The 461373-nt window shown below is 70.3% G+C and carries 405 protein-coding genes, 1 tRNA gene, 26 pseudogenes and 1 riboswitch (2 of these 433 running past the window's edge); of the genes and pseudogenes, 252 read left to right on the top strand and 180 right to left on the bottom strand.

Annotation, left to right across the window (positions count from 1 at the left end; translation table 11 throughout):
- Positions 1 to 1203, bottom strand: the 5' portion of a protein-coding gene (locus OHS70_RS07215; protein WP_328394836.1) for an extracellular catalytic domain type 2 short-chain-length polyhydroxyalkanoate depolymerase. The gene continues 399 nt to the left of window position 1, outside the view; the window shows 1203 of its 1602 coding nt (coding positions 1–1203); its start codon is at positions 1201 to 1203; the stop codon falls past the left edge of the window.
- A gap of 315 nt (positions 1204 to 1518) precedes the next feature.
- Here OHS70_RS07215 and OHS70_RS07210 point away from each other — a divergent pair, with 315 nt between their 5' ends.
- A complete protein-coding gene (locus OHS70_RS07210) occupies positions 1519 to 2490 on the top strand; it encodes an SAM-dependent methyltransferase (protein ID WP_328394834.1) in 972 nt (323 codons plus the stop codon).
- A 385-nt stretch (positions 2491 to 2875) separates the two neighbouring features.
- Here OHS70_RS07210 and OHS70_RS07205 read toward each other — a convergent pair whose 3' ends face one another.
- On the bottom strand, positions 2876 to 3436 hold the full coding sequence (locus OHS70_RS07205; protein WP_328394832.1) for a hemerythrin domain-containing protein: 561 nt from the start codon (positions 3434 to 3436) through the stop codon (positions 2876 to 2878).
- Between the two features lie 718 nt (positions 3437 to 4154).
- Between OHS70_RS07205 and OHS70_RS07200 the strand changes: the two genes are divergently transcribed.
- The 3 genes from OHS70_RS07200 to OHS70_RS07190 all read left to right on the top strand — a co-directional run bounded on the left by OHS70_RS07200 (position 4155) and on the right by OHS70_RS07190 (position 6540).
- A complete protein-coding gene (locus tag OHS70_RS07200) occupies positions 4155 to 4628 on the top strand; it encodes a lamin tail domain-containing protein (RefSeq protein WP_328394830.1) in 474 nt (157 codons plus the stop codon).
- 362 nt (positions 4629 to 4990) lie between these two features.
- Positions 4991 to 5464 carry a carboxymuconolactone decarboxylase family protein gene (locus OHS70_RS07195; protein ID WP_328394828.1) on the top strand — a complete coding sequence of 158 codons (474 nt, stop codon included), beginning with the start codon at positions 4991 to 4993 and terminating at the stop codon, positions 5462 to 5464.
- 152 nt (positions 5465 to 5616) lie between these two features.
- The gene (locus OHS70_RS07190; protein WP_328394826.1) at positions 5617 to 6540 is read left to right on the top strand and encodes an RNA polymerase sigma-70 factor; all 924 of its coding nucleotides are present in this window, start codon (positions 5617 to 5619) and stop codon (positions 6538 to 6540) included.
- Positions 6541 to 6625: 85 nt separating this feature from the next.
- Here the strand turns inward: OHS70_RS07190 and OHS70_RS07185 are convergent, their stop codons facing one another.
- Both OHS70_RS07185 and OHS70_RS07180 read right to left on the bottom strand, forming a co-directional pair.
- Entirely contained in the window at positions 6626 to 7141 is a 516-nt protein-coding gene (locus OHS70_RS07185) for a hypothetical protein (protein ID WP_328406193.1), read from the bottom strand.
- 13 nt (positions 7142 to 7154) lie between these two features.
- A pseudogene (locus OHS70_RS07180) lies at positions 7155 to 7400 on the bottom strand (response regulator); the annotation flags it as partial.
- Positions 7401 to 7767: 367 nt separating this feature from the next.
- On the opposite strand from OHS70_RS07180, the gene rsgA reads away from it, so the two are divergent.
- Positions 7768 to 8931, top strand: coding sequence for a ribosome small subunit-dependent GTPase A (rsgA, locus tag OHS70_RS07175; RefSeq protein ID WP_328394824.1), 1164 nt, complete (start codon positions 7768 to 7770; stop codon positions 8929 to 8931).
- 58 nt (positions 8932 to 8989) lie between these two features.
- On the opposite strand, the gene OHS70_RS07170 is transcribed toward rsgA, so the two are convergent.
- From OHS70_RS07170 to OHS70_RS07160, 3 genes are all read right to left on the bottom strand, one after another.
- Positions 8990 to 9355: a PPOX class F420-dependent oxidoreductase gene (locus tag OHS70_RS07170; protein ID WP_328394822.1), complete on the bottom strand. Its 366-nt coding sequence runs from the start codon at positions 9353 to 9355 to the stop codon at positions 8990 to 8992.
- A 154-nt stretch (positions 9356 to 9509) separates the two neighbouring features.
- Complete coding sequence (locus tag OHS70_RS07165) at positions 9510 to 9992, bottom strand: DUF456 domain-containing protein (RefSeq protein ID WP_328394820.1); 483 nt, start codon at positions 9990 to 9992, stop codon at positions 9510 to 9512.
- A gap of 52 nt (positions 9993 to 10044) precedes the next feature.
- Positions 10045 to 11043, bottom strand: a complete 999-nt coding sequence (locus OHS70_RS07160) for a helix-turn-helix domain-containing protein (RefSeq protein ID WP_328394818.1) — start codon at positions 11041 to 11043, stop codon at positions 10045 to 10047.
- Between the two features lie 185 nt (positions 11044 to 11228).
- Between OHS70_RS07160 and OHS70_RS07155 the strand changes: the two genes are divergently transcribed.
- From OHS70_RS07155 to OHS70_RS07145, 3 genes are all read left to right on the top strand, one after another.
- A complete protein-coding gene (locus OHS70_RS07155) occupies positions 11229 to 14975 on the top strand; it encodes a S8 family serine peptidase (protein ID WP_328394816.1) in 3747 nt (1248 codons plus the stop codon).
- Positions 14976 to 15108: 133 nt separating this feature from the next.
- Positions 15109 to 16887, top strand: coding sequence for a protein phosphatase 2C domain-containing protein (locus tag OHS70_RS07150; RefSeq protein WP_328394814.1), 1779 nt, complete (start codon positions 15109 to 15111; stop codon positions 16885 to 16887).
- Positions 16888 to 16950: 63 nt separating this feature from the next.
- Complete coding sequence (locus OHS70_RS07145; RefSeq protein ID WP_328394812.1) at positions 16951 to 18693, top strand: pyruvate dehydrogenase; 1743 nt, start codon at positions 16951 to 16953, stop codon at positions 18691 to 18693.
- Positions 18694 to 18744: 51 nt separating this feature from the next.
- Here the strand turns inward: OHS70_RS07145 and OHS70_RS07140 are convergent, their stop codons facing one another.
- Complete coding sequence (locus tag OHS70_RS07140; RefSeq protein WP_328394810.1) at positions 18745 to 21846, bottom strand: alpha-mannosidase; 3102 nt, start codon at positions 21844 to 21846, stop codon at positions 18745 to 18747.
- Between the two features lie 107 nt (positions 21847 to 21953).
- On the opposite strand from OHS70_RS07140, the gene OHS70_RS07135 reads away from it, so the two are divergent.
- Complete coding sequence (locus tag OHS70_RS07135) at positions 21954 to 22397, top strand: ATP-binding protein (RefSeq protein ID WP_328394808.1); 444 nt, start codon at positions 21954 to 21956, stop codon at positions 22395 to 22397.
- A 36-nt stretch (positions 22398 to 22433) separates the two neighbouring features.
- Here the strand turns inward: OHS70_RS07135 and OHS70_RS07130 are convergent, their stop codons facing one another.
- Both OHS70_RS07130 and OHS70_RS07125 read right to left on the bottom strand, forming a co-directional pair.
- Complete coding sequence (locus OHS70_RS07130; RefSeq protein ID WP_328394806.1) at positions 22434 to 23510, bottom strand: DUF2637 domain-containing protein; 1077 nt, start codon at positions 23508 to 23510, stop codon at positions 22434 to 22436.
- A gap of 214 nt (positions 23511 to 23724) precedes the next feature.
- A complete protein-coding gene (locus OHS70_RS07125; RefSeq protein WP_328394804.1) occupies positions 23725 to 24570 on the bottom strand; it encodes a (2Fe-2S)-binding protein in 846 nt (281 codons plus the stop codon).
- Between the two features lie 149 nt (positions 24571 to 24719).
- Here OHS70_RS07125 and OHS70_RS07120 point away from each other — a divergent pair, with 149 nt between their 5' ends.
- Positions 24720 to 25496, top strand: coding sequence for a GntR family transcriptional regulator (locus OHS70_RS07120; RefSeq protein ID WP_328394802.1), 777 nt, complete (start codon positions 24720 to 24722; stop codon positions 25494 to 25496).
- Between the two features lie 25 nt (positions 25497 to 25521).
- Here the strand turns inward: OHS70_RS07120 and OHS70_RS07115 are convergent, their stop codons facing one another.
- Complete coding sequence (locus OHS70_RS07115; protein WP_328394800.1) at positions 25522 to 26121, bottom strand: hypothetical protein; 600 nt, start codon at positions 26119 to 26121, stop codon at positions 25522 to 25524.
- A gap of 154 nt (positions 26122 to 26275) precedes the next feature.
- On the opposite strand from OHS70_RS07115, the gene OHS70_RS07110 reads away from it, so the two are divergent.
- Complete coding sequence (locus tag OHS70_RS07110) at positions 26276 to 26653, top strand: hypothetical protein (protein ID WP_328394798.1); 378 nt, start codon at positions 26276 to 26278, stop codon at positions 26651 to 26653.
- Here OHS70_RS07110 and OHS70_RS07105 read toward each other — a convergent pair whose 3' ends face one another.
- From OHS70_RS07105 to OHS70_RS07095, 3 genes are all read right to left on the bottom strand, one after another.
- Entirely contained in the window at positions 26654 to 27175 is a 522-nt protein-coding gene (locus OHS70_RS07105; RefSeq protein ID WP_328394796.1) for a protein-tyrosine phosphatase family protein, read from the bottom strand.
- 13 nt (positions 27176 to 27188) lie between these two features.
- A complete protein-coding gene (locus tag OHS70_RS07100; RefSeq protein WP_443062575.1) occupies positions 27189 to 27992 on the bottom strand; it encodes a hypothetical protein in 804 nt (267 codons plus the stop codon).
- A gap of 618 nt (positions 27993 to 28610) precedes the next feature.
- On the bottom strand, positions 28611 to 30317 hold the full coding sequence (locus OHS70_RS07095; RefSeq protein WP_328394792.1) for a PucR family transcriptional regulator ligand-binding domain-containing protein: 1707 nt from the start codon (positions 30315 to 30317) through the stop codon (positions 28611 to 28613).
- Positions 30318 to 30592: 275 nt separating this feature from the next.
- Between OHS70_RS07095 and OHS70_RS07090 the strand changes: the two genes are divergently transcribed.
- The 7 genes from OHS70_RS07090 to OHS70_RS07060 all read left to right on the top strand — a co-directional run bounded on the left by OHS70_RS07090 (position 30593) and on the right by OHS70_RS07060 (position 39169).
- Positions 30593 to 31483: an FAD binding domain-containing protein gene (locus OHS70_RS07090; protein ID WP_328394790.1), complete on the top strand. Its 891-nt coding sequence runs from the start codon at positions 30593 to 30595 to the stop codon at positions 31481 to 31483.
- Between the two features lie 2 nt (positions 31484 to 31485).
- Complete coding sequence (locus tag OHS70_RS07085) at positions 31486 to 32082, top strand: (2Fe-2S)-binding protein (RefSeq protein ID WP_328405474.1); 597 nt, start codon at positions 31486 to 31488, stop codon at positions 32080 to 32082.
- A gap of 2 nt (positions 32083 to 32084) precedes the next feature.
- Entirely contained in the window at positions 32085 to 34490 is a 2406-nt protein-coding gene (locus tag OHS70_RS07080; protein ID WP_328394788.1) for a xanthine dehydrogenase family protein molybdopterin-binding subunit, read from the top strand.
- Between the two features lie 259 nt (positions 34491 to 34749).
- Positions 34750 to 36231, top strand: coding sequence for an NCS2 family permease (locus OHS70_RS07075; RefSeq protein WP_328394786.1), 1482 nt, complete (start codon positions 34750 to 34752; stop codon positions 36229 to 36231).
- Between the two features lie 67 nt (positions 36232 to 36298).
- Entirely contained in the window at positions 36299 to 37450 is a 1152-nt protein-coding gene (locus OHS70_RS07070) for an XdhC family protein (RefSeq protein ID WP_328394784.1), read from the top strand.
- Between the two features lie 331 nt (positions 37451 to 37781).
- Entirely contained in the window at positions 37782 to 38408 is a 627-nt protein-coding gene (locus OHS70_RS07065; protein WP_328405472.1) for an RNA polymerase sigma factor, read from the top strand.
- Complete coding sequence (locus OHS70_RS07060; RefSeq protein WP_328394782.1) at positions 38405 to 39169, top strand: hypothetical protein; 765 nt, start codon at positions 38405 to 38407, stop codon at positions 39167 to 39169. The genes OHS70_RS07065 and OHS70_RS07060 overlap by 4 nt, the downstream gene beginning before the upstream one ends.
- 85 nt (positions 39170 to 39254) lie before the next feature.
- On the opposite strand, the gene OHS70_RS07055 is transcribed toward OHS70_RS07060, so the two are convergent.
- Complete coding sequence (locus OHS70_RS07055; RefSeq protein ID WP_328394781.1) at positions 39255 to 41945, bottom strand: FG-GAP-like repeat-containing protein; 2691 nt, start codon at positions 41943 to 41945, stop codon at positions 39255 to 39257.
- Positions 41946 to 42226: 281 nt separating this feature from the next.
- Between OHS70_RS07055 and OHS70_RS07050 the strand changes: the two genes are divergently transcribed.
- The 3 genes from OHS70_RS07050 (at position 42227) to OHS70_RS07040 (ending at position 44601) form a co-directional block, all read left to right on the top strand.
- A complete protein-coding gene (locus tag OHS70_RS07050) occupies positions 42227 to 43627 on the top strand; it encodes a pyridoxal phosphate-dependent aminotransferase (protein WP_328394779.1) in 1401 nt (466 codons plus the stop codon).
- A gap of 149 nt (positions 43628 to 43776) precedes the next feature.
- Positions 43777 to 43968 (top strand): DUF6381 family protein, encoded by a 192-nt coding sequence (locus tag OHS70_RS07045; protein WP_328394777.1) that lies wholly within the window; start codon positions 43777 to 43779, stop codon positions 43966 to 43968.
- 177 nt (positions 43969 to 44145) lie between these two features.
- Positions 44146 to 44601, top strand: a complete 456-nt coding sequence (locus OHS70_RS07040) for a helix-turn-helix domain-containing protein (RefSeq protein WP_328394775.1) — start codon at positions 44146 to 44148, stop codon at positions 44599 to 44601.
- Here OHS70_RS07040 and kdpB (OHS70_RS07035) read toward each other — a convergent pair.
- Positions 44555 to 45796 (bottom strand): annotated as a pseudogene (gene kdpB / locus OHS70_RS07035) (potassium-transporting ATPase subunit KdpB); the annotation flags it as partial. The gene OHS70_RS07040 and the pseudogene kdpB (OHS70_RS07035) sit on opposite strands and share 47 nt — an antisense overlap.
- Before the next feature lie 537 nt (positions 45797 to 46333).
- Here kdpB (OHS70_RS07035) and OHS70_RS07030 point away from each other — a divergent pair.
- The 10 genes and pseudogenes from OHS70_RS07030 to OHS70_RS06985 all read left to right on the top strand — a co-directional run bounded on the left by OHS70_RS07030 (position 46334) and on the right by OHS70_RS06985 (position 56939).
- On the top strand, positions 46334 to 46531 hold the full coding sequence (locus tag OHS70_RS07030; protein WP_328394773.1) for a hypothetical protein: 198 nt from the start codon (positions 46334 to 46336) through the stop codon (positions 46529 to 46531).
- A 247-nt stretch (positions 46532 to 46778) separates the two neighbouring features.
- Entirely contained in the window at positions 46779 to 46868 is a 90-nt protein-coding gene (gene kdpF, locus OHS70_RS07025; RefSeq protein ID WP_242330691.1) for a K(+)-transporting ATPase subunit F, read from the top strand.
- Positions 46869 to 46876: 8 nt separating this feature from the next.
- Entirely contained in the window at positions 46877 to 48541 is a 1665-nt protein-coding gene (gene kdpA / locus OHS70_RS07020) for a potassium-transporting ATPase subunit KdpA (protein WP_328394766.1), read from the top strand.
- Complete coding sequence (kdpB, locus tag OHS70_RS07015; RefSeq protein ID WP_328394764.1) at positions 48538 to 50688, top strand: potassium-transporting ATPase subunit KdpB; 2151 nt, start codon at positions 48538 to 48540, stop codon at positions 50686 to 50688. Before kdpA ends, kdpB (OHS70_RS07015) begins: the two co-directional genes overlap by 4 nt.
- Before the next feature lie 21 nt (positions 50689 to 50709).
- The gene (locus OHS70_RS07010) at positions 50710 to 51453 is read left to right on the top strand and encodes a potassium-transporting ATPase subunit C (RefSeq protein WP_328405470.1); all 744 of its coding nucleotides are present in this window, start codon (positions 50710 to 50712) and stop codon (positions 51451 to 51453) included.
- A 166-nt stretch (positions 51454 to 51619) separates the two neighbouring features.
- Positions 51620 to 52306, top strand: a complete 687-nt coding sequence (locus OHS70_RS07005; RefSeq protein WP_328394762.1) for a response regulator — start codon at positions 51620 to 51622, stop codon at positions 52304 to 52306.
- 78 nt (positions 52307 to 52384) lie between these two features.
- Positions 52385 to 54931 carry a sensor histidine kinase KdpD gene (locus OHS70_RS07000; protein ID WP_328394760.1) on the top strand — a complete coding sequence of 849 codons (2547 nt, stop codon included), beginning with the start codon at positions 52385 to 52387 and terminating at the stop codon, positions 54929 to 54931.
- Between the two features lie 528 nt (positions 54932 to 55459).
- Positions 55460 to 55759: pseudogene (locus tag OHS70_RS06995) on the top strand (amino acid permease); the annotation flags it as partial.
- 333 nt (positions 55760 to 56092) lie between these two features.
- Positions 56093 to 56734 (top strand): lamin tail domain-containing protein, encoded by a 642-nt coding sequence (locus OHS70_RS06990; RefSeq protein ID WP_328394758.1) that lies wholly within the window; start codon positions 56093 to 56095, stop codon positions 56732 to 56734.
- Positions 56735 to 56780: 46 nt separating this feature from the next.
- Positions 56781 to 56939 (top strand): hypothetical protein, encoded by a 159-nt coding sequence (locus OHS70_RS06985; RefSeq protein WP_328394756.1) that lies wholly within the window; start codon positions 56781 to 56783, stop codon positions 56937 to 56939.
- A 470-nt stretch (positions 56940 to 57409) separates the two neighbouring features.
- Here the strand turns inward: OHS70_RS06985 and OHS70_RS06980 are convergent, their stop codons facing one another.
- Positions 57410 to 57826 (bottom strand): universal stress protein, encoded by a 417-nt coding sequence (locus OHS70_RS06980; RefSeq protein WP_328394754.1) that lies wholly within the window; start codon positions 57824 to 57826, stop codon positions 57410 to 57412.
- Between the two features lies 1 nt (position 57827).
- Entirely contained in the window at positions 57828 to 59321 is a 1494-nt protein-coding gene (locus tag OHS70_RS06975) for an APC family permease (protein WP_328394752.1), read from the bottom strand.
- A 146-nt stretch (positions 59322 to 59467) separates the two neighbouring features.
- Here OHS70_RS06975 and OHS70_RS06970 point away from each other — a divergent pair, with 146 nt between their 5' ends.
- Positions 59468 to 60115 carry a GntR family transcriptional regulator gene (locus OHS70_RS06970; protein ID WP_328394750.1) on the top strand — a complete coding sequence of 216 codons (648 nt, stop codon included), beginning with the start codon at positions 59468 to 59470 and terminating at the stop codon, positions 60113 to 60115.
- A gap of 84 nt (positions 60116 to 60199) precedes the next feature.
- Here the strand turns inward: OHS70_RS06970 and OHS70_RS06965 are convergent, their stop codons facing one another.
- Together OHS70_RS06965 and OHS70_RS06960 are read right to left on the bottom strand one after the other, a co-directional pair.
- Positions 60200 to 61000 carry a carbon-nitrogen hydrolase family protein gene (locus OHS70_RS06965; RefSeq protein WP_328394748.1) on the bottom strand — a complete coding sequence of 267 codons (801 nt, stop codon included), beginning with the start codon at positions 60998 to 61000 and terminating at the stop codon, positions 60200 to 60202.
- A 44-nt stretch (positions 61001 to 61044) separates the two neighbouring features.
- Entirely contained in the window at positions 61045 to 62370 is a 1326-nt protein-coding gene (locus OHS70_RS06960; RefSeq protein WP_328394746.1) for an MFS transporter, read from the bottom strand.
- A gap of 121 nt (positions 62371 to 62491) precedes the next feature.
- On the opposite strand from OHS70_RS06960, the gene OHS70_RS06955 reads away from it, so the two are divergent.
- The gene (locus OHS70_RS06955; RefSeq protein ID WP_328394744.1) at positions 62492 to 63178 is read left to right on the top strand and encodes a DUF2848 domain-containing protein; all 687 of its coding nucleotides are present in this window, start codon (positions 62492 to 62494) and stop codon (positions 63176 to 63178) included.
- A gap of 93 nt (positions 63179 to 63271) precedes the next feature.
- Here the strand turns inward: OHS70_RS06955 and OHS70_RS06950 are convergent, their stop codons facing one another.
- Both OHS70_RS06950 and OHS70_RS06945 read right to left on the bottom strand, forming a co-directional pair.
- Positions 63272 to 65230, bottom strand: coding sequence for a SulP family inorganic anion transporter (locus OHS70_RS06950; protein ID WP_328394742.1), 1959 nt, complete (start codon positions 65228 to 65230; stop codon positions 63272 to 63274).
- Positions 65224 to 65856 (bottom strand): carbonic anhydrase, encoded by a 633-nt coding sequence (locus tag OHS70_RS06945; RefSeq protein ID WP_328394740.1) that lies wholly within the window; start codon positions 65854 to 65856, stop codon positions 65224 to 65226. The genes OHS70_RS06950 and OHS70_RS06945 overlap by 7 nt, the downstream gene beginning before the upstream one ends.
- Before the next feature lie 249 nt (positions 65857 to 66105).
- Here OHS70_RS06945 and OHS70_RS06940 point away from each other — a divergent pair, with 249 nt between their 5' ends.
- The 3 genes from OHS70_RS06940 (at position 66106) to OHS70_RS06930 (ending at position 68814) form a co-directional block, all read left to right on the top strand.
- Positions 66106 to 66900, top strand: coding sequence for a response regulator transcription factor (locus OHS70_RS06940; protein WP_328394738.1), 795 nt, complete (start codon positions 66106 to 66108; stop codon positions 66898 to 66900).
- Entirely contained in the window at positions 66897 to 68354 is a 1458-nt protein-coding gene (locus OHS70_RS06935) for a sensor histidine kinase (RefSeq protein WP_328394736.1), read from the top strand. Before OHS70_RS06940 ends, OHS70_RS06935 begins: the two co-directional genes overlap by 4 nt.
- A 106-nt stretch (positions 68355 to 68460) precedes the next feature.
- A complete protein-coding gene (locus tag OHS70_RS06930; protein WP_328394734.1) occupies positions 68461 to 68814 on the top strand; it encodes a cupin domain-containing protein in 354 nt (117 codons plus the stop codon).
- A 212-nt stretch (positions 68815 to 69026) separates the two neighbouring features.
- On the opposite strand, the gene OHS70_RS06925 is transcribed toward OHS70_RS06930, so the two are convergent.
- The 4 genes from OHS70_RS06925 to OHS70_RS06910 form a co-directional block, all read right to left on the bottom strand.
- Positions 69027 to 69515, bottom strand: coding sequence for a potassium channel family protein (locus tag OHS70_RS06925; RefSeq protein ID WP_328394732.1), 489 nt, complete (start codon positions 69513 to 69515; stop codon positions 69027 to 69029).
- A gap of 253 nt (positions 69516 to 69768) precedes the next feature.
- The gene (locus OHS70_RS06920; RefSeq protein WP_328394730.1) at positions 69769 to 71442 is read right to left on the bottom strand and encodes an acyl-CoA dehydrogenase family protein; all 1674 of its coding nucleotides are present in this window, start codon (positions 71440 to 71442) and stop codon (positions 69769 to 69771) included.
- Between the two features lie 24 nt (positions 71443 to 71466).
- On the bottom strand, positions 71467 to 72084 hold the full coding sequence (locus OHS70_RS06915; RefSeq protein WP_328394728.1) for a TetR/AcrR family transcriptional regulator: 618 nt from the start codon (positions 72082 to 72084) through the stop codon (positions 71467 to 71469).
- Positions 72085 to 72237: 153 nt separating this feature from the next.
- Complete coding sequence (locus tag OHS70_RS06910; protein WP_328394727.1) at positions 72238 to 72753, bottom strand: GNAT family N-acetyltransferase; 516 nt, start codon at positions 72751 to 72753, stop codon at positions 72238 to 72240.
- Positions 72754 to 73307: 554 nt separating this feature from the next.
- Between OHS70_RS06910 and OHS70_RS06905 the strand changes: the two genes are divergently transcribed.
- Entirely contained in the window at positions 73308 to 75389 is a 2082-nt protein-coding gene (locus OHS70_RS06905; protein WP_328394725.1) for a SpoIIE family protein phosphatase, read from the top strand.
- A gap of 19 nt (positions 75390 to 75408) precedes the next feature.
- Here the strand turns inward: OHS70_RS06905 and OHS70_RS06900 are convergent, their stop codons facing one another.
- Positions 75409 to 76530 carry a YihY/virulence factor BrkB family protein gene (locus OHS70_RS06900; protein WP_328394723.1) on the bottom strand — a complete coding sequence of 374 codons (1122 nt, stop codon included), beginning with the start codon at positions 76528 to 76530 and terminating at the stop codon, positions 75409 to 75411.
- A 92-nt stretch (positions 76531 to 76622) separates the two neighbouring features.
- Here OHS70_RS06900 and OHS70_RS06895 point away from each other — a divergent pair, with 92 nt between their 5' ends.
- The 10 genes from OHS70_RS06895 (at position 76623) to OHS70_RS06850 (ending at position 87627) form a co-directional block, all read left to right on the top strand.
- Complete coding sequence (locus tag OHS70_RS06895) at positions 76623 to 77363, top strand: GAP family protein (protein WP_328394721.1); 741 nt, start codon at positions 76623 to 76625, stop codon at positions 77361 to 77363.
- Positions 77364 to 77522: 159 nt separating this feature from the next.
- Positions 77523 to 77966, top strand: a complete 444-nt coding sequence (locus tag OHS70_RS06890; protein WP_328394719.1) for a DUF6325 family protein — start codon at positions 77523 to 77525, stop codon at positions 77964 to 77966.
- A gap of 19 nt (positions 77967 to 77985) precedes the next feature.
- The gene (locus OHS70_RS06885; protein ID WP_328394717.1) at positions 77986 to 78273 is read left to right on the top strand and encodes an SHOCT domain-containing protein; all 288 of its coding nucleotides are present in this window, start codon (positions 77986 to 77988) and stop codon (positions 78271 to 78273) included.
- Between the two features lie 33 nt (positions 78274 to 78306).
- The gene (locus OHS70_RS06880) at positions 78307 to 79686 is read left to right on the top strand and encodes a chloride channel protein (protein WP_328394715.1); all 1380 of its coding nucleotides are present in this window, start codon (positions 78307 to 78309) and stop codon (positions 79684 to 79686) included.
- 287 nt (positions 79687 to 79973) lie between these two features.
- Positions 79974 to 81476 carry a gluconokinase, GntK/IdnK-type gene (locus OHS70_RS06875; RefSeq protein WP_328394713.1) on the top strand — a complete coding sequence of 501 codons (1503 nt, stop codon included), beginning with the start codon at positions 79974 to 79976 and terminating at the stop codon, positions 81474 to 81476.
- Between the two features lie 29 nt (positions 81477 to 81505).
- Complete coding sequence (locus OHS70_RS06870) at positions 81506 to 82420, top strand: cyclase family protein (protein WP_328405468.1); 915 nt, start codon at positions 81506 to 81508, stop codon at positions 82418 to 82420.
- Between the two features lie 148 nt (positions 82421 to 82568).
- Positions 82569 to 84152, top strand: a complete 1584-nt coding sequence (locus OHS70_RS06865; RefSeq protein WP_328394711.1) for a GMC family oxidoreductase — start codon at positions 82569 to 82571, stop codon at positions 84150 to 84152.
- 190 nt (positions 84153 to 84342) lie between these two features.
- Positions 84343 to 85182: an SDR family oxidoreductase gene (locus OHS70_RS06860; RefSeq protein WP_328394709.1), complete on the top strand. Its 840-nt coding sequence runs from the start codon at positions 84343 to 84345 to the stop codon at positions 85180 to 85182.
- A 41-nt stretch (positions 85183 to 85223) separates the two neighbouring features.
- On the top strand, positions 85224 to 85805 hold the full coding sequence (locus OHS70_RS06855; protein ID WP_328394707.1) for a cytochrome d ubiquinol oxidase subunit II: 582 nt from the start codon (positions 85224 to 85226) through the stop codon (positions 85803 to 85805).
- A 46-nt stretch (positions 85806 to 85851) separates the two neighbouring features.
- Complete coding sequence (locus OHS70_RS06850; RefSeq protein ID WP_328394705.1) at positions 85852 to 87627, top strand: cation:proton antiporter; 1776 nt, start codon at positions 85852 to 85854, stop codon at positions 87625 to 87627.
- Between the two features lie 349 nt (positions 87628 to 87976).
- On the opposite strand, the gene OHS70_RS06845 is transcribed toward OHS70_RS06850, so the two are convergent.
- On the bottom strand, positions 87977 to 89824 hold the full coding sequence (locus OHS70_RS06845) for a glycoside hydrolase family 15 protein (protein ID WP_328394703.1): 1848 nt from the start codon (positions 89822 to 89824) through the stop codon (positions 87977 to 87979).
- Positions 89825 to 90059: 235 nt separating this feature from the next.
- Here OHS70_RS06845 and OHS70_RS06840 point away from each other — a divergent pair, with 235 nt between their 5' ends.
- The 6 genes and pseudogenes from OHS70_RS06840 to OHS70_RS06815 form a co-directional block, all read left to right on the top strand.
- Entirely contained in the window at positions 90060 to 91328 is a 1269-nt protein-coding gene (locus tag OHS70_RS06840) for a DUF2254 domain-containing protein (protein WP_328394701.1), read from the top strand.
- Between the two features lie 102 nt (positions 91329 to 91430).
- Positions 91431 to 92786 carry a hypothetical protein gene (locus OHS70_RS06835; protein WP_328394699.1) on the top strand — a complete coding sequence of 452 codons (1356 nt, stop codon included), beginning with the start codon at positions 91431 to 91433 and terminating at the stop codon, positions 92784 to 92786.
- Between the two features lie 495 nt (positions 92787 to 93281).
- Positions 93282 to 95726: a SpoIIE family protein phosphatase gene (locus tag OHS70_RS06830; RefSeq protein ID WP_328394697.1), complete on the top strand. Its 2445-nt coding sequence runs from the start codon at positions 93282 to 93284 to the stop codon at positions 95724 to 95726.
- A gap of 172 nt (positions 95727 to 95898) precedes the next feature.
- A pseudogene (locus OHS70_RS06825) lies at positions 95899 to 96198 on the top strand ((2Fe-2S)-binding protein); the annotation flags it as partial.
- A gap of 428 nt (positions 96199 to 96626) precedes the next feature.
- Positions 96627 to 97685 carry a vWA domain-containing protein gene (locus OHS70_RS06820; RefSeq protein WP_328394695.1) on the top strand — a complete coding sequence of 353 codons (1059 nt, stop codon included), beginning with the start codon at positions 96627 to 96629 and terminating at the stop codon, positions 97683 to 97685.
- A 230-nt stretch (positions 97686 to 97915) separates the two neighbouring features.
- Positions 97916 to 98085: pseudogene (locus OHS70_RS06815) on the top strand (transposase family protein); the annotation flags it as partial.
- Positions 98086 to 98141: 56 nt separating this feature from the next.
- Here OHS70_RS06815 and OHS70_RS06810 read toward each other — a convergent pair.
- Positions 98142 to 98888, bottom strand: coding sequence for an SAM-dependent methyltransferase (locus tag OHS70_RS06810; RefSeq protein ID WP_328394693.1), 747 nt, complete (start codon positions 98886 to 98888; stop codon positions 98142 to 98144).
- A gap of 352 nt (positions 98889 to 99240) precedes the next feature.
- Here OHS70_RS06810 and OHS70_RS06805 point away from each other — a divergent pair, with 352 nt between their 5' ends.
- Entirely contained in the window at positions 99241 to 100365 is a 1125-nt protein-coding gene (locus OHS70_RS06805) for a winged helix DNA-binding domain-containing protein (RefSeq protein WP_328394691.1), read from the top strand.
- Between the two features lie 317 nt (positions 100366 to 100682).
- On the opposite strand, the gene OHS70_RS06800 is transcribed toward OHS70_RS06805, so the two are convergent.
- The gene (locus OHS70_RS06800; RefSeq protein WP_443062734.1) at positions 100683 to 101492 is read right to left on the bottom strand and encodes a response regulator transcription factor; all 810 of its coding nucleotides are present in this window, start codon (positions 101490 to 101492) and stop codon (positions 100683 to 100685) included.
- 154 nt (positions 101493 to 101646) lie between these two features.
- On the opposite strand from OHS70_RS06800, the gene OHS70_RS06795 reads away from it, so the two are divergent.
- Complete coding sequence (locus OHS70_RS06795; protein WP_328394687.1) at positions 101647 to 103326, top strand: AMP-binding protein; 1680 nt, start codon at positions 101647 to 101649, stop codon at positions 103324 to 103326.
- Complete coding sequence (locus OHS70_RS06790; RefSeq protein ID WP_328394685.1) at positions 103323 to 104927, top strand: AMP-binding protein; 1605 nt, start codon at positions 103323 to 103325, stop codon at positions 104925 to 104927. The genes OHS70_RS06795 and OHS70_RS06790 overlap by 4 nt, the downstream gene beginning before the upstream one ends.
- A 177-nt stretch (positions 104928 to 105104) precedes the next feature.
- On the opposite strand, the gene OHS70_RS06785 is transcribed toward OHS70_RS06790, so the two are convergent.
- From OHS70_RS06785 to OHS70_RS06775, 3 genes are all read right to left on the bottom strand, one after another.
- Positions 105105 to 106358 (bottom strand): S8 family serine peptidase, encoded by a 1254-nt coding sequence (locus tag OHS70_RS06785; RefSeq protein WP_328394683.1) that lies wholly within the window; start codon positions 106356 to 106358, stop codon positions 105105 to 105107.
- Between the two features lie 409 nt (positions 106359 to 106767).
- A complete protein-coding gene (locus OHS70_RS06780; RefSeq protein WP_328394681.1) occupies positions 106768 to 107589 on the bottom strand; it encodes a TIGR04222 domain-containing membrane protein in 822 nt (273 codons plus the stop codon).
- Between the two features lie 147 nt (positions 107590 to 107736).
- Complete coding sequence (locus OHS70_RS06775) at positions 107737 to 108531, bottom strand: hypothetical protein (RefSeq protein ID WP_328405466.1); 795 nt, start codon at positions 108529 to 108531, stop codon at positions 107737 to 107739.
- 289 nt (positions 108532 to 108820) lie between these two features.
- On the opposite strand from OHS70_RS06775, the gene gcl reads away from it, so the two are divergent.
- Positions 108821 to 110608, top strand: a complete 1788-nt coding sequence (gene gcl, locus OHS70_RS06770) for a glyoxylate carboligase (RefSeq protein WP_328394679.1) — start codon at positions 108821 to 108823, stop codon at positions 110606 to 110608.
- Between the two features lie 198 nt (positions 110609 to 110806).
- Entirely contained in the window at positions 110807 to 111385 is a 579-nt protein-coding gene (locus tag OHS70_RS06765; protein ID WP_328394677.1) for a YdeI/OmpD-associated family protein, read from the top strand.
- Positions 111386 to 111759: 374 nt separating this feature from the next.
- Here OHS70_RS06765 and OHS70_RS06760 read toward each other — a convergent pair whose 3' ends face one another.
- Genes OHS70_RS06760 through OHS70_RS06750 form a run of 3 tightly spaced genes read right to left on the bottom strand, consistent with a single transcriptional unit; the run spans position 111760 to position 113690 of the window.
- Positions 111760 to 111966, bottom strand: coding sequence for a hypothetical protein (locus tag OHS70_RS06760; protein WP_328394675.1), 207 nt, complete (start codon positions 111964 to 111966; stop codon positions 111760 to 111762).
- A complete protein-coding gene (locus OHS70_RS06755; protein WP_328394673.1) occupies positions 111963 to 112265 on the bottom strand; it encodes a hypothetical protein in 303 nt (100 codons plus the stop codon). The genes OHS70_RS06760 and OHS70_RS06755 overlap by 4 nt, the downstream gene beginning before the upstream one ends.
- A 60-nt stretch (positions 112266 to 112325) precedes the next feature.
- The gene (locus tag OHS70_RS06750; RefSeq protein WP_328394671.1) at positions 112326 to 113690 is read right to left on the bottom strand and encodes a glutamate decarboxylase; all 1365 of its coding nucleotides are present in this window, start codon (positions 113688 to 113690) and stop codon (positions 112326 to 112328) included.
- Between the two features lie 205 nt (positions 113691 to 113895).
- Between OHS70_RS06750 and OHS70_RS06745 the strand changes: the two are divergent.
- Positions 113896 to 114498, top strand: a pseudogene (locus OHS70_RS06745) (GMC family oxidoreductase); the annotation flags it as partial.
- Between the two features lie 33 nt (positions 114499 to 114531).
- On the opposite strand, the gene OHS70_RS06740 reads toward OHS70_RS06745, so the two are convergent.
- The 3 genes from OHS70_RS06740 to OHS70_RS06730 all read right to left on the bottom strand — a co-directional run bounded on the left by OHS70_RS06740 (position 114532) and on the right by OHS70_RS06730 (position 118590).
- A complete protein-coding gene (locus tag OHS70_RS06740; RefSeq protein WP_328394669.1) occupies positions 114532 to 115575 on the bottom strand; it encodes a cytochrome d ubiquinol oxidase subunit II in 1044 nt (347 codons plus the stop codon).
- Positions 115572 to 117056: a cytochrome ubiquinol oxidase subunit I gene (locus OHS70_RS06735; RefSeq protein ID WP_328394667.1), complete on the bottom strand. Its 1485-nt coding sequence runs from the start codon at positions 117054 to 117056 to the stop codon at positions 115572 to 115574. Before OHS70_RS06735 ends, OHS70_RS06740 begins: the two co-directional genes overlap by 4 nt.
- Positions 117057 to 117150: 94 nt before the next feature.
- Positions 117151 to 118590, bottom strand: a complete 1440-nt coding sequence (locus OHS70_RS06730) for an NAD(P)/FAD-dependent oxidoreductase (RefSeq protein WP_328394665.1) — start codon at positions 118588 to 118590, stop codon at positions 117151 to 117153.
- A gap of 347 nt (positions 118591 to 118937) precedes the next feature.
- On the opposite strand from OHS70_RS06730, the gene OHS70_RS06725 reads away from it, so the two are divergent.
- A complete protein-coding gene (locus OHS70_RS06725) occupies positions 118938 to 119177 on the top strand; it encodes a TetR-like C-terminal domain-containing protein (protein ID WP_328394663.1) in 240 nt (79 codons plus the stop codon).
- Positions 119178 to 119594: 417 nt separating this feature from the next.
- Here the strand turns inward: OHS70_RS06725 and OHS70_RS06720 are convergent, their stop codons facing one another.
- The 14 genes from OHS70_RS06720 to OHS70_RS06655 all read right to left on the bottom strand — a co-directional run bounded on the left by OHS70_RS06720 (position 119595) and on the right by OHS70_RS06655 (position 134552).
- Positions 119595 to 121052, bottom strand: coding sequence for a catalase (locus tag OHS70_RS06720; protein ID WP_328394661.1), 1458 nt, complete (start codon positions 121050 to 121052; stop codon positions 119595 to 119597).
- Between the two features lie 498 nt (positions 121053 to 121550).
- Positions 121551 to 122456, bottom strand: coding sequence for a 2-hydroxy-3-oxopropionate reductase (locus OHS70_RS06715; RefSeq protein WP_328394659.1), 906 nt, complete (start codon positions 122454 to 122456; stop codon positions 121551 to 121553).
- 38 nt (positions 122457 to 122494) lie between these two features.
- Positions 122495 to 123352: a TIM barrel protein gene (locus OHS70_RS06710; RefSeq protein WP_328394657.1), complete on the bottom strand. Its 858-nt coding sequence runs from the start codon at positions 123350 to 123352 to the stop codon at positions 122495 to 122497.
- Between the two features lie 233 nt (positions 123353 to 123585).
- Positions 123586 to 124404, bottom strand: coding sequence for a hypothetical protein (locus tag OHS70_RS06705; protein ID WP_328394655.1), 819 nt, complete (start codon positions 124402 to 124404; stop codon positions 123586 to 123588).
- Positions 124405 to 124453: 49 nt separating this feature from the next.
- Positions 124454 to 125005 (bottom strand): hypothetical protein, encoded by a 552-nt coding sequence (locus tag OHS70_RS06700; protein WP_328394653.1) that lies wholly within the window; start codon positions 125003 to 125005, stop codon positions 124454 to 124456.
- On the bottom strand, positions 125002 to 126273 hold the full coding sequence (locus OHS70_RS06695; RefSeq protein WP_328394651.1) for an MlaD family protein: 1272 nt from the start codon (positions 126271 to 126273) through the stop codon (positions 125002 to 125004). The genes OHS70_RS06700 and OHS70_RS06695 overlap by 4 nt, the downstream gene beginning before the upstream one ends.
- Complete coding sequence (locus tag OHS70_RS06690; RefSeq protein ID WP_443062574.1) at positions 126270 to 127565, bottom strand: MCE family protein; 1296 nt, start codon at positions 127563 to 127565, stop codon at positions 126270 to 126272. The genes OHS70_RS06695 and OHS70_RS06690 overlap by 4 nt, the downstream gene beginning before the upstream one ends.
- A complete protein-coding gene (locus OHS70_RS06685) occupies positions 127562 to 128695 on the bottom strand; it encodes an MCE family protein (protein WP_328394649.1) in 1134 nt (377 codons plus the stop codon). The genes OHS70_RS06690 and OHS70_RS06685 overlap by 4 nt, the downstream gene beginning before the upstream one ends.
- 26 nt (positions 128696 to 128721) lie before the next feature.
- The gene (locus OHS70_RS06680; RefSeq protein WP_328394647.1) at positions 128722 to 129702 is read right to left on the bottom strand and encodes an MCE family protein; all 981 of its coding nucleotides are present in this window, start codon (positions 129700 to 129702) and stop codon (positions 128722 to 128724) included.
- Complete coding sequence (locus OHS70_RS06675) at positions 129699 to 130733, bottom strand: MlaD family protein (protein ID WP_328394645.1); 1035 nt, start codon at positions 130731 to 130733, stop codon at positions 129699 to 129701. The genes OHS70_RS06680 and OHS70_RS06675 overlap by 4 nt, the downstream gene beginning before the upstream one ends.
- Complete coding sequence (locus tag OHS70_RS06670) at positions 130730 to 131998, bottom strand: MCE family protein (RefSeq protein WP_328394643.1); 1269 nt, start codon at positions 131996 to 131998, stop codon at positions 130730 to 130732. Before OHS70_RS06670 ends, OHS70_RS06675 begins: the two co-directional genes overlap by 4 nt.
- Positions 131999 to 132003: 5 nt before the next feature.
- Complete coding sequence (locus OHS70_RS06665; RefSeq protein ID WP_328394641.1) at positions 132004 to 132822, bottom strand: MlaE family ABC transporter permease; 819 nt, start codon at positions 132820 to 132822, stop codon at positions 132004 to 132006.
- Positions 132823 to 132825: 3 nt separating this feature from the next.
- A complete protein-coding gene (locus OHS70_RS06660; protein WP_328394639.1) occupies positions 132826 to 133596 on the bottom strand; it encodes an MlaE family ABC transporter permease in 771 nt (256 codons plus the stop codon).
- A complete protein-coding gene (locus OHS70_RS06655) occupies positions 133593 to 134552 on the bottom strand; it encodes an ABC transporter ATP-binding protein (protein ID WP_328394637.1) in 960 nt (319 codons plus the stop codon). The genes OHS70_RS06660 and OHS70_RS06655 overlap by 4 nt, the downstream gene beginning before the upstream one ends.
- A 293-nt stretch (positions 134553 to 134845) precedes the next feature.
- On the opposite strand from OHS70_RS06655, the gene OHS70_RS06650 reads away from it, so the two are divergent.
- Positions 134846 to 135997, top strand: a complete 1152-nt coding sequence (locus tag OHS70_RS06650) for a PP2C family protein-serine/threonine phosphatase (RefSeq protein ID WP_328394635.1) — start codon at positions 134846 to 134848, stop codon at positions 135995 to 135997.
- Between the two features lie 331 nt (positions 135998 to 136328).
- Here OHS70_RS06650 and OHS70_RS06645 read toward each other — a convergent pair whose 3' ends face one another.
- Entirely contained in the window at positions 136329 to 137393 is a 1065-nt protein-coding gene (locus tag OHS70_RS06645; RefSeq protein WP_328394633.1) for an RNA polymerase sigma factor, read from the bottom strand.
- Between the two features lie 58 nt (positions 137394 to 137451).
- Positions 137452 to 138516, bottom strand: coding sequence for a lytic transglycosylase domain-containing protein (locus OHS70_RS06640; protein WP_328394631.1), 1065 nt, complete (start codon positions 138514 to 138516; stop codon positions 137452 to 137454).
- Between the two features lie 203 nt (positions 138517 to 138719).
- On the opposite strand from OHS70_RS06640, the gene OHS70_RS06635 reads away from it, so the two are divergent.
- The 7 genes from OHS70_RS06635 to OHS70_RS06605 all read left to right on the top strand — a co-directional run bounded on the left by OHS70_RS06635 (position 138720) and on the right by OHS70_RS06605 (position 144517).
- The gene (locus OHS70_RS06635; protein ID WP_328405462.1) at positions 138720 to 138968 is read left to right on the top strand and encodes a hypothetical protein; all 249 of its coding nucleotides are present in this window, start codon (positions 138720 to 138722) and stop codon (positions 138966 to 138968) included.
- Positions 138965 to 139342 carry a helix-turn-helix domain-containing protein gene (locus tag OHS70_RS06630; protein WP_328394629.1) on the top strand — a complete coding sequence of 126 codons (378 nt, stop codon included), beginning with the start codon at positions 138965 to 138967 and terminating at the stop codon, positions 139340 to 139342. The genes OHS70_RS06635 and OHS70_RS06630 overlap by 4 nt, the downstream gene beginning before the upstream one ends.
- Before the next feature lie 166 nt (positions 139343 to 139508).
- A complete protein-coding gene (gene uraD, locus OHS70_RS06625; RefSeq protein ID WP_328394628.1) occupies positions 139509 to 140021 on the top strand; it encodes a 2-oxo-4-hydroxy-4-carboxy-5-ureidoimidazoline decarboxylase in 513 nt (170 codons plus the stop codon).
- Positions 140018 to 140422 carry a hydroxyisourate hydrolase gene (gene uraH, locus OHS70_RS06620; protein WP_328394626.1) on the top strand — a complete coding sequence of 135 codons (405 nt, stop codon included), beginning with the start codon at positions 140018 to 140020 and terminating at the stop codon, positions 140420 to 140422. The genes uraD and uraH overlap by 4 nt, the downstream gene beginning before the upstream one ends.
- Positions 140423 to 140428: 6 nt before the next feature.
- Positions 140429 to 141355, top strand: coding sequence for a factor-independent urate hydroxylase (gene pucL, locus OHS70_RS06615; RefSeq protein ID WP_328394624.1), 927 nt, complete (start codon positions 140429 to 140431; stop codon positions 141353 to 141355).
- Positions 141356 to 141500: 145 nt separating this feature from the next.
- Positions 141501 to 142877, top strand: a complete 1377-nt coding sequence (locus OHS70_RS06610; protein WP_328394622.1) for an 8-oxoguanine deaminase — start codon at positions 141501 to 141503, stop codon at positions 142875 to 142877.
- A 230-nt stretch (positions 142878 to 143107) separates the two neighbouring features.
- Positions 143108 to 144517 (top strand): nucleobase:cation symporter-2 family protein, encoded by a 1410-nt coding sequence (locus OHS70_RS06605; RefSeq protein ID WP_328394620.1) that lies wholly within the window; start codon positions 143108 to 143110, stop codon positions 144515 to 144517.
- A gap of 77 nt (positions 144518 to 144594) precedes the next feature.
- Here OHS70_RS06605 and OHS70_RS06600 read toward each other — a convergent pair whose 3' ends face one another.
- The 5 genes from OHS70_RS06600 to OHS70_RS06580 form a co-directional block, all read right to left on the bottom strand.
- Positions 144595 to 145467, bottom strand: a complete 873-nt coding sequence (locus OHS70_RS06600) for a chitosanase (RefSeq protein WP_328394618.1) — start codon at positions 145465 to 145467, stop codon at positions 144595 to 144597.
- 210 nt (positions 145468 to 145677) lie between these two features.
- Positions 145678 to 146775 carry a catalase family protein gene (locus tag OHS70_RS06595; RefSeq protein WP_328394616.1) on the bottom strand — a complete coding sequence of 366 codons (1098 nt, stop codon included), beginning with the start codon at positions 146773 to 146775 and terminating at the stop codon, positions 145678 to 145680.
- Between the two features lie 109 nt (positions 146776 to 146884).
- Complete coding sequence (locus OHS70_RS06590) at positions 146885 to 147358, bottom strand: MarR family winged helix-turn-helix transcriptional regulator (RefSeq protein ID WP_328394614.1); 474 nt, start codon at positions 147356 to 147358, stop codon at positions 146885 to 146887.
- A gap of 36 nt (positions 147359 to 147394) precedes the next feature.
- Positions 147395 to 147994 carry a 3'-5' exonuclease gene (locus OHS70_RS06585; protein ID WP_328394612.1) on the bottom strand — a complete coding sequence of 200 codons (600 nt, stop codon included), beginning with the start codon at positions 147992 to 147994 and terminating at the stop codon, positions 147395 to 147397.
- Between the two features lie 129 nt (positions 147995 to 148123).
- A complete protein-coding gene (locus OHS70_RS06580; RefSeq protein WP_328394610.1) occupies positions 148124 to 148717 on the bottom strand; it encodes a TIGR03086 family metal-binding protein in 594 nt (197 codons plus the stop codon).
- 140 nt (positions 148718 to 148857) lie between these two features.
- Here OHS70_RS06580 and OHS70_RS06575 point away from each other — a divergent pair, with 140 nt between their 5' ends.
- The 4 genes from OHS70_RS06575 (at position 148858) to OHS70_RS06560 (ending at position 153178) form a co-directional block, all read left to right on the top strand.
- Positions 148858 to 150987, top strand: coding sequence for a hypothetical protein (locus OHS70_RS06575; RefSeq protein WP_328394608.1), 2130 nt, complete (start codon positions 148858 to 148860; stop codon positions 150985 to 150987).
- 170 nt (positions 150988 to 151157) lie between these two features.
- Positions 151158 to 151790, top strand: a complete 633-nt coding sequence (locus tag OHS70_RS06570) for a hypothetical protein (protein ID WP_328394606.1) — start codon at positions 151158 to 151160, stop codon at positions 151788 to 151790.
- 70 nt (positions 151791 to 151860) lie between these two features.
- Positions 151861 to 152820: a fibronectin type III domain-containing protein gene (locus OHS70_RS06565; RefSeq protein WP_328394604.1), complete on the top strand. Its 960-nt coding sequence runs from the start codon at positions 151861 to 151863 to the stop codon at positions 152818 to 152820.
- A gap of 94 nt (positions 152821 to 152914) precedes the next feature.
- Positions 152915 to 153178, top strand: coding sequence for a DUF7008 domain-containing protein (locus OHS70_RS06560; protein ID WP_443062733.1), 264 nt, complete (start codon positions 152915 to 152917; stop codon positions 153176 to 153178).
- An 80-nt stretch (positions 153179 to 153258) separates the two neighbouring features.
- On the opposite strand, the gene OHS70_RS06555 is transcribed toward OHS70_RS06560, so the two are convergent.
- Both OHS70_RS06555 and OHS70_RS06550 read right to left on the bottom strand, forming a co-directional pair.
- Positions 153259 to 153465, bottom strand: coding sequence for a DUF397 domain-containing protein (locus tag OHS70_RS06555; RefSeq protein ID WP_328394600.1), 207 nt, complete (start codon positions 153463 to 153465; stop codon positions 153259 to 153261).
- Entirely contained in the window at positions 153462 to 154295 is an 834-nt protein-coding gene (locus OHS70_RS06550; protein ID WP_328394598.1) for a helix-turn-helix domain-containing protein, read from the bottom strand. Before OHS70_RS06550 ends, OHS70_RS06555 begins: the two co-directional genes overlap by 4 nt.
- A gap of 183 nt (positions 154296 to 154478) precedes the next feature.
- On the opposite strand from OHS70_RS06550, the gene OHS70_RS06545 reads away from it, so the two are divergent.
- Positions 154479 to 154967, top strand: coding sequence for an ATP-binding protein (locus OHS70_RS06545; protein WP_328394596.1), 489 nt, complete (start codon positions 154479 to 154481; stop codon positions 154965 to 154967).
- A 210-nt stretch (positions 154968 to 155177) separates the two neighbouring features.
- Here the strand turns inward: OHS70_RS06545 and OHS70_RS06540 are convergent, their stop codons facing one another.
- The gene (locus OHS70_RS06540) at positions 155178 to 155477 is read right to left on the bottom strand and encodes a hypothetical protein (RefSeq protein ID WP_328394594.1); all 300 of its coding nucleotides are present in this window, start codon (positions 155475 to 155477) and stop codon (positions 155178 to 155180) included.
- A gap of 113 nt (positions 155478 to 155590) precedes the next feature.
- On the opposite strand from OHS70_RS06540, the gene OHS70_RS06535 reads away from it, so the two are divergent.
- A complete protein-coding gene (locus OHS70_RS06535) occupies positions 155591 to 156241 on the top strand; it encodes a hypothetical protein (RefSeq protein WP_328394592.1) in 651 nt (216 codons plus the stop codon).
- A gap of 60 nt (positions 156242 to 156301) precedes the next feature.
- Here OHS70_RS06535 and OHS70_RS06530 read toward each other — a convergent pair whose 3' ends face one another.
- Positions 156302 to 160084 carry a DNRLRE domain-containing protein gene (locus OHS70_RS06530; RefSeq protein ID WP_328394590.1) on the bottom strand — a complete coding sequence of 1261 codons (3783 nt, stop codon included), beginning with the start codon at positions 160082 to 160084 and terminating at the stop codon, positions 156302 to 156304.
- 489 nt (positions 160085 to 160573) lie between these two features.
- Between OHS70_RS06530 and OHS70_RS06525 the strand changes: the two genes are divergently transcribed.
- The 3 genes from OHS70_RS06525 to OHS70_RS06515 all read left to right on the top strand — a co-directional run bounded on the left by OHS70_RS06525 (position 160574) and on the right by OHS70_RS06515 (position 165042).
- The gene (locus OHS70_RS06525) at positions 160574 to 161281 is read left to right on the top strand and encodes a hypothetical protein (RefSeq protein WP_328406191.1); all 708 of its coding nucleotides are present in this window, start codon (positions 160574 to 160576) and stop codon (positions 161279 to 161281) included.
- A 293-nt stretch (positions 161282 to 161574) separates the two neighbouring features.
- Positions 161575 to 163992 (top strand): SpoIIE family protein phosphatase, encoded by a 2418-nt coding sequence (locus tag OHS70_RS06520; protein WP_328394588.1) that lies wholly within the window; start codon positions 161575 to 161577, stop codon positions 163990 to 163992.
- Between the two features lie 225 nt (positions 163993 to 164217).
- A complete protein-coding gene (locus OHS70_RS06515) occupies positions 164218 to 165042 on the top strand; it encodes an acyl-CoA dehydrogenase family protein (protein WP_328405460.1) in 825 nt (274 codons plus the stop codon).
- Between the two features lie 46 nt (positions 165043 to 165088).
- Here the strand turns inward: OHS70_RS06515 and OHS70_RS06510 are convergent, their stop codons facing one another.
- Positions 165089 to 166639, bottom strand: coding sequence for a glutamate synthase subunit beta (locus tag OHS70_RS06510; protein WP_328394586.1), 1551 nt, complete (start codon positions 166637 to 166639; stop codon positions 165089 to 165091).
- A 340-nt stretch (positions 166640 to 166979) separates the two neighbouring features.
- Here OHS70_RS06510 and OHS70_RS06505 point away from each other — a divergent pair, with 340 nt between their 5' ends.
- The gene (locus tag OHS70_RS06505) at positions 166980 to 168386 is read left to right on the top strand and encodes a penicillin-binding transpeptidase domain-containing protein (protein WP_328394584.1); all 1407 of its coding nucleotides are present in this window, start codon (positions 166980 to 166982) and stop codon (positions 168384 to 168386) included.
- A gap of 86 nt (positions 168387 to 168472) precedes the next feature.
- Here OHS70_RS06505 and OHS70_RS06500 read toward each other — a convergent pair whose 3' ends face one another.
- The 4 genes from OHS70_RS06500 to OHS70_RS06485 all read right to left on the bottom strand — a co-directional run bounded on the left by OHS70_RS06500 (position 168473) and on the right by OHS70_RS06485 (position 172984).
- Positions 168473 to 169003, bottom strand: coding sequence for a DinB family protein (locus OHS70_RS06500; RefSeq protein ID WP_328394582.1), 531 nt, complete (start codon positions 169001 to 169003; stop codon positions 168473 to 168475).
- A gap of 13 nt (positions 169004 to 169016) precedes the next feature.
- Entirely contained in the window at positions 169017 to 170591 is a 1575-nt protein-coding gene (locus OHS70_RS06495) for an IS200/IS605 family accessory protein TnpB-related protein (protein ID WP_328394580.1), read from the bottom strand.
- A gap of 55 nt (positions 170592 to 170646) precedes the next feature.
- Entirely contained in the window at positions 170647 to 171222 is a 576-nt protein-coding gene (locus tag OHS70_RS06490; protein WP_328394578.1) for an IS607 family transposase, read from the bottom strand.
- A gap of 235 nt (positions 171223 to 171457) precedes the next feature.
- Positions 171458 to 172984: an alpha/beta hydrolase gene (locus OHS70_RS06485; protein WP_328394576.1), complete on the bottom strand. Its 1527-nt coding sequence runs from the start codon at positions 172982 to 172984 to the stop codon at positions 171458 to 171460.
- A 95-nt stretch (positions 172985 to 173079) separates the two neighbouring features.
- Here OHS70_RS06485 and OHS70_RS06480 point away from each other — a divergent pair, with 95 nt between their 5' ends.
- A complete protein-coding gene (locus OHS70_RS06480; RefSeq protein ID WP_328394574.1) occupies positions 173080 to 174135 on the top strand; it encodes a helix-turn-helix domain-containing protein in 1056 nt (351 codons plus the stop codon).
- Between the two features lie 264 nt (positions 174136 to 174399).
- Here the strand turns inward: OHS70_RS06480 and OHS70_RS06475 are convergent, their stop codons facing one another.
- Positions 174400 to 174867: an ATP-binding protein gene (locus OHS70_RS06475; protein ID WP_328394572.1), complete on the bottom strand. Its 468-nt coding sequence runs from the start codon at positions 174865 to 174867 to the stop codon at positions 174400 to 174402.
- 289 nt (positions 174868 to 175156) lie between these two features.
- On the opposite strand from OHS70_RS06475, the gene OHS70_RS06470 reads away from it, so the two are divergent.
- From OHS70_RS06470 to OHS70_RS06460, 3 genes are all read left to right on the top strand, one after another.
- Complete coding sequence (locus OHS70_RS06470) at positions 175157 to 176023, top strand: PhzF family phenazine biosynthesis protein (RefSeq protein WP_328394570.1); 867 nt, start codon at positions 175157 to 175159, stop codon at positions 176021 to 176023.
- 206 nt (positions 176024 to 176229) lie between these two features.
- Positions 176230 to 178857: an MXAN_6230/SCO0854 family RING domain-containing protein gene (locus tag OHS70_RS06465; RefSeq protein WP_328394568.1), complete on the top strand. Its 2628-nt coding sequence runs from the start codon at positions 176230 to 176232 to the stop codon at positions 178855 to 178857.
- A gap of 125 nt (positions 178858 to 178982) precedes the next feature.
- Positions 178983 to 179225 (top strand): hypothetical protein, encoded by a 243-nt coding sequence (locus OHS70_RS06460; RefSeq protein ID WP_328406189.1) that lies wholly within the window; start codon positions 178983 to 178985, stop codon positions 179223 to 179225.
- 85 nt (positions 179226 to 179310) lie between these two features.
- On the opposite strand, the pseudogene OHS70_RS06455 reads toward OHS70_RS06460, so the two are convergent.
- Both OHS70_RS06455 and OHS70_RS06450 read right to left on the bottom strand, forming a co-directional pair.
- Positions 179311 to 179382 (bottom strand): annotated as a pseudogene (locus OHS70_RS06455) (DUF4287 domain-containing protein); the annotation flags it as partial.
- A gap of 289 nt (positions 179383 to 179671) precedes the next feature.
- Positions 179672 to 180019: a hypothetical protein gene (locus tag OHS70_RS06450; RefSeq protein ID WP_328394566.1), complete on the bottom strand. Its 348-nt coding sequence runs from the start codon at positions 180017 to 180019 to the stop codon at positions 179672 to 179674.
- Positions 180020 to 180380: 361 nt separating this feature from the next.
- On the opposite strand from OHS70_RS06450, the gene OHS70_RS06445 reads away from it, so the two are divergent.
- Complete coding sequence (locus OHS70_RS06445; RefSeq protein ID WP_328394564.1) at positions 180381 to 180845, top strand: hypothetical protein; 465 nt, start codon at positions 180381 to 180383, stop codon at positions 180843 to 180845.
- Between the two features lie 57 nt (positions 180846 to 180902).
- Here the strand turns inward: OHS70_RS06445 and OHS70_RS06440 are convergent, their stop codons facing one another.
- On the bottom strand, positions 180903 to 182324 hold the full coding sequence (locus tag OHS70_RS06440; RefSeq protein ID WP_328394562.1) for a NucA/NucB deoxyribonuclease domain-containing protein: 1422 nt from the start codon (positions 182322 to 182324) through the stop codon (positions 180903 to 180905).
- A gap of 159 nt (positions 182325 to 182483) precedes the next feature.
- Here OHS70_RS06440 and OHS70_RS06435 point away from each other — a divergent pair, with 159 nt between their 5' ends.
- The 3 genes from OHS70_RS06435 (at position 182484) to OHS70_RS06425 (ending at position 184412) form a co-directional block, all read left to right on the top strand.
- Positions 182484 to 183128, top strand: coding sequence for a hypothetical protein (locus OHS70_RS06435; RefSeq protein ID WP_328394561.1), 645 nt, complete (start codon positions 182484 to 182486; stop codon positions 183126 to 183128).
- Positions 183129 to 183369: 241 nt separating this feature from the next.
- Positions 183370 to 184200, top strand: coding sequence for a helix-turn-helix domain-containing protein (locus OHS70_RS06430; RefSeq protein WP_328405458.1), 831 nt, complete (start codon positions 183370 to 183372; stop codon positions 184198 to 184200).
- A complete protein-coding gene (locus OHS70_RS06425) occupies positions 184197 to 184412 on the top strand; it encodes a DUF397 domain-containing protein (protein ID WP_328394559.1) in 216 nt (71 codons plus the stop codon). Before OHS70_RS06430 ends, OHS70_RS06425 begins: the two co-directional genes overlap by 4 nt.
- A 65-nt stretch (positions 184413 to 184477) precedes the next feature.
- Here OHS70_RS06425 and OHS70_RS06420 read toward each other — a convergent pair whose 3' ends face one another.
- On the bottom strand, positions 184478 to 185041 hold the full coding sequence (locus OHS70_RS06420; protein WP_328394557.1) for a hypothetical protein: 564 nt from the start codon (positions 185039 to 185041) through the stop codon (positions 184478 to 184480).
- Between the two features lie 459 nt (positions 185042 to 185500).
- Here OHS70_RS06420 and OHS70_RS06415 point away from each other — a divergent pair, with 459 nt between their 5' ends.
- Positions 185501 to 185830: a SelT/SelW/SelH family protein gene (locus tag OHS70_RS06415; RefSeq protein WP_328394555.1), complete on the top strand. Its 330-nt coding sequence runs from the start codon at positions 185501 to 185503 to the stop codon at positions 185828 to 185830.
- 186 nt (positions 185831 to 186016) lie between these two features.
- Here OHS70_RS06415 and OHS70_RS06410 read toward each other — a convergent pair whose 3' ends face one another.
- From OHS70_RS06410 to OHS70_RS06400, 3 genes are all read right to left on the bottom strand, one after another.
- The gene (locus tag OHS70_RS06410) at positions 186017 to 186298 is read right to left on the bottom strand and encodes a hypothetical protein (RefSeq protein ID WP_328394553.1); all 282 of its coding nucleotides are present in this window, start codon (positions 186296 to 186298) and stop codon (positions 186017 to 186019) included.
- 651 nt (positions 186299 to 186949) lie between these two features.
- On the bottom strand, positions 186950 to 188572 hold the full coding sequence (aceB, locus tag OHS70_RS06405) for a malate synthase A (protein ID WP_328394551.1): 1623 nt from the start codon (positions 188570 to 188572) through the stop codon (positions 186950 to 186952).
- Positions 188573 to 188848: 276 nt separating this feature from the next.
- Entirely contained in the window at positions 188849 to 189466 is a 618-nt protein-coding gene (locus tag OHS70_RS06400) for a nucleotidyltransferase family protein (RefSeq protein ID WP_328394549.1), read from the bottom strand.
- A gap of 167 nt (positions 189467 to 189633) precedes the next feature.
- On the opposite strand from OHS70_RS06400, the gene OHS70_RS06395 reads away from it, so the two are divergent.
- The 6 genes from OHS70_RS06395 to OHS70_RS06370 all read left to right on the top strand — a co-directional run bounded on the left by OHS70_RS06395 (position 189634) and on the right by OHS70_RS06370 (position 196430).
- A complete protein-coding gene (locus OHS70_RS06395) occupies positions 189634 to 191547 on the top strand; it encodes a serine/threonine-protein kinase (RefSeq protein WP_328394547.1) in 1914 nt (637 codons plus the stop codon).
- A 121-nt stretch (positions 191548 to 191668) separates the two neighbouring features.
- On the top strand, positions 191669 to 191992 hold the full coding sequence (locus OHS70_RS06390; RefSeq protein ID WP_328394545.1) for a DUF5955 family protein: 324 nt from the start codon (positions 191669 to 191671) through the stop codon (positions 191990 to 191992).
- 231 nt (positions 191993 to 192223) lie between these two features.
- The gene (locus OHS70_RS06385; RefSeq protein ID WP_443062573.1) at positions 192224 to 193252 is read left to right on the top strand and encodes an alpha/beta hydrolase; all 1029 of its coding nucleotides are present in this window, start codon (positions 192224 to 192226) and stop codon (positions 193250 to 193252) included.
- Entirely contained in the window at positions 193245 to 194414 is a 1170-nt protein-coding gene (locus OHS70_RS06380) for an acyltransferase family protein (RefSeq protein ID WP_328394541.1), read from the top strand. The genes OHS70_RS06385 and OHS70_RS06380 overlap by 8 nt, the downstream gene beginning before the upstream one ends.
- Position 194415: 1 nt before the next feature.
- Positions 194416 to 195714 (top strand): sensor histidine kinase, encoded by a 1299-nt coding sequence (locus OHS70_RS06375; RefSeq protein ID WP_328394540.1) that lies wholly within the window; start codon positions 194416 to 194418, stop codon positions 195712 to 195714.
- 41 nt (positions 195715 to 195755) lie between these two features.
- A complete protein-coding gene (locus OHS70_RS06370) occupies positions 195756 to 196430 on the top strand; it encodes a response regulator transcription factor (protein ID WP_328394538.1) in 675 nt (224 codons plus the stop codon).
- A 27-nt stretch (positions 196431 to 196457) separates the two neighbouring features.
- Here OHS70_RS06370 and OHS70_RS06365 read toward each other — a convergent pair whose 3' ends face one another.
- The gene (locus OHS70_RS06365; protein ID WP_328394536.1) at positions 196458 to 197252 is read right to left on the bottom strand and encodes an IclR family transcriptional regulator; all 795 of its coding nucleotides are present in this window, start codon (positions 197250 to 197252) and stop codon (positions 196458 to 196460) included.
- Between the two features lie 377 nt (positions 197253 to 197629).
- On the opposite strand from OHS70_RS06365, the gene allB reads away from it, so the two are divergent.
- The 9 genes and pseudogenes from allB (at position 197630) to OHS70_RS06320 (ending at position 205147) form a co-directional block, all read left to right on the top strand.
- A complete protein-coding gene (gene allB, locus OHS70_RS06360) occupies positions 197630 to 198985 on the top strand; it encodes an allantoinase AllB (protein WP_443062572.1) in 1356 nt (451 codons plus the stop codon).
- Entirely contained in the window at positions 198985 to 200100 is a 1116-nt protein-coding gene (gene alc / locus OHS70_RS06355) for an allantoicase (protein WP_328405453.1), read from the top strand. Before allB ends, alc begins: the two co-directional genes overlap by 1 nt.
- Positions 200101 to 200286: 186 nt before the next feature.
- Complete coding sequence (locus OHS70_RS06350) at positions 200287 to 200907, top strand: dihydrofolate reductase family protein (protein ID WP_328394534.1); 621 nt, start codon at positions 200287 to 200289, stop codon at positions 200905 to 200907.
- Between the two features lie 95 nt (positions 200908 to 201002).
- Positions 201003 to 201929, top strand: coding sequence for a DMT family transporter (locus OHS70_RS06345; RefSeq protein ID WP_328405451.1), 927 nt, complete (start codon positions 201003 to 201005; stop codon positions 201927 to 201929).
- An 11-nt stretch (positions 201930 to 201940) separates the two neighbouring features.
- Positions 201941 to 202327 carry a hypothetical protein gene (locus OHS70_RS06340; protein ID WP_328394531.1) on the top strand — a complete coding sequence of 129 codons (387 nt, stop codon included), beginning with the start codon at positions 201941 to 201943 and terminating at the stop codon, positions 202325 to 202327.
- A 69-nt stretch (positions 202328 to 202396) separates the two neighbouring features.
- Positions 202397 to 202747, top strand: a pseudogene (locus OHS70_RS06335) (response regulator transcription factor); the annotation flags it as partial.
- A gap of 153 nt (positions 202748 to 202900) precedes the next feature.
- Positions 202901 to 203029 (top strand): annotated as a pseudogene (locus tag OHS70_RS39015) (cytochrome P450); the annotation flags it as partial.
- 6 nt (positions 203030 to 203035) lie between these two features.
- Entirely contained in the window at positions 203036 to 203938 is a 903-nt protein-coding gene (locus OHS70_RS06325) for a hypothetical protein (RefSeq protein WP_328394527.1), read from the top strand.
- 15 nt (positions 203939 to 203953) lie between these two features.
- Positions 203954 to 205147: a cytochrome P450 family protein gene (locus OHS70_RS06320; RefSeq protein WP_328394525.1), complete on the top strand. Its 1194-nt coding sequence runs from the start codon at positions 203954 to 203956 to the stop codon at positions 205145 to 205147.
- Between the two features lie 79 nt (positions 205148 to 205226).
- Here the strand turns inward: OHS70_RS06320 and OHS70_RS06315 are convergent, their stop codons facing one another.
- Positions 205227 to 206234, bottom strand: coding sequence for a Gfo/Idh/MocA family protein (locus tag OHS70_RS06315; RefSeq protein WP_328394523.1), 1008 nt, complete (start codon positions 206232 to 206234; stop codon positions 205227 to 205229).
- Between the two features lie 156 nt (positions 206235 to 206390).
- Between OHS70_RS06315 and OHS70_RS06310 the strand changes: the two genes are divergently transcribed.
- The 11 genes from OHS70_RS06310 to OHS70_RS06260 all read left to right on the top strand — a co-directional run bounded on the left by OHS70_RS06310 (position 206391) and on the right by OHS70_RS06260 (position 216554).
- On the top strand, positions 206391 to 207110 hold the full coding sequence (locus OHS70_RS06310) for a GntR family transcriptional regulator (RefSeq protein WP_328405449.1): 720 nt from the start codon (positions 206391 to 206393) through the stop codon (positions 207108 to 207110).
- 136 nt (positions 207111 to 207246) lie between these two features.
- Entirely contained in the window at positions 207247 to 208245 is a 999-nt protein-coding gene (locus OHS70_RS06305; protein ID WP_328394520.1) for a sugar ABC transporter substrate-binding protein, read from the top strand.
- Positions 208246 to 208385: 140 nt separating this feature from the next.
- Positions 208386 to 209381 (top strand): sugar ABC transporter substrate-binding protein, encoded by a 996-nt coding sequence (locus OHS70_RS06300; protein ID WP_328405447.1) that lies wholly within the window; start codon positions 208386 to 208388, stop codon positions 209379 to 209381.
- Positions 209378 to 210442 (top strand): ABC transporter permease, encoded by a 1065-nt coding sequence (locus OHS70_RS06295; protein ID WP_328394518.1) that lies wholly within the window; start codon positions 209378 to 209380, stop codon positions 210440 to 210442. Before OHS70_RS06300 ends, OHS70_RS06295 begins: the two co-directional genes overlap by 4 nt.
- Positions 210409 to 211284, top strand: a complete 876-nt coding sequence (locus OHS70_RS06290) for an ATP-binding cassette domain-containing protein (RefSeq protein WP_328394516.1) — start codon at positions 210409 to 210411, stop codon at positions 211282 to 211284. The genes OHS70_RS06295 and OHS70_RS06290 overlap by 34 nt, the downstream gene beginning before the upstream one ends.
- Positions 211285 to 211513: 229 nt before the next feature.
- Complete coding sequence (locus OHS70_RS06285) at positions 211514 to 212680, top strand: ROK family glucokinase (RefSeq protein ID WP_328394514.1); 1167 nt, start codon at positions 211514 to 211516, stop codon at positions 212678 to 212680.
- Positions 212677 to 213255, top strand: coding sequence for a hypothetical protein (locus OHS70_RS06280; protein ID WP_328394512.1), 579 nt, complete (start codon positions 212677 to 212679; stop codon positions 213253 to 213255). The genes OHS70_RS06285 and OHS70_RS06280 overlap by 4 nt, the downstream gene beginning before the upstream one ends.
- A 48-nt stretch (positions 213256 to 213303) precedes the next feature.
- Positions 213304 to 214587: a bifunctional 3-oxoadipate enol-lactonase/4-carboxymuconolactone decarboxylase PcaDC gene (gene pcaDC / locus OHS70_RS06275; RefSeq protein ID WP_443062571.1), complete on the top strand. Its 1284-nt coding sequence runs from the start codon at positions 213304 to 213306 to the stop codon at positions 214585 to 214587.
- 13 nt (positions 214588 to 214600) lie between these two features.
- A complete protein-coding gene (locus tag OHS70_RS06270; RefSeq protein ID WP_328394508.1) occupies positions 214601 to 215233 on the top strand; it encodes an MBL fold metallo-hydrolase in 633 nt (210 codons plus the stop codon).
- Between the two features lie 30 nt (positions 215234 to 215263).
- A complete protein-coding gene (locus tag OHS70_RS06265; RefSeq protein WP_328394506.1) occupies positions 215264 to 216043 on the top strand; it encodes an exodeoxyribonuclease III in 780 nt (259 codons plus the stop codon).
- Positions 216044 to 216101: 58 nt separating this feature from the next.
- Positions 216102 to 216554, top strand: coding sequence for a DUF6278 family protein (locus OHS70_RS06260; protein WP_328394504.1), 453 nt, complete (start codon positions 216102 to 216104; stop codon positions 216552 to 216554).
- A 260-nt stretch (positions 216555 to 216814) separates the two neighbouring features.
- Here the strand turns inward: OHS70_RS06260 and OHS70_RS06255 are convergent, their stop codons facing one another.
- Positions 216815 to 218413, bottom strand: a complete 1599-nt coding sequence (locus tag OHS70_RS06255; protein ID WP_328394501.1) for an alpha/beta fold hydrolase — start codon at positions 218411 to 218413, stop codon at positions 216815 to 216817.
- Positions 218414 to 218603: 190 nt separating this feature from the next.
- Here OHS70_RS06255 and OHS70_RS06250 point away from each other — a divergent pair, with 190 nt between their 5' ends.
- Positions 218604 to 219866, top strand: a complete 1263-nt coding sequence (locus OHS70_RS06250) for a cytochrome P450 (RefSeq protein ID WP_328394499.1) — start codon at positions 218604 to 218606, stop codon at positions 219864 to 219866.
- A 67-nt stretch (positions 219867 to 219933) separates the two neighbouring features.
- Here the strand turns inward: OHS70_RS06250 and OHS70_RS06245 are convergent, their stop codons facing one another.
- Positions 219934 to 220719 (bottom strand): hypothetical protein, encoded by a 786-nt coding sequence (locus OHS70_RS06245; RefSeq protein ID WP_328394497.1) that lies wholly within the window; start codon positions 220717 to 220719, stop codon positions 219934 to 219936.
- A 104-nt stretch (positions 220720 to 220823) separates the two neighbouring features.
- Between OHS70_RS06245 and ggt the strand changes: the two genes are divergently transcribed.
- From ggt to OHS70_RS06195, 10 genes are all read left to right on the top strand, one after another.
- Positions 220824 to 222629 (top strand): gamma-glutamyltransferase, encoded by a 1806-nt coding sequence (gene ggt / locus OHS70_RS06240; protein WP_328394495.1) that lies wholly within the window; start codon positions 220824 to 220826, stop codon positions 222627 to 222629.
- A gap of 340 nt (positions 222630 to 222969) precedes the next feature.
- A complete protein-coding gene (locus OHS70_RS06235; RefSeq protein WP_443062732.1) occupies positions 222970 to 223779 on the top strand; it encodes a glycoside hydrolase family 75 protein in 810 nt (269 codons plus the stop codon).
- Positions 223780 to 223869: 90 nt separating this feature from the next.
- Positions 223870 to 224217 (top strand): VOC family protein, encoded by a 348-nt coding sequence (locus OHS70_RS06230; RefSeq protein WP_328394493.1) that lies wholly within the window; start codon positions 223870 to 223872, stop codon positions 224215 to 224217.
- A gap of 89 nt (positions 224218 to 224306) precedes the next feature.
- Positions 224307 to 224687, top strand: coding sequence for a PPOX class F420-dependent oxidoreductase (locus OHS70_RS06225; protein WP_328394491.1), 381 nt, complete (start codon positions 224307 to 224309; stop codon positions 224685 to 224687).
- A gap of 96 nt (positions 224688 to 224783) precedes the next feature.
- Positions 224784 to 226316 (top strand): hypothetical protein, encoded by a 1533-nt coding sequence (locus OHS70_RS06220; RefSeq protein ID WP_328394489.1) that lies wholly within the window; start codon positions 224784 to 224786, stop codon positions 226314 to 226316.
- Between the two features lie 161 nt (positions 226317 to 226477).
- Complete coding sequence (locus tag OHS70_RS06215; protein ID WP_328394487.1) at positions 226478 to 227320, top strand: nitrilase-related carbon-nitrogen hydrolase; 843 nt, start codon at positions 226478 to 226480, stop codon at positions 227318 to 227320.
- Positions 227317 to 228597 carry an aspartate aminotransferase family protein gene (locus OHS70_RS06210; RefSeq protein WP_328394485.1) on the top strand — a complete coding sequence of 427 codons (1281 nt, stop codon included), beginning with the start codon at positions 227317 to 227319 and terminating at the stop codon, positions 228595 to 228597. Before OHS70_RS06215 ends, OHS70_RS06210 begins: the two co-directional genes overlap by 4 nt.
- A gap of 34 nt (positions 228598 to 228631) precedes the next feature.
- On the top strand, positions 228632 to 230038 hold the full coding sequence (gene hydA / locus OHS70_RS06205; protein WP_328394483.1) for a dihydropyrimidinase: 1407 nt from the start codon (positions 228632 to 228634) through the stop codon (positions 230036 to 230038).
- 21 nt (positions 230039 to 230059) lie between these two features.
- Positions 230060 to 231061 carry a TIGR03842 family LLM class F420-dependent oxidoreductase gene (locus OHS70_RS06200; protein ID WP_328394481.1) on the top strand — a complete coding sequence of 334 codons (1002 nt, stop codon included), beginning with the start codon at positions 230060 to 230062 and terminating at the stop codon, positions 231059 to 231061.
- 37 nt (positions 231062 to 231098) lie between these two features.
- A complete protein-coding gene (locus tag OHS70_RS06195) occupies positions 231099 to 232637 on the top strand; it encodes an NCS1 family nucleobase:cation symporter-1 (protein WP_328394479.1) in 1539 nt (512 codons plus the stop codon).
- Here OHS70_RS06195 and OHS70_RS06190 read toward each other — a convergent pair.
- Positions 232624 to 233598, bottom strand: a complete 975-nt coding sequence (locus OHS70_RS06190) for a nucleotidyl transferase AbiEii/AbiGii toxin family protein (protein WP_328394477.1) — start codon at positions 233596 to 233598, stop codon at positions 232624 to 232626. The two genes, OHS70_RS06195 and OHS70_RS06190, sit on opposite strands and share 14 nt — an antisense overlap.
- Positions 233599 to 233669: 71 nt before the next feature.
- Positions 233670 to 234461, bottom strand: a complete 792-nt coding sequence (locus tag OHS70_RS06185; protein ID WP_328394475.1) for an SDR family NAD(P)-dependent oxidoreductase — start codon at positions 234459 to 234461, stop codon at positions 233670 to 233672.
- A gap of 55 nt (positions 234462 to 234516) precedes the next feature.
- On the opposite strand from OHS70_RS06185, the gene OHS70_RS06180 reads away from it, so the two are divergent.
- The 5 genes from OHS70_RS06180 (at position 234517) to OHS70_RS06160 (ending at position 240252) form a co-directional block, all read left to right on the top strand.
- A complete protein-coding gene (locus tag OHS70_RS06180; protein WP_328394473.1) occupies positions 234517 to 235947 on the top strand; it encodes an amidase in 1431 nt (476 codons plus the stop codon).
- Positions 235948 to 235952: 5 nt separating this feature from the next.
- The gene (locus tag OHS70_RS06175; RefSeq protein WP_328394471.1) at positions 235953 to 236540 is read left to right on the top strand and encodes a TetR/AcrR family transcriptional regulator; all 588 of its coding nucleotides are present in this window, start codon (positions 235953 to 235955) and stop codon (positions 236538 to 236540) included.
- Positions 236541 to 236787: 247 nt separating this feature from the next.
- The gene (locus OHS70_RS06170; protein ID WP_328394469.1) at positions 236788 to 237456 is read left to right on the top strand and encodes a M15 family metallopeptidase; all 669 of its coding nucleotides are present in this window, start codon (positions 236788 to 236790) and stop codon (positions 237454 to 237456) included.
- A gap of 73 nt (positions 237457 to 237529) precedes the next feature.
- Positions 237530 to 239326 carry a gamma-glutamyltransferase family protein gene (locus OHS70_RS06165; RefSeq protein WP_328394467.1) on the top strand — a complete coding sequence of 599 codons (1797 nt, stop codon included), beginning with the start codon at positions 237530 to 237532 and terminating at the stop codon, positions 239324 to 239326.
- Between the two features lie 107 nt (positions 239327 to 239433).
- Positions 239434 to 240252 carry an inositol monophosphatase family protein gene (locus OHS70_RS06160; protein ID WP_328394465.1) on the top strand — a complete coding sequence of 273 codons (819 nt, stop codon included), beginning with the start codon at positions 239434 to 239436 and terminating at the stop codon, positions 240250 to 240252.
- A 40-nt stretch (positions 240253 to 240292) separates the two neighbouring features.
- Here OHS70_RS06160 and OHS70_RS06155 read toward each other — a convergent pair whose 3' ends face one another.
- The gene (locus OHS70_RS06155; protein ID WP_443062570.1) at positions 240293 to 241111 is read right to left on the bottom strand and encodes a nucleotidyltransferase family protein; all 819 of its coding nucleotides are present in this window, start codon (positions 241109 to 241111) and stop codon (positions 240293 to 240295) included.
- 86 nt (positions 241112 to 241197) lie between these two features.
- Between OHS70_RS06155 and OHS70_RS06150 the strand changes: the two genes are divergently transcribed.
- On the top strand, positions 241198 to 242613 hold the full coding sequence (locus tag OHS70_RS06150) for a phytoene desaturase family protein (RefSeq protein ID WP_328394463.1): 1416 nt from the start codon (positions 241198 to 241200) through the stop codon (positions 242611 to 242613).
- Positions 242614 to 243334: 721 nt separating this feature from the next.
- Here the strand turns inward: OHS70_RS06150 and OHS70_RS06145 are convergent.
- Genes OHS70_RS06145 through OHS70_RS06130 form a run of 4 tightly spaced genes read right to left on the bottom strand, consistent with a single transcriptional unit; the run spans position 243335 to position 246404 of the window.
- Positions 243335 to 244321, bottom strand: a complete 987-nt coding sequence (locus OHS70_RS06145; RefSeq protein ID WP_328394461.1) for an LLM class flavin-dependent oxidoreductase — start codon at positions 244319 to 244321, stop codon at positions 243335 to 243337.
- A 30-nt stretch (positions 244322 to 244351) separates the two neighbouring features.
- The gene (locus OHS70_RS06140; protein ID WP_328394459.1) at positions 244352 to 244840 is read right to left on the bottom strand and encodes a hypothetical protein; all 489 of its coding nucleotides are present in this window, start codon (positions 244838 to 244840) and stop codon (positions 244352 to 244354) included.
- Entirely contained in the window at positions 244837 to 245979 is a 1143-nt protein-coding gene (locus OHS70_RS06135; RefSeq protein WP_328394457.1) for a hypothetical protein, read from the bottom strand. The genes OHS70_RS06140 and OHS70_RS06135 overlap by 4 nt, the downstream gene beginning before the upstream one ends.
- Positions 245979 to 246404 carry a hypothetical protein gene (locus OHS70_RS06130; RefSeq protein ID WP_328394455.1) on the bottom strand — a complete coding sequence of 142 codons (426 nt, stop codon included), beginning with the start codon at positions 246402 to 246404 and terminating at the stop codon, positions 245979 to 245981. The genes OHS70_RS06135 and OHS70_RS06130 overlap by 1 nt, the downstream gene beginning before the upstream one ends.
- Before the next feature lie 255 nt (positions 246405 to 246659).
- Here OHS70_RS06130 and OHS70_RS06125 point away from each other — a divergent pair.
- From OHS70_RS06125 to OHS70_RS06110, 4 genes and pseudogenes are all read left to right on the top strand, one after another.
- Positions 246660 to 246800 (top strand): annotated as a pseudogene (locus OHS70_RS06125) (pectate lyase); the annotation flags it as partial.
- Between the two features lie 164 nt (positions 246801 to 246964).
- Positions 246965 to 247498: an O-acetyl-ADP-ribose deacetylase gene (locus OHS70_RS06120; RefSeq protein ID WP_328394453.1), complete on the top strand. Its 534-nt coding sequence runs from the start codon at positions 246965 to 246967 to the stop codon at positions 247496 to 247498.
- A gap of 265 nt (positions 247499 to 247763) precedes the next feature.
- Positions 247764 to 249239, top strand: coding sequence for an AlkA N-terminal domain-containing protein (locus tag OHS70_RS06115; protein WP_328394451.1), 1476 nt, complete (start codon positions 247764 to 247766; stop codon positions 249237 to 249239).
- 12 nt (positions 249240 to 249251) lie between these two features.
- Positions 249252 to 249746 (top strand): methylated-DNA--[protein]-cysteine S-methyltransferase, encoded by a 495-nt coding sequence (locus OHS70_RS06110; protein WP_328394449.1) that lies wholly within the window; start codon positions 249252 to 249254, stop codon positions 249744 to 249746.
- 158 nt (positions 249747 to 249904) lie between these two features.
- On the opposite strand, the gene OHS70_RS06105 is transcribed toward OHS70_RS06110, so the two are convergent.
- From OHS70_RS06105 to OHS70_RS06090, 4 genes are all read right to left on the bottom strand, one after another.
- Complete coding sequence (locus tag OHS70_RS06105; protein WP_328394447.1) at positions 249905 to 250684, bottom strand: glycine-rich domain-containing protein; 780 nt, start codon at positions 250682 to 250684, stop codon at positions 249905 to 249907.
- Between the two features lie 255 nt (positions 250685 to 250939).
- Complete coding sequence (locus OHS70_RS06100; protein WP_328394445.1) at positions 250940 to 251671, bottom strand: SIR2 family NAD-dependent protein deacylase; 732 nt, start codon at positions 251669 to 251671, stop codon at positions 250940 to 250942.
- Between the two features lie 393 nt (positions 251672 to 252064).
- Complete coding sequence (locus OHS70_RS06095) at positions 252065 to 253237, bottom strand: hypothetical protein (RefSeq protein WP_328394443.1); 1173 nt, start codon at positions 253235 to 253237, stop codon at positions 252065 to 252067.
- A 220-nt stretch (positions 253238 to 253457) separates the two neighbouring features.
- Entirely contained in the window at positions 253458 to 253949 is a 492-nt protein-coding gene (locus tag OHS70_RS06090) for an NUDIX hydrolase (protein WP_328394441.1), read from the bottom strand.
- A 139-nt stretch (positions 253950 to 254088) separates the two neighbouring features.
- Here OHS70_RS06090 and OHS70_RS06085 point away from each other — a divergent pair, with 139 nt between their 5' ends.
- The 10 genes and pseudogenes from OHS70_RS06085 (at position 254089) to OHS70_RS06040 (ending at position 264989) form a co-directional block, all read left to right on the top strand.
- Positions 254089 to 255222, top strand: coding sequence for a glycerate kinase (locus OHS70_RS06085; RefSeq protein WP_328394439.1), 1134 nt, complete (start codon positions 254089 to 254091; stop codon positions 255220 to 255222).
- 427 nt (positions 255223 to 255649) lie between these two features.
- On the top strand, positions 255650 to 256453 hold the full coding sequence (locus OHS70_RS06080; protein ID WP_328394437.1) for an ABC transporter ATP-binding protein: 804 nt from the start codon (positions 255650 to 255652) through the stop codon (positions 256451 to 256453).
- Between the two features lie 212 nt (positions 256454 to 256665).
- Positions 256666 to 257517: an ABC transporter ATP-binding protein gene (locus tag OHS70_RS06075; RefSeq protein WP_328405443.1), complete on the top strand. Its 852-nt coding sequence runs from the start codon at positions 256666 to 256668 to the stop codon at positions 257515 to 257517.
- On the top strand, positions 257514 to 258404 hold the full coding sequence (locus tag OHS70_RS06070; protein WP_328394435.1) for a branched-chain amino acid ABC transporter permease: 891 nt from the start codon (positions 257514 to 257516) through the stop codon (positions 258402 to 258404). The genes OHS70_RS06075 and OHS70_RS06070 overlap by 4 nt, the downstream gene beginning before the upstream one ends.
- Before the next feature lie 40 nt (positions 258405 to 258444).
- Positions 258445 to 259536, top strand: coding sequence for a branched-chain amino acid ABC transporter permease (locus tag OHS70_RS06065; RefSeq protein WP_384039376.1), 1092 nt, complete (start codon positions 258445 to 258447; stop codon positions 259534 to 259536).
- Positions 259533 to 260786, top strand: coding sequence for an ABC transporter substrate-binding protein (locus OHS70_RS06060; RefSeq protein WP_328394433.1), 1254 nt, complete (start codon positions 259533 to 259535; stop codon positions 260784 to 260786). Before OHS70_RS06065 ends, OHS70_RS06060 begins: the two co-directional genes overlap by 4 nt.
- Before the next feature lie 406 nt (positions 260787 to 261192).
- A complete protein-coding gene (gene hemC / locus OHS70_RS06055; protein ID WP_328394431.1) occupies positions 261193 to 262146 on the top strand; it encodes a hydroxymethylbilane synthase in 954 nt (317 codons plus the stop codon).
- Positions 262147 to 262448: 302 nt separating this feature from the next.
- Positions 262449 to 263147 (top strand): UdgX family uracil-DNA binding protein, encoded by a 699-nt coding sequence (locus OHS70_RS06050; RefSeq protein ID WP_328394429.1) that lies wholly within the window; start codon positions 262449 to 262451, stop codon positions 263145 to 263147.
- 232 nt (positions 263148 to 263379) lie between these two features.
- Positions 263380 to 263556, top strand: a pseudogene (locus OHS70_RS06045) (DUF6766 family protein); the annotation flags it as partial.
- Between the two features lie 323 nt (positions 263557 to 263879).
- Entirely contained in the window at positions 263880 to 264989 is a 1110-nt protein-coding gene (locus tag OHS70_RS06040; protein WP_328394427.1) for a glutamate--cysteine ligase 2, read from the top strand.
- A 169-nt stretch (positions 264990 to 265158) separates the two neighbouring features.
- Here the strand turns inward: OHS70_RS06040 and OHS70_RS06035 are convergent, their stop codons facing one another.
- The 4 genes from OHS70_RS06035 to OHS70_RS06020 all read right to left on the bottom strand — a co-directional run bounded on the left by OHS70_RS06035 (position 265159) and on the right by OHS70_RS06020 (position 267412).
- Entirely contained in the window at positions 265159 to 265911 is a 753-nt protein-coding gene (locus OHS70_RS06035; protein ID WP_328394425.1) for a metallophosphoesterase family protein, read from the bottom strand.
- A complete protein-coding gene (locus OHS70_RS06030) occupies positions 265908 to 266168 on the bottom strand; it encodes a BON domain-containing protein (RefSeq protein WP_328394423.1) in 261 nt (86 codons plus the stop codon). The genes OHS70_RS06035 and OHS70_RS06030 overlap by 4 nt, the downstream gene beginning before the upstream one ends.
- A complete protein-coding gene (locus tag OHS70_RS06025) occupies positions 266165 to 266875 on the bottom strand; it encodes a hypothetical protein (RefSeq protein WP_328394421.1) in 711 nt (236 codons plus the stop codon). Before OHS70_RS06025 ends, OHS70_RS06030 begins: the two co-directional genes overlap by 4 nt.
- Before the next feature lie 210 nt (positions 266876 to 267085).
- The gene (locus tag OHS70_RS06020) at positions 267086 to 267412 is read right to left on the bottom strand and encodes a plasmid stabilization protein (RefSeq protein ID WP_328394419.1); all 327 of its coding nucleotides are present in this window, start codon (positions 267410 to 267412) and stop codon (positions 267086 to 267088) included.
- Between the two features lie 221 nt (positions 267413 to 267633).
- On the opposite strand from OHS70_RS06020, the gene OHS70_RS06015 reads away from it, so the two are divergent.
- The gene (locus OHS70_RS06015; RefSeq protein WP_328394417.1) at positions 267634 to 268050 is read left to right on the top strand and encodes a CBS domain-containing protein; all 417 of its coding nucleotides are present in this window, start codon (positions 267634 to 267636) and stop codon (positions 268048 to 268050) included.
- A 161-nt stretch (positions 268051 to 268211) separates the two neighbouring features.
- Here the strand turns inward: OHS70_RS06015 and pssA are convergent, their stop codons facing one another.
- The 9 genes from pssA to OHS70_RS05970 all read right to left on the bottom strand — a co-directional run bounded on the left by pssA (position 268212) and on the right by OHS70_RS05970 (position 279181).
- Positions 268212 to 269069 carry a CDP-diacylglycerol--serine O-phosphatidyltransferase gene (pssA, locus tag OHS70_RS06010; RefSeq protein ID WP_328405438.1) on the bottom strand — a complete coding sequence of 286 codons (858 nt, stop codon included), beginning with the start codon at positions 269067 to 269069 and terminating at the stop codon, positions 268212 to 268214.
- Complete coding sequence (locus OHS70_RS06005; protein ID WP_328394415.1) at positions 269062 to 269709, bottom strand: phosphatidylserine decarboxylase; 648 nt, start codon at positions 269707 to 269709, stop codon at positions 269062 to 269064. The genes pssA and OHS70_RS06005 overlap by 8 nt, the downstream gene beginning before the upstream one ends.
- Positions 269710 to 269877: 168 nt before the next feature.
- Positions 269878 to 271083, bottom strand: coding sequence for an acyl-CoA dehydrogenase family protein (locus OHS70_RS06000; protein WP_328394413.1), 1206 nt, complete (start codon positions 271081 to 271083; stop codon positions 269878 to 269880).
- 2 nt (positions 271084 to 271085) lie between these two features.
- Entirely contained in the window at positions 271086 to 271598 is a 513-nt protein-coding gene (locus OHS70_RS05995; protein ID WP_099932427.1) for a MaoC family dehydratase, read from the bottom strand.
- A 2-nt stretch (positions 271599 to 271600) separates the two neighbouring features.
- Positions 271601 to 272575, bottom strand: coding sequence for an HpcH/HpaI aldolase/citrate lyase family protein (locus OHS70_RS05990; RefSeq protein WP_328394408.1), 975 nt, complete (start codon positions 272573 to 272575; stop codon positions 271601 to 271603).
- Positions 272572 to 274584 carry a protein meaA gene (locus OHS70_RS05985; RefSeq protein ID WP_328394406.1) on the bottom strand — a complete coding sequence of 671 codons (2013 nt, stop codon included), beginning with the start codon at positions 274582 to 274584 and terminating at the stop codon, positions 272572 to 272574. Before OHS70_RS05985 ends, OHS70_RS05990 begins: the two co-directional genes overlap by 4 nt.
- Positions 274585 to 274600: 16 nt before the next feature.
- The gene (gene ccrA / locus OHS70_RS05980; RefSeq protein WP_328394404.1) at positions 274601 to 275938 is read right to left on the bottom strand and encodes a crotonyl-CoA carboxylase/reductase; all 1338 of its coding nucleotides are present in this window, start codon (positions 275936 to 275938) and stop codon (positions 274601 to 274603) included.
- A gap of 500 nt (positions 275939 to 276438) precedes the next feature.
- Positions 276439 to 277302: a TetR family transcriptional regulator gene (locus OHS70_RS05975; RefSeq protein WP_328394402.1), complete on the bottom strand. Its 864-nt coding sequence runs from the start codon at positions 277300 to 277302 to the stop codon at positions 276439 to 276441.
- Positions 277303 to 277399: 97 nt separating this feature from the next.
- A complete protein-coding gene (locus OHS70_RS05970) occupies positions 277400 to 279181 on the bottom strand; it encodes a 3-hydroxyacyl-CoA dehydrogenase family protein (protein WP_328394400.1) in 1782 nt (593 codons plus the stop codon).
- A gap of 408 nt (positions 279182 to 279589) precedes the next feature.
- On the opposite strand from OHS70_RS05970, the gene OHS70_RS05965 reads away from it, so the two are divergent.
- Complete coding sequence (locus tag OHS70_RS05965; protein WP_328394398.1) at positions 279590 to 280159, top strand: adenylosuccinate lyase; 570 nt, start codon at positions 279590 to 279592, stop codon at positions 280157 to 280159.
- A 212-nt stretch (positions 280160 to 280371) separates the two neighbouring features.
- Here OHS70_RS05965 and OHS70_RS05960 read toward each other — a convergent pair whose 3' ends face one another.
- A complete protein-coding gene (locus OHS70_RS05960; protein WP_328394396.1) occupies positions 280372 to 280971 on the bottom strand; it encodes a hypothetical protein in 600 nt (199 codons plus the stop codon).
- 177 nt (positions 280972 to 281148) lie between these two features.
- Between OHS70_RS05960 and OHS70_RS05955 the strand changes: the two genes are divergently transcribed.
- Positions 281149 to 282624 carry a helix-turn-helix domain-containing protein gene (locus tag OHS70_RS05955; protein WP_328394394.1) on the top strand — a complete coding sequence of 492 codons (1476 nt, stop codon included), beginning with the start codon at positions 281149 to 281151 and terminating at the stop codon, positions 282622 to 282624.
- Positions 282625 to 283075: 451 nt separating this feature from the next.
- Here OHS70_RS05955 and OHS70_RS05950 read toward each other — a convergent pair whose 3' ends face one another.
- Positions 283076 to 284113, bottom strand: coding sequence for an Rv2578c family radical SAM protein (locus tag OHS70_RS05950; protein WP_328405436.1), 1038 nt, complete (start codon positions 284111 to 284113; stop codon positions 283076 to 283078).
- Positions 284114 to 284353: 240 nt separating this feature from the next.
- On the opposite strand from OHS70_RS05950, the gene OHS70_RS05945 reads away from it, so the two are divergent.
- From OHS70_RS05945 to OHS70_RS05915, 7 genes are all read left to right on the top strand, one after another.
- Positions 284354 to 284740, top strand: a complete 387-nt coding sequence (locus tag OHS70_RS05945) for a VOC family protein (RefSeq protein ID WP_328394392.1) — start codon at positions 284354 to 284356, stop codon at positions 284738 to 284740.
- A 183-nt stretch (positions 284741 to 284923) separates the two neighbouring features.
- On the top strand, positions 284924 to 285367 hold the full coding sequence (locus OHS70_RS05940; protein WP_328394390.1) for an SRPBCC family protein: 444 nt from the start codon (positions 284924 to 284926) through the stop codon (positions 285365 to 285367).
- 219 nt (positions 285368 to 285586) lie between these two features.
- Positions 285587 to 287998 (top strand): MFS transporter, encoded by a 2412-nt coding sequence (locus OHS70_RS05935; RefSeq protein ID WP_443062569.1) that lies wholly within the window; start codon positions 285587 to 285589, stop codon positions 287996 to 287998.
- Between the two features lie 155 nt (positions 287999 to 288153).
- The gene (locus OHS70_RS05930) at positions 288154 to 289398 is read left to right on the top strand and encodes a hypothetical protein (protein WP_328394388.1); all 1245 of its coding nucleotides are present in this window, start codon (positions 288154 to 288156) and stop codon (positions 289396 to 289398) included.
- Between the two features lie 32 nt (positions 289399 to 289430).
- Positions 289431 to 290993, top strand: a complete 1563-nt coding sequence (locus OHS70_RS05925) for a substrate-binding and vWA domain-containing protein (RefSeq protein ID WP_328394386.1) — start codon at positions 289431 to 289433, stop codon at positions 290991 to 290993.
- Entirely contained in the window at positions 290977 to 291750 is a 774-nt protein-coding gene (locus OHS70_RS05920; protein WP_328394384.1) for a hypothetical protein, read from the top strand. Before OHS70_RS05925 ends, OHS70_RS05920 begins: the two co-directional genes overlap by 17 nt.
- A gap of 38 nt (positions 291751 to 291788) precedes the next feature.
- Positions 291789 to 292310: an Lrp/AsnC family transcriptional regulator gene (locus OHS70_RS05915; RefSeq protein WP_328394382.1), complete on the top strand. Its 522-nt coding sequence runs from the start codon at positions 291789 to 291791 to the stop codon at positions 292308 to 292310.
- A gap of 15 nt (positions 292311 to 292325) precedes the next feature.
- Here the strand turns inward: OHS70_RS05915 and OHS70_RS05910 are convergent, their stop codons facing one another.
- Positions 292326 to 292850 carry a GNAT family N-acetyltransferase gene (locus OHS70_RS05910; RefSeq protein ID WP_328394381.1) on the bottom strand — a complete coding sequence of 175 codons (525 nt, stop codon included), beginning with the start codon at positions 292848 to 292850 and terminating at the stop codon, positions 292326 to 292328.
- Between the two features lie 295 nt (positions 292851 to 293145).
- On the opposite strand from OHS70_RS05910, the gene ddaH reads away from it, so the two are divergent.
- The 6 genes from ddaH (at position 293146) to OHS70_RS05880 (ending at position 300474) form a co-directional block, all read left to right on the top strand.
- Positions 293146 to 293958 (top strand): dimethylargininase, encoded by an 813-nt coding sequence (ddaH, locus tag OHS70_RS05905; RefSeq protein ID WP_328394379.1) that lies wholly within the window; start codon positions 293146 to 293148, stop codon positions 293956 to 293958.
- Positions 293955 to 295178 carry an ornithine--oxo-acid transaminase gene (rocD, locus tag OHS70_RS05900; RefSeq protein WP_328394376.1) on the top strand — a complete coding sequence of 408 codons (1224 nt, stop codon included), beginning with the start codon at positions 293955 to 293957 and terminating at the stop codon, positions 295176 to 295178. The genes ddaH and rocD overlap by 4 nt, the downstream gene beginning before the upstream one ends.
- A 144-nt stretch (positions 295179 to 295322) precedes the next feature.
- Positions 295323 to 296159, top strand: coding sequence for a M55 family metallopeptidase (locus tag OHS70_RS05895; RefSeq protein ID WP_328394374.1), 837 nt, complete (start codon positions 295323 to 295325; stop codon positions 296157 to 296159).
- Positions 296152 to 297489 (top strand): M20/M25/M40 family metallo-hydrolase, encoded by a 1338-nt coding sequence (locus OHS70_RS05890; protein WP_328394372.1) that lies wholly within the window; start codon positions 296152 to 296154, stop codon positions 297487 to 297489. Before OHS70_RS05895 ends, OHS70_RS05890 begins: the two co-directional genes overlap by 8 nt.
- Positions 297490 to 297499: 10 nt before the next feature.
- Positions 297500 to 299536 carry a prolyl oligopeptidase family serine peptidase gene (locus OHS70_RS05885; RefSeq protein WP_328394370.1) on the top strand — a complete coding sequence of 679 codons (2037 nt, stop codon included), beginning with the start codon at positions 297500 to 297502 and terminating at the stop codon, positions 299534 to 299536.
- Positions 299533 to 300474 carry a S66 peptidase family protein gene (locus OHS70_RS05880; protein WP_328394368.1) on the top strand — a complete coding sequence of 314 codons (942 nt, stop codon included), beginning with the start codon at positions 299533 to 299535 and terminating at the stop codon, positions 300472 to 300474. The genes OHS70_RS05885 and OHS70_RS05880 overlap by 4 nt, the downstream gene beginning before the upstream one ends.
- A 79-nt stretch (positions 300475 to 300553) precedes the next feature.
- On the opposite strand, the gene OHS70_RS05875 is transcribed toward OHS70_RS05880, so the two are convergent.
- Both OHS70_RS05875 and OHS70_RS05870 read right to left on the bottom strand, forming a co-directional pair.
- On the bottom strand, positions 300554 to 301621 hold the full coding sequence (locus OHS70_RS05875) for an adenosine deaminase (RefSeq protein WP_328394366.1): 1068 nt from the start codon (positions 301619 to 301621) through the stop codon (positions 300554 to 300556).
- 74 nt (positions 301622 to 301695) lie between these two features.
- Positions 301696 to 302442, bottom strand: a complete 747-nt coding sequence (locus OHS70_RS05870) for a GntR family transcriptional regulator (RefSeq protein ID WP_328394364.1) — start codon at positions 302440 to 302442, stop codon at positions 301696 to 301698.
- A 138-nt stretch (positions 302443 to 302580) separates the two neighbouring features.
- On the opposite strand from OHS70_RS05870, the gene OHS70_RS05865 reads away from it, so the two are divergent.
- A complete protein-coding gene (locus OHS70_RS05865) occupies positions 302581 to 302832 on the top strand; it encodes a LapA family protein (protein WP_328394362.1) in 252 nt (83 codons plus the stop codon).
- A gap of 41 nt (positions 302833 to 302873) precedes the next feature.
- Complete coding sequence (locus OHS70_RS05860; RefSeq protein WP_328394360.1) at positions 302874 to 303425, top strand: GNAT family N-acetyltransferase; 552 nt, start codon at positions 302874 to 302876, stop codon at positions 303423 to 303425.
- A 2-nt stretch (positions 303426 to 303427) separates the two neighbouring features.
- Here the strand turns inward: OHS70_RS05860 and OHS70_RS05855 are convergent, their stop codons facing one another.
- The 4 genes from OHS70_RS05855 to OHS70_RS05840 form a co-directional block, all read right to left on the bottom strand.
- The gene (locus OHS70_RS05855) at positions 303428 to 303742 is read right to left on the bottom strand and encodes a hypothetical protein (protein ID WP_328394358.1); all 315 of its coding nucleotides are present in this window, start codon (positions 303740 to 303742) and stop codon (positions 303428 to 303430) included.
- A 202-nt stretch (positions 303743 to 303944) separates the two neighbouring features.
- On the bottom strand, positions 303945 to 304298 hold the full coding sequence (locus OHS70_RS05850) for a VOC family protein (protein ID WP_328394356.1): 354 nt from the start codon (positions 304296 to 304298) through the stop codon (positions 303945 to 303947).
- 61 nt (positions 304299 to 304359) lie between these two features.
- On the bottom strand, positions 304360 to 305169 hold the full coding sequence (locus OHS70_RS05845) for a methyltransferase domain-containing protein (RefSeq protein ID WP_328394354.1): 810 nt from the start codon (positions 305167 to 305169) through the stop codon (positions 304360 to 304362).
- Positions 305170 to 305508: 339 nt separating this feature from the next.
- Positions 305509 to 307011, bottom strand: a complete 1503-nt coding sequence (locus tag OHS70_RS05840) for a bifunctional phosphatase PAP2/diacylglycerol kinase family protein (RefSeq protein WP_328394352.1) — start codon at positions 307009 to 307011, stop codon at positions 305509 to 305511.
- A gap of 483 nt (positions 307012 to 307494) precedes the next feature.
- Between OHS70_RS05840 and OHS70_RS05835 the strand changes: the two genes are divergently transcribed.
- Together OHS70_RS05835 and OHS70_RS05830 are read left to right on the top strand one after the other, a co-directional pair.
- Positions 307495 to 308712, top strand: coding sequence for an aminotransferase class I/II-fold pyridoxal phosphate-dependent enzyme (locus tag OHS70_RS05835; RefSeq protein ID WP_328394350.1), 1218 nt, complete (start codon positions 307495 to 307497; stop codon positions 308710 to 308712).
- A gap of 81 nt (positions 308713 to 308793) precedes the next feature.
- On the top strand, positions 308794 to 309852 hold the full coding sequence (locus OHS70_RS05830; RefSeq protein WP_328394348.1) for an MBL fold metallo-hydrolase: 1059 nt from the start codon (positions 308794 to 308796) through the stop codon (positions 309850 to 309852).
- 77 nt (positions 309853 to 309929) lie between these two features.
- Here the strand turns inward: OHS70_RS05830 and OHS70_RS05825 are convergent, their stop codons facing one another.
- Complete coding sequence (locus OHS70_RS05825; RefSeq protein WP_328394345.1) at positions 309930 to 310592, bottom strand: DedA family protein; 663 nt, start codon at positions 310590 to 310592, stop codon at positions 309930 to 309932.
- Positions 310589 to 311371: an MBL fold metallo-hydrolase gene (locus OHS70_RS05820; RefSeq protein ID WP_328394343.1), complete on the bottom strand. Its 783-nt coding sequence runs from the start codon at positions 311369 to 311371 to the stop codon at positions 310589 to 310591. The genes OHS70_RS05825 and OHS70_RS05820 overlap by 4 nt, the downstream gene beginning before the upstream one ends.
- A gap of 314 nt (positions 311372 to 311685) precedes the next feature.
- Between OHS70_RS05820 and OHS70_RS05815 the strand changes: the two genes are divergently transcribed.
- Complete coding sequence (locus OHS70_RS05815; RefSeq protein WP_328394341.1) at positions 311686 to 313833, top strand: phage holin family protein; 2148 nt, start codon at positions 311686 to 311688, stop codon at positions 313831 to 313833.
- Between the two features lie 112 nt (positions 313834 to 313945).
- Entirely contained in the window at positions 313946 to 315004 is a 1059-nt protein-coding gene (locus OHS70_RS05810) for a zinc-dependent alcohol dehydrogenase family protein (RefSeq protein ID WP_328394339.1), read from the top strand.
- Positions 315005 to 315036: 32 nt separating this feature from the next.
- On the opposite strand, the gene OHS70_RS05805 is transcribed toward OHS70_RS05810, so the two are convergent.
- Both OHS70_RS05805 and OHS70_RS05800 read right to left on the bottom strand, forming a co-directional pair.
- On the bottom strand, positions 315037 to 315891 hold the full coding sequence (locus tag OHS70_RS05805) for a class F sortase (RefSeq protein WP_328394337.1): 855 nt from the start codon (positions 315889 to 315891) through the stop codon (positions 315037 to 315039).
- Positions 315892 to 316034: 143 nt separating this feature from the next.
- The gene (locus OHS70_RS05800) at positions 316035 to 316529 is read right to left on the bottom strand and encodes a hypothetical protein (protein WP_328394335.1); all 495 of its coding nucleotides are present in this window, start codon (positions 316527 to 316529) and stop codon (positions 316035 to 316037) included.
- Between the two features lie 487 nt (positions 316530 to 317016).
- On the opposite strand from OHS70_RS05800, the gene OHS70_RS05795 reads away from it, so the two are divergent.
- Positions 317017 to 317754, top strand: a complete 738-nt coding sequence (locus tag OHS70_RS05795; protein ID WP_328394333.1) for a class I SAM-dependent methyltransferase — start codon at positions 317017 to 317019, stop codon at positions 317752 to 317754.
- A 503-nt stretch (positions 317755 to 318257) separates the two neighbouring features.
- Positions 318258 to 318821, top strand: a complete 564-nt coding sequence (locus OHS70_RS05790) for a dihydrofolate reductase family protein (protein WP_328394331.1) — start codon at positions 318258 to 318260, stop codon at positions 318819 to 318821.
- A gap of 70 nt (positions 318822 to 318891) precedes the next feature.
- On the opposite strand, the gene OHS70_RS05785 is transcribed toward OHS70_RS05790, so the two are convergent.
- Entirely contained in the window at positions 318892 to 319449 is a 558-nt protein-coding gene (locus OHS70_RS05785; protein ID WP_328394329.1) for a GNAT family N-acetyltransferase, read from the bottom strand.
- 301 nt (positions 319450 to 319750) lie between these two features.
- Here OHS70_RS05785 and OHS70_RS05780 point away from each other — a divergent pair, with 301 nt between their 5' ends.
- Positions 319751 to 320182: a hypothetical protein gene (locus OHS70_RS05780; RefSeq protein WP_328394327.1), complete on the top strand. Its 432-nt coding sequence runs from the start codon at positions 319751 to 319753 to the stop codon at positions 320180 to 320182.
- Between the two features lie 123 nt (positions 320183 to 320305).
- Here OHS70_RS05780 and OHS70_RS05775 read toward each other — a convergent pair whose 3' ends face one another.
- From OHS70_RS05775 to OHS70_RS05765, 3 genes are all read right to left on the bottom strand, one after another.
- Positions 320306 to 321112, bottom strand: a complete 807-nt coding sequence (locus OHS70_RS05775) for a helix-turn-helix domain-containing protein (RefSeq protein ID WP_328394325.1) — start codon at positions 321110 to 321112, stop codon at positions 320306 to 320308.
- A gap of 87 nt (positions 321113 to 321199) precedes the next feature.
- Positions 321200 to 321619, bottom strand: coding sequence for an SsgA family sporulation/cell division regulator (locus OHS70_RS05770; protein WP_328394323.1), 420 nt, complete (start codon positions 321617 to 321619; stop codon positions 321200 to 321202).
- Between the two features lie 444 nt (positions 321620 to 322063).
- Entirely contained in the window at positions 322064 to 323125 is a 1062-nt protein-coding gene (locus OHS70_RS05765) for a phosphatidylinositol-specific phospholipase C domain-containing protein (protein WP_328394321.1), read from the bottom strand.
- Between the two features lie 216 nt (positions 323126 to 323341).
- Here OHS70_RS05765 and OHS70_RS05760 point away from each other — a divergent pair, with 216 nt between their 5' ends.
- On the top strand, positions 323342 to 324880 hold the full coding sequence (locus OHS70_RS05760) for an ATP-dependent DNA ligase (protein ID WP_328394319.1): 1539 nt from the start codon (positions 323342 to 323344) through the stop codon (positions 324878 to 324880).
- 53 nt (positions 324881 to 324933) lie between these two features.
- Here the strand turns inward: OHS70_RS05760 and OHS70_RS05755 are convergent, their stop codons facing one another.
- Positions 324934 to 325440, bottom strand: a complete 507-nt coding sequence (locus OHS70_RS05755; protein ID WP_328394317.1) for an FBP domain-containing protein — start codon at positions 325438 to 325440, stop codon at positions 324934 to 324936.
- A gap of 103 nt (positions 325441 to 325543) precedes the next feature.
- On the opposite strand from OHS70_RS05755, the gene OHS70_RS05750 reads away from it, so the two are divergent.
- Complete coding sequence (locus OHS70_RS05750) at positions 325544 to 325846, top strand: 4a-hydroxytetrahydrobiopterin dehydratase (protein ID WP_328394315.1); 303 nt, start codon at positions 325544 to 325546, stop codon at positions 325844 to 325846.
- Positions 325847 to 325867: 21 nt separating this feature from the next.
- Entirely contained in the window at positions 325868 to 326602 is a 735-nt protein-coding gene (locus OHS70_RS05745) for a class I SAM-dependent methyltransferase (RefSeq protein ID WP_328394313.1), read from the top strand.
- 224 nt (positions 326603 to 326826) lie between these two features.
- Here the strand turns inward: OHS70_RS05745 and OHS70_RS05740 are convergent, their stop codons facing one another.
- Both OHS70_RS05740 and OHS70_RS05735 read right to left on the bottom strand, forming a co-directional pair.
- Complete coding sequence (locus OHS70_RS05740; RefSeq protein WP_328405432.1) at positions 326827 to 327117, bottom strand: lamin tail domain-containing protein; 291 nt, start codon at positions 327115 to 327117, stop codon at positions 326827 to 326829.
- Complete coding sequence (locus tag OHS70_RS05735) at positions 327105 to 327941, bottom strand: NmrA family NAD(P)-binding protein (protein WP_328394311.1); 837 nt, start codon at positions 327939 to 327941, stop codon at positions 327105 to 327107. The genes OHS70_RS05740 and OHS70_RS05735 overlap by 13 nt, the downstream gene beginning before the upstream one ends.
- An 81-nt stretch (positions 327942 to 328022) precedes the next feature.
- Between OHS70_RS05735 and OHS70_RS05730 the strand changes: the two genes are divergently transcribed.
- Complete coding sequence (locus OHS70_RS05730) at positions 328023 to 329003, top strand: AraC family transcriptional regulator (protein ID WP_328394309.1); 981 nt, start codon at positions 328023 to 328025, stop codon at positions 329001 to 329003.
- A 114-nt stretch (positions 329004 to 329117) separates the two neighbouring features.
- Here OHS70_RS05730 and OHS70_RS05725 read toward each other — a convergent pair.
- From OHS70_RS05725 to OHS70_RS05715, 3 genes and pseudogenes are all read right to left on the bottom strand, one after another.
- Positions 329118 to 329225: pseudogene (locus OHS70_RS05725) on the bottom strand (response regulator); the annotation flags it as partial.
- 24 nt (positions 329226 to 329249) lie between these two features.
- On the bottom strand, positions 329250 to 329708 hold the full coding sequence (locus OHS70_RS05720; RefSeq protein ID WP_328394307.1) for an RICIN domain-containing protein: 459 nt from the start codon (positions 329706 to 329708) through the stop codon (positions 329250 to 329252).
- Between the two features lie 37 nt (positions 329709 to 329745).
- Positions 329746 to 330171, bottom strand: coding sequence for a DUF3592 domain-containing protein (locus OHS70_RS05715; protein ID WP_328394305.1), 426 nt, complete (start codon positions 330169 to 330171; stop codon positions 329746 to 329748).
- 217 nt (positions 330172 to 330388) lie between these two features.
- On the opposite strand from OHS70_RS05715, the gene OHS70_RS05710 reads away from it, so the two are divergent.
- Complete coding sequence (locus OHS70_RS05710; RefSeq protein ID WP_328394303.1) at positions 330389 to 331504, top strand: PP2C family protein-serine/threonine phosphatase; 1116 nt, start codon at positions 330389 to 330391, stop codon at positions 331502 to 331504.
- Between the two features lie 224 nt (positions 331505 to 331728).
- On the opposite strand, the gene OHS70_RS05705 is transcribed toward OHS70_RS05710, so the two are convergent.
- The 4 genes from OHS70_RS05705 to OHS70_RS05690 all read right to left on the bottom strand — a co-directional run bounded on the left by OHS70_RS05705 (position 331729) and on the right by OHS70_RS05690 (position 336282).
- Positions 331729 to 332139, bottom strand: coding sequence for a hypothetical protein (locus OHS70_RS05705; RefSeq protein ID WP_328394301.1), 411 nt, complete (start codon positions 332137 to 332139; stop codon positions 331729 to 331731).
- A gap of 158 nt (positions 332140 to 332297) precedes the next feature.
- Complete coding sequence (locus OHS70_RS05700) at positions 332298 to 333131, bottom strand: aldo/keto reductase (protein WP_328394299.1); 834 nt, start codon at positions 333129 to 333131, stop codon at positions 332298 to 332300.
- A 169-nt stretch (positions 333132 to 333300) separates the two neighbouring features.
- Entirely contained in the window at positions 333301 to 335100 is a 1800-nt protein-coding gene (locus OHS70_RS05695; protein WP_328394297.1) for an AMP-dependent synthetase/ligase, read from the bottom strand.
- Between the two features lie 309 nt (positions 335101 to 335409).
- Positions 335410 to 336282, bottom strand: a complete 873-nt coding sequence (locus OHS70_RS05690; RefSeq protein ID WP_328394295.1) for a LysR substrate-binding domain-containing protein — start codon at positions 336280 to 336282, stop codon at positions 335410 to 335412.
- Between the two features lie 125 nt (positions 336283 to 336407).
- Between OHS70_RS05690 and OHS70_RS05685 the strand changes: the two genes are divergently transcribed.
- Both OHS70_RS05685 and OHS70_RS05680 read left to right on the top strand, forming a co-directional pair.
- A complete protein-coding gene (locus OHS70_RS05685; protein WP_328394293.1) occupies positions 336408 to 337460 on the top strand; it encodes a bile acid:sodium symporter family protein in 1053 nt (350 codons plus the stop codon).
- A 296-nt stretch (positions 337461 to 337756) separates the two neighbouring features.
- On the top strand, positions 337757 to 338161 hold the full coding sequence (locus tag OHS70_RS05680) for a (2Fe-2S) ferredoxin domain-containing protein (protein WP_328394291.1): 405 nt from the start codon (positions 337757 to 337759) through the stop codon (positions 338159 to 338161).
- A 343-nt stretch (positions 338162 to 338504) separates the two neighbouring features.
- Here OHS70_RS05680 and fdhD read toward each other — a convergent pair whose 3' ends face one another.
- Both fdhD and OHS70_RS05670 read right to left on the bottom strand, forming a co-directional pair.
- On the bottom strand, positions 338505 to 339344 hold the full coding sequence (gene fdhD / locus OHS70_RS05675; protein WP_328394289.1) for a formate dehydrogenase accessory sulfurtransferase FdhD: 840 nt from the start codon (positions 339342 to 339344) through the stop codon (positions 338505 to 338507).
- A 5-nt stretch (positions 339345 to 339349) separates the two neighbouring features.
- A pseudogene (locus OHS70_RS05670) lies at positions 339350 to 339535 on the bottom strand (2Fe-2S iron-sulfur cluster-binding protein); the annotation flags it as partial.
- A 196-nt stretch (positions 339536 to 339731) separates the two neighbouring features.
- Between OHS70_RS05670 and OHS70_RS05665 the strand changes: the two are divergent.
- The 22 genes and pseudogenes from OHS70_RS05665 to OHS70_RS05560 all read left to right on the top strand — a co-directional run bounded on the left by OHS70_RS05665 (position 339732) and on the right by OHS70_RS05560 (position 366483).
- Positions 339732 to 340679, top strand: a complete 948-nt coding sequence (locus OHS70_RS05665) for a beta-ketoacyl-ACP synthase III (RefSeq protein WP_328394287.1) — start codon at positions 339732 to 339734, stop codon at positions 340677 to 340679.
- A 66-nt stretch (positions 340680 to 340745) separates the two neighbouring features.
- The gene (locus OHS70_RS05660) at positions 340746 to 341207 is read left to right on the top strand and encodes an NUDIX domain-containing protein (protein WP_328394285.1); all 462 of its coding nucleotides are present in this window, start codon (positions 340746 to 340748) and stop codon (positions 341205 to 341207) included.
- A gap of 250 nt (positions 341208 to 341457) precedes the next feature.
- Complete coding sequence (locus tag OHS70_RS05655; RefSeq protein ID WP_328394283.1) at positions 341458 to 342639, top strand: ROK family transcriptional regulator; 1182 nt, start codon at positions 341458 to 341460, stop codon at positions 342637 to 342639.
- 115 nt (positions 342640 to 342754) lie between these two features.
- Positions 342755 to 344278, top strand: coding sequence for a sugar ABC transporter ATP-binding protein (locus OHS70_RS05650; RefSeq protein ID WP_328394281.1), 1524 nt, complete (start codon positions 342755 to 342757; stop codon positions 344276 to 344278).
- Complete coding sequence (locus tag OHS70_RS05645; RefSeq protein WP_328394279.1) at positions 344275 to 345306, top strand: ABC transporter permease; 1032 nt, start codon at positions 344275 to 344277, stop codon at positions 345304 to 345306. The genes OHS70_RS05650 and OHS70_RS05645 overlap by 4 nt, the downstream gene beginning before the upstream one ends.
- 66 nt (positions 345307 to 345372) lie before the next feature.
- Positions 345373 to 346419 (top strand): substrate-binding domain-containing protein, encoded by a 1047-nt coding sequence (locus OHS70_RS05640; RefSeq protein WP_328394277.1) that lies wholly within the window; start codon positions 345373 to 345375, stop codon positions 346417 to 346419.
- A gap of 195 nt (positions 346420 to 346614) precedes the next feature.
- Positions 346615 to 347832 carry a Gfo/Idh/MocA family protein gene (locus tag OHS70_RS05635; protein ID WP_328394275.1) on the top strand — a complete coding sequence of 406 codons (1218 nt, stop codon included), beginning with the start codon at positions 346615 to 346617 and terminating at the stop codon, positions 347830 to 347832.
- 23 nt (positions 347833 to 347855) lie between these two features.
- Positions 347856 to 348863 carry a sugar phosphate isomerase/epimerase family protein gene (locus OHS70_RS05630; RefSeq protein WP_328394273.1) on the top strand — a complete coding sequence of 336 codons (1008 nt, stop codon included), beginning with the start codon at positions 347856 to 347858 and terminating at the stop codon, positions 348861 to 348863.
- Between the two features lie 334 nt (positions 348864 to 349197).
- Positions 349198 to 352887, top strand: a complete 3690-nt coding sequence (locus tag OHS70_RS05625; protein ID WP_328394271.1) for a ThuA domain-containing protein — start codon at positions 349198 to 349200, stop codon at positions 352885 to 352887.
- Positions 352888 to 352972: 85 nt separating this feature from the next.
- Positions 352973 to 354181 carry an inositol-3-phosphate synthase gene (locus tag OHS70_RS05620; RefSeq protein WP_443062568.1) on the top strand — a complete coding sequence of 403 codons (1209 nt, stop codon included), beginning with the start codon at positions 352973 to 352975 and terminating at the stop codon, positions 354179 to 354181.
- A gap of 239 nt (positions 354182 to 354420) precedes the next feature.
- The gene (locus tag OHS70_RS05615) at positions 354421 to 355995 is read left to right on the top strand and encodes a UbiA family prenyltransferase (protein WP_328394266.1); all 1575 of its coding nucleotides are present in this window, start codon (positions 354421 to 354423) and stop codon (positions 355993 to 355995) included.
- Positions 355992 to 356864: a sugar phosphate isomerase/epimerase family protein gene (locus OHS70_RS05610; protein WP_328394264.1), complete on the top strand. Its 873-nt coding sequence runs from the start codon at positions 355992 to 355994 to the stop codon at positions 356862 to 356864. Before OHS70_RS05615 ends, OHS70_RS05610 begins: the two co-directional genes overlap by 4 nt.
- Positions 356861 to 357511, top strand: a complete 651-nt coding sequence (locus OHS70_RS05605) for an EboA domain-containing protein (protein WP_328394262.1) — start codon at positions 356861 to 356863, stop codon at positions 357509 to 357511. The genes OHS70_RS05610 and OHS70_RS05605 overlap by 4 nt, the downstream gene beginning before the upstream one ends.
- The gene (locus tag OHS70_RS05600; RefSeq protein WP_328394260.1) at positions 357511 to 358359 is read left to right on the top strand and encodes a TatD family hydrolase; all 849 of its coding nucleotides are present in this window, start codon (positions 357511 to 357513) and stop codon (positions 358357 to 358359) included. The genes OHS70_RS05605 and OHS70_RS05600 overlap by 1 nt, the downstream gene beginning before the upstream one ends.
- A gap of 12 nt (positions 358360 to 358371) precedes the next feature.
- Positions 358372 to 359550: a metabolite traffic protein EboE gene (eboE, locus tag OHS70_RS05595; RefSeq protein WP_328394258.1), complete on the top strand. Its 1179-nt coding sequence runs from the start codon at positions 358372 to 358374 to the stop codon at positions 359548 to 359550.
- Positions 359547 to 360935 carry a nucleotide pyrophosphatase/phosphodiesterase family protein gene (locus OHS70_RS05590; RefSeq protein ID WP_328394256.1) on the top strand — a complete coding sequence of 463 codons (1389 nt, stop codon included), beginning with the start codon at positions 359547 to 359549 and terminating at the stop codon, positions 360933 to 360935. The genes eboE and OHS70_RS05590 overlap by 4 nt, the downstream gene beginning before the upstream one ends.
- A 34-nt stretch (positions 360936 to 360969) precedes the next feature.
- Complete coding sequence (locus OHS70_RS05585) at positions 360970 to 362001, top strand: sugar phosphate isomerase/epimerase family protein (RefSeq protein ID WP_328394254.1); 1032 nt, start codon at positions 360970 to 360972, stop codon at positions 361999 to 362001.
- 212 nt (positions 362002 to 362213) lie between these two features.
- Positions 362214 to 362348, top strand: coding sequence for a hypothetical protein (locus tag OHS70_RS05580; RefSeq protein WP_328394252.1), 135 nt, complete (start codon positions 362214 to 362216; stop codon positions 362346 to 362348).
- A 52-nt stretch (positions 362349 to 362400) separates the two neighbouring features.
- On the top strand, positions 362401 to 362871 hold the full coding sequence (locus OHS70_RS05575) for a HEAT repeat domain-containing protein (RefSeq protein ID WP_328394250.1): 471 nt from the start codon (positions 362401 to 362403) through the stop codon (positions 362869 to 362871).
- Between the two features lie 495 nt (positions 362872 to 363366).
- The gene (locus OHS70_RS05570) at positions 363367 to 364008 is read left to right on the top strand and encodes an HAD family acid phosphatase (RefSeq protein ID WP_328394248.1); all 642 of its coding nucleotides are present in this window, start codon (positions 363367 to 363369) and stop codon (positions 364006 to 364008) included.
- A 236-nt stretch (positions 364009 to 364244) separates the two neighbouring features.
- Positions 364245 to 364785, top strand: a pseudogene (locus OHS70_RS05565) (succinate--CoA ligase subunit alpha); the annotation flags it as partial.
- Between the two features lie 156 nt (positions 364786 to 364941).
- Positions 364942 to 366483 carry an aldehyde dehydrogenase family protein gene (locus OHS70_RS05560; RefSeq protein WP_328394246.1) on the top strand — a complete coding sequence of 514 codons (1542 nt, stop codon included), beginning with the start codon at positions 364942 to 364944 and terminating at the stop codon, positions 366481 to 366483.
- A gap of 48 nt (positions 366484 to 366531) precedes the next feature.
- On the opposite strand, the gene OHS70_RS05555 is transcribed toward OHS70_RS05560, so the two are convergent.
- Positions 366532 to 367842, bottom strand: coding sequence for a DUF2254 domain-containing protein (locus tag OHS70_RS05555; protein WP_328394244.1), 1311 nt, complete (start codon positions 367840 to 367842; stop codon positions 366532 to 366534).
- A 177-nt stretch (positions 367843 to 368019) separates the two neighbouring features.
- Here OHS70_RS05555 and OHS70_RS05550 point away from each other — a divergent pair.
- Positions 368020 to 368107: transfer RNA gene (locus OHS70_RS05550), tRNA-Leu, on the top strand.
- Here the strand turns inward: OHS70_RS05550 and OHS70_RS05545 are convergent.
- Positions 368069 to 368674 (bottom strand): hypothetical protein, encoded by a 606-nt coding sequence (locus OHS70_RS05545; RefSeq protein WP_328394242.1) that lies wholly within the window; start codon positions 368672 to 368674, stop codon positions 368069 to 368071. The genes OHS70_RS05550 and OHS70_RS05545 overlap by 39 nt on opposite strands.
- A gap of 3 nt (positions 368675 to 368677) precedes the next feature.
- Here OHS70_RS05545 and OHS70_RS05540 point away from each other — a divergent pair, with 3 nt between their 5' ends.
- Together OHS70_RS05540 and OHS70_RS05535 are read left to right on the top strand one after the other, a co-directional pair.
- Entirely contained in the window at positions 368678 to 369358 is a 681-nt protein-coding gene (locus OHS70_RS05540; protein ID WP_328394240.1) for a cytochrome b N-terminal domain-containing protein, read from the top strand.
- A complete protein-coding gene (locus OHS70_RS05535) occupies positions 369346 to 369501 on the top strand; it encodes a hypothetical protein (protein ID WP_328394238.1) in 156 nt (51 codons plus the stop codon). The genes OHS70_RS05540 and OHS70_RS05535 overlap by 13 nt, the downstream gene beginning before the upstream one ends.
- A 300-nt stretch (positions 369502 to 369801) precedes the next feature.
- Here the strand turns inward: OHS70_RS05535 and OHS70_RS05530 are convergent, their stop codons facing one another.
- Together OHS70_RS05530 and OHS70_RS05525 are read right to left on the bottom strand one after the other, a co-directional pair.
- Positions 369802 to 370047, bottom strand: a complete 246-nt coding sequence (locus tag OHS70_RS05530; RefSeq protein WP_328406187.1) for a hypothetical protein — start codon at positions 370045 to 370047, stop codon at positions 369802 to 369804.
- Between the two features lie 200 nt (positions 370048 to 370247).
- Positions 370248 to 370403: riboswitch (cyclic di-AMP (ydaO/yuaA leader) on the top strand.
- A gap of 225 nt (positions 370404 to 370628) precedes the next feature.
- Positions 370629 to 371000: a hypothetical protein gene (locus tag OHS70_RS05525; protein ID WP_328394236.1), complete on the bottom strand. Its 372-nt coding sequence runs from the start codon at positions 370998 to 371000 to the stop codon at positions 370629 to 370631.
- A 15-nt stretch (positions 371001 to 371015) separates the two neighbouring features.
- Between OHS70_RS05525 and OHS70_RS39010 the strand changes: the two genes are divergently transcribed.
- The 3 genes and pseudogenes from OHS70_RS39010 to tgmB all read left to right on the top strand — a co-directional run bounded on the left by OHS70_RS39010 (position 371016) and on the right by tgmB (position 372507).
- A complete protein-coding gene (locus OHS70_RS39010) occupies positions 371016 to 371258 on the top strand; it encodes a M23 family metallopeptidase (protein ID WP_443062567.1) in 243 nt (80 codons plus the stop codon).
- Between the two features lie 120 nt (positions 371259 to 371378).
- A complete protein-coding gene (gene tgmA / locus OHS70_RS05520; RefSeq protein ID WP_328394234.1) occupies positions 371379 to 371570 on the top strand; it encodes a putative ATP-grasp-modified RiPP in 192 nt (63 codons plus the stop codon).
- A gap of 8 nt (positions 371571 to 371578) precedes the next feature.
- Positions 371579 to 372507: pseudogene (gene tgmB / locus OHS70_RS05515) on the top strand (ATP-grasp ribosomal peptide maturase).
- Between the two features lie 614 nt (positions 372508 to 373121).
- Here the strand turns inward: tgmB and OHS70_RS05510 are convergent.
- Complete coding sequence (locus OHS70_RS05510) at positions 373122 to 373421, bottom strand: hypothetical protein (protein WP_328394232.1); 300 nt, start codon at positions 373419 to 373421, stop codon at positions 373122 to 373124.
- A 17-nt stretch (positions 373422 to 373438) separates the two neighbouring features.
- Between OHS70_RS05510 and OHS70_RS05505 the strand changes: the two genes are divergently transcribed.
- Positions 373439 to 373720, top strand: a complete 282-nt coding sequence (locus OHS70_RS05505) for a hypothetical protein (protein ID WP_328394229.1) — start codon at positions 373439 to 373441, stop codon at positions 373718 to 373720.
- Here the strand turns inward: OHS70_RS05505 and OHS70_RS05500 are convergent.
- Together OHS70_RS05500 and OHS70_RS05495 are read right to left on the bottom strand one after the other, a co-directional pair.
- Positions 373654 to 373860 (bottom strand): annotated as a pseudogene (locus OHS70_RS05500) (hypothetical protein); the annotation flags it as partial. The gene OHS70_RS05505 and the pseudogene OHS70_RS05500 overlap by 67 nt on opposite strands.
- A gap of 188 nt (positions 373861 to 374048) precedes the next feature.
- On the bottom strand, positions 374049 to 374765 hold the full coding sequence (locus OHS70_RS05495; RefSeq protein ID WP_328394227.1) for a TetR/AcrR family transcriptional regulator: 717 nt from the start codon (positions 374763 to 374765) through the stop codon (positions 374049 to 374051).
- A 100-nt stretch (positions 374766 to 374865) separates the two neighbouring features.
- On the opposite strand from OHS70_RS05495, the gene OHS70_RS05490 reads away from it, so the two are divergent.
- The 5 genes from OHS70_RS05490 to OHS70_RS05470 all read left to right on the top strand — a co-directional run bounded on the left by OHS70_RS05490 (position 374866) and on the right by OHS70_RS05470 (position 380924).
- Positions 374866 to 376551 carry a CocE/NonD family hydrolase gene (locus OHS70_RS05490; protein ID WP_443062566.1) on the top strand — a complete coding sequence of 562 codons (1686 nt, stop codon included), beginning with the start codon at positions 374866 to 374868 and terminating at the stop codon, positions 376549 to 376551.
- A 405-nt stretch (positions 376552 to 376956) separates the two neighbouring features.
- Positions 376957 to 377262, top strand: coding sequence for a transposase (locus OHS70_RS05485; protein WP_328394125.1), 306 nt, complete (start codon positions 376957 to 376959; stop codon positions 377260 to 377262).
- Positions 377259 to 378152, top strand: a complete 894-nt coding sequence (locus OHS70_RS05480; protein ID WP_328394225.1) for an IS3 family transposase — start codon at positions 377259 to 377261, stop codon at positions 378150 to 378152. Before OHS70_RS05485 ends, OHS70_RS05480 begins: the two co-directional genes overlap by 4 nt.
- Before the next feature lie 226 nt (positions 378153 to 378378).
- The gene (locus OHS70_RS05475) at positions 378379 to 378978 is read left to right on the top strand and encodes a hypothetical protein (RefSeq protein ID WP_328394223.1); all 600 of its coding nucleotides are present in this window, start codon (positions 378379 to 378381) and stop codon (positions 378976 to 378978) included.
- A 137-nt stretch (positions 378979 to 379115) separates the two neighbouring features.
- On the top strand, positions 379116 to 380924 hold the full coding sequence (locus tag OHS70_RS05470; protein ID WP_328394221.1) for a S8 family serine peptidase: 1809 nt from the start codon (positions 379116 to 379118) through the stop codon (positions 380922 to 380924).
- 932 nt (positions 380925 to 381856) lie between these two features.
- On the opposite strand, the gene OHS70_RS05465 is transcribed toward OHS70_RS05470, so the two are convergent.
- The gene (locus OHS70_RS05465) at positions 381857 to 382501 is read right to left on the bottom strand and encodes a CBS domain-containing protein (RefSeq protein ID WP_328394219.1); all 645 of its coding nucleotides are present in this window, start codon (positions 382499 to 382501) and stop codon (positions 381857 to 381859) included.
- A 1105-nt stretch (positions 382502 to 383606) separates the two neighbouring features.
- Here OHS70_RS05465 and OHS70_RS05460 point away from each other — a divergent pair.
- Positions 383607 to 383900 (top strand): hypothetical protein, encoded by a 294-nt coding sequence (locus OHS70_RS05460; protein WP_328394217.1) that lies wholly within the window; start codon positions 383607 to 383609, stop codon positions 383898 to 383900.
- Positions 383901 to 384012: 112 nt separating this feature from the next.
- Here the strand turns inward: OHS70_RS05460 and OHS70_RS05455 are convergent, their stop codons facing one another.
- From OHS70_RS05455 to OHS70_RS05430, 6 genes are all read right to left on the bottom strand, one after another.
- Complete coding sequence (locus OHS70_RS05455; RefSeq protein WP_328394215.1) at positions 384013 to 384843, bottom strand: hypothetical protein; 831 nt, start codon at positions 384841 to 384843, stop codon at positions 384013 to 384015.
- Positions 384840 to 386132, bottom strand: coding sequence for an FAD-dependent monooxygenase (locus OHS70_RS05450; RefSeq protein ID WP_328394213.1), 1293 nt, complete (start codon positions 386130 to 386132; stop codon positions 384840 to 384842). The genes OHS70_RS05455 and OHS70_RS05450 overlap by 4 nt, the downstream gene beginning before the upstream one ends.
- A gap of 150 nt (positions 386133 to 386282) precedes the next feature.
- A complete protein-coding gene (locus OHS70_RS05445) occupies positions 386283 to 388061 on the bottom strand; it encodes an FAD-dependent monooxygenase (RefSeq protein ID WP_328394211.1) in 1779 nt (592 codons plus the stop codon).
- Positions 388062 to 388522: 461 nt separating this feature from the next.
- Positions 388523 to 388873 (bottom strand): DoxX family protein, encoded by a 351-nt coding sequence (locus OHS70_RS05440; RefSeq protein WP_328394209.1) that lies wholly within the window; start codon positions 388871 to 388873, stop codon positions 388523 to 388525.
- A complete protein-coding gene (locus tag OHS70_RS05435; protein WP_328394207.1) occupies positions 388870 to 390807 on the bottom strand; it encodes an acyl-CoA synthetase in 1938 nt (645 codons plus the stop codon). Before OHS70_RS05435 ends, OHS70_RS05440 begins: the two co-directional genes overlap by 4 nt.
- A gap of 94 nt (positions 390808 to 390901) precedes the next feature.
- Positions 390902 to 391855, bottom strand: coding sequence for a fumarylacetoacetate hydrolase family protein (locus OHS70_RS05430; protein ID WP_328394205.1), 954 nt, complete (start codon positions 391853 to 391855; stop codon positions 390902 to 390904).
- A 155-nt stretch (positions 391856 to 392010) separates the two neighbouring features.
- Here OHS70_RS05430 and OHS70_RS05425 point away from each other — a divergent pair, with 155 nt between their 5' ends.
- The 3 genes and pseudogenes from OHS70_RS05425 (at position 392011) to OHS70_RS05415 (ending at position 396693) form a co-directional block, all read left to right on the top strand.
- Positions 392011 to 392682, top strand: a complete 672-nt coding sequence (locus OHS70_RS05425) for a TetR/AcrR family transcriptional regulator (RefSeq protein WP_328394203.1) — start codon at positions 392011 to 392013, stop codon at positions 392680 to 392682.
- 360 nt (positions 392683 to 393042) lie between these two features.
- Complete coding sequence (locus tag OHS70_RS05420; protein WP_443062731.1) at positions 393043 to 395466, top strand: SpoIIE family protein phosphatase; 2424 nt, start codon at positions 393043 to 393045, stop codon at positions 395464 to 395466.
- A 92-nt stretch (positions 395467 to 395558) separates the two neighbouring features.
- Positions 395559 to 396693 (top strand): annotated as a pseudogene (locus OHS70_RS05415) (IS630 family transposase).
- On the opposite strand, the gene OHS70_RS05410 reads toward OHS70_RS05415, so the two are convergent.
- The 5 genes from OHS70_RS05410 to OHS70_RS05390 form a co-directional block, all read right to left on the bottom strand.
- Entirely contained in the window at positions 396658 to 397263 is a 606-nt protein-coding gene (locus OHS70_RS05410) for an O-methyltransferase (protein WP_328394199.1), read from the bottom strand. The pseudogene OHS70_RS05415 and the gene OHS70_RS05410 overlap by 36 nt on opposite strands.
- Positions 397264 to 397492: 229 nt before the next feature.
- Positions 397493 to 398131 (bottom strand): ISAs1 family transposase, encoded by a 639-nt coding sequence (locus OHS70_RS05405; RefSeq protein WP_328394197.1) that lies wholly within the window; start codon positions 398129 to 398131, stop codon positions 397493 to 397495.
- Between the two features lie 152 nt (positions 398132 to 398283).
- Positions 398284 to 398610, bottom strand: a complete 327-nt coding sequence (locus OHS70_RS05400; RefSeq protein WP_328405427.1) for a GYD domain-containing protein — start codon at positions 398608 to 398610, stop codon at positions 398284 to 398286.
- 287 nt (positions 398611 to 398897) lie between these two features.
- Positions 398898 to 399374 carry a P27 family phage terminase small subunit gene (locus tag OHS70_RS05395; RefSeq protein WP_328394195.1) on the bottom strand — a complete coding sequence of 159 codons (477 nt, stop codon included), beginning with the start codon at positions 399372 to 399374 and terminating at the stop codon, positions 398898 to 398900.
- A gap of 57 nt (positions 399375 to 399431) precedes the next feature.
- On the bottom strand, positions 399432 to 399899 hold the full coding sequence (locus tag OHS70_RS05390) for a hypothetical protein (protein WP_328394193.1): 468 nt from the start codon (positions 399897 to 399899) through the stop codon (positions 399432 to 399434).
- Between the two features lie 245 nt (positions 399900 to 400144).
- On the opposite strand from OHS70_RS05390, the pseudogene OHS70_RS05385 reads away from it, so the two are divergent.
- Positions 400145 to 400944 (top strand): annotated as a pseudogene (locus OHS70_RS05385) (IS5 family transposase); the annotation flags it as partial.
- Between the two features lie 130 nt (positions 400945 to 401074).
- Here OHS70_RS05385 and ltrA read toward each other — a convergent pair.
- Both ltrA and OHS70_RS05375 read right to left on the bottom strand, forming a co-directional pair.
- The gene (gene ltrA / locus OHS70_RS05380; protein WP_328392745.1) at positions 401075 to 402475 is read right to left on the bottom strand and encodes a group II intron reverse transcriptase/maturase; all 1401 of its coding nucleotides are present in this window, start codon (positions 402473 to 402475) and stop codon (positions 401075 to 401077) included.
- A gap of 665 nt (positions 402476 to 403140) precedes the next feature.
- Positions 403141 to 403443, bottom strand: a pseudogene (locus OHS70_RS05375) (helix-turn-helix domain-containing protein); the annotation flags it as partial.
- Positions 403444 to 403533: 90 nt separating this feature from the next.
- On the opposite strand from OHS70_RS05375, the gene OHS70_RS05370 reads away from it, so the two are divergent.
- Complete coding sequence (locus OHS70_RS05370) at positions 403534 to 404061, top strand: GNAT family N-acetyltransferase (protein WP_328394191.1); 528 nt, start codon at positions 403534 to 403536, stop codon at positions 404059 to 404061.
- Between the two features lie 271 nt (positions 404062 to 404332).
- Here OHS70_RS05370 and OHS70_RS05365 read toward each other — a convergent pair.
- The 4 genes and pseudogenes from OHS70_RS05365 to OHS70_RS05350 all read right to left on the bottom strand — a co-directional run.
- A pseudogene (locus tag OHS70_RS05365) lies at positions 404333 to 404752 on the bottom strand (hypothetical protein); the annotation flags it as partial.
- A 59-nt stretch (positions 404753 to 404811) separates the two neighbouring features.
- Positions 404812 to 405738, bottom strand: coding sequence for a hypothetical protein (locus tag OHS70_RS05360; protein WP_328394189.1), 927 nt, complete (start codon positions 405736 to 405738; stop codon positions 404812 to 404814).
- Between the two features lie 98 nt (positions 405739 to 405836).
- On the bottom strand, positions 405837 to 406586 hold the full coding sequence (locus OHS70_RS05355) for an ABC transporter permease (protein ID WP_328394187.1): 750 nt from the start codon (positions 406584 to 406586) through the stop codon (positions 405837 to 405839).
- Between the two features lie 11 nt (positions 406587 to 406597).
- Positions 406598 to 407530 (bottom strand): ABC transporter ATP-binding protein, encoded by a 933-nt coding sequence (locus tag OHS70_RS05350; RefSeq protein ID WP_328394185.1) that lies wholly within the window; start codon positions 407528 to 407530, stop codon positions 406598 to 406600.
- A 338-nt stretch (positions 407531 to 407868) separates the two neighbouring features.
- On the opposite strand from OHS70_RS05350, the gene OHS70_RS05345 reads away from it, so the two are divergent.
- From OHS70_RS05345 to OHS70_RS05280, 14 genes are all read left to right on the top strand, one after another.
- On the top strand, positions 407869 to 408048 hold the full coding sequence (locus OHS70_RS05345) for a hypothetical protein (RefSeq protein WP_328394183.1): 180 nt from the start codon (positions 407869 to 407871) through the stop codon (positions 408046 to 408048).
- A 325-nt stretch (positions 408049 to 408373) separates the two neighbouring features.
- Positions 408374 to 408574 carry a hypothetical protein gene (locus tag OHS70_RS05340; RefSeq protein WP_328394181.1) on the top strand — a complete coding sequence of 67 codons (201 nt, stop codon included), beginning with the start codon at positions 408374 to 408376 and terminating at the stop codon, positions 408572 to 408574.
- Positions 408575 to 408678: 104 nt separating this feature from the next.
- Positions 408679 to 408858 carry a hypothetical protein gene (locus tag OHS70_RS05335; RefSeq protein ID WP_073756738.1) on the top strand — a complete coding sequence of 60 codons (180 nt, stop codon included), beginning with the start codon at positions 408679 to 408681 and terminating at the stop codon, positions 408856 to 408858.
- Between the two features lie 131 nt (positions 408859 to 408989).
- Positions 408990 to 409826: a hypothetical protein gene (locus OHS70_RS05330; protein WP_328394177.1), complete on the top strand. Its 837-nt coding sequence runs from the start codon at positions 408990 to 408992 to the stop codon at positions 409824 to 409826.
- Positions 409823 to 410839, top strand: coding sequence for an alpha/beta hydrolase (locus OHS70_RS05325; RefSeq protein ID WP_328394175.1), 1017 nt, complete (start codon positions 409823 to 409825; stop codon positions 410837 to 410839). Before OHS70_RS05330 ends, OHS70_RS05325 begins: the two co-directional genes overlap by 4 nt.
- A complete protein-coding gene (locus tag OHS70_RS05320; RefSeq protein WP_328394173.1) occupies positions 410836 to 411381 on the top strand; it encodes a hypothetical protein in 546 nt (181 codons plus the stop codon). The genes OHS70_RS05325 and OHS70_RS05320 overlap by 4 nt, the downstream gene beginning before the upstream one ends.
- The gene (locus OHS70_RS05315) at positions 411378 to 412115 is read left to right on the top strand and encodes a class I SAM-dependent methyltransferase (RefSeq protein WP_328394171.1); all 738 of its coding nucleotides are present in this window, start codon (positions 411378 to 411380) and stop codon (positions 412113 to 412115) included. The genes OHS70_RS05320 and OHS70_RS05315 overlap by 4 nt, the downstream gene beginning before the upstream one ends.
- A 23-nt stretch (positions 412116 to 412138) precedes the next feature.
- The gene (locus OHS70_RS05310) at positions 412139 to 412318 is read left to right on the top strand and encodes a hypothetical protein (RefSeq protein ID WP_328394169.1); all 180 of its coding nucleotides are present in this window, start codon (positions 412139 to 412141) and stop codon (positions 412316 to 412318) included.
- Positions 412315 to 414033, top strand: a complete 1719-nt coding sequence (locus OHS70_RS05305) for an ABC transporter ATP-binding protein (RefSeq protein WP_328394167.1) — start codon at positions 412315 to 412317, stop codon at positions 414031 to 414033. The genes OHS70_RS05310 and OHS70_RS05305 overlap by 4 nt, the downstream gene beginning before the upstream one ends.
- Positions 414030 to 415496, top strand: a complete 1467-nt coding sequence (locus tag OHS70_RS05300) for a phytoene desaturase family protein (RefSeq protein WP_328394165.1) — start codon at positions 414030 to 414032, stop codon at positions 415494 to 415496. Before OHS70_RS05305 ends, OHS70_RS05300 begins: the two co-directional genes overlap by 4 nt.
- Entirely contained in the window at positions 415496 to 415921 is a 426-nt protein-coding gene (locus tag OHS70_RS05295) for a hypothetical protein (RefSeq protein WP_328394163.1), read from the top strand. The genes OHS70_RS05300 and OHS70_RS05295 overlap by 1 nt, the downstream gene beginning before the upstream one ends.
- Before the next feature lie 26 nt (positions 415922 to 415947).
- Entirely contained in the window at positions 415948 to 416121 is a 174-nt protein-coding gene (locus OHS70_RS05290) for a hypothetical protein (RefSeq protein WP_328394161.1), read from the top strand.
- Between the two features lie 141 nt (positions 416122 to 416262).
- Positions 416263 to 416859: a GNAT family N-acetyltransferase gene (locus OHS70_RS05285; protein WP_328394159.1), complete on the top strand. Its 597-nt coding sequence runs from the start codon at positions 416263 to 416265 to the stop codon at positions 416857 to 416859.
- Positions 416760 to 417530, top strand: a complete 771-nt coding sequence (locus tag OHS70_RS05280; protein WP_328394157.1) for an ATP-binding protein — start codon at positions 416760 to 416762, stop codon at positions 417528 to 417530. The genes OHS70_RS05285 and OHS70_RS05280 overlap by 100 nt, the downstream gene beginning before the upstream one ends.
- Before the next feature lie 88 nt (positions 417531 to 417618).
- Here the strand turns inward: OHS70_RS05280 and OHS70_RS05275 are convergent, their stop codons facing one another.
- Positions 417619 to 418104, bottom strand: a complete 486-nt coding sequence (locus tag OHS70_RS05275) for a DUF5994 family protein (protein ID WP_328405425.1) — start codon at positions 418102 to 418104, stop codon at positions 417619 to 417621.
- Positions 418105 to 418438: 334 nt separating this feature from the next.
- Between OHS70_RS05275 and istB the strand changes: the two are divergent.
- Positions 418439 to 419041, top strand: a pseudogene (gene istB / locus OHS70_RS05270) (IS21-like element helper ATPase IstB); the annotation flags it as partial.
- A 63-nt stretch (positions 419042 to 419104) separates the two neighbouring features.
- Here the strand turns inward: istB and OHS70_RS05265 are convergent.
- Complete coding sequence (locus OHS70_RS05265) at positions 419105 to 419515, bottom strand: RidA family protein (protein WP_328394155.1); 411 nt, start codon at positions 419513 to 419515, stop codon at positions 419105 to 419107.
- 167 nt (positions 419516 to 419682) lie between these two features.
- A complete protein-coding gene (locus OHS70_RS05260) occupies positions 419683 to 420603 on the bottom strand; it encodes an aminoglycoside phosphotransferase family protein (protein WP_328394153.1) in 921 nt (306 codons plus the stop codon).
- 539 nt (positions 420604 to 421142) lie between these two features.
- Here OHS70_RS05260 and OHS70_RS05255 point away from each other — a divergent pair.
- The gene (locus OHS70_RS05255) at positions 421143 to 421625 is read left to right on the top strand and encodes a hypothetical protein (protein ID WP_328394151.1); all 483 of its coding nucleotides are present in this window, start codon (positions 421143 to 421145) and stop codon (positions 421623 to 421625) included.
- Between the two features lie 62 nt (positions 421626 to 421687).
- Here the strand turns inward: OHS70_RS05255 and OHS70_RS05250 are convergent.
- From OHS70_RS05250 to OHS70_RS05235, 4 genes and pseudogenes are all read right to left on the bottom strand, one after another.
- A pseudogene (locus OHS70_RS05250) lies at positions 421688 to 421888 on the bottom strand (DNA-binding protein); the annotation flags it as partial.
- Positions 421889 to 421997: 109 nt separating this feature from the next.
- Positions 421998 to 422213 (bottom strand): DUF6243 family protein, encoded by a 216-nt coding sequence (locus OHS70_RS05245; RefSeq protein WP_328394149.1) that lies wholly within the window; start codon positions 422211 to 422213, stop codon positions 421998 to 422000.
- 501 nt (positions 422214 to 422714) lie between these two features.
- Positions 422715 to 423746, bottom strand: coding sequence for a Wadjet anti-phage system protein JetD domain-containing protein (locus OHS70_RS05240; RefSeq protein ID WP_328394147.1), 1032 nt, complete (start codon positions 423744 to 423746; stop codon positions 422715 to 422717).
- Positions 423743 to 424153 carry a hypothetical protein gene (locus OHS70_RS05235; RefSeq protein ID WP_328394145.1) on the bottom strand — a complete coding sequence of 137 codons (411 nt, stop codon included), beginning with the start codon at positions 424151 to 424153 and terminating at the stop codon, positions 423743 to 423745. The genes OHS70_RS05240 and OHS70_RS05235 overlap by 4 nt, the downstream gene beginning before the upstream one ends.
- Between OHS70_RS05235 and OHS70_RS05230 the strand changes: the two genes are divergently transcribed.
- Positions 424152 to 424976 carry a hypothetical protein gene (locus OHS70_RS05230; protein WP_328394143.1) on the top strand — a complete coding sequence of 275 codons (825 nt, stop codon included), beginning with the start codon at positions 424152 to 424154 and terminating at the stop codon, positions 424974 to 424976. The two genes, OHS70_RS05235 and OHS70_RS05230, sit on opposite strands and share 2 nt — an antisense overlap.
- A gap of 374 nt (positions 424977 to 425350) precedes the next feature.
- Positions 425351 to 425796, top strand: a pseudogene (locus tag OHS70_RS39005) (DUF6086 family protein).
- A gap of 253 nt (positions 425797 to 426049) precedes the next feature.
- On the opposite strand, the gene OHS70_RS05215 reads toward OHS70_RS39005, so the two are convergent.
- Positions 426050 to 426682, bottom strand: a complete 633-nt coding sequence (locus OHS70_RS05215; RefSeq protein ID WP_328394137.1) for an SRPBCC family protein — start codon at positions 426680 to 426682, stop codon at positions 426050 to 426052.
- 10 nt (positions 426683 to 426692) lie between these two features.
- On the opposite strand from OHS70_RS05215, the gene OHS70_RS05210 reads away from it, so the two are divergent.
- The 3 genes from OHS70_RS05210 (at position 426693) to OHS70_RS05200 (ending at position 429367) form a co-directional block, all read left to right on the top strand.
- Positions 426693 to 427604, top strand: coding sequence for a helix-turn-helix domain-containing protein (locus OHS70_RS05210; RefSeq protein ID WP_328394135.1), 912 nt, complete (start codon positions 426693 to 426695; stop codon positions 427602 to 427604).
- A 183-nt stretch (positions 427605 to 427787) separates the two neighbouring features.
- Entirely contained in the window at positions 427788 to 428750 is a 963-nt protein-coding gene (locus tag OHS70_RS05205; protein ID WP_443062565.1) for an SMP-30/gluconolactonase/LRE family protein, read from the top strand.
- Between the two features lie 59 nt (positions 428751 to 428809).
- Positions 428810 to 429367: an MBL fold metallo-hydrolase gene (locus OHS70_RS05200; RefSeq protein ID WP_328394131.1), complete on the top strand. Its 558-nt coding sequence runs from the start codon at positions 428810 to 428812 to the stop codon at positions 429365 to 429367.
- A gap of 419 nt (positions 429368 to 429786) precedes the next feature.
- Here OHS70_RS05200 and OHS70_RS05195 read toward each other — a convergent pair whose 3' ends face one another.
- The 3 genes from OHS70_RS05195 to OHS70_RS05185 form a co-directional block, all read right to left on the bottom strand.
- Positions 429787 to 429975 (bottom strand): hypothetical protein, encoded by a 189-nt coding sequence (locus OHS70_RS05195; protein WP_328394129.1) that lies wholly within the window; start codon positions 429973 to 429975, stop codon positions 429787 to 429789.
- Positions 429976 to 430413: 438 nt separating this feature from the next.
- The gene (locus OHS70_RS05190) at positions 430414 to 431307 is read right to left on the bottom strand and encodes an IS3 family transposase (protein ID WP_328394127.1); all 894 of its coding nucleotides are present in this window, start codon (positions 431305 to 431307) and stop codon (positions 430414 to 430416) included.
- On the bottom strand, positions 431304 to 431609 hold the full coding sequence (locus OHS70_RS05185; protein WP_328394125.1) for a transposase: 306 nt from the start codon (positions 431607 to 431609) through the stop codon (positions 431304 to 431306). Before OHS70_RS05185 ends, OHS70_RS05190 begins: the two co-directional genes overlap by 4 nt.
- Positions 431610 to 431801: 192 nt before the next feature.
- Between OHS70_RS05185 and lanKC the strand changes: the two genes are divergently transcribed.
- The 4 genes from lanKC (at position 431802) to OHS70_RS05165 (ending at position 438245) form a co-directional block, all read left to right on the top strand.
- A complete protein-coding gene (lanKC, locus tag OHS70_RS05180) occupies positions 431802 to 434399 on the top strand; it encodes a class III lanthionine synthetase LanKC (protein ID WP_328394123.1) in 2598 nt (865 codons plus the stop codon).
- A gap of 66 nt (positions 434400 to 434465) precedes the next feature.
- A complete protein-coding gene (locus tag OHS70_RS05175) occupies positions 434466 to 434597 on the top strand; it encodes a SapB/AmfS family lanthipeptide (RefSeq protein ID WP_100111498.1) in 132 nt (43 codons plus the stop codon).
- A gap of 127 nt (positions 434598 to 434724) precedes the next feature.
- Complete coding sequence (locus tag OHS70_RS05170; RefSeq protein WP_328405419.1) at positions 434725 to 436488, top strand: ABC transporter ATP-binding protein; 1764 nt, start codon at positions 434725 to 434727, stop codon at positions 436486 to 436488.
- Between the two features lie 5 nt (positions 436489 to 436493).
- A complete protein-coding gene (locus tag OHS70_RS05165) occupies positions 436494 to 438245 on the top strand; it encodes an ABC transporter ATP-binding protein (RefSeq protein ID WP_328394121.1) in 1752 nt (583 codons plus the stop codon).
- Between the two features lie 10 nt (positions 438246 to 438255).
- Here the strand turns inward: OHS70_RS05165 and OHS70_RS05160 are convergent, their stop codons facing one another.
- Positions 438256 to 438843, bottom strand: coding sequence for a response regulator transcription factor (locus tag OHS70_RS05160; protein ID WP_328394119.1), 588 nt, complete (start codon positions 438841 to 438843; stop codon positions 438256 to 438258).
- A 724-nt stretch (positions 438844 to 439567) separates the two neighbouring features.
- A pseudogene (locus OHS70_RS05155) lies at positions 439568 to 440031 on the bottom strand (helix-turn-helix domain-containing protein); the annotation flags it as partial.
- Between the two features lie 289 nt (positions 440032 to 440320).
- On the opposite strand from OHS70_RS05155, the gene OHS70_RS05150 reads away from it, so the two are divergent.
- From OHS70_RS05150 to OHS70_RS05130, 5 genes and pseudogenes are all read left to right on the top strand, one after another.
- Positions 440321 to 443029: a CHAT domain-containing protein gene (locus OHS70_RS05150; protein ID WP_328394117.1), complete on the top strand. Its 2709-nt coding sequence runs from the start codon at positions 440321 to 440323 to the stop codon at positions 443027 to 443029.
- Positions 443030 to 443083: 54 nt separating this feature from the next.
- Positions 443084 to 443299 (top strand): hypothetical protein, encoded by a 216-nt coding sequence (locus OHS70_RS05145; protein WP_328394115.1) that lies wholly within the window; start codon positions 443084 to 443086, stop codon positions 443297 to 443299.
- A gap of 6 nt (positions 443300 to 443305) precedes the next feature.
- Entirely contained in the window at positions 443306 to 443959 is a 654-nt protein-coding gene (locus OHS70_RS05140) for a DUF6338 family protein (protein WP_328394113.1), read from the top strand.
- Between the two features lie 893 nt (positions 443960 to 444852).
- Positions 444853 to 446090, top strand: a protein-coding gene (locus OHS70_RS05135) for an IS3 family transposase (RefSeq protein ID WP_328394111.1) whose coding sequence is annotated in 2 segments (ribosomal slippage) — positions 444853 to 445176 and positions 445179 to 446090 — 1236 coding nt in all. Because the reading frame shifts where the segments join, the coding sequence is not laid out codon by codon here.
- A 37-nt stretch (positions 446091 to 446127) separates the two neighbouring features.
- A pseudogene (locus OHS70_RS05130) lies at positions 446128 to 446469 on the top strand (TrmO family methyltransferase domain-containing protein); the annotation flags it as partial.
- A 192-nt stretch (positions 446470 to 446661) separates the two neighbouring features.
- Here OHS70_RS05130 and OHS70_RS05125 read toward each other — a convergent pair.
- Both OHS70_RS05125 and OHS70_RS05120 read right to left on the bottom strand, forming a co-directional pair.
- On the bottom strand, positions 446662 to 447177 hold the full coding sequence (locus OHS70_RS05125) for a GNAT family N-acetyltransferase (RefSeq protein ID WP_328394109.1): 516 nt from the start codon (positions 447175 to 447177) through the stop codon (positions 446662 to 446664).
- A 61-nt stretch (positions 447178 to 447238) separates the two neighbouring features.
- A pseudogene (locus OHS70_RS05120) lies at positions 447239 to 447711 on the bottom strand (IS5 family transposase); the annotation flags it as partial.
- On the opposite strand from OHS70_RS05120, the gene OHS70_RS05115 reads away from it, so the two are divergent.
- Positions 447592 to 447996 carry a hypothetical protein gene (locus tag OHS70_RS05115; RefSeq protein ID WP_328406185.1) on the top strand — a complete coding sequence of 135 codons (405 nt, stop codon included), beginning with the start codon at positions 447592 to 447594 and terminating at the stop codon, positions 447994 to 447996. The pseudogene OHS70_RS05120 and the gene OHS70_RS05115 sit on opposite strands and share 120 nt — an antisense overlap.
- A gap of 91 nt (positions 447997 to 448087) precedes the next feature.
- Here the strand turns inward: OHS70_RS05115 and OHS70_RS05110 are convergent, their stop codons facing one another.
- On the bottom strand, positions 448088 to 448669 hold the full coding sequence (locus OHS70_RS05110) for an ArsR/SmtB family transcription factor (protein ID WP_328394107.1): 582 nt from the start codon (positions 448667 to 448669) through the stop codon (positions 448088 to 448090).
- 57 nt (positions 448670 to 448726) lie between these two features.
- On the opposite strand from OHS70_RS05110, the gene OHS70_RS05105 reads away from it, so the two are divergent.
- The gene (locus OHS70_RS05105) at positions 448727 to 449296 is read left to right on the top strand and encodes a dienelactone hydrolase family protein (protein WP_328394105.1); all 570 of its coding nucleotides are present in this window, start codon (positions 448727 to 448729) and stop codon (positions 449294 to 449296) included.
- Positions 449297 to 449308: 12 nt separating this feature from the next.
- Here OHS70_RS05105 and OHS70_RS05100 read toward each other — a convergent pair whose 3' ends face one another.
- The 4 genes from OHS70_RS05100 to OHS70_RS05085 all read right to left on the bottom strand — a co-directional run bounded on the left by OHS70_RS05100 (position 449309) and on the right by OHS70_RS05085 (position 453168).
- Positions 449309 to 450151: an IS5 family transposase gene (locus OHS70_RS05100; protein ID WP_328405417.1), complete on the bottom strand. Its 843-nt coding sequence runs from the start codon at positions 450149 to 450151 to the stop codon at positions 449309 to 449311.
- A 170-nt stretch (positions 450152 to 450321) separates the two neighbouring features.
- The gene (locus OHS70_RS05095; RefSeq protein WP_328394103.1) at positions 450322 to 450486 is read right to left on the bottom strand and encodes a helix-turn-helix domain-containing protein; all 165 of its coding nucleotides are present in this window, start codon (positions 450484 to 450486) and stop codon (positions 450322 to 450324) included.
- 511 nt (positions 450487 to 450997) lie between these two features.
- On the bottom strand, positions 450998 to 452536 hold the full coding sequence (locus OHS70_RS05090) for an FG-GAP-like repeat-containing protein (RefSeq protein ID WP_328394101.1): 1539 nt from the start codon (positions 452534 to 452536) through the stop codon (positions 450998 to 451000).
- 134 nt (positions 452537 to 452670) lie between these two features.
- On the bottom strand, positions 452671 to 453168 hold the full coding sequence (locus OHS70_RS05085; protein WP_328394099.1) for a hypothetical protein: 498 nt from the start codon (positions 453166 to 453168) through the stop codon (positions 452671 to 452673).
- Between the two features lie 799 nt (positions 453169 to 453967).
- On the opposite strand from OHS70_RS05085, the gene OHS70_RS05080 reads away from it, so the two are divergent.
- The 3 genes from OHS70_RS05080 to OHS70_RS05070 all read left to right on the top strand — a co-directional run bounded on the left by OHS70_RS05080 (position 453968) and on the right by OHS70_RS05070 (position 458217).
- The gene (locus OHS70_RS05080) at positions 453968 to 457216 is read left to right on the top strand and encodes an ALF repeat-containing protein (RefSeq protein ID WP_328394097.1); all 3249 of its coding nucleotides are present in this window, start codon (positions 453968 to 453970) and stop codon (positions 457214 to 457216) included.
- A gap of 81 nt (positions 457217 to 457297) precedes the next feature.
- The gene (locus tag OHS70_RS05075; protein ID WP_328394095.1) at positions 457298 to 457696 is read left to right on the top strand and encodes a hypothetical protein; all 399 of its coding nucleotides are present in this window, start codon (positions 457298 to 457300) and stop codon (positions 457694 to 457696) included.
- An 11-nt stretch (positions 457697 to 457707) separates the two neighbouring features.
- Positions 457708 to 458217, top strand: coding sequence for a hypothetical protein (locus OHS70_RS05070; RefSeq protein WP_328394093.1), 510 nt, complete (start codon positions 457708 to 457710; stop codon positions 458215 to 458217).
- 230 nt (positions 458218 to 458447) lie between these two features.
- On the opposite strand, the gene OHS70_RS05065 is transcribed toward OHS70_RS05070, so the two are convergent.
- Complete coding sequence (locus OHS70_RS05065) at positions 458448 to 459392, bottom strand: recombinase family protein (RefSeq protein ID WP_328394091.1); 945 nt, start codon at positions 459390 to 459392, stop codon at positions 458448 to 458450.
- Between the two features lie 235 nt (positions 459393 to 459627).
- On the opposite strand from OHS70_RS05065, the gene fxsT reads away from it, so the two are divergent.
- Positions 459628 to 461373: the 5' portion of an FxSxx-COOH system tetratricopeptide repeat protein gene (fxsT, locus tag OHS70_RS05060; protein ID WP_328394089.1), read on the top strand. It continues 633 nt past the right edge of the window; only the first 1746 of its 2379 coding nucleotides appear in the window; its start codon is at positions 459628 to 459630; the stop codon falls past the right edge of the window.

Raw genomic sequence — 461373 nt, 5'->3', positions numbered from 1 at the left:
GGACCTGCTGTCGGTGCCCTGCCCCAGGGCCAGGCCGTAGGTGCCCTCAAGGGTGCCGACCGAGGGACCCGATCCGTCGCCCGCCGCCTTCACATAGCCGTCCTCCGCGTCGACGCTCGGCAACGTCCGGCTGCTGGGAGGCTGCGTGCTCGGACCGCCGCCGAGCGCGCGGACCATGCCCATGACGGTCTCGATCTGCTTGCCGCCGTGCCGGGCGTAGTCGGGATCGCCGAGATAGCCCCACCAGTTCCAGCAGCCGTTGGGGTTGTCCAGGGTCGCGGTCGCGATGGCCTGCGGATAGAGCACGATCAGGTTGTTGGTGTCGGCGTACTCGTTGAGGTAGGCCTTCTCGATGAACGTGGTGCCGAAGCCCTGGTACGAGTAACCCTGCTTGCAGCCGTGCAGCGTCACGACCACCTTGCAGGTGGCACCGTTCGCGCAGTTCGTGGGCACATAGACGAAGCCCTTGTCGTCCATGGAGATCGGCTTGGCAACGCCGCCGGGTGCGTACCTGTTCTGGTCGAACTGGATCAGAGTGCCCCCAGGCGTACTGGCCGGCGCGCTGACCGAGCCCAGCAGATGCCCGAGGAAGTCCCGCTCGGCGTCGACGCCGCAGTTGTTGATGAAGGGGGTGGCGGTGGCCGTGCAGGCGTTCGGCCCGAGCGGGCTGATCCAGGCATGGCCGGCGGATGTGCTCTGGTTGTGGAGGACATCGGCACCGAGACGGCCGTAGTGGTCCTTCAGCGCGGTGACCACGGGGCGTTCGACGGTCGAGTCGCCGGCGCCGCTGAACGCGTAGACCGGGTCGCCGGCCAGGCCCGCCACATCGTCGATCCTGCCTTGTGCCGACCAGTTCCTGGTCGTCTGCTCCAGCATGTTCAGCTGGAGGTCCTGGCTGACCTCCATACAGGCGTTCAGGGCCTTGTTCAGGTCGTTCTGCGCGCAGTAGTACGGCCCCGAGGCGAAGACGGCGGACCCGCTGAACGTGCCTGAGTAGGCCACGTGGAGCTGGGTCGCCATGTAGCCACCGGACGAGATCCCCGCGCTGTAGACCTTGTCCACGGCGTAGGTTCTCAACTCCCCGGCAACAGGCGCGGGGGCCGCCGCGGCCGCGGGAGTGGAGGGCGGCAGCACCTGGGTCGCGCCCAGGAGCAGCACAAGTGTGGTCAGCCGGCGGAAACGAGATGTGGGCGACGATCTCATGGACCCTCCAGGGGGCGCGGACGCACAGTGGCGCCATCACTCGCATGGCGCCGTGATGTCCGGGAGGTTAGGTCCGCGTGACGGGGGCTCCTATGGGTTCCGCATCCACAAACAGGCAGTCCGGCTATGGCGACTTCGCTCCACAGAGCAGAGGCCTGGCGGGCGGGGACTCTCCGGACGTGGGGCGGCCTTGGCTCGTGCAGGTCGGCCGCCGTTCGGGCCGAGTGCCCGCGCGGCGCCGCCGCAGTCACCAGTGACGTGGCCCGCATCGGGTTATCTGGGACTCCGGCCCCTACGGATAGGCGGTCACGCACCGTGCGCAATGCCAGGAGACGCTCCTACAAGGGCACTTCGACCAAGGCGATCGTCCGTCAGTACGACTTCCTTGGAAGCTTCTACAGTCTCGCGCTTGGCCCTGAGCTCGTGTACTCGTACGCGATGTGGGAAGACGGCGACACCCTCGAGTCGGCTCAGCTGCGCAAGCTCGACTACCACGCCGAGGCTGTGAATGCCGCCGGCCGTGTCCTCGACATCGGCTGCGGGTGGGGCAGCCTGATGCGCCGACTTGTGGAGAACCACCATGCCGAGCACGTCGTGGGCATCACCATGAGCCCGAGTCAGGCCGCATGGGTCCGGGGCCAGAACTGGCCGGGATGCGAGGCGCGCGTCGAGAACTGGTACGACCACCGGCCCGACGCCCGATACGACGCGATCACCGCCATCGAGGCCATCGAACACTTCGCCGGCAACACCATGTGGCGGGCCAAGCGCGTCGCCCGCTATCGCGAGTTCTTCGAACGCTGTCATTCCTGGCTGCGGCCGGCCGGACGTCTGTCCATCCAGGCCAACACCTGGCACGACCGCGGCTGGCTCGCGGCCCTGCTGCTCCCGCCGCAGAAACTGGCAGCCCAGGACCCTGGACACGCCCGGGCACACCGTGGCCACCGGCACTCCCTCCCGCAGGCGGCCCGCATCGGTGCGGGCAACATCCGCGAAGGCTTGCACGCGTCACGCAAGGTGTTCCCGGAGATGTTCCTGCCCACCCGGGCCGAGATCACCGAGGCCAGCCAAGGCCTGTTCACCCTCGTCCAGGCCCGCCGCGACCCGGACGACGGCGCGTACACGATCCAGGCTTGGCTCGAACGGCTGGAAGCCAAGCGGACCCGCGGCGCCGAACTCATCGGCGCGCAGGCGGTCTCCGACCTCATCAGGGAACAGAGAACCGCTCTGCGGTTCCACCGCGAACGACGCATCGGTGTCGTGCGGATGGTTTTCGAGAAGGCGTGACAGCAGAAGCGGGCGGGGCGACCCGGGGCCGCGGTACCGGCGGCCGCCGGACTCCGGAAAGGGAGGCACGCGGTCTCAGCTGACCCGCTCACGTCCGGGATGTGCGGGCGGCGGCAGACTGCTCACCGGTCCGGCCAGAGGGTGCGCCGCCGCTGTGCACCCGCGTCGCAGGACCCCGGTGCTCGCGGACGCCGCCGACGGCCGTGTCGTGTTCATCCGGCCGGCTGAGCCGGGCAGTCAGCGATGCTCGTGACGACGCGAAGGAACGCCACTCGTCAGAGAGCCTGGAGCGTCGGTGCCGCGTAGAGCTCGCGACGCATGTGAAGCGGTGCGGGACGGGGCCCTGGCGGAGCGCCGCGAGGGCCCACAGGCGCCGTTGTCAAGGTCACTCTTTCCCGCGGCCGGTGAGGGCGTCGCGGACCCGGTCGACCATGCCGAGGCCCGGAGCGAGGAGTTTGTTGAGCGGCGGGGTGTCAGGGGCGGCGGGGTGCGGACGGGTAGGAGCGGTTTCCTTGGCGCGGCGGATGAACTCACCCAACTGCTGAAGTCTTTCGCCGGAGCACGACTCGGCCAGGACGGGAAACAGCTCGCTCTCTTCGCCGGTCATGTGCGCGGTGACCGACCTCTTCAGCTCGGCCATGAGGGTGTCGAAGCGGCCGTCATCGGGCTGGAGGTCTTCCAGTTCTTTGAGCATGCGCTCGACCTCGCTGTGTTCGGAGATCTCCTTGTCGGCGATGTCGTCCCCGTCGTCCACGTAGCGGCGCACTGCCGGATACAGGTGTTCTTCTTCGGCGACCGCGTGCCGGACGAGTTCCATCGTCAGTGTGTCGGCCAGTTTCCGGCGCTGTGGATCGCCGGTCGGCAGAGCTTGGATCTTCGTGAAAAGCGAGTCGATCTCGCGGTGATCCGCAGTCAGCTCGTTGATGACGTCTCCACCATGACCCATGATTGGCTGCTTTCTGTCGGGGAGCTGGCACGCGTCGTGCGTGTGGTGTGCTGGTTCGCCCTTGGTTGCCAGGACTGCGTTCATGAGGTGCTTCGAGTCGGCTTGCGCTCCGGAAGTCCGCGGAACCCAAACAGACTTCCCCAGCTGATCAGGCTCACTGCTGAGGCGGTGAGGGACACGCCGCCGTATGCCTCCTTACGTGCCCGGAACGGCTTCATTCGGTGGTGGGTGAGTCTCGTTGCCGCATGTGCACGGAGGGGATCGCGGGAGGAGTGAGGCTGCGAGCCGGACCTCCGGGTGCCGGGCGCGCCCCGCGCGCGGCGGGGTGCTTCATTTCTCGCTTCCACATGCGATCCCGCACCACATGTGCGAAGAAACGTGCAGAACGGCCGTTACCAAGATCGTGTCCGCCGTTCGGCTGATGCGCCGGGTGGCGCGACCGGGTGTGCGCCGGAGCATGCAAGGGCTTGCTGTTGATCGTTCAACGGGTCGGTGTAGCGGTCAGTGAATGTCAGGGCCACGCCCGGCGCGGATACGTGCCCCACGCAGGCGACAGTTACGGAAATGTCCGTAAACGGCAACATGTCTCGGTCGGCCCTCGCCTGGCCCGGTCGACCGCTCAGAGTTTGGGTCCTCGGCCCACAACGGGCCGGGAACCCGCACTGCCACCACGAGCCGTATCGGCCGGTGGGGCACTGTTCTTGAGGGGACATCACCTATGTCTGCTTCTTCGACCGCCCGTCGCATCGCCGCGACCGTTCTTGCGGCCGGTGCCGTCGTCTCGGCCGTCGCCCTGCCGGCCTCCGCCCACGACGACGACCGCCACCGCCAGCACCCGCGGGTCGAGATCAGCCGCGTACAGGCCGACAGCCCCGGGCGCGACAACGGCTCCAATCACTCCCTGAACGCCGAGTGGGTCGAGATCACCAACAAGTCCCGCCGCCCGGTGGACCTCGACGGCTGGACCCTGCGCAACCGCGACGGCGACCGCTACCGCTTCGACGACGTCCGACTCGCCGGCCGCGCAACCATCCGTATCCACACCGGCTTCGGACGCGACACCCGCACCGACCTCTACCAGGACCGCCGTCACTACGTCTGGGGCAACCGCTCCGACAAGGCGACCCTGCGCGACGACCACGGTCACAAGATCGACACCGAATCGTGGGGCCGCGGACACCGCCACCACTGACACGGACGGCAGCGGGCTGCCTGCCTCTCGACGGCAGGCAGCCCGCCCGCCGTGGGCCGTGTGCGCCGGGCGGCCCGACCTGTCCGGCGCACACGGGTGCCACCGCCCATCCGGCCTGATTGCCACCCGTCGCGTCGCAACAGACCCTGGTCCTGCCCGCGCGTGAGCGAGGGTCATGAGCTCCTGCTCCAGCCGAGGCGCCGCTTCCGCGAGGACGCCGTGCTGATCGTGGACGTCGAGTATGTCGCCGGGTGACGTGCGCCGACGGTGGGGAGACGCAGGTCACATTCGTCCATGTCACAGAGGGTCGGGCCGCCCCGTCTCAGGGGGTGTAGCCACTGACGACCGCAGAGGAGCACACCATGGACGCGCGACTGAACTACTTCGCCAGCCCGACCGCCGGCAAGGCCTTCAAGTACTTCATGTCGGCAGGGAAGACGCTCAAGGACTCGCCTCTGCCTGCCGGCACGCAGGAGCTGGTGGCGCTTCGCGTGAGTCAGATCAACGGCTGCGCCGCCTGCATCGACATGCACACCAAAGAGGCCGCCGCGGCCGGCGAGACATCGGTGCGGCTGAACCTGGTGGCGGCGTGGCGGGAGGCCACGGTCTTCACCGAGGCCGAGCGTGCCGCACTGGAGGTGGCGGAGGAGGGGACCCGGGTCGCGGATGCTGCCGGTGGGGTCAGCGACGCGGTGTGGGCGTCTGCCGCCAAGCACTACGACGAGGAGCAGCTCACTGCCCTGGTGGTCCTGGTCTCCCTCATGAACATGGCGAACCGGCTGAACATCATCGCCCAGCAGCCGGCCGGCGACTACGAGCCCGGGCAGTTCCACTGAACGGCATCAGTAACCGGCTCGGAGCCCGGCTGCGGGCTCCGAGCCCCCGGACTCGCGGCGCTACTCTGGCCGCCGGTGGTCCGGATGATCACCGGAAGACGCCTGCGCCGGCGAGTACGGCAGGGGAGGGCGTCAGGGGGAGGGGAGTCGGTGTGAGCAAGGTCGAGGAGTTCGAGGAGCTGCGGCCGCTGCTGTTTTCGATCGCCTATCGGATTCTGGGCAGTGTGGGTGAGGCCGAGGATGCGGTGCAGGAGACGTGGCTGCGCTTTGACGGCTCGGCGACCCGGCCGATGTCGACCAAGGCTTTTCTGTCGGCCGCGGTGACGCGGATCTCGATCGATGTGCTGCGCTCCGCGCGGGTGCGGCGGGAGGAGTACGTGGGCCCGTGGTTTCCCGAGCCTCTGCTGAGTGATCCGTATCAGGATCCGGCGCGGTCGGTGGAGCTGGCCGACTCGGTGTCGATGGCGGCGCTGTTGCTGCTGGAGCGGCTCAGCCCGCTGGAGCGGGCGGTGTTCGTGCTGCGGGAGGTGTTCGGATTCGGGTTCGACGACGTCGCCGCGGCGGTGGGGCGGTCCGAGGCGGCGTGCCGGCAGCTGCTGGTTCGGGCGCGGCGGCACATGGAGGCCGGGCGGCCGCGGTTCGAAGCGGACCGGCAGGAGCGCCAGGAGTTGGCGACGCGGTTCTTCGACGCGCTGAAGGACGGCGACGTGGGCGGGCTCCAGGATCTGCTGGCCGCCGATGTGCAGCTGGTCGGAGACGGCGGCGGCAAGGCCCCGCAGCTTGCCAGGACCGTCATCGGCGCCGGGAACGTGGCCCGGCTCCTTGCCTCCGTCTTCCCCCGGATATGCCGGATCGGCGTGACGTTCGAGCCGCGCGAGGTCAACGGTCAGCCGGGCGCGATCCTCCACGCCCGGGACGGCAAGGTGCTCCAGACCCTGACGCTCGATGTACTCGACGGGCAGATCCAGACGATCCGCTCGGTGATCAACCCCGACAAGCTCGGGCATGTGGGCCCGGTAGCGGACGCCTGGGCGATCGCCCGCGAAGTGAAGCAGGCCCGTCGGCAGCCGAACTGACCTCGAGAAGCGGTCCAGGCCGGCTCGTTCGCCGGTGCGGGGTCGTCTGCCCCCGGGTTGTGTTGCGGTTGCCGCGCCGTGCCGATCAGGATCTGCATGACGCAGTCGCATGGTGAACCGGCGGCCTTCGCCAAACGGCTGACGGGCACTCCGAAAACACACGCGCCGTGCCGACGCCGGCACCGCGGCCCAGGGCCCGAGCCGGCGCCCGCCCACTGACCCCGGCGATGCGTGCGTTGTTGGCCGGTGAGAGATCGAAACCGGGCGCGCTGACGGTGCCGGGGCCGTCGATGAACAGCAGTGCGGGGGCGGCGACATGGGTGATCAGCTGTTCGCGGCGGGCGCTGGCGACGCAGGCGGCTACGGCCCGGTCGTCCCCGCTGCTGCGGGCCTCGGGGGGACGCTCGCCGAGCCCGCCGAGCGCACCCGATTTCTCCTTGGCCGGTCCTGCCGGGGCTGCTTCATCCGCGGCAGCTTGCTGCTCGCCCGCCGTCTCCTCGGAGGTGCCGCTCTCGGGCACGGGGAGCACGGCCGGCCGGCCGACGCCCGTGCCGTTCTGCCCGTATCCCCGGTCCCAGGACAGGTCCAGGTCCAGCTTCACGCCCTTGCGGCCCTGCCGGCAGCATCAGCACCGGCACCTCCCGGCACTCGGCGCGCAGAATCCGCACCACGTCGAGGCCGTTGGCGCGGGGCATCATCACGTCGAGAACGAGCAGGTCGGGTTCCTCGCACCGAACCTCGTCCAGAGCCGTCCGGCCGTCCTCGACGACCGTCACCGTGTGTCCCTCGTGCTCCAGATAGCGGCGCACCAGTTCGGCCTGCTTCGCGTCGTCTTCGGCGACCACGATGTTTGCGCACACGCCGGACATCGTAGCGAGCCCGGATTTCGGCAGGGATGTGCGGCTTCATCGGTGAGCGGTGCAATGAGTCGGTGCCGCAGGCCGTGTGACGGTCCTTCGCGGCGCCTGAGGAGCCGGCGCGCTGGTGGGCACGAAAGGGTTGGCGTCCGGCTGAAGCCTGAAGCTAAGGTTTGCTTCGTTCCCTTGGCGGCCAGTTGGCCGCCGCCGGCTGAGCAAGACCAGGAGGTGTGACCGATGGCTGTCGTCGAGATGGGCGCTGCCCGCATCCGGAAGTTCATCCAGTCCACCTTCGTGGCCTCCGGCTGACCTCTCTCTTCATCCGCGCCGTCGAGCGCGGAGCCGGGGCCACCCTTGTGAAGGGTCTCCCTTGTCTTTCTCTTCTCTCATTGGTTCGTCCTCGTCGTCTTCGCATTCCCTCGCTCCGTACGGCTGGGACGAGGGCTGGGAGGCCGAGTTCGCCCCGTACGCGGAGCAGGGCCTGCTGCCTGGCCGTGTCGTACGTGTCGACCGTGGTCAGTGCGATGTCGTCACCCCGGCAGGGATCGTCCGTGCCGACACCGAGTTCGTTGTGCCCCGTGACCCGATGAAAGTCGTGTGCACGGGGGACTGGGTCGCTGTCGACCCTGAAGGTGGCGATCCGCGGTATGTGCGGACATTGTTGCCGCGACGCACTGCCTTCGTGCGGTCGACGTCGTCCAAGCGTTCCGAGGGCCAGGTGCTGGCCACCAACATCGACCACATCGTCATCTGCGTGTCGCTCGCGGTCGAACTCGACCTCGGGCGCATCGAGCGGTTCCTCGCCCTCGCGATGTCCAGCTCCAGCGGTGATGCGCTGCTGCACACGTCAGCACGTTCCTGGGCGAGCGGCGCCCGGCCGCTCGTCGTGCTCACCAAGTGCGATCTCGTCCCGGACGCCACCGGTCTGTCCTACCTCGTCCAGGACGTGGAGACGACCGCGCCCGGAGTGCAGGTGCTGCCGGTCAGCTCCACGACCGGAGAGGGCATCGACGTGCTCAGCGCGATGCTCTGCGACGGCGCCAGTGTGCTGCTCGGGGCCTCCGGCGCCGGCAAGTCCACCCTCGCCAACGCCCTGTTGGGCGAGGAGGTGATGGACGTTCAGGCCACCCGCGACGTCGACGGCAAGGGCCGGCACACGACCACGACCCGCAATCTGCTCGTGCTGCCCGGCGGCGGTGTGCTGATCGACACCCCGGGGCTGCGCGGCGTCGGCCTGTGGGACGCGGAGGCCGGAGTCGGCCAGGTCTTCTCGGAGATCGAGGAGCTTGCCGAGGGCTGCCGTTTCCACGACTGCGCCCATGAGTCGGAGCCCGGCTGCGCAGTCCTGGAGGCCATCCAGGACGGTTCCCTTCCGGAACGCCGTCTGGACAGCTACCGCAAGCTGCTGCGCGAGAACCAGCGGATCGTCGCCAAGACGGACGCCCGGCTGCGCGCAGAGGTCCTGCGCGGCTGGAAACTGCGGGGCGCCGAGGGCCGTGCCTCCATGCAGGCCAAGCGCGGCCGCGTCCGCTGACACCCCCGGCCGGCTCCGTGTGCGACCCGACCCCCGTGCGGGCCGCACACGGAGCCGGTCACTCCAGACCCCAGCTGTAGATCTTCCCGGGGTGGATACGGATCAGCTCGTCACTGAAGTGCGGGCCCAGGTCGTGCGGGCCCGTCAGCAGCTCCGCCTCGCCGCGGATCTCGACGCCGCGCACCTTCCACGGACGGACGCTCAGGATGTCGTCCACCACGAGGGCGACCTTCGGGTTGGCCTTGAGGTTGCGCCATTTCTTCGTCGAGGCGAGGGCGTAGCCGCCGATCAGGATGGTCCCGTCCGGCTGCGGGAAGAATCCGACCGGGTTCGCCTGTGGCTGGCCGCCCGGATCGACCGTCGCCAGCCGCCCCAGTCGCTGGGAGGAGAGATACGTGCGCTCGGCTGCGCTGAATTCCGCCATACAGGCAGCCTCACACGGGTACGCCGCCCTCCGCATCGGCTCACGGTCCGAGCCGCGGCCTAGGACCTCCGACCGGGCCGGCGAGCATGACATGGCGTATGCACAGCTCAGGATGTTCGGGCCAGGCTCGGCGGGCGGGCTTCGACCTCGGGACTCAGCCCCACATCACCGCGCCCATCCACGCCCCCACCACCAGCAGGCACGCGAACAGCTCCACCAGCACACTCGTGCCGGCGGCCCGCATCACCGCCTGTGTGGCCGCCTTCGCCGGGCCGTGCCCGCCCAGACGGATGCGCTCGGAGCCGTAGATCCCCCCGATGAATCCCGGTACAGCCCCCACCACCGGCACCAGGAAGAAGCCCAGCAGCGCGCCCGCGCCCGCGAATACGGCCATCCGGCGGGTGATGCCCACACCACGCAGCCGGCGTGGCGGCAGCAGCCACACCACGACCTGGGTGAGCAGCAGTACGCCGGTCGAGCCCACCAGCAGCGCCCAGGCGAGACCGGTCTTCACATGCAGCGACCACCACAGCATCGCTGCCCACACCAGCCAGGGCCCCGGCACACCCGGGACCAGCACCCCTAGAAGACCCAGCAGCATCACCCCGCCCACCATCAGCAGCTGCCACACGCCCATCTGCCAAGGGTGCAGGATCAGAAGCGTTCACGCAGGTCGCGAATCACGCAATTCAGGGGCGTTCCCGCAGGTCGCGAGCCACCCAGCCCTTCGCGTACGCATGCCAGCCGAGCTGCAGCCGGGTCGACACTCCGGTGAGCTCCATCAGCCCCTTCACCCGGCGCTGCACGGTCCGCAGCCCCAGGTCCAGCTGCTTGGCGACGGCCGCGTCCGTCATCCCGGCGAGCAACAGCGACAGGACCTCGAGATCCGTGGCATCGGGCCCGGTGCTGTCCTGCTCGCTGACTTCGCCGCGCCCGCCGAGGCGCAGCGGCACGGCATCCCGCCACACCGACTCGAACAGCCCCGTCAGCGACTCCAGCAGCCCGCTCGCATGGACGACCAGGGCCGCGGGTTCGGCGCCGCGGCGGTTCAGGGGCACCATCGCGAGCACCCGGTCGGCGACGACGAGCTTCGTCGGCACCCGGTCCACCACCCGGACCTGCTCGTCCCGGCCCAGAGCCGCGCTCACTTCGGTGATGCCGTCCGGCGGCGCCAGCACCTCGCGCTCGATGACGACCCGGTACGTGACCCCGCGGGTGGCCGCCTTCTCCTCCGCCTCGTTGTCCATGCCGGTGACGGCGATCGGCTTGCCGGTCACCAGTGCGCACACCTCCTCCGTCGCGCCCAGCTGCAACTGCACGAAGCGGTGCGCGACGGCGCTCGCCCCCGTCACCACCTCCACCAGGTCGTGCACCGCGGGCTCGTCCGACTCCACCCGGTACTCCTGCGCCAGCAGAGCCGCCGCCAGCTCCGCCTGCTCCAGTTCGTGCCGCTGCTGGTTGAGCAGCGCACCCAGCGCCACGCCCGGAGGCGCGGCCACCCAGCGCCCGGTGCGCGCCGACGACTGCGCGGCGAGCCCGTGCTGCTCCAGCCGGCGCAGGGCACGTTCCGTGTCCGGCTCCGGCAGTGCCAGCCGGTGCGCCAGATCGCCCACCTCGGCCGCACCCAGCGCGACCAACGCGCGGTACGCCGACTCCTGTTTCTCGTCGAGCCCAATCGCTGCCAGCACCGTGACCCCTCCCGGACGTGCATGTATGGGCCGTCGTGGCGGAAAGTGGCCACGGCGTAAACCCGCCGCGTACATCATCCCTGTACCGCCCGCCCCTCTGCCAAGGTGGCGCCACCGCAGCACCAACAGCCTTCGGCCGTAGGGCCCTTGTGCCCTTTTCCGGCCGGATTCAGATGGGGAGAGCGATGCGTCCGATTTCGCGTACGGCGTTGGGGGCGGCGACAGCCGCCGTCCTGGCCGTCACGGCGGTCGCGCCGTCGGTGGCCGCAGGGCCGCACGACGACACGACCGGGAAAAGACCATTGGTCGGCAGCGAGGCCGCGACCCGGCACAGCGAGCAGCCGACGACGGTCACCCTGATCACCGGTGACCGGGTCGCCGTCAGCCGCGACCGTTCCGGTACGCCGTCGGCCGCCGTGCTGCCGCGTGAGGACGGCACCTCCGCGCCGGTGCAGACCCGCCGTGCCGGCGACGACCTGTACGTGTACCCCGAGCAGGCCGTCGACGCCCTCGCCTCCGGGCGCGTCGACGAAGAACTGTTCAACGTCACCGGCCTGATCCGCCAGGGCTACGACGATGCGCACGCCACCTCCCTGCCGCTGATCGCGACCTACACCGCGGCTGCCGCCCGCTCCGCGCCCGCCACACCGCGCGGTGCCGACAAGGGACTTGTCCTCGACGCCGTCAACGGCGTCGCGCTCATGACCGACAAGAAGCAGGCGGCCGACTTCTGGGCCGATGTCACGGGCACCCGCTCCCGGTCGGCGGCCGGACTGAAGAAACTGTGGCTGGACCGCAAGGTCGAGGCCACACTGGAGCGTTCCACCAAGCAGGTCGGCGCCGACCTCGCCTGGGCCGCCGGATTCGACGGCAAGAGCACCAAGGTCGCCGTCCTCGACACCGGAGTGGACGCCGAGCACCCCGACCTCAAGGGCCGCGTCGCCGCGGCCGAGAACTTCACCGACTCCGACAGCACCACCGACCGCCATGGCCACGGCACCCACACCATCTCCACCGTGGGGGGCTCCGGAGCGGCGAGCGACGGGAAGAAGAAGGGCGTCGCGCCGGGCGCGGAGCTGATCAGCGGCAAGGTCCTCAACGACTACGGCAGCGGAGCCGAGTCCTGGATCATCGCCGGTATGCAGTGGGCCGTCGACCAGAAGGCCGACGTCGTCTCCATGAGCCTCGGCAGCACCGCACCGACCGACTGCACCGACCCCATGAGCGTCGCCGCCGAGCAACTGTCCCGGACCGAGGGCACGCTGTTCGTCGTCTCGGCCGGCAACTCCGGGCCGGCGCTGAACACTGTCTCCTCGCCCGGCTGCGCCCCGAGCGTCCTGACCGTCGGCGCCACGGACCGCGACGACTCCACCGCGCGGTTCTCCAGCCGCGGCCCGGTCCGTGCCTCGCACACCCTCAAGCCCGAGATCGCCGCGCCCGGCGTCGCCATCTCGGCGGCCGCCGCGGGCGGCCGGGGCGTGTACGCGTACCAGGCGATGTCCGGCACCTCGATGGCCGCCCCGCATGTCGCGGGCGCCGCCGCCGTCGTCAAGCAGCGCCACCCCGACTGGAGCGGGCAGCAGATCAAGGCCGCGCTCGTGTCGTCGGCCAGGAGTTCCGTCCCCGGCGACGTACGCGAGACCGGCGCCGGACGGCTGGACGTAAAAGCAGCCGTCGATGCCACCGTGACCGGCGCCCCCGCCGTCCAGGGCGGCACGTTCAACTGGCCGCAGGACAGCAGCGACCGCATCAGTGTCGAGATCCCGTACACGAACAGCGGCGACAAGCCCGTCACGCTCGACCTCGCCGTCCGCTCGGTCACCGGCAACGACGGCTCCCGCGTCCGCTCCGCCGTCGCCCGCCTCGGCGACGGCTCCGTCACCGTCCCGGCAGGGGCGACCGTCAAGGTCCCGCTGACCCTGGACCCGTCGGCCCGCATCGAGCGCGCCCAGTACGGCGATGTCACCGGCCGCGTCGTCGCCACCGCGCGCGGCGGCGTCAGCGTCTCCACCCCGTTCTCGCTGTACGTGCAGCCCGAGACCGTCACCCTGCGCGTCAAGCTTCTCGACCGCGGCGGCGACCCGGCGGCAGGCTCGTCCTCGCTGGATGTCGTGAGCACCGACATGGCGAGCGGCGAGCGCCGTTTCAACAGCGGCGCGGCGGACCAGGTCTACACGCTGCGGCCCGGATCGTACCTCGTGTCCTCCTTCATCACCTCGCCCGACGGCACCGTCAGCTATCTGGGGCGTCCCCAGTTCGAGCTGACGAAGGACACCACGGTGGTACTCGACGCGCGCAAGGCGCACCGCCTGAGCATCGACACCGACCGCACGTCCGAGACCCGCACGACCACGCTCGCCTTCGCCCGCAGCTGGGACGACACCTGGCTGCACGCCGGATCCATCACCGGCTCGCGTCTGGCCACCGGCTTCTACGCGGACGTCCAAGGCCGCGCCCGCGACGGCGAGTTCGAGTTCGGCAGCTACTGGCGCGCCTACGCGCCGCTGATCGAGAGGCTCTCGGCCTTCCCGGGCGGCGAACTCCACCCGCTGGCCGCGAGCGCGGGTTCCGTGAACCTCGACGGCACCGGCGAGGCCGAGGTCGTGGACGCGGGAGGCGGCAGTCCGGCCGAACTCGAAGAGGCAGGTGTCAAGGGCAGGTTCGCCCTGGTCCGGCTGCCTGACGAGAGCAGCGTGGCGACCACCGTGGCACGCAACGCCAAGGCCGCCGGCGCCCTCGCCGTCATCGTCCACCGCACCGCCCCCGGCCGCTGGCTGCCGGCCACCGGCTTCGGATCGGCACCACACCCGGTGCTCGGCATCGAGGCCGCCGAGGCAGCGTCCCTGCTCGAACGTCTCGCGGCCGGCCCGGTCACCCTGCGCTGGAAGGCCACCGCCAAGAGCCCGTTCGTCTACAACCTGGGCTTCACCGAGGACGGCCCGGTCACCTCCCACCGCACCTACCGGGTGCACGACGACAAGCTCGGCCGGAACGAGGCCACTTACCACGCGATGGGAGTGAAGACCGACTACATCGACAGCGTCGTCGCCTACCGGCCGACCGGTACCGGCGTCTCGCTCGGCATCGCCGACCTCGTTCCCGCGCCCGGCACCCGCACCGAGTACTACACGGCCGGGGACACGAGCTTCGGCCACTATGTCTCGTCCAGCTTCCCCTGGGGCGAGTTCATGATCGACCCGGCGCGTACCCACCGGGCCGGCGAGGTCGGTGAGGAGACCTGGTACGGCGGCGTCATCACGCCCGTCGCACCCCGCGATGCCTCGGGCAAGCAGGCGCTGGCCGCCGAACGGCAGGGCAACCTCATCGGCGCCGCCACCGCGTTCTGGGGCGACAGCGACCACGCGGGCATGGCCGGGTCGTTCGGCGACATCGGCAACCTGCGCCTCACGCGCAACGGTGAGGAGATCGGCACCAGCCCTTACCCGTTCGGGGTCTTCGAGGTCCCGGCGGAGGAGGCCGAGTACGAGCTGACACAGACCACCATGAAGGTCGGCCAGCCGGCCGCTGTCTGGAAGCGCTCCACCCAGGTGCAGACGGCCTGGACGTTCCGCTCGAAGCTCGACGAGAACGTGTACTCGCAGGGCCTCCCGCTGCTCTTCCCCGCGTACCGCCTGCCCGAGGACGGCCTGAAGACCGTCGCGGCGAAGGACGGTCAGCGGATCGCCCTGAGCGCGAGCGGGCACGCGGGCTACGAGGCCGCTGCCCTGACCGCCGCGAAGGTGTCGTACTCGTACGACGGCGGCGAGACGTGGACCGAAGCGGTCACGCATCGGCAGGGCGACGACGCCTGGACCGCGACCGTGAACCACGCGGACGCGGCGGGCAGGCCGGTCACCCTCAAGACCGAACTGACGGACGCGCGCGGCAACTCCGTCACCCAGCTCGTGGTCGACGCTTACGCGGTGCGGTGAGCCGCTGACCACGATTCCGGTCCGCCGGGCTGCCTTCCCGTGGGGGGTTGGGCCGCCCGGCGGACCTCTTGGCACACATGTCTTTTTCCGGATGCCCAGTTTTCGGATGCCCCCTGCGGTGGACAATAGGGGCATGAGCGAGCAGGGGGAGAGGCCGCCCGCCGAGGACGACTGGTGGGCGCGGCTGTACGACGGTCCGGCCCCGGACACGGGCCCGGCGCGGTCGTCCGACGACACACTCGACGACCGCTTCGACTCCGCGGCCGGCACGGTGTCCCCAGGGGGCCCGCCCCCACCTCCGCCGCCACGGCCCGCCTCGTGGTGGGAAGTGCTTGCCCCGGACACGTCCGGGCGCGCGGGGACACAGGTGCCGCACCCGTCCGGCGCGTCGGACGATCCGCCGTCCGTTCCGCGTCCGACCGGGTCGGCCGGGGCGGCGGACCGGCCGACGGTGCCGCGGCCCGGCGGACCGGGAGCCGCAGGTGACGGGCCGTCCGCCGAGCGGCCCGCAGGCGGTTCGGGCAGTCGGCCGGCCTGGTGGGAGTCACCCCCCGTGACCGGCATGCCGCACGGCACGAGCGATCCAGGCGGGCGTCCGCCGTCTCCGCCGGGCGCCACGGGTGACGCCCCGTCCGCCCGGCAGCCCGCTGTTCCGCCCGCGCGGCCGCCCGGCACCCCCGGCCCGGCCGGGCCCGACCGGCAGGGGCACTCCGGACGGCCGGACGGCGTGCGCGCCGAGGCGGCACCGCCGGGGTGGGGCGACCTGCCTGACGAGGCGTCCGCATCGTCCGCGCAGCCGTCCGAGCCGGGCGACACGTCACCACCCCCGCCCGGGCGGGTGTACGTACCCGCGCAGACGCGGGCCGAGCCCGACCCCGTGGCCGACCCGCGCTCGGCGGGGCCCGAGACCCCGCTGCGGCCTGTCGCCGGGGTGGTCGGAGGAGGGCCGCCCACCTACGATTCCGAGCCCGCCGCGCTGCCGGCCGCCCAGCCGGACGCTCTGGGCGAGCTTGTTGCCGACACTGTGCTCGACGGGGCCCGGTACGGGTCGTACACGCTGCGGGCCGCATCCGTCCGGGGGGACTCGGCACGCTTCCGGGGCGAGCCCCGCCGCGAGGCCCTGCTCACCGCCCGCTTCGGCGACGGGCCGGACGGGCTCGTCCTCGTCGTCGTCGCCGCCGGGGCACGGGCCGCCGAGGGCGCCCATCTCGCTGCGTCCGACGCCTGCCGCTGGATCGGCGGGGCCGTCGGCCGCAGTCACGCCCGGCTCGTCGAGGACATCAGGGCCGGCCGCCGGGGCAACCTCAAGTCGGGGCTGCACCGCCTGGTGGACCGCAGCTACGGCAAGCTCCGCGCCCGCGCCGCCGAGATGGAGGTGGAGCCGGAGGAGTACACCGTGAGCCTCCGCTGCCTCCTGCTGTCCGCCGACCCCGACTGCCGCACCCGCGTCTTCTTCGGCGTCGGCGGCGGCGGGCTGTTCCGCCTCCGCGACGGCGCCTGGCAGGACATAGAGCCCCTGATCCCCGAGCCCGACGCCGTCACCGGCGCCCCTGTGGTCGGCTACGGCTCCGCACCCGCGGGCGACGCCCCGTCAGAGAGTCCGGAGGGGGACCGGCTCACGATGGACCTGGGCATCCCCACACCCCCGTCGCCGTACGTCGAGACGCCGCCCCCGCCGCCCGCCGAGCCGTTCCGTTTCCGGGCCTCAGTGGCCCGTCCGGGTGACACGCTCCTGCTGTGCAGCACCGGCCTTGCCGACCCCATCCGGGGCGAGCCCGCCCTCGCGAAGGAGCTCGCCGCACGCTGGCGAAGCCCCGAGGCGCCGGGGATGGCGGCATTCCTCGCCGACACACAGCTGAGAGTGAAGGGGTACGCCGACGACCGTACGGCGGTGGCCGTCTGGGAGGCGTAGAGGCTCCGGCCATGGGTTGATGGACCTTCAGGCCGCCGAAGCCGGCAGAAGGGTGCGCCTCCCATGGCCAAACAGAATGTTGCGGAGCAGTTCGTCGACATCCTCGTCCGCGCGGGGGTCGAGCGTCTGTACGGAGTCGTCGGCGACAGCCTCAACCCCGTCGTCGACGCCGTCCGCCGCAACCCCGCCATCGACTGGATCCACGTCCGCCACGAGGAGGCCGCCGCCTTCGCGGCCGGCGCCGAGGCCCAGCTCACCGGGAAGCTCGCCGCCTGTGCCGGCTCCTGCGGGCCGGGCAATCTCCACCTGATCAACGGCCTGTACGACGCCCACCGTTCCATGGCGCCCGTACTCGCCCTCGCCTCCCACATCCCCTCCTCCGAGATCGGCCTCGGCTACTTCCAGGAGACCCACCCGGACCAGCTGTTCCGTGAGTGCAGCCACTACAGCGAGCTGATCTCCCACCCGAGCCAGATGCCCCGCCTGCTCCAGACCGCGATCCAGCACGCGATCGGCCGGGGCGGCGTCAGCGTGGTCTCGCTGCCCGGCGACATCGCCTCCCGGCCCGCCCCCGAGAAGTCGATCGAGCACGCCCTGGTGACCACCCGTCCCACCGTCCGTCCGGGTGACGCGGAGATCGACAGACTCGTCGGCATGATCGACGAGGCCGACCGCGTCACCCTGTTCTGCGGCAGTGGCACGGCCGGCGCGCATGCCGAGGTCATGCAGTTCGCGGAGCGCATCAAGTCACCCGTCGGACATGCGCTCCGCGGCAAGGAGTGGATCCAGTACTCCAATCCCTACGATGTCGGCATGAGCGGCCTGCTCGGCTACGGCGCCGCCTACGAGGCCACCAACCAGTGCGACCTGCTGATCCTGCTGGGCACGGACTTCCCGTACAACGCCTTCCTCCCAGACGATGCCAAGATCGCCCAGGTCGATGTCCGGCCCGAGCACCTCGGGCGCCGCTCCAAACTGGATCTCGCGGTCTGGGGCGATGTACGCGAGACGCTGCGCTGCCTCATCCCGCGTGTGCGCGCCAAGGCCGACCGGCGTTTCCTCGACAAGATGCTGAAGAAGCACGCAGACGCGCTCGAGGGCGTGATCAGGGCCTACACCCGCAAGGTGGAGAAGCACGTCCCCGTCCACCCCGAGTACGTCGCCTCGGTCCTGGACGAACTCGCCGACGAGGACGCGGTGTTCACCGTCGACACCGGGATGAACAACGTCTGGGCGGCCCGCTACCTCACACCGAACGGCCGCCGTCGGATCGTCGGCTCCTTCAGCCACGGCTCGATGGCGAACGCCCTGCCGCAGGCCATCGGCGCACAGTTCATCGACCGAGGCCGCCAGGTCGTCTCCATGTCCGGCGACGGCGGCTTCAGCATGCTGATGGGCGACTTCCTCACGCTCGTCCAGTACGACCTGCCGGTGAAGATCGTGCTGTTCAACAACTCGTCGCTGAGCATGGTCGAGCTGGAGATGCTCGTCGCGGGCCTGCCGCCGTACGGGACCGCCAACCACGACACGGACTTCGCGGCCGTTGCACGAGCCGCCGGAGCGTTCGGCGTACGCGTGGAGAAGCCCAAGCAGCTCGCGGGCGCGCTCAAGGAGGCCTTCAGGCACAAGGGCCCGGCGCTGGTGGATGTGGTCACCGACCCGAACGCGCTGTCCATCCCGCCGAAGATCAGGGCCGAGATGGTGACCGGCTTCGCCCTCTCCGCCAGCAAGATCGTGCTGGACGGCGGGGTGGGCAGGATGGTCCAGATGGCCAGGTCCAACCTGCGCAACGTGCCGAAGCCCTGACCGGTGCGGTGCGGTGCGGTGCGGTGCGGGTCAGGGCCTGGGCAGGCACGCTCAAGCGGGTGTCAGGCGCAGTGTCAGGATCTGGAACGGCCGCAGCCGCAGCGCAAGCCCTTCCTCGCCGGACTCGGCGTTCTCCAGCGGCCGTTCCAGCAGATCGACGACCTGCGCCCGCAGGACGGGGAATCCCGTCCGTAGTGTGCAGGCGGCGCGCCCGCCGCCCGACTCGTACAGCCGGACGACGACATCTCCGCTGCGGTCCTCGGCGAGCTTGACCGACTCGACGATGACGTGCGCGTTGCCGTCGACCTGCACCAGCGACGTGGCCTGCGGCACCGAGGCCACGCGCAGCGGCAGATTGAGTTCGAGGCCGCCTCGTACCGCCTCGGTGACGGTACTGCCGGGCAGCAGCGCGTAGGTGAAGCGGTGGGTGCCCAGATCCGTCTCCGGGTCCGGGCTGTGCGGGGCGCGCAGAAGCGTGAGCCGTACGGTCGTGCCGAGCCCTGCTTCGTGCGGGGTCCGGGTCACATCGTGGCCGTAGGTCGAGTCGTTGAGCACCGCGACCCCGAAGTCGGACTCCGCGACGCGGAGCCAGCGGTGGGCGCAGATCTCGAACCGGGCGGCGTCCCAGCCGGTGTTCTCGTGGGTCGGCCGGTGCACATGGCCGAACTGGATCTCGGCGGTGGACCGTTCGGCATGGATGTCGAGCGGGAAGGCGGCCTTGAGCACCTTCTCGGATTCCTGCCAGTCGACCTCGGTGGCGACTGCGATGCGCTGTGCGTACGACTCGAGCCGGACCTCCTGGGTGATCCGCGATCTGCCGAAGGTCCGCACGACGCGCACTGCTGCCCGGTGCGGCCCCTCCTCGACGAGTTCGACCGAGTCGGCGGCGGTCAGGTCGGTGTGGCTGCGGCGGTAGTGCCGGTCGATGTCCCAGGCGTCCCACTGGTTCGGGTGGTCGGGGTGCAGCTGGAGGAGATTGCCGCGGCTGCCGGGAATCAGTACCTCGCGTCCGGACACACGCACCGACGACAGCAGCCCGTCGCCGTCGACGACCGCCGTGATCCAGTGGTTCTCCAGCGTGATCGTGCCTGCCCCTGGGTCGGCGACCGCGGTCACCGGCTGCTGCGGGAAGTCGCCGAAGGAGCCGGGGCCATGGGCGGGTGCGACGACGGGCGCGAGCACCCGCCCGTCGCGCAGCGCCTGGGTCACGACATCGCCCGGCACCTGGTCCACGTCGAACACCACCGGCTCCCGGCGGACGCTCGGAGCCGCGTTCAGCGCCGTCGGTGCCGCATCACCGCCGTCGCCGAGCGCCGCCAGCGCCCCCGCGATCAGCTCCTCCAGATCCGTGCGCACCGCCTCGTACGTGTCCCGCGCCTCGCGGTGCACCCAGGCGATCGACGAGCCCGGCAGGATGTCATGGAACTGGTGCAGCAGCACCGTCTTCCAGATCCGGTCCAGGGCGTCGTACGGGTAGGCGTACCCCGGCACGCTCAGCGCGGCCGCCGTGGCCCACAACTCGGCCTCACGCAGAAGGTGTTCACTGCGCCGGTTGCCCTGCTTGGTCTTGGCCTGTGTGGTGTAGGTCGCCCGGTGCAGCTCCAGATACAGCTCGCCGGACCAGACCGGAGCCGCCGTCCCGTACTCCGCCTCGGCCGCCGCGAAGAACGCCGGCGGTCTCTCGATCGTGACGCGGGGAGAGCCTTCCAGGTCCCGCAGCCTGCGGGCCTTCTCCAGCATCTCCCGGGTCGGCCCCCCGCCGCCGTCGCCCCAGCCGAACGGCACCAGGGACCGCGTTGCCCGGCCCTTGTCGGCGAAATTGCGCTCCGCGTGCGCGAGTTCGGCGCCGTGGAGCTGCGAGTTGTACGTGTCCACGGGCGGGAAATGCGTGAAGACCCGCGTCCCGTCGATGCCCTCCCACCAGAAGGTGTGGTGCGGCATCCTGTTGAACTGGTTCCAGGAGAGCTTCTGCGTCAGAAACCATTTCACCCCCGCCAGCCTGGCCAGTTGCGGAAAGGCAGCGGTATAGCCGAAGGAGTCGGGCAGCCAGATCTCCTCCGTGTCGACGCCCAGCTCCTGAGCGAAGAAGCGCTTGCCGTGCACGATCTGCCGGGCCAGTGCCTCACCGCCGGGCATATTGGCGTCGGACTCCACCCACATGGAGCCCACCGGAGCCCAGTTTCCGTCCTGCACCGCTTTCTTGATGCGTTCCCAGATGTGCGGCTGATGCTCCTTGACCCACGCGTACTGCTGCGCCTGTGAACAGGCGAAGACCAGCTCGGGGTAGTCCGCGGCGAGCGCGGTGACGTTCGCAAAGGTCCGCGAGGCCTTCCGGACCGTCTCACGCAGCGGCCACAGCCAGGCCGAGTCGATGTGCGCGTGCCCTGTCGCCGAGATGCGATGGGCACTGGGTACGGCCGGCCGCGCCAGCGTCCCGGCCAGCTCGGCGCGGGCCGCGGCCGCCGTGCCCGCCACATCGTGCAGATCGAGGACGTCCAGCATGCTCTCGAGGGCCCGCAGGATCTCGTGCCGCCGCGACCGGTCCGTGGGCAGCTCCCGCATCAGCTCCGAGAGCACCTCGATGTCCAGGACCAGATGCCACACGCCTTCGTCCAGGACGGCGAGATCCGCGGACGCGAACCGGTACAGCGGCCGGTCGCCCGCAGTCAGCACGTCACCGAGACGGGTGGGTTCGAAGTCGCGCAGGACGGTCGGGTTCGCCGCGGCCTCGAGCAGCAGGCGCACCTGCTCGCTGCCTGCAGCGGGCGCCGAGAGGGGGATGTGCCGGTTGCGAGGATGGATGCCCTTGAGAGGGACCCCTGAGGCGTCGTACACCAGTCCCTCGGCCTGGAATCCGGGGCCGTCACCGGTGAAGCCGGGGTCGATGACCGCCTCCACCCGCCGGCCCGCCCACTCCTGCGGCACCGTCCCCTCCAGGCGGAACCAGCTGGTGGACCACGGGGCGCCCCATTCGGTGCCGGTCGCGAACGGCTCGTACGAACCTTTCAGCGCTTCGGCGACGGGTACCGGCTCGCCGGGAGCGTGCCACACAGCGACGGTGAGCGGGGTCCGCGCCGCATATTGCGCCGGGCGGATGAACTGGCGCAGGGCGCGTTCCAGGCGTCCTTCCACCAGCATGCGGTCGTCATGCATCACGATTCCTCTCGGCGGATCCCATGAGTGGTGTTCCCCGCTCGGGGCATGCATCCCCCTGAACGCAAACGAAGCAACAACTCGTTCCGACGTGTAAGTGGGGGAAAATGACTGAGCGTCAGGGACGCGGGGGATCGCACGGCCGGCTGCACCGCAGACTGGGAAACGGGGATCTCACTGCTGTACCCGAAGTCCGACATGCATTACGCGACCTGCTGGTACGACATCCGGCGGAGCCCGAGACCGACGCCGCCCTGTCGGATGTGGCGGATGTCGCGGAGCTGCTGGCGAGCGAGCTGGTGACCAATGCGCTGATCCATACCGACCAGGGCGCGGTGTTCACCGCCACCGTCGCCGCCGACACCCTTCATGTGGAGGTACGGGACTTCATGTCCGGACTCCCGGTGCCGCCGCACCTGCCGCCCGCCGACCTCGGTACGCACGGCAGGGGGCTGGTCCTCGTGGAGAGTCTCGCGGACGCCTGGGGTGTCCGCACCACCCATGGTGTGGGGAAAGTGATCTGGTTCGAGCTGCACGGAGGGCCGGCCTGAGAGTCTCGGGCCGGCCCTCTCGGCAGTGTTCCGGGATCAGCCGAACTGCCGCTCAAGGTCCTGGAGTTTGCGCTCCAGGGAGTCGAGGCGGGGGAGGGCCTGCGTGTCGTCCTCCGCCGTGAGGTCCACAGTGAGGGGCTCGGCCCCGCGGGGCCGCACCGCGGACAGGGAGGGCCTGGAGCGGACCGGAACGGGAGCGGGCAGTGGCGGTGGCGCCGGGTCGGCTATGGCAGGCTCCGCTGCCGGCGCCGCGCTCTGCCCACCGCCGTTCGCGGAGCTCAGGGCCGGCAGTTCGGCGGGGCGGCCGGCCCGGCCGAGCCCCCAGGCTCGGTGCTGCCGGCTGTATGCCTTGAGCTGAGCGCGGTTCAGCTTCTCGTGGTCGCGCCGGCGCAGCCGGTTCCGCTGCTTCTCCCGCCGGTCCTCGCGTACCTCGTCGACCGCCTCGTCCAAGGTGCGGATGCCCTCGAGCAGCATCAGCGACCAGGCGGCGAAGGTCTCCCGGGGCGCCCGCAGCCACCGTACTATCCGGATCTGCGGCAGCGGGCGGGGCACCAGACCCTGCTCGCGCAGCGCCGCCCGGCGGGTCTGCTTGAGCGCCCGGTCGAACAGTACGGCGGCCGAGAGCGACATGCCCGCGAAGAACTGCGGTGCTCCGTCATGGCCGAACCCGCGTGGTGCGTGGACCCAGTTGAACCAGGCGGCCGCGCCCGCGAACAGCCACACCAACAGCCGTGAGCCGAGCGCCGCGTCGCCGTGGCTCGCCTCGCGTACCGCGAGGACGGAGCAGAACATCGCCGCGCCGTCGAGCCCGAACGGGACCAGATATTCCCAGCCGCCGGACAGGTTGAGGTTCTGCCGTCCGAAGCCGACCAGGCCGTGGAAGGAGAGTGCCGCGGCGACGGCGGCACAGCAGAAGAGAAGAAGGTAGGAGGCCATGCCGTAGACCGCCTCCTTGCGGCGGCGGCGTTCCTCGCTGCGTTCCCAGGAGTCTTCGGTCACGGCCTTCTCGCCGGAGCGCTTGCCGCGCGCGACCACCGTCACAGCCGCCAGGACTCCCACGAGCAACACGCCGCCCGGAAGCAGCCAGTCCAGCGATATGTCGGTCAGTGTCATGTGCGGTGTCCCTTGCGTCGCGTAGGGCGGTTCGGCCGCCCATCTTGGCCGAAGCCGACATGCGCCCAGGGGGTTTCCGGGCAAGAGACGGCCAACGGGGCCATGAGGCACACAAATAGGTATGATCTGCTCGAACTCCCGCTTGAACAGTGGGAGTTGTGTTCGATTCAGGTCTGCGCCCCGTGCCGGTCGATGCGGCTGGTGGCCGTGCCGGTCAGCCGGACTGCTGCAGGCGCCTGACGCGCTCGGCGTCGCATGTGCGCGGGCAGGTGGCGCAGGTGTCCTCGGGGCTCAGGGTGTAGAAGAAGCAGCAGCTCGCCCGGTCGCGGGTCGGCAGCCGCTTGCCGCCCGGTCCGGTCAGCTCGCGGAATCCGGCGGAGCCGACGTACGGCCCGGTGGTACCCGGCAGCAGCTGCTCCAGCTCCGCGATCGCGCGCTGCTCCTCGCCGAGCAGGTGTGCGATGTACCACAGTCCTTCGACGACGTCGTCGGTCGCCATGCCCCACAGCGCGCGCTTCCCGCGGCGCATCCGGGGGCCGAAACCGTCCAGGAGGGGTTCGATGTGCTCGGCGACGGCCGCGCGGACCTCGGCGCGCAGCGCCTCCTCGTCCGGTACGACGCGGGCGCCGGGCAGCTCGGCCGCCGGGTCGCCGGGCAGGCAGGCGAATTCCCGGACGCGCACGGTCATACGCCCCAGTGCGCGCTGGAAGGCGACGTCGGCGGCGGACAGCCGCGGGACCCGGCGGTGCAGGAACCACGGCACGGTGATCAGCAGGCAGGCGGGCCAGGTGTAGCGGTGGAGGCCGAAGCCGGCCACGACGTCGGGGCGGGCCTGCCGGCCGTGGTCACGCAGCACCTGTGCGTTGTCCCAGGCCAGAAAGGCGTCGAGGGCGGGGCCGCCGGCGGCGAGGTCGTCAGCGCCCACCCAGCCCCCGCCGAGCGGTGGCGTCAGCCCGTCCTGCAGTTCGTCGACGCGCAGCCCGGGGAACACCTCGGTCAGTCGCGCGTAGGCGTCGCCGACGGGCGAGGTGCGGGCCGGGAGCACTGCGGGAAGGGTCATGCCGGGACCACCGTATCGCGATCGTTAGCAGGTTAGCCTTACCTTACCCGATGTGATCGGTGTTTGAACTGCGCGCGCGTCCGCCTATCGTGCACATGGGGCCATACCGATGCGAGCCGGGCCCCGCCCCGAGCCCGAGGAGGACCCGAGTGGAGCAGGCCCGAGCGCGCGATGCCGCCGCGACGCAGCCCTGCGCGCCCGCACGCGTCCCCCGGCAGGCGGAAGCGGCCCGTCCGAGCATCCCGGAGCAGGCCCGCGGCGAGCACACCCACAGCGAGCCTTCCGCGCCGCACGCCCCGCGCCCGGTGCAGCGCCATTCGGTGCGCGGCCAGATCCTCGCGGCGCTGCGCACGGCGCTCGTCGACGGCGAACTGACTCCCGGCGAGGTCTACTCGGCGCCGGTGCTCGGCGAACGCTTCGGTGTCTCGGCCACGCCGGTCCGTGAGGCGATGCAGCAACTGGCCGTCGAGGGTGCGGTCGAGGTCGTCCCCAACCGGGGCTTCCGTGTCGCCCGGCGCAGCGCCCGGGAACTGGCCGAACTGGCCGAGGTCCGGGCCCTGATCGAGGTCCCGATCATGCTCCGGCTGGCCCGTACCGTCCCCGCCGCGCACTGGACGGCACTGCGCCCGCTCGCGGAAGCGACGGCCGTGGCGGCGGCGACCGGCGACCGCGCCGGCTACGCGGACACCGACCGCGCCTTCCATCACGCGGTCCTGGCCCTGGCCGGCAACCAGCAGCTGCTGACGATCGCGGACGACCTGCACCGCCGCTCCCAGTGGCCGTTGAGCGGGGCTCCCGCCATCCGGCGCGCCGACCTGGTCGCGGACGCGGCGGAACACATGGCGCTGCTGGAGGCCCTGATCGCCCAGGACCTGGCAGTGGTCCAGTCGCTGGTACGGGAGCACTTCACCGGCTCGCAGGGCTGAGAGCGGCTACCGGCGCCGAGGGCGGCTACCGGCCGATCGAGACCGTGCGTGCGGGCCGTCCGTCGTCGGACAGGTCGATGACATGCACCCGGCGGTCCTCGCCTTCCCCGGTGACGAGCCGTATCCGGTCGGCACCCGACCAGGAGGCGTCGGTCAGCCACCCGTCGGCGGCGTCACCGTTCAAGTAGGCGACCCGCCAGCGCCTTTTGGTCAGCCAGGACCCTTCGTCAACATAGACACGCCAGACCGGGTCGATCACCGCGGCACCCTCTTCCACGACCAGACGACGGTCGGAGCGGCCGGGCGCCGCCGCGTTCAGCGTCTGCTCGGCCCCTGAGCCGAACATGAGATACACGGGCACCACGGTCAACGCCACCGCGACGGCGACGAGTCCGGCCAGGAACCTGACGACGGGGTTGCGTACGGCGGTGAACACGGCGCAGATCAAGGCGGCCGGCGCCGCGCAGCCGAACAGCAGTGGGTGATGGAACAGCTGCGCCGGCAGCCGCAGTCCGCCCGACCGGGCGCACCATGCACCGATCACCTCGGTCACGACCAGGACGCCGGCGGCACCGACGAGTGCCACGGCGGTACGTTTCCGGCGGCCGTCCGTCACTTCCGCCATGCCTGACCCCTGATCGCCGCAACCCCATGGTGAAGATCGATCAGGTGTATCACGCCACGAGTGTCAGATCTCGGCCAGGGGCACGCACCATTGGCTACACAACGCTGATGCTTGGCCAAGGCTGCATTACCCTGTGCGGCCGAACAGTCAATCGGTGAGCGGGGGCAACGCCATGAACGGGGACCAGCCGGAGTCGTCCATATCCGACGAGGAATGGACGACGTTCCAGATCGAGAGCGAGGGGCCCGCGCGGCTCGCCGCGCCCAAAGAGCCGTCCGCGCGGGCGCGGATGGTGACGGAGCGTCTGCGGCGCGCCGACGAGGAGGCCGCCAGGCAGCAGGGAAGGGCGCGACGCTGGGCCCGCCGGGGCAAGGCCCCCGTTCAGGCCGAGCCGGACGGTTGGCGGTCCTGGCCCACGTCCCGGGCGCAGAAGCGGCGCAGTCGCCTCTGGGGCCTCGTGTGGGTCGCGGTGGCGATCGGTGTCCTGTTCGTCCTCCTCAACCCGGGGCGGACGCTCGCCTGGCTCGGCTGATCAGCGCCGCTCGGGCGGCGGCTCCAGACCGGACAGCAGCGACGCGACGTCGAGTCCCGTCAACAGGTACTGCTCGAACGCCAGGTTGTGCAGCGCCCACGGCGAGCGGCGCAGCCTGACCCGGTCGATGGCCCCCGCGCCGTCGTGACCCAGCTCGACCAGCGTCTGTGCGGCCACCAGTCCGGACCGGTTGTAGCCGGAGTAGCAGCGGACGAGCGCGCTGCGGCCCGTCCGTACGGCATCGGCGGCGACGACCGCGAGCCCGCGGACCCGGTCGATCTCCTGCGCGGTCAGCCAGTCGTCCGGGATGGGGACGACATGGTGCTCGACGCCGTCGGCAGGACCGTGGCCGGCTCGCGTGTACAGACTGATCACGACGTCGAACTCCCGCTCCACGACGACGTCCTGGTGCCGGTGGTCGGCGTCCGACCAGACATGGCCGCCCATCCACAGGCCGGTGGTGATCTCGTCCCAGCGCGACCGTGGCTCCGGGACGTCGCCCTCCCTGCGTCGGGTCTTCACGGGGTCTCCGGTGTCATGCGGCGGGTTCGGACTCGGCCGTGGGGTGCACGGAGTGCTGGGCCGGGACCGCCGGGGACAGCTGCGCTGCCAGCCACACCGGAACCCCGCCCAGCAGCCGGTACAGCCGGCCCGCCTCGGTGCGCAGCCGCGTCGCCCCCGGCTCGGGTTCGCAGTCGGCGAGGCCGGCCAGTGCGGGTGCGGTGCCGATCAGATAGCCCAGCTCCTCGCGGAGGCGCAGGCACTCCTCGAAACCGTGCCGCGCCTCGGCCAACTCTCCTTCACTCAGGGCGAGATGGGCCTGATGCTGCCAGGTGAAGGAGAGCAGCAGCGGATCGTCCTGGGCCGTGGCCCCCGCGTGGGCACGCTGGTACGCGGCGCGGGCGGCCTGCGGGGCGTCGCCGATGTGTTCGGCGACCAGACCGCGCCGGAAGTCCAGCAACGGCCGGCGCGACGACGTCGGGGAGAGCAGCGCCGCCGCCCTCCCGAGCGCCGAACGGGCCTCGTCGGCCCGGTCCCTCACGCCGAGCCGTGTCGCGGCGTACGCCAGCCTCCCGCGCTCGGACGCGGCGCCGCCGCGCTCCTCGTCGTCGCGGGCGACGGCCTCCGCGGTACGCAGCGCATCCTCCGCGTCCGCCCAGCCCTCGCCGGTGAACAGGCAGCGCTCGACGAGCAGTCCGGCCCGCTCCAGGGCGGCTGCGGGGTCCGCGGCGTGGGGCACGAGCAGCGCCGCGGCATCGGTCCAACAGCCGCGCGAGCGCAGCCGCCATACCGCGGTCTGGAGTGGATCGTCACCTGCTGTGGTTCCGGAACCAGACATGGCGGTATGCGCCACTTGCCCTCCCCGAGCACGCCATTGAGCTGTTGAGTCAGACCGCATTTCAGCATGGACGGGCAGGCCTGACCAAGAGATCTGGTGAATCAGTTCACAATCATTCGGTCATGGGCCGGACCGCCGCTGGGCCGTTGCCCACTGGGCTGCGTACGGGAACGGGCGTCACCAGGGAGGACGTCCAGGGATCACCCGGACGGGGCCCGCTGTCCTTCTCACGAGTGACGGTCAGAACCGCCTGAGCGAAATGGCGTGTTCTGCACCGCGCTGCCTTGAGAACCCGGGCTCCGCCCCGCCCTCGGGAAGGTGCGGGCCCGACCGCACATCCGCGCGGGCGGCAGCTTCGCCCCGACAGACCTGCGGGCGACGCGTTCGTGCCCTGCGTGCGCTCCGTCGGCCGGAGTTCGCACAAGCGGCACGATGTCCGGACCTCCGTGCCGGCGCTCGCCCTGCGCGGCGAGTGGGTGCCTCCCTGCTGGTGTGTTCGCGTGCGTGCCGTGGCCTGCGCGCCCGAGCGGTCGAGGGCCTGGCCGATGCGGCCCGCTCGGGCAACGGGCCGCGGCGCGCAGCCCGTAAGCGGGGTGGCAGTGCCCCACGGCCGGGCGGTCAGCTCATCCGCAGCGCCAGGAAGAAGTCCAGCTTGTCCTCCAGGCGCGACAGGTCGCGGCCCGTCAGCTGTTCGATGCGGCCCACTCGGTAGCGCAGGGTGTTCACGTGCAGATGCAGGCGGCTTGCGCAGCGGGTCCAGGAACCGTCGCAGTCGAGGAAGGCCTCGAGCGTCGGGATCAGTTCCGCGCGGTGGCGCCGGTCGTAGTCACGCAGCGGGTCCAGCAGACGGGCCGTGAAGGCGCGGCGGACGTCGTCCGGGACGAACGGGAGCAGCAGTACGTGCGAGGCCAGCTCGTGGTGGCCGGCCGCGCAGACCCGGCCCGCGCGGGCCGCGGCCACGCGGCGGGCGTGGCGGGCCTCCTCCAGCGCCCCGCGCAGGCCCTCCGCCGAATGCACGGCGGCGCTGACGCCCAGGGTGAGGCGGCCGTCGTCGGCGAGGCCGGCGGAGAGCGGGGCACGCACGGACTCCAGCAGTTCGTCCGCGTGCAGCCCGGCCTCCGACGCGGCACTCCCCGGGTCCGGCTCCGCGTCCGCGTCCACGGTCCGGCCGAGGCCGGCGGCCGGCAGCGGTACCAGGGCGATCGCCTCGTCGCCGGTGTGGGCCACTGCGATCCGGTCCGCCGAGTCGGCGCCGGCCGCCGACGGTTCGAACAGGATCTCCTCCAGCAGAGACTGGGCCACCGGGCCGGACTCGATGGCCGTGTCGGCGCCCCAGTCGACCCGGGCCACCACCACCTGCCAGTGCGGTGCGGCTCCCAGGCCCGGCAGCAGGACCGGCGCCGCCACCCGCAGGCGGGCCGCGATCTCCGCGGGCGCCGCGCCCGCCTGGACCAGCTCCAGGACCTCCTGGGCGAGCCGGCGCCGTACCGTGCGTGCCGCATCGCGCCGGTCCCGTTCCACCGCGATCAGCTGGGTGACGCCCTGCAGCAGGTCGAGCCGGGCGGCAGGCCAGTCACCCGCGTCCGCCTCGACCGCGAGCAGCCAGTCCGACAGGACCGTCTCCCGCACATCGCGGGCGGCCGGGGCCGCACCGCGCCCTGTGTTCCGGATCGGGAACAGCGAGTACGTCACCCCGCCGACCACCGCCCGGTGCGGCGCCCGCCGGCCGGTGCGTACGGCGGCCAGGTGCTCGCCCGCGAGCGCGGCGCCCACCTCGCTCGCAAGCGCATCACCGGCGCTCGCGATCTGGCGCCCGGTGGGGGAGAGGACCCAGGCCCGCAGATCGAGGTCGGAGCCGAGCAGATCCAGCACCGCGTCGGGGCCGCCGCCCGCCGGACCGGAGGTCATCAGCCTTCTGTGGCGGTCCACAACAGCAGCAAGATCGCCGGCCCGTTCCCCGGAGACCTGCCGTACGACATACTCTGTGATCGTCGCGAATGCAACGGACTCATTCACTGCGAACAACGGCAACCGGTGGCGCAAACACGCCTCGACGAGATCATCGGGAATGTCGCCGAGCTCCGCCTCGCCCGCCGCGAGCCCGGCGACCTGCGCGCCCGCGAGGATGCGGACGAACGGCTCCGAGTCCTCGGGCGAGCGCCGCCAGGCAAGCCCCGTCAGCACCAGTTCGCCGCCCGAGAGGTACCGGCTGGGGTCCCGCAGGTCCGTGGTCATCACGCCGCGCACGCCGCGGTCGAGTTCGTCCTCGCCGCCCAGCAGCCGCAGGCCCAGCGCATCGGTCTCCAGCAGTGCGCGAAGCCGCATCTCGTCGCCGCCGATCTGTCTCGTTGTTGCCGGTGACCTCTGGCCACCGTTTCCAGGGGAAAACGGTGAGGTTGCCGATCCTCGCCTTTCGTTCGAATCTACAAGACATAGGTGTGGCCCAGCCAACTCCTTCATGTTTTCGGTGACTGCACCGGACCGGTCACGCCTTGTGTACTGGCTCCACACCGCGTTAACAGGACGTGAACACCATGTCGAGGGCCGGCCGTCCCGGGCCCGGGTGACGAACGACCCCGATTACTAGAAGAGAGCCACTCATGGACTTCCTTCGCCCCGCCAGCTGGGAGGAGGCGCTCGCCGCGAAGGCCGAGCACCCCACCGCAGTCCCCATCGCGGGTGGCACCGACGTGATGGTCGAGATCAACTTCGACCACCGCCGGCCCGAGTACCTCATGGACCTGAACCGCATCGGTGAGCTGACCGAGTGGGAGGTCGGTGGCGAGCACGTCCGGCTCGGTGCCTCCGTCCCGTACTCCCAGATCATGGAGCACCTGCGCACGGAGCTCCCCGGTCTGGCCCTGGCCTCGCACACCGTCGCCTCCCCGCAGATCCGCAACCGCGGCGGCGTCGGCGGCAACCTCGGCACCGCGTCCCCGGCCGGCGACGCCCACCCGGCGCTGCTCGCCGCGGGCGCCGAGGTCGAGGCCGAGTCGGTGCGCGGCACCCGCCTCATCCCGATCGACGAGTTCTACACGGGCGTGAAGCGCAACGCGCTCGCCCCCGACGAGCTCATCCGGGCCGTCCGCATCAAAAAGGCCGACGGACCGCAGCAGTACTCGAAGGTCGGCACCCGCAACGCCATGGTGATCGCGGTGTGCGCCTTCGGTCTGGCGCTGCACCCCGAGACCCGCACCGTGCGTACCGGCATCGGCTCCGCCGCCCCGACGCCGGTGCGGGCGAAGGCCGCCGAGGACTTCCTGAACGCCGCGCTCGAAGAAGGCGGATTCTGGAAGAGCGGGAACATCATCACCCCGTCGATCGCCAAGCAGTTCGCGCAGCTCGCCTCCGCTGCCTGCAACCCGATCGACGACGTGCGCGGCACCGCCAAGTACCGCCGCCACGCGGTCGGCATCATGGCCCGCCGCACGTTGGGCTGGACCTGGGAGCAGTACCGCGGCACCGCCCGCACGCTTGAAGGAGCTGCATGACCATGCGCGTGAATTTCACCGTCAACGGGCGCCGGCAGGAAGCGGACGACGTCTGGGAGGGCGAGAGCCTGCTGTACGTGCTGCGTGAGCGGCTGGGGCTGCCCGGCTCCAAGAACGCGTGTGAGCAGGGCGAGTGCGGTTCCTGCACGGTCCGCCTGGACGGCGTGCCGGTCTGTTCCTGCCTCGTCGCCGCAGGCCAGGTGGAGGGCTGTGAGGTCGTCACCGTCGAGGGCCTGGCCGACTTCGCCAGGCAGCGCGACGCCGAGCGCGGTTCCTGCGGGACCGGGGCCTGCGGCACCTCCCTCCAGGACGCCCGGCTGTGGTCCGCCAAGGGCACGGACTCGCAGACCGGCGAAGGCACCGAGCTGGCACCGATCCAGCAGGCGTTCATCGACGCCGGCGCCGTCCAGTGCGGCTTCTGCACCCCCGGCCTGCTGGTCGCCGCGGACGAGCTGCTCGAGCGCAACGCCGAGCCCTCCGACGCGGACATCCGCGAGGCCCTGTCAGGCAACCTCTGCCGCTGCACCGGCTACGAGAAGATCCTGGACGCGGTCCGCCTCGCGGCTGCCCGCCAGGAGCGTCAGGAAGAGGCGGTCTGACGATGGCGCTGAATCCACGGGCCGCCACCGCTCCGGCCGGCACCCCCACCAACATCTCCCAGGGTTCGCAGACCAAGGGCGGCATCGGCGAGTCGACACTGCGCCCCGACGGCACCCTGAAGGTCACCGGCGAGTTCGCGTACTCCTCCGACATGTGGCACGAGGACATGCTGTGGGGCCACACCCTGCGCAGCACCGTCGCGCACGCCGAGATCCGCTCGATCGACATCTCCGAGGCCGTCGCGATGCCCGGCGTGTACGCCGTGCTGACCTACGACGACCTGCCCACCGAGGTGAAGAACTACGGCCTGGAGATCCAGGACACCCCGGTCCTCGCCCACGGCAAGGTCCGCCACCACGGCGAGCCGGTGGCCCTGGTCGCCGCCGACCACCCGGAGACCGCCCGCCGCGCCGCGGCCAAGATCAAGATCGACTACGCCGAGCTGCCGGTCATCACGGACGAGGCGTCCGCGACCGCGCCCGACGCGATCCTGGTCCACGAGGGCCGCGACGACCACCACATCGGCCACGTCCCGCACCCGAACATCGTCCACCGGCAGCCGATCGTCCGCGGTAACGCCGACGAGGCCGCCCGGCGTGCCGATGTGATCGTCAAGGGCGAGTACACCTTCGGCATGCAGGACCAGGCCTTCCTCGGCCCGGAGTCCGGCCTCGCGGTCCCCTCCGAGGACGGCGGTGTCGAGCTGTACGTCGCCACCCAGTGGCTGCACTCCGACCTCCGCCAGATCGCACCCGTACTCGGCCTGCCCGAGGACAAGGTGCGCATGACGCTCTCCGGCGTCGGTGGGGCGTTCGGCGGCCGCGAGGACCTGTCGATGCAGATCCACGGCTGCCTGCTGGCGCTGCACACCGGCAAGCCCGTCAAGATCGTCTACAACCGGTTCGAGTCCTTCTTCGGGCACGTCCACCGGCACCCGGCGAAGCTCTACTACGAGCACGGCGCCACCAAGGACGGCAAGCTCACGCACATGAAGTGCCGGATCGTCCTGGACGGCGGCGCCTACGCCTCCGCCTCCCCGGCGGTCGTCGGCAACGCCTCGTCCCTGAGCGTCGGCCCGTACGTACTCGACGACGTCGACATCGAGGCGATCGCGCTCTACACCAACAATCCTCCCTGCGGCGCCATGCGCGGCTTCGGCGCGGTGCAGGCGTGCTTCGCCTACGAGGCCCAGATGGACAAGCTCGCGGCGGAGCTGGGCATGGACCCGGTGGAGTTCCGGCAGCTCAACGCCATGGAACAGGGCACGATCATGCCGACCGGCCAGCCGGTCGACTCACCGGCCCCCGTCGCCGAGCTGCTGCGCCGCGTCAAGTCCCGCCCGCTGCCGCCGGAGCGCCAGTGGGAGACCACCGAGGGCGCCGACGTCCGAGCGCTGCCCGGCGGTCTGTCCAACACCACGCACGGCGAGGGCGTCGTACGAGGAGTGGGGTACGCGGTCGGCATCAAGAACGTCGGCTTCTCCGAGGGCTTCGACGACTACTCCACCGCCCGCGTACGGATGGAGGTCATCGCCGGCGAGCCGGTCGTGACCGTGCACACCGCGATGGCGGAGGTCGGCCAGGGCGGCGTCACCGTCCACGCGCAGATCGCGCGCACCGAGCTCGGTGTCGCCCAGGTGACCATCCAGCCGGCCGACACCCAGGTCGGATCGGCAGGGTCCACCTCCGCGTCCCGCCAGACCTATGTCACCGGCGGCGCGGTCAAGAACTCCTGCGAGGCCGTACGCGAGAGGGTCCTCGAGATCGGGCGGCGCAGGTTCGGGTCGTACCACCCCGCCTGGGCCACCGCCGAGCTGCTGCTCGAAGGCGGCAAGGTCGTCACCGACGGCGGCGAGGTACTCGCCGACCTGGTGGACGTCCTGGAGGGCGAGGCGGTCGACATCGAGCTCGAGTGGCGCCACCGCCCCACTGAGGCCTTCGACCTCCGCACCGGCCAGGGCAACGGCCATGTCCAGTACTCGTTCGCCGCGCACCGCGCGGTGGTCGAGGTGGACACGGAGCTCGGACTGGTGAAGGTCATCGAGCTGGCCTGCGCACAGGACGTCGGCAAGTCGCTCAACCCGCTGTCCGTCGTCGGCCAGATCCAGGGTGGCACCATCCAGGGCCTGGGCGTCGCGGTCATGGAGGAGATCATCGTCGACCCGAAGACCGCGAAGGTGCGCAACCCCTCCTTCACGGACTATCTGATCCCCACGATCCTCGACACGCCGACCATCCCCGTCGACGTGCTCGAGCTGGCCGATGAGCACGCGCCGTACGGACTGCGTGGCATCGGCGAGGCCCCGACCCTGTCCTCGACCCCGGCCGTCCTCGCGGCGATCCGGAACGCGACGGGGCTGGAGCTCAACCGGACGCCGGTGCGCCCCGAGCACCTCACCGGCACCTGACCCCCCCCAGAACTCCCCGGGCGGTGCGTGCCGTGCCTCCAAGGAACGTCACACTTCCCCGCCTGTCCGCGTCGCCCGGGGACACCAAGTGCCGCACCGCTCGCGGCCACGCATCACCGAGCAGTAGGAGCAGTACGAGCAGTACCCGCAGTTCCAGTTCGTCTCGGGCCGTCCCCCGGGTCGTGCGCCAAGCACCATCCCAAATCCCGCCGCCGAACGAGTGCGGTGGGTGCCCCTGTGAACCTTGGGAGTAGGCACCATGACCCAGCAGTCCACTGAGCCGAGGACGACGGCGGAGGACGCCGGCGCGGGAACGCGCCGGCCCGCCGGCCGCTCCTGGCTCGACCGGTACTTCCACATAACCCAGAGAGGGTCGACCCTCGGCCGGGAGGTGCGTGGCGGCATCACCACCTTCATGGCGATGGCGTACATCATCCTTCTCAACCCGGTGATCCTGTCGGTGCCCGATGTGGCCGGCAACCGCCTCGACGGTGGTCAGCTGACCACCGCGACCGCCTTCGCCGCCGCCGCAACCACCATCGTGATGGGTCTCATCGGCAATGTGCCGCTGGCCCTCGCCGCGGGACTGAGCGTCTCCGCCGTCATGGCATTCCAGGTCGCGCCCGAGATGACCTGGGAAAACGCGATGGGTATGTGCGTCATCTACGGTGCCGTGATCGTCCTGCTGGTCGTCACCGGCCTGCGTGAACTGATCATGAACGCCATCCCCCTGGCCCTGAAGCACGCCATCACCATGGGGATCGGCCTGTTCGTCTGCTTCATCGGCCTGGTCCAGGCCGGCTTCGTCACCTCCATGCCCGGTGAGGGCGGTGTCGCCGGCGCCAAGCCCATCCAGCTCGGGACCAGCGACATGCTCACCGGCTGGCCGGTCCTCTGCTTCGCCGTCACGGTGATGCTGATCTTCCTGCTCCAGGTCCGCAAGGTCCCCGGCGCGATCCTCATCGGCATCGTCGGCGGCACCCTGTTCGCCGCCGCTGTCCACCAGTTCGCCGGGCTCGACAAGGCCGCCTGGGGCGGACTGAACGCCCCGGAGATCACCGGCTCCGTCGTGAGCGCCCCGGACTTCGGCCTGTTCGGCAACGTTTCCTTCTCCGGCATGGGTGAGGTCGGCGGGATCACCGTCGGAGTCATCGTCTTCACCCTGGTGCTGGCCGGCTTCTTCGACGCCATGGGCACGATCATCGGTATCGGCCAGCAGGCCGGCCTCGCCGACGACAAGGGCCGGATGCCCGGCCTGAACAAGGCCCTGGCCATCGACGGCGCGGGCGGAGCCATCGGCGGCGTGGCCGGCGCGTCCGGGCAGACGGTGTTCGTCGAGTCCACGGCGGGTGTCGGTGACGGGGCCCGTACCGGCTTCGCCAGCGTGATCACCGGCCTCGCCTTCACGCTCTGCCTGTTCTTCACCCCGCTGGCGCAGGTCATCCCCACCCAGGTGGCCGCCGCGGCGCTGGTCGTGATCGGTTCGATGATGCTGACGAACGCCAAGCACATCGACTGGAACGACTCGGCGACCGCGATCCCGGTCTTCCTGACCACCGTGCTGATGCCCTTCACCTACTCCATCACCGCGGGTATTGCCGCCGGAGTCATCGCCCATGTACTGATCAAGGCGGTCCAGGGCAAGGCCCGCGACGTCGGCTGGCTGATGTGGGTCCTCGCCGTCGTCTTCCTCGCCTATTTCGCACTGCACCCGATCGAGGGCTGGCTGGGAGTCAGGTAGCCCCCCGCAGGAGAACCCGCCGCCTTCCCCACACCTTCACTCCCATCGACACCCAAGGAGAGCGAACATGCTGGACATCGCCGAAGAGCTGAACCGGTGGGTCGAGCAGGGCCGTTCGTTTGCCGTCGCCACCGTGGTGGCCGTCGGCGGCAGCGCGCCCCGGCAGCCGGGTGCCGCCCTCGCCGTCGACAGCGAGGGCACGGCCATCGGTTCGGTCTCCGGCGGGTGTGTGGAAGGCGCGGTGTACGACTTGTGCCGACAGGCGCTCGAGGACGGCGAGACCGTCCTCGAGCGCTTCGGATACAGCGACGAGGACGCCTTCGCCGTGGGCCTGACCTGCGGTGGCATCATCGACATCCTCGTCACCCCGGTGGGCGTGGACGCTCCCGCCAGGGCTGTGTTCGCCGGCGCGCTCTCCGCCGCCGCCCAGGGACGGGCGGCGGCGGTCGCGCGGATCACCGACGGGCCTGCCGACCTCGCGGGCCGCGCCCTGCTCGTGTGCCCCGACGGCACCTACGAGGGCTCGCTCGGCGGCCACCCCGAGCTGGACCGCACCGCGGCGGGCGAGGCCCGCGCACTGCTGGACGCGGGCCGTACCGGCACGGCCGTCATCGGCGAGGACGGCAGCCGCTGTGGACAGCCGCTGACGCTGTTCGTCGAGTCGAGCGTCCCCGCCCCGCGCATGATCGTCTTCGGTGCGATCGACTTCGCGTCGGCGCTGGTCCGGGTCGGCAGATTCCTCGGCTATCACGTCACGGTCTGCGACGCGCGGCCCGTGTTCGCGACGAGGATCCGCTTCCCGGACGCGGACGAGATCGTCGTCGACTGGCCGCACCGCTATCTGGATTCGACCGAGGTCGATGCCCGCACCGTGCTGTGTGTGCTGACCCATGACGCGAAGTTCGACGTACCGCTGCTGCAACGGGCGTTGCGGCTCCCGGTCGCCTACGTCGGGGCGATGGGCTCGCGCCGCACCCACGAGGACCGCAACAGGAGACTGCGCGACGTCGGTGTCACCGAAATCGAACTCGCCCGGCTGCGCTCCCCGATCGGCCTCGACCTCGGTGCGCGTACACCGGAGGAGACGGCGCTGTCCATCGGCGCGGAGATCGTCGCGGGCCGCCGCGGCGGGAGCGGTGTCTCGCTCACGGGCGCGCACACACCGATCCACCACGACGCACCTGCCAGGCCGGTGGGGCGCATCGGGTCCGTGGCCTGACCGACGGGCCCGTACCGCCGGGCGGTCGCGTACAGTACAACGACTCGCAGCAGGACCCCGCAGCGCTGCTGCGGGGTCCTTGCGCGTACGGGGCGGAGTGCGCTCTTGCGCGGCCGCTGGAACGCGGGCGCGACCGCCGGCGGGGCGCCGAACCCGGCATCGGTGACGGGGCCGCGGTCGGGACGAGCGACAAGGCGGCCGAACGCACCCCCACACGGGCGGGCGGCCGCCGGGCCTGTCATGTGTGACGTTTCCTTCAGTGCTGACGCTGATCATGAAGGGGAGAGAAACCGGCACGGGTGCGCAGCGCCCGCACGAAGAAGAGGATCACGTGGTCAAGGGGGGCGGGGGCCGACATGCGCAGACGTCCGACGCCGAGCTCGGTGACGCGGTCGCTCGCGCCCAGAACGGCGACGAAGCCGCCTTCGCCGCGGCCTACCGGATCGTCCACCCCCCGCTCCTCGGATTCCTGCGCGGGCTGGTCGGTGACGACGCAGAGGACGTGGCATCCGACGCCTGGCTGGAAATCGCCCGTGATCTGGGTCGGTTCCGGGGTGACGGACCGGGCTTTCGGGCCTGGACGGCGAGCATCGCGCGCAACCGGGCCATCGACCATCTGCGCCGTCTGAAGAGTCGCCCGCGCGCAAGCCTGCTCGAAAGCGACCTCGCCGAACGGCCTGCGCGCGTGGACACCGCCGGCGAGGCCTTCGAGGCCATCTCCACCCAGCAGGCCCTTGCCCTGATCTCGACGCTGCCCCGCGGGCAGGCTGAAGCGGTGCTGCTCCAGACGGTCATCGGTCTCGACGGACCGGCTGCGGCACGCGTCCTCGGCAAGCGGCCCGGGGCGGTGCGGTCGGCGGCGCACCGCGGGCTGAGGCGTCTGGCGAAGAGCCTGGAAGCCCTGGAGCCGAGACATGTGACGGATTCGGGCTCCCGTGCGCTGGAACGTGAGAGATGAACGAGAACCATCGATCGGGAGACCCGGTGGAATCCGGCGCCGAGCCGCAGCCGTATGCGCAGGGACACACGAGGCAGCCGTCGCTCGACGAGCTGCTGTCTGCCGCTGCCCGCCCGGCAGCCGTCGCACCGGCGTCCGAGGAGCACGCGGTGGCCGCCTTCCGCGCGGCTCGCGACGCGGGCGCGCTCAGCAGGCCCACCAGGCGCGGTGACGACTGGCGCCCGTGCGCGCCACGGCGACGGGTTGCGTGGGCGAAGATCGGCGCAGGCACACTCGTCGGCGGCGTCATGCTGAGCGGCGTGGCCATGGCGGGCGGAGTGATCCCGGCGCCCTTCGACGAGCCTGAGGGGGGACGGCGCCCGGCACCCCGTACCACGCCCGGTCCCGCACAACACACGCCCGGTCCCCTGCAACAGCCGACGAGTGCACCGCCGTCGGGCTCGGCGGCGCCGAACGGCCCGGCGGACAGGGGCACTCGGGGCGAACGGCCGCCGACGGCCGCAGACCGGCGCGCGCACTGTGAGGCGTACGAGGCACAGCAGCGGCGCGGCACCGCGAAGGACGGCGGACTGCAACTGCGCCTGGAGGCGGAAGCGGGCGGGGGACCCGAGGCCGTGGCCGGCTACTGCGCCCGGCTGCTGGACCGGCAGACGCCGTTGGAGGTCCCGAAGCCGGTCAAGTCCGGCCCGGTGAAAGGCAGTAAGGCCGCCGCGGCGTCCGACGGTTCGGTAGCCGACGGCGAAGAACCCGGAGAGAACTGAGAGCGCCCCTTCACACACGGAACGGGCTGCACAACAAGACGGAGCCGGCCGTATCGACCGGCCGGCTCCGCTTCGTGCTTCCGGCTTACGGGGTCAGCACCGAGCCGATGCGCACACCGGCCGGGGCGCCGAGCGCCGTGGTCCCGTAGTACACCCCGGAGCCGGCCACGATGCCGCTGCTGCCGCTGTTGTCGATCTGCAGGACCGTGCCGTTGTTCGCGTCCTCGCCGTCGGCGCCGATCGCGAGGTCGGCCCTGACGAACCCGGACAGATCGGCCAGCGTGACGGACGAGCCGAGACGGTCGTTCGACTCCGTCGAGCCCGGCACGCCCGTGGTGTCCTGGCTGTAGGCGGCCGAGCCGGTGCCCGTGGGACCCGTCGACGAGCCGCGCAGCAGCAGCACTTGACCGGCGTTGGTCTGCGAGACACCGCTGCGGGTGATGTCCTCGCCGGGCAGGCCCGTGAGGATGTCGTCGTAGCCGTCGAGGTTCGCGTCGCCGACCGACACGGACGCGCCCATGTCGTCGCCGGTCTCGCCGGTGCCCGGCACACTCGTGGTGTCCTGGCCGATCGACTTGCGGCCGGTCGAGGTCAGTCCGGTGGACGAGCCGAACACGGCGGTGACCGCACCGCCCTTGAGGGTGTGACCGGACTCCGTGGGACTCGGCTGGCCGACGGCGAGGTCGGCGTATCCGTCACCGTTCAGGTCGCCCGAAGCGAGCGAGCGGCCGCCGCGCGCGTCCAGGATCCCGACCCGCTGCAGTCCGGACGCGGACCCCTTGAGCCACAGCAGCCGGCCGACGCCGCCCGGATCGCGGAAGGAGACCGCCGCGTCGGCGTACCCGTCCTTGTTGAAGTCGCCTGCCGCGGCGCTCGCGTAGGCGACGGCACCGGTGTAGGCGGCGGAGCCGAGGTTCCCCGACCTGGCGGCCCCGGTTGCGCCGTCGAACGACCACCAGCGGCCCGGCTTGCCCGGTGCCACGGAGAAGACGTCGGACCTCCCGTCGGCGTTGAAGTCGCCGGTGGCCACGGTGGTGCCGAGCTTCTCGCCCGCGGTGCGCGTGGTCGCGGTGGTCCAGTACGACGTGCCGGTGTTCAGGGCGGGACCGTACATCACGGTCACCTGTCCGGTGTCGGTCTGGGCGCTGGTGCCGTTCTCACCGGGAGCGCCGACGAGCAGGTCCGCGGCGCCGTCGCCGTTGACATCGCCCCAGGCGCTGTCGGTGCCGAACTGGTCGCCTGCCTCCGAGCCGCCGGGCACACCGGGGCTGTTCTGGTTGAAGGTCTTCCTCGCCGCGGAGGTGGGACCGTCCGATCCGCCCGGCAGCACGGTGACGCTGCCGTCGCTGCTCGCGACCCGCGGCAGGCCCACGACCAGGTCGGGGACGCCGTCCCGGTTGAAGTCGGCTGTCGGGATCGCGGAGTTGCGGCCGGCGCTCGCCGCGAAGTCGCGGATCGCAGGCAGCTTCGCGTAGAGGTTGGTGCCCGGGCACGCGGTGGCGAAGGCGTCGCGGTGGCCGGAGATCACGTTCATGGTGGCCTGCTGGCCCTTGGCGTAGACGCCTGTGCTCTCGACGGCGGTGAGGGTCACCTTGCCCTTCGGGTTGCCGCCGTACTGACCCAGCTTCCAGGCGGCGACACGGGCCGCCGACTGCAGCGCTGCGTTGGTCGGCCGGCCGGCCGGCTTGCCCGTGGCCGTGTCGCCATGGAAGTCGCCGAGCAGGGCGATGCCGGTGGAGTAGCTGTTGAAGCCGTAGGTGTGTGCGCCCTTGACCGGCAGGTCGGTGCCACCGGCCCGGCCCTCGAAGATCCGGCCGCACTTGTCGACCAGGAAGTTGTAGCCGAGGTCGTTCCAGTCCTCGGTCTGGACGTGGTACGTCATGATGCCGCGGACCAGGGCGGCGGACTCGGCGCAGCTGTAGTTGTTCGAGCCGACGGTGTGGTGGATGTAGACCGCCTGCACCTTGTCGATGTACTCGGCGGGGTCCTCGACCAGCGACTCGTCGGCACCCCACTGAGCGCGGGGGATGATCGGCGGCTGACGCACCGTCGACGGCGGTGCGGTCGGCTTGGTGGGTGTGGGGCTGGGTGTCGCCGTGTCGGTGGGGGTCGCGGTGTCCGTCGGCGCCATCGTCTCGGTCGGCGTCGGCGTCGGCGTCGGCGTCACGGGATCGGTCGGCGCGGCCGTGTCGGTGGGCGACGGTTCGGCCGTGTCCCCAGGGGAGTCCGTGGGGGAGGGGCTCAGGCTCTCGGCCACGGTGAACGCGGCCGGGTCCATCGACGCAGCCGCCGGGTTCTTCGCCTCGGCCTTGCTCACGCCGGGGTCGACCATGTGCAGCTTCAGGTTCTTCGGCAGCGTCCTGTGCCCGTCGACCCGTACCTGCACCGCGGTGGAGGGCCCGACCCACAGCGGATCGGAGGCCCCGTGCCCGGTGCCCTCGGGGGTGTCCGGCCCGTGCGCGTCCAGCTCGAGCGGCTGCCAGCCGGACCACTTGCCGGTCTCGGCGTCCCGCGTGCGCACCTCGGCCGTGCCGTCGACCTTGGCGGCGCCGTCCCATCCGATGCCGACGAGCGAGAAGGGCGCGGTGCCGGTGGCCGGCAACTCGCGTTCCTTCGCACCGCCCTTGGCGAGCTGGAGTGTGCGCAGCTTGGCGGCCCGCTCCTGAAGCCGGTGCGGCTTCTTGACCGGTTCCGACGGGTTGGCCGTGGCGATGGTGACGATCCCCGCCCCGCCGAGGACGACGGCGCCGAGCGTCAGCCAGGCTCGGCGTCTCATGCTCAAGGGTCGGTACGCGTGCGACGTACGCGGGCTCAAGTGCCCCACCTCTCAGAGAAGTATCTGTGTGGCACACCCGTCTCTTGGACGTACCGCAGTACCCAGCGCACCGGAGGTCACAACCATCACGGGGAGACGAGGGAATGTGAGACAGATCACCAGCCGTCCACGGCCGGTCCGGGCTGCCCGGCGCCCGTGCCTCTTGAACACCGGACCTGCCCCATCCGTATCTCAGGGGGGCCCGACTCATCGCGGGCCGTTCCAGGCAGGGGAGGCATGTCTTGGCCGGCAGCAATGTCACCGCACTTTTCCGCAGTTCAACCGCGCACAGCCCGTCCTACTTCACGCTCAACCGGGCAGGCGGCGGCGCGGCCGGCGAGATCGTGGACTTCTGCATCCCCTGCAACCCGTACTTCCCCACCCCTGCCATGTTCGAGCGGCTGGGCGACAGCCTCCGTGACATCCTCACCTACTACCCGAGCAGCGCCGACACGATCACCGCCGAGCTGTGCCAGGTCCTCGGACTCAACCCGCAGACCGTCGCGATGGGCAACGGCTCCACCGAACTCATCACCTGGATCGACCACTTGCTGGTCCGTGAATCCCTCGCCGTACCCGTGCCCACGTTCGGCCGCTGGACCGACCAGCCGATGGAGACGGGCAAGCGGGTGGACATGCTTCTCCTTCCCGAAGCGCGCGGCTTCGAGCTCGACCCGCAGTCCTTCGTCCAGTTCATCCGCACCCGCGGCTCCCGCGCCGCCGTCATCTGCAATCCCAACAACCCGGACGGCGGACTCCTCACCAAGCAGCAGGTGCTCTCGCTCGTCGACTCGCTCCAGGACCTGGACCTGGTCGTCGTCGACGAGTCCTTCCTCGAGTTCGCCGATGCCGACCAGGACCCGAGCATCGTGGCGGAAGCGGTGCTGCGGACGAATGTGATCGTGCTGCGCAGCCTGGGCAAGAACTTCGGCCTGCACGGCGTGCGCTTCGGCTATCTCGTCTCCAACCCGCAGCTCGCGGGCAGAGTGCGGGCCGCCCTGCCCAAGTGGAACCTCAACTCCTTCGCCGAGACCGTGGTGTTCATGCTCAAGGAGCACCGCCAGGAGTATGCCGAGAGCCTCCAGCAGGTGCGCCGCGACCGGCAGGAGATGATGTGGCGGCTGTCCCAGCTGCCGGGCCTGACGGTTTATCCCTCCCAGGGCAACTTCGTGTACGTCAGGCTGCCCGAGGGCGCCGACGGGTCGATTCTGCGCGACCGGCTGCTCGCCGAACACGGCGTCCTGATCCGCGAATGCGGCAACAAGATCGGCAGCTCCAGCCGCTTCGTACGCCTGGTCGTGCGCCCCGAACAGGATGTGATGCGTCTGATGTCCGCGATGGAACAGGTCCTCTACGGCCAGCGGATCCCGGCCCCCGCCCCCGCCCCGGCACCCGAGCCCCTCGCTCCGATGCTCGCCCCGGCCGCCCCCGCCCGGCCGCAGCCCCAGCCCCAGCCCCAGCCGCAACCCGTGATGGCGGCAGCGGGTGCGCTCCCCCCGATGCTCGCCCTGGCCCAGCAGCCGGTCGCCGCCCGCGGCCTCGCGCCGGCCCCGGCACCGATGACGGCCGCCGCCGCGAGAGCCATGACGGCGGGCTACACGTCGGGCACGCCGGCGGTCGACCGCCTGGTCTCCCAGGGATAGGGCACAGCGGGTCGGCCCCTGCCTCACGCTGCCTCCGAGGACCTTGTGTGACCTGTGCTGATCGCGCTGCGCGACGACTCGGGATGCGCACCCGCGAGGCCGCTGGTTCGCTGAAGGGGCCCGCTCATCCCGACGTCCGAGGAGTGACCATGAGCGTTTCAGGCGAGTCCGGCGGCCGCGCCCGGCAGATGCGTCAAAAGGCCGAGGAACTGAAGCAGGCTGCGGAACGTGCGACCGATCCGGAGGAGCGTAAGCGCCTCCAGGACAAGGCCCGCAGGCTCAAGGAGCAGAGCGAGCAGGAGAGCGCCATGAGGGCGGGGGACATCTACCCCCAGGAGTAGTCCCTCCCCGGTACTCACCCGGCCGGTGACCGCCCGCGACACGCGAGCGGCCACCGGCCGCACGCGTGGGTTGGCCCGAAGGGCGCGCACAGGCGAGGCCCTCCTTGTGCAACTCGCGTTGGCCGCAGCCCTCTTCGGTGTTGACCTGAAGCGGGCTTTGGGCTGTGCGCCTTGGGCATGTCGTCGCTGCAGGAGAACGTCCGGAATCATCGTCGCCGGACTGGGATGAGCCAGGAGCAACTCGCCGAAGCAGCCGGTCTGTCCGTGGGCGTCGTGCGCAAGGTCGAGCAGGGCGGGAACGTTCAGGTCGAGACCTTGCACATGCTCGCGCGAGCTTTAGGCACCACGACGTCCAGTCTCTTCGCCACGGAGGCGCCCGAACCCCTCCACGCCGACGTAGGCGACGGTCCGAAGCTGTCCGAACTGCGCCGGGCACTCATGCCGCCGGTCGGACTGCGCGAAGTGCTCGTCGAGGCCGAACAGGCGCCCACTCCGGCTGCCATCCAGCGCGACATCGAACCCGGGGGAGCCGTGCTGGTTCAAGTCCAACCGCGGTTCCCTGACGTCTCTCTGACGTGCGGTGCGGTCAGCCGAGTCCGGGAACCGTCGAGACCACGACGTCGATCAGCTTGATGCCGACGAACGGCAGGGCCAGTCCGCCCAGGCCGTAGACGGTGAGGTTTCTGCGCAGCAGATCGTGGGCGGACGCGGGGGTGTACCGGACTCCGCGCAGGGCGAGCGGGATCAGCGCGACGATGATCAGCGCGTTGAAGATGATCGCCGAGGTGATCGCAGACTTCGGGCTGTGCAGTCCCATGATGTTCAGTGCCTCCAGGCCCGGATACGCGCTCGCGAACATCGCGGGGATGATCGCGAAGTACTTGGCCACGTCGTTGGCGATCGAGAAGGTCGTCAGCGCACCGCGCGTGATGAGCAGCTGCTTGCCGATCTCGACGATCTCGATGAGCTTGGTCGGGTTGGAGTCCAGGTCCACCATGTTCCCGGCCTCCTTGGCGGCCGAGGTACCGGTGTTCATGGCCACGCCGACATCGGCCTGCGCCAGCGCCGGGGCGTCGTTCGTACCGTCGCCCGTCATCGCCACGAGCTTGCCACCGGCCTGCTCGCGCTTGATGAGGGCGAGCTTGTCCTCGGGGGTCGCCTCGGCGAGGTAGTCGTCGACGCCCGCCTCCGCCGCGATGGCGCGTGCGGTCAGCGGATTGTCGCCGGTGATCATCACCGTACGGATGCCCATCCGGCGCAGCTCCGCGAACCGTGCCCGGACCCCTTCCTTGACCACGTCCTTGAGATGGACGATCCCGAGCACGCGCGGGCCGTCCCAGTCGTGCACCGCCACGACGAGGGGTGTTCCGCCGCCGGCGGCTATGGAGTCGGCCCAGGTACGGGCCTCGCTCGGCACGGCGCCGCCGTACATCTGCACCCACTCGATCACCTGCGCCGCGGCCCCCTTGCGGATATGGCAGGCGGCGCCGTTGTCCCAGCGCAGATCGATGCCGCTCATCCGCGTCCGTGCGCTGAAGTCCACGAAACGCGCCTGGGACAGCTCCCCTTCGGCGGGGGCCCGAAGCCCGTATCTCTCCTTGGCGAGGACCACGACCGAACGGCCCTCCGGCGTCTCGTCGGCGAGCGAGGAGAGCTGCGCGGCGTCCGCCAGGATCATGACGTCCACGCCCGGCATCGGGACGAAGTCCGCTGCCTCGCGGTTTCCGAGGGTGATGGTGCCGGTCCTGTCGAGCAGCAGGATGTTGACGTCTCCCGCCGCCTCGACGGCCCGGCCGGACATCGCGAGCACATTGCGCTGGACGAGGCGAGGCCGGTACGAGTGGTCGCAGGCGGCCCTGCCGGCCGGCACTCGCCCCCGCGCGGCCCGCCGGCATCGCCCGCCGCCTGGGCCCGGTCGTCGCCGGGGCCCCGGCGACGACCGAGCGGCGCAGGGAGGTGCGGCGGTCCCTGGACCGACGCGCTCCGCTCGTCCGCCGAAGACCTGACCGCTTGGGGTCGGCCGGAGTGTCGTTTGCCGATGACGTCCACGGTCTGCGGCGGCCGGGAAGGAATCTAATGCCCCTCGGTACCTCAATGGGCCTGGTACGGAAGGGCCTTGTACGTCCTTAACGGCACTCTGGCGGCACGCGTCAACGACACGTCAAACAGGACTGACAGAGCATCAGGAACGTGTCAACGCGTCCGGTTTGTTTCCGGTACCGATCGCAGACTGATCGGCAGGGGGACGGACGACCGTCCGCGGCGCCGGGCTGGAGGGCGAGTGACCATCACCGCCGGGAGTGCGCAAGGTCCGGCAGTGGGGGTCCGGACAGGCGCACCGGAGCAGCCGCGGCAGGTCCCCGGCATGTCCAACACCCACTTCGGTGAGTGGATCGACGCGCTCGACCGGGTGACGGAGATCAACCGTGCGGCCTTCGACACCGCGGCACGGGACGGCCGCGGCTCCGTCACCGTGCTGCTGCCGTGGGCAGGCGCAGCCCTGCTGGTCACGGCCGAGCTGACGGTCCTGGGGCTGCGCCCGCGGCCGACCGAGTTCCGCTGACCGTCATCCCGACCGATCACCCGGAGTGACCTGCGCCCGCAGGGCGTACGGGTTGCGTCAAGACGACAGTGGAGTACGTCAGGGAGCCGTTAACGCGGGTCGTGTCGTGGCCGAAAAGCGCTTTGCTCTAACGGTCCGAGAATCCGTATCTCTTTCAGGAGCTCACGATGGCCGACGTGGCCTTCGTCGTCACCACGATCGCGGTTTTCGCGCTGGTGGCTCTCATTGCCAAGGGGGTGGCGAAGCTGTGACTGCCGAGAACATTGTCGGCCTGATCGTGGCCGTCGCCCTGCTGGGCTATCTCGTCCTCGCCCTCGTCAAGCCTGAGAGGTTTTGAGCACGGATATGAGCCCCTTCCTCGCTGCTGTGCTCCAGCTGCTCGCGCTGATCGCCGCGCTCGCCCTGGCGTACCGTCCGCTCGGCGACCACATGGCCCGGGTCTACTCCTCCGACAAGCACCTGCGTGTGGAGAAGTGGATCTACAAGGCCATCGGCGCCAATCCGAACGCCGAGATGCGCTGGCCCGCCTATCTGCGCGGTGTCCTCGCCTTCTCCGCGGTGAGCGTTCTCTTCCTCTACCTGCTGCAGAGGGTCCAGGGCAGCCTGCCCGGCTCGCTCGGCTTCTCCTCCATCGACCCGGACCAGGCGTTCAACACCGCCGCGTCGTTCGTGTCGAACACGAACTGGCAGTCGTACTACGGCGAGCAGGCCATGGGCCACGTCGTACAGACCGGCGGCCTGGCCGTGCAGAATTTCGTCTCGTCGGCCGTGGGCATCGCGGTCGCCGTGGCCCTGGTCCGCGGATTCGCCCGCTCCCGCACCGGTGAGCTGGGCAACTTCTGGGCCGACCTGGTCCGCGGCACCGTCCGCATCCTGCTGCCGATCTCGGTGATCGCCGCGATCGTGCTGGTCGCGGCCGGCGCCATCCAGAACTTCTCCGGCATCCACGAGGTCGGCCAGTTCATGGGGGGCGCCCAGGAGTGGAACGGCGGCGCGGTCGCCTCCCAGGAGGCCATCAAGGAGCTGGGCACCAACGGCGGCGGCTACTTCAACGCCAACTCGGCCCACCCCTTCGAGAACCCGAACGCCTTCACCAACCTCTTCGAGATCTTCCTGATCCTGCTGATCCCGTTCTCGCTGACCCGGACCTTCGGAAGGATGGTCGGCAGCGTCAAACAGGGTTACGCGATCCTCGCCACGATGGCGACCATCTGGGTGGGCTTCGTGCTGCTGATGTGGGCGACCGAGTTCGCGGGCAACGGCCCGGCGTTCGAGGCCGCGGGCGGCGCGATGGAGGGCAAGGAGACCCGCTTCGGCATCGGCGCCTCGTCGATCTTCGCGGTCTCCACCACGCTCACCTCCACGGGAGCGGTGGACTCGTTCCACTCCTCGTTCACCGGCCTCGGCGGCGGGATCACCATGCTCGGCATGATGCTGGGCGAGATCGCACCCGGTGGTGTGGGCTCCGGCCTCTACGGCATGCTGATCATGGCGATCATCGCGGTGTTCATCGCCGGTCTGATGGTCGGCCGTACGCCCGAGTACCTCGGCAAGAAGATCGGCACCCGCGAGATCAAGCTGGCGGCCTGCTACATCCTGGTCACCCCGGCGCTGGTGCTCTGCTTCACCGCCGCGGCGATGGCGCTGGACACCCCGGCGAACTCGATGACCAACTCCGGCGCGCACGGATTCTCCGAGATCCTCTACGCCTACACCTCGGGCGCCAACAACAACGGCTCCGCCTTCGCCGGCCTCAACGCGGACACGCAGTGGTTCAACACCACCATCGGTCTCGCGATGCTGCTCGGCAGGTTCGTCCCGATGGTGTTCGTGCTGGCACTGGCCGGCTCGCTCGCCGAGCAGAAGCCGGTCCCGGAGACCGCGGGCACCCTGCGTACCGACAAGCCGCTCTACGCGGGTCTGCTCGTCGGCACCATCATGATCATCACCGGTCTGACCTACTTCCCGGCCCTGGCGCTGGGTCCGCTCGCCGAAGGGCTGGCGTCATGACCACCGACGTGAAGAAGCAAGAGGACTCGATGTCCACTGCCACTGGGACCCCGGCGCCCCACAGCGATGTGCCGACCGGGCACAAGCCCGAGGCCGGGCGCGTCGCCGGCGGTCTGTTCGACCCGGCGCAGCTGATCAAGTCCTTCCCGGACGCCCTGCGCAAGCTCGACCCCCGCGTGATGGTCAAGTCCCCCGTGATGTTCGTGGTCCTGGTCGGGTCGCTGGTCACCACCGCCCTGGCGATCAAGGACCCGGGCGACTGGTTCGGCTGGGCGATCGCGGCCTGGCTCTGGCTGACCACGATCTTCGCCAACCTGGCGGAGGCGGTGGCCGAGGGCCGCGGCAAGGCGCAGGCGGACACTCTGCGCAAGGCCAAGACCGACACGGTCGCCCGGCGGCTCATAGGCAAGAACGAGGAGCGCGTCCCCGGTACCGATCTGCGCATCGGCGACCTGGTGGTCTGCGAGGCGGGCGACATCATCCCCGGCGACGGTGACGTCGTCGAGGGTGTGGCGAGCGTCGACGAGTCCGCCATCACCGGTGAGTCGGCTCCGGTCATCCGCGAGTCGGGCGGCGACCGCTCGGCCGTGACCGGCGGCACGAAGGTGCTCTCGGACCGGATCGTCGTCAAGATCACGACGAAGCCGGGCGAGACCTTCATCGACCGGATGATCGCCCTGGTCGAGGGCGCCGCCCGGCAGAAGACGCCCAACGAGATCGCGCTGAACATCCTGCTCGCCTCGCTGACCATCGTCTTCCTGCTCGCCGTCGTCACGCTGAAGCCGTTCGCGATCTACGCGGACGCCGACGAGCAGACCTCGATGATCGTGCTGACCGCCCTGCTGGTCTGCCTGATCCCGACCACCATCGGCGCACTGCTGTCGGCGATCGGTATCGCCGGCATGGACCGGCTCGTGCAGCGCAATGTGCTCGCGATGTCCGGCCGCGCGGTGGAAGCGGCGGGCGACGTCTCGACGCTGCTGCTCGACAAGACCGGCACCATCACGCTCGGCAACCGCCAGGCTTCCGAGTTCGTACCGGTCAAGGGCACCACCGAGGCGGAGCTGGCGGACGCCGCCCAGCTCTCCTCGCTCGCCGACGAGACGCCCGAGGGCCGCTCGGTCGTGGTCCTCGCCAAGGAGAAGTACGGGCTGCGCGAGCGCCACCAGGGTGAGCTGTCGGGTGCCGAGTGGGTCGCCTTCACCGCCCAGACGCGCATGTCCGGCGTCGACCTCGTCGAGAACGGCGCCGGCCGCAAGGTCCGCAAGGGCGCCACGGCCTCGGTCATGGCCTGGGTCGAGGAGCGCGGCGGCCGGATCTCCGACGACGCCGACGAGATCGCGAACCGGATCTCGCAGGCGGGCGGTACTCCGCTGCTCGTCGCGGCCGAGGACGACAAGGGCGCCCGCGTGCTGGGTGTCATCCACCTCAAGGACGTCGTCAAGGAGGGCATGCGGGAGCGGTTCGACGAGCTGCGCCGTATGGGCATCAAGACCGTCATGATCACGGGTGACAACCCGCTGACGGCCAAGGCGATCGCCGAGGAGGCGGGCGTCGACGACTTCCTCGCCGAGGCGACTCCCGAGGACAAGATGGCCCTCATCAAGCGTGAGCAGGCCGGTGGCAAGCTCGTGGCGATGACGGGTGACGGTACGAACGACGCCCCGGCGCTGGCGCAGGCGGATGTCGGCGTGGCCATGAACACCGGTACCTCGGCCGCCAAGGAGGCCGGGAACATGGTGGACCTGGACTCCAACCCGACCAAGCTCATCGAGATCGTCGAGATCGGCAAGCAGCTGCTCATCACGCGCGGTGCGCTGACGACCTTCTCGATCGCCAACGACGTGGCGAAGTACTTCGCGATCATCCCCGCGATGTTCGCGGTCGCCTACCCGGGCCTGGACAAGCTGAACATCATGCAGCTTGCCTCGCCGCAGTCCGCGATCCTGTCCGCGGTCATCTTCAACGCGCTGATCATCGTGGCGCTGGTGCCGCTCGCCCTGAAGGGCGTGCGCTACCGGCCGACCAGCGCGGACAAGATGCTCCGCCGCAACCTCGGGATCTACGGCATCGGTGGCCTCATCGCCCCGTTCATCGGCATCAAGATCATCGACCTGCTCATCTCCCTCATCCCCGGGCTGCGTTAACCAGAAAGCGTGCTGATCGCCATGAACAACTCCTTCGGAAACGCGGCACGGCTGATCGGGGCCGGGCTCCGAGCCCTGCTCGTCCTCACCCTGGTGACGGGCGTCCTGTACCCGCTGCTGGTCACGGGCGTCGCCCAGGGCCTGTTCAACGACAAGGCGAACGGCTCGGAGATCAAGAGCGACGGCAAGGTGGTCGGCTCCGAACTCATCGGACAGACCTACTACCTGCCGCTGAAGGCTGCGTCCGACTCAACTACGGGCGACGACGCGGAGGAGGCGCCGAGGCCGGACCTCAAGTGGTTCCAGCCCCGTCCCTCCAACGGTCTGGGCAGCAACAGCGTGAACACCCAGTACTCGCTGATCCTGTCCGGCGCGACGAACCGGTCGGGCGACAACGGCGTCGGGGAGGACGGCAAGTGCCCGACTGACCCCACGAAGGCCGAAGAGGGCAGTCTCTGCCAGCAGGTCGTGGCCGCCAAGGACGCGGTGATCGCGGACAATGAGACCCCCACCTACAAGGTCAGGCCCTCGGATGTGCCGGCCGACGCCGTCACCTCCTCCGGCTCGGGTCTGGACCCGGACATCTCCCCGGAGTACGCCAAGCTCCAGGTCCACCGGGTCGCGGAGAAGAACAACCTCACCGTCGCCCAGGTCGACAAGCTCGTCGACGACCACACCGACGGCCGGATCCTCGGCTTCATGGGTGAGCCGACGGTGAACGTCCTGAAGCTCAACATCGCGCTCAAGGAACTGGCCAAGGGCTGAGAGTGCATGCAGTGGGCGGGAGTCGGCACCCCGGGGTACGTCCCCGGGGCGCCGACTCCCGCCGCCGCATGCCACCACCATGTGCCGGACCGGCGTCGGCGCTCCCGGCACCGCTCCCGCCTCCAGCAGGAAAACCGAACCCCAGCAACAGAAAGGCCGCACTCCGATGACCCGGGTGCTCGTGGTGGAGGACGACTCCCAGCTCGTCCGGGCCCTCACGATCAATCTGAAGGCCCGCAGGTATGAGGTGGACGCCGCGACCGACGGCACCACCGCGCTTCAGCTCGCCGCCGCAGGGCCGCCCGACGCGGTACTGCTGGATCTCGGTCTGCCGGACATGGACGGCCTCGATGTGATCCGGGATCTGCGGCGCTGGAGCAGAGTGCCGATCGTGGTGGTCTCCGCCCGCCGTACCTCCGACGAGAAGATCGAGGCGCTCGACGCCGGCGCCGACGACTACGTCACCAAACCGTTCAGCATGGACGAGTTGCTGGCCCGGCTGCGGGCAGCCGTCCGCCGCACGGAGACCAAGGTCCCCGCCGCGGACGAGACGCGGACCGTCACCACCGAGGAGTTCACCGTCGACCTCGTGGCGAAGCGGGTCAGGCGACGCGGCGGCGACGTCCGGCTGACCCCGACCGAGTGGCACCTGCTGGAACTGCTGATCCGCAACCCCGGGCGGCTCATCAGCCAGCGGCAGCTGCTCGAGGAGGTGTGGGGGCACTCCGTCGGCAACAGGACCAACTATCTGCGCGTCTACATGGCCCAGCTTCGGCGCAAACTCGAAGCGGATCCCTCGCGGCCCCGGTATCTGATCACCGAACCCGGCATGGGCTACCGATTCGAGTCCTGACACCCCTGGCGGCCCGCCCACCGCTCCCGGCCCCGGGAGCGCCGACCCCTTGTACAACCACCCCGGAGAATCGAAACCATGGCACGCGGCAAACTTCGGATCTACCTCGGTGCGGCGCCGGGCGTCGGCAAGACGTACGCGATGCTCGCCGAAGCACACCGGCGGGTCGAGCGCGGCACCGACTGCGTCGTCGCCTTCGTCGAGCACCACAACCGGCCGCGGACCGAGGTGATGCTCCACGGCCTGGAACAGATCCCGCGTCAGGAACTCGAGTACCGGGAGACGGTCTTCACCGAGATGGACGTCGACGCGGTCCTCAGGCGCGCCCCGGCGGTCGCTCTGGTCGACGAACTTCCGCACACCAATGTTCCGGGTTCACGCAACGCCAAGCGCTGGCAGGACGTCGAGGAACTGCTGGCCGCCGGGATCGACGTGATCACGACCGTCAACATCCAGCATCTGGAATCGCTCGGCGACGTCGTCGAATCCATCACGGGCGTACGGCAGCGGGAGACCGTCCCGGACGAGGTGGTGCGGCGCGCCGACCAGATAGAGCTGGTCGACATGTCGCCCCAGGCGCTGCGCCGCCGTATGGCCCACGGCAACATCTACAAGGCCGACAAGGTCGACGCGGCTCTGTCCAACTACTTCCGCCCCGGCAATCTCACCGCCCTGCGCGAACTGGCGCTGCTGTGGACCGCGGACCGTGTCGACGAGTACCTCCAGCAGTACCGGGGCGAGCACAACATCCGCTCCACCTGGCAGGCCCGCGAGCGCATCGTCGTCGGACTGACCGGCGGCCCCGAAGGCCGTACGCTCATCCGCCGCGCGACCCGCCTCGCCGAGAAGGGCGCCGGCGGTGAAGTGCTCGCTGTGTACATCTCCCGCAGCGACGGCCTGAGTTCCGCATCGCCCAAGGAGCTGGCGGTCCAGCGCACCCTGGTCGAGGATCTCGGCGGCACCTTCCACCATGTCGTCGGTGACGACATCCCCCAGGCCCTGCTGGAGTTCGCCCGGGGCGTCAACGCCACCCAGATCGTCCTGGGCGCCAGCCGCCGCAAGTCCTGGCAGTACATCTTCGGCCCCGGCGTCAGCGCCACGGTGGCCGTCCAGTCCGGGCCCGACCTGGATGTCCACATCGTCACCCACGAGGAAGTCGCCCGCGGCCGGGGGCTCCCCGTCGCCCGAGGCGCACGGCTCGGCCGGTCCCGGACCATCTGGGGCTGGCTGACCGCAGTCGCGGGCCCGGCCCTGCTCACCCTCCTGCTGACGAACGTGCAGGCCGACCTCGGCCTCGCCAACGACATGCTGCTCTTCCTGACGCTGACGGTGGCCGCGGCGCTGCTCGGCGGGCTGTTCCCGGCGCTGGCATCCGCCGCCTTCGGCTCGCTGCTGCTCAACTACTACTTCACACAGCCTCTGCACCGCCTCACCATCGCCGACCCCAAGAACATCGTCGCCATCGTGATCTTCGTGTCCGTGGCCGTGTCGGTGGCCTCGGTGGTCGACCTGGCGGCCCGGCGCACCCAGCAGGCGGCTCGCCTGCGGGCCGAGTCCGAGATCCTGTCGTTCCTCGCCGGCAGCGTGCTGCGCGGCGAGACCAGCCTGGAGGCTCTGCTGGAGCGGGTCCGCGAGACCTTCGCCATGGAATCGGTGGCCCTGCTGGAGCGGGAGAGCGACGTCGACCCGTGGTCCTGCGCCGGCAGCGTCGGCGGCGGCGTGCCGCCCGCACGCCCCGATGACGCCGACGTCGACATGCCGGTCGGAGACCGTATGGCGCTCGCCCTCACCGGCCGCGTACTGCCGGCCGAGGACCGGAGGGTGCTCGGCGCGTTCGCCGCCCAGGCCGCCGTCGTACTCGACCGGCAGCGCCTGGTCGGGCAGGCCGAACAGGCCCGTCAGCTCGCCGAGGGCAACCGCATCCGCACCGCGCTGCTCGCCGCCGTCAGTCACGATCTGCGCACTCCGCTCGCCGCCATCAAGGCGTCCGTCACCTCACTGCGCTCCGACGACGTGGAATGGTCGGACGAGGACGAGGACGAGCTGCTCGCGAGCATCGAGGAAGGCACCGACCGGCTCGACCACCTCGTGGGCAACCTGCTCGACATGTCGCGGCTGCAGACCGGGACCGTGACCCCGCTGATCAGGGAGATCGACCTCGACGAGGTCGTCCCGATGGCGCTCGGCGGCGTCCCCGAGGACAGCGTCCTCCTGGACGTGCCGGAGGACCTGCCGATGGTCGCGGTCGACCCGGGGCTGCTGGAACGGGCGGTGGCCAACATCGTGGAGAACGCCGTGAAGTACAGCCCCGACGGCGAACGGGTACTCGTGTCGGCCGACGCGATCGGCGATCGCGTCGAGGTACGGGTGGTGGACCGCGGGCCCGGCGTGCCGGACGAGGCCAAGGAGCGCATCTTCGCCCCGTTCCAGCGCCACGGCGATGCCCCGCGCGGCGCGGGAGTCGGTCTCGGCCTCGCCGTCGCCAGGGGATTCACCGAGGCGATGGGAGGCACCCTCACCGCCGAGGACACTCCGGGCGGCGGTCTCACGATGATGCTCACCGTCCGGACCGCTCCGGGCCAGGCAGTGATGCGTCCGGAACTGCCCAGCACGGCCATGTCCTGACAGGACGCCAAGAGGGGCACCGCGCCGCGCTCAGGTGTCCAGGCCCGAGATCCTGAAGACGGCCTCGGCCGTGTCGTCGTCGATCCGCGATGACAGCTCGCGCAGCGCCGTGCCCCGGACCGCAGCGTCCCGGTGTCCTGGGAGACGCGGATGCCTGCGTCCAGCAGATGCCACAGCCGGGGATCGGCGACCAGGACGCGCGGGTCCAGCCTCAGAGTGCGTCCGTCCGCATCGCGCAGGGGGAGCCTTTGCGTCACCCCGTCCGACCAGTCCGCGCACACCAGCCGGTCGGTCCGCACCTGCTGGGCCACCAGCACGCCCCGGCTGTGGATCCATCCCCGCCCCGCCGTCACCCGCGCCGGCAGCAGCACCACGAATAGCACCACCGACAACCCCGCCCACAGCGTCGAACGACCGCCGCTGAGGGTGCCGTTGCCCGCGTCGACCACGACCAGCAGCCCGAGGAGGAGCGCCGCGCACAGGCAGGCGTCGCGGAGATCGCCGGCCCACCGCGCGTCGTACGCCACCCGCGCGCAGGCCGAGGCACTCGCCCGCGACTGGGACCTGTGGAACCCCGGCGTGCCGCTCGTCCGTATTCCGTCCGCGCACCGCGCCCTGGGCCGCCCGATCGCCTGCTACGTACGTGAGCTGGCGGCGCGGACGCCCGGGGCACGGATCACTGTCCTCATCCCCGAGGCTGAACCTGCGCGTCTGTGGCAGCGCCTGCTGCAGGACCAGCGCGGCGCCGTCGTCGCCCACGCCCTGCGCCGCGACACCGACGCGGTCATCTGCCGGCTCCGGTTCCGGCTCTCGGCGCCGGACTCCTGACGGCGCCGTCACAGGCGGCCGTTACAGAAGGCCGGGCGCGCGGCGGGTCGGGGCGTGGGGTGGTCGACGCATGGCCGGAGCCGCCGGAAAGGGCTTGTTGTTGATCGTTGCACGGACCGGTGTAGAGGGCAGGAATGCCCTGGTATGCACCCGGAAGATATGTGCGCCATGCAGGTGAGAGTTACAGGAATGTCCGCTTTATGTAACAACGGACAGTTGTGATGCTTGTGTGGAGGTTGGCGCGACAAAGTGTGGTCCTCGGCTCCGGCCGGGGACCGCAATCGCGCATCCAGGCCCTGACCAGGGGCGGATGCCTCTACTTGAGGGAGCATCATGTCTGCTTCTCGGACTGTCCGCGGTATCGCGGCAGCCGCTCTGGCGTCGGGCGCCGTCGTCGCTTCCATGGCGACGCCGGCATCGGCCGACGACGGCCATGACCGCGGCCGCAACTGGGACACCCGTTCCGTCGTCCTCGGGCACATCCAGTACGACAGCCCCGGCCGCGACGACTACTCCAACCGCAGCCTGAACGCGGAATGGGTGGACGTCACCAACATCGGCCGCCGCTCGGTCGATCTCGACGGCTGGACCCTCACCAACCGCGACGGCAAGCGCTACACCTTCGACGACGTACGCATCTCCGGCCGCTCCACGATCCGTGTCCACACCGGCTACGGCCGTGACAGGGACGGTCATGTGTACCAGGACCGCAGCACCTACGTATGGGGCAACTGGTCGGACAAGGCCACGCTGCGTGACGACGACGGTCGCACGGTCGACACCGCGAGGTACGGCCGCCACAACGACGACGACCGCCGTCGCGACGGCCGGCGCCATGACGACCGGCGCTATGACGACCGGCGTGACCACGACCGGCGTCACGACGGCCGCCGCCACGGCGACCGGCGTCACGACGACCGGCGCTATGACGACCGGCGTGACCACGACCGCCGTCACGACGGCCGTCGGTCCTGACCCCGTGCCCTTGGCGCCCGTGCCCTCACCGGGTACGGGCGCCGCGGTGCGTCAGCCCGACCGCGTATCCGACCGCGCGTCCGACCGCGTATCCGACCGCGTATCCGACCGCGCATCCGAGCGGGTGAACGAGACCTCCACCCGGCGGTTCTTCCTGCGGCCGTTCTCGGTGGAGCTGTCGGCGATCGGGTCGTCCTCGCTGTGACCGTCCGCCTCGTACACGATGCCCGCGTCGGCGAGCTCGCCCGCAGCGCCCGGTACACGGCGTCGGCACGCTGCAGATGCGTCAACGCGGCGTCAGCATCACCGGGAGCGACGGCAAGGTGGCGTCAAGGTGACTGCCCGGCAGGGCCGTGGCGGGGTTATGTGGAGAGTGATCCGTCCGCCTCGCCCTACCCGCCTACTGCCTTCGGGAGCTGATCGAGCATGAGCATGGAAAAGGTCGACGGCCTCATCGTCGCAGTCTTCATCGTGGGCTGTCCGGCGGCCGCATTGATGCGCCCGGAGAAGTTCTGACGAGACCTCACCCGCGGCGCCGGGTTCGCCGGCCGCCACGGCCAACGTCCGTCCGCCGGCCGCGTGCGCCGCGGGTGGCTCCGTGCTTCGACGCCTTCCTGGCGCAGGAGCGAGGTGCGTTGACGCCACCTTTACGTGGCCCGGGACGTGACCCTCAGGTCAGTCCTGGGTCGGTACGCAGAGTACGGGGACGGGCGACAGGTGCAGCAGCTTGTGGGGCGTGGAGCCGAGCAGGGCGCCGCGTAGCGGGCTATCGCCCCAGCTGCCGACGACGATGACCCGCGCCCGATGGCGCTCGGCGGCCTCGAGCAGGGCCTGGGCCGGCGTCTCGTCGACGATCTCGACGGCTGTCGGAACACCGGCCTCGTCGGCCGACTCGACGGCATGGGCGAGCGCCGTGCGCCCGGCCTGGCGGATCGCCTCGTGATGGGCGCGGTACTCCTCGCCGAGGCCGCCGGGGGCAGCGGCGCCGAACACCAGGAAGAGCGGCTCGCCGAACGCGGCCGCGACCTCGATCGCCACCCGCAGGGCCCGGACCGCTCCGGGCGACTCGTCGTATCCCAGGACGACGGACATCTCAGGGCTCCTTGCGATGGACGAGTTCCGGGTCGGCCACGCCGCGGCGCTCCTCCCAGAACGTGCCGGACCGCAGCCGCCAGACGCACATGACGATCACGCCGACCAGGCTGATCCCGATACCGATGACCAGCGGAGGGCCGAGGCCGAACCAGGAGACGCCGCTGTACGAGTTCGCCGGGTTCGACATGTCGACGACCGACTCCACCAGCAGCCAGGCCAGCAAGCCGGCTCCGATCAGCGGCCCGGCGCCGATCAGCAGGAAGTTGTGCAGACTCTCGGTCAGATGGCGGCGGTAGTAGACGACGCAGGCGAGGCCGGTGAGCGCGTAGTAGAAGGCGATGAGGAGCGAGAGCGCGGTGAGTGAGTCGAACAGGGCGTTCTCGCTGATCTGATTGACGACGAGGTACCACGCGATGGCGACCGCAGCCACCCACCAGGTGCTCACATCGGGTGTACGGAACCGCGGGTGGATGTGGGCGAAGCGATGCGGCAGGGCCTGACGGCGGGCCATGGACAGCGCCGTGCGGGACGCAGGGATGATCGTGGTCTGGGTCGAGGCCAGCGCGGACGTGCAGACCGCGAGGAGCACGATCCAGTCCCAGCCGCCCAGCACCTCGCGGGCGAGCACCGCGAAGATCGCCTCTTCCTCGGAGGCGTTCTCGGCGAGGAACGCGGTGCCGGCGTAGCCGACGACAGCGATCGCGACCGACAGATACGTCACCAGCAGCACCACGGTCGACCAGATGCCGGCCTTGCCCGGGGCGGTGGCGGAGTCCCTGATCTCCTCGGTGAGATTCACCGCGGACTCCCAGCCCCAGTAGATGAACACTCCGAGCAGCAGCCCGCCGGTCAGCGCCGCACCGCCGGCGCCGAAGGGGTTGAGCCATTCGAAGGACGGCATGACCGGGTCGAGGGAACTCGTACCGGCATAGACGCGGTAGATGGCGACCACGGCGAACACCAGCAGGAAGGCGACCTGGGCGAGGATGAGCACGTTCTGGACGTGGGCCGACATCTCGGTGCCGATGACACACACGGCCGTCATCACCAGGATCACGACCACCGCGAGCGTCTGCCGGATCACCGCGCTGTCCGCCCAGCTGTCGAGTCCCACCGCGAGCAACCCGAAACGGACGGCGACGTCGGCCAGCGAGCCGATCACCAGGACGCCGGTCATGGTGATCGCCCAGCCGCCGAGCCAGCCGGACCAGGGCCCCATCGCCCGTGTCACCCATGAGAAGGTCGTTCCGCAGTCCTGGTCGACCTTGTTGAGGTAGTAGAAGGCCGAGGCGATCAGCAGCATGGGGACGAAGGAGGCGAGCATCACGCCGGGGGCGTAGATGCCCACCAGGGCGACGATCGGGCCGATGGCCGCGGCCAGCGAGTACGCCGGAGAGGTGGCGTTGAGGCCGATGACGAGCGCGTCGAGGAATCCGATCGCGTTGGCCTTCAGTTCGGTGGGCGGGCCGGCGTCCGCGACATCTTCGGCCATGGACTCTCGCTTCGTCGGAGCGGGGACATACGCATATTCGCCCAGCCCGGAGCGCGGCGCATGGCGGGCACGCCGGGGCCGGGCGGGGGTGGGTTCATCGCCTCCCGGCCCGGTCTACCGCGTGGTAATTTCCGTATACTCGTTGTATGCAACCTGAGGGGGTAGTCGTGGAATCGGGCCGGGACAGGGCGTACGCGTACCTCAAGGAACACGTCCTCACCGACCCCGCGATGCAGGGGACCTTCCTTTCCGAGCAGGAGATCGCCGATCGCATCGGGGTCTCGCGTACGCCCATCCGTGAGGCGCTGCTGCTGCTTGCCGCCGAGGACCTGGTGCGGCTCGTGCCCAAGCGGGGAGCGCAGGTCGTGCCGCTGACGGGGCGTGAGATCACCGAACTGGTGGAGCTGCGCGGCATCGTCGAGCGCTACGCCGCCGAGCAGGTCATCGCGAAGGGCGGCGCTCCGGTGCAGGAGCTCGCCGAGATCCTGGAGCGGCAGCGGGCGCTCAGCAGGCCGGAGCTGGCCAAGGAGTTCATCGCCGAGGACCACCTCTTCCACGCGACGATCGTGTCCGCGGTCGGCAATGCCCTGCTCGACCGGCACTACGACGGGCTGCGCAGCAGGCAGATCCGGGCCGGAGTGGTGGCGCTGTTCAACCAGCACGGGCGGCAGGAGGCGGTGCTCGACGAGCATCAGGCGATCCTGTCGGCGATCGACGCCGGCGACGCCCAGGCGGCGCGGGCCGCGATCGACAGCCATCTGGAGTCGACCCTCAGGGTCCTGCTCGCCGGATAGCCGGCGGGCGGCACCGTCAGCGGCCCCGGCGTACGAAAGTCCCGTGTCCCGGCGGCCGTCGGGACACGGGACTTCGCCGTTGGGTCAGGCCCGGCCCAGCCTGCGGTTGGCCAGCACGGGCACGGAACGGCGCACCGATGCGACCTCCTCGATGTCCAGGTCGGCGACGAGCAGACCCGGTCCCGCTTCGAGGCGGTCCCGTACCGTCCCGTCGGGACCGACGAGCGCGCTGAATCCGATGCCGGTCGGGGCCTTCGACTCCGGCGCCGTACCGGACATAGCCGGATCGGCCTGGCCGACCGCCGCGAGCCAGAGCGTGGCGTCGAGTGCCCGGGCGCGGGTCAGCAGCTCCCACTGTTCGCGCTTGCCCGGGCCCGCGCCCCAGGAGGCGAGCAGCAGTGAGGCGACGGCACCCGCGTCGGCATGGGCGCGGAACAGCTCGGGGAACCGGACGTCGTAGCAGGTGGCGAGGCCGATGCGCACGCCGTCGACATCGATGGTGACCACCTCGGACCCCGGGGCGACGGTGTCGGACTCGGCGAAGCCGAAGGCGTCGTACAGATGGATCTTGTCGTACGAGGCCTCGACGCCGGGACCGGTGGCCAGCAGCGTGTTGGTGACCTTGCCGTCCCCCGCCGGGGTGAACATGCCGGCCACCACCACCAGGCCGGTCTCCTGCGCCACGGCCCGCAGTCCGTTCGCCCACGGCCCGTCCAGCGGCTCGGCGACCGGCCCGAGCGGGATCCCGAAGCACGCCATCGTCGCCTCGGGGAAGGCCACGAGCCGGGCGCCGCTTCGTGCCGCGCGGTGTGCCTCGTCGCGCACGACGGCGAGGTTCTTCTCAGGCTCGGGGCCGGTGGTGATCTGGCTCAGCGCGATGCGCATGTGGGTCCTTCCTGTGGTGGTGCCGGCTGCCAGGAGTGCCGGGCTCAGCCGGTGGCGACAGCGGTCTTCGGCTCTGCGGTGCCGGCCGTCGCGCCCTCCTCCTCGGGAGCGTCGCGGCCCAGCAGGAGACCGGTGACGGTGACGCCGGCGGCAACCAGGATGTTGAGGGCCAGCGGGATCCAGGAGGCGTACGCGTCGAGCAGCGCGGTGAACATCAGCGGCGCGATCGCACCACCGATGAGACCGGCCAGCGTGTACGCGAGGGAGGAGCCCGTCGAGCGCAGGCGCGGGTCGAACTGCTCGGCGATGAAAGCCGCCTGAGGCCCGTACATGAACGAGTGGAGTACGAGGGCGACCACGACGCCGAGCGCGAGGAGCGTCCAGCTCCCGCCACTGGTCATCGGGAAGAAGACGAACGGCCAGACGCCGGCGGCGGCCGCGGAGACTCCGTACACGAGACGGCGGTTGAAACGGTCGGAGACGGCGCCGGCCAGCGGGATCAGGAAGACCTGGAGCGAGGAACCGATGAGGACGGCGGTGAGCGCCGAACCCCGGGACATGCCCAGCTCGCCCGTTGCGTACGTCAGCACGAAGACGGTGAACAGCGCGTACAGCACGTCCGGGGCGACCCGGGAGAGGATCGCGGCGGCGAGCCGGCGGGGGTGGGTCGTGAGGACTTCCTTGACGGGGGCCGAGGGGCGGTTCTGCTCGGCTTCCATGGCCTTGAAGACGGGCGTCTCCTCGAGCTTCGTGCGGATCCACAGACCGAAGACGACCAGGACACCGGAGAGCAGGAACGCCACGCGCCAGCCCCAGTCCAGGAACTGGGCCTCGGTCAGCAGTGCGCCGAGCGCGGCGAGCACACCGTTGGCCATCAGATTGCCGGCCGGGGGACCTATCTGTGCGGCCGAGGCGTAGAAGCCGCGGCGCCGCGGGTCGCCGAACTCGCTGGAGAGGAGTACGGCACCACCCCACTCGCCGCCGACACCGACGCCCTGGGCGAAGCGCAGCAGCACCAGAACGACCGGGGCGGTCACACCGATGCTGGTGTAGGTGGGCAGCAGGCCGATGAGCAGGGTGGCGACGCCGATCAGCACGAGCGTCGTGATGAGGACCTTCTTGCGGCCGATCCTGTCACCGAGGCGGCCGAAGACGAACCCGCCGAGCGGACGGGAGACGTAGCCGACCGCGTACGTGGAGAAGGCCAGCAGGGTGCCCGTGGTGGGGTCCTCGGAGGGGAAGAACAGGTCACCGAAGACCAGGGCCGCGGCCGCGGAGTAGATCGCGAAGTCGTACCACTCCAAAGCCGTGCCGGTGAGGCTGGCGAAGAAGGCGCGGCGTACGGCGCCGCTGCTCTCAGGCTTGTTCACGTTGTCCGTCCTTGTGAGGCGGGATGTCGACCTTCCGGCATACTTCTTGTATACAGGTCGTATGCGCAAGCCCCAGGCGCAAAGTTCACCGCTCCGGTATCGCGATCAACGTGGAGAAATCATGGCGCTGCTGACTTTCGAACTGCCCGACGGCTCGACCCGGGACGTCGACGTCGTTCAGGTGCTCAACGCCGGCTACGCCGGACGCAGCCAGGAGGACGTGGCCGCGCATGTGGCGGAGCTCGCCGAGCTGGGCGTCCCCGCCCCCTCGGTCACCCCGGCCCTCTACCCGGTCTCCCCCTACCTCGCCCAGCAGACCGAACAGATCAGCGTGCAGCACGGACGCACTTCGGGCGAGGCGGAGTGGGCGCTGGTGGTGGACGGCGCCGGCGAGCTGCTGCTGACCGCCGCCTGCGACCACACGGACCGGCAGCTGGAGGTGCACGGCGTGGCCTGGAGCAAGAACGCCGGCCCCGATGTGCTCGCGCGCCGGGCATGGCGGCTGGCGGACGTCCAGGACCGCCTCGACGAGCTCACCCTGCGCGCCTGGGTGACCCACGGCGACGAGGAGACCGCGATCCAGGACGGCACCCTGGCCGAGCTGCTCACCCCGGCCTACTGGGCCGACGTGCTGCGAGAGCGCGGTGACCTGGTGCCCGGCACGGTCCTGATCTCGGGCACGATTCCCATGACGGAGGGCGTGGACCAGTTCGCCGGGCGCTGGCGCGTGGAGCTGGCCGACCCGGCCACCGGCGACGCCATCGAGCTCGGCTATGACGTCGTGCCGATGCCGGCGCCGATCGGCTGAACGGACGGCGCAAGGGGCGACGTGCCGCGCGGCGGCCCGTCGCCCCTCGTCGTGTGCGGCTGTTCGCGGCGCCGCCAGAGGCGCCGGGCGCCGTCAGCGCATCCGCCCCCAGGTCTCGAACTCCTGCGCCGACAGCGGTGACGTCAGGGAATCGAAGGGCTCCCTGGGGCCCATCGGTCCCCCGGGATCCTCGACCGGGGTCGGGTCGAGGTAGAACCACTGCGTCTGCGGCCCGGGCTCAGGGCCCGCCCACGCTTCCGGCCCGGGCTCGGGACCCGCCCACGCTTCCGGCCGGGGCTCAGGGTCCGGCACATGCGCGGGCGCCCCGCCGCCGTCGGGTGCCGGATCCGCCTCGGGGGCAGTCCCGGCGGGAGCCGGCGCGTTCGGGGTGTTCGGGCGCAGCAGCTCCACCCTGATGTCCGCCCCCCGGTGTTTGGCCACGAACTCGTCCACCTGGCTGCGGCAGGCGTGGTCCCAGTGAGCCACGCCGGTCAGATCCAGCCGTATCCGGGGCGTCCCGGCGGCGGCGACCGCCTCCAGGGCGTCGATCAGCTTCGGCAGCCGCAGGAAGGTCACATTGCCGGCCATGACCAGCTTCGCGGTGTCGCCCTCCACGCTGGTGCGCACCGACGCCTGGGACATCCGCAGCGCGGCCAGCACCACGCCCGCGGCGAGTCCGACCAGTACACCCTCGAGCAGGGCGGTGGCGACGATCGCGACCGTGGTGAGCGTCATGACCACGAACTCGCCGCGGTCCTGCCGCCACATCTTCGGGAACTCCTCCGGCGCGAACAGCTTCCAGCCGCTGTGCACCAGGACACCCGCCAGGACGCAGATGGGGATGAGAGCGAGGACGTTAGGCAGCAGCAGGGCGAAGGCGAGCAGCCACAGGCCGTGCAGCGTGCGCGACAGCCGGGTCTTGGCGCCGGCCTGCACGTTCGCGGAGCTGCGCGCGACGACCGCGGTCATCGGGAGCGCGCCGAGGGCGCCGCAGATGGTGTTGCCCACGCCCTGCGCGATCAACTCCGAGTTGTAGCGGGTGCGTTGACCTGTGTGCATCCGGTCCACGGCGGCGGCGGTGAACAGACTCTCCGCAGACGCGATGATCGTGAACGTGAGCACGGTGCTCAGCACCGAGCCGCCGGCCAGTGCCGCGAACTGCGTCGGCCCCGGAACCTGCACGGACGCCAACAGATTGCCGACCTTCAGCGTGGCGATGTCGACCCCCGGCAGCGAGGCCACCGCCATACCGCCCGCCACCGCGACCAAGGCCGCCGGGACCTTCGTCAGCGGGCCCGGCAGCTTCTTCCAGACGAAGCTCAGCACGACGGTGGCGACACCGAGTCCGGCAGCGATCGCCTTCTGCGGATCGGCCACGGTGCGCGCGATCAGATCGGGGATGCCCAGCAGGTTCTCGACCGGCCTGCCGATCGCCTTGGCGTCGGCCAGCGGATAGGCCTGGCCGAACATCAGCGGCAGTCCGATCCCTGCCAGCATGCCCTGCACCACCGCGATGGAGATGGCCTGGAACATCCGCCCGAGCCGGATCAGCCCGAGCCCGATCTGCAGCACGCCGGAGGCCAGCACGATCACTCCGAGCATGGCCAGGCCGTGCTCCAGTACGGCCTCCGCGACCAGCGCCGCCAGACCGGCCGCCGGGCCGGAGACCTGAAGGGTGCTGCCGCGCGCCATGCCGATCACCAGGCCGCCGACGACCCCGGAGATGATGCCCAGTTCGGGCGGCGCGGCCGAGGCCACGGCCACGCCGATGCACAGGGGGAGCGCGACAAGGAAGACGACGAAGGAGGCTGCGATCTCGGTGGCGAGATTCACCTTCTCCTTCTGTCCGGCGCCGCCCGTCGTTCCGCTCTTCGGCCGGCCGGCCGGTGCCTGCCGTGACCGGGTCGCGTCCGGGGGAGGGGCGTTGCCGTAGGGACTTCGTATACGACCCGGCTTTCGTCCGGAGCTCCGGCCGGCCCGGTGCCGGCCGCGGCCGCCGTGCCCCGCGGCGTGGTCCTGCGCCTCCTTCTGCTCCTGACCCGGAATCAGCATGCTTGTACCTGGAAGGAGTTGCCGTCCTCATCCAGCTCCTGAAGACGGCCGGTGTCCACCTCGTAGTACCAGCCGTGCAGCCTGAGCATGTCCTTCGCAAGCCGCCGCTGGACCGCCGGGTATGCGCGCAGTGCGGTCAGCTGCGCCCGCACGTTGAGCTGTGCCAGCTCCGCGATCCGTTCGGCGAAGCCGGCGGCGTCGACGGGGCCGGCCGGTACGCGGTCCAGGGCGGACGCGAGCCCCGGCCTCGCCGACTCCAGCCAGGCATCCACCCGCGGCAGGGCGGACAGGTCCTTGCCCGAGGCCAGCGCGCCCATCGCGCCGCAGTGCGAGTGCCCGCAGACGACGATGTCGCGAACGTCCAGCACCTCCAGCGCGTACTCGACGGTGGCGGCCTCTCCGGACACCAGATGCGGCCGGTAGGCCGGCACGATGTTACCTGCGTTACGTATTTCGAAGACCTCACCGGGACGCGCACCGGTGATCAGTGCGGGTATGACGCGGGAATCGGAACAGGCGATGAAGAGTGCCTGCGGAAATTGCCCCTCGGCGAGTTTCCGGTATGTGTCACTTTCGAAATCCACGCGGCGCCGGAAGGAACGGGCGCGTTCGAGCAGAGCCTTCATGATGCCTCCTCAGGTGGGTTGCTGGGGCCGGGAACTGGCTCAACACCGTAGAGAGGGCGAGGCAAGGCGAAGGTTAGGGGAAGGCTAGAGCCACCTCAGAATTGGGTGCCGTGCTGTGACCTGCCTCCCAAAGTCCGTGGACCTGCCTGCCGTTGATTCAATCAAATGTACGGTGATCGTCCCGGGTGCGGACCATCGGGAATTCGTGCTGTCAGGATTCACTCAGGATTCACGGGAAGACGGAACTCCATGACCCTGCGGGCCTTGCTCATCGAGGACGACGAGACGATCGCCGAACCCCTGGTGGAGGGCCTCGTCCGCTACGGACTGACAGTCGGTCATGTGTCCACCGGCTCCGCGGGACTCCAGGGCCCGTACGGCGACATCGTCCTGCTCGACCTGGGGCTGCCCGACATGGACGGCGTCGACGTCTGCCGCGGTATCCGCCAGGTCTCCGACGTCCCGATCATCATGCTCACCGCACGCGGTACGGAGGCCGACCGGGTGCTCGGCCTGGAACTGGGCGCCGACGACTACCTGGCAAAACCTTTCAGCGTCCGGGAGCTGGTGGCGCGCATCCGGGCGGTGACCCGCCGCACGGCAGCACGGCCGGGCGCCGCACCCGAGTGGGGACCGGGGGCACCGGCGGGCCGGGAGCATCCCGATCCCGCACCCGACGCACTGCCCGAGCCGGGGAGTGTACCGCGGCAGCCCTCCCGGACAGGGGCGCTGGTCGTCGACCGCCGCACCCGGCAGGTCTGGATCGGGGACAGCCCGGTCGTCCTCACCCCCAAGGAGTTCGACCTGCTGGCTCTGCTCGCCGAGGACCCGGGGGCGGTCTATTCACGCCAGGAGATCCTCGACCGGGTCTGGGATCTCCACTACCACGGTCCCACCAAGACCCTCGACGTCCATGTGGCCACCCTGCGACGCAAGTTGGGCGACCCTGCCTGGATCCAGACCCTGCGCGGAGTGGGCCTGCGCCTCGCGGTACGGCCCCACAGCGGCACCGGCCTTCCCCGGACGGAGCCGCAGCCGCGATGACACGGCGACTGCTGCTCAGCTATCTGACCCTGGCCGTCTTCGTCCTCGTCTGCCTGGAGATCCCGCTCGGCTACGTCTACAGCCGCGCCGAGCGTGAGCGCGCCGTCAACGCGGCCACGGAAGAGGCGGAGTCGATCGCCGCCCACGCCGCCCTGTCCCTCTCGTCCGGCCGCTCCGGTGAACTCGCCGAGCGGGTCGCCGACTGTGCCGAACGCATCGGCGGGCGGGTACTGGTCGTCGACGGAAAAGGGACCCTGCTCGCCTCCTCCCCTTCACTCGGGCCCGGCCGGCGAGCCGGTCTGGCGCGGCGCCCCGAGATCCGCGCCGCGCTGCGCGGCGGTGACGGTGCGACCGTACGGACTTCCACCGTCGGCGGCGTGCAGTGGCTTTCGGTGGCCGTTCCCGTACGCCACGGCGACACGGTCGACGGTGCGGTGCGCCTGGCCGTCCCCACCGACGCGATCGCGAAGAACGTCCTTCAGGTGTGGCTGTTGCTGGGACTGGGCGGGCTCGCGGTGCTCGCCACCGCCGCCATGGCCGCCTTCGCGCTGGCGCGCTGGATCGGCCGCCCGATCCTCGAACTCGAGCGCGCCGCCCATACCTTGGCCGGCGGCAGTCTGGCCACCCCGGCATCGGTGACCTCGGGCCCGCCCGAAGTACGCAGCCTGGCCACCACCTTCAACCGTACGGCCGCCCTGCTGGAGCATCTGCTCGCGTCCCAGAGCGCCTTCGCCGGTGAGGCCTCCCATCAGCTGAAGACCCCGCTCGCCGCGCTGCGACTGCACCTGGACAACATGGAACCCGGTACCCTGCCCCATCTGCGCGCCGGCCTGAACGCGGCGATGACCGAGACCGAGAGGCTGGGCCGCATGGTCGAGGGCCTGCTCGCGCTCGCCCGGATGGAGGAGGCGGCACTCACCCCCGAACCCGTCGACGTGGACCGGGTGGTGAAGCAGCGCATCCACACCTGGTCCCCGCTGTGCGAAAGGGAGGGCGTACGCCTCGTCCTGGTCGGCAAGCAGATCGGCACCGCTTTCGCGGTGCCCGGGGCGCTCGAGCAGATTCTGGACAACCTGCTCTCCAACGCCCTGCGCGCGGCCCCCACGGGCAGCATGGTCACCGTCTCGCGACGGCACCTCGCAGGCCGGGCGGAGCTGCATGTCCAGGACCAGGGCCCCGGCATGACCGCCGAGCAGCGCGGCCGCGCGTTCGACCGGTTCTGGCGCGCCCCCGGCGCGCCCAAGGGCGGCACCGGACTCGGCCTCTCCCTCGTCCAGCGGCTCACCCTGGTCAGCGGGGGCGAGGTCACGCTGCTGCCCGCCCCGGGCGGCGGGCTGAGGGCCGTCGTGCGGCTCCGGCCGGCGATGCCCCGCCGCCCCGTCGGCCGGCTGCGCCTCCCGCATCCGCGCCGCCGTCCGGTGGTCGGCGCCGGCAGGGGCACGAGGGACAGATGACCAGGCTCGTCGCATCGTGGCTCGTCACAACGTCGTCCCGGCGGGTGAGGAGGGCGGCAGTGTGTCCCTGGGCGGCATGGTTCGCGATGGCCTAGCGTCCCGTTCCATGACCACGTTCACCAGCTTTGCCGTACACGTCCCCGCAGCCGTCCTGGAGGCGGACCCGCTCGACCCGGCGCAGATCGTGCAGGGCACTCCCGAGGTGTCGGGCAAGGTGCTGTGGGAGTCGCAGGACGGCAAGCAGATCCGCGGCATCTGGCAGATCACCCCGGGCGTGGTGACCGACACCGAGGCGAACGAACTCTTCGTCGTGGTGAGCGGCCGGGCCACCATCGCCGTCGAGGACGGCGACACCTTCGACGTCGGACCGGGTGACGCGTGCGTGCTGCGCGAGGGCGACCGGACCACGTGGACCGTGCACGAGACGCTGCGCAAGGCGTACCACATCACCCTGCCGTAGCTTGACGGCGGATCTTCAGGTGCTCCGAGACGCGTTCCCGGCAACGGAGTCGATCAATGTGCCGTCGACTCGAACAGGACATACCTCTTGGGCCCGAGCCGGGCGGATTCCCTGGTCACGCCTTGATCATGCCATCGGGCCACGGACCGGCAGCCGCGGGGACAACCGTCAGCCCTGATCGAAGGCACGCATCGCCGGTTGCCCGGCCGCGCTCACCGCCCGTCGCTTCCCTCGAGCAGGTGCTCGACGCGGTCGAACCGCTCGTGGAGTGCCCGGACTTCGGCGTGGAAGGCCTCTTCGCCCTCCCGGGTGTAGTGACGGACCGCCGCGCCCACCTCGTGTGCGTCCTGCTCCGCCTTGCCGACGAACCAGGTGGCGATGGCCGCGGTGACCATGCCGAAGGTGGTGATCCCGGCCAGCATCACCACCGCGGCGATGACACGGCCCCAGCCGGTCACCGGGTACATGTCGCCGTAGCCGACCGTCGTGGCCGTCTCGACGGACCACCAGATCGCCCTGGGGAAGGAGGTGATGGTGGCTCCGGGGGCGCCCTCCTCGACGGGAACGATCAGCGCCGATCCGGCGAGAAGGACGACCGCGGTGGCCAGTGACACCCACAGGACGGCTCGCATATGAAAGGTCCGCCACCACCGGCTGCCCAGCAGACGGGCCAGGAAGAGCGTGAAGAACGACTGCTGCACGGGCAGACCCTCCGGGCCACGGACGAGATCGTGTGGGCGAGGCTACCGGGCACGCGGAGCACGACGGGATCTGACACTCGCCGGCTGTCGAGGCCGGTCCGGCCTGGGCTCCGGCACCAGGCGGCCTCGGCCGGTGGCACGCACTGGCTCCCGGCGTGACGCGACCTTCCGTCGGGCGCCATCGGGACGGCGTCGTATCAAAAACGTCCGTGCGGGCCCGGGGCGAGGTCCGGGCCCGCAACGGAAAGCGCGCTCAGCTTGTCGTGCCGGGCACGCGTTCGATGACAGCCGCGAGGCCGGCCCCGGTCGGCAGGGTGCCGAAGGCCAGCCCCCGGTCGCCGGCCAGCCGGGAGGCGCAGAACGCGTCGGCCACCGCGGTCGGGGCATGGCGGACCAGCAGGGAGCCCTGCAGCACCAGCGCCATGCGCTCGACCAGCCGCCGGGAGCGCAGCGCCGCGTCCTCGGTGAGCACCAGCTCGCTGCGCAGCTGCCGCCATGCGTCGTCGAGACGCGCGTCCGCACCGGCGGCGGCCTCGATCTCGGCGCGGAACGCCTCCAGGGACTCGGGTTCACGGGTCAGGGCGCGCAGCACATCGAGCGCGTTGACGTTCCCCGAGCCCTCCCACAGGCCGTTGAGGGGGGCCTCCCGGTACAGCCGCGGCATCCCCGACGCCTCGTCATAGCCGTTGCCGCCGAGGCACTCCAGGGCTTCGGCGACCGCGGCGGGCTGCCGCTTGCACACCCAGTACTTGCCGACGGCCGTGGCCAGCCGCAGGAACGCCCGCTCCTGGGCGTCGCCGCGCTGGGCCCGGTCGGTCGCTCCCGCGATCCGCAGCGCGAGGGTGGTCGCCGCTTCGGACTCGAGCCCCAGGTCGGCGATCACATTGCGCATCAGCGGCTGGTCGATCAGCTTGGCACCGAACACGCTGCGGTGGCGCACATGGTGGGCGGCCTGTGCCAGAGCGGTACGGATGCCCGAAGCGGAACCCAGGATGCAGTCGAGCCGGGTCATCGTGACCATGTCGATGATGGTCCGCACCCCCTGCCCCTCCGTGCCGACCAGCCAGGCGACGGTGTCGTCGAACTCGGGCTCGCTGCTGGCGTTGGAGCGGTTGCCGAGCTTGTCCTTGAGGCGCTGGATACGGAACGTGTTGCGGCTGCCGTCCGGGAGCACCCGCGGCACCAGGAAGCAGGACAGCCCTCCCGGGGCCTGCGCCAGCACCAGGAACAGGTCGTTCATGGGGGCGCTGGTGAACCACTTGTGCCCGCGCAGCCGCCAGGTGCCGTCCGGCTGCCCGGTGGCGACCGTGGTGTTGGCGCGTACGTCGGTGCCGCCCTGCTTCTCGGTCATGCCCATGCCCGCAAGCAGCCCGCGCTTGCTCGCGGGCGCGCGCAGACCGGGGTCGTACGACCGGCTGGTCAGCAGCGGCTCGTACACGGCGGCCAGCTCGGGCGCGGAGCGCAGGGCCGGGACGACGGCGTAGGTCATCGACACCGGGCAGCCGTGCCCCTGCTCGGCCGAGCTCCACACCATGAAGCCCGCCGCGCGCGCCACATGGACGCCCGGCCGGTCGTCGGCCCACGGCGCACCGCCGAGGCCCTCGCTGATGGCCACGTCCATCAGCGCGTGGTACGAGGGGTGGAAGTCCACCTCGTCGATCCGGTGTCCGTAGCGGTCATGGGTGCGCAGCACCGGCTCGTAGTGGTTGGCCTCCTCGGCCCAGCGCCGGACCTCCTCCGAGCCGGCCAGCCGGCCCACCCGGTGCAGGTCGTCGACGTACCACTCGGCGCCCTCGCGCCGCACACCCTCAAGGAGCACGGTGTCGTCGGCGACATCGTGACCGACCAGCGGCGGCGCCTGGTTGGTCACCTCGTGGGTGCGAGCGGTGGGGTTGCTGCGCAGTGCGGCGTCTGCGGTTGCGGTCATCACAGTCCTCGGAAGTCGTAGGGGTCACTCGGCGGGTGTGGCGCCCGCGCAGCGCAGGGACATCGCCACCAGCTCGGTGACCAGATCGCCCGCGGCGGTGACTTCGGCAGGACCGGACAGCGGGTCGACGAGCACCTCGCCGATCGCTCCGGTCAGTGCGGCGGCGGTGACGTCGGCGTTCTGGCCGGGGAGCAGGCCCGCGCCGATGCCTTCACGGATCACCTCGGCGAACACCTCGCGGTAGCGGCGCCGGAACCCCAACCGCTCCTGGCCCACGGCCGGTTCGGCCGGGGCCGCGAGCAGGGCGTGGGCCAGACCGCGGTTCTCCATGGCACGGCGGGCGAAGACGCTGACGCCGAGCGCCAGCCGCTCGACCGGGTTCCCGCTGCCCTCCCTGAGCACCTCGCTGAGCACCTCGACCTCCCGCCCGGACGCGCGGCGGAAGACCTCGACGGCCAGTGCCCCTTTGGAGGGGAAGTGCTGGTAGACCGAGCCGACCGACATGCCGGCCGCGGCGGCGACCGCGGTGACGGAGGCGTTCGCCCAGCCCACGTCGGCGACCACGGAGGTGGCCTGGGCCACCAGGTGCTCCCTGGCGGCGGCCAGCCGGTCCTGCACGGCGGGTGTCTTGCGGTAGGCCATGCAAACAAGTGAACCATCGTTCAGAACTTCGCGCCAGCCCCGCACACGGCCCGGACGGGCCCGGTCGCCGACGCCCGGACACGGCCGCCGCGGCGACCGCGGCGGGCGCGGCGGTCCGGACCGCGCAGCGCCCGCCGCCGGCCTGCCGCACGGCTACAGCGGGATCTGGATGTCCAGGACGGGACCGGTGGCGCGGGTACGCGGCGCGTCCAGGTTCTCCAGTACGTGGAGCATGGGTGCGTTGCCCGCGGCGACCGCCGCGGTCAGGGTGTGGTGTCCGGCCCGGCGGGCCACCTGGGCAGCGTGTGCGGCCAGCGCGGTGCCCAGCCCTTTGGACTGCCACGCGTCCTCGACCAGTACGGCGAGTTCGCCCACCCCCTGCTCGTCGGTACGCATCACGTTGGTCATCGCGATGATGCGGTCCGTGTGCTGTTCGGTGGTGGTCACCAAGGTGGTGCCGCGCTGCGGGTCGGACAGCACCCGCCAACCTGCCGTGGTCAGTTGGGGCTTGCCCGCGTGATAGCGCAGGGCCCGGCTGATCGGCGAGCAGCGGCGGTGCAGTGCCTGGATCGGTCCGAGGTCGGCCGCGGTCACCTCCCGGGTCCGGGTGGTGGTGCCGTCGTTCAGCGTGATCGGGTGTGCGATGCCTGGAGAGCCGGCGTCGGGCATACGGCGCGTCTCCTCACGTTGCGAACGGGGGTGGTGTGCGGCGGTGCCTCGTCGGGCGCCGTCCGCCTCGGCACGAGAAGTCTTTTCGCCAACCGGCAGCCCGCTCAAGGACCATTTCCGCCATCCTGACTACACACTGCGCAGTTTTCGTCACTGTACGGAGTTGCCGTACGCGGTACGGCGACTCCGCACGGATCGCATACGAACCGGATCGCCGGGGCACGGCCCTGACACCTGTCAGGTATCGCGGAGCCGTCCCATTCCCTCAGCTCCCCGGCGGGCACGGACATCAGGCTGCCCGTCCGGTCCCCGGGGCCGTCGGGGAGCGGGGGACCGGACCGGTTCTCAAGGCTCCGTGCCGGACTACGCCCGCTACGTAGTGGCGTTCGTTCCCGGCATGGGGCCGGACCTGCTCGGGTGTTCCGCCGGCGTCGACGAGGGTGCGGTCGCTGGTGTGGTGTCTCCCGGCCCGCTCGCATCTGCCGCCGTGCCGCCGAACGGGTGCGCGCCCATACTGAGAACACGGATCGTGCCACGTCAGGCGGATGTCGGTGATGAACGACGGTGCTTCGGGCGAGGGCGTGAGCGGCGGCATGGATGCCGCGCGGGACGCCGGCGGGTGGATGGGGGAGCTGCCCGTGGCGCTGGTGGCCACCAGCGCCGACGGGACCGTGGTGCGCTGGGAGCAGGCGGCACGGGAGTTGCTGGGCTACGAGCCCCAGGAGGTGCTGGGCCGGCACATCGCCACCCTGCTGCACCCGGGGCCGGGCCGGAGCCTGGGGCGATCACTGTGGGAGGCGGCCGCAACGGGTCGCGGTGTGATGGGCACGGTCACCGCATGGCACCGCGACGGGCATCCGATGGAGCTCGAGGTCTGGGCCTGCCCCACGGCCGGCCGGCACAGCGGCAACACGGTCCTCGTCTTTGCGGCCGATGCCCATGGAGCCCGCCGGATCCGTGGCTCGTCGGCCGTGTGGGACGGGCTGTTCTCCCGCTCGCCCGTCGGTATCGCCATCTTCGACACCAGGCTGCGGTTCCTGCAGGTGAACCCCGCTCTGCAGGCGATGAACGGTGTACCCGAGTCGGCGCACCTCGGGCGGCGTCTGGCCGATGTGCTGCCGCAGACGAACACCGCGGACATGGAGAGCGCCATGCGCCGTGTGCTGGTCACCGGCGAGCCGGTCCTGGACCTGCGCCGCACCGGCCGTACACCCGCGGACCCTCGCCGCGACCGGGTCTGGTCGTGCTGCTTCGTCCGCCTGGAGGACGGGAGAGGGAACCCGATCGGCGTCACGGCGTCCCTCATCGACATCACCGAGGAGCAGGAGGCCCAGACCGAAGCCGTGGCCGGCCGCCGCAGGCTGGCCCTGCTCAGCGAGGCCAGCGTTCGCGTCGGCACCACCCTCGAACTGGAGCGCACCGCGCAGGAACTGGCCGACATCGCGGTCCCCGACCTCGCGGACGTCGTCACCGTCGACGTACTGGACGTGCTCGCGTCCGGTACGGACCCGGGTGTCGGACTGGTCGGTGGCTCGGCCCTGCGCCGCCTGGGCAAGTCCCCGCTCAGCGGCTCCGCCGTCGCCGACGTCCTGGCCCCGCTGGGCCGCACGCTCTCCTTTCCCGCGGGCGCCCCCTACACCCAGGCGCTCGCGGAACGGCAGCCCTTCCTCATCGGCCGCCTCGACTCGGCGGCGGTCGCCCCGGCGGCCCGTCACTCCGTCAAACCCGAGCAGATCCTGGGGATGGGCGTGCACTCCTTCATGATGGCGCCGCTGATCGCCCGGGGCACGGTGCTGGGGCTCGCCACGTTCTACCGGACCAGCCCAGTGGGTCCGTTCGACGCCGAGGACGTCGCCCTCGGGAGCGACCTGGCGGCCCGGGCCGCGGTCTGTATCGACAACGCCCGTCTGTACCACCGCGAGCACGACACCGCCGTCGTCCTCCAGCGCAGCATGCTGCCTCAGCACATCACGCCACCGCCCGGCATCGAGGTCGCCCACCGGTATCTGCCGGCCAGCGACGTGAACGAGATCGGCGGCGACTGGTACGACGTCGTCCCACTCGCCGGTGCCAAGGCGGCTCTGCTCATCGGGGACGTGATGGGTCACGGCATCTCCGCCGCCGCCGTGATGGGACGGCTGTCCAGCAGCGTGCGGGCACTGGCCCGACTCGACCTGTCTCCCGTGGAGCTTTTCAAGCAGTTGGAGGCCACGCTGGCCGACCTGGCCGAGCCGATGCTGGCCACGTTCCTCTACGCCGTCTGCGATCCCGCGACCGGCCTCTGCCGCATCGCCCGTGCCGGACACCCGCCGCCGGCCGTGGTCACCCCCGACGGCACCGCCCGCATCCTGCAGCTGCCGCCCGGTGCGCCGCTCGGTATCGGCGGTATCGACTTCGCCACCACCGACGTCACCCTGGAGCCCGGCAGTCTCCTGGTGCTGTACACCGACGGACTCGTGGAGTCGCGCGGCAGCGACATCGACGAACGCCTCACCGAACTCGTGCACCTGCTCACCCGGCCGGGCCGCCAACTGACCCATCTGTGCGACACGTTGGTGACCCATCTGGTACCGGCGTCCGCCGACGACGACATCGCCCTGCTCATCGCCCGGATCGGCACCGAGTCCCGGCACTGACGCGGCGGCACCGTACGGGTCAGCTCTCCGTCCTGACGAGCCACCGTGGCGGCGGACTGTCCAGACGGCGGGCCACGGCCGGCTCCTGGGCGACGACGGCACCCGCGGTGATGCCGACCGCGACCGCCACGCAGACCACGATCAGCCACGACAGCAGGACGAAGACGGAGCCGACCGATCCGTACTCGGCCAGGGCACGGTTGAGTGCGTGGGGCATGTAGAACCGTGCGCTGACCGACAGGGCGGTCATGGCGATCGCGGTGACGACCGCACCGGGCAGCAGTGGCTTCCAGCGGACCAGACCACCCAGCAGCATGTGCTGGCTCCACCACCAAAGGAGCGTCTGCGACACCACGGTGACCGGGATGCCCAGCCACAGGCCGGCGCCGAACCCGTCGCGCAGCGGAGCCTGAACGAGGAGAACCGCCAGCCAGGCCGCGATCCACGCAGGCCACCGCCAGACGGCGATTCTGGTCCCGGCTCTGGGGATCTCCCAGGCCCGCTTGCACAGCCGCTGCATCGCCCGGCTGACGGCAGTGGCGGAAAGCAGCACCATCAGCCCGCCCACCACGCCCGTGGCCTCGCGCAGATCACCCGACTGGGAGCTGAACACCTGCGTCAGCTGGGCGTTCGCGGGGCCCGTGAGCCCGAAGACCACCCGTACGGAACTGATCAGCTGGTCGCGCACGGCCTGGGGAGCGATGGACGCGACGACGAAGAGCAGCGGGACCGCGGTCAGAAAGCACTGCGCCGCAAGCCTGGTCGCGGAGTCGAAGATGTTCACCGACATCATCCGCTCGGCGAGATGCGTGATGACCGGGAACCGGCGCTCGGCCCGCGTGTGCAGCCGCTTCGCCGCAGCGGTGAGCTCCCGCGACCTGGTCCGCCACCAGGACGCGTGCAGGACGGAGTCCCGGCGGCGGGCCCCCGTGTCCGCGTGTCCGGAGTCCGTCCCCCGGCGGACCGGTGGCGGTCCCGACTGCGCCCGGTGGTCCTCGGGCTCGCTGGGGGACATCACCACGCGGGTGCGGCATCCGGGCTCGGCGAACCGCCCCTCACCGCCGACGGCACCCGTCCGGAAGTCGACATGGCGCTGCTCCTTCCCTGCGTACAGGTTGGCGGAGGCGGCACGGGGCGGCATCTCGGAACGGGCCGGGAGCGCGGCGGCCAGAAGGTGTCGTCTTCACGTCCATTGCATACGCTCGTGAAGTTCCGCCACACGATTGGGTCGCCATGGTCCTCGACCTGCTCCTCATCGCGCTGGGCATCACGCTCGACCCGCTGCCGATCATGGCTTTCGTCCTGGTGGTGGCATCGGACCGGGGCGTGTGGAAGGGGCTGGCCTTCATCATGGGCTGGCTGGCCTGTCTCGTCGCCGTGATCGCGCTGGTGCTCGCACTGACCGGCGGAGAGCCTCCGCCGCCCAGGTCTCCGCCGTCCACGGCAGGGCTCGCGGCCAGACTCGCCATCGGTGTCGCGCTGGTGTGCTTCGCCCTGTACCGGCGCAAGCGGATGCGGTCGGCTCCTCAGGCGGCCCCCGCTCGCGTACGCGATTCCGTACCCGAGCCCGCCACAGCGCAGGAGACGGCCGGCACGCCGCCCCGTACCACCTCCCGTTCCCGGTCGTCCTCGTCCATGACGTCCCGGATGGACCGCAGCTCGCCCTGGGCGGCAGCGGGACTTGCCGTGTTCCTGCAGCCCTGGGGCATGGTCGCCGCGGCCGCGGCCACGGTCGTCTCGGCCGACCTGTCGCATTCCTCGACGTACGCGGCCCTGTTCGGCTTCTGCATCCTCGCCACCGCGAGCCTGCTGGCCGCCGAGCTGTACGTGGTGTTCTCGCCGGAGGCTGCCCAGGCCCGGCTGCTCAAGCTGCGCGACTGGCTCCAAGGCCACGAGCAGCAGGCGATCGTGGTCATCTGCCTGCTCCTCGGTCTCTGGCTGACCGGGCAGAGCATCTACCAGCTGACCAGCTGACGAACCGATCGGCCGGGGCGCCGGTCCCAGAAAATGCGGGTGACTGCGCGGGGTGCTGGAATGGCGGGAAGGGCCGTCCGTCGCGGTGTCCGCGGCGAGCGCCGCCGGACAGCGGCGGCGAGTTGAGCCCGGACCCCGATCCTCTCGTGAGGAGTGGCCATGAGCGAGTCTGAGCTGGAGGAGATGGGACCCGTCGACTACCTGGTCGTCGAGTTTCCCGGCAACAGAATGACGGGCGAGGGCTTCCCCCTCCTTGTCGATCTCGTCGATCGCGGCATCATCCGCATCCTCGACCTTCTCTTCGTCCGCAAGGACAGCGACGGCTCGGTCGCGGCGGTGGAACTGAGGGATCTCGGGGACGAGGTCGACCTCTCCGTGTTCGAGGGCGCCTCGTCCGGACTGCTGGACCAGGAAGACATCGACGAAGCCGGCAAGGCGCTCGAGCCGGGCAACTCCGCCGGGATCATCGTGTACGAGAACGTGTGGGCGGCACCCCTCGCCGGGGCCCTGCGGCGCAGCGGTGCGCAGGTCGTCGCGGGCGGCCGCATTCCTGTCGATGCCCTGCTGGCCTCGCTGGAAGCCGCCGAAGCCGCGGGCAGTTGAGTCCGGGAGTTGAGTGAATATGCCAAGACTTCTTCGTCGCGTCGCCCGTACCGCCGTGGTCGCCGGTACCGCCACCGCGGTGTCCGGCCGTGTGTCGCGGCGGCAGTCGGGCCGATGGGCACAACAGGACGAGCAGCAGCAGGCGTCCGGGCAGCCGCAGGCAGCCGCTCCGGCCCCGCCGCCCGCCCCTCCCGCCGACGACATGAGCGGCAAGATCGAACAGCTCAAGGAACTTGGGGAGCTGAAGGCCCAAGGGGTGCTGTCCGAAGAGGAATTCGAAGCACAGAAGCGCAAGATCCTCGGCTGACACCGACATGGGAGACCAGGAAGGGACGACCCCATGACGGAGCCGAGTCCGCGACCGGCCGCGTCCGGTGGACGGACGCAGCCGGAGGAGGCGGACCGGCTGCGTGACATGCTGCGCTCCCCGGGCTACCAGAAGGCGCTCGTGTTCTGCGCCCTCATCGGTGTCCCGGTGTCGCTCCTGGCGTTCTGGTTCCTCGTCGTGCTCCATCAGCTGGAACATCTGATGTGGGCCGATCTGCCGAAGGGCCTGGGCTGGGACACTCCACCGTGGTGGTGGCCCCTGCCACTGCTGCTGGTCTCGGGAATTCTCGTCGGACTGGTGGTCACCCATATGCGGGGCGCCGGCGGCCATGTCCCCGCGGCGGGACTGAACCCGAGCAGTCCCGGAGCGGCGGCACTGCCCGGCGTGATCCTCGCGGCCCTGTTCAGTCTCCCGCTCGGCGCGGTACTGGGCCCCGAAGCCCCTCTGATCGCACTCGGCGGCGGACTGGCGCTGCTGTTCAGGAACCTCACCCGGGCGCCTGCCACCCCGCAGAGCACGGCGCTCCTGGGCGCTGCCGGGGCCGCGGCGGCGATCTCGGCGATCTTCGGGAACCCGCTGATCGCTGCGGTGATGCTCATGGAGGTGGCGGGGGTGGGGGGCACACAACTGTTCGCCGTGATGCTCCCGGCACTGCTGTCCAGCGGTGTGGGGTCGCTGGTGTTCACCGGCTTCGGCAGATGGACCGGCCTGGAGACGGCCGGCCTGTCCCTGAAGATCGGCCTGCCGTCTCCCCGTCTCGACGCGGGAGACGTGCTCTGGGGCGTACTGATGGCTGTCCTGATCGGAGCAGCCGTACATCTGGTGCTGGTAGGAGGCCGGATGACCGCCCGGTTCGTCGCCGGGCGGCCCGTCGTCCACACCGCAGTCTGCGGGCTCGCAGCCGGAGTCTGCGCCGCCGTGTACGCGCTTGTCACCGATCGGACCCCCGTGGACGTGGCCTCCTCCGGGGAAGCCACGCTGAGCCAGATGGCCGCCGATCCGCATGCCTGGGGGGTCGGTGCCCTGGTCGCCGTACTGCTCTTCAAGGGCGCGGGCTACGCGATCTGCCTGGGCAGTCTGCGCGGCGGTCCCATCTTCCCCTCGCTGTTCCTGGGCGGCGCGGCGGGCGTGCTGCTCGCGCCCCTGCCGGGCCTGGGCGTCGTACCGGGAATGGCCGCGGGCATGGCGGCAGCGTCGGCCAGTGCTCTGCGGCTGCCCGTGAGCAGCGTCGTCCTGGTCGTCCTGCTGCTCGGCAGCGCCGCCATGATCCCCGTGGTGATCCTGGCAGCCGTGGTGGCGTTCGTGACCGTCGAGCTGCTTCCTTCCGGACCCGCCGTTCCGCCGCTGGGCGAGCCTGACCGAGCGGCTGCCGCCGCGAAGGCCCCTTCTTGAGCGCTGTGGCGCACCACCGCCTCAGCTCCCGGACACGCAGCCGACCTTGGAGGCCCGGATGGGGATCAACCCGATCGGCTGTACGGGAGATCGTCCGACAGCGCGGGGGCGTACGACGGGAAGGAGCGTGTGATGACGGGTCAGGTGAAGGCAGCCGGCACCGGTGCCGCAGCGCAGGGCGGCAGCGTGACAAGGGAGCTGTGCGTGGCTCCCGGTCCCTCGGAGCAATGACGTCCGGAGGGCCGGCACCGATGCCGCACCACGCCGCCCGAGGGGCGCCCGCAACGGTGGCGCTCGTGATCGGTGTGGCAGGGTCCGGCAAGTCCACGGTCGGACGGCTGCTCGCCGACCGGCTCGGCCGGCCGTACCGGGACGCGGACGACTTCCACCCCCCGGCCAACCGCGCCAAGATGGCCGCCGGCGAACCACTGACCGATGCCGACAGACGGCCGTGGCTCGACGCCATCGCCGCCTGGATGGACCAGGAGATCGCGGCGCGGCAGCCGGCCGTCGTCACCTGCTCCGCACTCAAACGCGCCTACCGCGACCACCTGCTCGGCGGACGCCCCGAGGTACGTCTGGTGTACCTGCACGGTTCACGAGAGCTCATCAGCTCCCGACTGGCCGCCCGGCACGGCCACTTCTTCCCGGCGGCCCTGCTGGACAGCCAGTTCGCGGAACTCGAGGAGCCCGAGCCCGACGAGCATCCCTGTGTGGTGGAGATCGACCAGCTGCCCGAGGCCGTGGCCTCGGCCAGCGCCTTCCTGCTCGGCGCGGAGCAGGAGCGACGAACCCTGATCACAGAGGCGGCTGCCGCACCCGCTGCACCGACCGAGGAGACGTATATGCCTCCCAGCGCCACGGTGCCTGCCGGCGCCACAGGAGAGCAGTGGCAGCTGCGCCACGGCGGACAGACGGCCGTCGTGGTCCAGCTCGGCGCGGCCCTGCGTCACTACGAGGTGGACGGCCGGCCGCTGCTGGACGGGTTCACCGCCGACGCACGCATCACCGGCGGCCGCGGCCAGTTGCTCGTCCCCTGGCCCAACCGGGTGGGTGGCGGCCGCTACCGCTTCGACGACTCGGAGCTGCAACTCCCGCTGACCGAACCGGAGGAGCACAACGCCATCCACGGGCTGCTGCGCTGGACCGCGTGGCAGCTGCTCGCCCGCGCCGACGACGCGGTCAGAGTGGGCACGACCCTCTTTCCGCAGCCCGGGTATCCCTTCCGGCTGGACGTCCTCGCCGAGTACCGGCTGGGCCCCCAGGGTCTCGACGTGGCCGTCACCGCGACCAATGCGGGCGACACCGCGGCACCCTACGGCGTCGGCCAGCACCCCTATCTGACCGTGGGCACCGACGGGGTGGACCCGGCGCTGCTGACGGTGCCCGCCCACTACTGCCTGAGCACCGACGAGCACGGTCTGCCGGTCGGCCGGGAACCGGTCGACGGCACGGCGTACGACTTCCGCACCGCCCGTCCCATCGGGGAGCAGCGGCTGGACACCGCGTTCACCGGACTCGACCGGGACGCCTGCGGCTGGGCCGTGGTGACTCTTGCCCATCCCTCGGGGCGGCACGGCGTCGACGTACGGCTCGGCGAGAGCGCCCGCTACGTGCAGGTGTACACGGGCGACACCCTGGCCGAGCCCGCGCGGCGGCGCCGCGGTGTCGCCGTCGAGGCCATGTCCTGTCCGGCGGACGCCTTCCGCAGCGGGACGGATCTGACCGTGCTGGAGCCGGGCGGCAGCCATGTCCTGCGATGGGGCCTCACCTACTGGGAGTCCGCATGACGTCGCACCCGCCGCCGACCGCCCAGGGCATGACCGAGGCCGCCTTCCGGACCCTGTACGAGCAACTGCGCGAGCGGACGTCGCGCGGTCCCGAAGACCGGCGCGGAGCCCTCGGAAACCTGACCCCCGAGTGCGTGGTGGCAGCCACCGCCGGGGTCCGGACCGGGCGCACGGTGTCCCTCGCCTCGCCCGTCGAGACCCTGCCCGGCCCCGACAACCCGCATCCGGCGAACCACCGCATGACCGGCCCGGCCAACGGTGACTCGGCTGCTGAGGGGCTGCATTTCGCACTGGACCGGTTCGCCATGAATGTGCACGGCGACGCGGACAGCCACCTCGACGCGCTCTGCCACGTGATCTACGACGGGGAGCTCTACAACGGCGTGCCGGCGAGCAGTGTGACGCCGGAAGGCGCCGGTGCGCTCACCCTCGACACGGTGCACGACGGCATCGTCGGACGCGGCGTACTCCTGGACATACCGCGGCTGCGGGCGGTGCCCTGGCTGGAACCCGGCGACCATGTGACGGCTGACGACCTGACCGCGGCCGAGGCCGCCCAAGGGGTCCGGGCCGGGCCGGGAGACCTCCTGTTCGTCCGGGTGGGGCACCGCCGCAGGCGCCAGGAGCTCGGCGCGTGGAAGGCGGCTGACGCCCGGGCCGGCCTCCATCCGACGGCGATGCGGTTCCTGGCCGAGCGGCGCGTCGCCGCACTGGGCTCGGACGGCAACAACGACACCGCACCCAGCGCGGTGGCCGGTGTCGCGTTTCCCGTGCATGTGCTGGCGATGCATGCCATGGGGCTGCATCTGATGGACTACCTGCAGTTCGAGGAGCTGGCACCGGCGTGCGAACAGGCAGGCCGCTGGAGCTTCCTGTGCGTCGTCGCCCCGTTGAGGCTCCCGGCGGCCACCGGCAGCCCGGTGAATCCGATCGCCGTGCTGTGACCGCCGCCCCGGGGGCGGCCGTCCGGGTGCCGCGGACCGAAAGGACGGATACGTTCGAGAAGGTGCATGTTGCTGGAACTCCGCGCCGGCGGAGCGATGCCAGGTCCGGGCGGAAGGCAGGGCCGCGAGAGCAAGGACGGTGGGCGCTGTGGGCGACTCCCCGCACTACGACGTCATCATCATCGGTACCGGCGCGGGCGGCGGCACGCTCGCCCACCGGCTCGCACCCTCCGGCAAACGGGTGCTCCTCCTCGAACGCGGCGACCATCTCCCGCGCGAGCGGGACAACTGGGACTCCACCGCCGTGTTCGTCAAAGGCAAGTACCGGGCCCCGGAATTCTGGCTCGACAAGCACGGCAACGAGTTCCCGCCCGAGGTCAACTACTACGTCGGCGGAAACACCAAGTTCTACGGCGCGGCCCTCTTCCGGCTGCGGCCCGAGGACTTCGGCGAACTCACGCACCACGACGGCCTCTCGCCCGCATGGCCGCTCCGGTACGAGGACCTGGAGCCGTACTACACCCAGGCCGAACACCTCTACCTGGTGCACGGACGCCACGGCGAGGACCCCGGCGAGGGGCCGGTGAGCGCCCAGTACGCCTATCCGCCCGTCGAACACGAACCACGTATCCAGCAGTTGAGCGACGACCTGGAGAAGCAGGGGCTGCACCCCTTCCATCTGCCCATCGGGGTCAACCTGACCCAGGACTCCAACGGCCGGGCGACCCACTCCAGCGTCTGCATCCGCTGCAACCGCGTGGACGGCTTCCCCTGCCTCGTGCGCGGCAAGTCCGACGCGCAGGTCATCTGCGTGGAACCCGCCCTCCAGCACCCCAACGTCGAGATGATCACCAACGCCCGGGTGGTCCGGCTGGAGACCGCAGGCCCGACCGGACGCAGCGTCAGCACGGTCGTCACCCGGCTCGAGGACGGTACCGAGGCCAGGTACGCGGCGGACATCGTGGTCGTCGCCTGCGGCGCGGTCAACTCCGCCGCCCTGCTGCTCGCCTCGGCCAATGAACACCACCCCCGCGGGCTGGCGAACAGCTCCGACGTGGTCGGCCGGCACTACATGAGGCACAACAACCTGGCCCTGATGGCCATTTCGAAGGAACCCAACGACACCCAGTTCCAGAAGACCCTCGCCATGAACGACTGGTACCTCGGCGCGGACGACTGGGACTACCCGCTGGGCGGCATCCAGATGCTCGGCAAGTCCGACGCCGAGCAGATCCACGGCGAGGCCCCGCGCTGGGCCGGGGCGGTGGCCCCGGACATGCCCTTCGAGGTGCTGGCGCATCACGCCGTCGACTTCTGGCTGTGCGGCGAGGACCTCCCGCTGCCCGGCAACCGCGTCACCCTCGACCGCCACGGCACCATCCGCCTGTCGCTCGACGAGAAGAACAACATCGAAGGACTCAGCCGCCTGCGGCACAAACTCCAGCACATGCTGGGCCACTTGGGCATGCACGAGCACCGGCTGCTGTCCCACAGCATCTACCTCCACAAGGGCATGCCCATCGGCGCCACCGCCCATCAGGCGGGCACCGTACGCTTCGGCGACGACCCCGCCACATCCGCGCTGGACATCAACTGCAAGGCCCATGACCTGGACAACCTCTATGTGGTCGACACGAGCTTCTTCCCGAGCATCGGCGCGGTCAACCCGTCCCTGACGGCCATCGCCAATGCCCTGCGCGTGGGCGACCACCTCATCGACCGCCTGAGCTGACCGCCGGGACCGGGCCGGTCGGCCGCCGGTCCGAGCGCTGCTCCGACCGGGCGAACATCCTCCGCCGGGCGGCCCAACGTCCGCTTGCCGTACATGCCGTCCTGCCCCGTGGGTGGTTCCGTGACGCTCCGGACCGGCCGGACCGCGGACGGGGGGCCCTCTAGGCCACGCAGCGAGGAGGCAGGCAATCGTGAATTCCACTGCGGGTGCACCCCAGGGCGTGATCCCGGCGCACCTGCTCAAGGGCCAGAAGGCGCTGGTCACGGGTGCCAACTCCGGTATCGGCAAGGCGACCGCCATCGGTCTGGGCCGGGCGGGCGCCGACGTGGTCGTGAACTACGTGGCCGGCCGTGAGGAAGCCGAGAAGGTGGTCGAGGAGATCACCTCGTTCGGTGTGCGCGCGGCGGCGTACGAGGCGGACGTGTCCCAGGAGGACCAGGTCACCGCCATGATGGACCGGATGGTCCAGGAGTTCGGGACGATCGACATCCTGGTCGCCAACGCCGGACTGCAGCGCGACGCCCGGTTCACCGAGATGACCCTCGCGCAGTGGCAGAAGGTGCTGGACGTCAACCTGACGGGGCAGTTCCTGTGCGCCCGGGAGGCGACGAAGGAGTTCCTGCGCCGCGGTGTCGTCCCCGAGGTGTCCTGTGCCGCCGGAAAGATCATCTGCATGAGCTCGGTGCACCAGATCATCCCCTGGGCGGGGCACGTGAACTACGCCTCCTCCAAGGGCGGCGTGCACATGATGATGCAGACCCTGGCCCAGGAGCTCGCCCCGCAGAAGATCCGGGTGAACGCGGTCGCCCCCGGCGCCATCAGGACGCCGATCAACCGCGACGCCTGGGAGACGCCCGAAGCCCGGCAGGATCTGCTGAAGCTGATCCCGTACGACCGTATCGGCGACCCCGCGGACATCGCCCACGCCGTCGTCGTCCTCGCCTCCGACCTCATGGACTACGTCGTGGGCACCACGCTCTACGTGGACGGCGGGATGACGCTCTTCCCCGGGTTCGCCACCGGCGGCTGACCCGCACCCGAACAGAGCCATCCCCAGCGGCAAAGGCACGTATGCACACCACGGTCCAGATGCCGGCGGACGTCCCGGCCCAGATGCTTCCGGCCAGATCGCTCATGGCCTTCACCCTCGCCTCCGACGCCCGCCGCTTCGACGCGCCCGATCTCGACGCCTACTGCCGGCGCCGGGCCCTCGGAGCTCTCGCCGTCGTCGCCGTACTGGCAGTGATCACCCTGTTCGTCACGCACGGCGACGCCGCTCACGTGTGGCACGGCCTCACCCACGGCGTCGGGCTTGTCTTCGTCGTCCTGGCCGCAGTGGCCACCCGCGTCACCGCGTGGCTGCTGCTGCGCACATCCGGTGCCTGGTCCCGGATCACGGCCGTCGGCGTGGTCGCATCCGCCGTCATCGCCTGGGGCACGGCCCAGCGCCCGTACCTCATTCCCACCTCACTGACCGTCGCCGAGGGGGCGGGCGCTCCCGCCACGCTGCGCCGGCCGGCGTTTGTCACGCTGGTGGCGGTGCTGCTGGTCATTCCGGCTGTCGTCTTCCTGTACTGGCTGGACACCCATGGCGGGCTGGAGGAACTCTCGGAGGCCGATCTGAGGCGCGGCGGCACCGGCGGCGACGGCTGACTTCCGAGAGGCCGTGGCACGTGCAATTCCCAGGGGTGACGCAGCAGTGACCGAGGACGAGATTCTGCTGGGCATCGGCCTGACCGTGGCACTCGCCGTGGCGTGCCAGATCCTCGCAAGCAGGCTGCGGATCCCGGCGCTCATCCTGCTGCTGCCCGTCGGCTTCGCCGCCGGAGCGCTGACCGACGTCGTCCATCTCGACAAGCTGGTGGGGCCCGACTTCTCCGCCCTGGTCTCGCTCGCCGTGGCGCTGGTCCTCTACGACGCCGGGCTGGGCCTGGACCTGCGCCATCTCAAGGGCAGCACCCGCAGTGTCGTGGCGCGGCTGATCGTGCTGGGCGTGCCGATCACCTGGGGTGCGTCTCTGGGCCTGGTCCCCGTCCTGTTCGACGTCCCGTTCGCGGTGGCCCTGATGGTGGGCGTGATCCTCGTCGTGTCCGGGCCCACCGTGGTCGGTCCACTGCTCGAATACGTCAGACCGACGGACCGGGTGCGGCGCATCCTGATCTGGGAGGGGTCACTGATCGACCCGGTCGGAGCAATCCTCGGCGCGCTGGCCTTCCAGTCCGTCCTCGCCGGGGGCTTCCAGGCCGGCCACGGATTCAGCGTCGCGGGCTTCCTCCTCAGTATGGCGGTCGGCCTGATCGGCGGAGCGGTGGCCGCCGCACTGCTGTGGTTCACCCTCCATACGCTCCGGCTCGGCGAAACCCTCGGCACGCTCGCCCAACTGGCCATCGTCATCGCGGTGTCCGCGGGCTGCGACATGGTGCTGGACGACACCGGTCTGGTCGCCGCGATCGTCGCCGGGCTCACCGTCGCGAATTTCCCCGGATTCGACCTGCCCGCCCGCCGGTCGTTCTTCGAGACGCTCGTCCAGCTGATCATCGGTCTGCTGTTCATCTCCATCTCGGCCACGGTGACGCCGGCATCCGTCGTGCCCGTGCTGCTGCCGTGCCTCGCTCTCGTCGCCGCGCTCGTCCTGGTGGTGAGACCGCTGGTTGCCTGGGTCTCCACCGGCAGGACGGAACTCAGCGCCGGAGAACGGGCCTTCATCGGCTGGATGGCGCCGCGCGGCATCGTCGCCGCCTCGACCGCGTCGACGTTCTCGGCGAGCCTCGTCGACGAGGGTCTGGACGGCGCCGACAAGATCCTTCCGGTCACCTTCCTGGTGATCGTCGGAACCGTCGTGCTCTACGCGCTGACGGCCGCCCCGGTCGCCTCCACCCTCGGCGTCGTCACGTCCACGCGTACCCGACCGCTGCTCGTGGGCGGCGCCCCCTGGGTGATCGAGCTGGGGCAGTCGCTGCGCGCCGCCGGACTCGACGTCCTGATGTGGGCCGGACCGCAGCAGCAGCGGGAGCGGATCGGACAGGCCGGGCTGGAGCTCGCCCCGGGGGAGCTGCTGGCCACGGCAGCCGCCCCCGAGGCGCAACTGGAGGGCATCACCGCGGTCTTGCTGCTCACCGACGACGACGACTTCAACGCGCTCGCCTCGATCATGATGCAGGACAGCGTCGAAGGGCCGGTCTTCCGGATCGGCCCGCCGGACGACACTCCCGGGGCGGTCGCCCCGTACACCGGCGGTGACATCCTCTTCGGCAGATCACTCCTGCGGCACTCGCTGGCGGCGCGCCACGGGCAGGGCGCCCGCTTCCTGGTGCAGCCCGCCACGGAGACGCTCCCGGCCGAGCACGACACGCTGTTCGTCGTCCGGGCCGACGGCCGGCTCGAGCCGGTCACCGAGACGCAGAACGTCACCCCGCGCGAAGGCGACACCGTCGTCCTGCTCGGCCCCGCACCGGCCGCGGGCCAGATGTATTGACCTGAAGCGTCCTTGCCGCCGAAACCGCCGGTATCCGCGCAGACGCCGGATCAAACACACCATCCGTCGCTGCGATCCGGTCATGGCTTCAGCCGCGAGCACAGCTACCGCGGTGGACGAAGGACACGATCTTGCCTCCCGGACTTCAGCTTCGTCGTCCTCCAGGTCCTCGGGGCGTCGTACTCGGCTCCCTCCCAGTAGTACTGAAGGGACGAGCCTGCGTCTCTGCGTGCCGCTTCGATGTCCGTTGCGCTGTCCATGACCACCAGAGCGTAGTGGGCGCGCTGGGTCCGCCCCGGACCCTGGTCGCGGCCATGGACAGGCTGAGGGCAGATCCGCCGGACAGGTCCTAACCACCGTCGTGCGACCGGCGGTTCAGCGCCGCATCCAGGGTGATGGCCGCATCGATCTGCGCGAGATGAGTGAACGCCTGGGGGAAGTTGCCCAGTTGCCGCCCTGTCAGGTCGATCTCCTCGGAGTACAGACCGAGATGGTTGGCGTACGTCATCATCTTCTCCAGCACGAGTCTGGCCTGATCCAACCGCCCGGCCCGGGCCAGGGCGTCGACGTACATGAACGTGCAGAGGGAGAAGGTCCCTTCGGAGCCGCGCAGACCGTCGGGCGATGCCTCGGGGTTGTAGCGGTAGACCAGGCTGTCGGTGACCAGCTCCCGGTCCATTGCCTCCAGCGTGGACGTCCACATCGGGTCGTCGGGCGTGATGAAGCCGACCGTCGGCATCCGCAGCAGCGACGAGTCGAGCACATCACTGCCGTAATGCTGGACGAAGGCCTGGCGCTTCGGGTCCCAGCCCTTGGCCAGGATCTGCCCGTAGAGTCCGTCGCGCTCGGTGGTCCAGCGGCCGTGAGCGGCCGGCCGGCCGTGAGCGGTCGCCAGCCGCAGCGCCCGGTCGAAGGCCACCCAGGACATCACGCGGCCATAGGTGAAGTCGTTGCGCCCGCCCCGCGTCTCCCATATCCCTTCCTCGGGCTGGTCCCAGTTGTCGACGAGCCAGTCGAGCAGCGTGTGCAGCGAGGTCCAGCCGCGGTTGTCCAGCTGGATCCCGTGCTGGTGGGCGAAGTAGATGCTGTCCAATGCCTCGCCGTAGATGTCCAGTTGCAGCTGGTTCGCCGCGCCGTTGCCGATACGCACGGGGGCGGAGCACTGATAGCCCTCCCAGTGCTCCAGGGTCTCCTCGACGAGGTCGGAGGAACCGTCGACCCGGTACATGATGTTGAGCGGTCCTGTGTCCCCCTCACTGCCCACCCGCTCGTGCACCCGGTCACGCAGCCAGCCGATGAACGCGGTCGCCTCCTCCTTGAACCCCAGTCCCAGCAGGGCGTACACGGAGAAAGAGGAATCGCGGATCCAGGCGAACCGGTAGTCCCAGTTGCGCTCGCCGCCCACTTGCTCCGGCAGGCCCGCTGTGGGTGCCGCCACCAGGGCGCCGCTCGGCGCGTAGGTCATCAGTTTCAGTGCCACGGCCGAGCGCTCCACCGCTTCGCGCCACCGGCCCGCGTAGCGGGACTGGCCGAGCCATGAGCGCCAGTACCGGACCGTCTCGTCGAAGAGCTCCTCGAACTGGGCGAGGCGGATCTCGTGCGGTGGCCCGTCGGCGGACGACTCCAGTACCAGGCCCCGCTGCTGCCCGGCCTGCAGGGTCAGCGAGAAGTGCAGATCCCGGTCGCCCGTGAGCGTATTGACGAGGCGCTCGTCCTCCGGTTCACGGACGGGATGAACCGTGAGCTCCAGGTCCTCCGAGGCGAACACCGCTCCGTGCTCGGTGATGTGCAGCTTGTGCGGCTTGCGGCCGTAGTCGAACCGCGGGGCGATGTCGACCTCGAACGTCATGGTTCCGCGCACGCACCGGAGCATGCGGACCAGCCGGTGGCGCGGAGTGGCCGTCTGCCCGGTCACAGGCATGAAGTCGACCACTTCGCCTGCGCCCGCCTCGGTCATGAACCGGGTCACGAGAATCGCGGTGTCGGGGAGGTACAACTGCTTGGTCGCGTAAATCGTGTGAGCCGGCTGGACCGTGAAATGCCCGCCCTTTTGCCGGTCGAGCAACGCGCCGAACACACTGGGGGAGTCGAAGCGGGGGCAGCAGAACCAGTCGATCGTTCCGTCCGTGGTCACCAGCGCCGCAGTCTGCAGATCACCGATGAGCCCGTGATTCTCGATCAGCGGGTATTCGTCCATGGGGAGCCCCTTTCGGTGCCACCGGTCAGCTTAAGCAAGGAATTCTCGACCGGCCCCTCGGACGAATCCGTTCCCCGGTCCCGTATCTGCGCGCGCCGGGAGTCGGCATTAGGTTGGAGACGACGGAGTGTGGAGACGCCCGGAGGCTGCCCGTGCTGTCGAACCCTGCGCCGGTGCCCGGAAGCGGTGCGCTCACCGGGTCCGACCGATGATGTCCTGGGCGGACGCTTTCCGGGTGCGGCAGTACGCCAAGGCGAGTCTGTGGATCGTCCCGCTGTTCGGGCTCGTCCTCGGGGTGCTTCTCGCCGAGGCCGCTCTGGCCGCGGACAGTGCAGGTTGGGTGCCCTGGGGCTGGGACTATTCCGCGACCACGGCCAGCGGCGTGCTCAGCTCCATCGTCGGGTCCATGGTCGCCCTGCTCGGTTTCGTCGTCACCATCGGCGTACTCGTCGTCCAGCAGGCCACGGGCTCACTGTCCCCCCGCTATATGCGGCTGTGGTACCGGGACCGCCTGCAGAAGGCCGTGCTGGCCACCTTCACCGGGACGTTCGCCTTCGCCTTCTCACTGCTGCGCACCATCGAGTCGGACGCCGTGCCCGACCTCGGAGTCACCCTGGCCGGGGCTGCAGTGGCCGTCAGCCTGCTGCTTCTGCTGGTCTACCTCAACCGGTTCACCCACAACCTCCGGCCCGTCGCCATCGCCGACCTGGTCGGACGCATGGGCGAGAAGGTCCTCACCCGGGCGGCGGCCCGGATCAGCAGCTCCGAGGCCCCCGACAGCGCGGCACCCGTACTGCCGGGCGGCCCGGTGACGCACATCCGCTCCGTACGAGGCGGAGCCATCCAGGCACTCAACGCGGCCGGGCTGAAGGCCGCAGCGGTGCGCCACGACTGCGTCTTCGTGGTGGCCCACCCCGTAGGGGACTTCGTACCGCCCGGCACCGTCCTCATCGAGGTCCACGGCGGAGCCTCGGCGCCCGACCCGGCCACGGTGACCGGCCTCGTCGCCCTCGGTCCCGAGCGGACCATCGAGCAGGACCCTGCCTTCGCCCTGCGCGTGCTCGTCGACATCGCCATCCGTGCACTGTCTCCGGCCGTGAACGACCCCACCACCGGCGTCCAGGTGCTCAATCACATCGAAGCGTTCCTTCACACGGTCGGCAGGGCCCGGCTCCGTGGGCACTATGTGCTCGCCGACGACCGAGGCCGGCCGCGGCTGGTGGTGCCGGGCCGGTCCTGGGAGGACTATCTCCAGCTCGCCGTCACCGAGATCCGTGAGTACGGGGCGACGTCCCTGCAGATCTGCCGGCGGCTTCGCGCGCTGTTCCAGGGGCTGCTCGACACCCTGCCGGCCGAGCGCCTGCCGGCGGTTCGCGTGGAACTCGGCCTTCTCGACGAGGCGGTCGAGCGGCAGTTCACCGACCCCGTCCGCCGTGCCATGGCGCAGACGGCCGACCCGCAGGGCATCGGCGGGCGCCGCAGGCCGGCGTCCCGGCCCGGCTGAGCACCCCCGCACGTCCTTCACCCGTGCGGTCGCGGAACGCGCGCGGACGGCCTCCCTTCGGGTTCTGCTGGATCGAACCCACTCCACAGGGGAGGTCGAGCCATGCCGGACGACGGATCAGCGGGCCCCGGCGGGGAGCGGTCCGACGCTCCGGGCCCCGACCACGCACGCTCCGAACTGGAGCAGTTGCACACGCGCATCGCCGCGCTGGAGGCCGACAAGGCGGCCCGCGTACCCCGGCACCGGTGGAGGTCCTTCTTCTCGGCGCTGCTCATCGTCATCGGCTGCATCCTCGCGCCGCTGGCCGGCGTGGCCGCCTGGACGGCGGACGAGGTGGGCGACACGGACCGTTACGTGGACACGGTCGCCCCGCTCGCCTCCGACCCCGACATCCAGAACGCCGCGGCAAACCGGGTCACCGACGCGGTGATGGAACACATCGACCTGCCCACCTTGCTGGAGGGTGCGGCCCCCGCGGACCGGCCGCTCCTGGAGAAGGCGCTCGGCAAACTCGGCAATTCACTGGAGAACGCCGTCCGCAGCTTCGTCCACGACAAGTCCGAGGAGATCATCGCCTCCGACACCTTCGACAGGATCTGGGTCCAGGCCAACCGCCGGATCCACGGGGCCGTCGCCAAGGCACTGACGGGCAGCGGCGGCGGCGCGGTGAAGATCAACAACGACTCGGTGACCGTCGACCTCGGCCCGGTGGTCGACCAGGTCAAACAGCGCCTCGTCGACGAAGGAATGTCGGTCGCCGCGAGGATCCCCGAAGTGCACACCGACTTCACAGTGCTGCGGGCCGACAACATCGGCAAGGTCAAGACGTACTTCCGGATCCTTCAGATCGCCGGGTTCTGGCTGCCGGTGCTCTCGGTGGTGCTGATCGCCGCCGGGGTTCTGCTGTCAGCTCACCGCCGACGCGTTCTTGTGGTCGCCGCGCTCGCCTTCGCCTTCGCCATGGTGATGCTCGGCGTCGGCCTGACCGTCTTCCGTGTGGTGTATCTGAACGCGCTGCCGGACAGCGTGTCGCAGCCCGCGGCCGAGTCCGTCTACGACACACTGACGCGCTACCTGCGCACCACGGTCCGGATGACCGTGGTGCTCGGCGTGGTGATCGCCCTGGCCGCGTGGCTGAGCGGTCCCGGCCGGTGGGCGGGGTTCGTACGGCAGTCGTGGCACTCCGGTATCGGCGCCGTCCGCTCCACCGCGGACCGTGCGGGCATGCGCACCGGCCCTGTCGGACCGTTCGTCCGGCAACACCGGAAGTGGATCACCTGGGTCCTGGTCGTACTGGCCGTCCTGACGTTCGTTCTGTGGAGCTATCCCACCGGCTGGGTCGTCGTCGGCATCACGCTCGTCCTGCTCTTCGCGATGGCGGTGGTGGAATTCCTCGCGGAGAACGGGGCCGGCGCGAGCACGCCGACAGCGGCGGCGAAGGAGCCGTCGGCCCGGTGAACGCGGTCGTGAGCACGTGGGGGGTGATCGGGCGACGCCGGCTGGGGACGGGCCGGCCCCATACCCGTCGGCCGTCGGGCCGCCGCACGTGATCATCTGCCGACCTGCCGGAAGCGGCACCTGTCCGGGTGGGCGCTCATACTGAAAACAGGGGGCGTGCCAGATCCTGAAAACAGGGGCGTACCAGGTCAGGCGGATGTCGGTGATGAGCGACGGTGCTGCGGGCGAGAGCATGAGCGGCGGCAGGGATGCCGTGCGGAACGCCGGAGCCCGGCGGGGTGAGCCGCCCGAGGCCCGGGTGGCCACCGGCGCTGGGCTGACCGTGACGCGGGAGCAGGGCGCACGGGAGCTGCCGGGGTCCAACCGGCAGGCGGCTCCCGCGCCGAGCCCGTGCTCCGTGCTCCGGGCCCTGCAGAGGGTGAGGTGCCTGCCGTCGTGGTCACGGCAGTCGTGGTCGCTGCCGAATCCGGAACCGATGCGGGCCGGTGTCGCCGTATGACCCCATGGAGCATGGCGGAGGACGCCGAATTCAGCAGCCCGCTCGATGTCACGAGGGCCGCCACGGTGGTGCTCGACGCCCAGGACATCGTCGTGGGGTGGAGTCCCGCCGCCGAGGACCTGCTCGGCTACTCGCAGGACGAGATCGTCGGAAAGCCCCTGGACATGTTCCTGCTTCCCCGCGGGACGTCCGGGGCCACCGAGGCTCAGGAGGGCGGCCCGGCCCTGGAGACCGGGTTGAGCGGCAGCGAGATCCGCGTCGCCAGGCATCGCGACGGCAGCACGCTGATGATCGGGACCGTGATGTGCCCGCTGTCCGGCACAGGAGCGGCGGCCCAGGTCCTGATCGGGGCCGAACTGGATCGGCTGCGGCAATGGGAATCACAGCTGGCGCTCCTGCAGGGGCTGGCCACCCAGTCGCCCGTGGGTCTGGCCATCTACGGCACCGACCTTCGCCTGACGTGGTGCAACGCCGCTTACGAGGAGGAGATCGGCCTGCCGTTCTCCGAGTTCCGCGGAATGCGGGCGGACGAGCTGTACTCCGAGGGCAAATTCGTGACCAAGGGCTACGAGCGCACACTCGACGGGGTCATGCGCCGCGTGCTCGACACGGGCGAGCCGATCCTCGACCTGCACTTCCTCGGCCGGCCACCCAGCGATCCCGGAACGGACCACCTCTGGTCCTGCTCCTACTACCGGCTCCATGACGCGGACGGGCGCGTGCTCGGCGTGTGTGAGGACGCGTTCGACATCACCGATCGCTACGAGGCCCAGCGCCGGCTGGCCCTGCTCGTGGAGGCCGGGCGCCGCATCGGCACGACCCTGGACGTGGTCGCCACGGCCGAGGAGGCCGCCGAGGTGGCTGTCCCGGACTTCGCCCGCACCGTCACGGTCGATCTTGCCCGGGAGGTTCTGGAGGGCGGCGTGGCGTCCAGTGGGGACGAGTCGCTCTCCGCCCTCGTACGCGTCGCCTCGCGAACGGCTCTGGACTACGGTCCGGACGGTACGGGCGGATCATCCGAGCCCTCCCCCGTCGACTACCCGCCGGACTCGCCCCAGCGCCGCAGCCTCGCCTCGGGCGGGCTCGTACGCGCGGACCACACTCTGGTCGTGCCCCTGAGGGCAGGCGGCAGCATGCTCGGACTCATTGCCTTCCACCGCGATCCGGCGGCCACCTTCGACAGCGGCGAGGTGGAACTCGCCGACGAACTGGCGGCCCGTACGGCAGTGTGCATCGACAACGCCCGGCGCTTCACCCGGGAACGCACGGCATCGCACGTCCTGCAGCGCCAGCTCCTTCCGCAGCACGTGCCGCAGCCGACCGCCGTCGACCTGGCCTATCGCTACCTGCCCACGGACTCCCGGACCGGCGTCGGCGGCGACTGGTTCGACGTCATCGCGCTGTCCGGAACCCGGGTCGGACTCGTCGTGGGGGATGTGGTCGGCCACGGCCTCCAGGCGGCGGCCACGATGGGACGGCTGCGCACGACCGTGCGCGCACTGGCCCGCCTTGATCTGGCACCCGACGAACTGCTCAAGCGCCTCGACGACCTGGTGGGCCAGTCGACGCAGGAGAGCTCGGACGTCCTCGGCCCGCTGGCGGACCCCCACACCGACGACGCCACCGGGGTGACCTGCCTCTACGCGGTCTACGACCCGGTCTCGCGCCACTGCGTCATGGCCCGGGCAGGCCACCTGCCGCCGGCCGTCGTGGACCCCGAGGGCCGCGTGTCGTACCCGGACCTGCCGGCCGGACCGCCACTCGGGCTCGGGGGCCTGCCGTTCGAATCGATGGAGATCGAGCTTCCTGTGGGCAGTCTGGTGGCCCTGTTCACCGACGGCCTGGTCGAAGTCCGTGACCTCGACATCGACGAGGGGCTCGCCACCCTGGGGCGGGTGCTCGGCGAGCGCCGCGGCTCCCTGGAAGAACTCTGCGACCGCGTTCTGGCGGAACTGCGGCAGGACGGCACGACAGCCGACGACAGGGCCCTGCTGCTCGTCCGGACCCGCGAACTGGACGCCGGGCAGGTCGTCGGCTGGGACCTGCCGGCCGAACCGGTCGCCGTGGGCCGCGCGAGGGAGCTCGCCACCCAGCGGCTCCACGAATGGGGGCTGGAAGAGCTTTCGTTCTCCACCGAACTCGTCGTCAGCGAGCTGGTCACCAACGCGGTCAGGCACGCCGGCGGACCGCTGCACCTGCGCCTCATCCGCGACCGCACCCTCATCTGCGAGGTTGCGGACACCGGCCACACCTCGCCGCATCTGCGGCACAGCGAAGCGGACGACGAGGGCGGGCGCGGGCTGTTCATCGTCGCTCAGCTCGTCGACCGGTGGGGAACGCGCTACACCCGGTCCGGGAAGACGATCTGGACGGAACAGAGCTTCCCCTCCGACGGACCGGACCCGGCCGGGTCCGGGGCGTCCGCCGCGGACCGGGGCTGAACCCGCCGCTCCCGCCGTCGGCAGCCCCGCCGATCCCTTGCTCGTGGCTCGAGACGCATCTGCACGTTGAACCCCCGTGGCGTGTGCACGGTCCGCGCCAGGTCGGGGGAGATCGGATGAACATCTGTACCGCCGGGTGTAACCCCCGGTACGGTTCGGGCCGATCCTGGTCTGCGCCGTCCCGGTGAAGGACATCGGGCCGACCGACGAGGTCACCACCATCGAGGGACTGCCCGCCACGGTCGGCAAGGAGCTGCACCCGATGCAGGAGGCATGGCTGGAGGACGACGTCGCCCAGCGCGGCTACTGCCAGCCCGGCCAGATCATGGCCGCCGTCGCCAAGGTCCGGCAGGCGCGCGAGGCGGGCCGGGAGATCGGCGAGGCCGACCTCGACGAGATCCGCAACATCTGCCGCTGCGGCACCTACAACCGCATTCGCGAGGCCATCGCGGCGGGCGCGAAGAGGTTCTAGCCCCGCTGCCGGCCGGCCGGGGACGGAGCGATCGCGCCGGCGAGCCCGACGCGTGGACACGCCGGTGTGAGCAGGGGCGTTCGCCATGGCAGCCGTGGTCACGGCCGACGGAACCCCGTGCTGACGGACGAGGCTGCCCGCACCGTCGCAGCCGAGGACGGCATCGGCCCACACGCCCCTGGCGGCCGCCGCCGTGCTTCCTCGATGCGACCGTGCAGTGACGGCCGGCTCATGACGCGAATCCCCTCACAGGCTGGTGCGGCACCGCATTGCCGTGTGATCGGAACACGGGCGACCGACGCTCACCGCCGCCTCCCGCCCGGGCTCTGCCGCGGGACAGGGGGGTGATAGTCCGTCAAGCTCCGTTGTCAGTGCCTCCCCATAGTGTGGAGACATCACTCGGGGAGCCTTGAAGAAGGAGCAGAAACGTGTCCGCCAACAAGATCCAGCACAAGGTGAATCACGTCGCGCTGGTAGTGGACTGTTCGGGTTCCATGCATCAGCACCAGAGTCAACTCGTCCGCGTCGTGGACGAGTTCGTGGCAGGCTTGAAGGCCGAGTCGGACAGCCTCGGTCATGAGACCCGGATCAGTCTCTACTCCTTCGACCATAAGGTGGAGAACCTGGTCTGGGACATGGACGTGAAGCATCTGCCGTCCATGCGGGGGCTGTACAAGGTCAACAATGGCGCTACGGCCCTCATCGAAGCCTCTCTGAAATCCCTGGACGACCTGGGTCACATCTGGGAGGCGTACGGCGAGCACAGCTTCCTCCAGATCGTGGTGACGGACGGCGAGGAGAACGCCTCCGGCGGCGACAGGCGGCACGACGGCGACATGGCCATCCTCGGCCCCTGGCTCGACAAGATCGCGGCGAAGATGGGTGCGCTTCCGGGCCACTGGACTTCCGCGATCCTCGTTCCGAACTCCCTGGCGAAGCGAACCGCCCAGAACTACGGCTTCCCGGCCGGAAACATCGCCATCTGGGATGCGGATTCCAAGGAGGGTGTCGAGGAGGCGATCGGTACCGTGCGCGCTGCCGCCACCAGCTTCCTTCGTGGCCGCGAGCAGGGCGTGCGCGGCACGAAGAACCTGTTCGCGGTCGGCCAGGACATATCGGTCGACGACGTGCGGGCGAACCTCGAACCGATCCCGGCCGACAAGTATCGACTCCTGAAGGTCGACACGGAGGTCGAGATTCGATCCTTCGTCGATTCGCATCCGGGCGTGACGTACGAACGCGGGTCGTGCTACTACCAGCTGGGCACCCGGGTTCAGGTTCAGCCCGACAAGGAAGTCATCGTGGTCGAGAAGGACACTGACCGCGCATACACGGGCGACGCTGCACGCAGTCTTCTGTTCGGCACGGGTATCCAGGGCACCGTCTCCGTGAAGGCGGGGCGCAATCCCAAGTTGGAGGTATACGTGCAGAGCCGTTCGGTGAACAGGAAGCTCAAGCCGAAGACGCGTCTGCTCATCATGCTCTGAGATTCACGAGCAGAGCGTAGAGCAGGTGGTCCAGGACCAGTTGCGAAGGGTCGGCCAGTCGTGGACCTCGCCCGATGTAGGTCCGTGAGCACGGTCGTGCACGGCCTGGCCGCCCTCCTGGTGAAGATCAAGGCAATCGCCGCGATCACCACGAGCGGCACCAACGGAACCTGCTGCCATTGTGGCCACCCAGCTTGCAGAGGTGGCTGCGTTCACGGGTCGTGGTTCCGCTGGCTGCCGTGTACTGGCGGACGAATCTGACACTCCGGCAGCTCGCTCCGCTCTTCGGGATTTCGAAGTCCGCCGCCGGCGCATCATCGACCACCTCGTCCCGTCACTCGCCCTGCAGCCGCGCAAGCAGTTCCGCAAGAACGCCATGCTGATTGTGGACGACACGCTGTGCGCCTTGGGAGCGAGCCCCGGCACGTTGCGCCGGGGCTCACTCGGAGTGGTGTGTCAGCGGTTCATCAGTACGAACACTCCCCACCCGAGGTATTCACGCTGGTACCTGGCGTGCTGGGCGGGAGCCGCGGCGAGTTCCGCGCGCATCTCGTCGGCCAGCTCGTCGTCGGGGTTCGCGTCGAGCCAGCGGCGGATGTTGAGCCACTGCGCCGCGACGTACCGGTCCCAGCTGTCCTGGTCGGCCAGGGCCATTTCCACGACGTCGCAGCCCAGGTCGCCGAACTGCTCGAGCAGTTCCGGCAGCGGGAGAAGGTCGTCCTTGCGGGCGACGTGGCAGGCATGGACGGTCGCCTGGTCCAGGGGCTCGCGCCGCCAGTACGGTTCGCCGATCAGCATCATTCCGCCGGGTGCCAGGCTGCGCCGAAGAAGTTCGACGGTGCCCGGCACTCCGGAGCCGATCCAGGTGGCGCCCACGCATGCGGCGATGCCGACCGGATCGTCGGCGACATGGCCCGACGCGTCCGCGTGCACGAAGCCGACCCGGTCGGCCACACCCAGCTCGACGGCCCGCGCGCGGGCGGCGCCGATGAAGACGGTGCTGATGTCCACCCCGGTGCCGGTCACACCGTGGTCGCGCGCCCAGGTGCACAGCAACTCGCCCTTGCCGCAGGCGAGGTCGAGCATGCGCGTGCCCGGCGACGGGCTGATGGCCTGGCCCAGGATGGCCAGTTTCTCGCTGGTGAACGGATTGCAGACGCGATGGCTGCTCTCGCGGATGGTGAAACTACGTGGCAGATCCACTTCTGGGATTCCTTTGGTCCGAAGAGGTCAGAACGGCTGGGGAGGGCGGCCGGTGGAAGTTGGCCGCGACTGCCTGGACCGTCATCAAATGCACCTCTTCGCACGCAACGAACGCTGGGACCGGCCGAAGATACGGCCGCTGGGATCGTCATGTCGATCGAATTTCGCGTCCTGCCCGGAACGCGCGTCATGCGATGCGGGGCGGGTGCACGTTCCCGGCGCGGTGCCGACCCGGCCGACGGCGCGTAAGCACGGCTGATCGGGCCACTCCTCTTTGCGGGTCCACGCCTGGGGGCACGTCTGCGGGGTTGAAGGACAGAAGCTGTCCGCAAGGCTAAGTAGCGTAGGGCGTATGGCGACGAAGGCGACCCACCCCGTCCTGAGCAACCGCGCACTCAACCGCGCCACCCTGGAGCGACAGTTGCTGCTGCGCCGCGCTCCCCGGTCCGAGATGTCCGTCGCGGGCGCCGTCCGGCATCTGGTCGGACTCCAGGCGCAGAACGTCAAGCCGCCCTACTACGCGCTCGCCGCCCGGCTGGACGCCTTCGACCCCCGGGAACTCTCCGCGCTCATGGCCTCGCGCGAGGTCGCCCGGATGGTGACCATCCGTTCCACCCTGCACACGCACACCGCCGAGGACTGCCTCGCCCTGCGGCCCTTCGCCCAATCGGGCGGCCCCGAACGCGAGTTGAAGTTGTTCCGCAACGGGCTGCGCGGCGTCGACCTCGATCGGCTCACCGCCCTCAGCCGCGAACTCGTCGAGGAGCGCCCCCGCCCGATGAAGGAGCTCCGGGAGGCCCTGCTGAAGGAGTGGCCCGGCACCGAGCCGCTGGCACTCACCGTCGCCGCACGCTGCCTGCTGCCGCTGGTACAGGTCACCCCGCGTGGACTGTGGGGCAGCAGCGGCCAAGTCGCGCTGACCACTGCTGAGCAGTGGTTCGGGCGTCCGCTGGAGCCTTCCCCGGAGCCCGGGACGATGGTCCGGCGCTATCTCGCCGCCTTCGGGCCCGCCTCGGTGAAGGACATGCAGACGTGGTCCGGACTGACGCGGCTGCGGGAGTCTTTCGAGCGGCTGCGCCCCGAACTGGTCGCGTTCCAGGACGAGAAGGGGGTGGAGCTGTTCGACCTCCCCGACGCGCCCCGTCCCGACGGCGACGCCCCCGCCCCGCCGCGCTTTCTGCCCGAGTTCGACAATCTGCTGCTCTCGCACGCCGACCGCAGCCGGGTGGTCCCCGACGCCGTCAGGGGCCGTACGTGGAAGGGCAACCAGCCTTACCGTGTCTTCCTCTCCGACGGCTTCCTCGGCGGGCTGTGGCGGCTCGACGAGTCCAAGGACACCGCCGTCATGACCGTCCAGCCGTTCCTGGAGCTCACCCGTGCCCAGCGTGCGGCCGTGGCCGATGAGGGCGAGGCGGTGCTCGCCACGATGACCTCGGCCGCGACGCGCGACGTGCGGTTCGGGGAGTTCGCCGAATAACCGGTACCTGCCGGGAGCGGCCGAATCATGACGCGTCGCTGACCTGCGCGGGCCGCGTCTTGACGCGGTCTTGGCGACCGGGCCCGGCGACCGGCTCACCGTCGGCGACCGGCCGGACGGCGGGGGCGGCGCGCTCCCGGGCGGGTGGCGTGCTCCGGCCCGGGCGGCGCATTCCCGGGCGGGCGCGTCCCGGCCCGGGCGGCGTGCTCCCAGCCCGTGCAGCCTGTGCCGCACCGCGGGGACCACCACCGGCCGGCCAGGGCGCGGCGCGCGGATTCCCGACCCGCAGCGCGGACCGGGACGCCGCGCCGCCGCCGTCACGGCAGGAGCCCCGCCCGCCGTGCCGCCACCACCGCCTCCATGCGTGTGTGCGCGCCCAGCTTGCGCATCGCCGACCGCAGATAGCCCTTGACCGTCTCCGGCTTCAGGCCCAGCCGGTCCGCCGCCGTCGCGTTCGTCGCACCTGCGGCAAGGCACGCCAGCACATCGAGCTCCCGCGGGGCAAGCGTGACCCCGTGCGCGTGGTCGGCCGCCCCCGGGGACGCGGCGGCCGCCAGCCGCCCGCACACGGCCAGCAGCTCCGCGCGCAGCTCCTTGTCGGCGATCCGCGGCGCCAGCGCGCGCAGCTCGCCGTGCACCTCTCGGACGTCCTCCAGCGCCCCCGTGCCGCGCGTCACCGGCTCCCGCGCCACGGCCAGCAGCCGCTGCACCTCGTCCCGCACCACCAGCGTCTGCTCCACGTCCCGCGCGACCGCCAGCACCGCGTCCAGCGTGCGCTCGCCCAGCGGCACCGGCGTACGCAGCGCCCCGTACAGCAGGCCCCGCACCCGGCGCCGTACGACGACAGGCACCGCGACCACCGACCGCAGCCCCTCGGCCGCGACCGCCGCGTCGTACTCGTGGCTGATGTGCCGCGCCGACGGGTAGTCGGTCACCGCGCACGGCCTCGCCAGCGCCATCGACTTGCCGCCGAGACCGTTGCCCGCGCGGATGGCGAGACCGCGCAGCGCGCCCGTCGCAGTTCCGTTCAACTCGGCGATGCACAGCCGGCGGGCGTCGTGCAGCAGCCCGCCGAACGCGACGGGCAGCCCGGTGGTGCGCCGCAGCCGCAGCAGCGCCGCCCGCATCTCGACCGCTTCGTCGGGTCCGCTCACGCGTTGAACCTCCTGTCGGCACCCATCGGTACTCACTCGGGCGACAGAGCACCCCCGTACGGGGGTAGTGAGATGTGCGGCACCGATTACACGATGCCGATCGACGGTCCCGCAATGAGGAGGACACATGACGTCTGGCAGCGCGACCGAGAGGTTCCGGGCCGCACGGGACTTCCTGCTGCAGCACCGGGAGGACTACGCGGGCGCGTACGACGGCTTCGAGTGGCCCCGGTTCGAGCACTTCAACTGGGCGCTCGACTGGTTCGACGTCATCGCCGAACACAACGACGCACCGGCACTCCAGATCGTCGAGGAGGACGGCCCCCGCTCCCGGTTCTCCTTCGCCGAGATGTCCGCACGCTCCAACCGGGCCGCGAATTGGCTGCGCGCCCAGGGCGTGGGTGCCGGCGACCGGATCCTCGTGATGCTCGGCAATCAGGTCGAGCTGTGGGAGACCGCGCTCGCCGCGATGAAGCTGCGCGCCGTCATGATCCCGGCACCGCCGCTGCTGGGACCGGCGGACCTGCGCGACCGGATCGAGCGGGGCCGCGTGCGCCATGTGATCGTGCGCGCCGAGGATGCCGCGAAGTTCGCCGAGGTGCCGGGCGAGTACACCCGGACCGTCGTCGGCGGCGACAGGACCGAGGGGTGGCTGCCGTACGAGGAGGTGTACGCGTGCCCCGACAGCTTCGAACCCGACGGGCCCACCCGCGCCGACGACCCGCTGATGCTCTACTTCACCTCCGGCACCACCGCCAAGCCCAAACTCGTCGAGCACACTCATGTCTCCTACCCGGTCGGCCACTTGGCCACGATGTACTGGATCGGCCTGAAGCCCGGCGACGTGCATCTGAACATCTCCTCGCCGGGCTGGGCCAAGCACGCCTGGTCCAATCTCTTCGCCCCGTGGAACGCCGAGGCGTGCGTCTTCATCCACAACTACACGCGGTTCGACGCGGGTCGGCTGATGGCGGAGATGGACCGTGCGTCGGTCACCAGCTTCTGCGCCCCGCCGACCGTGTGGCGGATGCTGATCCAGGCGGACCTCGGCTCGCTCACCACGCCCCCGCGCGAGGTGGTGGCGGCCGGTGAGCCGCTCAACCCCGAGGTCATCGAGACCGTGCGCCGCGAGTGGGGCGTGACCGTCCGTGACGGATTCGGGCAGACCGAGACGGCCGTGCAGGTCTCCAACAGCCCCGGCCAGCTGCTCAAGGCGGGCTCTATGGGCCGGCCGAGCCCCGGCTACACGGTCGAGCTGCTCGATCCGGTCAGCGGGAGGCCGGGTGCCCAGGAGGGCGAGATCTCGCTGGACCTGTCCACCGCTCCGGTCGGCCTGATGACCGGCTACCACGGGGACCCGGAGCGCACTGCCGAGGCCATGGCCGGCGGCTTCTACCGCACCGGCGACATCGGGGCGCGCGACTCCGGCGGATACATCACGTACGTCGGGCGCTCCGACGACGTGTTCAAGGCGTCCGACTACAAGATCTCGCCGTTCGAGCTGGAGAGCGCTCTGCTGGAGCACGAGGCGGTCGCCGAGGCCGCAGTGGTCCCCGCGCCGGACCCGGTGCGCCTCGCCGTACCGAAGGCGTACGTCGTGCTCGCCGAGGGATGGGAGCCAGGACCCGCGACCGCGAAGCTGATCTTCGAACACTCGCGTGCCGTGCTGGCGCCGTACAAGCGCATCCGCAGGCTGGAGTTCGGCGAGCTGCCGAAGACCGTGTCGGGGAAGATCCGCCGGATCGAGCTGCGCGAGGCCACGGCCGAGGGATCGGCCGCCGAGTACGACGAGGGAGACCTGCGATGACGGAGCTGTCCTACGCGCACGGGACCGGTACGGTGCCGCTGATCGGCGACACGATCGGGCGCAGTCTGGACCGGGCGATCGCCGCGTGGCCGGAGCGTGAGGCGCTTGTCGACGTGGCGCAGGGCACCCGCTGGACGTACGCGGAGTTCGGCTCCGCCGTGGCCCAGCTGGCGCGCGGCCTGCTGGGCAGCGGGGTCGCCAAGGGCGACCGGGTCGGCATCTGGGCGGTCAACTGCGCGGAATGGGTGCTGGTGCAGTACGCCACCGCCCGTATCGGCGCGATCATGGTGAACATCAATCCGGCGTACCGGGCCCATGAGCTCGAGTACGTCCTGGGCCAGGCCGGCATCTCGGTGCTGATCGCCTCACAGACCCACAAGAGCAGCGACTACCGGGCCATGGTGGACGCGGTGCGCCCCGCCTGTCCGGGGCTGCGGGCCGTGCACTACATCGAGGACGGCTCCTGGGACGTGCTGCTGGAGGCCGCCCAGCGGGTCCCGGACGAACAACTGGCTGCCCGCGAGGCGGAGTTGTCCTGCGACGACCCGGTCAACATCCAGTACACCTCGGGCACCACCGGCTTCCCCAAGGGTGCCACGCTCTCCCACCACAACATCCTCAACAACGGCTATTTCGTGGGGGAGTTGATCGCATATTCGGAGCAGGACCGGGTCTGCATCCCGGTGCCGTTCTACCACTGTTTCGGCATGGTGATGGGCAACCTTGCCGCCACCTCGCACGGGGCCTGCATGGTCATCCCGGCTCCGTCGTTCGACGCGGCGGCGACGCTGCGCGCCGTCGAGCAGGAGCGCTGCACCTCGCTGTACGGCGTACCGACGATGTTCATCGCCGAGCTGAACCTCCCCGACTTCGCCACGTACGACCTCAGTTCGCTGCGCACCGGCATCATGGCGGGCTCGCCGTGCCCGGTGGAAGTGATGAAGCGGGTCGTCGCCGAGATGAACATGGCGGAGGTGTCGATCTGCTACGGCATGACCGAGACCTCGCCGGTCTCCACCCAGACCCGCCGCGACGACGACCTGGAGCGCCGCACCGGCACGGTCGGCCGGGTGCTGCCGCATGTCGAGGTCAAGGTGGTCGACCCGGTGACAGGCGTGACCCTGCCGCGAGGCGAGGCGGGCGAACTGTGCACGCGCGGCTACAGCGTGATGCTCGGCTACTGGGAGGAGCCGCAGAAGACCGCGGAGGCGGTGGACACGGGCCGGTGGATGCACACCGGCGATCTGGCCGTGATGCGCGAGGACGGATATGTTCAGATCGTCGGCCGGATCAAGGACATGATCATCAGAGGTGGTGAGAACGTCTACCCGCGCGAGATCGAGGAGTTCCTGTACTCCCACCCGAAGATCGCGGACGTCCAGGTGGTGGGGGTGCCCGACGAGCGGTACGGCGAGGAGATCCTGGCGTGTGTGATTCCGCGCGACCCGGCGGACCCGCCCACGCTGGAGGACATCACCGCGTACTGCCGCGAGCAGCTCGCCCACTACAAGATCCCGCGCCGGCTGGAGATCCTGGCCGGCTTCCCCATGACGGTCAGTGGCAAGGTCCGCAAGGTCGAACTGCGCAGGCAGTACGGCTGAGGGGACGGGACGCAGCTCCCCGCCGGTACGGCGCGCCTGCCCACGGTTGCGTGCGCGGCAGGATTACAGCGGGCGACCCCGTGAGCGGGCCCGTCCAGGTCCGCTCACGGGGTCGCACCGTGGCTGGGGAGGTGCCGGCCGGCCGGAGCACGCACCGTGCCCGAAGAGTCGGCATGCTCAGAACGAACTGACTCTGAGCAGACGCTCCTTGGTGCCGTCACTGTCCTGGGACGGCCAGGTCCAGTCGAGGGTGCCGGCGCCCTGCAGAGCCGCCTTGACGCTGTTGGGGGATGCGTCGGGGTTCTTCGCCAGGTACAGGGCTGCGCCGCCGGCGACGTGGGGCGAGGCCATCGAGGTGCCGGACAGGGTGGTGTAGCCACCGCCCATGGCCGTGGAGTAGACGCACACACCCGGCGCGATCAGGTCGATGTCGGCGCCGAAGTTGGAGAAGTCGGCGAACGTGTCGTCCTGGTCGCTGCGGCAGGTGGACCGGCCCAGGCCGCCCGGCTTGCCGTCGAAGTCCGCCAAGGCGCTGACGGTGATCACTTCGTCATAGGAGGCGGGTACGGTCTTCGCGGCGTCCGCGTGATCGTTGGCGGCCGCGACGGCGTAGGTGACGCCCGCTTCGACCGAGGCGCAGATCGCCTGGTGCAGGGCGTCGTCGTTGGTCTTGCCGCAGTCGCCGTCGTCCGTTCCCTCACCGCCCAGGCTCATGTTGACGACGTCGATGTCGTCGGCGTGCTCGGTGACGTGGTCGATCCCGCAGATGACGTCCGACCAGCTGCCGGTGCCGAGGGGGCCCAGCACCTGCACGGGCCAGAGGCGGACACCCGGTGCCATGCCGACCACTCCGGTGCCGTTGTCCAGTGCTCCGACCGTGCCGGCGACATGAGTGCCGTGGCCGTGCAGGTCATTGGGGGGCAGCCAGGACAGCCAGCAGTTCTTGCCACCGTCCCGGTACACGTTCAGGTCCGGGTGGTCCAGATCGATTCCGGTGTCGATCACCGCGACATCGACGTCGACCCGGGTGTCCTTGCCGTCGATGCCGGCGGTGGGGCTGAGCCCCGCGTCCGTCCGGTTCACACCGGTCGGGACCGTCTGAGCGGCTGTCCGCACGATGCGGTCGGGCTGTACCGACTGGACCCCTGGCTCATCGGCGAGAGCGGCCGCCGCACTCGCACTCATGGATGCCGCGTATCCGCGGAGGGCATGACGGTAGACGTGCTGCACCGCGGCACCCATGGAAGTCGCCTGCTCGACGGCCGCGTCCACGGCCGCCTCGGCGTCCGCGGACGCGGGGGCGTCCTTGAGGGTCACGATGTACCGGCCGGCGATCCGGTCGGAGTGTGCAGATGTCTCGGCCCCGGCAGGGGCCGGTGAGGCAGCCGCCAGAAGCAGTGCAAGAAGGGCTACGCCGAAGATCTTGGGCATCCCGGACCTTTCGTGGGGCATGGGAGAGCGGACCGGCGCGGCGTGTCCGGAGTGTCCCGAACTGTCTGATCCGCTGCTGTCGCGTCCACAGCTAGCAGGTTTGCGGCAGCGTGCCGCCCCGACATCCGATTCCCTCGACCCCTGTCAACCATGTGGCTGTGTCGGGTTCGTGCTGTGACGTTTCACCACGACGGCGCGGGGGCGGTCGGGGTCCCGAAGCCCCGGCCTGCCGTCCTCAGGCGCGTGCCTGCTGCATCGGGCTGCGCCCGGCGCACTGCCGTCATCGGCAGGCGGCCGCCAACCCGCGGGTTCCACGCACGCCTTGGTGCTCCGGTCCGCCTCTCCGAACTCGCGCCTGACCCGGCCGAGAAGGGACGGGGCCCGCGCGAGCACGGGAGTCCGCAGTTCTCTAGGCCGAGCTTGTGCCGCAGCCGGGGTGGTCGGTGCCCGTGGAACCGCTGCCCGGTGCGGTATTGAACACGGCGAAGCCGGTGTTGCGGCTGCCGTGGCCGAGCAGACCGCCTTCCCGGGCGAAGTGGGGGACGTACAGCGTCAGCGCCGAGTCCCCGTACAGGGCCACGCACGTCAGGACGCGCGACTCGGCCAGGCCGCCGCGCGGAGGCCGCTGCTCGAGCGGGTGGCGCTCCCGCAGGGACTCGAGCAGCCGGCGGGCCACTCGGGTGCGGCGGGGGATCGCCCACAGGGCGGCGGCCACGGCCAACGGCACGGTCGAAATCGCCAGCTGGAGCGGGGTGTTGGGGGCGGTCATCGGTGTGACCAGCAGTCCGGTGACGATCGTGAGCGGTACGGCGCAGAGCAGCGCGCGGGCGGCGCGCCATCGTGCGTTCGCCCGCAGCAGTCCGGCGGCGGCGCACTCGTCGCGCAGCGCGTCGAGCGCCTTCTGCACGCGGGGGACGGTGACGACGACCCGCACGCCGACGGGGCGCCGCAACGAGGTGTGCACGGCGAGCTGGAGCCGGTCGCGTACGGCGGCCTGCGTCCAGCCGTCCGTCCGGACAGTGCCGTGCCGCCCGGTGGTCACCACGCCGCGCTGATGCAGCGCGACCAGCGCCACGACGACCGCCGCCCGGCGCCCGCCGCGCAGCAGGGCCACCGACTGCGGGCCCGGCGTCCCGGCGACGGCCGGCGCACCCGGCAGCAGCAGCAACGCGGCGGCAGCCGCCAGGCACACTCCCGCGGCGCCGATGAACCACCACATGTCCAAGGGCATCGCGCCCACCTCCCCCGAGCCGCGACCGTGCTGGTGTTGTGCCCGGTCGCGGGCGGTGGTGAAGCACGAACGTCCTGGTTCAGAGCTTTATTTGAGGTTCAGCGTTCTGCTTGGGGTTCAGCCCGATTCGCGCGCCGTCCCGCCGTGTCACCCGCCGGCGGAGATCAGGTCGTCCGCGGGGCCGTTCACCGGCTGGGGGCAGCCCGTGAGGTCCAGTACGAAGAGCGGGACGCAGAGGATGTCCGCGCGGGCCCGTGCGTCGTCCGCGTAGCCCGCCAGGGAGAAGAAGACGCTCTCGGCCGACGCGCTCAGCCCGTTCAGCCACAGACACTCGATGTCGCGCAGCGTGGCGGGCCGGGTGGACGGGTCGACCTGGGCGACCAGGCCGGGGCCGTGCAGATCGATCCCCGAGAGCGGCCTGACGTCCGGCTGGACCACGTCGCGGAAGCCCAGCCACTTGAGATAGAGAGCTGCGGCGGTGACCGCGTCGCGGGTGGTGCGGATGGTGACCGGCCGGAAGGTGGGGCGCCGCGCCGCGACGGCGGTACGCGGCAGCGGTGTGTGTACGGGCCCGTCGGCCGGATCGCGCTGCCCGGAGGCTTCCGCGGGCTCCGGGCCGGATGCGGGCATCGTGCCTGACGCGATCTCCGTCATGGACGCGGGCTCCGGCGCGGACGCACGGTCCGGGTGGACGGCTATGCGCAGGACCGTCCCGCAGGGGCAGCCGAGCTCGGGCTGCGGCCACTCGTCCCGGCGGTCGCACTCGGGGCAGCGCACAGCCACCCAGTCGTCCGTCCATGTGCGGTGGGTGATCGGCTCCGGAGTGGCGGGGCGCACCAGCGGGGGCACGAGCGGGGCGCCGCAGGCGCACGGATAGACGGGCGGTGCGTACAGGTGGTCCCGGCGGCAGGCCGGACAGCGCACCGGCACGCTCTCGATCATCATTCGGCCCCCTTCCAGCCGCTTCCCCAGGGCTGTGGTCCATCGTCCACCAACTGTGCGCACTTCGCGAGGCACTTCGAGGACTCGGCCGGTTCCCCCTGCCGGCCCGGACCGGACCGGCCCGCCCGGCGCCGCCCCTGTCTTGACGTCGTCACGGGGGCGTCCTACATTGCTTCCGTATAGCAGAACTTAATTTCCGTATTATGGAAGAACTCGGAAAGCACTCGGAATCGAAGCTCTCAGGTGGCGCGACAGAGCCCGATCCGCCAGGCCGAAGCAGGAGCACCCCATGCCTCGTATGACCGCCGCCCGCGCGGCAGTTGAGATCCTCAAGCGTGAAGGCGTCACCCACGCGTTCGGTGTGCCGGGCGCGGCGATCAACCCCTTCTACAAGGCCCTCCAGGCCGGCGGCGGCATCGACCACACGCTCGCCCGTCACGTCGAGGGGGCGTCCCACATGGCCGAGGGGTACACCCGGGCCGACCCCGGCAACATCGGGGTGTGCATCGGCACCTCCGGCCCGGCGGGCACCGACATGATCACCGGCCTGTACTCGGCGATCGGTGACTCGATCCCGATCCTGTGCATCACCGGCCAGGCCCCGACACACGTGATCCACAAAGAGGACTTCCAGGCGGTCGACATCGCCTCGATCGCCAAGCCCGTCACCAAGGCGGCGACGACCGTCCTGGAGGCGGCCCAGGTGCCCGGCGTCTTCCAGCAGGCGTTCCACCTGATGCGCTCCGGCCGTCCCGGTCCGGTCCTCATCGACCTGCCGATCGACGTCCAGCTGACCGAGATCGAGTTCGACCCCGAGACGTACGAGCCGCTGCCGGTCTACAAGCCGTCCGCGACCCGGGCCCAGATCGAGAAGGCGATCTCGTTCCTGCTGGAATCCGAGCGACCGCTCATCGTCGCGGGCGGCGGCATCATCAACGCCGACGCCTCGGACCTGCTGGTCGAGTTCGCGGAGATCACCGGCACCCCCGTCGTCCCGACCCTGATGGGCTGGGGCACCATCCCGGACGACCACGAACTGAACGCCGGCATGGTCGGCCTGCAGACCTCGCACCGCTACGGCAACGCGAACTTCCTGGACTCCGACTTCGTCCTCGGCATCGGCAACCGCTGGGCCAACCGCCACACCGGCTACAAGCTGGAGGTCTACACCAAGGGCCGCACGTTCGTCCATGTCGACATCGAACCCACCCAGATCGGCAAGATCTTCGCTCCGGACTACGGCATCGCCTCCGACGCCAAGGCCGCGCTGGAGCTCTTCGTCGAGGTCGCCAAGGAACTCAAGGCGGCCGGCAGGCTGCCCGACCGCGCCACGTGGGTGGCCGCCACCAACGAGCGCAAGGCCACGCTGCAGCGCCGTACGCACTTCGACAACGTGCCGCTCAAGCCGCAGCGCGTCTACGAGGAGATGAACAAGGCCTTCGGTCCGGAGACGCGCTACGTCACCACCATCGGCCTCTCCCAGATCGCCGGCGCGCAGATGCTGCACGTCTACAGGCCGCGCCACTGGATCAACTGCGGCCAGGCCGGCCCACTCGGCTGGACCATCCCGGCCGCCCTCGGAGTCGCCACCGCCGACCCGGAGTCCCTGGTGGTCGCCCTGTCCGGCGACTACGACTTCCAGTTCATGATCGAGGAGCTGGCGGTCGGCGCGCAGCACCGGATCCCGTACGTCCACGTGCTGGTGAACAACTCGTACCTGGGCCTGATCCGCCAGGCGCAGCTCGGCCTGGACATCAACTTCCAGGTCAACCTGGAGTTCGAGAACATCAACGCCCCCGAACTCGGCGTCTACGGTGTGGACCACGTCAAGGTCGTGGAGGGCCTGGGCTGCAAGGCCATCCGGGTCACCGAGCCGGACCAGTTGCTGCCCGCCTTCGAGGAGGCGAAGAAGCTCGCGGCCGAGTACCGGGTGCCGGTCGTCGTCGAGGCGATCCTGGAGCGGGTCACCAACATCTCCATGAGCACCACGGCGGACATCAGCAACGTCGTCGAGTTCGAGGAGCTCGCCACGGAGCCCGGCCACGCGCCGACGGCGATCAAGCCGCTGAAGGTCTGATCTGCCGGGGCCGGCCACAAGCGCCGGCCCGAGGAGCCGTTCACCAAGGAGCCTTTCACGAAGGGGCCGTTCACCCGCAGAGGGGTGCGCGGCCCCTTCCGCTTGTCCTGCGTCGGCCACGGGATTCCCGGCGCACCCGAATCAGGGCAGGGCGCGGCCGCCCGGTGCTCTAGCGTGAGCCGAAAGGAGGAGGTGCCGATGGAAACGCTGGACGGACTGCCGCTGCTCGGCTTCGCCGGTCCGACGGAGCTGGAGGCCTGGCTGGAGGAGCACAACGGGACGGTGCCCGGCCTGTGGGTCGAGCTCGCGAAGAAGGGCTCCGGGGTGCCCTCGCCGACCGCCGGCGACGTCAACGACGCGGCGCTCTGCTTCGGCTGGATCACCGGCCTGCGGCGCTCGCGTGGCGAGGTGCACTACCTGCAGAAGATCACGCCCCGCCGGCCGCGGAGCACCTGGTCGCAGGTGAACGTCAAGCGGGTCGAGGAGCTGACGGCACAGGGGCGGATGCGGGAGGCGGGGCTCGCGGAGGTTGCCGCGGCCAAGGCCGACGGACGCTGGGAGGCCGCGTACGTCTCCCAGCGGGGCGCCACGGTGCCGCCGGACCTGGAAGCGGCGCTCGAGGTGAACTCGCGGGCGCGGGAGACCTTCGACGGGCTCAACAAGACGGAACGGTACCTGGTCGTCCTCGGCCTGCTGAAGGCCGGAACGGACCGTACCCGCAAGGCCCGCCTGGAACGGACGGTCGCGGCGCTGGCGGCCGGCGAAAAGGTGCGCTGAGCCCGCCGTCCGCCGGTGCAACGGACCAGGGCCCGGCCTCTGTGCGAAGGCCGGGCCCTGACCGTCGAGCACGTGGTGCGGGACCGTGTCCGGACCTCGATCCCCGAGCCGGAGGACGACGCTCAGCGAGGCGAAGGCGAAGGCGCCCTGCGAGGAAACCGGCAATCGATCTCCTCGCTCATCCCGACCAGCCGCGAACCGGCCGCCGTCGTACGCGACCGGTGCAGAGCGGAACCTGCAGCTCAGGATCACCTCAGCCACCTCAATGAACTGTGGCGCGTGCGTGGCTTGCTGCGGTGAGAGCCTCCCCACTCGACCAGGCGGTGCGGCCTCTCGTCTCTGGTAGCGGCTCAGGGGGCGGGGTGCGGGCCGGGTCAGCCGCGCAGCGCGGAGGCGAAGATGGCGGGCAGCTTGGCGATGCCGGGAGCGGCGGTGAAGCGGGTGACCCGTTCGACGGTGGTCCGGGCCGTGCGGTTGGTGACGAAGTAGGGAGGGCGGGGGGAGAGCGAGGGCGAGCCGGTGAGCAGGCCGCGCGGGGCGGGGGCGAACGGGGCGCGCAGGAATGGTCTTCTCGATGTCATCGAGCATGAAGGCGTTGTGGACGAAGCCGATGCCGCTGCCGATGTCCTGCCGGGTGTTGCCCGGGTAGGCCCCCCAGGGGGGTGTAACCGAGCAGGAAGCCCACCGCGGACCAGCAGTTGACGCCGAGGGTTCCGTAACGCAGCCCGTCCAAGGCCGCCTCCACCGCGGCGCGGTGGTCCTTCTCGGTCCTGGGGTGGACGATCAGGGTTGCGCCCAGGGTGCCCAGGAGGGTGTCGTTGGCGAAGTCGACGGCGTGGCGCAGGAACTCGGTCGGGATCTCGCCCGGGAGCCTGACCACGCCCAGTGCGCAGCAGGGAGCGGCTTGATCGCCCGTCCCTCGGGGCGCCGGCTGCGGGCGTCAGTAGCCGGTGCCGCGGTGGACCTGGGCCCGCTCGACCTCGTGGGTCGCACCCTTGCGGTCCAAGGTGTCACACGCGTCGGCGATGTCCTGGGTCAGGCGCTCGATCTGCTCGCGGCTCAGGGTCTCCTTGACCAGGGCACGCAGGATCTTCACCCGCTCGGCGTTGGGAGGGAGCGTGTACGCCGGCACCATCCAGCCGCGCTCGGCCGAGAGCTGCCAGGCGATGTCGGACTCGTCGTAGGCGTGCTTGCCGGCGAGGCGGAAAGCGACCAGCGGCAGCTGCTCGACGTCGCTGCCGATCACTTCGAAGCGGCCGCTGCTGCGCAGGTTGTCCGCCAATGCGCGGGCGTTCTGCTGCATCGTCTCCATGACGTAGGTGTAGCCCTGGCGACCGAGCCGCACGAAGTTGTAGTACTGCGCGAGCACCATCGCCGCGCCGGTCGAGAAGTTCAGCGTGAACGTCGCGTCGGTCTTGCCCAAGTAGTTCTCGTAGAACACGAGGTTCTTGGCCAGGTCGGACTCCTCGCGGAAGACCAGCCAGCCGATGCCGGGATAGACCAGGCCGTACTTGTGTCCCGAGACGTTGATCGAGCGGACCTGCTCGAGCCGGAAGTCCCATTTCGAGTCCGGGTAGAGGAAGGGCCACACGAAGCCGCCGCTGGCGCCGTCAACGTGGATCGGGATGTCGAGGTCCCGCTCTTTGCGTACGTCCCGCAGGAGCTTGTCGATCCCGACGACGTCGTCCTTGTGGCCGGTGAACGTGGTGCCGAGGACGGCGACGACGCCGATCGTGTTCTCGTCGAGGTGGGGCTCCACGTCCTCCGGGCCGATCGTGTACTTGTCCTCGGCAAGCGGCACGATCCGCGGCTCGACGTCGAAGTAGCGGCAGAACTTCTCCCACACGACGTGGACGTCGCCGCCGAAGACCAGGTTGGGCCGGTCGACCGACAGGTTGGCCGCCTGGCGGCGCTCCCGCCACTTCCACTTCAGCGACAGCGCGCCGAGCATGATCGCCTCGGACGAGCCCTGGGTCCGACATCCGGTGGTCTTGCCCGGCGCGTGGAAGAGGTCGGCGAGCATGCGCACGCAGCGCCGCTCGATCTCGGCGGAGATGGGGTACTCCGCGTGGTCGATGAAGTTGCGGTGGAGGTTCTCGGCGATGATCCGTTGCGCCTCCGGCTCCATCCAGGTGGTGACAAACGTGGCGAGGTTGCGCTGCGGGTCGCCCTCCATGACGAGGTCCTCATCCAGCAGCCTCATGGCGTCCGTCGCGGTCATGCCCTCCTCGGGGAATTTCTCCGAGGGAGCGGGCGCGGTCAGGAAACGGTTGCCGAACAGGGCCGCGGCGTCGCTCTTGGTCATGCCGGCGACTCAACCACGTCCGGAGCGGGAGCCATGCTCAGAACCTGTGGATCGGGCTTTGCATGCACGCGAACGGCGTACCTCCCGAGTGATCGACTCAAGTCACCAAGTAGGCCATCGCCGACGCGGCGAACGCCGTGCGGGCGATCCGGCGAATGTGCACCTGTTCGGCTCCCGTCGGATCGCCGCCCCCGAGACCGACCGATGGCTTCAGAAGACCCTGGCACTGCACGACCGGTATCTGGGGGCGGACGACCGGGACTTCCCGCTCGGCGGCATCCGGATGCTCGGCAAGTCGGACGCCGACCAGATCCACGGCGAGGCGCCGCGCTGGGCCGGCGCGCGGTCTCGCCCGACATGCCGTTCGAGATGCCGGCGCACCACGCCGTCGACTTCTGGCTGTGCGGGGAGGATCTCCCGCTGCCCGAGAGCCGCGTCCCGCTCGACAAGGACGACGCCATCCACCTGGCTCTCGACGAGAAGAACGACATCGCCGGCCTGAAGCGCCTCCAGCACAAGCTGCAGGGAATGCTCGGCACTTGGGCATGCACGAGCACCATCTGCTGTCGCACAGCATCTATCTGCACAAAAGCATGCCCATCGGGCCACCGCGCACCAGGCCGGCACCATCCGGTTCGGTGACGACCCGGACAGCTCCGCACTGGATGTCGACTGCAAAGCCCACGAACTCGACAACCTCTACGTCGTCGACACCAGCTTCTTCCCGAGCATCGGCGCGGTCGACCCGTCACTGACGGCCATCGCCGACGCTCTGCGGGTCGGCGACCACATCGCCGCCCGGCTGCGCTGGCGGGGTGCCGCAGTGCTGCGACGCGGCGCGCTACACGTTGTCCCCAGGGGCACGGGCGGCCCGAGTATCGGCGTCGGTGAGCGGCTCGAGCTCCCCCAGCGTGTCGAGCCGGTACAGCAGTACCAGCGCCGGGCCGACCAGCACGATCGCGATGAGCGTGACAATGGCCAGCCAGCGCAGGGTGTGAGCAGCGCCGGCCGCTTCGGCCACCGTCAGCGAAGTGGGCAACAGGTAGGGGCTCTGTGCGAAGCCCCAGGCGCCAACGGTCAGGGCGACGCTCGCCACCGAGGTGTAGCGGGACCAGCCGTAGGACCTGCGCAGCAGAAGCAGCACCGTCGCAAGCCCGCAGACCGCGGCCAGGACGACCAGCAGCAGGCCCCAGCCACCGGTGAGGCCCTCCCAGACGTACCGGGCGTCACCATGGGTGACCGGCAGGCCGATGAGTGCGAGGACGACGACGGCGGCGAAGGCGAGCAGCGCCCGCAGTCGGAAGTATTCGACGAGGTCGTCGGCGCCGAACCGCCGGGCGTCGGAGCAGAGGAACACCGCCCCGAGGAACGCGGTGGCGGCGATGGCCAGCAGGCCGGCGAGGAGGGAGGTCGAATTGGCCCAGGCGTCCGCGGAGGCCGTCGTCCCGACCGCGACCCGACCGGAGGCGATGCCGCCGAGCACCGCCCCGAGGAAGAACGGCGTGAGCAGCGATGAGATGGCGAACATCGCACCGTAGACCCGCCGTTTGGCCAGGCGGCGGGACGGCTTGCGCAGCGCGAATCCGGCACCGCGGAGCACCAGGCCTACAGCCGCCAGCGCCAGCGGCAGCCACATTGCCTCGGAGACGGCCTGGAACATCGTCGGGAAGCCGGTCCACATGACGACGAAGACGAAGATCAACCAGACGTTGTTGGCCTCCCAGACCGGCGCCATCGCGTGGTCGATGAGCCAGCGCGGCCGCTTGCCGCGATCCGCCCCGCCGGCCATGAGGTCCCAGAAACCCGCCCCGTAGTCAGTACCCCCGGCACAGGCGTAGGCGGCGATCACGGCCACCAGGACCCATGCGATGAGATCGGCCATCATGACGCACCGCCAGAGGTGCGATCGGCGCCGCCACCAGGCGCGGCCCCTGCGGCTGTGGGCTCGGGCTTGCTTCTGGGCCCGTAGGGGGTGTCGGTCTCAGGGTGCAGCACGGCGCGCGCGGCGGCTGAGCCCTCGTCGGCGATGCGCCAGCGAGTTCGCATCTTCAGGACGATCGCGAGGAACGAGCCGAAGACGGCGACGTACACAATGATCACGATGCCGAGCATCGCCCACAGCGTTCCGGCGCGGGTGTCGGTCACCGCCTCCGAGACCCTCATGTGGTTGTAGACGATCCAGGGTTGGCGGCCGACCTCCGTGGTGATCCAGCCGCACTCCACGGTGACCAGGCACGCGGCTCCCGCGACTGCCGCGCAGCGGAAGAACCAGCGGCTGCGAGGGAGGTCCCGGTGTCGCAGCCAGGACCAGGCGTACCAGAGCGCGAGCAGGATCAGCAGGCTGCCGACGGTGGCCATGATGTCGAACGCCCAGTGGACGATGTTGGCCTGGACGGTCGTGGGGCGGTCGGCGGCCGGCACCGACGTCAGCCCGGTCACCTGGGTGCTGGGCTTGAAACCGGCGAGAATGGAGTCCAGCTGAGGGATCTTGATTCCGCCTGAGATCGTCCCGTCGCTGTTCAGCCGTCCGAAAATGTACTCGGGCACGTGAGTGTCCGTCTTCCAGACGATCTCCATGGCGGCGAACTTGATCGGTTGCTTGTGGAAAACGGAACGGGCGGCCGAGTCGCCGAGCATGAACTGCACCGGTGTGAGGATTGCGGCCACCGTGAAGGGCAGCGTGAAGCCGAGCCGGTGGTACCGGTCGCGCCGCCCCCGCAGCCAGCCGACCGCGTACACGCCGGCCACCACATAGCCGGCGGTCAGGAACATCGCGACCACGAAGTGCCAGTACTCGGGGCCGAACATCGGCGTGAAGATCGCCTGCCGCACATTGACGTCGACGGGATTGCCCTGGGCATCGAGGCGGAACCCCTGCGGGGTATTCATCCAGGAGTTGGCCGCGATGATGCCGAACGCACCCATCAGCGCGGCCAGCGGCAGCGGCACGGCCAGCCAGAAGTGTGTCCAGGGCTTGAGCCGGCGCCAACCGTAGAGGTAGATCGCGATCAGGACCGCCTCCAGAAAGAACGCCCAGGCCTCAACGCCGAACCCCAAGCCGAAGACGTCGCCCCAGCGGCCCATCATGCCGGGCCACAGCAGACCGAGTTCGAAGGACAGGACAGTGCCGGTGACGACGCCGATGGCGAACTGGACGGCCATCACCGCCGACCAGCGCCGCGCGAGCTGAAGGGCGACGGCGTCGTTGTGGCGCAGCGCCCGGTAATGCATGAGCACCGTGATGAAGGGCAGTGCCACTCCGAACGGGACCAGCAGGATGTGCGAGGCCAGGGTGAAGGCCATCAGTTCGCGAGCCGGCAGGAGTTGGGGCGGGGTCTCCGCCAGAATGGCCGCTGTGCTGAGCATGTGCGCCTCGATGGTCTGCCCCGCGGGGCGCGGGGGCTGAGGAACGACAGGTGCGAAGGGGCGGCAGCCGGGACGTGTCGGCCGGATGCCGTGGTCAGAGAGGCGGCGGGGCCTTCTGCCCGGGCGCCCGCCTGGGCCAAAGGCGTCTGGGCCAAAGGCGTCTGGGCCAACGGCGCCGCGCCTTCGGCCCGGGGGCCCGGGCAGCCGACGCGTCGACGTCGGGCGAGGTGAAGGCGCCTGACGCGTCGACGTCGGGCGAGGTGAAGGCGCGCTCGCGTCGCGAGCTGGTGGCGAAGGCGACGGACCAGCTGAGCACCGCTCCCAGCCTGCTGCGGAATCCGGTGAGGAAGGCCAGATGGATGAAGAGCCAGGCCAGCCAGCCGGGCACACCCGAAAGGTGCAGCGGGCCCACCTTGACGACAGCCCGGCCACGGGAGATGTACGCGGCGCTGCCGAGGTCCCAGTACTTGAAGGGCTTCGGCTGCTTCGTCCTGCACTCCACCGCGTGGCGCACGACCCGGCCCGCGTATGCGCCCGACTGCATGGCGACCTCGGCCAGCCCCGGCAGCCGGTTCAGGCTCATCACATCGCCCGTGACGCGGATCTCCGGATGGCCGGGGAGCGTGAGGTCGGGTTCGACGGCGATACGCCCGGCGCGGTCCTGGGTGGCGCCGGTTGCCCGGGCCACCGCGGCGGCGATGGGCGGTGCCTCGACCCCCGCCGTCCACAGCACAGTCCGAGCCTCGAACCGGGCGGTCGCACCGTCCGCGTCTTGCACCGTCAGGCCGCGGGCGTCGACATCGGTGACCCTCGTGCCCAGGTGGAGCTCCACCCCGAGGCTCTGAAGGGTCCGGGCAGCGCGATGGGCCAGTGGGCGGCCGAACGCGCCCAGCACCTCGTCGGACCCCTCGAAGAGCAGCACCCGGGCCTGGGCGGAGTCGATCGTCCGGAACTCCCGATCGAGCGTGTGACCGGCGATCTCCCTGATCTGTCCTGCGAGTTCGACACCGGTCGGCCCGCCGCCGACCAGCGCGAACGTGAGCCACTGCTGCCGCTCCCTGGCATTTGTGGCCGTTTCGGCCATCTCGAACGCCAGGTAGATCCGCCGGCGGATGTCCAGCGCGTCGTTCAGCGTCTTCATGCCGGGGGCATGCGTGGCAAACTCGTCATGCCCGAAGTAGGACTGGCGCATGCCGACCGCGACGATCAGATCGTCATAGGGCAGCTCGACGGCACCGCCGTCGGGTCGTCGGGCGTGGACGAGGCGGGCTTCGACATCCACGTCGGTGGCTTCGGCGAGCAGGCAGCTCACGTTGTGGTGGCGTCGTAGCACCGCGCGGAGCGGTTGCGCGATCTGGCCCTCGGACAGGATTCCGGAAGCGCACTGGTAGAGCAGCGGCTGGAAGAGGTGGTGGGCGCGGCGGTCGACCACGGTCACCGCGACCGGCGACCGGCGTAGGGCGCGGGCGGCGAACAGCCCGGCGAAACCCCCGCCGAGGATCACCACCCGGCGAGGCGTGACATGGTCCTGCATCGGAGATCAGCCTCCGGTGGCGAAGCCGGGGAAAAGCCCTCTGAGAAGTTGCGCGGACACCGTCCCACGGCTTTCGTCGGCACTTCCTGCCACCATGATTTCCCCTTCGGCCTTTCGGACGGCACGCAACGCCGAAGGCGGGCGACGCGCATAAGGAAGGCCGGGAGCCGACCGGCCGCAAGGAAAGACAACAGGAGCCTTCGCATACCCGGCCCCCAGACCCAAGCACCCTGCGCCGCGGGTGGCACAGACCGGCGCGCCACGCGGCCGCATTCGGCTGGAGACGTCACGCGGTCGGACCACAAGCTCTCCCGAACCTGCCGTGCAGGCCACCCGGCCCCCCGATCGTGAGCATCGTTGAAGCGGTCGCGGAGTACACCGAGCGGATCACGAGCGAGACCAGGCGCATCCTCGAGCGCGCCATCGCCCGTGGTGAGGTGCGGCCCGACACCGATGTCCGGGCCGCGGCGACCCTGGTGGCCGCGCCGCTGCTCTTCCGGCTGATCGTCGAGCAGGAGCTGCCCGACGCCGCGCTGGTGGACACGCTGGTGGACCTCGTCGCCCGCTCTGTCGGCTCGGCCGGCTGACACCTGGGGCCAGGGCTCTGAGCAGACGTCATGGCCGGCTGCACCGACCTCTGAGCATCCAGCTGCACCGACCTCTGAGCATCCAGGCGACGCCGTCGTGCTCCGGCTGGTGACGTTGTTGCCGCCCGACGGGGCGAGGCTGGCGCGACAGGACGTTCGCTCCGCCGGGCGGGTCTGGGGGGAGGGTGCGCCGCGCGTCGGGCGCCGGTAAGGGGGCCGCGGCGATCGCGATTGATCCCGGCGCGCCGACCTTCAGGCCGGAGGGCGCACCGCAGACCTTGACCACCGCACTGGCATCGCCCGCCGCCGCGGCCCCTCGTCCCGGCCCGCGCCGTACGACCACCCCTCATCCGGGTCCAAGGCGCGGGCCCGCGCCCGGAGTCGACCTCCCGTCGGACTCCGGGCGCAGCTTGTGTATCAGTCCTCGCGCAGGGCGCGGACCGCCTCCTCAACACGCTTGCCGTAGTCGGCGTCGGCGGCGTGGAAGTGGGCGAGGTTCTTCTCGATCACGTCGTCGCGGGAGACCTGGGACAGCCCGCCGGCGATGTTCGCGACCAGGCGCTGCTTCTCCTCCTCGGACATCAGGCGGTAGAGCTCACCGGCCTGGAAGAAGTCGTCGTCCTTGACGTGTTCGGGCGCGGCGTGGGTGCCGGTCCAGCCGTGGACCGCGAGGGGGGCGGAGAGTGCCGCGCCCGTCTGGGTGGGTCCCGCATACGAGTTGGGCTCGTAGTTCTTGTCGTGACGCGAGCCGTTGCGGGTGGCCATGAAACCGTCGCGGCCGTAGTTCTCGGCCACGGTCGCCTTCGGCGCGTTCACCGGCAGCTGGGTGTGGTTCACCCCCAGGCGGTAGCGGTGGGCGTCCGCGTACGCGAAAAGGCGGCCCTGGAGCATCTTGTCGGGCGACGGGCCGATGCCGGGAACGAAGTTGTTCGGCGAGAACGCGGCCTGCTCGACCTCGGCGAAGACGTTGTCGGGGTTGCGGTCGAGGACCAGACGGCCCACCCGCTGCAGCGGGTGGTCGCTGTGCGGCCACACCTTGGTCAGGTCGAACGGGTTGAAGCGGTACTCCGCCGCATCGGCCGCGGGCATGACCTGGACGTACAGGGTCCAGGACGGGTTCACCCCGCGCTCGATGGCCTGCAGCAGGTCGGTCTGGTGCGAGGTGGCGTCCTTGCCGGCCACCTCGGCGGCCTGCTCCGACGACAGGCAGCGGATGCCCTGGTTGGTCTTGAAGTGGTACTTCACGAAGTAGGCCTCGCCCGCTTCGTTCGTCCACTGGTAGGTGTGGGAGCCGTAGCCGTTCATGTGGCGGTACGAGGCGGGGATGCCGCGGTCGCCCATCAGCCAGGTGATCTGGTGCGTCGCCTCGGGGGCGTGCGCCCAGAAGTCCCAGACGTTGTCCGGCTCCTGCTTGCCCGTGAACGGGTCGCGCTTCTGCGAGTGGATGAAGTCGGGGAACTTGACGGGGTCCTTGATGAAGAACACCGGGGTGTTGTTGCCGACCAGGTCGTAGTTGCCCTCTTCGGTGTAGAACTTCAGGGCGAAGCCGCGGGGGTCGCGCACCGCGTCCGCCCCGCCGAGCGAGTCGGCAACGGTGGAGAAGCGCAGGAACGTCTCGGTGCGCTTGCCCACCTCGGACAGGAAGCCGGCCTTGGTGTAGCCGGTGACGTCGTCGGTCACCTCGAAGTAGCCGTACGCGCCGCTGCCGCGGGCGTGGACCACGCGCTCCGGGATGCGCTCACGGTTGAAGCGCGCGAGCTTCTCCAGCAGGTGCTGGTCCTGCAGGAGGAGCGGGCCACCGACGCCGGCGGTGGCGGAGTTCTGGTTGTCGGCGACAGGGGCGCCGGACTCGGTCGTGAGCACGCGCTTCGACATCGTGACCTTCCGTACGGGGAGCTGCACTGGTGACGGTTCGAGGAGCGTAGGTACGCGACGAAGGAAACGTCAACAGTTTGTTGAAATCGAGGAGTGGGGTTCCGGCCGGCGCCGGCGCCTGGGCGCGACAGGACAGGTGTCAGCGCCGGCACCGACCGGGGTTCACGGGGCCGTGGCCAGCCTGGGCGGGGGCTGTTGGTGGTTGCTGCCCGGTGGGGGCTGATCACGGGGTGGGCCGCTTTCATGGAGCCGTGGCTTACCTGGGCAGGGGCCTTGCGCGGCGCGGTCGTGGTGAGCCAGGGCAGGGGCCGTTGGTGGCTGTTGCCGGTGGGGGCAAGCACGGGGCCGGCCACGGGCTGTGATTGATCAGGGCAGGGGCCTTGCGCGGCGCGGTCGTGGTGAGCCAGGGCAGGGGACGTCGGTGGCTACTGCCGGGGGGCAAGCACGGGGCGGGCCGCGGGGCCGTGGTGGACCGGGGCGGGCTGGGCCCGGGGGTGGTCAGGCCGGGGAGCCGGAGAGACGTTCGACGGAGCGCAGGAGGGCCGAGTGGTCCAGGCCGCCGTCGCCCTGCGCGCGCAGTGAGGCGACGAGCTGGGCGACGACCGCGCCGACCGGCAGTGCGGCACCGACGTTGCGGGCGGCGTCCGTGACGATGCCCATGTCCTTGTGGTGCAGGTCGATCCGGAAGCCGGGCTTGAAGTCCCGGTTCAGGAAGTTGTCCTTCTTGCGGGCCAGTACGGTCGAGCCGGCCAGGCCGCCGCCCAGGACGTCCAGTGCGGCCTGGAGGTTCACGCCGGACTTCTCCAGGAACACCACCGCCTCGGCGCACGCCTGGATGTTGACCGCCACGATCAGCTGGTTTGCGGCCTTGACCGTCTGGCCCGAGCCGTGCGGGCCGCACAGCACGATGGTCCTGCCCAGTGCCTCGAGGATCGGCAGCGCACGCTCGAAGTCGGCCTGCTCGCCGCCGACCATGATGGAGAGCACGGCCTCGATGGCACCGGCCTCGCCGCCGGAGACCGGCGCGTCCAGGACGCGGATGCCCTTCTCCGCCGCGTTCTTCGCGAGGTCGACGGAGGTCTGCGGGGTGATCGACGACATGTCGATCAGCAGCGCGCCCTGCTTCGCGTTCTCCAGGATGCCGTCGGGGCCGTACGAGACGGCCTCGACCTGGGGGGAAGCGGGCACCATCGTGATGACGACGTCGGCGTCCTTGACGGCCTCGGCGATCGAGCCCGCGACGGTGCCGCCTGCCGCGGCGAGTCGGTCCAGCTTGTCCTGCTCCAGGGTGAAGCCCGTGACGGAGTAGCCCGCCTTCAGCAGGTTCTCGGACATGGGGGAGCCCATGATGCCGAGTCCGATCCATGCGATCGCCGGGCGGGAGGAGTCTGCGAGGGTGCTCATGAGGGTGCCTTCCTAAAAGCTCTGGTACGTCAGCGAGTTCAGCGGGCCGCGCGCGCCTCGGCCGGGAGCCAGTCGAACGACTCTGCGCTCGGGCGGTCGCCGGCCTTGTACTCCAGGCCGATCCAGCCGTCGTAACCGGCCTTGTCCAGCTCGTCGATGAACTGCTCCAGCGGGAGCGAGCCGGTGCCCGGCGCGCCGCGTCCCGGGTTGTCGGCGATCTGGACGTGGCCGGTCCTGCCGGCGTAGGCGGCGATGACCTGGGAGACGTCCTCGCCGTTCATCGACAGGTGGTAGATATCCAGCAGGAACTTCGCGTTGCCGAGCCCCGTCGCGGCGTTCACCTTGTCCACGACCTCGATCGCGGCCGGGGCGCTGACCAGCGGGTAGAGCGGCGATTCGGGCTTGTTGAGCGTCTCGACCAGCAGGATCGCCCCGATGCGGTCGGCCGCACGGGCCGCGAGCACCAGATTCTCCAGCGCGAGGGCGTCCTGGATCTGCGGGTCGACGCCGTCGACGCGGTTGCCGTACAGCGCGTTCAGCGCCTTGCAGCCCACCGACGCCGCGAAGTCGGCGGCCACCTCGATGTTGGCCCGGAACCGGTCGGACTCCTCGCCGGGTACGGAGAGCGCGCCGCGGTCGGGGCCCGGTAGCTGCCCGGCGTAGAAGTTCAGGCCCACCAGCCGGGTGCCGGCGTCCTCGAGTGCCTTCCTGAGGGCGTCGAGCTCGTTTCGCGGCGGGGTGGGGGTCTCGATCCAGGGCCACCACAGCTCGACCGCCGTGAAGCCCGCGGCCGCGGCTGCGGCGGGGCGCTCCAGGAGCGGGAGTTCCGTGAAGAGGATCGAGAGGTTCACATCGAAGCGCCGGTCCGTGACTGCGTCTTCTGAGAAGCGGGCCATGAGGGCTCTGCGCTCCTTCCGTATTGCGGAAGTTAGTTTCTGCTTAACGGAAGATTGCCTCGGGCCTGGTCGAGCTGTCAAGAGCGGCAGACGAACCGGGAGGCAAGAAGGCAGGCAAAAAATCGGGCAAAAGGGCAGACGAAAAGGCGCCTCCGGCGCAGGGACGCAGGGCCTGCTCAACAGGCTTCTGCCGTCCCGGCACCGGAGGCGCCGCGCGGATACGCGCGCTGCGGCTACAGCGCGTCCACCGCACTCACCTTCCAGCCGTCGGAGGTGCGGGCCATCGTCATCCGCACCCGGTTCAGATCCACACGCGGACCTGTGACCTGCGTACTCGTGGTCACCTGATTGACGAAGAGCAGCACCACGGCCCGGTCGGGCGAGGCCGACACCACCGAGACGGCCGGTGCGCCGCCGTCCGGCGGCCGTACCACCGAGGCCTTGACCACTCCGTGGTACTTGGTCGCGGTCGGCGCGACCACCTTCGAGGTGGTCCTGCCGTACTCGTCACGGAACTTCCCGGTCAGATGCCCGCGCGCCGCTGCGAAGTCCCGGTCGAGCCGCCGGTAGTCGTACGACAGCACCACGGGCGCCGCCTTCCGCGCCGCGGCCGGCGCCTCGACGCGCGCCCTGTCCGTGAGCCGGCCGTCCGCGTACTGCGCGCCGAGAACACCGGCCGCCGTCAGTGTCACCGCCACCAGCACCGCCAGCACGGCACACAGCCGGCCACGCCGCCGGCCCCGCGCCGCCTCGGTCGCCGCCACGTCCGCGTGCAGGACCGGACCCGCGTACTGATCGTCCGCGCGCCGCCCCTGATCCGCGTCGTCCGGCGCCTCCAGCCGGATCCCGTCCGGCTCCACCGGGTCCGCTCCGTCCCGAGCCGCCTGATCCGGGGCGGGGACCGGCCCGGTGCCTTGCTCCGCCACCCTGAGGGGCACCTGGGTCCCGGGCCCGGTCCGGTCCGTGCGCTTGGCCGCCGCGCGGGCGGCCGCGGCCATCGATCGGCGGGCTGGGGATGCGATGCCGGAGCCTCGTCCAGTCGGGTTCGCCACGGTCCTGCTCCTCACTGCTTCTGGTACGGGTGTGCGCTCGGGCGCGCGGTCAGCCGACGAACTCGACGTCGGAGGTGAGCCAGCGGCCGCGTTCGAGCACGAGATCGAGCTGCAGCCGGTAGGTACGGGCCTGCCCGCCGGGGGCGGCCGTGTTGGTCACCTTGCTGTCGGCGACCACCAGCACCCGGGCGGTGCGCTCGTCGGAGCGGGTGATCCCGGCCTCCAGCACCTGCCCCTGCGACACGGACTTGTTCGCCGCCACCAGCTTGGTCAACTCGGCCGACTGCGCGGCGAACTGGGCCTTGAAGTCACCTGTGGCGCCCTTCAGCACATTTGCGCTGTCCCGGTCGTAGTGCCGGTGGTCGAGCGAGGTGAAGTTCAGCGCGGACTGCCGGGCCGCGGCCAGGATGTCCTGGTGGCGCTGCGCCTCCACACGCTGCTCGTACACCTGGACGCAGAGCCAGCCGCTCAGCGCCGTCGTCACGACGGTTGCCACCGCGAGCGCCGCGGACAGCGTCCTGCCGCCCCGCGCAGCGGCCGCCTGCCTGGCGCCGAGCAGGCGCAGCGACCGGGTCAGGCGCGTGAGGATGCTCCCGTTCATGCCATGGGTCCGACGAGCAGCCATTGCCACGAGTCCTTTCCGAGCAGGCTCTGTTCGCCGCCCGTCGAGCCGATCTCGACGAGCGTTCCGTCCGGGCCGGTCGCGAGGCCGGTCTCCGGGTCGTAGGGGGTGACATACGAGGCACGGGCCGCCCCTGCGCCCGTGGAGGCGCCGGGCGCGTTCTGCGCGCCGCGGACCGAGGTGGCACTGCCGCGCGGTTCCGTGCAGCGCGCGTCCGTGTTCGCGGGGCGCTTGGAGGTGTCCGCGGGATCGCGCCGCTGGGTTCCGTAACCCTGGCGGCACGGTGGCGGATCGTCGGCGCCGGTGACCATGCCGAAGTGGGTGGTGCCGTCGCCCGGGATGACGGTGGAGCTGCCCGCGACGACCACCGGAAAGGTGACCAGGGCCTGCTCCACACCGGGCAGCCGGGCCACCGTGACCTGTCCGCCGCTGATCAGATTGCCGAGCAGGACGGGCAGATGGGTCTCGTTCGCCTTCAGCAGCGAGTTGACCTCCTGCGCGGCCGGGGCTGCCGAGCCGATGAGCCTGCGCAGATCGCCGTCGCTCGACTTCAACTCCGCCGTCAGGGCGGCCAGATCGCGCGAGAAGGACTTGATCGCCGAGCCCTTGTCGGCCTGCGTCGCAAGCACCGTGCGCGAGTCCTCGATCAGCGATGTGGTCTCGGGCAGCGAGGCGGACGCCGACTCCACGAGGCTGTTGCCCGAGTCCACCAGGCGGCTCAGATGCGGGCCGGTACCCGCGAAGGCCTTCCCGAGCTCGTCGACGGTGATCCGAAGATCCTCCTTGCCCACGGAGTTGACCAGCCGGTCCAGGCTGAGCACCAGATCCGTGGTGGGCAGCGGCACCCTCGTGTCACCGCGGCCGATCACACTGCCCTCGCGCAGGAACGGGCCGCCGGTGCCGCGCGGCTGCAGATCGACGTACTGCTCGCCGACCGCCGAGCGGTTCGCCACCACCGCCAGCGCGTCGGCCGGAATCCGGGCACCGTCCTCGATGTCCAGCGCCACCGACACCCCCTCGGCGTCGGCCAGGCGCAAGGAACCGACCCGGCCCACCGGCACACCGCGATAAGTGACCTCGGCACCCTGGAAGATGCCCCCGGACTCGGCGAACTCCGCGCGCACGGTGTAGCCGCGGTCGAGGATCAGGTCCGCCAGGCCCGTGTAGCGGGCGCCGACGTACGACACACCGACCGCGGTGACCGCGGCGAAGGCCAGCAACTGGGCCCGGACCGTACGAGTGATCACGGTTGCATCCCCTTCAGCATCAGCTCGGCGAGAGCGGGATCGACCCCTGGCGGGAAGCTGTCTGCGTCCGCTCGGCCATGGGTGGCGTAACTGCTGGTGCACACCGGCGGGCACAGCGGGCCCTCACCGCCCGGCGGGGCGGAGGGAGCGCCCGGTGCCTGCGGCAGCGCGGTGGGCACGGGGACGCCGGGGACCTCGGGCAGCTCCGGGACGTCCGGAAGCCCCGGTGGCCTGGGCGTACCCGGCCTGCCCGGCTTCCTGGGCGGTTCGTCGGCGAGATTGCCGTAGACGCTCGCCAGGTCGAGGTCGGCGGTGATCGACAGATTCACGTAGTCGCCCTTGACGGCGTCCGTCGCATTGCGCGGGAACGGGTACGTGGTCATGAGCTCGAGCGCGTTGGGCAGGTCACTGCCCGCCTTGTTCAACTGCTCCAGGATCGGCCGCAGACTGCGCAGATTGGCCACCACATCGGCCCGCGAGGCATTGACCACCTTGGTGCCCGCCGTGCCGAGTTCCGACAGCGAGGTGAGCATCGCGGTCAGGTCACGGCGCTGGTCGGCCAGCACTTTCAGGGCGCCGGGCAGGGTGTCGACCGCCGTCGCGATGGTCTTCTTCTCCTTGGCGAGCCGCTTCGACAGCCGGTCGATGCCCTCCAGCGCCCGGACGATCTCCTTGCGCTGCCCGTCGAGTCCGGCCAGGAACGTGTCGAGCTCGGTGAGCAGCGACTTCACCCGGTTCTCGCGGCCCTCGAGGGCCTTGTTCAGCTCCACGGTGATCGTCTTGAGCTGGGCGACGCCACCGCCGTTGAGCAGGGCCGACAGCGCCGAGAGCACCTCCTCGATCTCGGGGTTGCGTCCGCTGCGGGACAGCGGGACACGGTCGCCGTCGGCGAGCCGGCCCGACGGGGCGGCGTCCACCGGGGCGGACAGTGCCACGTACTTCTCGCCGAGCATGCTGGTCTGGCGCAGTTCGGCGATCGCGTTGCCCGGCAGCTTCACCGAGCCGTCGAGCCGCAGCCGCACCCGGGCGTGCCATCCGGCCAGGTCCACCTTCTCGACCGACCCGACCGTGACGTTGTTGACCTTCACGGCCGACTGCGGCACCAGATCCAGTACGTCACGGAACTCGACCGTGACGCGGTACGCGTCGCCGCCGGTGGCGGCGCCGCCCGGCAGCCCCACGTCGTAGAGCCCGTTGAACTCGCAGCCGGTGAGCACCACCGAGCCCATCGCCGTCCACACGGCGGCCGCCCTGCCCTTGTGCAGTGCACTGCTGACACGTGTGATCCTCATGCCCCGGCCTCCAGGATTCCGCCGAGCGTCCGGTCGACCGGACCCGTGCCCGACACCGGTGCGGTGTGCGGCAGTCGGGGCAGTGTGTCGAAGAGCTTCTCCAGCTCCTTGCAGTCCGGGTTCGGGCCCCCGGCGTCCCCGGTCGTGCGCAGCAGCGAGCACAGCAGCGCCGCCGGGTCCTGTGCCCCCTCGAGGTTGTTGCGGGTGTCGAGGGTGCCGGAGGACGGGTTGTACGCGTTCTGCAGATTGGACAGCCCGGCCGGGGCCACCTCCAACAGCTCCGCAAGCGCCGCGCGCTGGGTGACCAGCACCTTGGTGACCTTGCTGAGTCCCTTCACGTCGGCGGTCAGCGTCTTCTTGTTGTCGCGTACGAACACGGACACGTCGCCGAGCGCCTTGCCCAGATGCCGCAGCGCCGCCGCGAGATCCTTGCGTTCCCCGGCGAGCTGGTCGGCCACCTTGGCGAGGCTGTCGTTGAACGACCGGACGCCTCTGTCGTCGGCGGCGAGCGCCGCGGTGAACACCTGCAGGTTCCGCACGGTGCCGAACAGGTCCTTCCGGCCGTCCGACAGGGTGGTGACCGCGAGCGACAGGTCCTCGACCGTCCGGTGGAGCTGGTCGCCCTGTCCTTCGAGGTTGTCCGCGCTCACCCCCAGCAGCCGGGAGAGCGATCCGTCCCCGTTGGCCCCGCGCGGCCCGAAGGCCTCGGCCGTCGTGTGCAGCGAGTCGAAGACCCGGTCGAGCTCGACCGGCACGGCGGTACGGCTCTCGGGGATGACCGCCCCGTCCGCCATCGCGGGCCCGCCGCGGTAGACGGGCAGGAGCTGGACGTAACGGTCGCTGACGACCGAGGAGTTGATGATCGCGGCCTGGGCGTCCGCGGGGACCTTCCGCCCGGATTCGTACTCCAGCTCCACCCGCACCCGGCGGCCCTCCGGCGTGATCGCCTTGACCTCGCCGACGCGGACCCCGAGGACGCGTACGTCCGAACCGGGGTGGATGCCGACCGTGCGCGGGAAGTACGCGGTGACCCGGACCGGGTTCGCACGCGGCCACAGGGCGACCGCCGTCGCGCCGGCGACCAGCGCGAGCGCGACGACCAGCGCCAGGCGCGCGCGCCTCTTCGGCATGCTGAATCTCGTTGACCGCAAGCGGCTCATCGGGAGTCTCCTGTCCGCGGGACCACCGGGGCGGCGACCATGTTCTGGATGTAGCTGTCGAACCACCGGCCGTTGCCCAGGGTGTTGGTGAAGACCCGCACGTAGGGCGCGAGCAACTGCACGCTGCGGTCCAGGCTCGCCTGGTTGCGCTCGAGCATGGCGACCACTTGGCCGAGGCCCTTGAGCGCCGGGCCGATCTCCTTCTTGTTGTCCTGCACCAGGCCGGACAGCTGGACGCCGAGCGTGGCCGAGCTCTTGAGCAGCGCGTGGATCGCGGCCCGGCGCCTGGTGATCTCCTTGAACAGCTTGTCGCCGTCCCGGACGAGCGTGGCGAACTCGTCCGAGCGCTCGGAGAGGACCGCGGTCACCCCGTTGGCGTGGTCGAGGAGTTCGCGCAGTGCCGCGTCACGGGAGGCCACCGTCCGGGAGATCTTCGACAGTCCCTTGATGGACGCCTTCACGTCCTCGGGCGAGTCCTCGAACGTGGTGGAGATGGTGTCCAGGGCCTTCGCCAGCCGGGCCGTGTCGACCTTCTCCGTGGTGGTCGTCAGATCGCTGAACGCCGCAACCACGTCGTATGCCGCGACCGTGCGGTTCAGCGGGATCTCACTGCCGGGCGCCAGCTGCCCCGGCCCCTTCGGCTGCAGGGCCAGGTACTTCGCGCCCAGGATCGTCTTGACCCTGATGGCCGCTCCGGTGCGGGCGCCGAACTCCGGCTCCCCCTTGACCCGGAAGGTCACCTTCACATGATCGCCGTCCAGATCGACCTCGTCGACCTTGCCGACCTTGACGCCGGCGATCCGTACCTCGTCGCCCGGCTTGAGCCCGCCCGCCTCGGAGAACGCGGCGCTGTAGGTCTCGCCGTCGCCGATCAGAGGCAGGCTGTCGGCGTTGAACGCGGCCACGGCGAGCAGCGCGAGCGTGGTGACGCCGACGGCTCCGATCACCACGGGACTGCGGTCGCGGAACGGAATCATGAGCACCTCGCCCGGGCGACATGAAGCTCGGGGGTGATGACCTCTTCGGTCCTCGGGAGCACGATCCGGCCGTCGAAGTCGCAGAGGTAGAAGTTGAACCAGGAGCCGTACGACGCGGTCCCCGTCAGCTTGTCGAGCTTGTTCGGCAGCCGTTTCAGCACGCCCTCCACCGTCTTCTCGTTGTCGTTGAGCGTTCCGGTGAGCTCGGTCAGCTCGGCGATGTCGCCGCGGAGCGCCGGCCGGGCGTCCTCGAGCAGACCCGAGGTGGCCGCGGTCAGGCCGCCGATGCCGGCCAGCGAGGCGCCGATGGGCTTCCGGTCGGCGGACAGCCCGGAGATCAGCCGCTGCAACTGCTTCAGCAGCCCCGAGAAGCGGGCGTCCCGCTTGTCCAGGGTCGCCAGCACCGTGTTGAGGTTGTCGATCACGGAACCGATCAGCTCGTCACGGTCGGCGAGTGTGGTGGTGAGCGACGCGGTGTGGGCGAGCAGGCTGCCCACCGTGCCGCCCTCGCCCTGAAGCGTCCTGATGATCTCGGTGGCGAGCTGGTTGACGTCCTTGGGGCTGAGCGCGGCGAACAGCGGCTTGAACCCGCCCAGCAGCGCGTTGAGGTCCAGCGCGGGCTTGGTACGGGACTGCGGGATCACCCCGCCCGGCCTCAGCCGCGTACCGTCGCCCGCCCCCTCGGTCAGTGCGACATAGCGCGAACCCACCAGGCTGCGGTAGCGGATGACCGCACCCGTGCTGGTCAGCAGCGGCCGGTCACGGCGGACGGTGAACGTCACCTCGGCCAACGTCCGGTCCTTGATCGCGATGTCCTGTACCTCGCCGACCCGCACCCCGGCCACCCTGATGTCGTCACCCTCCTCCAGGCTGGTGACATCGCTGAACACCGCCCGGTATGTGTCCTCGGGGGTGAACGAGACGTTGACGATGGTCGCCGCGAGGAGGGCGGTGGCCAGCACCGTCACCACCGTGAACAGACCGAACTTGACCAGCGGTGCCGCCATGTCGTTGGCGCGTGTCGTCCTCATGCGACGCTCACCGCCGTTCCGCGGGCCATGGGGCCGAACAGCAGCGTCGCGACCGCCGGCACCCGGTCGGCCGGCACGCCGAGCACCGGGGCCACCAGCGAGCCGACGGCCCGCTGTTCGGCAGCGGTGGCCGACACCCCGGCCCCGCCGGGCGGACCGCTCGCCGCCGCCCTCGACGTACCGTCGTCGAGACGGACGTCCGGGGCCGGCACATGCGGGTCGGGCAGACCTCTGCAGTCGGGTCCTGAACGCTCTGCATAGCGCGGTTCCTCACCGGGTCGGTACGCGGGCCTGGGGCGGACGAATTCGAGAGTGATGCGCATCCGGCCGCCTCTGAACGCCTCCTCGGACGCGGCCTCCTGTTTGACCAGGCCGTCGAGGAGGCAGGGGTACTCGGGCGCGTAGCGGGCGAACAGGGCGAGTGTGGGCCGGGAGACCCGGCCGAGCGTGATCAGGCGGTCGCCGTTCTTGTCGAAGAACCGCTCCGCCGTGCCCGCGACCGTCGTGGTCGACCTCAGGGCCTCGCCCAGCCGGTCCTGCTGCTCGACGAGCGTGCGGCTGGTGGTGACCGAGTTGCGCAGGATCCGCATCAGATCGGGCGCCGCGTCCCCGTACACCTCCGCCACATCCGCGAAGCGCGCGATGTCCTCCTTCAGCGACGGCATATGGGGGTTGAGCCGCCGCAGATAGGCCTCTGCACGGGTCAGGTTGGCGCCGATGCGGTCGCCGCGCCCTTCCAGCGCGGTGGCGAAGGCGGACAGGGTGGCGTTGAGCTCCGCGGGCCGCACACTGCGCAGCAGCGGCAGCAGGTCGTTCAGCAGCTGCTGCAGTTCGATGCCGACCGTGGTGCGGTCCTGGGTGATCACATCCCCGGCCCGGACGGGGCGGCCGGACGACCCGCGCGGCGGCACCAGATCGACGAACTTCTCGCCGAACAGCGTCTTGGGCAGCAGCCGGGCGTGCACATCGGCCGGGATCCGCGAGACATGCCGCGGATCGAGCGCGAGGTCGACCGTCGCCTTCTCGCCGTCGGCCCGCACCTCCCGCACCTCGCCGACCAGCAGGCCGCGCAGCTTGACATCGGCACGCGGATCGAGCTGGTTGCCGAGCGTGTCGGCCTCCAGTGTGATCCGTACGACCGGGGTGAACACCTGCTGGTACACGGCCACGGACAGCGACAGCAGCAGCGCCATCACCACGAGGAAGGCGATGCCGTACAGCCGCAGCCGGGCGGCGCCCGCCGAGGACGGTCCTGGAACACGCATCGGCGCTACCCCGCAATCCGTACGGTCGTGTTGGCGCCCCAGATCGCCAGACTGAGGAAGAAGTCGAGGATGTTGATCGCCACGATCGAGGTGCGCACCGCGCGGCCGACCGCGACACCGACGCCGGCCGGGCCACCGCTCGCGTAGTAGCCGTAGTAGCAGTGCACCAGGATGATCACGACGGCGAAGACGATCACCTTGCCGAACGACCACAGCACGTCGACCGGCGGCAGGTACTGCTGGAAGTAGTGGTCGTAGGTGCCGGTCGACTGTCCGTAGTAGCCGGTGGTGATCGTGCGCGCCGCGAAGTACGAGGACAGCAGCCCGACCACGTACAGCGGGATCACCGCGACAAAGCCGGCGATCATCCGGGTGGTCACCAGGAACGGCAGCGAGGGCACCCCCATCACTTCCAGCGCGTCGGTCTCCTCACTGATCCGCATCGCGCCGAGCTGGGCGGTGAATCCGGCGCCGACGGTCGCGGAGAGGGCGAGGCCCGCCACCAGCGGTGCGATCTCACGGGTGTTGAAGTACGCCGAGAGGAACGCCACGAAGTTCGAGGTGCCCAGCTGGTTCAGCGCCGCGTAGCCCTGGAGGCCGACCTCGGTGCCGGTGAAGAAGGAAAGGAAGGCGATGACCCCGACCGTGCCGCCGACGACGGCCAGGGCTCCGCGCCCGAAGCTCACCTCGGCCAGCAGCCGCAGGACCTCCTTCTTGTAGCGGCGCAGGGTGCGCCCGGTCCATGCCAGCGAGCGCCCGTAGAAGGACAGTTGGGTGCCCAGTTCCTCGAGCCGGTCCAGCACCAGGCGATTCATGAGCGGCATCCGTCAACCCCTCTGCGGAACGACTTGGAAGTAGACGGCCGTCATCACGAAGTTCGTCACGAACAGCAACATGAAGGTGATCACCACCGACTGGTTCACCGCGTCGCCGACGCCCTTCGGACCTCCCTTGGCGGTCAGCCCCTTGTAGGAGGCGACGATCGCGGCGATCGCACCGAACACCAGGGCCTTCACCTCGGCCGCCCACAGGTCGGACAGCTGGGCGAGGGTGGTGAAGGAGGCGAGATAGGCGCCGGGTGTGCCGTTCTGCAGCACCACGTTGAAGAAGTAGCCGCCGGCCACGCCGACCACCGACACGAGACCGTTGAGCAGCACCGCCACCAGCATCGTCGCCAGCACCCGCGGTACGACGAGCCGGTGGATCGGGTCGATGCCCAGCACCTGCATCGCGTCGATCTCCTCGCGGATCTTGCGCGCCCCGAGGTCCGCGCAGATGGCGGTGCCGCCCGCCCCCGCGATCAGCAGCGCGGTGACGATCGGCGAGGCCTCGCGCAGCACGGCGAGTACCGAGGCCGCTCCGGAGAACGACTGGGCGCCGAGCTGCCGGGTGAGGCTGCCGATCTGCAGGGCGATCACTGCGCCGAAGGGGATGGAGACCAGCGCGGTCGGCAGGATCGTGACACTGGCGACGAACCAGGCCTGCTGGATGAACTCACGTGCCTGGAAGGGCCGTTTGGGCATCGTCCGCAGCACGTCCAGGCCCATGGCGAAGAGGCTGCCGGTATGCCGCAGTGCCGCGGTGGGGGACAGGCTCATGCGCCCACCGACTTTCCGCGGATCGTGGCCCGCACCGCCCGCAGCGACTCCCGGTCGGCGATCGCCTCCCAGCGCGGCGGACGCGTGATCCCCGCACTGGGCAGCAGGCGCGGTGTCAGCTCGGGTGCCTCGGACGGTGCGGAGTGTGCGCCCTCGCCCAGCTCGGCCAGCTCCTGCTCGACCTGGGCCGCGTCCTTCTCCTCCGCCATCCCGATCGGGCCCTGCATCCGGCCGTTCAGGAACTGCCGCACCACCGGCTCCTCGCTGGTCAGCAACTGCTCCCGGGGGCCGAACATCACCAGCTCGCGCCGGAACAGCAGCCCGATGTTGTCCGGGACCTGGCGGGCGGAGGCGATGTCGTGGGTGACGATCAGGAAGGTGGCGTCGATCTGCGCGTTGAGGTCGACGATCAGCTGGTTGAGATAGGCCACCCGGACCGGGTCGAGCCCCGAGTCGGGCTCGTCGAAGAGAATGATCTCCGGATCGAGCACCAGGGCCCGGGCGAGGCCGGCCCGTTTGCGCATCCCGCCGGATATCTCACCGGGCAGTTTGTCCTCGGCGCCGATCAGGCCGACCATGTCCATCTTCTCGAGCACGATCCGGCGGATCTCGCTCTCGGACTTGCGCGTGTGCTCGCGCAGCGGGAAGGCGATGTTGTCGTAGAGATTCATCGACCCGAACAGCGCGCCGTCCTGGAACAGCACACCGAACAGCTTCCGTACCTCGTACAGGTCGTGCTCGCGCAGGGCCGTGATGTCGGTGCCCGAGATCCGGATCGACCCGCGGTCGGGCCGCAGCAGCCCGACGAGCGTCTTGAGGAACACCGACTTGCCCGTGCCCGACGGTCCGAGCATCACCGAGACCTCGCCGGCGGGCAGCGTCAGGGAGACGTCCTGCCAGATGACCTGGTGGCCGAAGGACTTGGTGAGTCCCTCCACGCAGATCTCGACACCCATACGGTTCACCCTTCAGCCGTGGAGCGGTCCGACATCTGCTCTACGGGCAGGGCGGCCCCGTCCGTCGCTGCGGGCCGAAGATTTTTTACGCGCCCACCATCAGGACGTCATCAGCGCGCAATCAGGACGCCGCCGGGGTGGCGTCCGGGTTACGCACCGGCCCGCCGGGTCCCCGTTCGGTCACCCCGGGCCCCGGCGGCGGGGAGCGACGGGTGGAACGCCGCGCGTGAAGGAGCGAACCTGTACCCATGCGGCCGCTCTTCCGCTCGTCTGCTCCGAATGGCCACAGCAGCGTGCTCTTCACACTCGCGCAGTGCGTGCCGTTCGTGCTCGCACTGCTGGTCGTGGTCGTCGAGCTCACGCCCGCGCACGTGGTGTACACCGGACCCATCCTCATGGCGACCCCGGCGCTGGCCGCGGTGACGATGGGCCCCAAGGGCACCCTCGCGGCAGCGCTTGTCGCTCTGGCCGTCAGCGTGACCACCGCCACCTACAACCAGGCGTGGGGCAGCCAGCAGGTCTACAGCAACCTCCTGGCTCTTCTCCTGGTGTCGGCGGCCAGTGTGATGACGAGCAGGGCCGTGCGCAGGCGCACGCAGAGCGAGCTCAACCAGGTCCGGCGGATCGCCGTAGTGGCACAGGAGGTCCTGCTGCGGCCCGTGCCTGCCCGGCTGGGCCCCGTCCGGGCGGCGAGCATGTATCTCGCGGCCGAGGCGGGTGCGCAGATCGGCGGTGATCTCTACGAAGCCGTGCAGACCCGGTACGGGGTCCGGATGATCGTGGGGGACGTCCGCGGGAAGGGGTTGCCCGCCGTGCGGGCCGCCGCGGCCGTCCTGGGCGCCTTCCGGGAGTCCGTGCACTACGAGGACGACCTGGTGGATGTGGTGAACCACTGCGGGGCTGCGCTGCGACGGGAGACCGCCGTGCCGGGCGCGGTCGCTCCCGAGGCTCTGCTGGAGGGCTTCGTCACGGCGGTCGTGGTCCAGGTGCCGGACCGGCCCGTGGTCGAGATGGTCAACCGCGGCCACCCGCCCCCGCTGGTCCTGCGCCAGGGCAGGGCCGCCGCCCTGATGCCCGCCTGCCCGCTGCCGCCCCTCGGCCTTGAGGACTTCATCATCGGGCCGCCCGGCAAGGTGGAGAGCTACCCGTTCGTGCCCGGTGACCGCCTGCTGCTGCACACCGACGGTGTGATCGAGGCCCGCAACAGTGACAACGACTTCTTCGCCCTTCCCGAGGCGATGGAAGCGGCGCAGGCCGGCACCCCGCTGGAGTTCCTGGAACAACTGCACCAGGGGCTGATGCGGCACACCGACGGCTGCCTGGCCGACGACGTGGCGATGCTCTTCGCCGAGCGGCTCGACGGCGATGCCGGCGAACAAGTCCGCGGGACCGCCGCCCTTGCGCATGACGGCGGGACGGACCACCTTCCGCAACGCCCCGGGTAGAGCTGCCACCCTGCGCACGCGCGCCGCCTCGTGCGCCTGGGCGACGCGGACGCTCCTCAGCTCCCCCGGCGCTCCGGCCGTCTGCGGCACGGGCGCGTGCGGCATATCGCCGGGCAGTGCCCCTTCCGGTGCCCGCACGGACGGCAGTCCGGAGGCCGAGGGCTCGCCGGGTCCCGCGTGCGCCGGCACTGCCTCTCCAGCCTTGGGGGAGAAAGCCCCACCCGCGAGCCTTCGGGTACGGGAGGTGCTACAACGCCGGAGCCCCGTTCACTGATCCGGCCTGACCAGGAAGGCCCTGGCCGTTCGGGAGCACCTGCGGCGCTCCGGCCGCCTATGGCGCGGGGGCCTGCGGCGTATCGCCGGGTAGTGCCCCTTCCGGTGCCCGCACGGACGGCAGACCGGAGGCCGAGGGCTCGGCGGGCACGCCGGGCACCTTCGGTCCGGCGGGCGCGTCGGGCACAGCGGCTGCACCAGGTCCGCCGGGCACGGCCGGCAGATCCGGGGCGGACGGCAGGGAGGGCAGGCCGGACACAAGCCCCTCCGGCACCGTCGCGACCTCCGGGACGGCGGGCGTGGGCAGTGGCAGTCCGGGCAGCACGGGCACGTCGAGCCCCGGCGCGCCGGACTGCTGCGGTCCGGTCGTGCCGGACCGCTGCCCGGTGTCCGTGCGGCTGCCGGGCGCGGGCGGCCCGCCGCCCGCCCCGGGGGACTGCGCCTCCGCGGCCTGCGAGATCGCGGGGAACGGGGGCCGTGACGAAGAGGGCCCGTCCACGTCGCGGACGTGCGGCAGGACCAGGCCGACGACCGCCAGTGTCGCCGCAGTGGAGACCACCGCCACCGCCTGGGCGTTCCCGCCCTGTGGCCGGCCGCGTCCGATCAGCCACAGCGCGAACCCCAGCGTGGCGGCCAGCGAATTGCGCAGCGTCCGGCGGGCCCGCGCCAGCAGCGACTCGACCGTCCGGTAGCTCAGGCCCATCTTCACGGCGACCTGGCCGACGTCCAGATCCTCGGACTTCAGCCACAGGGCCTCGGCCTGGCGGGCGGGCAGTTCGTCGCTGCGGTGGGCCAGCCACATCGCCTCGGCGCGGTCGCAGACCGCCTCCTCGACCGGTACGGGGACCGGTGCGAGCAGTCTGGGGCTGCTGCGCACCTCGTTCTCACGGTTGACCTGCCGGTGGCGGTCCACGCACAGCCGCATGGTCACCGTGGTCAGCCAGGCACCCAGCCGCTCGTCGTCGAGATGAGGGTTCTCGGCGGCGCGCAGCATCGCCTCGTGCACGGCGTCCTCGGCATCCTCCAGGCTCACTGACCTGCGGCGGGCCACCTTGAGCAGTTGCTCGCGGTGGGCCCAGGCGCGCTGCCACCGCGCTTGGGCCGCCTCCGTCTCCGTAGCCATGAGGCCCCTCGCTCTCACCCGGCCGGAAAGGGTGCTGGTCGGTCCGGCGCGGGGGAGATTACCGCCCGGTATCCGGGGTTGTGGAGGGGGCGGGATGCATCGATTCGGTTTCCTTGCTGGTCAGCGCACCGAGGCCGGGGAGCTCGGTGGGGAGCTCCGGCACCAGGGGCAGCGCCGGGCCGTCCTCCTCGCCTCCCCGGGCCGGCGAAGGGGAGGGAGTGGGTCCGGGCGTGCGGGAGGGGGAGGGCGCCGCGGTGCCGGTTCCACGGCCTTTGCCGGGGCGCGCCGCGGCAGCGGGCGGCGCGGGCTCGGCGGACGGCTTGCGGTCGAGGCGGTGCTCCCGCAGCGGCAAGCCGTGGTCCGGCACGACCCGCAGGCCCTCGAGGTAGTACGCGAACCATGCCTTGACCGTGCGCAGATACGCGCCGGAGTGGTTGTAGCCGAGGATCGCCCGGTCGAGGTCCGCCCCGTCGGACAGGTCCCGCCCGCCCGCGCACAGATAGCGCCCGGCGGCGAGGGCGGCATCGAAGACGTTGCCCGGATCGCTGCGTCCGTCGCCGTTGCCGTCGGCGCCCCACAGAGCCCACGTCGACGGGATGAACTGCATCGGGCCCACCGCACGGTCGTACTCCGTGTCGCCGTCGTACAGCCCGCCGTCGGTGTCGGTGATGACGGCGAAGCCGTTGCCGTCCAGGCGCGGACCGAGGATCGGGGTGAGCGTCGTGCCGTCCGCGCTCACCCGGCCGCCGCGTGCCTGCCCGGACTCCACCTGGCCGATCGCGGCGAGCAGCTGCCGTCGCAGCCGGCAGCCGGGACTGCTGCCGGCCAGCTCCTCCTCCGCGTTCCGGTAGGCCGCGAACACGGTCGCGGGCAGTGCGCCGCCTGCCGTCGCACCGGAACCCTCCGCGCCCCTCGCGCCGCCGGCCGGGCGGGACTCCCGCAGCGGCGGAAGCTCCGTGCGGTACGCGGTGTCACCCGAGACGCTCGGCCCGGGCGCGGCCGGACGCCGGGCCGGGGCCGCGGCGTGTGCCGCCGGTCCCGGTGCCTGTGAGGCGGTCAGTGCCGCCATGGCCGCCGTGGCGATCGCCGTCGCCTTGACACCTCTGCGCGTGTGCCCTGTCATGATGCGGACCCCTCCCTGCGCCGCTGCCGCGCGGCGCTTGTTCACCTGCTCTACGTGGCACCCGCGCGGTTCCGTCGCACGGAGATGCGACCCGTCCGCGGCCGTCCCGCGGGTGTCCGCCGCTGCCCGTGGCCCACGTGGACTCTTTGCGGAACGGGAGGGCCGAGGACCGTGCGCGAGAGCGCGGCTAACGTGGGGGCATGGTGCGACTGAGAGTGGAGTTCACGACCGAGCCGTTCGACCTGGACGAGCCGCCGGCGCACGCGCTGGCCGTCCGCGAGGTCGTGCAGCGCGCGGGTCTGGACAAGGTGGACGTCGGACCCTTCGGCAACACGGCCGAAGGCGGTGCCGACGAGGTGCTGGGCGCGGTCGACGCGCTGCTGCGCAAGGCCCTGGAGACCGGGGCCACCCGGGTCTCCTTGCAGGTCAACGTCCTGGAGGGCGAGGGATGACCGGGCCCGCCGACCACGCACTCGCCCAGGCGGTGAAGCCGCTCGTGGACGCCATGGGCGGGGTGCTGATCGCGCCCGCCGAGGCCGGCGAGGACGACGTCATACTGAGCTGGGAAGGCGAGGAGGTGCTCGCCGTACGGCTCCCGCAGCTCGCGGACTCCCTGGACCACATCCTGGCCGCGCTGGGACGGCAGCACGGCAGACCCCTCGCCGAGCTGGACCGCAAGACCAAGCAGTCCGTCGTGCGGACGCTGGAGGCGCGCGGCGCCTTCTCCGTCCGGCACGGTGTGGAGACGGTGGCGAGCGCGCTGGGAGTCAGCCGCTTCACCGTCTACAACTATCTGAACAGGGAGAACGCGGCGAAGGGCCAGTAGCCGTCGGCCCTGGGGTGCCGGCGGAAGGCCGCCGTCCGGTCCATCGGGCGGCGGCTTTCACGTCCCCAATTTTTCAACAAAGTGTTGACGTGATGTTGCGTGAGGGCGTTAGCTGTCCGCAGCCCGTCCGACGCACACAGCGCGAAGAACAGCCGCGGAGGCTCCCGTGACTTCGACGTCCACCCCGGCACTCGCCCGGTTCAACGCCTTCGAGGACAGCACGGCCCAGGCCGCGCTGCACGAGGTGTGCGCCAGCTCTGCCTGGGGGAGCAAGCTGCTCGCCCGGCGCCCGTACGCCACAGTGGAAGCCCTCTTCGCCGCAAGCGACGCCGCCATGGCCGAGCTGACCGCGGAGGATCTGGCCGAGGCGATGGCGGGGCACCCGCCGATCGGGCGCCCGAAGCCCGGGGACCCGACCTCCTCCCGCGAGCAGAGCGGGATGGCCGGCGCCTCCGACGCACTCAGGACCGAGATGCTCGAACTGAACCTGGCCTACCAGGAGAAGTTCGGCCATGTCTTCCTGATCTGCGCCACCGGCCGGACCGGCGAGCAGATGAGGGACGCGGTCCGCGAGCGGATCGGAAACTCGCCGGAGCGGGAACGGGAGATCGTCCGCACCGAACTGGGCAAGATCAACCGCATCCGGCTGGCCCGTCTCGTGGAGGAAGAGAACCAATGAGTACTGAGACCGCGGCATCGCCGAGAAGTTCCGTGTCCACCCACATCCTGGACACCAGCATCGGCCGCCCCGCCGAAGGCGTCGCCATCTCGCTCGCGGCCCGCAGCGGCCCCGCCGCGCAGTGGGTGGCACTCGGCGGATCCGCGACCGACGCGGACGGGCGGTGCAAGGACCTGCCGGCGCTGCCGGAAGGAACGACCCATGTACGTCTCGATTTCGAGACCGAGGCGTACTTCTCGAACAAGAAGCAAGCCGAGGCGCAGCAGGACGCCCCCCGCGTAAGGGACAGCGGTGCGTTCTTCCCGGAGGTGGCGATCACATTCGCCGTCGTGCCGGGCGAGCACTACCACGTACCGCTGCTGCTCAACCCGTTCGGCTACTCCGTTTACCGAGGGAGCTAGCAGAAAATGCCCACGATTCTCGGCCAGAACCAGTACGGGAAAGCAGAGAACCGCGTCGTCAGGATCACGCGGGACGGCGACACCCACCACATCAAGGACCTGAACGTCTCGGTCGCCCTCTCCGGCGACATGGACGAGGTGCACTACTCCGGCTCCAACGCCAACGTCCTGCCGACCGACACCACGAAGAACACGGTGTACGCGTTCGCCAAGGAGTACGGCATCGAGTCCGCCGAGCAGTTCGGCATCCACCTCGCCCGCCACTTCGTCACGTCGCAGGAGCCGATCCACCGGGCGCGCATCCGCATCGAGGAGTACGCGTGGGAGCGCATCGCCGCCTCCGACGGCAATTCCAAGTTCATCGGAGCCGACGAGGTCAAGCACTCCTTCGTACGCAAGGGCCAGGAGACCCGCACCACCCAGATCACCTACGACGGTGAGAAGTGGCAGATCATCTCCGGGCTCAAGGACCTTGTCGTGATGAACTCGACCAACTCCGAGTTCTGGGGTTACGTCAAGGACACGTACACGACGCTCCCGGAGGCGTACGACCGCATCCTGGCCACCCAGGTCGCCGCCCAGTGGCGCTACAACTGGACCTCCGACGAGGCCCGGATGCCCAACTGGGACAAGTCATACGACCAGGCCAGGAAGCACATGCTGCAGGCCTTCGCCGAGACCTACTCCCTCTCGCTGCAGCAGACCCTGTACCAAATGGGGGCGCGCATCATCAACAGCCGCAGCGAGATCGACGAGATCCGCTTCTCGCTGCCGAACAAGCACCACTTCCTGGTGGACCTCGAGCCGTTCGGCCTCAAGAACGACAACGAGGTCTACTTCGCGGCGGACCGTCCCTACGGCCTGATCGAGGCGACCGTCCTGCGGGACGGCATCGAGCCGCAGATCCCGGTCGACATGACCAACCTGCAGTAGCGCCGCTTCACCCCCGACGTTCGCGCCGGCGTCAGGTCCAAGGGGGAGAGCGGGGGCATCTGCGCAACAACTTCAACCGCGGATCCGGTCGTCACCCCGCTCGACCCCCGGGTCCGTTCCACCACTTGGAAGACGAGGACCTGCCATGGCGGCTTCGCGCATCGTCATCGAGAACTGTGCCATCGCGACCGTGGACGCGAACGACACCGAGTACGCCCGCGGCCACATCGTCGTGGCGGACAACCGGATCGAGTCGGTGGGAGCGGGCGCGGCACCCGAGCACCTGGAGAACGTGGTCCGCCGTATCGACGGCACCGGCCATCTGGCCACGCCGGGCCTGGTCAACACCCACCACCACTTCTACCAGTGGATCACCCGGGGACTCGCCACCGACCACAACCTCTTCAACTGGCTGGTCGCGCTCTACCCGACCTGGGCGCGCATAGACGAGCCGATGGCCCGCGCCGCCGCGCAGGGCTCGCTGGCCATGATGGCCCGCGGCGGTGTCACCACCGCGATGGACCACCACTACGTCTACCCGCGGGGCGCCGGCGACCTGTCCGGCGCGATCATCGGTGCGGCGAGCGAGACGGGCGTACGGTTCACCCTCGCGCGCGGCTCCATGGACCGCGGCAAGTCGGACGGCGGGCTGCCGCCGGACTTCGCCGTCGAGACCCTCGACGGCGCGCTCGCCGCCACCGAGGAGACCATCGACAAGCACCACGACGCCTCCTTCGACGCGATGACGCAGATCGCCGTCGCGCCCTGCTCACCCTTCTCCGTCTCCACCGAACTGCTGCGGCAGGGCGCCGAGCTGGCCCGCCGCAAGGGCGTGCGGCTGCACACCCACGGCTCGGAGACCGTCGAGGAGGAGGAGTTCTGCAAGGAACTCTTCGGGATGGGCCCGACCGACTACTTCGAGTCGACAGGCTGGCTGGGCCGGGACGTGTGGATGGCCCACTGCGTTCACATGAACGACTCCGACATCGCCGCCTTCGGCCGTACCGGCACCGGCGTCGCCCACTGCCCGTCCTCCAACGCGCGCCTCGCCGCCGGTATCGCCCGCGTGCCCGACATGCTCAAGGCCGGCGTCCCGGTCGGCCTCGGCGTCGACGGCACCGCCTCCAACGAGTCCGGCGAGCTGCACACCGAACTGCGCAACGCGCTCCTGATCAACCGTCTCGGCGCCCACCGCGAGTCGGCGCTGAACGCCCGTCAGGCGCTGCGCCTGGGTACGTACGGCGGCGCGCAGGTCCTCGGCCGCGCGGACCAGATCGGTTCGCTGGAGGCCGGGAAGCTCGCCGACCTGGTGCTGTGGAAGCTGGACACCCTGGCCCACTCCTCCATCGCCGACCCGGTCGTCGCGCTCGTCCTCGGCGCGGCCGCCCCGGTGAGCATCTCACTTGTGAACGGCAGGACAGTCGTCGAAGCGGGCCGCCTGACGACGGTCGACGAGGACGCCATCGCCCGCTCGACGCGGGACGAGGCACAGCGCCTGGCGCGGATCGCAGCCGAGGCCTGACCGAACGACTTCCAGCAGTCCGGTCGAGGGGGACGGCCCTCGACCGGCGGCCATGGACCCGAGCGGGGTCCCTGGCAGCTGTCACCGGGGGGCACGCACGTCAGAACGCGCGTGCCCTCCGGGGGCGGTGACTCGTGCCACCCCCCAACTGGGCATTCAGCTGTACCCCCTGCACCACCTCCATGACACCCACGTCACCCACCGACGTGTAACCGACCGGAGGACCCACTGTGGCCGCCCGAACCGCCTCTGATGCACAGACCGCCGACGCGCAGGACCGGAAGCATCCGGTCGACGAAACCCTGCCCCCTTTCAAGATGTTCACCAGCGGCCTGCAGCATGTCGCCGCCATGTACGCGGGGGTTGTGGCCCCACCGATGATCGTGGGGCCCGCCGTGGGCCTCAGCGCCAAGGACACCGCGTTCCTGATGGGCGCGAGCCTGTTCACCGCGGGTATCGCGACCCTGCTCCAGACCCTCGGCTTCTGGCGGGTCGGAGCCCGGCTCCCGTTCGTCAACGGAGTGTCCTTCGCCGGAGTGACCCCGATGATCGCCATCGGCAAGGACCGTGGCTACGACGGAGTCGCCGTCATCTTCGGCGCGATCATCGTCGCCAGCGTGCTGGGCTTCGTCCTCACCCCGTACTTCTCCAAGCTCGTCCGGTTCTTCCCGCCCGTCGTCACCGGTACCGTCATCACACTGATCGGCGTCTCGCTGCTGCCCGTCGCCTTCAACTGGTCCCAGGGCGGCAACCCCGCGGCCGACGGTTACGGCTCCATGAAGAACATCGGGATGGCCGCCCTCACACTGGTCGTCGTGCTGGCGCTGCGCAGGCTGCTGCGCGGGTTCCTGCAGCAGATCGCCATCCTGCTCGGCCTGGTGGCGGGGACCGTGATCGCCCTTCCGCTCGGCATGGCCGACTTCGGCGCCTTCAAGGACGCCGGACTCGTCGGCTTCCCGACGCCGTTCCACTTCGGCGCACCGCAGTTCGAGATCGCCGCGATCGTGTCGATGTGCATCGTGATGCTGGTGTGCATGACCGAGTCGACGGCCGACATGCTGGCACTCGGCAGGATCGTCGGCAGGCCGGCCGACGAGCGGATCATCGAGGGCGGGCTGCGTGCCGACACCCTGGGCAGCGCGGTCAGCCCGCTGTTCAACGGCTTCATGTGCAGCGCCTTCGCACAGAACATCGGCCTCGTCGCGATGACAAAGGTACGCAGCCGCTTCGTCGTCGCCGCCGGCGGCGGGATCCTGCTCCTGCTGGGCCTGTGTCCGCTCGCCGCCTCGGTGATCGCCCTCGTACCGCTGCCGGTGCTCGGCGGCGCGGGCATCGTCCTGTTCGGCTCGGTCGCCGCCAGCGGCATCCAGACGCTGGCCGCCGCCGCCCTGGACAAGGGCGAGAACGCGCTGATCGTGGCCGCCGCCGTGGGTATCGGCCTGATCCCCATCGCCGCGCCGGAGTTCTACCACGCGTTCCCCAAGGACCTGCTGGTGGTTCTGGACTCGGGCATCTCGACCGGGTGCATCGTGGCGATCGTGCTGAACCTGGCCTTCAACCACCTGGGGAAGCGGGCGGGTTCGGACGAGGAGCAGCCGGCGGGGACGGGGAAGACCCCGGAGCCGGCCGCCGCCCACTGACGCCGACGGGCCGGGGCACCCGGGGAACCGACGTTCCCCGGGTGCCCCGGCCTCGTGCGGTCTGCGCTGCCTGTGCGTCAGCCGATGTGGTAACTGTCGCCGTACACCTTCCAGTCCAGGGGCGTGTCCAGGCCGAGGTTGCCCCTGTCGAGGAACACTCGCTGCGCGGTGTCCACCCGGCTGGTGTCCTCATGCGCCTCCTCCTGCTTCATGGCCCACACGCGGGCGTCCAGGAATGCGTGCAGATATGCCCGCTCGTCGCCGCCCTGGGCCGGTGGCCTCGCCTCGGCGAGTGCCATGCGGCGGATGCTGCTGAAGCTGGTGCTGTCGCTGCCGTCGCCGTGCATCACGATCGCGTCGTAGTAGATGAACTGCCCGAGGACACCGACGCCGTCCTGCTTGCCGCGGCCTACCGCCGGGTCGAAGTAGACGCGGTCGCGCTCGTCGTTCTGGGCCTCCTTGAACGCCGGGTCCTTGGCGGCCCGTTTCCAGTCGCGGGTGAAGTCCGGGTCGAGTCCCTCGTGCGAGTCGCTGCCGTCGACCTCGCGCAGCGCCGGCAGGTACCTCGCCAGTACGTTGCCCGGCCTGCGCTGCGTGTAGAGCTCGACGAGGCCGAGCATGTCGCCGGTGCCCGAGCAGAAGCCGATGATTCCGGCGGTGTAGCCGCGGCCGTCGCCGATGTCCTCGATGTACTCGTACTGGGCCTTCCAGTCCAGCGAGGAGTTCTCCGCGCTGGAGACGAGCTGCATGGCGATCTCCTTCTTCGCCGGGTCGTCCAGCCCGGCGGCCGCCGGTGCGGGGTCCTGGGCGGCCATCGCGCCCGACGGCCCGGCGGGCTGGTCGGACGGTGCGGCGAACGCCGTCACGGGTACGGCGACCAGCGTCACTCCGAGCAGCACACGCGGGAGAAACCTGAGCGGACGAAGGGTGCGCTTGTGGGGGGCGGACACCTTGCCTCCATGGGGGAGTACGTCTGGACGTGCTCTGTTAGTAAACTTTCCTACCAGAGTCCCGTGAGTCGCGTACACCCCTTGGGCCGCCCGGAGTTGGAGAGGGCGGGGAGGGTGCGTCCAGGGCTTCGCCGTGCGCTGCCGCCCGTTCCCGGCCACTCGCGGTCTGTGGTGGCAGATCCCGCTCCTGTTCGCCTCTCGACCCGGTCTTCAGAGCAGTTCGGCGCTGCTCGCCGGCTCCTGGCGCGGCTGGTGGTTGATGCGGTGCCGCTCGATTGAGGACCGGCGGTAGACCTCTTCGCGCACCCGCTGGATCTCACCGATGGGCCGGTGGTCCTCGCGCGAGCGCCACGGAGTGATCGACGTCCCGTCCGCGGCCGTGAGGTTCTCCTCGCCGCCGATGTCCTGGCGCGGGACGTCGATCCGGGCGACCGTCACCCACGGCGAGAGCTGCTCCGGCCACTCGACCGACGTGTTGTCCACGGGCATCCGCATGAGGTCGGCGTTGAGCTGGACCTGGAGTTCGAAGGCGTGGTCGCGCTCGCCCGCCTCCGCCACCAGGGTGTTTCGGAAGGCCTCGCCGTCCGCGCGCACATCGACGTCGAGGTGGGTGACGGGGGAGACCGGGAGCGTACGGATCTTGGCGATGTGATCTCCGTACCGGAAGGCGCCCATGCTGTTGTACGTGTACGAGAGCAGGTTGCGGCGCTGCACCTGGGTGAACGACAGCATCGCGAACAGCTCGTCCCACAGCCACTCGTCCGCACTCGCCAGGGTGCCGCGGCGGGTGAGGAACTCGCCCATCCAGGACTTGCGCCGGGCCGGGTTCACCAGGGCGTCCGGGAGTTCGGCGAAGAGTTCCTCGATGACCATGTAGTCATAGGCGGTGTTGGCGAAGAACACCGTGTTGTTGATCAGGTTGAGGTCGAAGGTGGTCGCCTCGGTCTCGTCCGCCAGCAGCGACCGGCCCGGGACGCCGAACATCTTGATGCCCATGCCGCACGCCGCGCCCAGCAGCGAGTCGGCGCGCAGATGCCCGAGCCCGTTGGAGTAGCGCACGACCGCGTCGTACGTCGCCGGGGCGGCGAAGATCCCCTGTGCGTACGGACCCGGTGTGTCACTGACCGTGATGGTCGCCTTCATGAGGCCGTACGTCTTGCCGTGGGCGGTCCGGACCGCGCGGCCCACGCCCTCCCGTTCGACGGACTCACGGGTGCGGCGGGCGACATTGCCGACGACCTCGTCCAGTTCCTGCTGGTAGGTGGGGCGTTCGACGGGGGTGTACTGCTCGTACCTGACGAATTCCATCGTGGCTCTCTCCTTCGTGCTCACCGTTCCACCTGAAACATAGCGCACGATTCAATTGTGCACGATGTAACTGGATGTGATGGTCCCCACGAAAGTGATCGAGTCTGCGTCAAGCCGCCGGCGTACCCAGCCGGTCGATCAGCGCGCGCAGCCGGTCCCGCAGCTGCACCGCCTCCTCGGCCGTCAGGCCGTAGATCCGGCCCATCGACCCCGGAATCCCCTCGGCCCGCTCCCTGAGCGCCCGGCCCTGCTCCGTCGCCTCCACGGTCACCAGGCGCTCGTCGGCGGCCTGTCGCTCGCGCCGCAGCAGCCCTGCTGCCTCCAGCCGCTTGAGCAGCGGCGACAGCGTGCCGTAGTCGAGCCCGAGCGTCACGCCCAGTTCCTTCATCGGCACCGGTCCTCGCTCCCACACCGCGAGCATCACCAGATACTGCGGATACGTGAGGTCCAGCTCGGCCAGCACCGGCCGGTAGGCCGCCGTCACCGCCCGCGACGCGGAGTACAGCGCGAAGCACAACTGATCATCGAGGGTCATCGAGGCGGCCGGGGTCATGGGCGTGGCCGGGGTCTGGTTCATTGCCATGCCCCCATTCTCACTCCCGCCCGCACGACGCCGCCGCTACGCCGGTGGCGCCGGGTCCCAGGTCATGAGGTTGCTGAACAGCTCCGCCTGCTCCACGGCGTCGTCCAGCGCGTGATGGGTGTGCCGCCGCCGCGACAGCAGCGAGCGCGGCATCGTGCCCTTGGCGACGGCGCGCAGCGGGAGCCGGGCCTTCGTCGCGTACAGGGTCTTCATGTCCATACAGCCGGAATGGCCGAACGGGCTGGCGCCGGTGAAGCGCATCAGATACCAGTACAGGAAGGTCCAGTCGTACGACGCCGGGTACCCGCACATCACCGGCTGTGCGCCCACGGCCACTTCGCGCACCCAGGTGGTGAACTCGGCCATGGCGGCGGCCGGTTCGCTGCCCTCGCGGACGAGACGGTCGCGGTCCAGGCCGCTCACGGCCAGTGCCGCCGGGACGAAGTCGTCGCTGATGGGGCGCAGTTCGCGGTAGAAGGTATGAGCCTCGGGGTCGTCCTCGGCGGTGTAACCGGCCGCGTCCTGCCGGCCGGCCACCGCCGCGCCGAGGCTGATCATCGAATACGGGCCGGGGATCGGTCCGTCGGCCTCGATGTCGACGGAGATGTAGAGACTGGGTCTGATCGTTCTTGCCATGACGGGAGCATGGCAGCCGGCGACCCCTCGGCTCACCTGATTTCCCTGCCGCGCGGCCGGCGGCCCGGCTCCGGCGGGTGAGCGCCCGCCTGCGGCGGGGTCCGGTGCAGACCCCGCCCGTACCCGCCGTCAGCCGGCACCCTGGGGCGACCAGTCGGGACGACGCCCGCTCAGCCCGATGACCCGGTCCAGCAGCGGCGCGCTCCCGGGCACCGGCACGACCGGACCGAACATCCCTCCGCGGTCCGGATCCTCCGCGGCCGGCGCCAGCAGCGCGTACGACACCCGCAGGCTCGCCTCGTCCGGGTCGTAGTCCTGCCCGGTCGCCCGTGCCAGGTCCCACCCGTGCACCAGCAGCTCGTTGAGGGCGACCCGCCCGGCGATCGCGGCCGGAAAGGTGATGCCGCCCGCCTGGGTGTCGCCGTCCCAGGCCCCCGGCGTACGCCAGGCCGTGACCAACTCTTCCAGCAGGACGGGGAGTTGTGCCCGCCAGTCGTCCGCCAGCACCCACGTCACGGTGCTCGGATCGGTGTTCGTCGTCGGCCCGAGGTCCTTGCGCGCGGCGTCACGGAAGGCCGAGGACAGCCCGACGACATGGGCCAGCATCTCCCGTACGGCGTACTTCGGACAGGGCGTCGGGTCATCCAGCCCGGCCTCGTCGATCCCGGCCGCCAGCCGTGCCATCCCGGCTGCGACCGGTCCCAGATCCGGCGTGTCCGGCATGTGTGATCCTGTCGGGTCCATCGTGTTCGCGTTCATGAAGTCGAGACTTTCCCCGTCGCGGAAACTCATCGGTCCCCCGTTCGGGCTATCCGGACGTGGCAGGGCCGGTCCGCGGGGCCCGACGCTCATACGCTCACCGGGTGATCAGCACGACTGCCCTGAACACCGGACATGCCGACTTCCTCGCCTGGGCCGAGCAGGAACGCGGCACCGCCCTGCCCGCTCGCGCCTCCGACGCAGTGCTCACCCTCCTCGCGCTGCGCGGCGCGGACCGCCGGGCGGGGGTCCCCGAGCCGACACCGCAGCTGGTGCGCAGCGTGCTGCACAAGGACCTGCCCGTGCTGCTGTGCGCCACGGCGGCCGAACTCGACGCCGTACCGGACATCCTCCGCGCGCTCGCCGACCGCGTCAGGGCTGCCGGACGGCTGAACACGAAGCGCCACACACGGCTGCTCACCGCGATCGACGAGGCGAGCGGGGACTTCCGTACGGCGATGGACGACCCGTGGAACCTGACCTGGCCCCGCTGGTACGCATCGCTGCTGCGTGCCGACGGCGTGGACGCGGACGACGCGGAAGCCGTACGGGCCTGGCTCGCCGCCCACGACCGGAGCCCGCACGCCGACCGCCCCGCGCTGCCCGAGCCGCTGCAGCGCCCGGACCTGACCGCGCGGACTTTCGCGGCGCGGGAGCAGCTTTCGGAGGCGCTGCTCGCCTCCTTCGCCCGCGACGCGGCCGGGCCGGCCGCCCGGGGCGGCGCCCTGCTCCCTGCTCCGCCGCTCGGCGCGGACCACCCTGACGACGCCCTCGCCGAGCACCTGGACCGGATCGCGTCGGCGCTGAGCGACCGCTGGACCGCCGCGGGACTCGGTGAGGCCCTCGCAGGACCGTACGCGTCCCTGGCCCCGGGACCGGAGGCGATGCCGCACGCCGCTCTCGCGGACCGGCTGCTCGACGAGCACCTCGACTACTACGGCGACTCCGGCATCCCCCTGCCGCCGCCCCCCGGGCTGCCCGCGCCCGAGGAGATCCGGGACCTGCTGCACGCGGCCCCGCTCCCGGCCACCCTCGCCGCGGGCGGCGACGACCTGACCGACGCGCAGCGCGACATCGCTGAACGCTGCGGCTTCCCCGAACCCGCGATGACCGTGTGGAACGAAGGAACCCCGCAGGAACTGACCGAACTCGCCGCCGACCTGCTCGCCGCGGTCATGGACTCCGTGCCCGTACCGGACGACCCCGACCAGCGCTACCTCCTCGACGGTGCGCACCTCCTCTACACGCTCTACGAACGGGGCAGCACACCCGACTCGGTGGCGCGCAAGGCAGCCGATGTCTCGGACGGGAACATCGCCCCGGAACTGGAGGACGACCCGGTCTCCGTCCCCACCGGGCAGCCCGCCGCGTACGAGCTGCCGCCCCTGCCGGAACTGGCCGCCGTCCTCGGCAGGCCCGACCTGACCGAGCGCGAACGCGCCGAACTCGACACGCAGGCCAAGGCCCTGGCCGCCACCGTCGACCGGCTCAGCGCGACCGGCTTCGTCTTCCGCGCAGGCGACGCGTACGGCCTCACCCCGCTCGGCAGCGCCGTGCTGCGCCACATTCTGACCGTGGGCCACTGCGCGGCACCCGATCAGAAGGCCGTCGCCGCATGGAACGCGGCGGAGACCATCGAGGGGATCTACCACTGGCCGCACAAGATCGCGGCCACCGCTCTGAACGCGTGGGCAGTCGCCCACGGGGGCACGGACGCGGCCTGGTCGGAACTGCTCGGCGCGGTGTCCGCGGCCAAGTCGGCGGACTTCCTCAACGTCGAGCTCTCCCGGCACTTCGACCACCTCGACGAGGCCGGAGTACCGACCGCGGCCCTGCGCACAGCTCTCGAAGACCCGGTGACCGGTGCCTACGCCGCGCGTCTGCTCGGCGCCCGCGGCGAAGCCGTCCCGGATGAACAGGTGCCCCCCAACGCCCGGGCGACGCTGCTCCTCGAAGACCTGGACCAGCGCTGGATCGACGACATGCGCGTCTATGTGGCGGCAGCGGCGGAGGAACGCGACCCCGACCCGCTGCCCACGGCCCTCCTGGACGCCTTCGACGCCGCTGCGGCGACCTGGCCGGACGGTCCGGCGGCACTGGTCAGGGCACTCGCCGCGGCGAACCCGACCAACGCCGTGCGCATTCTGGGCGACCTCCAGGACCGGCACCCGGACGGCCGGGTGCGGGACACGGCGGCACACGAGATGAAGTCGGCGAAGCGTCGTCATCGCTGACGCGTATCCGGCTCAGGTCCGCCCGGAACACCGGGGTCCGAGGCTCGTCGGCCGCACACTCGCCTGTGTGATCGGGGTGAGCCGGGGTGACTGCGGCCGATCTGCGGTGATCGTCGCCCGCAGCGGTAACAGGTCGCGCGAGGCGCCCGCCGACTGGGCACGCTGACGCCATGGACAAGGCCGAGGTACTGCTCATCGGCGGGCGCGCAGGCGTCGGCAAGTCGACGGTGGGGTGGGAGGTTTCGGCCCGGCTGCGTGCCGTGCCGGTCTCCCACGCCCTCCTCGGTGTTGTCATCGGCGCTCTCGGCTCGTACCTGGCGAACGTGCGCGGGGACCGGGCCCGCTTCCGGCGCGAGGAGGGGGTCCGATGGGAAGAGAGGCGGCTGACCGTCTACGCCGACTACGCGAGGTCGCTGAAGAAGACCGTCACCCTGACCTACCGGGTGGCCGCTCACCTTGGCAACGACCCGCATCCGCACCCCTTGTCCCCCGAAGAGGCGGCTCCCCTCCTGGCCGAGGCGACCGATGCGCGGGATCCGGTCGGGGAAGCCCTGCTGATGCTCGGCACCCCGGACGTGGTGCAGCGGGCGCGGGTATGGGTTCTCGCGGTCATCGAGATGGAACGGTTCCTGCGAGAAGGGACGCGTGACCGGGACGCCTGGTCGGCCATGCTCGAGAAGCAGCGTGACGCGCGCACGCGGTACTACGAGGTGGTCCGCCGTGACATGGGCCTCCCCGCGGGCCATCCCGGGCAGTGGAGCCTTCCACCGTCACGGAGTTCATGGCCCACTTCCGGTGGCTGACCCCTTGCAGCCACCCGATACGTGTGCCATATAGGTCTGGACCAATGCCGTCGTCCGCGGAGGCCCGACCGTGCAACGTCCCCCCACCACCGTAGTGTTGGCCTGCTCAGCCGTACTCCTGCTCACCGCATGCGCCGCGCGCGGCGGCGAGGACAAGGACACCGAACGCCCTTCCACACCCGCCGGCGTCACCGCCCAGGCCGGCAGTGCCACGTCGGTGCACGTCATGTGGGAGCAGGCCACCGACAACAAGGCGGTGACCGGCTACGAGGTCTACGAGAAGGGCACCAGGGTCAAGTCCCTGCCCGCCGTCCGGCACATGGTGGACATCGACCGCCTGACCCCCGGGACGGCGTACAGCTTCACCGTCCGCGCGCGCGACGCCGCCGGGAATCTCTCCGCCGCCGGCCCGGCCGTCTCCGTCACCACCCCGGCCCCCACACCGGACGACCGCACCGCCCCCACCCGTCCGGCCTCCCTGAAAGGGCGCGTGGACGGGGCCCGGGCGGTGACCTTGGCCTGGGCACGCTCCCGCGACGACGTAGGCGTCACCTCGTACGACATCTACCAGGAGGACTCCCGCATCCACAGCGTGTCCGGTACGCGGACGACGGCACGGGTCACGGGGCTGCGGCCCGGCACCGTCTACACCTTCACGGTCCGGGCGCGCGACGCCGCCGAGAACTCCTCGCCGGACAGCGAGGCCGTCGACCTCACCACCTTCTCGGCCCCCGGCGACGGCCCCAGCACCGCTCCGACCGCCCTCAGGGCCACCGCCCGCGAAGGCACCATCGAACTCTCCTGGACGCCACCCCGGACCGGGGCCCCGGTCAAGGAGCACCAGCTCTTCCTCAACGGCAGGCCGGCCACGACGATCGTCTGGGGCGCCACGCCGCCCGCCGGAACGGCGACGTACACGATGACGGTCACCGACAAGCCGGGCACGCGCTACAGCGTCAAACTGCGGGCGAAGCTCCCCGACGGCAAGTGGGGCGACTTCTCGGCACAGCGGACGGTGGTGGTCGCGTAGTGGGACCGCCCAGTGCCGACAGACCCCGACCGCCGACCAACTCTCAGCTTGTCCTGGGTCTCAGGGGCCGTCGAATAGATCACGGTGCCGACCCCTGCCGCGGGTCAGGCAAGGACGCTCGTGCTGCCCATGCCCGCATGCGTGCTCGGATGGTCGCTGTACAGGAGGAATTGAGGAGCTGATGCCGTGGGTCCACCAGTGGCACGGTGAGCACGACGAGGAGTGGGGCGGAACACCGTCCGGGGAGTACCAGGCGTACCTGGACGAGCAGCGCGGGAAGCACGGGCTCTCGGCGGACGACCTGAAGGCTTGGCGACCGGAGAAGAAGGCGCGCGGCCGGGCGAAGAAGCCCGACTGAGCGTTACGTACAGGCGCGTACAAGAAGGCGCCCCGTCATGGGATCGCTTCCGGTGGCGGGGCGCCGTCGTACGTGCGCGCTCAGCCCTGCGCGGCGAATTCCACGAAGGCAGCCCAGCCCTCGGAGGCCACGCGCAGGGACGGCCCCGTCTTGTCCTTCGAGTCGCGGACGTGGATGGTGCCGGGGGAGGGCGCGACCTCGACACATTCGCCACCCTCGGCTCCGCTGTAACTGCTCTTGAGCCAGACCAGCTCCGCAGCTGCTGTGTTGGTCTCCGCGATCTTCATAGCTCTCCCAGCAACTTCTCGACGAATGCAAGCGACTCTCGTGGCGTGAGAGCCTGCGCCCGGATGATCCCATAGCGCGCGGCGATGGCACGGGCCTCCTCCGGGTCTGTGACCAAGGTGCTGCGGCCCTGTACCTCCAAGTACACGACCTGGGCTCCGCCCTTCCGCGTGATCAAGGTGAACGGGCCGTCGACGCCTGCGTTGTCCTCCCGATCCAGTGGCATGACTTGGATCTCCACGTTGCGCTTCTCGCCGATCAGAAGCAACTGCTCCAACTGGCCACGCAGAACGGGCTTGCCACCGAAGGGGCGACGAAGTACCGCTTCCTCGATGGCGAAGCTCATGAGAGGAGCCAGCCAGTTGTTGAAGATCTCCTGCCGCGCGAGGCGGGCCGCAACTCGCTGCTCGATTGTCTCCTCAGTCAGAAGCGGGCGGCGCTTGGTGAGTAGTGCGCGGGTGTACTCCTCAGTCTGCAAGAGTCCCGGAACTGCCTGAACGGCGTACAGATGCAGCTCAGCCGCCTCGGCCTCCAACCGCGCCGCATCCCGGAAGAACGCCGGATACTGTGCCCGCGCCACCTCCTCTTTGCTCGCCTTCAGTAACCCGCCCGCATCCAGCACCTCGTCCGCCTTGTCGATGAACCGGGGCGGCGGAATCCGGCGCCCCTGTTCGAACGAGGCGATCGTCGACGCCGAGTACCCGGTCAGCGCCCCCAACTCCGCCCGCTCCAGCGCCGCCCGTACCCGGCACAGCTTCAACTGCTGCCCGAAGACGTGCAGGATGCCCGATCCCGTCTCGTACTCGTGCTCCGGCTGTTGCTGATCGTCCATGACCCCCGCACCTCCCGTACCGTCCCGCCCGCACACCCGTACTGCGCCTGCGCGGCCAACGCGCCACACCTGAACGGGTCACGCTCCCGGCCGCGTACATCGCCGTCCGGGACGCGTACAGCCCGTGCCCGTCAGCGCGTCCCTGCTGGTCAACGGTACGCAGCCACCGCCGGCGTTTCCCCCATGAACCGAGCAATTACCCCTCACGTGGCGCCCCAGCAACAGCCCACCTCCACCCGCGAGTTCTCGATGCAGTTCACCTCCACCACGCGCGGCGCCCGCCTCGCCCGCCGGCTCGTCTCGCACCGGCTTCACGACTGGGGTTACCCGTACGGCTCCACCCCCAACGAGACGATCACCCTCATCGCCGCGGAGCTCACCGCGAACGCCGTGCGCCATGGGCACCTCCCCGGCCGGGACTTCCACCTCCGCCTCACGGCGAACGCCGCAGGCCCGGCCACCACCCTCCGTATCGAGGTCGCCGACACCCGTACCGAGCGTTGCCCCGCCCCCGAGGCCGTCGAGATCCCACCACCCCTCGACGAGGAGTCGGGCCGCGGTCTGTACCTCATGGCCCGCCTCGCCGACCGCTGGGGCGTCACACCCCGCGCCGACGCTCCTGGTAAGACTGTGTGGGCGGACGTGCGTGTGGCACGTACGACCGAGACGTGATCGACTGGCTGCGCGCGGTTGTGGAGCAGCCGAGGACAGTCATGCCGACTACGCGGCGATGGTGCGGCTCACGCCCGATCGGCCTATGTACATCGGCGATTACTCTCGCTGCACCGCGCACGAACCCGATACGCATGAGGCGCAAGTGCAGCACCGAGGCGCGTGAAGCGGTGCAACCAGATGGAAACGACCTCTTAGCTCAATGGGCGCTCAGTGGCGGTCGACGCCTGCTGTGCGGAGCTCGTCCTTGCACTCCTGCGGCACAGCCACCATCTCGAGGGTCGCTCTACCGTTCTTCTCGGGCTCGTCGGTCTTCGCGTCCTGCTCGGCCTTCAGCTCGGCGGCGAGCTTGACACAGTCCACCTCACCGCCGCCCGAAGCGGGCGCAGGCTGGTGCGTCTCGGCCGGCTGTGGCTCGCGCGGGCCTTCGGGTACGCCGGGACGGCCGACACCGGCGAGGATCCCAGCGGCCAGCACAAGGGCGGCCAGTACCGCTGCCAGGGGCTTCACAGCGCGGCCACGATGACGGTGACGATGGCGGCCGTGGCGAGCAGCATCGCGGAGCGCGTGGCCTCCTGGACCTTTGTGCGGGACCCGGGTTCACGTTTCGTAGGCTCGGGGGCATGACCGACTACCCGAATGTCGAACGTGTGTGGGCGCGTGTTTCCTGCTGGCTGGAGAAGAACGCGCCGGTCTCCCACCAGAGCCTGCTGCCGCCGGCTACCGACGAGGAGGTCCGCACCGACGAGGAGCAGCTGTGGCAGTGGCTGGGACATGGATTCCCCGATGAGTTGAAAGTCCTGTGGCGGGTGTGTGGCGGCGTGGAGTGCGTCGAGGTTGAAGCGGACGAGGAGGGCGAGCTTCGGTCGGAGATGTTCCTGCCCGGTGGGGCTTTCCTCAGTCCGAGGCAGGCCGCCGCCATTCGCCTGTCGTTCAATTGGCCTGATGTCGACTGGGGGAGGGCGTGGGTTGCCTGGCTGGGTGAGGATCAGGAAGGGGCCCTGATGGGCCGCTATGTCGACGCATCCGGGGGGCCTGGAGGCGGCGGTGAGGGGCAGTGGTCCGCGCACTCCGGGCCCGAGATGTCCGCGCCTGAGTTTCCTTCTGTCGGTTCCTATCTCGAGGCGGTTGCCGAGGCGCTGGAGTCAGGCAGTGGTCCGTTCGTGAGTCAAAGGTGGCCAGAGCTGCCTGGGGTGGTGAAGGGATGTCTGGTGTGGGAACACCCTGACTCTCCTTCTGTGGACGGCTGGGAGTCGTTCCACCCGGTTTCTTGAGGACGGTTGGCTCCCAGCCCCAGCCGGTTCGGGGCTGGGGCCGGGAGCGTGATCAGCCTGTCAGGGCTTCTTCATCGCACAGATGAGGTCGGCCTTGGAGGTGTCACATGCCTTGAACCATGCGTCGCCGACATCCACGGTGTACGGGTCCTTGTCGAGGAGCCGGAATTGCGGGGCGAACTCGTTACCCAAGCGGCTCATTGCGCCCGAGTTCATGTACGTCGACATCGACGAGCGACCGCAGTTCTCGTCCCAGGTCGGTGGGTCGTAGCGGGTGTCGTCCAGCAGGTGTTCGCTGGCGTCATCGGTCTTGGCCGATACGGTCTGGATGCACTCACCGCCGCCGTTCTTACCGGCGGGCATCTTGCCGCCCTTGTTGGCGGGCAGCCCCGGGGACTCGTAGGTCGAGGCGAACGGGAATTCGTCACACGAGATCGTATCCGGGTACGGACTGTTCACGAGTTCCTGGTGCATCATCGTCTTCGGGTGGTTGACGAAGTTCTTCGTCGGCACCCAACCATCGGCGGCGCGCTTGCCCCGATACTTGGTGCACATCACCTTGCGGGAGTCCTTCTCGGCGTTCCAACCGCTCTCCGCCCGGCTCGCAGACGGGTGGTAGTGCAGCGGCTTCTCCGGAGTGGCGCCGAGCCCCTGGGACGGCTTGCTCTTGTTCTGCACCATCCAGACGTGAGCCGCGGCGGCCGTGTACTTGGCGGTGTTGAACTTGTACTCAGGTGTGTACTGCGGCATCACGCAGCCGGGGACGCCGTTGGAGTCGACCTTGTCGCAGCGCACGATGAGATCCGGGGACCGCCACGGGCCGGTCGCGTCCTGCCATTCACGCTTCCTGCCGTCCGGGGCGGGCGGCGGCTCCACGTCAGTGTCGGGCATGCCGGCGAAGTACACCGGCATGCTCTTGGAGAGGTCGACGTCGCGGGTGCCGGAGGCGTTGTCGACCTTGCCGTTCCACTTGTGGTCGGCGGTGCCGGTGATCATGTGCGGGTCGTTGGGCTGGTTGCCGTTCATGCCGCCTTTCCAGTTGGTTTCTCCGTAGAAGTCGATGTCCTTTCCGCCTGCCCCGTCGTTGCAGCCGTCGCTGTAGCACATGGACGAGATCCAGGCGTCCGGGTCACCGGAGCCGAGCAGGACGGCGCGGTCCTGGGCGGGGAACGTGTTGGTGATGGGGTTCAGCTGGATCCAGGTCTTGACGTCGCCGGCGTGCGGGTCGGTCTTGATCTGGAAGGCGGTCTCGAAGGTGGCCTTGTATTCGATGTCGTCGACGCCGGGCAGGGTCTTGCTCCTGGCGGTGAAGCTGAGGTCGAAGAAGAGGCAGGCTTTGTTGCGGGTCATCAGCGACTTCTGTGCCTCACCGGCAAGGCTCGGCTGGCACCAGGAGTCCTTTACGACCGGGTCGGGGTAGCTGGGCGCCCGCTTCGCAGCCTCCTTGGCTGCCTTCCGGGTGCCTTCGAGGGACCGCTGCGCCTTCGGGGTGATGGTCACTTCCATGCCGCCCTTGTTGAAGGTGCGGCCGGCCGAACCCTGCTTCCATCCCGGCGCCGGCAGTGGATCGTCCGTGAGCGCGGGGGACGCGGCGTCCGGGTCCGTCTTCGGCAGCTTGATGTCGATCTTCTGCTTGCGGTTGTAGTCCCGGTTTCCGGCGGTGAAGCCGTAGTCACGGATCGGGCCGACGTTGTCCGCACGGTCCACGCTGCGGGTCTGCACCACGTGGTTGCCGTCCTCGGCGGGTGTCGCGACGTACGCGGCGGTGTTCGTCGCGGCGACGGCCTTGGTGGTCGTGGCGGTGGTGGTCGTGGGGGTGGTGGACCAGCCGGACTCCGCCGCATCGTCCTCGAACGGGTCGAGGCGGTACTGCACGTCACGGGCGTCGGTGACGCCGGTGTCGACGTTGAAGGTGCCCTGGACGCCCGCTCCGCCGCCGCCCCAGTTTTCGGGGTAGGTCGCAGAGGACACGCTCTTGGGCTCGCCCGGCGCGGTGGTGTCCACGACGAACTCACGCCACGGGGACCAGTTCAGGTTGTAGTGGGTGCCGTCGTAGGCGTTGGTGCGGAACTTGTACGTCTTGCCGTCGGCCAGCTGCCCGGCCGGGACCTTCACCGAGGCCCAGGAGCCCGGGGTGACGTAGCCGGAGACGATCAGGCCTTCCCCGGCCGGGGTGGTGATGGGCTTGTTCGTGGCCGCGTCGTAGATCTGGAAGGTTCCGTTGACCTTGTCACCGTCGGCGTCGGTGAACTTGTCCCGCAGGGTCGGCGTGGTGGTGTTCACCGCCCAGACACCGGCGTAGGACTTGAACGGGGCGCCGGCCTGCTGCGCGGTGCCGTCACCGGGACGGTAGTTCCAAGTGACCGTCAGCTTCGGCGGGTTGCTGGTGGCGTTCGCGCTGTTGACGCGCTTCCAGTCCTTGACGTCGTCCGTGGCGGCACGCAGGCCCATGTAGCCCTTGCCGTCCAGGGCGGAGGACCAGCTCTGCACGAGCGTGGTGATGTCCGCGGTGATCCATCCGTCGGGGGCGTTCGTGCAGGACGGGTTGCCCTTGGTCTGGGTGGAGGAGTGGAACTGCTGGTTCCAGGTGGGCTGCCTCGTCCACCGCGAGGCGGTGGACGAGCCGTTGGTGTCCCAGATCGTCCATTCCTGCGGCTGGCAGTCGGTGTTCCCGGAGTGGAAGTTCCACAAGGAGACGTCGGCGTTCGTGACGATCGCGTCCTTGAACGCCGCGGTGTTCCAGGTGACGAACGACCGGGCGGTGCGTGGAGTGCCATCGCTGTTGGTGGTGCCGGGGTTGCCGAAGTCGAGCTCGACGTCCGTGGACAGGTCACCGGTCTCGCCCTGCTGGACATAGGTGTCGAAGACATTCGACAGGTTCGACGTCGAGGGGTCGACGGTCACCGGGTACTTCGTGTCCGGGTCGGCCAGGAAGCCGGCGTCCGGGGTGACCACGAGGTCGAACGCGCCGTCGCCCTTGTCCACGACCCTCATGTCCACCGGGTGTCGGTTGGTGTGCTCCCCGGAGACCTTGTCCACCGTGGCGTCCCACATCACCGGGGCGGGCATCACAGCCCGCTTCTCACCGGTCTTCGGATCGGTGAAGGTCACCGAGCCGTCCTTCTGCGGCTCGGCTTCCAGGCCCTCGGTCTTCAGCGGCAGGGTGTAGCTGTAGCCGCTGGTGGCGGGCCGCTGCTTGATGTCGACGAACTGCTCGAACCCCGTCCGGGTCGCCTCCACCACCACATCGGCACCGGGGACGGCGTCCTTGTACGTGGCGCGGGTGCCGTCCAGACGCGGTTTGGGGAGGCCGCCCTTCCACTGCAGCGTGACCTGCCCGTCGCCGCTGCCCAGGGTCACCAGATCCCGGCCGGCCGCGTCCTTGGCTGCCCTCAGCGAGGGAGCGGGGGTGCCGCCACCGGGGGCGAGTTCGAGGCCGCCGGGGTGGGCCTTGGAAACCACCTCGCCCTGGGCGTTGGTGGTCAGCGTGGCGTCCACGTCCACCCATGTGCCGCCGCGCTGCATCCGCGCTGGACCCGGGGTCAGCTCCGAGGTGAGCGACCCGTCCGGGTTGGCGTGGGTGAGGGTGGTGGCCGTCGTCTCGTTCGGGACGAGAACCTCCTTCCCCGCCTTCTTCGCCTGGGCGAGGGCCCAGGGGATGCCTCCCTTGCTGTGCTCGGTCGCCCACGCGAGGTCCGCCTTGGCGATGTCCGCGGCACTCGGCTGCTTCACCTGAGCGGCAGCAGCCGGCGTGATGTCTTCCGCGGCCACGGCACCGGTGGCCCCCGCGATGGCGAGCGGTGCCGCGGTAAGCAGCGCCGTGCCAATTGCTATGCGGGACAAGGCGCGTTTTCTTCTTGCTAATCCGGACAAGATGAATGGTCCTCTCGCCCCGCTCACATTCCATGAGCGGGTTGGTCGGTCGGTTTGTGAATGGCGGCACGCACTCGATGCCGCCGCAAGGTATTCCTATGTGGTCAACGTCGCCCGGGCCACCGGATAAAGCCGACCAACTGGTTAATCGGCCCAATGGGGACGTGATGATCAACACGGTTTGGTCGGGGTTGTGTGCCGCGAGTTGACAGTTCGGTAAAAACCTCGCGAAGAAAACACGCGAGCCGCCAACAGGCAAAGAACTGCAACTACTTACCGAGTGTTGATCCCGTCAAAGGTGCCTCGTCCCGGCTCACTGACCGGCCGGCGCGAGACGCGAGTGGTGTCAGGTCTCAGCTTGGCGTACGAAGCGGATGCGATGACCGGCATTACCTTCTGGCGGGTATTGATCCCGTCCGTGAGGCGGGTGAGCAGGCGTCTGGTCTCAGCGCGGCTGAGGTGGATGAGCTGGGAGGATCCGTTTCTGCTTTCTCCGCATCGAGTTGGCGGGCGCACAGGTTCGGCAGGCGCGGGCGGCCATGGCCAGGGTCATTCGGCGGTGCCGGCTGGCTGGTCACCTACATCGACTGGCACCGCAAGCGCTACTACGTGGAGCCGACGGACAGCGGCGGTGAGGCCAAGTGGAGAGGCTTCAGCTTCGCGCGGGCAACCTCGTTCGAACTGACCCGGGCGGTGCGGGAGGTGCTGCTCGGAACCGACCCGGACGTGAGACTCACCAAGCGGGCCGTCGCCTCCGTCGGCGAAGCACGCGACCACTTCATGGAGTTCGTGCATCAGGGAGGAACACTGATCACGCGCGGTAGCGGCGGTTACGCACGATGGTGGACCTGGGCCGGGCACCGCGCCGACGCCACACTCGCCGCCTCGCTCGGTGCGTTCACCGCGCCGTCACAGCGCATCAACGACTGCTGGATCAGGCTGAGGGAAGACACAGGCCCCCAGGTCTGGAAACAGGCCGTCGCGGACGCCTCCGGGCAACTGTGTCTGCCCGAGATCGACGAACAGGCATTGGAGGGCCTGAAGTTCGCCGAGGCACTGCCGCCCCGCCTCGCTCAGGCGACGCTGGCCGGCCGCTCCTCCGATCTGGGGAGCGCGCAGGCCGTACTGGACGAGCCGGTGCGATTCGTGGCCGCATTCGGCTCCTGACGTGCATTCCCCAGTCGGGCGGCTACGTCCATCTCGGGCCCTCCCTTGCCGACGTCCGCGTCTCACACTGGTAGGGCTACGTATGCGCCACGCCGTGACACCTGGCCAGGAGGGCCGTGGGGCGCGAACGGGGTTGAATGGGCCCACATGGCATCAACCTGGTCTTCGCAGGGCATGTGAAGCGGCCGGCGACCGCGCCCCCGACCGAGGCACGCGGTCGCCGACCGCGTGCGAGGACCAGGGGAGAGCAGGGGTAGCCGAGTACGAGGTGGTGGCCGGCGGTGGAGAGACGGGTGACGGCGCTCAGCGAGAGCCGGGAGGATCCGTTCGCTCAGCACCTCGCCGCCTCGGCGGTGCTCGACGACCGGGGAACCGTGGTCGCGTGGAGCCGGCAGGCCGAGGGCCTGCTCGGCCACCCGGGGACGGAAGTGATCGGCCGTTCGGCGCTCGACGTCCTGCTGGATCCCCGTGATCTGCCCGCGGCCAAGGACGCCGCGGCGACGTGCAGGAGAGACGGCGGCTGGTTCGGGGTACTGGCGGTGCGACATCGCAGCGGGGAGTTCGTGGAGATGGGGTTCAGGGCGCGCGAACTCCTGCGTGACGACCTTGTCCGCGAGTGGGTCCTTGTCGGTGCGCCCGCGGCGAGCGTCCTCGAGTGGAGGAGGGACCGCGCCCTCCTCGAAGGGCTGTTCCGACGGTGCCCCATCGGCCTCGCCGTCCACAGCCCCGAGATGAGGATTCTCCGGGTCAACCGGGCGATCGAACGGTTCAGCGGAGTCCCGGACGCCGAGCACCGGGGCATGCGTACCGGCGATCTGCTGGTCGAGGAGGACGCGCGGGCCGCCCGGCACCGGGTGCGCCAGGTGCTGGAGACCGGCACATCACTCACCACCGAGCAGTACGGCCGCCTGGAGCGGAATCCGACACGAGAGCAGATCGTGACCGTCTCTGCCTTCCGGATCGAGGATTCCGCCGGACAGGTCCTGGGAGTGGCCGAGACGGTCGAGGACGTCACCGAACGCCATCGTGCCCGGCGTCGGCTCGCACTCCTCGACGAGGCCGGCACGCGCATCGGGACCACGCTCGATGTGCGCGAAACGGCCTGGGAACTCGCTGATGTGATGGTCCCCGGCCTCGCCGACCACGCATGGGTGGACCTGTCGCAGCCGGTGACGCGCGGTGAGGAGCCGACGCGTCCCCTGGCGGGGCCTGTCGCACGGGTGGCGGTCCGCAGCGTCCTGGCCCAGGAGCCCGGTCCGCCGCACCCGGATGCGGAGCCGGTCGAGCTCGCTCCGGGCACACCACAGGCCACATGCCTGGCCGACGGGCGGCCCGTCCTCGAACCGGTTCTTCCGCCCGACTGGCACTCCACGCAGCCGCACCTGGGTGGGCACGCCCCGGAACCGGGCGTCCACTCCCTGATCGTGGTGCCGCTGGCCGCACGGGGCCTGGTGCTGGGCGCGTTGAGCCTGTGGCGTTCGCGGCGCCCCGAGCCGTTCGAGACGGATGATCTGACGCTGGCCCAGGAACTCGCCTCCCGCGCCGCCGTCTGTATCGACAACGCCCGGCGCTTCACCCAGCAGCAGCAGACCGCGTTCGCCCTGCAACGCAGCCTGCTGCCGAGGGCGGTTCCGCGCCAGCCCGCCGTCGAGGTGGCGCCTCGGTACTTCCCGGCCAGGACGGCCCAGGGCGTGGGAGGTGACTGGTTCGACATCATCCCTCTGTCCGGCGCCCGGGTCGCCCTCGTCGTCGGTGACGTGGTGGGCCACGGCGTCCACGCCGCGGCCACGATGGGCCGACTGCGGACAGCTGTGCACACGCTGGCCAGCCTCGACCTGGAGCCCGACGAGGTCCTCGCCCGCCTAGACGATCTGGTCAACCTGTTGGCCGCCGAACAAGAGGAGGACGGCGAGCGGACCGTGGGTGAGCAGGTGATCGGCGCCACCTGCCTCTACGCCGTCTACGATCCCGTCTCCCGGCGGTGCTCCGCGGCGCGTGCGGGCCACCCCTCACCGATGGTGACCACACCCGACGGACAGGTCAGCCTGCTCGACCTGCCCGCCGGACCACCGCTCGGCCTGGGCGGCCTGCCGTTCGAGGCCGAGGAGGTCGAACTGGCCGAGGGAAGCCTGCTCACGCTCTACACCAACGGACTCATCGGCGAACGTTACGTCGACGTCGACCTGCGCCTGGAGCGGCTGCGCGCGGTGCTCACGCGCCCTGAGGACCCGTTGGAGCTCACGTGCCAGGCAGTCGTCGACGCCCTCGTGCCGGCCGATCCCACCGACGACGTCGCCCTGCTCGTCGCTCGCACCCTCGTGCTGCCATCGCAGAACGTCGCCTCCTGGCAACTCCCGCTGGAACCGGCCACCGCTGCCCTGGCCCGACAGCTGACGACGGCCAAACTCACCGAATGGGGTCTGGAACACCTGGCGTTCACCACCGAGCTGATCGCCAGCGAGCTGGTCACCAACGCATATCGGTACGCCGGCGGCCCCATGACCCTGCGGCTCATCCGTGAAAACTGCCTCATCTGCGAAGTCAGCGACGCCAGCCACACCTCTCCGCATCTGCGCAGGGCCCGGACCAACGACGAGGGCGGCCGCGGACTGTTCCTCGTGGCCCAGATGACCGAACGCTGGGGAACTCGCTACACGCGCGAGGGCAAGACCGTCTGGACCGAACAGCCGCTGTCCGCCACGCCCATCTGACCTCCGGCAGGCGCTGTTGCGTGCGCCGTGGTGCTGGTGACGAGTCGTCGGCAGATGAAACGAAGCCCCAGGGATGCGAAACGCTCGGCGTCACCTGAACGCGTGCGTGGAGATGCGTGCCATGCCAATCATCCGCGTGTCGGAGCGAGGGCGATCACATTGCGGGGCAGTGCGCCCCGACTGAACCTCGTGCCAGACCCTTTCCAGAGCCTGCGGGCCTTGGCCGTGGACGACGTCGACCCATCGGTCGTCGCGGCCCGCACCAGCCCGGAGAAGAAGGCGCGGGGCATCACCCTCTTCGGCGTGGAGGCCGGGATGGAGGGCTTCACCCGTGGCCGCAAGCTCGACAAGGTGGGCCAGACCGAGTCGGACACCGCTGAACTGTTCTTCGACGAGGTGCGGGTGCAGGACACCCACGTGATCGGCGAGGTCGACCAGGGCTTCGTCCACATGATGGGGCGGCTGCCCCAAGAGCGCCTCGGCGCCGCGGTGTCCAACGTCGCGCACGCTGCGCAGATCCTCGAGGAGACCGTCGAGTACACCAAGGAGCGTAAGGCGTTCGGCCAGTCCATCGGTTCCTTCCAGCACAACAAGTCACGGCAGCATCCGCGACGACGTCTTCCGCTGTGGCCGCCGCCCCGAGGTGTACACCAACGACTTCACCCCGGCGGCCCTGCCGGCGTGGCTGGGCCGCCTCGACCCGGCCGTGGGCGCAGCCCCCGTGGCGGACGCGGTCGCGGAGGTCGCGCGGGCGCTGAGCCGTATCCGCGACCCGCGCGCACTGGCGGACAGCCGGCTGCCGGCGCTTCCGGCGACCCGACCGTGCCGGACCTCCAGGCGTGGCTGCACGACGCCGTGCTCGAACTGGCGGTCAGCGACGAGCTCGCCGACGCGGAGGCGGGCACCATCCTCCAGGCGTACTACCTCGGCCGGGCCAGCACCCACCACCAGGTGGCATGCCGGCTGCACCTCAGCCGGGCGACCTACTTCCGGAGGCTGCGGCGGGGCCTCGAAGCCGTCGCTGCGCGCCTGCCGCAGCCGGATGCGTGAGTCCGGGACCAGGGAGCCGGGGAGCGGATCACACGGGGGGATCACCTCACGCCATCATCGGCCGGTCCGTCGCGGCCACGGGCGCCGGCAGCTCGGTGAAGCCGGTCAGATAACGGTCCGTGGCCGCCGCCGCGGCCCGTCCCTCCGCGATGGCCCACACCACCAGGGACTGGCCGCGCCCCGCGTCGCCCGCGACGAACACGCCGCCCGCCCGGGAACGGCCCGTCCGCATGCCCTGCCCATGCTCGGCACCTCGATCGTGCCCCTGCGCTTTTCCCTGCCGCGCCGTCCGAGCGGCGAATGCGGCGTCCCGGGCGAAGTTCCCCCGGCCGTCCAGGGTGAGCCCGAGCTGTTCGATCAGGCCGCTGCCCCGCTCGGGACCCGAGAAACCCAGAGCGAGCAGGACCAGCTCGGCCGGAATCACCCGCTCGGTGTCCGGCCGCGGCCTCCTGTGGACCGGCTCGACCTCCGTCAGGTGCAGCGCGCACACGTGCTCGGAGGGATCCGCCTCGAAACGGAGGGTGGCGGAGGAGAAGATCCTCGGATCCGTGCCCTCCCGCCCCCGGGCCTCTTCATGGGCATGGGAGATCCGGTAGACCTTCGGATACGTGGGCCAGGGCTCGGTGTCCGGCCGCAGGTCACCCGGCTCCGGATTGATGTCCATCTGTACGACCGAGGTCGCGCCCTGGCGCAGGGCGGTGCCCAGACAGTCCGAGCCGGTGTCCCCGCCGCCGATGATCACCACGTGTTTCCCGTCTGCTGTGACGGGCGGCGCGGCATAGTCTCCCTCCTGGACCCTGTTGGCAAAGGTGAGGTAGTCCATGGCCTGATGGATGCCGTCCAGCTCGCGGCCGGGCACGGGAAGCTCCCGCCGCTCCATGGCTCCGACGGCGAGGACCACCGCGTCGTGCCGCCTCCTGAGCTCGGCGGCGTTCAGATCCCTACCGACGTCCGCACCGGTGCGGAATTTGGTGCCCTCCTGCCGCATCTGCTCGATACGGCGTTCCAGGTACCGCTTCTCCAGCTTGAACTCGGGGATGCCGTAGCGCAGCAGCCCGCCGATGCGGTCGTCGCGCTCGTAGACGGCGACGGTGTGACCGATACGCGTCAGCTGCTGCGCCGCCGCCAGCCCCGCCGGTCCGGAGCCGACCACGGCGACGGTCTTCCCGCTGAGCCGCTCCGGCGGCCGGGGCGGCGCGTACCCCCGCTCCCAGATCTGGTCGGCGATGGCCTGCTCGACGTTCTTGATGGTCACCGGATCGGCGTTGATCGTCAGCACGCAGCCGTCCTCGCACGGCGCCGGGCAGAGCCTTCCGGTGAACTCGGGGAAGTTGTTCGTCGCGTGCAGCCGCTCGGCCGCCGCCCGCCAGTCGCCGTGCATCGCGTACGCGTTCCACTCGGGGATCAGATTCCCCAGCGGGCAACTGCTGTGGCAGAACGGTATGCCGCAGTCCATGCAGCGCGAGGCCTGCTCGGACACGAGGGGCAGCAGGATCTGACCCGCGTAGACCTCGTTCCAGTCGCTCAGCCGCTCCTCGACGGGGCGCGGCGGGACGGGCCGACGGGGGATTTTCATGAAGCCGAAGGGGTCGCTCATGCGCCGCCTCCATCACCCACTCGTGGTGCATCACGGCGTTCAGTCCAGCGTACGCCTGCGGCCACCTACCTGGCGTCCGGGCTCCGGCGCACGGGCCGGGCGCACGACGCCCCACCCGCTACCGGAGCCCTGCCCTGGGGGGCGGGGGCCGTGCATCGATGTGAGAGGTCGGGAAAACCCATGCCGCAGTGCCGTCATCCGGCCCGGACGGTCGTTCCGTACGGCAAGGCAGTCATCACTGGGCGCACGGCTTCGGGGCATCGTGACCAAGGGGGGCGGTGAGTGCGTCCTGACGAGATGAGGCCGCCCCACGATGTCGACGAAAGCTACGCTGATCGTCATGAAGCCGACCCGCCGACGCCGCACCGTCTTACCCACCGTTCTGGCTCTGATTCCCTTGCTGGCCCTGGGGTGTTCGGCCCGGACCGACACCGACGGCGCGGACGGCGCGAAGGGTGAAGGGCCTTCGTCGGGGAGGGCAGGCGATACGCCTCGTCCCGTCGAGGGTCTGGGGGACATCATCGTCGCCGGCCGACCGGTCACCGGATCGAAGCCGTCGGGGCATACAAAGCTTCCGTACCAGCGAACCTACGCGTCGGGGCCGCTGTATGCCGCCGTCACCGGCTACCGGTCGATGGCCTACGGGCAGGCGGGCCTCGAAGCCATCTACGACGATGTGCTGTCTGCCGGCGTCAAGGGGCGCGGCAGCCTTTCGGGGCATGTCGTCACGACGATCCGCCCGGAACTGCAGTCGGCCGCCGCCGACGCTCTGGGCAGCCGCAAGGGCGCCGCAGTCGCCGTCGATGCCGGGAGCGGCCGCATTCTGGCCCTGGTGAGCACGCCCTCGTACGACCCGTCCGCCTTCGGCGGGTACGCCTCCTCGGACGAGAAGGCGTGGAAGGAGCTACGGGCCGAGGGCGACAAGCCCATGCTCAACCGGGCGCTGCGCAAACCCGTCGAGCCGCGCGAGACGTTCCATGTCGTCGTGGCCGCTGCCGCGCTCGAGGAGGGGCTGTACCGGTCGGTCGACGAGGCCACGCGCGCCCCGCTGCCCTACACCCTGCCGGGCACGACGACCGAACTCGACTCGGACGGCGCCCCGTGCGCGCACGCCTCGATCCGCACCGCGCTCCGGCACGCGTGCGACAACGTCTTCGCCAGCATCGCCGTCGAGCTGGGCCACAGCAGGCTCGCCGCGACGGCCGAGGCGTTCGGCTTCAACGACGACGCGGGGGGTGTCCCGGTGCGGGTGGCGGAGAGCACCTACCCCACAGGTGATGTGAAGGGCCACGAGGTCGCCCTGTCCGGTATCGGTTCGGGCGGAGTGAGGGTCACGCCGATCAAGCTGGCCGAGGTCATGGCGGTGATCGCCAACGGCGGTCGGTCGGTTGCCCCTTCGGTGGTCGACACCGTCGTCCTCGGCGACGGAACCCTGCAGAAGCCCAAGGGCGCGGCAGCATCTGCGGCACCGCGCCGGGTCATCGGCCGAGACACCGCCGAACAGCTGCAATCGGTGATCGAGGACGCCTCGGGTGGAAAGGGCGCCGCGGGTGTGACCGGATGGGTCGCGTCGCCCACCGGATCGTACGGCTCCGAGCCGACCGCGTGGTCCGTGTCGTACGCCCGGGACAAGAGCGGCCGGCTGATCGCCATGGCGGTACGGGTGGACGGCCCCGGCAGCGACGGGACCGGCGACGCGGGCCCTGCGGTCGCCGTGACCGAGCGGGTGTGGTCGGCCGTGTCCTGAAGGCGGCGCTGCGAAGGCGTGGGGGGATCCCGGGACCGGGATCCCCCCACGGAGTCCGAGTCAGGGTTCCACCGGCGCCGGGGCGGCTACGCGCCCGTGACCCCGTCGATGCGCTCCCTGATCAGATCCGCGTGGCCGTTGTGCCGCGCGTACTCCTCGATCATGTGGATCAGGATCCAGCGCAGCGAAACACTCCTGTCCCCGACGATCGCGGCTTCCTGGCCGGACAGCTCACCGCAGTCGGTGAGCGAGGCTGCGTCGGTCAGCTCGCGGCCTCGGGCGATCTCCGCGCGCCAGACGGCGAGCGCCTCGTCGATACCGCGTTCCGAGGAGAGCGCGAAACCGGACGCCTCCTTGGACTTCGCGTACACCGCGGGCACTTTCTGTCCGGCGAACACCCGCTGGAACCAGTTGCGTTCCACCTCCGCCATGTGCTGGACAAGTCCCAGCAGCGTCATGGGCGACGGGGGCACCGAGGCCTCGCGGAGCCGACTGCCGTCGAGGCCCGTGCACTTCAAGGAGAGCGTGGCCCGCTGAAAGTCCAACCAGCTCTCCAGCATGGCGCGTTCATCAGCGTGCGGTGGTGGGATGCGGCGCCCGTCCGGTGTTGTCGTCATGGACAAACCGTCCCTAACCAGTGTGCATGAGTGAGTCTTGGACCCACGGCTGCGAGCTGGGCGCATCCCGAACGGTTTTGGATGCACTGGGTCTCCGCTTTCTCGTCCAGTCCGGCGGCGCACCTCCAGGGGTACGGTCCGTGGCGGGTGGGCGGTTTCCGTCACGCTCTCGGACTTGCGGTCGGGCCTGGACGGTCCGATGCCCCGCGGCATCGCTCTGGTGTTGCGGGGGCGGTGTCGTCCGACGCCGGATCGGGAGCCCGAGGGCGCGTCGCCCGATCGCGATGCCGGCGGCATCGTGACGGGTCGTCTTACGTAGTGGGGTGGTCAACGGTTTCTGCCAGTGCTGGCTGCCCCAGCGGGACGTGTAAGCCGGGTCGACCGCGACGATCGCCAGGCCCTGTCCGGCGGCCATGGAGATGAGCCGGGCCTTGAGCTTCGCGGTGGGGAAGCGGGAGATCAGCTGCCGAAACCGCTTGCGTCGGCCGTGCTTCTCCCGGGTCTTTTCCTGCGTGAAGTCCAGGTCCTCGATCGCGATGGCGTGGACGCCGGACCGCTCGGCCCAGTGGAGCAGGCGGGCTATAGCGTGGCGGATCTGCGCGTCGCGGTGATCGGCCGTCCTCGACAGATCGTAGAAGAAGCGGTGAGGTTCACCTACCGGGTTGCCGTGGGTGTCGAGCTGCCAGGCGGCAAGGTGATCGTCATTGGTGTCGACACCAATACAGCCGGAGGACAGCGCGGCGTCGAGCGGGATTGTCTGGACGATGGGGCGCTGCCACGAGGCGGTCACGTACCAGCGGTCGCGGTCGGCGTCGTGATGGATGCGGTACGCGACGGCACGGTTCGCTCCGATGCGGTCGGCCCACTCCTGCCGCCGGTGTTTGAACGCGACGGAACAGGCGAGGATGTACCGGCCGTGTTGGGCGTTCGCCAGGTGGACGAGCGGCGCGGGCAGTTTGATGCTCATCTCGCCGCCTGGGGTGATGCGGATCGTTTCGTTCCCGAACCGCTTCCCCGACTCCCCGTCCGCCGACAAGAACATGCGCTCGGCTTTCCAGCGCTCCCGCCACTGATCGGCGGTGAGATTGGCTTTCTCCAGGTTGTGGCGGGTGTTGACCAGCCGCTTACCGCCCCGTACTACGCGCACACGCCCGGCCTGCCAGTCTGCGAGCGCAGCAGCGTGGCGAGCCTGAAGAGCGGCCAGGCGCCGGGACTTGTGAAACCACTCGCCTTTGGACCGGTAGCCGCCCAAAGCCCGCTTGGAACCGCGCTCCCCCACAGGCAGGGACAGGCGGTGTCGCAGTGTCTTGATTGCGGCTTCAAGGCTGTGGAGGCGGGCGGCGAGGCAGCGGCGGGCGAGCGCCCACTGATCATGCGTGCTCTTGGTGACTGATCCTGCCCACCGTGACGAAGACGCCCCCGTCAGCTCTCGTTTGCGGGCCGCCCACGTCTCATTGTCGTGCTCAAGACCCTCGGCGCACCGGACCTTGAGGTCGTGGGAGGCGAGTGTGCCCATATGATCGCCGATCAGCCGCAGGACTTTCTCGTCGTCGATGGTCAGGCACCTGAGGCGGTCGCGTACCGCCACACCTGGGGGACCCGGAGCCACAAACGACGGAGCGATCGTGCGCAGCCTCTTCGGCTCAGCCACGCTCAGCCGCCTCAAAGGCCTTCTGGGCCCGGTTCTTCGCCGACCTGCGCCCGTACAGGCGGGCGCAGAAGGAGGTCAGCACCTCGACCATGTCGCGCACGAGGTCGTCTTCCAGTTCCCCGTCATCCAGCACGACGAGCCGACGGCCATGGGCGCACAGTGCGGCCTCGACCAGTTCGGTATTCATCCTGCCGAGCCGGTCCTTGTGCTCCACCACCACGGTCGTCACATCCGGATCGGCCAGCAGCCTACGGGCCTTCGTGCGACCACCGTTCATGCCGGAGCCGACCTCGGATTCCACCCGCACCACGCGATGACCGGCCTTGGCCGCCCACTGCGACAACCGCGCGACCTGGCGCTCCAGGTCCGCTTTCTGGTCGTGCGAGGAGACGCGGGCATACAGGCCGACACCGCCGACCGTTTCCGGCGCGGTACGGGCCTCGACGTTCACCAGAATCGTGCGCGGCCCGACCCGCTCAGCCGGAACCGGCAAAGTGCCCTCGCGGAACCAGCGATACGCGGTCTGCGGATGCACGCCCTGCGCCCGCGCCCACTCCTTGAGGTTCATACACCCGACCGTAACAACGCTCACCAAAGCGCACTATCACTCACAAGAGTGAGCTAACGAACCAACAGCTCACAACCCTTGCACGGGTCACTGACAGCCGAGCGGGTTCAGGCGAGCGGGACGGCGGACCTTGACCCGGCGCATCCGGGCGTGGCAGGTCCGGGTGTGGGTGGGCCGGCCCCGGGGCCCTTGCTCGCGACGGCACAGGGCCCTGGCCGGTCGGGGACGGCCCGGCTCAGGCCGTCAGGTGCGCCAGCACCGAGCGCATCGCGCGGTGCACCGCCTCGCGTGCCTCGTCGGTCGGGTCGAGGGTCTCGAAGCCGTGGCGGCCGTGCGGCACGTCGACCACCTCGACGTCCACCCCGCTGCCCTTTGCTGCGGCCAGGAACTCCTCGACGGTGGCGGCGATCTCGGGCATCTCGAGCCCCGCCCGGGTGAGCACGACCGGCAGGGCGCCCGCGTCCGCCACCGCGTCCGCCGGGTGGAACCGGCTGCCGGCCAGCCCCCAGTTCGGCAGCGGCGCCAGGATCGGATAGCTGGCCGCCAGGCAGCGCAGCCACGCCGGAGGCGATCCCAGCCAGTCCGCTGTGATCGGACCGCCGCCCGAGAAGAACCACAGCGCGACCCGGTCCGCGTCCACCCGCGGGTCGGCCCGGACCAGCTCCACCGCGGCGGCCACGTCCCCGGCGGCTCGCTCGTAGTCGGCCACATCGTGCAGGCGGTGGTCGAGGGTCACGCCCACCACCCCCTGCCCGGCCGCGTACCGCGCGTACCCCATCAGGGTCGGCCAGTCCCGCGGGGTCGGACGGGCCTCGGCGGGCACCGGACCGCCGTGCACGAACACCACCGCCGGCCGCGGGCCCTCGGCGTCGGGCAGGTACAGGTCGACGTTCCCGGTCCGCTCGCGGGGGAGCTCGGGCACATCCAGCAGGAAAGGCCGCAGGTGCGGGGGCGGCCCCGCGGCGCCGGCCGCCTCCAGCCGGTGCCCCTCGCCGGCCGCGGCCCGCAGCAGAACCCCCGCCAGTTCGGTGGGGCAGGACAGCATCGGCCAGTGCCCGGTGGGGAGTTCGAAGAAGGTCACCCGGCGCTCGGCCAGGGCCTGCAGGGCGGGGTCTCCGAAGTCCACCCGCATCTGGACCATCTCGATGCTCGCGCCGTTGCCGGTGCACAGCACCCCGGTGGTGGGCACCGCGGCCACCGCGCCGGTCAGCCGCAGCGGTTGGAGCAGAGTGCCCAGCGGCTGCGGCGCGGCGCGGGCGGTGAGGCGGTCCAGCGCCGCGTCGGGGACACCCGCGGTGCTGCCCCAGCGCTGCCATTCGTCGCGTGCCGGGGGCGGCAGCTCCCCGTCGGCTCCCTCCGCCGTGCCCGTCCCGGCGCGCTCGGCCACCTGCCGGCGCAGGGACTGGTCGGCGACCGCGGCCAAGGCCGGTACGCCGTCCTGCGGCATCCCCGCGTCCAGATGGACGATCCGGGCGATGCGCTCCGCCCGCCGGTCTGCGGCGCCCAGCACCGGGTGGATGCCGTAGTCGTGGCCGACCAGCACGATCTCCCGTCCGGCCACCGCACCGACCGAGTCGATCACCGCGAGCACGTCCGCGATGTGCGTCTCCAGGCCGACGCCGGCTCCCGCGGTGGCGGACCCGCCGAGTCCGGTGAGGGCCATCGGGTGCACCTCGGCGCCGGCCGTGATCAGGTGGGCGGTCACGTCCTGCCACACGTGCGGGCCGGTGAACATGCCCGGGACAAGGACGAATACGGTCATGGCCGTCTCCTCGGTACGTCGTCGTCCGCGGACCGGCCCGATCGGGCCGGCCGCGCTCGCCGGTACGGTAGGAACTCCCCCTGAGGGAGGTTCAAGTGTTCACGTCACACGACGGGTTGTGCAGCATCGGTGAACTGGCCGAGCGCGCCGGCGTCAGCGTCAAGACGGTCCGCTTCTACTCCGACCGCGGCCTGCTGCCGGAGGCCTCCCGCAGCGTCGGCGGGCACCGCCGGTACGGCCCGGACGCGCTCGAACGCCTGCGCCTGATCCGTTCCCTGCGCACCCTCGACCTGCCGGTTCCCGAGGTGCACCGCATCCTCGAAGAGGAGGACGAGGCGGGCAGCGTGCTGGAGGACGCCGTCGCCGGGCAGCTGCGCGAACTCGGCTCCCGGCTCAAGGCCCTGCGCTGGAGGGAGGCGGGGCTGCGGCTTGTGCAGGAGTGTCCTCCCGGGGAGCGTGCCGACCGGCTGCGCCTGATCGGCGCGGTGACCGCCCCGCCGAACACGGCACCGCTCGCCCGGTTCTGGCGCGCCTGGCTGCCGCCGCGGATGCCGGCCCGGTCCACCGCCGCGTTCCTGGAGGTGGCAGTCCCCCAGCCGCCCGACGACCCGGACCCGGCGCAGGTGCTCGCCTTCGCCCGGCTGTACGCCTTCATGGCCCGCCCCTGCACGGGCGCCGAGCAGCCCCAGCCCGAGGCGCACAGAGCCACGGGGGCCCGTGGGGCGGCCGTGCTGTACACCGGCCTGGCCGAGGCGTACGAACTGGCGGGCGCGCAGATGCGCCTGGACCGGGTGCCGTACCCGGGCGAGGCGCTGGACAGCTTCGTGGCCGCGTACGCGAGCGCGTACGCCACCCGGGACACCCCGGACTTCCGCCGCCTGCTGGCCGGGCAGCTGGCGGCCGACCCGCGGATCGACCGGTACTGGGAACTGGTGGCCGAGGTGATCACCCCGCCGGGCGGCAGGCCGGCCCCGACCCCCGGGTCCGCGCACGACTGGCTGCTCGCGGCATTGGACGCGCAGACGGCCGCCGCGACGACCCCGAGGGTGCGGGCAGGGATGGTGCCGGCGGGAAGGGGTGCCGACGGCACGCCCCGATCTGTTCACCGACGGGCACCAGTCGGAAATGCAGCCGACCGGCACCTGGCGTGAAGCGGCCGTGCAGGTCGAAGCAGCGGTGCACATCGTCGATGTCCCGGAATTCGCAGAGGCGCTTGCGCTGCTCGTGCTCCGGGGTGATCTTCGCACCCTGCCACTCCGGCAGGGCAGCGGCGGTCGGATCCCATGCGGCGGCCGACGACTGCAGACGTGCGAGGAGCCCGCGCACCTGATTGAACCACCGCAACTCCAGGCGCTCTGCTGCTCCGCGTCCTGGGCTTCATCGCGATCGCCCGCCGGTCCTGGAGCGTACGTGGCTCACGAGGGAGGCGGGACAGGCTCGACCACCGCCCACACCGTCTTGCCGGGCGAGGCCGTACGCGGAGTGATGCCCCAGTCGGTCGCGAGTGCAGAGACGAGGAGCAGGCCGCGGCCCGACTCCTCCTCGGGGGAGGGGACTCGGGGGTTGCGGTGGGGTCGCTTTTCGGTGCGGGTGTCGGTCACGTCGATACGCAAGGTGGCCGGGGTCGCGGCCAGGCGGAGGTGGAAGTCCCGCCCGGGTACGTGACCGTGGCGCACCGCGTTCGCGACGAGCTCGGCCGCGATCAGTGTGACCGTCTCGTTGGCGGTGGAGTCGTACGGGTGACCCCACTCGTGCAGCCGGTGCGACACGAGCCGCCGGGCGAGCCGTGCGCCGCGGGGCGTCGAGGTGAACTGCATCGTGAACTCGTGCGTGGTGGTGGGATCGTGAACAAGCCCCGCGGGCGGGGTGGTTGCCGGTTTCATGCCTCCAACGCTTCCGCGTCGCTCACTGCGCTGACCAGCAGTGACGCGCTGACTGTCAGGCGGTGTACGTGGGCCGGCGATCTGTGTACGCGGGCGTGACCGGTCGCCGCCCGAACGGGACGTGCAGCAGCACGGGCCCGTCGGGCTCGGGGGAGGGGACGCCCGACACCGCATCCGCGGGGCCACACCCACAGGCGGGCCTGCCCCGAGCACCTGGCTCGCACGGAGGCGCTACCACCCCCTGACCTCGGTGGGGAACAAACCACGTCGGTCCGCGGTTCCGCCGATCATGACTACGAAGCCAGCCGTCCTGCGCTACACCGCCTTCTCCAGCGACCCTGAGGGGGGCAACCCCGCCGGGGTCGTCCTCGACGCTTCCGGGCTCGACGACGCCGACATGCTCTCGATCGCCGCCGACCTCGGGTACAGCGAGTCCGCGTTCCTGTCCGATCCGCCGGAGGGGCTCGGCGGGGAGCCCGGACGGGCGTTCACCATCCGGTACTTCAGCCCCAAGGCGGAGGTGCCGTTCTGCGGGCACGCCACGGTCGCCACCGCCATCGCCCTCGGCGAACGCATCGGGGCCGGCGACCTGGTGTTCGCGACGCGCGCGGGTACGGTGCCGGTGACGGTGAGCGAGGAGAGCGGGGCGCTGCGGGCCACACTCACCACGGTCGAGCCGCACAGCGAGGACATCAAGGATGCCGACCTCGCCGAGGCGCTGGACGCGCTCGACTGGCCGGCAGCCGACCTGGATCCCGCGCTGCCGCCCCGCATCGCCTTCGCGGGAGCCCGGCATCTGGTGCTCGCCGCCGCGACGCGTGAGCGGCTGGCGGATCTGGCGTACGACTTCGCACGCCTCGAAGCCCTGATGCGCCGGCTCGATCTGACCACGGTGCAGTTGGTGTGGCGGGAGTCCGCGAGCGTCTTCCATGTGCGTGACCCGTTCCCGGTGGGTGGCGTCGTCGAGGACCCGGCGACGGGCGCGGCGGCAGGTGCGTTCGGCGCGTACGCCCGCGAACTCGGCCTTGTCCCCGAGGCGGCGGTGCTCACCCTCCACCAGGGCGAGGACATGGGCCGCCCGGGCGTGCTGACCGTGGAACTGCGCGAGGGCGACAAGCGGGTGCGGGTGACCGGGACAGGCACACGGATCGCCTGACGAGGGCCCGCCGCCCCGTTCGGGCCGCGCGCACGGCTCGACCCCGGCCCGGAAAACCGGATGATCAGCCTGGCGCCCGGCTGTTATCGTCGCCGGGCGCGGGGCGGCTCCCGAGTGTGCTTCCTTCTCCATTCTTTCCGATGAATCAGCGTGCTCACTTCCCGCCCCGCGCATCACCCGGTCATCCGGGAGGGGGAGAAAGAGACGTGTCCAACACCGAGGTCATCGGACGTACCACCACTGCCCGTCCACGGGCCCTCGCCACGGTGCTCCTGTCGCGCCGTGGGGCCGTGTATCTGCCGACACCGGCAGTGGTCCCGGATCCGGCCGGCGACAGCGGAGCAGCGCTGCTCGAGGCCGATCTCGTCGACCGGGGCTACCTGTTGGCCCCGCCGCTGCGCGCCGCGCTTGCCGCGCTCGACGCACGGGCCATGGGCGCGGTGGGCCGGGCACTGCTGCACGACATCGACAGCGCTCTCGGCGCCGACCGCCCTCACGTGCCCCTGCTGCGCGACTTCCCGGACAGCACCCCGCACGACACGTACGCGCACTATGTCGACCGCGTGCTCACCGTGCTGTTCCAGCGCCCCGAGCAGCCGTGCGTGCTGTGCGGCACGGTCGACTCCGTCGTGCCCGTATCGCCGTGCGCCCACCTGGTGTGCGGCTCGTGCTTCGACGGCGCCGACTTCTCGGCGTGCCCCGTGTGCGAGCGCCGTATCGACCCCTCCGACCCGTTCCTGCGCCCCAGGCGCCCGCGCCGGCAACTGTTCCGCCGCGTCGCGCCGCCCGAGCGGCTGCGTCTCCTGTCCTACGGCGGTGACTTCACCGCCCGCGACGCGGACGCAGCCCGTGAACTGGACACGCTGCTTGCCCGCACCGGCGCCCTCAGCCCCCAGGACACCGACGACCTGGAAGCTCTGCTTGCCGCCAGGACCCGCGACGACCTCGACCGGCTGCCGGCCACCGTGCCCGGCCGGGAGACGAAGGCCCGCCTGGTCGCCTGGCTGCTTGCCGACCCGACTGCCGTGCCACAGGCCCTTCCCGTTGCGGCCGGCCTGATCGATACCGCCACCGACGTGCTGCGCGTGCTCGCGGTCCGCTCCGGCGGAGACGCCGGACTCGTCGAGATCCCGCGCTTCGCCGCCGTACCCCGGCCTCTTCGTCGCGCCCTGCTGTCCGTCCTCGACACCCTGGACCCGGCACAGGCGGCCCAGGACATGCGGCGGTACCGGCAGGCCTGGATCCACGCGGCCGAACGCCTGCATCCGTTCGAGCACGCGAACCGCTTCCCGCGCGCTGCTCTCGCCTTCGCCGCGCTGCGCGGCACCCGGCTCGGCGACGACGCCTTGTCCGCCACGTTGCGCACGGCTGCGGAGACCGCCGCCCACATCGACGTCACCGGCCCCACCGCCGTGGCGCACAGCTGGAGCGGCCAGGTCGAGGCCGCGCTCGCGGCCCGCGACCTCGCCGGGGCGCTCACGCTGCTCGAGCAGCGCCCGGGTGAACTCGTCCGCCGCCTCGACCACCTGCTGCGCCTCACCGGCGAGAAGGACGAGAACGGCTCCCGTTCCGCCGTCCGCGCGCTGGAGCGCGTGGTCCCGCGGGTGGCGCCGGCCGTCCTGCTGTCCGCGCTCGGTGCCGTCCGCACCCGCGACCGGGAGCAGGTGGCACGGGTGTTCTTCCCGAAGGGAGCGGCGGCGAAGACCCATGTGGCCGACGACAACAGGCCGGCACTGCCCGTCCCCCTCGTGCGGACCGTGGTCGACGTGCTGACGGCGGAGCTGCTGCGCAGGGCGGGGCAGGCGGCACCCGTGGACGTCGCGGTCGTCGATGCCGCGCTGGACGGTCTCGTCGCGCCGTTCACCGAACGGACCGCGTCCCGAGCCCTGGTGACCCTGCCGCGCGGCAGCGAACTCGCCGTACCGGACGGCCGGACACTGCGCCTGTTCCTGCACTGGATGGAGAGCCCCACCTCGGGTACGACCGACCTGGACCTGTCGGCCGCGATGTTCGACGCGGACTGGCGGCACGTCGGAGAGTGCGCGTACACCAGCCTGCGGTACGCGGGTGAGGCCGCGGTCCACTCCGGTGACCTCCAGGACGCGCCGCCTCCACTCGGCGCCAGCGAGTTCGTGGACCTCGACCTGGAGCTGCTCGGCGCGGCCGGGGTGCGCTACGTCGTCGCCGTCGTCTACTCGTACAACAACGTCCCCTTCGGTGACCTGGCGGAAGCCTTCGCCGGACTCATGGTGCGGGATCAACCCGGGAACCTGGGACCGGTGTTCGACCCGCGTTCCGTCGAGCAGCGCTTCGACCTCACCGGCAGCAACCGCGCCTGCGTGCCGCTGCTCATCGACGTGCAGACGCGCACCATGCGCTGGCTCGACGTCGTCAAAGGAGTCACCGGCACGCACCACGCTGTGTGGCGGCACGCGGACGCGCTGGCCACCCTCGCGCACCGGCTGACGGACCTGTTCGCCTCGGGAGCGCGCGTCGGCCTGGGCGAGCTCGCGGTGTGGCAGGCGGCGGCACGGGCGGCCACGGTAGTCCTGCGCCACACGGACGGCTCGCGGAGCGTGTACCGGCGCAGGGACGGAGAGGACGTGACCGGCTTCGCCGCCCGTATCGGCTCGCCGGACATCGACGCTCCCATTGGCGCGGGCGTCGAGGACGATGGACCGTCGGCGGGGCCGTCGCTGGCCTACCTGCTCCGGGGCGACCTGGAACTGCCCGACGGGAGCGAGGTGTTCGCTCTCCACCCGCTCAGTCAGGACGCGGCCAGGGTGCGCCTGCTCGCCGCCGCCGACCTGGTCACGGCTCTCGCTCCTCGGTGACCTGCGGACGGTTGCGATCAGAGAGGAAGAACAGCTGAGACCCTATCCGGGCAGGTGGGTCTCGGCTCGTGGGTGGCGGCCAGAACGGATCTCCGTCCTGCCGCTCGAGGCGGCAGGATGGAGGCATGACTACGTCACGACGAACGCGTGCCTCGCTCGGTCCCTCGGTACTGCCGGGGTGGGATGTGCTCTACGACAAGCCGCAACACCACGCCCAGTACCTCCGGCATCGAGAGGTGGACGAGCACGCGTTGCTGTGCACAATCCACGAGCGCGCTGTCGTCCTGAAGTTCTTCGAGGAGGACCGCGAATTGCTGCGTGAGGGTGGCTGGTGCGCCGGGTGCGCGGCCCTGCGGCATCGCGATTGACGGCGCCGGAAGGGTGGTTGCTGCTGTAGCTGCCGGCCGGAATCTGCTCGCCCGCGGGCAGCGCAGCTGGGCGCCGGACGGTCTGCTTCCCGCTGTCCTCGGCAAGGGTATGCGCGACGAGGGCCTTGGCATGGCCGTGGCCCAGTCCGTGTTCGGTGCTTGTACGACCGCAGCGGAGGATCGAACCGATCGGCTCGGGCACGGCAGAAGCAGCTGGTCGAACTACTCGCCGACGAATGGCTGCTCTACCGGACCGGTGCGAGTCCGCTCACCGTGCTGCCTCCCCGTTGCAGACGCACGCGATCAACTCAGTACGGACTCGCTCAAGGTTTCAATCGGTCGCATGTGCGATCAGTGCGATCGGTGCGCCGAAGCCGGACGACCTGACCCCGTCCGACACGGATCAAGGCCATGCGACAGATCAGGCCGGCTGGGGGCGGCGACCACTACTCGGAGTCAGGGTGCATTTGTACCCACCGGCCGTCGAGGGACTTCATCTCCACGCCGTAGTACGGCTGGGGCGGGGCAACCGGCCGTTGGTCGCGGCGCGGCGCTGTCGGCGGCGTCTTGGGGCGGCCGCCGGGCTGTGCCTTCTTGGCGCGCAGGTTCATCTTCGGATCGCGCTTGCGCAGCGCTTCGATTCGCTTCAGGAGTTCGGCACGGCTGATGTCCTTCGGCGCCCGAACCGGACCAGGCGTGGCCGCCGCACGGATCGGCGGGCGGTCCGGGGCCGACTGACAGGCCCGGTGCGCCGGCTGCCCGCCCGGGGTGAAGGCGAGCTTCCTCCTCGCCACGGGCTGACGACAGACGACACAACGCTTGAGCACAGGCTTCGACTTGAACGCGTCAGACACGATCCCCCCGGATGGCGAGTCCTTGATGGGGCAGAACGATAGGCGTCCGGGCGGCAGTTCGGGAGAGTTCGGACGAAATCAGCTGTCTCTCCGCGAACGCGTCGTGCTCAGTGCGCGGCGGCGGGATTGTGCAGCGTCTTTGCGGTCGGCCCAAGTCCGTCGGCGCCGACGTCGCCGCAGCATGGCGAAGCGGGAAGCCATCGGTGGCGGACGGGCACGCCCTTCGCTCGCGTCACCTGAGCGAGTGAGCCGCCGCTACGGTGTCACTGATACCTGTAGCGGCGCGTGACGAGGAGATGGCGTGGCGAAACTGGTCCGGCAGGTGCGGTTCGGAGCCGATGTCGGCTATCACGGCTTCTGCCTCCAGGAGTCGGACGATGCGGTGCTCCCCGTGCCCTACCCGGACGGCTCCGTCTTCGGTCGGTTCCTCACTCTGTTCCCAGGTCGGATAGACATCTTCAGTGCCGGTCACACGCACACCGCCGCTGTGACCGCCGAGGTGTGGGACGGACGCCCGCCGGAAGAACACCTCAGCCACTGGGACGAGCACGGGGAGGGCGAGTACGTGTCCACCAGCGGAACCGTGGCCGTCTGGTCGATGAGCGTCGGGCGGACCGAGTACGACATCCCACTCGCGGACGAGGGCGGCCGCTGGCAGGTCCAGGTGCTGTGCACCGGACGGGCGGAGGCCGAGCGACTGTCCGCGGAGACAGGGACTGCCGACGGGGTGGAGCGCTATCTCGTCCGGTTCTGGCCGGCGGACTAGCCGAGTCATGATGCGGCAGGGGGGTGAGTCCCGACGGGAAAACCCACCCCCTTGCGATCACGAGGTGATCTTCACCAGGAACCCGTCGTCGGAGCCGTCGACGAGGCGGTTCTTCGCGTAGAACCCGAGGAGCAGACTGCCTGCGGCGCCGTTGTCGGCCTTGGCCACCGGTAGGACCGAGAAGTTGAACTTCTTGGCCTCCGAGTCATGGTCAGCCTGCGCGGCGCCCTCGTACGTCGTGGCGAAGGGGTACTCGTCACACTCGCGCGTGCCGCCCCAGGCGTATCCGTCACCCCAGTACCGCTTGCACTGCTTGACGGCCGCCTTGCGGTTGTCGTCCTTGCGGGTTTTCTGCACCAGGCGGTGCAGCGGCGCCTTCGTGTCCTGCCCGGGAACGTTCTTGGCGGACATGTACGGCTTGGTGTCGAGCGGCTTGGTGAAGGCCGTGCGAATGTGCTCGGCCACCGCCTTCTCCTCGGCCCCTTCCTTCGCGCTGTACGTCAGAGTGGGCAGGTAGCTGAAGGTCGCCGCGCCCTTGCGCGCGGGCGTCCCTCCACCGGTCGAGTTGGCGAGGTAGGTGGCGGCGTCCCAACGCGGTGCGAGCATGAACAGTTTGCCGGTCAGCTCACCGCCCAGCTTCCAGCCGGGCGGCGGCGTGATGGTGACGACCGGTTCGTACACGGAGAACACCTGGTCCGAGCTGCCGCTGCCCTGACCCGGTGCCGCGCTCACGGTATGGGTGTAGGTCCGCTGCCGCTTGAGTTCGTCGAACGTCTTGGTTCCCGGCGGAGTGCCGCCCTGCGTGTAGCGAACCCCTGAGGGCCAGCTCTGCGGGATCGCGCCCTTCGTCGCGACCTTCATGGCCGACGTCGCGGTCCTGCCGGTGGACTGCATCTCGGTGAAGTAGTAGGTGAACGTGATCTCGCGGCTGTTCAGCGGGATGGTGCCCACCACCCGGACGTTGAACATGCTCTCGCCGACGGGCCGGTTGTTCTGGAGCCAGGTCTGGAGGAACGTCGCGCCGGAGCACACGGCGAACCGGGACTTGATGAAGAACTTCTGCGTGCTGCCGAGCCCGTTGCGGCACTCGTCGTACGTCATCGTGCGTGCGGGCTCGGGATAGGTGGCCATCGGCGCGAGTCGGGCGGAGGCACCCTTCGGCCGCTCAGGTGCGGGCGCGGTGGCGGACGGCTGCGCCGCCGGCGGCGCATACGACGCGGCCGGCCCCACCGTCTCGGCGGCAAGTCGGGCGGACTGCATCTCGTTCGTCAGGCGGCGCAGGCTCTCCTTCGCGCCTTCGGTGCGGATCTCGTCCAACGAAGGTGTCGAAGCCCCCGGCGGCAGTACGTACGTCTCGACGCGCAGATCGTCGGCGCCGGCAGAAGCCGCCGCGGACGGCGCTGCCGCAGGCAGCAGGGCCGCGACGGTCAGCAGCGCGATCGTCTGTCCACGGGCATGACGGAACCACGGTATTCGCATGGATGAACCCCCCGGTCGTTCGGTGTCGGCTCGGCGCCGATCACCTGGTCCCTCCCAGATATATCGAACTGGTGAGCGCTTATTGGGTGGGGTGGCGCAGCTTGGCGTGATCACAAGGTTCTCTGGCCGGTTGCGGGAGAGCCGGTGCACAATCCCGCCATGGACCAGGGGGAGGCGGCCATTTGGGCCGCGGGCATCGGTGTCGGAGCAACGCTCGTCATGGCACTTGTGGCCGTGGAGACGGGTCGCCGCGCGAACAAGGCCGCACTCGACGCCGCGCGGGAGGCGGGCAGGGCTCAGGTCGAAGCTGCGTTGGCCGGTGTGCGGCTCCAGTTGGACGGGCTTCGCGAGGACGCCCTCTGGCAGGCTCGGCGGGATGCGTACGCGCAGTTCCTGAACGGCGTCGAGGACGTGCGCATGGCGCTTGTCCACCTGGCGGTGGCCGGGCCTCGGTACTTCGAGGAAGGAATGGGGAGCGGGAGCGCGGTGGGGGAGGGCCTGACCCACGCGCGTGAACAGTACCGGGACCTGCTGCTGCGTCACTCCGCTCTGCGCCTGTCCGCGGATGATCCCGAGGTGGCGGACGCGGAACGGCTGTCCCGGCTGGCGGGCCGGCTGATCGAAGACTTCGACGACTACGCGGGTGCGTTCCCGGCGGGTGACCCCACCCCGTCGTGGCGCCGGTTCGAGTCGGGCATGGACGAACTGCGCGACGGCGTCGAGGAGTGGGCGTTGAACGCGCGTCGGCGGGTGCAGGAGCGGCGGGCGGTGGGGGTACCGCCGTCACGGCCGGAGCACGGCTGAGCGGTTGTGGCTGTCCGGGTGGATGCGATGGAGCGGCTCTCACGCGGGAGGGTGAGCCTGGCGGCTCGGGCCCGAACAGGGGTGTGGTGTGCGTAGCGCCGATCGGGTGGTGGTTGGTGGGGTGTGAGGCGGTACGGGGTGCTGGTGTACGCGGGAGCCGGGCGGTTGTACGTGGGTTGAGGCGTGACCGGGGGCGGGGTGGTGGCGTTGAGGTTGAGCTCGGGAGGTGGTGCGGATGACGATGGACGACGAGCAGCAGCAGGCGGAGAAGGGGCCCGGGTCGGGCATCCTGCATGTGTTCGGGCGGCAGTTGAAGCGCTTTCGGGAGTGTACGGAGTACGACCGGGCGGCGTTCGGGGCGGTGACGGGGTACTCGGCGTCGACGATCGCGTCGTACGAGCAGGGGCGGAGGGTGCCGCCGCCGAGGTTCATCGAGCAGGCGGATGAGCTGTTGGGGGCGCGGGGTGTGCTGGCGGAGATGAAGGAGGAGGTGGCGCGGGCGCAGTATCCGGCGTTCTTCCGAGATGCGGCCAAGTTGGAGGCCGAGGCCGTCGAACTTCACGTGTACGCGAACCAGGCGGTGCCCGGGCTGTTGCAGACCGAGGAGTACGCACGGGCCGTGTTCGTCAACTGGCGGCCGCTGTATGACGAAGAGACCGTGGAGCAGCGTGTTGCGGCTCGACTGGCCAGGCAGGAGATCTTGGCGAGCAGGCCGTTGCCCACCTTCAGCTTCGTCATCGAGGAGGCCGTGCTTCATAGGCCGCTGGGTGGGCCCGGTGTGATGCGGGGTCAGTTGGAACAGATCCTGCTGGTCGGGCAGCAGCGCAATGTCGAGATCCAGGTCATGCCGACCAAGCGCGAGGAGCACGCCGGATTGGCTGGACCGTTCACCTTGATCGAGACGACTGAAGGGCGGAGGATCGCCTATGTGGAGGTACACAAGCTCAGCCGCCTCTACACCGAGCGGAGGGCGGTCCGGGAGATCGAGGAGCAGTACGGTCTGCTCAGGGCGCAGGCGCTCACACCGCGCGAATCGCTGGCCCTCATCGAGAAGTTGCTTGGAGAGACATGAACGGCAAAGAGACTGTGCCGAACGCGCGTGAACTGGCGTGGTTCAAGAGCAGCTACAGCAGCGGTGCTGGCGGCGAGTGTGTCGAGGTCGCTGCCCGCCCTAGGGTTGTGTATGTCCGGGACTCGAAGGACACCACCGTGCCGATGCTCACCGTCCAGGTGCAGGCGTGGGACGCCTTCGTCGGGTTCGCGGCGTGGAGCGGCGCTGTGTAGGTACGTGATTGTCTTGGTGTGTGGCGGTTCCCGAGGTGCTTGGGAACCGCCACACAGCGTTTGCGTCAGGCCTCGATCGTGGCCGGCTCCGGCGGGGACCAGCGGCCGGCGGCGATCTCCGCGTCGAGCCGCGCCTGGAAGTGCGCGTGCGCGGCCCGCATCTCGGTCTTGTAGAAGGGCGCGGCGTAACCCTTGGGGGGTGGGGTGGTGGCAGGGTTGACCATGTGGTCGAGGAGCCTGAGGTAGTCCTGTTTGGTCTGCCCGTGGCCGTAAGCGTTGAAGTCGGCGGCGATCTTACGGCCGTTGGCGTCGAAGCAAGTCGCCGACTCGTAGTCACACAGCTGTGGGTAGCGGGACTTGAAGATCCCCGCGAGCTGGTCGGCGGTGATGCCGAGCCAGACGGCGACGAGGGCGTCGAGCTCGACGAGGGCGGCTCGGCGTTCGAGTTCGGTGCGGAGGGGAGTGGTGTACTCCCAGGTCGGCTTGAGGTTGGCGGCGAGGGGGCTCAAGACGGGCCAGTTGGGGTTGGCCCAGTCTTCGTAGCCTGACCATTGGGGGTTGAACAGCTCCGCCCAGAGGGGGGCGTAGTGAGTGGTGAGGGAGTTCAGGCGGAGGGTGCGGAGGAGCAAGGCAGGCGCGAGGGGGGTGCTTCGGATCGGGGGCAGGCATCTTTCGCGCTTCGGAGCGCTGGAGGTGTGAGCGCACGGTGATGCGCAGCAAGTAATCGAGCGGCAGCGAGGTCCAGAAGCCCGCATTGAGGGCGGGGGCTGAGCTGCCCAGCACGGCAGCGGCCCCCGCATGGGCGGCCAACTGGCCGAGTACTGCCGGACGCAAGCGAGGTGTTCGCCCTGTACCCGCTGAGCCAGGACGCGGCACGGGTGCGCCTGCTGGCCGCCGCGGACATGGTCACGGCTCTGGCTCCTCGGTGACGGGCCGGATGCCGCACACCTCGGCTGCCTGGGAGGAGCAGCAGCCGATCGGGTGCGCGGTTGAGGAGCGGTACTCGGGGCGGGCGGGGTCGTTCGCGACAATGTGAGCGGCCGCGGTGTTCCGTACCGGACGCCTGCACCGACCGAGAGGTGGACTCCGTGAACTCGCCCACTCCGTCCCCGGGCTCCGGACACCGTGTGCAGATCGAGTACTGCACACAGTGCCGCTGGCTGCCGAGGGCCGCATGGCTCGCCCAGGAACTCCTCACCACCTTCGAGGCAGAGCTCGAAGAACTCGCGCTCAGGCCCGGGACCGGCGGTGTCCTCGTCGTGCGCGTCGACGGCGAGGTCGTGTGGGACCGCCGCAAGCAGGGCTTTCCGGAGCCGACGGCCGTCAAGCGTCTGGTGCGCGACCGTGTGGCGCCGGGCCGGACTCTCGGGCACTCCGAGAGAGGGGGAACGGCGGACCCGGCGGAGAAGGACGGCTAGGCGGCGGCCGGCGCGTCAGGCCCCCTGCAGGCCGTATGCCGTTCCGTTGCGGGCACACAGCCGCGGGTGCGCAGCGAGTGCGATGCAGGGGATCCGGCCCGCGCCATGTGCGAGGGCCGGATCCCCTGACCGGGTCTGTTCTTGAGCGCGACAGCCCAGTCCCGCGCAGCTGTCGCGACGCGGGGGCTACCGGAGAATGATCACAACAGGGTAGTCACAGCTGTCGCGATAGAAGCCGCGCCGGTCGTCATAGAAGCCGCGGCGGTCGTCGTAGCGGTCCGAGTACCTGTCGTACCGCCAGTCGTCGTAGTACCCATAGCCGGACCGGCAGCCGTCGTAGTAGTGGCCGGACGGAGCCGCGTTGCTCGCGCCGGCGGCACTGGCTATGCCGGCTCCGCCCAAAGTCAGAGCGAGAGCGGCGAGCAGGCCGGCGAACAGCCGGGAAATCCTCGATGTCTTTACCCGCATGGTGCTTCCCTTCCCGGGGCGTGGACGGGTCGGAGCCCTGCACGGCCGAGGTAACGTCAGCACCAGTGAGGCGATGACGCGTTTGCGAGGGGTTCGGTGCATCGGCCGTGAAGTTGGTGCGAGTTGCCATCACCGACTCACAGGCCTCGCGCGGCATCGGGCCCACCAGGGCTGCTGAGTGCAGCAAACCCGGCGACTGGACTTCCGTCCGTCGGACGACCACCACCAGGTGGTCGTCGAACGGGATCTTGAGATTGTCCGCCTGCCCGCCAGACGGGAAGGCGGATACTTCTTTCAACCTAGATCCAAACTAGGCGTATGCACATAAGGAGTCAAACGTGACAAATCGACTCCAGGTTCCCGGGGAGTCGGCTGTGGCGCCAGGCGCAACTCTCCTTCATCGTTGAGTAATTGGCTCCCGCATGGCCGGCGTGTGTCGCCATGGAGCCGGCCGAGAGCAGGGAGTGACGGTCGGGCTCCGCCACCACCCGCTGCGAGCGGACAGCCACCGCCTGCATTGCCGGACCGCACCCCCGAGGCCTCTTCCTGCCGGCTGGTCGGCCACGCGCCGGTCCGCGGACGAAGCCCCTGGCGGCGAAAACGCACCCGCCCCCGGGCGGTACCGGGGGCGGGTGCGAAATGAACCAGGTGTCAGCCGACCAGCTGCTCATAGGCCGGAAGCGTGAGGAAGTCCTCGTAGTTCTCGTCCAGAGCGACCTTCAGCAGCAGATCGTGCGCCTTCTGCCAGTTGCCGGCGGCGAACGCCTCCTCGCCGATCTCCTCGCGGATCGCGGTCAGCTCCTGTGCCGCCACACTGCGGGCCAGCTCCGGGGTGGCCCGCTCGCCGTTCTCGAAGACCACGCCCGCGTTGATCCACTGCCAGATCTGGGAGCGCGAGATCTCCGCCGTCGCCGCGTCCTCCATGAGGTTGAAGATCGCGACCGCGCCCAGTCCGCGCAGCCAGGCCTCGATGTAGCGGATGCCGACCTGGACCGCGTTGCGCAGGCCCTCGTAGGTGGGCTTCGCGTCCAGTGAGTCGATGGCGATCAGGTCGCCCGCCGCCACCGAGACGTCCTCGCGCAGCCGGTCCTTCTGGTTGGGCCTGTCGCCGAGCACCCCGTCGAACGACGCCATCGCGATCGGGACGAGATCAGGGTGCGCGACCCACGAGCCGTCGAAGCCGTCGGCCGCTTCGCGGTCCTTGTCCGCCTTGACCTTCTCGAAGGCCACCTTGTTGACCTCGGCGTCCCGGCGCGAGGGGATGAAGGCCGCCATCCCGCCGATGGCGTGCGCGCCGCGCTTGTGGCAGGTGCGGACGAGGAGTTCGGTGTACGCCCGCATGAACGGGGCCGTCATCGTCACCGCGTTGCGGTCCGGGAGCACGAACTTCTCGCCGCCGTCACGGAAGTTCTTGACGATCGAGAAAAGGTAGTCCCAGCGGCCGGCGTTCAGGCCGGAAGCGTGGTCGCGCAGCTCGTAGAGGATCTCCTCCATCTCGTACGCCGCCGTGATCGTCTCGATCAGGACCGTCGCGCGGACCGTGCCCTGCGGGACGCCCACGTACTCCTGAGCGAAGACGAAGATGTCGTTCCACAGCCGGGCCTCGAGGTGGGACTCGGTCTTCGGGAGGTAGAAGTACGGGCCCTTGCCGAGGTCCAGCAGCCGCTGCGCGTTGTGGAAGAAGTAGAGACCGAAGTCGACCAGGGCGCCCGGCACCGGGACGCCGTCCGCCTGCAGGTGGCGCTCCGCGAGGTGCCAGCCGCGCGGGCGCATCACAACGGTCGCGAGCTCATCGGCGGGGCGCAGGGCGTACGACTTCCCCGACCTCGGGTCGGTGAAGTCGATGCGGCGCTCGTAGGCGTCGATCAGATTGAGCTGGCCGAGGACGACGTTCTCCCAGGTGGGAGCGGAGGCGTCCTCGAAGTCGGCGAGCCAGACCTTCGCGCCCGAGTTGAGCGCGTTGATGGTCATCTTGCGGTCCGTGGGTCCGGTGATCTCCACGCGGCGGTCGTTCAGGGCCGGGGGTGCAGGGGCGACCTTCCAGGAGTCGTCCGCGCGGATCGCCGCGGTCTCCGGGAGGAAGTCCAGCGTGGAGGTGCGGGCGATCTCGGCGCGGCGCTCGGCCCGGCGCGCGAGCAGCTCGTCACGCCGGGGTGTGAACCGCCGGTGCAGCTCGGCCACGAAGGCGAGGGCCGCGTCGGTGAGGACCGCTTCCTGCCGGGGCAGGGGCTCGGCTTCGACGATGGCCAGCGGGGACGGCGCTGGTGCGGACATGAGCTGTCACTTCCTTCAGCGGGCTTCACGGGCGGTGCGGTGCGGTGCGTGCGTGGCGGGGCCGGATGGTGGCCGTGGTGCGAGAGCGGCGACCGGCTGCCGGTCGCCGCGGAGTGGCACTCGGTGCCAGAGCGCCGGAGCACGGCCGCAGGCGCCGTCTCGTCGGTCAGGCGCTTCTGATCAGTGGATAGTAGTTATCGCATGGTGGAAGTTCAATGGTTTGTTGATATCGAGATTCTCTGGGTCGACATATCGTGGCGCTCAGTGCCACGCCGCTCACTCGAGGTGCTTCAGGTCCTCGGGTGTGTCGATGTCGTACGCCTGGGCCACATCGCCGCACTCGACGAGCGTGAGTTCGCCCTCGTGCGCCCGCAGATACGCGCGCGCCCCGCGATCACCGACCGCACTCCGCGCGATGTCGCGCCAGCGTTCCGCGCCGAAGAGGACGGGGTGCCCGCGCCGCCCGTCGTACGCGGCCGCCACCAGCGAACCGCGGCTGCGGTACGCCGCCCGGATCCGCGCCACCGCCGCGGCGCCGATGCCCGGCTGGTCCACCAGCAGGACCAGCGCCGCGTCGACGCCGGGCGGCAGGGACCCCAGGCCCACCCGCAGCGACGAGCCCATCCCTTCCTCCCACTCGGGGTTGTCCGTCACCACGCAGCCGGACAGATCGGCCTCCTCCCGCACGCGCTGGGCGGACGCGCCGAGCACCACGTGCAGCGGGGCGCAGCCGGCCTCGCGCAGCACACGCACCGCATGCTCGACGAGCGGTCGGCCGCCGTACGTCAGCATCGCCTTCGGGCGGCCGCCGAGCCGTCGCCCGCCACCCGCTGCGAGCAACAGACCGGCCACGGCCGGTTTCTGACGAGGCGGTGAATTCTCAGAGGTTGCCATAAGCACTCCTTACCTCATATGCGGGCGAAGTGTTGCGCCGAACGAGCGATGTGCGCTCGCGCTGCAACCGCCCGGGCCGTGCCGGTCGTCCGACGTGGAGAGCGGGAGCCGACCTTGGATAGGGTGCTTCCTCAACAACGAGGTTCGCCATGGGGGATCAAGAGTCGATGAGTGGGCGCGCGCACCAGGGAACGGTCTTCAAGCCGCTGGGGGACGAGGATCCGCGGAACGTCGCCGGATACCGCCTCGCCGCCCGCCTCGGCGCCGGCGGCATGGGCAAGGTCTATCTGTCGTACACACCCGGCGGCCGTCCGGTGGCCATCAAGGTGATCCGGCCCGACTTCGGCCAGGACGCCGAGTTCCGTCGCCGCTTCGCCCAGGAAGTGCAGGCGGCGCAGCGGGTGCAGGGGCTGTTCACCGCACCCGTCATCGACGCCGACCCGGAGGCCGAGCAGCCCTGGCTGGCCACCGCGTACGTCCCCGGGCCCTCGCTGGCCGAAGCCGTTGCCCAGCACGGCAAGCTGCCGGTCGAGACCGTGCTGCTGCTCGTCGCCGGAATCGCCGAGGCTCTGCAGGTGATCCACGGGGCCGGCATCGTGCACCGCGACCTCAAGCCCGCGAACGTCCTGCTCGCCGCCGACGGTCCCCGCGTCATCGACTTCGGCATCGCCCGCGCCGCTGACGCCACGTCGCTCACCAGCAGCGGCGTCACCATCGGTACACCGTCCTTCATGGCTCCGGAGCAGGCGGCAGGCAGCCATGTCACGTCGGCCACCGACATCTTCGCGCTCGGTCAGATCGCGGCATACGCGGCGACCGGCAGGGCGGCTTTCGGCGAGGGCACCTCGCACGGGGTGCTCTACCGGATCGTGCACGAGGAGCCGGATCTCACCGAACTGCCCGCGCAACTGCACGAGTTGGTCACCCGCTGCATGGTCAAGGAGCCGGATGGCAGGCCCTCGGTCGCGGAGATCCTGAGCATCTGCCAGACCGCCAACGGTGAAACGGTGCTGCGCCGGCCCGAGGAGTGGCTGCCGAGCGTCGTGGCCGCCGAGATCACCACCCGTGCGGCCGCTCCGGCGCCGCCGGTCACCCCGCCCGGCGGGCAGCCGGCCGCCGCCGCCCAGCCCTCGCCTGCGCAGCCGCCCACCGCGCCGGCGACGCCGTCTCCGGCGCAGGCGCCCGGGTACGTGCCCACCGCGCACGCCGCCCCGACGACGCCTCCCCCCGGGTTCGGGCCGGCCCCGCAGGGCCCCGCGCAGCCGCAGCCGCAGCCACACCCGCAGCCCCACGCGTACGGCTATCCGCAGGCGACGGCCCCGCAGACTCCGGCGTACGGGTACCCGCAGGCGACGCAGCCGGGGCACCCTGGTCAGCCGGGCCACCCGTACGGCACGGTCCCCACTCCGGTGGCCACCCCCGGACCTGCCGCGCCCAAAAAGAAGAAGACACGCACCCTCGTCATCGCCGTGCTCGTCACGCTGCTCCTCGGCGGTGCCGCCGGCGGCGGGGCGTACCTCGCCCTGTCCGACAAGGACAAGGACAAGGACGAGAGCCGCCAGAGCCAGGACAAGGGCGACTCGACCCCGGACACCACCCCGAAGGACGAGACCCCCGCGGACGACGCATCGACGCCCGCGGACGAGGGCGACGGCCTGGACACGCCGCCCGACGACCCGGCGGCGGACCCCGCGCCCAAGACGTACACCGGTATCGACATCGTGACCGACTACCACATCAGGCTCGACGACGACCCGGTCAAGCCCCTCAACGACGACTCCAACCCGGACTTCGAGTTCGAGTGGGACCTGCGGCAGGTGGAGACGACGAACGGCCGGCTGATCCTGCTGCGCACCGGGCAGACCGGGGACCTGGACACCTGCAGGAGCGACACGCGCTTCACCGACAGCATCGACCTGAACCTGCTGTCGAAGGGCTCGAAGATCTGTGTGCTGACGGATTCCGGCCATGTCGGCGTGGTCACCTACCAGGGGAAGTCGTCCGACACCGACCCCAGTCAGTTCATCACCGTTGATGTGACGGTGTGGCGCAACGCCATGGATCCAGCCCCCTCGTACTGAATTCTGTCTGTACGGTGGCGCGTCGCGGGCCGGATGGCGTTAACTGGCCCGCAACCCAGGGCGCTCGACCGATGACCCAGGGTCGCCGGACCGGGCGCAAGGACGTGCGAGGGGCAGGGCTTTGTTGCGGAGCGTGGGGCAGACGCGGGTGACAGGCAGCGGCGAGGACCCGAGAGCCACGGAGCTGCGCGCTGCCGTTTCCCGGCTCCGGCGCGAACTGGCCGGGTATCCTGCCGAGTTCGGGGACCGGGCGATCGCCGAGGACGAACTGGCCGTCCTGGCCGCGATGGTGGCCTCCGGGGATCCCGAGATCCCGCGGATGCGGAGCTCGTTACTCCTGATCGCGGGCGCGATCGGCTCGGTGAGCGCGCTCGCGCCCGCACTGATGGACGTACGGAACGCGGTCGATCTCTTCGGTGCGGTACCGCCACAGCGCCGTCTGTGAGGCCCCGCGCGGCGGGCCTTCACAGACGGCGCCGTGGCGGTGTCAGGGATTGCCCGGGTGCACCCCCGGCTCCGGCCGGACGCACCGGCTCATAGAACCTGGGTTCCCCTCGTAGTACTTCGGAGCTACCCGCAAGATGCATCCCCCGGCGGGACGCGGGCGACAGAGCGGGCTCCATAGCTTCGGTACCGGACATCACGACCGACGTCCGGTACGGAAGGATCACCCGCCATGGCGTCCCGCCAGCGCACAAGCCGTCTGCGTACAAGCTCGCTGCGTACAAGCCGTCCGCGTACACGCTCTGTGCGCGCAAGTCCGCTGCGCCGCACCTTGCTTGCCGCCTTCGTCGCCGCCTCGGTGGCCCTGCCCGTGTCCGGGGCGGTTCGTCCTTCGGCCGTCCCGGCACCCGCACCCGCTGCCCTCGCGCCTCTTGAGGACGCGACTCCCCTCGCCCTCGCCGAGCGCTACGCCGCCCAGCGCGACGAGATCCGGGCGGCCGAGCGCAGCGCCGCCGGACACGGCGACCGGAGACGGGCCAAGGCGCTGCGTGCCATGGCGGCCCCGGCACGCAGCTTCCTCTTCTTCGACGGCCGGGACGGTGGCCGCTCGGCCGAAGTCTTCGGAGACCTGTCCCGGACCGGGCGGATCGCCGTCCTCGTCCCGGGCTCGGACACCAACCTCGACTCGTACGGACGTTTCCGGGCCGGTGCCGAGGCGCTGGCGCGGGAGCTGGGCAGCAGGTCCGCCGTCGTCGCCTGGCTCGGCTACGGGACGCCCGGCACCGTGAGCCCAGCGGTAGTGACTCCCTCCCGCGGACAGGAAGCGGCCCCCGAACTCCGTTCCTTCGTACGGGAACTGAGCCAGGCCCGGCCGACGGCACGGGTCTCGCTCGTCTGCCACTCCTACGGATCCGTGGTCTGCGCCCGCGCCGCACGCACCCTCGAGGTCACGGACGTCGTCCTGTACGGCAGTCCGGGCGTGGGCTACGACCACACCGCGGACCTCCGCACCCCGGCCACCGTCTGGGCCGGGCGAAGCACCGGCGACTGGGTCGCCCACCTACCGCACACACAGCTGGAACTCCCCTTCACCGCCATCGGATTAGGCGCTGACCCGATCTCGCCCGAGTTCGGCGCCCGCCGGTTCGAGGCCGGCGGCGGAGGCCACAGCGACTATCTGAAGCCGGGTTCCGTACCGCTGCGCAACATCGCCCGGATCGTCTCCGGACAGGCCCCCTCCGAGGGCGGCCGTCATGCGTGACCTCGTCCGGCGGATCGAGGCCGCCACGCCTCCCGACCGCGACCGTGCCGTCGACGCACTGCGTGCGCTCGCCATCCTCGGGGTGGTGCTCGGCCACTGGCTGGTCACCGCGCTGGTCGCCGACAGCGGCACGCTGCGCGGGGCGAGCCCGCTCCAGAATCTGCCCGAACTCGCGCCCGTGTCCTGGGTGTTCCAGACGCTGGCCGTCTTCTTCCTGGTGGGTGGGCACGTGGCCGCGCAGAGCTACGCCGCCGCCCGCATCTCGGATACCACCTACGCGCGGTGGTTCGGCACCCGGATGGCACGGCTGTGCAGGCCGGTCGTTGCCCTGCTGGTGGTGTGGACCGTGGTGGCGGGCGTGATGCTCGCGTCAGGCGTCGGCCTGGACACCGTCCGTGTGCTGGGCAAGCTCGTGCTGTCCCCGCTCTGGTTCCTGCTGGTCTTCGCGGTGCTGACGGCGGCCACGCCCCTCGTGACGAGGCTGCACCCGCTCTGGCCGCTCGCCGTCGTCCTGCACGTCGACCTGGTCCGGTTCGGCCTGGACGGGCCCGAACGGCTCGGCTGGATCAATGTGGCGGCCGGCTGGCTGGTTCCGTACTGCCTGGGCGCGGCCTGGGCCCGGGGCGGTCTGCAACGCCGCACGACCGCATGGGCGTTGGTGCTCGGGGGAGCTGCCGCAACCACCGGACTCGTCCTGTGGGCCGGCTACCCGGCCGCCATGGTCGGGGTGCCCGGTGCCGGGATCTCGAACCTCAACCCGCCCACCCTCGCGGCCGTCACCTTCGGTCTCGCCCAGTGCGGAGCCGCTCTGTTGCTGCTCGAACCGCTGCGGCGGGCGCTGCGACGCCCCGCCGCCTGGGCGGCGGTGGCACTGGTGAACCTGTCGGCGATGACCGTCTTCCTGTGGCACCAGACCGCCATGATCACGGTCATTGCGACCGGCCTGCTCGTGGGCGGGCCGCTGCCCGGCCTGCACACCGTTCCCGACGGCGGCGGCTGGGTGCTCGCCCGCCTGGCCTGGCTTCCGGTCTTCGCGGTGGCGCTGACGGTGTGCTGGGCAGCTTTTCGGCCTCACGAACAGAAGCGGCGGGGGAGCCGCGGTGGCACTCGGGTCGTACGCGAACAGCGGGCTGCCCGGGCCCGGGCGAAGGGACGTACCTAGGATGGATCTTGTGGACGACGGGGGCGGAAGGAACATCGGGGGGCGGCTGACGTCCGCGCTGCTTTCGGCGCCACGTGCCCTGCGCGAGGACTTGTGGACGGTGGCCCGCGATCCGCTGCCGCGCCGGGGCTGGCTGGGGTGGCTGCCGCATGTCCATGTGGTGCTCAGCGCTGTGCTCTTGGGCTGGTGGCTGCCCGCGGAGGTTCTCGAGCGGTCGGGGCCCTCGCGTGACCTCGTGCTGCTGCTCGCCGTGCTCCAGACGGCTGCCGCCGTCCTCGCGCTGTCCCGGCCACTGCCCGCCTGGTGGCTGTCGACGAGCGTGCTCTTCCTGAGCGCGCAGATCGTGGAGGGCACCACCGGTCCCGACGCCCACTGGCCCTGGAGCGCCCCGGCGATCTTGCTGCACACTCTTGTGCTGCTGCTCCTCGCGTTGCGGGTCCGGCCGCGGATCGCGGTCGAGGCGCTGGGGATCACCATTTTGACGGGGCTGGCCAACACCGCCTCTGCCGAGCATGCCCACAACGGTGTCCTCACCCAGTGGGGAGTCGGCGCCTTCGTGATCGCCGTGGTGATCGGTACCTCCCAGCGCAGGAGCCGCGTGGCCCGGGAACGGCTGGTCGAGCAGCAGGTGCTCACCGCCGAGGAGCGCGGCCGCCGCACCGTGCTGGAGGAGCGCAACCGCATCGCCCGGGAGCTGCACGACGTGGTCGCCCACCACATGTCGGTGATATCGATCCAGGCGCAGGTCGCCCCGCACCTGGTGCAGAACCCGTCGGACGAGCTGAAGGAGAATCTCGCCGGCATCCGCGAGAACGCGGTCGAGGCCCTGACCGAACTGCGCCGGGTGCTCGGCGTGCTGCGCTCCGAAGACGTACAGGCGGACGGAGTACGGCACGCCCCGCAGCCCACCCTCGACCGGCTGGAGGAACTCGTCGGCAACGTGCGCGGCGCCGGGCTCACGATCACCACCGAGACCACCGGCAGGCCGCGCCCGCTGTCGCCCGGCGTCGAGCTGTCCGCGTTCCGCATCGTGCAGGAGGCGCTGAGCAATGCCATGCGGCACGCGCCCGGCGCGAGCGTGCGGGTGGAGATCGGCTACGGCTCCGAGGAGCTCACCCTCCGGGTCGCCAACACCGCGCCCGACGCCCCCGCCCCGCCCTCGCCCGGTGCCGGGCACGGGCTGCTCGGCATGCGCGAACGGGCTGCCATGCTCGGCGGCGAACTCGCCACCGGCCCCACACCGCAAGGCGGTTACGAAGTGGCCGCGACCCTCCCCGCCCGACGTCCCGCAGCCGACTGACCGACCTTGCCGCTGAACCGACCTTGTTGAGGACGACGCCCATGACGATCCCCATCCGTGTACTGATCGCCGACGACCAGATGATGGTCCGTCAGGGCTTCACGGTGCTGCTCGACGCCGAACCCGGCATCGAGGTCGTCGGCCAGGCGGTGAACGGTCTCGAGGCGATCGCCAAGGTCGCCGAACTCGACCCGGACGTGGTCCTGATGGACATCCGGATGCCCGAACTCGGCGGCATAGAGGCGACCCGCCGCATCACCGAACAGGACGGCGCCACCGTCCAGGTCCTCGTACTGACCACCTTCGACCTCGACGAGTACGTGTACGAGGCGCTGCGCGCGGGCGCGTCCGGGTTCCTGCTGAAGGACGCCTCCGCCGGCGAACTCGCCCAGGCGGTGCGGGTGGTGGCGGCCGGCGACGCGCTGCTCGCCCCGAACGTCACCAAGCGGCTCATCGCCGAGTTCTCCCGGATGACGCGCTCCCCGCGGGCGCCGCTCAAGGATCGCGTCGGCGGTCTGACGGAACGCGAGACGGAGGTCCTGTCCCTCATCGCGCAGGGCCTGTCGAACGCGGAGATCGCCGGGCGTCTGGTCGTGGCGGAGCAGACCGTGAAGACCCATGTGAGCCGCATCCTGGTCAAGCTGGGTCTGCGTGACCGGACCCAGGCCGCGGTCTTCGCGTACGAGACGGGCCTGGTGCGCCCAGCAGGTCACTGACCGCCGGGGATGCGTACCGGGACGGGATCAGCCCTGCCCGGAGGTGTTCGCCAGCGCCTCGGAGAGATCCTTCGCCACCTGCTGCAGCACAGGGACGATCCTCTCGGTGGCCGCCTCGGTGACCCGTCCGGCCGGTCCGGAGATCGAGACCGCGGCAGAGGTGGGGGAGTTGGGGACCGGAACCGCGAGGCAGCGGACACCGATCTCCTGCTCGTTGTCGTCGACCGCGTAACCGGTCCGGCGGACCTGCTCGAGCGCGTCCAGGAAGCCCTCGGGCGTCGTGATCGTCTTCTCGGTGGCGGCCGGCATGCCGGTGCGGGCCAGCAGCGCCCGTACCTCCTCGGCCGGGGTGTGCGCGAGCAGCGCCTTGCCCACGCCGGTGGAGTGCGGCAGCACCCGACGGCCGACCTCGGTGAACATGCGCATGGAGTGCTTGGACGGCACCTGTGCCACATAGACGATCTCGTCGCCGTCGAGCAGAGCCATGTTCGCGGTCTCACCGGTCTCGTCGACCAGGCGGGCGAGATAGGGGCGGGCCCAGGTGCCGAGCAGCCGGGACGCGGACTCGCCGAGCCGGATCAGACGGGGACCGAGCGCGTAGCGGCGGTTCGACTGCTGTCGCACGTACCCGCAGACCACCAGCGTCCGCATCAGCCGGTGAATGGTGGGCAGCGGCAGTCCGCTGCTGGCGGAGAGCTCGCTCAGCCCGACCTCGCCGCCGGCGTCGGCCATGCGTTCAAGCAGGTCGAAGGCGCGCTCCAGGGACTGCACGCCACCGGTGGCGGCGGGCTTGGCTGCGTCGGTGGTGCTGGACGTCGGCACGGCGGCGGTCCTTTCGGGCAGGCAGGGCAAGGCTGCAGCCTACCGGGCACCCGAGCCGGACACACTGCCTGCGAGGGGGGCGTCGGTGCCGGTCAGGGCCTGTTGTCCGGGTGTCCGCAGGCGTCCGGCGGGATCGGACGGAGGCATCCTTGGGGGAAAGCGAAGTTCTGTTATACGAAATTCTACTTCCGCTTTGTGGAAATTGCCAACCGGGCCGGTGGGGGGCGCACGCTGGGAGGGCGGGTCTTGACGGGCCGCGGCGTGGAGTGAAGACTCATTCAACAGTTCGTTGAATTTCCTGGCGGTGGTTCCTGTGCCGTGGATCGGCGTGCAGCGCCGTGGACCGCCGGGCGAAGAGTGGGACGAGAGGGGAGCGGGTGTCCGACGTGGACGTGAACGGGGACGTGGACCTGGTACTGCGCTCGACGCGCGTGATCACTCCGGAGGGGACGCGCGCCGCGACGGTCGCCGTCGCCGCCGGGAAGATCGCGTCGGTCGGGGCGCACGACGCCGAGGTACCACGCGGAGCCCGCCTGGAGGACTTCGGCGACGACGTCCTGCTTCCCGGCCTCGTCGACACCCATGTCCATGTGAACGACCCCGGCCGCACCGAGTGGGAGGGCTTCTGGACCGCCACCCGCGCGGCCGCCGCCGGAGGCATCACCACCCTGCTGGACATGCCCCTCAACTCCCTCCCGCCGACGACGACCGTCGCTCATCTGGCGGCCAAGCAGGACGTCGCACGGAGCAAGGCGCACATCGACGTCGGCTTCTGGGGCGGCGCGATCCCGTCCAACGTCAAGGATCTGCGGCCGCTGTACGACGCCGGCGTCTTCGGCTTCAAGTGCTTCCTGTCGCCGTCCGGAGTCGAGGAGTTCCCGGAGCTCGACCAGGAGCAGCTCGCCCGATCCATGGGCGAGATCGCCGGGTTCGGAGGCCTGCTGATCGTGCACGCCGAGGACCCGCATCATCTGGCGTCCGCGCCCCAGCGGCCCGGGCCCGCCTACGCCGACTTCCTCGCATCGAGGCCGCGCGACGCCGAGAACACCGCGATCGAGAGCCTGATCGCCCGGGCCGGACGGCTGAACGCCCGGGTGCACGTCCTGCACCTGTCCTCGTCCGACGCGCTGCCCCTGATCGCGGCGGCCAAGCGCGAGGGCGTACGGATCTCCGTCGAGTCCTGCCCGCACTTCCTCACCCTCACCGCCGAGGAAGTCCCGGACGGCGCAACCGAGTTCAAGTGCTGTCCGCCGATCCGCGAGGCCGCCAACCAGGACCTGCTGTGGCAGGGCCTCGCCGACGGCACGATCGACTGCATCGTCTCCGACCATTCCCCCTGCACCACCGACCTCAAGACCCCGGACTTCGCGTCGGCCTGGGGCGGTATCTCCTCACTCCAGCTGGGTCTCCCGGCGATCTGGACCGAGGCCCGCAGACGCGGCCACACCCTCGACGACGTCGTCCGCTGGATGTCGGCGGCCCCCGCCGCACTCGCCGGACTGGGCGCCAAGGGCGCCATCGAGGCCGGCCGCGACGCGGACTTCGCCGTCCTCGCGCCCGACGAGACCTTCACGGTCGACCCGGCCGAGCTGCACCACCGCAACCAGGTGACCGCATACGCCGGCAAGACCCTGCACGGAGTCGTCAGATCGACGTGGCTGCGCGGCGAGCGGATCGTGGAGAACGGCACCCTGGCCGCGCCGTCCGGCCGGCTGCTCGAAAGGAACAACTGATCGTGTCCATCCCTTCCTTCACCGGTGACGCCGATCCTTACGGCGGCGGCGACCCGTACGCCGACTACCGCACCGCCGACTTCCCCTTCACGCACCACGCCGACCTCGCCGACCGGCGTCTCGGCGCGGCTGTCGTCGCCGCCAACGACGAGTTCTTCGCGGAGCGCGAGAACCTGCTGAAGCCCGGGGCCGCGGAGTTCGACCCGGAGCACTTCGGTCACAAGGGCAAGATCATGGACGGCTGGGAGACACGCCGTCGCCGCGGCGTGTCCGCCGAGCAGCCGCACCCCATGGACGGCGACCACGACTGGGCGCTCGTACGGCTCGGCGCTCCCGGCGTCGTACGCGGCATCGTCGTCGACACCGCCCACTTCCGCGGCAACTACCCGCAGGCGGTCTCCATCGAGGCCGCCTCGGTGGCCGGGTCCCCCTCGCCCGAGGAACTGCTCGCGAGCGACGTGAAGTGGACGACGCTGGTGCCCCGCACCCCCGTCGGCGGCCACGCGGCCAACGGCTTCGCCGTCGACGTCCGGCAGCGCTTCACACATCTGCGGGTCAAGCAGCACCCCGACGGCGGCATCGCCCGCCTGCGGGTCCACGGCGAGGTCGCCCCCGACCCGGCATGGCTCGGCGTGCTCGGCACCTTCGACCTGGTCGCACTGGAGAACGGCGGCCAGGTCGAGGACGCCTCCGACCGCTTCTACTCCCCGGCCACCAACACGATCCAGCCCGGCCGCTCCCGCAAGATGGACGACGGCTGGGAGACCCGCCGGCGCCGTGACAAGGGCAACGACTGGATCCGCTACCAGCTGGCGGCACAGGCCGAGATCCGCGCCGTCGAGATCGACACCGCGTATCTGAAGGGGAACAGCGCGGGCTGGGCAGCGCTGTCCGTACGCGACGGCGAGACGGACGAGTGGCGCGAGGTGCTGGCCCGCACCCGGCTGCAGCCCGACACCAACCACCGGTTCGTGCTGGACACCCCCGCGGTCGCGACGCACGTCCGGATCGACATCTACCCCGACGGCGGTATCTCCCGGCTGCGGCTGTTCGGCTCGCTGACCGAGCACGGCGCGGCGCGGCTGACCGCCCGGCACCAGGAGTTGGGCGGCTGACGCCCTGCACATGGCGCGCCGGTGTGGAGCACCGGCGCGCCCCCGGCGTGCCCGTCACGGACCTCGACCGCTGAGCGGAAGGATACGGTCCGGACCGCGGGGACCGTCCGGACCGACCGATGACTTATCGGTGGCGGCGGGGTCCGACCTGATGACCGACATCGCACTCCGGAAGCAGGCGCGGCCATGGCAAAGCTCACCTTCACCCAGTTCCTGACCCTGGACGGCGTCTACCAGGCGCCCGGCGGCCCGAACGAGGACCCGAGGAACGGGTTCGACCTGGGCGGCTGGTCCGTGCCGTACGGGGACGAGGACTTCAGCCGGTTCATGAACGAGGTCTTCGCGCGGCCGTCCGCCTTCCTTCTCGGCCGCCGCACCTACGAGATCTTCGCCGGTTACTGGCCCAAGCATGCCGATCCTGCCGACCCGGTCGCATCGAAGCTCAACTCCCTTCCGAAATACGTTGCTTCGACCACGCTCGAGCACGCCGACTGGGCCGGCACCACGATCATCGGGCGGGACGACCTGGCCAAGGAGGTCACCGAACTCAAGGAGCGTACGGACGGGGAGGTGCAGATGCACGGCAGCGGCGGCCTCGCCCGGTCCCTGCTGGCGCACGACCTGATCGACACGCTGCACCTGCTCGTCTTCCCCGTCGTCCTGGGCAAGGGATTCCGCCTTTTCGCCGACGGCGCCGAGCCCACCGCGTTCAGGCACACCGAGGCCAGGACCACGGGCGCGGGCGTTGCCATCCACACCTACGAACTGGCGGGACGGCCCGAGTACGGCTCCTACGCGGCCGAGTGAAAGATGCAGCACTCACGTTGTCCGTCCCGGTACCGTGATCGCTCCATGTGCGAGCCGCCGAGGTCTCCATCAGCCCGTGTCCGTTGGAGATCCAGGTGTCGTCGCTCGCCGTACCCGCGCCCGCCCTCGCCCCGCGCAGGGCGTGGCTGACCGATCTGCCCGTGCTGGTGGTGGCCGTGGTGTGGGGCGCGAGCTATCTCGCTGCCAAGGGCATCACCACCACGCACACCGTCGTCGCCGTACTGGTGCTCCGCTTCGCGCTCGTCCTGCCCGTGCTGGTGGTCGCCGGACAGCGCAGACTGCGCACGCTGACCGCCGCCCAGTGGCGCGGCGCCGCGGTACTGGGACTCATCCTCAGCGGGATCTTCCTGCTGGAGACGTACGGGGTGGTGCACACCTCCGCCACCAACGCCGGGCTCATCATCAGCCTCACGATGATCTTCACTCCGCTGGCCGAGGCGGCGGTGAGCCGGCGGCGTCCCTCCGCGTCCTTCGTGGCGGCGGCCGCGCTCTCCGTCGCCGGAGTCGTCCTGCTGACGCAAGGCGGCGGATTCACCACTCCCTCGCTCGGCGACCTGCTGATGCTGCTCGCGGCGCTCGCCCGCACGGTCCATGTGCTGGCGATGGCCAGGCTCGTCGCGGTCCGCAGCGCGGACTCGCTGTCGCTGACGACGATCCAGCTGGGCACCGCGGTAGCGGTGTTCACCGTGCTGGCCGCCACCCCCGGCACAGGCGCCTCGCCCTGGGCCGTGGCCGTCGGCTTCGGCCCGCGGGAATGGGCCGGACTGCTGTTCCTGTCCGTCTTCTGCACGCTGTTCGCGTTCTTCGTCCAGATGTGGGCCGTACGCCGCACCTCGCCGTCACGCGTCAGCCTGCTGCTCGGCACCGAGCCGCTGTGGGCGGCCGCGGCGGGCATCGCCATCGGCGGTGAACACCTGGGCGCCGCAGGCCTGGTGGGTGGGGCACTCGTCCTTTCCGGTACCAGCTGGGGGCGGCGCGCCGCCGACCGGGCCGACTGCTAGGTTCGGCGGCCATGCGATCACTCACGTACGACATGGAGTTCCGCGCCCGCGCCAAGAAGACCATGGGATGGGGCTTCGCGCTGCTGTCCGCGGCGGCGCTGCTGTGGGTGTGGTGCGCCGTGCTGCTGGCCATGCCGTACACGGTGGGGGACGACAGGGAGTGCGAGGCCCGTCTGTTCACGGAGTGGGGCACGGCCAACGAGGGCGGCGACGGGTCCTCGTGCGCGGAGGAACGCGACTGGCCCGAGGCGCTGGCCGTGCTCGGCCTCTCGGTGCCGGTCTCGGTCATCGGCGCGGTCCTCTACACCAGCGGCAGTGTCAGCAACCGCATGAGCGAACACGCCGCCGAGATCACCCGCCTCAACGAGGCCGCCGACCGGTCCCGCAAGCAGGGCTAGGCCCGGGGCGGTCCGCTGCCACCATCAGGGCCATGCCCACCACCGCCGGCACGATGCTCGCGTAGAGCGGACACGCCGCCCGCCGAGATCGTGGCGGCGGTACGCAAGGTGGCGGCCGGCGACCCGGTGCTGTCCCCGGCGGTCACCCGGCAGCTGATGACGCACGCCGCGGACAGCGGGCCGGGCACGCGCAAGGACTCGGCCGGGCGGAAGCTGAGCGCGCTCGCGGAACGCGAGGTGGAGGTCGCCGTCGCCCGCGGCAGGTCCAACGCCGAGATCGCCGCGACGCTGTACATGAGGGTGCCGACGGTCAAGACCCATGTCTCACGGATCCTGGCCAAGCTGAATCTCAACAACCGTGTCCAGATCGCGCTGCTGGCCCATGACGCGGGTCTGCTCGACGACGAGGATGTTACGTAGGCTGAGGCGGTGACGATCACCGACCTGGGGGAGTACGGGGCGGACTTCCTCGCGAACCCGTATCCGTACTGCGCGCGCCTGCGTGAGGCAGGGCCCGTCCACCACGAGCGCTCGGTGGAGGGTGGGTTGTTCCGGTTGATCGTCGGTCACGAGGAGGCGCGGATCGCCGTCCGCTCGCTGGAGCGCTGCCGCGGCCTGGCGTCGGACACGCCGCCGGGCCCGTACGAGTGGCCGCCCGGTCTCTTGATGCGCGGCGTGCGGCGGCTCCCGGTGCGGTGGTAGCGGGGCATGGCGGAGAGAGCGCGCTATGTGGTGGTCCGCGACGGCGTATGGCAGCAGTACTACTGGCGCTGGGGCGCGCCGTCGTTCGGGCTCGACATCCTGGCGGGACCGGACGCTTTCAGCCGTTTCGTCGCCGGCCGGCAGGAGGCGGGCCCGGGTGACTGGATGGACGACGTCCAGTGCGAGGCCGCGGCGGTCGTGGACCACGACGCCCGGGTGCTGCTGCTGTTCACGTGGCACCTGGAGAGCTGGGACGAGCGGTCGGTGATGTTCGAGGTACTGGCCAGGACGTGGCCGGGGTGGCGGGTGCGCTGGGCGTACGACGGCCTGGAGGACATCGTCGCGCACGTGGGGGTGCAACGGGAGCTGGTGCGCAGCGAACTCGCCACCCGCGGCGGCCATGTGCCCTTCGACCCGGCCGACATCGACGAGCCGGACTTCACGCTCGCCGTCACCGTGGCCTACCGGGACGGCACACAGGGCCACTTGGTGGCCGGGGAGAATGTGGCGGACGTCCTGGGACACGGGCCGGAAGTGGTCAGACAGCTGTTGCCCGGGACCCGGGCCCGTACGGCGCCCCGGATCCCGTACGGCGGCGTCCACCTCGACGTTCCCGCACGGGAGGTCTCCGCATGGACGTACGGCAACTTCCTGGGCGGAGCCGCAGCCGGACGGCCGCCCGGCTGGGACGGCTGGCGGTGGACCTGCTGGTTCGACGCCTACGACAAGCAGCAGGAGGCGAGCGGCGGCGCGATCCTGTTCCCCGCGCCGCTCCGAGCCGCGGGCGTCCGCCCATGGCTCGAACAGCTCGACGAACACCACCCGCCCGGCGCCCCCGGGACCCAGCAGCGAAGGGAACTGCGCGACGTGCTCACGCAGCTCTCCACCACTCTCCACGACTCTCCATGATCTGAGAGGAAGACCGTGACCACCGACGCCGCGACAGTCGATCTCGCCGCCCTCGGCGAGGACTTCACCCGCAACCCCTATCCCGTCTACGCCGAGTTACGCGCCCGCGGCCCCGTGCACCACATCCGGATGCCCGAGGGGCACGAGGCCTGGCTGATCGTCGGCTACGAGGCCGGGCGCGCCGCTCTCGCCGACGCCGCCCTCTCCAAGGAATGGCGCAACGTCTCGCCCGAGCTCGGCATCGCCCCGCTCTCCGCCGGTATCACGATGCTCAGCGCCGACGCTCCGCGCCACACCCGGCTGCGCAAACTGGTCGCCCGCGAGTTCACCATGCGGCGCGTCGAGCAACTCGCCCCGCGCGTACAGGAGATCACTGATCAGCTGCTCGACGCGATGCTTCCCTCCGGGAAGGCGGACCTTGTCGACGCGCTCTCCTTCCCGCTGCCCATCGCCGTCATCTGCGAACTCCTGGGGGTGCCGTTCCTCGACCAGGACTCCTTCCGCAGCTGGTCCAACACCGCGCTCGCCTCGACCGACCGAACCGAGCGGGAGACCGCGGCCGGGCAGTTGTCGCAGTACCTCGGCCGGCTGCTCGCGCAGAAGCGGGAACAGCCCGGCGACGACCTGATGAGCGCGCTGATCCACGCTTCGGACGACGACGGGGACCGGCTCAGCGGCGAGGAACTGATGGGAATGGCCTGGGTGCTGTTGGTCGCCGGTCATGAGACCACCGTCAACCTCATCTCCAACGGTGTGCTCGCCCTGCTGACGCATCCGGACCAACTGGCTGCCCTGCGCGCCGACTTCTCCCTGATGGACGGCGCGATCGAGGAGATGCTCCGCTACGACGGCCCGGTGGAGACGCCCACCTACCGCTTCACCATCGAGCCCTACGACCTCGGCGGCATCAGCATCCCCGGCGGCGGCCAGCTGGTCCTGGTGGCTCTGGCCGACGCCGATCGGGACCCGGGCCGCTTCCCCGACCCGGACCGCTTCGACATCCGCCGCGACACCCGCGGCCACCTGGCCTTCGGTCACGGCATGCACTACTGCCTGGGCGCTCCGCTGGCCCGCCTGGAGGCTCGTATCGCGATCCGTTCGCTGCTGGAGCGCTGCCCGGACCTGTCACTGGACGCGCACCCGGCAGCTGTCCCGTGGCGCACCGGCATGCTGATCAGGGGCCCGGAGCGGCTGCCCGTCACCTGGTAGGCGGGGGGGCACGGGCCGGAGGCGACCGGACAGCTGCTGTCCGGCAGGGAGCTACGGCCCGTGCTGCACCGGGCGCCGCTCAGTCCGCCGGGATCTCGTCCAGCCGCACCGGCCGGTGCTCGCGGCGCGACAGCTCGCACGCCTCCGCGACCCGCAGCGCCGTCAGCGCCTCGCGTCCGTCGCACGGGTTCTCGTCCCTCTCCCCGTTCACCAGGCGGACGAACGCGTCCAGCTCCGCCTCGTAGGCAGGGGCGAAGCGCTCCAGGAAGCCCGGCCACGGCTTGTCCGCCGCCGACGGGCCCTTCGGCTCGGTCGAGCTGATCGGGGTGCGGTCGTCCAGGCCGACGACCACGGTGTCGGACTCCCCGGCCAGCTCCATCCGGACGTCGTATCCCGCGCCGTTGCAGCGGGTGGCGGACGCGGTCGCCAGCGTGCCGTCGTCCAGGGTGAGCAGCGCGGCCGCCGTGTCGACGTCGCCGGCCTCACGGAACATGGCGGGCCCCGTGTCCGAGCCGGTCGCGTACACCTCGACGATCTCGCGGCCGGTCACCCAGCGCAGGATGTCGAAGTCGTGAACCAGACAGTCCCGGTACAGACCGCCGGACAGGGGCAGATACGCGGCGGGCGGCGGCGAGGGGTCGGCGGTGATGGCGCGTACGGTGTGCAGGCGGCCGAGGGACCCCGAGCGCACCACCTCACGGGCCTTGGTGTACCCGGCGTCGAATCGCCGCATGAACCCCAGCTGCAGAACGGTGCCCGCCTGCTCGACGTCGTGCAGCGCGCCGAGCGTGCCGGCCAGGTCGAGGGCGATGGGCTTCTCGCAGAACGCGGGCAGCCCGGTACGCGCGGCGCGGGAGATGAGCTCGGCGTGCGAAGCGGTCGCGGACGCGATCACCACGGCGTCCACGCCCCAGGTGAAGATCTCGTGCGCGCTGGGGGCGGCCGTCGCCCCGATGCGCTCGGCCACCGCGGCCGCCCGGGCCGGGTCCGCGTCCGTCACGACCAGCGAACCCACCTCTCGGTGGCGGCTGAGTACACCCGCGTGAAACGTGCCGATACGTCCCGTTCCGATGAGTCCGATGCGCATGGCCCAAAGGTGGAGTCCTGCCCGCCACCGTGTCAAGGCTTTGTCCTGACAATCGAACCTCACGACTTCCCGTCAACATTCCCTGCGACTACGCTCCCCCACGTGCCCAAGCAGCCCAGACACGAGACGGATCCGTCCCTGTCGCTCCAGTTGAGCGTGGACCGCACCAGTCCGGTCCCGCTCTACTTCCAGCTTTCGCAGCAGCTGGAATCGGCCATCGAACGGGGGAGTCTCACGCCCGGCAGTCTGCTCGGCAACGAGATCGAGCTCGCGGGCCGTCTGGGGCTGTCCCGGCCCACCGTCCGCCAGGCCATCCAGTCCCTGGTCGACAAGGGTCTGCTGGTGCGCCGCCGCGGCGTCGGCACCCAGGTCGTGCACAGCCAGGTCAGACGACCGCTGGAGCTCAGCAGCCTCTACGACGACCTGGAGGCGGCCGGCCAGCGCCCCGCCACCGACGTACTGCGCAACCTCGTCGAACCCGCGAGCGCCGAGGTCGCCGCCGCCCTCGGCATCCCCGAGGGCAGCGACGTGCAGCTGATCGAGCGGCTGCGTTACGCCCACGGCGAGCCCATGGCCCGACTGCGCAACCATCTGCCGGCCGGGCTGCTCGACTGCGACACGCGGCAGCTGGAGTCCACCGGGCTGTACCGGATGATGCGTGCCGCGGGTATCACGCTGCACAGTGCCCGCCAGTCGGTCGGTGCCTGTGCCGCCACCCTGGCCGAGGCCGAGCTGCTGGGCGAGGCGGCCGGCGCGCCGCTGCTGACCATGGAGCGCACCACGTTCGACGACACCGGCCGGGCCGTCGAGTTCGGCTCGCACATCTACCGCGCCTCCCGGTACGCCTTCGAGTTCCAGCTCCTTGTGCGCCCCTAGCGCCACTCCTGGCACCTGCCCCGGAGTGATCCCTTCCGAGTAAGAATGTTCGGACAAAGTCTTGACGGGCTCGCGGTGCCGCCGTAGAAACTCTCCCAGCCGCAACCCGGCGGCCGGGAGAGAAGGCGGACCCACCATGCGAACCACCCGCACGGCAGCAGCCCTGCTCGCCGCAAGCGCCCTGGTCGTCCTCGCCGGATGCAGCAGTTCCGGCGGCAAGGAGGGCGACGAGAAGACCTCGGCGGCCGGCGGGGGAGGCGAGAGTGCGAAGACTCCCCGGCTGAAGATCGCGATGGTGACCCACTCCGGCGAGGGCGACACCTTCTGGGACATCGTCCAGAGCGGCGCCGAAGTCGCGGCCAAGAAGGACAACGTCCAGTTCCTCTACGCCGCCGCCCCGGAGGCCAAGGAGCAGGCGCAGCTCGTCCAGACCTACATCGACCAGGACGTGGACGGGATCGTCGTCACCCTCGCCAAGCCGGAGGCGATGAGCGACGTCGTCAAGAAGGCCGTCGCCGCCGGCATCCCCGTCGTCACCATCAACTCCGGCGCCGAGTTCTCCAAGGGCCTCGGCGCGCTCAGCCACATAGGACAGGACGAGTCCGTGGCTGGCGAGGCCGTCGGCGAGGAACTCAACAAGCGCGGCAAGAAGAAGGCGCTCTGCGTCATCCACGAGCAGGGCAATGTCTCCCTCGAGGCCCGCTGCGCCGGTGTGCGCAAGACCTTCAAGGGCAGTGTCGAGAACCTCAACGTCGAGGGCACCAACATGCCCGGATCCACCTCCTCCATCGAGGCGAAGCTGCAGAGCGCCAAGGACATCGACGCCGTCGTCACGCTCGGCGCACCGTTCGCCGCCGCCTCCGTCAAGGCCAAGGCGGGCGCCGGCTCCGGCGCCGAGGTCAACACGTTCGACCTCAACGAGGACGTCGTGAAGCAGCTGAAGGCCGGCGACATCGGCTTCGCCGTGGACCAGCAGCCTTACCTCCAGGGATATCTCGCCATCGACGAACTGTGGCTCAACAAGACCAACCTCAATGTCATCGGCGGCGGCAAGCCGATCCTGACCGGCCCCGCACTCGTCACCGAGAAGGACGTCGCCGCCCTGGAGAAGCTGACCGCCGACGGCACCCGATGACGCACCCGATGCCGACCCTCCCACCTGCGGTGATCCATACTTGGGCGGCCGGGCCACCTCGATCCGCGACCCGGCCGCGCAAGGCAGCGCAGCGAGTACGGCAAGAAGGGCACGGCGTCGTGGCACGGGCAAGAAGAGGGATGCGGGCGCTCGGCGCCGTGCTGGCGGCGGCACTCGGAACCTCCCTCGCGGGATGCAGCAGCACCGGCGGAAAGCGCGCCGAGGAGGCCCGCGAAGCAGCCCGGAACGCCACCGGCAAGGCCGCCGTCACCACGCCGAGATGGACCTTTGCCATGATCACCCACTCGGGAGACGGCGACACCTTCTGGGACATCGTCCAGAGCGGGGCGAAGCAGGCCGCGGACAAGGACAACATCAACTTCCTGTACGCCCACAGCGACGAAGGGCAGCAGCAGGCCCAGCTCGTCGACTCGTACATCACCAAGAAGGTCGACGGGCTCGTCGTCACCCTCGCCAAGCCGGACGCCATGAAGGATGTCGTGGCCAAGGCCCGCAGGGCCGGTATCCCGGTGATCACCGTGAACTCGGGCTCCGAGGCGTCCAGGGCCTACGGCGCGCTCACCCACATCGGGCAGGACGAGACGATCGCCGGCGAGGCCGTCGGCGACGAGCTCGAACGGCGTGGCAAGAAGAGGGCGCTGTGCGTCATCCACGAGCAGGGCAACGTGGGCCACGAGCAGCGCTGCGCCGGGGCGAAGAAGACGTTCGCCGGCCAACTGCAGAACCTGTACGTCGACGGCACGAGCATGCCCGACGTCCTGGCCTCCATCGAGGCCAAGCTGCAGGCCGACCGGTCCATCGACTCCGTCGTCACCCTGGGCGCGCCGTTCGCCGACGCGGCCGCGCAGGCGAAGCGGTCCGCCGAGTCGAAGGCCGAGATCGACACGTTCGACCTGAACCCGAAGGTCGTGAGCGGACTGAAGGACGGCACGCTCGGCTTCGCCGTCGACCAGCAGCCGTACCTCCAGGGCTACCAGGCCATCGACCTGCTGTGGCTCTACAGGTACAACGCCGACGTCCTCGGCGGCGGGCGGCCCGTCCTGACCGGCCCGCAGATCGTCACCGAGAAGGACGCCGCCGAACTGGAGCGATACACGGAACGGGGGACCCGATGAGCGCGACCGCACCACCTGCCACACCCGACAAGGCCCCGAGCGCGGCCGACGAGCGGCTGCTGCGCGTCTCGCCGCTGCGCAGGCTGATGGGCCGCCCCGAGCTCGGCTCGGTCGTCGGCGCGGTGGCCGTCTTCCTCTTCTTCTCGGTCGTCGCGGACTCCTTCCTCCAGGCGTCCAGCTTCTCCACCGTGCTGTACGCGGCATCGACGATCGGCATCATGGCCGTCCCGGTGGCGCTGCTGATGATCGGCGGAGAGTTCGACCTCTCGGCCGGCGTGCTGGTGACCAGCTCCGCGCTGATCTCCTCGATGTTCAGCTACCAGATGACGGCCAACGTCTGGGCCGGAGTGGGCGTCTCGCTGCTGGTCACCCTGACCGTCGGGGTCTTCAACGGCTTCATGCTGACCCGGACGAAACTGCCGAGCTTCATCATCACGCTCGGCACGTTCCTGATGCTGACCGGCCTCAACCTCGGCTTCACCAAGCTGATCAGCGGCACGGTCTCCACCAAGTCGATCAGCGACATGGAGGGCTTCGCCTCGGCCAAGGAGGTCTTCGCCTCCGAGTGGACCGTCGGTGACGTGACGCTCAAGGTGACCGTCCTGTGGTGGTTCGTCCTGATCGCTCTCGCCACCTGGATCCTGCTGCGCACCCGCTTCGGCAACTGGATCTTCGCGGTCGGCGGCGGGGCGGACGCGGCCCGCGCGGTCGGCGTCCCGGTCCAGCGCACCAAGATCGGCCTCTACATGGGCGTCGCGTTCGCCGCCTGGGTCTCGGGCCAGCACCTGCTGTTCTCGTTCGACGTGGTGCAGTCCGGCGAGGGCGTCGGCAACGAGCTGACGTACATCATCGCGGCCGTCATCGGCGGCTGTCTGATCACCGGCGGCTACGGCTCCGCGATCGGCTCGGCGATCGGTGCGTTCATCTTCGGAATGACCAGCAAGGGCATCGTCTACGCGGAGTGGAACCCGGACTGGTTCAAGTTCTTCCTCGGAGCGATGCTCCTTCTGGCCACCCTGCTCAACGCATGGGTGCGCAAGCGCGCGGAGGCGACACGGTGACATCTGTGAAGACCGGGACCGCTCTCGTACAGCTCGACGACGTCAGCAAGTACTACGGCAACATCCGCGCCCTCGAAGGCGTCTCCCTCGAGGTCCACGCGGGCGAGATCACCTGCGTCCTCGGTGACAACGGCGCCGGCAAGTCCACCCTCATCAAGATCATCGCGGGTCTGCACCGGCATGACGCGGGCACCTTCGAGATCGACGGCGAACCGGTCACCCTCACCAGCCCACGGGAGGCGCTGGACCGAGGTATCGCCACGGTCTACCAGGACCTCGCCGTCGTCCCGCTGATGCCGGTGTGGCGCAACTTCTTCCTCGGCTCCGAGCCGACGAAGGGCGCGGGCCCCTTCAGGCGCCTCGACGTCTCGACGATGCGCGAGACCACCCGGTCCGAGCTGCTGCGCATGGGCATCGACCTGCGCGATGTCGACCAGCCCATCGGAACGCTGTCGGGCGGCGAGCGCCAGTGCGTCGCCATCGCCCGCGCGGTGTACTTCGGCGCCAAGGTGCTGGTGCTGGACGAGCCGACGGCGGCGCTCGGCGTGAAGCAGTCCGGCGTCGTGCTGAAGTATGTGGCCGCCGCCAGGGACGCAGGACTCGGCGTGGTGCTCATCACCCACAACCCGCACCACGCCTATCTGGTCGGTGACCGCTTCATCCTCCTCAAGCGCGGCGTCATGTCGGCCTCGCACACAAAGGACTCCGTCACTCTGGACGAACTCACCCGCCAGATGGCCGGCGGCAGCGAGCTCGAGGACCTGCGCCACGAGCTGGAACGTGCCCCCGCCCCGACCCACCTCGGCGGCCGTGCAACCGGGAAGCAGGCCCCCGCCGACTAGGGTCTCTCCGCCGGATCAGGCCCGGCCGGTGAGCGGGGTCCGGTGCCTGTGGGGTCACCCCAGGCCCTGCAGGGCCTGGGGCGCCTCCCGTGCCCGAAGGGCTGCGGGGGAGTGCCGTGCCAGGCGCGCGAGCCCGGCAGGATCCGGAAGAATGGCCCTAGCATCAAGAGCGGCGGGCGCCGTCCGCCCCGGGTATCCGGACCGGCCACAACGAACCCGCAGGGACGACTTGAGTACGTACCGCGACTTCACGCAGCGAGGCACCGCCCGCGCCACCGTCCTCAAGACCATCGGCACCCGCGAGCGGCGCTCGCATCTCACCGCGCCCCGGGTCCCCACCGTCGGCATCGACATCGGCGGCACCAAGGTGATGGCCGGTGTCGTCGACGCGGACGGCGTCATCCTGGAGAAGGTCCGCACCGAGACCCCGGACAAGTCGAAGAGCCCCAAGGTCGTCGAGGACACCATCTGCGAGCTGGTCCTCGACCTCTCGGACCGGCACGATGTCCACGCGGTGGGCATCGGAGCAGCGGGCTGGGTCGACGCCGACCGTTCCAAGGTGCTCTTCGCGCCGCACCTCGCCTGGCGCAACGAACCCCTGCGTGACGCGCTCTCGGCCCGGCTCGCCGTCCCCGTCCTGGTCGACAACGACGCCAACACCGCCGCCTGGGCGGAGTGGCGCTTCGGTGCCGGCCGTGGTGAGGACCATCTGGTGATGATCACGCTCGGCACCGGCATCGGCGGCGCGATCCTGGAGGACGGCCAGGTCAAGCGGGGCAAGTACGGGGTGGCCGGTGAGTTCGGCCACATGCAGGTCGTGCCCGGTGGACACCGCTGCCCCTGCGGCAACCGCGGCTGCTGGGAGCAGTACAGCTCCGGCAACGCGCTGGTGCGCGAGGCCCGCGAGCTCGCCGCGGCCGACTCCCCCGTGGCGTACGGCATCATCGACCGCGTCGGCGGCAACATCGGTGACATCACCGGTCCGCTGATCACGGAGCTCGCCCGCGAGGGCGATCCCATGTGCGTCGAGCTGCTGCAGGACATCGGCCAGTGGCTCGGCATCGGCATCGCCAACCTGGCCGCCGCCCTCGACCCGTCCTGCTTCGTCATCGGCGGCGGCGTCAGTGCCGCCGACGACCTGCTCATCGGCCCCGCCCGGGACGCCTTCCGCCGCCATCTCACCGGCCGCGGCTACCGCCCCGAGGCCCGTATCGCCAAAGCCCAGCTCGGACCCGAAGCAGGTATGGTCGGGGCCGCAGACCTGGCCCGGCTCGTGGCGCGACGCTTCCGCAGGGCCAACCGCCGCCGTGTCGAGCGCCATGAGCGCTACGAACGCTACGCACAGGCGCTGCGCAGTCCCAGCTCCACCCGCGCGACCCAGGAACCCCCGTCATGACCGTGCCCCGCCAGACCATGCCTCCGGACACGAGCACGCCGCCGCGCGAGACCCGCCGCCACATGCTCGTCCGCCGCTGGCTCACCGCGATCACCATCGTGCTGCTCGTCGGCATCCCGGCCGGCTATCTCGTGATCTCCGCGGAGCAGAGCCGTGACAGCGGCCGCGACAAGGAGGCCGAGTCCTCGGCCACGGGCCTGCGCGACAAGTGGCCCTCGCTCATGAAGCGCCGCATCTTCGAGGTGCCCATCCCGGAGGGCTCCTGGCGCGTCGGCTACTACGAGACGAGCAACTGGAAGACCAGCCGGCTCTACGTCCAGTTCCGTACCTCCTCCGACGGCCTTGACGCATTTCTCGACGGCGTCGGGACCAGCCGTGCCGCTCTGAAGGACGGGAAGGTCACCATCAGTGACCGCGACGCCGAGGTGGTCGGCTGGAACTTCGGCCTCGAGGGCCGCGCCTGGGCGGGTACCACCCACCCGCAGAAGGATCCCCGGCCCACCCAGGACATCACGGTCGATCTGACCGAACCGACCCGTCCATGGGTGTATGTCGTCTCGACGTCCACCCCCTGATCGACCCCCTGACCGGAGCGGGTCATTCCACTCACTACCGTGGGGCACGTGAGTGAGACGCAGACGCCCCCGAAGACCCTGCAGTACCGGATCGACGGCCCCGACGACGCTCCCGCGCTCATCCTCGGCCCGTCGCTGGGCACCACATGGCACATGTGGGACCGGCAGATCGACGAGCTGTGCGAGCGATGGCGGGTGATCCGCTTCGATCTGCCCGGCCATGGCGGCGCGCCCGCGCATGCGGCCTCGTCCGTGCCCGAGCTGGCCGAACGGCTGCTGGCCACCCTCGACCAGCTGGGCATCCAGCGCTTCGGCTACACCGGCTGCGCCATAGGAGGTGCCATCGGTGTCGAGCTGGCGCTGCGTCATCCGCACCGGGTCGCCTCGCTCGCGCTGGTCGCCGCGTCGCCGCGGTTCGGGACCGCCGACGAGTTCCGTCAGCGCGGCGTGGTCGTACGCACCAACGGCCTCGAACCCATGGCCCGCAGCGCGCCCGAGCGCTGGTTCACCGAGGGCTTCGCCGCAGCCCAGCCGGCGATCGTCGAGTGGGCGGTCCAGATGGTCCGCACCACCGACCCCGGCTGCTACATCGCGGCGTGCGAGGCGCTCGCCGCCTTCGACGTACGGGCCGAGCTCGGGATGATCGGTGTGCCGACGCTGGTGCTGGTCGGCTCCGAGGACCGGGTCACCGGCCCCGCCGAGGCCCGGACACTGGTCGCCGGGATAAGGGACGCCCGGCTGGCGCTGGTCCCCGGCGCCTCCCATCTCGCGCCGGTCGAGCAGCCCGCCGCCGTCACCGACCTGCTGCTGCACCACTTCGCGACCGCCTGGCACGACACCCTCGCCGCCATCCCGGTGCCGGCCATGCCTCCCACCTCGGCACCCGTCGCCCCGGTCGCCGAGATCGCACCCGCGGTGCCCGACCGCACGGCGGGGGACCCGTCGCTGCGCCCCGATCCGTACGACACCGGGATGAAGATCCGCCGCGAAGTGCTCGGCGACGCGTATGTCGACCGGGCGACGGCCGCCGCCGACGACTTCACCGGCGACTTCCAGGAGCTGCTCACCCGCTACGCCTGGGGCGAGGTCTGGGCCCGCGAGGGACTGGACCGGCGTGCCCGCAGCATCGTCACGCTGACCGCGCTGGTCGCGGGCGGACATCTGGACGAGCTCGCGTTCCACACCCGCGCCGCCCTGCGCAACGGGCTCACCCCCACGGAGATCAGGGAGGTCCTGATCCACACCGCCGTCTACTGCGGTGTCCCCGCGGCCAACGCGGCGTTCCGGGTGGCGCAGACGGTCATCCAGGAGGAGACCAGACCCCCGGCGTAGCAGGATGGGAAGCATGAGGCTCACCAAGAAGATCCATGCCTGCATCGAGCTGGAGAAGGACGGGAGCCGGCTCGTCGTCGACCCCGGTGGCTTCAGCGAACCGGATGCCGGCCTGGGGGCGGACGTCATCCTGGTCACGCACGAGCACCCGGACCACTTCGACGAGGGCCGGCTGCGGGCGGCGCTGGAGGCGAACCCGGCGGCGGCGCTGTGGACGCTCCGCAGCGTCGCCGACCAGCTCTCGGCGGCGTTCCCGGGCCGCGTGCACACCGTCGGCCACGGCGACTCCTTCACCGCGTCCGGCTTCGACGTGCAGGTGCACGGCGAGCTGCACGCGGTGATCCACCCCGACATTCCCCGGATCACCAACGTCGGTTTCCTGGTGGACGGTTCGGTCTTCCACCCCGGAGACGCGCTCACCGTCCCCGACCACCCGGTCGAGACGCTGCTGCTCCCCGTGCACGCCCCCTGGAGCAAGATCTCCGAGGTGATCGACTATGTGCGCGAGGTGAAGCCGCAGCGCGCCATCGACGTCCACGACGCACTCCTCACCGAGCTCGCCCGGCCCATCTACGACCGGCAGATCGGCGGGCTCGGCGGTGCGGACCACGGCCGGCTCACCCCGGGCGAGGCGCGGGATCTGTGACTGTCACACCTCGCCGTTAGGCTTTGGGACATGCGCATCGCCACCTGGAACGTCAACTCGATCACCGCCCGGCTGCCCCGGCTGCTGGCCTGGCTGGAGAGCACCGGCACCGACGTGCTGTGCATCCAGGAGACCAAGTGCACCGAGGAGCAGTTCCCCGCGGACCAGCTGCGTGAGCTCGGCTACGAATCCGCGATCCAGGCCACCGGCCGGTGGAACGGCGTGGCGCTGGTCTCCCGGGTGGGCCTGGACGACGTCGTGCGGGGCCTGCCCGGCGGCCCCGACTACGACGGCGTGCAGGAGCCGAGGGCGATCTCCGCGACCTGCGGCCCGGCCCGCGTCTGGTCGGTCTACGTGCCCAACGGCCGCGAGATCGCCCACGAGCACTACGCGTACAAGCTGCGCTGGCTGGAGGCGCTGGGGACGGCGGTGGCGGCCGACGCCGCGGGCGAGCGGCCGTTCGCGCTGCTCGGCGACTTCAACATCGCGCCCACCGACGACGATGTGTGGGACCCGTCCTTCTTCGAGGGCATGACCCATGTGACCCCGGCGGAGCGCACCGCGCTGGAGGCCCTGCGCGGCCGCGGCCTCACCGATGTGGTGCCCCGCCCGCTCAAGTACGACCACCCGTTCACCTACTGGGACTACCGCCAGCTGTGCTTCCCCAAGAACCGCGGCATGCGTATCGACCTGGTGTACGGGAATGAACCATTTGCGAAGGCCGTCAAGGACAGCTACGTCGACCGGGAGGAGCGCAAGGGCAAGGGAGCATCGGACCATGCGCCGGTCGTTGTCGACCTGGACATCTGACGTTGGTTGACGCGCGCCTTGTGGTGCGCCTTGCACCCCGGATGCGAGGCTGAGCGGTATGAACATCCCTTTCTTGGACAACTGGCTCGGACGCCACGGCGATGAACGGGGGGAGACGGAACCGGCCACCGCCGTCGACACCGACCCGGAGCGCGCCGAGGCGGTCGCCGAGCTGCTGTCCGAGTGCGAGCTGCTGCGGGTCCGGGCCGGCCAGGCCGGGCTCGAACTGGACGACTCGCCGGGTTCGTTGGGTGCGCTGGACCAGCTGCCGCCGCGCTGGCGCGACGACCCCGAGGAGCTGCCCTGGCTCGGCAATGACGCGGGGCTGTATCTGGGGACCGTCATCGTGCGCACGGTGCCCGGAGCGCACTGGCACGTCTGGCCGGGCGGCCATCCGGTGGTCCGGCTGGCCTCCGGCCGTGAGATCAGCGTGGTCGAGGCAGGGCTGGAATGGGCGGTCAACGGAGCGCCCGAGCTGTCCCAGGTGTACGCGGAAGCGGCCGAAGCCTGATTAATACGGCTTATGCCCGGCTCATGCGTGTCGGTGTGAAGTCCCTTGCCGGGCTGGATAGTTTGCGCTGACCGGACACAGCCGAGAGGGGACAGGGCAGCGTATGGCCGTCGATCCGCCAGAGGCCGTCGATCTCCCGAAGACCGTTGATCCGCCAGGGGCCGTTGATCCGCCACGGGGAGGGCAGCAGCTCGAGGAGCTCATGGAGCACCACCCTCCCCGTGCCTGAGGCAGGGGCACCCTCCGCATGCAGCCGGTGATCACCCCTTGCGCAGCGGGACCGACAGGTAGGACGGGTCGGCCGCGGGCGAGGAGAAGGTCAGCTGTGCGCCGGACGGGTTGTGCTCGATGTAGAGCGGGTCGACAGTGTCGATGACCACGGCGAGACGGTGGCCGGCCGGTACGTCGTAGGCGGTGGAGAACAACTCCAGGTCCACGGTGAACGGCTGACCCGGCGTCTTCCCGTGGAAGGTGTACGGGGCATTGCTGACCAGCTTGCCGAGGCCGAGCGGGCCCACGTCGTAGAGATAGGCGACGAGGGTACCGCTCTCCTTGGTGCCGGTGACCGTGGTGTGGAGCTTCGCGGTGCCGCGGATTTGCTGCTTCGAGCCGTACCGCTCGGACTTCCACACGGCGGCGAAGGTCCGCGGGAGCAGGGGGATCGAGGCCATCGGGGGCAGCCTGACGAACTGGTCCAGCATGCTGGACAGGAAGACGATCCCGCCGTTGGCTCCCGAATCGACGTTGGCGAAGACGTGCTCCGAGTCGGCCAGCGCCATCTTGCGCCGGTCGGCGCCCACCGACTTCCAGTCCGGGTAGGTCTCGTACCCACCGGCCGAGCGGCTCTTGATCCGGACCGGCTGCTCACCGTCCACGCCGTTGTCGGCACCGCGCAGATGGTGGTCGAACCAGCGGTGTGCGCTGGTCCACGTGTCGTTGGGCAGGCCCAGCAGACCGCCGCCTTCGGCCGTGGCGTGGTCGCCGGGGCGGAACTCCAGACGCTTGGGGCCGGTGAGCTTCTCGTAGAAGTCCGCGGTCTGATTCGGCGGGAAGATCGTGTCGCCCCAGGCGTTGCCGAGCATGATGGCGGCGCCATTGGCGTTGATCTTGTCAAGATAGGTGGCGGGGGAGCGCTTCTTCCCCCAGGCGATCAGCCCTGGCTCCTTGCTGAGGTCGCCGGAGAAGTAGTCGGCTGTGAGCTGCTGGAACTCCGCGCTCGGCCGTCCGGTGAGATGTCCGGCGCCGACGAGGAACGCCGTGGCCTGCTTGTGCTGGGTGCGCTGACTGTAGATGGAGTCGACGAGGTCGCCCCAGCCGCTGAGCGCCGCCACCGCCTTGATCCGCTTGTCGTGGCCTGCGGCGAGGAGACAGATCCCCGCGCCGTACGAGACGCCGGCCATGCCCACCCGGTCGGGGTCGGAAGGCGTGTTCGCGAGGGTCCAGTCGATCACCTTGGAGGCGTCGGCGGTGTCCGGCGGGCCCGCCACCTCGATCTCGCCGCCGGACTGCCAGAAGCCGCGGGTGTTGTAACTGACCACCACATAGCCGGAGTCGGCGAGCTTGGCGGCCTGCGCGACGTACTCGACCTGGGGCAGCGCCCAACTCGTCGGCAGCACGATCACGGGGTAGGTCTGCCGGCCGTCGTAGCCGGCCGGGGTGAAGACATTGGCCTTGAGCACGGTGCCGCCGTCGCCCTCGATGTCCACGAACCGCACACCCGGCACGCCCGCTTGCCGGGTCAGTGCCTGCTGTCCGGATGCCGCCACCGCGGGGGTGGCGACGACGGCGGGCGCGGCGAGAAGCGCGGCGGAGACCGTACCGATGGCGGTGGTGCGCAGTGCCTTGCGCGGAAGTCCCACGGGTCACTCCTCACTCATCTGACTCAACTGTCACAGCGAAGTGACTCGACGGTAACGTCAGTGGCGTACCTGGGGTAACTCCCCGGTAAGTTACGCGCGCGTAACAATTATTGGATGCCGCGTCAGTGAACGTCCAGAGGGCCGCACGCAGTTCGTGTCCTGCCGCACCGTGCCGTGCGAGAGTTCCGCCATGAGCGTGCCCGATGTCTTCGATCCGCGGATCTACGCCGCAGGGCTGCCGCACAACGCCTTCCGTCTCCTGCGCGACCACAACCCCGTGGCCTGGCAACAGGAGTACGAGGTCCTGGGCTGGCCGCCCGGACCGGGATTCTGGGCCGTGACCCGCCACGCCGACGTGGTCCGGGTCCTCAAGGACACCACTGTCTTCTCCTCGCACCTCGGCGCCACCCAGATCCGTGACCCCGACCCGGCCGATCTCCCTTTCATCCGCCGCATGATGCTCAACCAGGACCCCTCCCCTCATTTCGCGGGTCAGGCGCCGTCGGACCACGGGCGGCTGCGGCGGCTGGTGAGCCGGGCCTTCGTCCCGGGCCGCATCGACCGCTTCACCGCCGCCGCGCGTTCGCGTGCTCGGCAACTCCTCACCAGGGCCAGGGAATCGGGCGGCGAGTTCGACCTGGTGCACACCGTCACCGACGACTACGCCCTGCTCAATCTCGCCGATCTGCTCGGTGTGCCCGAGAGTGACCGCGGACTGCTGCTGACGTGGACCGAGCGCGTCATCGCCTATCAGGACCCCGAGGAACCACCGGTGCTCGGCCCCGACGGCAGGCCCGTCAACCCCCGTTCACCGGCCATGCTGCAGGAGATGTTCGAGTACGCGCAGCAGCTCGCCGCGTACAAGCGCCGCCATCCTGCCGACGACGTCATGACCGCGCTCGCCGGGTCCGCACTCCTCGACGCCGAGCTGGAGATGTTCTTCTTCCTGCTCACGGTCGCGGGCAACGACACCGTGCGCAGCGCCGCGCCCGGGGGCTTTCTCGCCCTGGTCGAACACCCTGAGGAGCAGCGCAGGCTACGGGCCGGAGAGGTGGACCTGGACCGTGCCGTCGACGAACTGCTGCGGTGGCATCCCCCGGTCCTGAGCTTCCGCCGGACCGCCGCACAGGACGTCACCCTCGCAGGGCAGCCGATCCGCGCCGGAGACAAGGTCGTCGTCCTCCACGCGTCCGCCAACTACGACGAGGGCGTCTTTCAGGAGCCGCTGCGCCTCGACCTGTCGCGTACGCCGAATCCGCACGTCTCCTTCGGGGACGGCCCGCACGTCTGCCTCGGCGCACACTTCGCCCGCCTCCAGCTGCGGGTGCTGCACGAGGAGGCGCTGCGCCTGCTGCCGCCGTACGTGCCGGCGGGCCCGCCGCGCCGGCTGGTGTCCAACTTCATCAACGGGCTCAAATCGCTTCCACTGACAGTGACGCGACCGAGCGCGTAAGAGCGCGGCCGTCCCGATGAGCGTCTGTGGTGCTCTGCTCGCCGCCGCTGCCGGACCACCGGTGGTGCTACTGGCTCGCCGTGCGGCGGGACCTGCGCTTCGACGGCGCCGGATCCGGCGCAGAGGTGTCCGCCGCCGGGAGCGGGGCGGGAGCCTGCGCCGCCCGGGTCACGTCGGCGGCCAGCTCGACCACATCGGGGCCGTACGCCTGCGAGTTGACCACCTTCAGCAGCAGGCAGAACGAGTTGCCGCCGTGCTTGCGGGCAAGCTTCTCGTGGTGCCGCGCCAGATAGCGGGTGGCGGCCTGGTTGGTGATCGCGCGCTGGCCGCAGAACAGGAAGACGGGCCGCGCGTCCTGCCCCGCGGTCAGCCGCGCCAGCAACACGTACTCGGCCGTGCCCGGCTCCATGCGGTAGCGCTCCGAGCCGATCTGGAACGCGCCCTGGTCCGGACCGGGCTCCGGATCCGTGTTGATCTTCACGCCAGGCAGCAGGGAGTGCAGATGCGCGGCCATCCGGCGGTTGGACACGGGGCCGCCGACGCAGAACTCGGTCCGCTCGCCGAACCCCTGCTGGGCTATGTCGTGCCAGACGATCTGGGCGTTGGCACCGCAGTCCTTGATCAGCGCGGAGAGTTCGAGCAGCGCGAAGACGTCGAAGCGGTGCACGGCGCCGTCACGGCCGGCCTCCCGGTTGACGACGAGCATGCACTCGGAGTTCCCCGGCAGCCCGAAGAAGTCCTGCTTGCGCCGGAGTCTGCGCCGCCAGAGGTACGTGCGGGTGAGCCAGCCGATCGTGGCGCTGATTCCGGCGGCAGCCACGCCGAGCACGATATTGCGAACGTCGTCAGTCATGGGCGCGCATGTTAGCGGTCCCGTCCGTCATTGTTCGAGGCGGTCCTGACGCCATGGCCGCGTCAAAGTTACGCTGCGCGGACGTTGGTTGACTGGAGGTACGCATGCGTCGCCCCACCGCACGGAATGTGTCGTTTCTGGCTGTTGCCGCGGCCGTGGTCTCGATCGGGGCGGCCGTACCGCCCACCCACGCGCCACCGGCCTCGACGCCGCCCGTCAAGACGCCGGTGGCCGTCGGTCAGGGCGGCGCGGTCGCCAGCGTCGACGCCGACGCATCGGCCGCCGGGATCGAGGTGCTGCGGCGTGGGGGCAACGCCGTCGATGCGGCGGTCGCCACCGCCGCCGCTCTCGGCGTGACGGAGCCGTACTCGGCCGGCATCGGTGGAGGCGGCTTCTTCGTCTACTACGACGCCAGGTCCCGTACGGTGCACACGATCGACGGCCGCGAAACGGCACCGCGCTCCGCCGACGCCTCCCTCTTCCTGGAGAACGGCAGGCCGATTCCGTTCGAGGAGGGGATGACCAGCGGGCGCGGGGTCGGCACTCCCGGCACCCCCGCCACGTGGGAGACCGCCCTGGACGCCTGGGGCAGCAGGCCGTTGCGGCAGCTGCTGCGGCCCGCGCAGCACCTTGCCGAGCACGGCTTCACCGTCGACGCGACCTTCCGTTCCCAGACCGAGGCCAACCGCGCCCGGTTCGCGGACTTCCCCGCCACCGCGGAGCTGTTCCTGCCGGGCGGCGAGCTGCCGGTCGTCGGCACGGTCTTCAAGAACCCCGACCTGGCCCGCACCTACCGGGAGATCGGCCGCGAGGGCGTCGGCCCGCTCTACCACGGCCCCATTGCCGAGGACATCGTCCGCACGGTGCGCAAGCCCCCGGTCCGCGACGGCGCCACCCGGGTGGTGCGCCCCGGCGACCTGACCCTGCGCGACCTGCGCGCGTACGAGACGGTGCGCCGCGCGCCCACCAAGGTGTCCTACCGCGGCCTCGACGTGTACGGCATGGGGCCGGTCTCGTCGGGCGGTACGAGCGTCGGTGAGGCGCTCAACATGCTGGAGCGCACCGACCTGTCCAAGGCCTCGCAGGCGCAGTATCTGCACCGCTTCATCGAGGCGAGCCGGATCGCGTTCGCGGACCGCGGGCGGTGGGTCGGCGATCCGGCCTTCGAGGACGTACCGGCCCGGGGGCTGCTGTCGCAGCGGTTCGCGGACTCGCGCGCATGCCTGATCAAGGACGACGCCGTGCTGAGCAGCCCGCTGGCGCCGGGCGACCCGGCCGACCCCGTCGACTGCGGGTCCACGGGGGCGGCCGCCCCGACCACGTACGAGGGTGAGAACACGACCCATCTGACGACTGCCGACAAGTGGGGCAACGTCGTCGCGTACACGCTGACGATCGAGTCCACGGGCGGCAGCGGCATCACCGTCCCCGGGCGCGGCTTCCTGCTCAACAACGAGCTGACGGACTTCTCCTTCGCCCCGGCCGACCCGGCGGTGCATGACCCGAACCTGCCCGGTCCCGGCAAGCGGCCGCGGTCCTCCATGGCGCCGACGATCGTGCTCGACCACGGCCGTCCCGTGCTGGCGCTCGGTTCGCCGGGTGGCGCGACCATCATCACCACGGTGCTGCAGACCCTGACGGGGCATCTGGACCGGGGCCTGCCCCTGGTCGAGGCGATCGCGGCGCCGCGCGCCAGCCAGCGCAACCAGACGACCACCGAGCTCGAGCCCGGGCTCTGGAACAGCCCGCTGCGGGCCGAACTGGAGGCGATCGGCCACGGGTTCCGGCAGAATCCGGAGATCGGCGCGGCCACCGGCATCCAGCGGCTGGCTGACGGCCGCTGGCTCGCGGCGGCCGAGAAGGTCAGGAGGGGCGGCGGCTCGGCGATGGTGGTGCGTCCCAGCAGGTGACCGCGGTCACGGTCCCGGGACAGTGCCCGGGGCCGTAACCCGTCCGGCGGCCGATCGGAGAGGGGTCGTGCCCTCGGCGGGTAGGGAGCCTTCCGGACAGAAAGGTCTCCTTGTGCGTATTCGACATGTTGCTCTCCAAGCCGTCCTTGCCGGCACCGGCGGCGTTGCCCTGCTCGCTGTGACCGCCCTGCCGGCGGCCGCCGCTCCGGCGATGCCGCCGCCCGACCCCGCCGGCGCCGCCCACCGCACCGGGGCGGCGCCTCCGGACGAATTCGGCGAGGCTACGGCGGCCGCCGAGGCTGTTGCGGCTGCTGGACTCGCCGAGACTGCTGAGGTCCCCGTGTCTGCAAGGGGGGAAGAGTCCGCCGATGTCCCCGGGCTCCCCGTTCCCGAGCCCAGTGATCTCCCGGGGTTTCCTGAGGCGCTCGAGCTCGGCGATGTTCCCGGAGTTCCTGAGCCCCCCGATGTTCCCGATGCCCCTGATGTTCCCGGCGTTTCCGGTGCGCCCGGTGCGCCCGGTGTTCCCGAGACCCCGGAGCAGCCCGGCCTTCCCGAGGCCGCCGAAGGGTCGGTGACCGCGGCCCAGCTGCTGGCGAAGGTCGCGAAGTGCAAGCAGATCTCCAAGGGCAAGTACCGCACCGACCAGAAGGCCTCGGCGAGCATCCCCGTCTGCGATGCCGGGAACGCCGTGTTCTGGAAGGCGGACATGGACATCGACTGCGACGGCCGGCGCACCACGCGCTGCAACCGCCGGACCGATCCGTCCTTCCAGGAGGCGACCGCCTTCCTGCAGTCCGACGGCGCCTACCTGAACGCCGAGAAACTGCCCTTCATCGTGGTGCCCACGCCCAGCACGATCTGGAACTACAAGTCGTCCGGCATCCGAGGCGGTTCGGTCGCGGCCGTCGTGTACCGCGGCAAGGTGCAGTACGCGGTCGTGGGCGACACGGGCCCCACGGGGATCATCGGCGAGGCGTCGTACGCCACGGCGAAGGCGCTGGGCATCGCCCCGAACCCCGCCACGGGCGGGACTCCTTCGGGGGTCACGTACATCGTCTTCAAGAACTCGAAGGCGTCGCCGATCGAGAGCCATGGCGCGGCCGTCACCCTCGGTGAGCGCCTCGCGAAGAACTTCGTCAAGAGCCGCTAGAGCATTTATCGAATACATGTGCGAAGGTGTGGGTGTCGAAGTGCATGTGACGAGACGTGAGCACCTGTCTGCCTTCCTCTGGAGCCGTCGATGACCGTTCGCCGAGTGGTGCCCAACATCCGGACCCACGACATGCACAGGAGCCGGGAGTTCTACGATCTGCTGGGCTTCGAGGAAGTCATGAACCACGGCTGGATCGTGACCCTCGCCTCCCCGGCCCACCCGGCGGCGCAGGTCGGCATCATGACCGGGGACAGGACCGCACCGGTGACGCCTGACATGAGCGTGGAGGTGGACGACGTGGACGCCGCCTACGTGGCGCTGCGGGAGCGTGGCGCGGAGATCGTCCACCCGCTCCAGGACGAGCCGTGGGGAGTGCGCCGCTTCTTCGTCCGTGACCCCGACGACCGGGTGGTCAACGTGCTGAGCCACCGCTGACGCCCAGGGCCCACCTGCATTCGGGCCCTTCTGGACGCCTCATGGCGTCCCGTGACGCCCACGGCAAGGGCTGACGTACGCTTCGCAGCGTGAGTGCCGAGAAGTTCGCCAGCGCCAGGTACGTCAGCGTCACCACGTTCCGCAAGAACGGGACCGGGGTGGCCACGCCCGTGTGGTTCGCGGTGGACGGTGATGAGCTGTTCGTGTGGACACGGACGGACTCGTGGAAAGTGAGGCGCCTGCGCAACGACAGCCGCGTGGTGATCACGGTGTGCGACGCACGGGGCAACATCGCCGAGGGCGCGCCTACTGCGGAGGGAACGGCGCGGCTGCTGGACCAGGAGGGCACCGCGGCGGTGCGCAGACTCCTGGCCCGTAAGTACACCTGGCAGTTCTGGATCGTCGACTGGCCCGCGATGATCGTCCGGCTGGGCAAAAGACCGCACACCGGCATTGCGGTCACGTTCTGAAAACACTGCGTAGCCTGTCCGTAACCTTGCTGCGATCGAATGCCTCCGGTTCCTCGGGATCGGACGGGTCCAGTCGGCAGTGGGGCAGGGGCGGCGATGATGGTGCATCAACTCCCGGCGGATGTCGGGGTGTTCGCGCGGTACCTGAAGGAACTGGTCGCGCTGCTCGACCGGTCCGGCGGCTGGTACGGGATCTTCTGGCAACGTGACCCCGATGGCATGCAGGCCTGTCTGGACGGCGTGGAGATCCCGCCCTGGGACGTGGTCGAATCGCTGCTCCAGGATCTGGCCGCCGAGCGCGGGCCCGCCTTCGTGCAGCAGGAGTCGGTGCGGGCGAGCCGGCTTCAGGCGTCCGCCGCGGCGGCCCACGACCGGCTGCCCGGCGGCCGCGAGGCGCTGGCGGAACGGCTGGAGCTCATGCTCAGGGAGCAGACGTATGCGCAGGGCCGCGCCGAGGAGCTGATACGGCTGCTCGGCGCGGAGGCCGAGGGCGCACCGGCGGCGGAGCAGTACGCCCATGAGCTGTCCTGGACGCGCGACGACCACGTGCGCGCGACGGCACGCATCATGGAGCTGCGCTCCCGGCAGGCAGCTCTCGCTAGGCCCGAGCCGCCCGCTGCCCCGCCGGACCGGGCACAGCACCCGGCCGGCGCCGGCGCGGCTCCCGGGCCCGGCCACCGGCTCCGGCCGGCCGCCCCCGCCGCGTACGGAGCGAGTCCCGACGCCTCGCCCCAGGATGGCGTCCGGGCCGCCGACGCGTACGCGCACCCGGGCGGGGCAACCGCAAGGTCCGTCGCGGCCGAGGAGGGGTTCGGGCCCGTGGCCGACGCCCACGACCGTGCCGGCCGGGCGGAGTTCGCGGCCGTCGAGCCTCATCCGCCCGGCGGGACGCAGGACCGCCCCGCACCCGAGCCGCCCCGCGCCAAGAAGCGCCGCCGTCCGCGCGGGGCCCGGTTCGCCGGAGTCGAGGAGCAGGCGGAGGAGGCGGTGGTGCAGCCCGTGCCCGTTCTTCCGGTGGCGGACGACGTTCCCCGTGGGGCGCGCTTCGGCGGGGCCGCAGCCGCGGCGGAGCATGCCGCACCCGCCCCGGTCGTCGCCCCCGCAGGCGCCTCCCGCTCCGCGCGCGAGACCGTCGCCGCGCTCGGGCGGCTGCGGGCCGAAGGGCGCGGCGGTGAGGCCCACGCCGTGATCTGCGAGGCCGCCGCCCGGCCCGCCTCCTGGCTGCCGGCCCTCGCCGGTGAACTGCACCGCTCCGGTCTCGCCGCCGACTGGGCCACGCTGTTGTGGGAGGTGGCGTCGCAGCCCGCGGCACGGCTTGCCGCGGCCGCCGACGCGCTTGCCGCGGCCGGCCGCAGCGACGACGGCCATCAGCTCCTGCGCCAGGGCGTCTCCCGCTCCGCCGACGAGATCGCCGGTGCCGTCATCGCCCTCGAGGACGAGGGCCTGGCCGCCCGGGGCGGTGCGCTGCTCGCCGCGTTCGTGCAGGTCCGCAGCGCGGAGGATGCCGCCAGGGTCCCTGACCGCGACCCGGCGCGGCTGGTCCCGCAGGTGCTGGCCGCCGCGCGTGCCGTATCCACGGCACGGGAGCGGGACGTTGTCCATGCACTACGCGTTGCAGGTCATCTCTGACAGTGGATCGACCGGTGTGGACCGCTCGAGTGTGAAACATGATCGACTCTGCGGGTTAATGGCGATGGTCTTGCCCCAGTGTGTGACGGGGCTTACGTTCTCCTCCTACGCATCGCATCTACGTGCGTAGAGCTCTTGACGGCCCGTCGAAGGAGCAACTCATGGCCAATGTCGTACGCGCAGCTCTGGTCCAGGCCACCTGGACGGGCGACACCGAATCGATGATTGCCAAACATGAGGAACACGCCCGTGAGGCGGCCCGGCAGGGCGCCAAGGTGATCGGATTCCAAGAGGTCTTCAACGCCCCCTACTTCTGCCAGGTCCAGGAGCCCGAGCACTACCGCTGGGCCGAGCCCGTCCCGGACGGTCCGACCGTCCGACGGATGCAGGAACTCGCCCGCGAGACCGGCATGGTGATCGTGGTTCCGGTCTTCGAGATCGAGGGGGCGGGCTTCTACTACAACACCGCCGCCGTGATCGACGCCGACGGCACGTACCTCGGCAAGTACCGCAAGCACCACATTCCGCAGGTCAAAGGCTTCTGGGAAAAGTACTACTTCAGGCCCGGCAACGCCGGCTGGCCCGTGTTCGACACGGCGGTCGGCAAGGTCGGCGTATATATCTGCTACGACCGCCACTTCCCCGAGGGCTGGCGCCAACTCGGTCTGCAAGGCGCACAGTTGGTCTACAACCCGTCCGCCACCTCGCGCGGCCTTTCCGCCTACCTCTGGCAGTTGGAGCAGCCCGCGGCCGCCGTCGCCAACGAGTACTTCATCGCCGCGATCAACCGCGTCGGCCAGGAGGAGTACGGCGACAACGACTTCTACGGGACGAGCTACTTCGTCGACCCCCGCGGGCAGTTCGTCGGCGAGACCGCCAGTGACAAGGCCGAGGAACTCCTCGTCCGCGACCTCGACTTCGACCTGATCGACGTCGTACGCCAGCAGTGGGCGTTCTACCGCGACCGGCGCCCCGACGCCTACGACGGGCTGGTGCAGCCGTGACCCATCTGTTCGACCGGCACAAGGCCGTCATCCCCGACTGGGTCGCCCTCTACTACAAGCAGCCCATCGAGATCACCCATGGCGAGGGCCGCCATGTCTGGGACGCGGACGGCAACCGCTACCTCGATTTCTTCGGCGGCATCCTCACCACCATGACCGCGCACGCCCTGCCCGAGGTCACCAAGGCGGTGAGCGAGCAGGCCGGGCGGATCATCCACACCTCCACCCTCTACCTCAACCGCCCGATGGTGGAGCTCGCCGAGCGGATCACCGCCCTGTCCGGCATCCCCGACGCCCGCGTCTTCTTCACCACCTCCGGCACCGAGGCCAACGACACCGCGCTGCTGCTCGCCACCGGCCACCGCCGCTCCAACCAGATCCTGGCGATGCGCAACAGCTACCACGGCCGGTCCTTCTCGGCCGTCTCCATCACCGGCAACCAGTCCTGGTCCCCGACCAGCCTGTCCCCCCTGCAGACGCTGTACGTGCACGGCGGTGTCCGGACCCGCGGGCCCTTCGCGCACTTGTCGGACGCCCAGTTCATCGAGGCGTGCGTCGCCGACCTCGAGGACCTGCTCGGGCACACCCGCGACGTTGCCGCACTGATCGCCGAACCCGTCCAGGGCGTAGGCGGCTTCACCGCACCGCCCGACGGCCTCTACGCCGCCTTCCGCGAAGTTCTCGACCGCCACGGAATCCTGTGGATCTCCGACGAGGTGCAGACCGGCTGGGGCCGCACCGGCGACCACTTCTGGGGCTGGCAGGCGCACGACAGGAACGGCCCGCCGGACCTGCTCACCTTCGCCAAGGGCATCGGCAACGGAATGTCCATCGGCGGCGTCGTCGGCCGCGCCGAAATCATGAACTGCATGGACGCCAACTCCATCTCCACCTTCGGCGGCAGCCCCGTCACCATGGCCGCGGGCATCGCCAACCTCACGTATCTGCTCGAGCACGACCTCCAGGGCAACGCCCGAAGGGTCGGCGGACTGCTGATCGAGCGGCTGCGCGCGATCGGCGCCGGTCTGCCGGCCGTACGGGAGGTGCGCGGGCGCGGGCTGATGATCGGCATCGAGCTGGTGCGGCCCGGCACCGACGAGGCCGACCCGGCGGCCGCGACCAGGGTCATGGAAGCCGCGCGCGAGAGCGGGCTGCTGATCGGCAAGGGCGGCGGCCACAACACGAGCGCGCTGCGTATCGCACCGCCCCTCTCGCTGACCGTGGCCGAGGCCGAGGAAGGCGCATCGATCCTCGAACAGGCCCTGCGCAGCGCGTAGCCGACCGTACGTACAGATAGGGAGCGCACCAGCAATGAGCAGTACCCGCACCCTGATCCGCGGCGGACTGGTCATCACCGCCGCCGACGAGATCCATGCCGACGTGCTGATCGAGGACGGGCGGATCGCCGCCCTCGCCGCCCATGGCACCGCGGCCGCCGGGACATGGACGGCGGACCGCACGATCGACGCCGCGGGCAAGTACGTCATCCCGGGCGGTGTCGACGCTCACACCCACATGGAGCTGCCGTTCGGCGGCACGTCCGCCTCCGACACCTTCGAGACCGGAACCCGCGCCGCCGCCTGGGGCGGCACCACCACCATCGTCGACTTCGCCGTGCAGAGCATGGGCCACTCCCTGCGCGAAGGGCTGGACGCCTGGTACGCCAAGGCCGACGGCAACTGCGCCATCGACTACGCCTTCCACATGATCCTCTCCGACGTCAACCAGTCGTCGCTCAAGGAGATGGACCTGCTGGTGGAGGAGGGCATCACCTCCTTCAAGCTCTTCATGGCCTATCCAGGCGTCTTCTACAGCGACGACGGGCAGATCCTGCGCGCCATGCAGCGTTCGTCCACCAACGGCGGGCTGATCATGATGCATGCCGAGAACGGCATCGCCATCGACGTGCTCGTCGAGCAGGCCCTCGCCCGCGGGGAGACCGACCCCCGCTACCACGGCGAGGTGCGCAAGGTCCTGCTGGAGGCCGAGGCCACCCATCGCGCCATCCAGCTCGCCCGGGTCGCCGGCGCCCCGCTCTACGTCGTGCACGTCTCGGCCGAGGAAGCCGTGGCCGAACTCGCCGCCGCCCGGGACAAGGGGCTTCCCGTCTTCGGCGAGACCTGTCCGCAGTACCTGTTCCTGTCCACCGACAACCTTGCCGAGCCGGACTTCGAGGGCGCCAAGTACGTCTGTTCCACGCCGCTGCGGCCCCGTGAGCACCAGGCCGCCCTGTGGCGCGGACTGCGCACGAACGACCTCCAGGTCGTCTCCACCGACCACTGCCCGTTCTGCTTCTCCGGGCAGAAGGAGCTCGGCCGTGGCGACTTCTCCAAGATCCCCAACGGGCTGCCCGGCGTGGAGAACCGGATGGACCTGCTCCACCAGGCCGTCGTCGACGGGCACATCAGCCGCCGCCGCTGGATCGAGATCGCCTGCGCGACCCCGGCCCGGATGTTCGGCCTCTACCCGAAGAAGGGCACCATCGCGCCGGGCGCGGACGCCGATGTCGTCATCTACGACCCGCACGCCGAGCAGACCCTCTCCGCCGCCACCCACCACATGAACGTCGACTACTCGGCGTACGAGGGCAGGACCGTCACCGGCCAGGTGGAGACCGTGCTGTCGCGCGGTGAAGCCGTCATCGACCAGCGCGAGTTCACCGGTCGGGCCGGTCACGGCGTCTACACCCCCCGCTCCACCTGCCAATACCTGAACTAGCCCGAACCAGGAGGCCCCGACGTGGACTTCGGACTCGTCCTGCAGACCGACCCGCCGGCTTCGGCCGTCGTCGGACTGATGCGGCGCGCGGAACGCAACGGCTTCCGCTACGGCTGGACCTTCGACTCCGCGGTGCTGTGGCAGGAGCCGTTCGTCGTATACAGCCGGATCCTCGAGCACACACAGAAGATGATCGTGGGACCGATGGTCACCAACCCGGGCACCCGGACCTGGGAGGTGACCGCCTCCACCTTCGCCACGCTCAACGACATGTACGGCAACCGCACCGTGTGCGGTATCGGGCGCGGCGACTCGGCGATGAGGGTGGCCGGACGCAAGCCCAACACCCTGGCCAGGCTCGGCGAGGCGATCGGCGTGATCCGCGATCTCGCCGAGGGCCGGGAGGCGGTCGTCGACGGCAGCCCGATCCGTATCCCCTGGGTGAAGAACGGGAAGCTGCCCGTGTGGATGGCGGCGTACGGCCCCAAGGCCCTGGCGCTCGCCGGGCAGAAGGCCGACGGCTTCATCCTGCAGCTCGCCGACCTCTATCTGACGGAGTGGATGGTCAAGGCCGTGCGCGACGCGGCCGCGGACGCGGGACGCGACCCCGCGTCCGTCACCATCTGTGTGGCCGCGCCGGCGTATGTCGGTGACGACCTCGCCCACGCCCGCGACCAGTGCCGCTGGTTCGGCGGGATGGTCGGCAATCATGTCGCCGATCTGGTCTCCCGTTACGGCGAGCACTCGGACATGGTTCCGGAGGCGCTGACGGCGTACATCAAGGAGCGGCACGGCTACGACTACAGCCACCACGGCCGCGCCGGGAACCCGTCGACCGACTTCGTCCCGGACGAGATCGTCGACCGGTTCTGTCTGCTGGGGCCGGCCGAGGCGCACATCGAGAAGCTGACGGCACTGCGGGACCTGGGCGTCGACCAGTTCGCGGTCTACAACATGCACGACGCGAAGGAAGCGACGATCGACGCGTACGGCTCCGAGATCATCCCCGCACTCAACCTCTGAAGTCCGCGCACCGCGCACGCCTGAAGGGTCAGCCGCCATGACCTCGACCGTTCCGCCCACCCCCTCCGACGGGCCGATAGCCACCCCCATGTCCGTACAGACCGCTCGCATCGAGCTCGCACCAGGCGAGGTCCCCGCCGACAACCGCTTCGTCAACGACGATCTGCTGCCCGTTCCGATCGCCGACCGTCACTGGACGACCTACAACTTCGCGGCCCTCTGGGTCGGCATGGCCCACAACATCCCGTCCTGGCTGCTCGCCTCGGGCCTGGTCGCGCTCGGCATGGACTGGAAGCAGGCGGTGTTCACCATCGCGCTGGCCAATCTGATCGTGCTGGCGCCGATGCTGCTCACCGGGCATGCCGGGCCGAAGTACGGCATCCCGTTCCCGGTCCTGGCCCGGGCGTCGTTCGGCCTGCGCGGCGCCAACCTGCCCGCGCTGATCAGGGCCGGGGTCGCCTGCGCATGGTTCGGTATCCAGACCTGGATCGGCGGCCAGGGCATCTTCATCCTGCTCGGCAAGATCTTCGGCGGCTGGGCGGAGGCGGCGGAGATCGGCGGGCAGCCGTGGACGCTGTGGGTGTGCTTCGTGCTCTTCTGGGTACTCGAACTCGCCATCATCTACCGGGGGATGGAGACACTGCGCCGGTTCGAGAACTGGGCCGCGCCGTTCGTCATCGTCGGCGCCCTGGTCCTGTTCGTGTGGATCGCGAACAAGGCGGGCGGCCTCGGACCACTGCTGGACCAGCCGTCGCAGCTCGGCTGGGGCGCGGACTTCTGGCCCGTCTTCTTCCCCTCGCTCATGGGCATGATCGCCTTCTGGTCCACGCTGTCGCTGAACATCCCGGACTTCACCCGCTTCGGCAAGGGCCAGCGTGCGCAGGTGTGGGGCCAGACGCTCGGCCTGCCGACGACGATGACCCTGTTCGCACTGCTGTCGGTGTTCGTCACCTCCGGCTCCCAGGCCGTGTACGGCGCTGCCATCTGGGACCCGGTCGAACTCGCCGCCAAGACCGACAACGTCTTCGGGCTGCTGTTCGCGCTGGTGACCGTGCTGATCGCGACGATCTCGGTGAACATCGCGGCCAACGTCGTCTCGCCGGCGTACGACCTGGCCAATCTGGCGCCGCGGTTCATCAACTTCCGCAGGGGCGCGCTGATCACAGGCGTCGTCGGTGTGCTGATCATGCCGTGGCAGCTCACCGAGACGCCCGAGCTGTACATCTTCACCTGGCTCGGACTGGTCGGCGGACTGCTCGGCACGGTCGCGGGCATCCTCATCGCCGACTACTGGCTGGTGCGCCGCACCGTGCTGGACCTTGCCGGCCTGTACACGCCGGGCAGCCGCTACTGGTACACCTCCGGCTGGAACCTGCGCGCGGTGGCCGCGTTCGCGGTCGGCGGGCTGCTGGCCATCGGCGGCTCCCATTCCGCGCCGGGCAAGGGCCCGTTCCCCGAGGACGGCCTGATCCCGCTCCTCAAGCCGCTCGCGAACTACGGCTGGGCGGTGGGTCTCGGGGCATCGCTGCTGCTCTACATGCTGCTGATGATGCCCGAGCGGGTCAGCCGGCGCTGAACCCCGGCCCCAGTGCCCGGACCAGCCGTTCCTTGAGCCGGTCCGGGGCGCCGGGACACGAGGCGGCGATGTGCCAGGCGCGGACGGAGCCAGGGCCGAAGCCCGCCGCGTGGCTGCCGAGCACCCTGCGCAGCAGCCGCGGGGTGAGCCGCGTGCGCGGGCACTCGGCCAGCAGGACGGCGTCGTACAGATCCTTGCCGCCGGCCGACCCGTCCTTCCCGTGGTCCGTGACCAGCCACAGCAGCTTCCAGGCGAGCGACAGTTCGCGGCTTGCGGTGCGGACCGCGGTGGGCGGGCCGCCGTCGCCGCGCGGGACGGCGGTCCACACCGGGGCGTCGTGCAGCACCTCGTCGAAGGCGAAGTCGACCTGGATCTCTCCCTGTGCCCTGCCGGGGAGCGACCCGGGCGCCTGCCAGGGAATGACGGCCCGGACGCCGGGCGTGTCGTACTCCCACTCCTCGTCCCGGTCGCCGTAGCTCACATCGCCGTCGTACCCCTTGAGGTCGTCGCCCCGGACGCCGTCCGGGTCCAGGGTGACACCCCCTGCTGCGGCCGGGTGCTCGCGGATCGCCTCGATCAGATCCTGCAGGGGCGAGGCGGGCACACCGAGCGCCGGGGCGTCCAGCCAGCGCAGCCCCTCCGGCGGGAGCAACGGCCGTGCCCCGTACGCCGAGAACTCCTCCTCGCCCCATATCTCGTACCGTGCCGCTCCGTCCGAGGCCTCGGGCCACTGCTGCACCGTCTCGATGGTGTCGACGTACGGGAACGGGCTGAGCGGGTCCGGGCAGTTCGCCGGCCCGGGCGTGTGCACGATCCAGTCCAGGTCACCCGGCTCGCGAGCGGCGTCACCCGCCCACGCCTGAAGCGTCATGCTGCCGCGCAGCACCAGCCCGTCGCTCCACGGCGCTTGTGCGATCAGCTGCAGCACATGGTCCAGTGCGGCACGGCGCGCACTCTCCATGGCGGGCCCTCACTCCCTGTCGGTCCACCGGCGCGGCCGACCGTAGCAAGGGTCACTGACAGGCGGGTTGCTCAGCGACGGGAGCGCTGGGCCTCCACGATCTCGCGGATCACCGGCTCGGCGCCCGCCCGGCGCTGCACCCGTTCGGCCAGGCCCGGGAACTGGGCGGCGACCGAGGTCAGGAACCGGAGTTCCAGCGGCGCGACATTGATCTCGGCAACATTGCGTTCGACGGCACGTACCACCTTGTCGACGACCTGGCGGGGCGAGACGGTCCGCACACCGCCGGGGGTCTTGGACCCGGTGGCGGCGAACATCCCCAGGTCGCGCACGAATCCGGGCTGGACGATCGAGACACCGACACCCGTGCCGTGCAGATCCTGGCGGAAGGCGAGCGAGAACCCGCGCAGCCCGAACTTGGTCGCGTTGTACAGGGACGAGGACTTGGTCGCCGCCAGGCCGGAGAGCGAGCCGACGAAGGCGATATGACCCCGGCCCGCGTCGATCATCGCCGGCGCGAGCAGCCGGGCCAGCATGACCGGGGCGCGCAGGTTCACCGCAAGTGCACGGTCGATCTGCTCCGGCGTGTAGTCGAGCACGTCACCGCTGGACGGCAGCGCGGCGTTGGCGAGAAGGATGTCCGTGCCCGCGGCCTCGTCGGCCAGCCGCCGGACATCGTCGGCGTCGCCGAGGTCGGCGACGATCGTTCGCGCGCCGTAGCGCTCGGCGAACGGCTCCAGCGCCTCGCGGCGGCGGCCGGTCACCACCAACTTCGCCCCCTTGGCGGTCAGTTCGGCGGCGAGTGCGCCGCCGATGCCGCCAGTGACGCCGGTGAGCAGAACGCTTGCTCCGCTGATGCGCATCTGGTTACCCTCCAGTTCTGTTCGTTCGAACGAACAATAGGGAGGCGGGGCGGTCGTGTCCACAGATGAATTCGGCGGACTGGCGGAACACATCCGGGAGTTGCGGGACGGGCACACCTCGTCCGAGACCCTCGTGGCGAGCGCCATCGAGCGCATCGAGGCAAGCCAGAGCACCATCAACGCATTTCGCTGGGTACGCGGCGAACAGGCACTCGCGGAGGCGAGGGAGGCGGACCGGCGACTGGCCGCGGGGGAGCAGCTGCCTCTGCTGGGCGTACCGATGGCCGTCAAGGACGACACCGATGTGGCGGGCCTGCCCACCCTCTTCGGGTGCCAGGGCGAGACCGCGGCAGCGGCGGCCGACGGCGAAACCACCCGCAGACTGCGCGAGGCCGGAGCCGTGATCGTCGGCAAGACGAACTCCTGCGAGCTCGGCCAGTGGCCGTTCACCGAAGGGCCGGCCTTCGGTGCCACCCGTAACCCCTGGTCGCTCGACCACACCCCGGGCGGGTCCTCCGGTGGTTCGGCGGCGGCCGTCGCGGCCGGACTCGTGCCCGCGGCAGTCGGCTCGGACGGCGCGGGGTCCATCCGCATCCCCTCGGCCTGGACGCATCTCGTCGGCATCAAGCCCCAGCGCGGCCGGGTCTCCCTGTACCCGTACACCGACGCCTTCCAGGGCCTCGCCGTCAACGGCCCGCTCGCACGCACCGTGGCCGACGCGGCCCTGCTGCTCGACGTCGTGCAGGGCTCGCACCCCGATGACCTGCACCGGCCCGACGCGATCGACGCCTCGGCCGCCGCCCGCCGCGAGCCGGGCACCCTCCGGATCGCCCTGGCCTGGCGGCCCCCGATGACCCTCACCGGCACCAAGCCGCATCCCGAGGTGCGCCGTGCGGTGACCGCGCTCGCCGAGGCGCTCGCCCGCCTCGGCCACACCGTCGAGGAGGCCAGGCCGCGTTACGGGCTGATCGGCCTGAGTCTGGTGGCACGCGGTACGACGGGTGTCGCTGAGCTCGCGGCACTGCATCCCCAGGCCGCGCTGCTCGACCGGCGTACCCGCAGCGCCATGCGCAGCGCCCGGCTGCTGCGGGGCCCGGTCGTGCGCGCCGCCCGCGCCCGCGAAAGCCGCCAGCACCGCCGTATCGGCGCCATCTTCGACACCTACGACGTGATCCTCGCCCCGACGACCGCCACCCCGCCACCGCGCATCGGCACCTTCGACGACCTCGGCACCTGGCGCACCAACTCCACGATGACGGCCGCCTGCCCGTACGCCTTCCCCTGGAACGTCCTGGGCTGGCCCGGCGTCAACGTGCCCGCCGGCCTGACCGCCGACGGACTGCCCGTGGGCGCCCAGCTGCTCGGCCCCGCCGGCAGCGAGGAGAGGCTGATCTCGCTTGCGGCCCAGCTGGAGGCCGACCAGCGCTGGTACGAGAAGCGCCCACCCGCCCCCGCGATCAAGGGGGCCACGCCAGTGGAACAATGACCCTCATGTCCAACGCCGCCCGCTCCGCGCCCACCCGGCAGCGCATCATCGCCGCCGTCCTGCACATCATCGGTCAGGACGGCGTCGCGGCGGTCACCAACCGGAGGATCGCCAAGGAGGCCGGGGTCTCGCTGGGCTCGGTCACGTACCACTTCGAGACCCAGCACGAACTGCTGCGGGAGAGCTTGCTGCACTTCGTCCGCGCGGAGACCCGCCGCTTCACCGAGCTGGCCGACCGGTACCAGGGCGAGGGCATCGACATCGCGGGTGCCGCCTCGCTCGCGGGGCAGGTGGCGGGCGGCATCCCGTTCGGGAGCGAGCACATCGCGACCTTCGAGCTGTATGTCCAGGCCGGGCGGGACGAGCGGCTGCGGGAGGCCGCCTCCGAGGCCTTCTCCGCCTATGACCGCCTGGCGGTGCAGATCCTCACCGGTCTCGGAGTCCCGGACGCCGAGGCCTACGCGGCGACCATCGTGGCTCTGGTGATGGGCCTCCAGCTGCGGCGTCTCGCCACCGGCAGCCCGGCCGACGACCTCGTCGACGCGCTGCTGCTGCTCGCCCGGGGCGCGGTCAGCCAGGACGCGGGGCTCTGACCTCACAGGCGTTCCCGGACGTGCCCCGCCGGGCTGAGGCACCCCTCGGTCACCTGCGTCCGCCGCGTCATCACGCGGCGGAGTATCTGCGTCCAACTGGGCGCACTCGCCCGCGCGTCGGCCGGTCCGAACCGCGCGCAGCCGGTTTCGCGGCCGTTCCAGGATATTCCGCGGCAGGCAGCGCGGCACCTGCGGGGCCGGATGCCTCGCAGGGTGCGGAAGTCGGTCCGCCAACTACGCTGAAAGGGTGCATATCGCGCACCGGGCGGTCGCGCCCGTCCTCTCCTCGGTCATGGTTCTGACGCTGGCCTGCACCGCGACGCCCGCCCAGTTCACCGCCGCCGCGCCACCCCGGCTCTCGCCCCGCGTCAGCGATGTACCACCGGCCGAACTCGGTGCCAGTTACGATCCGGCCTGCCCGGTGCCTCCCTCCCGGCTGCGGCTCGTCCGAATGAACCACTGGGGCTTCGACGGGCGCGTGCACCGCGGCGAACTGATCGTCCATCAGGACGAGGTGCGCCCGCTGCTGCGGGTGTTCGGGAAGGCCTTCGACGAACGATTCCCGATCCGGCGGATGCGGGTGATGGCGGAGTACGGCGGCAGTGACGCGGCAGCGATGGCGGACGACAACACCTCGGCGTTCAACTGCCGCCGGGTGACCGGCGATCCCCGTCACCTCTCCCGGCACTCGTACGGTGACGCGCTGGACATCAACCCCGTGGAGAACCCGTACGTGGACGGCTCCGGCGATGTCCATCCCCCGGCGGGGCGAGCCTGCCTCGACCGCTCCCGCCCCGCCGAAGGCATGATCACGCCCGACGGCGTCATCGCCACGCAGATGCGGGCCGTCGGCTGGCACTGGGGTGGCCGCTGGCACCCGCCGGACTACCAGCACTTCTCGGCGGACGGCACCTGACCCGCGCCCGGTGACCGCGCGGCGGGCGCGGCGTACCGTCGGTCGGACCCCGCCGTACCTAGGAGCCGCCACGTTGTTCACCACCCGGCCGACCCTCCAGGGCACCTTCGGCATGGTGTCCTCCACCCACTGGCTGGCCTCGCAGTCCGCGATGGCCGTGCTCGAGGACGGCGGGAACGCCTTCGACGCCGCCGTCGCCGCCGGATTCGTCCTTCATGTGGTCGAGCCGCACCTCAACGGGCCCGCGGGCGAGGTCCCGGTCATCCTCGCCCCCGCGGGCGGCGAGGTGCGTGTCCTGTGCGGGCAGGGCGTCGCGTCCGCCGGCGCGACCATCGGCCACTACCGCTCACTCGGGCTCGATCTCGTGCCCGGAACCGGACCGCTGGCCGCGGCCGTGCCCGGGGCGTTCGACGCGTGGATGGTGCTGCTGCGCGACCACGGCACCAGGACGCTCGCCGAGGTGCTGAGGTACGCCATCGGGTACGCGGAGGACGGCCATGCGCCGGTCGAGCGGATCGGGCAGACCGTGGAGCGGGTGCGGAAGCTGTTCGAGACGGAGTGGACGACGTCCGCCGACGTCTATCTGCCCGGCGGAAAGGCACCGCGGCCGGGCCGACTGCTGCGCAATCCCGCGCTGGCCGCGACCTGGCGGCGGCTGATCGAGGAGGCCGGTGCGGGTGGGCGGACCGAGCAGATCGAGCGGGCGCGGACGATCTGGCGGGAGGGCTTCGTCGCCGAGGCGCTCGTACGGCAGTCCGCCGTGCCCACCATGGACACCAGCGGCACCCGGCACACCGGCACGCTCACGAGGGCGGACCTGGCCGGCTGGTCCGCCTCGTACGAGGCCCCGGTGACCTACGACTGGAACGGCTGGACCCTGTGCAAGGCGGGCACCTGGAGCCAGGGGCCCGCCTTCCTCCAGCAGCTGGCGCTGCTGCCGTCCCAGCTCCCTGCCTACGGTTCCGCCGACTACGTCCACCTGCTGATCGAGGGCTGCAAGCTCGCCATGGCCGACCGTGAGGCCTGGTACGGCGACGCCGACGACGTACCCGTGGCCGCGCTGCTGTCCAAGCCGTACAACGCCGTGCGCCGTGCGCTGATCGAGGAGAGGGCGTCGTACGAGCTCCGGCCCGGCAGTCCTGAGGGGCGGACACCCGCGCTCAGCGCGCACGCTACCGCCGTCGCGGCCGGGGAGCCCGGATTCGACGTGATGGGTCCGCCGGCCCCCGGTGCCGGTGAGCCGACCGTCGCCGACGACGGTGCGACCCGTGGCGACACGTGTCACCTGGATGTCGTCGACCGCTGGGGCAACATGGTCGCGGCCACGCCGAGCGGCGGCTGGCTGCAGTCCAACCCGGTCGTGCCCGAGCTGGGTTTCCCTCTCGGCACGAGGCTGCAGATGGCCTGGCTCGACCCCGGTCTGCCGAACTCGCTCACCCCCGGGCGCCGCCCGCGGACCACCCTCTCGCCGTCGCTCGCGCTGCGGGACGGAATACCGGTCATGGCGTTCGGCACGCCCGGCGGCGATCAGCAGGACCAGTGGCAGGTGCACTTCTTCCTGGCCGTGGCCCTGCGTGACCGGGTACGGGGCGGGCTCGACCTGCAGGGCGCCATCGACGCACCGGGCTGGCACAACGACGCCTTCCCCGGCTCCTTCCACCCGAGAAGCATGCGGCCCGGGTCGGTGACCGTCGAGTCGCGGATGGACCCGGAGGTGGTCGAAGCGCTGCGGCGACGCGGTCATGACATCACCGTCGGGGAGGCCTGGGCGGAGGGCCGGATGTGTGTGGTCTCCAGGGATCCCGCGACGGGGATCGTGTCGGCCGCGGCGAACCCGCGCGGCATGCAGGGTTATGCGGTAGGCCGCTGAACGGACATCGCGCGTTCGCGTGTTCGTACCCTGGCGGCCGTCCGGCGTCCATCGGCCGGTCGCCGGGCGTCGGCGGGGATGTCAGTCGGCCGTGCTTAGCTGGACACATGATCGATGAGTTTCTGACCGGTGATCTCTCCGACGTCGAGGAGGCGGTCCGCAAGGCGGCCGCCGCCGAGATCACGCCGCGCTTCCGCCAGCTCGCCGCGCACGAGATCGTCGAGAAGAGCGGGCCGCACGATCTGGTGACGATCGCGGACCGCAGCGCCGAGGAGCACCTCACCGCCTCGCTGACCGCCCTGCTGCCCGGCTCGGTCGTGGTCGGCGAGGAGGCCGTGCACGCGGACCCCGCTGTGTACGAGGCGCTGCACGGCGACGCACCCGTGTGGATCGTCGACCCCGTGGACGGCACCCGCCAGTTCGTGCACGGCGACCCCGCGTTCTGCACCCTGGTCGCGCTCGCGGTGCGCGGCGAGGTGCTCGCCTCCTGGACGTACGCACCCGTGCTGGACGAGATGGCGACGGCGGTGCGGGGCGCGGGAGCCATGCTCAACGGCGCGCCGATACGGGCGGGTTCACCTATCCCGGGCGCGGTGCTCGAAGTGGCCATGTCCCATCCGGACTACACGACGCCGGACCAGAAGCGTGCGCTGCTCGGCCTCGCCGTGCCCTCGGTGCACGCCCGGCCGTGCGGCTCCGCCGGCCTGGAGTATCTGGACGTGGCCCGCGGCGACCTGGACGGCGTCGCCTTCTCCTGGGAGCACGCCTGGGACCACGCCGCCGGCCTGCTGCTGGTGACGGAGGCGGGCGGCGCGCATCTGACACTCGCGGGGGAGCTGTTCCGTATCGGCGGCGGCAATGTCCTGCCCTTCACGGCCGCCCGCGACGAAGCGACGGCCCACCGGATACGGGACCTGCTCACCTGACGGCTGCCCGCGCCCCGTGGATCGGGTGAGGCTGCGGGGATCAGGTGAGCCGGGCCCTCGTCTCACGGACCAACTCGCCCGCCGACTCCACCGCGGCCGGGTCCAGTGCGGTGAGGGCAGCCGTCACGCGTGCCGTGAAGTCCTTTGGGACACCGGGGAACGCGGCGGCAGCCGCCAGCGCGCCCTTCTCGTTGAGGCACCACACCCGGTGGTGCGCATGCAGCGACTGCACGAGCACGCCGAAGGCCCGCGACAGACACAGCGCCACATGCAGCGCATCCCCGGACCCGGCCGACTTGCGCGCCGCCGCGACCGAGAACTCCGCCTCCCACGCCGCACGCACCAGCGCCTCGCGCAACGGCTCCGGATAGCGTTGCGTCGCCTCCCGAAGCACCGTCAACTCGCCGTGCGGGTCGGCCAGTACGCGGCACATGGCCACCTCCCCGGCGTACGCGGGCGACCAGAAGCCCAGCGGATGGCCCGCCTGCACCCCCGTCTCGTACCGCCCCGCCCGGCACTCGGACCAGACCCGCTCCACCCGGTCCAGGTCCCGCAGGATCCAGTCCACCGCCGCTCCGTCGACCGACAGCCACGCGCCGCCGTCGACCCATGGGCCCCAGCCGCCGGGGCCGGCGACCTCCACCCGCTCACCGGTCAGCTCCGACGCCAGCGCGGCAAGCCCCGGGACATCGACCTCACCCCGGTAGTAGACGCCCAGATCCCAGTCCGAGCCGGGGCGGTGCGCCCCTCGCGCCCGGCTGCCGCCGAGTGCGACCGCGCGCACGCCGCGCACCTCGGTGAGCCGTTGCGCCATGTCATCGATCGCGTCCTGCAACGCGCTGTTCAGCCTGTTGTTCATCGCGGCGGACAGTACCCCGCCTCCCGCTGCCGGCGCCGCGGAATATCCTGGGACTCTTGGCCATCGGCTGACAAAGGAGTCCGAAGGTGCCGTCGATGTTCGATGCCGTCGTTGTGGGGGCGGGACCCAACGGACTGACCGCCGCGGTCGAACTGGCCAGGCGCGGCTTTTCGGTCGCGGTCTACGAGGCCATGGACACGGTCGGCGGTGGCGCGCGGACCGAGGAGCTGACCCTCCCCGGCTTCCGCCACGACCCGTGCTCCGCCGTCCACCCGCTCGGCATCGGCTCGCCGGCCTTCAGGGCGATGCCGCTGGCCCGTCACGGCCTGGAGTGGCTCCACCCCGAACTGCCCCTCGCCCACCCGTTCCCGGACGGCAGCGCCGCCGTGCTCAGCCGCTCGGTCGGCGAGAGCGCCATGTCACTCGGCGCCGGGGACGCGGGCGCGTACCGACGGCTCGTCGCCCCCTACCTCGGCCACTGGGACACCCTCGCGGCGGACTTCCTGCGTACGCCCTGGGACGGGCTGCCCCGCGATCCGTACCGCATGGTCCGCTTCGGACTGACCGCGCTGCAGCCTGCGACCTGGCTCACGCGCCGGTTCACCGGCGAGCGGGCCCGCGCCCTGCTCACAGGCCTCGCCGCCCATGCCATCGCACCCACCGGCGGCCTCGCCACCGGCGGCATCGCCCTGATGTTCGCCCTTGCCGCGCATGAGGTGGGCTGGCCCGTGCCGCGCGGCGGATCGCAGGCGATCAGTGATGCCCTGGCCGCCTGTCTGCGCGAACAGGGCGGAGTGATCCACACGAACACACCGGTGAAGCGCCTGGACGAGCTGCCCCCGGCCCGCGCGTACGTCTTCGACACCTCGCCCGCCGCACTCGCCCGGATCGCAGGGCTGGGCGATGCGTACGGGCACTACCGCTACGGCCCGTCCGCGTTCAAGGTCGACTACGCCCTGTCGGGGCCCATGCCCTGGACCTCGAAGGAGGCCCGCACGGCGGGGACGGTGCACATCGGAGCCACCGCGGACGAGATCGAGGCGGCGCTCGACGCGGCGGTCACCGGCCGCGACCCCGACGTCCCCTTCCTGATCACCGCCCAGCCCAGTCTGCTCGACCCGACCAGGGCACCGGCCGGCAAGCACGTGCTGTGGGCGTACGGCCATGTGCCGTCGGGCTGGGACGGCGACGCCACCGAGGTCATCGAGCGCCAACTGGAGCGCTTCGCGCCGGGGTTCCGCGACCTGGTGCTGGCCCGGGCGGTCGCCGGACCGCCTCAACTGGCCGCTCGCAACGCCAATTACGTGGGCGGCGACATCGCCTGCGGCGCCTTCGCCGGTCTGCAGACGGTGCTGCGCCCCAAACTCGCCCGGGTTCCGTACGCGACCGCTCACCCGGCCGTCTTCCTGTGCTCGTCGGCGACCCCGCCGGGCCCGGGTGTGCACGGCATGTCGGGCCACCATGCCGCGAAGGCGGTGTGGCGCAGACTGCGCGCACGCTAGGCCCTGTCCCGGGCGATCTTCGAGGATCAGCCTGCGGCGTCAGACTCAGGCTGTGCGCCTCCAGATCTCCTTCCAACGCTCGGCCCTGGCGGCAAGAACAGCCCGGTCGGTCTCAGTCGGCTGTGAGCCGGCGCTCACGCCGCATCGTGCGCACAGCTGGTACAGGTGGTATCCGCTGCGCCAGCGAGTCGTCCCTGCGTCGCTCCCGCATACCCGGCACGTCCCGGACGCCGCCTCAGTCGGGACGCCGGAACGCAGGATGCGCTCCATCACGGTCGGGAGTGGCTCAGCGGGGTGGTGCTCAGGGTTGGGGCAGTAGGCGAGGCCGCCTTCTGAACCGCGCCCCAGGTCTCGCCAGCTGCCGTCCGCCTTGGGACGGCGATGTCCCTCAGCCTTCTCTCGTCGTCGGCGCGCTACGAACGCGGCCTCATCCGCCAGCCAGAGCCGGCGCGCCGCATGGAGCTCCTCGACCGCGCGGACCAACGATGCCGGGTCGGTTCCCAGGTCGACCGGGACCCGGGCGCTGCGGCACAGGTGATGGTAGGTCGCTCGGAAGCCGTACGGACTGAAGCTCACCACGCACGTGCGGAAAGCGGCATGCCGGGCCCGCACCGAAAGACTCGTGTCACGGACGCGCCGACGATGCGTTTCAAAGCTGGTCATCGAGTGAGGTTATGGGCGGGCTGATCGACGCGCATCTGACTGTCCGTGGTGCGGGCGGTTACGACGCCGCCGCCATCATGATGTGCTGCTTGACGAGTTCGTACGACCTCAAGCGGTCGGACAACGCGTAGACGGGCGTCACCAGCATGAGTTCGTCCGCACCGGTCACGGCCACCAGGTCCATCAGCCGCTTCGTAACGGTCCCGGGTGAGCCGTGTGCCTGCTGGGCGCGGAAGCTCGCCAGCGCCTGCACGTCTTCAGTGGCGAACGAGTGGCTGGCTGCCTCTTCGGGAGTGGGGAAGGGGATGTCGCCCCGTCCCTTGAGGAGCCCGGCCTTGACGACGTCCATCGGGCCCGCGAGCCACGCCGCCTCCTTCTGCGTCTCGGCGCATACCGTTTCCACGCAGAGCAGCACACGGGGGCGGTCGCACCAGCGGGAGGGAGAAAAATGCTTCCGGTAGTGATTGAGCGCAGGGAGGGTGTTGTCAGGACGAATGTGATGGGCGAAGGCGATCGGCAGGCCAAGTTCCGCAGCGAGCCCGGCACCGGCCGTGCTCGAGGACAGCAGCCATGGCTCCGGGAACGGGCCGAGCGCGACCTCGTCCACCAGGAAACGCAGAGTCGCTGACACATCGCTTCGGTACTCGTCGTCCGTTGTCGGTCCTGCCCCACGCCGCAGCGCCCGCGCCGTCGACTCGTCGAAGGTACCCGGGCCACGGCCGATTCCCAGGTCGATACGGCCCGCGTGCAGTGCGGCCAGCGTGCCGAACTGCTCCGCCAGCATGATCGGCGCGTGGTTCGGAGCGAGAACGCCCCCGGATCCGACACGGATCGACGACGTCAACGCGGCAGCGTGGGCGGTCAGGACGACGGGTGGGAACGCTCCGATGGCCGGAGAGTGGTGATGCTCGGCGTACCACAGCCGCAGGTAACCGAGGTCCTCCAGGCGGCGGACGAACTCGGTGGTGTCTCGTAACGTGTCGGCGGGTCGAGCGCCCGTTTGGACCATGGCCACTTCGAGCGCGCCGAGCGGAACGGTGATCATCCGATCAGTATAGGAAGCGTCCATCGGCGTTCACGAGGTCAGTTTGTAGACCCGGCACACATCCGGGTCCCCGAGCCGTGCGAAGAGCACGGTGTGCCCGTCCTCCTTGCCGACCTGGAGTCCGGTGACCGTCGCGCCGCGGGCGCTGGTGTCGAGGTCGTCGAAGGTGAGCCCGATCTCGCCGTTCTCTCCCGGGGGGTTCAGCAGCTTCCAGACCCCGCCGCCGTCGAACGAGGGGCCGTCCTCCGTCAGGATCTCGGGGTCGTCCTCCTTGGGCCAGTGCTTCACGGAGAACCTGACCGACGTGCCGCCGTCAGCGGTCAGGTCGAGGCGTGCTCCGTGCGGGCCGGTGTAACTCCCGTACAGATCGGCCTGACTGACCTCCGCCGAGGGGGCCGGTCCGCACCCGGCCGTGTCGGTGGAGCATCCTGTGGACAGCGAGAGGACCGCGGCGACGGCGACCAGCCCGAGGGCCGGGGCGGACGGCCTCGTCCGGCTGCCGGTGCGCGCGGCGCTCACTGGTTCTTCCCGGGGATGCGCTCGGTCCATGTGACCGTCTGGTGCACGGCGCTCGTCACCGGGCCGTCGGCGATCTCCGCGTACTTCAGCCAGTCGTAGTAGCCGATGAAGTGGAGTGCCGACTCGGAACTGGTGGTGTTGTCCAGGGTGTACTGCACCACCAGGGACCCGTCCGGGTCGGTGCCCTGGACCTCGTACTTGACGTTGTACGAGCCCATGAAGGCCTCACCGAGGTGCTTGGGATCGCCGGTGACGATGGCCGGCAGGTCCTCGGTGATGAGTTTCTTGGCCGCGCCGGCCTTCCCCATTTCGGAGATGGAGAAGGCCGCGTCCCCCGTTGTGCTGCCTGTCGCCTCCCACTGCTCCACCGTCTGCCGCCGGATGTCCTTCATGCTCTCCATGGACTGGAGCAGTTCGACCATCTTGTCGCCGTTGGTGAAGTCCTGATGCCGGGGCCCCAGGCCGGTCGCATAGTCCAGGCCCAGGTCGTACGGGCTGTCGTCCTTGCGGTCCGGATAGGGATCCTTGCCGTCGAGGACGCGCTGGTAGGCGTTGTACTCGTCGGCGCTGATCCGGTTCGTGGAGTCGATCGAGTCGTGCTGCGGCTTGCTGTTGAACCAGGCGCCGATCCCCACGTCGGACATCAGCGTCATGGAGAGATTCTGGTCCGCGGTGATACCCCGGCGGCAGATCCCGACTATCTCCTTCTGGGCGGCCTCGACGTAGTAGGGGCTCTGGGTGCGCTGGCCCATCGGGATGTAGTGCTCCGCGGTGATGTACCCGGAGACCGTGCCCGCGTGGTCCACGGCCAGCCCCTTGTCGAGCGCCCGCTGCACGGCGTCCTGGAGATCGCGCCGAATGATCTTGAGGTCGGCGACGGCGTCGTCGAGGACACCGGACAGCGCTTCGGCCACCTTGGTGGCCGCCGTCAGCTGACGCGCGATGTCGTCGATCAGGGTCCAGGCGAACGGGGCTGCCGCACCTTCCCAGTACCCCTTGTCCCGCAGGGGCCCCAGCACCTCGTCGGTCATTCGCTTCGGCAACTTCTCCGTCTTGGTGTGTGCCTCGCGCCACTTGTCCGCGAGATCGTCCAGTACGGAGAAGTCGGTGTCGAGCAGTTCGCGGTAGAAGGCGGGCATTACTTCAGCCCTCGCAGTGCGCTGAACTGCTGCTCGATCCCCTGGTCCGTACCCGTGTACGTGTGGGAAGCGCCGCGCAGACTCTCCGCGATCCGTGTGAGCCACCCCTCGGCGGCCTTGACCTGCTGTTCCCAGTTCTTCAGCGACGTCTTCAGCGCCTCGCTGCTGTCCCATCCCGCCAGCTCACGCGCGGCCTTGGTGGCCGGGGTGTGCACGGCCGTGACGGGGCCGTGGAAGGCGTCGAACACCTCGTCGGCGACACCGGCCGCCTTCTTGAGCACGCCCTCCGCGATGGCCAGCCTGGGCCCGATGCCTGGCGGGGCGGCGCCCAGCAGTGGCGGGTCCAAAGGCCCCCGGGCGCCCGGCGGGAGGGGCAGATACGGCAGCGGTCCGTCGCCACCCTTGCCGGCCGTTTCCTTACTCATGTGGTGCTGCTCCTTCATCCGGTGCGGACGCCCCCGTCGGCAGATCCTTCACAGAGGCTAACCCGGACGGACACGTGCGTACGGCCCGGGGGTTCACGCCCGGTGCCGGCGCCCTGCGTGAACCCTTGTGTGGCGTCCGCCGGACGCCGCTGCCGTGCGGCCGGCCTGGTCGGGAGGGGCCTCGATGTGCCGACCACCGCCGCCTCCGCACAGCACGCCCGGGCCACCGGCGTCTCGATGGTGATGGTGCATCAGTCCGTCCACAACGCGGAACTGTCCGAGGAGACACTGCAGTCCGGGGCCGGCTGGACACCGACGTTGCGGACCCGGGTCGACCACCCCAAGGCCGTGCCCGGTGTCGTGGGTCACCGTGCGGGCGCCGGCCGGCTGTGCTGAGCGCGCGCCCTCAGGACCCGGGGGCGGTGCGCCCACGGTCTTCTTTCCGATGCCGGCCACCGGTCCCGGGACCTACCGCAGACCGGCCGTGTTCCCTCGCCCCGGCGTCCTGGCCGGGACATAAGTGCGTGCCCCGGCCGCCGGCCGGCGGCATCATGATCTCCATGACACAGCAGCGGCCGGCCATCACCCTTGTCCACGGCGACATCACCCAGCAGCACGCCGACGCCATCGTCAACGCCGCCAACTCCTCCCTCCTCGGCGGCGGAGGCGTCGACGGTGCCATCCACCGCAAGGGTGGCCCGGCGATCCTGGAGGAGTGCCGGGCCCTGCGCGCCTCCCGGTACGGCAAGGGCCTGCCCACCGGACAGGCGGTCGCCACCACCGCAGGCCGGCTCGATGCCGGCCATGTGATCCACACCGTCGGCCCTGTCTGGTCCCGTGAGGAGGACCGGTCCGAGCTGCTGGCCTCCTGCTACCGCGAATCGCTGCGCGTGGCCGCCGAGTTGGGGGCCGGGACCGTGGCGTTTCCGGCCATCTCGACGGGTATTTACGGCTGGCCGATGGACGACGGCGCACGCATCGCGATCCGCACGGTTCGTGAGGCGGGGTCCGCGCCCGTTCGGGAGGTGAGGTTCGTGCTGTTCGACGAGGCCGCCTACGCGGTCTTCGAGACGGCTCTCGCGGCCTCGAGCTGACCGGCCGACGACGGGGGAGGAGCAGCGCTCGAGCACGACTGCCGTCCGTGGAGGGAGCCGGGAGCGTGCGGGGAGCCGGAAGACGGACGCCGCAGACCGGTCACCGAGTGTGTGGCATTCACCACGTGTGGAGTGATGTCACACGAGGTGCGATGCACCCTGTTCGGCGAGGACGCCTGTCGGTAATTCGGGACAGCCCTGGCCGAGCAAGGCTGATGTCGGATTCTCGCCAGCCCCTTGCCCCGGCGTACCCGATGCTGGAGCCATGCACACCGACACCGAGCGCTGCGTACGTGCCGTCCGGTCGAAGGACGCCCGCTTCGACGGCTGGTTCTTCACCGCCGTACTGACCACGCGGATCTACTGCCGCCCCAGCTGCCCGGCCGTGCCGCCGAAGGCCGAGAACATGACCTTCTATCCGAGCGCCGCCGCGTGCCAGCAGGCCGGATTCCGGGCCTGCAAACGCTGCCGCCCCGACACCAGCCCCGGCTCCCCGGAGTGGAACGCCCGCGCCGACACCGTCGCCCGCGCCATGCGGCTGATCGCCGACGGCGTCGTCGACCGCGAAGGAGTGCCGGGCCTTGCCGCCCGCCTCGGCTACTCCACCCGCCAGATCGAGCGTCAGCTGCTGGCCGAACTGGGCGCCGGCCCGCTCGCCCTGGCCCGCTCCCAGCGCGCCCAGACCGCGCGCGTGCTGATCGAGACCACCGCGCTCCCCATGGCCGAGATCGCCTTCGCGGCCGGTTTCTCCTCCATCCGCACCTTCAACGACACCGTCCGCGAGGTCTTCGCACTCGCCCCGGGCGAGCTGCGCACCCGGGCCGCCCGCGCCCGCACGGCTGTGCCGCAGACCTCCGGAGTGATCGCCCTGCGGCTGCCTTACCGGGCACCGCTCAACCCCGGCAACCTCTTCGGTCATCTGGCCGCGACCGGCGTCCCCGGCGTCGAGGAGTGGCGGGACGGCGCGTACCGGCGCACTCTCACCCTCCCGTACGGGCACGGCATCGTCGCCCTCACCCCGCACCCTGACCACATCGCCTGCCGCCTCTCGCTGACCGACCCGCGCGACCTCACCATCGCCATCAGCCGATGCCGCCGGCTGCTCGATCTGGACGCGGACCCGGTCGCCGTCGACGAGCAGCTGCGCACCGACCCGGAACTGGCTCCCCTCGTCGACAAGGCCCCCGGCCGACGGGTTCCGCGCACGGTCGACGCCGCCGAGTTCGCCGTACGGGCCGTGCTCGGCCAGCAGGTCTCGACGGCCGCCGCCCGCACGCATGCAGGCCGCCTGGTCACCGCGCACGGAGTGCCGGTCGACGACCCCGAGGGCGGCCTCACCCACCTCTTCCCGACGTCCGAGGCTCTCGCAGCGCTCGATCCCGAGGACCTCGCGCTGCCCCGCAGCCGCCGCACCACCCTCACCACGCTGGTCGCGGCACTCGCCGACGGCACTCTCGCGCTCGATCCCGGCAGCGACTGGGACCGGGCACGGGCCCAGCTGGCCGCGCTGCCGGGATTCGGCCCCTGGACGGTCGAGGTGATCGCGATGCGCGCGCTCGGCGACCCCGACTCCTTCCTGCCCACCGACCTCGGCATGCGGCGAGCGGCGGCCGAGCTCGGTATGCCGTCCACCCCGGCCGCCCTCACCGCACGCGCCGCGGCCTGGCGGCCCTGGCGTGCCTACGCCGTCCAGTATCTGTGGGCGACCGACGACCACCCGATCAACCGCCTCCCCTCATAAGGAAGTTCGGACATGACCAGGCAGCACGCCGTTGTCGACAGCCCCTACGGCCCTCTCACCCTCGTCGCCACCGACGGAGTACTCAGCGGGCTCTACATGACCGAGCAGCGGCACCGGCCGGACGAGGAGACCTTCGGCGGCCACGACGAGACGCCCTTCGGCGAGGCGATCCGCCAGCTGGAGGCCTATTTCGCCCGCGAACTCAAGGAGTTCGACCTGCCGATGCGCCTGGAGGGCACGCCCTTCCAGCGCCGCGTCTGGGACCAGCTGCGCCGGATCCCCTACGGCGAGACCCGCACCTACGGCGAACTGGCAGGCGCCCTCGACAGCCCCGGTGCCTCTCGCGCGGTGGGCCTCGCCAACGGCAAGAACCCGATCGGGATCATCGTTCCGTGCCATCGGGTCATCGGCTCGAACGGCAGCCTGGTCGGCTACGGCGGCGGCCTCGACCGCAAGCAGAGCCTCCTCGCCTTCGAACGCGGCACCCCGGACGACGGGCTCTTCTGAGCGACGCCGGGCCCGGGTCCGCCACTGCGCCGGCGAAGCGGCCTTCTGCGGCGCCCCGCTGCGCGTCGCGGCGACGCCGTCGCCGCGAGCGCGCAGGAAACCTTCCTCACGGCCAAGGGCCGTGAGGAAGGTCCGATCCGATACCCCCTGCTCAGGTACTACCAGAAGAAGACGAGGTACCCCTCGCCGCCGTCCTCCCCAGGCTGGCCGGGAGCACCGGGAGGGCCACCCAGGCCGCTGTCGCCACCCACCGCGTGGCCGAAGGCGGGGGTGATGATGCCGTCGGCGACGCCGCCGCCGAAGCCGTTGCCGTCCTCGCCGGGCCGGCTCACAGCGCCACCCCTGATGCACTCGCCGCCGGTACCCCCGGCTCCGGGGACACCGGGAGCACCGGTGGAGAAGCCGCCGCCGCCGCCCTCGCCCCCTTCAGCCCTGAGTACTTCCTTGTCGTTGTACGAGGTCACCGTCGTCGCGGTGCCGTCGTCGCCCATGGTCCCGTCGGTGCCCACGGGACCGCCTGAACCGCCCTCGCCGCCCTCGCCCAGGTCCACCGTGACCTTGGGGTGCTTGGGGTCGATGTCGATGACGCACCAGACGAAGCCGCCGCCACCGCCGCCGGCACCGCGGCCACCGACGATGGGGGCGACGGCGCTGCCGCCGGCGCCACCGCCACCGCCGCCACCGGGCCCCCACGCCTGGGCGAACACGGACTTGACGCCCTTGGGAGGCGTGAACGTCCCGTCCTCGGAGAATGCCTGCAGTCCGTGCAGGACCACCCCGTTGTTCTTGTTCTTGTCCTTCGCGGCAGGCGTGGCGTCCCGGCCGGTGGCCTGCGCGGCAGGTGCCGTGATGAGCAGCTGACTCGCCAGGGCTGCTACCGCCATGGCGGCGAGCAGAGCCTTGCGACGGGCGGGTCGGGTCTGGCTGTTCCCGTTCATGTTGTCCTTCCCCTGTGGCCGATCCGAGGCCACGGGCGTGCGCTGAGCTGATGATCGGACCAGGCGGTCCGCGGCTCATCCGACAGCCCCAACCGCCGTCCCGCCAGGCGGCGATGGTGACGCTTGACCCAACCGGGTCGCCTGATGCCCTGCTCGGGCTACCCCTGCGGCCGAACAGGCGTCCCCCGAAGGACCGCATGTTCGGCCGCAGGGGAGGGGGCCCGCCCGGCCGCGACCGGCAGCCCGGTGGGGGCGCTAGCGCGTGGCGTCGGTGAGGCGCTTCAGCAGCGAGGGCAGCGCCGTGCCGATCGGTTCGCGCACGACCTCCTCGGCCAGCTCGTCGTACGGCGTCGGCTCGGCGTTCACCACGATCAGCCGTGCGCCGTGCTCGGCGGCGATACCGGCCAGCGAGGCCGCGGGCTGCACCTGAAGCGTGGTACCGACGGCGAGGAACACCTCGCAGGCCTTGGTGATCGCCATAGCCTGGCCGAGCACCTCCGGGTCGAGACGCTCACCGAACATCACCGTCGCCGACTTCAGGATTCCGCCGCACTGCGCGCACGGCGGATCCTCCTCGCCCGCCTCCACCCGGGCCAGGGCCTCGGCCATCGGGGAGCGGACATGGCAGCGCGTGCACGTCACCGTTCGTGCGGTGCCGTGCAGTTCGATCACCTTGCGGCTCGGCAGGCCGGCCAGCTGGTGCAGACCGTCGACGTTCTGGGTGATCACCCGGACCGCGACGCCGGGCTGCCGGTCGAGCTCGGCGACCGCGTGGTGCGCGGCATTGGGCTCGGCACGCCAGGTCGCGCTGTCGCGCCGCATACGCCAGGAGCGGCGGCGGATCTCCGGGTCGGCCATGTAGTAGTCGTACGTGACCAGCTTCTCGGCCTCCGGGTCGCGCCGCCACAGGCCGTTCGGCCCGCGGTAGTCGGGGATGCCGGAGTCGGTGGAGATACCGGCGCCGCTGAGGAAGGCGACGAGAGTCATGCCGCGAGCGTACGCAGGCGTGCGGGGTGAAGGCGACCGGATTCCGGCCCCGTGCCGCGCTGCACGCCCGTGGTGACCCGCGGTGCCCTTCTCCGGGTGGCGGCCCTCGTGAACGGGCGCGTCGCCGCAGCCCGGCGCCAGGCCGGTCCAGTGGTGCCGCACGCCGGCGGCCCACGGGTAGCGGCCCCCGCGGTCCGGGACGCGGGTGCCGCCCACCGGGGAGGGGGACTAGGCCCTGTCCGGGCGATCTTCGAGGATCAGCCTGCGGCGTCAGATGCGGTGCATCGCAAGGCGGAGGATCGCCCTCGTACTGGACGTACTTGGGCGACTCCGACAACACAGCGAGGTGCCGTAGCTGTCGCCGCGGGCCCGACAAGATCGCCCGGAAAGGGCCTAGCGAGCCGCTGTCGCCGTGGACTCCTTGACGAACGGGTTCGGCGTGCGGCCGGTCCAGCGGTGCAGCACGGCCTTGCCCGACTGCTTGACGACACCGCCGTCCGTGACCTTGGCCGACTGGCCGATGTAGTAGCGGCCGTCGTCCAGCGACACCAGCCCGTACTGGCCCGGCGACTGCCACCCGCGGACGCCTGTTGGCGTGTGGTGCAGCCCCTTGGGCATCAGCGCCAGCAGCCGGCCGGCCTCGGGCCGCTGCTGGCCCCGGATCGGGCCCCATGTCGCCCGCTTGGCGCCGTCGACGGCGAACAGCGCGTAGTTGGGGAACTGCGGCTTGGTGCCCTTGTACACCGCCATCAGCCACCGGCCGCTGTACACGTCGTACTCCAGGTTCTGTACGCCGTAGGTCGTGTTGCCCGTGTACACGAAGAACTTGCCCCCGTGCGCGGCGGGACCGCTGCGGTGCGGGCGGGACTCCTTCAGCGGACGCTCGTACTGCTTCCAGTTGCGCACGTCGTACTGGAGCAGGACCTGGTGGTCGTTGTCCTTGCGGGCGGTGTTGGCGTACACGCCGTACGCCACGGTCAGCCTCTGCGTGCCGAACCTGTTGCCGAAGACCGGGCCGAACGAGACGCCGTCGATGCCGGAGTTCCCGTAGCGGTGGTCGGGGGTCTTCGCGACGGGGCCGTCGAAGACGCCGTCGCCGTTCATGTCGGCCGTGAAGTCCTTCTCCACCTCGTTCAGATGGACGGTGGTCAGGACACCACTGGTCTGCGCGTCCATGTTCATCCGCGTGATGCGGTCACCCTTGAAGATCGCGATGTAGAAGGACGTGTTGTCGCTGTACTCGAGCGAGCCGTAGACCCGGCCGTCCTCGGAGTTGAAGTCCAGGTCGCCCAGATGGCCCGTGATACCGCGGACCGAGCCGACCGGCTTTCCCCGCAGATCGGTCTTGACGAGCATGTTGGTGAACGAGTAGTAGACAAAGCCCTTGCGCCGGTCCAGGGCCATTCCTTGCAGATGGCCGGACTTCCAGGCTCCGCCGTTGACGGTGACGGGCAGTTGCGCACGCGCGGTTCTCTCGCTGGGGGCTGCCGCGGGAGCGGTGCCGGCGATCGTCACAACGGCCAGCGAGACGACGGTCGTCAGCCAGCCGCGAAGGTGCATGAGCATGGTCCCTCCGGTGTCCTGGGACTCCGGATGGTGCCCAGCGGTCGTGCACGCGTCAGGGCTGGTCGGTCAACGCGACATGAACGTCCGTGTAGGCTGAATCAGTTACCGGCAAAACTGGTCAAACAGGCGGCTGACCTGCATAGTTGAGGCAGGGAACGGCCAGGCGAAAGCCGGGGATCGGCGAGGCGTCGGCAAGGCGAAGCCTGGGTTCCGCGGTGGTTCAGGCGGGCGGGAGGCCGTTCTCCAGCTCGACCGCTCCGGACCCGTCGGCGAGAGCGTCGAGGGCCGCCAGGACCCGGCTGCAGAGAGAGCCGAGCAGATACGCGGACATGTCCTCACGCGCCACCAGCCGCCACGACAGCAGCTCGTCCTCCTGCAGTGTGATCGCATCGAACTGAGCCTGAGTCAGCACGCCGCCGTCATAGATGTACGCGGCGATGGGCGGCCGGGCCTCGCCCGGCACCCAGTCGACCGCCAGCAGGGCACCCAGCTCGAGATCGAGACCGATCTCCTCGAGGGTCTCGCGGCGGGCCGCCTGCCGCGGAGTCTCGCCCCGGTCCGACTCGATCGTGCCACCGGGCAGCGCCCAGCCCTTGCGGTAGTTGGGCTCGACGAGCAGTACACGCCCCTCGGCATCGCGGAACACGGCGGCGGCCCCGGCGAGGATGCGGGGGAGGGAGGCGATGTACGCGGTGTAGTCGGACGAAGTCACGGCACGCAGCGTAGGGCATATGGAGGTCCACCCCAGGCGTGCCGGCGATTGTTGGCCGATGGTGGGGTGGCAGGCCCTGTGAGGGGGCGGATAGGGTCGTGACGGCGCGACTGCCTGTTCGAAAGCAAGGGATAGCAAGGTGACGGACGGAGCAGTTTCTCAGTCTGCGCGGGTGCTCGTCGCGGCTGACAAGTTCAAGGGCTCGCTCACGGCCGTACAGGTCGCCGAGCGAGTGACGGCCGGCCTGAGGCGGGTGCTGCCCGGGCTGGAGGTCGAGACCCTGCCCGTCGCCGACGGCGGCGACGGCACGGTCGCCGCAGCGGTGGCCGCCGGGTTCGAAAGGCGTGAGGTACGGGTGACCGGCCCGCTCGGCGAGCCCGTGACCGCGGCATACGCCTTCCGGGACGGCACCGCAGTCGTCGAGATGGCGGAGGCGTCCGGCCTCCAGCACCTTCCCTCGGGCGTCTTCGCACCGCTCACCGCGACGACCTACGGCTCCGGCGAGCTGCTGCGCGCGGCACTGGACGCAGGCGCCCGGACGATCGTCTTCGGCGTCGGCGGCAGCGCCACGACCGATGGCGGAGCCGGGATGCTGGCCGCGCTCGGGGCACGCTTCCTGGACACGCAGGGGCAGCCGGTCGGACCCGGCGGCGCCGCGCTCGCCGGCCTCGCCGCGGCAGACCTCTCCGGACTCGACCCGCGGGTCAAGGAGGTCCGGCTGGTCCTCGCCAGCGACGTCGACAACCCTCTGACGGGGCCCAAGGGCGCGCCCGCGGTGTACGGCCCCCAGAAGGGCGCGACGCCCGAGGACGTCGCGACCCTGGACGCGGCACTCGCCCACTATGCGGCCGTCCTCGGCCCCGACCAGGCGGCCTCACCGGGCGCGGGTGCGGCCGGCGGCATCGGCTACGGGGCGCTCGTCGCCCTCGGCGCGTCGTTCCGCCCCGGGATCGAGGTCATGCTCGACGTACTGGGCTTCGCACCGGCGCTGGAGCGGGCGACGCTGGTGATCACCGGTGAGGGCTCGCTGGACGAGCAGACCCTCCACGGAAAGGCTCCGGCGGGCGTGGCGGCGGCGGCCCGCGCGGCCGGCAAGGAGGTCGTCGCGGTCTGCGGCCGCCTGGCGCTCCCCCCGGAGGCCCTGGGCCGCGCGGGCATCCGCCGCGCCTACGCCCTCACCGCACTCGAACCGGACCCCGCGAGGTCCATGTCGCAGGCGGGACCGCTGCTGGAGCGCGCGGCGGAGTCGATTGCCCGGGACTTCCTGACCTGACGTCCGGCGGGCCGGCGTCCCTTCGTCGCCGGCCGTACGGGACGGGGACGATGTCCTTCGCGCGGTCCGGCAGCCGGAGGGAGCGAGCCGGGCAGCGATGACGCTCCGGTGGCGGTGGGCTCCATGAGCTGGTGCGTGGCACGCAGGCCGGGCTCGGCAGGTCGCACCCGCAGACCCCGCCCTGCCGAGCCGGACCGTGCCCTGGCAAGGAGCGGGGCACAGCCCCTGCGCGCAGGCTCCTGACCGGCTTCAGGTCCGTGGGTGCCACGTGATCGCGGTCGCCTTGTGCCCGTGCACAACCACTTCACCTCCGTCGCTGGTCAGACACAGCGTCTTCGCTCCGGAGCCTGGACCGGTGCCTTTGCGTGGTGCTCATCTTGGCCCCCACAAGGCACGCCGAGGCGGCGGGCCGGAGGAGGGGGTTCGTATGGCCGCCGCGCTCGAAGTGCGCGCGCTGACCGTTGGGTACGGTCCGGTGAGGGCGTTGCGGGACGTCTGTGTCGACGTACCGGACGGTGCGATCGTCGCCGTTCTCGGCAGCAACGGGGCGGGCAAGTCGACCCTGCTGCGCGCCATCTCCCGCACCCTTGCCTTCCAGCGCGGGCACGCCACCGCCGGCAGCATCCGGTTCGAGGGGCGCCCGCTCGACGGGATGAGTCCCTCCCGGGTCGTCGCCGAGGGAATCGTGCAGATCCCCGAGGGCAGGCAAGTGTTCGCACGGATGACCGTGGCCGACAATCTGCGGGCCGGAACGCTCGGCGTGCGCGGGGGCCGGCGGGAGACCGTCGCGGCACTCCGGCGTGTGCACGAGCTGTTTCCCGTACTGGCCGACCGGGCCGGGCAGAAGGCGGGGCTGCTCTCCGGGGGCGAGCAGCAGATGCTGGCCATGGGGCGCGCCCTGATGGCCCGGCCCCGTCTGCTCCTGCTGGACGAGCCCTCCCTCGGGCTCGCGCCCCTGATGGCGGCCCGTATCGCGGAGACCGTCCAGGAGATCAACGCCGCCGGGACATCGGTGCTCCTGGTCGAGCAGAACGCGGCGATCGCGCTGCGGCTCGCATCGACCGCGTACGTCCTGGACGTCGGCGAAGTCGCCCTCGAGGGTCCGGCGGACGAACTGGCCGCGTCCGACGAGGTCCGCAGGCGCTACCTGGGTGTGGTGGACGAGACCGCCGCGCAGGACGCCGTCCGTGCCGAGGCGGCCGCGCCCGTGCTGCGGAGGTGGTCCGCGTGACCGAGCACGACCGGACCCCCGTCGGGGACACGACCGGCCCCGCCCCTGCCGAGTCCCGTAACGCGGGGGAGGACCGGGACGGCGCGCCGACGCAGCTCACGGATGACCGGACTGTCCCGGCACAGGGCACAGACCAGGAATCGGGTGCCGCCGCAGATCTGCCGGCTGTGGCGGACGGTGCGGAGTCGGGTGACCCCGTCAGTCCCTCGGCCATGGCCAGGACCGTGGCGGCCCACCGGACCACCGCTCTGCCGGCCGGAACCGCATCCGGTGCCGAAGCCGCCCCCGTCTCCGCCCCCGCACTCGTCGTGGACTCCGTCACCGTCCGATTCGCCGGGCTCACCGCCCTCGACGGAGTCTCCTTCACCGTCGAGCCCGGCAGCGTGCACGCCGTCATCGGGCCCAACGGCGCCGGCAAGTCCACCTGCTTCAACGTGCTCTCCGGCGTGTATCGCGCGACATCGGGCAGCGTGCGGGTGGGGGAGCAGGACATCACCGGGCTGGCCCCGCACCGCATCGCCGGCCTCGGTGTCGCCCGCACGTTCCAGAACATCGCGCTTCCGCCCCGCGCCTCCGTCGCCGACAGCCTGCTGCTCGGCCGGCACCGACTCACCCGCGCAGGGTTTCTGGCCACCGGACTGCGGCTGCCCTCAGCGGCTCGCGAGGCACGGCTGCACCGTGAACGCATCGGCGAGATCGCCGAGTTCGTCGGGCTCGCGGACGACCTGAAGCGGCCCGCCGGATCCCTTCCGTACGGCAAGCAGAAACTCGTCGAGCTGGCCCGCGCCCTGTGCATGGAGCCGCGGATCCTGCTGCTCGACGAGCCCGTCGCGGGCATGACCGCCGACGAGCGGCAGCAGAGCGCCGCCGTCATCGCGGGCGTGCGCGACAGCCTCGGCATATCCATCGTGCTGGTCGAACATGACATGGGGGTGGTGATGCGGCTCGCAGACGCCGTGACCGTACTCGACTTCGGACGCCGCATCGCGCACGGCACACCGGCCCAGGTGCAGAGCGACCCGGCCGTCGTCCAGGCGTACCTCGGAACGGAGGGCACGTCATGACGACGTTCACCGAACTCCTTCTCGGCGGGCTCTCCATCGGATCCGTCTATGCCCTGATCGCCCTCGGCTTCGTGGTCATCTTCAAGGCCACCGAGGTCGTCAACTTCGCCCACGCGTCCCTTCTCCTCGCCGGGGGCTATGTCACCGCCGTCCTCCACGACGATCTGGGCTTCTGGCCGGCGCTGGCCGTCGGAATCGCAGGCGCCGCGGTGGTCGGCTCGGCCGTCGAGTACCTCGTCATGCGCCGCTACCGAGGCTCGGATCACAGCGTCCTGGCCATCGTCACCATCGGCGTCGACATCCTGCTGACCACCGAACTCACCCGCCGCATCGGCACCGACGTGCTCGCGCTCGGCGACCCGTGGGGCGACCGCGTCGTGAGCATCGGCGCCCTCACCATCGCCCAGACCCGGATCGCCGCCTTTGTCGCCGCGACCCTGCTCATCACGGCCTTCCTGCTCGCCTTCCGGTACACCTCGTGGGGCGTGGCGATGCGCGCAGCCGCGGAGAATCCCGAGACCGCCGCGCTGATGGGGGTACGTCTGGGGCGGGTCTCGCTCGCCGCCTGGGCCGTCGCGGGCTCGCTCGCGGCCGTCGCGGCGCTGTTCCTCACCGTCTTCCCGACACCCGGCCTCGAACGCGCCACCTCGCTCGCCGCGCTCAAGGCCTTCCCCGCCGCGATCCTCGGCGGTCTGGATTCCACCACCGGAGCCCTCGCCGGAGGACTGATCGTCGGCGTCACCGAGTCGTTCGCGACCGGCTACCAGAGCGAACTGTCCTTCCTGGGCGGGGGAATCGGCGATCTCGCGCCGTACCTGGTGATGCTCGCCGTGCTGCTGGCACGGCCCGCCGGACTCTTCGGCACGAAGGAGCTCGTCCGTGTCTGACACCCTGAGCCCGGGCGGCCTGCGCGCCCGCCTCCGTCCCCTGCGTTCCGACCCGGCGCCCGACCGTCCGGTCCGCCGCCTCGACCTGCGGCGCCCCCGCAGCTACGCCTGGCCGGCCCTCGCTCTCCTGCTGCTCGGCCTCCCCTTCTATCTCGACCGCTTCTGGCTCCAGGCCGGCCTGTTCGCCATGGCAGCCGCGATCGGAGCAATCGGCATCAATCTCCTCACCGGAGCCACCGGGCAGCTGTCCATGGGGCACGCCTTCTTCCTCGCCGTCGGCGCGTACAGCTACTGCATCCTGGCGGGCGCGGACGATTCCGAGAACGGGCACCAGCTCGTCGGCCTGGGACTGCCCACCTGGCTCGCCGCCGTACTCGCCGTGCTGCTCGCCGGTGCCGCGGGCGGCCTGTTCAGTCCCATCGCGGGACGGTTGCGCGGCGCGTACCTCGGCATCGCCACCCTGGCGCTGATCTTCATCGGTCAGCATGTGCTGTTCAACGCCCGTGATCTGACGGGCGGTTTCAACGGCCGCTCCGTTCCGCCGCTGTCCCTGTTCGGCTTCGACTTCGACGACAGTGCTGTAGTGGTCGCGGCCGTGCCGTTCCAGTCGATGGAGAAGCTCTGGTACGTGGCGCTGCTCGCGCTCCTCGCCGGCGGTCTCTTCGCCCGGGGCGTGCTGCGCGGCCGGCCGGGCCGGGCCATGAACGCCCTGCGCGACCACCGCATCGCTGCCGGAGTGATGGGCGTGCCCGTCGCTCGCTACCGCGCCGCGGTGTTCGTCCTGTCCTCGATGTACGCGGGTCTCGCGGGCGTCCTGCTCGCCCTGGTCTTCCAGCGCACGGTCCCCGAGTACTTCGGCATGCTCCTGTCCCTCGAATTCCTCGCCATGATCGTCATCGGCGGCCTCGGCACGGTCGTCGGCGCGGTCGTCGGCGCGGTCTTCGTCTCCCTGCTGCCCCAGATCCTGACCTACTACAGCGACGCTCTTCCGCTGGTCTCCGCCCCTGGCACGGGCGGCGTGGCACCGGCCGAGGCGTCCCGCTATCTGTACGGCGCGGCGGTCGTCGCGGTCGTGCTGTTCCTGCCCGGCGGGCTCACCCGCCCCACTCCTTCCCCTCGGGAGAAATCATGAAATCAAGAACCTGTGCCGCGGCCCTGGCCGTGCTGGCGCTCACCGTCGCAGGATGCAGCGGGAAGGCAACCGGCGGCGACGAAGGCCACAAGGGCGCCGGCGGAGTGAAGACCGGCGTGGGCGTCACCGACAAGACGATCAGCCTCGGCGTCCTCACCGACATGACCGGCGTCTACGCCTCGCTCGGCAAGAGCGTCACCCAGGCCCAGCAGCTGTGGGCGAAGCAGACCAACGCTGCGGGCGGCATCTGCGACCGGAAGATCGAACTGACCGTCCGCGACCATGGCTACGATCCGCAGAAGGCCGTCGCCGGATACACCGAACTCGCGCCGAAGGTGCTCGGCTTCAGCCAGTTCATCGGCTCGCCGTTCGTCGCGGCCATGAAGCAGCGCATCGACGGTCAGGACAAGGCACTGGTAGTGCCGCAGGCCTGGTCCGCCACTCTGCTCGGCAGCCCGTACATCCGCGTCGTGGGGGCCACGTACGACATCGAGACCATCAATGCCGTCGAGTTCCTGCTCGCCGAGAAGCGCATCTCCAAGGGCGACAAGATCGGCCATGTCTTCTTCGAGGGAGACTACGGGGAGAACGCCCTGACCGGCTCCAGGTACGCGGCCGAGCAGGCCGGACTGAAGGTCGTCGAGCAGAAGATCAAGCCGACCGACAACGACATGTCCGCGCAGGTCGCGGCCCTGAAGAAGGCTGGCGTCAAGGCCATTGTCCTCAGCGCGGGGCCGCGCCAGGCAGCCTCTCTGGTCGGCGTCGCAGCGGCCGGCGGCTTCAAGGTCCCCGTCATAGGCAACAGCTCCGCGTTCGCGCCTCAGCTGCTCGCCACCCCGGCCGGCCCGGCGCTGAAGAAGGACTTCTACGTTGCCGCCTCCACGCTCCCCATCGGCGCTCCCGAGGCGGGCCCGGCCACCCTTGCGAAGGAGTACAAGGCGGCCTACCCCAAGGACGGTCTCGACAACGGCGTGGTCGCGGGATACACCGCGGCGAAGATCTACGGTGAGGTGCTGAAGAAGGCCTGTGCGGACAAGGACCTGACCCGGGCGGGCATCGACAAGGCGCTGCTGACTCTCAAGGCGTACGACAGCGGCTTCGGCATCACGCACGACTTCTCGGACCCGGCCGCGCCTTCCACCCGGCAGAGCCTGATCATGAAGCCGGACAGCAAGGTCCCCGGCGGACTGAAGGTGGTCCGCCCCGCGACCGCGTCCAAGGCGGCCGAGTCCTTCAACCCGGCCGGCTGACCTCCACCCATCCGAAGGACCGGGCGCTCCGGGGCCCGGTCCTTCGGCATGACGCCGGGCGCTCCCGGGACGTGCCCGCCGTCCTCACCGACGCGGCCGCGTTCGGCGTCGCGATGTCCTGCGAGGAGCGCACCGGCGCGTTCTGGTCACCCCGAGCACCTGGTGGAGCTCGGCGTCGGCGCCGGCACGTGCTGGCTGCTCCGCGGTATGGCTCCCATCGCCCGCCTGACCACTGTCGAGCCGACCCGGCGGTGCAGGCGGTCGCGGTCAGGCAGACGACCACCGGCCCCGGGCCGGCGCCTTCCTCGCACGCCTGCCCGAACACCCCAACCTGCTTGTCACACCGCTGAGATGGGCCTCGGGTCTGTTCATCGGGACTCGAGGCCGAGGGTCTATCGTGGGCAGCATGTCCGCCCCTGAGCTGATCCGTATCGTCTCCCGCGACTCCCCGATGGCCCTGGCCCAGGTGGAGCGCGTCCGCGCCGAACTGGCCGCGCTCCACCCCCGGATCGCCACCACGGTGGTCCCGGTGAAGACGACCGGTGACAAGTGGATGGGCGACCTTGCTCAGGTCGAGGGCAAGGGCGCCTTCACCAAGGAGGTTGACGCCGCCCTCATCGCCGGAGAAGCGGACCTCGCCGTCCACTGCGTCAAGGACGTCCCCGCCGACCGTCCGCTCCCGGCCGGCACCACCTTCGCCGCCTTTCTCAAGCGCGACGACATTCGCGACGCCCTCATCCACCCCGGCGGCCTCAGCCTGGACGAGCTGCCGCCCGGTGCCCGGATCGGCACCTCCTCGGTCCGCCGCATCGCGCAGCTCGCGGCCTCCCACCCGCATCTGCAGTGTGTCCCGTTCCGTGGCAACGCCAACCGCCGCCTGGACAAACTCGCCTCCGGCGAGGCCGACGCCTTGCTGCTGGCAGCCTCTGGGCTGGAGCGGATCGGCCGCATGGACGTGGTCACCGAGGTCCTGTCACCCGAGCAGATGATGCCGCCGATCGGCGCCGGGATCCTGGCCCTGCAGTGCCGCGAGGACGACACCGCCCTCATCGAGACCGTCAGCGATCTCGGGCACCCCGACACGCACCGCGAGGCGACCGCGGAGCGCATGTTCCTCCATGTCCTCCAAGGCCACTGCAACAGCCCCATCGCCGGCTACGCCAAGGCCGAACGCAGCGGCGAACTGTCCTTGCGCGCTTGCGTGTTCACCCCCGACGGCAAAACCGTCCTCAATGCCCACGAATGGGCCGGACGCCTCGACCCCGCCACCCTCGGCACCTCTGTCGCCGTTGCTCTCCTGCGGCAGGGCGCGCGTGACCTCATCGACAGCATCCCGCACGGACCGGGCTGCCCTGCGTGATCTCCGTCGGCACAGTCCGAGCTCCAACTTGCGGGCGCCGGGGCGCCCGTCCGGGGCATGCCTTCAGCTGAACCGGAGACTCCCGTGCGGCGTTTCCGTCAGCCTCCGAGACCGAAAAAGCACATGCCGCAGTATAGGGGCACAGTAGCCTAGGCCCCTTACCCTTCCGGTCGACGGTTGATGCCGCTCCGCTCTCGCGTTTGCGGGTCGCCCCGCGCGGGCGGAGGGTGAGCCTGGGTACGGTACCCCCGCCCGGCCCCGGAGGGCGTTGCCACGGCAGGTGTGACGAGAGGCTGCTGCTTATGGAGACAGCTCCTGGGGAGCACGAGGGCCAGGGGCACGACGCCACACCGTTCCTGCCCCGTCGGCGCGCGGGTCTGCCCGGGCTGCGCAGGGCGGCGGCCGAGTGCCGCGGATGCCCGCTGTACCGGAACGCGACGCAGACGGTGTTCGGCGAGGGGGAAGCCTCCGCACGCGTCATGCTCATCGGCGAGCAGCCGGGCGACCAGGAGGACCGGCAGGGCAGGCCGTTCGTGGGCCCGGCCGGGAAGGTCCTGATGCGGGCGCTCGGGGAAGCGGGTATCGACCCGGAGCAGGCGTATGTCACCAATGCGGTCAAGCACTTCAAGTTCACCGTCGCCGAGGGACGCAAGCGCCGGATCCACCAGGCACCGAACCTGCGCGAGATGACGGCGTGTCGGCCGTGGCTCCATGCCGAACTGCGGGTCGTGGCACCTGAGGTGGTGGTTGCCTTGGGCGCCACGGCGGGGAAGTCCCTGCTCGGGCCGTCGTTCCGGGTGACTGAGCGGCGGGGTGCCCTGCTGCCCTGGCCCGGTCCCGACGGCGACTCCGGCCGCGGGGTGCGGGGGCTCGTCGCCACGATCCATCCGTCGGCCGTGCTGCGCGCCAAGGACCGCGAGCCGGTCTACCGGGGTCTCGTTGCGGATCTGAGGGTCGTCGCGGGGGTTCTGGATGGCCGGAGGGGTACCCGGGACGCATGACGATCCAGCATCCCGCCGATCGCGGAGGTGAGGAGCGCGGCCGGTTCGCGCGCCTGGCCGAGGCCGTTTCGCGGCTCAGCAGTTCCCCGCTCTTCACCGCGTTCTGCCTGGCCCTGGTAGCCGGCACGATCGCTGTGCCCATCGCAGGGCTGAGCCTGGCCTGGCAGCTGTTCGCCGGGGACTTCATGGCAGCGGTGACTCTGCTGCTCCTGGCACTGCTCAAGAACTCGGAAACTGGGCGGAGTATTTGGTCTCCGCCGACTTCTGGAGCCGTTCCCTGCAGAACTGGCAGTCCGAACTTCTGGCAGTGGCTTCCATGGCCATTCTGTCCGTCTACCTCCGTCAGCGCGGCTCACCGGAGTCCAAGCCCGTCGGCGCCCCGCATACCGCGACCGGCGTCGAAGGCTGAGCGGAACGGCCGTCGGCTGGAACGTCCAACGCCTGGGTCATCACCCTGGGCGGCGGCCTCGGGCCGGAGGCGCCGGCGAGGCCGGGCCATTGTGATGGACACGAAGCCGGTCACGTCCGCCGACCCGGCCGTGCCGGCTCTCCTGGTGAGGCTCCGGGAGGAAGCGTCGGTGTACGTCGCCGGGCCCTCGGCCCGCCGTGCGAAGCTGCCGGTTACCACAGGCCGTACGCCCCGGTCCGTATCGTTACCTCGCTGGGAGAGGACCTGGACGCGCTCGGCTCCGGGTCCTCCTGAGCGGGAACACCGGCGAGGAGGCGCGAGCCGTGCGCAGCGTGGGAGTGGAGGAGGAACTCCTCCTGGTGGACGCGCAGACGGGTGAACCCCGGGCGGTCTCGGCGGCTGTGCTGGCCGTGGCATCAAGGGACGCCGCGGCGGGTGAGGAGCAGGTCTTCGAGTCGGAGCTGCATCGTCAGCAACTGGAGTTCGCCACCCGGCCACAGACCCGGATGGAGGAACTCGCGGCCGAGATCCGACGGTGCCGGGCCGAGGCGGCGCAACACGCCGAGGACATGGGGGTCGCCGTCGCGGCCCTCGCCACGTCGCCTCTCCCGGTCAGTCCGTCCGTGGCCGGCGGCAGGCGTTACCACTGGATGGCCGAACGCTTCGGGCTCACCGCGCAGGAACAGCTCACCTGCGGATGTCATGTCCACATCTCCGTGGACTCCGACGAAGAGGGCGTCGCCGTCCTGGACCGGATCCGCCCCTGGCTGTCCGTCCTGATCGCCCTGAGCGCCAACTCTCCGTTCTGGCAAGGCCAGGACAGCCACTACAGCAGCTACCGCAGCCAGGTCTGGGGGCGCTGGCCCTCCGCCGGACCGGCGCAGATCTTCGGCTCCGCCGACCACTACCACCAACAAGTTCGGGACATGATCGGCACCGGAGTCCTCCGGGACGAAGGAATGATCTACTTCGACGCCCGGCTCTCCCACCGCTACCCCACGGTCGAAGTCCGGGTCGCGGACGTCTGTCTGAACCCGGACTCGACCGTGCTCCTCGCTGTCCTCATCCGCGGCCTGGTCGAGACCGCTGCCCGCCAGTGGCAGGCTGGAGCGCCCCCGGCACGCCACGGCGAGCTCCTGCTGAGACTCGCCGCATGGCAGGCTTCCCGCTACGGCCTGGAAAACCGGCTACTTCACCCCCGGACGATGCGTCCTGCGCCCGCGGAAACCGTGGTGACCGCCCTGTTCGACCACGTGCGCGACGCACTCGACGACCACGGCGACACACGTCCCGCCCAGGAAGCACTGGCCGGACTGCTGAGGACGGGCAACGGAGCGTCCCTGCAACGCGCGATCCTGGAACGGACCGGCAGTCTCCGCGACGTCGTCACCGAGTGCGTGCACCTCACCAGAGAACAGCGCCCGCGTCCCTGATCAGCCGCCCTGCGCGGCCTCCCCTCAAAAGCTGTACGTCGTCCCGTGCCCACGTCCGGGGACGGTTGCGCCCCGGACGTGCCGCCGGACTCCAGGCCAGGGGGTCACACGGGACCGGAATCGGGCCTGCCGACAGTCATACCCGGCGGATGCCCCGTTTGCTCCGCTGTCATGGCGTCCGAGGCGTCAATGACGTCTGCGGCGTCTGCAGGTGGTAGACGGCGAACGCGCGGCCGATCACGGGCTGGGCCACATTCCGTACGCGTACGCCACCCGCCGTCATGCCGTGCTCTACGCCGCGGTGCGCGTGGCCGTGGACGGCCAGGTCCGCCCCGCCCTCGTCCACCGCCTCGGCCAGCAGATAGCTGCCCAGGAACGGATAGATCTCGGGCGGCTCGCCGGCGAGGGTGTCCGGTACCGGTGAGAAGTGCGTCAGAGCGATCCGAACGGCGCTGCCCTCCTCCGCGAGCGTGTCGAGCGCGCGGCGCAGGCTCGCCGCCAAGCGGCGGGTGTAGCGGACGAACTCCCTCATCACCGGCTCACCGAACTCGCCGGCGCTCCGGCCGGCGTAACCACCGCCGAAGCCTTTGGTACCGGCGATGCCGACGTTGGTACCGCGGATGTCCAGCACGGTGCCGTCGCCCTCGAGGACAGTGACGCCGACTTCGCTCAGCACAGCCGTCACCTCGGCCTCTCGGTTGCTGTGGTAGTCGTGATTGCCGAGGACCGCGACGACCGGAACCGCCAGGTTTGCCACTTCCGCAGCGACGACCTCGGCCTCCGCGACCGTGCCGTGGCGAGTGAGATCGCCCGCGAGCAGCAGCATGTCGGCGCACTCCCCGAGGGTGTCGAAGGCGGGCCTGAGCAAACCCCGGCAGTCCTCGCCGAGATGGATGTCGCCGACGGCAGCTATCCGGATCACGGGAGGTCCTCCCGCCGGTCGGGGGCGGCGGTGGAGGCGATGACCAGGTCGGAGCGGACAGGGCTGTCGCCGATGGTCTCTGCTGCGATGCGCAGGATCTCGTCCCGGTGGGACGCAGTGGCGACGGTGCCGCAGAGCAGCACGGCACCACCGCGCTCCTCGATGCTTATGCCCAGTTCGGCGAGGTCGTCACCGGCGAGACGCTCGCGCAGGCGCGCGATGCGGTACTCGTTCTCGCCGGTGCCGGTGGGAGTCATGGCCGGGCCTCCCCTGGCTCCCTGGGCTCGATGACGCCCAGCCGCTCGAGGAGATACAAGAAGGCGTCCGGCAGCGGCTCCTGCTGGTGCTCGGCCCGCAGCGCGTCCCAGTCGATGAGCTCGCGCAGTGTCCGGGCGATCGTGAGCAGCGGGCCGAAGTCGCAGTGGTGCTCGGACAGGGCGGCGAGCCGACTGCTCAAGAGGTCGTACGGTGTCAGGACCGACATCCGCACGGAGTCGACGGGGAGCACGGGCGCGCTCTCCAGCATCTCGCTGGTCACCGGTCGGTGGGCCAGCTCGAAGATCAGGTCGATCTCCTCGCCGCCCGCCCGGGCCTTGACCAGCCAGTCCTCCGGTGCCGGCACGATTTCGACTCCGCCCTGGCGCAGCGCCTCGACAACCCCGTCGACGTCCTCGTGTCTGATGCAGAAGTCCGTGTCGTGCTTGAGGACCGCGGGGACTCCGTGTGCGTGCGCCGCGACACTGCCGGCCAGTGCGAAGGGATATCCAGACATCTTCAGCAGTGAGGCCACCTGCTTGGTCGTCTCCAGGATCGCCTGTGTGTGGTCCCTGGGCAGGCTGTGGGATTCATCGCCCTCCAAGCCGTGGAGCGCGGGTACGGCAACCGTGCCGGACTCCATGGCCCCGTCGGCGCCATTGATGTGCAGCCGTTCACCTTCGCGCCGAGTCTCCTTGGCGTGGTTCATGAGGGGACTCCATCCTCCCGGACCGTCAACTCCTGCCACCGCCGGTGGACTCCCCCGTTTCGCGTCTACCCGCCCCTTGCAGGGGAAACATCGCGGCCGAGGCCTCCGCCATCACATCGCGGCGAACGCAAAGCACGCGAAGGCGGCGGGGCTCAACCGGTAGGGAGTGAGTCGTCCTGCCCCTGCCTCCTGTGACGGCCTCGTGCGGGTTCAGCGGCCGAGGGCCTGGCGCAACTCCTGCTTGTTCATCGAGGAACGTCCCTCGATGTTCTTCTTCTTGGCCTCCTCGTACAACTGGTCCCGGGTCGGTCCCTGGGACCCGCTGTGGGACCGCTCACCTCCCCGCTGCGAAGCGGACTTCCGGTCCTGTGTGGACGTCTTGCTCGCGGTCTTCGACTCGCCGGAGCGCGCCCGCTCCTTGTTGACGGTGCGCGCGGCAAGCTCCTTCGCACGTCCGGTGGAGGCACCGCGCTTCTCGGCGCTTTCCTTGATGTGCTCGTACTGACGCTCCCGCTTGGAGCTGGAACCTGCAGGCATGACTTTCCTCCATCGAATTTTCCCGGCGCGGCACCCGAGCCCATTCGGCGTCACTCTGCGCCTGCCCGCAACCCGAGCTCCTCACGCCCCGCCCCACACACCCCTTCCGGCCACCGATTCCACCGGAGGACGGGGCGGTGGCATGCCGTTAGACGGCCGGAGCCTGGGGAACCCGCGCCCTGGGAGCCGCACGCTCCCTGACCGCACAAGGAGAGCCTGCAATGACGACGGCACGAGAAATCATGACGGGCGGCGCCGAATGCATCGGCGCCGAGGAGACAGTTCTGGAGGCAGCCCACAAGATGAAGCAGCTCGGCGTCGGCGCGCTGCCCATCTGCGGCACGGACAACAAGCTCAAGGGAATGCTCACCGACCGCGACATCACGGTGAAGGTCCTCGGCAACGACAGGGACCCTGCACAGGTCAAGGCCGGCGAGCTCGCGCAGGGCGAGGCTGTCACGATCGGCGCCGACGACGACGCCGAGGAAATCCTGCGGACCATGACCCAGCACAAGGTCCGCCGCCTGCCTGTGATCGACGGGCACGACCTGGTCGGTGTGGTCTCACAGGCCGACGTCGCCCGCGCCCTGCCCAACCCCGAAGTAGGCGACTTGGTGGAAGCACTGTCCAGCGACTGACCCAGGGCACGCCGCGGGAATCGGGCAGCGTGCCGCCGGTCCGCGTCTACAAGGGCGGGCGGGCTGCTGGGGATGCTCCACCGCCGGCCGCGCACGCGCGACATGGCTGAGGGCCCGGATGCATTCGCATCCGGGCCCTCAGCCATGTCCATCCTCGGCACCTACGGCACCTGCGCCGCCCGCGCCTCGCGGCTCTCGCGGCGATTGTCGCGGAACGTGTTCACCCGCCGTGCCGTCGCGAACAGCGGAATCGTCGCCGCCATCACGATCTGCAGCGCGCATCCCGTCTGGAGCAGTACGTGACCGCCCGGCGCGGCGAACGCCCACGCCGCCAGCATCCCCATCGCCGAGACGATCCAGCCGAGCATCGCCACCGCGAGGACGCCCCGCGGCTTCGGGTACTCGACCCGGCTCACCATCAGCCATGCCGTGCCGATGATCGCCAGCAGTGTCGGCACGAACGGCAGCTCCAGCAGCACGATCGAGACCACCGTGAGCGCGCCGAAGGGGCTCGGCATGCCCTGGAACATACCGTCCTTCATGGTCACACACGAGAATCTCGCGAGTCTGAGAACCACCGCCAGCAGCACCACGATCGCGGCCACCGCCGAGACCTTCTGGTGGGCGTTGTCGCTGACCATTCCGTAGACGAGCACGAAGTACGCCGGCGCGAGTCCGAAGCTGATCAGGTCGGAGAGGTTGTCCAGCTCCGCGCCCATCGGCGAGCTGCGCAGCTTGCGCGCCACGAGTCCGTCGCAGAGGTCGAAGATCGCCGCGAGCAGCATGAGGATCACGGCGGTCGCGGCGCTGTGCCGCGCCATGCCGGTCTCCGCGCTGCCCTGAAGGTCCGGGATGAGGATTCCGGTGGTGGTGAAGTACACCGCCATGAATCCGCACGTCGCGTTGCCGAGCGTGAGCGTGTCCGCTATCGAGAGGCGCAGAGAGAGGGGCATCTCCTCCGCGTCGTCCTCTTCCTCGGTCTCGCCGGCCCAGTTCGCCTGTGTATCGGGATCAATCACGGTCAATGCGAGTCACCCCCGCAGTCGTGGTCTGACCCACCTCGACCGCGACATCGACACCCTCCGGAAGGTAGATGTCAACGCGCGACCCGAAGCGGATCAGGCCGATGCGATCGCCCTGCTCGACCTTGGTGCCCTGCGGGATGTAGGGCACGATGCGGCGCGCGACCGCGCCGGCGATCTGCACCATCTCGATGTCGCCGAGTTCGGTGTCGAAGTGCCAGACAACGCGCTCGTTGTTCTCGCTCTCCTTGTTGAACGCCGGGACGAACCCGCCCGGGATGTGCTCGACCGACGTCACCGTGCCGGCCAGCGGCGCGCGGTTGACGTGGACATTCAGCGGGCTCATGAAGATCGCGACGCGGGTGCGTCCGTCCTTCCACGGCATGATGCTCTGCACCACGCCGTCGGCAGGCGAAATGACCCGCCCCTGTGCGATCTCGCGCTCGGGGTCGCGGAAGAACCACAGCATGCCCGCCGCAAGCGCGGTGGTGGGCACGGCGATGGCCGCGGCACGCTTCGACCGGCGCGCACGCACCAGGCTCAGCGCCGCGGTCGCGACGGTCGGCAGAAGCCACGGCGATGCTCCGCGCGCGAGGCGGACACGGCCGCGAGGTGCAGAGGTTTGGCTGTGGGGCATGGATGACCTTCGTAGCGGATGATGCCGCGCTGGCATGGGGGACGGCGGCTTTCCGGCGATGTTATCGGGTACAACCCGTAACTGGGAAAGCCGGCAGCCGAGTCGTCGGCCGGAAGATGATGACAGGGTGTGATCTCCTTCGCGGCCGAACCGACTCGAAAGCGACAATCAACCCTGGAACCGGTACTCCTCGAGCAGCCGACGACCAATGATCATTTTCTGGATCTCGGCGGTACCTTCACCGATCAGCAGCATCGGGGCCTCACGGTAGAGGCGCTCGATCTCGTACTCCTTGGAGAAGCCGTAGCCGCCGTGGATCCGGAAGGCGTCCTCGACGACTTCCTTGCAGTATTCGGAGGCGAGGTACTTCGCCATCCCTGCCTCCAGGTCGTTTCGCTCCCCGGAGTCCTTTTTGCGTGCCGCGTTCACCATCATGGCATGGGCGGCCTCGACCTTGGTAGCCATCTCAGCCAGCTTGAACTGAATCGCCTGATGCTGGGCGATCGGCTTGCCGAAAGTGTGGCGCTGCTGGGCATAGGAGACGCCCAGTTCGAACGCACGCTGCGCGACTCCGCAGCCACGTGCCGCGACATTCACCCGGCCGACCTCGACGCCGTCCATCATTTGGTAAAACCCTCGGCCGGTGGTGCCGCCGAGTACCCGATTGGCCGGAATGCGCAGTCCGTCCATGATGAGTTCGGTCGTGTCGACGCCCTTGTAACCCATCTTGTCGATCTTCCCGGGGATGGTGAGGCCGGGACGGACCTCTCCGAAGCCGGGCTCCTTCTCCACGAGGAAGGTCGTCATCGACTTGTGGGGCGCGGTGCCCTCGGGGTGTCCTTCGTCACTCCGGCACAGAACGGCGACCAGATTGGACGTTCCACCGTTCGTGAGCCACATCTTCTGGCCGTTGAGGACGTACTCGTCGCCGTCCTTGACGCCCTTGGACGTGATGGCCGAAACGTCGGAGCCCAGGGCCGGCTCGGACATCGAGAACGCGCCGCGCACCTCACCCAGCGCCATGCGCGGCAGGAAGGTGTCCTTCTGCTCCTGCGTGCCGTGCTGCTTGAGCATGTACGCCACGATGAAGTGCGTGTTGATGATGCCCGACACGGACATCCAGCCACGGGCGATCTCCTCGACGCACAGCGCGTACGTCAGGAGCGACTCGCCCAGGCCGCCGTACTCCTCCGGGATCATCAGCCCGAACAGACCGAGCTCCTTGAGGCCCTCGACGATCTGCGTCGGGTACTCGTCCTTGTGCTCCAGCTGGGTGGCGACAGGGATGATCTCCTTGTCGACGAAGTCCCGCACGGTGGCCAGGATCTCCTGCTGGACATCGGTCAGACCGTGGGTCTGGGCGAGTCGCGCCATGGCTACTTCTCCTGCTGCTTCAGCTCCGGGCGGCCGGGCTGCTCGCCGCCGCGCTCCTTGATGTACGTCTCGGTCGGGACCATCACCTTGCGCCGGAAGACGCAGACGAGGGTGCCGTCCTGCTTGTAGCCCTTGGTCTCGACATAGACGATCCCGCGGTCGTTCTTCGACTTCGAGGGGGTCTTGTCGAGGACCGTGGTCTCGCCGTAGATCGTGTCGCCGTGGAAGGTCGGCGCCACGTGCCGCAGCGACTCGATCTCCAGGTTGGCGATCGCCTTGCCGGAGACGTCCGGCACGGACATGCCGAGCAGCAGCGAGTAGATGTAGTTCCCTACGACGACGTTCTTGCCGAAGTCCGTCGTGTTCTCCGCATAGTTGACGTCCATGTGGAGCGGGTGGTGGTTCATGGTGAGCAGACAGAAGAGGTGGTCGTCGTACTCCGTGACCGTCTTCCCGGGCCAGTGCTTGTAGACGGCCCCGACCTCGAACTCCTCGTAGGTGCGTCCGAACTGCATGGTCAGGCCTCCGGGATCTCGAACTTGCTGGTGCGCTGCATGCCGGCGGCGCGGCCCTTGCCGGAGATGACCAGGGCCATCTTGCGGCTGGCCTCGTCGATCATCTCGTCGCCGAGCATCGCGGAGCCCTTCTTGCCGCCCGCCTCGGAGGTGAAGTAGTCGTACGCGTCGAGGATGAGCTCGGCGTGGTCGTAGTCCTCCTGGGAGGGCGAGAAGATCTCGTTGGCCGCGTCGACCTGGCCGGGGTGCAGCACCCACTTGCCGTCGAAGCCGAGGGCCGCGGCGCGCTGTGCGACCGCCTTGTAGCCGTCGACGTTCTTGATCTGCAGGTAAGGGCCGTCGATCGCCTGCAGGTTGTTGGCGCGGGCGGCCATGAGGATCTTCATCAGGATGAAGTGGTAGGCGTCGGCCGGGTAGCCGGGCGGCTGCTCGCCGACGACCAGGGACTTCATGTTGATGGAGGCCATGAAGTCGGCAGGGCCGAAGATGATCGTCTCGACGCGCGGGGAGGCCTGCGCGATCGCGTTGACGTTGTTCAGGCCCTGCGCGTTCTCGATCTGCGCCTCGATGCCGATCTTGCCGACCTCGAAGCCCATGGTCTTCTCGATCTGGGTGAGCAGCAGGTCGAGCGCGACGATCTGCTGGGCGTCCTGGACCTTCGGCAGCATGATGCAGTCGAGGTTCTGGCCCGCGCCCTCCACGACCGTGACGACGTCACGGTACGTCCAGTGCGTCGTCCAGTCGTTGACCCGCACGACACGCGTCTTACCGGTCCAGTCGCCCTCGTTCAGGAACTTCACGATGGTGTGCCGGGCATCCGGCTTGGCGAGCGGCGCGCAGGCGTCCTCCAGGTCCAGGAAGACCTGGTCGGCCGGCAGACCCTGGGCCTTCTCCAGGAAGCGCGGGTTCGAGCCCGGCACGGCCAGGCAGGAACGGCGCGGACGGAGACGGTTCACCGGGTGGATCGGCGTGGTCATGCGGGGACCTCCAGAGGGTCGAGCTTGTTCGCTTTCCGGATCTCGTCGACGATACGGCCGATGATCTCCGTGATACCGAAGTCCTTCGGGGTGAAAACGGCGGCGACTCCCGCACGCTTCAGGTCCTCGGCGTCGCTGTTGGGAATGATCCCTCCCGCGATCACCGGGATGTCATGGGCCCCCGCCTCACGCAGGCGGGTCAGCACGTCCGGGACCAGCTCGGCGTGCGAGCCGGACAGGATCGACAGGCCCACACAGTGCACGTCCTCCGCGAGCGCGGCGCTGACGATCTGCTCCGGGGTGAGCCGGATGCCCTGGTAGACCACCTCGAAGCCGGCGTCACGGGCCCGTACGGCGATCTGCTCCGCGCCGTTGGAGTGCCCGTCGAGACCGGGCTTGCCGACCAGCAGCCGCAGCCGGCCCGAGCCGAGCTCCTCGGCGGTGCGGGCCACCTTCTCGCGGACCAGGGCGAGCGGGGTGCCCGCCTCGGCCGTCACGGCCACCGGCGCGGACGAGACGCCCGTCGGGGCGCGGAACTCGCCGAACACATCGCGCAGCGCCCAGGACCACTCGCCGGTGGTGACACCCGCGCGGGCGCACTCGACGGTGGCTTCCATCATGTTCTCGGTCCCGGCGGCGGCCTTCTTCAGCGCGGCGAGCGCCTCCGTCGCACGGGCCTCGTCACGGTTGTCGCGCCACTCGTGCAGCTTGGCGACCACGCGGGCCTCGTTCGCCGGGTCGACCGTCATGATCGCCGTGTCGAGGTCCGCGGTGAGCGGGTTGGGCTCGGTGGTCTCGAAGATGTTGACGCCGATGATCTTCTCGTCGCCCGCCTCGATCCGGGCCCGCCGCTCGGCGTGCGAGGACACCAGCTGCGACTTGAGGTAACCGGACTCGACGGCCGCCATGGCGCCGCCCATCTCCTGGATCCGGTCGATCTCCGCCAGGCACTCGGCGACCAGGGCCTCCACCTTGGCCTCGATGACATGCGAGCCGGCGAAGATGTCCTCGTACTCCAGCAGATCCGACTCGTGCGCGAGCACCTGCTGGATGCGCAGCGACCACTGCTGGTCCCAGGGCCGGGGCAGACCCAGCGCCTCGTTCCAGGCGGGAAGCTGCACGGCACGCGCACGGGCGTCCTTCGACAGCGTCACGGCGAGCATCTCGAGGACGATGCGCTGGACGTTGTTCTCCGGCTGAGCCTCGGTCAGACCGAGGGAGTTGACCTGCACGCCGTAGCGGAACCGGCGCTGCTTGTCGTTCTCGATGCCGTACCGCTCACGCGTGACCTTGTCCCAGATGCGGCCGAAGGCGCGCATCTTGCACATCTCCTCGATGAAGCGGACGCCCGCGTTCACGAAGAAGGAGATGCGGGCGACGACATCGCCGAACTTCTCGGCGGGCACCTGGCCGGAGTCGCGGACCGCGTCCAGCACGGCTATCGCGGTGGACATCGCGTACGCGATCTCCTGGACCGGCGTGGCCCCCGCCTCCTGCAGGTGGTAGCTGCAGATGTTGATCGGGTTCCACTTGGGGATGTTGGCCACCGTGTACGTGATCATGTCGGTGGTCAGGCGCAGCGAAGGACCGGGCGGGAAGACATGCGTCCCGCGCGACAGGTACTCCTTGACGATGTCGTTCTGCGTCGTCCCCTGGAGCTTGGTGATGTCCGCGCCCTGTTCCTCGGCGACCACCTGGTACAGCGCCAGCAGCCACATGGCGGTGGCGTTGATGGTCATCGAGGTGTTCATCTGCTCCAGGGGAATCTCCTGGAACAGCCTGCGCATGTCACCGAGGTGCGAGACCGGGACCCCGACCCGGCCCACCTCGCCGCGGGCGAGGATGTGGTCGGGGTCGTAGCCGGTCTGCGTCGGCAGGTCGAACGCGACCGACAGGCCGGTCTGGCCCTTGGCGAGATTGCGCCGGTACAGCTCGTTGGACGCCTCGGCCGTGGAGTGGCCGGCGTACGTCCGCATGAGCCACGGCCGGTCCTTCTGGCGCTCTGTCATCTAACAGGCCTCTGACTCAGATGTTCCGGAAGCGGTTGATGGCGTCGATGTGCTTGGCGCGCAGCTCTTCGTTGCGCACGCCGAGGCCCTCGCGGGGAGCGAGCGCGAGCACGCCGACCTTGCCCTGGTGCAGGTTGCGGTGCACGTCGTAGGCGGCCTGGCCGGTCTCCTCCAGGGAGTACACCTTGGAGAGAGTGGGGTGGATCTTGCCCTTGGCGATCAGGCGGTTGGCCTCCCACGCCTCGCGGTAGTTCGCGAAGTGCGAGCCGATGATGCGCTTCAGCGACATCCACAGGTAGCGGTTGTCGTACTCGTGGTTGTAGCCCGAGGTCGAGGCACAGGTGACGATCGTGCCGCCCTTGCGGGTCACGTACACGGAGGCGCCGAAGGTCTCACGGCCCGGGTGCTCGAAGACGATGTCGACGTCCTCGCCGCCGGTGAGCTCGCGGATGCGCTTGCCGAAGCGCTTCCACTCCTTCGGGTCCTGGGTGTGCTCGTCCTTCCAGAACTTGTAGCCCTCGGCGTTGCGGTCGATGATCGCCTCGGCGCCCATCGCGCGGCAGATGTCCGCCTTCTGGTCGCTGGAGACGACACAGATCGGGTTGGCGCCGCCGGCCAGCGCGAACTGGGTGGCGTAGGAGCCGAGTCCGCCGCTCGCGCCCCAGATCAGGACGTTGTCGCCCTGCTTCATGCCGGCGCCGTTGCGGGAGACCAGCTGGCGGTACGCGGTGGAGTTCACCAGCCCGGGGGCCGCCGCCTCCTCCCAGCTGAGGTGGTCCGGCTTCGGCATCAGCTGGTTGGACTTGACCAGCGCGATCTCCGCCAGGCCGCCGAAGTTGGTCTCGAAGCCCCAGATGCGCTGCTCGGGGTCGAGCATCGTGTCGTTGTGGCCGTCCGAGGACTCCAGCTCGACCGAGAGGCAGTGCGCGACGACCTCGTCACCGGGCTTCCAGGCGTTGACGCCCGGGCCGGTGCGCAGCACGACGCCCGCGAGGTCGGAGCCGATGATGTGGTACGGCAGGTCGTGGCGCTTGGTGAGCTCGGAGAGCTTTCCGTAGCGCTCGAGGAAGCCGAAGGTCGACAGCGGCTCGAAGATCGAGGTCCACACGGAGTTGTAGTTGACCGAGCTGGCCATGACGGCCACCAGGGCCTCACCGGGGCCGAGCTCGGGCAGCGGCACGTCGTCCAGGTGGATCGACTTGCGGGGGTCCTTCTCCCGGGTCTCGAGGCCGGCGAACATCTCCGTCTCGTCCTTGTGCACGGTGATCGCGCGGTACGACTCGGGGAGCGGCAGAGCTGCGAAGTCGGCGGACGTGGTGTCCGGCGACTGAATCGCGTCCAGGATTTCCTTCACGGTGTTGCCTCCAGGGGGGTCCCCCCGGACGGGGCCGGGGGAGAAGCGCTTTGTGGCGAACGCTGAGGGGTACGTCGGGGTGCTGCTGTGGAGGTGTGCCGTCGGTTCGGCGGGTGGTGCAGTTGGCAGCGCTGGTAGGCGCGGTGAAAAAGCCTGTGACGCAGGCGCCCGGGCGCGCAGCCGCGAGTGGGTTGCGGGGACAGCCGGCGTACGAAAGGTCTCTGCACGCCGGCCGCCCGGACAACATCAACGTATGGCACCCCGTGCCAGCTCGCAAGACACTGCGTGCCAAAGATTTCTCTCAGATGCAATCTGCTGGACACAGATGAGCGATGATCGATCGAACGGCCCCCGAAATAGCGGCAAATGGCCGCCCCGGTACGGGTCGGCCATTGCTGTGCGTGTTCGTTCGATGTCTCCGCGCAACATTCGAATTCGAGGAATGTCGCGCGGGTTACATCGGCCCGGGACCGGGCCCGGGCCTCACTCTTCCTCCGGAGTCACCCCTCGGTGAGCGCCCTCTCGATCGTGCGCATGACCTCGCTCAGCGGTGCGTCCGTGCGGGCCACCGCCACCACCACCTCGCCGTGGCGCTGCACCGCGGCCTCCACGCTCTCCCCGGGCGCCGCTGCGGCCGCCGGGAGCGCGCCCTTGGACCGGCCTGCCCCGATCCCCGAACCGAACGTGTCACGGACGATCGCGAAGGCGTGGTCCAGCTGCGCCTCCACGTCCCCCTGGCCGCCCGCCCGCAGCCAGCGGCGCAGCACATGGTTGTGCGCCGTGACGACCGCGGAGGCCGCGACCTCCGCCAGCAGCGGGTCGTCATTGCCGGCGTGATGGTCGCGCTCATCGAAATGGCCCAGCAGATAGCGCGTGAACAGCCGCTCGTAGCGGGCCACCGAAGCGATCTCCCGCTCCCGCAGCGTGGGCACCTCGCGGGTCAGCCGGTAGCGCTCGACCGAGACCGCCGGGGAGGCCGCGTACATCCGCATGACCTCCTTGATGCCCCGGCACACGGTGTCCAGCGGGTGCTCGTGAGCGGGTGCGGCGTTCAGCACCGCCTCGGCCCGTACCAGGGTGTCGTCGTGGTCGGGGAAGATCGCCTCTTCCTTGGAACGGAAGTGCCGGAAGAAGGTCCGGCGCGCCACCCCCGCCGTGGCGGCGATCTCGTCGACGGTCGTCGCCTCGTACCCCTTGGTCGCGAACAACTCCATCGCCGCCGCTGCCAGTTCACGCCGCATCTTCAGACGCTGGGCTGCGGCGCGGGAGCCTGCGGCGCTCTCCGGAGCGTCGGACGAGGCGCCTTGGCGGGTGGGCCGTCGGGTGGGATCAGCGGGCTGGGGCATGACCTGAACGTACTGCATTCGCGCAGCCGAGCGCGCCTGCGGGGGCTCGATCCCCGTGCCGGAGGACGGGGGAGGACCGCCCGGATTCAGCAGCCCTCCCCAGCCCCCTTCGGCATCAACGCCGGGCATGTTCGCGGAAGCCGCGCCCCGTCTTGCGGCCGAGGCACCCCGCGGCCACCAAGTGCTCCAGCAGCGGGGCCGGGGCCAGACCCGGGTCACGGAACTCGCTGTGCAGGACCTTCTCGATCGCGAGCGACACATCGAGACCGACCACGTCGAGGAGCTCGAACGGCCCCATCGGGTAGCCGCCGCCCAGCTTCATCGCGGCGTCGATGTCGTCGAGGGAGGCGTAGTGCTCCTCGACCATCTTGATCGCGTTGTTCAGGTACGGGAAGAGCAGCGCGTTCACGATGAACCCGGCGCGGTCGCCGCAGTCCACCGGGTGCTTCTTGATCTTCTTGGTGACCGCGCGAACCGTGGCGTGGACATCGTCCGAGGTCAGCACCGTACGGACGATCTCGACCAGCTTCATCGCCGGCGCGGGGTTGAAGAAGTGCATACCGATGACGTCCTGCGGGCGCGAGGTGGCGCGGGCGCAGGCGACGACGGGCAGCGAGGAGGTCGTGGTGGCGAGCACCGCGCCCTGCTTGCAGACCTTGTCGAGGGTGGCGAACAGCTGCTGCTTGATCTCCAGGTCCTCGGCCACGGCCTCCACTGCCAGATCGACCTCGGCGAAGGCGTCGAGCGAGCCGGCCGGCGTGATCCGGGCCAGCGTCTCGTCGCGGACCTCGGCCGTCATCCGGCCCTTGTCGACCGAGCGGGCAAGGGACTTGGCGATCCGGGCCTTGGCCACCTCCGCCTTCTCCAGGCTGCGGGCCGCGAGCACGACGTCGTAACCGCCCTTGGCGAAGACCTCGGCGATACCGCTGGCCATGGTGCCCGAGCCGGCCACGCCGACCGAGCCGACCTCCCGGCCGGCACCGTCCTCGGCCGACGGCTGCGGGGTCAGGGCGTCCGCCTCGAGCACGGAGGTGCCGGGGGCGGCGTACGTGTAGAAGCCGCGGCCCGCCTTGCGGCCGGTCAGACCCGCCTCGCTGAGCTGCTTCAGGATCGGGGCCGGAGCGTGCAGCCGGTCCTGGGACTCGGTGTACATGGCCTCCAGGACCGTGCGCGCGGTGTCGATGCCGATCAGGTCCAGCAGGGCGAGCGGGCCCATCGGCAGCCCGCAGCCGAGCTTCATCGCGGCGTCGATGTCCTCGCGGGAGGCGTAGTTCGCCTCGTACATCGCGGCGGCCTGGTTCAGATAGCCGAAGAGCAGCCCGTCCGCGATGAAACCGGGACGGTCGCCGACCCTGACCGGCTCCTTGCCCAGCTCACGGGCGAGCGCGGTGACGGCCTCGACGGCCGGCGGCGCAGTCAGCACCGAGGAGACGACCTCGACCAGCTTCATCGCCGGGGCCGGGTTGAAGAAGTGCAGGCCGAGCACGCGCTCCGGGTGCGCCGACTCGGCGGCCAGCCGGGTCACCGACAGGGCGTTGGTGCCGGTGGCGATGATCGCGTCGGGGCGGACGACGGCGTCCAGCTCACGGACGACCAGCTGCTTGACCTCGTACGACTCGGGCACGACCTCGATCACGAGGTCGGCTTCGGCCGCTGCCTGCAGATCGGAGAAGGTGCGGAAGCGTGCGAGGACGGTGCGGCGCTCCTCCTCGGTGATCCGCTCGCGCTCCACGGCACGGGCGGTGGAGGCCTCGAGCGCGACGACGGCCTGCTGGGCGGCGGCGTCGCTGATGTCGATGCCGATGACTTCACGTCCGGCGCGGGCGAGGACCTCGGCGATGCCGGTGCCCATCGTGCCGAGGCCGACGACGGCAATGGTGGAGAGAGGGGTGTCCATCACGGGACTCCAGGGATGAGTGACGACTGATGAGGAGCGTGGGCGGGCCGGTGCGCGAAGCGGCTGTCACAGGGACGGGACGCCGGGAAGGCCGACCGTCCGAAGGCGTGCTGCTGAGGGAAAGCGCACGGCGCGCGGCAATCGCGTGTCGTGGTGCTGGGCCGACGGACTCTGTCCCGAGTCGCGTCGTACAAACTGAGCTGCCGAACCGACATTCCCCCATGCCTTGCGGTATGGGAGGTGCCCCCAGCGGTGGCTGCGTCACCAGGCCACCGCGGGTCTGCGGGGGTTCCCCGCTCACTTGAGATTAACTCGCGGGTAACGAGCGCGCCAGACCTGGGGCCGTCCGACCCTGTGTGATCTGGATCGCCGACCAAACGGAGGCGAATCGCCGATACCCTGACGGCCGTGGACGAGGAGTTACGGTCACTGGCACACCGGCTGCGGAACGAGGCGGGCGGCGAGGCGGCGTACGAGCGTCTGCTCGTCACCGAGGACCGCGAGGAACTCGCCGCGGTCCTCACCGAAGCGCAACGCCCCTTGTGGGCCCGTGAGATCGCCGCATTCCGGCTCGGCTGCGCGGGGGACCGGCGGGCCTTCGAATCCCTGGTCCTGCTGCTCAATCACCGCGATCCCGACCGCTGTGTCTCGGCCGCTCACGCTCTGGCCAGGCTCGCCGATCCCCGCACGCCGCGCGCCGCGGCGGCCCTCGCCACCAACGAGCTGCGCGTCGCGTACGCCCTGACGCCCGTCCGCCTGCTGACCCGGCTGCGGGCACCGGAATCCGTACCGGCCCTGATCACCGTGCTCGGCCGGCGACTGGCCGCCCCCGGCGATCCGCACTGGCGGGTCGCGCTGGCCTGTGTCGAGGGCCTGGGCGCGCTGGGCGACGAGCGGGCGGGGCTGGTACTGAGCTCCGCGCGGTCGCATCCGCGTCTTGCGGCGGCGGCGGAGGCGGCGCTGGCCCGTCTCGGCTGACGTACGCGGGGTGCGCGTCCACACGCCGCGTGCTCCGGGCCGGGAGTCCGGACCCGGAGCACGCGGCTCCCCCGATATGTCCGCCGAGTGGTGCCGACGGACAGTTCTGTTGGCTCTGTCGGCTCTCTCAGTTCTGTGAAGGCCGCTGTGGAAACGCTGCTGCGGAAGTGCTGTGGGTGAACCGCTGGTGGTGAAGTGCCGTTGTGCCGTGGTCAGTAGAGCTTGGCCACGGCTGTGCGTGCCGTGTTCTTGAAGCCCGTGACGGGTGCGCCGTCGAGGTCTCCCAGCTGACCCCACTCGACGACGGTCACCGTCCGGCCGTCGCGGCCGATCGCGTACAGCGCGATGTCGGTCGAGCCGATCTCGGTGTCGGAGGTGTCGATGCTGTAGATGTGCGCGCCCTCCTCCACGGCGATCCTGCCGTGGTACAGGGTTTCGCCCTCGAGGGTCGGGTACTGCTCCTTGAGCCGGTCGAGGCATCCCGCGACCGAGGCACTGAGCTTGGCCGCGAGGGCCTTGGCCGCAGCGGCGGTCGGGGCGACCGTGGTCGTCTGGCGGGCGCTCGTGTCCAGGTCGGTGCGGAAGTTGCGGTACGAGCTTCCCGCTTTGGGCGTGATCTTTGCGGTGCAGACCGAGCCCTCGGTGGGCAGGCCCTTGCGGACCGGGTCAGCCGTCCATGGAGTGGGTGCGGCCGGCAGCTGGGATGCCGAGAGGAACCTGGGCGCGGGCGTTGCCGCGGTGGCGGTCGTGACCGGAACGATCGTCAGGGTGACGGCCGCGGTGGTCAGGGCAGCGGTGCGGAATGTCTTCATGAAAGCAGTTCCCCCGTGGTGACGGCGTGCTGAACGATCACCAGCTTCCGGACGGGGCGGCGGCCGGGCAAGCGCCGCGGGCGGCCGTGGAACGGTGGAACCATTCCACCCCTCGTGACGTGGGGTCATGCAGGAGGGTGGAATGCCGTCCTGGGACGGCCGGGGGGAGTGGATGTCGTGAGCACAGCGCGGGAGACCGAGGCGTTCGCGCGGCGGCTGCGGGAGATCCGTGACGCATCGGGCCGCAGCTACGGCGCGCTGGCACGCCGGGTGGGAGTCAGCGCATCGACGCTGCACCGTTACTGCGCCGGGCAGACGGTGCCGGTGGAGTTCGCCCCGGTGGAACGCCTGGCCCGGCTGTGCGGCTGCCGGGGCGAGGAACTGCTCGCGCTGCACCGGCTCTGGCTCCGGGCCGACGTGGAGCGAAGCAGCCGCCAGGAGAACAACGGGGTGGGACGGGCACCGACCGGTGACGGGGACCCGGCCGGCGAGGAGGGCGTGGCGGACCCGGTCACGGGCCAGGCGGCGGAGACGAAGGACGGCTCGCCCATGGATCCCGGCGCGGGCGCGGATGCGTCCGAGGCCGCTCGCGCGGGTGCGCATGCCGCCACCGACCATGCCGACGACGCCGCCGACGCAACGACGACGTTCGTGCTCGGCGGCGGGCGCGACCAGGGGCCGCCCGCCCCGGCCGCAGGACCGGCCGAACTCCCTGTCGCGCCCCGCTCACCGGGACGCCGCCGCGCCGCCTATGGCGCCGCCCTCGTCACCTCCCTCGTCGCGTCGCTCGTCCTGCTGCTGGCCGTCGACCGGTCCCCACTCCGGGAGTCCGGCGGACAGGACACCACCGCGCAGCGGCCCGGCGGCGACACCACGGGCTCCCGCTCCGCTCCGGCCTTACGCAAGGGATCCGCCTCGCCGGACGCGACCGCGTCGGGCCCGGTCGACGGGCTGTCCGCAAGCGCGGGTCCGCACAGCCCTGCTCCCGCCGAGCCCGCTCCCCGCCCCACCACGACCGCCCGCCCTGGTGGCAGTGGCACGCCATTCACCTGGACCACCGATCAGCATGTCTGGCAGAACGGCTGCGACCACGCCTATCTGGTCGACCGCGGACCATCTGCCGTGCCACCACCGCCCGCCGCGTCGGACGCCGCGCCCTGGGCGCGGTCCGTCGGCGCGGTGCACGGCGGCGACACCTTCGTACGGATCACCGTGCAGGGCAGGAGCGACAAGGCGGTGGTCCTGCAGGAGCTGCGGGTCCGTGTGCTCGCCAGGCGGACGCCGCCGGCCCACAACGTCTACCGGATGAGCTCCGGCTGCGGCGGCTCGCTCACACCCCGCCTGTTCGACGTCGACCTCGACAAACCCCGTCCGCTCGCCCGCTCCGTCGCCGGCAACGACTCCGGCGAGCCGATCCCCGCCGTGTCCTTCCCGTACAAGGTCTCGGTCACCGATCCCGAGGTACTGCTGGTCACCGGCCGAGCGGTCTCCTGTGACTGCGACTGGTACCTGGAGCTGGCCTGGAGCAGCGGCGGCCGAGCCGGCACGGTACGCATCGACGACCACGGCCGTCCGTTCCGAACGAGCGGCATCCGGGGCCGACCCGTCTACGACTACGACACCGGCTCGGCCCGATGGGCCCCTGCCGTGTGAGCGGCGTCCGGCGCGTACCCGCCCGATCCGGTACGGACGACCCTGGCCTACGATCCCGCTTGCGCCGGCAGGCCGGTCAGGCTGATGTCCTGTGTGTTGGGGTGGCTCGCGTTGCGTTCCTGTCGTGCAGTCCTGGCCCTCGTTCCCCTCACGTTCGCCCTCGCGGCTGTGGCAGGCTGTTCCCGCCGCCAGTCCCAACGACTGCGGCATCAGCCCGGCGTACGCGTACTGCCGGCCGCGCACCCGGACCACGGCGACGGGCTCGCAGTCGTCGACGGTCGTCTCCCGTACGCAGATCCCCATGCGGCACCCTCCCCAGGCAGCCGGCCCTCGTCGGTCACCGCTCATCCTCGCGTACGCCACTGACAGCCGCCCGCCCACCGGGCACGGCCCGGTCCACCTGGTCGGTCCGGCCGGTGCATGCCGTCTGACCGGCCGGCGGATGTCCGGCTCAGAGCAAGGTCAGTTGGGTCGGCTCCGGTGACACGGTGTCCGGCACCGGGCGGGCCGGGATCCGGCGCGGCATTGTCCGGCCCGACGACGGGCCGATGCCGAACTCCGTGGCCAGTTCATGGACATGGCGGGTGATCCGTCGCTGGTACCACTTGGGCGCGTACGACCCCTCCGCGTACAGCCGCTCGTAGCGCGCCACCAGATGCGGATGGTGTTCGCGCAGCCAGGCCATGAACCACTCGCGTGCGCCGGGGCGCAGATGAAGTACGAGCGGAGTCACCGATGTCGCCCCCGAGGCGGCGATCGCGCGGACCGTCGCACGAAGCTGGTCCGGATGGTCGCCGAGGAACGGGATCACCGGAGCCATCAAGACCCCGCAGCCGATGCCGTGGTCGGTGAGGGTGCGCACCACGTCGAGACGGCGCTCGGGGGAGGGGGTGCCCGGTTCGACGGTGCGCCACAGCTGCTGGTCGACGAAGCCCACCGACACCGAGACGCCGACCTCCGTGACCTCGGCAGCCTGCCGGAGCAGCTCCAGGTCGCGCAGGATCAGCGTGCCCTTGGTGAGGATGGAGAACGGGTTCGCATGGTCGCGCAGCGCCGTGAGGATGCCCGGCATCAGCCGGTAGCGGCCCTCCGCCCGCTGGTAGCAGTCCACATTGGTGCCCATCGCGATGTGCGCGCCGTGCCACTGCCGGGAGCCGAGCTGCCGGCTCAGCAGCTCAGGTGCGTTGATCTTCACGACGATCTGGGAGTCGAAGCCGATTCCGGTGTCGAGGTCCAGGTAGCTGTGGGTCTTGCGGGCGAAGCAGTACACGCAGGCGTGTGTGCAGCCCCGGTAGGGATTGACCGTCCATTCGAACGGCATCCGTGAGGCTCCCGGTACCCGGTTCAGGATCGAGCGGGCCCGGATCTCGTGGAAGGTGAAGCCGCGGAATTCAGGTGTGTCGAACGTACGGGTGGTCACCGCGGACGTGCCGAAAAGCGCGGTGTCCCCGGTTGCGGCGGGGTTGTCGACCAGATTGTCCCAGCGCATGGACGCCTCCTCGGTAGCACTGGCCACAGAATAGAACATACGTTCCCATGATCGTGCTGGGAGTGAGCCAACTTTCCGGCAGGGGGTTGAGTCGAGGGGGTCGGGAAGGACGGTGGGATGACACTGCGCCCCCACCAGGCCCTCGACGAACGCACGCCACGTGCGGCCCACCTCGCCGTCGAACACTGCGGTTAGCGTGTGACCTTCGGCGGACCCGCTACGTGACTGGAAGGTCCTGACATGACCAGTAAGTTCACCGAGCTTGCGATCGACTGTGCCGATCCCAGCGGTCTCGCCCGGTTCTGGTGCGCGGTCCTTGACTACGAGGTGCAGGACGAAGGCGACGGAATTGTCATCATCGGCTCCCCTGCGGTGCCTGAAGGCAGGAACCGCCTTGGCCCAGTGCCGCCGAGGTTGACCTTCGCGCACGTGCCCGAGGGCAAGATCGTCAAGAACAGGCTCCACATCGACGTCAACCCGACCGACAGGGAGCAGGAGGAAGAGGTCCGTCGCCTGCTCGACCTGGGTGCTCGACACGCCGACGTCGGCCAGGGCGATGCGAGCTGGGTCGTACTTGCCGACCCGGAGGGGAACGAGTTCTGCGTCCTTGCGGACCGCTGCCCCTGATCGGAGGCCGCGCACCGCGCCGGACGTGCTTCCGGTCGCCTGCTTCTTGACCCATGGCGTGCTGCCCCGTGCTGCCTCTGCTGCCTCGTACGGCCGGGACCGCCGGCCGCTTGATTTGGGAGGGGGCTCGCGGGGTGGTTGGCTTGCCGTACCCCGTTCGGAGCGATTGTTGGAGGAACAGGAATGGCGCAGGTCGAGGCCACCACGGAGCGGATCATCGCGGCTGACGCGGAGACGGTGTTCGATGCCGTGGCCGACTACGAGAACACCCGCGCGAAGCTCCTGACCGAGCACTTCAGTGAGTACGAGGTCCGCGAGGGCGGCGACGGTGAGGGCACGCTCGTCCACTGGAAGCTCCAGGCGACCAGCAAGCGCATCCGTGACTGCCTGCTCGAGGTCACCGAGCCCACCGACGGGCAGCTCGTCGAGAAGGACCGCAACTCCTCGATGGTGACCACCTGGACCGTCACCCCGGCCGGTGAGGGCAAGTCCCGGGCCGTCGTCACCACCGTGTGGAACGGCGCCGGCGGCATCGGCGGCTTCTTCGAGCGGACCTTCGCTCCCAAGGGCCTCAGCCGGATCTACGACGCCGTGCTCGCCAGGCTCGCCGCCGAAGTCGAGAAGTAGAGAAGCGCACTCACCGGATCGAGTGGTTTTCCCCGCGGCGTCTCGTGCGCCCCGCGCACCCGGCGCCGCGGGAAAGCTCCTGATGAGCGCCTGAAACGCGCCCCCCGCACACCAGTTGACCCCTCCGCCCGGTCACGGGCGTGCCGTCGTCCGGCTTGCTCCCACTTGGCGCGTAATGCGGAGAATGGCGGCGCGCAGGCGACGAGGGGAGACAGATCCGTGGGCGGCAGCACACTGGTGAAGGACGAGCAGGCCGCACCGGCGGCCATGCCACCCGCAGCCTCCGCGACCGACGCCCCCGCCGCGCTCAGTCCACGCCGCGTACGCCTGGTCTTCATGGCTCTGATGCTCGCGCTGCTGCTCGCCGCGCTGGAGCAGATGATCGTCGCCACCGCTCTGCCGAAGATCGTCGGTGAGCTGCAGGGCCTGGACCGGATGCCCTGGGCGATCACCGCCTATCTGCTCACCGCCACCATCGGCCTGCCGGTCTACGGCAAACTCGGCGATCTCTTCGGCCGCAAGGGCGTCTTCCAGTTCGCCATCGTCGTCTTCGTCGTCGGCTCCGCACTGGCCGGCTGGTCACGCACCATGGACCAGCTCATCGCCTTCCGTGCCCTCCAGGGCGCGGGCGCCGGCGGGCTCATGATCGGCGTGCAGGCGATCATCGCGGACATCGTCCCGCCCCGGGAGCGCGGCCGCTTCATGGGACTGATCGGGGCCGCGTTCGGACTCGCCTCCGTCGCCGGCCCCCTGCTCGGCGGTTTCTTCACCGATCACGCCTCCTGGCGCTGGTGCTTCTACTTCAACGTCCCCTTCGGCCTGGTCACCCTGCTCGTGGTCACCCTGGTCCTCAAGCTTCCCAGGCCTGCCGCCCGCGCCCGGCTCGACGTCCTCGGCGCACTGTTCCTCGCCGCCGCCTCCACCTGCCTGGTCCTGCTCACCAGTTGGGGCGGCACGCAGTACGCATGGGACTCGAACGTCATCCTGTCGCTCGCCGCCGGGGCAGCCGCAAGCACCCTGCTCTTCCTGGTCGTCGAGCACTTCGCACCCGAACCCGTCATTCCGCTGCGGCTGTTCCGGGACTCCGTCTTCACTGTCACCTCCCTCGTCGGTGCGGTCATCGGCGTCGCACTCTTCGGCGCGGCCAGCTATCTGCCGACCTTCCTCCAGATGGTCGACGGCGCCAGCGCCACCGAATCGGGCCTGCTGATGCTCCCGCTGATGGGCGGCATCGTCGTCGCCTCCATCGTCTCGGGACACCTCATCAGCCACACCGGGCGCTACAAGGTCTACCCGGTCCTCGGCAGCGCGGTCGCGGCCGTCGGCATGTGGCTGCTCTCCGGTCTGGACGCCGCGACATCCCGGCTGGAGTACAGCATCTGGCAGGCCGTGCTCGGCGTGGGCATCGGATTGGTGCTGCCCGTACTGGTCCTCGCGGTGCAGAACGCGGTGCCACCCGCCGACCTCGGCACCGCCACCAGCGCCAACAACTACTTTCGGCAGATCGGCGGCAGCGTCGGCGCGGCAGTCTTCGGCACGCTCTTCGCCGACCGGCTCACCGAAGCCCTCGCCGACCGCCTTCCCGCGGGAGCGGACCTCCCTGATCCCGCGTCCATCACTCCGCAGCTGGTGCACGCCATGCCGCCCGCCGTGCGCGACGGCTATGTCCAGGCGTACGCGGACGCGATGCCCCGGATCTTCCTCTTCCTTGTGCCGGTTCTCGTGCTCGGCCTGCTCATCGCCTTCTTCCTCAAGGAGAAACCGCTGGTGTCCCACAACGCCTACGCCGCCGAGCCCGCCGTCCCGCACGCCCGCAGCGCCACCCCGGGCACCGGCGCACCGGGCGCCCGGCCGGGCCCCGCCCACCGCGCCGCCGGAGTCCCCGTCTGCGGCATCGTGCAGCACCATGACGGCAGCACCGTGCCGCGTGCCGCGCTCACGCTCATCGACGTCACGGGACGGCAGATCGGCCGGGGCGCGAGCGGCGAGGACGGCCGGTACGCGCTGAGTGTGCCCGGATCCGGCTCGTACGTCATGATCGCGGCGGCCGGCGGGCACCAGCCGCAGGCCGTCACCGTGACCGTCGGCGAGCGGCCCGTCGAACTCGACGTGGTGCTCGGCGGCGCGGGACGGCTCGCCGGGACGGTCGTGACCGCCGACGGCTCCCCGGTGCGGGACGCCGCGGTCACCCTCACCGATGTCCGCGGCGAGGTCGTGGCCACCACCCGCAGCGGACGCGAAGGCGGCTATGTGATCACGGAGTTGGTGGCGGGGGAGTACACGCTCGCCGCCAGCGCCCCCGCGTTCCGGCCCGCCGCCCACCCCGTGAGCGTGCAGGCGTCCCGGGAGACCCGGCAGGACATCGAACTGGCCGGCGGCGCCCTGCTGCGCGGCACGGTGCGCGCCGGAGACGGACGGCCGGTGGACGACGCCCGCGTCACCCTGCTCGACGCGGCGGGCAATGTCGTGGACACCATGACCACGGGCCCCGACGGCACATTCCGTTTCGTGGACCTGTCGTCCGGCGAGTACACCGTGATCGCCGCCGGCTACCCGCCGGTTGCGACCGTCCTGCAGGTCGCGGGCGGCGGTCGCACCGAGCGCGACCTGCAGCTCGGCCACGAGGACTGACGCGACTGACGGGGCCGACCCGGGACCCCGTCCGCCCTGCGTGCCCTCGCCGTATACCCAGGTGTTCACCTCGGATTGAGCTGAATGCGCCCAGGAGGCCATCCAGGTGCGACAGGCTGACAGCCACGGGTCGGGGGACTGTGGGGGAGGCGGCCGTGGCCATCGGGGAAAGACCGGTCATCGAGGAGCCGCGGCTGGCGATCCGCCAGGGTTCGGCGTCCTTGTCGTCGCGGCGCAGCTTCCTGGTCGTCGCCGTGCCGCTGCTGGCCGCCGTACTGATCAGTGCGGTCACGCTGGCGGTCTCGGGGAACATCCTGCTTCCCTTCCAGCGGGTCATCACCCTCGAAGGGAAGATGGCCTCCAAGCGGGACTTCTTCGAGGACCCCGAGGTCCAGCGCATTTTGATGAAGCATCACATACGGGTGCACATCACCAGCTCAGGGTCGCGTGAGGTGGCGATCCGGGACATGTCCCGGTACGACTTCGTCTTTCCCTCGGGCCAGCCGGCCGGGGACCTGGTCACCACCGTCCGCGCATCGAAGAACCAATACGCCAAGGTGCACCGGCCGTTCGTCAGTCCCATCGTGCTCGCCACCTACCGCGAATACGCCGACACCCTGCGAGACGCCGGGATCGCCACCGCGCAGGGTGATTCAGGACCGGACGGACCGCTGTACTACGTGCTGGACATGCCGAAGTTCCTCGACCACATCCACCGGCAGGTGCGGTGGAACGACATCGGGATAAGGGATCACGGCATCACCAACGCCAACCGGATCGTCACCCAGAGCCCCGATGTGTGCGGCTCCAATTCGGCAGGCACCTATCTGGCGCTGGTCGCGTTCACCTGGCACGGCAAGGGCGACGAAGTGCCGGACACGGACCCGGAGGCGGACGAGCGGGCGCGGGCGATCAAGCACCTCATGGAGCAGGGACTGCCGGCCGCGGATGTGTTCCGCACCTACATCTCCCCGGAGGGCAAGGCGATCGCCCCTGTGGTGGTGGCGTACGAGCACCAGTACCTCAGCTACCAGGTGCGCCATCAGGCCGAGTCGCAGAAGCTGGACGGACAGCGGGTGCTGCTGTACCCGTCCAGCCGGCTGGTGACCCAGCCCCAGTTCATCGCGCTCAACGCCGACGGTGACCGGCTCGGTGAACTCATCACCACCGATCCGGAGTTACGCCGACGGGCCATGGAACTCGGCTTCCGCATCCTCGATCCGACCGGCCAGATATCCGGCGATCAGCTGACCGGCTTCCTGCGGGACCGGAACATCCCCGTCCCGTCGATGGAGAGCAACGACACCAGGACCTCGATGCCCCGGCTGCGCCATCTGGAGCGGATGATCTCCATCGTCGGCGACTGCCCCGCCGTCGAACCTCTGCCGGGGCGGCCCTGATGCGCCCGCGCCGCCACCGGGCAAGGCGCGTTGTGGCCCTGTGCCTGGCCGGCCTCTGGCTCGCCGCGGCCACGGCCTGCTCCACGGACCGGCCCGAGAACGTGACCCTGAGGGTCCTGGCCAGTTCGGAACTTGCCGACATGGGCCCCGTCCTCGACGATCTGCGCCGTGAGACCGGGATCAGGCTGGAGATCGACTACCGGGGCACCGTGGACGCCAGCAACGCCCTCGCCTCCGGAAAGTACCGGCACGATCTCGCCTGGCTCTCCTCCGACCGCTACTTGCGGCTCAAGCAGAAGGAGACCGCGCCGGGCGCCGAGCCGCCGCTCGCGACCGGCATCATGCGATCGCCCGTCGTCATCGGCATGCGGCCCGCACTGGCCGCACAGCTGCGCCGCGGCGCGAACGACGGCCGGATCTCCTGGGCCGACGCCGCGGACGCGGCGGCCGACGGCACCCTGAAGTTCGCGATGGCCGACCCGCGGCGCAGCAACAGCGGACTCGCCGCTCTCGTAGGAGTCGCGACCGCCGCGGCCGGCACGGGCAGCCCGCTGCGCCCCCAGGACGTCTCCTGCGACCGGCTGCGCGGCTTCTTCGCCGGCCACGAGCTCACCGCGGACTCTTCCGACCGCCTGGCCGGCGACTTCGTACGCCAACAGGACGAACTGGGCGCCCTGATCACCTATGAATCCGAACTGCTCTCGCTCAACGCGAGCGGCAGGCTGCGCCGGCCGCTGGAGATCGTCTACCCCGACGACGGCATGGTGCTCTCCGATTACCCGGTGCTGCTGCTCGACCCGGCCGAGCGGGACGCGTACGACAGGATGGTGGACTGGCTCAGGAGCGAGACGGTCCAGAAGAGAATCATGGAGCGCACGCGGCGCCGGCCGATCGATCCGGCTGTTCCCCGCTCCGCCGGCCTGCGCGAGCCCCTCGGCAACGCCCTGTACTTCCCCGCCGACCAGGAGGTCGTGGACCGGCTGCTCGCCGACTACGGGGATCCGGAGCGGAACAGTCCAGCGCGGGTGATCTTCCTGCTCGACTTCTCCCGTTCGATGCGCGGCGAGCGCATCGCGCAGCTGCGCGATGCGTTCGGCGGCCTCAGCGGGGCGGACGACTCGCGCTCCGGCAAGTTCGTCCGGTTCCACCGGGGCGAGACGCTCACCGTGATGCGCTTCGGCGGCCGGGTGCTGGACGAGCGCAGCGTGACCTACGAGGGACAGCGTGACCTGGACCGGCTGCGCTCCTTCGTGGCCTCCGACGACTTCGCCGGGTCCACGGCCATCTGGTCCGCCCTCGACCACGCCTACGGTGAAGTGGCCTCCCTGGTACGTGAGAAGCGGGGGCAGGACGTCTCCATCGTGCTCATGACCGACGGCGAGAACAATGCGGGGATGGACCTCGACGCCTTCGTCCGCAAGCACGGCGCGCTGCCCCGGGAGGCACGGGAGGTGCGCACCTACACCGTCCGCTACGGGGAGGCGGACACCAGGGAACTCGATCGAGCGGCACGGGCCACCGGCGGCCGGATGGTCGACGCCACCGCCCAGTCGCTCCTGAGCGCTTTCAAGGAGATACGTGGGTGTGTTCAGTGAGGCGTGGTGGGGCGTCTGGTGGCCCTGGATGCTTCTGTGGCTGCTGACGGTGGCCGGAGCCGTCACGCTGCTGGTCATGGCGGTCATCCGGCTCTCCAGCGGCAGGCGCGGTAGTGGCCAGAACCTCACGTACAGCATCTGTTTCTATCTGCACGACCGGTCCGTCATGGACCACTACCAGATGCGCGGCCACGCGGCGGCGCTGCGCAAGGAGGTGGAGCAGCGGACCATCGACAGCAAGGACGGCACCATCCGCGCCAGTGTCCTCGGGCTGAGCGCGGGCGGCGGCAAGCGGGACAACAGCGAGATCGTCAGCAAGTACATGCAGGTGGCCGAACCCATTTCGGTGATCGGCGTCATCATGGACGTGCTTGAGCAGAAGGACGTCATCGTCCATGTCGACCTCGTCAACCAGAGCGTACGGCGCAACACGGCGCTGGTACGGGGACTTGCGACGCTGCACGGGACCAGGGCGTCGCAGCGGAGCGTACGGCTGCGGGACATCGAGGACTTCGTCCTGATCAGGGGCCGGTTCCGCAAGATCGAGGAATCCCCCGAGACCACGGTTTTCCTCGCACCCTACGGGGACCCCGACGTCCCCGCCCGGGGGCCGCGGGTGCGGGTCACCTGCGCGACCGAGGGCCTGCGCAACGAGGTGCCGCGGGGCAACTTCTCGGCCCGCTGCCTCGGCAAGGTCCAGGACTGGAACCCCGACGACGCGATCCTTGAAGTGCAGGCGATGGCGATCTTCCGGTAAGGTCCGCGCGCGACCAGGCCGCCCGAAGGATCACCAATATGACGAACAAGTCGGTTCCGTTCGACGAGTTGGACCGGAAGATCGTGGCCGCCCTGGTCGCGAACGCGCGGACCAGTTTCACCGAGATCGGTGCGGCGATCGGCCTGTCGGCCACCGCCGTCAAACGGCGCGTCGACCGGATGCGCGAGAGCGACATCATCACCGGTTTCACGACCACGGTCCGGCCGGCCGCCCTCGGCTGGCGCACGGAGGCGTATGTCGAGGTGTACTGCGACAGCGCCGCCCCGCCCCGGCGCCTGGCCGAAGTCGTCCGCAACTACCCCGAGATCATGGCCGCGATGACCGTGACCGGCGGCGCCGACGCGCTGCTGCATGTGCGGGCCACCGATGTGGAGCACTTCGAAGAGGTGCTCGAGCGCATCCGGGCCGAGCCGTTCATCCGCAAGACGATCAGCTACATGGTGCTCTCCCACCTGCTCACCGGCAGTCCGGAGGCCGGTGCCGGCCGGGCCGCCACGGCGCCCGGCGGCGACGCATCCGCGCCCGGCCTCTCGGACTGACCGGAGCCGGCGCAGTCAGCGCAGTTCGCCTTCGAGCAGGCCCATGGTGAACATGTCGTACCACCGGCCGTCGCGCCGGAAGACCTGTCGCAGCCTGCCCTCGTCGACGAAGCCGACCTTCTCGTAGACGCGGTGAGCGGCGTGGTTCTCGGTGACCACGGTCAGTGTGATCTTGTGCAGCCGCATGTCGTCGAAGCCGTAGCGGCATGCCGTCCGCATGGCGTCGGTGGCGTGGCCGCGTCCCCAGTACTCCTTCTCGCCGAGGTAGATGTCGAGCTCGGCGCAGCCCTTCTCCGGTTCCGCGCCGTGCAGCGCGACGAGACCGATGAGCTTGCCGTCATCGAGCACCTCGATGCCGAACAGCACGTCTGCGTACGTGTTGCGCGCCCGCTCGGTCATCCACTTCTCGACCTGGGCGAGCGACTGCGGGTAGGTGTCGTCCATCCAGCGCATCACATCCGGATCGTGGTTCCAGCGCCAGAGCGCTTCGGCATCCGAAGGCCCCATCGCCCGCAGCTTCACCAGGTCCCCGAGCGCCATGTCGTCCAGCCCTTCGCGTGCATCATGATCGGCATCCGTAAACCCGGTAGTGGTAGCACGGGCCGGACCCCGCGTTCAATCCGATAATCGGTCCACCGGGGCCGCTCGGCGGGTCCCTGAGCCGTACCGGCGAAACAATCCATCGCCGAGTGCCCAATTCACGCAGCATTCCTGCGCACATGCGCAGGATCTGATTCTTGTCGCAGGTCAGCCCCGCTTTCTACCGTGGATGACGTCCGGGTCGTCCCCGGTCGTCCCCCTTGAGCCGTCCCCTGGAAGTGGGAGGAAACACTCGGTGCCAGCCAGCCGTCTGTCTCGCGCACGGCGCTATCTCGTCTGCGAGCCCCGGTACTTCGACGTGCAGTACGCCATCAACCCATGGATGAGCGAGAACGTGGAAGTCGATCTCGACCTCGCGCTCTCCCAGTGGAACACCCTCGTGGGCACCTACCGCGAGCTCGGCCACACGGTGGAGACAGTGGAGCCCGAAGCAGGCCTGCCCGACATGGTGTTCGCGGCCAACTCGGTACTCGTCGCCGAGGGCAAGGTGTTCGGCTCCCGCTTCCACGCACCGCAGCGCCGGCCGGAGGAGGCGCTGTACGCCGCCTGGTTCAAGGCCGCCGGTTTCGACGTCCACCAGTCGGAAACGGTCTGCGAAGGCGAGGGCGACCTCGTCCCCGTCGGCAGCCACATCCTGGCCGGCACCGGATTCCGTACGACCCCCGACGCACACCGGGAGGTGCAGGAGTTCTTCGGCATGCCGACGGTCGGCCTGCAACTGGTGGACCCGTACTTCTACCACCTCGACACCGCGCTGTTCGTCCTCGACGACGAGAACATCGCGTACTACCCGGACGCGTTCTCCCCGGGCAGCCGGGAGGTACTTCAGCGGCTCTTCCCGCAGGCCGTGATCGCCACCCGGGAGGACGCCATGGCCTTCGGCCTCAACTCCGTCTCCGACGGACGGCACGTCCTCGTCGCCCCGCGTGCCGAAGCCCTCATCGGGCAGCTCGTCACCCACGGATACGTACCCGTCCCCGTCGACATGTCCGAGTTCCACAAGGCCGGCGGCGGCATCAAGTGCTGCACTCAGGAGATCCGCGCATGACCCTCACGCCCGTACGCACCGAGCGCTCCTCCGCCGAGCTGATCAGCGCCGAGGACACCACTCTGGCGCACAACTACCACCCGCTGCCCGTGGTCGTCGCCCGCGCCGAGGGCGTCTGGGTCGAGGACGTCGAGGGCCGCCGCTACCTCGACATGCTGGCCGGATACTCGGCTCTCAACTTCGGCCACCGCCACCCCGAGCTCATCGCCGCCGCCCACCGGCAGCTCGACGAGGTCACCCTCACCTCGCGTGCCTTCCACAACGACCGGCTCGCCGGTTTCGCCGAGGGCCTCACCCAGCTCACCGGCCTCGACACCGTCCTGCCGATGAACACCGGCGCCGAGGCCGTCGAGAGCGCCATCAAGATCGCCCGCAAATGGGCGTACGAGGTCAAGGGCGTCGCACCCGACCGGGCCACCATCGTTGTCGCGGACGGCAACTTCCACGGCCGGACCACCACCATCGTCGGCTTCTCCAGCGACCCGGTGGCCCGCACCGGCTTCGGCCCGTTCGCGCCCGGCTTCCGGGTGGTCCCGTACAACGACCTGGACGCGATCGAGGCCGCCGTGGACGAGACGACGGCCGCGGTGCTGATCGAGCCCATCCAGGGCGAGGCAGGCGTCATCATCCCCGACGACGGCTATCTGACCGGCGTACGTGAGCTCACCGGCCGCACCGGCTGCCTGTTCATCGCCGACGAGATCCAGTCCGGCCTCGGCCGTACCGGCACCACCCTGGCGGTCGACCACGAGTCGGTCCTCCCGGACATGCTGCTGCTCGGAAAGGCGCTCGGCGGCGGCATCGTGCCCGTCTCCGCGGTGGTCGCCCGGCGCGAGGTCATGGCCGTGCTGCGCCCCGGCGAGCACGGCTCCACCTTCGGTGGCAACCCGTTGTCCGCCGCGGTCGGTTCGGCCGTCGTCGACCTGCTCGCGACCGGCGAGTACCAGCGCAGGGCCACCGCCCTCGGCGACGTACTGAGCGAGGGTCTCACCGCCCTGACCGGCAAGGGCGTCGTGGGCTTCCGCTCCCGCGGCCTGTGGGCCGGCGTCGACGTCGACCCGCGGATCGGGACCGGCCGGGAGATCAGCGAGCGCCTGATGCGCGAGGGTGTCCTCGTCAAGGACACCCACGGGTCCACCATCCGGATCGCGCCGCCGCTGACCATCACCCCAGAGGAACTCCACTCGGCCCTCGCCTCGCTGGAGAAGGTGCTCGGCTAGACGGCGGGTTCCGGCGAAGCGGTTCGCCCCTGGCATCACCGCCAGGGGCGAACCGCACAGTTGAGCAGCTGCCCTCCGGTCTACACTCACGCTCTGCGCTTCCGGTGCGCTTGGGCGGTGCGGCCGATGGGAACGGAGACAGCTGTGAAGATCCTGATCAGCGCCGACATGGAAGGCGCCACCGGCGTGACCTGGCCCGCCGACGTACTGCCGGGCACACCGCAGTGGGAGCGCTGCCGGGCCATGTTCACCTCCGATGTGAACGCGGCGGTGCTCGGCTTCTTCGACGGCGGCGCCGATGACGTACTCATCAACGAGGCGCACTGGAGCATGCGCAACCTGCTGCTGGAGCAGCTCGACGAGCGTGCCGAGATGCTCACCGGACGCCACAAGACCCTGTCCATGGTCGAGGGCGTGCAGCACGGCGACGTCGACGGCATCGCCTTCGTCGGCTACCACACCGGCGCGGGCACGGAAGGCGTGCTCGCCCACACCTATCTCGCCAACTCCATCACCGGCGTCTGGCTGAACGGCGTCAGGGCGAGCGAGGGCCTGCTCAACGCCCATGTCGTCGCCGAGTGCGGAGTCCCCGTCATTCTGGTCACCGGCGACGACCTGACCTGCGAGGACGCCCTCGGATACGCGCCCGGGGCACACAAGGTCGCCGTCAAGGACCATGTCTCACGGTACGCGGCGGTCTGCCGCACCCCGGCCCGTACGGCAGCCGACATCCGGGCCGCGGCCGCGGCGGCCGCGGCGCTCGCGGTCCGTCACGAGCCGGTCCGGGGCGGGCCGTTCACCGTGGAGCTGGAATTCGATGCCGAGCATCTCGCCGCCGCCGCCACGGTGGTGCCCGGAGTGGAACGTTCGGCCGCCGAGCGGCGCGTCGCGTACACCAGCGGGACGATGTATGAGGGCATTCGCACGTTCAAGGCGGTCACGACGATCGTCTCCGCAGCGGTGGAGGAGCAGTATGGCTGACGTGACGACGACCCCCATCGACAGCCGTGCGCTCGACGAAGTGGTGACCTTCACCTCCGAGCTCATCCGGATCGACACCACCAACCGTGGCGGCGGTGACTGCCGGGAGCGGCCCGCCGCCGAATACGTCGCCGAGCGGCTCGCCGACGCGGGACTCGAACCCGCCCTGCTGGAGCGCACCCCGGGCCGTACGAATGTGGTGGCCCGCATCGAAGGCACCGATCCGTCGGCCGACGCCCTGCTGGTCCACGGCCATCTGGACGTGGTGCCGGCCGAACCCGACGACTGGAGCGTGCACCCGTTCTCCGGCGAGGTCCGGGACGGCGTGGTGTGGGGCCGCGGCGCCGTCGACATGAAGAACATGGACGCGATGGTGCTCGCCGTCGCACGCGCCTGGAAGCGCGCCGGCGTCAAGCCCCGCCGGGACATCGTCATCGCCTACACGGCCGACGAGGAGGCGAGCGCGATCGACGGGTCCGACTTCCTCGCGAGCACGCACGCCGGCCTGTTCGACGGCTGCACCGAAGGCATCAGCGAATCCGGGGCGTTCACCTTCCACGCCGGCCCCGGAATGGCGCTCTACCCGATCGCGGCGGGAGAGCGCGGCACCGCCTGGCTGAAGCTCACCGCTCACGGCAGGGCGGGACACGGATCGAAGGTCAACCGCTCCAACGCGGTGACCAGGCTGGCCGAGGCCGTCGGCAGGATCGGCGGGCACGAATGGCCCGTGCGGCTGGTACCGACCGTGCGGGCCGCCCTGTCCGAGCTGGCCGCACTGCACAAAATCGACGCCGACGTGGATGCCCCGGATTTCGACGTGGACGCCCTGATGGGCAAGCTCGGCCGGGCCGCCGCGCTCGTCGAGCCCGTCGTACGCAACAGCGCCAACCCGACCATGCTGGACGCCGGCTACAAGCTGAATGTGATCCCCGGCCACGCCACGGCGTATGTCGACGGGAGGACGGTGCCCGGCGGCGAGGACGAGTTCCGCGAGACCATGGACCGCCTCACCGGCCCCGATGTCGAGTGGGAGTACCACCACCAGGAGATCGCCCTTCAGGCGCCCGTCGATTCCCCGACCTTCGCCAGGCTGCGGGCCGCCATCGAACGCTTCGACCCCGACGGCCACGTCGTACCGTTCTGCATGTCGGGCGGTACCGACGCCAAGCAGTTCTCCCGGCTCGGCATCACCGGGTACGGCTTCTCGCCGCTGAAGCTGCCGCCCGGCTTCGACTACGCCGCCATGTTCCACGGCGTCGACGAACGCGTCCCGGTCGACGCGCTGCACTTCGGGGTCAACGTCCTCGACCACTATCTGCGGTCCGCATAGGGGGTTCGGCATGGTTCCCACGGGTCCCTACGGAACGTGGCCTTCGCCGATCGACGCGGCCCTCGCGGCCTCGCACGACGGACGCCCCGACGGTCTCGGCACGGTCGGTGACGAAGTGTGGTGGACCGCTCCCCGGCCGGCCGAGGGCGGCCGGCGGGCGCTGATGCGCAGACGGGCCGACGGCACCGAGGAATCGGTTCTCCCCGCGCCGTGGAACGTCCGCAGCAGGGTCATCGAGTACGGCGGCATGCCGTGGGCCGGCGCGCAGCGCGCTCCGGACGGCGGCGGGCCGCTCATCGTCTTCGTCCACTTCCCCGACCAGCGGCTGTACGCCTACGAGCCCGATGTGCCCGGTTCCGAGCCGCGGCCGCTCACGCCCCTGTCCCCGGTGGGCGGCGGGCTGCGCTGGGTCGACCCGCAGCTGCGCGTCGGACAGGGTGAAGTGTGGTGCGTGCTCGAGGAGTTCACCGGCGAGGCACCCACCGACGTACGCCGCGTCATCGCCGCCGTGCCGCTGGACGGCGCGGCCGCCGAGGACCGCGGCGCGGTACGGGAACTGAGCGACGACCGGCACCGGTTCGTCACCGGGCCGCGGCTCTCCCCCGACGGGCGGCTGGCGGCCTGGATCGCCTGGGACCACCCGCAGATGCCCTGGGACGGCACGGTCGTCATGATCGGCGAGGTGACCGATGGCGGCCCCTTCGGCGCCGTGCGGCCGGTCGCCGGGGGCACGGACGAGTCGGTCGCCCAGGCCGAGTGGGCCCCGGACGGCTCGCTGCTCTTCGTCTCGGACCGCACCGACTGGTGGGAAGTACAGCGGATCCGGCTCGACGCGTCCGTTCCGGACAGCGGTCCGGGTACGAGCCTGTGCCCCGGCCGCGCCGAGGAGTTCGGCGGGCCGCTGTGGCAGATCGGCCGTCAGTGGTTCCGGCCCCTCGACAACGGGCTGATCGCCGTCATCCATGGAACGGGCACCACCACGCTCGGGATCCTGGACCCGGAGTCGGGTGAACTCGTCGACGCGGCGGGACCGTGGAGCGAGTGGGCCCCCACCCTCGTCGTGCACGGCGACCGGGTGTTCGGCGTCGCCGCCAGCCCGCGCAGCGCGTACGAGATCGTGGAGCTCGACACGTCCACCGGCCGGGCCCGGGTGATCGGCTGCGCGCACGACGACCCCGTGGACCCCGCGTACTACCCCGAGCCGCAGATCCGCACCTTCACCGGCCCGGACAACCGCGAGATCCACGCCCAGGTCTACCCGCCGCACAACCCCGACCGGATCGCACCCGACGACGAGCTGCCGCCGTTCGTCGTCTGGGCCCACGGGGGCCCCACCAGCCGGGTGCCGCTCGTCCTCGATCTGGAGATCGCCTACTTCACCTCGCGCGGCATCGGCGTCGCCGAGGTCAACTACGGCGGCTCCACCGGCTACGGCAGGCAGTACCGCAACCGGCTGCGCGAGCAGTGGGGCGTCGTCGACGTCGAGGACTGCGCGGCCGTCGCCGAGTCGCTGGCCGCCGAAGGTACCGCCGACCCGGCCCGCCTGGCGATCCGCGGCGGCAGCGCCGGCGGCTGGACCGCCGCCGCCTCCCTCGCCGCCACCGACGTGTACGCCTGCGGCACGGTCATCTACCCCATCCTCGATCTGCTCGGCTGGGCCACCGGCGAGACACACGACTTCGAATCGCGGTACCTGGAGTCGCTGGTCGGCCCCCTGCCCCCCAAGGCTCCGCAGGGGAGGGACCCCCAAGTACCCGCCCGCTACCGCGAACGCTCACCGCTGAACAACGCCGAGCGGATCACCGCGCCCTTCCTGCTGCTGCAGGGCCTGGACGACGTCATCTGCCCGCCCGTGCAGTGCGAGCGCTTCCTCGCCGAGATGGCCGGGCGCGGCATCGCACATGCCTACATCGCCTTCGAGGGCGAAGGACACGGCTTCCGCCTGGCCGACACCATGGTCCGCGCCCTGGAGGCGGAACTGTCGCTGTACGCACAGACCTTCGGCATCACCCGCCCCGACGTCCCGCCACTGGAGCTCAAGCAGTGACCCTCACACCGCTCGCACCCCTGACGCGCCCGGCCCGCCTCGGGCCCGGGGCCCGGGTCGCCGTCGTCGCGCCGAGCGGTCCGGTACCGGGGGAGCGGCTGGACGCCGGACTGGAGATCCTGCGCGGCTGGGACCTGGAGCCGGTGGTGATGCCCCATGTCCGCGAGCAGCACCCGCACTTGTGGTACCTCTCGGCGACGGACCACGACCGGGCCCGGGATCTGACCGAGGCCTGGTGCGACCCGACGGTCTCGGCGGTGATCTGCGCGCGCGGCGGGTACGGCGCCCAGCGCATGGTCGACCTGATCGACTGGGCCGCGATTCGGGCGGCCGGCCCCAAGGTCTTCGTCGGCTACAGCGATGTCACCGCCCTGCACGAGGCCTTCGCCGTCCGCATGGGCCTGGCCACCCTGCACGGACCCATGGTCGGCGCCGTGACCTTCCTCAAGGACCTCGCCACCCAGGAGTCGCTGCGGGCCACGCTGTTCGCACCCGAGTCGGTCCGCACTCTCGGCCTCGACACGGCGCGCACGATGGCGCCGGGCAGGGCCCGGGGCATCACGCTCGGCGGCTGCGTCAGCCTGCTCGCCGCGGACCTGGGCACCCCTGCGGCCCGGCCGTCCGCCCGCGGCGGGCTGCTGCTGATCGAGGACGTGGGGGAGGAGGACTACCGACTGGACCGCATCCTCACCCAACTCCTGCGCTCCGGCTGGCTGGACGGTGTCGCCGGTATCGCCCTCGGGTCATGGGCGGAGTGCGGTCCCTACGAGCAGGTACGTGCGGTACTGCTCGACCGGCTCGGGGGCCTCGGTGTCCCCGTGATCGAGGAACTGGGCTTCGGACACTGCGAGAGCACGCTGACCATGCCGCTGGGCGTCGGGGCGGTGCTGGACGCGGAGGCGCGGACCCTGACGCTGGACGAGCCGGCCCTGCGCTGAGTTCTGCGCACGGGCCGGTTCCGGGCCGGTTTCTGGCCGACGGCTCGCAGCCACCCGCTGCCGGCCGCGGGCGGGCCGGTCAGCGGGCGAGCGCCGCGTACCCCGGCCGCACCACCTCGCGGATCAGCCGCTGCCGCTCCGGCAGGGGCAGGAACGCCGACTCGATCGCCGCGACCGTGAACTCCTCGAAGACCTCGGGGCCGTACCCGAAAGCGTCCACCATGTGCTGGAACTCCTGGCTCATCGTGGTGCCGGAGACCAGACGGTTGTCCGTGTTGAGCGTGATGCGGAAGCCGAGGCGGCGCAGCAGGTCGATCGGGTGCGTTGCGTAGTCCTTGGCCGCGCCCGTCTGGAGGTTGGAGGTCGGGCAGACCTCCAGCGCGATGCCGTTGTCGCGGACGTACGAGGCGAGGTGTCCGAGCCGGGCCGTTCCGTCGTCATGCACCGTGATGTCGTCGGTGATGCGCACGCCGTGCCCGATCCGCTCGGCACCGCAGATCTGCACGGCCTCGTGGATGGACTCGGCGCCGACCGCCTCGCCGGCGTGGATGGTGAAGTGGCAGTTGTGCCGCTTCAGATGCTGGAAGGCCGGCAGATGGCGGGCCGGCGGGTTGCCGATCTCGCCTCCCGCGATGTCGAAGCCGGCGACCCCGCGCTCACGGTGGGCCACGGTCAACTCGGCTATCTCCAGGGAGCGTTCGGTGTGCCGCATGCCCGTGAGCAGCGCACGGACCGTGATCCGTCCCCCGGCGCGGTGCTCGCCCTCGCGGAAGCCCGCGTTGACCGCGTCCACGACCTCGTCGAGGGTGAGCCCGCGCTCCTGGTGCTGCTCGGGCGCATACCGCACCTCGGCATAGACGACACCGTCTGCCGCCAGGTCCTCGGCGCACTCCGCCGCGATGCGCTCCAGCGCCTCGCGGGTCTGCATCACCGCGCAGGTGTGGGCGAAGGTCTCCAGGTAGCGCTCCAGCGAGCCGGAGTCCGCGGCGTCCCGGAACCAGACCGCGAGCGCGGCGGGGTCCTCGGTGGGCAGATCGCGGTAGCCGCACTCGCGGGCCAGCTCGATGATCGTGGCCGGACGCAGTCCACCGTCGAGGTGGTCATGAAGGACGGCCTTGGGCGCGCGAAGGATGTCAGACAAGTGCATCCCGGGAGTGTACGGCACGGGCGGCGGGAGACGCACCGCGCGGGCCGGGCGCCGACCGGACCGGCCGGCGCCCCTCAGTTGGACTGGAGCACCGGCAGCGCCGGTGCCCCCGTCGGGAGCATGTGCTTCGCCGCCAGGACCGGGGTGTCGCCCACCCGGACCACCTGCGTGACCAGTACCGCCGGGGTGTCCGCCGCCCGGTCCAGCAGGTCGCCGCGGCGCCTGCCCAGCAGGGTCGCGCTCACCGCGCTGTGGGCGGTCAGGGCCACGCCCTTCGAGGCCGCCGTCAGGACCGACAGCATCGACACCGGCGCGTCCTGCGCCACCTCCAGGGCCTGCGCGAAGGCCGGGTGCCTGGCCTGCAGTGTCGCGTCCTGCGCCGCCCACTCGTGGCTGAGTGCCGTCGCCGCATCCTCGCCGACCAGCAATGACTCCCAGAAACGCAGCTCCGCCCGGGCCGGGGCCAGCAGATGCTGCGTGGTGAAGTCGGTCGGCTCCTCCATCGCGCGCAGCAGCGGCCGCACCCGCAGCGGCGAGCCCGAGGACAGCAGCTCCTCCAGCGGCTGGATGTGCTCGTAGCCGCGCCGCGGCGGCCGGTCGCTGACGGTCCGGCCCACGCCCCGGCGTACCGAGAGCAGTCCGTCCTCCTGGAGCAGCAGCAGCGCCTCGCGCAGCGCCGGGCGGCTGACCCCCAGCTCGGCGGCGAGCCGGGGCTCCGACGGCAGCGTCGATCCGGGCGGATAGGTGCCCTCGTGGATGGCGTCCGCGATCCGCTCGTACAGGACGACGACCGGTCTCCGCTGCTGCCCGCTGGCTGCCACTGATCCTCCTCGGTTCATGTGTCGGCAGCAAACCTAACTTGTCTGACAAGGCTGAGGGTGTGGCGCACGACCCCTTCGACTCACCCGTATGGCCCGCCTGCGGCGGTCATACGACCGGGAACTGGCCATCCTGGTCGCATGACCGCCAAGAAAGCAGCAGCGGGCAGCGCGAAGACAAGCGGGCCGCGTGAGTGGCTCACGCCGGCCAGGATCGCCGTGATCGTGCTCACGGCCCTGGCGATCGTCTTCATCTTCGAGAACACCGACCCGGTCGAGATCCGGATACTGGTCCCCCTCGTCACCATGCCGCTCTATCTGGCCCTGCTCGCGATGTTCGTGATCGGGGCCCTGTGCGGCGGCCTCTTCTTCCGGCGGCGGCGGGACCGCTGAGCGGATCTGCGGCTCGCATACGACGCCGATAGCCTGATCAGGTGTCCGAGACCTCGTCCGCGATCCCTTTCGTCGCCACCGGCGCACGCGTCGGCATACGCCCCTTCACCTACGACGACGGCGAGGAGTTCACCGCGCTCGCGCGGCAGAGCACGCAGCACCACCACCCCTGGCTGTTCCCGCCGCTGACCGCCGAGGCCTATACCGCCTACGCTCAGCGGCTGATCGAGCACCCGTCCAGGGCCGGTTTCCTCGTCTGCGAACGCCCGTCGGGCCGGATCGCCGGCTTCATCACCGTCAACAACATCGTCCTCGGGGCGTTCCTGTGCGGGGCGATCGGTTACGGGGCCTTCGCGCACGCGGCCGGCCGCGGACTGATGCGGGAGGGCCTCGGGCTGCTCATCGGCCACGCCTTCGGTCCGCTCGGACTGCACCGCCTCGAGGCCAACATCCAGCCCGGCAATGCCGCTTCCCTGGGACTCGTACGCAGCGCCGGCTTCCGGCTCGAAGGCTTCTCGCCCGACTTCCTCTACATCGACGGTGCCTGGCGTGATCACGAACGCTGGGCCATCACCCGCGAGATGACCCGATGACGTCACAGGTCGCGGCGGCGGACGGCGGCCGTGGCGATGACTGCTGCGGCGAGCGGCCAGGCCGCGTACACGATCCACGAACCGCCGATGGTCGCCGGGTAGGGCGCTGATTCGAAGGGCTCGCCCAACTGCACCAGTCGTTCCCACGCGCTGTGGGGCAGAGCGTGAAGGATCGCGGACGACCAGCGGTGGCGGCCGTTGAGGAGGAACGGCAGCAGCAGAAGGATGCCGGTGTATTCCGCGCCGTCGCGGCGTCCGCCTTGCTCGCGCCGGTGTGCGCGCTCATCGGTATGGGCCTCGGAGCCCTCATCCGGCACACCGCAACCACCCTCGTGACGCCGCGGTGCCGGCATCTCCGCGCCGGCGGGGGCATGACGAGCCTGCGACGTCGGCGCGGGCGCGAGCGTCTGGCGGGCGCACGGCGAGCACCGCGGTGGACAGGCTTGCTGCCGGATCGGGGGTCCGCCCCGCGGGCGGCGCTCTGGCGGCGGCGCCGGCAGCCCGCACCACGCTCGGCCGTCAGGCCGCCGGTTTGCGGTCGACGTACTCGAAGACCGCGCCGTCCGGGTGCACCGCGATCAGGTTGCGGCCCACCGGCGTTGCCAGCGGGCCCGCGACGATCGTCGCGCCGACCGCGGTGAGCGTGGCGTACGCGTCGTCCACGTCCTTGACCGCGATCGTCGCCGACACCTTCCGCAGCACCTCCAGCTCCGGCTCCGGTCCGCTCATCAACAGGAAACAGCCGACCGCCGCCACCGACACCCCGCCGCGCTCGAAGCGCAACGGGGGCGCGCCGGTGAGACGTTCGTAGAAGGCCACCGATGCCTCCAGATCGTCGACGCAGATTCGGAGGGTGGTTCCGAGAATCTCCATACGGGCGAGCCTAGTTCGCGCGCCCGCCGGACGGGACCGGTTGTCGCGCACCGGGCGCCGGTCACACCCGGCACAGCACCTCGCCGTGCGGGACCATGAACCACGCGTCCTCGTCCGCGCCCCACGCACGCCAGGCGTCCGCGACGGCCGACAGCCTCTCCCGCGTGGTGTGGCCCCCCTCGACCGCAAGTCGCGCGTACACCGAGGCGACCGTGCGGTCGGCCCACAGACCGCTCCACCACGCGCGGTCCGCGGGGGTGGCGAAGCACCAGGAAGCGGCCGACGGGGTGATGTCGGTGAAGCCCGCGCCACGGGCCCAGGACAGCAGCCGACGCCCGGCATCGGGCTCGCCGCCGTTCGCGCGGGCCACCCGTCGGTACAGCTCCTGCCACTCGGTGAGCGCGGGGAGTTCGGGGAACCAGGTGAACGCCCCGTAGTCGCTGTCGCGTGCCGCGACGACACCGCCGGGGCGGCAGACCCGCCGCATCTCACGCAGAGCCTGCACCGGGTCGCCGACATGCTGCAGTACCTGGTGCGCGTGGACGACGTCGAAGGAGTCGTCGGGGAAGTCCAGCGCGTGGACGTCCGCGACGGCGAAGTGGACATTGTCCAGGCCTCGTTCGGCGGCATGGGCGCGAGCCTGGTGCAGTACGTCCTCGGCGGCGTCGACCGCAGTGACCCGGCCCGGCGCGACCAGGGCGGCCAGGTCGGCGGTGATCGTGCCAGGGCCGCAGCCGACGTCCAGCACGTCCAGGCCGGGGCGGAGCTCGCCGAGCAGATAGGCCGCGGAGTTCTCGGCGGTGCGCCAGGTGTGCGAGCGCAGTACCGACTCGTGGTGGCCGTGGGTGTAGACGGCGGTCTCTTCGGGCATGGCCGGACTCCTTCTGCTGATGCTCCTTCAGCGGGTACGGCCAACCTACGCGCACATCCCGTATCCCGAGACTTGTGTCTTGCGATACGGACAGGCCTGCCGTACGGGAGCCACACTCCGTGTCGGCCTCGGCGACCGGCACCCCCGTGTCCGGCCGCCGAGGCGCGGTGAGCCGACCCGTGCCTTCGGTGCCTCGCGGCCGGGGCCGACGGCACCGGACTCGTGCCGCGACGGCACACGCCCGCCGCAACCTGCACCCGACGCCGCGGGTCTGCGTGCGTTCATGGTGGAGGAGGCAGCAGGAGTCCGTCGATCCGATTTTTCCAGCCGCCGCGGGGACTACAGGAGGGTCTGCGGACGGTAGACCGTGAGCGCCGCCACCTTCTTGTCGACCACCAACTCGCCCGAGATTTTGGTGACTTCACCGTCGTACGCCAGCGGTGTCCCGTCCGCGATCCCGGTGACGCGCAGGCGGTGCACGGGCCGCGCGGCATGAACCGGCGAGCGGCTCAGCGGCCCGGCCAGGGCCGCGGCCAGCAGCCGCAGACCGGGGAGGCGGCCCGCGTGCACCACCCGGACGTCCAGCAGTCCGTCGGCCAGATTCTCCCGGTGACCGGGTGTAGGTCCGACCCCCCGGTACATGCAGTTCCCCGCGAACAGCAGCCACATCGGCCGCCTTTGGCCGTGCACGTCGACCTCCAGCGGATGCTCACCCCGCAGGACGCGCGTCGCGGCCAGTACGCCGGCCGGCCAGCTGCCGATCCGTGCTTCCCAGCGTTCGCGGATGCGGACCAGCTCCGGATAGACGCCCAGGCTCAGGGTGTTGAGGAAATGACCGGACCGACCGCCGTCCGGGCCAGGCGTGAAACGCCCGAGGTCGACCCGGACGGCGTCGCCCTCCGCGAGAGCCCGGCAGGTGTCCTGGACCGACTCGATGCCCAGGTCATAGGCGAAGTGATTGAACGTGCCGCCGGGGAAGACGGCGAGCGGGAGCCCGTGGGCCGTGGCCACCGTCGCCGCGAGGTTGACCGTCCCGTCACCGCCGACGACGCCGAGGGCGCGTGCGTGACCCGCCGCGCTCTCCAGCGCACTCGTCAGCTCCTCGGGCGCGCACTCCACGACCTCGGCGAGCGGGAGTGCGTCGCGCACCGCGTCCGCGGCGTCGGCCGTGCCGGACCGCGGGTTGGCCACGACCACGAGTCCCTCGCCGTCCGGCAGTGCGGGCGCCACCGCCGCCGAAGGGCTGGGCGGGGGCAGCTGCGACCTCGTCGGCACCAGCCCACGGACCGCGAACGCGGCACCCACGCCCAGCGCGGCACCGACGAGCACATCGCTCGGATAGTGCACCCCCGTGTAGACCCGGGAGAAGGCGACCGAGGCGGCCACGGGGGCGACCGCCGCGCCCCAGCCCTTGGACTCCATCGCGACCCCGGTCGCGAACGCCGCAGCCGACGCCGCATGCCCGGACGGGAACGATGTGGTGAACGGCTGCCGCTTCAACTGCCGTATCACCGGCACCGCGTCCAGCAGCGGCCGCGACCTGCGCACGCTCCGCTTGGCGACCGTGTTGATGACGGCCGACGCCAGCGCGAGCGAAGCGACGCCGCGCACGGCTGCCCGCCGCGAGCGGGCACCGCGCCCGAGCGTGGCGATGGCGGCGGCCGTGCCGAACCAGAGCACCCCGTGGTTGGCGCTACGGCTCAGCCGCGGCAGCACGGGCTCGGAGCCGGGCCACTTCCGCGCGTGCACGGTATGCAGGACCTGCCGGTCCCAGCCACTGAGGAGCGCGCGGATGCGCCGCCGGAGGTTCGGGGTCGTGGTCGCCGCATGAGGGTGGGTCATGCATCGCGGGTACCCCGAGGGGCCGCTCGCCACGCCGGACGGCCGCCCGACCGGCCGAGGGCGGGCCGGGGCTCGCGCTCGCGCCGAAGCGGGACCGGCGGGCGGCGGGCGCCGGGCATGGCTGTCCGGGGGAGGGGAGCCCTGTCTCCTGGGCCGGGGCGCCACCGTCCAGGAACACGCGCTGCCGGGGGCCGCTCGGGCGGGGGGCGTCCGGTGCGCGCCGGGCCCGGTGGCTCCCGGACCCGTACCGCTTCGGACCGCGGCGGCGGCTCCCGGCAGCGCACCCTTCCGGTCCGCCTTGCCGGCCCGCGGAACCTGCCCGGCTCGCCCACGTGTAGCCCGGTCGGGTGGGGGCAGTGGCCCCGGTACGTCAGGGAGCGGGGCGGTGGAGGGCGTTCCCGCGGGGCGAGGTGGCGCAAACCTTCGTATAAAGGGCTCGTGGGCCGGCCTCGGCCCACGAGCGAGCGCGGTGGAGGTGACGGCATGCAGCGCACGGCTCCGGAAGGGCGCGGCCCCGTCCGATACGGACCGCATGCTCCCGAACCCGGCCTGCCCGTACCGGACGAACTCGGTGCCGTGCTCTCGGCAGCCGCCGGACTCGTCGGGCCCGAGCCGCCGGGCGGCGGGCCCGTGCTTCGGGAGGCGGCCGTCGGCTACTGGTGGCGCCGCGGACTGCACAGCCGGGCGAGCGACGTCGTCGCCGCGTCCGGAGCGCAGCCCCTCCTGTTCGCGCTGCTCGGCGCGTACGCCGGTGACGTGCTGATGCCCCGCCCCTGCCCCGCCTGGTGGACTCCGCAGGTCCGGCTGCTGGGGCGGCCCGCCTACCATGTGCCGACCCCGGCGGAGTGCGGCGGCGTACCGGACCCGTTCGCGCTGCTGGAGACCGTACGCAGGGTGCGTGCCGAGGGCGGCAGACCCCGGCTGCTCCTGATCTCCGTCGCCGACGACCCGACCGCCACCGTCGCCCCGCCGGAGACCGTGCGCGAGGCGTGCGAGGCCGCCGTCGGCGAAGGGCTGCACATCATCAGCGACGAGACCTGGCGCGACACCCTGCACCGGCGGCACGACACAGTGCTGGTCAGCCCCGCCGAGATGTGCCCCGACGACGTCACCGTCCTCAGCGACCTCGCCGGCGCACTCACCCCCGCCGCCTGGCCCGTGGCAGTCGCCCGCTTCCCCGCCACCGGTGCGGGCGCCGCCCGGCGGGCGCGGACCCTCGACATCCTCAACGCCCTCGGCGCGGTGGTGGCGGCCCCGATCGCCGCTGCCGCCGCGCACGCACTCGACGAGCCCCCTGTCGTGGCCGACCGGGCCGAGAAGGCCGCCGCGCTGCACGGGCACGTGGCGGCCGCCGCGCACCGCGCGGTGCTCGTGTCCGGCGCGCTCGCCAGGCCGCCGCAGGCCGGCTGCCACCTCTATGCCGACCTCGGCCCGCTGCGCGCCCGCCTCGCAGAGCGGGGCGTCACCGACTCCATGGAACTCGAGGACCATCTCACCGACCGGCTCCAGGCACCCGCACCCGGCGGTCACCGGTTCGGCGACGAACTGGGGGCCCTGCGGGTGCGGTTGTCCACCGGTCCGCTGCTGGGGGAGACCGAAGAGCAGCGGCTGGAGTCACTCGCCGCGCCGCAGCCCCTGGAACTGCCCCATGTCGCCGAGGCGTTGAGGAAATTCGCCTCGGCCTTCGACGAACTGCGCTGAAACGAGGCATCGGCCCCCGGACCTGCCGGACGTGCTGAAACCAACTGCGTGGAAGAGAACCGCCGTTGATCGGAGACCCGGATGACGGAACAGACGGAGCGGACCGAACAGCAGCCCGAACACCAGACGCAGCAGCGTCGGACGGCGATAGTGCCGAACGCCCACCCGCGCACCACGACCACCCGCCGCCTCGGCGAGCGCCGCAGCTGGCCCCGGTCCTTCGCCGACCGGCTGACCGCCCCGCTTCCCGGCGTGCGCGCCATGGCACGGCTCGCCCGCGAGGGCGCGGTCCGCCCCGGGCCCGACGGTCTGTACGACATTCCGCTGCTGCCGTTCGAACCGGGTCCCCTGCCCGACGTGGACGCTGCCACCGTCGCCCTGACCTGGGCCGGGCACGCCAGCTGGGTGGTGCGCATCGGCGGGCTCACCGTGCTCACCGACCCCGTCTGGTCCCGCCGTATCCTCGGCACACCGGCCAGGATCACCCCGGTCGGCGTCCGCTGGGACGATCTGCCGCCCGTCGACGCGGTCGTCATCAGCCACAACCACTTCGACCATCTGGACGCGCCCACCCTCAAACGGCTGCCGCGCCACACCCCGTTCTTCGTCCCCGCGGGCCTGGGCCGCTGGTTCCGGCGCCGCCGGTTCGCCAGGGTGACCGAACTGGACTGGTGGGAGGGTGCGGAGCTGGGCGGCGTACGGTTCGACTTCGTACCGGCGCACCACTGGTCCAAGCGGACCCTCACAGACACCTGCCGCTCGCTGTGGGGCGGCTGGGTGCTCACCGACGAGGGCGGGCAGTCGGTGTACTTCGCCGGGGACACCGGATACGGGCACTGGTTCAAGGAGATCGGCCGCCGCCACCCCGATCTCGATCTGGCGCTGCTGCCGATCGGCGCGTACGCCCCGCGCTGGTGGCTCCGCGATGTGCACACCGACCCGGAGGAGGCCGTGTGCGCCTTCGACGACCTCGGGGCGCGGATCATGGTCCCGATGCACTGGGCGACATTCGTGCTCTCCTCGGAGCCGGTGCTGGAACCGCTGCTGCGGCTGCGGGCCGCGTGGGAACGCACGGGCCGCCCGCACGAGCAGCTGTGGGACCTGCCGGTCGGGGCCTCGCGCGTACTGACCGCAGGCTGACCGCACCCGGAGCCGGCCGGCGGTGCACGCAGCCGTGGCCGCCGGAGCCGCGGCCATGTCGCGCGGATCGTGGCCGCTCAGGTGTGCTGTCCGCCCGCCGGTCCCCGCCGCAGCCGGCGCCACAGCGCCGGCGCTCCGCTGATCACCACCGTCAGTGCCACCGCCGCGAGCACGCCCTGCCACGGCTCCGCGAAGAGCGAGCCACCCACGATGCCGATCAGCCCGTACGTCGCCGCCCACGCGAGGCACGCCGGGACGTCCCCGCGTACGAAGCGCCGCATCGGCATCGTGGCCAGCAGACAGGCCAGCATCACGGGAATCCGTCCGGCCGGCACCAGCCGCGAGAGCACCAGCACCATCACCCCGTGCTCATCGAGTTTGCGCTGGGCCTGGTCGAGCCGGTCCGGCGCGGCACGCTCGCTCAGGGCGGCCAGCCCGCGCGAACCGTTCTTCGACCGCAGGCCGCGCTGCCCGAGCCAGTACAGGGCGACATCACCGAGGAACGCGGCCAGCGAGGCAACGAGGAACACGAACAGCAGCGCCGGCGGGGCCGTGTGATGGAAGGCCACCACGGCCGCCGAGCTGACCACCGCCCCGGTCGGCACCACGGGCACGAGCGCTCCTACGAAAACCAGCAGGAACAGCGACGGATAGCCCACGGCCTGCTGCGTCGACTCCGGGGGGAGTCGCCGCACCACTTCCGAGAGCTGTCCGAGCGCCTCGGTGAGCTGCGCTCTCACTGTGCGGCCCCCGGCCTGACCCGTTCGCCGTGGCCGAGCCTGTGCACCGTCACCTTCGGCGCCAGCCGCGCCGCCTTGCGCGCGAACTCGTCACCGGGGGCGTAGAACTCGTGCGGGCGGATCGCGTCCATCCCGATCGGCCAGTACGTGCCGTAGTGCACGGGTACGGCCGCGCGCGGCGCGAGCGCGGCCAGCGCCTGGGCGGCCCGGCCCGCGTCCAGATGCCCGTGTCCCAGAAACGGCCCCCAGCCGCCGACCGGCAGCAGCGCCACATCGACCGGTCCGACCTCGTCGGCCATCGAGTCGAACAGACCTGTGTCCCCGGCGAAGTACGTGCGCTCCTCACCGCTGACGACATAGCCGAGCGCCGGCGACCGGTGCGGGCCCAGCGGCAGGCGGCGCCCGTCGTGCGCGGCCGGTACGGCCCGTACCACCAGCTCCTCCACCCGCACCTCGTCGCCCGCGGCGACCTCGGTGATCGGCAGGCCGGCCCCGGCGGCGAGCCGCCGCAGCGCCGGTACGGAGCGTGCCGCGCCGCACGGCACGATCAGACGCGTGCCGGGCGCGAGAAGGGCCAGCGAGGCGAGATGGAGGTGGTCGGAGTGCAGATGGGAGACGAGGACGGCCGAGGCGGCCCTCGCCTCGACGGGTGGTAGTTTCCCGCGCCGTCTGCGCAGATGTGCCAGCCGCCGTACGAACAGCGGGTCGGTGAGCACCCGGACGCCGGAATCCTCGATCGTGCAAGTGGCATGCCCCCACCAGGTGACCTCGACCGGCACGTGATGCCTCCCTCGGTTCCCGCTCCCCGTACGCTCCTGCTCAGTATTCTCCGCCCGCGGGGACCCATGCCGGTCCGTGAACATCCTCCCGCAGGGCCCCATGCCGTTCCGCACTCTCCGCACGCACGGCCCGCATGCCGGTCCGTCCGGCGACCGGGGCCAGGGCCGACGGCCGTGACCCGCGCGGCGCCGCCGCTCTTCACGCCCCCGCCTCGCCCCAGGTCACCCGGACGCTCCCGGGGCGCGCGGGCCGTGTTGTGCCAGGCTGGAGGCCGAAGGGCGGGTGCCCCGGGGCGACGGCGAGGTGAGGCGGCGTGGGCGACGGTCGGTGGCGGGCCGGCGGGCGGGCCCTGTTCCGCGTGATCGCGGTGTGGGCCGTGTCGACGCTGACGATGCTCACGCTCGCCGGGCTGCTGCCCGAGTTCCAGCTGCAGTCCGACGACGGCGACAGTTTCACCAGGACCGCCCTCACCGCCGCCTGGGGCGCGGGAGTCTTCGGACTGCTGACCGCGCTCGTGTGGCCCGTCGTGGTACGCGCCCTGCTGCTCGTACCGGCCCTGATACTCGGCCTGTTGGTCTTCTTCCTCAACGGCTCGCTGCTGCTCATCGCGCTCTGGCTGACCCCGGACGGGCGCGGGGCCGCCGACCCCGAGACCGCCGTGGTCGTCGCCGCCGTCATGTCCGCGGTCGCCTCCGCGACATCCACCGCCCTCGCCGTCCGGGACGACAACGCCTACCGGCGCAGACTCTCGCGGCTCGCCGACCGCCGCAGACGCAGACGGGGCGACGACGGAGGGCGCTCGGGCCCGCCCGGCACCGTGTTCCTGCAGCTCGACGGCGTCGGCCACGACGTGCTGCGGCACGCCGCCGACCGAGGGGTGATGCCGACCGTCGCCTCCTGGGTCGGCGCCACCCACCGGCTCACCCCCTGGCGCACCGACTGGTCGAGCCAGACCGGCTCCAGCCAGCTCGGCATCCTGCACGGCTCCAATCACGACGTCCCCGCGTTCCGCTGGTACGAGAAGGAGCGAGGCCGCGTCGTCGTCAGCAACCGGCCCTCCTCCGCGGTCGAACTGCAGCGGCGCGCCATCGAGCGGACCGGGGACGGGGGGCTGCTCACCGTGGACGGTGCGAGCCGCGGCAATCTCTTCAGCGGGGGAGCCGACCAGCTCGCCCTGGTGCTGTCCATGGCGGCACGGCGCGGGCGGGCCAATCGCTCGCGGGCGGGCTACTTCGCGTACTTCTCCGATCCGGCCAACGCGGTCCGTACCGCGATGTCCTTCGTCGCCGAAGTCGGCCGTGAGATCGGCCAGTCGACCCGGGCGCGCCTGCGCGGCGACCGTCCGCGGGTCGGGCGCGGCGGGCTCTACCCGTTCATCAGGGCGTTCGCGACCGTTGTCGAGCGCGATGTGGTGGTCGCCGCGGTGATCGGTGACATGCTCGCCGGGCGCACCGCCGTCTACGCCGACCTGGTCGCCTACGACGAGGTGGCGCACCACTCCGGGCCGCACAGCAAGGACGCGGAACGCGTGCTGGAACGCCTGGACCGCTCCCTCGCGCTGATCGCCAAGGTCGCCGAACACGCCTCGCGCACCTACCGGATCGTGCTGCTGTCGGACCACGGCCAGAGCCCGGGGGAGACGTTCGAGGGCGCGTACGGGCTCACTCTGAGGGATCTCGTACGCGCGGGGTGCGGCCTGCCGGTCTCGCGCCGCGCCGGGCGTTCCAGGAGCGGTGCGGAGGCACGCGACGCGGCCCGTCACACGCTGCGCACGGCGCTGCATGTGCCCCTCGACGAGGAGGGCGACGAGGAGGGCGGCGAGGAGCGCCCGCCGCACGGCTCCGACCCGATCGTGCTGGCGTCCGGCAATCTCGCCCTGATCTCGTTCCCCGACGTGCCGGGGCGGATGAGCCGCGAGGAGATCGACCGCCGCCACCCCGCGCTGCTGAGCACCCTCGCCAACCATCCCGGCATCGGCTTCCTGCTGGTCCACAGCGAGCAGCACGGCTCGGTCGTCATGGGGCGGGACGGTGCCCTCACGCCGGTGTCGGACCTGAGGGACGGGGACGGCGGACCGCTCGCCGACTTCGGCCCGGGCGCTGCCGACGCGGTACGCCGTACCGACACCTTCCCGCATGTCGCCGACATCATGGTCAATTCCATGCACGATCCGAAGGACGGTTCGGTGCATGCCTTCGAGGAGCAGATCGGTTCGCACGGGGGGCTGGGCGGCGAACAGTCCCAGCCGTTCCTGCTCTCGCCGTTCGACGTCACGCCGCCGGTCGGTGTCGGCCAGGAACTGGTCGGCGCCGAGCAGGTGCACCGGGTGCTGCGGCGCTGGCTGCGCGAGTGCCAGGGGCCGCAGGTGCCGATCCGGACGCCGGAGATCACCCGGCCGGGCGGACAGGAGCAGGAAGGGTCGCCCGCCTCCGGGCACCCCTTGCCGGACCCGCACGTGTGACGCCGCCCCGGGCCGTCCACCAGGGCATGCTCTTCCCTTGTTCCGGGGCGCTGGTGTACCTGTGGGGCCTGCCCGGGCATCCGGGGCCGCGGAGAGCAAGGAGCGTGTGCCGGTGCGTGCGGTGGTGTTGGAGGAGTTCGGCCAGAGGCCCGAGGTGCGCGAGGTTCCCGACCCCGTGACGGCGAGCGACGGGGTGGTCGTACGGGTCGAGGCGACCGGGCTGTGCCGCAGCGACTGGCACGGCTGGACGGGGCACGACGCCGACATCACCCTGCCGCACGTCCCCGGGCACGAGCTGGCCGGCGTGATCGAGTCCGTCGGTGGCGACGTCACCGCTTGGCGTGCCGGCGACCGGGTCACCGTGCCGTTCATCTGCGCCTGCGGCCGGTGCGCCGCCTGCGCGCGTGGCTCCCAGCAGGTGTGCGAGCGCCAGGAACAGCCCGGGTTCACCCACTGGGGCTCCTTCGCCGAGTACGTTGCCGTACGCCACGCCGACACCAATCTGGTGGCGCTGCCCGGCACCATGGCGTTCGACACGGCCGCGAGTCTAGGCTGCCGGTTCGCCACCGCCTTCCGGGCCGTCGTCGGGCAGGGCCGGGTGCGCCCGGGGGAGTGGGTCGCGGTGCACGGCTGCGGCGGAGTGGGCCTGTCCGCCGTAATGATCGCCGCGGCGTGCGGGGCCCGCGTCATCGCCGTCGACGTCGCCCCGGCATCGCTCGAGCTGGCGAAGTCGTTCGGTGCGACCGTGTGCCTGGATGCGTCCTCAGTGCCCGACGGCGGGGTCGCCGACGCGGTCCGCGACGCCACGGGCGGCGGCGCGCACCTGTCTTTGGACGCGCTGGGCGCCCCCGTGACCTGCGTCAACTCCGTGCAGAGCCTGCGCCGCCAGGGCCGTCATGTGCAGGTCGGCCTGCTCCCGGCCGGGGTGCATCTGCCGATGGACCGGGTCGTCCCGCTGGAACTGGAGATCCTCGGCAGCCACGGCATGGCCGCGCACGACTACCCGCAGATGATGGCGATGGTCTCCTCCGGCGCCCTGCGCCCCGACCTGCTCGTGACGTCGCGGATCGCCCTGGACGCCGTACCTGACGCGCTCATGGCGCTGGGTACGGCGTCGGGCGCCGGGGTCACCGTGATCACCCCCCACGCGTCTGCCCCACCCGCCGGCTGACCGAACTCCGGGCATGTGGTGTCGTCACCTGGTCACCGTTTCGGGGTGGTGCGTCCTGGGGGCGACGCGGGGACCGTACGGAGCAGGGATGCGTAGGCGACGACGTTGCCGGCGTAGCCCCCGGCCTTGGTGTAGCGGCCACCGCAGGTGATGAGCCGCAACTGGGGTTTGGCCGAACTGCCGTAGACCTTCGGGTCGGGGAACTTGTTCCTGGGGTACACCTCGACGGCGTCGACGGTGAACACAGATGTGCGCCCGTCCTTGCGGGTGACCTCGACCGTGCTTCCCTTGGGGAGTTTGCCGAGCGCGAAGAAGGCGCCGTGCCGGCCGGTGGGGGTGTCGACATGCCCGGCCAGGACAGCCGTGCCGCCCTCGCCGGGGATCGGGCCCTTGGCGTACCAGCCGGCGTGGTCGGCCTTGCCGGCCGGTGGCGGCTCGAGCACGCCGGACGGGTTCAGGGCGAGCTTCACCATCGGCGCGTTCACGCCGATGGCCCGGATGCGCAGCCGGACCGGCTCGGAGACCCGCCGTGCGGTGGGCGTAGGGCCCGCATGCCGTGCGGTTCCCGTGTCGCGCCGCGCGCCGGAACTCGAGCCTGCCTGCGGGGTCGGCCGCGAGCTTGCCTGCGGGACGGTCCCGGAGCCGGTCCGCGCGCCGGGTCCCGTAGTGGGCCGCGGGAAGGGCGCGCGGTACGGCGGCGGGCGATCGACGACCGGCCCGACGGCTGCCTCCGACGGACCGGCGGAGGGTGGGGAGTAGGCCTGCGCGGCGGACGGCTGCGGGGGCGTCTCGCCGCGCATCCCGTGCTGCAGAATCCAGATACCGGCGATCAGCATGACGATCAGGGCCAGCGCCGGCAGAACGGGGCGGGGTTGCATACGTCCCATGGCGGTCCTGAGCTCCGGTCCGGGTGTGGAGTGGTAAGGCGTGGGCGGGGAACGTGCGCCGGCAAGTCGACGAATCCTGTGCGACGGCGACGGCGACGGCGACCGCGGCCACGAAGGTGATCGTGACCGCGGCGGCCGGCCGGTCAGGCGGGACGGCCGCCGAGGCGACGCCGCATCAGGACCACACCGCCGGCCACCGCGCCGGCGATCAACGCCGAGCCGACCGCGATCTCCGCGGGGTCCGTCCCACCGGCTCCACCGAATCCGCCGCGTACCGGCCCGCTCGGCCGGCGGGCGACCTCGATGGTGGTCTCGACGCGGGTCCGCGGGGGGCACTTGACCGTGATGTTGTAGACGCCGTCCGCGGTGTCGTCGGGAACGGTGAATTCGCCCGCCAGCTCACCTTCCCGTGCGCCGTCGAGCAGATTGATCTGCCCGCCGACCTCCGCCTGGCCCTTGGCGTATCCAACGTCCGGTCCGCAGACCTCCGTGCTGACCCTGACGGTCGAGCCCGGGTAGGCCACCTCGGGGCTGACGCTGACCTCGGACTCCTCGGCGGCGGCGGTGGCAGCCGAGGTGCAGAAAGCCATCATGGCCAGTGCGCCACCGGCCAGAACGTGTGCAGTACGAGTGCGCATTTTCACCCTCCGACGGGCGCGGGGCAGGACTAGCTGTCCCGACGAGGGCGCCGCGCTCCTCAGCCCAGACAACCAGCTCGCGCGGTCCGACGGCCTGTCACGGACGGGCCGCCGGACGGTGTGACGGATTCTCCTGGGGAAAATTCATACAGGTCGCACGGCGTGCGATAGGCCCAATGACGGAATGTCAGAAGATCATGCCGAACGGGTGACGGGGCGCCGCGCGGGTGCGTGCGCCGTAACGCTGCCGGTTGCGAGGACCCTGTCCTGCGGATCACTCAGAAACCAGTCCTGACACGGCTGCTGACACCGGCCAGGCGGCCTCCGGCGGGGGCGCCGGCTTCCGTTGCTCACCCTCCGAAGGTGACGGCCCGCCCACCCTCGGCCCCGCCCTTCACAGCGCCGTCGACAGCGTCTTCGGCACCACCCTGATCTGCGCGTTTGTGTCATGTGGACCTACGATCTGCCCCCTGGGAAAGGAGACCGGATGGACCGGAACATCCGCACGACGGACGATGTGCTGCGACTCCTGGACGGACTGTTCGCGCCGGAGGCCGACCGCTGGACGGCCAACGGCGCCTCCTGGTGGGACGGTTTCTACGCCGACCGCTCGAAGCAGGTGCCGTTCTTCGTCGCCAAGCCGGACGAGAACCTGGTCTCGTACACCGACCGCGGTCTGGTCACCGCGGGCCGCGCCCTCGACCTGGGCTGCGGTCCTGGCCGCAACGCGCTCCATCTCGCGTCGCTGGGTTTCGCGGTGGACGCCGTCGACCTCTCCCCGGCGGCCATCGCCTGGGCGGAGGAGCGTGCCCGCGAGGCGCAGGCCGATGTCCGCTTCCACTGCGGGGACGCCTTCACCCTCTCCGGCACCGAACTCGCCGGCCCGTACGACCTGATCTACGACTCCGGCTGCTTCCACCATCTGCCGCCGCACCGCCGCATCAGCTACCTCTCGCTGCTCGACAGGGCCTTGGCGCCCGGCGGCCACTTCGCCCTCACCTGTTTCGCGGCCGGCGGGATGGGTTCCGAGGTTTCTGACGCCGACCTCTACCGCGACTCCCGTCTCCACGGTGGCCTCGCCTACACACCGGAGTCCCTGCGCCGGATCTTCTCCGACCTGACGGAGATCGAACTGCGCCGTATGCACGACGAACCCACGGAGTCCTCTCGGTTCGGTGAGCCCTTCCTGTGGACTGCTCTGTTCCGCCGTGAGGCACTGCCGTAGCCGCCGTGCAGCGCCGGCGCGCCGGACGTCGAGCCCGCATGCGGACAGGCGCGGTTCACGGCCAGGCGGCCCTCCCCGGCGCAAGGGGGCGTTCGGAAGGAACCTGAGCTACTGGGGCAACAGCGGCACCGTGTCGGTGTTCCCACCGGCCTCAAGTGGACCGGGAGCCGATCTGTGCACCAACCCCAACCCGGGGGCGGGACCTCCTGCCCTGCTATGGGCCCTGGCAGACGGTCTGCGGACTGTTCCGCCGCAGGCAGCGCCTGGGATATGGGCAGGGCTGTTCACCAAGCTCCAGGCGCGGGCCGACGCGCGCGGTCGCATCGGGTGGACGGTGAACGTCGACTCCATGATCTGCCGGACTCACCAGCACGCCGCCGGGGCACGCCGGGACGGCCAGGCCCAGAAGGAAGTGCCTTGGCCCAGGGGATCCCGCGAGCCGCGATGAGTCCTGCGGCGTCCGGCGGTCGTACTGTCGAGACCGTTACCGAGGAGGACTTCTGATGCGCAGCGTGACCTATTCGATGAGCGTCTCACTCGACGGCTACATCGTCGGGCCGGACGGCGGCTTCGACTGGACGGTGCCCGACGAGGAGGTCTTTCGCTTCTGGATCGACGAGATTCGAGAGGTCGACGTCCACCTGTTGGGACGACGGCTGTACGAGACGATGCTGTACTGGGAGACCGCCGACCAGGATCCATCGCTCGACGACTCCATGCTCGAGTGGGCCGCGCTCTGGAAGCCGCTCCCAAAGGTGGTGTACTCCACCACGCTGTCGGCGGTGCAGGGCAGTGCTCGCCTGGCCTCCGGCGGCCTGGCGGAGGAGATCGAGCGGTTGCGAGCCGAGCCGGGGGAGGGCGACATCGCGATCGGCGGCGCTACTCTCGCCGCCGAGGCGGCCGCATTGGGTCTGATCGACGAGTACCGGGCCATGGTCTACCCGGTGCTGGTCGGCGGCGGCATCCCGTTCTTTCCCCAACGCGAGCGCCGGGTGGATCTCGAACTCGTCGAGACCCGCACCTTCAGCTCGAGAGTCGTCTACCTCCGCTACCGCGTGGCGCGCTAGTTCGGGAGACCACGTATGCGGACCTGCTGAGTTGCGTCCCCCTCGGTGCGCGTGCGCATGTACGTAGTCGTCATGTGCGCAGGTCGAGCAGCATGACGTCATAGAGGTCCGGGCCCTCCCACGGGCGCGCCTCGCCGATCTTGCGATAGCCCCACGCCTGGTAGGCGGCTGACGCTGCCTTGCTGTCCGGGTGGACGTTCAGCAGCACCCGTTCGGCATCGATGACATCGAGCAGGGTCCCGTGCAGACGCCGCGCGACACCCTGCCCGCGCCAGGGTCCGCGTACGGCAAGTTCCATGAGGCCGAAGGTGCGGTGCCCGTCCTCGCGCCGCATGTCGTCGGGCACGGGCTCGGTCAGTTCGTCCCACCACCCTGTGTCAGGCTCGACTGGGTACCCGTATGCCATGCCGACCGGCTCGCCGTCCTCGGTACGGGCCAGGGCGGCGCGAAACGTGCGCTTGCGGGTCTGGGAGCGAAAGCGCCGGAAGGTGGCTGCGACGTCGTCAGCGGTCTCGTTGTACGGCGGTTCCGCGAACACGTCGGCATAGATCAGCCTGAACGCGTCCTCAGCGTGTGCTGCGGCCGAGCCGGCCATGTGCTCTACCGTGATGGTTCCCTGTGACGTCATATGGTGCCCCCTCGGACTGTTCTCGCGGACGTAGCTTCCCAGCCCGCTGCACGCAGCGCGCCGCCGGGCGCGTGACGGGTGCGTGGCTCCTTCTTTGGCTCCCCGCAGGTGGCGAGGACAGCGGATCGGCGTCGCCACCTGCGACGGGAGCCTTCTGCGGCCTGTGTCGCCATTACCTCCGGCGTAATCGACGCCCTCCATGCCGCGCGGCAGTCTGTGGTGACCGGGACTCGGGCGGCGCACTCCGCCCGAGCTTCGGGCCCTGACCAGTCCGTACGACCTCGATGGAGGCTGATCCGCCATGTCCGCCACCCTGCTCGTCGGCCTGTCCCGTACCACTGAGCCGCACACGATGCTGCGCCGCTTCCTCGCCGTCGACGCCGTCGTCACCGGTTTCAACGGACTGGCGTACCTCGTGGCCGCCGGGCCGCTCGGCCGGCTGCTCGGAGTCGGGGAAGGCCTGCTGCGTGAACTGGGCGTCCTCCTGCTCGTGTTCGCCGGGGCCGTCGGCTCGCTCGCCGCGCGCAACAGGCCGCCGCAGCTGCCGGTGAAGCTCGTCGTCGACGCCAATCTGCTGTGGGCCCTGCTCAGCATCGTCGCGCTCGCGCTCTGGCTCGAGCCGACCACCGTCGGCGCGGTGTGGACCGTGCTGCAGGCCCTCGTCGTTTCCGGCCTCGCCGTCCTGCAGTGGTCTGCCCTGCGCGCCGCCACTCCCGCCGGGGTCTCCCGTTAGGAGTGGCTGACGGCGACGTCGTGGTCAGCCTTGGCGCAAGGGAGGTTCGAACGTGATGCCCAGGTGTTGGAGACCCTCACGCTGCTCGGTCGTGGCCAGGACCATGATGTCGCAGACCTTGCCCTAGGGGGTGTGGGACTGGAGGTACTTGACCGTCGCCGGGTCGGCCGGCAGCAACGTCTCGATGGCCAGCTCCGCGACCGTCACATCCATCGGGGTGTTGAAGGTGGAGATGGACGAGACGAAGGACAGCACCCGGCCTTCGTGCTCGATCCGCAGAGGAAGTGCGACATACGGATACGGCTGCGGTTCCGGTACGTCGCTCGCGTCGTCCGACTCCGCAAGAGGGTAGGCGGCGACCTCCTCGAACAGCTCGCGCAGCGCTTCCGAGCGCTCCAGCGCGATCTGACGCTTCATCTGGGCCAGCAGATGCTCGCGCCACTCGCGCAGATTGTGGATCCTCGGCGCCAGGCCTTCGGGGTGCAGGGTGATCCGCATGGCGTTCAGCGGCGGGGTGAGCAGATGCTCCGGCAGGCCGGCCAGCAGCATCGCGATACCGCGGTTGGCGGCGATCACGTTGTACGTGCCGTCCACGATGATCGCCGGATACGGCTCGTACCCCTGCAGCAGCCGCTCCAGGCCCTCGCGCAGCGCGCTCATCGCCGGGTCGTCCAGCGGCGTCCGCGCGTACCGTGGTGCGTAACCGGCCGCCAGCAGCAGGGCGTTGCGCTCCCGCACGGGAACCTCGAGATGCTCCGCGAGCCGCAGGATCATCTCCTCGCTCGGGCGGGAACGGCCCGTCTCGATGAAACTGATGTGGCGGGACGAGGAATCGGCGCGGAGCGCCAGCTCCAGCTGGCTGAGGCGGCGCTGCTCGCGCCAGTCGCGCAGCAGCCTTCCCACCCCCGTGCCGGTCGCGGCAGTTGTCATGGCTCGACCGTAGTACGCGGCGCGGCCCGGGCGCCTGGTGCGGAGCCGCTCGGCCCGGGAGCCGCGGGCACCCGGGCCGCGCTGCGCTCAGCCCGCGGCCTCACCGAGCAGGGCCGCCAGCGCTCCTTCGACGTCGATGGCGCTGCTCTCGCGGTCGGCGGACACGGTGGCGTACGAGTGGATCAGGAAGCGGCGCAGCCCCGCCGTGTCGAACTGGAGCAGGGCGACGCCCTCCGGCGAGCGCAGCTCGACCATCGTCTGGGCCCGCCCGCACGGCCAGATGTGCACATCACCCGTGCCGGACGGGGTGCGCAGTCCCCTGTCGAGCAGATTGCGGGCGAAGGTCCAGGTCACGCCGGTGTTGTTGAGGCAGACCTCGGCGGGGAAGACCAGGCGGACGGCGAGCGGGTCGCGGGCGTTGTAGCGCAGGCTCACCGGCACTGCCAGGGAGTGCGGTGCGTCGCTGATCAGGCGGGCCGAAACGGATTGCTCGATGGTGGATGACATCGCTCGCTCCTCTGCTGCGGGGCGTTCAGCTCCTTTTGCACAGAGACGTCACGGGCCGGCTCATGCTGACGCGAGCTACACCGGTGGCGCGTGTGACCTGCATCACCAAGCGTCCGGCCGTGGGGGTGCTGATGGCTAGGCTCTTGCGCTCCCGCATATGCCCATAAAAGGGACGGGGAAGGGAGAGGCCCCGGCCGGACGGGGGTTTCCGGCCGGGGCGGTCAGGGGTGCGGGTGTGCGTGGCGGCCACCTCTCGGCGCGGTGCACCGCAGGGGTTTCGGTCGAAACGTCTTCCCTGCGGTCGCACGGCGAGGCCCGGGACGCCGTCCTTTTCGCAACCCACGTGTAGATGAACGATAAACCATCGAGGGGTGTTCCTGGGAATCCGCAGGCCCCTCTGTGATCTGTGTTACCCGGGGTCACTTGGGCCCGGCGCTGCGGCGCCTACCCGGTGGCGCCCCGTCCGACCACGGTGGCGAGGACGGACGGCAGCGGGTACCAGTCGGCCGAGACCACACTGGCATGGCGGCCGGCGAGCAGCGAAACCCGGTCGCGCGCCTGCGTCTCGGTCGGGTTCGTGCCGTCGATCGCGGGCGCGACACCGGCGGCGCCCGTCATGACCACGAGGTAGTGGTTGCGGTCGTACCAGGCGGTGTCGATCGACCCGCCGGTGTAGGTGACCGCGTCCCCGTCGAAGACCACGAACCACGGGCGGATCGAGACGTCCGCGTACCGGGTGCGCGGGTCGCCCGATGCCGCCTTGAGCACCGCCGGGAACGCGCCCGCCTGGCCCAGCCGGCCCGCGGCCTTCAGGTCGCGCAGATGCTGGGCGTACTCGCGGTCGGTCCACAGGGAGTCGGCCGGGTTGCCCTGCTCGACGGTGCCCGGGATCAGCTCGATCACGAACTTGCCGGCGAGCGCCGAGCGGGCCGGCCAGCCATTGGCACGTACCGCCGTGTCGAGATCGGGCTGTCCGCCCGTCAGGTCCCCCGGGCGGTACAGGGCGTCCCCGAGCTTCGAGGCCAGCAGCGCGTCGAGTGCCGCCGGGCCTCGGCCCGCGTTGTTCTGGAAGCCGTCCTTGAGCTCCATCTTGATGAGGATGGGGCGGTGGCCGGGGTGGGCGTCGTGCCAGGCTCGCATGTCGGCGAGACAGCCGCCGAGATCCTGGTTCCTGGACTTGGTGCGCAGCTGGGCCGGGTTCGCGGCGTTCTCGCAGTTGTTGTTGTTCCCGAGCGGGTTGTTGTGGGAGACGCGCCACGATCTGCCGAACACATTGGTCCAGACGTCGATCTCGAGCATGCCGGCGCCGGAGTCGAGCGCGTCGGCGAAGTACCGGTACTTGTCCTTTTCATAGGCGTTGTGCACGCCGACCCAGGTGGCGGAGGAGTAGGGCAGCTGCCCCGGGTCCGTCGCGCGGGGCGAGGCCGCCTGTGCCGGAGCGAGTGCGACGGCGAGCAGGCCGGCCGCCGCGGCGCTGGTCAGGGCAGTGCGCGAAAACTTCCCCATGGGTCCCCATCTCTTGCGTCGAGTGGTCAAGTCGACCGAAGAGTAGGGGAGTTGCGTGAACCATGGGGAGACAGGGACCGGCCGATGAAAATGAGTCGGGTGGGCCGGTCCTGCTTGGGATTCCGGTGACGGTGACGGTGCCGCCCGCCCGCCGGCGCACGCGGCGGACAGCGCGGCGAACGAGCGAGGCGCGGCAGGGCGCGGCACGATGGGCGCATGCTGCTCGCCCGAGTCGCCGAGGTGTCCAAGGCGGTCGCCGCCACCTCGGCCCGTACCCGCAAGATCTCCGCCCTTGCGCAGCTGTTCGCCGAAGCCGGTCCCGGGGAGGTCGCCCTGGTCATCGCCTATCTCGCGGGTCGCCTGCCCCAGGGCCGTATCGGCATCGGATGGAGCGTGCTCAAGGACCCCGTGCCGCCTGCGGCGGTCCCGGCCCTCACCGTCACCGGGACGGACGCCGCGCTCACCGCGCTTGCCGGGATCGCGGGCCCCGGTGCCCAGGCCGAGCGCAGGAACCGCGTACGGGACCTCATGGCCGCGGCCACCGCAGACGAGCAGCGTTTCCTGATGCGGCTGCTCACCGGAGAGGTGCGTCAAGGAGCGCTCGACGCCGTCGCCCTCGAGGCGGTCGCCAAGGCCGCCGCCGCCCCGGCCGACGAGGTGCGCCGTGCCGTGATGCTGGAGGGCTCGCTACCGCGTGTCGCACGTTCGGTACTTGCCGACGGCCCGCCGGCGCTCGAGCGGTTCCGGCTGCGCGTCGGTAGCCCCGTACAGCCGATGCTCGCCCACACTGCCAAGTCGGTGACCGAGGCGGTGCGTACGCTGGGCGCCGCCTGCGCGGTCGAGGAGAAGCTCGACGGGATCCGCGTCCAGGTGCACCGCAGCGGCGACGCCGTGCGTGTCCATACCCGTTCCCTCGACGACATCACCGACCGGCTGCCCGAAGTGGTCGCCGGCGCACGGGAAATGACGGGAGATCACTTCATTCTGGACGGAGAGGTCATCGCACTCGACAGCGGCGGACGGCCCGCCCCCTTCCAGGACATCGCCTCGCGCGTCGGCTCCCGCACCGACGTCGACGCCGCCCGCGCCGCACTGCCGCTGTCCCCGGTCTACTTCGACGTCCTCGCAGCCGACGGCGAGCCGGTGCTCGACCTCCCGGGCAGCGCCCGCCACGAGATCCTCGCCCGCCTTGTGCCCGAACCGATGCGGGTACGCCGCACCGTCGTCGGTGACCCGGCGGACGAGCAGCAGATCGCCGCGGCCGAGGAGTTCTTCGCCGCCACCCTGCGCCGCGGCCATGAGGGCGTCCTCGTCAAGGCGCTGTCCGCGCCGTACGTCGCCGGCCGCCGTGGCCGCTCCTGGCTCAAGGTCAAGCCCGTCCACACCCTGGACCTGGTGGTCCTTGCCGCCGAGTGGGGCCATGGCAGACGCACCGGACTGCTGTCCAACCTCCACCTCGGCGCCCGCGCCGCCGACGGCGGCTTCGTCATGCTCGGCAAGACCTTCAAGGGGCTGACCGACGAGATGCTGCGCTGGCAGACCGACCGGCTGCGCGAACTGGCCGTCGACGACGACGGTTTCACCGTACGGGTCCGCCCCGAACTCGTCGTGGAGATCGCCTACGACGGGGTGCAGCGCTCCCCGCGCTACCCGGCCGGTGTCACCCTCCGCTTCGCCCGGGTGGTGCGCCACCGTCCCGACAAATCCGCGGCCGAGGCCGACACCGTCGAGCAGCTCCTCGCGGCACACTCCTGACCGGGTCCGCAGCCGGGGGAGCCGGATTCGACGAGCCACCCGGCGGCGGGTGCTCAGCGCGCGCCGATGACCCGCTCGGCGAATCCCCACAGATTCGTCACCGTGCGGTCGATCTGCTCCTCGATGCTCAGCGACTCCTCGTACCGGCCGCTGCGCAGCTTCGGCAGCTTCTTGCCCCGGACGTAGAGTGAGCAGTCGAGATCGGCACAGAGATAGGTGCCCACCGTGTTGCCTGCGCGTCCCGCGGGGCCCGCGAGCGGCGCGACGAAGAGGGTCACTCCCGAAGCCGCGTGTGCCGTCATGCAGGCCTGGCACATGCTGGACTTCACCACGCTGGTACGGCTCGTGGCAGGGACGCGGAGGGTGATGCCGACCGGGCCGTGCTCACGGGGCAGCACCAAATGAGCGCGCAGCGGCGCGCCGGGATCGGTCCAGCCCAGGAAGTCGAGGTCCCCCCAGGGGAGTTCGGCAAAGTCCGCAGGCAGTCGCAGGCGCGCGGCCTCCCCCTTCGTGCAGTTGACGAAGGATCCCCTGATCTGTTTGTCGGTCAATGGTTCCACGCGGTGGAACGTACACAGCGCGCCTTGGTGCAGGCATCCGATTTATCGGGCATCGGATCTATGGTGTCCCCGTCCGCCGGCCCTCTCTTGGAAGGATTCCGCCATGCCCACCGAACCGCTGTCGCAAAAGGAGATCGAGGACCGGTTGAGGGAGCTCCCGGGCTGGTCCCTCGAAGGAGACCGGATCACCCGTTCCTACCGCCTGGCCTCGCACTTCGCCGCGACCGCGATGGTCGTTCACATCGCGCAGATCCAGGAGGAGCTGAACCACCACTCGGACCTCACCCTCGGCTACAACACCCTTGCCCTGTCGGTGGTGTCCCATGACGCGGACGCGCTCACCGAACGGGACTTCGCGCTGGCGCAGCGGGTGGAGGGGATCGCCCCGGGGCACGGCGCGGGCTGACCCGTCTGGCATGCTCGGATCATGCTCGACTACGACCGGGAAGCAGTCCACTACGACGCGACTCGAGGCGGAGTGCCGAGGGCGGATGCCGCTGCCGCAGCCGTGCTCGGGCTTCTTCCGCGCTCCGCCCGTACCCTGCTCGACATCGGCTGCGGCACCGGTCTGGTGACGCAGCGTCTGGTTCGCCCCGGGCTGAGGGTGTTCGGGGCCGACGGCTCGCACGGCATGGCGCGCAAGGCGGTCGAGCGGACCGGCGGCGACGTCGTACTCGGCGATGTACGGCGGCTCCCGATACGCGCGGCGGCCGTGGACGCGGTGAGTGCGGTGTGGCTGCTGCATCTGGTGCGGGAGGCGGCGGCGGTCGTTGCCGAGGCGGCGCGGGTGCTGCGGCCCGGCGGGGTGTTCATCACGACCGTCGACAAGGACGCGGGCCACGACGTCGAGAGTGACATCGACGCCGTGCTCGCACCGTACCGCTCGTTCGACGAGGCCTTCGACCGCAGCGACCTGATAGAGCGTCACGCTGCCGAGTGCGGTCTTCGGCCGGCGGGCCGGGCCCGATTCGCGGGACACGGCCAAGGCCGCACCCCGCGCGACGCAGCCGATGCACTGCTCGCCGGCCGCTACCGCTCCTGGTTCGGCGACGACGCCGCGACAGCTCGCGAACTGGCCGCCGCACTTGCACGGCTGCCCGGCCAGGAGGTCACGCGCGCCGAACCGTCGTACGTGCTGCAGGCCTTCCGCAAGGAGAGCTGACCCACTTCGCCGACGGCGACCGCCTGAGCAAGAGCTTCGGCTCCCTCCGGGCTCATCGGATTCGTCGAGGCCGAAGGGGGGAGCATGGCGGTCGACAGCCCGTCACAGTGTGCTGGGACCAGGTCCGGCGGCGGATTCTGAAGCAGTCGACACGGCGAGGTCGTGGCCGCGGCAAGGATCGTCCACCGGAAGAGGGCCCGGTGATCACCGGACCTGGCTCGTCGCTACTCTGTTCCCCCCTGCCAGGTCGGCGGGGGGGAACAGGGGCACGAGCGCCCCTGGTAGCGGGTGGCCGACGTGTTGGTGCCCTTGCCGGTGCGCACCGTCACCGTCTTGCCCTTGCCGAGGGTGTACGTGCCGAAGGTGTACTTGTGGTTGCTCGCGTCGACGAGCACCCAGCCCTTGAGGCTGACGGCGTGGCCGGTGGTGTTGCGGATCCGGACGTACTCCGCGTTGAGGCTCGAGTTGGCGCCGCGGTCCGAGCCGGGCGCCGGGGATGACCCTACGCCGCCCAGGCCCCCGCGGCCGCCGCGTCCTTGGCGAAGTCGGCGAAGTCCTTCGGTGCCCGGCCCAGCACCCGCTCCACGCCGTCCGTGAGTGAGGCGTTGTGCCCGTCGAGCAGTGTGCCGAACAGCCCGGCCAGCCACTCGGCATCCGGCTCCGGCAGGCCGAACTGCTGCAGCGCCTGCGCGTATTCCACGGCGGAAACCGGCACATACCGTACGTCCCGGCCCGTGACCCGGCCGATCTCCTGGGCCACCTCCGCGAAGGTGAGCAGCCGCGGACCGGTCAGCTCATGGACCGCGCCGCGGTGCTCCGGCTCGGTCAGCGCCGCCACCATGACGTCCGCCAGATCGTCGGCGTCGACGAACGGCTCCGCCGTCCCGCGCGCCGGGAACACGATCTCCCCGGCCTGCACCCCCTCCCGCATCGCTCCTTCGCTGAAGTTCTGCGCGAAGAAGGCGGCTCGCACCACCGTGAGTTCAAGACCCGACTCGCGCAGCGCGCCCTCCGCGACCACCGCGTCCGGTTCCCCGCGCCCGGACAGCAGCACCAGCCGCCGTACCCCGGCGTCGGCCGCCGCGCGCCCGAAGGCGCGCATCACCTGCGGTGCGTCCGGGGCCGCGAGGTCGGGGAAGTAGTTGACGTACGCCGCGTCCGCACCGTGCAGCGCCGGCGCCCAGGTCGACTCGTCCGCCCAGTCGAACGCGACCGCTCCCTTGCGCGAGCCCGCCCTCACCCGCACGCCGCGGGCCGTCAGCCGCTCGGCCACCCGGCGGCCGGTCTTGCCCGTGGCCGCGGTCACCAACACCGTCTCGTTCGTCGTGTTCTCTGTCATGACTCAAGGTTCGCGGCCCTCGGCTGGACTCTCCATGCTGCACAGGCTCAATGCCATACGTGTCCGTCTACGCTTGACGCCATGGACGCTCTCGCCGGACTGCTGGACGGACCGCGGGCCAGGGGTGCCTTCCTGCTGCGGATGGTGATGGAACCGCCGTGGTCCGTGCGCATCGAGGATCATGCGCCGCTCTGCCTGATGTGCGTCACCGAGGGCGAGGCCTGGATCGTCCCGGAATCCGGTGCGCCCGTGATGCTGCGCCCGGGTGACATGGCCGTCGCCCGTGGACCCGATCCGTACATCGTGGCCGACGCCGCGGACAGGGCACCGCAGGCGCGCATCGGTCCGGGCGGCACCTGCCACACCCTTCAGGGCGAGCCGCTCGCCGAGAGCATGCACCTGGGCGTACGGACCTGGGGCAACGCCGCCGACGGCTCGACCACCATGCTCATCGGGACGTACCAGATGCAGGGCGAGGTCAGCGCGCGGCTGCTGGATGCGCTGCCTCCGCTGTTGTGGTTGCCTGCCGACGCCTGGAGCTGCCCGGTCGGCTCGGTGCTCGCGGACGAGATCGGACGCGATGAACCGGGCCAGAGCGTGGTGCTCGACCGGGTGCTCGACCTGCTGCTGATCGGGGTGCTGCGGGCCTGGTTCTCGCGCCCCGACGCCGCGGCCCCGTCCTGGTACCGGGCCATGGGGGACCCGGTCGTCGGCCGCGCGCTGCGGCTGCTCCAGGACGACCCCGCCCACCCGTGGAGCGTCGCCTCGCTCGCCGCGAAGTGCGGGGTCTCCCGGGCAGGACTCGCCCGCCGCTTCAACGACCTGGTGGGCGAGCCGCCGATGACGTACCTCACCGGCTGGCGGCTCACGCTCGCCGCGGATCTGCTGCGCGAGACCGACGCGACCGTGGAGGCGATCGCCAGGCAGGTCGGGTACAGCGGTTCGTTCGCGCTCAGCGCGGCGTTCAAGCGGGTACGGGGCATCAGCCCACAGCAGCACCGCACGGGCGCGGTGATGCCCGGCCGGTGGCAGGCCGATCGCGTCCGTGGACGTCAACCCTGACGATCGTCACGATCGGGTGTTGCCGTTCGGCTCGGGTACTGGGGCTGTTCGCACTTCTGCGTTCGGCCCGTGGAACGAGAACAGCGACGGACAGCGCGTGCTGAGCGGGCTGCATCACGGTTGGGGAGGCAATGGCGGAGCATCGATCCCGGCATCATGAGAAACGACCGCGGCAGCAGCTCGGTTGTCCACGCCCGGACGCGCCAGGATGGAACTCACACGCTGTTCTCTCCGGCCGTCGCCGGGTCAGGTGATGACGGGCTCCAGCCGCCACCACTGGCCCGGCGAGTCGGTGTCCTCCCACTGCTGGATGTCCGCACCGTCGTCCGTGCTGCCGCCCGCGACCTCCAGCAGCAGACCGCTGATGAAACTCACGATGGTCACGGTGCCCGGCGCGTCGAGGTGCTGCTCGATGATCCATTCCTGGGCGCCGAAGTTGTTGGGCCGCCACTGCTGGATGCGGGTGCCGTTCTCGGTCGCGGCGCCCGCGACGTCCAGCCGCTTCCCGCTGGCCGCGTTGACGAAGTGGTGGAGCCCGCTGCCGTTCGGCACGGGATCGATCCGCCAGTGCTGCGCGGGCGCGCCCGAGTCCCTGCCCTGCTGGACCCTGGCGCCGCTGCCCTTGGCCCCGCCGTACACCTCCAGCAGCAGCCCGCTGCCGACGTTCCGCACCAGGAACAGCCCTGGTGGCATGGCCCCGTTCACAGCACTCTCCTCCGTGCGAGTCCGCACACCGCTCTCGTCATTCCTGCACCTGGTCGATCGCCACCCACACCCACACCATGCCCAGCAGCGTGAACATCCCCGTGACGAAGATGCCGAGCAGATGCCCGAACAGCGGCGACCACGCCCCGCCCGGGCCCATGACCGTGGCCGAACGTGCGGGATTGCCGGGACGGTACCGGATCGTCACGGCCTGGCCCTGGGCGATCAGGAGCGCGTCCTCCTCGAACTCCACGTACTCCCCGGACGCGGTCGTGAAGCCGTGGACGTGGTGCCGGCTCGTCCCGCCGTCGTTGCTCTGTGTCGAGTACCGGCGTACGCAGCGGCCCTCCACGGCGGTGCCGCCGATCAGCGAACGCAGCCGGCTGACGAGCCGCCAGGTGAGGTACCCGCAGAACAGGCCGAAGCCGGCGAGGAACAGTGCACCTGTCGCGAGAGTCGTCACCCACGCAGGCTAGAGGTCGTGCGGCCGCCCGACGGCAGCGGCCCTGGCGGACGGGAGTGACGGATGCCTGCGGGGTGGGCGAGACGCGTCGAAGTGGTACGCAGGCTCGAACGATGTCGATCGTGACAGCAGTTCCGGAGCCTCCACCGTGACAGCAGTTCCGGAGCCTCCACCGTGGCAGCAGGCGCCGGCCCACCGTGCGGTGTATCCAGTACATATGCTTCCTGGACGCCGCCGCGGAGACCTTCAGTGGTCATGGGAGCCACGCCCTGCGCTGCTGGCGGTACCGCTCGCGTTGATCGCGGTCGTCACGGTCGTCGACGTCCTTGCCCCGCCCGAGGTCCATCTCGGACCCTTCCTCGTCGCCGCCCCCGCGGTCACCGCGTCGTTCGCGGGGCCCCGCACGACCGCCGCGGTGGGCGCGCTCGCCGTGCTGGCCCAGTCCATGGTCGCGATCATGCGCACCAGCCTCACCGACCTCAATCACACGCTCCAGATCACCGCCCTGGTGCTCATCTCGGTGATCGTGACGTTCTTCGCCTATCTGCGGGAGCGGCACGAGAGGGAACTGACCCAGCTGCGCTCCATCGCCGAGGCCGCACAGCAAGTGGTGCTGCGGCCGCTGCCGCACCGGATCGGCCCGCTGCGCATCGCCTCCGTCTATCTCGCGGCCGAGGCCGAGGCGCAGATCGGGGGCGACCTGTACGCCGTGGCGCGTACGGCCGGAGCGAGCCGGTTCATCATCGGTGACGTCAGGGGGAAAGGGCTGGAGGCCATCGGCGACGCCGCCCTGCTCCTCGGGGCATTCCGAGCCGCGGCGCACCGGCAGGCGACTCTGCCCGCGCTGGTGGCCCATCTGGAAGGGACGGTCTCGTCGGACCTCGACGACCCCACGTCCGGCGGCGACGAGGCGGAGGACCACGGCGAGTCGTTCATCACCGCTGCCGTGCTCGACGTGGCCGACCAGGAGTCGGCGCTGCACATGATCAACTGCGGACACCCGCCGCCGCTGCGGCTGCACGGCGGAAAGGTCACACCGCTGGAAGTGCAGCATCCGGCACCGCCGTTGGGGCTGACCGGGTTCGACCCGTCAGGCTTCACCGGTGAGGTGTTCGCCTTCGAGGCGGGGGACGTCGTGGTCCTGTACACGGACGGTGTCATCGAGGCGCGTGACACGAAGGGCGAGTTCTACCCGCTGGCCGAACGGGTGGCCGCCTGGTCCGGGATGCGTCCGCAGGCTCTCCTGAGCATTCTGTGCGAGGACCTGCTGCACCATGCCGGCGGGCATCTGGGCGACGACGCCGCGATGGTGGCGATCGAACGTATGGCATAGGGCTTGGGCCGGCGCGGTCGCGCCGATGGTGCGCCCGGCCCGGTCCGCCGGGCAGCGGCTCCGCCTCCTGCGACGCGACAGGCAGCTACTTGACGCGGCTCATGTTCCGTCCCGGACCTCACGAGGACAAGGCCGGAAATTCCCTCCTCGAGGAAGCGGCGACGGCCGATGGTGCCCACCGTCGAGTTCCCCGCCGCAGGCCGGTGGGCATTGAAGAGCGCCGGTCACCAGCGCCACGTCAGGCAGTCGCCATCCGCCACCGCCGCCCAGCGCGCCGCCGCTGCGTCCAGGGCGGCCTGGGTGCGGGCGAGGTCCGCGGCTTCCAGCGGGCTGCGGCCGGTGCCACGGCCAACGGTGGGCAGGCCGCGCCAGACGCGGTACGCCCAGTTGACGGCCATCTCCGCCGCCATCACCTTCTCGCCCCTGCGGCGCAGCACCTTCAGGCCCGAGCGGCGGTGCCTGCCCGGAACGACGTTCTCGAAGCCCTGGAACGTGGCGCCCTGTGCGACGGCGCCCCAGAAGCCGTCGGTCAGACCCAGTGTCTGCTCGACGGTGGCGTGCACCAGATCGTGCGGCATCGTGGGGCCGGTCGGCTGCGCGGGCAGCCGGACATCGGGGCCGCGGCGGTCGCGCACCAGGATCTCGTGCTGGTTGTCCGGCAGCTTCCGGCAGCTTCCGGAAGGAGATCTCCATCGCGCCGGACGGTAGGCCCGCCCCCTGCGGGCCGCCAACCGCTTTTTCCGCGCCCCCGAAGGGCACGGCCGCTCCTCGCGGCCGCACCCGTCGTCACGGCTCAGTCCATGTCGAACGTGGCCGGGTCCGGACCGAGGCGCCTGCCCTCGTCCAGGGCCGCGAAGGCCGCCAGGTCGTCCGCGTCCAGCTCGAAGTCGAAGACGTCGGCGTTCTCCCGGATCCGGGACGGGGTCACGGACTTGGGGATCACCACGTTGCCGAGCTGCAGATGCCAGCGCAGCACCACCTGGGCCGGGGTGCGGCCGTGCTTCTGGGCGATGGCGACGATCGTCGGGACCTCGAGCAGGCCCCTGCCCTGGCCCAGCGGCGACCAGGCCTCGGTCGTGATGCCGTGCCGCTCGTGGACGGCGCGGGACGCGGCCTGCGCGAGCTGCGGGTGCAGCTCGATCTGGTTCACGGCCGGCACGACGGACGTCTGGGCGATCAGGCGCTCCAGGTGCTCGGGAAGGAAGTTCGACACGCCGATCGCCTTCGCGCGGCCGTCCGCGTGGATCTTCTCCAAGGCCTTGTACGTGTCCACGTACGCGTCCTTCGACGGCACCGGCCAGTGGATCAGATACAGGTCGACGTACTCGAGCCCCAGCCGCTCCAGCGACTTGTCGAAGGCACGCAGTGTCGAGTCGTAGCCCTGGTCACTGTTCCAGAGCTTGGTGGTGACGAAGAGTTCGTCGCGTGCGATGCCCGAGGACGCGATGGCCCGCCCGGTGCCCTCCTCGTTCCCGTAGATCGCCGCGGTGTCGATGCTGCGGTAGCCGGCCTCCAGGGCCGCGGCGACCGTCCTGGCCGCCTCGTCGTCGGGTACCTGCCAGACACCGAAGCCGAGCTGCGGCATCGAGACGCCGTTGTTGAGGGTCAGGGAAGGGACCTTGCTCACGAGCCGTCGTTCCTTACGTCGTCGATTGGTACGCACAGCGTCAACGATCACGATGCCCGTCGCATTCCCGCCATCGGGTCGGCGAGCTACAGCTCCGGCCTTTCCGGTACAGATCGTTGACCGCGTCTAGTCAAGCGGAACGCGGTCCGTACCGGGCGGGGTAGCAGGCTCACTGGTACAGGGCCTCCACCTCGACCGCGTACGCCTTCTCGATCGCCTTGCGCTTCAGCTTCAACGACGGGGTCAGCAGACCGTGTTCCTCGCTGAACGGGTGGGCGAGTATCCGGAAGGTACGGATCGACTCCGCCTTGGAGACCGACGTGTTCGCGGCCACCACCGCCCGGCGGACCTCCATCTCCAGGTCCGGGTCGCGCACCAGGTCGGCCGGCTGCAGCGGAGGCTTGCCCTGGATGTTCAGCCAGTGGTCCACGGCCTCCTGGTCGACGGTGACGAGGGCCGCGATGTAGGGGCGGTCGTTGCCGACGACGATGCACTGGGCCACCAGCGGATGCGCCCGCACCCGCTCCTCCAGGCCTGCCGGCGACACACTCTTGCCGCCCGAGGTCTTGAGGATCTCCTTCTTGCGCCCGGTGATGGTCAGATAGCCGTCCTCGTCGAGCGCGCCGAGATCACCCGTCGCAAGCCAGCCGTCGCGCAGTACGGCGTCGGTGGCCTTCGGGTCGCCGAGATACCCCTGGAAGATCTGGCCGCCGTGCAGCCAGACCTCGCCGTCCTCGGCGATGTGGACGGTGGTGCCGGGGATCGGCTGGCCGACGGTGCCGTAGCGGGTGCGCTCGGGAGGGTTGGCGGTGGCCGCGGCGCACGACTCGGTCAGTCCGTACCCCTCGAAGATGGTGACGCCCGCGCCCTCGAAGAACAGTCCGAGTCTGCGGTCCATCCCCGAGCCGCCGGACATCGCGTGGCGCACGCGGCCGCCCATCGCGTCCCGGACCTTGCTGTACACGAGCTTCTCGAAGATCTGGTGCTGCAGCCGCAGCGCCGCCGACGGCCCGGGGCCGAGGCCGAAGGCCCGGTGCTCCATGGCCTCCGCGTACCGCACGGCGACATCGACGGCCTTGTCGAACGGACCCAGCTTGCCGGCGGTCTCGGCCTTGCGGCGGGCCGCGTTGAAGACCTTCTCGAAGATGTACGGCACGGCCAGGATGAACGTCGGCCGGAAGGAGGCCAGGTCGGGCAGCAGCGCCGCCGCCTGGAGCACCGGCTGATGGCCGAGCTTGACCCGCCCGCGGATCGCGGCGACCTCCACCATCCGGCCGAAGACGTGGGCGAGGGGCAGGAAGAGCAGCGTTGCGGCCTCGTCGCCGGGGCGGGAGTGGAAGACGGGCTCCCAGCGCCCGATGAGGGTGTCGGTCTCGTACATGAAGTTCGCGTGCGTGAGGACGCAGCCCTTGGGGCGGCCGGTGGTGCCCGAGGTGTAGATGACGGTGGCGATCGAGTCCGGGGTCACCGCACGCCGGTGCCGGTGCACCACTTCGTCCTCGATGTGGGCGCCCGCCTCGAACAGTTCGGCCACCGCCCCGGCGTCCAGCTGCCACAGCCGCTTCAGCCGGGGCAGCCTGTCGATCACCGAGCCGATGGTCATGGCGTGGTCCTCGTGCTCCACCATGCAGGCGGTCACCCCGGCGTCGTGCAGCATCCAGTGGACCTGCTCGGCGGAAGAGGTGGGGTAGATGGGCACGGACTGGGCGCCTACGGTCCACAGCGCGAAGTCGAAGAGGGTCCACTCGTAACGCGTGGGGCACATCAGCGCGACCCGGTCCCCGAACCGGACGCCCTGCGCGAGCAGGCCCTTGGCCAGTGCCAGTACCTCGTCGCGCAGCTGGGCGGACGTCACGTCCTGCCACTCGCCCGCGTCGTCCTTGCGGCCGAGCGCGACCCTGTCCGGATCGTCCACGGCATGGTCGAAGACCGCATCCGCCAGCCCGCCGACCAGAGGCGCTGCGGCCATGGGTGGGACAGTGAACTCGCGCAATGGCCTGCTCCTTGTGGCGCTCCGCACAGCGCCGTGACGGTACCCCACCTCTTGCACGGGCGGGAGGGCCTGTGCGAACTGCGGACGAATCGAATCTTCACAGGTCAGCCCAGGAGAGGAGCCCCGGTAGGGGAACCTGTGTACGGATTACTGACCCTCGAGTAAGCAACCGTGGCCGGAATCTGCACGGAATCTGTACGGGGTGCTCACCGCCGCTCTACCGGGTGACGGCCTGGTTCGTACCTGCTGAAGCCGCTGCGCCCTCGCCGCCCCCGGAACAGGCCCTCAGCGCCCGGCCGGCCCGTGGAGGCGGTCGCCGGCGGCGAGCAGCGCGGCGGCGAGAGCGGACGCGGCTTCCTGGGCGGCGGTACGACGGTGGCCGTGCAGCAGCACGAAGTCCACGGTGCCGAGATCGGGCAGGCCCGCCCGGTCGGGCACCGGGACCAGGCCGGGCGGGATCAGACCGCGCGTGTGCGCCATCACGCCGAGCCCCGCACGGGCCGCGGCGACCAGGCCGCTGAGACTGCCGCTGGTGCACGCGATGCGCCAGGCGCGGCCGTCGCGCTCCAGCACATCGAGGGCGCGGGCCCGGGTGACGGCCGGTGGCGGGAAGAGGATCAGCGGCACCGGCCGGTCGGGGTCCAGCCGTACGCCGTCGGCCGCGATCCACACCATGCGGTCCCGCCAGACCAGTTCGCCGTGTGTCGCGCCCGCCTGGCGCTTGGCGAGCACCAGATCCAGCCGCCCCGCCTCCAGCCGCGCGTGCAGTGTCCCGGAGAGCTCGACCGTGAGCTCGAGATCGACCTCGGGGTGCTCGCGGCGGAACGACTCCAGGATCTCGGGCAGCCGGGTCAGCACGAAGTCCTCCGACGCCCCGAACCGCAGCCGGCCGCGCAGGCGCGTGCCGGTGAAGAACGCGGCGGCCCGCTCATGCGCCTGCAGGATCGTCCGGGCGAAGCCGAGCATCGCCTCGCCGTTCTCGGTGAGCTCCACGCTGTGCGTGTCCCGCGTGAACAGCTGCCGCCCCGTCGCCTCCTCGAGCCTGCGCACATGCTGGCTCACCGTCGACTGGCGCAGGCCGAGCCGGCGTGCGGCCTGGGTGAAGCTGAGCGTCTGCGCGACAGCCAGAAACGTGCGCAGCTGGGTCGGTTCGTACATGAATCGACCCTAACTCGTCATCGCGATACGTGATGACAGTGAGAGCGGTGTACGGGATTCCCGATCGGCGCGGACGAGAGGACCATGGAGCGGGCACACCCTGAACCGAAAGCAATGTGGAGCACATGAGCCGCCGCCGTACCCCGAAGCTGCCGTCCTGGCTGCCGATCGACCCGTACATACTGGCGTTGCTGGCCACCGTGCTGCTCGCGGCGCTGCTGCCCGCGTCCGGTACCGCGGCCCAGGTGGCCGGCGGGGCGTCGACCGGAGCGGTGGCCCTGCTCTTCTTCCTCTACGGGGCACGGCTGTCGACCCGCGAGGCACTCGACGGGCTGCGCCACTGGCGACTGCATCTGACCGTGCTCACCGCGACGTTCGTCGTCTTCCCGCTGCTGGGGCTGGCTGCCTCGCACGGACTGCAGCCGCTGGTGCTGACCTCGGAGCTCGCCGCAGGTCTGCTGTTCCTGTGCCTGGTGCCGTCGACGATCCAGTCGTCGATCGCCTTCACCTCCATGGCCCGCGGCAACGTCCCGGCGGCGATCTGCGCCGGTTCCTTCTCCAGCCTCGCCGGCATCGTCCTCACGCCGCTGCTCGCCGCCCTGCTGCTCGGGGGCGGGGCGGGCGGCTTCTCCGCGGACTCGCTGCTGAAGATCGTGCTCCAGTTGGCGGCGCCGTTCCTGGCGGGGCAGCTGCTGCGCCGGTGGGTGGGCGGGCTGCTGGCCCGCCACAAGCAGGCGCTCGGCTTCGTCGACCGGGGCTCGATCCTGCTGGTCGTCTACACGGCCTTCAGCGAGGGCATGGTCCAGGGCGTCTGGCACCAGGTCACCCCCGCCCGGCTGGGCGCGCTGCTCGCCGTGGAGGCGCTCCTGCTCGCGGCGATGCTGACGCTGACCTGGTTCGGTGCGAAACGGCTGGGCTTCGGGCGGGGGGACCGTATCGCCGTCCAGTTCGCCGGCTCGAAGAAGAGCCTGGCGGCGGGGCTGCCGATGGCGGCGGTGCTCTTCGGGGCGCAGGCGAGCCTGGCGGCGCTGCCGCTGATGCTGTTCCACCAGATGCAGCTGATGGTGTGCGCGGTGATCGCCAAGCGGCGCGGCAGCGACGCGCAGGCGTCGGAGCCGCCTGCTTCCACCGGGGCGCGGACCCCGGGCCGTCGGGTGCCAGAGCCCACGGGTGTCTGATCCCGGCCGCCGGGACCAGGGCACGGCGCCGGACGTTTGATGGGACAGCGTCATGCGGTTCCCACGTGTGGTTGCAGAGGAGTCCGGCGTTGTCCATGCCCCGGGGCAGGTAGGAGAAGTCGCTGCCGGCCGGCCGTTGGTGGAGAAGGAGGGCCGCCGGTACCTCGACGGGACTCCGCCCCTCACCGGTCCTCATGCGACGACTGATGCTCACACCCGCAGGACGTGACCAACGACTCGCCCTGGCGGCGCGCCTCGCCGATCCGGACGCGCGCCGCGGCTGACAAGATCGCACGGTGACGACGTACGCCCTGCGCCCCTTCGGGCCCCGCCCCTGCACCCTGGTCGTGTGCCGCGGCTGCTGCTGCGGTGACGCACGCAAGATCCCCGGGACCGATCATGAGGGCCAACTGGCCCGGCTGCGCGAGGCGGCGGCCGCCTCGGGCGGGCGGCTCGCCGTGCGGACCAGCGACTGTCTCGGCCCCTGCGGACAGGCCAACGTCATCGTGGTCCAGCCCTCCACCGAGGGCCGCCGCCGCGGCGCCCGCGCCACCTGGATCGGCTGGGCCCTCGACGACGATGCGACCGACGACGTCATAGCCTGGGCGAACGCCGGCGGGCCCGGTCTCGCCGACGTCCCGGCCACGCTCGAACTCCAGTTGATCCCGCCGCCCGCTGACGCCCGCCGTCGGATGCGCTAGCGGACCCGTCGCGTGCCTGCCGCAGCATGCGCTGAGCCGTCCGTCTCGCAGCGCCCGCGCCCACCGCACCCCGACCGCCGTGCAGCGCCCCCGTACGGCGCACCGCGGACCCGTGGAGCCGCTCACAGAACCTTCGCCGCGGCGGCGTCGGCGGGGGCGCCGGTGAGCCCGAAGTCTCGGCAACTGCGCACGCGATCACCCGGTTCACGCCGAACCTGGCCCATCTGTCGAACATTTGCGGAGACTTCCCCGTGCACGCCTTCACGGGCGGCGCGCTGCTCGCTCCCACCGCCGTGGTCGACGGCGCAGGGGGCGTTCCCCGCCGGCCGGGCGCCGGCGCACATCAGACCCCGGTGCCGAAGGCGATGCGCTCCTCGCCCGCATACACGTTCATGTTGGATCCGCGCAGAAAACCGACCAGCGTCAGCCCGGTCTCCACGGCCAGATCCACCGCGAGCGAAGACGGCGCCGACACGGCGGCCAGCACCGGGATGCCCGCCATCACCGCCTTCTGGGCCAGCTCGAACGACGCGCGCCCCGAGACCAGCAGGATCGACCGGCTCAGCGGCAGCCTGTCCTCCCGAAGAGCCCGCCCGACCAGCTTGTCGACCGCGTTGTGCCGGCCGACGTCCTCGCGTATGTCGAGCAGCTCGCCCTCGGGCGAGAACAACGCCGCGGCATGCAGACCCCCGGTCCGGTCGAAGACCCGCTGTGCCGCCCGCAGCCGATCGGGGAGGCCGGCGAGCAGAGCGGGCTCGATCCGTACCGGGGGAGAGCCGTCGATCGGGAAGTGGGCGGTCGTACGGACGGCATCCAGGCTCGCCTTCCCGCACAGCCCGCACGACGACGTCGTGTACACATTGCGCTCCAGCGTGAAGTCCGGCAGCGGCACATCAGGTGCGAGCTGCACATCCACCACGTTGTAGGTGTTCGACCCCTCGTCCGTGGCGCCCGCGCAGTACACGATCGAGCGCACCTGCGAGGGCGAGGAGATCACGCCCTCGCTCACCAGGAAGCCCACTGCCAGCGCGAAGTCGTCGCCCGGGGTGCGCATGGTGATGGCGAGCGGCTTGCCGTTCAGCCGGATCTCCATCGGTTCCTCGGCCACCAGGGTGTCCGGACGGGCCGAGACGGCTCCGTCGCGGATACGGATGGTGCGGCGGCGCTCGGTGACCCGTCCCATGGTGATCAGTCCCGGTTCTGAACGTGGTGGAAGCCGAAGCGGCCCTTGATGCGGAAGTTGCCGTGGGTCACCGGGGTGCCGTGCGGCGAGGTGACCTTGACGGTCTCATTGTCCTGCACGTGCAGGACGAGGTTGCAGCCGGCGCCGCAGTACGCGCAGAGCGTGGTCGTCTCCGTCCGCGCCGCCTCGTCCGGCTGGGTCGAGGGCATCACGAGTCGCCGTCAGGAGTCGGCGGCCGCCGCCGACGCCGTACCCGCCGTCCTCGGACCCTTCGGGAAGCTCCAAAGTCCGGACCCCGAAGCTTGTCGGATCACCTGCCCCTGTACTGGCTGGTAGCAGCCAAGACTGGGTGGCTCCTGCATTCTTTGCTGAGGGGACCCTCCATTCATGACCGGCTCACGTGTCGTCGCCCTCGGGCACCATCAGCCCGCCAAGGTGCTCACCAACGACGATCTCGCGGCCATGGTCGACACGAGCGACGAGTGGATCCGCACCCGGGTCGGTATCGAGACGCGGCATGTCGCCGGCCCCGACGAGCCGGTCGACGAGCTCGCCGCACACGCCGGTGCGAAGGCGCTGGCCTCGGCGGGCTTCCTGCCCGAGGACATCGACCTCGTGCTGGTCGCCACCTCCACCGCGATCGACCGGTCGCCCAACATGGCGGCGCGGGTAGCGGCCCGCCTCGGGATGCGCTCGCCCGCGGTGATGGACCTCAACGTCGTGTGTGCGGGATTCACCCATGCGCTCGCCACGGCCGACCACACGGTGCGGGCGGGAGCGGCCACCCGCGCCCTGGTCATCGGCGCGGACAAGATGGCCGAGGTCGCCGACTGGACCGACCGCACCAGCTGCGTACTCGTCGGCGACGGCGCGGGCGCGGCCGTGGTGACGGCGGTGGACCCGGGGCAGGAGCCGGGCATAGGCCCGGTGCTGTGGGGTTCCGTACCGGAGATGGGGCATGCCGTACGGATCGAGGGCACTCCGCCGCGGTTCGCGCAGGAGGGCCAGGCCGTCTACCGCTGGGCGACCACGCAGCTGCCCCCGATCGCCCGCAAGGTCTGCGAACGGGCGGGCGTCGCACCCGAGGAGCTCGCGGCCGTGGTGCTGCACCAGGCCAACCTGCGGATCATCGAGCCCGTCGCGCAGAAGATCGGTGCCGTCAACGCGGTGATCGCCCGCGATGTGGTGCAGTCCGGCAACACATCGGCCGCCTCGATCCCGATGGCGCTGTCCAAGCTGGTGCAGCGCGGCGAGATCGGCACGGGTGATCCGGTTCTGCTCTTCGGCTTCGGCGGGAACCTTTCGTACGCGGGGCAGGTCATCCGCTGCCCCTGACAGTCGCTCGCGGAGCCTGCCGGCCGTCGTCCCCGGCCGGACGCGCGCCGGGGCAGACTGAACGGCATGGTGACGAAACGAAGTGCCGGGCTTCTGCTGTACCGACGTCGTGACGGTCGCGTCGAGGTCCTCCTCGGCCATATGGGCGGCCCCTTCTGGGAGTCCCGCGACGAGGCGGCGTGGTCGGTGCCGAAGGGTGAGTACACCGAGGACGAGCAGCCGATGGCCGCCGCGCGCCGGGAGTTCGAGGAGGAGCTCGGACTCGAGCCGCCCGAAGGCGACTGGCGGCCCCTCGGCGAGTCACGCCAGGCGAACGGCAAGATCGTGACGGTGTGGGCGATGGAGGGTGACCTGGACACCGCCCTCGTCGTGCCGGGCACCTTCACGATGGAGTGGCCGCGCGGCTCGGGCGTCGTGCGGGAGTATCCCGAGATCGACCGGGCCGAGTGGATCGGCATCGACGAGGCACGCCAGAAGCTGGTGGCGGGTCAGCGGGTGTTCCTGGAGCGGCTGGACCCGCTGCTGTAGCCCCGGCCTCGACAGGCCGTACCACCCGTTGTGCCACGCGGGCCGACCTCGCCGTCGGCCCGCTGTGCTGTGTCCGGGCGCGGTCACTCACGAACCTTTGTCCCGGGTGTGGAGAAAGTTGTGCCGGAACTGCGCTCAAGTTCTTCCCAGTTGAGCAAAGCGCTGCTACGTTCCCCTCGAAAGCACGACGGAACGGCCTACTGGGGTCCCCACGCCGAAGGCCAGGGGAGGGGAGGGGCTAGTGAGACGTATGACGGCTCGACCCGCGAACGCCCATCAGGCGCGACTGCTCCGGCTGCTGCGTGACGGCGGGCCCAACTCCCGTGCGCAGCTGGGCGACCAGGTGGACCTGTCCCGCTCCAAGCTCGCAGTGGAGGTCGACCGGCTGCTGGAGACCGGCCTGATCGTCGCCGACGGACTCGCCGCATCCCGCGGCGGCCGCCGCTCCCACAACATCCGGCTCGCGCCGGCACTGCGCTTCCTCGGCGTCGACATCGGAGCCACCTCCATCGACGTGGCGGTCACCAACGCGGAGCTGGAGGTGCTCGGACACCTCAACCACCCCATGGACGTACGCGAAGGACCCGTCGCCGTCTTCGAGCAGGTGCTGTCGATGGCCGCCAAGCTCAAGGCGTCCGGGCTCGCCGAAGGCTTCGACGGGGCCGGCATCGGGGTGCCCGGCCCGGTCCGCTTCCCCGAGGGCATACCGGTCGCACCGCCGATCATGCCCGGCTGGGACGGCTTCCCGGTCCGCGAGGCGCTCAGCCAGGACCTCGGCTGCCCCGTCATGGTCGACAACGATGTGAACCTGATGGCGATGGGGGAGCAGCACGCGGGCGTCGCACGCTCCGTCGGAGACTTCCTCTGCATCAAGATCGGGACCGGTATCGGCTGCGGCATCGTCGTCGGGGGCGAGGTCCACCGCGGTACGACGGGCAGCGCCGGCGACATCGGGCACATCCAGGTCGAAGCGGACGGCCGGGCCTGCGCCTGCGGCAACCACGGCTGCCTGGAAGCCTACTTCGGCGGAGCCGCCCTCGCCCGCGACGCCGAGGACGCGGCCCGCAGCGGCCGCTCACCGGAACTCGCTCTCCGGCTCGAGGCGGCCGGCCGCCTCACCGCCGTCGACGTGTCGGCAGCCGCGGCCGCGGGCGACGCCATCGCCCTCGATCTGATCCGCGACGGCGGCAACCGCGTCGGCCAGGTCATCGCGGGACTCGTCAGCTTCTTCAACCCGGGTCTGGTGGTGATCGGCGGCGGCGTGACCGGCCTCGGACACACCCTGCTGGCCAGCGTACGCACCCAGGTCTACCGGCAGTCCCTGCCGCTGGCCACCGGCAATCTCCCCATCGTGCTGGGCGAGTTGGGGCCGGCCGCCGGAGTGATCGGCGCCGCCCGGCTCATCAGCGACCACCTGTTCTCGCCGGCCTGATCCCCCGGACCGGCCCGCACCGCCGCGCCACCGCACCGCCGCACCCCGCACCGCCGCATCCTGCACCTGGTACCACCCTGCCCGCTCACCGGCCGCACCCGCCGAGGGGAACGTCATGGCACCAGAACCACCCCTGCTCACCATGTCCGGCATCACCAAGTCCTTCCCCGGCGTCCGCGCCCTCGACGGCGTCGACCTGGAGGTCCAGGCCGGCGAAGTCCACTGTCTCCTCGGCCAGAACGGCGCCGGCAAGTCCACCCTGATCAAGGTGCTCGCCGGAGCCCATCAGCCCGACGGCGGAGAGATCACCTGGCAGGGCGAGCAGGTCACGCTGGGGTCACCGATCGCCGCCATGCGCCTCGGCATCGCCACCATCTACCAGGAACTCGACCTGGTCGAAGGGCTGTCGGTCGCCGAGAACGTCTTTCTCGGACACGAACCCACCACCGCCGGCTTCGTCGTGCGCTCCGGCACCGCGCGCACCCGGGCGGCCCGGCTTCTGAAGCGGCTCGGCCACCCCGAGATCGACCCGGCACGCCTCGTCGGCTCCCTCTCCGCCGCCCAGCAGCAGATCGTCTCCATGGCCCGCGCCCTTTCCCACGAGGTGCGCCTGATCGTGATGGACGAGCCGTCCGCCGCCCTCGACCCCGACGAGGTGGACAACCTCTTCCGGATCGTGGGCGATCTGACCGCCGACGGCGTCGCGGTCGTCCACATCTCCCACCGACTGGAGGAGATCCGCAGGATCGGCGACCGGGTGACCGTCCTCAAGGACGGGCGGGCGGTCGCCGTGGGTCTGCCCGCCAAGTCGACCCCGACGCGCGACGTGGTCGCGCTGATGACCGGACGCCATGTCGAGTATGTCTTCCCGCCGCGCCCCGACAACGCTGTCGCCGCCACCGGTGAACCGATTCTGCGGGTCGAAGGGCTCAGCCGGGACGGCGAGTTCGCACCCGTCGACATGGAACTGCGCCCCGGCGAGATCGTCGGCCTCGCCGGCCTCGTCGGATCCGGCCGCTCCGAAATCCTCGAGACGATCTACGGGGCCCGCCGGCCGAGCGCCGGCCGTGTACTCGTCGACGGCAGCCCGCTGCGCCCGGGCAGCGTACGCTCCGCCGTCCGCGCCGGCATCGGACTCGCCCCCGAGGAGCGCAAGGCGCAAGGGCTGCTGATGCTGGAGTCCGTCACCCGCAACGTCTCCCTCTCCACCCTCCCCCGGTTCGCCCGCGGCGGCTGGCTCGACCGGCGCCGCGAGCGAGCCGCCGCCCAGCAGGCCACCCGGGAACTCTCCCTGCGTCCCGACGACCCCGACGCCCGTATCCGCACCCTGTCCGGCGGCAATCAGCAAAAGGCAGTACTCGCCCGCTGGCTGCTGCGCGGCTGCCGCGTGCTGCTGCTCGACGAGCCCACCCGAGGCGTCGACGTCGGCGCCCGTGCCGAGCTGTACACCGTGATCCGCCGGCTGGCCGACGAAGGCCTCGCCGTACTGCTCGTCTCCAGCGAAGTGCCCGAGGTCCTGGGACTCGCCGACCGGGTGCTGGTGCTGCGCGAGGGCAGCGTCGTGCACACCGCCGACGCCCGGCAGCTCGACGAGCACCGCGTACTCGACCTCGTGATGGAAGGGAGCCCGACGGCATGACGCAGCCAGCCTCTCCGGCGCAGCAGGACGCGCCCGTGACCACCGCCAAGACCGCACCCGCGGTATCGGGCAGGCGACCGCTCGGACTGCACCTCGATGTCCGCAACCTCTCGCTGCTCGGCGTCCTCGCCGCCCTGATCGTGGTCGGCGGCATCACCAAGCCCGACGAGTTCCTCGCCACCAGCAACCTCCAACTGGTCCTCACCCAGGCCTCCGTCATCGGCGTGGTCACCGTCGGCATGACCTTTGTGATCACCAGTGGAGGCATCGACCTGTCGGTGGGCGCGATCGTGGCGCTCGCCTCCGTATGGGCGACGACCGTCGCCACCCAGGAGTACGGTTTCGCCGGCATCCTCTTCACCGCGGTGATCGTCGGTGTCGGCTGCGGACTTGTGAACGGACTGCTCATCGCCTACGGCGGGATGGTCCCCTTCATCGCCACCCTGGCCATGCTCGCCGCCGCACGCGGACTCGCCCTCCAGATCACCGACGGCAAGACCCAGATCGTCACCGTCAACTCCGTGCTCGACCTCGGCATCAAGGACGCCTACATCCTCGGCATCCCGCCGCTGGTGCTGGTCTTCGCCGCGGTCACCGCCGTCGGCTGGCTCATCCTCAACCGCACCACCTTCGGCCGCCGCACCGTCGCCGTCGGCGGCAACGCGGAAGCAGCCCGGCTCGCCGGCATCGATGTACGCCGCCAACGCCTCTACCTCTACCTGCTGTCCGGACTGTGCTGCGGCATCGCCGCCTTCATGCTGATCGTCCTCGCCGGCTCCGGCCAGAACACCAACGGCAACCTCTACGAACTCGACGCCATCGCCGCCGCGATCATCGGCGGCACGCTCCTCAGCGGCGGCCGCGGCACCATCGCCGGCTCGGTCCTCGGCGTCCTCGTCTTCACCACGATCACCAACATCTTCGCGCTCAACAACCTGGAGAGCGCCGTCCAGCAGATCGCCAAGGGCGCCATCATCGTCGCCGCCGTACTGATCCAGCACCGCACCCTGCGCGGCGGCGAGGCCTGACCCCGGCCCGTCCCGCCCCTTTGGTCCCCCACGCCCAACCGCCCCCAGCTGAAGGGTTGATCCGTCATGCCAGAAATCCCCGCAACCAGCCGCAGAGGACTGCTCTTCGGCACCGCCGCCGTCTCCGCCGGCGCACTGCTGACCGCCTGCACCAGCAACGAACCCAAGAAGCAGGAGCCGGCCGCCCAGAACGCACCCTCCGCCGACGACAAGCCCGGCAAGCCCGTCACCATCGGATTCGCCGGCCCCCAGGCCGACCACGGCTGGCTGAACGCCATCAACGACAACGCCAAGTCCCGGGCCGAGAAGTACTCCGACGTGACCCTGGAGATCACCGAGGGCTCCAACGACACGGCGATCCAGATCGGCCAGGTCCAGACCCTGATCAACAAAAAGGTCGACGTGCTGGTGATCCTGCCCGCCGACGGCAAGGCGCTCACCCAGGTCGGCCTGCAGGCCATGAAGGCGGGCATCCCCGTCGTCAATCTGGACCGGATCTTCGCCACCCCGCAGGCCTACCGCTGCTGGATCGGCGGCGACAACTACGGCATGGGCCTCAACGCCGGCAACTTCATCGGCGAGCAGCTCAAGGACAAGCCGAACGCCAAGGTGATCGAGCTCGCCGGAATGGACAACCTGGAGCTCACCAAGCAGCGCACCCAGGGCTTCGACGACGCGCTGAAGAACTACCCCAACATCAAGAAGGTGGCCCGGCAGGCCGCCGACTTCACCGTCGAGTCGGGCCAGGCCAAGATGGCCCAGCTGCTCCAGGCCCAGTCGAAGTTCGACGCCCTGTGGAACCACGACGACGACCAGGGCGTGGGCGCGCTGCGCGCCATCGCCCAGGCCGCCCGCAAGGACTTCCTGATGGTCGGCGGTGCCGGCGCCAAGTCCGCGATGGACGCCATCAAGGCCGACAACAGCGTCCTCAAGGCGACTGTCCTGTACCCGCCGACCATGGCGGCCTCCGCCATCGACCTCGCCCGCGCACTCGGGCAGGGCAAAGGCATCAGCGGGATGTCCGAACTGGAGATCCCCGCCTCGCTGACCCTGTACTCGGCCGTCGTGACCAAGGACAACGTCGACGAGTACCTGCCCACCGGCTTCAGCTGACCGGCATCGATCCCTCATTGCACTCTCGACGAGGAGGAATCCGTGTGACTCCGCACCCCATCCGAAGACGGGGGCTTCCGACCCAAGGGTCGCGGTCCAGCCCGAACCGGTCCCTAACGGAACGTAAGCAATCACAGGCCAGGGATGGGATTCCCCCCACCGGCTGATGTCGGTGGTCACCTCGCGAGGAGACCGATGAAACTGAGGGACAGCGAGGCCGCGCCGCCGACACTCGGCGTCGGCATGGTCGGCTACGCGTTCATGGGCGCCGCCCATTCGCAAGGGTGGCGCACCGCGGGACGCGTCTTCGACCTGCCGCTGCGGCCGGTCCTCGCCGCGATCGGCGGCCGTGACGCGCAGGCCGTTCGGGCCGCGGCCGGCAAACACGGCTGGGCCGCGGCGGAGACCGACTGGCGTGCCCTCGTGGCCCGCGACGATGTGCAGCTGGTCGACATCTGCACACCGGGGGACAGCCATGCGGAGATCGCCGTCGCGGCGCTGGAGGCGGGAAAGCACGTCCTGTGCGAGAAGCCGCTCGCCAATTCGGTGGCCGAGGCCGAGGCCATGGTCACGGCCGCCGAAGCGGCAAGGGCGCGTGGCCAGGTGGCCATGGTCGGCTTCAACTACCGGCGGGTGCCCGCCATCGCCTACGCCCGGAGTCTGATCGCCGAGGGCAGACTGGGCGCCCTGCGGCACGTCCGGGTGACCTACCTCCAGGACTGGCTGGTCGACCCGGAGTTCCCGCTGACCTGGCGGCTCAAGGCCGAGCACGCGGGTTCCGGGGCGCTCGGCGATCTCGGGGCGCACATCGTCGACCTCGCGCAGTACCTCGCGGGGGAGCTGCTGGTCGGCGTCTCGGCGCAGCTGGAGACCTTCGTACGGGAGCGGCCGCTGCTCGCGGGCGCCTCGGCCGGACTGTCCGCGTCCGGAGGTCCCGAGCGCGGTCCGGTCACCGTCGACGACGCCGCCCTGTTCACCGGCCGGCTCGCCTCGGGGGCGCTCGCATCCTTCGAGGCGACCCGGATGGCGTCGGGCCGCAAGAACGCGCTGCGGCTCGAGATCAACGGCGAGCTCGGCTCGCTCGCCTTCGACCTGGAGCGGCTCAACGAACTCTCGTTCCACGACCACAGCGAGCCCGCCACCACGGCCGGCTTCCGGCGGATCCTGGTCACCGAGGCGGAGCACCCGTACCTGGAGGCCTGGTGGCCGCCGGGCCATGCGCTCGGCTACGAGCACACCTTCGCCCACCAGGCCCGTGACCTGGTGGTCGCGATCGCCGCGAAGGCAGACCCGGCGCCGTCGTTCGCCGACGGGCTACAGGTGCAGCGGGTGCTCGCGGCGGTGGAGGAGAGCGCCGCGAAGAACGCCGCGTACACCCCCGTACCCACAGCACAAGCGGCCCCGGCCGCGTAGACACAGCCTCAGGAGGAGGTCCGATGCCACGCCCGTTCACGCTGTTCACCGGCCAGTGGGCCGATCTGCCGCTGGAGGAGGTCTGCCGGCTCGCCCGGGACTTCGGTTACGACGGTCTCGAACTCGCCTGCTGGGGCGACCACTTCGAGGTCGACAAGGCGCTCGCCGACCCGTCCTACCTGGACGGGCGGCACGCACTCCTCGGCAAGTACGGACTCAAATGCTGGGCGATCTCCAACCATCTGGTCGGCCAGGCCGTCTGCGACAACCCCATCGACGAACGGCACCAGGGCATTCTGCCCGCCCGTATCTGGGGCGACGGCGAAGCGGAGGGCGTACGGCAGCGGGCCGCGGCGGAGCTCAAGGACACCGCCAGGGCCGCGGCCGCCTTCGGGGTGCGCACGGTCATCGGCTTCACCGGCTCGTCCATCTGGCATCTGGTGGCGATGTTCCCGCCGGTGCCGGAACGGATGATCGACCGTGGTTACGAGGACTTCGCGGAGCGCTGGAACCCGATCCTCGACGTCTTCGACGCCGAGGGCGTGCGCTTCGCCCACGAGGTGCATCCCAGCGAGATCGCCTACGACTACTGGACGACCAAGCGTGCCCTGGAGGCGGTCGGCAACCGGCCGGCCTTCGGGCTCAACTTCGACCCGAGCCACTTCGTGTGGCAGGACCTGGACCCTGTCGGCTTCCTGTACGACTTCCGGGACCGGATCTACCACGTCGACTGCAAGGAGGCCCGCAAGCGCCTCGACGGGCGCAACGGGCGGCTCGGCTCCCATCTGCCGTGGGGAGACCCGCGGCGCGGCTGGGACTTCGTCTCCGCCGGGCACGGCGACGTGCCCTGGGAGGACGTGTTCCGGATGCTGCGTTCCATCGGTTACGACGGCCCGGTCTCGGTGGAGTGGGAGGACGCGGGAATGGACCGGCTGCAGGGTGCCCCGGAAGCGCTTGCCGGTCTGAAGCGGTTCGACTTCGACCCGCCCAGCGCCTCCTTCGACGCCGCGTTCGGCGGTGGCGACCAGTAGAAAGCAGCAGGTCCCGAGCCCGGTGGCGCATCCGCCGCCGGGCCGGCCCGGCCTGCCTCCACCCAGCTTTGTCCTGATCCGGGAGAAAGTTCAACTTCCTTGCTGCACAAGGGCTTTCCGTCCAGGACGAACCCGGCTACCGTCCCATGAGGCGTACAGGACACAGGTGGTCCCCGGTGTGACGGCGCACTCCGGTTCCACGGAATCAGCCCGGCGTGTGGTGCGAACAGCACCGCCACGAGGGCCGGCAGCGCGGCTGCGCGCGACCGGCCCGGACCGGCTCAGCACTCCACGGCAACCCGCCCGTTCGACCGGCCACTACCGGAGGACATACGTGCACAGCAAACGGCACAGAGCCCGCAAGGCACTCGCACTCCTCACCGGCAGCCTTCTCGCCGCCACCTCACTCGCCCTCACCGCGCCGCAGGCAACCGCGGCCGACCCGGAAGCAGCCGCAGCGGCCGCCGCGGAATTCCAGCAGGTCACCCTCGCCAAGGGCGGCGAGGAGACCGGTGAACCCATGTCGCTCGCCGTACTGCCGAACCGCAGCGTCCTGCACACCTCCCGCAACGGGGAGCTGCGCATGACCGACGCCGCGGGCAACACCCGCGTGGTAGGCAGCATCCCCGTCTACTCGCACGACGAGGAAGGGCTCCAAGGCATCGCCCTGGACCCGAAGTTCAGCGAGAACCGCGCCCTCTACCTCTACTACGCACCCCCGCTGGACACCCCCACGGGTGACGCCCCGAACGAAGGGACCCCGGAGGACTTCGCCGCGTTCGACGGCGTCAACCGTCTCTCCCGCTTCGTCCTGAAGGCCGACGGCACACTCGACAACGCCAGCGAGAAGAAGATCATCGACATCCCGGCGACCCGCGGCATCTGCTGCCACGTCGGCGGCGACATCGACTTCGACGCCGCCGGCAACCTCTATCTGTCGACGGGCGACGACTCCAACCCCTTCGCCTCCGACGGCTACACGCCCATCGACGACCGCCCCGGACGCAACCCCGCCTACGACGCGCGCCGCACCTCGGGCAACACCAACGACCTGCGCGGCAAGATCCTGCGGATCAAGGTCGACGACGACGGGTCGTACTCCGTCCCCGAGGGCAACCTCTTCGCCCCCGGCACCGACAGGACCCGGCCCGAGATCTACGCGATGGGCTTCCGCAACCCCTTCCGGTTCAGCGTCGACAAGAAGACGGGCATCGTCTACGTCGGCGACTACGGACCCGACGCCGGCGCCGCCGACCCGAAACGCGGACCTGCCGGCCAGGTCGAGTTCGCCCGCGTCACCGGCCCCGGCAACTTCGGCTGGCCCTTCTGCACCGGCAACAACGATCCTTACGTCGACTACGACTTCGCGTCCAAGGAGTCCGGAGCGACGTTCGACTGCGCGGCCCTGAAGAACGACTCCCCGTACAACACCGGACTCGTCGACCTGCCGCCCGCGCAGAAGGCATGGATTCCGTACAACGGCGGGTCCGTACCCGAGTTCGGCACCGGCTCCGAGTCCCCCATGGGCGGACCCGTCTACCGCTACGACGCCGCATCGGACTCCCCGGTGAAGTTCCCCGAGGAGTACGACGGGGACTTCTTCGCCGGTGAGTTCGGCCGGCGCTGGATCAAGAGGATCGAGCAGGGCGAGGACGGCGCCGTCCAGTCGATCAACCCCGTGTCCTGGACCGGAACGCAGATCATGGACATGGCGTTCGGGCCCGACGGGGCGCTGTACGTCCTCGACTACGGCACCGCCTGGTTCGGCGGCGACGAGAACTCGGGCCTCTACCGCATCGAGAACGCCACCGACGGGCGCTCCCCGGTCGCCGAAGCGGCAGCGAACAAGACCTCCGGCAAGGCCCCGCTGCGCGTCTCCTTCTCCTCGGCCGGCACCACGGATGCCGACGGCGACGACCTCACCTACTCCTGGGACTTCGGCGACGGCGGCACGTCCACCGCCGCCGACCCCACGTACACCTACCGGAAGAACGGCACCTACACCGCCACCGTCACCGCCAACGACCCCAGCGGCCGCACCGGCTCCGCCAGCGTCCATGTCGTCGTCGGCAACACCGCACCCAAGGTGACCCTCGAACTCCCCGCTGACGGCGCGCTGTTCAGCTTCGGCGACGAGATCCCCTTCAAGGTCACGGTGACCGACCCGGAGGACGGCACCATCGACTGCAGCAAGGTCAAGGTGACCTATGTACTCGGCCACGACAGCCACGGCCACCCGGTCACCTCGGCCAACGGCTGCACCGGCACCATCAAGACCTCCGCGGACGGCGGTCACGACCAGGACGCCAACATCTTCGGAGTCTTCGATGCCGAGTACACCGACGGCGGAGGCGGCGGCCAGGCCGCGCTGACCAGCCACGACCAGGCCCAGCTCCAGCCGCGCCACCGCCAGGCAGAGCACTTCAACGACTCCGCCGGCATCAAGACGTACGACAAGACGGCCGCGCACGGCGGCAGGACGGTCGGCGACATCGACAACGGCGACTGGATCTCCTTCAAGCCGTACAACCTCACCGGGTCCACCAAGCTCACCGCCCGGATCTCCTCCGGCGGTGCCGGCGGCTTCCTCGAGGTGCGCACCGGCTCGGCGAGCGGCCCGATCCTCGGCTCGGCCCCCGTACCGGTGACCGGCAGCTGGGAGACCTTCCAGGACATCGACGTGCCGCTGCGGGCCGTACCGAGGAAGACCACCGAACTCTTCCTCGTCTTCAAGGGAGGAGCCGGGGCCCTGTACGACGTCGACGACTTCGAACTGTCCGACACGCCTGTCGACCGGAGTGCCAAGCGGGTCCTCGTCTTCTCCAAGACCGCCGGCTTCCGCCACGACTCCATCGCGACCGGTGTTGCCGCACTGAAGGAACTCGGGGCGGGCAGCAACATCACGGTCGACGCCACCGAGGAGGCCGGGCAGTTCACGACCAGCAATCTGGCCCGCTACGACGCGGTGGTGTTCCTGTCCACCACGGGTGACGTGCTGAACTCCGACCAGCAGAAGGCGTTCGAGAACTACGTGGCCACCGGCGGCGGCTACATGGGCGTGCACGCCGCGGCCGACACCGAGTACGACTGGTCCTTCTACGGGGGGCTCGTCGGCGCGTACTTCCAGTCCCATCCCCACATCCAGAAGGCGACCGTCCGGGTGGAGGACCACGACCACCCGGCCACCGCCCACCTGGACGAGGCCTGGGAGCGCACCGACGAGTGGTACAACTACCGGACCAACCCGCGCTCGCAGGCCCGGGTCCTGGCCACCCTGGACGAAACCACATACCAGGGCGGCACCATGAAGGGCGACCACCCGATCGCCTGGTGCCAGACCTACGAGGGCGGCCGCGCCTTCTACACCGGCGGGGGCCACACCAAGGAGTCGTACGCCGAGCCCGCCTTCCGGCAGCACCTGCTCGGGGGACTGCGGTACGCGGCCGGCCAGGTGAGCGCCGACTGCAAGCCGCGGACCGGGTACCGGCCGATCTTCAACGGCAAAACCCTCGAAGGGTGGAAGCAGGCCGGGCCGGGCACCTTCGACGTCATCGACGGCGAACTGCGCTCCCAGGGCGGCATGGGCATGCTCTGGTACCAGGCCAAGGAGCTGAAGGCGTACTCCCTCAAGCTCGACTGGAAGATGGCGGGTGACGACAACTCCGGTGTCTTCGTCGGGTTCCCGGCCTCCGACGACCCGTGGTCCGCGGTGAACAACGGCTACGAGGTGCAGATCGACGCCACGGATGCCGTAGACCGCACCACGGGCGCGGTCTACGGCTTCAAGTCGGCGAACATCAAGGCCCGCGACCAGGTCCTGCGGCCGCCCGGCCAGTGGAACAGCTACGAGATCCGGGTCCAGGGCGAACGGCTCCAGGTCTTCCTCAACGGCGTGAAGATCAACGACTTCACCAACACCGACCCGGCCCGCAGCCTCAAGGACGGCTACATCGGCATCCAGAACCACGGGGCCGCCGACCAGGTGTCCTTCAGGGACATCCAGCTGAAGGAGCTGCCTTCGTAGGCGGCCCGCAGACCGACGGCGGGCGGGGAGGCGCCGTACCCTCCGCCCGCCGTCACCACCACACCGAAGGGCAGGGAGGGCAGCCGTGACCAACGGAAATCGACGCTCCGAAGGCACCGGGCGAACCGGGAACACCGGGCGGACCGCTCGCACTGGTCGGACCGGGCGGACAGGTCGCACCGGTCGCACCGGTCGCACCGGAGTCTGGTTCGTGGGAGCACGCGGATCGGTGGCCACCACAGCCGTCGCGGGCTGGGCGGCCGTCACAGCCGGACTGCACCCGCCGACCGGCATGGTCACCGAGACGCCGGCCTTCGCCGACGCCGGTCTGCCGCCCCTGCCCTCACTCGTCTTCGGCGGACACGACACCACCCACTGCCCGTTGCCCAAACGCGCCGAGAGACTCACCGGAGCCGGGGTACTGCCGCACGGGCTCGTCAAAGCCGTCCACGGCGAACTGGCCGCCGCCGACGAGGAGATACGCGCCGGGGGACCGCAGCCGGGAGACACCCGCGCCGACGAGGAGCTCATCGCCGCCTTCAGCGACGACCTGAGCTCCTTCCGCGAGCGGCTCGGGCTCGCCCGGGTCGTCGTAGTCAACGTCTCTTCCACCGAGCCGCTGCCGGAACCGGACGCCGTGCGGCTGGCGCCCAGCTCGCTGTACGCGGCAGCGGCACTCCGCGCCGGCTGCCCGTACGTCAACTTCACCCCCTCCACCGGGCTGCGCACACCTGCCCTCCAGGACGCCGTCGTGGCCAGTGGACTTCCCCACGCGGGCCGCGACGGCAAGACCGGCCAGACGCTGCTGCGCGCCGTGCTCGCCCCGATGTTCGTGCAGCGGGCGCTCTCGGTCAGGGCCTGGTCCGGCACCAACCTGCTGGGCGGCGGCGACGGTGCGGCACTGGCCGACCCGGGCGCGGCGGCCGCGAAGAACGCGGGCAAGGAGCGGGTGCTCGCGGACGTGCTGGGCAGCGCGCCCGAGGGCGAGGTCCACATCGACGACGTCCCTGCGCTCGGCGACTGGAAGACGGCGTGGGACCACATCGCCTTCGAGGGCTTCCTCGGATCGCGGATGATCCTCCAGACCATCTGGCAGGGCTGCGACTCGGCCCTCGCCGCGCCCCTCGTCGTGGACCTGGCCCGCCTGGTGGCCCGAGCCCACGCTGCCGGCCTGTCCGGGCCGCTCCCGGAACTCGGCTTCTACTTCAAGGACCCGGACGGCGGTCCCGCCGCGCTCGCCGACCAGTTCGGTGAGCTGCTCTCGTTCGCGGACCGCCTGCGGGAGGCACGGTGATCCGGTCCCTGCTGGCGCGCCTCGCGCCCGCCCGGCCGCGGCCTCGCGCCGAAAGATCCGCAGGATCCGAGGCCCCCGCCCGCCCGGCGGGTCCGGCGGGTCCGGGGGGCGCCGCCGGTCCGGCGAAGCTCGCCGGTCCGGCGGGTTCGGGGGGCGCCGCCGGTCCGGCGAAGCTTGCCGGTCCGGCTGGCCCCGAGGGTGCCGCAGGCCAGGTGAGTCCGGCCCGCACCTCCGGTCCCGTGAGCCAGACGGGTCCTGCTGGTCCCGACGGAATCGGCGGTCCCACCGGTGCCGAGGGAGCCACCGGTCCGGCGGGCCCGGCCCGCACCTCTGGTCCCGCCGGCCATGCTGGTCCGGCGAGCCCGATCCCCGAGCCCCGCACCGCCGGGGCACGACTGCGCGCCTGGGCCGAACTGCTGCGCATCTCCGCCCTGTTCACGGTCCCGGGCGATGCCTTCGCAGGCGCCGCAGCCGCAGGCGCGCGCCCGAACAGGGGCACGGCCTTCGCCGTGGGCGCGTCCCTGTGCCTGTACGAGGCGGGCATGGCACTCAACGACTGGTCGGACCGCGCCGAGGACGCCATCGACCGCCCCCACCGCCCGATCCCCTCCGGCCGCATCACCCCGGCCGCGGCGCTCACCGCCTCGGCGGCCCTGACGGCAGCAGGCCTGGCCCTGGCCGCCAGGGCCGGCCGCCCGGCCCTGGCGGTGGCAGCGGCCCTGTCGGCGACGGTCTGGGCCTACGACCTCCACCTGAAGCACACCAAGGCGGGCCCGGCCGCGATGGCAGCGGCCCGCGGCCTGGACCTGCTGCTGGGTGCGACGGCAACGTTGTCCGGAGGGTCCGCCAACGCGGTCCACAACGGTCCTGGCACGCCACGCGGTTCGGGCCGTCGGGGGCCGGCCGCGCCGGCGGCGGCCGGCGTCCGACGCACGTGGGCCGCACACCCGGACACACCACCCAGGACACCGCACACCTCCCGTCCGGCGTCCCCATCCGATGCTGTGGGCACCATCGCTGCCACCCGGGCGGTCCGCGGCGTCACCTGGCCGCTCACGCGTGCCCTCGGCGCCTCGCCCGGTGCCGCGACTGCACCCGGCACCGTGCTCGCACGACCCGCCCGTGCAGGCCGCATGACCTGGCCGACGCCGCTTGTCACGGCCGCCGCGTCCTGCGGTGCCGGTCGCGGTCCGGCCGGCGGAGCGCAGCACAGCGTCCCGCCGATGGATGCGGCCACGCCCGGTCTGTTGCGTACGCCGGGCGCGGACGATGCAGCCGCCGCACTCCGGGCGCTGCCCGCTGCCGCGCTGCTCGCCGCACACACCTACGCCGTCACCTCCGTCTCCCGTCATGAGGCGCAGGGCGGATCGACCCTCGTACCTCTGGCGGCCCTCGCCACCACGGCCGGCATCGCTGCCGCGGTGTCACGGCCCGGCACCCGGCAGGCCCTCCCGGCCGACGCCCTTACGTCGAACGACTGTGCGCCGCGCCGCGGGCCCGGCCCCGCCCGGGGCCGCGCACGACGGAGCCTGCCCCCGAGCGCCGACACGGGCCGAGCAGGGGAGAACGCCTCGCGACTGGTCACCTCCCTCCTCACCGCCGCCTTCCTCCGCACCACCGCCCCGCCTCTCCTCCACGCCGTACTCAACCCCTCCCCGCCCCTCACCCAACGGGCCGTCGGTGGCGGAATCCGGGCCATGATCCCCCTCCAGTCCGCCCTCGCCGCCCGCGTCGGCGCCAACGTCACCGGCCTCGCCGTCATGGGACTCGTACCACTCGCCCGAACACTCGCCCGGAAAGTGAGCCTGACATGAGTCCCGCGCCGGCCCCCGCGCCCCACCTCCGCCTCGGATACGGCACCAACGGGCTCACCGACCTCCGGCTCGACGACGCCCTCGCCCTCCTCGCCGACCTCGGGTACGACGGCGTCGGGCTGACCCTCGACCACATGCACCTCGACCCCCTCGCCCCCGACCTCGCCGCCCGCACCGGCCGCGTGGCCATGCGGCTCGGCGAACTCGGTCTCACCGCGACCGTCGAGACCGGCGCCCGCTATGTCCTCGACCCCCGCCGCAAGCACGGCCCGTCCCTCCTCGACCCCGACCCGGACGCCCGCGCCGCACGCACCCGGCTGCTGATCACCGCCGTGCGCGTCGCCGCCGACCTCGGTGCCCATGCCGTGCACTGCTTCAGCGGCATCACCCCGCCCGGCACCGACCCCGACACCGCCTTCAAGCGCCTGGAGGAGGCGCTCCTGCAGGTCCTCGACGCCGCCGCGGCCGCGGGCGTGCCGGTCGCGATCGAGCCCGAACCCGGCCACCTGGTCGAAGTCCTCGCCGACTTCCACCACCTGCGCACCTGCCTGGGCAACCCCGCACCCCTCGGCCTCACGCTCGACATAGGCCACTGCCAGTGCCTGGAACCCGCACCCCCTGCCGACTGCATCCGCGAGGCCGCGCCCTGGCTGCGACACGTCCAGATCGAGGACATGCGCCGGGGTGTCCACGAACACCTGCCCTTCGGCGACGGTGAGATCGACTTCCCGCCCGTGCTCGACGCCCTCGCAGCCACCGGCTACCAGGGCCTGACCGTCGTCGAGCTGCCCCGTCACTCCCACGCGGGCCCCGAACTCGCCCGTGCCTCGATCGAGTACCTCCGCCCGAAGGGAGCACCGGCATCATGACCCTCTCCCGCAGGGACGTCGACGCCCGCCTCGACGAACCGGCTCGCGCATGGCTCGGCGACGCCCTCGCCGAAGCCACCCGCGCCGCCGCCGAGGCGGCCCCGTCGCCCTCCCCGTACGCCACCCACACCTGGGAACTCCGCTTCGCCGCCGCCGGACGGCACTGCGGCCCGGCCAACGCCGACTCCGTACGCACCCTCCTCCTCGTCGCAGCGCACGCGGGCGTGGAGACCCTCACCCGCCTCTACCAGCAGGGCACCGCCGCCGAACGCCGCGCCGTGCTCCTCGCGCTGCCCGCCCTGATCGACGGCCCCGTCGCCCTGCCCCTGGTCGAGGACGCTTTGCGCACCAACGACACCCGCCTCGTGGACGCGGCCGTCGGCCCCTATGCCGCCACCCACCTCGACGCCCACGCCTGGCGGCACGCCGTCCTCAAGTGCCTGTTCACCGGTGTGCCCCTCGACGCCGTCGCCGGACTCGAGCGCCGCGCCCAGGGCGATGGCGAACTCTCCCGGATGCTGACCGACTACGCCGCCGAGCGCACCGCCGCCGGCCGCGACATCCCCCACGATCTGACGCGCGTGCTGGCCCTGACCGGCGACAAGTCCGAGCAATCCGAGCGCTCCGAGCAGTCCGAGGAGTCCTGATGCGTATCTTCGACCCCCACATCCACATGACCTCCCGCACCACCGACGACTACGAGGCCATGTATGCCGCGGGCGTACGCGCGCTCGTCGAGCCGTCCTTCTGGCTCGGCCAGCCCCGTACCTCGCCCGCGAGCTTCTTCGACTACTTCGACGCACTCCTCGGCTGGGAACCCTTCCGCGCCGCCCAGTACGGCATAGCCCACCACTGCACGATCGCCCTCAATCCCAAAGAGGCCAACGACCCCCGCTGCACCCCGGTCCTGGACGCCCTGCCCCGCTATCTCGTCAAGGACTCCGTCGTGGCCGTCGGCGAGATCGGCTACGACTCCATGACCCCCGCGGAGGACTTTGCACTTGCCGCCCAGCTCCAACTGGCCGCCGACCACGGCCTGCCCGCCCTCGTCCACACCCCGCACCGTGACAAGCTCGCCGGTCTGCACCGCACCGTCGACGTCATCCGCGAGTCGGACCTGCCGGCCGACCGCGTCCTGCTCGACCACCTCAACGAGACGACCGTAGAGCACGCCACCGACAGCGGCTGCTGGCTCGGCTTCTCCATCTATCCCGACACCAAGATGGACGAGGACCGCATGGTCTCGATCCTGAAGACCTACGGAACCGAGAAGGTCCTGGTCAACTCGGCCGCCGACTGGGGCAGGAGTGACCCGCTCAAGACCCGCAAGGTCGGCGACACGATGCTCGCGTCCGGCTTCACCGAGGACGACGTCGACCAGGTCCTGTGGCGCAACCCCGTCGCCTTCTACGGCCTCAGCGGCCGCCTCCAGCTCGACCTGCCCGAACCGGAAGGCCTGCACGAAGGCAACTCGATCCTCCGCGGCGGGGAATGAGGAGGCCACAGGATGCGCTTCCGCCACCCCGACGGCTCCACCGTCCACCTCTCCTACTGCACCAACGTCCACCCCGCCGAGACCCTCGACGGTGTCCTCGCGCAGCTGCGCGACCACTGCGAGCCCGTGCGCAGACGGCTCGGCCGTGACCGCCTCGGCATCGGCCTGTGGCTCGCCAAGGACGCCGCCCACTCCCTGATCACCGACCCGGCAGCCCTGCGCGGCCTGCGCGGCGAGCTGGAACGCCGAGGCCTGGAGGTCGTCACCCTCAACGGATTCCCGTACGAGGGATTCGGGGCCGAGGAGGTCAAGTACCGCGTCTACAAGCCGGACTGGACCGACCCGGTACGCCTCACCCACACCACCGATCTCGCCCGCCTCCTTGCCACCCTCCTCCCCGACGACGTCACCGAGGGCACCATCTCCACTCTGCCCATCGCCTGGCGCACGCCCTTCGACGAATCCGCTGCTGCCGCCGCCCGCACCGCCCTGATCACCCTCGCCGAACGCCTGGACGCGCTCGAGGAACTCACCGGCAAGTCCATCCGGATCGCTCTCGAACCCGAGCCCGGCTGCACGATCGAGACCACCTCCGACGCGATCGGCCCCCTCACCGCCGTCGCGGCCGTCGCCGGCAGCCGTATCGGCATCTGCATCGACACCTGCCATCTCGCCACCTCCTTCGAAGACCCGGAAATCGCCGTCACCGCTCTCGTGGCGGCCGGCATCGCCGTCCCCAAAGCGCAGCTGTCCGCCGCGCTCCACGCCGAAAACCCCCATCTGCCCGAGGTACGCAAGGCTCTTGCGGCTTTTGCCGAGCCTCGCTTCCTGCACCAGACCCGCACCCGAACCGCCGCCGGCCTGCGCGGCACCGACGACCTCGACGAAGCCCTGACCGGCCGGGCGCTGCCCGAGGGAGCCCCCTGGCGTGCCCATTTCCACATCCCTCTGCACTCGCCACCCGCCCCGCCGCTCACCTCCACGCTGCCCGTGCTGCAGGACACCCTGACCCGGCTCGTAGGCGGTCCGGCCCCCCGCACCCGCCACCTCGAGGTCGAGACCTACACCTGGCAGGCGCTCCCGACCGCGCTGCGCCCCCGCAACCGCACCCAGCTCGCCGACGGGATCGCCGCCGAACTCACCCTGGCCCGGGACCTGCTGACCGATCTCGGCCTCAAGGAACTGCCATGACGGACACCGCGCAGCCCACCCCCCTCCTCGTGCTGGACGTCGTCGGTCTCACCCCCCGGCTGCTGGAGCACATGCCCCACCTCAAGGCACTTGCCGGCTCCGGCTCGCAGGCCGCACTGTCGACCGTCCTGCCTGCCGTCACCTGCGCCGCCCAGTCCACCTTCCTCACCGGCGCGCTGCCCGCCGAGCACGGCATCGTCGCCAACGGCTGGTACTTCCGCGAACTCGGCGACGTCCTGCTGTGGCGCCAGCACAACGGCCTGGTCTCCGGCGACAAGGTCTGGGACGCCGCCCGCCGGGCCCACCCCGGCTATACGGTCGCCAACATCTGCTGGTGGTACGCGATGGGCGCCGACACCGACATCACCGTCACTCCCCGCCCCGTCTATTACGCCGACGGCTGCAAGGAACCCGACTGCTACACCCGGCCCCCGGCACTCCACGACGAACTCACCGAGACCTTCGGCACCTTCCCCCTCTTCCACTTCTGGGGCCCGGGCGCCGACCTCGTCTCCAGCCGGTGGATCGCGGACGTCACCCGTCACATCATGCGCACCCGCCACCCCGACCTGACCCTGTGCTACCTGCCGCACCTCGACTACGACCTGCAGCGCTACGGCCCCGACGACCCCCGCTCCCACCGGGCCGCCGCCGACCTCGACACCGTCATCGCCCCCCTGCTGAAAGACGCCGAGCAGGAGGGCCGGACCGTCGTCGCCCTGTCCGAATACGGCATCACCCGTGTCAGCCGCCCCGTCGACATCAACCGCGCCTTGCGCCGCGCAGGCCTCCTCGAGGTCCACACCCAGGACGGCATGGAGTACCTCGACCCCATGGCCTCCCGCGCGTTCGCCGTCGCGGACCACCAGCTCGCGCATGTCTACGTCCACCGCCCCGAGGACCTCGACGCCACCCGCGACGCCCTCGCGGACCTGCCCGGCATCGACCGCCTCCTCGACGACGAGGGCAAGAAGGCCAACGGCCTCGACCACCCGCGTTCCGGCGAGCTCGTCGCCATCGCCGACCCCGACGCCTGGTTCACGTACTACTACTGGCTCGACGACGACCGCGCCCCCGACTTCGCGCAGCTCGTCGAGATCCACCGCAAACCCGGCTATGACCCCGCCGAGCTGTTCATGGATCCGCTCGACCCCTACGTACGGGTCAAGGCGGCCAAGGCGATCGCCCGCAAAAAACTCGGCATGCGCTACCGCCTCGCGGTCGTGCCCCTCGACCCCTCACCTATTCGCGGCAGCCATGGCCGCATCCCCACGAGCGATGACGAAGGTCCGCTCATTCTGTGCTCCACCCCCCGCGCTGTAAGCGGCCGCGTCGCGGCCATCGAAGTGAAGTCCCTGCTGCTTCAACTCGCTGGTCTCCACTGAATCACAGCCCACTGACAACGAGGAGTTATCCACAATGAGCCGCACGAGCAAGCACGACGATCCCGAGCTCGCCCACAAGCTCACCAGACGAGGCATGCTCGGCGTGGCCGCGGGAGCCGGCGTCGCAGCCCTCCTCGGCGCCGCCGCTACTCCGGCCACCGCTGACGGCCACGGACGCGGCCGTCCCGTCCTGCCGCCCGGCCGTCTCGGCATCCAGCTCTACTCGCTGCGCGACAAGGTCTCCACCCTTGGCTTCGCACCCGTCTTCGCGGAGCTCGAGAAGTACGGCTACGACGAGATCGAGTTCGCCGGCTACACCCAGGGCTCCGCCGGCCCCATCACCCTCGCCCAGCTCAGGCGGCTCGCCCGCGACCACGGCCTGAACCCCATCGGCAGCCACGTCAACTACTACAACGACAACGACCCGAACGCGTACAGCTTCGCCCAGAACCTGGACAAGGTCCTCGACGACGCCCAGGCCCTCGGCCTCAAGCACATCGGCACCGCGTCCGGCCCCTGGCGCCACGGCGCCACCGTCGACGGCTGGAAGCGCTGCGCCGAGGACTTCAACCACTACGGCGCCGAGGCGAAGGAGCGCGGCATGAAGTTCTACCAGCACAACCATGCCGAGGAGTTCTCCTTCGCGACCGACCGGCCCGACGTCCGCCTCTACGACGTGCTGCTCGCCGAGACCGATCCGGATCTCGTCTACCTGGAGATGGACATCTACTGGGCGTACGCGGGCCAGTTCCGCTTCGGCAAGCGCGCCGACGGCACACCCGCTCCCTTCGACCCGCTGCGCTACGTCCTCGACCAGCCCGACCGTTACCCCCTCTTCCACGTCAAGGACGGCGAGCACGACGCGAGCACCCGCGACGGCTACCGTATGACGGACGTGGGTGACGGCGACATCGACTACAAGCGCTTCATCTCCGCGGTGACCCGGACCCGCGGCGGGCGCCTCGACCACCACTGGCAGGCGGAGCACGACAACCCCGTCGAGTCCTTCGCCTTCGCCCGCAAGTCCAGCGCCCATCTCCACTCGCTGCGTGAGAAGGGCTGCTAGACAGGTCCGTCGATTACGTGATCCCGGCCGACGGGTCATGGTCGTGCGCTACGACGCCATGAACTGACCGATGCCGAGCGGGACTTCGAAGGGCCGGTGCTGCCCCGGACATCGGCGGGGCAGCACCCGCCGTACATTGGGCGACCCGCGCAGCGGGAAGTGCCGCTGCCGGAACAGGGCGCCGTGCGGCCGGCGCCCAGCACCGATGGCCCGTGCTCAGGACGCGCGCCGGACGCAACACCGTGCAGCCCGGCCGCTGGGCCCACAACCCGTCCGCGAAGCAGAAGACCTCCCGCCGGGCCGGACGGCCGGTGCTCAAGGGAACGCAAGCCCTGTCGCCGCCCTGACCGCTCATTTATCCCTGCGACCAGGCGGCAGCCGTCTCCGTATGCTCTGGCCGTGGACGGATACCAGGGCCTGACGGCATTGATCGAATCGGCGTGGAAGGAGCTGAACGGCTCCGACGCGGACCGCCGGGACCTCTGCCTCGAAGTCGTCAGCGACGTCCTGGAGACGGGCCGTCTGACGCAAGGCGACGCCGAGCGGACCGTCGAGCGCCTCGTCATGGCCGCGCTCTCCGGTAGGGGCTACACAGTGCGGGAGTCCGCGCTGCACGCAGTCTGCACGGCCTCCACGCACTATGAGCTTCCCTACCGGGTGGTGGAGCCGCTCGCTGTCGGCGCGGATGGCTTCGAACCCTTGCTCCTGGAATACGTCCTGTCCATCCTCGGTTCGACTCACGAACAGGTGGCGCTACCGACCGTTGAGCGGTTCCTCCAGCACCCCCACCCCGAGGTACGCAGGGAGGCGGCGGAGGCAGTGCACGAACTGCGCTGGAGCCGGGAGTCCGCCCAGGGAGAGACGGCTTAGCTCCCAGGGCTCAGCAGCGCGGTCGTCAAGGCAACTGCACTGGCCTGCCGGACCCCGTGCGGCGGCGGGCGGGGCCTGTCGGCACAGCTGCACCCTCCGACCCGGCGCACGTCCCCGACTTGATGCAGCCGGTGAGTTGCTGATCTTGTTGATGCAGCCGGTGAGTTGCTGACCTTGCTGCGCGACGGTGGCCGTGGCCGTCACCTCGAAGCGTGGACGTGTCATCCACGAGTACACCTCGACAGGACATCTGCCGGACATGTAGCTGAAACGCTGACGAAACGTCTGCATATGAGCGTGCTGCTCCCGTCGGTGCATCAGCGTCGATGGGAGCGGCACGTCAACGCGGCCATCTCTCCAACCAATTGACGCTACTGACCAGTAGAGGGAATGTTTCATTCCGTACATCATTGGACGCGAGCATGCCAACGCCTGTTCGTCGTCCCGACGAACGGGCTCTTCCCTGCGCAGCATCGAGACCCAGGAGAACCCCCCATGCATGCACGTCAATGGAGGACGGGCACCGCGGCCACCCTCGCCGTGGCGGCTCTCGCCACGGCCGCCCCTGCGGCCACGGCCGCCCAGACCGCCGCTCCGGCTGCGCCCAAGACCGCAGCCGCCGCGTCCACGTTCAAGACCGACGTCGACTACGCCACCTGGCAGCGCGACGTGGCAGCCGTCATCGACGTCGCCCGCCCCTACATCGAGCAGAGGACGGCCAACGCGTCCGGCGAGAAGCAGGCGATCGTCCTCGACATCGACAACACCTCGCTCGAGACCGACTTCCACTACTTCTGGGAGCTGCCGACCCCCGCGGTCCGGCAGGTCCGCGACCTGGCCCGCTACGCGGACTCCCGCGGCGTCGCCATCTTCTTCGTCACGGCCCGTCCCGGCATCATCTACTCGCTCACCGACTGGAACCTGAAGAAGGCCGGCTACCCGGTCGACGGTCTCTACGTGCGCGACCTGCCCGACCTCTTCGACGAGGTCAGCGCCTACAAGACCGAGAAGCGGACGGAGATCGAGGCCAAGGGCTACACGATCATCGCCAACATCGGCAACAACACCACCGATCTGGTGGGCGGCCACGCCGAGCGCACCTTCAAGCTGCCCGACTACGACGGCGAACTGTCCTGACGCGCGGGCGACATACGGCCGGGTGGCCGCGGTGACCGGTGTCCCGGCCGCCGCGGCCACCCGTCGGCCCGCACCCCACAAACCTGGTGCCGCTCGAAGCGGGCATCGGGCTCGCCGTCGCATCACAGAGGGCATCCCCGTCCATGCGCGGTCGGGCGTGCACGCCGCGTCCCAGCCCCTGGTGTCCATACGTACGCCGACGCGTTCGCCCTCCGGACGTCCGCCGCCAGGCACGGCACCGCACCCGCATCATCGGACCCAACTGCCCCGGTCTGATCAGCCCCGGCAGGTCCAATGCCGGCAACATCCCCGGTGGCATCGCCGCCAAGCCCGGCCGCATCGGTCCCGTATCGAAATCGGGCACCCTCACCTGTCAACTCATGTACGAGCCGCGCGAGATAGGCTTCTCGTCCGCGGTCGGCATCGGCGGCGACCCGGTCGTCGGCACAAGCCATATCGACTGCCTCGCCGCCTTCGAGAACGACCCGGACACCGACCTCATCGTGCTCATCGGAGAGATCGGAGGTGACGCCGAGGAGCGCGCAGCAGCGGCGTACATCGCCGAGAACATCACCGAGCCCGTCGTCGGCTGTATCGCAGGCTTCACCGCCCTCGGGGGGCAGGACGATGGGCCATGCGGGTGCGATCGGCTCGGGCTCCAGCGGTACCGCCGAGGCCAAGCACCAAGGGCTCGAAGCGGCGGGCGTACGGGTCGGGTCGACGCCGACCGAGACCTCACGCCTCGTGCTCGCGTGTCGCGCCGAGTCCGAGGGATGAGAACTCTCACTCATTCAGCGGCAGTTGTGAGTAAGCCTGTTACTTACAGGTAACGCTTCGGGCGAATCTCATGGGGGCGGACCGGCGTGTGCGAGCCGGCCGCCCGCTCATTTCGTGATGGCCACCCTCCCGCCCCGATCGAGCGGAGACCACATCATGGCATCCACCCTCCTCCTCAAGCCGGGCACCGCCTGGTCCGACGCCTGGCAGCGCTGTATCGCCGCCGCGCCGGAATCCTTCCGCGACGACCGCGTCCTCAACCTCTGGGGTGCCCAGTGGCACGCCGACGGCCGGGCCCTGCCCGCCACCAGCCCGATCGACCTCAGCCCCATTGCCGGCCCGCCCCGCCTGGACTCGGCCACCGCCCAGCAGGCCGTACGCGCCTCGCTCGACCAGCACCGCGCCTGGCGGCACGTGCCCCTGCCCGAGCGCCGCGCCCGCGTCGCCGCGGCCCTCGACGCCCTGACCGAACAGCGCGAACTGCTCGCCCTGCTTCTCGTCTGGGAGATCGGCAAGCCCTGGCGGCTCGCCCAGGCCGACGTCGACCGTGCGATCGACGGAGTGCGCTGGTACGTCGAGGGCATCGAGCCCATGCTCGAGGGCCGCTCCCCGCTGGACGGCCCCGTCTCCAACATCGCCAGCTGGAACTACCCGATGTCCGTCCTGGTCCACGCCATGCTGGTGCAGGCCCTGGCCGGCAACGCGGTCATCGCCAAGACCCCGACCGACGGCGGCGTCGCCTGCCTCACCCTGGCCTGCGCGCTGGCGGCCCGCGAGGGCATCCCCGTCACCCTGGTCAGCGGCAGCGGCGGCGAACTGTCCGAGGCCCTGGTCCGCTCCCCGGAGATCGGCTGCGTCTCCTTCGTCGGCGGCCGCGACACCGGCGCCCGTATCGCCACCGCCGTCGCCGACCTCGGCAAGCGCCACATCCTGGAGCAGGAGGGCCTCAACACCTGGGGCATCTGGCACCACACCGACTGGCCGGCCCTGACCGCGGTGATCCCCAAGCTGTTCGACTACGGCAAGCAGCGCTGTACGGCGTACCCGCGCTTCGTCGTCCAGCGCGAGGCGTTCGCGGACTTCCTGGCCGCCTACCTCCCCGCCGTACGCGACATCCGCATCGGCCACCCCCTCGCGGTCGAGAACCCGGCAGACCCACTGCCCACCCTGGACTTCGGCCCGCTCATCAACGCCGCCAAGGCCAAGGAACTCGCCGACCAGGTGGCCGAGGCCATCGACCGCGGCGCCGTCCCGCTCCACCGGGGCTCGCTGACCGACGGCCACTTCCTCGAGGGCCAGGACACCTCCGCCTACCTCCCACCCGTCACCCTCCTCAACCCGCCCCCGTCCTCCCCGCTGCACCACGCGGAACCCTTCGGCCCGGTCGACACCATCGTCCTGGTCGACACGGAGGCGGAACTCCTCGCCGCGATGAACGCCTCCAACGGCGCCCTCGTCGCGACCCTGTCGACGGACGACCCGGCAACGTTCGAGCGCCTCGCCCCGCAGATCCGCGCCTTCAAGACCGGGCACGGCAAGCCGCGTTCCCGCGGCGACCGCGAGGAGTTGTTCGGCGGCTTCGGCGCGTCCTGGCGGGGCGCGTTCGTCGGCGGCGAACTGCTGGTCCGCGCGGTGACGGACGGCCCGGCGGGGGAGCGGCTGCCGGGCAACTTCCCCGAGTACCAGCTCAACGCGTAATACACAGTCCCCCTCTACGAGTACCTCTGCGCAATCCTCATGAGGTCCCTATCCGATGCCCTGGCGGTCGGGCTCCAGCGCGAAAGCGCGCTCGGCCGCCTCCGGCACGGTCCTCTCCACGGCCTGCACGAGCAGCGCCCGATGCCGCTTCAGCGGTTCCCGCCGCTCGGCAGGGACGAACCGCAGCAGATCGTCGATCCCGGCCACCATGCGCCGGGACACCTGCGGGCTCCCCACGGCGCACCCCCGGATCTCCGTGAACCCGAGATCGACGAGATCGCCCCACTCGGGCACGTCCTGCACCAGCCGAACCACCCCCTTGCTGTCCCGGTGGTGCACGGCTCCAAGAGGCCGGTTCGAGACCATCGCCAGGAACAGCACGATCCGGTCCAGGCACTGCACGGCGGTGGTCGGGTCGTTCACGGCCGGCGAGAGCGCCCGCAGCGCGATGTCGGACAGCTGCCGCAGCCCGAACCCGAGATCCTGGTGGAACGTACGCTCCACCCCGACCGACACGGTGGACCGCAGGGCCCACCGGACCGGCACGTGCCCCGGCTCCCCGTGCACGGCGATCACCGGCATCCCCGGCACCACGAAGTCCCCGATCCGGGGGATCAGCCGCAGTACGACCCCGCGGCGCCGCGCGATGCGTACCAGCCGCGCCACGTGCACATCCCGCAGCGTCCCGGACCGCCCTTGATGGTTCACCCTGGCGACCTCGGCGGCCAGCGGCTCCCCCTCCGCCGCCTGCACCGGCATCTTGGCCAGCACATGGAGCGACTCCTTGGTCACCCGCTCCACCACGGGTCCCACCTTCATCAGCTGCAGCGTCTGCGTCACATAGGCGATGAACAGCAGCAGGCTGAGCGCCACCATGAGCAGTGTCAGCGCGCTCTGCACCAGCGGGACTGATTTCACCAGCGCCGGATCACTCTCGCTGTCGTACGCCGTCAGCACCAGCAGCGACAGCAGGAACGTCGCCAGGAACACCGAGAAGGTGAGCTTGCTGATCCGGCTCCGGATGAAGATCCGTACGACACGGGGGCTGAAGTTCCCGGCGGCCATCTGCACGGCCACCAGCGAGATGCTGAAGACGACACCGATGAAGGTCATCATTGCCGCGCTGATCGTGGTGACGATCGTCTTCGCGTCCTCGGCGATCCCGGTGAGGTAGTGGACGTCGTCGTACTGCCCGGCCTCCTGGAGAGAGTCCAGGATCAGGGCGTCGAGAGAGTCGGCGGCCCACCACAGCACGCAGACGAGCACAAGTGCCAGGGTGGGCGCGAACCAGAAGGTGTCCCGCAGATGCTCACGCAGAGGGGAGAGCGCCCTGGGTCGTCGATAGCTGCCATCACTCACGCACCCGACGGTAGTCTCACGCAACGCATATGCACCGGTACACGCTGTGCGCACCCTGCTCCGGAGGTCCCTGCGCACCCCACTGACCACCGGATATGCAGGTGAGGGGCACCTCAAACCCCTGGTATTGTTGTCCATGTCGCCGCCGGGGATCACTCTCCGGTGCGACAACACCTGGTCCGGGTGGCGGAATGGCAGACGCGCTAGCTTGAGGTGCTAGTGCCCTTTATCGGGCGTGGGGGTTCAAGTCCCCCCTCGGACACCACCATTGACGATACGCAGATGAGGGCCTCGACCTGACGGTCGCGGTCCTCTTCTCGTGTTCATAACTGACGGTGATGCCTAGGGCTTCGTAGAGGGGGCCTTTCTTGTCGGTGTCGGCTGTCTGGATGCGCTGCGCAATATCTCCAAGGCTCTCAGCGATCTCCCGGATCTGCTGCGCGTCGAGTGGAGCTCCCTTCTTGCGAGTGGTGGTGGGAAGGGCGTCGAGCTTCTTTCGCGCCGCCTCTTTGTCCTTCTGTGCCTCGTTGATCCATTGGGTGACGACCAGGGGGTCGGCGCCGGCGTCGAGGGCGGCTTGATAGCGGGCGAGCCGTCGCTCGCAGTCCTTGATTGCTTGGCGTGCCTGCGTCTGCTCCGGTGTGTGAGTCTCTCCGGTGATCGCTGCGGCGCCGGCGAGGGCGAGCGCATCAATGGTGGCGGTGAGCCGGTCGGGGACGAAGGCCCGGGCGATCCACCGGTCCAGGGCCCGGCAGACGTCGTCTTCGCGCAGGTAGACGGTGCGCGGGTGGGTGAGGCCGGGGTAGAGGGCCTCCCGGAGGACGCCAACCACTCGGTGCGCGATCTGGTGAGCGACGTCTGGCTCGGCGGCTTCGCCCGCGCCCTGCACTACTGGGCGGCGCAAGCGATGTTCGTCTTCGCCCTGCTGCACCTGCTGCGGGTGTTCTTCCACGCCTCGTACAAGAAGCCGCGTGAGGGCAATTGGGTGCTGGGCGCCGCGATGTTCCTGCTCACCTTCCTCGCCGTGTTCACCGGCACCGTCCTGAAGTGGGACCAGGAGGGATACGAGGCACTGATCCACAACCTGGACGTGGCCGAGCTGCTCGGCGGGGCCGGGATCTGGTTCACCGGGGAGCTGACCGACCGGGTGCCGATTCTGCTGCGCCTGTACAGCGCGCATGTGGTGATCATTCCCGGTCTGGTCCTGCTGCTGTTCGTGTGGCACGCGCTGCTGGTCAAACGGCACCAGATCTCACCGCATCCCGAGATCCCGGTGCCCGAGGTGGAGACACTCGAGCCGTTCACCGCGCACCTGAAGCGGGTGGCCGCGTTCGGCCTGATGCTGCTGGGCGTGTTGCCGTCCTTGGCGTGCTCGTACCACCGGTCGTCGGCCCGACGCCGGTCGAGGAGATCGAGGTCACCCGCCCGCTGTGGATGTTCTGGTGGTTCTTCCCCATGGAGGAGTGCTTCGGGGTCGCCTCGATCGCGTACGTCATCGCAGGCGTGTTCGGGCTGATCTTCCTGGTGCCGTTCCTCGACCGGAGTCCCAAGCGGCGATGGCGCGAGCGCAAGCTCGCCCTCGGCGTGGCCGCCGTGCTGCTGCTCGCTCTTGTCGCCATCACGGTCCAGGTGTGGATGACCAGCCCGAAGGGACACTGATGGACACCCCTGCCGTACGGCGCGCACGACGGTGGTTCTGGATGCTCACCGCCACCGCGGTGCTCTTGATGGGCGCCCTGTCCCACGGGCTGCGGTCGGCTCCCGGCCCGACCACGGGGATGCTTGTCCTGGTGAGCTCCCTCGTGCTGGCCGCGTCAGTCGTCCAGGCGGCGCGGATCCTGACCGTACTTGCCGGCCACTGGCACCCACCACGGACTGACCGCCGCCTGCGGTGCCGGTCTCACACGCCGAAGGAGGGATGAGAGTGCGTCACCACACGGCACCGTCGGCTGGACGCAGTCAGCCAGTTCCCGCGATCACTACTGCCGTCGCAATCCGCGCGGCAACGAGGCCCTCGAGACGCGTGGTCTCGAGCACCTCACGCAGCGCGTCGTCACCGGCATCGGTGGTGCCGAGCAGCAGCTTGTCGCGCGGCGCGCCCGAAAGCACCGGGGTGTCGTGCTCGACGCAGCCGATGGCGGCCCGCCATACACGCTGTCGTCGCGGGTCGGCACTGTCATAGCAGCCTGGATTGCTGACACGCAAACGCGTGCACGCATCCCCCTTTACCTGGGGTACCGGGCCTACCTATCACGAACTTCCCTGTAGGAAAAGCCACTTGATGAGACTCCGCTTGTGGAAACCTTGTGCTCGAGCGCAAGGTCCCCCTAACGTGCTCGGCGTTCGGAGAAGTCGAACACCGCGTGGCCGGACCGCCGAATCCTGCCCCCGGCACGCGGCAGCACATCACCACACCGCCAGGCAGGAGCGGGGGACCCACTTGCGCCGTACGGGACAACGCGTACCCGGGCGGCTTGGGGTGAAGCCGTGAGAACCACGGCCGGGCGACTCTCCAGCCCGAACCCGACAGCTCACCTCGCAGGCGTTCGGAGTACGGAGCCACCTTGATATCTGCAGTCGGACGACGCCGCGTCCCACACCCCCGGACCGCCACCCGGAGTTCGTCAGCCGCGCCTTCGCCGTCGGGGCGACCCTCGCGCTGCCTTTCATCGGAACCGGCACCGCCAATGCTCTGGACGGTGACGGCGATACCCACACCGTCGCCTGCGGCGACTCTCGGTCCGCCATCGCGGAGGACCAGGCGTTGAGGGTGGCCGGCAGCAGCTCTATGAGGACAACAAGTCCGTCATGGGCGACGACCCGGACCTGCTGTCGATCGGACTGAAGCTGACGCCCGACGGCCCTTCCGACACCGATACCGGCACCACGACGGCGACCCAGGCATCGTACGGCTCGAACACGGAGGAGGCGGCCCCGACCGCCGTACTCCCGGCCGACGGCGGCACCCTGACCGCCGGCTTCGCAGACAGCGGCGACCTCCGATCCAGCGGCCGCACCGGCCAGGACTTCGCCGTGCCGTTCGGCACCACCGTAAGGGCAGCCACGGCGACACCGTGGTCTCGACGGGCCGGGACGACGCGTTCGGCTAGGAGCCCGTCATCAAGCACGACGACAGCGAGTACACGCAGTACGCGCACCTGCCCCTTCTCGATGTGTCATCGGGCGCCACCGTGGAGAAGGGCGAGCGCATCGCACTCTCCGGCGCCACCGGCAATGTCACCAGGCCCCACCTGCACTTCGAGCGGCGCGCCACGTCGCCGGCAGTACCTCCCCCGGCGGCGTGCTTGGCGAAGCCGTACTCGCTGCCCACTCGGCGGGCCCGGATATCAGCGGCTTCGTTGCGGGCGGAAAGGACGTTATCGATGGCTGCGCGCAGCCCCGATCGTTGTCGATGATCCAACTGCCGTCTCCCGACCGGGACGACACATGACCACATGCCGCAACCCCTTCAACGCCCCCTGTCCGATGAGCAGTTCGGAGCCTGCCGCCCTACCCGGCACGCAAGAGGAGACATAATGAGACCCTTCGCACTGAACTACGCCCGTCCCGCCGTGCGCCCGCCGACCGTGGTCCCTTACGCCTATGACCCCACGCGTCAATTGAACGTCCTGCCCGATGGGCGCCCGGCCATCGGCGACCGCGACCTGCTGCTGGCGTGCGGCACCACCACGTCCACCGCCGGTTCCCAAACGCACTTCGACGATTGATGGGCCTCATGACGGTGCTCGTACTGACCTGCGCAGAGGACGTGACCGCCGACATGGTGGTGTCCGCACTGCACGACATGGACGTCCCGGTCGTACGCCTGGACCCCGCCGATCTGCCCGGCCAGGCCGCTCTGTCCGTCGAATACGCCGAGGGTGACGTCCACGGGTACCTGTCGGCCGGTGGCCGTGTGATGAGCATGAGCGGACTGCGCTCGATATGGGTACGCAGACCCGGAAGGCCCGCCGCCCACGCCGCGCATCAGTCCGAATGGCTTACGACCGAGTCCTCACAGGCGCTGTACGGAACGCTGAACTGCACGGGTGTGCGCTGGATGAACCACCCTTCCGCGGCCGTGCAGGCCCGCTGGAAACCGTGGCAGCTGCGCGTCGCCCACCGGAGCGGCTTCGCGGTCCTCCCACGTTGATCACCACCTTTCCAAACGTTGCACGCGAGTTCGCAGCCCGGTACCGGGACCTCGTCGTGAAGCCGGTTTCGGGAGCGCATCCCAGCGACCCGCCGATGGCGCTACCCACCACCCGCATCGAGCCGGATGCAGACTTCGCAGGAGTGGCAGCCGGCCCCACCCTCCTTCAGCAGTGCGTACCCAAGCATGCGGACATCCGGCTTACCTGTGTCGGGGACGAGGTGTTCGCTGCCCGGAAGGCTGCTGACCCCGACCAGGTGGACGGGCGTTTCACCGACCACGGCGGTGCCTGGGCCCCGGCGGAGGTACCGCCCCGCATCACGGAGGCGGTCCGCGCCTACATGTCCCTCGCCCAACTCGCGTACGGCGCCTTCGATTTCGCCGAGGACGGCGACGGCACCTGGTGGTTCCTCGAGTGCAATCAGGGCGGGCAGTTCGGCTTCATCCAGCTGGATACGGGTCAGCCCATCGCCGAGAACGTCGCGGTCTGGCTGGCTGATACGCGAGCCTGACTCCGCGATCCTCGGGGGTGTCGGTCGGCGTGCCCACCGTGGCGAGTCATGGGTCACGCCGTGCACCTCACGCGAAGGGCGTTCTGGTGGGCGGAGCCCGGGGAGCGGATCAGCTCGCCCTGTGGAACTGCAGCCCCACTGCGGAACGCCGCTCAACCGCGCGGCCGGTGATGGCACGGCCCGTTCCCCGCACCTGAGGGGATGGCCCCAGGCATCCGAGGCCCACGGTGATCGCGGTCACCTGCCCCCGCGCCCGAGGGGGATGGTCCCCGCGTCGAGCAGGGCCAGGCATCTCGCCACGGGGCGGTCCGTCGCTGGCCGTAGTCTGTTCACAGATGTCCTGGCCTGCGACAACGGCCACAGAGGCTCCGCTCCCGCGTACTGGGGCGGAGCCTCTGCGCTGTGGAGGGGACGCCGCTGCGGGGGTGGATTCAGGACCCGTGCCTGAGCCGGCGCGATCGGTCACCGGCCCGCCGAGGCCGTCCTTCCCGGGCGCTTCTTGTGCTCGGCTGGTGTTTCCCGGCGCGCCGAAGGACACATCGGGCCGATTCCCAGAGAGTCGGTGGACCGGCTGCCGGTACTGCTGCCGCCCAGCTGTCCCCTTCAGCGGCCCGCTACCGGGCCAGGGTGAGCAGGACCCTCTCCAGCATCTGTCGCAGGGCCGCCCGGTCGGTCGTGTCCGGGCCGGGTCGCGTCACCCCGTCGTACGTGAGTCCCTCGGCGAAGGCGACCACGATCCGTCCGCCCTCTTCCGGATACGGGCTGCCGAGCGCCGTTGCCAGCAGCTGTGCCTGGCCGACGAAGCTCTCCCGGGCGCGGAGCAGCTCGGTGCCCAGCTCCCCTTCCGGGCGGCGCGCTGTCAGGAGGATGATCTCCAGTCGAGCGCGGGTGCGGTGAGGTGATCGACCCGCCACCGTACCGGTAGGCGTTGGTGACCAGCTCACTGACGATCAGCTCGGTGGTGAAGAGCATCTCCTCCAGTCCCCACTGGGCCAGTTGGGATGCCACCAGCGTCCGGGCCCGAGCGGTGGAGGTCGCCTCGACGGGCAGCTCCCACGTGGTCACTTTCTCCGCCGCCAGGACACGGGTACGGGCGACGAGCAGAGCGACGTCGTCGGCAACATCACCTCTGGGCCGGTGGTGCAGCAACGCCTCCTCAACCGCCCTGCACGTCTCCTCCGACGAGCGGGCGGGCACGGCCAACGCCCCGTAGAGATCGGCCAGACTCTGGTCGACGTCCCGCTTTCGGCCCCGGATGAGGCAGTCCGTGTAGAGCGCCAGAAGGCTGCCTTCGGCCAGTTCCAGCACCGCCTCTCTGCGGGATCTGGAACAGGGCTCGCCGGTGGAAAGCATCGTGGCCGCAGCCGCTGGATCACCCGGTACACCGTCGCGGGCGAACGGCCGAACAACGGCGCCAACTTGCAGGTCGACGAACTGTCCCCGCAGTACTCGGCAGGTAGCCGGTCTACCGCCGAAAACGGAGCTGGCGGTCTGTTCCTCAGAGGTGCCGCGGGCGGGACGGCAGGCGCAGCTGTGTGGCATCAGTCAGTATCGAGGCCGTCGATCAGACGGTTGAGGAACCGGGTGAAGGTGGCGTCGGGAGTGAGGGGGCGTCCGGGAGCGGAAAGGGCTTCGGCGAGTTCCGGGTGGCAGCCGTCGGCGGCGACAGTGGCGAGGTAGCGGCCCTCGGCTGCGGCTCGGTCCGGTGATCGTGAGACTGCGGCCTGCGCGATCTCATGGGCAACGTGCCCGGCCACGAATGCGGTGATCTGGGCGAAGATCTCTAGCTTCGCCGCACCGTCCAGCCCGGTGGGCCGCAGGACGGCGAGCACGTGTTCCAGGAAGGCCAGCGTGTTGGGGCCCGGAACGCGACGGGTGGACAAGGCGACGGGCAGCCAAGGGTGGCGCAGCATGTGGGCGCGCTGCAGGCGGGCCACGGTCTTCAGATCGGCACGCCAGTCGCCGCTGGGTGGGTTCGTGACCGTGAGTTCGCCGCTGACGTGGTCGACCATCAGTTCCAGCAGCGTCTCCTTGTCAGGGGCGTAGCTGTAGAGCGACATGACGCCCGCTCCGACCTCGGCGGCGACCCGTCGCATGGTGACGGCGTCGAGTCCTTCTGTGTCCGCCAGAGTGACGGCTGCCGCGGTGATCGCCTCCCGGCTGAAGGAGGGCCTGCGGCCCCTGCGGGGCTCGGTGGGACGCAGCCAGAGCTGTTCGGGGTCGACGCTCTCGGCAGCGGACTTTCCGTCACTGGGCACGGCCTCGCGCTCCTTCCTCTGGTTGGTGAGGCGGCTCTTGCCAAGGTCATCCAAGCATCCTCTATTCTCGTACAACGTACGAGAATAGAGGAGGGGAACGATGCCATCACGCACGCCCGATGCCGTAGCCGGACCGGCCTGGGTGCCACCCGCCGGAAAGCCGCCGCTTTCCTCACGGATGATGAGGGCGGCCTGGCGAGGTCTGCCGGCGAAACGGCACGAGGTCGGATGGGAGCCGGGGCTGGTGGTGCCGGCCGCCGACGGCAGTCCGTTGCTCACTGACCACTTCTTTCCGCGTGCCCACAGCGACTTCCCCACCCTCCTGGTCCGCTCGCCTTATGGCCGGGGCCTGCCGTGGTCACCCCAGTACGGCATGCTCTTCGCCGAACAGGGCTTCCACGTGGTCCTGCAGAGCTGCCGCGGCACCGGCGGTTCGGGCGGCGTGTTCGATCTGTGGCGCAACGAGGCCGCCGACGGCAAGGCCGCGGTGTCCTGGCTGCGCGATCAACCCTGGTTCAACGGAACACTGGGGACCGTCGGCCCCAGTTACCTGGGCTACGTGCAATGGGCCCTCGCTTTGGACCCACCGCCAGAACTGAAGGCAATGGTGGTGCAAGTAGGGCTGCACGATCCCTGCGCCCTGTTCCACGCAGACGGTGTGCTGCGCCTGGAGAACGCCCTCGCCGTGGGCGTGGGCATGAACTACCAGCACCAGGGCATGGCACCGTTCCTCAAGGCGACACTGCGCCTGCAGCGCCGCCTGCGCGCCGTCACCACCGCGCAGCCCCTGCGTGGGGCATACGTGTCAGCCTTCGGCAGCGAACTGCCTTGGTTGGACGATGTGATGACACACCCGGACGCCAAGGACGCCTACTGGGGCGGCGCGTCGTTGGCGAAGTCTGCGGAGCGGCTCCGCGTGCCCACGGCTCTGATCACCGGATGGCACGACGCACTGGTCGACCAGACCTTCGAGCAGTACGACCGGCTGCGCCAGGCCGGATGTGAGACCGCCCTGCTCGTCGGACCCTGGACGCACACTTCGGCCCTGCAGCAAGGATGGCCCGAGGTATTCGCCGAAAGCGTCGCGTGGCTGCGCGCCCACCTGTACGGCGATCCCTCCGGCCTGCGTCCCACCGCGGTGCGGGTGCACATCGGCGGCGAAAACACCTGGCGGGACCTCGACGACTGGCCGCCAGCCGCGGCTGCCACCTCGTGGTACCCCATCTCCGGCGGGCATCTCACCCAGCAGGCCCCCGCAGACTCCGCACCCGTGACGGCGTTCCGCTACGACCCGGTCGACCCCACCCCCTCCATCGGCGGCCCGCTGCTCTCCCGCACCGCCGGTCCCCGGGACAACGGCACCCTGGAGGCCCGAGACGATGTCCTGACATTCACCGGCCCACCACTGACCGAGCCCATGGACATCCTGGGCCCCGTCTCCGCACGGCTGAGCATCTCCACGGACACCGGACACGCCGATGTCTTCACCCGCCTGTGCGACGTGGACCCACAAGGCCGCTCCGTCAACATCTGTGACGGGTTCGGCCGACTCCGGACGGCCGAACAGGCGCCCTCGCAGGTCACCGTGCCGATGAGCTCCACCGCCCACCGCTTCCCCGTCGGCCACCGCATACGCTGGCAGATCAGCGGAGGCGCCCACCCACGCTACGCCCGCAATCCCGGCACCGGTGAATCGCCGGTGGACGCCACCACCTTCACACCGGTACGCATCACGCTCCACACGGACTCGGCACTGGTACTTCCCAGCAGTTCTGGGCTCGCGTAATTCGTCAGCCCTCCGGGGAACGATCGACGAGCCGGGCCGTTCGGCCCGGCTCACTCCTCCAGCACTCTTCACCGGCCAGGTCAACCAAATCAGGGTTACGCAGCGGCCACGGGGGCCACGATTCACTTCGACACGCTGAACTTGACAGAGAAGTCGTCGCTCACCGCCTCGCGCAGGGCGTGCAGGGGCAGGACCTGTGAGGCGGGCCAGGTGCCGGCCAGCGTGCTCTTCCTGCGCCGGATGCGCCGATGAGGACCACCAGGCAGCTTTCTGGCAGGTCCGGGTAGGTCAGCGAAGTCATGCGAGGTCCTTAAGAATGTTGGCGGTTCGGGAGGACCTGAAGCTTCCCCTTGATGTTGGACACCTGGAGACCGGGACGTGAGGTTCCAGAGGAAGCAGTGCCGGGTGGGAAGCAAGAGCAACCGCAGCAGGCGGTACACGGAGGAGTTCAAGCGCGACGCGGTCGCGCTGGTCCGGTCCTCCGGGAAGACCGTCACCGAGGTGGCCCGGGAGATCGGGGTCAGTGCCGAGGGGCTGCGGAACTGGGTCAGGCAGGACACGATCGACCGCGGGCAGGGGGCGTCGGGCGAGCTGACGAGCGCGGGGCGGGAAGAGCTGCGTCGGCTGCGTCGGCAGAACCGTGAGCAGGCCGAGACGATCGAGGTGCTGCGAAAAGGGGCGGTCTTCTTCGCGAAGGAGAGCGATCGATGAGCGCGGTTTACGCGTTCATCGAGGTGGAGAAGACCACCCACAATGTTGCTCTGCTGTGTCGGCTGCTGAAGGTGGCCCGGTCCTCCTTCTACGCCTGGTCGGCCGGCGGGCAGGCCCGCGCCGCCCGCCGGGCCGCCGACGACGTCCTGGCCCACGAGATCACCGTGTTGCACATCGCCTCCCGGTGCACCTACGGGGTGCCGCGTATCCATGCCGAGTTGCGCAGGCTGGACCGGCGGGTCAACCGCAAGCGGGTGGAGCGGATCATGCGTGAGCGCGACATCGCCGGGGTCACCCGGCGCAAGCGCCGGTCGCTGACCCGTCCGGCGAACAGGGCGGTGCCCGCCGCGGACCTGATCGGCCGCGACTTCACGGCCGACGCCCCGGGCCGGAAACTGGTCGGTGACATCACCTACGTCCCCACCGACGAGGGCCGGCTGTATCTGGCGACCTGGCTGGACCTGGCCACCCGCGAGATCGTCGGCTACTCGATGGCCGATCACCACCGCGCGTCCCTGGTGGTCGACGCGCTGACGATGGCCGCCGGACGCGGCCGGTTCCAGCCCGGCTGCATCGTGCACCCGGACCGCGGAGCGGAGTACACCTCTGACGAACTCCGCCGGGAAATAAGCAGGTTGGGGCTACGGCAGAGCATGGGCCGAACCGGCTCGTGCTATGACAATGCCGCCGCCGAGAGCTTCTTCGCACTGCTCAAAGAGGAGATCGGCACCCGCCGCCGGCCCGACCGGACCACTGCCCGCGCGGACATCTTCGCCTTCATCGAGACCTTCTACAACCGCAGACGACTGCGGAAGCATCCGGCCTGGGGGTACCTCACCCCGCTGGAGATCCGACAACGACACAAGCAAGAACACGCCCTCGCAGCGTAAGCAACGAGTGTCCAGCATCACGGGGAAAGTTCACTGGCGGCCGCACCGCCGGATGGGACAGCCACACCGGCAGGTGGACCTCTCTGCCGACGGCACTCCCCTTGGGGGTATGTCCCGGAATGTGTTCTTCGTCGGATGGTGGTTTGCTGCTCGATGGCGGCGGCGGACCGGCTTTCAGGCCGGCGCCTGGCCGTGTCCATCCGCAAGGCTCAAGGAGGAGTCCCGCATGTCCGTCTACACCCCCCAGCAGATCAGCCAGCCCCAGACCCAGCAGCCGTACAACCAGCAGCAGCCCTGGGGGCAGCAGGGCCAGGGCCAGCAGCAGTTCGGCCAGCAGCAGTTCGGCCAGCAGATCGCCGGGTCGCAGCAGCAGATCGCGCAGGTGGTTCAGCAGTCGATCCAGCAGGCCTGCCAGCAGGCGAGCCAGCAGGTGGCGCAGCGCATGCAGCAGACGCTGCAGCAGATCCAGCAGGTTCAGCAGCAGCTGCAGCAGCAGGGCTTGGCCCACCATGCGCACCCGTACCTGGCTGTGGCGCTGCACCACACCCTGCTTCAGGGCGTGCGGAGCGCTGTGGAGCAGTCCGTGCAGCAGGCGCTGCCTATCGCGATCCTGACGCTGGTGCAGCAGAGCCAGCAGAGCCAGCAGAGCCAGCAGAGCCAGCAGGGCCAGCAGGGCCAGCAGGGCCAGCAGCAGTTCGGTCAGTTCCCCGGCCAGCAGCCACAGGGCCAGATGGGACAGGGCGGCCAGTTCCCGGGGTTTGGCCAGGGGCAGGGCATGTTCGGGCAGCAGCCGCAGTTCGGGCAGCTGTCGCCTCTGGGCATGTAACGACCCCGGCCGGGCGGCGATGCGCCGCAGTGACGGGCGGCGTGGTGGGGGCGAGGTGCCGCCCCCGCCACGCAGCAGCTTTCGAGACGTGATGTGACAAGTGAAGCAGCCCTTGAGTGTGAGATGGCGGTTGGGTGATGAGTGAGCAAGGCGGCGGTGTGAAGCCGGGCAACGGCGGTAACGGCAAGGGCAAGGCCCAGGCGCAGAAGGCCGCGGCGGAGCAGACCGGCGAGGCCGCGGGCGGTACGGGTGAGCCGGCCGGACGCCTCGGCGGGGAGGCACAGGCGCTCGGATATACCCAGGGCCGGGGGGGTAGGGCGGGGTGGGGCCGGTATCTGGTGGCGCCGCGCCCGATGGGCATGCTGGGCGGCGGGGTGCCACCGATCGAAGCGGCCGCGCTGTTCGCCCTGCTGGAGGAAGACCCCGAGGTGGAACCGGTGGCACAGCTGCGCCCGTCCCGTCCCCAGGGCTTGGGGGCGATCACGGAGCCGCATCCGGCCTGCCCTCCTGTCGCGGTGGTCGCGATGTCCGAGCAGCGGGCCCGCGCTTTGGCGGCGAACCCGCAGGTGGTCGTGGAGGCCGACCAGCCCCTCGCCTACACCCCCACCCCACCGATCAGCACCGGCATGGGCACTGCGGTGCCGGTGGTGGACCCGATGCTCACCATCACCCTGGAGGAGCCCGGAACGGTCAGGCTGCGGGTGGTGGGCGGTGACGGTCAGGCGGTGGCCGGGGCGCACGTGTGGGCGATCGGCAGCAGTATTCCGGTGCACGGGGTCACGGACCGCGACGGGCGGGTGAGCCTGACGCTGGCGGCGGACACGCCGGAGACCCTCCAGGGGCTGTATGTGCGGCCCGTCAGCGGCTACTGGCCGCTGCGGACCGGCCGCCCCGATCTCACCGAGGACGGGGAGGCGGTGGTGGAGGTACAGGCCCTGGCGGAGACGTTCGAGGGCTCCCCCGGCCGGGCGCTGACGGGCTGGGGGACGCAGGCGATGCGGCTGCACCAGATCCCCCCGACCTACCGCGGACACGGCATCAAGGTCGCCCTCATCGACTCCGGAGTGAACACCGACCACCCCGACCTCAAAGAGAGCGTCCGGCACGGCCACGACCTCACCACCGTCGGCGGTGGGGACGGCACGTGGAACGTGGATATCACCGGTCACGGCACCTGGTGCGCGGGAGTGATTGCGGCGGCTGACAACCGCACCGGCATCACCGGGATCGCGTCGGAGGCCGAGCTCCACGCGCTGAAACTGTTCCCCGGCGGGCACGTCAGCGACCTGCTCCGCGCGGTCGACTACTGCGTCACGCATGACATCGACATCGCCCAGATCAACCTCGCCTACGCGTTTCCGTCGCAGCTCATGGCATGGAAACTGCTGGACGCGCACGCGGCCGGGATCACGGTCATCGCCCCCGCCGGCGACACCGCCGGCCCCCTCACCCAGCCCGCCGCCCTGCCCGGGGTCCTCGCGGTGGGAGCACTCGCACACACCGGCACCTACCCGTCCACCGCCCCTCTCGCGGCGGTGCAGCCGCCGTGGCCCGGACCCTATCCGGCGCCGTTCACCCCCACCTGGCCGGGGGTGGACCTGGTCGCACCCGGCGCGGCGGTCATCACCACCGCACTGGGAGACGGTTACACCCCGGCCGACGGCACCGCAGTCGCCGCCGCCCACGTCACCGGACTCGCCGCCCTGCTCCTCGCCCACCACGACCATCTGCGCACCCAGGTCATGCCCCGCATCCCGGCCCGCGCCGACCACCTGTACACCCTGCTGCGCACCGCCTGCCGCCCCCTGCCGGGCGCTGATCCGGCCCGCATGGGTGCCGGGATCGCGGATGCCCCCACCGCCCTCGGCATCCCCCACGCCTGGCAGCAGCAGGACTACCGCACCGAACAGGCCCACGCGGCAGCCGGACCCTACCCCCGCAGCTGAACACAGCGCGCAGGAATTCCGTCCCCCGGTGGCGAAGCGCCGGGGGACGGAACCCGACAGCCGGCAAAGAACACCCAGGGGTGTCAGCCGAACAGATTCCGGACACCGATCGTGCGCACCCGCATCCACCGGGCCCGGCTCGCAGACAGCCGCCCGCCCAAAGCAGCAACCGACGCCTCCCCGGAGGGTCGCTGCCAGTCGTCGCGGCCCGCCCTTCTGATACGGAGAGAGGAGCCCGGGCGTGCCCCGATGCGTATGGGCATCACCTCGGCATCCCCGGGGCGGGGTGTGTCACACGTGTCCTCCAGCCCGTGGCGGTGGTTTGCTGCGCACAGCGGCGGACCTGCTCCCGGCCCGCCGCCTTTCCGTAGTCCAGGGCTGGGCATCGTCCCCGGCCTTGCGATGCGGCACCGCCGGGCCACCGCACGGGCTCTGACCGCGGCCGGGTTCACCCCCGCCACCACCCAGGAATACCTGCTCGGTAACCTCACCGCCCCCCAAGGCTCCGACACAAGCTGACCGGTCCACGTGGCCAGGGCGCCAGCACAGGCCTCACGGGCCTTCCTCGCACTGCACCCTGATCAATCTCAGCGCTAATTCCTGTACGCCAACTACTACCGACGCGAATTGCATCGGATGCGAATAGGCGACACCCGACCTGGAGGTCACCCCCGAACGGCGGGTCGAGCGGTCCCACCAGGGACGTTGACCTCGGCATCGCGCGGAACCACGATAGTCGTCGCGGCGGCGCCTTTGCGGGTGCGTCACGCCATCGGGCGATTGACCTGCGAAGACGCCCCCGGGTCGCATCTGATGCGAAATTCTCGCATCAAATGCGATAGACGGAGAGTGAGCGTGGGTGGGTGGGGACGGTCTCGTGCCGGGATCTAGTTCGACTGCACCTGGTGGTCGGCCCTCCCGGGGCAGAACACTTAGCCCGCCCGGGCGGCGGCGAGGTGGGCGTCCACGGCGACGACACCGTCGACCCCCTGGCAGAGGCCCACGACCACCGGGACGAGACGCGGTTCCGGGACGTGTCCCCGAAGGGTGACGACCCCGTCCCGGACCTCGACCGCGAGGGTGCCCTCGTCCAGGCCGAGGATGCGCCCCAAGACGTCCTGTTCGACCTCGCCGCGGATCTCGACGTCGGAGCGGACGAAGGCGTCGAGCAGGTCGCTGCGGGTGACGATGCCGGTGAGAAGTCCGTCGTCGCCAACCACCGGCAGCTGCTTGACGTGCCGCCTGCGGAGTTCCCGCGCGGCCCGGGGGATCGTCCAGTCGGCGCGGGCGGTGAAGACGGGGCTGCTCATGAGCGCGCCCGCGGTTCGGGCCCGGGCCTTGCCCCAGGAGCGCTCGTCGTTCCCGTCCTGACCCTGCGGGTCGGGCATGCCGGTCTCGTGCCGCAGCACGTCGGACGCGGACACGACGCCGACGGGAGCGCCGTCATCGTCGACGACCGGGGCCGCGACGATGTCGTTCGCGTCCAGCAGGGCGGCGACCTCCTGGAACGGTGTGCTGGGGCGGAAGGTGACGACGTCCTTGGTCATCACGTCACCGACCGTGCGGCGGTACAGCATGGCATCGGCCTCCTCCGCTTTGCGACGGGGCGGCCGCGGTCGGACCGCCCGGGCGGACCACGCGCGGCGCGCCGGCCTCTGCGCCCTTGCCGGCACTTCCACGCCGTCCTCCCTACCCATGACAGCACCGCGCCGCTCCGGCGACCAGTGAACGTTCGGGCTGGCGGGGAGGTCGGCGGTCCCACGCCAGGAGTGCGACCGAATGCGCGGTAGATGCCAGCGACGCTGGGCGCCTGGCCCTTGCGCTTGTCGATGGGGATGATCAGGTCGTCCCCCTGACCGCTCACTCAGCGTCATTGAGCTGCGGGCTTCAGCCGCGAATACGCGACCCCCTCAACAGGCGACTCACCAGTCTCACACCCGAAGAGGGCGGGCCCGGTGCCCAGTAGGCGGCGGTCCGGCGGCCACGTCTTCACCTGGTGCTCGGTGACACTGATGGGCGGCTCGACACGGCCCGCTCCGCAGCGGTACGGCCGCGTTCGCGACTGTCTCCAATTGGAGACAGCTCCGCCTCGGCGATGGGACGGGGACCGGTGCCCAAGGGGCGGCGGGCGGTGCTCACGCCTCATCTTCCCAGTCCCCAATCCGCTGTTCCGGACCAGGCCGATCGGGCGGCCGGTTTCCGGGCCACGATAAGACGGTCAGCCGGACGGGTCGGCTCGACGGCGCCGCGCTGAGCGGAGCGCCCCCACGGTTCGCGCCGCCGCGCGGCAGCAGCTGCTCCCCCTCGGCCACGGCCGGCGGTGCGGTCTCCTCACGCGCCTGTCATGTGCGACGGCGGGAGTACGGCGCCCGGCCCTGCGGCGACCGGGTGACGGCACGCCGCACCCCGGCCACCCCTCCCCCTCCTGCCGCCGCCGCTTTTCAGCTCCCCGGGACGGGCCGCAGTCGGCGGCGGCGGTGGCCACGCGTGCCATGTGACGGTGGCCGTTCTTTCGCCTGTGCCGTGTCACTGCCGGGCGCTACCCTCCAAGTGCGGGCAGTGACCACGCGGGGGGCGGGAATGGCGACAGCTGGGCGCCGTGGCGGGGCTGGTGCGAGCGCGGCCCGGGTGGGTGAGGCTGCGCGGACTGCGGAACGGGCAGCACAGCATCGGCCGGCCCGGGTGGTGCTGCCGCTCCTGGCGGCGGCCGCCGCGGTGGCCAGCTTGGCGGTGGGCGCGCTGATGAATGGCAACTGGGCCTGGTGGCGGGGCTGGGGGGCGCGTCGGCTATCCCGGCGGGCCCACAGCTGGGAGGTGGGCACCGCCGGGGACGCCTACGAACGACTGCTGGACGATTGCCTGCGGGTGCTGGGCGAAGACCATCCGCACATACGGATCGTCCGGCACAACCTCGCCCACTGGCAGGGCCAGGTGGGAGAAGACAGCCAGGGTGTCGAGACACGAAGACCAATATGACGTTCCCCCGAGCCGGGCCCCTGGGACTGGCGAGCTCGCATGTCGAGGTGTCGCGTATTCACCAGTGATGCTTTGGCTTGGACACAGTGAGTTGTCGTTGGTGCCCTGTCGATCAGTCTGTGCGCTCTTGGCTCGGGACGTAAGGCGGGATCGTCCAGCGCATCGTTGTCTGGCCCTCGGGGCCACGTTGAAGAGTCACGGGATAGACCTGCCCGAAGCGACGTTCGCCACGATGTCTCATCGAGTGGTCGCCGCCGTCCCAGTTGATTCCCACCACCGGGCAGCCAGCGACCTCGATGGCGCCGATCTGAAGCGGGTGGGTCCAACTCGCGCGGTTGAAGCGGTGGAAATCCGTGTGCTCATCAACCGCGACCATGACGCCCCGGCCCTGCTCGTCGCCTTCCCAGGCGTTGAGGGCGTCGGCGAGCTCCTCGACGTCGGCAAGAGACAGGTCGAGCCACCCTCGCACTTGGCTGCCGTGCTGAGTGATCAGCTCTCCCCCGAACTGAAGGTGGGCGGCCTCCGCGTAGCCACCCCAGTAGGTGACGTCGGCAAGACCGTCGGTGGACGGGTGGCCGCCTCCGGTCCAGGAGTCCAGTGCGACCGCGTCACCGAGCACCATGCCGCACCGGTCGACCGGCAAGTCGCCGAGAACGATCCGTTCGTCCCCTGCGGTGCCGACCCATGGCAGGCCGAGATCCATCTCAAGGACCGCGATCGTCGGTCCTCCGTCGAAGGGGGACGCCGTCGCGCTGGCCCGGACCAGCAACGGCCTGTCATCCGCTGCGGGAACCGCGACCATCTCACACACCCAGTCGTGGACATGCCCGCCGCCGATCGACGCTGCGGCAATTGCGCGCTCGGACAGCGGTTGGCCCAGCTGTGGCCAGTAGTCGATCCACGATGCCATCCCCAGCACGAGGACCCCCGACGGCGCCGTCACGACCCCCAGGTCAATGTCAGTCTCAGCCATCCGGCGATTGAACCTTCCTCGGGTGCGACCGATCCTGTGCGCGTGGGTGAACAAGTACGGACGAGGGTCAACCGGCTGGTAGCCGAGCAGAACCGGCGCCGTGAACAAAGCGCCGGACAGTGGCTGCCCGCCGCGGGGCGGAGTCCGCGGTGAGTCACCGCCGGCCTGGCCGGGGCGAGAGGCACAAGGCTGCCGTGGTCAGCGTCGCCGTGCCGAGTGCCTCGACATGCACCGCGGTGCTGAGTACCGGCTCGGTCACGCCCGCGGTCGGTGAGCTCCTCCGGCTGCTCGCCGGTGCGCAGGCGGAACTCCCAGCGGTAGCGGTCCTCGCCGACGCGCATGTAGGTGGCCGCCCTTTGCGGGTCGCACAGCTGGTGGACGCCGTCCCAGGCGGGCAGCGGCAGGCGGCAGCGGACGTCGACGACCAGCCACTGCTGAGAAGCGGCGAGGTCCTGCATCCGGGAGCCGATGGAGGCACGGACCAGGCTGTTGGCGCCGTCGCATCCCAGGACGGCGTCGGCCAGGATCGTGCGGGAGACACCGGTGTCCTCGTCCCGGAAGGTCACCGGCACCGGAGCGCCACCGTGCGGGGGTGGGGTCACAGCGGTGACCTCGATGCCTCCACGCAGCGTGACCAGCGGGTGATTCTGGAGGTTGTCCCGCATCAGTTGCTCAAGTTCGGGCTGGTCGAACATGTTGGCTTCGGGAAAGCCGTACCGGCCGCACGGGTTGTCGCGGCGGAACTCGGCCAGCACCCGGTGGGAGCCGTCCACCAGCCGCATGCCGCGGGCGGGACGGGAGATTGCGCCGAACGTCTCATGAACGCCCATGGCCTGGCGGATGCGATGCACCTCGTCGTCCAGGTGGACGGCGCGCGGCAGCGCGGTCAGGGTGCGGACCTTGTGGCCGGTGGCGCGGGCCAGCCGGTCGAGGTCGGCGGTGTCGGCGGCCTGGAACGCGGGGCCGATGAACCGGGAAGCGGGGCCGCGGCGGATCACCAAGCAGTGCGGTCCGGCCATGGCGCCCCGTAGATAGAGGGTGTCATCGGTACGCGCAGCGGTGATGAAGCCGAAGTCGTGGGCGAAGGTCTCGGCGCGGTCCAGGTCGGGCTTGGTGAACTCCAGCCAGGCCAGGTCGATCACCTTGATGACGGGCTGGGCGGCGCGGCCGGGGTGCTCCCCGCGCAGGGCGCCCTGCTCACTGTGCAGACCCTGATGGGCGTCGGCAGCAGGGACGGGGGTGGATGTCGGGTCGTTCACGGGGATTCCTTCCTGTGGCCTCCACGACCTGTCGCGATGGTGGGGCGGGTGCCGCGGTGCCGCGGAGGCGAGGCGGAGATGAAGGTATGGCCCGGCCCGCCGACTGCGGCGCTGATCGGCAGGCCGGGTGGCACGGCAGGTGAGCGGTTCCTACCGTGCGAGCAGGGAGTCCAGTGCCGTGGTCAGTTCGGCGACCGGGTCGGTGGCCGCGCCGTGGGCGCGCCAGCCGATGAAACGGTCCGGGCGGACGAGGACGGCGCCTTGCGGTGTGTGGCCGCGGGCGGCGGTCCAGGTGGAGCGCAGGTCGCGGTAGTCGCCTTCGACGTGGCCGATCCGGATCGCGTCCAGCGGCAGCCCGCTCTCGGCGGCGATCTTCTCGGCGGCTTCGCACCAAGCCTGGCCGTGCTCTCCAGCGATCAGCAGCAAACGGCCGGGGCGCACCAGGCGTGCCAGGGCCACGCGACGGCCGTCGAGGTCCTCCAGCCAGGCGTGGGGCAGCGGGTGTCCGGGGCGGGCGGCGGGCTGGTAGATGCGGACCGGGTCGGGGTTCTCGGGTGCGGGAGTGCCGTCGGGGACGACGGCCGCGGAGTCGTACGTGTAGCCGAACTCGACGCCCAGTTCGTTGAACTCCATGGACTGGGCGGCCACGGCGGCCAGGAAGGTGCGGCGGAAGTCGGCGTCGGCGGGGTCCTCGCTCCACAGGCGGCGGGCCTGCCGCCAGTTCTCCTCCTCGCCGGCCTCGGGCCCGCCGCCGAACAGGGCGTTGATGGCGATGTGGTTCATGGCGTTCTCCAGCGAGCGCTGGACGTTGGTGGCGTCCGCCGGGCGCCGTTCGGTCTCGTAGGTGTCGAGCAGGGCGTCGCCGGCATGGCCGTTCAGGACGGCGGCGAGCTTCCAAGTGAGGTTCTGCACGTCGTGCATGGCGGAGGTCAGGCCGAGGCCGCCGGTGGGCGGGTGGCGGTGGGCGGCGTCGCCGGCGATCAGGACGCGGCCGGTGCGGTAGCGGTCGGCGACCACGCCTTCCAGGGTCCAGCGGGAGATCATGTGAACCGTTACGTCCTCCTCGCTCAGGCTCAGCCCCGTGCGCAGGTCGGCCAGTACCGACTCGTCGTCCAGCGCGCGGCCGTCCTCGGACCCGTAGTTGAGGTGGAAGACCCACTCCTCGGACTCGGGCCCCCAGAGGTCGGGGCCCATGGGCACGAGAACACCGGGGATGCCGAGGCCGGGCAGCCACAGCCAGCGGATCAGCACCTCCGGGTCGCGCGCCCAGCGGGACAGGTCGGCGGAGATGTGGAAGGAGACCACGCGGGCGAGGTCGCGCACGCCCTCCTGGACGATGCCCAGGGCGGGTCCGACGGTGCGGCCGCCGTCGCAGCCCAGCAGGTAGCGGGCCCGAACCCGGTAGGTCTCGCCGGTTTCGCGGTCGGCGACGGTGGCGGTGACGCCCTCGTCGTCCTGGGCGAGTTCGGTCAGCTCGTGGTGGAAGCGGACCCTGCCGGGCGCGAGTTCCTCGGCGCGGGCGCGCAGGACCGGCTCCAGGCGGATCTGGGGCAGGTTGGCCTGCCGCTCCGGGCTGGCCGCGAGCCACTCCGGAGAGTTCCCGCCGGCTCCCCAGGCCTCCATCCTGGCGACCCTGCGGCCGTAGTCTCCGTGGTCGCCCGCCAGGCCGACGTACCAGGCGGTGTGGGACATCTGCTCGGCCGGAGTGGAGGCGGCGTAGATGGTGTCGGCCACGCCGGCGTCGCGCATGACCTCCATGGCGCGCTGGTTGAGGACATGGGCCTTGGGCAGGACGGAGGTGCTCGGCCAGGCGGTGACCAGCAGGGACTCGATGCCCATGCGGCTGAGCAGCATGGAGGCGGTGAGCCCCGCACCGCCTCCGCCGACGATGAGGACGGGGACGTCGATGTCGATGTCGATGTCGTTCATGGGTACTCCACGGGGTGTCACGGCTCGGGGCCATGGGGTGGGGAAGGCTCAGGAGAGGCGGCGTAACAGCGCCAGGGGCGTTTCGCCGGTCGATTGATCGAGGCGGGGGTACCGGTCCCGTTCGCGGAGTTGAGCGAGCGGCGGCGAGTGCGGATGCGAAAGGCTGGTCGGGTCCGAAAGGCACCCGGTTGCTACGGGTGTACGCCGGCAGCCCGGACAGCACGGAGGGATTGCCGGAAACAGTGGTGTCGATTCAGAGGCCGCGCAGGGCCTCCGCGGCCAGGCGGTGAAGACGCGGTGGGCGCCGTACGAGCCGTACGAAAGGAAGGCGGCTGCGGCGGCGGCCCTGAGTGTGGATGCTGTGCTATGCCAGCCATCGTGTGGAGGCGCAGGGCGGCAGATGCTGGCGGACGTCGATGCGGCTCATCGTGATGCTCCTCAGGTCCGAGGCGGCGGCGATGCTAGCCGCCGGCCAGCACGACGAGATGGGCTCCAGCCAAGGCACCCACGATGACGGCCGGCAGGCAGCGGGCCGCCGGATCGCCGTTGCGCAGGTGGACGACGACGGCTCCGGCCATCAGCAGGATCAGGCCGACCGAGGCGGCGACACCGAGCGCGGTGATCCGCAGGCCGATCAGCAGCCCGGCCGCTGCCGCCACTTCCAGAGCGCCCAGCAGGCGGTAGTGGGTGGTGGTCATGCCGACGTGGGCCGCGGCCTGGCGCATCGCAGGTACTGCCGCGAGCTTGGCCGACCCGAGCAGGAGGAGGATCCCGGCGAGAAGGACGGCGAGGACGATGGCGGCGGTGCTCATGGGGTTTCTCTCTCAGGTGGCTTGCTGGGGGCGTACTGCCAGTGCAGGACGTAGCGGTCAAGGGCTGCGGTGACCCTGCGTCGTACCGCCTCGTCGGCAAGGGCGGGCACCGTGACGCGGACACCGCCGTCGTGCGGCCGGCACAGGATGCGTTCCGGGTCGCAGTCCGCGCCCTGGGCGGCCAGTTCGGCGTGTACCGCGCGGCGGGTGGCGTCCAGGCGCAGGCCGAGCTTGTAGGGCTTGCCGACGGCGGTGAGCGGGATGGCGTCGATCACGAGCACCTCCTGCGGGGCGGCGGCGCGCTCCGGGACTCGTTCGGTGGCCCAGGTGAGCAGTTCGGCGGGGTCGGCTTCGGCACCGGAGGCGAGGGTGACGTAGGCGACGGGCACCTCACCGGCGTGCGGGTCGGGACGGCCGACCGCCGCGGCGGCGCTGACCTCGGGGTGGGCGAGGAGGGCGTCCTCGATCGCGGCGGGGTCGATGTTGTGGCCTCCACGAATGATCAGGTCCTTGGCACGGCCGGCGAGATGGACGAAGCCGTCGGCGTCGATGCGGGCCAGGTCGCCCGTGTCCAGCCAACCGTCGCGGATCTTCCCCGCGGTCTCCAGGCGAGGCCCGTCGGCGGTGTCCTCGGCGACGTAGCCGGCGAAGACCACCGGCCCACTGACGGCGAGCACCCCCGTGGCGCCGGGCGGCAGGTCGTGCCACTCGCCGGTGTCCGGGTCGATCCGCACGGTCTTGACCTGCTGGTAGGGCAGGCGCCGCCCGACACTGCCGGGGCGGGTGTGACCGGGCAGGCCGAGGGCGGAGGCGCAGGTCGCCTCGGTCAGCCCGTAGCCCTCGCACAGCGGGATGCCGGTGTGCTCCTCGAAGGACTCCCGTACGGCGGGCGGCAGCGGCGAGGCGCCGACGGCGGCGAACCGCATGCTGGAGATGTCCGCGTCGACGGGGACGTGGGCGAGGACGGAGTACACGGTGGGCACGCCGGACATGGCGGCGATGCGGTAGTGCTCCACCAGCTTCCAGAACACCGGATACAGCTCGGGATCGCGGTAGCCCAGCGGCCCGGCCCACACCACTCCCCGGCCCCGCAGCAGCGGGCCGAGCAGGGTGACGATCAGGGCGTTGACGTGAAACAACGGCAGCGCCGCGAACATCACCGAGTCCTCGTCGAGAGGAATGCTCGCGGCCACCATCCAGGCGTCGACGACCTCGTTGGTGTGCGTGTGCGCGGCGAGCTTGGGAGTGCCGGTGGTGCCGCCGGTGTGGAAGTAGGCGGCCAGGTCGTCGGCGGCCGGGGGCTCGATGTCCACCAGCCGGTCGGCGGGATGGGACGCGGCAAGCTCCGTGAGGTAGCCCACGCGTACGCCCTCGATGGGGTCCAGAGCGGGGGCGGGACCGTCGGCCAGGGTGGGGGCCAGCGCCAGCAGTGCGTCCAGCCGCAAGGCCGCGGCGACCTGCCGGGCCGTGGCCCACACCTGTGCATCCAACTGTGGACCGGCGGCGATGAGCACCCGCGCGCCGCCGCGCCGCAGCAACTGCTCGACGTGCTCGGACGCCAGGCCCGGGTTCACCGGGGCGACGACGCCCGCTGCCTGCGCGGCCATCAGGGCGGCGGGCAGCTCCGCGGTGTTCGGCGCGAGCAGGCCCACAGCGGCGCGACGGGTGACGCCGAGCGTGCGCAGCAGGTTGGCGGTGCGGTGCACCTGGTCGCGCAGCTGCGCGAAGGTGGCTGTGGCAGGGCGCAGGAAGCGCGCGGCGTCGGGCAGCACCGTCAGGGCCGGGCGGTCGGGCCACAGGCGGGCGGCGCGCAGCACGGTGTCGTACGTGGTGGCGGGCAGGCCACGCTCATGCAGCGGGACGGCCTCGATGGCGGACAGGTCGGCGGAGGTGTCGGGGGCGGGCCACAACAGGTCGGTGTGTGTGCGTGTCACCGGTGCGCCTTTGCAGGGTGAGGGATGGGGTCAAGTGGCCGACCCGGTACGGGGAACCGGGCCGGCCAGTCCCGGGCGGGGGTCCCGGGAGTCGTCAGCGGGCGCGCACCACCGTGCGCTGCTCGCCGAGATCGAGTGCTCCGTCATCGGTCGCGATGCGGGCCGTGACGACGTCGCCGTCCTTGAGGTAGTCGGGGTTCGCCTGCTGGCGGGCGAAGAACTTCTGCCAGCGCTTGTGCGGGGGCAGCAGGGCGGCAAGCGTGGTCAGGAGCCTGCCAGGGGATTTCAGGGCGGTGCCCCCGGGCGTTCCGGTGAGCAGGACGTCACCGGGCTGCAGCGTCTGGAAGCGGGCCAGCAGGCTGAGGGCGCGCGCGGGCCGGACGATCATGTCCGTAGTGGTGCGGTCCTGCCGGGTGGCCCCGTTGACCTTCAGCATGAGCCGCAGGTCCGGCAGGCGGGCCAGATCGTCGGCATCGACCAGGAGCAGCCGGGGCCCAAGCGGAGTGAAGGTCGGGTACGACTTGGACTCGTAGAACTGCGTCTTGGGCAGTTGCAGGTCGCGGGCGCTGACGTCGTTGGCGACGACCAGCGCGGCGACGTACTTGGACAGAGCGGCGTCGGTGACCTCGGTGCCTACCAGCAGGTCCGCGCCCATCACCAGCCCGAGCTCCACCTCGTAGTCCAGGAAGCGCACGTGCTGCGGGCGCACGATGTCCTGGTACGGGCCGCTGACGGATCCGGACGCCTTGCGGAAGAACGCGGGCGGGACGGTGTCCGGGTCGAATCCTGAGTCCACCGCGTGGGAGCGGTAGTTGACCATCTGGGCCACGACCCGGCAGGGGGTAGTGACGGGCGGCAGCAGCTCGGCCTCTACAGCGGAAAGCCCGGCGTCGGGGTCAGCCGCGGCGCGGGCAGCCGCCTGCTGCACGGCGGAACGGTCGGCGAGCAGGCTGGCGGTGGTGTCCGCGTCGGTGTCGACGCGGTGCAGCCGTTCTGTGCCACTCTCCACCCACCAGCCGTCTGTGGTGCGGACGACCTGGATACTCATCGGCTCTCCTGAGTGCTGGACAGGCGCCGACCGGACCGCTCCCGCGAGCAGCTCCAGTCAGCAGTGATGAGAGAATCAGTCCAGATGTCAGCCCCGTCAATAGGCGTCAGTGGTGATGAAATAATCAAAACTGATTCATTGGATAAGGTGGAGGGATGAGTATCGACCGACAGGGCAAGGCCAACAGCCGGACGCCCAGCCGCGCGCCCAACCGCCTGGACCGGCGCAAGGCGCTCACCCGTGCGGCGCTGACCGCCGCCGGGCAGCGGTTCCTCGCCGAGCAGGGGCGGACCGACGTGAGCATCCAGGAGATCACCGAGGCGGCAGACGTCGGCTTCGGCTCCTTCTACAACCACTTCACCAGCAAGGACGAGCTGTTCGACGCCGCTGTCGCCCTCACCCTGGAGGAACACGGCGCACTCCTGGAATCCGTCGTGGGAGACCTGAAGGACCCCGCGGAGATCTTCGCCGCCAGCGTCCGCCTCACCGGCCGACTGCAGCGCACCCACACGCAGATCGCCAGGATCCTCGTCCGCACCGGCATGCCCTACCTGACCTCCGACAGCGGCCTGGCCCCGCAGGCGATGCGGGACCTGCAGGCCGCCGCCGACAACGGACGGCTGGACATCGACGACCCGCACACCGCTGTGGCCATGGTCGGCGGCGCCCTGCTCGGAGTGCTCCACCTGCTGGAGACTCGCCCGGACCTCGATGCCGAGCATGTTTCCGATCAACTGGCCACACGTCTGCTGCGCATGTTCGGCATGACACGCGCCGAAGCACAGGAGGTCGCCAGCCGGCCCCTGCCATCGCTGCCCGCGACCTGACGTGGGCGTCGAGGCCAGGACCGGCAGTGGGCCTGCCATGAGCTGCAAGGGAGATCCGCAGGCAAACGCGCCCTCTGGCAGCCAGGCACTGAAGATCCGCACCTACGAACGCGGCGTCGAGGCCGAAACCCTGTCCTGCGGCAGCGGGGCGGTCGCAGCCGTGTGCGCATCGGATCGCACCCCTGACGCGGTCGGCGGTCCGCGGCCGGGGCCACGTTCACCGGCCATCATCTGCGCCTTTCCTTCCATGGCGCGCGATCACGAGCGAAGAACGGTAGAAGTGGTGTAACGGGCCGACAGAAGTGGTTCGGGGGGCCACACGGAGAGGTGTCCCTCGGGGCAGAACGGGCGATGATCGACATGCGCGATGCCACCCCGCTCGACAACGACTCCGGCACTGTCCCGCATCCGGCTGACTCCGCCACGGCTGTCATCGACGCCCAGGGGGTCGTGACGGGCTGGAGTGCGGGGGCCGAGCGCCTGCTCGGCTACCCGCGTCAGGCGGCCATCGGGCGCTCCGTGATCCGTCTGCTCGGTGTGGACGCCGACATGGTGAGGGGACTTCGCGTGGCTCTCAGTGGGCGGAGTACGACGACCCTGCTCCGGCACCGGGACGGTCAGCATGTGGAGGTGCAGCTGCGGGCGTATCCCTGGCTCGACGGCGAGGGCCACGCTCAGCAGCTCGTCGTGGCGACGACGCCGGAGCGGCCGCAACCCGACTCGGCGACGGCGGAGGAGGCGTTCGCGCAGTGCCATCTGCCCGTGATGGTGTACGACTCCGAGCTGCGAGCCGTACGGGCGAGCGTCGGCGCCGAACGGGAGCTCGCCCTGAGCGAGGAGCATATGCGCGGTCGGCGCGTCACCGACATCCTGCCGCCCCACATCTGCCATGCGGTCGAGGACGGCATGCGCCGGGTGTTCATGACAGGGGAGGCCGAGCAGTTCCATGTGCGTGGCAGAGCCCGGCCCGAAGCACGCGAACGGGTCTGGTCCATCACCGTTTCCCCGCTCAGGAGTTCGGCAGGGCAGGTGCGGTTCCTGGAGCTGTCCGCCCTCGACGTCACCGAGCAGCACTTGGCCCGGGAGCGGCTTGTGCTCCTGAACGAGGTGAGCGCGCAGGTGGGCAGCACCCTGGATGTGATGCGTACGGCTCAGGAAATGGCCGACATGGCAGTGGGCCGGCTTGCCGACTTCGTCACCATCGACCTGCTGGACTCCCTGTTCCGCGGAGTCGAGCCGACGCCTTCCGCGACGGGTATGGTGGCGCTGCGCCGCGCGGCGCAGCAGTCCGTCCTGCCCGGCGTGCCCGAGGCATTGGCCCGGCCGGGAGACGTGGACGACTACCCCGACTCCACACCCCCCGTCCGCTGCCTGGCCACCGGCAGACCCTCGGTGCACCGCACCGTGGACGAGAACCACGATGACTGGCAGCAGGCCGATCCCCAACGGGCGGAAGTGGTCCAGGCGTTCGGCATCCACTCGGTCATGGTCATCCCGTTGCGCGCCCGCGGCATCACCCTCGGCGTCGCGGTCCTCGCCCGGCACCGGCGCGAGGAGACCTTCACCCAGGACGACGTGCTCCTGGCGGAGGAGATCGGTGCGCGAGCCGCCGTGGCCGTGGACAACGCCCGCCGTTACACCCTCGAACGCGAGACCGCGCTGGCCCTACAGCGCAGCCTCCTCCCCCGCCGACTCACCGCCCAGGAAGCGGTCGAGGTGGCTCATCGCTATCTTCCGGCCCGTACGCGGGCGGGACTGGGCGGCGACTGGTTCGATGTGATCCCCCTGTCGGGCGCCAGGGTCGCGCTGGTCGTGGGCGACGTGGTGGGCCATGGGCTGCGGGCATCGGCCACCATGGGACGCCTGCGGACCGCGGTGCGCACCCTGGCTGATGTCGACGTTCCGGCCGACGAACTCCTCACCCAGCTCGACGACCTGGTCACCCAGGTGGCGGCCGAGGAGGAGACCGCTGCCGGCCACGATCCCGGCCTCGACCTCCCCACCGGTCTCGTCGCCACGTGCCTGTACGTGGTCTACGATCCGGTCTCGCGCCGTTGTGCGGCCGCCACCGCGGGCCACCCTCCGCCCGCCGTCGTCACGTCGGCCGGCAAGGTGGACTTCGCCGACGTTCCTCCCGGCCCTCCGCTGGGCGTGGGTGGTCTGCCCTTCGAGACCGTCGAGTGGGAACTGCCTCCGGGCAGCCTCCTCGCGCTGTACACGGACGGCCTCGTCCAGGGTGAGGAGCATGATCTGGGCAGCGGCCTCGCGCTGCTGCGCCGGTGCCTCGATCAGCCCTCCGTATCGCTGGAGGCCACCTGCGACGACCTGATCCGGACTCTGCTGCCCGCACAGCCCCAGGACGACGTCGCCCTGCTCGTCGCCCGCACCCGGGCCCTCGACTCGAGCCGCATCGCCACTTGGGACCTGCCGTCCGACCCCGCTGCGGTGGCCGGTGCCCGTGCGGAGGTGCTGGCCCGGCTGGCCGCGTGGCACCTGGACGATGTGGCGTTCACCGCCGAACTGGTGGTGAGCGAACTCGTCACGAACGCGATCCGCTACGGGCAACCGCCCATCCAGCTGCGTCTGATCCGCGCGGCCGCGCTCATCTGCGAAGTGTCCGACAGCAGCAGCACCGCCCCGCACCTGCGACGGGCCCGGACCTTCGACGAGGGCGGCCGCGGTCTGCTGCTCGTCGCCCAGTTCGCCCAGCGCTGGGGTACGCGTCATCGTGCCGAGGGGAAGACCATCTGGGCGGAGATCGAACTTCCCGACCGACGGGCATGACGCCTTAGTGCCGCATCAGGCAACGTTCGCCCTGTCATGAGGCATTGCTCGGTTTGCTGCGCCGGGCGGCACCGGGCGGCCAGAATGATCGCGTGGCTGAACGCGTACGGCTGCGGGAGATTGATGACGACGAGGGCAGGCGGTTGCTGCGGATCATCCGCAGGGGCACCGGTTCGGTCGTGACCTGGCGACGGGCCCAGATGGTGCTGTTATCCGCGCAAGGCATGCCCGTGGCGAAGATCGCCGAGGTGACATTCACCAGCCCGGACCGCGTCCGGGACGTGATCCACAACTTCAACGCCGACGGCTTCGATTCGCTCTACCCGAAGTACAAGGGCGGCCGGCCGAGAACCTTCAGCCTCCCGGAACGCCGCGAGATCAAGAAGATCGCCAAGTCCAGGCCTGCCGAGCACGGCTTGCCGTTTTCGACCTGGAGCCTGGCCAAGCTGGCCGACTTCCTGGTCGCCGAGGGGGTGGTCGACGACATCAGCCACGAGGGCCTTCGTATCCTGCTCCGAGAGGAGGGCGTCTCCTTTCAACGCATAAAGACCTGGAAGACCTCACGCGACCCGGACTACGCGGCCAAGAAGGGCCCGCGTCGAGCACCTGTACGCGATCGCCGACGGCGAGGTCATACCCGAGGAAGGCGAGCCCGACGTCGTCTTCTGCCTGGACGAGTTCGGGCCGCTCAACCGGAAGCCCCACCCCGGCCGGCAGTGGGCCGAACGCGGCGGACGGCACAAGGATCCCGACCGCGAGCCGAGGCCCCGCCGACGGGCGACCTGCACCCGCCCGCACGGAGTCCGCCACCTGTTCGCCGCCTACGACCTGGGCAGGGACAGGCTCTACGGCCACATCAAGCCGAAGAAGAACCGGACGAGGTTCCTGGAGTTCTGCCGCTACCTTCGCAGTCTCTACACGCCCCAGATCCGGATCGCCATCGTGCTCGACAACTTCTCTCCGCACCTGACCACGAAGAAAGACACCCGGGTAGGCGACTGGGCCGCGGTCAGCAATGTCGAGTTCGCCTACACGCCGACCAACAGCTCCTGGCTGAACCGGATCGAAGCCCAGTTCACCGCGCTGCGCTACTTCGCTCTGGACGGCACCGATCATGCCAGCCACAAGGAGCGGGACAGCATGATCCCGCGCTACATCATCTGGCGGAACAAGCACGCCGCCGACGAACACCTACGCAAGGTCGTGGCCACAGCCAACGTTGCCTGAACGGACCGCCATGAGGAGACCACTTGCCCAGGCCAGCCGGACGCACCGGAAGTCTTGACGTTCCTCCAGTTCGGCGAGCAGGAGCTTTACCGAAGCTTCGTGACCGTCGGGCCAGCTGGGCTGCGGCAATAGATCATCAATGAGGTAGGTCCCGCCAGGAGCGACGAGTTCCAAGGCCCGCTCGAGATGGGTGAACTTACCAGGCCACGTGTCAGCGAATACCAAGTCGAACGGCTCTCCGTCGTATCCCTCGAGCCAATCGCCACCGTCTCCGGTCACGAAGGTCACCCTGGGGTCAGAACCAAGTTGCTCACGGGCGATCGTCTGGACGGTCGCGTCAAGTTCGACCGTGACGAGACTGGATGTCGCATCCATCCCGCTAACAAGCCAGGCGGTACCTTCACCTACTCCTGTGCCAAGTTCAAGAATTCTTCCACCAGGCCGAGAAGCCGCGAGCACGGCCAGCAAGCTGCCGGTTCGCTCCTCGCACGACATTGTGAAGCCCGCGTCGTGCGTCGCAGCGCGCAGCGTGGCCAGGGTGGGTGGAATCCGGCGCACCTTGTCGTCCATCCGTGGATCATGCACATGGCGCGCTGGGCTCCGCAACATCATCGACCCTCGGAACACGCGTCTCCCAGGTGCGGCAACGGGAGGTAGTCGAGAGGGCGAACGTTGCTTGATGCGGCACTAGGTCATCGGAGGGTGGCTCGCGTGATGCTGAGCTTCCCGTGCGTGGCGCTGCATCAACCGCTTGAAGCAGGCGCGGCCTCGTGCCTCGTCGCGAGAGGACCGCATCCATCTACCTGGCCGGGGCGTGGTCGCGCTGGGTGTGCATGGCGTCGGCGGTGACCACGACGCCGCGTAGATCGAGCGGCTCCAGAAGCGGGGCGAACGCGGGGATCTCGTTGCTCTTGGCCTCGGCCTGTCGCTGGGCGATGACCGTCTGACTGTCGTGCAGGGCGGCGGCGAGCAGGTGTACGGCCGCGCCGTTGGTGCGGCTCCCGCGCACGGTCTTGCCGTCCACGGCCAGCCCGGTCGGTGCGGGCGCGGGTTCCTCGACGGGGTTGGTGGCAAGTCGGGCGAGCCAGGCGCCCACGGCGTCGTCCAGGGCGTCGCCGTCCAGGCGGGCCAGCAGTCGGCCCAGGGTCGTGGCGGCCGGCGTGCAGGCTGCGAGCCCGAGACGTCGGCGCAGGCCCGGGCCGCTGTTGGTGGCGAAGCGCGCGATGCAGGCCAGCGAGGTTGCGCCGCTGAGCACGGCGACCAGGCACAGCGTGAGCAGGACGCCGATGCGGTAGCGGCGGCCCCGGACGCGGCGCGGGTCCGGAACCCGGTCCAGGACCTCGGCCAGAGTGCACAGTTCGGACAGCTCTGCAGGCGGGCACGGAAGTACGACGTCCTCGCGGTGGCGCACGAGGACGTCGATCAGGGAGGATGGCATGCGAACGCGACCCCTGTTCATGATCTTTGGCTTCGACAACCTTGATCATCAGGAGTCGCGTTCGTCGTTTCCAGTCCGGCGGATCACCCGCGAATGACCACACCGGGGCGCACCACTCATCTCGTCACCCGAGAATGCATCGGCCTGGACCGCTACGCGCCCGGCGCCCGGTACTGGATTCGTTCGGCTTTGCGCAGGGCATCCATGGTTTCATCGACGGTCAGGAGAACTGTCGTCTCGAACGAACTAAGCGCGCCGCCTCCACTAATCGCCAGCGCAACCGTGGCCATGGACACGTTGTCGGGGGCCTCCCACAGGTTGTAGCCGTCGTGCGTGCCGAAGGCGTACCAGAAGCCGTGGAGCTTCCCGCCGACGGACTCGATGTACGCCTGAGCGGCCTTTGCGCGGTCCTCGGGGTGGACGATCAGCCTCGCCCAAGTCTCCGGTGTGTAGCTGAACCTCGATAGATAGAGCGGCATCATGTCTCCCTTGCGTTCCACCAAGGGATGCCCCGGCGGGGCGGGAAACGCGCCGGATGCGGCCCGCGTGTCCCCCGAACGGCTGGGGACAATGTGGACCGGCACGGCCACAGCCAACGGGTGAGTGACTTACCCGGGCGCTCTGGCCCTGCTTCGTACACGGTGGCTGATACGTCCGCGTACGGTTCGGTCCGCGTGACCACTGCCGGTCACACCCTGCCCACGCGCGTGAGCTACTTCATCTCACAACCTGAGAACGCATCAGCCCTGACGGGACGGGCAGATCGTCAGTCGAACACTCCGTCATCTTCGCCGCCGCTGAATTCCGGCGGGGTGATACGGGTTGACGACGCGGGGCTCAGACCCAACTCATCGACCAGCGACCGAAAGTGACTCCGGTACTGGTGGGCGATCGTCACCCATGGACTCTTGACGTTCCCGCGTTCCGTTTCGACCACCAGGCCCGTACGGGACAGCTCCCGTTCCGCTTGCCAGAGTCGAGCGACTGTCACGCAATACTCGATGGCTGTTTCCCGCTGCGGGTCCGTCAAGCCGGCCGACACCACCAGGGCGGGAATAGTCCGCGCCCACACGTCCCGCGCCTTGCCCCGCAAGTCCTCGGAGGAGTCGCCGGGCAACAGCTCGGACCAGTCCGGTTCGATCGGGTCCAGCGGTGTGAAGCGTGCGCCCTCGCTGTTGCGGTCGGGGCGGTAAGCGCCCTCGCGGACCGCTTGGATATGAGGCTTTGGTTTCTGCCCTCGCAACGTAGTACGACACTCCTAGGTCTCATTTAATTGAGGCCGAGCTAGTCTTTTTGCCGCTCATCTCCGGTAATCCAATGCGCGACTATGCTCGCCAGTGCCATCTTCCCAAGTCAAAGTAATTTCGATTACAGTCGCCTTTTTCTTGGCTTCTTTTCGTGAGAGGTCAACACTAATCGCCGAGGTGCGACCGGGAAGGATGTACGAAAATTCACACGCTGTCCCTCCGTACGGGCGACTTGGCACCGTTCCTCCATATTTTGATTTCCATTCGACTTTGACTTTTGACGCCGGGGCCGGACCCATATTTTCCGCCACGACATATTGGAGCATGTTGTGGTAGGTGAAGTAAGCGTCGAGCGTTGCTTGATTTTCGTCATTGCGCCTATCCTTCTCAATATGGGCTACTGTCCACGCGGCGCGAGCACTTCGCATGGAATACCAGCAGGCCACGATTGAGATCAGTAATGCGACCAGCGCGATCTGATCGGATGTTGGCGGCCAGGACATGGACGCTACGTTTGTCATGGATCGGAGAGTTCCCGGTTTACTCAATCACCAACCTGTTGATCTCGATGTGATGGAGTCGCCTTAGGGATTGCAGGGAATCAACGTGTTGCTTCCCGTCCTGAGGCTCGTTGGTGTGGTATGCGCATTCCGGATGAGACTCGTGATCAACTCGCTGTGAAGTTGGCGGTGTTGCTCCCACATCTAGGTTCTGTCCGGCGGATCACTCATTGAGTGGTGTCGTCCTCGTGGACGTTTCCATGGACATGGGACGAGGCGATCTGACGAATACGGAGTGGACTCGTCTGAAGCCGCATCTGCCCGCGACGGGGCAGCGGGGTGGGCGTTGGGCGAGCCACCGTAAGGTGATCAACGGGGTTCTCTTCCGCCTGCGGACGGGTGTTCCGTGGCGGGATCTGCCGCCGCGGTTCGGCAGTTGGAAGACCGTCTACGAGCGGCACAGACGCTGGTCGGCGGACGGCACCTGGGACAGGATCCTCCAGGCCGTGCAGACCGACGCAGACGCGGACGGCCGGATCGACTGGAGCATGGTGAGCGTGGATTCGACCTCCTGCCGTGCTCACCAGCACGCCGCCGGGGCCCGCAGGAAAGCGCCGCGCATCCCGAAAAAAGATCAACGCCCCGGCAGCACCGGCCCGACGAGGGACTCGGACGATCACGGGGCGGGCTGACCTGCAAGATCCACCTGGCGGGTGAAGGCGGACGCCGCCCACTGGCCTTGCTGATCACACCGTGCCAGTGGGGCGACGCCCCGCAACTGATCCCGGTTCTCGAACGCATCCGCGTCGCCCGTCCCAACGGTGGGCATCCACGCACCCGGCCGGACCACCTCGGTGGCGACAAGGCGTACTCCTCCCGCCGCAACCGCCGCTACCTGCGACGACGGCACATCAAGCACACGATCCCCGAGCCGAAGGACCAGCGGGCCAACCGCCAACGCCGCGGCAGCAAAGGGGGCCGGCCCACTGGCTTCGACACCACGCTCTACAAGCGCCGCAACGAAGTCGAGCGGACGATCAACCGGCTCAAGAACTTCCGGGCCGTGGGTGAGGTCGACTCGGGGCGCCCTGCCGGTGTCTCCATCGGTGGGTTTCCCCGAGCCGCCTCCCGAACCCGGCGTGCCCGTCTCCGGGCACCGGGCTCTCCGCAAATCCAGTTTCGGCGTGTTCAGTTCTTCATGCCGTAATGGGCCACGGGGTCGGGATGAGTGTCCCCCGGTATCGGTATCTGGTCGTGCTTACCTTTGCCGGGTTGAACAGTTCCGCTTCCTCCGTGACAGGCCACCAGCCATCGCCGTAATAACGTCGGCGGAGCTGCTTCCAAGTGATCCCGGGATGCTTGCGCCGGATCCACCGTGTCACCCTCATCCACGTGTAGTGGCTGAGGTAGCAGAAAGCGACGTTCGACACTCCGGGACGGAAGTACGCGCACCATCCCCGCAACACCGGGTTCAGCCGGTGGAGCAAGGACTCCAACGACAAGCCGACGTTCTGCCGTCCGGTCAGTTCCTTCACCTTGGCCGTTGCGGAACGCACTGATTTCCGTGCCGGATAGGTGTAGATGTACTGCCGGTCAGTGCCCCGCTTCCGGTGACGCTGGATGCGCCATCCGAGAAAATCAAGGCCCTCGTCGATGTGCGTGATCTTTGTCTTCTCCACCGACAGGCGAAGGCCCATCGGCTTCAACGCCTCCGCGACCTCGTCGCGTAATTCCTCGGCGTGCTCACGGCGCCCGAAGACAAGCACGAGGAAGTCATCCGCATACCGGACCAGCCGGTAGTTGGGCAACCCCCGGCGCCGTCTCCTGCGCCGATCCTCGGAGGCGCTGTCTGCTCCTCCGGGGGCCTGGGCGATGTGCTCGTCCAGGACCGAGAGCGCGATGTTGGCCAGCAGCGGCGACAGGATCCCGCCCTGCGGGGTCCCAGTGCGTGTGTCCGTGAAGGCTCCGTCCCGGGACAGGATCCCGGACTTCAAGAACGCCTTCACCAGGGACAACACCCGCTTGTCCCCGATCCGATTCCTCACCCGTTCCATGAGGGCCGGGTGCGAGATCTCGTCGAAGCACGCCGTGATGTCGCCCTCCACCGCCCATTCATATCCGTGGCTGGCGAGATAGCGAGTCTCGGCGATCGCGTCATGAGCCCGGCGGTTCGGGCGGAACCCATAGGAACACGGGAGGAACTCCGCTTCGAACACCGGCTCCAGCACCAGTTTCAAGGACGCCTGGACCACCCGGTCCGCCACGGTCGGAATCCCAAGACGACGAAGCTTGCCGTTCGCCTTGGGAATCATCCGCTCACGGACGGGAACCGGTCGGAAGCTGCGGTCTCTGATCCGAGTCCGCAGCCTGCCGAGAAACATCTCGACCCCCTGCCCGGCCTCGATGGAGCGTGCGGTCTTCCCGTCCACTCCGGCCGTGCGGGCACCCTTGTTTCCCCGGACACGATCCCACGCCACCAACAGGAAGGCAGGATCGGCCACGAGGTTGAACAGATCGTCGAACCTGCGATGAGAATCATCAGCAGCCCAACGGTGCAGCTTGGTCTGGATCTCCAGTACCCGGCGCTCGGCCTTCATCAAGGCCCACTCCAGCTCGTCGGTATTCACCGGCGACAACCTCCTGGCATTCCAGTGTCCTTACTGCCGACTTGCTGGCCCCCTTCCCCATGTGGCCGGCTCTCCCGGCCTCCGAGTACTACGGAGCCTCCGTCCTGCCCGACGACCATCAGCCGGCGATGGGCCTGCCCTCCACCGGACTGGAGGTCCGGCTTGGGGCGACCGCGGGCAGTTCCCACGTTCACCACGGAATCGATCGACGGGTGAGGTGCCCAGCTCTACCCCGGCAGCATCGCCACGCTTACGCCGCAGGCTTTCGGCGTGGCCTCCCCGCCGATACGTGGAGTCGGCTTCGGAGTCGATCACCGGCCAGCGGTGGTCGTGCACTGCGTCCGGCCCAGATCCGCCAGGTTCGAGCCGGTGTCGTAATTACGGGGCGTCAGACACTGATTCCTCGCGTGCACCTTCCCGTCTCGCTAGCCGGACCCGGGCTGTCTGGCAGTGCCAGCCCGTCCCGACGTTGTCGGGGCTGCTTACCGCCCACCTCGGCATCCCCCGAGGCGAACTGCCCTCTGCTTCAACCAGGTTGCTGCGACAACCCGGCGGTGAAGGTCTCTCACCTCACTCGACTCCATGGCGCCTCGTGGCGCACCCACGAGATACGACAAGCGGGCCTACGTCTTCCCCTTTGCGAACCGCTTTCGGGGCTGGAGCGCAAGCATCGGCCCGAGATGGTCGATGATGCGGTCCGCCGCCGACTTCGAGACCCCGAACAGCGGGGCGAGCTGGCGCATCGTCAAGTTCGTCCGCCAGTAAGCCGCGACCAGCAGTGCCCGGTCCTCCAGTGGAAGGCTCCACGGTCGTCCCCTGCGGACCGCATCCGCGCCTTCGCGCCGCAGTGCGGTCAGCAGCTTGCCGAAGCAGCGCGGACTCCGCCCGGTGAACGGGGCTATCCAAGACGGCTCCGACGCCGTGATCACACCAGTCACATCAAGATCATCCCCTGCGGTGGAGTAGTTCTGGGCGACGTCCCGCGGAATCCGATGGTGCGACGCAGCTTCGGCGTCAAGAATCGGCGGATGCATGAAGTGAAGCTGTCCGACGGGATCATCACTCTGTCTCCGCTGCTCCTGGACGATGTGGAGGCGCATCTCACAGGGGAGGATGAGCTGCTGGTTCGCTGGCTGAACGGCGGCCCTAGCACGCGCGAGGGCGTTGAAGGGTACTTCCAGCACTGCTGGGAACAGTGGGACACTGCCGGGCCACTCCGCGCTTTCGGTATCCGGGTAGGCGCCGACGAGGCGCTCGCAGGCACGATCGACTTGCGGTTCGCAGGGGAGGGCTTGACTCCCGGCCAGGTGAATGTCGCCTACGGCCTCTATCCGTCCTGGAGGGGGCGTGGCCTGGCTACCCGCGCGGTCATCCTGGCGTCCCAGTACGCGGCCAGTGAGGGCGGGGAGGAGGCGGTGATCCAGGTGGAGCCGGAGAATCCCGCATCCGCCGCCGTCGCGCGGCGGGCAGGATTCACCCCCGGCAAGCGGCCGCACAGCAAGGACGGCACACGGTTCGACTGGTACATCCGGGACCTGCGCGTCGCTCCCCAGTGACGACCAGCAGTTACGGGACAACCCTTAGGAGCGCAGCCCCAGGATGCCGCGGCCTCGCCGCCCTGCCACCCGTGGTTCAGCGCCGTGAACAGAATCCCGGGGAGCAACGGACCTGCTTCATCGCGCAGCTCTCGCCTACGTGGACGCTTCCACCGGTGAAACCGGGGAAGGGCAGATTCCAGGGGCCCTCAGCACGTACGGCAGGGTCAGTTCAGGGCTGTTTACGCGGCGACGGTCCTCGGCCCCGCGAGAACAGCTTGCTAAGCGGCGCACGCTCCTCGTCGGTCATTGCCTCAGCGCGGGCGCGCAAGGCGTTCAGCTCGGTGGAAGCGAGCGCGTTTGCGGCCTCGGTCTCCTTCTGGGCCCTGGCCCGCAGCCGAGTCGCGGCCTCGGCCGCCCGCTCCCGCTCGGCGTACGCGTCCGCGCGGACCCGGTCCGCCTCCTCCAGCGCCTCGGTCTTGGTGCGCTCGGCCGCCGAGCGCAGCCCGGCGATCTCCTGCTCGGCCTGCTCGTAGAGGCCGTTGACGGAGTCACGTACCTGCTGCGCGGTCTGCTCGGCCGCGGCGACCATCTCGGTGGCCCGGCAGTCTGCCTCCTCGATGAGGCGGTGCGCCTCGGTCTGGGCCTCCTCGACCCGCTTACGGGCTGAGGCGAGCAGCTCCTTGCTCTGCTCAGGGGCCAGACAGCGCTCCGCTGCTCGTGACGGAGAAGGTGAACGTCTGGCGTCGATAAGCGCGAAGCCCGCGCCGGCTATCGCAGCCGCTCGACTGCGGCGACGGCCGCACTGCCGGCCTGCGCATCGATGACCGCGCCGACCAGGTGGGTGCGCGCCCGCGCGTCGTCGGCCTCGGGTGTCCGGCCCCACAGCTCGACGGTCCGGTACCCCACGTCACCGTGGCCACCGCCTCCGCTGTCGCGTACCCGCAGGCGCCGCGCGCCGATCCGGCCCTCGGCGGCTGCCGCGCGAGCGACGGCACGGAATGCGGCGAGGTCACCGGGGTGCAGGCAGGCAGCGAGCGTGTCGGCCCTTCCGTCCAAGGCAGGGGAGTCGAGACCGAAGATCGCGCAGAGTTCGCCGTCCGGGGTGAGGGCGCCGGTGGCAAGATCCCAGTCGAACAGGCCGACCCGCACGGCCGGTGCGGACGGAGCCGGGGCCTCGACCGGGATGGTCTGCGGGTCGCACTCGACGGGATCACCGGTACGGGCGCGCAGGGCGGCGAGGGCGGCACCGAGCCGGTTGGCGACGGCCCTCACCTGGCGGCGCCGCGCCTTCGACAACCCCTCGCCGCCAGGAGGAGCGGCCCACACGATCGCCAGCGCCCCGAAGGTCTCCCTGCCCGCGCCCACGGGCACCGAGCAGGAGCCGAAGGCATACGGCAGAGCCACCGCGAGCTGGGGATACCGGCGCATCGTCTCCTCGGCGTCGGCCAGGTGGATGGTGCGCCCGGAACTGTAGGACGCGGCGACCGGGATAGGGCTGCTCACCGGAATGAGGTGCCAGCCGCCCAGCAGGGACGGTGGCGTCCCGCAGGTCGCGGCGAGCACGATCGAGCTGCGGTCGCGGGAGCGGAGAAAGACGCTCCCGGCGTACGCGCCGGACCGCTGGACCGCCTTGACCACGGCCCCGGCCAGCAGGTCCTCGCGCTCCGCCGTCCCGCCGACGGTCACCCCGTCCATAGGTCCAGTGTGCGCGCGGTGAGCGCAGCGCACCCCGCCGCCCGAGCGGTACCGGGGACGACGGGCCCGGGGGCACGGATCGCCGTGGTGCCGCGGCGTCAGGTGCGGGGCTCCCAGCGGAATCTGCGGGCCGCGATCCAGGCGAACAGAGCCGTCCACACGATCGCCAGCGCGCACCGGACCAGCGCACCGCCCGCTGTCAGCTCACCGGTCCACCCCGAGCGCATCAGGTCGACCGTCGGGGACAGCGGCGCGAACAGCAGCGCGTCGCCGAGCGTCTCGGGCAGCACCTCGCGGGGGATGTAGATCCCGGAGATCATCGGCAGGATGAAGACGGCCGGGAGCGTGGCGACCAGCACGGACTCGACGGTCCGGCACAGCGCCGCCGTCGCGGCCGCCATTGCCGTCATCAGCACAACTCCGGTGAACAACCCGGCAATCGCCGCCAGTGGCTGCCGCGGCACCACACCGAACATCACCGACAGCACGGCCGCGATCGCCACGATCTGCACCACGGCGATCGTGATGTACATGGACGCACCGCCCGCGAGGATCACCGGGTCGGACACCTCTCCCGTACGCAGCCGCTTGAGCACCAGCTCCTCCCTGCGCGCCACGAACAGCCCGGTGACGGACGAGTAGAGGGAGAAGATCATCAGAATCCCGGCGGAGGTCGACACCATCAGCGGGCCCGGGTTCAGGCCGTGCTTGTCGAGCTCCATCTGATCCTGCACGAACCGCATCGACACCAGGAGCATCAACGGGACGAACAACACGAAGATGTAGTTCGCCTTGATCCGATGGAACAGCTTCCACTCGATACGGAACAGGGCCTTCATGTGCCGCATGGCCAGACCGTTCACTCCGCCGCCCCTTCCTGGCTCGCGATGCTGATGAAAGCCTCTTCGAGGGAGGCCGGCCGCGCGGTGAACCGGTCCAGCGTCACATCGTGGCCCTCGGCCCAGGCGAGGAGCCGGGTGGCGTCCTGTTGCAACTGCCCGGTCGTGATGGTCACTCGTCCGCCCCGCCGCTCCGCCCTGCCGCTGACGGGCAGATCGTGAACGGCCCATGTGTCCGGCAGACCGAACGACAGCGTCGACGAGTGACCGGCGACGATCTCCGAGACGGTGCCGGAGGCGGCGATCCGTCCGCGGTGCATGATCGCCAACTCGTCGGCGAGGGACTCGGCCTCTTCCAGGTAATGCGTGGTCAGCAGGATCGTCGTGCCCTGCGCCTGCAGGCTCCGGACGAGCCGCCAGGTGGCGTGGCGGCCCTCGGCGTCCATACCGGCCGTCGGTTCGTCGAGGAACAGCACGTCGGGACGCGACAGCGTGGCGACGGCCAGATCGAGTCGGCGCTTCTCGCCGCCGGAGAGGTTCTGCACCATCACGTCGGCGCGGTGGGGCAGCCCGGCGAGTTCGATGGCCTCGGCGACCGGGCGGGACCGGGAGGTGAGTTGGGTCCACATCTCCACGCTTTCCGCCACGGTCAGATGGGATATGAAGCCGCCCTCCTGCAGCATCGCGCCGGTACGGGGCCGGATGCGGCCCCGGTCGGCGACCGGATCGAGTCCGCCGAACAGACGGATGCGGCCGCGGTGCGGGGCGGCGAGGCCCTCGATGAGTTCGACCGTGGAGGTCTTGCCGGCGCCGTTGGTGCCGAGGAGGGCGAACAGCTGCCCGGGCCGGACGGTGAAGCTGACTCCGCGTACGGCGTCGAACGCGTTCTTTCCCCGCCCGTACCGGCGCCATACATCCTCGGCGTGGATATGACTGCTTTCCTCTTGGGTCATGCGTCCTTCCTTAAATGAATGGGCAGGGATGGATCAATCCTTTCACGCGCATCCAGCGAGAGGCGAGCCACGGAATTGTAGATTCCGTGAAAGTGGCCCGATACAAACGGAACCTCAAATTCCGCGAAAATAATGATGATGTGACGCCGATCACGCGGGCAATTACTTGATCAAGTGGATCGAGCCGTTCATATACTGACGACACGTTCACCGGCGGCAGGGACTGACCATCCTGCGCCCGGTGCCGCGGATGCCCCGATGCTTCGTCGCCCGCCCTCAAGGTGTGGCGGTCCCGGGCCGTTCGCGCAGTCCACGCGACTCAGTCAAGGGGGAAGTTCATGCTTCTGGACAAGGTGAATCAGGACGCCTCGCTCGAGGATTTCGTTGCCGAGCGCGGTCCCGAGGCGCGCATCGCGCCCATCATGGCCACTCCGGCCATCTTCACGCCGGCCACCGGCAAGGCCGCCGTGGTCGTCGGCGCCGCGGCCGTCGGGTACATGACCGCCAAGGTCAAGTAGGACCTCGCGGCGGCCGTGACGGCCGCCGCGATCCCGCCGGCGTACGCACGCCGATTCTTTGCCACCCGCGTACGCCCACGGTAAAGCCGAAGTAAATCAGCCATTTATCGGAAGCTCTGCCTGACGTGCGTCCAGAGTTTTCTGTTTCACGGAGATCATCGTCCGGCATTCAAATATCTGTGCCTGCCGTGATTCGGTCGAGAATATCGGCTGTCTCGACGATCGAAGTGGCATTTCTCTTTCCATCAGACTTCCCGCCGCCGGACATTGCGTGCGGTGGCGGGACGTTCCCTGCCCCGACGAACAACGGAGAGGAGGAAAACACATGCTGACGCAGAAGGTGAACGCCAACGTGTCCCTCAAGGGGGCGCTCGAGGCGGGCGCGCCCGCTCGCGGCACGGCTCCCGTCATGGCCACTCCGGCCATCTTCGCGACCCCCGTGATCGCCAAGGCCGCTGGTGCCGTGGTCGGTGCCGGTGCGGTTACCGGCGCTGCCTACGCGGCGTACAAGGTGGCCACCGGCTGAGCCCGGTGAGCCCCCGGTTCCGGGGACTCCGGTTCTGGCAGACAGCGCAAGTGTCTGCCAGAACCGGAGCACTTCCCATGTATCAGATTATTGGAGGATGCACCATGTCCGTGCTCGTTGAGAAGGTCAACGCAGGCGCCGGCCAGGCGGCCGACGGCTCGGTCGCTCCCGTGATGGCGACCCCCGCCGCGTTCGTGGCAGGCGTTGTGGCCGGCGGCAAGGTGTCCGCCGTCATCACCGCCGCCGCCGGCGTCGGCGCCGCGGTCAAGGCCGCCCAGAAGTAGCGGGCGTTGGCGGGAAGCCTCCGGCAATTCGGGGTTTCCCGCCTCTCCCTTTCACCGCACGTGCGACCTCGCCGCCCCGCGCCACCTCACGCCCCACGCCACCTCAACTGACATGCGACCAGGAACAGATCATGCTGTCACGTCTCCGCAGAGCCGCTGAGTCGGCGTGCGCGAAGCCGCTCACCACCGCCGAGCGGCTGTCCGCCGCCACACACCTGCTGTCCAGCCTCGAGTACATCGTGCGCAGGACGGACCGGGAACCGGGCGGCCTGAACGACTGGGCCCACACCAGGGCCCAGGTCCCCGCCAAGACGAAGACGATGCAGGCCGTCAAGGACTTCATCGCCCGCGAACCGGTCACGCAGGCCCTCCACGGCTCCCGTGCCCTGGCAGCGGCGGTACTCATCTCACCGGTGAAGAGCAACACGGTGCGGATGGCGGCCAACGCCTATCTGGCGGGCAGTCAGCTCCTCATCTATCCACGGCACTTGTTCGGCACCGACGGATCCGACCAGGTGTCGTTCCTGGTGCAGACAGCCGCCGCACTCGGCCGGGCCGGCGGCACCGACGCCACCCGCACCGCCGCCGTGCAGTTCATCGGCGCCCAGACCGTCCTGTCCTACGGGGCGTCCGGGTGGGCCAAACTCCCCGGTGACGCCTGGCGGTCCGGCGACGCCCTCGCGAAGATCATGCGTACCCAGACGTACGGAGACGAGTGGTTCTACAACCAGCTCGAGAAGTACCCGGCCGTCTCCCGCGCGGTCTGCCACACCGTTCTCGCCCTGGAGTGCGGATTCCCGCTGCTGCTTCTCAAGAAGGGCAAGTACATCGACGCCGGGCTGCTCGTCATGGGTGCCTTCCACGTGGCCAACGCCCGCTTCATGGGCCTGTCCCGCTTCGCATGGGCGTTCGCGTCCACCTATCCGTCCGTCAGGGCACTCGCCAAGGGGACGGGGGAGGCGGCATGAGCAGGCTGACGTTCCCGAAGCTGACCACAGCCGGTCTGGCCGCATGCCTGGCCGCCGGCCTTGCCCACCAGGGCTACGCCACACTCGCCTCCCAGTCCCGCCACGCGGGTTTCGAGCGGCGCCGCCTGCGCTGCGACAGCGGCAACCTCATCACTTACCACGTACGGCGTGGTGAGGCGGGCGGTCCGACACTGGTGTGCGACGCCGGCCTGATGAACTCGTCAGCGGCGTGGCTGCTGGTCGCCGACCACCTCGACCCGGCGATCTCGCTGGTGCTGTACGACCGGGCCGGATACCGGTCGTCGCTGCGGCGCTGCCCGGAGGACTACGCGCTCGGCGAGTCCGTGAACGACCTGACCGAAGTCATCGCCGTCGCCGTCGCCGCCGACGGCCCCTGCGTGCTGACCGGGCACTCCCTCGGCGGCTACCTCGCCCACCGCGCGGCCGCCGCCGCCCCCGACCGGGTCCACGGACTGGTCCTGGTCGACCCCACCCACCCGCGTGAGCTGCTGCACTCCCGCAGGCAGCGCGAAGGCTCCCGCGGCGTGAACCTGACGATGAAGCTCGGCCCGTGGTCGTCGGTGTTCGGTGCCGGGCTGCTCATCGACAAGAAGGGCCTGTTCTCCTTCGCGGAGAACAGCCCCCACCTGCGGGCACTGCGTCTGGAAGGCTCCGCCCCCTCCACATGGCGCGCCGGGCGGCGCGAGTGGGACTACTCGTACGCCTTCATGCTCGACGGCGGGCGGCCCCTCGACCGGCTGCGGATCCCCGTCTCGGTGGTGGCGGCCGATTCGACCATGCGGGACACCCCCGAACACCAGGACCTGTACGAGGAGTACATCGCGTCGGGCAGCGGGGGCCGGATCGTGACCATTCCCGGCTCCAGCCATCTGTCCATCACGGGCGGGGTCGAGCACGCCCCGCTCACCACCAGAGCGATCGAGGACGCGGTGGCGGCGGCCGCGGCGCAGTACGCCGGCGAAGACCGGCAGGAGCAGGGGGATGCGGCGTGAGCAGAACGTCCGCGGTGATGGAACGGGCGGTACCGGCGATCCTCGCCGGCTGGTTCGTGGCCTCGGTGCTGGGCCAGCACCCTGACCGCAGCTACGACAAGGTCCGCAGCGGCGACAAGACGGGCACGGGGATCCTCATCCCCAACTGGCGGTTCTTCGCGCCCAACCCGGCTGTGGAGGACCAGCACTTCCTCTACCGGCTCGCCAACGCGGACCGGACGGAGCACACCGAGTGGCGGGAGGTGTACGCCATCGCGCCCCGCAAGCTGATCCACGCCTTCTGGTTCCCCGGCCGCCGTGCCGAGAAGGCCATCTTCGACGTGGCCTCCACCCTGCTGAACAACCCGGGTGCGATGACCCCGCTGCACAAAGAGGCCAAGGAGTCCGCGTACCGCCTCGTCAACGAATTCGTCCGTCAGCGCCTCACTCCGGAGCCGGGCTTCCCGCTGTTCCAGGTGCTGCTGGTGCGCTACTCCGGCTACGACCACAGCGAAGACCCCAAGTACGACATGGTCTTCGACTACGAAGAGGTGAACCCGTGACTCAGGACGCGCAGGAGACGCACGACGTGCAGTACGGGACCGCGGTCGCGTCCGTGTACGACTCGCTGATCGCTCCCGCCATGCCCGCCGAGGCGGCCGTCGACCGGCTCCGCCCGCACGTCACCGGTGCCCGCGTCCTGGAGATCGGCGTCGGGACCGGCCGTGTCGCCCTCCCCGTCGCCGCCATCGCCGCCGAGGTGGTCGGCCTGGACAACTCCCGGCCGATGCTGGACGAGTTCCGCACCAAGGCCGTCCCCGGGAACGTATCGCTGGTGCGGGCCGACTTCCGGGAACCGCTGCCGGTCACCGGCCCGTTCGACGCGGCGTACTCCACCATGGGCTCGCTGGCGTGCGTGGCCGACCGCGAACAGCTGACGGCCGCCCTCTCCCACATACGCGACGTGCTGGCACCGGGCGCGACCCTGTCGCTGGAGTACTACGCCACCGGCACCTACCGGCCGCTCGTGGCGCAGCACACGGTGACGCTGCCCACCCCGCACCACGGCGGCACCACCACCTTCACCATCACCCTCGACGACGGCGATGTCCTCACCATGGGCACCCGCATCGACGAGGACGGCAGACCGCCGGTGGAGTTCAGCGAACGCGTCCTTCTCATCGAGCGCGAGGAGGTCGAAGCCTGCCTGAACCGGGCCGGCTTCACCGTCGAGCACGTGTACGCGGCCGAGAGCCCGCAGCCGTACGACTGGTACATCGCGCGCGCCACCAAGTAGGCAGGGAAGGGAGGGGTCCGGCAATGCTGACAGCAAGCCGTCTGACGTGGTTCGCCATCGCCGTCGCCTTCGCCGTACCGAGCACGCTGGTGATGTTCCGCGACAACGGCGTGGTCACTCGGGACGCGTGGATCAAGAGCTTCGTTTTCGCCGCGGCCGTCGTCGCGGTCGTCGCGGTCGTCTTCGGTAAGGGCAGCCAGTGAACATATCCGTGATCGTCCGCCGCCACCGGCTGCTGCTCGGCGCCGGCACCCTCCTCGGTCTGTTGGGCACCGCCGCCACCCTCGTGCAACCGCTTCTCATCGGCGATCTGATCGAGGCCGTCGCCACGGACCGGCCGGTGCTGTGGCCGATCGTGTTCATCGCCGCCCTGTTCGCCGCCGACGCGCTGCTGGCCGCGACCCACTTCTATCTGATCGGCCGCGCCGGGGAGAACATCGTCCTCGACATGCGCACCACGCTCACCGGCCGTCTCCTGCACGCGCAGATACGGGCGTTCGGCAAGCTGGAGCACGGCGACGTGTTCACCCGTACCGTCGCCGACACCTCGATCGCGAGGATCGCCCTGTCCTCGTCCGTGGCCCAGATGATCACTTCTGGGTTCACGGCCGTCGGCTGCATCGCCGTCATGGCGTGGATCGACTGGCAGATGCTGCTGGCCACGGCCGGCTGCCTCGGCGCCGCCTCGGCGATCGCCCTGGGGCTGGCCCGCGCGGTCCGCAAGGCGGCGGTGGCGAACCGGGAGGACACCAGCGCCTACGGCTCCGGACTCCTGCGGGTGCTGGGAGCGCTGACCACCGTGAAGGCGTCCCGGGCCGAGCAGCGCGAGGAGGAGCGCCTCCACACTCTCGCCGACGCCGCCCGCGGCAGCGGGCTCCGTGTCACCCGGCTGTCGGCGATGCTGATGCCCGCCATGAACGTCGGTACGCAGGTGTCCCTGGCCGTAGTGATCGCGTGGGGCATGGCGCGCACCGCCACCGGGGCCCTGCCGGTGGAGGACCTGACGGCGTTCATCATGTACCTCTTCTATCTGGTGTCGCCGCTGGTGATGCTGTTCATGTCGCTCGGGGAGTTCCAGCAGGGCCGGGCCGCCATCGACAGGGTGCAGGACCTGGCCGCCATCGAGCAGGAGGAGACCGGCGACGCGACCGGCTCCGGCACGGTCGCGGGGGCACCGGCGGTCGAGTTCGAGGCGGTCACCTTCGGCTACGGCGACAGCGCGGGCCCCGCCGTGAACAACGTGTCGTTCTCCCTGCCCGCCACGGGAGTGACCGCGATCGTCGGCCCGTCCGGCGCCGGCAAGACCACCCTGTTCCAGCTCGTCGAGCGCTTCTTCACTCCCGACCGGGGCACGATCCGCCTGGCCGGAACCGACACCGCGAGCATGCCGCTCAGCGAACTGCGCGCCCGGATCGGTCTCGTCGAGCAGGACTCCCCGCTGATGCGCGGCACAGTGCGGGAGAACCTCACGTACGCCCGACCGGACGCCACTGCCGAGGAGATTGCGGAGGCGGTGGAGGCGGCTCACCTGACCAAGGTCATCGACGCCCTGCCGGACGGGCTGGACACCGAGCTCGGAGAAGGCGGCACCGGCCTGTCCGGCGGGCAGCGGCAGCGCCTCGCCATCGCCCGCGCCCTGCTGACCCGGCCCGATGTGCTGCTCCTCGACGAGGCCACCTCGAATCTCGACTCCGACTCCGAGACGGCCCTGCGCGACGCCCTCACCACCATCGGTGCCCGCTGCCAGGTCCTCACGATCGCACACCGCCTCTCCACCACCATCGGCGCCGACCGCATCCTCGTCGTCGAGGACGGGCGCCTGCGCGCCATCGGCACGCACGCCGAGCTGATGGACGGCGACAGCACCTACCGGCGGCTCGCCGGCCGGCAGCTCACCCCCTCCGGGGCCGCCTCATGAGCCTCACGACGGACGCCGCGATCGTCGGCACCGGGCCCAACGGGCTCGCCGCCGCGGTGACCCTTGCCCGGGCCGGACTGAGCGTGTCCCTGTTCGAGGCTGCCGACACCATCGGCGGCGGCCTGCGCACCGAGCCGCTCTTCGACCAGGACGTGGTGCACGACATCTGCTCGGCCGTGCACCCGATGGCCGCGGCCTCCGCGTTCTTCCGCCGGTTCGACCTGCCCGCGCGCGGGGTGCGGCTGCTGCAGCCCGACATGCCGTACGCCCACCCCCTGCCCGGCGGGCAGGCCGCGGCCGCATGGCGCAGCATCACCCGCACCGCCGACCACTTGGGCGCCGACGGCCCGCGCTGGACACGGCTCATGGGCCCCCTGGCCACCCGGTCCCAGGCCGTGGTCGACCTGGTCCTGTCCAGCCAGCGCACCCTGCCGTCGGACCTTCTGACGCCCCTGCTGCTCGCCCCCCGCGTGCTGGCCCACGCCACCACGCGCAGCCCCTTCACCGCCGAGCCGGCGCGGGCGCTGCTGGCGGGAGTGGCCGCGCACTCCGTCGGCAAGCTTCCGTCGGTGGCATCGGCGGCGGTCGCGATGCTCCTGGCGCACACCGCGCACAGCACCGGCTGGCCTCTCCCCCAGGGCGGCAGCGCCCGCATCGCCGACGCCATGGCGGCCGACATCACCGCGCACGGCGGCGTCTTCCACACCGGACACCGCGTCAGGGACCTGTCCGAACTCGGCGACTTCCCGCTGGTCCTGCTGGACGTCAGCCCCAGGGAACTCCTGGCCATCGCCGGTGACCGGCTGCCCTCCGGCTACCGTCGCGCCCTGCGCCGCTTCCGCTACGGCCCCGGCGCGGCGAAGGCCGACTTCCTCGTCTCCGGCCCCATCCCGTGGGCCAACCCGCTCGTGCGTCAGGCCGGCACGGTCCACCTCGGCGGCACCCGGGCCGACATCTTCCGCCAGGAAACCGCCACCGCCGCAGGCAGCGCGGTCCCCGACCCGTTCGTCCTGGTCGTCGACCCGGCCGTCACCGATCCGTCCCGGGTCGCGGGGGGCAGACGGCCGGTATGGGCCTACGCCCACGTCCCCAACGGCGACACCCGCGACCCGGTCGACCTGATCCGCCGGCGCATCGAGGAGTACGCACCGGGCTTCACCGACACGGTCATCACCTCCCGTGGCCTCTCGGCCGCCCAGTACGCGGAGTACAACCCCAACTACGTGGGTGGGGACATCGCCGCGGGAGCGATGACCCTGCGCCAGTCACTGGCGCGCCCGACGGCACGCCGGGACCCGTACACCACGCCGCTGCCCGGGGTGTACCTGTGCTCGGCGTCCACCCCTCCCGGGCCTTCGGTGCACGGCATGTGCGGCCATCTCGCCGCCCTGTCCGCGCTCCGTCGCCACCACGGCATCCGGACACCGCCCGACCTGTCCCCACAGAAGAAGGAGTTGATCTGATGCATGCTCGCGTCCCGGTCTCCGCAGCGGCCGCCGTCGGTGCCCTGCTCACCCTCGGCACCCCGGCCACCGCCGCGGACGGCACCCAGCCGTCGCGGACCGTCGCGTGGTCGGCCGGACACCAGAGCGCCACCGCTGCCGGAGAGCGGTGGATCGAGCAGCCCCGCTACCTGGTGATCAGCGGAAAGCTGTCCAACACCGGTACAGGCTGCTACGCGGTGTGGACCCGGTTCTACAACGACTTCGTCCCTGGTCCGCTCCGGAAACAGGCCGAGGTGTGCGGCCCTGGCACCGTCGACGTCACGGCGCGGCAGGCCTACCAGCTCACCACCACCGGCCAGCTCACGGTGTGCAAGGGCACCGAAGACACCAAGGACTGCGGTCCCTGGCAGAACATCACCTCGTGGCCCGTCAACCGGGACTGACCACGCCCACCGGAAGGAGAAGCACTATGAACGGCATCGACAAGAACGACCTGGACGAGGTCATCGCCAAGACCTTCAACGAGGTCAAGACCGCCGTGAACACGCACAGCGAGAAGAGCATCCAGATGTACAGCCATGCTCTGCGGGCGCTGGTGGAGCTGCGGCAGCAGATCCTGACCGAGGAGCGCGTCAGCAGCTAGCCACCGCGAAGCGTCGGTTCTCAGGGCCTGATCGTGGCCTTGAGGACCGACGCTGTCGTATGGGGAGGCTGCCTCTGCCCGGTCGTCGCACCGCCGGCGGCGGCTGATGATGGGAGTACGGCCGAGCATTCGGAGTTGATCATGACGGGCTGGCTGATCAGGGACTACTCCCCGGAGGATCTCGAGGCGGTGGTCCGCGTCGACACGGAGAGCGGCACGACCGGAGAACCTCCCCTGTTCCAGCTCTCGGACGCCGTGGCGGCCCTCCAAGTCCCTCATCCGGCCGTGGTGGCCATGGCGGACGAAGTGGTGGTCGGGGCCGCAGTGAGCAGAGTGGAAGGCGACAGGGCGTGGATCCTGCGCATCTGCATGGCGCCCGCCTGGCGGCGCATGGGGCTCGGCAGTGCCCTGATCACGGCCCTTGAGGACCGCCTCTTCGCCGGTGGCGTCCGTGCGGTGCACGCGGTCCTGCCCGAGGGCGAGACCGGTGCCGCCACACTGCGCAACTGCGATTTCGGCGCCCGCTCGGGCCTGGTCTTCTTCGAGAAGCGTGGACCGGTCACTCCCCAGTCCGTCAGCAGGCTGTCCTCGCTCGGAGCGGAGCTGCCACCCGGGGGCTGTGGCAGAAAGTCGCGGGTATGGAACGGGAGAAACAGCTCATCGAGCGCCGCCTGGTGCTGCCGCTGGCCCATCCCGAACTGGCCGCCCAGCATGGAGTGGAGCTGCCGCGCGCGGTGATGCTGTTCGGTCCGCCCGGCACGGGCAAGAGCACCTTCGCCCACGCGATCGCCAGCCGCCTGGGATGGCCGTTCCTCGAACTGTTCCCCGCACGTCTCGCCGCCGAGTACGGGCTGGCGACCGGACTGAGCCGACGCTTCGACGAGATCGCACAGCTCGAACACGTTCTGGTCTTCATCGACGAGGTCGAGGAGGTCGCCGGCGAACGCAGCGGCGCCGATGCGACCGCGATCGGTGTGGTCAACGAGCTGCTCAAGGCGATCGTCCGGTTCCGGAGCCGGGACGGCCGCTTGCTCGTCTGCGCCACCAACAATGTGACCACGCGGGACCCGGCCTTCCTGCGGCACGGTCGCTTCGACTACGTGCTGCCCATCGGCCCTCCCGATCAGAGCGCCCGCACGGCGCTGTGGGAGAGCTACCTGGCACGGGCGGGCGCGGAGGCCGACAGTGCGACGCTCGCGTCCGCCAGCGAGGGGTTCACCCCCGCAGACATCGCCCATGTCGCGCGTACCGTCTCCCAGGCCCAGTTCGAGCGCACCTTCGACACCGGAAGCCGGACCCGGCCCACCACGGACGACTACCTGGACACGATCCGCGGCACGCAACCCACGGTCAGCAGCGACATGGCCAAGGAGTTCGCCGACCAGAGCGGCAGGTTCGCCCGCATCTAGGGACCGAGCTCATCCAGTTCCAGGGGCCGTTTTCATCCAGCCTCGGGGCATCGGCCAGGCCGGGGCGCGCGTGGGCGGTAACGGGGTGTCAGGCCGGGGGACGTGCCGTGTCGGTGCTGGTTTCGATGAGGATCTGTTGGGCCTGGGTGATGTTGTCGGCCCGTACGGCTCTCGCCATCGCGGCGCGTGCCACGTCCGGCGTCGTGTGCGGCGGGACGACCAGCAGCGAGAAGTGGTCCTGATCGCCTCGGGTGATGAGCACGGTGTCGTCACCGACCGGGAAGGAGTCGATGTGCACGACCCGGTCGTCGACGACCAGGCGTATCGGGAGTGCCTCCCAGGCACTGGCGTCCAGACCGACGCGCGTGACGGGGCCGAGATGCTTGGTCAGCGCGGCGATCAGGGTGGGAAGCTCGGCGCCGATGTCGCGGGAGCGGGGCCACCATGCGCCGTCGAGGATTCCCTCACGGGCATGTGTCGTCTCCAGCCTCAGCAGCGCCGTCCCGGGCCTCACGGCCTCATGGATCGCGTCCGGCAGAAGCCTGGGGGCACGAGGGGTGTCGGAGTCCGCCATGGTGTGTTCGCCCATCTCCGAGGCGCAGGTCCGCCGCAATGGTCGACCTCGTCGTTTCACGGTACTCCGCGTGCCGGCACGCGGAGGCCGCACCAGCGGTCCGTACCCGGAAAGTGGCTGGTCACACCCACATCCCGGCACCCCACAGCGGAGAAGCCAACCGCCTCCTCGGCGTCACCGGGGCGAAGCTGCGGGACGACCTCCACGTGCCATGCGTGATCGTTCGGCGGACCGTGAACCTCCCGCGGCCCATGGGCGTCCTACACATCGGAGTTCCATCTCGGGAAGGACCCAGATGCAGCAGGGTGGGGCATCCTCGCACTCCCCGCTGCCCAGCATCGCCGGCTTCCCGCGGGAGAAGTCCCTGCGGGCCTTCGACTTCGACGCCAACCCCAACATCGACGCAGCCACCATCCACACCCTGGCCAGCTGTGAATGGATCAAGAAGAGCCAGCCGCTCTGCCTGATCGGCGACTCCGGAACAGGCAAGTCTCACATGCTCATCGCCCTGGGCACCGAGGCCGCGATGAAGGGCTATCGCGTCCGCTACACGCTCGCCACGAAACTGGTGAACGAACTGGTCGAGGCCGCCGACGAGAAGCAACTCAACAAGACCATCGCCCGCTACGGTCGCGTCGATCTTCTCTGCATCGACGAGCTCGGCTACATGGAACTTGATCGCCACGGCGCCGAACTCCTCTTCCAGGTCCTGACCGAACGCGAGGAGAAGAACAGCGTCGCCATCGCCTCCAACGAGTCCTTCGGCGGCTGGACCAAGACCTTCGGCGGCTGGACCAAGACCTTCACCGACCCCCGCCTCTGTGCGGCCATCGTCGACCGGCTCACCTTCAACGGCACCATCATCGAGACCGGCACCGACTCCTACCGCGTCGCCAGCACCCGCGCACGAGCCGAGGAGCCCGCCAAGGCCGGCTGACCTCGGCCGCTACCTCCCTCGGCTGCTGGCCGCCCCGCGTTTGCGGTGTCCTTTGAAGAGGTCTCAAGAATCGAGCACGGCGGCGACGGCCTCGATCTCGACGAGTTGGTCCTTGTAACCGAGCACGGTGACGCCCATCAAGGTGCTGGGGACGTCATGGTCAGCGAACGAGTCCCGGACTACCTGCCAGGCGGCCACCAGGTCCTCCCGCCGGGCCGATGCGACGAGAACCCGGGTACTGATGACGTCCTGCAATGACGCACCTGAGGCAGAGAGAGCAGCCTGCATGTTCTCGATGGCTTTCGCTGCCTGGCCTGCGTAATCCCCGATCGCCGCCGTGGAGCCGTCATCGTTCAGCGGACACGCCCCAGCGAGGAAGATCAGGCGTGAATCGGCAGGCGCCGTGGCCGCGTAGGCGTACTCGGCGACGTCGGACAGAACGGCGGAGCGGATCAAAGTGATGGCACGAGCCACGGTCATCGGGTCCTTTCCCATCGGATGTTGAGCGCGGACATCCTGCCAACGGCCAGGTGGCTCCCGCCTTGTCGACGGTCACGTATTCCCCAGCCGCGCGGCTTCGTCCCCAGTCTGTCGGCGACGCCGCACGACGTACTCCAGTAGTGGTTCGCCGTGTCGGTGTCCTAGCCTTCGGCGGCGAAGTCGGCGAGGGTATCGGCGATCACTTGCGAAGGTTCGCGCACCGCGTCAGGGTTCCGCTTCCGGTAGTACGGGATCGAGATCAGCTGCAGAGAAAGGGCCCAGCCTCGTCCGCGAGCCCAGGTGTCATCATCGACACCCAGCTCGTCGCGGAACACCCGCCGTGACTCGCCGGTGAACACGTACCACGCGGCCAGCAGGTCGCCGGCCGGGTCGGCGGCCCGCAACGTGGCGAAGTCAATGACCGCGGACAGCCTGCCCTCGGCCACGAGCAGGTTCCCCGGCAGCAGGTCGCCGTGGATCCACACCGGAGCGCCGCCCCAGGGTGGTGCGGCCGCCAATGACGCTTCCCACGCCGCGAGCACCAGCCCGGTGTCGTATTCGTCCCGGAGCTCGTCCAGCGCCTCCCGGAAAAGGGCATCGCGTGGCGCCAGCGGAGTGCCGCGGCTGAACGGATCGTCCGCCGGCGCCGGCGCCCCGGTCGCGTCAACCATCTGCAGGCTGCCGATGAATCCGGCAAGATCCGCCGCCGCTTGAGCGGAATCACTTAGAAGATTAAGCTGGAACGCCTCGCCGCCCAGCCACCGGTACACCCCCCAGCTGAACGGGTAGCCCTCGCCGGGAGTCCCGATTGCCACCGGCTCGGGAACGGCCAGTGGCAACTGAGGGGCCAGGAGCGGCAACCAGGTTGCGTCCTGTTCCACCTGGCCTGTCGCCCACGGGGTGCGCGGCAGGCGCGCGGCCAGATCGGTGCCGAGCCGGAACGTCACATTGTCCGTGCCCGATGATGCGACGGCTCGGATCGGCCGGTCCGCCCACTGAGGGAACTGTGCGGAGATCAGACGCGCCACCAGGGATGCGTCGATGTCCACCTCGTCGTCGTGCAGCTTGACGATCTCGGTCACGACGGGCGAGCCTGCCACTTGGTCACCCGAGGCTCAACCACATTTCTCCCGCATGTGGCACCGAAGGCAAGCTGGTCCTATCCCCGCGACGGTTCAAACGCGTCATCGTCCCCAGGCTCACGGCGACGCACCACCGCCATCCCCATAGCCAAGATCGCGATCATGTGGCTGGGGAATTACGTGGCCGTCGACACGCCTTCCCCTTTTCTCGCCGCCCCAGGGGCACCGCCGTCATTTCTGCTCGACATTCTCGAACCGGATGATCACCTACTGACTCCGGAACCCATCAAGAAACGCTGTTCCTAGAGATCAACGTAGCCAAGTTCAGCGACCTCACCGAGCCGGGCGCCTCGACCTGGCATGCCCTGGTCCAGCCGGAGCTGGTTCAGGGCCATCTCGAAGAACCTGCGCTCCGGCCTCCCACGCGGCTGAGCGATCTGTGGCGAACCCTGCATCTGCTCGCACTGCGCCTTCCGCCAGAAGACGCAGAAGGACTGAGGACACGCTGGCGTTCGATTGCCCTTGGCACCCTCGGCTACGTGGACGGTGACGGCCTTGTCCCGGGGCTCCCCGGAATCGTCGAAGCGCTGCGGCTACGGAACCCGGAATCCACCATGGCGCAGGCTGCGCTCCACGGTCACGTCCAGGCGCTGCTGGCGCGCGGCGGGGTCACGGGCATCGAGATTCCCGGCAGGCTCCGGTACATCCTCGCCCTGGTCCAGGAATACGCGTACGAGAACCAGCTCCTGGCCCGGTACGACCGCCACCTCGCCGTGGCACTCGACTCCCTTTCGACAAGCCCGGTGCCGCTCAGCTACAGCAATGTCATGGACAGCTACCCGCGACGAGTCGACGCCCGGCTGACCGAGCTGGCCCGGTCCTTAGGGCGGGATGCCGCCCAGGTCGGCCCGGCCCTCGTCAAGGCAGACGAAGTGCTGGCTGCTCTGGTGCCCGGCCCGCTGCCCCGGCGCGACAGCTGGTGGTACTACAGGCGTCGCGCCGCGCTCTCCAGAAGAAGCTGAGCTCCTACCTCGTCTCGTCCGGGGTCGAGGTCCAGGCCCATGGAGCGCTGTCCGCCGGCAAGCAGTCCGGCCGCGCGCAGCAGGGTGGCGGCGGACTGGGCCAGTGCCTGGGGGACCGGTTCGACGCGCAGCCGGGACAGCGTCCACTTCAGCGCGGAGTCATTGTTCCTGGGGTGGATCACCTCGACGAGCACCGCGGCGGAGGTGACCACCGGAAGGTCGGCGTCGCGGGCGGCGGTGAGCCACTCGTGGACCTCGCGGTCGGCCGAGTGCTGAGTGGGACCGGCCGTGCCCGGTACGGCAGCAGGGCCCGGACCGCGCGTCGCGGTCCGGGCCCTGCCCCGTGCGGTGCCGCCCTGCTGCGGCGGTGCGTCAGCTCTGTGCGGTGTCGTCGCTTGCCTGTCCGGCGTCCTCAGCAGCGCGTACCTTCTCGCGCATCTTGCGCACCAGCTCCGCCTTCTGGTCGGCGGCACCGTGTCGGTCAAGGTTGCGGTGCGGACCGTTGTTCTGCCGCTCGGCGCGGGACAGCTTCTTGCGCTGGCCGCCGCCCTGGCCCACGGGGTTGTTGATGTTCTTGCTGTCGGTCACGGGTTCTCCCGGTGGTGATGTGAAGTGATCTGCGGATTCATCGGTGGGGACGGGCGGCGACGTCGAAGGACGTCAGCGGGGCCCGTCACGCTCTCACTCGTAAATCGGCGTCTGGAAGAACATGACAATTACGTTACCCGGTTCCATCGGCCCCGCGTGCCAAGCTCTTCGCCGCCCCGGCGTCGGCCGGGCCTTCGGCGAGCGCCCGGGGGTCGGCTCCTTCCGGGAATCTCGGCAACGCCCGCACCTGCCGGTGGTCGCCGCTCGTTTGGGGCAGGTCCAGATGGGCGTTACCGGGCCGCGGCGGGCGTTGCCAGTGGTCGCGAGCACACTGACGGCATTGAGAGAGCATCTCACTTGCGCCCCGCCGTTACGGGAGAACCTTTTAGGGCTCTTCCGGCCGCCCATCCTCTTGATCCCGCACTAGTGGAGACGTGCCCTACCCAGGAGCCTCCTCAAGGGGAGGAGGCTTACCATCGCCAATCTGGCTCGAGGCTGAGTTCATTGCGGTTGGTTGCCTCCTGTGCGAGGCCGTTGCCCCTTGGTCAGCAGGGCGTGCGCTTCCTGCCGGAGTTCCTTGGGGAGCCAAGCCGTCAGGCTGTGGGCCCGTTCGCCAGCGATGATGTCACCGGCGGTGGGCTCGTGGGCGAACAGCAGGCGATACAGGGCAGCCGCCGGTTCAATGGGTGGCAGTCCGTGTTGTGCGCCGTTGATGGAGGCTCTTGCCGGGATGGCGATGCCTTCGGCGTCCAGGTCGCCGTAGTAGACGATGCGGTGGATGCCGGGAAGCTCGGCGATATTTTCTACGGATGCTTCGAAGGCTCTTCCGGAGCCGAAGGCGATGTATCCGATGCGGCCGGGAGCGGGCTTGAGTAGCTCGCGGAGGGTGGCGTAGGTGTCGCTGTTTTCCACTACGAGCATGGTGTCGCCGTTGCCGAGCCTGTGGTGGGCCAGCGGGGGCGGTTCGCGGTAGGTGGCGAGCTGTTCGAGGCTCAGTCTGCCGGGGGCGAATAGGGCTCCGGTGATCAGCGTGTCGAGGCGCTTTTCGTGGCGGAAGATCTCATAGGAGCGCTCGCGCAGGGGGAGGGGAGCGCGTCGGGCTGGGTGGCTGTGGGTGTCTCGGAACCAGCGGTTGCAGGCGAGGAGGTCCTGGGTCTGGGAGGCGGTCAGCCTGCTGCCGTAGGCCCAGTTGAGCTCTGGTCGCCATGACACCTGCTGCCGTGGGGTGGAGGATTTCGCTGGTGGGGCGGTGGGGATCCGGACCTGTTCGGGAAGGGCTGGGCGGCCGGCGTCCCATTTGGTGCGGGATGTGGGGAGGTCAATGATGCCGTGTTCGGCGATTTCGTACAGCAGCGTGGCGAGGGTGCTGCGTGCGTTTTCGCCGTTGGCGGCGCCCGGCAGAGCGTCGTTGAATGCCTCGATGAGGGTGGCCCGGCTGACCGTGACGCGGTCGGTGCGGGCCTGGAGCGCGGCGCTGAGGTGTGCTGCTGCTGGGGAGAGGAGAATCTGGGGCTGCTCTGTGGGTGTGGTCATTGAGTGTCGCCCTGCTTCCTGTATAGCCGGGCGGTGGTGAGAACGCCGGCAGGTTCGGGGGCGTCCTGGTCGGGGGTGATGCGAGGGGAGGGGATGAGGGCGTTGCGCACCTGTTCTTCGAGCCGGATGAGGGAGAGGCCGCTCCGGGCCTCGGCGTCGTTCCGGAGCTGGATGCGCATGGGGAAGCGTGAGGTGACGTCCTCGTCGCTCAGTCCGGTGGTGTAGATCAGCTGGATGCCCAGTGCGGCGGCCATCTGCATCTGGATGTCGACGAGGTAGCCGGCGTTGGCCCGGCCACATCTGGCGATCCGCCGGACGGTCGGCGGCCGGACGTACAGTGTCGGGGGCGTCGCTCCCGGGGCGCGGGCGGCGGACGCAGGGCATCCCGCAGGTCGAAGGTGGGGCATGGACAGCAGCGAGTACGACGAGTACGAGGCCATTGTCAGAGTCCGGAAGGGCGCGCGTTTCGCGCGGTCGAGGAAGACCGCGGGCGCTCATCGCGGCATGACACGTGACCCCGACACCAATCAGGTGGGTCAAGCCGAGATCTTCTTGAAGAAGGAGAACGAGCCGGATCCGGTGGCGGCGTACTCGCAGGGCTGGCTCGACTCTGACCGGCACGAGTCGGAGGCCCGAGCGCAGGAGCGTCGAGAGAACGCGGAGTTCCTCGCCGAGGTGCTCGTCCAGATCGGCCTCAGATTGGCGGAGAAGGCCGCGCCGCACGTCAGGAAGTGGTGGTACGAACAAGCGCTTCCGGCAGTGAAGGCGAAGTGGAACGACCAGGCGCTCCCATCCGTGAAAGCGAAGTGGAGCAGCGTGGCACGAAGTCGCACGAGTGACCGCCGGGCTGAGGCCGCCGAGGACCTGCAGGAAGTTGTCACCGTTTCAGGCGATCAGCGGACGACGATGAGCGGCGCGGAGGCGCGGAAGCGGTTCGCTGCGGCTGTGATGGCCAGGATATACAGCGATGGGCAGCTACGGCTGGTGCGCAACGCCCGGGTCGTGGACGAGGGGGAGGACGGTCCGGTGGAGCTGGGGGCGACGGACGATCTCACGCCTCAGCGCATCGGGGAATACGTCGCGTTGATGCTCGAGGCGAACCCTTCGCTGCTCGGCGAGGACACCCTGGCCGAACTCGGGAAGCTCGTCGCGAAAATTCGAGCCGACGGCGGCTACGTTCCCATCCCGAGAGCGGAAGGTGTGCTGCCGCACGACGACAGGAACGACTGACGAGGGGGCAAGGGGGCGACCGCGGTGGGCTGAGCCCCGGTCGGAGAGCCAGGTCGTCGAACTCGTCGAAGATCCAACCGTCCTAAGGGCAGTCCGCGACCTCAACGCCAGCGCTGGGCAGTCGAAGGACGGCGCACCCGCGACTGCAGCACCTCCCGCTGGGCCTCGGTGACCGATAGCAGCGGGATCTTCGGCCCAGGACGACCCACACCCAACTGGCGCCGAATCTCCGACTCAGGTCACTAGTACCAGCTGCTCAACTATGCCCATGCCAGAGCAACGAGCCTTGCCCCCAAGGCACCGTTCTACCCGGGTGCCGACGACCCGCGCGATCTTCTACCGTGTGCCGGGGCGGCTGAGCAGGGGGAGCGGCGATGAGCATGTACTTCGACATCGGTGACGAGACGCTTTGGTACCCGTCGAACGGTGTCGGCCGCCTCTTCCTACGGCAGGTCGAGGGCTTCGAGGCGGAGCTCAAGCCTCCCTCGGGAATCGGCCAGGGCAAGCATTGGGGCGACCCGGACACACTCGAGGTCGATCCGGCCGTGTACGCGGAGTTCGCACGCGGCCTGGTCGCCTGGCACTGCCGGACGGGCACTCCGTGATCCTCGCGCTCTCTGAGGGGTTCGTGGCGACGGCGGTCGCGCTCGCGCGGCGCGCGGGAATCGAGGTGGAGATGCCCGAACCGGGGTCCGGCCATGTGTGTGGTGGCGTCGAGCGCGACGTGCAAGTTCCCGGCAATCTTCGGACCGCGTCAGCCGTCGTCGTCAACGCGCTGGACACGCGGGCGCGGGAGATGGACCGCTGGATGGCCCGCTGAGCCGGTGCGCCCAAGACTGCCCCTTGCCGACCCAACACCCTGGACCAGCTTGCTGCTTCTGCCTCTTGCCCGCCCCAACGGAGACGTTCTCTAATACTCCAGCTGTAGATCGCGATCTTGCTGGTGGAAATGACTAAGCGCGTGCGCCAATAGGTCATCGGATACGGCGTTTCGTGGGCGGGTGTCCCAGCGGCAGAGGGTCCAGGCGCGTCGCTCGCGCCTGCCAGCGTCGACGAAGCCACACCCGGGAACCTCACTCTTCGGCGATCCATTGGGCGAGGGAGATCAGGGTGGCTTCGACGCTGTTCGTCATGTAGTCGCGGAGTGTGTCGAGGTCGGCGCGGGTGGTGCCCAGGACCGGGTCGAGGCGGAGGAGTTGCCAGGACTGCTCTACGACGGTTCCGCGTCCCTGGGGGTGGAAGGTCCAGCTCCACTGCACGATGCCGTCTTCGGCGCCGCCGACCACGAAGGTGAAGGCGTTGCCGGGGTCGGCTCGTACGACCTGGGAGCGGGTGGTCCATTCCCTGCCGTCCTTCCGATTGCGGCCGCTGAACCAGGCGCCGACCCGAGGGCCGGCGCCCTGGTCGAACGTGACGTCGGTCGCGTTGGGGCTCCAGCGGCCGATTGCGGACACGTCACTGACCAGGTCATAGACCCGGGCGGGTGCGGCATCGACCCATGCGCGTCTGGTGAAGGCGAAGGCTGATGCGTCCAGAGCCTCGAAGAGGTCATGTTCGCTGGTGGTGGCGCTCAAGGCGTCCTCCTGGGTGCGTGCGGGGTGGTGCCGGGTCGGCTCCGCCCACGTCATCACCAGTCCTGCCGGGGAGCCAGACCCGCTGGTGCCTATCCACAGCTGGGGCAGGCTGTGCGTTTCGAGTCGGCTCATACTCGGATCCATGACCGGAAAATCGCAGCTCGGGGACTTCCTGCAGGCGCGGCGCTCCCAGCTGCGTCCTGAGGATGTCGGGGTGCCCACCTACGGGGAGCGTCGGCGTGTGCCGGGTCTTCGGCGCGAAGAGTTGGCGCTGCTGGCGGGTGTGAGCGCCTCTTACTACACCCGGCTGGAGCAGGGGCAGTCGCTGAGCGCGTCGTCCGAGGTGCTGGACGGGATCGCCGGGGCTCTGCGGCTGGACGACTCCGAGCGGAGGTACCTGCACGACCTGGCCCGGGCGGACAGGCATCGCACTCGGGGCCGGCGACCTGCACCGGAGCGTGTGACGGACGCGACGGCTCAGTTGCTGGACGTGCTGGCGGACGTTCCCGCAATCGTGCTCGGACTGCGCAGTGACGTGCTGGCGTGGAATCGCCTGGGTCACGCGCTGTTCGCCGGGCACCTGGCCCCTGGTGCCCCGGACTTGTCGGGGCAGCGTCCCAACATGGCCAGACTGGCGTTCCTCGACCGTCATACCCGCGAGCTGTACGCGGACTGGCCGAGCAAGGCCAGGGCGGTGGTGGGGAACCTGCGCCTGGTGGCGGCCCAGCATCCGCAGGACACCGCGTTGCACGCGCTGCTGGGTGAACTGAGCGCCAAGAGCCATGAGTTCGCCTCGATGTGGGCCGACCACCGGGTCAAGGCGTGCACCGTCGCCACCTATGAGATGCGGCACCCGCTGGTCGGCCCACTGACAGTCGTTCAGCAGACCCTGAGCCACGGGCCGGGTCCCAACATGGTGGTCGCGACCACGGAGGTCGGCTCCACCTCGCGGGCCGCGTTGGCCCTCCTCGCCCAGGCCATCACCCAGCCCAGCACCCAGGACACCATCCCGGCCGGCCCGGCGCCGACGCGGCCCCAGGCCGACACCGCCTGACCTCACCCAACGTCACCGGGCGCTCGGCCGACACCTGCGAGCACCTGTCCCACCCGGGCACGGCCGACGACCGGCCGCCGCCGGGAGCAGCCCCAGGGCCACATGGCCCCCGAGCAGAGCCCACCTACCCAACCCGTGCGTCGGCATGTTGCTGCCGCATGCCCGAAAACCAGTGAAGGAACCATGCTCAAGAAGCTCTCCATGTCCGCTGTATCAGCGGCCGTCCTTGTCGCGGCCGCTGCCGCAGCGCCCACTCCGGCGTCAGCGTCGGCCGAGTCCGCCCCGCTGCGCGGCGCGCGGATCGCCGCGCACTTCGACCTGACCAAGGGGCAGACGCCGGAGAACCTCGCCCTGGCACCGGGCGGCGCCGCGTACGTCACCTTCGCCAAGGCCCGCCAGGTCGCCAAGGTCTCCCCCAATGGCACGACCCGGATCCTCGCCACCCTGCCCAAGCCCGCCGACGGCGGTATCCACACCCCGGTCCTGGGCTTCCCGCTGGCCGTCGGAATCGTCCGTGCCCACGACGGCACCCTGTACTTCCTGTACGCCACCGGTACCGCCGACCTCACCGGCGTGTGGCGGCTTCGTCCCGGTGGCGAGCCGCGGCGGATCGCCGCACTGCCCGCGGACGGCCTGCCCAACGGCCTGGCGCTCGACCCGCGCACCCGCACCCTCTACGTCACAGACTCTGTGCTCGGCACCATCTGGCGGGTCCCCACCGGCGGCACCCCCACCGCCTGGTCCACCGCCCCCGAACTGGCCTCCACCGGCTTCCTCGGCGCCAACGGCCTGAAGATTCACAACGGTGCGGTCTGGGCCACCAACCTCGACAAGGGCACCGTACTGCGCATCCCCGTCCTCCCGGACGGTCGCGCCGGCCGTGTCCGGACCGAGGCCACCGGCCTCCCGGGGATCGACGACTTCGCCTTCACCGACCAGGGAAACCAACTGCTGGCCGCCCTCAACGGCCCCGGCCAGGTCGCGCTCGTCCAGCCCGACGGCAGCCACTCCATCGTGCTGACCCAGGCCGACGGTCTGCGGAACCCCACGTCCATCGCCCTGCGCGGAAAATCCGTCTACGTGACGAGCGCCGCCTATATCACCGCCCAGGACCCCAACCTGCTCCGCGCCCACCTGAACCGCTGAGCGTCGCGGGCACCGACCCGGCGAGGACTTGCACCGGCTCGTCCCGGACGACCGCGTCCTTGTCGACGGCCCCCCGCCATGCCACCCCGAGCACCGAACGGAGAAGCACCAAGCAGGACACCCACGAGATCACCCTGGGCGATGTCACCATCACCCGGATCGAGAAGATGCACGGGCCGATCATGCCCACGGACCAGTTCTTCCCGGACATGCCCGAGCAGGCATGGAGAGACCATCGCGGGACGCTCGTGCACGACCACCTGGGCGCCGACGACGCCATGGTCCATGTTGCGATGCAGACCTGGCTGCTGCGCAGCGAGGGCAGCACCATCCTGGTCGACACCGACACCGACACCGACACCGACACCGACACCGACACCGGCATCGGCAACGACAAGACCCGCCCGGCCGTCGCCGCGTGGGACCACCTGCGGCTGGACTACCTCGGCAACCTCCTGGCCCGTGCGGGTGTGCGGCCCGAGGACGTCGACCTCGTGGTCAACACCCACCTGCACGTCGACCACGTCGGCTGGAACCCCCGCCTGATCGGCGACGCCTGGGCACCCACGTTCCCGAACGCCACCTACCTGATGCCCAAGGCCGACTTCGAGTTCTGAAACCCGGCGAACAACCCCGACGGCACGGCTGATGAGGCTCGCGCACAGGCCCTCGCGGTCCACGACCGCCTCACCGCAGGCGGGTGGCCGTCGCCACCTGGGCGGTCGGCCCGTTGCGATCGTCAACGCTCCCGAACACGGGCCGGCCGGAACGTCGACACGATGGTCAAGGAATTTCACGGCGAGCGGCGGCATCCCCGCCGATGACCTGGCTACGTCCCGGCGGACCTGCCCGGGTTCTTGCGCCCGTCAGCCTGCTGCCACGCAGCGCCGATGCCGCGGTCGGCATCGGAGCTGAGTGGCCACAAGCGAGACGGACGTGCGAGAGGTGACACCCGCACTTCGGCTTCTGGCGCCGACATCGGGCCCGACGGGTCACGTCCCGTAAGGAGCGTGAACGCAGGTTGTTCGTTGGCCGGTCAGTCGTCAAACCCGATGTCAGCATAGGGGTCGGGCTCGCCCGTCCAAGGGTCGATGCCCTCGTCCTGCAAGCGCCTCTCCTCGCGCCAGTGCAGGAACCGGCCTGTGCCTGCGTTCCACAGGGTCGTGTCGCTGATTGGGCAGGCGTCGAACTCACCGATGATCAGTCGGCGAAGGAACTCCGCCATACCGACGGGATAGAGAGTCCATGGAGAGACGAGACTTGGCCGCAACACAGCAACCGGCCACTGGTCCGGGTGAGGATGGGAAGTCAGCCAGCACACCACATCGCCCGCGGTCGTCACCCCCCCCAAGCGATGACAGCCGCCTCGGTGCCCGTGCGCCCTTCAACACCGCTGAACGCAGCTCCCGGTACCCACTGGTCACGAGCGTTGGCGGTCTCGGCCGCCATGTCGTCGCCGCCATGCCGCTCGGATGGGAGCGGGCGTAGCACTTCGAAAGAATCGCTGATGCCGCCGGCCCCGTAGGTCTCCATGAACGTCACGTAGTCGGAGGGGAAGCGGGTGCCCCACGCGGCGGAGAGCGCCTCCCAGTCGACAGCCTCATCCGCGCCAGCGTCTGGAGGGAGAACATGAACTTTCCCCGTGATGCTGGACACTCGTTGCTTACGCTGCGAGGGCGTGTTCTTGCTTGTGTCGTTGTCGGATCTCCAGCGGGGTGAGGTACCCCCAGGCCGGATGCTTCCGCAGTCGTCTGCGGTTGTAGAAGGTCTCGATGAAGGCGAAGATGTCCGCGCGGGCAGTGGTCCGGTCGGGCCGGCGGCGGGTGCCGATCTCCTCTTTGAGCAGTGCGAAGAAGCTCTCGGCGGCGGCATTGTCATAGCACGAGCCGGTTCGGCCCATGCTCTGCCGTAGCCCCAACCTGCTTATTTCCCGGCGGAGTTCGTCAGAGGTGTACTCCGCTCCGCGGTCCGGGTGCACGATGCAGCCGGGCTGGAACCGGCCGCGTCCGGCGGCCATCGTCAGCGCGTCGACCACCAGGGACGCGCGGTGGTGATCGGCCATCGAGTAGCCGACGATCTCGCGGGTGGCCAGGTCCAGCCAGGTCGCCAGATACAGCCGGCCCTCGTCGGTGGGGACGTAGGTGATGTCACCGACCAGTTTCCGGCCCGGGGCGTCGGCCGTGAAGTCGCGGCCGATCAGGTCCGCGGCGGGCACCGCCCTGTTCGCCGGACGGGTCAGCGACCGGCGCTTGCGCCGGGTGACCCCGGCGATGTCGCGCTCACGCATGATCCGCTCCACCCGCTTGCGGTTGACCCGCCGGTCCAGCCTGCGCAACTCGGCATGGATACGCGGCACCCCGTAGGTGCACCGGGAGGCGATGTGCAACACGGTGATCTCGTGGGCCAGGACGTCGTCGGCGGCCCGGCGGGCGGCGCGGGCCTGCCCGCCGGCCAACCAGGCGTAGAAGGAGGACCGGGCCACCTTCAGCAGCCGACACAGCAGAGCAACATTGTGGGTGGTCTTCTCCACCTCGATGAACGCGTAAACCGCGCTCATCGATCGCTCTCCTTCGCGAAGAAGACCGCCCCTTTTCGCAGCACCTCGATCGTCTCGGCCTGCTCACGGTTCTGCCGACGCAGCCGACGCAGCTCTTCCCGCCCCGCGCTCGTCAGCTCGCCCGACGCCCCCTGCCCGCGGTCGATCGTGTCCTGCCTGACCCAGTTCCGCAGCCCCTCGGCACTGACCCCGATCTCCCGGGCCACCTCGGTGACGGTCTTCCCGGAGGACCGGACCAGCGCGACCGCGTCGCGCTTGAACTCCTCCGTGTACCGCCTGCTGCGGTTGCTCTTGCTACCCACCCGGCACTACTTCCTCTGGAACCTCACGTCCCAGTCTCCAGGTGTCCTGGATCAAGGGGAAGCTTCAGGCTCCGGCCACCCCCCACCTGTGCGCCACCCGTGGATTTCTTCACGGGTGGTTCATGACAATCGCGACTGTTGCGAGCACCCGCGCCGTGAAAACGTCCGAGCGTCACCGGCCGAAGGAGTGCGATGAACAAGGGGTACGCCGTCTTCTGCGACGCGAACCGGCAGTTCTACGATGCTCCGCACCGGTCGCACGAGGAAGGAAGCGGTTCCGCCGCTTTCTACCGGACCGTGAGGCGCGAGCTTCCGCAGGGCTGGCAGCGCCACCGGTCAGGCGACTGGCTGGCGTTCCGACCGCTTGACAGTGCACTGCCCAGCCAGGGATGGAAGATCCACGTGTCCGTCTGCCTGGACAACGCGGAGAGGGTGCTTGCCCGGGTCTGGGACTACTGCGTCCCTCGATCCATCGCCTTCAAGTGCATGCCGAGCCGGTACCTGCTGCACACCCGCAACGCCAAATACGCCGACCGCGCCGCCAGTGGGAAGTTCCTCACCGTCTACCCCGCCGACGACGACCAGTGCCGCACTGTTGCGGAAGACCTGGACCGTCTGCTCGGAGGCGAGCCCGGGCCGTACATACTCAGCGACTTGCGCTGGGGCGCGGGGCCGGTCCATGTGCGCTACGGCAGCTTCACGGAGCGGCACTGTTACGACGACCGGGGTGAGCTGTGCCCCGCGGTCGAGGACGACCATGGACGACTCGTTCCCGACCGGAGGGACCCGACGTTCCACGTCCCGGACTGGGTGACCCTCCCCGCGTTCCTCGAACCGCATCTGGCTGCCCGCTCCGCCACCACGCTCAACGACATCCCGTACCGGTTCGAGCGAGCTCTGCATTTCTCCAACGGCGGCGGCGTGTTCGTCGGCCGCGACCTGCGCACCGATGAGCAAGTGGTCCTGAAGGAGGCCCGGCCACACGCGGGCCTGGCCGCGGACGAGGCCGACGCGGTGACCCGGCTGGAGCGTGAGAGGGATGCGCTGCGGCGGCTGTCCGGGCTCGGCTGCACCCCCGAGGTGCGTGACTGGTTCACCCTGGGCGAGCACTCCTTCCTCGTCATGGAGTTCATCGAGGGCCGGCCGCTCAACAGCTTCTTCGCACACCGGCACCCGCTGATCGAAGCGGATCCCGGCCCGGAGAGGCTCGCCGAGTACACCGAGTGGGCCATGCGGGTGCACCACCTGGTGGAGGAGGCCGTATCGGCGATCCACGCGCGGGGAGTGGCCTTCAACGATCTGCACCTTTTCAACATCATGCTGTCCGAGGACGAACGCTCGGTGGTGCTGCTGGACTTCGAGGCCGCCGCTGTCGATGACGTGAACCGGCGTCAGGTGATTGCCAACCCCGGGTTCGTCGCACCTGCCGACCGCAGGGGCTTCGACGTCGACCGGTACGCCCTGGCCTGCCTGCGCCTGGCCCTGTTCCTGCCCCTCACCAGTCTGTTCGCCGTGGACCGGGCGAAAGCCACGCATGTGGCGGAGATCGCCGCCGAGCAGTTCCCGGTGCCCCGCGCCTTCCTCCGGGAAGCGGTCGACGAGATTCTGCGCGGCCATCGTGGTACGGAGACACCGGAAGGTCGGCCCCGTGGCGCGGTGGGCCCCTACTTACCCGTGGAGCTCGACGACTGGCCACGCAGCCGGGACTCCATGGTCCGAGCGATCCTGGCCTCCGCCTCTCCGGAACGGGAAGATCGTTTCTTCCCCGGAGACATAGCCCAGTTCGCGCCCGTGGGCGGCGCCTGCTTCGCCTACGGGGCGGCCGGCGTCCTCTACGCCCTGGCCGAGACCGGCGCCGAACCGGCTCCGGAGGCGCAGGAGTGGCTGCTGAGAGCCGCGAAGACGCCTGCTTCCGGCAGCCCACTCGGTTTCTACGACGGCCTGTCCGGCATCGCCTGGGTCCTGGACCGGCTCGGGCACCGCGAACGCGCCCTGGACCTGGTCGACACGATCACCTCCCAGAGCTGGGAGGACATGGCCCCCGACCTGCACAGCGGACTGGCCGGACTCGGCCTGGCCCTCGATTCCCTGGCCACTTCCACGGGCGAGAGTGCCCTTCGTGCCCACGCGCTCCGGTGCGCCCGGCTCGTGGCCGACAAGGCCGGCGATCCCTCATCCGGGCCGGCCGGCGCCGGGGCCCCGCGGGCCGGACTCCTCCACGGAGCCACCGGAACGGCGCTGCTCCACCTGCGCCTGTACGAGGCGACCGGCGACCACGCCATGCTGGACCTGGCCGCCGACGCACTGCGCCGGGACCTGGCCCGTTGTGTACGAGGCGTGGGAGGAGCCCTCCAGCTCGACGAGGGCTGGCGGACCATGCCCTACCTGGGCGCCGGCAGCGTCGGCATCGGCATGGTGCTCGACGACTACCTCGTCCACCGCGCCGACGAAGAGTTCGAGAAGGCCAGGGGCGAGATCGTGCAAGCGGCGCAGGCCAAGTTCTACGCCCAGCCCGGCCTGTTCCGCGGCGCCGCCGGCATGGTCCTGCACCTGAGCCGCACCACGACCGGAGGCCCGGGCACCCACGCCACCGATCTGCGCCGTCAGATCGACTCACTCTCGTGGGGCGCGGTCCCCTACCAGGGGCATCTCGCCTTCGCCGGCGAGCAGATGATGCGCCTGTCCATGGACCTCAGCACCGGCACAGCCGGCTGCCTGCTCGCGCTGGGCAGCGCGCTGCACGACCAGCCCGTGCACCTGCCCTTCCTCCCGCCGCCACAGCGGCCCTGAAACCGGTCCCCCCGACTCGGGGGGACCTGAGCAAGATCCGTCCCCATGAAGGAGAGGAACACCACCATGGCACTTCTCGACCTGCAGACGATGGAAACCCCCAAGTCCGAGGCCACCGGCGAGCTCGCGACCGGCGGCAGCCGCGCGAGCCTGCTGCTCTGCGGTGACAGCAGCCTGAGCGTCACCACCTGTAACTGACGCGTGTTCACCACAGGACTTCGGCTCTGTGGTGACACCGGCGCAGCGGTCCCGGGCGAGCAGCTTCGCCCGGGACCGAGGCGTGACCGGCCCGCATCTCTTCGACGGAGGCGAGGACTGCACCCCCATGGCCCCGACGCCCCGGCCCGCCCCTCCCCGGAACGCAGCGCAACTCCCACCCCTCGCCGACGCTTCCGGCGTGCTGACCGGTGCGGCACGGCACAGCGCGAGCCGTATATTCGCCCTCTTCCTGTTCAGCGCGGCATCTGCCGCCGCGGCCGTCGCGCTGCCCGCCGCGCTCGGGCGAACACTCGACCTGCTGCTCGAAGACGCCGCGGGGGTGGAGCGGGCCCTCGTACTGTGCGCCGTCCTGGTCGCCGCCGAGGTCCTTTTCGACGCCCTGGAGGCGCTGGTCGGTGGCGCGACCAGCGCCCGCACCACCGCCTGGCTGCGCCGCTGCGGAGCCGACCACCTCCTCTCCCTCGCGCCGCACCGTGCCGCCGACCGCTTCACCCCGGGCGACCTGGTGACCCGGCTGACCGGCAACGCCGCCGAGGCGGGCACGGCGCCCACCACGGCGGCCATCGGTCTGGCCTCGGTCCTCGTCCCGGTCGGCGGTCTGATCTGTCTGTCGCTCATCGACCTCTGGCTGGTCGTTGTCTTCCTCGCCGGGATCCCCCTGCTGGCACTGTTGTTGCGGGGCTTCGCACACGGGTCCTCCCACAGCGTCTCCCAGTACCAGCGCGTGCAGGCGGACATCGCCGGCCGCCTCCTCGAGGCCCTCGGCGGTGCGCGTACCGTCGCTGCGGCCGGGACCGCCGAGCGTGAACTCGCCCGCGTGCTGGCGCCGCTGTCCGAGCTGTCCGCGCAGGGGCGGCGCATGTGGCAGGTCTACGGACGCGCATCGGTCGGCAGCGGGATTCTGGTGCCCCTGCTCACCACGATGGTCCTGGCCGTCGGCGGGGTGCGGCTGGCCGGCGGAAGCCTGTCCGTGGGCGACCTGCTTGCGGCCTCCCGCTACGCCGCCCTCGCCGCCGGCCTGGGCGCGGTGGTCGGACAGCTCAACTCCCTCCTGCGCAGCCGCGCCGCGGCCCGCCGCATTGCCGATATGCTCGCCCTTCCCGCCGTACGCCACGGAGGGCGTCCACTGCCCGCCGACGGTCCCGGGCGCGTCGAGCTGCGATCGGTCACCGTCAGCCGGGGCGGTGTTCCCGTGCTTCGCGGGGTGGATCTGGTCGTGCCCGGTGGCACGACGATGGCAGTCGTCGGGCGCTCCGGCGCGGGCAAGTCCACTCTCGCCGCCATCGCCGGACGGCTGGCCGACCCGGACGACGGGGTGGTGCTGCTGGACGGCGTACCGCTGACCGAGGCCGATCCGTCGGAGCTGCGCCGGGAGGTCGGCTACGCCTTCGAACGGCCGGTCCTGTTCGGCGAAACGGTCGGCGCAGCCATCGGGTTCGGACAGTACGAGCCCACAGCGGGCGAGATCGGGGCCTCCGCCCGGGCGGCGGGGGCCGACACGTTCGTCCGGCTTCTGCCCGGCGGGTACGCGGCGCCGCTGACCGACGCACCCCTGTCGGGCGGAGAACTGCAACGACTCGGGCTGGCAAGGGCCTTCGCCCACGCCGGCCGATTGCTGATCCTCGACGACGCCACCTCCAGCCTCGACAGCATCACCGAACTCCACGTCGGCCGGGCACTCGTACACGACGTCCGGACCGGTACCCGGCTGCTGATCGCTCACCGTGTCTCCTCGGCGGCGCGTGCCGACCTGGTCGCATGGGTCGAAGACGGCCGCGTCCGCGCGGTGGGCCCGCACGCAAGCCTGTGGGAAGAGCCCGACTACCGCGCCGTGTTCGCGGACACCGTCCGGGACACGGGCGGGAGTTGATGACGATGACGGGCTCACGGCTCCTTCCGCAGGCCTTGCGCTTCCTCGGCCGCCGCAAACGCGTGCTGCTGAAGCTCACTGGCTGGTCTCTGTTGGAATCGGCCCATACCTTCCTCGGCGGATACGGCGTGGCGATGGCGCTGGACCGGGGCTTTCTCGCCGGCCGTACCGGCACCGGACTGGCGTGGCTGGCGGTGGCCGCGCTGGCCGTCGTCATCGGCGGCCTGGCCACCGGCGGTGTCTTCCGAGGGCTGGCCGACCTCGTCGAACCACTGCGGGACGGCCTGGTGCGCCGGGTGGTGACACGCTCGCTGGACGAGGCATTGGCCGAACCGGCGCTCGCCGCTGACAGCGCGGTGGTCTCCCGGATGACCAACCAGACGGAGATCGCACGGGACAGCTTCGCGGGGCTGGTGCTCGTGGCCCGGTCCTTCGTCTTCACCTCGGTCGGGGCGCTCTTCGGTCTTGCTGCGCTCGCTCCCGCCCTGCTGGTCGTCGTGGTGCCACCACTGGTGACAGGGCTGCTTCTCTTTCTGGCCACGCTGGCGCCGATGGCCGCCCGACAACACGACTTCCTCTGTGCCGACGAGGCTCTGGCGGCACAGTTCGGATCGGTGGCTCAGGGGCTGCGCGATGTGGTGGCCTGCGGCGCCGGGGCACCCATGGCGGCACGGACCCACGTGCTGATCGAACAGGAGGCCAAGGCGGCACGGTCCCTGGCCCGGTGGGCGAGTGCCCGCTCCCTTTCACTCGGCATGGCCGGACACCTTCCGGTGGTCCTGCTGCTGGTCGCCGCCCCCTGGCTGCGGCGTCAGGGCGTCACGGCGGGCGCTCTGCTCGGCGCGCTGACGTATCTGACGCAGGCTCTGCTGCCCGCCCTGCACCACCTGATGAGCACACTTGGCGCGGCCGGCACCAGGCTCCTCGTCGTCCTCGGCCGGCTGTCCCGCGTGCCGGGTCCTCGCTTGGCCGTACCGCCGCCCGCGGGCACCCCCGAGCGACCGGCGCAGGCACCGGCACACCCGGACGTACCGCGGGTCGAACTGCGTGCGGTGACCTTCGCCTACGGCGCGGCGGCGCAGCCCGTGCTACGCGGCCTGGAAGTGACGATCGAGCCCGGCGAGCACCTCGCCGTGGTGGGCCCCAGCGGCATCGGCAAGTCCACGCTGACCTGCCTGCTCGCCGGCCTGCTCGAACCGGACGAGGGCGAGGTGCGGCTCCACGGCCGGCCGGCGCATGCGCAAGCCGGTCGTGGAGCCGCCCCCTCCCGGCTGCGCGTGCTCATCCCGCAGCAGGCTTACGTCTTCACCGGCAGCTTGTACGAGAACCTGCTCTATCTGTGCCCGGACGGAGCTCCGCGGTCGGCGGTGGAAGCCTCGTCGGAGGCGGTCGGCCTCGGCACCCTCGTGCACCAGCTCGGCGGGTTCGACGCGCAGGTCGAACCCGCGGCCCTGTCGCACGGCGAAAGGCAGCTCATCGCACTCGCACGGGCGCATGTCTCACCCGCGCCACTCGTCATCCTGGACGAGGCCACCTGCCACCTCGATCCGGCGGCCGAGGCCCGGGCAGAACAGGCCTTCGCCGAGCGGCCCGGGACGCTGATCGTGGTTGCCCACCGGATCAGTTCGGCTCGGCGTGCCGACCGGATACTGGTGCTCGACGGCCTCACGGCCGCGTGCGGGAGCCATCAGGAACTGATCGACCGGTCCCCGCTGTACCGTGACCTGGTGGGACGCTGGCACGCCGAGAAGAACTGAGACTGCCCGCCTACACCCAACCCGCCCCGCTCGAAATGCGTACGGCGTCCGCCCAGTTACGGGCGTTGGTCTTGCGGATGATTGCGGACATGTAGTTCCGCACGGTTCCCTTGCTCAACCGCAGGGTACCGGCGGTCTCAGGGACGGACGCGCCCTCCGCAGCGAGCGCCAGCACGCTCAGCTCACGTGGAGTCAGCTTCATATCGGCCGCCTGGACGAGGTCCGGAGCGAGCGAGGCGTCGACGTACCGCTTCCCGGCCGCCACAAGCCTGATCGCGTTCAGCAACACGGTCGGCGACGCATCCTTGTTCACGAAACCCAGCGCCCTGGCCTGGGCGGCACGGCGCAGCACGCCGGGCCGGCACGAGGTGGCCAGGACGAGCAGTTCGCATCTCTGTCCCGTTGGATGCTCCGGTAACCGGGAGGACCCGGGACAGTCCGCGTCCACCACGCAAAGGTCGGGCTGCAGCGAGTGAGCGTGGTCAGGGGCGCTCTCCCAGCAGGCGGACGACGCCTCGATGCCCTCCGCAGATTCCAGCAGCGCGGTCAGGGCCGAACGCATAAGCCATGTGTCGTGCACCAGTAACACCCGGATCATGTTCGCCTCACTTCGACAGGAAGTACCGGAACGTGCGCCGCGCCAGGCCCACGCCTACCCGGCTCGAAGGGAGTGATGGCTCGGCTTTCGGCCAGCTGCAGGTTGCCGTTCGTCCGAGCGGCGGGACCGGCCTCCACCGGGCGACGTCAGCTTTCCCTCCGGTCCGAGGGCTTCCACCGCGTGGCAGGATTCGACGGGCGGCTCAGGGCGCGGGGCACCGCGTCCGGTCTTCGGCCGGTCCTCCGTGCGGCCGTCCGGTGCCGCCCCGGCACCTGGCCCCACAACGATTCACCGTCATCGCCGGTGATCCCGGGCTCCTGCCGGCGACGCAATCGGTGCCCGTGGGCGGCGTTCAGCTCCCCGGCGAGCAGACAGGCGGTCCGTCGGGCGCGAGGACGGGTCGGCGAACAGCCGACCCCGGTGAGCCGGTACGTCCGTCGGCAGCCCGGTCGGAGGGGCCCGGTCGGCGGGCCGGGGCGGGAACGTCCGCCCAGACCCGGACCACAGTTCGTCGACCCGCGCCGCTGTCCACAGCTGTCCGCACCACCATGGTTGCGGCCCGTGCCGAGGGCCGATCGCGTGGCCCGATGTCCTTAAAGGCGGCGAGAACGTCGCGGTGGCGGGCGTTGGCGTTGCGCCAGCGCAGATAGACCTGCAGGGCCCTGGTCTGGATCTTCTCGCCCTTATGGGCGCCGGCAGCCCGGCCAACGTGTTCGCGGCAACCTGTCTTGGTGCGCTGGAAGGTAATCCCGCGGCGGGCGAGCAGGCACGGTAACGCCTCGCGTCCGATCCGGATGACGCGGTCGTGCATCTGCGCAGCTAGGCGGCGAGTTTGCAGATGGACCAGCGGGTGAAGGGCTGGCCGAGCTCAGGGGAGCGGGTGGTGGCCGTCTGGATGACGGAGTCCGCGTCGTCAGGGCTGAGCAGGCGGGGACGGCCTCCCGCCCACCGAGGGTCCAGGCAGGCCAGGCCGATCTCGTTGAATCGGTGGATCACGTCCCGGACAGTGTCCTCGTAGGCCTGCACCCGCTGGGCGATCACCGGGGCACGGTTTCCGTCGGCCGAGGCCAGCAGCATCATCACGCGCCGATAGCGCGCCGAACTGGTGCTGCCCCGGCGCACGATCTGCTGTCCCGATACCCCCGCAAGCCGTCGTGGGGCGACCGCCGCCCGCGTCGACGCGAACAGAGTGGCAGGGGCGACGGCCCTTAGAGAGGGCCTGGCGAGAACTGCCCTGCTTGGCGGGGCGCACAGCGCAAAGAGCGGCGCGCGCTGCCGCGCCGTGCGCTCCGGCGGCTTCCTCTGACGGTTCCCCTTACGGCCCTGGCGGTCGTACGGTGGTCGCCCAGGTCGGCCGGATGGACACCGGGATCCACCGGAATGGCCGAGACGCACCGGGCGGGCTTCGGAGGCATAGGCCACGTCCGGCGGTCGGGGGCATCGGGGAATCGGGGACATCGGGGGATCTCGGGGGCACGTGGTGGAACTCCACAACCTGGCCACGCGCTTCTTCGAGCTGCGGGCGCAGTACTGGCAGGCAGCTGACGCAGGACGGCCGACCGGATGGCTCTTCCAGCAGCTGACCGTTCTCGGACGACGGATCCTGGCGGTGCTGGACCGGCGCGGCGGCGCTATACCGGGTCCGGTGAGGGCGTCCGACGTTGCGGGCATCCTGCTGGACGCCTACGGTCGCGAGCTGACCACCCGCCAGCCCGGGGTCCGTACGTACCAGCAGGTCAAGGAGCATTGGGCGACGGCCGAGGAGTTCACGCCCCACGCGGCCCCGGACCAGCTCCGCAACTTCCTGGCGGGCAAGGCCCAGTACGAGCTTCAGGAGGGCCGCGTCAGCGAGGCTCTGGCACTCGTGGACCAGGCCACGCGCCTGCCGCACGGCCCTTTCCGGCCACCGCACGGCACACCGCCCGCCCTTTACGGGGACCTGCGGGTGCTGCGGGCCGAGGCGTTGTACCGGCTGTACGACGCCGAAACCGCTCTGGAGGTGCTGGCACCGCTGGAGACGGAACTCGCCGCTGTCCTCCCGGACGGGCCGATCGACGAGACCGACTCCGAAGCGATGCGCCCTCTCACGGCCCACCTCCTGCGCGGTGGGGACGGACCGGCGACGGCCACCCGGCTGCTTCAGGCGTCTACCGTCTATTTCCGGCTGCTGGATGCGAAAGCGGGCGCGCTACGGGACACGCGCCGGCCGGAGGCGGCCGAGCGGGCGTATCTGATGCACATGCCGCTGTATACGGCGTCCGGCCTGCCGGAAGCGGGTCTGCTGCAGCTGGCCCGTTGCGCGCTCGACCGCGGCGCGGTGGCCGTGGCATGCCGACGGCTGGATCTGGCCGCCCCGCTGTTCGAATACGCCCATGCCGAAGACGGGACCTCGATGCGGGCACATCTGCGGTTGGTGCGCGGCGCGGAGTACTGCCGCATGCGTGCCGAGGCGGCCCGACTGTCGAAGGCGGACGGGTGGTGGGAGCAGGCGCTGCACTGGTGTGACCGCGGGGCGCGCCGCACCGCCGACCATCCCGACGACTCCCTCGCGGTCGGCCTGCACGCCGAGCGCGCCCGGGCCCACCACGCCCGTCGGGACCGGGCCGGTGCGGCGGGCGCCTATCACGAGATGACCCTCGCCCTCGACCGGGTGCTGCGCGTGCCGCTCGGCCACCGCTTCGACACTCTGCATCTGCGCTTTCGCCGGCCGCTGTTCGAGGAGGCGCTGGCCTTCGCCGAGGAGACCAGCGACGCACGGCTGTGCGCCGTCGTCATCGATCTGCTCAAGGCCCGCGCCTTCTCGGCCCGGCTGTCCCTGGCCCGCTCGGACACTCGGAGCACACCGGACGCCTCCGCCGACACCACCGAGCGGGACGCACGGCACGGGCCGGACCACGGCGCGTTCGCCGAACTGACCGAACGGGTCGCGGACGCCGAGCGACACGGCTCCCCAAAGGAAGCCGACCGATGGCGCGTCGAGCGAGCCGAGCTGCTAACCAGAATCCGTGCGATCGAGCCTCGCTGGCACCTCATCAGGGACGACCCGCCCTTCGATCCGGACCGGCTCACCCGCTTCCTGGCCGCCTACGGCACTGCCGCCCCAGGCAGCAATCCCGGCCGCTGCGTGGCCCTGAGCCTGTACGAACGCCCCGACGGCATCCTGGCCCTGCTGGCCACACCGGACGGCAGGCTGCGCACGGGCATCCGGCGGCTGGGCAAGAACGCCCTCGGCACGCTGGAGGCACACCAGCGCGAACTCCGGGACAAACCCGTACTCCTGGATTTCTGGGGTCATCACGGCATCGGTCTGGCCGACCTGATCCCCCCGGCCTTCGCCGACGAGATCGCGGACAGCGGTACATGCCTGCTGTCCCCGCACGGACGCCTGCACACCCTGCCCTGGACGGTTGTCCGCCACCACGGCCGCCACGTGATCCGCGGAACGGCCATCGGCATCGTCCCCAACCTGTCCTGTGTGCCGCTCCTGGACCACCGACCCGACGGACCGGTCCGCGCCACACTACTGGGCGTCACCCGACAGCCCGACGGCGAGCTGCTCCCAGAGGCACAGCGGGCGGTGCGCCATCTGTCCAGGTACCTGGGAGCGGACCGGCTACGCGGAGAACCGATCACCGGCCACAACGCCACAGTCGCGACGCTGCGGGGCCTGCTGAACTCCGGGCCGCCCGTCCGCAGCCGTACGGATGTGCTCCAGATCATCACCCACGGCCTGCCCGCACCTGGGGCACCCTTCGGCGCGGGCATACAGATGACCGACGACATGCTCGAAACGGGCGAAGTCCTCATGAGCCGGATGTGCTTCCAGGAGGTGCTGCTCACCGCGTGCAGCACCGGCCTGCGTGCCACGGCCGACCGCAGCGGCGGGCACGGGGCACTCGTCGGGCCGAGGTCCCGGACGCCGCGCCCCCTCGAACTGGCCGGCGACGACGCCAACGCGCTGGTCCACGCCTTCCACGAGGCGGGAGCGGCCTTCGTCCTGGCCAGCCCCTTCCCGATGTGGTCGAGGCTCGCGACCCACTACTGCGTCGAGTGGATCGTCCACCGCTGCCACGGCAGCGCCCCGCTGGAAGCCGCCCGACGGGCCGCGGTGGCACTGCTGGACGAAGACGACTCACCTGAGCAGACCGACAAGTGGGCCGGCATCACGGCCTATGGAGCAAGGTGACCACGGCCCCTGGAGGACGACGATGACGCTCGACAACGAACGGGAAGGACGACGATGACGGACGAGACGGAGCCGCAGCCGACACAATCCGCGGTCTCCGCGGAAGAGGAGGCCAAGGCGCTGCGGGACCTGCTGGACGAGGACGCGGAACCGGACGAGGACCGCCCACTGGGCATCCTCAAGGGCCGATACCAGCCTACCGACCGCCGCGCATCCCCACCTGCCCCGCCAGACCCACCCGCCCCGCCCACACTCCCACCCGCCGAGTGACCGCCCATGCCCTCCAACCTCGCCGGACTCGCGGCCCTGCTGTACGCGGCCGTCCCCGGCTATCTCTACCTCGTCCGCTACGAACGCCACGGCCTGCGCGAACGCCAAGGCGCGGCACGGGAGATCGCCGAACTGTTCACGGTCGGTACCTTCGCGACATTGGCCGCCGCGGCGGGCGTCCTCGCCCTCGCCGAGCACTTGCCGGGCCTCACCACGCTCGATGGCGCTCTGTCCGGCGCGGCGTACGCCCGCTCGCATGCCTGGCACCTCGTGCGGTCCGGCGTCCTCGTCCTCTCCCTCAGCACGCTCGCGTGCATCGTGCTGGGCGAGCTGCGCGGCCGCCGCAGCGGCGCCAGCATCTGGTCCACCGCGCCGGGCACCGTATGGGCCGAACTCCTCAAGCCCCGGCGCGGCGAGGCAGATCCCGAGGTGCAGGTGCTGATGGACGACGGCACGCTTGTGTACGGCAGTGGACACATGGTCTCCGACGAGCGGGACACCTACTACCGCGACGTCGCCCTGCACCACCCCATCTCGATCCGCAGCCCTGGCGAGGACCGCCCGCAGCCCTCGGACGCGGACTATGTCATCATCCCCGGCGGACACATCCGGCTCATCGAGATCACCGCGGTTCCCGTGAATCGCGCCCCAGGAAATTGAGTGGTACGCGCCACGCAGCGGCTGCAGCCTCAAAGCTTCATAGCGCGGGATCGCCGGTTAGCCGAACCGGCGATCCCGACCCATGATCGGTAGTCCTCCGCCATTACGCCGTGAGACCAGCACACTAAGAGCCCCATCGACGGAGAAGCCTTTCGGCGCCTGGTTTCGGACCGCCCTCTGCCCCAACTGCATGCGTCATGCAGTTCAATCAGGTTACGCATTCCCCTTTCGAGGGCTGGCTGCTGCTGGCATCCTTGGGTTCATCGCGGCAAGCAGCTCAACGGTGGGGGCGCAGTGGCAAGAGAGCAGCGCAGCGTGCTAGGACAGCTGATCAGAATGTTGAGCCTGTCGGCGCTCATGGTGGTTTATGCCGGCAGCCTGTGGGCCACTTACCGACAATTGGACGCCCAACCGGCCTTTGACGGAGCCCTCGGAGTGCCCAGTTGGGTCCATGCAGCATTGGTCATGGGACTTATGGTCTGCGGCGGACTGGGCGTCACAGCAGCGATCATTGATGGCCGTCACGAATCATCTTCCTGGGTTCTCACCATGACGGGCGTAGCAGCCGCGCTTGCTTGGAGCCTATGGGCTTCTCTCAGCAAAGAGGATGACGCGGTAGGCCTGCTCTTCGCTGCCATTTCGCCCTTAATCAGCCTGCTGGCGCTTGCGGAACTAATGCGCCAACTACGCACACGGGCGGAGTAGGCAACATCAGAGATGATCAATGTCGCCGTGTTTCGGGGCGTCGAAGCCGACGGAGCACGCCGTTTCTGGCGGGTGGCGGGTGGCGGGTGGTGTCTGGGGTCGGCTGCATCAGAAGGGGGGCCTCCCCCTGAGTGGGGGACACGCTGATACTGGATCTGCTTGATCCGGAGGAAGCGAGAAGACCGCCGATGGCGATGAAGGACTACTCGGACGAGTTCAAGGCCGATGCCGTGGGCCTGTACGCGTCCACACCCGGGGCGACCTACAAGAGCATCGCCGCCGACCTGGGCGTCAACCGGGCCACCCTGCGCGAGTGGGTGCTGCGGGACCGCGAACGCCGTGGCATCACCGCCGCTGCTGCGAAGCCGGACGCCCAACCTCGGGAGGCGGCGCCATCCGCCGATCCGAACGAGCGGGTCCGGCAGCTGGAGGCGCGGGTGGCAGAACTCGAGGCGAGTGAGCGCAAGCTCGCCACCGAGCGGGACATCCTCCGCAAGGCGGCCAAGTATTTCGCCGGAGAGACGAACTGGTGAGGGGCCGCTTCCAGTTCGTTGACGACCACCGGGACATCTACGAGGTGAAGCGGCTCTGCCACGTCCTGGACGTGAACCGATCCAGCTACTACAAGTGGCTCGCCGGCGCCGAGGCCCGGGCCGCCCGGCAGCACAAGGACCGGATCCTGGCCGAGGAGATCCGCGAGGTCCACGGCGAGTCCGGCGGCGCCTACGGCTCCCCGCGAGTGACCGCCGAGCTCCGCGAGAAAGGGCGGCGGGTCAACGAAAAGCGGGTCGCCCGGATCATGCGGACGTTCTCCATCACCGGCATCCGCCTGCGCAGACGCGTGCGCACCACCGTCCCGGACCCGGCAGCCTCACCGGTTCCAGATCTGTTCCAGCGGGACTTCACCGCCACCGAGCCGGGGCGGAAGTACATGGGCGACATCACGTATCTCGCGCTCGCAGGCGGGGAGTTCCTCTACCTTGCGACCGTGCTGGACTGCTTCAGCCGCAAGGTCGTCGGCTGGTCCATCGCCGACCACATGCGCACCGACCTGGTCGCCGACGCACTGCGGATGGCAGCCTCGACCCGAGGCGGCCTGGACGGCGCCGTGTTCCACTCCGACCACGGGGCCCAATACGGATCCCGGGCCTTCGCAGGCCTCTGCGACCACCTCGGGGTCACCCGGTCGATGGGCGCAGTCGGCACCAGCGCCGACAACGCGGCCTGCGAAAGCTTCCACGCGTCCCTGAAACGCGAGACCCTCCAGGGCACCCACGACTACGGCGACGCCGACACCTGCCGCAGGACCGTCTTCGCCTGGCTAACCCGCTACAACACCCGCCGCCGACACTCCGCCAACGGCCACCTCAGCCCCAACGAATACGAACACCGACACCACACCGCTACACTCACGCTCGCCGCGTGATCAATAACCGCGTGCCCACCTTCACGGGGGAAGGCCCCTGGAGGAGTTCTCCCACCTGGTGGTCGTTTGGCACTTCGACCAGGCGTCCCCTAGCGACGTCGAGTACCACGCCCGCAGCCCGCGGAGGAACGCGCAGTGGCCGGCGACCGGGACGTTCGCTCACCGTAACCACCGGCGCCCCAACCAGCTGGCACAAAGCTTCCCCCGACTGCTTGAGGTCGACGGGCTCAGGTTGCGGGTGACCGATCTGGACGCCGTGGTCGGCACGAAGATTTACGACCTGTCGCCATACTTCGCCGAGATGGGCCCGCGTGGCACGGTCCACGAGTCCGCCTGGCCCGGCGAGATGCTGGCCGACTACTGGGCTGACAAGGCGTAACTGCACTTGGTGCATGCGCGATCGGGGAGGTCGCCTTCGCCGCCATACGCCTGTCACCTCCGATGCCAGCCATCCGTGAAGGAGATCTACCCAGGAGTCGGTGGGCACTGCGCCTGCATGTACGGCCCTAGCCAGGCCGTATCGTTTGGATCACCGAGCCAGGCCGGATTCCACTTCGCTGCCGCGTCGGCGTCAGATGCAGCCGAAGGGTTCGGGGTAGATGAATTCGCCTTGTACGGACGGATCGTAGGCGGCCAGGGTGCGGATCTGGAACAGGTGCTCCCAGGCCGGTTCCTCGCCGACGATGCCGAAGTCAGTGCTCGGGCGGAAGCCGAACCGTCCGTAGAAGTCGGGGTCGCCGAGGACAACGACCATCGGGGCGTCGAGGGCGTCCGCCGCGGCGAGAGTGGCGTGGACCAGGGCCGTTCCGAAGCCGTGGCGGCGATGGTCGTAGTGAACACCGAGCAGGCTGAGGTTGGGGACTCGGGCGGTACCGATTCGGCCCCAGGTGCACAGAGCGTGGCCGATGATCGCGCCGTCCTCGCCCTCGGCCATCAGCGAGAGCGCTGGGATCCAGTTTTCTCCCTTTTGCAATGCGTCCCGCAGAATCACCTCCACAGGTTCCTCCTCGTGAGGTTTGTAGGAGGAGGCGATGGTCACCGCACGGACAGCGGCCAGGTCGGCGGGGGTTTCTCGTCTGATCAGCACCTACGCAGTGTGACCCTCCGGACGACCTGGCGTGTGTGCGGGGGCCGTCAGAGAGATGGCCTCATCTCGCGGACCGGATGAAGATGCCCGCGATGTGGAGTCCGGCGAGGTAGATGGTGGCGGTCTTCTCGTAGCGGGTGGCGATGCCGCGCAACTGCTTCAGGCGGTTGATGCACCGTTCGACGGTGTTGCGCTGCTTGTAGGTCTCGCGGTCGAAGGCCGGGGGCCTGCCTCCCGGCTGCCTCGGTGCAGGCGGTGGCCCCGCTGGTCCGCCGGGATGGGGATCACCGCCCGGATGCCGCGCTTGCGCAGGTGTTCGCGGATGGCGCGTGAGGAGTAGGCCGTGTCGGCCAGGACCACGTCCGGCCGGGTTCGGGGCTGTCCACGGCGGCGTGGGACGCGAGACGGGCCATCATGCGTGAAGGCGGGCGCATCACCGGCCTGTCCGGCGGTGAGAACGAAGGCGAGGGGCCGGCAGTGCGCGTCGGCTGCGAGATGAATCTTCGTGCTCAGCCCGCCGCGGGACCGGCCGATGGCATGGTTGTCCGGTTCGCCTGCCGGGGCCACTCTTTGCGGGGCCCCGGCCGCGTGCTGGTGAGCGCGCCCGAGACGGCCCAGTTCAGGTCCTCATCGGCGTCGCCCAGGGCCATGAGCGCGGTGAACACCGTTCATCTCCGGGAAGAACAGCAGAACGCCGTCAAGTCCATGGTCGTCACGGAAGCCGACGGCAGGTTGCTGTTCTGCAGCCCGGCCGGGCCGGCGAGCTGTGCCGACATCACCCATGCCCGACAGCTAGGGCCTGTCCGACAGGTCATGTGACTCGGTGGGTTGCTGCCTGAGATGGGGCCAGGGTGGTGAAGGTTCGAGTGCTGCAGGCCGTGGCTGCGGACGACACGACCTGCGGTACAGGTCAGTCCGCCGCAGACTCGGCCTCTGGCAGCGCCGGATAGTCGGTCGGGTAGAGCCCGGCAGCGAAGCCGTACACCACATCGCCTCCGCGGGGCAGTTGCGCGTAGTCGTTGGCAAGCTCCAGCACCCGCGCCCAGAACTCGCGGGCCTGCTCCCGCGGGATCCGCACATGCCGCACGATCGAGGAGAGCTGATCCGCCTGATGTGCGGAGGCCGACTCGGCCGCGGCCGTGGCGAGATCGTTGTTGCAGTAGGGCCCCTCGGCCCCGTCTGTGGGGCTGACCGTGCCGACGCGGAAGATGCGCGCGGTGCGGCCGTAGTAGCGCTCATCAATGGCCCGCACCCGGCGGGTCCGCACGACTTTCAGCAACTGGGCATCCACCAGGACGCTCACGTGGTGCGCGACCGTGCTCTTGGGGCGGCCGAGTGCAGCGGCCAGTTCGCTCACCGTCGCGGCGCGTTCGAGGAGCAGCTCAAGGACGGCGTTGCGCAGTGGGTTGGCCAGCGCGCGAAGCTGGGCTGGGGCTGTCACATCTGTGACGTCGGAGAGGTCGTAGTCGGGGAGACGGGGACTGTTCGACACTCTTCGATTATTCTAAACTTCCGGATCATTCGCTACCCGCAAGCAAGGGGTTCGGGCATGACAGAGGTCGTACTGTTCCATCACTCGCAGGGACTGACGCCCGGAGTCGCCGCTTTCGCCGACGAACTCCGCGCGGTCGGCCACACCGTCCACACGCCCGACCTCTTCGACGGACGCACCTTCGACTCCCTGGAAGAGGGCCAGGGCTACGTCGAGCAGCTCGGCTTCGGCGAGATGACCGAGCGCGGCGTCCGCGCGGCCGAACTCCTGCCGCAGGACGCCGTTTACGCTGGCTTCTCACTCGGTGTGCTGCCCGCCCAGAAGCTGGCGCAGACGCGGGCGGGCGCGCGGGGCGCGCTCCTGTTCCACGCCTGCATCCCCGTGTCGGAGTTCGGCGCGGCATGGCCTGACGGCGTGCCGGTGCAGGTGCATGCGAAGGAAGCCGATCCGTTCTTCGCCGAGGACATCGACGCCGCCCGCGCGCTCGTCTCCGACTGCGCTGATGCGGAGATGTTCCTGTACCCCGGAGACCAGCACCTGTTCGCGGACAATTCGCTGCCGTCCTACGACCCGGACGCTGCCAAGCTCCTGACCCAGCGGGCGATCGAGTTCCTCGGCTCGCGCTAGGTTGTTGGCGGGTCATGCGCAAAGCCAGAGGCGCAGAGCTGCGACGGTCAAGGTGCCGTAAAAGACATACGCCCTCTTGTCGAATCGCGTGGCCACTGCCCGGTTCGCCTTCAATCGGTTGATCAGCCGCTCAACTTCGTTTCTGCGGCCGTAGCGTGCCGCATCGAAGCCGGTGGGCCTGCCGCCGCTGCTGCCACGGCGCAGGCGGTGGGCCCGCTGATCACGGCGCTCGGGGATGGTGTGCTTGATCTGCCGACTCCGCAGATAACGGCGGTTGCGGCGTGACGAGTACGCTTTGTCGCCACTGAGATGGTCCGGCCGGGTGCGGGGACGGCCGCCGTCCAGCCGAGGCACGCGAAGGCGGTCGAGAACCGGGATCATCTGTGGGGCATCGCCCCACTGACCGGGGGTGACCAGCATGGCAAGAGGCCGAAGAGCGCCCTCACCTGCCAAGTGAATTTTCGTTGTCAGGCCCCCGCGCGAACGGCCCAGCGCCTCATCGGGGCGGTGCTGAGCGGGCCGGGTGCGCTTGCCCGTTTTCCGCGGCGCCTGCTTGCGTGCGCCGGCGGCGTGTCGATGAGCACGGCACACTGTGGAGTCCACACTCACCATGGACCAGTCGATCCGGCCATCCGCGTCGGCATCGGCCTGGACGGCCCGGACGATCCTCTCCCAAGTGCCATCCGCGGACCAGCGCCGGTGCCGGTCGTAACAGGTCTGCCAGCTCCCGAACCTCCTTGGAAGGTCCCTCCACGGGATGCCGGTCCGTATGCGGAACAAGATCCCATTGATGATCTTCCGGTGTTCCTTCCAGCGTCCGCCCCGACCGGTGTTCTTCGGCAAGTGCGGCTCCAGCTAGGCCCATTCAAAGTCAGTCACATCACCTCGCCCCACGCAGTGCTGAACGATCGGCGGTCCAGCTCGTCACTGACCTATCGGACAGGCCCGGCCGCCACGAAGCGGTTTCGGGCCGCAGTGCCAGAGTGAAGCGGCGTACGGGCTCGATCTACCCAATGCGTCGATCGTCACATGATTGAGCAGTCCAGTTCTGGGGTCTGTCCAATCAACGGCTGATCTTGGTTGTGAGGTGTCACCTCGTGCCAGAGGCGGACCGCTTCCGGATCCTGCTCGACGGCCCGCTTGTCGGGGCGTTGGAAGGTCAGGCCCCAGCGTTTGAGGTACTTGCCCACGCCGGACTCGGTACGGCTTGATGATCAGCTCGCCTATCTGCCCGCGTGTCCAAAGGTGACCGGAAAGCCCCAGGTCGCAGGGGGTGTGATCGAGAACAGCCTGCCGGATGGCGGCCTGCTCGGCCTCGGACAGGACCTGATGTTCCCCCGCGTGACGGCCTCGGGTACGGGACAGCAGTGCGTCCCGCCCACCGGCCTGCCACTTCGCCCACCAGTTGTCCACGGCCCTGGCCGATACCTTGAACAGGGCGGCGACCTCTACACGGTCCCGGCCCTCCACCAACGCCGGGACACCGCAAGCAACCGCACAGCCTCCTGCGCGCCCGGCGACCAGGTCCGCGCATCCCCCACCAGATCACTCACACACCATCAACGAGCCTGAACCCAAAGCGTTTCTGATCAATATTCCTGCCACCGGACCGTGGCAAGGGGATCGAGTTGTGGAAGGCGGGGGCTCTTCCCCGCACCCTTGAGAGGGGGTGCGGGGAAGAATCGGAGATCGTCCCGCCGCTCAGATGATGCGGTAGGGTCCCCAGCCGGTGCCGGCCTGGTAGCGGGTGCCGAGGGTGTCCATGCCGGGCTTTCCGGTGCCGGGGTAGACCCACAACGTGCCGTCGGATGCCTGACGGGTCAGTACATCGGTGAGCCCGTCACTGTTGAAGTCCCCGGTGCGCGTGACGTCCTGGGACTTCCAGCTCCTGCCGATCTGGTAGCGGGTGCCGAGGGTGTCCTTGCCCGGCTTTCCGGTGGCGGGGTAGACCCACAGGGTGCCGTCGGAGGCCTGACGGGACAACACATCAGTGCGCCCGTCGTTGTTGAGGTCTCCGGTGGTGATGACGTCCTGGCTCTGCCAGCTGTTGCCGACCTGGTAGCGGGTGCCGAGAGCGTCCATGCCCGGCTTACCGGTGCCGGGGTAGACCCACAAAGTGCCGTCGGAGGCCTGGCGGGTCAGTACGTCGGTGAGCCCGTCACTGTTGAAGTCACCGGCGCGGGTTATGTCCTGGGACTTCCAGCTCCTGCCGACCTGGTAGCGGGTGGCGAGGGCCTCCATGCCGGGCTTTCCTGTGCCGGGGTAGACCCACAGCGTGCCGTCGGATGCCTGACGGGTCAGGAGGTCACCGCTGCCGTCGTTGTTGAGGTCTCCGACGGTGATGACGTCCTGGCTCTGCCAGCTGGTGCCTGCCTGGAAGCGGGTGCCGAAGGTGCTGCCGCTCGCGTTTCCGGTGCCGGGGTAGATCCACAGAATGCCATCGCTCTTGACGGCCGCAAGGTCGGCCTTGCCGTCACCGGTGAGGTCGTCCGAATTGCGGGAGGTGGCGTGATCGACCCAGTCGCCGATGTCATCAACGCGGGTGTCGATGGCACCGGTACGGGTTTCGGCGGGATCGTTGCCGAGGCATCCGCCTTGCCAGGAGCGGGAGTTGACGGCGACGAGTTCCGGGGTGCCGTTGACGGAGCGCAGGGCGGGACCGCCGGCGTCGCCCTTGCAGACGGTGGCCGTGTCGGAGCCGTTGAGGTCCACGGTCGTGCCCGTGGTGGAGGCGACGGTGAACGTGCCGGAGTGGAGCTTGTCCGGCACCCATTCGGTCTTGGTACGTCCGAATCCGGCCTTCGTCAGTTCCTCGCCCGCAGTGGCAGGTGTGGTCGCCAGCCGCACGGGCTTGACGGCCGGATCGGTGATCGTGGTGGCGAGCTTGACGAGCACCAGATCCCGGTCGGCGTGCGGGACGAGCCTGATGCCCTGCTGGACGCTGCCGCCGGTCTGGGTCAGGTCGGTGCGGCCGATGGTGACGGTGGTGGCGACAGCGGGCTTGCCGGCTGTGGGCTTTCCGTCCGGGGCGAAGCAGGTGGCCGCGGTCAACACCCATCGCGGGTCGACGAGCGTCCCCGTACAGGCCGTCTGCTCACCGACGTTGATCTTCGCGACGTAATTCAGCTGTGCCGGGGCGTCAGCTCCGGTGAGCGCAGAGGAGGGGGCGGCGGTCGCCACGGTGGCGAGGGCGATGGCGGCGCCGGTCGCCCACATCGAGCGTGAACGTTTCGCGGTCATGAAGTGTCCCTGAAGGTAGAGCGCTGATCGCGTTCGACCAGCTTCAGTGGGTTCCTTGTGATGGCAGGTTCGAAAGGAGACAAGTCGGCCGGTACGCAGGCCGGCCGGGTGCGGCGTCAACCCGTTCCGGGGCGCTACTTGGAGGTGCGGATCTCCACGAGCATGTGGTCGCGCCCCTCGGGGTCGGCGCTCTCGCCGACCGCGGTCCAGGTCCCCTTGGCGACGTCGAAGGACTTCTCTTCCGTTCCGACGGTCATGTCGACCTCGGCGGTCTGCTCGGCGCTTCCCTTCACGCCGTACACGGCCGGGATCTCCATCGTCAGGAACCCGGAGCTGCCGGTGACCTTGAAGCAGATCTTGTCCTTCTCACGGGCCCACACCTCGAGCAGCCCGGCCTCGCTCGCGCAGTCGGCCAGCACGATGCGGCCGTCACCGCGCTTCAGCACGATGTTCTGCTCCGCCAGGATCTTGTCGGCGTTCGGGTAGCTGAAGTCCTCCACCGCGTAGCCCGGCGCACCCTCGGCAACCGGCGCCACGTCGTCGCCGCCCCCACCGGAGGCGGAAGTCGACCACAGGACGGCTCCGACAGCAGCGGCACACGCCGTCGCAAGGACACGAGTGACGAGTTTCATGCGAAGTTCCCTCACTTAGATCACGGCTCCTTTCCCTGTTTTTCCATGCCCATCACCGCCCCACTCCGTATGAAGAAGCGCGCCGCTCACGACCGCAAGGGAAAACGCTTGCCGGAATGTTTGGTTGAGTAATCGGACGGTTTCAAGCCAACGCGCCGGCTGCCTGGATGGCTCGACAGGAAGAGGCAAGAGTCGAGCGCTCTGCCCCCATTCAGGCCGTGGCGTTATTTCCATTGAACTCAGCTGCCCCTGGCGATGTCCACTGGATGAACCGGGGCAATCGCATCGGTTTCCTGACATGGCCCACGGTCAGGTTTCGGCAGTTCAGGCGGGTTGTACTGGAGTAGGTAACGAAATGATCAAGAATTGAAGCCGGGGAACTGCGAGCGTCAATTGGTTGTCTGCGAGCGTATAACGGTTTGGTAAACGTTGGATTAGTGGATTCCGTGCGATGGGTGGCTGGTTTTCGATGCAATTTATTGTGCGTACGGGCAGAGAAGCGACATCACGTCGAAATCTGGGCCAAAAGCGATTTTGCAGCCGCCGCCCTATGTGCCGCAGAAATTGATGTGTAATCATCACGGCCTTGGCTGGTGCGCAGGCGCTATGAATTTGGGCGCAGTATCCGTTTGCGCGTGCACCGCCGTAATTCACACAGGAAGGGCGAGTTGTTTTGTCGTCAACGTTGTGGAGCAGGCGCCGGATTCTTACCGCGCTGGCTGGGGCTGCCGCGGCCCCGGCCCTGCCGTCGATCATCACTCTGGCCGCCGGCCCCGCTCATGCTGCCGGGGCCAACGCTGTGGACACCGGCCTGCCCGATACCGACCGCGGCAAGGCCGTGTGGGAGTACAAGCTCGGCGGCCAGACGGTCCGCGAGTCAGCCGCCGCCGCTCTCGTGGGTGGTTCGGCTGCCGTCTCCACGTTCCTCGGCCAGGAGCTGGCGGCGGCCAAGGCGCAGGACAACCGCCTGGCCCTCTTCGCCGGACTCGCCAAGTCGGGCAGGGCAGTTCAGACTTCGGCCGGCGCGGCCCTGTCCGGAGGGGACAGCGCGATCGCCGCCTACATGGCCGACGGATTCACCAACGCCGTCATGGAGGACCTCCGGGTGGCGGTGACTTCGGTCAGCAGCAACAGCGGATCCGCAGTGAAGCGGGAGGCCGGCAAGGCGCTGAACACGAACACCCGCGCCGCGTTGACGTCCTTCCTGGTGGACACCCAGTACACCGCCCGGGACGAGGACAGCCGGGTGAAGGTCACCACCATCCTCAACACGGCCTCCCCGGAGGTGAAGAAGTACGCGCAACGCGCCCTGGACGACGGATCGCGCGATGCGATCGACCGGTTCTTGATGTCCGGCCAGTTCATCGCCCGTGCCCGCGACGACGAGGCCGCGACGATCGAGCAGCTGGTCGAGATCGTGGAGCGCGAGGGCAAGCGGGCGAAGCTGACGACGGAGAAGGCCGTCGCCGCGTCCGAGGAGGCCAAGGAGGCCGCCGCGAAGGCCAAGGGGGCTGCCCTCGAGGCGAAGGCGGAGGCGCTGGCAGCCGAGCAGGACGTGAAGAAGTCGGCGAAGGCGGCCAACAACGCCGCGAACGCCGCGAACGGTGCCGCCGCCGCCGCGTCCACGGCCATCGTCGCCTCGCGCACCGCCCAGTCCGCCTCGCGGCGCGCGGCGCAGGCGGCGCAGGCCGCGGCTGCAGCCGCGGCCAGCGCAGGCGGTGCCGCCTCCCGCGCCTACCGGGCCGCGATCGCCGCGTCCAAGGACGCGTCCAAGGCGGCCGCCGCCCGCTCGGCGGCCCAGGGCGCCCGCAACGCCGCGGCCCGTGCGCGCACCGCGGCCGGAGCCGCTCACCAGGCTTCGATCGCCTCCCAGCAGGCGGCGTCCGCCGGCTCGGCGGCCGCGGGCGCAGCCCAGAACGCGGCCGCGGCCGCCAACGCCGCGGCCGACGCCGCCAACGCGGCGGGCGCAGCCAAGTCCCAGGCCGCCAAGGCGCGGGCCGCCGCCGCCGAGGCCAACGCCGCCGCCGCGCGGGCCACCCGCGCGGCCGGCACCGCGCAGACCTTGGCGAACCGTGCCGCGTCCGCGGCTGCCGTGGCACGCGACGCGGCCAACAGCGCCGCGGAGCACGCCGACAAGGCCGCGGACGCTGCCGAGGAGGCGGCGGCCCACGCGGGCGAGGCGGTCGAGTACGCCAAGCGCTCCACCGAGTACGCCGCCGCCGCAGTGAAGGCGGCCGACACGGCCACTAAAGCGGTCAACGAAGCGATCGCAGTGGAGAAGGCGGCCCGGGACTCGGAGACCACCCGGATCGCCGAGGACGAGGAAATAGGCATCGCGCTGGCCCGCTTCAAGACGCAGGCCGAGGCCGACGACGCACTCCTCATGGAGACGCAGCGCACTCAGGCGGAGAAGCTCAGCCAGGAGACCAAGGACCTGGTCGCGGCCGCAGAGTCGGCGCTGCTGGGCGGGGACACGGTCAAGGCCGTCGACTCGGGCCGCCAGGCCGCCGTCAAGCTGCTGGTCTCGAGCGGCACTTGGACCCGTGAGGCGGCCGAGTACGCGCTCGCCGGCACGGACGAGGACGTGGTCAACTGGATCAGCACCGACCGCACCCTGGCCCTGGATCAGGACGACCGCGAGAACGTGCTGTCCCTCGCGTCGGCGTCCGTGGTCGACATCGCGGAGGCCGCCCACCGGACGCTCGTCGACGAAACTCCGGGCGCCGCAGCCCGGTTCCTCGACACCGGCGCCATCGCAGCGGGGCTCGAGCACTACCGGATCTCCGTGCTGAAGGTACTGAACGGCGCACCGGGCAGAGCGGTCCAGGCCAAGGCCCAGGCCGCCCTCAACGACGGCAGCGCCAAGGCCCTGCACCACTTCCTCGCCGTCGAATGGGCCGAGGCGACGAAGGAGGACGACCGGGTCGAGATCCTCAGTCTCCAGCAGACCGGCGGCCCGTACATGAAGTCGGCCGCGCAGATCCTCCTCGAGGGCTCGTCGCGCATGCGGCGCGCCTTTGTGATCCAGGACAAGCACTACGTCGCCCAGCTCGACCACGACCACCTCACGCACGTGGCGGCCATGCGTGCCGCCATCGCGCACGCCGCGAAGGTCGCCGCCAAGGCGCGAGAGGACGCGGCGCGTGCCTCCCAGGCTGCTGCGGAGGCCCGCAACGCGGCCAACGAGGCGCTCGAGTGGAAGGCGAAGGCGGACGGTTACGCCAAGGACGCCCTCGACTCGGCCGCCGAGGCCAAGACCAACGCCGAAGACGCCGACAGGTCGGCCGCGGCCGCCCAGGTGTCGGCCAATGCCGCCAAGGCGGCGGCGGCTACCGCGCGCGGTGCGGCCCGGAGCGCCAACTACTCGATGCGCCAGGCGTCGGCGTCGGCCACCCAGGCGGTGGCGTCCGCGGTGAATGCGCAGTCCTCGGCATCCGCGGCGCGGGCCTCCGCCATCCAGGCCGGCAAGGACGCCAAGGCGGCGGCGGTCGCGGCCAGCGAGGCGCGCGCGATCGCTGTCAGGAAGCGTGTGGAGGAAGCCAGGGAGGCGGCACGCAAGGCGGCCGAGCTGGCCGCGCAGCAGGCGCAGGCGGGGACGAACCCCGCCGACAACGCGGAGAACGACGACAAGACCGGTGACACCAAGTGGTTCGGCTTCTGGCCCGAGGACATCACGGACCCCAAGGACTGGTCGTCGGCGGTCGGCCACTGGAGCACCGGTGCCGGCGTTGTCGCGGTGGTCGCCGGCCTCGTGGCGCTGACGCCGGCCGCGCCGGTCGCGGGTCCGATCGCTGTGGGGGCGGGATACGCCTCCTGGGGTCTGCAAGGAGTGAGTGCCGGCCTGGCGTGCTGGGGATACGGCTGGGACAGCAAGGAGTTCCATTCCGCTCTCGGCCTCTTCGTGCTCGGCGGAAGCTTCATCGGCAAGTCGAAGCTGACGAGGAGCCTGCTCCGCAGAGCAGGCATCGACGAGAGGGTCATCGGTGAGAAGATCGTGGACATCGGCTACGACGTCACGACTACCGTGATCGGCATCTTCACCTGGTAAGCAGCCCGCACAGACGCGTGGACGGGGCGAGTCGCAGGCTTGCCCCATCCACGCGGTTCCGCAGCACCTAGGGGGTCTTCCGTGTTCAGTTTCTGGTCCTCCACCACTGGTTGGTGGATCGCGGCTGCCGCGGTGGCCATCGTGTTCGGCGCGGTCATGCAGTCCTGGGCGACGCCGAGGAAGTGGAAGGTGTTCCTCGCGACAGCCCCCGGCTTGGCCGGCGGCCTTTCGGCGGTCGGGGACACCGCGATGCGGGGCGAGGGTGTGCAGACGGCGCTGCAGCTCTACACCGTCGTGATGCTGGGCCTGCTGATGGCCATGGCCGTCTTCACCAAGTACATCCGACGCCAGGTGGCCCTGGTCCGCGCCGGTGGAACGATGGAGCGCGCGACGCCCAAGCACGTCATGGTCTTCCTGGGCACCTTCTTCGCCGTCACCCTCTTGACGGCCGCCGCGCTCGGCACCCTCCTCGACATGTGACGGAGCGTCCCATGCCCCTGACTTTGTGGGTCGTTGCTGTCCTGATCCCCGAGATCGTGCTCTCCTGCCTGCTGTTGCGCTGGCTCCCGGACCGACGTGAGTGGCCGATACCGCTGCTGATCCCGGTTCCGGCGATCGTCGTGGTGGCGCTTCTCATTCGGTACGTGGCGCAAGAGCCCTGGCCCGGCACGCTCGCAGCGTGTGCCGGCTTCCTGTGCGGTCTCGCCCTGGCGCTGCTGCCGTTCCGGGGCTGGGTGTCGTCGTGGACCCTCCCGGTGCACGGGGACGAACGGCTGCGCTGGCGTGAGGTGGCCTTGGTGGCTCTGAGCGTCACCACTCCGGTGTCGACGACGCACACGAAGGCCGCGACGGGCAAGGCGTTCGCGCCGCGTGAAGTGGTGCGCGAGCGAGGGAGGTTTCCGTCGGCGATGGGTGTGGCCTTGCTGGTGCTTCCGGTGCTCTGCGCGGTGGCGGCGGGCTGGGCCGCGGATGCGGTAGGCCTGACGGTCGTCCGCCCCTGACCGGGCGCAGTTGGTTCCTTGGCGAGGCAGTCGAGCATCGAACTACTGTTGGTGTACTGAATTGGCGGCTTCGTCACCGTCACCATGATTCGCGTGGGTGGGAACGCAGGAGCCCCCGAAGGCCTCGCGGCCTTCGGGTGCCCGGTCCAAGGAGGCCGACGACGTACTGCTGCCTGTCCGGCTGGTGGTGTGCGGGGTGGGTGGCTGTGCCGGCATGGTGCTCGGCTCAGTCACCCACCGGTATCACTGGACGCCTCAAGCGATGGCTTGATTACGCCGGCACGTGGTCGGGGTCGTCCGGGTCGGCGTATGCCGCCACCGTCCCTCCTGCAGTGACGAGGAGGCCCGTGACCACGACCGCAGCGACACAGCGCGCACCGCACCCGCCCCCGCAGGGCGTAGACCCGCTGCCCGCGTTCCCGGCCCGGGCGTTCCTGCCGCTGGTGCGCGCGGGCGCGCTGCCTGCGGGTTGTCTGTACGGCCTCGAAGAGTTCTGTCGTGATGATCGCGTCGTGCGCGGGTTCATTGGACCGGACCCACTGATCGCAGGGGTTGTGCGTCATGCGGGTGCGGTGGCCGAGGGTGACATCGTCGACGTCGTAGAGGTGTTCTTCCTTGCGTTGTTTGTTCCAGACTTCGTAGCCGGTGTAGCGGGGTTTGATGAGGATCGCCCTGACCGCACCGGGCTGCCATGCGGTCTTCTTGCGGTGCGGGTTGCGGGCGGCGTCGTGGGCGGAGGGGCAGGGGACGCCGTCGCGGGTGAGTTGGGCGGCGATGGCTTTGTCGCTCAGGCCGTCGACGTACTGGCGGAAGATCCGCTGGACGACGGGTACGGCGGCGGGGTCGGGTTCGAGTTTGTGGATGCGCCGGCCGGCGGCAGCCTTGGAAGGGTTGGGGTGGGGTCCGGCGTCGGCGATGCGGTAGCCGTAGGGCGGTCGTCCGCCGAGGTAGCGGCCCTGGAGCTTGGCCTGGGAGCCCATCGCGGTCCGCACCCGGATCTTGATGCGGTTGCGTTCTCCTTTGCTCATGCCGCCGAAGACGGACATGACGAGGTCGTGGGCCTCGTTGTCCGGGTCGATCGGGCCGCCGACCTCCGGGACCCACAGAGGGACGTGGAAGTGCATCAACCGCTTGAAGCAGGCGCGGCCTCGTGCCCCGTTGCGAGAGGACCGCATCCATCTACCTGGCCGGGCTTCACATCGCAGGCAACTTCCTCTGGTCCGCCTGATGATCGGGCAGATCCGCCATGCTGAAGTGGAGGACGACCGGTCGGGAGGGCAAGTGCGGCGTAGGCGGGGGGCGTGGGCGGGGTCGGCGGTGTCCGGTGCGGGCGCGGTGCTGACGTTCTTACTCGGGCTGGTGACGAACTATGCGAGTGAGTCGGTGCCTGGGTGGGCACGGAATCCGTGGATGATCTGGCCGCTGTTCGTCATGCTGGCTGTCGGTTGTGTGGGGCTCTTGCTGTGGGGGCGGCGCCTGGATGTCGGCAGCGGGGTCAGGACTGCGGTGCGCCGACTGGCCGAGGCCGGGCACAGCTCACTGCGCCCGCCGCATCCCGGGCAGGTCCGTGGCCGCGAGAGGGAACTGGCAGAGCTTGAGCGGCTGCTGGAGCGGCCGCAGGGGCGGTTGGCGGTGCTGTGCGCAACCGGAGGCATGGGCAAGACCACTGTCGCCGCTCAGCTCGCCGCCCAGGCGGAGCAGGTCGGTTGTGCGGTGTTCTGGATCCGCTGGCGCGGCACCACCCAGCTTGCGCAGCAGCTGACGCAGGTGGCGGTGGCATGCGGGCTGGGCGATGAGGAGTTGCAGGCGGCGCGGGCCGGGCAAGCGAATCTTCCCGATGTCGTCTGGCGGCAACTGGCCCAGGCGCGCCGGTGGCTGGTTGTGGTGGACAACGCCGACGAGCCGGAGGCGATCGGCCCGGACGGCGAGCGGATCGCCGACTATCGAGGCTGGATCCGCCCGGACGGCGGCGGCCTGCTGCTGATCACCAGCCGCGACGCCGGCGCGCAGACGTGGGGAGCGTGCGCACACATAGTGCCGCTGGCCCCCTTGACGCCAGCGCCCGCCGGGCAGGTATTGCTGGATGCCGCTCCCCAAGCAGGCAGCGTTGCGGAGGCGGAGGAGTTGGCGGACCGGCTGGGCGGTCTGCCGCTGGCGCTACGTGCCGCGGGTGCCTACCTGGCTACGCCTACCAGCCGCTACCGCACCCTTCGCGCCTACCAGCAGGCCTTGGCAGCGGAGATGCCCGACCTGTTGGGAGCGGAGCACCCACACGCCCGTGATCCGGACACCGCCCGGAGAGTGGTCAGGCACACCTGGGAGCTGTCTCTGGATCAGCTCGCCCGCGACGGCATCCCCCTGGCGCGGCCTCTGCTGCGCCTCCTGGCCCTCTTGGCGTCCGCGCCCATTCCGCTCACCCTGATCACTCCCGGCTTGCTGGCCACGGTCACCGGGCAGCCGGTCACCGCCGTCATGCTGGAAGCAGCCTTTGCCGGCCTGCACCGCTACGGCCTCCTTGACACCCCCACACCCAACAGCGCCACCCCGGGCGCGCCCGGTGACGACACCATCGCCCAGGTAGCCCTGCACCCGCTGATTCGGGAGATCAGCGCTCTCGCCTTGGCCACCGACACGGCCGACCTCACCTCCTGGTATCAGGCCATCGCCGAACGCCTGAGCATCAATGTGGACGAGATCGGCCAAATCGGACGTCCGGGCTGGCCCACCGCTGCCCTCCTCGCCCCGCACTTGGTGTACCTGCATGGCCCCGCTATCACTCAGCCCTTTGTTTCCTCTCGGCACGTGCTTCAGGTCCTGGGCCGTGTACTCAGAGAAGCCGGCGCACATGCCCTGCAACTGGTGGTGGCTCAACGAGCCCTGCAGGCAGACATGCGCGCCCTGGGGCCCGACCACCCCGACACCCTGACAAGTCGCAACGGAGTGGCAACTGCGCTGTACCTCTTGGGTGAACACCGAGAGGCCGAGCGCCTGTACCGCCGGAATCTCGAGGATCGTGCCCGCGTCCTCGGCTCCGATCACCTGGACACCTTGACGAGCCGTAATGGCGTCGCCACCGCCTTGTATCTCTTGGGTGAGTACCGGGAGGCGGAAGAGTTGCACCGACAGACTCTTCAGGACCGCATCCGCGTCCTGGGA

Source organism: Streptomyces sp. NBC_00390 (assembly GCF_036057275.1).
Lineage (GTDB): Bacteria > Actinomycetota > Actinomycetes > Streptomycetales > Streptomycetaceae > Streptomyces.
Note: the sequence above shows the minus strand (reverse complement) of the source record. Positions and strands in the feature narration are given on the sequence as shown.

Bases quoted from the DNA above. Each gene is read 5' to 3' on its own strand.
- OHS70_RS07205 (WP_328394832.1), bottom strand. From the start codon at position 3,436: ATGGGTCATGGTGGAGACGTCATCAACGAGCTGACTGCGGATCACCGC.
- OHS70_RS07200 (WP_328394830.1), top strand. From the start codon at position 4,155: ATGTCTGCTTCTTCGACCGCCCGTCGCATCGCCGCGACCGTTCTTGCG.
- OHS70_RS07195 (WP_328394828.1), top strand. From the start codon at position 4,991: ATGGACGCGCGACTGAACTACTTCGCCAGCCCGACCGCCGGCAAGGCC.
- OHS70_RS07170 (WP_328394822.1), bottom strand. From the start codon at position 9,355: ATGGCGGAATTCAGCGCAGCCGAGCGCACGTATCTCTCCTCCCAGCGA.
- OHS70_RS07165 (WP_328394820.1), bottom strand. From the start codon at position 9,992: ATGGGCGTGTGGCAGCTGCTGATGGTGGGCGGGGTGATGCTGCTGGGT.
- OHS70_RS07155 (WP_328394816.1), top strand. From the start codon at position 11,229: ATGCGTCCGATTTCGCGTACGGCGTTGGGGGCGGCGACAGCCGCCGTC.
- OHS70_RS07150 (WP_328394814.1), top strand. From the start codon at position 15,109: ATGAGCGAGCAGGGGGAGAGGCCGCCCGCCGAGGACGACTGGTGGGCG.
- OHS70_RS07145 (WP_328394812.1), top strand. From the start codon at position 16,951: ATGGCCAAACAGAATGTTGCGGAGCAGTTCGTCGACATCCTCGTCCGC.
- OHS70_RS07140 (WP_328394810.1), bottom strand. From the start codon at position 21,846: ATGCATGACGACCGCATGCTGGTGGAAGGACGCCTGGAACGCGCCCTG.
- OHS70_RS07135 (WP_328394808.1), top strand. From the start codon at position 21,954: ATGACTGAGCGTCAGGGACGCGGGGGATCGCACGGCCGGCTGCACCGC.
- OHS70_RS07130 (WP_328394806.1), bottom strand. From the start codon at position 23,510: ATGACACTGACCGACATATCGCTGGACTGGCTGCTTCCGGGCGGCGTG.
- OHS70_RS07125 (WP_328394804.1), bottom strand. From the start codon at position 24,570: ATGACCCTTCCCGCAGTGCTCCCGGCCCGCACCTCGCCCGTCGGCGAC.
- OHS70_RS07115 (WP_328394800.1), bottom strand. From the start codon at position 26,121: ATGGCGGAAGTGACGGACGGCCGCCGGAAACGTACCGCCGTGGCACTC.
- OHS70_RS07100 (WP_443062575.1), bottom strand. From the start codon at position 27,992: ATGTCTGGTTCCGGAACCACAGCAGGTGACGATCCACTCCAGACCGCG.
- OHS70_RS07095 (WP_328394792.1), bottom strand. From the start codon at position 30,317: ATGCGGCTTCGCGCACTGCTGGAGACCGATGCGCTGGGCCTGCGGCTG.
- OHS70_RS07090 (WP_328394790.1), top strand. From the start codon at position 30,593: ATGGACTTCCTTCGCCCCGCCAGCTGGGAGGAGGCGCTCGCCGCGAAG.
- OHS70_RS07085 (WP_328405474.1), top strand. From the start codon at position 31,486: ATGCGCGTGAATTTCACCGTCAACGGGCGCCGGCAGGAAGCGGACGAC.
- OHS70_RS07080 (WP_328394788.1), top strand. From the start codon at position 32,085: ATGGCGCTGAATCCACGGGCCGCCACCGCTCCGGCCGGCACCCCCACC.
- OHS70_RS07075 (WP_328394786.1), top strand. From the start codon at position 34,750: ATGACCCAGCAGTCCACTGAGCCGAGGACGACGGCGGAGGACGCCGGC.
- OHS70_RS07070 (WP_328394784.1), top strand. From the start codon at position 36,299: ATGCTGGACATCGCCGAAGAGCTGAACCGGTGGGTCGAGCAGGGCCGT.
- OHS70_RS07060 (WP_328394782.1), top strand. From the start codon at position 38,405: ATGAACGAGAACCATCGATCGGGAGACCCGGTGGAATCCGGCGCCGAG.
- OHS70_RS07055 (WP_328394781.1), bottom strand. From the start codon at position 41,945: ATGAGACGCCGAGCCTGGCTGACGCTCGGCGCCGTCGTCCTCGGCGGG.
- OHS70_RS07045 (WP_328394777.1), top strand. From the start codon at position 43,777: ATGAGCGTTTCAGGCGAGTCCGGCGGCCGCGCCCGGCAGATGCGTCAA.
- OHS70_RS07040 (WP_328394775.1), top strand. From the start codon at position 44,146: ATGTCGTCGCTGCAGGAGAACGTCCGGAATCATCGTCGCCGGACTGGG.
- OHS70_RS07030 (WP_328394773.1), top strand. From the start codon at position 46,334: ATGTCCAACACCCACTTCGGTGAGTGGATCGACGCGCTCGACCGGGTG.
- kdpA (WP_328394766.1), top strand. From the start codon at position 46,877: ATGAGCCCCTTCCTCGCTGCTGTGCTCCAGCTGCTCGCGCTGATCGCC.
- kdpB (WP_328394764.1), top strand. From the start codon at position 48,538: ATGACCACCGACGTGAAGAAGCAAGAGGACTCGATGTCCACTGCCACT.
- OHS70_RS07010 (WP_328405470.1), top strand. From the start codon at position 50,710: ATGAACAACTCCTTCGGAAACGCGGCACGGCTGATCGGGGCCGGGCTC.
- OHS70_RS07005 (WP_328394762.1), top strand. From the start codon at position 51,620: ATGACCCGGGTGCTCGTGGTGGAGGACGACTCCCAGCTCGTCCGGGCC.
- OHS70_RS07000 (WP_328394760.1), top strand. From the start codon at position 52,385: ATGGCACGCGGCAAACTTCGGATCTACCTCGGTGCGGCGCCGGGCGTC.
- OHS70_RS06990 (WP_328394758.1), top strand. From the start codon at position 56,093: ATGTCTGCTTCTCGGACTGTCCGCGGTATCGCGGCAGCCGCTCTGGCG.
- OHS70_RS06980 (WP_328394754.1), bottom strand. From the start codon at position 57,826: ATGTCCGTCGTCCTGGGATACGACGAGTCGCCCGGAGCGGTCCGGGCC.
- OHS70_RS06975 (WP_328394752.1), bottom strand. From the start codon at position 59,321: ATGGCCGAAGATGTCGCGGACGCCGGCCCGCCCACCGAACTGAAGGCC.
- OHS70_RS06970 (WP_328394750.1), top strand. From the start codon at position 59,468: ATGCAACCTGAGGGGGTAGTCGTGGAATCGGGCCGGGACAGGGCGTAC.
- OHS70_RS06965 (WP_328394748.1), bottom strand. From the start codon at position 61,000: ATGCGCATCGCGCTGAGCCAGATCACCACCGGCCCCGAGCCTGAGAAG.
- OHS70_RS06955 (WP_328394744.1), top strand. From the start codon at position 62,492: ATGGCGCTGCTGACTTTCGAACTGCCCGACGGCTCGACCCGGGACGTC.
- OHS70_RS06950 (WP_328394742.1), bottom strand. From the start codon at position 65,230: ATGCTGATTCCGGGTCAGGAGCAGAAGGAGGCGCAGGACCACGCCGCG.
- OHS70_RS06945 (WP_328394740.1), bottom strand. From the start codon at position 65,856: ATGAAGGCTCTGCTCGAACGCGCCCGTTCCTTCCGGCGCCGCGTGGAT.
- OHS70_RS06940 (WP_328394738.1), top strand. From the start codon at position 66,106: ATGACCCTGCGGGCCTTGCTCATCGAGGACGACGAGACGATCGCCGAA.
- OHS70_RS06935 (WP_328394736.1), top strand. From the start codon at position 66,897: ATGACACGGCGACTGCTGCTCAGCTATCTGACCCTGGCCGTCTTCGTC.
- OHS70_RS06930 (WP_328394734.1), top strand. From the start codon at position 68,461: ATGACCACGTTCACCAGCTTTGCCGTACACGTCCCCGCAGCCGTCCTG.
- OHS70_RS06920 (WP_328394730.1), bottom strand. From the start codon at position 71,442: ATGACCGCAACCGCAGACGCCGCACTGCGCAGCAACCCCACCGCTCGC.
- OHS70_RS06915 (WP_328394728.1), bottom strand. From the start codon at position 72,084: ATGGCCTACCGCAAGACACCCGCCGTGCAGGACCGGCTGGCCGCCGCC.
- OHS70_RS06910 (WP_328394727.1), bottom strand. From the start codon at position 72,753: ATGCCCGACGCCGGCTCTCCAGGCATCGCACACCCGATCACGCTGAAC.
- OHS70_RS06905 (WP_328394725.1), top strand. From the start codon at position 73,308: ATGAACGACGGTGCTTCGGGCGAGGGCGTGAGCGGCGGCATGGATGCC.
- OHS70_RS06900 (WP_328394723.1), bottom strand. From the start codon at position 76,530: ATGCCGCCCCGTGCCGCCTCCGCCAACCTGTACGCAGGGAAGGAGCAG.
- OHS70_RS06895 (WP_328394721.1), top strand. From the start codon at position 76,623: ATGGTCCTCGACCTGCTCCTCATCGCGCTGGGCATCACGCTCGACCCG.
- OHS70_RS06890 (WP_328394719.1), top strand. From the start codon at position 77,523: ATGAGCGAGTCTGAGCTGGAGGAGATGGGACCCGTCGACTACCTGGTC.
- OHS70_RS06885 (WP_328394717.1), top strand. From the start codon at position 77,986: ATGCCAAGACTTCTTCGTCGCGTCGCCCGTACCGCCGTGGTCGCCGGT.
- OHS70_RS06880 (WP_328394715.1), top strand. From the start codon at position 78,307: ATGACGGAGCCGAGTCCGCGACCGGCCGCGTCCGGTGGACGGACGCAG.
- OHS70_RS06870 (WP_328405468.1), top strand. From the start codon at position 81,506: ATGACCGAGGCCGCCTTCCGGACCCTGTACGAGCAACTGCGCGAGCGG.
- OHS70_RS06855 (WP_328394707.1), top strand. From the start codon at position 85,224: ATGCACACCACGGTCCAGATGCCGGCGGACGTCCCGGCCCAGATGCTT.
- OHS70_RS06845 (WP_328394703.1), bottom strand. From the start codon at position 89,824: ATGGACGAATACCCGCTGATCGAGAATCACGGGCTCATCGGTGATCTG.
- OHS70_RS06835 (WP_328394699.1), top strand. From the start codon at position 91,431: ATGCCGGACGACGGATCAGCGGGCCCCGGCGGGGAGCGGTCCGACGCT.
- OHS70_RS06830 (WP_328394697.1), top strand. From the start codon at position 93,282: ATGACCCCATGGAGCATGGCGGAGGACGCCGAATTCAGCAGCCCGCTC.
- OHS70_RS06805 (WP_328394691.1), top strand. From the start codon at position 99,241: ATGGCGACGAAGGCGACCCACCCCGTCCTGAGCAACCGCGCACTCAAC.
- OHS70_RS06800 (WP_443062734.1), bottom strand. From the start codon at position 101,492: ATGCGGGCGGCGCTGCTGCGGCTGCGGCGCACCACCGGGCTGCCCGTC.
- OHS70_RS06795 (WP_328394687.1), top strand. From the start codon at position 101,647: ATGACGTCTGGCAGCGCGACCGAGAGGTTCCGGGCCGCACGGGACTTC.
- OHS70_RS06790 (WP_328394685.1), top strand. From the start codon at position 103,323: ATGACGGAGCTGTCCTACGCGCACGGGACCGGTACGGTGCCGCTGATC.
- OHS70_RS06785 (WP_328394683.1), bottom strand. From the start codon at position 106,358: ATGCCCAAGATCTTCGGCGTAGCCCTTCTTGCACTGCTTCTGGCGGCT.
- OHS70_RS06780 (WP_328394681.1), bottom strand. From the start codon at position 107,589: ATGCCCTTGGACATGTGGTGGTTCATCGGCGCCGCGGGAGTGTGCCTG.
- OHS70_RS06775 (WP_328405466.1), bottom strand. From the start codon at position 108,531: ATGATCGAGAGCGTGCCGGTGCGCTGTCCGGCCTGCCGCCGGGACCAC.
- gcl (WP_328394679.1), top strand. From the start codon at position 108,821: ATGCCTCGTATGACCGCCGCCCGCGCGGCAGTTGAGATCCTCAAGCGT.
- OHS70_RS06765 (WP_328394677.1), top strand. From the start codon at position 110,807: ATGGAAACGCTGGACGGACTGCCGCTGCTCGGCTTCGCCGGTCCGACG.
- OHS70_RS06760 (WP_328394675.1), bottom strand. From the start codon at position 111,966: ATGACATCGAGAAGACCATTCCTGCGCGCCCCGTTCGCCCCCGCCCCG.
- OHS70_RS06750 (WP_328394671.1), bottom strand. From the start codon at position 113,690: ATGACCAAGAGCGACGCCGCGGCCCTGTTCGGCAACCGTTTCCTGACC.
- OHS70_RS06740 (WP_328394669.1), bottom strand. From the start codon at position 115,575: ATGATGGCCGATCTCATCGCATGGGTCCTGGTGGCCGTGATCGCCGCC.
- OHS70_RS06735 (WP_328394667.1), bottom strand. From the start codon at position 117,056: ATGCTCAGCACAGCGGCCATTCTGGCGGAGACCCCGCCCCAACTCCTG.
- OHS70_RS06730 (WP_328394665.1), bottom strand. From the start codon at position 118,590: ATGCAGGACCATGTCACGCCTCGCCGGGTGGTGATCCTCGGCGGGGGT.
- OHS70_RS06720 (WP_328394661.1), bottom strand. From the start codon at position 121,052: ATGTCGAAGCGCGTGCTCACGACCGAGTCCGGCGCCCCTGTCGCCGAC.
- OHS70_RS06715 (WP_328394659.1), bottom strand. From the start codon at position 122,456: ATGAGCACCCTCGCAGACTCCTCCCGCCCGGCGATCGCATGGATCGGA.
- OHS70_RS06710 (WP_328394657.1), bottom strand. From the start codon at position 123,352: ATGGCCCGCTTCTCAGAAGACGCAGTCACGGACCGGCGCTTCGATGTG.
- OHS70_RS06700 (WP_328394653.1), bottom strand. From the start codon at position 125,005: ATGAACGGGAGCATCCTCACGCGCCTGACCCGGTCGCTGCGCCTGCTC.
- OHS70_RS06690 (WP_443062574.1), bottom strand. From the start codon at position 127,565: ATGAGGATCACACGTGTCAGCAGTGCACTGCACAAGGGCAGGGCGGCC.
- OHS70_RS06685 (WP_328394649.1), bottom strand. From the start codon at position 128,695: ATGCCGAAGAGGCGCGCGCGCCTGGCGCTGGTCGTCGCGCTCGCGCTG.
- OHS70_RS06680 (WP_328394647.1), bottom strand. From the start codon at position 129,702: ATGATTCCGTTCCGCGACCGCAGTCCCGTGGTGATCGGAGCCGTCGGC.
- OHS70_RS06675 (WP_328394645.1), bottom strand. From the start codon at position 130,733: ATGAGGACGACACGCGCCAACGACATGGCGGCACCGCTGGTCAAGTTC.
- OHS70_RS06670 (WP_328394643.1), bottom strand. From the start codon at position 131,998: ATGCGTGTTCCAGGACCGTCCTCGGCGGGCGCCGCCCGGCTGCGGCTG.
- OHS70_RS06665 (WP_328394641.1), bottom strand. From the start codon at position 132,822: ATGCCGCTCATGAATCGCCTGGTGCTGGACCGGCTCGAGGAACTGGGC.
- OHS70_RS06660 (WP_328394639.1), bottom strand. From the start codon at position 133,596: ATGAGCCTGTCCCCCACCGCGGCACTGCGGCATACCGGCAGCCTCTTC.
- OHS70_RS06655 (WP_328394637.1), bottom strand. From the start codon at position 134,552: ATGGGTGTCGAGATCTGCGTGGAGGGACTCACCAAGTCCTTCGGCCAC.
- OHS70_RS06645 (WP_328394633.1), bottom strand. From the start codon at position 137,393: ATGGCTACGGAGACGGAGGCGGCCCAAGCGCGGTGGCAGCGCGCCTGG.
- OHS70_RS06640 (WP_328394631.1), bottom strand. From the start codon at position 138,516: ATGACAGGGCACACGCGCAGAGGTGTCAAGGCGACGGCGATCGCCACG.
- OHS70_RS06630 (WP_328394629.1), top strand. From the start codon at position 138,965: ATGACCGGGCCCGCCGACCACGCACTCGCCCAGGCGGTGAAGCCGCTC.
- uraH (WP_328394626.1), top strand. From the start codon at position 140,018: ATGAGTACTGAGACCGCGGCATCGCCGAGAAGTTCCGTGTCCACCCAC.
- pucL (WP_328394624.1), top strand. From the start codon at position 140,429: ATGCCCACGATTCTCGGCCAGAACCAGTACGGGAAAGCAGAGAACCGC.
- OHS70_RS06610 (WP_328394622.1), top strand. From the start codon at position 141,501: ATGGCGGCTTCGCGCATCGTCATCGAGAACTGTGCCATCGCGACCGTG.
- OHS70_RS06595 (WP_328394616.1), bottom strand. From the start codon at position 146,775: ATGGAATTCGTCAGGTACGAGCAGTACACCCCCGTCGAACGCCCCACC.
- OHS70_RS06590 (WP_328394614.1), bottom strand. From the start codon at position 147,358: ATGGCAATGAACCAGACCCCGGCCACGCCCATGACCCCGGCCGCCTCG.
- OHS70_RS06585 (WP_328394612.1), bottom strand. From the start codon at position 147,994: ATGGCAAGAACGATCAGACCCAGTCTCTACATCTCCGTCGACATCGAG.
- OHS70_RS06580 (WP_328394610.1), bottom strand. From the start codon at position 148,717: ATGCCGGACACGCCGGATCTGGGACCGGTCGCAGCCGGGATGGCACGG.
- OHS70_RS06570 (WP_328394606.1), top strand. From the start codon at position 151,158: ATGGACAAGGCCGAGGTACTGCTCATCGGCGGGCGCGCAGGCGTCGGC.
- OHS70_RS06555 (WP_328394600.1), bottom strand. From the start codon at position 153,465: ATGAAGATCGCGGAGACCAACACAGCAGCTGCGGAGCTGGTCTGGCTC.
- OHS70_RS06550 (WP_328394598.1), bottom strand. From the start codon at position 154,295: ATGGACGATCAGCAACAGCCGGAGCACGAGTACGAGACGGGATCGGGC.
- OHS70_RS06545 (WP_328394596.1), top strand. From the start codon at position 154,479: ATGAACCGAGCAATTACCCCTCACGTGGCGCCCCAGCAACAGCCCACC.
- OHS70_RS06535 (WP_328394592.1), top strand. From the start codon at position 155,591: ATGACCGACTACCCGAATGTCGAACGTGTGTGGGCGCGTGTTTCCTGC.
- OHS70_RS06510 (WP_328394586.1), bottom strand. From the start codon at position 166,639: ATGAGCGACCCCTTCGGCTTCATGAAAATCCCCCGTCGGCCCGTCCCG.
- OHS70_RS06505 (WP_328394584.1), top strand. From the start codon at position 166,980: ATGAAGCCGACCCGCCGACGCCGCACCGTCTTACCCACCGTTCTGGCT.
- OHS70_RS06500 (WP_328394582.1), bottom strand. From the start codon at position 169,003: ATGACGACAACACCGGACGGGCGCCGCATCCCACCACCGCACGCTGAT.
- OHS70_RS06490 (WP_328394578.1), bottom strand. From the start codon at position 171,222: ATGAACCTCAAGGAGTGGGCGCGGGCGCAGGGCGTGCATCCGCAGACC.
- OHS70_RS06485 (WP_328394576.1), bottom strand. From the start codon at position 172,984: ATGACCGTATTCGTCCTTGTCCCGGGCATGTTCACCGGCCCGCACGTG.
- OHS70_RS06475 (WP_328394572.1), bottom strand. From the start codon at position 174,867: ATGAAACCGGCAACCACCCCGCCCGCGGGGCTTGTTCACGATCCCACC.
- OHS70_RS06470 (WP_328394570.1), top strand. From the start codon at position 175,157: ATGACTACGAAGCCAGCCGTCCTGCGCTACACCGCCTTCTCCAGCGAC.
- OHS70_RS06460 (WP_328406189.1), top strand. From the start codon at position 178,983: ATGACTACGTCACGACGAACGCGTGCCTCGCTCGGTCCCTCGGTACTG.
- OHS70_RS06440 (WP_328394562.1), bottom strand. From the start codon at position 182,324: ATGCGAATACCGTGGTTCCGTCATGCCCGTGGACAGACGATCGCGCTG.
- OHS70_RS06435 (WP_328394561.1), top strand. From the start codon at position 182,484: ATGGACCAGGGGGAGGCGGCCATTTGGGCCGCGGGCATCGGTGTCGGA.
- OHS70_RS06430 (WP_328405458.1), top strand. From the start codon at position 183,370: ATGGACGACGAGCAGCAGCAGGCGGAGAAGGGGCCCGGGTCGGGCATC.
- OHS70_RS06425 (WP_328394559.1), top strand. From the start codon at position 184,197: ATGAACGGCAAAGAGACTGTGCCGAACGCGCGTGAACTGGCGTGGTTC.
- OHS70_RS06410 (WP_328394553.1), bottom strand. From the start codon at position 186,298: ATGCGGGTAAAGACATCGAGGATTTCCCGGCTGTTCGCCGGCCTGCTC.
- aceB (WP_328394551.1), bottom strand. From the start codon at position 188,572: ATGTCCGCACCAGCGCCGTCCCCGCTGGCCATCGTCGAAGCCGAGCCC.
- OHS70_RS06400 (WP_328394549.1), bottom strand. From the start codon at position 189,466: ATGGCAACCTCTGAGAATTCACCGCCTCGTCAGAAACCGGCCGTGGCC.
- OHS70_RS06395 (WP_328394547.1), top strand. From the start codon at position 189,634: ATGAGTGGGCGCGCGCACCAGGGAACGGTCTTCAAGCCGCTGGGGGAC.
- OHS70_RS06385 (WP_443062573.1), top strand. From the start codon at position 192,224: ATGGCGTCCCGCCAGCGCACAAGCCGTCTGCGTACAAGCTCGCTGCGT.
- OHS70_RS06380 (WP_328394541.1), top strand. From the start codon at position 193,245: ATGCGTGACCTCGTCCGGCGGATCGAGGCCGCCACGCCTCCCGACCGC.
- OHS70_RS06375 (WP_328394540.1), top strand. From the start codon at position 194,416: ATGGATCTTGTGGACGACGGGGGCGGAAGGAACATCGGGGGGCGGCTG.
- OHS70_RS06370 (WP_328394538.1), top strand. From the start codon at position 195,756: ATGACGATCCCCATCCGTGTACTGATCGCCGACGACCAGATGATGGTC.
- OHS70_RS06350 (WP_328394534.1), top strand. From the start codon at position 200,287: ATGGCAAAGCTCACCTTCACCCAGTTCCTGACCCTGGACGGCGTCTAC.
- OHS70_RS06340 (WP_328394531.1), top strand. From the start codon at position 201,941: ATGCGATCACTCACGTACGACATGGAGTTCCGCGCCCGCGCCAAGAAG.
- OHS70_RS06325 (WP_328394527.1), top strand. From the start codon at position 203,036: ATGGCGGAGAGAGCGCGCTATGTGGTGGTCCGCGACGGCGTATGGCAG.
- OHS70_RS06315 (WP_328394523.1), bottom strand. From the start codon at position 206,234: ATGCGCATCGGACTCATCGGAACGGGACGTATCGGCACGTTTCACGCG.
- OHS70_RS06305 (WP_328394520.1), top strand. From the start codon at position 207,247: ATGCGAACCACCCGCACGGCAGCAGCCCTGCTCGCCGCAAGCGCCCTG.
- OHS70_RS06300 (WP_328405447.1), top strand. From the start codon at position 208,386: ATGCGGGCGCTCGGCGCCGTGCTGGCGGCGGCACTCGGAACCTCCCTC.
- OHS70_RS06295 (WP_328394518.1), top strand. From the start codon at position 209,378: ATGAGCGCGACCGCACCACCTGCCACACCCGACAAGGCCCCGAGCGCG.
- OHS70_RS06290 (WP_328394516.1), top strand. From the start codon at position 210,409: ATGGGTGCGCAAGCGCGCGGAGGCGACACGGTGACATCTGTGAAGACC.
- OHS70_RS06280 (WP_328394512.1), top strand. From the start codon at position 212,677: ATGACCGTGCCCCGCCAGACCATGCCTCCGGACACGAGCACGCCGCCG.
- OHS70_RS06270 (WP_328394508.1), top strand. From the start codon at position 214,601: ATGAGGCTCACCAAGAAGATCCATGCCTGCATCGAGCTGGAGAAGGAC.
- OHS70_RS06265 (WP_328394506.1), top strand. From the start codon at position 215,264: ATGCGCATCGCCACCTGGAACGTCAACTCGATCACCGCCCGGCTGCCC.
- OHS70_RS06260 (WP_328394504.1), top strand. From the start codon at position 216,102: ATGAACATCCCTTTCTTGGACAACTGGCTCGGACGCCACGGCGATGAA.
- OHS70_RS06250 (WP_328394499.1), top strand. From the start codon at position 218,604: ATGAGCGTGCCCGATGTCTTCGATCCGCGGATCTACGCCGCAGGGCTG.
- OHS70_RS06245 (WP_328394497.1), bottom strand. From the start codon at position 220,719: ATGACTGACGACGTTCGCAATATCGTGCTCGGCGTGGCTGCCGCCGGA.
- ggt (WP_328394495.1), top strand. From the start codon at position 220,824: ATGCGTCGCCCCACCGCACGGAATGTGTCGTTTCTGGCTGTTGCCGCG.
- OHS70_RS06230 (WP_328394493.1), top strand. From the start codon at position 223,870: ATGACCGTTCGCCGAGTGGTGCCCAACATCCGGACCCACGACATGCAC.
- OHS70_RS06220 (WP_328394489.1), top strand. From the start codon at position 224,784: ATGATGGTGCATCAACTCCCGGCGGATGTCGGGGTGTTCGCGCGGTAC.
- OHS70_RS06215 (WP_328394487.1), top strand. From the start codon at position 226,478: ATGGCCAATGTCGTACGCGCAGCTCTGGTCCAGGCCACCTGGACGGGC.
- hydA (WP_328394483.1), top strand. From the start codon at position 228,632: ATGAGCAGTACCCGCACCCTGATCCGCGGCGGACTGGTCATCACCGCC.
- OHS70_RS06195 (WP_328394479.1), top strand. From the start codon at position 231,099: ATGACCTCGACCGTTCCGCCCACCCCCTCCGACGGGCCGATAGCCACC.
- OHS70_RS06190 (WP_328394477.1), bottom strand. From the start codon at position 233,598: ATGGAGAGTGCGCGCCGTGCCGCACTGGACCATGTGCTGCAGCTGATC.
- OHS70_RS06185 (WP_328394475.1), bottom strand. From the start codon at position 234,461: ATGCGCATCAGCGGAGCAAGCGTTCTGCTCACCGGCGTCACTGGCGGC.
- OHS70_RS06175 (WP_328394471.1), top strand. From the start codon at position 235,953: ATGTCCAACGCCGCCCGCTCCGCGCCCACCCGGCAGCGCATCATCGCC.
- OHS70_RS06160 (WP_328394465.1), top strand. From the start codon at position 239,434: ATGATCGATGAGTTTCTGACCGGTGATCTCTCCGACGTCGAGGAGGCG.
- OHS70_RS06155 (WP_443062570.1), bottom strand. From the start codon at position 241,111: ATGAACAACAGGCTGAACAGCGCGTTGCAGGACGCGATCGATGACATG.
- OHS70_RS06145 (WP_328394461.1), bottom strand. From the start codon at position 244,321: ATGATCACCGTTCCGCTCGGCGCGCTCGAAGTGGCCATGGTCCAAACG.
- OHS70_RS06135 (WP_328394457.1), bottom strand. From the start codon at position 245,979: ATGCCCGCCTTCTACCGCGAACTGCTCGACACCGACTTCTCCGTACTG.
- OHS70_RS06130 (WP_328394455.1), bottom strand. From the start codon at position 246,404: ATGAGTAAGGAAACGGCCGGCAAGGGTGGCGACGGACCGCTGCCGTAT.
- OHS70_RS06120 (WP_328394453.1), top strand. From the start codon at position 246,965: ATGACACAGCAGCGGCCGGCCATCACCCTTGTCCACGGCGACATCACC.
- OHS70_RS06115 (WP_328394451.1), top strand. From the start codon at position 247,764: ATGCACACCGACACCGAGCGCTGCGTACGTGCCGTCCGGTCGAAGGAC.
- OHS70_RS06110 (WP_328394449.1), top strand. From the start codon at position 249,252: ATGACCAGGCAGCACGCCGTTGTCGACAGCCCCTACGGCCCTCTCACC.
- OHS70_RS06105 (WP_328394447.1), bottom strand. From the start codon at position 250,684: ATGAACGGGAACAGCCAGACCCGACCCGCCCGTCGCAAGGCTCTGCTC.
- OHS70_RS06100 (WP_328394445.1), bottom strand. From the start codon at position 251,671: ATGACTCTCGTCGCCTTCCTCAGCGGCGCCGGTATCTCCACCGACTCC.
- OHS70_RS06095 (WP_328394443.1), bottom strand. From the start codon at position 253,237: ATGCTCATGCACCTTCGCGGCTGGCTGACGACCGTCGTCTCGCTGGCC.
- OHS70_RS06080 (WP_328394437.1), top strand. From the start codon at position 255,650: ATGGCCGCCGCGCTCGAAGTGCGCGCGCTGACCGTTGGGTACGGTCCG.
- OHS70_RS06075 (WP_328405443.1), top strand. From the start codon at position 256,666: ATGGCCAGGACCGTGGCGGCCCACCGGACCACCGCTCTGCCGGCCGGA.
- OHS70_RS06070 (WP_328394435.1), top strand. From the start codon at position 257,514: ATGACGACGTTCACCGAACTCCTTCTCGGCGGGCTCTCCATCGGATCC.
- OHS70_RS06060 (WP_328394433.1), top strand. From the start codon at position 259,533: ATGAAATCAAGAACCTGTGCCGCGGCCCTGGCCGTGCTGGCGCTCACC.
- hemC (WP_328394431.1), top strand. From the start codon at position 261,193: ATGTCCGCCCCTGAGCTGATCCGTATCGTCTCCCGCGACTCCCCGATG.
- OHS70_RS06050 (WP_328394429.1), top strand. From the start codon at position 262,449: ATGGAGACAGCTCCTGGGGAGCACGAGGGCCAGGGGCACGACGCCACA.
- OHS70_RS06030 (WP_328394423.1), bottom strand. From the start codon at position 266,168: ATGACTCCCACCGGCACCGGCGAGAACGAGTACCGCATCGCGCGCCTG.
- OHS70_RS06025 (WP_328394421.1), bottom strand. From the start codon at position 266,875: ATGAACCACGCCAAGGAGACTCGGCGCGAAGGTGAACGGCTGCACATC.
- OHS70_RS06020 (WP_328394419.1), bottom strand. From the start codon at position 267,412: ATGCCTGCAGGTTCCAGCTCCAAGCGGGAGCGTCAGTACGAGCACATC.
- OHS70_RS06015 (WP_328394417.1), top strand. From the start codon at position 267,634: ATGACGACGGCACGAGAAATCATGACGGGCGGCGCCGAATGCATCGGC.
- OHS70_RS06005 (WP_328394415.1), bottom strand. From the start codon at position 269,709: ATGCCCCACAGCCAAACCTCTGCACCTCGCGGCCGTGTCCGCCTCGCG.
- OHS70_RS06000 (WP_328394413.1), bottom strand. From the start codon at position 271,083: ATGGCGCGACTCGCCCAGACCCACGGTCTGACCGATGTCCAGCAGGAG.
- OHS70_RS05995 (WP_099932427.1), bottom strand. From the start codon at position 271,598: ATGCAGTTCGGACGCACCTACGAGGAGTTCGAGGTCGGGGCCGTCTAC.
- OHS70_RS05990 (WP_328394408.1), bottom strand. From the start codon at position 272,575: ATGACCACGCCGATCCACCCGGTGAACCGTCTCCGTCCGCGCCGTTCC.
- OHS70_RS05985 (WP_328394406.1), bottom strand. From the start codon at position 274,584: ATGACAGAGCGCCAGAAGGACCGGCCGTGGCTCATGCGGACGTACGCC.
- OHS70_RS05975 (WP_328394402.1), bottom strand. From the start codon at position 277,302: ATGCAGTACGTTCAGGTCATGCCCCAGCCCGCTGATCCCACCCGACGG.
- OHS70_RS05970 (WP_328394400.1), bottom strand. From the start codon at position 279,181: ATGGACACCCCTCTCTCCACCATTGCCGTCGTCGGCCTCGGCACGATG.
- OHS70_RS05960 (WP_328394396.1), bottom strand. From the start codon at position 280,971: ATGAAGACATTCCGCACCGCTGCCCTGACCACCGCGGCCGTCACCCTG.
- OHS70_RS05950 (WP_328405436.1), bottom strand. From the start codon at position 284,113: ATGCGCTGGGACAATCTGGTCGACAACCCCGCCGCAACCGGGGACACC.
- OHS70_RS05945 (WP_328394392.1), top strand. From the start codon at position 284,354: ATGACCAGTAAGTTCACCGAGCTTGCGATCGACTGTGCCGATCCCAGC.
- OHS70_RS05940 (WP_328394390.1), top strand. From the start codon at position 284,924: ATGGCGCAGGTCGAGGCCACCACGGAGCGGATCATCGCGGCTGACGCG.
- OHS70_RS05915 (WP_328394382.1), top strand. From the start codon at position 291,789: ATGACGAACAAGTCGGTTCCGTTCGACGAGTTGGACCGGAAGATCGTG.
- OHS70_RS05910 (WP_328394381.1), bottom strand. From the start codon at position 292,850: ATGGCGCTCGGGGACCTGGTGAAGCTGCGGGCGATGGGGCCTTCGGAT.
- rocD (WP_328394376.1), top strand. From the start codon at position 293,955: ATGACCCTCACGCCCGTACGCACCGAGCGCTCCTCCGCCGAGCTGATC.
- OHS70_RS05890 (WP_328394372.1), top strand. From the start codon at position 296,152: ATGGCTGACGTGACGACGACCCCCATCGACAGCCGTGCGCTCGACGAA.
- OHS70_RS05885 (WP_328394370.1), top strand. From the start codon at position 297,500: ATGGTTCCCACGGGTCCCTACGGAACGTGGCCTTCGCCGATCGACGCG.
- OHS70_RS05875 (WP_328394366.1), bottom strand. From the start codon at position 301,621: ATGCACTTGTCTGACATCCTTCGCGCGCCCAAGGCCGTCCTTCATGAC.
- OHS70_RS05865 (WP_328394362.1), top strand. From the start codon at position 302,581: ATGACCGCCAAGAAAGCAGCAGCGGGCAGCGCGAAGACAAGCGGGCCG.
- OHS70_RS05850 (WP_328394356.1), bottom strand. From the start codon at position 304,298: ATGGAGATTCTCGGAACCACCCTCCGAATCTGCGTCGACGATCTGGAG.
- OHS70_RS05845 (WP_328394354.1), bottom strand. From the start codon at position 305,169: ATGCCCGAAGAGACCGCCGTCTACACCCACGGCCACCACGAGTCGGTA.
- OHS70_RS05840 (WP_328394352.1), bottom strand. From the start codon at position 307,011: ATGACCCACCCTCATGCGGCGACCACGACCCCGAACCTCCGGCGGCGC.
- OHS70_RS05835 (WP_328394350.1), top strand. From the start codon at position 307,495: ATGCAGCGCACGGCTCCGGAAGGGCGCGGCCCCGTCCGATACGGACCG.
- OHS70_RS05830 (WP_328394348.1), top strand. From the start codon at position 308,794: ATGACGGAACAGACGGAGCGGACCGAACAGCAGCCCGAACACCAGACG.
- OHS70_RS05805 (WP_328394337.1), bottom strand. From the start codon at position 315,891: ATGGGACGTATGCAACCCCGCCCCGTTCTGCCGGCGCTGGCCCTGATC.
- OHS70_RS05800 (WP_328394335.1), bottom strand. From the start codon at position 316,529: ATGCGCACTCGTACTGCACACGTTCTGGCCGGTGGCGCACTGGCCATG.
- OHS70_RS05795 (WP_328394333.1), top strand. From the start codon at position 317,017: ATGGACCGGAACATCCGCACGACGGACGATGTGCTGCGACTCCTGGAC.
- OHS70_RS05790 (WP_328394331.1), top strand. From the start codon at position 318,258: ATGCGCAGCGTGACCTATTCGATGAGCGTCTCACTCGACGGCTACATC.
- OHS70_RS05785 (WP_328394329.1), bottom strand. From the start codon at position 319,449: ATGACGTCACAGGGAACCATCACGGTAGAGCACATGGCCGGCTCGGCC.
- OHS70_RS05780 (WP_328394327.1), top strand. From the start codon at position 319,751: ATGTCCGCCACCCTGCTCGTCGGCCTGTCCCGTACCACTGAGCCGCAC.
- OHS70_RS05775 (WP_328394325.1), bottom strand. From the start codon at position 321,112: ATGACAACTGCCGCGACCGGCACGGGGGTGGGAAGGCTGCTGCGCGAC.
- OHS70_RS05770 (WP_328394323.1), bottom strand. From the start codon at position 321,619: ATGTCATCCACCATCGAGCAATCCGTTTCGGCCCGCCTGATCAGCGAC.
- OHS70_RS05765 (WP_328394321.1), bottom strand. From the start codon at position 323,125: ATGGGGAAGTTTTCGCGCACTGCCCTGACCAGCGCCGCGGCGGCCGGC.
- OHS70_RS05760 (WP_328394319.1), top strand. From the start codon at position 323,342: ATGCTGCTCGCCCGAGTCGCCGAGGTGTCCAAGGCGGTCGCCGCCACC.
- OHS70_RS05750 (WP_328394315.1), top strand. From the start codon at position 325,544: ATGCCCACCGAACCGCTGTCGCAAAAGGAGATCGAGGACCGGTTGAGG.
- OHS70_RS05745 (WP_328394313.1), top strand. From the start codon at position 325,868: ATGCTCGACTACGACCGGGAAGCAGTCCACTACGACGCGACTCGAGGC.
- OHS70_RS05735 (WP_328394311.1), bottom strand. From the start codon at position 327,941: ATGACAGAGAACACGACGAACGAGACGGTGTTGGTGACCGCGGCCACG.
- OHS70_RS05730 (WP_328394309.1), top strand. From the start codon at position 328,023: ATGGACGCTCTCGCCGGACTGCTGGACGGACCGCGGGCCAGGGGTGCC.
- OHS70_RS05710 (WP_328394303.1), top strand. From the start codon at position 330,389: ATGCTTCCTGGACGCCGCCGCGGAGACCTTCAGTGGTCATGGGAGCCA.
- OHS70_RS05695 (WP_328394297.1), bottom strand. From the start codon at position 335,100: ATGGCCGCAGCGCCTCTGGTCGGCGGGCTGGCGGATGCGGTCTTCGAC.
- OHS70_RS05690 (WP_328394295.1), bottom strand. From the start codon at position 336,282: ATGTACGAACCGACCCAGCTGCGCACGTTTCTGGCTGTCGCGCAGACG.
- OHS70_RS05685 (WP_328394293.1), top strand. From the start codon at position 336,408: ATGAGCCGCCGCCGTACCCCGAAGCTGCCGTCCTGGCTGCCGATCGAC.
- fdhD (WP_328394289.1), bottom strand. From the start codon at position 339,344: ATGGGACGGGTCACCGAGCGCCGCCGCACCATCCGTATCCGCGACGGA.
- OHS70_RS05665 (WP_328394287.1), top strand. From the start codon at position 339,732: ATGACCGGCTCACGTGTCGTCGCCCTCGGGCACCATCAGCCCGCCAAG.
- OHS70_RS05660 (WP_328394285.1), top strand. From the start codon at position 340,746: ATGGTGACGAAACGAAGTGCCGGGCTTCTGCTGTACCGACGTCGTGAC.
- OHS70_RS05655 (WP_328394283.1), top strand. From the start codon at position 341,458: ATGACGGCTCGACCCGCGAACGCCCATCAGGCGCGACTGCTCCGGCTG.
- OHS70_RS05650 (WP_328394281.1), top strand. From the start codon at position 342,755: ATGGCACCAGAACCACCCCTGCTCACCATGTCCGGCATCACCAAGTCC.
- OHS70_RS05645 (WP_328394279.1), top strand. From the start codon at position 344,275: ATGACGCAGCCAGCCTCTCCGGCGCAGCAGGACGCGCCCGTGACCACC.
- OHS70_RS05640 (WP_328394277.1), top strand. From the start codon at position 345,373: ATGCCAGAAATCCCCGCAACCAGCCGCAGAGGACTGCTCTTCGGCACC.
- OHS70_RS05635 (WP_328394275.1), top strand. From the start codon at position 346,615: ATGAAACTGAGGGACAGCGAGGCCGCGCCGCCGACACTCGGCGTCGGC.
- OHS70_RS05630 (WP_328394273.1), top strand. From the start codon at position 347,856: ATGCCACGCCCGTTCACGCTGTTCACCGGCCAGTGGGCCGATCTGCCG.
- OHS70_RS05610 (WP_328394264.1), top strand. From the start codon at position 355,992: ATGAGTCCCGCGCCGGCCCCCGCGCCCCACCTCCGCCTCGGATACGGC.
- OHS70_RS05605 (WP_328394262.1), top strand. From the start codon at position 356,861: ATGACCCTCTCCCGCAGGGACGTCGACGCCCGCCTCGACGAACCGGCT.
- OHS70_RS05600 (WP_328394260.1), top strand. From the start codon at position 357,511: ATGCGTATCTTCGACCCCCACATCCACATGACCTCCCGCACCACCGAC.
- eboE (WP_328394258.1), top strand. From the start codon at position 358,372: ATGCGCTTCCGCCACCCCGACGGCTCCACCGTCCACCTCTCCTACTGC.
- OHS70_RS05590 (WP_328394256.1), top strand. From the start codon at position 359,547: ATGACGGACACCGCGCAGCCCACCCCCCTCCTCGTGCTGGACGTCGTC.
- OHS70_RS05585 (WP_328394254.1), top strand. From the start codon at position 360,970: ATGAGCCGCACGAGCAAGCACGACGATCCCGAGCTCGCCCACAAGCTC.
- OHS70_RS05570 (WP_328394248.1), top strand. From the start codon at position 363,367: ATGCATGCACGTCAATGGAGGACGGGCACCGCGGCCACCCTCGCCGTG.
- OHS70_RS05560 (WP_328394246.1), top strand. From the start codon at position 364,942: ATGGCATCCACCCTCCTCCTCAAGCCGGGCACCGCCTGGTCCGACGCC.
- tgmA (WP_328394234.1), top strand. From the start codon at position 371,379: ATGAGACCCTTCGCACTGAACTACGCCCGTCCCGCCGTGCGCCCGCCG.
- OHS70_RS05490 (WP_443062566.1), top strand. From the start codon at position 374,866: ATGCCATCACGCACGCCCGATGCCGTAGCCGGACCGGCCTGGGTGCCA.
- OHS70_RS05480 (WP_328394225.1), top strand. From the start codon at position 377,259: ATGAGCGCGGTTTACGCGTTCATCGAGGTGGAGAAGACCACCCACAAT.
- OHS70_RS05475 (WP_328394223.1), top strand. From the start codon at position 378,379: ATGTCCGTCTACACCCCCCAGCAGATCAGCCAGCCCCAGACCCAGCAG.
- OHS70_RS05470 (WP_328394221.1), top strand. From the start codon at position 379,116: ATGAGTGAGCAAGGCGGCGGTGTGAAGCCGGGCAACGGCGGTAACGGC.
- OHS70_RS05465 (WP_328394219.1), bottom strand. From the start codon at position 382,501: ATGCTGTACCGCCGCACGGTCGGTGACGTGATGACCAAGGACGTCGTC.
- OHS70_RS05445 (WP_328394211.1), bottom strand. From the start codon at position 388,061: ATGAACGACATCGACATCGACATCGACGTCCCCGTCCTCATCGTCGGC.
- OHS70_RS05440 (WP_328394209.1), bottom strand. From the start codon at position 388,873: ATGAGCACCGCCGCCATCGTCCTCGCCGTCCTTCTCGCCGGGATCCTC.
- OHS70_RS05430 (WP_328394205.1), bottom strand. From the start codon at position 391,855: ATGAGTATCCAGGTCGTCCGCACCACAGACGGCTGGTGGGTGGAGAGT.
- OHS70_RS05425 (WP_328394203.1), top strand. From the start codon at position 392,011: ATGAGTATCGACCGACAGGGCAAGGCCAACAGCCGGACGCCCAGCCGC.
- OHS70_RS05420 (WP_443062731.1), top strand. From the start codon at position 393,043: ATGCGCGATGCCACCCCGCTCGACAACGACTCCGGCACTGTCCCGCAT.
- OHS70_RS05410 (WP_328394199.1), bottom strand. From the start codon at position 397,263: ATGGACGACAAGGTGCGCCGGATTCCACCCACCCTGGCCACGCTGCGC.
- OHS70_RS05405 (WP_328394197.1), bottom strand. From the start codon at position 398,131: ATGCCATCCTCCCTGATCGACGTCCTCGTGCGCCACCGCGAGGACGTC.
- OHS70_RS05400 (WP_328405427.1), bottom strand. From the start codon at position 398,610: ATGCCGCTCTATCTATCGAGGTTCAGCTACACACCGGAGACTTGGGCG.
- OHS70_RS05390 (WP_328394193.1), bottom strand. From the start codon at position 399,899: ATGACAAACGTAGCGTCCATGTCCTGGCCGCCAACATCCGATCAGATC.
- ltrA (WP_328392745.1), bottom strand. From the start codon at position 402,475: ATGAAGGCCGAGCGCCGGGTACTGGAGATCCAGACCAAGCTGCACCGT.
- OHS70_RS05370 (WP_328394191.1), top strand. From the start codon at position 403,534: ATGCATGAAGTGAAGCTGTCCGACGGGATCATCACTCTGTCTCCGCTG.
- OHS70_RS05360 (WP_328394189.1), bottom strand. From the start codon at position 405,738: ATGGACGGGGTGACCGTCGGCGGGACGGCGGAGCGCGAGGACCTGCTG.
- OHS70_RS05355 (WP_328394187.1), bottom strand. From the start codon at position 406,586: ATGCGGCACATGAAGGCCCTGTTCCGTATCGAGTGGAAGCTGTTCCAT.
- OHS70_RS05350 (WP_328394185.1), bottom strand. From the start codon at position 407,530: ATGACCCAAGAGGAAAGCAGTCATATCCACGCCGAGGATGTATGGCGC.
- OHS70_RS05345 (WP_328394183.1), top strand. From the start codon at position 407,869: ATGCTTCTGGACAAGGTGAATCAGGACGCCTCGCTCGAGGATTTCGTT.
- OHS70_RS05340 (WP_328394181.1), top strand. From the start codon at position 408,374: ATGCTGACGCAGAAGGTGAACGCCAACGTGTCCCTCAAGGGGGCGCTC.
- OHS70_RS05335 (WP_073756738.1), top strand. From the start codon at position 408,679: ATGTCCGTGCTCGTTGAGAAGGTCAACGCAGGCGCCGGCCAGGCGGCC.
- OHS70_RS05330 (WP_328394177.1), top strand. From the start codon at position 408,990: ATGCTGTCACGTCTCCGCAGAGCCGCTGAGTCGGCGTGCGCGAAGCCG.
- OHS70_RS05325 (WP_328394175.1), top strand. From the start codon at position 409,823: ATGAGCAGGCTGACGTTCCCGAAGCTGACCACAGCCGGTCTGGCCGCA.
- OHS70_RS05310 (WP_328394169.1), top strand. From the start codon at position 412,139: ATGCTGACAGCAAGCCGTCTGACGTGGTTCGCCATCGCCGTCGCCTTC.
- OHS70_RS05300 (WP_328394165.1), top strand. From the start codon at position 414,030: ATGAGCCTCACGACGGACGCCGCGATCGTCGGCACCGGGCCCAACGGG.
- OHS70_RS05295 (WP_328394163.1), top strand. From the start codon at position 415,496: ATGCATGCTCGCGTCCCGGTCTCCGCAGCGGCCGCCGTCGGTGCCCTG.
- OHS70_RS05290 (WP_328394161.1), top strand. From the start codon at position 415,948: ATGAACGGCATCGACAAGAACGACCTGGACGAGGTCATCGCCAAGACC.
- OHS70_RS05285 (WP_328394159.1), top strand. From the start codon at position 416,263: ATGACGGGCTGGCTGATCAGGGACTACTCCCCGGAGGATCTCGAGGCG.
- OHS70_RS05280 (WP_328394157.1), top strand. From the start codon at position 416,760: ATGGAACGGGAGAAACAGCTCATCGAGCGCCGCCTGGTGCTGCCGCTG.
- OHS70_RS05275 (WP_328405425.1), bottom strand. From the start codon at position 418,104: ATGGCGGACTCCGACACCCCTCGTGCCCCCAGGCTTCTGCCGGACGCG.
- OHS70_RS05240 (WP_328394147.1), bottom strand. From the start codon at position 423,746: ATGACCACACCCACAGAGCAGCCCCAGATTCTCCTCTCCCCAGCAGCA.
- OHS70_RS05230 (WP_328394143.1), top strand. From the start codon at position 424,152: ATGGACAGCAGCGAGTACGACGAGTACGAGGCCATTGTCAGAGTCCGG.
- OHS70_RS05235 (WP_328394145.1), bottom strand. From the start codon at position 424,153: ATGCCCCACCTTCGACCTGCGGGATGCCCTGCGTCCGCCGCCCGCGCC.
- OHS70_RS05215 (WP_328394137.1), bottom strand. From the start codon at position 426,682: ATGAGCCGACTCGAAACGCACAGCCTGCCCCAGCTGTGGATAGGCACC.
- OHS70_RS05210 (WP_328394135.1), top strand. From the start codon at position 426,693: ATGACCGGAAAATCGCAGCTCGGGGACTTCCTGCAGGCGCGGCGCTCC.
- OHS70_RS05205 (WP_443062565.1), top strand. From the start codon at position 427,788: ATGCTCAAGAAGCTCTCCATGTCCGCTGTATCAGCGGCCGTCCTTGTC.
- OHS70_RS05195 (WP_328394129.1), bottom strand. From the start codon at position 429,975: ATGGCGGAGTTCCTTCGCCGACTGATCATCGGTGAGTTCGACGCCTGC.
- OHS70_RS05190 (WP_328394127.1), bottom strand. From the start codon at position 431,307: ATGAGCGCGGTTTACGCGTTCATCGAGGTGGAGAAGACCACCCACAAT.
- lanKC (WP_328394123.1), top strand. From the start codon at position 431,802: ATGAACAAGGGGTACGCCGTCTTCTGCGACGCGAACCGGCAGTTCTAC.
- OHS70_RS05175 (WP_100111498.1), top strand. From the start codon at position 434,466: ATGGCACTTCTCGACCTGCAGACGATGGAAACCCCCAAGTCCGAGGCC.
- OHS70_RS05170 (WP_328405419.1), top strand. From the start codon at position 434,725: ATGGCCCCGACGCCCCGGCCCGCCCCTCCCCGGAACGCAGCGCAACTC.
- OHS70_RS05165 (WP_328394121.1), top strand. From the start codon at position 436,494: ATGACGGGCTCACGGCTCCTTCCGCAGGCCTTGCGCTTCCTCGGCCGC.
- OHS70_RS05160 (WP_328394119.1), bottom strand. From the start codon at position 438,843: ATGATCCGGGTGTTACTGGTGCACGACACATGGCTTATGCGTTCGGCC.
- OHS70_RS05145 (WP_328394115.1), top strand. From the start codon at position 443,084: ATGACGGACGAGACGGAGCCGCAGCCGACACAATCCGCGGTCTCCGCG.
- OHS70_RS05140 (WP_328394113.1), top strand. From the start codon at position 443,306: ATGCCCTCCAACCTCGCCGGACTCGCGGCCCTGCTGTACGCGGCCGTC.
- OHS70_RS05115 (WP_328406185.1), top strand. From the start codon at position 447,592: ATGCGTGAAGGCGGGCGCATCACCGGCCTGTCCGGCGGTGAGAACGAA.
- OHS70_RS05105 (WP_328394105.1), top strand. From the start codon at position 448,727: ATGACAGAGGTCGTACTGTTCCATCACTCGCAGGGACTGACGCCCGGA.
- OHS70_RS05090 (WP_328394101.1), bottom strand. From the start codon at position 452,536: ATGACCGCGAAACGTTCACGCTCGATGTGGGCGACCGGCGCCGCCATC.
- OHS70_RS05085 (WP_328394099.1), bottom strand. From the start codon at position 453,168: ATGAAACTCGTCACTCGTGTCCTTGCGACGGCGTGTGCCGCTGCTGTC.
- OHS70_RS05070 (WP_328394093.1), top strand. From the start codon at position 457,708: ATGCCCCTGACTTTGTGGGTCGTTGCTGTCCTGATCCCCGAGATCGTG.
- OHS70_RS05065 (WP_328394091.1), bottom strand. From the start codon at position 459,392: ATGCGGTCCTCTCGCAACGGGGCACGAGGCCGCGCCTGCTTCAAGCGG.